General features: G+C 71.5%; 325 protein-coding genes, 1 tRNA gene, 2 pseudogenes and 1 riboswitch. Of the genes and pseudogenes, 109 read left to right on the top strand and 219 right to left on the bottom strand.

The genetic code is table 11. The features are described 5' to 3' along the window. The first annotated feature begins 185 nt into the window (after positions 1-185). The 3 genes from C7S10_RS12065 to C7S10_RS12075 all read left to right on the top strand — a co-directional run bounded on the left by C7S10_RS12065 (position 186) and on the right by C7S10_RS12075 (position 1,146). A complete protein-coding gene (locus C7S10_RS12065; protein ID WP_108344698.1) occupies positions 186-386 on the top strand; it encodes a hypothetical protein in 201 nt (66 codons plus the stop codon). 92 nt (positions 387-478) lie between these two features. Further along, positions 479-853 (top strand): hypothetical protein, encoded by a 375-nt coding sequence (locus C7S10_RS12070; protein ID WP_108344699.1) that lies wholly within the window; start codon positions 479-481, stop codon positions 851-853. Positions 854-930: 77 nt separating this feature from the next. Beyond that, positions 931-1,146, top strand: a complete 216-nt coding sequence (locus tag C7S10_RS12075) for a hypothetical protein (protein ID WP_108344700.1) — start codon at positions 931-933, stop codon at positions 1,144-1,146. Positions 1,147-1,226: 80 nt separating this feature from the next. Here the strand turns inward: C7S10_RS12075 and C7S10_RS22220 are convergent, their stop codons facing one another. The 5 genes from C7S10_RS22220 to C7S10_RS12100 form a co-directional block, all read right to left on the bottom strand. After that, the gene (locus C7S10_RS22220) at positions 1,227-1,400 is read right to left on the bottom strand and encodes a hypothetical protein (protein ID WP_165807134.1); all 174 of its coding nucleotides are present in this window, start codon (positions 1,398-1,400) and stop codon (positions 1,227-1,229) included. A gap of 129 nt (positions 1,401-1,529) precedes the next feature. Next, positions 1,530-2,090 (bottom strand): DinB family protein, encoded by a 561-nt coding sequence (locus C7S10_RS12085; protein WP_108344702.1) that lies wholly within the window; start codon positions 2,088-2,090, stop codon positions 1,530-1,532. A 74-nt stretch (positions 2,091-2,164) separates the two neighbouring features. Further along, complete coding sequence (locus tag C7S10_RS12090) at positions 2,165-3,076, bottom strand: tyrosine-type recombinase/integrase (RefSeq protein ID WP_108344703.1); 912 nt, start codon at positions 3,074-3,076, stop codon at positions 2,165-2,167. A 115-nt stretch (positions 3,077-3,191) separates the two neighbouring features. Then, positions 3,192-3,542 (bottom strand): hypothetical protein, encoded by a 351-nt coding sequence (locus C7S10_RS12095; RefSeq protein WP_108344704.1) that lies wholly within the window; start codon positions 3,540-3,542, stop codon positions 3,192-3,194. 65 nt (positions 3,543-3,607) lie between these two features. Continuing rightward, positions 3,608-4,030, bottom strand: coding sequence for a DUF4279 domain-containing protein (locus tag C7S10_RS12100; RefSeq protein ID WP_108344705.1), 423 nt, complete (start codon positions 4,028-4,030; stop codon positions 3,608-3,610). A 119-nt stretch (positions 4,031-4,149) separates the two neighbouring features. Here C7S10_RS12100 and C7S10_RS12105 point away from each other — a divergent pair, with 119 nt between their 5' ends. The 4 genes from C7S10_RS12105 to C7S10_RS12120 all read left to right on the top strand — a co-directional run bounded on the left by C7S10_RS12105 (position 4,150) and on the right by C7S10_RS12120 (position 5,940). Next, positions 4,150-4,362 (top strand): hypothetical protein, encoded by a 213-nt coding sequence (locus tag C7S10_RS12105; RefSeq protein WP_133176503.1) that lies wholly within the window; start codon positions 4,150-4,152, stop codon positions 4,360-4,362. A gap of 125 nt (positions 4,363-4,487) precedes the next feature. Then, on the top strand, positions 4,488-4,871 hold the full coding sequence (locus C7S10_RS12110) for a VOC family protein (RefSeq protein WP_207769355.1): 384 nt from the start codon (positions 4,488-4,490) through the stop codon (positions 4,869-4,871). Positions 4,872-4,973: 102 nt separating this feature from the next. Beyond that, positions 4,974-5,387, top strand: a complete 414-nt coding sequence (locus tag C7S10_RS12115) for a hypothetical protein (protein ID WP_133176504.1) — start codon at positions 4,974-4,976, stop codon at positions 5,385-5,387. 70 nt (positions 5,388-5,457) lie between these two features. Then, positions 5,458-5,940, top strand: a complete 483-nt coding sequence (locus tag C7S10_RS12120; RefSeq protein ID WP_133176505.1) for a hypothetical protein — start codon at positions 5,458-5,460, stop codon at positions 5,938-5,940. A gap of 71 nt (positions 5,941-6,011) precedes the next feature. On the opposite strand, the gene C7S10_RS12125 is transcribed toward C7S10_RS12120, so the two are convergent. The 10 genes from C7S10_RS12125 to C7S10_RS12170 all read right to left on the bottom strand — a co-directional run bounded on the left by C7S10_RS12125 (position 6,012) and on the right by C7S10_RS12170 (position 17,553). After that, entirely contained in the window at positions 6,012-6,602 is a 591-nt protein-coding gene (locus tag C7S10_RS12125; protein WP_108344710.1) for a hypothetical protein, read from the bottom strand. A gap of 62 nt (positions 6,603-6,664) precedes the next feature. Next, positions 6,665-8,176, bottom strand: a complete 1,512-nt coding sequence (gene araA / locus C7S10_RS12130) for an L-arabinose isomerase (protein WP_480241878.1) — start codon at positions 8,174-8,176, stop codon at positions 6,665-6,667. Between the two features lie 32 nt (positions 8,177-8,208). After that, positions 8,209-8,886 (bottom strand): L-ribulose-5-phosphate 4-epimerase, encoded by a 678-nt coding sequence (locus C7S10_RS12135; protein WP_108344711.1) that lies wholly within the window; start codon positions 8,884-8,886, stop codon positions 8,209-8,211. Then, the gene (gene araB / locus C7S10_RS12140; protein ID WP_108344712.1) at positions 8,883-10,601 is read right to left on the bottom strand and encodes a ribulokinase; all 1,719 of its coding nucleotides are present in this window, start codon (positions 10,599-10,601) and stop codon (positions 8,883-8,885) included. Before araB ends, C7S10_RS12135 begins: the two co-directional genes overlap by 4 nt. Next, positions 10,598-11,635, bottom strand: a complete 1,038-nt coding sequence (locus C7S10_RS12145) for a LacI family DNA-binding transcriptional regulator (protein ID WP_207769356.1) — start codon at positions 11,633-11,635, stop codon at positions 10,598-10,600. Before C7S10_RS12145 ends, araB begins: the two co-directional genes overlap by 4 nt. Next, complete coding sequence (gene yjfF, locus C7S10_RS12150; RefSeq protein WP_108344713.1) at positions 11,632-12,633, bottom strand: galactofuranose ABC transporter, permease protein YjfF; 1,002 nt, start codon at positions 12,631-12,633, stop codon at positions 11,632-11,634. Before yjfF ends, C7S10_RS12145 begins: the two co-directional genes overlap by 4 nt. After that, complete coding sequence (locus C7S10_RS12155) at positions 12,630-13,715, bottom strand: ABC transporter permease (protein WP_108344714.1); 1,086 nt, start codon at positions 13,713-13,715, stop codon at positions 12,630-12,632. Before C7S10_RS12155 ends, yjfF begins: the two co-directional genes overlap by 4 nt. Further along, positions 13,708-15,285: a sugar ABC transporter ATP-binding protein gene (locus C7S10_RS12160; RefSeq protein WP_243395338.1), complete on the bottom strand. Its 1,578-nt coding sequence runs from the start codon at positions 15,283-15,285 to the stop codon at positions 13,708-13,710. Before C7S10_RS12160 ends, C7S10_RS12155 begins: the two co-directional genes overlap by 8 nt. 60 nt (positions 15,286-15,345) lie before the next feature. Next, positions 15,346-16,344 carry an ABC transporter substrate-binding protein gene (locus C7S10_RS12165; RefSeq protein WP_207769357.1) on the bottom strand — a complete coding sequence of 333 codons (999 nt, stop codon included), beginning with the start codon at positions 16,342-16,344 and terminating at the stop codon, positions 15,346-15,348. A 180-nt stretch (positions 16,345-16,524) separates the two neighbouring features. Further along, positions 16,525-17,553 (bottom strand): LacI family DNA-binding transcriptional regulator, encoded by a 1,029-nt coding sequence (locus C7S10_RS12170; protein WP_207769358.1) that lies wholly within the window; start codon positions 17,551-17,553, stop codon positions 16,525-16,527. 210 nt (positions 17,554-17,763) lie between these two features. Here C7S10_RS12170 and C7S10_RS12175 point away from each other — a divergent pair, with 210 nt between their 5' ends. Beyond that, entirely contained in the window at positions 17,764-19,899 is a 2,136-nt protein-coding gene (locus C7S10_RS12175; RefSeq protein ID WP_108344716.1) for an MMPL family transporter, read from the top strand. 58 nt (positions 19,900-19,957) lie between these two features. On the opposite strand, the gene C7S10_RS12180 is transcribed toward C7S10_RS12175, so the two are convergent. Both C7S10_RS12180 and C7S10_RS12185 read right to left on the bottom strand, forming a co-directional pair. Then, positions 19,958-20,029: transfer RNA gene (locus C7S10_RS12180), tRNA-Val, on the bottom strand. A gap of 39 nt (positions 20,030-20,068) precedes the next feature. Further along, positions 20,069-20,587, bottom strand: a complete 519-nt coding sequence (locus tag C7S10_RS12185; protein ID WP_108344717.1) for a PGPGW domain-containing protein — start codon at positions 20,585-20,587, stop codon at positions 20,069-20,071. Positions 20,588-20,789: 202 nt separating this feature from the next. On the opposite strand from C7S10_RS12185, the gene C7S10_RS12190 reads away from it, so the two are divergent. After that, positions 20,790-21,212, top strand: coding sequence for an SsgA family sporulation/cell division regulator (locus C7S10_RS12190; protein WP_108344718.1), 423 nt, complete (start codon positions 20,790-20,792; stop codon positions 21,210-21,212). Position 21,213: 1 nt separating this feature from the next. Here C7S10_RS12190 and C7S10_RS12195 read toward each other — a convergent pair whose 3' ends face one another. Continuing rightward, entirely contained in the window at positions 21,214-23,028 is a 1,815-nt protein-coding gene (locus C7S10_RS12195) for an ABC transporter ATP-binding protein (protein ID WP_341476748.1), read from the bottom strand. Continuing rightward, complete coding sequence (locus C7S10_RS12200; protein ID WP_341476749.1) at positions 23,025-24,797, bottom strand: ABC transporter ATP-binding protein; 1,773 nt, start codon at positions 24,795-24,797, stop codon at positions 23,025-23,027. The genes C7S10_RS12195 and C7S10_RS12200 overlap by 4 nt, the downstream gene beginning before the upstream one ends. 132 nt (positions 24,798-24,929) lie before the next feature. Here C7S10_RS12200 and C7S10_RS12205 point away from each other — a divergent pair, with 132 nt between their 5' ends. Continuing rightward, positions 24,930-25,556, top strand: coding sequence for a TIGR03085 family metal-binding protein (locus C7S10_RS12205; protein ID WP_108344720.1), 627 nt, complete (start codon positions 24,930-24,932; stop codon positions 25,554-25,556). 552 nt (positions 25,557-26,108) lie between these two features. Here C7S10_RS12205 and C7S10_RS12210 read toward each other — a convergent pair. The 6 genes from C7S10_RS12210 to C7S10_RS12235 form a co-directional block, all read right to left on the bottom strand. Next, on the bottom strand, positions 26,109-26,825 hold the full coding sequence (locus C7S10_RS12210; RefSeq protein WP_108344981.1) for an amino acid ABC transporter ATP-binding protein: 717 nt from the start codon (positions 26,823-26,825) through the stop codon (positions 26,109-26,111). Positions 26,826-26,854: 29 nt separating this feature from the next. Further along, a complete protein-coding gene (locus C7S10_RS12215; protein WP_108344721.1) occupies positions 26,855-27,721 on the bottom strand; it encodes an amino acid ABC transporter permease in 867 nt (288 codons plus the stop codon). Further along, complete coding sequence (locus C7S10_RS12220; protein ID WP_108344722.1) at positions 27,721-28,617, bottom strand: ABC transporter substrate-binding protein; 897 nt, start codon at positions 28,615-28,617, stop codon at positions 27,721-27,723. The genes C7S10_RS12215 and C7S10_RS12220 overlap by 1 nt, the downstream gene beginning before the upstream one ends. A 44-nt stretch (positions 28,618-28,661) precedes the next feature. Next, positions 28,662-29,420: an imidazole glycerol phosphate synthase subunit HisF gene (gene hisF / locus C7S10_RS12225; RefSeq protein WP_108344723.1), complete on the bottom strand. Its 759-nt coding sequence runs from the start codon at positions 29,418-29,420 to the stop codon at positions 28,662-28,664. Beyond that, positions 29,417-30,154, bottom strand: coding sequence for a bifunctional 1-(5-phosphoribosyl)-5-((5-phosphoribosylamino)methylideneamino)imidazole-4-carboxamide isomerase/phosphoribosylanthranilate isomerase PriA (gene priA / locus C7S10_RS12230; protein ID WP_108344724.1), 738 nt, complete (start codon positions 30,152-30,154; stop codon positions 29,417-29,419). The genes hisF and priA overlap by 4 nt, the downstream gene beginning before the upstream one ends. A gap of 105 nt (positions 30,155-30,259) precedes the next feature. Then, positions 30,260-31,984 (bottom strand): alkaline phosphatase family protein, encoded by a 1,725-nt coding sequence (locus C7S10_RS12235; protein WP_108344725.1) that lies wholly within the window; start codon positions 31,982-31,984, stop codon positions 30,260-30,262. Positions 31,985-32,118: 134 nt separating this feature from the next. Between C7S10_RS12235 and C7S10_RS12240 the strand changes: the two genes are divergently transcribed. After that, the gene (locus tag C7S10_RS12240) at positions 32,119-32,622 is read left to right on the top strand and encodes a polyketide cyclase (protein ID WP_108344726.1); all 504 of its coding nucleotides are present in this window, start codon (positions 32,119-32,121) and stop codon (positions 32,620-32,622) included. Here the strand turns inward: C7S10_RS12240 and C7S10_RS12245 are convergent. The 6 genes from C7S10_RS12245 to hisD all read right to left on the bottom strand — a co-directional run bounded on the left by C7S10_RS12245 (position 32,619) and on the right by hisD (position 37,580). After that, positions 32,619-33,110 carry a hypothetical protein gene (locus C7S10_RS12245; protein ID WP_108344727.1) on the bottom strand — a complete coding sequence of 164 codons (492 nt, stop codon included), beginning with the start codon at positions 33,108-33,110 and terminating at the stop codon, positions 32,619-32,621. The two genes, C7S10_RS12240 and C7S10_RS12245, sit on opposite strands and share 4 nt — an antisense overlap. A gap of 65 nt (positions 33,111-33,175) precedes the next feature. Then, positions 33,176-33,805: a hemerythrin domain-containing protein gene (locus tag C7S10_RS12250; protein WP_165807136.1), complete on the bottom strand. Its 630-nt coding sequence runs from the start codon at positions 33,803-33,805 to the stop codon at positions 33,176-33,178. 70 nt (positions 33,806-33,875) lie between these two features. Beyond that, entirely contained in the window at positions 33,876-34,517 is a 642-nt protein-coding gene (gene hisH / locus C7S10_RS12255) for an imidazole glycerol phosphate synthase subunit HisH (RefSeq protein WP_108344729.1), read from the bottom strand. Further along, positions 34,514-35,131: an imidazoleglycerol-phosphate dehydratase HisB gene (gene hisB, locus C7S10_RS12260; protein WP_108344730.1), complete on the bottom strand. Its 618-nt coding sequence runs from the start codon at positions 35,129-35,131 to the stop codon at positions 34,514-34,516. The genes hisH and hisB overlap by 4 nt, the downstream gene beginning before the upstream one ends. After that, positions 35,128-36,237 carry a histidinol-phosphate transaminase gene (locus C7S10_RS12265; protein ID WP_108344731.1) on the bottom strand — a complete coding sequence of 370 codons (1,110 nt, stop codon included), beginning with the start codon at positions 36,235-36,237 and terminating at the stop codon, positions 35,128-35,130. Before C7S10_RS12265 ends, hisB begins: the two co-directional genes overlap by 4 nt. Continuing rightward, a complete protein-coding gene (hisD, locus tag C7S10_RS12270) occupies positions 36,234-37,580 on the bottom strand; it encodes a histidinol dehydrogenase (RefSeq protein ID WP_243395339.1) in 1,347 nt (448 codons plus the stop codon). Before hisD ends, C7S10_RS12265 begins: the two co-directional genes overlap by 4 nt. Before the next feature lie 84 nt (positions 37,581-37,664). Here hisD and C7S10_RS12275 point away from each other — a divergent pair, with 84 nt between their 5' ends. Continuing rightward, positions 37,665-38,330, top strand: a complete 666-nt coding sequence (locus tag C7S10_RS12275; protein WP_108344982.1) for an LON peptidase substrate-binding domain-containing protein — start codon at positions 37,665-37,667, stop codon at positions 38,328-38,330. Positions 38,331-38,340: 10 nt separating this feature from the next. Next, positions 38,341-38,829 carry a Cys-tRNA(Pro) deacylase gene (gene ybaK / locus C7S10_RS12280; RefSeq protein ID WP_108344733.1) on the top strand — a complete coding sequence of 163 codons (489 nt, stop codon included), beginning with the start codon at positions 38,341-38,343 and terminating at the stop codon, positions 38,827-38,829. A 19-nt stretch (positions 38,830-38,848) separates the two neighbouring features. Here the strand turns inward: ybaK and C7S10_RS12285 are convergent, their stop codons facing one another. The 28 genes and pseudogenes from C7S10_RS12285 to mraZ all read right to left on the bottom strand — a co-directional run bounded on the left by C7S10_RS12285 (position 38,849) and on the right by mraZ (position 68,885). Continuing rightward, positions 38,849-40,576 carry a DUF3352 domain-containing protein gene (locus C7S10_RS12285; protein WP_108344734.1) on the bottom strand — a complete coding sequence of 576 codons (1,728 nt, stop codon included), beginning with the start codon at positions 40,574-40,576 and terminating at the stop codon, positions 38,849-38,851. A gap of 43 nt (positions 40,577-40,619) precedes the next feature. Then, complete coding sequence (locus C7S10_RS12290) at positions 40,620-41,195, bottom strand: hypothetical protein (protein WP_133176507.1); 576 nt, start codon at positions 41,193-41,195, stop codon at positions 40,620-40,622. Further along, on the bottom strand, positions 41,192-44,749 hold the full coding sequence (dnaE, locus tag C7S10_RS12295) for a DNA polymerase III subunit alpha (protein WP_108344736.1): 3,558 nt from the start codon (positions 44,747-44,749) through the stop codon (positions 41,192-41,194). Before dnaE ends, C7S10_RS12290 begins: the two co-directional genes overlap by 4 nt. Positions 44,750-44,836: 87 nt before the next feature. After that, entirely contained in the window at positions 44,837-45,844 is a 1,008-nt protein-coding gene (locus C7S10_RS12300) for a DUF2332 domain-containing protein (RefSeq protein ID WP_108344737.1), read from the bottom strand. 18 nt (positions 45,845-45,862) lie between these two features. Continuing rightward, entirely contained in the window at positions 45,863-46,402 is a 540-nt protein-coding gene (locus C7S10_RS12305) for an AAA family ATPase (RefSeq protein WP_108344738.1), read from the bottom strand. Continuing rightward, positions 46,399-47,106, bottom strand: coding sequence for a GNAT family N-acetyltransferase (locus tag C7S10_RS12310; protein ID WP_108344739.1), 708 nt, complete (start codon positions 47,104-47,106; stop codon positions 46,399-46,401). Before C7S10_RS12310 ends, C7S10_RS12305 begins: the two co-directional genes overlap by 4 nt. Further along, complete coding sequence (locus tag C7S10_RS12315; RefSeq protein WP_279303166.1) at positions 47,096-48,061, bottom strand: RluA family pseudouridine synthase; 966 nt, start codon at positions 48,059-48,061, stop codon at positions 47,096-47,098. Before C7S10_RS12315 ends, C7S10_RS12310 begins: the two co-directional genes overlap by 11 nt. Continuing rightward, positions 48,058-48,537, bottom strand: a complete 480-nt coding sequence (locus C7S10_RS12320) for a signal peptidase II (protein ID WP_243395340.1) — start codon at positions 48,535-48,537, stop codon at positions 48,058-48,060. The genes C7S10_RS12315 and C7S10_RS12320 overlap by 4 nt, the downstream gene beginning before the upstream one ends. A gap of 74 nt (positions 48,538-48,611) precedes the next feature. After that, complete coding sequence (locus tag C7S10_RS22570) at positions 48,612-49,703, bottom strand: TraR/DksA family transcriptional regulator (RefSeq protein ID WP_133176508.1); 1,092 nt, start codon at positions 49,701-49,703, stop codon at positions 48,612-48,614. Between the two features lie 176 nt (positions 49,704-49,879). Further along, complete coding sequence (locus C7S10_RS12330; protein WP_108344984.1) at positions 49,880-50,668, bottom strand: DivIVA domain-containing protein; 789 nt, start codon at positions 50,666-50,668, stop codon at positions 49,880-49,882. 150 nt (positions 50,669-50,818) lie between these two features. After that, on the bottom strand, positions 50,819-51,109 hold the full coding sequence (locus tag C7S10_RS12335) for a YggT family protein (RefSeq protein WP_108344985.1): 291 nt from the start codon (positions 51,107-51,109) through the stop codon (positions 50,819-50,821). A gap of 6 nt (positions 51,110-51,115) precedes the next feature. Further along, the gene (locus tag C7S10_RS12340; protein ID WP_108344742.1) at positions 51,116-51,607 is read right to left on the bottom strand and encodes a cell division protein SepF; all 492 of its coding nucleotides are present in this window, start codon (positions 51,605-51,607) and stop codon (positions 51,116-51,118) included. Between the two features lie 67 nt (positions 51,608-51,674). Then, positions 51,675-52,376, bottom strand: a complete 702-nt coding sequence (locus C7S10_RS12345) for a YggS family pyridoxal phosphate-dependent enzyme (RefSeq protein ID WP_108344743.1) — start codon at positions 52,374-52,376, stop codon at positions 51,675-51,677. Next, positions 52,373-53,077: a purine nucleoside phosphorylase YfiH/LACC1 family protein gene (locus tag C7S10_RS12350; RefSeq protein ID WP_108344744.1), complete on the bottom strand. Its 705-nt coding sequence runs from the start codon at positions 53,075-53,077 to the stop codon at positions 52,373-52,375. Before C7S10_RS12350 ends, C7S10_RS12345 begins: the two co-directional genes overlap by 4 nt. A 288-nt stretch (positions 53,078-53,365) precedes the next feature. Further along, positions 53,366-54,310 (bottom strand): annotated as a pseudogene (gene ftsZ, locus C7S10_RS12355) (cell division protein FtsZ); the annotation flags it as partial. Between the two features lie 217 nt (positions 54,311-54,527). Beyond that, a complete protein-coding gene (locus C7S10_RS12360) occupies positions 54,528-55,295 on the bottom strand; it encodes a cell division protein FtsQ/DivIB (RefSeq protein WP_108344746.1) in 768 nt (255 codons plus the stop codon). Then, a complete protein-coding gene (gene murC, locus C7S10_RS12365) occupies positions 55,288-56,706 on the bottom strand; it encodes a UDP-N-acetylmuramate--L-alanine ligase (protein ID WP_108344747.1) in 1,419 nt (472 codons plus the stop codon). Before murC ends, C7S10_RS12360 begins: the two co-directional genes overlap by 8 nt. After that, a complete protein-coding gene (murG, locus tag C7S10_RS12370) occupies positions 56,703-57,785 on the bottom strand; it encodes an undecaprenyldiphospho-muramoylpentapeptide beta-N-acetylglucosaminyltransferase (RefSeq protein ID WP_108344748.1) in 1,083 nt (360 codons plus the stop codon). The genes murC and murG overlap by 4 nt, the downstream gene beginning before the upstream one ends. A 13-nt stretch (positions 57,786-57,798) precedes the next feature. After that, positions 57,799-59,073 carry a putative lipid II flippase FtsW gene (gene ftsW / locus C7S10_RS12375; RefSeq protein ID WP_108344749.1) on the bottom strand — a complete coding sequence of 425 codons (1,275 nt, stop codon included), beginning with the start codon at positions 59,071-59,073 and terminating at the stop codon, positions 57,799-57,801. Positions 59,074-59,091: 18 nt separating this feature from the next. Beyond that, positions 59,092-60,555: a UDP-N-acetylmuramoyl-L-alanine--D-glutamate ligase gene (gene murD / locus C7S10_RS12380; protein ID WP_108344750.1), complete on the bottom strand. Its 1,464-nt coding sequence runs from the start codon at positions 60,553-60,555 to the stop codon at positions 59,092-59,094. 7 nt (positions 60,556-60,562) lie between these two features. Further along, on the bottom strand, positions 60,563-61,675 hold the full coding sequence (gene mraY, locus C7S10_RS12385; protein ID WP_108344751.1) for a phospho-N-acetylmuramoyl-pentapeptide-transferase: 1,113 nt from the start codon (positions 61,673-61,675) through the stop codon (positions 60,563-60,565). Then, on the bottom strand, positions 61,672-63,108 hold the full coding sequence (locus C7S10_RS12390; protein ID WP_108344752.1) for a UDP-N-acetylmuramoyl-tripeptide--D-alanyl-D-alanine ligase: 1,437 nt from the start codon (positions 63,106-63,108) through the stop codon (positions 61,672-61,674). Before C7S10_RS12390 ends, mraY begins: the two co-directional genes overlap by 4 nt. Next, complete coding sequence (locus C7S10_RS12395; RefSeq protein ID WP_108344986.1) at positions 63,105-64,631, bottom strand: UDP-N-acetylmuramoyl-L-alanyl-D-glutamate--2,6-diaminopimelate ligase; 1,527 nt, start codon at positions 64,629-64,631, stop codon at positions 63,105-63,107. The genes C7S10_RS12390 and C7S10_RS12395 overlap by 4 nt, the downstream gene beginning before the upstream one ends. Positions 64,632-64,654: 23 nt before the next feature. Beyond that, positions 64,655-66,433 (bottom strand): peptidoglycan D,D-transpeptidase FtsI family protein, encoded by a 1,779-nt coding sequence (locus C7S10_RS12400; RefSeq protein WP_243395341.1) that lies wholly within the window; start codon positions 66,431-66,433, stop codon positions 64,655-64,657. Positions 66,434-66,503: 70 nt separating this feature from the next. After that, entirely contained in the window at positions 66,504-67,100 is a 597-nt protein-coding gene (ftsL, locus tag C7S10_RS12405; RefSeq protein WP_108344753.1) for a cell division protein FtsL, read from the bottom strand. Beyond that, positions 67,097-68,086: a 16S rRNA (cytosine(1402)-N(4))-methyltransferase RsmH gene (gene rsmH / locus C7S10_RS12410; RefSeq protein WP_108344754.1), complete on the bottom strand. Its 990-nt coding sequence runs from the start codon at positions 68,084-68,086 to the stop codon at positions 67,097-67,099. The genes ftsL and rsmH overlap by 4 nt, the downstream gene beginning before the upstream one ends. 9 nt (positions 68,087-68,095) lie before the next feature. Further along, the gene (locus C7S10_RS22230) at positions 68,096-68,248 is read right to left on the bottom strand and encodes a hypothetical protein (protein WP_165807137.1); all 153 of its coding nucleotides are present in this window, start codon (positions 68,246-68,248) and stop codon (positions 68,096-68,098) included. 208 nt (positions 68,249-68,456) lie between these two features. Beyond that, positions 68,457-68,885, bottom strand: coding sequence for a division/cell wall cluster transcriptional repressor MraZ (gene mraZ, locus C7S10_RS12415; RefSeq protein WP_108344755.1), 429 nt, complete (start codon positions 68,883-68,885; stop codon positions 68,457-68,459). A 434-nt stretch (positions 68,886-69,319) separates the two neighbouring features. Here mraZ and C7S10_RS12420 point away from each other — a divergent pair, with 434 nt between their 5' ends. From C7S10_RS12420 to C7S10_RS12430, 3 genes are read left to right on the top strand one after another with little or no spacing between them, the layout of a single operon-like run. Beyond that, a complete protein-coding gene (locus tag C7S10_RS12420) occupies positions 69,320-70,258 on the top strand; it encodes an AAA family ATPase (protein WP_423802715.1) in 939 nt (312 codons plus the stop codon). Next, positions 70,251-71,507 (top strand): DUF58 domain-containing protein, encoded by a 1,257-nt coding sequence (locus C7S10_RS12425; protein WP_108344757.1) that lies wholly within the window; start codon positions 70,251-70,253, stop codon positions 71,505-71,507. The genes C7S10_RS12420 and C7S10_RS12425 overlap by 8 nt, the downstream gene beginning before the upstream one ends. Further along, positions 71,504-73,888 (top strand): transglutaminase TgpA family protein, encoded by a 2,385-nt coding sequence (locus tag C7S10_RS12430; RefSeq protein ID WP_108344758.1) that lies wholly within the window; start codon positions 71,504-71,506, stop codon positions 73,886-73,888. Before C7S10_RS12425 ends, C7S10_RS12430 begins: the two co-directional genes overlap by 4 nt. Before the next feature lie 63 nt (positions 73,889-73,951). Here the strand turns inward: C7S10_RS12430 and C7S10_RS12435 are convergent, their stop codons facing one another. The 7 genes from C7S10_RS12435 to C7S10_RS12465 all read right to left on the bottom strand — a co-directional run bounded on the left by C7S10_RS12435 (position 73,952) and on the right by C7S10_RS12465 (position 81,570). Continuing rightward, a complete protein-coding gene (locus C7S10_RS12435) occupies positions 73,952-74,395 on the bottom strand; it encodes a DUF3040 domain-containing protein (RefSeq protein ID WP_108344759.1) in 444 nt (147 codons plus the stop codon). Positions 74,396-74,454: 59 nt separating this feature from the next. Beyond that, positions 74,455-75,645, bottom strand: a complete 1,191-nt coding sequence (gene dinB / locus C7S10_RS12440; protein WP_108344760.1) for a DNA polymerase IV — start codon at positions 75,643-75,645, stop codon at positions 74,455-74,457. A 20-nt stretch (positions 75,646-75,665) separates the two neighbouring features. Next, positions 75,666-76,391 (bottom strand): methyltransferase domain-containing protein, encoded by a 726-nt coding sequence (locus C7S10_RS12445; RefSeq protein ID WP_108344761.1) that lies wholly within the window; start codon positions 76,389-76,391, stop codon positions 75,666-75,668. Between the two features lie 19 nt (positions 76,392-76,410). After that, positions 76,411-80,166, bottom strand: coding sequence for a DNA polymerase III subunit alpha (locus C7S10_RS12450; RefSeq protein WP_108344762.1), 3,756 nt, complete (start codon positions 80,164-80,166; stop codon positions 76,411-76,413). Continuing rightward, complete coding sequence (locus tag C7S10_RS12455; RefSeq protein WP_243395342.1) at positions 80,156-80,608, bottom strand: SAV_6107 family HEPN domain-containing protein; 453 nt, start codon at positions 80,606-80,608, stop codon at positions 80,156-80,158. Before C7S10_RS12455 ends, C7S10_RS12450 begins: the two co-directional genes overlap by 11 nt. 11 nt (positions 80,609-80,619) lie before the next feature. Further along, positions 80,620-80,952 carry a DUF6504 family protein gene (locus C7S10_RS12460; protein WP_108344763.1) on the bottom strand — a complete coding sequence of 111 codons (333 nt, stop codon included), beginning with the start codon at positions 80,950-80,952 and terminating at the stop codon, positions 80,620-80,622. A 153-nt stretch (positions 80,953-81,105) separates the two neighbouring features. Next, a complete protein-coding gene (locus C7S10_RS12465) occupies positions 81,106-81,570 on the bottom strand; it encodes a hypothetical protein (RefSeq protein WP_133176509.1) in 465 nt (154 codons plus the stop codon). Between the two features lie 50 nt (positions 81,571-81,620). On the opposite strand from C7S10_RS12465, the gene C7S10_RS12470 reads away from it, so the two are divergent. The 3 genes from C7S10_RS12470 to C7S10_RS12480 are packed head-to-tail and all read left to right on the top strand — an operon-like array spanning position 81,621 to position 84,010. Next, positions 81,621-82,094 (top strand): YbaK/EbsC family protein, encoded by a 474-nt coding sequence (locus tag C7S10_RS12470; RefSeq protein WP_108344765.1) that lies wholly within the window; start codon positions 81,621-81,623, stop codon positions 82,092-82,094. A gap of 21 nt (positions 82,095-82,115) precedes the next feature. Further along, the gene (locus C7S10_RS12475; protein ID WP_108344766.1) at positions 82,116-82,706 is read left to right on the top strand and encodes a DUF4126 domain-containing protein; all 591 of its coding nucleotides are present in this window, start codon (positions 82,116-82,118) and stop codon (positions 82,704-82,706) included. After that, positions 82,703-84,010, top strand: coding sequence for a phytoene desaturase family protein (locus tag C7S10_RS12480; protein ID WP_108344767.1), 1,308 nt, complete (start codon positions 82,703-82,705; stop codon positions 84,008-84,010). Before C7S10_RS12475 ends, C7S10_RS12480 begins: the two co-directional genes overlap by 4 nt. A 271-nt stretch (positions 84,011-84,281) precedes the next feature. Here the strand turns inward: C7S10_RS12480 and C7S10_RS12485 are convergent, their stop codons facing one another. Both C7S10_RS12485 and metF read right to left on the bottom strand, forming a co-directional pair. Next, positions 84,282-84,887, bottom strand: coding sequence for an SIMPL domain-containing protein (locus C7S10_RS12485; protein ID WP_108344768.1), 606 nt, complete (start codon positions 84,885-84,887; stop codon positions 84,282-84,284). A 40-nt stretch (positions 84,888-84,927) separates the two neighbouring features. Further along, positions 84,928-85,818, bottom strand: coding sequence for a methylenetetrahydrofolate reductase [NAD(P)H] (metF, locus tag C7S10_RS12490; protein ID WP_108344769.1), 891 nt, complete (start codon positions 85,816-85,818; stop codon positions 84,928-84,930). 63 nt (positions 85,819-85,881) lie between these two features. On the opposite strand from metF, the gene C7S10_RS12495 reads away from it, so the two are divergent. Then, a complete protein-coding gene (locus C7S10_RS12495; protein WP_108344770.1) occupies positions 85,882-86,967 on the top strand; it encodes a polyprenyl synthetase family protein in 1,086 nt (361 codons plus the stop codon). A gap of 12 nt (positions 86,968-86,979) precedes the next feature. Here the strand turns inward: C7S10_RS12495 and C7S10_RS12500 are convergent, their stop codons facing one another. Genes C7S10_RS12500 through C7S10_RS12510 form a run of 3 tightly spaced genes read right to left on the bottom strand, consistent with a single transcriptional unit; the run spans position 86,980 to position 88,305 of the window. Continuing rightward, positions 86,980-87,426: a barstar family protein gene (locus tag C7S10_RS12500; protein ID WP_108344771.1), complete on the bottom strand. Its 447-nt coding sequence runs from the start codon at positions 87,424-87,426 to the stop codon at positions 86,980-86,982. 4 nt (positions 87,427-87,430) lie between these two features. Further along, a complete protein-coding gene (locus tag C7S10_RS12505) occupies positions 87,431-87,907 on the bottom strand; it encodes a guanyl-specific ribonuclease (RefSeq protein ID WP_108344772.1) in 477 nt (158 codons plus the stop codon). Beyond that, the gene (locus C7S10_RS12510; protein ID WP_108344773.1) at positions 87,907-88,305 is read right to left on the bottom strand and encodes an Rv2175c family DNA-binding protein; all 399 of its coding nucleotides are present in this window, start codon (positions 88,303-88,305) and stop codon (positions 87,907-87,909) included. Before C7S10_RS12510 ends, C7S10_RS12505 begins: the two co-directional genes overlap by 1 nt. 150 nt (positions 88,306-88,455) lie before the next feature. Between C7S10_RS12510 and pknB the strand changes: the two genes are divergently transcribed. Genes pknB through C7S10_RS12530 form a run of 4 tightly spaced genes read left to right on the top strand, consistent with a single transcriptional unit; the run spans position 88,456 to position 92,795 of the window. Next, positions 88,456-90,507, top strand: a complete 2,052-nt coding sequence (gene pknB, locus C7S10_RS12515; RefSeq protein WP_243395344.1) for a Stk1 family PASTA domain-containing Ser/Thr kinase — start codon at positions 88,456-88,458, stop codon at positions 90,505-90,507. Between the two features lie 17 nt (positions 90,508-90,524). Beyond that, positions 90,525-91,433: a DMT family transporter gene (locus tag C7S10_RS12520; protein ID WP_243395345.1), complete on the top strand. Its 909-nt coding sequence runs from the start codon at positions 90,525-90,527 to the stop codon at positions 91,431-91,433. 41 nt (positions 91,434-91,474) lie between these two features. Then, a complete protein-coding gene (locus C7S10_RS12525) occupies positions 91,475-92,266 on the top strand; it encodes a discoidin domain-containing protein (protein ID WP_108344775.1) in 792 nt (263 codons plus the stop codon). 7 nt (positions 92,267-92,273) lie between these two features. Further along, positions 92,274-92,795 (top strand): GNAT family N-acetyltransferase, encoded by a 522-nt coding sequence (locus tag C7S10_RS12530; protein ID WP_108344776.1) that lies wholly within the window; start codon positions 92,274-92,276, stop codon positions 92,793-92,795. Here C7S10_RS12530 and C7S10_RS12535 read toward each other — a convergent pair. From C7S10_RS12535 to C7S10_RS12550, 4 genes and pseudogenes are all read right to left on the bottom strand, one after another. Next, positions 92,725-94,080: a class II 3-deoxy-7-phosphoheptulonate synthase gene (locus tag C7S10_RS12535; protein WP_108344777.1), complete on the bottom strand. Its 1,356-nt coding sequence runs from the start codon at positions 94,078-94,080 to the stop codon at positions 92,725-92,727. The two genes, C7S10_RS12530 and C7S10_RS12535, sit on opposite strands and share 71 nt — an antisense overlap. A 27-nt stretch (positions 94,081-94,107) precedes the next feature. Further along, positions 94,108-95,946, bottom strand: coding sequence for a hypothetical protein (locus C7S10_RS12540; RefSeq protein ID WP_108344778.1), 1,839 nt, complete (start codon positions 95,944-95,946; stop codon positions 94,108-94,110). 72 nt (positions 95,947-96,018) lie between these two features. Further along, positions 96,019-97,375 (bottom strand): annotated as a pseudogene (locus C7S10_RS12545) (APC family permease). A gap of 90 nt (positions 97,376-97,465) precedes the next feature. After that, positions 97,466-98,494, bottom strand: coding sequence for a 6-phosphofructokinase (locus C7S10_RS12550; RefSeq protein ID WP_108344779.1), 1,029 nt, complete (start codon positions 98,492-98,494; stop codon positions 97,466-97,468). 97 nt (positions 98,495-98,591) lie between these two features. On the opposite strand from C7S10_RS12550, the gene C7S10_RS12555 reads away from it, so the two are divergent. Beyond that, positions 98,592-99,404: a DUF1028 domain-containing protein gene (locus C7S10_RS12555; RefSeq protein WP_108344780.1), complete on the top strand. Its 813-nt coding sequence runs from the start codon at positions 98,592-98,594 to the stop codon at positions 99,402-99,404. Here C7S10_RS12555 and C7S10_RS12560 read toward each other — a convergent pair. Further along, on the bottom strand, positions 99,401-99,994 hold the full coding sequence (locus C7S10_RS12560) for a class I SAM-dependent methyltransferase (protein WP_108344781.1): 594 nt from the start codon (positions 99,992-99,994) through the stop codon (positions 99,401-99,403). The genes C7S10_RS12555 and C7S10_RS12560 overlap by 4 nt on opposite strands. 41 nt (positions 99,995-100,035) lie before the next feature. On the opposite strand from C7S10_RS12560, the gene C7S10_RS12565 reads away from it, so the two are divergent. Then, on the top strand, positions 100,036-100,827 hold the full coding sequence (locus C7S10_RS12565; protein ID WP_108344782.1) for an FGGY family carbohydrate kinase: 792 nt from the start codon (positions 100,036-100,038) through the stop codon (positions 100,825-100,827). Here C7S10_RS12565 and C7S10_RS21945 read toward each other — a convergent pair. The 4 genes from C7S10_RS21945 to C7S10_RS12585 are packed head-to-tail and all read right to left on the bottom strand — an operon-like array spanning position 100,824 to position 103,694. Next, positions 100,824-101,711 (bottom strand): hypothetical protein, encoded by an 888-nt coding sequence (locus tag C7S10_RS21945; protein WP_243395346.1) that lies wholly within the window; start codon positions 101,709-101,711, stop codon positions 100,824-100,826. The two genes, C7S10_RS12565 and C7S10_RS21945, sit on opposite strands and share 4 nt — an antisense overlap. After that, complete coding sequence (locus tag C7S10_RS12575) at positions 101,708-102,175, bottom strand: GNAT family N-acetyltransferase (RefSeq protein ID WP_108344783.1); 468 nt, start codon at positions 102,173-102,175, stop codon at positions 101,708-101,710. The genes C7S10_RS21945 and C7S10_RS12575 overlap by 4 nt, the downstream gene beginning before the upstream one ends. Next, a complete protein-coding gene (locus C7S10_RS12580; protein ID WP_108344784.1) occupies positions 102,172-103,044 on the bottom strand; it encodes an arylamine N-acetyltransferase family protein in 873 nt (290 codons plus the stop codon). The genes C7S10_RS12575 and C7S10_RS12580 overlap by 4 nt, the downstream gene beginning before the upstream one ends. A gap of 2 nt (positions 103,045-103,046) precedes the next feature. Then, positions 103,047-103,694 (bottom strand): response regulator, encoded by a 648-nt coding sequence (locus C7S10_RS12585; RefSeq protein WP_207769360.1) that lies wholly within the window; start codon positions 103,692-103,694, stop codon positions 103,047-103,049. A 127-nt stretch (positions 103,695-103,821) separates the two neighbouring features. Between C7S10_RS12585 and C7S10_RS12590 the strand changes: the two genes are divergently transcribed. Genes C7S10_RS12590 through C7S10_RS12600 form a run of 3 tightly spaced genes read left to right on the top strand, consistent with a single transcriptional unit; the run spans position 103,822 to position 106,060 of the window. After that, positions 103,822-104,706 (top strand): DUF4397 domain-containing protein, encoded by an 885-nt coding sequence (locus C7S10_RS12590; protein ID WP_165807138.1) that lies wholly within the window; start codon positions 103,822-103,824, stop codon positions 104,704-104,706. A gap of 26 nt (positions 104,707-104,732) precedes the next feature. Continuing rightward, complete coding sequence (locus tag C7S10_RS12595) at positions 104,733-105,362, top strand: class F sortase (protein ID WP_133176510.1); 630 nt, start codon at positions 104,733-104,735, stop codon at positions 105,360-105,362. Further along, complete coding sequence (locus C7S10_RS12600) at positions 105,359-106,060, top strand: hypothetical protein (RefSeq protein WP_108344788.1); 702 nt, start codon at positions 105,359-105,361, stop codon at positions 106,058-106,060. The genes C7S10_RS12595 and C7S10_RS12600 overlap by 4 nt, the downstream gene beginning before the upstream one ends. A gap of 6 nt (positions 106,061-106,066) precedes the next feature. Here C7S10_RS12600 and C7S10_RS12605 read toward each other — a convergent pair whose 3' ends face one another. From C7S10_RS12605 to C7S10_RS12615, 3 genes are all read right to left on the bottom strand, one after another. Then, positions 106,067-106,591: a flavin reductase family protein gene (locus tag C7S10_RS12605; protein WP_108344789.1), complete on the bottom strand. Its 525-nt coding sequence runs from the start codon at positions 106,589-106,591 to the stop codon at positions 106,067-106,069. Further along, entirely contained in the window at positions 106,588-107,676 is a 1,089-nt protein-coding gene (gene macS / locus C7S10_RS12610) for a MacS family sensor histidine kinase (protein WP_243395347.1), read from the bottom strand. The genes C7S10_RS12605 and macS overlap by 4 nt, the downstream gene beginning before the upstream one ends. Before the next feature lie 83 nt (positions 107,677-107,759). Next, on the bottom strand, positions 107,760-108,494 hold the full coding sequence (locus C7S10_RS12615; RefSeq protein WP_108344790.1) for a lysophospholipid acyltransferase family protein: 735 nt from the start codon (positions 108,492-108,494) through the stop codon (positions 107,760-107,762). 72 nt (positions 108,495-108,566) lie between these two features. Here C7S10_RS12615 and C7S10_RS12620 point away from each other — a divergent pair, with 72 nt between their 5' ends. Continuing rightward, positions 108,567-109,337: an alpha/beta hydrolase gene (locus tag C7S10_RS12620; RefSeq protein WP_108344791.1), complete on the top strand. Its 771-nt coding sequence runs from the start codon at positions 108,567-108,569 to the stop codon at positions 109,335-109,337. 23 nt (positions 109,338-109,360) lie between these two features. Beyond that, a complete protein-coding gene (locus C7S10_RS12625; protein WP_108344792.1) occupies positions 109,361-109,810 on the top strand; it encodes a hypothetical protein in 450 nt (149 codons plus the stop codon). On the opposite strand, the gene C7S10_RS12630 is transcribed toward C7S10_RS12625, so the two are convergent. The 7 genes from C7S10_RS12630 to C7S10_RS12660 form a co-directional block, all read right to left on the bottom strand. After that, positions 109,807-111,159, bottom strand: a complete 1,353-nt coding sequence (locus tag C7S10_RS12630; RefSeq protein ID WP_108344793.1) for a hypothetical protein — start codon at positions 111,157-111,159, stop codon at positions 109,807-109,809. The two genes, C7S10_RS12625 and C7S10_RS12630, sit on opposite strands and share 4 nt — an antisense overlap. A 35-nt stretch (positions 111,160-111,194) precedes the next feature. Then, positions 111,195-112,460: a DUF2029 domain-containing protein gene (locus C7S10_RS12635; RefSeq protein ID WP_108344794.1), complete on the bottom strand. Its 1,266-nt coding sequence runs from the start codon at positions 112,458-112,460 to the stop codon at positions 111,195-111,197. Between the two features lie 103 nt (positions 112,461-112,563). Next, complete coding sequence (locus C7S10_RS12640) at positions 112,564-113,928, bottom strand: hypothetical protein (RefSeq protein ID WP_108344795.1); 1,365 nt, start codon at positions 113,926-113,928, stop codon at positions 112,564-112,566. 50 nt (positions 113,929-113,978) lie between these two features. Then, complete coding sequence (locus tag C7S10_RS12645) at positions 113,979-114,944, bottom strand: ROK family protein (RefSeq protein ID WP_108344796.1); 966 nt, start codon at positions 114,942-114,944, stop codon at positions 113,979-113,981. Between the two features lie 19 nt (positions 114,945-114,963). Continuing rightward, complete coding sequence (locus C7S10_RS12650) at positions 114,964-115,392, bottom strand: hypothetical protein (protein ID WP_108344797.1); 429 nt, start codon at positions 115,390-115,392, stop codon at positions 114,964-114,966. Then, positions 115,389-116,558, bottom strand: coding sequence for an ArsA family ATPase (locus C7S10_RS12655; RefSeq protein ID WP_108344798.1), 1,170 nt, complete (start codon positions 116,556-116,558; stop codon positions 115,389-115,391). Before C7S10_RS12655 ends, C7S10_RS12650 begins: the two co-directional genes overlap by 4 nt. A gap of 17 nt (positions 116,559-116,575) precedes the next feature. Beyond that, positions 116,576-117,013 (bottom strand): SRPBCC family protein, encoded by a 438-nt coding sequence (locus C7S10_RS12660; RefSeq protein ID WP_108344799.1) that lies wholly within the window; start codon positions 117,011-117,013, stop codon positions 116,576-116,578. 89 nt (positions 117,014-117,102) lie between these two features. Between C7S10_RS12660 and C7S10_RS12665 the strand changes: the two genes are divergently transcribed. The 10 genes from C7S10_RS12665 (at position 117,103) to C7S10_RS12710 (ending at position 128,478) form a co-directional block, all read left to right on the top strand. Beyond that, complete coding sequence (locus C7S10_RS12665; protein ID WP_108344800.1) at positions 117,103-118,896, top strand: AMP-dependent synthetase/ligase; 1,794 nt, start codon at positions 117,103-117,105, stop codon at positions 118,894-118,896. A gap of 265 nt (positions 118,897-119,161) precedes the next feature. After that, positions 119,162-119,938, top strand: coding sequence for a Flp pilus assembly protein CpaB (cpaB, locus tag C7S10_RS12670; protein ID WP_108344801.1), 777 nt, complete (start codon positions 119,162-119,164; stop codon positions 119,936-119,938). Further along, positions 119,935-121,164 (top strand): CpaE/TadZ family protein, encoded by a 1,230-nt coding sequence (locus C7S10_RS12675; protein ID WP_108344802.1) that lies wholly within the window; start codon positions 119,935-119,937, stop codon positions 121,162-121,164. Before cpaB ends, C7S10_RS12675 begins: the two co-directional genes overlap by 4 nt. A 1-nt stretch (position 121,165) precedes the next feature. Continuing rightward, on the top strand, positions 121,166-122,686 hold the full coding sequence (locus C7S10_RS12680) for a TadA family conjugal transfer-associated ATPase (RefSeq protein ID WP_108344803.1): 1,521 nt from the start codon (positions 121,166-121,168) through the stop codon (positions 122,684-122,686). Next, positions 122,683-124,602, top strand: coding sequence for a type II secretion system F family protein (locus C7S10_RS12685; protein ID WP_108344804.1), 1,920 nt, complete (start codon positions 122,683-122,685; stop codon positions 124,600-124,602). The genes C7S10_RS12680 and C7S10_RS12685 overlap by 4 nt, the downstream gene beginning before the upstream one ends. 16 nt (positions 124,603-124,618) lie before the next feature. After that, positions 124,619-125,545 (top strand): type II secretion system F family protein, encoded by a 927-nt coding sequence (locus C7S10_RS12690; RefSeq protein WP_165807139.1) that lies wholly within the window; start codon positions 124,619-124,621, stop codon positions 125,543-125,545. Beyond that, on the top strand, positions 125,542-127,116 hold the full coding sequence (locus C7S10_RS12695) for a sensor histidine kinase (protein WP_108344806.1): 1,575 nt from the start codon (positions 125,542-125,544) through the stop codon (positions 127,114-127,116). Before C7S10_RS12690 ends, C7S10_RS12695 begins: the two co-directional genes overlap by 4 nt. Next, positions 127,091-127,738: a response regulator gene (locus tag C7S10_RS12700; RefSeq protein WP_243395348.1), complete on the top strand. Its 648-nt coding sequence runs from the start codon at positions 127,091-127,093 to the stop codon at positions 127,736-127,738. Before C7S10_RS12695 ends, C7S10_RS12700 begins: the two co-directional genes overlap by 26 nt. 327 nt (positions 127,739-128,065) lie before the next feature. After that, on the top strand, positions 128,066-128,245 hold the full coding sequence (locus C7S10_RS12705) for a Flp family type IVb pilin (protein ID WP_207769361.1): 180 nt from the start codon (positions 128,066-128,068) through the stop codon (positions 128,243-128,245). A gap of 80 nt (positions 128,246-128,325) precedes the next feature. After that, on the top strand, positions 128,326-128,478 hold the full coding sequence (locus tag C7S10_RS12710) for a Flp family type IVb pilin (protein ID WP_108344808.1): 153 nt from the start codon (positions 128,326-128,328) through the stop codon (positions 128,476-128,478). A 139-nt stretch (positions 128,479-128,617) separates the two neighbouring features. Here C7S10_RS12710 and C7S10_RS12715 read toward each other — a convergent pair whose 3' ends face one another. The 5 genes from C7S10_RS12715 to C7S10_RS12735 all read right to left on the bottom strand — a co-directional run bounded on the left by C7S10_RS12715 (position 128,618) and on the right by C7S10_RS12735 (position 133,146). Further along, a complete protein-coding gene (locus tag C7S10_RS12715; protein ID WP_133176511.1) occupies positions 128,618-129,862 on the bottom strand; it encodes a hypothetical protein in 1,245 nt (414 codons plus the stop codon). Between the two features lie 4 nt (positions 129,863-129,866). After that, positions 129,867-130,844, bottom strand: coding sequence for a C40 family peptidase (locus C7S10_RS12720; RefSeq protein WP_243395349.1), 978 nt, complete (start codon positions 130,842-130,844; stop codon positions 129,867-129,869). A 26-nt stretch (positions 130,845-130,870) separates the two neighbouring features. Next, positions 130,871-131,022, bottom strand: a riboswitch (cyclic di-AMP (ydaO/yuaA leader). 173 nt (positions 131,023-131,195) lie between these two features. After that, positions 131,196-131,402 carry a hypothetical protein gene (locus C7S10_RS12725; RefSeq protein WP_108344811.1) on the bottom strand — a complete coding sequence of 69 codons (207 nt, stop codon included), beginning with the start codon at positions 131,400-131,402 and terminating at the stop codon, positions 131,196-131,198. Between the two features lie 47 nt (positions 131,403-131,449). After that, a complete protein-coding gene (locus tag C7S10_RS12730; RefSeq protein WP_108344812.1) occupies positions 131,450-132,850 on the bottom strand; it encodes a hypothetical protein in 1,401 nt (466 codons plus the stop codon). A gap of 26 nt (positions 132,851-132,876) precedes the next feature. Then, a complete protein-coding gene (locus tag C7S10_RS12735; RefSeq protein ID WP_108344991.1) occupies positions 132,877-133,146 on the bottom strand; it encodes a hypothetical protein in 270 nt (89 codons plus the stop codon). A 63-nt stretch (positions 133,147-133,209) separates the two neighbouring features. Here C7S10_RS12735 and C7S10_RS12740 point away from each other — a divergent pair, with 63 nt between their 5' ends. After that, positions 133,210-134,988, top strand: coding sequence for a DEDD exonuclease domain-containing protein (locus C7S10_RS12740; protein ID WP_108344813.1), 1,779 nt, complete (start codon positions 133,210-133,212; stop codon positions 134,986-134,988). Between the two features lie 6 nt (positions 134,989-134,994). Here the strand turns inward: C7S10_RS12740 and C7S10_RS12745 are convergent, their stop codons facing one another. Then, positions 134,995-135,273, bottom strand: a complete 279-nt coding sequence (locus C7S10_RS12745) for an Lrp/AsnC family transcriptional regulator (protein ID WP_108344814.1) — start codon at positions 135,271-135,273, stop codon at positions 134,995-134,997. 123 nt (positions 135,274-135,396) lie between these two features. On the opposite strand from C7S10_RS12745, the gene C7S10_RS12750 reads away from it, so the two are divergent. From C7S10_RS12750 to C7S10_RS12760, 3 genes are read left to right on the top strand one after another with little or no spacing between them, the layout of a single operon-like run. Next, positions 135,397-139,638 (top strand): Ig-like domain repeat protein, encoded by a 4,242-nt coding sequence (locus C7S10_RS12750; RefSeq protein WP_108344815.1) that lies wholly within the window; start codon positions 135,397-135,399, stop codon positions 139,636-139,638. A gap of 23 nt (positions 139,639-139,661) precedes the next feature. Beyond that, a complete protein-coding gene (locus C7S10_RS12755; RefSeq protein ID WP_108344816.1) occupies positions 139,662-140,294 on the top strand; it encodes a GNAT family N-acetyltransferase in 633 nt (210 codons plus the stop codon). Further along, entirely contained in the window at positions 140,291-141,676 is a 1,386-nt protein-coding gene (locus C7S10_RS12760; RefSeq protein ID WP_108344817.1) for a hypothetical protein, read from the top strand. The genes C7S10_RS12755 and C7S10_RS12760 overlap by 4 nt, the downstream gene beginning before the upstream one ends. 6 nt (positions 141,677-141,682) lie before the next feature. Here the strand turns inward: C7S10_RS12760 and trpD are convergent, their stop codons facing one another. The 3 genes from trpD to C7S10_RS12775 form a co-directional block, all read right to left on the bottom strand. Further along, positions 141,683-142,708: an anthranilate phosphoribosyltransferase gene (trpD, locus tag C7S10_RS12765; protein ID WP_108344818.1), complete on the bottom strand. Its 1,026-nt coding sequence runs from the start codon at positions 142,706-142,708 to the stop codon at positions 141,683-141,685. A 74-nt stretch (positions 142,709-142,782) separates the two neighbouring features. After that, positions 142,783-143,184 (bottom strand): Rv3143 family two-component system response regulator, encoded by a 402-nt coding sequence (locus C7S10_RS12770; RefSeq protein WP_243395350.1) that lies wholly within the window; start codon positions 143,182-143,184, stop codon positions 142,783-142,785. A 10-nt stretch (positions 143,185-143,194) separates the two neighbouring features. Then, positions 143,195-144,133 carry a cytochrome c oxidase assembly protein gene (locus C7S10_RS12775; protein WP_108344820.1) on the bottom strand — a complete coding sequence of 313 codons (939 nt, stop codon included), beginning with the start codon at positions 144,131-144,133 and terminating at the stop codon, positions 143,195-143,197. 73 nt (positions 144,134-144,206) lie between these two features. Here C7S10_RS12775 and ctaE point away from each other — a divergent pair, with 73 nt between their 5' ends. The 5 genes from ctaE (at position 144,207) to C7S10_RS12800 (ending at position 149,776) form a co-directional block, all read left to right on the top strand. Continuing rightward, positions 144,207-144,848 (top strand): aa3-type cytochrome oxidase subunit III, encoded by a 642-nt coding sequence (gene ctaE / locus C7S10_RS12780; RefSeq protein ID WP_108344821.1) that lies wholly within the window; start codon positions 144,207-144,209, stop codon positions 144,846-144,848. A gap of 30 nt (positions 144,849-144,878) precedes the next feature. Beyond that, on the top strand, positions 144,879-145,757 hold the full coding sequence (gene qcrC, locus C7S10_RS12785) for a cytochrome bc1 complex diheme cytochrome c subunit (protein ID WP_108344822.1): 879 nt from the start codon (positions 144,879-144,881) through the stop codon (positions 145,755-145,757). Continuing rightward, positions 145,754-146,851 (top strand): cytochrome bc1 complex Rieske iron-sulfur subunit, encoded by a 1,098-nt coding sequence (gene qcrA, locus C7S10_RS12790; protein WP_108344823.1) that lies wholly within the window; start codon positions 145,754-145,756, stop codon positions 146,849-146,851. The genes qcrC and qcrA overlap by 4 nt, the downstream gene beginning before the upstream one ends. Beyond that, positions 146,848-148,599, top strand: a complete 1,752-nt coding sequence (qcrB, locus tag C7S10_RS12795; RefSeq protein WP_108344824.1) for a cytochrome bc1 complex cytochrome b subunit — start codon at positions 146,848-146,850, stop codon at positions 148,597-148,599. Before qcrA ends, qcrB begins: the two co-directional genes overlap by 4 nt. 124 nt (positions 148,600-148,723) lie before the next feature. Next, positions 148,724-149,776, top strand: coding sequence for an LLM class flavin-dependent oxidoreductase (locus C7S10_RS12800; protein ID WP_108344825.1), 1,053 nt, complete (start codon positions 148,724-148,726; stop codon positions 149,774-149,776). Here C7S10_RS12800 and C7S10_RS12805 read toward each other — a convergent pair. From C7S10_RS12805 to ctaC, 4 genes are all read right to left on the bottom strand, one after another. Then, positions 149,762-150,967: a L,D-transpeptidase gene (locus tag C7S10_RS12805; RefSeq protein WP_108344826.1), complete on the bottom strand. Its 1,206-nt coding sequence runs from the start codon at positions 150,965-150,967 to the stop codon at positions 149,762-149,764. The two genes, C7S10_RS12800 and C7S10_RS12805, sit on opposite strands and share 15 nt — an antisense overlap. 156 nt (positions 150,968-151,123) lie before the next feature. Continuing rightward, the gene (locus C7S10_RS12810) at positions 151,124-151,522 is read right to left on the bottom strand and encodes a cytochrome c oxidase subunit 4 (RefSeq protein WP_108344827.1); all 399 of its coding nucleotides are present in this window, start codon (positions 151,520-151,522) and stop codon (positions 151,124-151,126) included. Then, positions 151,519-153,318 (bottom strand): aa3-type cytochrome oxidase subunit I, encoded by a 1,800-nt coding sequence (gene ctaD, locus C7S10_RS12815; RefSeq protein ID WP_480241879.1) that lies wholly within the window; start codon positions 153,316-153,318, stop codon positions 151,519-151,521. Before ctaD ends, C7S10_RS12810 begins: the two co-directional genes overlap by 4 nt. Continuing rightward, positions 153,315-154,232, bottom strand: a complete 918-nt coding sequence (gene ctaC, locus C7S10_RS12820; RefSeq protein ID WP_108344828.1) for an aa3-type cytochrome oxidase subunit II — start codon at positions 154,230-154,232, stop codon at positions 153,315-153,317. Before ctaC ends, ctaD begins: the two co-directional genes overlap by 4 nt. 139 nt (positions 154,233-154,371) lie before the next feature. Between ctaC and C7S10_RS12825 the strand changes: the two genes are divergently transcribed. Beyond that, positions 154,372-155,463, top strand: coding sequence for a cysteine desulfurase family protein (locus C7S10_RS12825; protein WP_108344829.1), 1,092 nt, complete (start codon positions 154,372-154,374; stop codon positions 155,461-155,463). Then, positions 155,460-155,699 (top strand): sulfurtransferase TusA family protein, encoded by a 240-nt coding sequence (locus tag C7S10_RS12830; protein WP_243395353.1) that lies wholly within the window; start codon positions 155,460-155,462, stop codon positions 155,697-155,699. Before C7S10_RS12825 ends, C7S10_RS12830 begins: the two co-directional genes overlap by 4 nt. A 22-nt stretch (positions 155,700-155,721) precedes the next feature. Here C7S10_RS12830 and C7S10_RS12835 read toward each other — a convergent pair whose 3' ends face one another. Beyond that, positions 155,722-156,708 (bottom strand): carbohydrate kinase family protein, encoded by a 987-nt coding sequence (locus tag C7S10_RS12835; protein WP_108344830.1) that lies wholly within the window; start codon positions 156,706-156,708, stop codon positions 155,722-155,724. A 108-nt stretch (positions 156,709-156,816) separates the two neighbouring features. Here C7S10_RS12835 and C7S10_RS12840 point away from each other — a divergent pair, with 108 nt between their 5' ends. Then, complete coding sequence (locus C7S10_RS12840; protein WP_108344831.1) at positions 156,817-157,059, top strand: hypothetical protein; 243 nt, start codon at positions 156,817-156,819, stop codon at positions 157,057-157,059. A 64-nt stretch (positions 157,060-157,123) separates the two neighbouring features. Here C7S10_RS12840 and erpA read toward each other — a convergent pair whose 3' ends face one another. From erpA to C7S10_RS12880, 7 genes are all read right to left on the bottom strand, one after another. Further along, positions 157,124-157,486 carry an iron-sulfur cluster insertion protein ErpA gene (erpA, locus tag C7S10_RS12845; RefSeq protein WP_108344993.1) on the bottom strand — a complete coding sequence of 121 codons (363 nt, stop codon included), beginning with the start codon at positions 157,484-157,486 and terminating at the stop codon, positions 157,124-157,126. A 1,588-nt stretch (positions 157,487-159,074) separates the two neighbouring features. Beyond that, entirely contained in the window at positions 159,075-160,157 is a 1,083-nt protein-coding gene (locus C7S10_RS12855) for a glycerate kinase family protein (RefSeq protein WP_108344833.1), read from the bottom strand. 77 nt (positions 160,158-160,234) lie between these two features. Continuing rightward, on the bottom strand, positions 160,235-162,943 hold the full coding sequence (locus C7S10_RS12860; protein ID WP_108344834.1) for an ATP-binding protein: 2,709 nt from the start codon (positions 162,941-162,943) through the stop codon (positions 160,235-160,237). A gap of 63 nt (positions 162,944-163,006) precedes the next feature. Further along, the gene (locus tag C7S10_RS12865; RefSeq protein ID WP_207769362.1) at positions 163,007-164,176 is read right to left on the bottom strand and encodes an NAD(P)/FAD-dependent oxidoreductase; all 1,170 of its coding nucleotides are present in this window, start codon (positions 164,174-164,176) and stop codon (positions 163,007-163,009) included. Next, positions 164,173-165,483, bottom strand: a complete 1,311-nt coding sequence (locus C7S10_RS12870; RefSeq protein WP_108344835.1) for a flavin-containing monooxygenase — start codon at positions 165,481-165,483, stop codon at positions 164,173-164,175. Before C7S10_RS12870 ends, C7S10_RS12865 begins: the two co-directional genes overlap by 4 nt. Positions 165,484-165,552: 69 nt before the next feature. Further along, positions 165,553-166,125, bottom strand: coding sequence for an OsmC family protein (locus C7S10_RS12875; RefSeq protein WP_108344836.1), 573 nt, complete (start codon positions 166,123-166,125; stop codon positions 165,553-165,555). After that, complete coding sequence (locus tag C7S10_RS12880) at positions 166,122-166,631, bottom strand: MaoC family dehydratase (RefSeq protein ID WP_108344837.1); 510 nt, start codon at positions 166,629-166,631, stop codon at positions 166,122-166,124. Before C7S10_RS12880 ends, C7S10_RS12875 begins: the two co-directional genes overlap by 4 nt. A 286-nt stretch (positions 166,632-166,917) precedes the next feature. Between C7S10_RS12880 and C7S10_RS12885 the strand changes: the two genes are divergently transcribed. Continuing rightward, positions 166,918-167,526 carry a GNAT family N-acetyltransferase gene (locus C7S10_RS12885; protein WP_108344838.1) on the top strand — a complete coding sequence of 203 codons (609 nt, stop codon included), beginning with the start codon at positions 166,918-166,920 and terminating at the stop codon, positions 167,524-167,526. Positions 167,527-167,563: 37 nt separating this feature from the next. Further along, a complete protein-coding gene (locus C7S10_RS12890) occupies positions 167,564-168,451 on the top strand; it encodes a GNAT family N-acetyltransferase (protein ID WP_165807140.1) in 888 nt (295 codons plus the stop codon). A gap of 11 nt (positions 168,452-168,462) precedes the next feature. Here C7S10_RS12890 and C7S10_RS12895 read toward each other — a convergent pair whose 3' ends face one another. Further along, positions 168,463-169,692, bottom strand: a complete 1,230-nt coding sequence (locus C7S10_RS12895) for a glucose-1-phosphate adenylyltransferase family protein (protein WP_165807141.1) — start codon at positions 169,690-169,692, stop codon at positions 168,463-168,465. Between the two features lie 103 nt (positions 169,693-169,795). On the opposite strand from C7S10_RS12895, the gene nadA reads away from it, so the two are divergent. Further along, positions 169,796-170,980 (top strand): quinolinate synthase NadA, encoded by a 1,185-nt coding sequence (nadA, locus tag C7S10_RS12900; RefSeq protein WP_108344841.1) that lies wholly within the window; start codon positions 169,796-169,798, stop codon positions 170,978-170,980. A 9-nt stretch (positions 170,981-170,989) separates the two neighbouring features. Here nadA and C7S10_RS12905 read toward each other — a convergent pair whose 3' ends face one another. From C7S10_RS12905 to C7S10_RS12925, 5 genes are read right to left on the bottom strand one after another with little or no spacing between them, the layout of a single operon-like run. Then, on the bottom strand, positions 170,990-171,226 hold the full coding sequence (locus C7S10_RS12905; RefSeq protein WP_108344842.1) for a hypothetical protein: 237 nt from the start codon (positions 171,224-171,226) through the stop codon (positions 170,990-170,992). Continuing rightward, entirely contained in the window at positions 171,223-171,795 is a 573-nt protein-coding gene (gene pspAB / locus C7S10_RS12910; RefSeq protein WP_108344843.1) for a PspA-associated protein PspAB, read from the bottom strand. The genes C7S10_RS12905 and pspAB overlap by 4 nt, the downstream gene beginning before the upstream one ends. 14 nt (positions 171,796-171,809) lie before the next feature. After that, entirely contained in the window at positions 171,810-172,715 is a 906-nt protein-coding gene (gene htpX / locus C7S10_RS12915) for a zinc metalloprotease HtpX (protein ID WP_108344844.1), read from the bottom strand. Positions 172,716-172,722: 7 nt separating this feature from the next. Then, positions 172,723-173,001 (bottom strand): PspA-associated protein PspAA, encoded by a 279-nt coding sequence (gene pspAA / locus C7S10_RS12920; protein WP_108344845.1) that lies wholly within the window; start codon positions 172,999-173,001, stop codon positions 172,723-172,725. After that, a complete protein-coding gene (locus tag C7S10_RS12925; RefSeq protein WP_108344846.1) occupies positions 172,998-173,783 on the bottom strand; it encodes a PspA/IM30 family protein in 786 nt (261 codons plus the stop codon). Before C7S10_RS12925 ends, pspAA begins: the two co-directional genes overlap by 4 nt. A gap of 109 nt (positions 173,784-173,892) precedes the next feature. On the opposite strand from C7S10_RS12925, the gene C7S10_RS12930 reads away from it, so the two are divergent. The 5 genes from C7S10_RS12930 to C7S10_RS12950 are packed head-to-tail and all read left to right on the top strand — an operon-like array spanning position 173,893 to position 176,915. After that, the gene (locus C7S10_RS12930; RefSeq protein ID WP_243395354.1) at positions 173,893-174,489 is read left to right on the top strand and encodes a DUF3043 domain-containing protein; all 597 of its coding nucleotides are present in this window, start codon (positions 173,893-173,895) and stop codon (positions 174,487-174,489) included. A gap of 22 nt (positions 174,490-174,511) precedes the next feature. After that, the gene (locus C7S10_RS12935; RefSeq protein WP_108344847.1) at positions 174,512-175,318 is read left to right on the top strand and encodes a hypothetical protein; all 807 of its coding nucleotides are present in this window, start codon (positions 174,512-174,514) and stop codon (positions 175,316-175,318) included. Between the two features lie 60 nt (positions 175,319-175,378). Then, a complete protein-coding gene (locus tag C7S10_RS12940; protein WP_108344848.1) occupies positions 175,379-175,927 on the top strand; it encodes a GNAT family N-acetyltransferase in 549 nt (182 codons plus the stop codon). Next, positions 175,927-176,619: an AzlC family ABC transporter permease gene (locus tag C7S10_RS12945; RefSeq protein WP_108344849.1), complete on the top strand. Its 693-nt coding sequence runs from the start codon at positions 175,927-175,929 to the stop codon at positions 176,617-176,619. Before C7S10_RS12940 ends, C7S10_RS12945 begins: the two co-directional genes overlap by 1 nt. Beyond that, positions 176,619-176,915: an AzlD domain-containing protein gene (locus C7S10_RS12950; RefSeq protein WP_108344850.1), complete on the top strand. Its 297-nt coding sequence runs from the start codon at positions 176,619-176,621 to the stop codon at positions 176,913-176,915. The genes C7S10_RS12945 and C7S10_RS12950 overlap by 1 nt, the downstream gene beginning before the upstream one ends. A gap of 81 nt (positions 176,916-176,996) precedes the next feature. Here the strand turns inward: C7S10_RS12950 and C7S10_RS12955 are convergent, their stop codons facing one another. After that, positions 176,997-178,586, bottom strand: a complete 1,590-nt coding sequence (locus C7S10_RS12955; RefSeq protein ID WP_108344851.1) for a M4 family metallopeptidase — start codon at positions 178,584-178,586, stop codon at positions 176,997-176,999. Between the two features lie 156 nt (positions 178,587-178,742). Then, positions 178,743-179,498 carry a 4-hydroxy-tetrahydrodipicolinate reductase gene (gene dapB, locus C7S10_RS12960; protein WP_108344852.1) on the bottom strand — a complete coding sequence of 252 codons (756 nt, stop codon included), beginning with the start codon at positions 179,496-179,498 and terminating at the stop codon, positions 178,743-178,745. 78 nt (positions 179,499-179,576) lie between these two features. Here dapB and C7S10_RS12965 point away from each other — a divergent pair, with 78 nt between their 5' ends. Beyond that, positions 179,577-180,092: a class I SAM-dependent methyltransferase gene (locus tag C7S10_RS12965; RefSeq protein WP_108344853.1), complete on the top strand. Its 516-nt coding sequence runs from the start codon at positions 179,577-179,579 to the stop codon at positions 180,090-180,092. Positions 180,093-180,365: 273 nt separating this feature from the next. Here C7S10_RS12965 and C7S10_RS12970 read toward each other — a convergent pair whose 3' ends face one another. The 9 genes from C7S10_RS12970 to C7S10_RS13010 form a co-directional block, all read right to left on the bottom strand. Further along, positions 180,366-181,733 carry a M16 family metallopeptidase gene (locus C7S10_RS12970; RefSeq protein ID WP_108344854.1) on the bottom strand — a complete coding sequence of 456 codons (1,368 nt, stop codon included), beginning with the start codon at positions 181,731-181,733 and terminating at the stop codon, positions 180,366-180,368. Then, a complete protein-coding gene (locus tag C7S10_RS12975) occupies positions 181,730-183,976 on the bottom strand; it encodes a polyribonucleotide nucleotidyltransferase (protein WP_207769363.1) in 2,247 nt (748 codons plus the stop codon). Before C7S10_RS12975 ends, C7S10_RS12970 begins: the two co-directional genes overlap by 4 nt. A 250-nt stretch (positions 183,977-184,226) precedes the next feature. Beyond that, positions 184,227-184,502: a 30S ribosomal protein S15 gene (gene rpsO, locus C7S10_RS12980; RefSeq protein ID WP_108344855.1), complete on the bottom strand. Its 276-nt coding sequence runs from the start codon at positions 184,500-184,502 to the stop codon at positions 184,227-184,229. Positions 184,503-184,674: 172 nt separating this feature from the next. Then, complete coding sequence (locus tag C7S10_RS12985; RefSeq protein WP_207769364.1) at positions 184,675-187,038, bottom strand: sulfatase-like hydrolase/transferase; 2,364 nt, start codon at positions 187,036-187,038, stop codon at positions 184,675-184,677. A gap of 23 nt (positions 187,039-187,061) precedes the next feature. After that, positions 187,062-188,747, bottom strand: a complete 1,686-nt coding sequence (locus C7S10_RS12990) for a dipeptide ABC transporter ATP-binding protein (RefSeq protein WP_108344857.1) — start codon at positions 188,745-188,747, stop codon at positions 187,062-187,064. Between the two features lie 19 nt (positions 188,748-188,766). Beyond that, positions 188,767-189,645, bottom strand: coding sequence for an ABC transporter permease (locus C7S10_RS12995; RefSeq protein WP_108344858.1), 879 nt, complete (start codon positions 189,643-189,645; stop codon positions 188,767-188,769). Beyond that, positions 189,645-190,616 (bottom strand): ABC transporter permease, encoded by a 972-nt coding sequence (locus C7S10_RS13000; protein ID WP_108344859.1) that lies wholly within the window; start codon positions 190,614-190,616, stop codon positions 189,645-189,647. The genes C7S10_RS12995 and C7S10_RS13000 overlap by 1 nt, the downstream gene beginning before the upstream one ends. A 3-nt stretch (positions 190,617-190,619) precedes the next feature. Then, positions 190,620-192,188: an ABC transporter substrate-binding protein gene (locus C7S10_RS13005; protein ID WP_108344860.1), complete on the bottom strand. Its 1,569-nt coding sequence runs from the start codon at positions 192,186-192,188 to the stop codon at positions 190,620-190,622. Beyond that, a complete protein-coding gene (locus C7S10_RS13010; protein ID WP_108344861.1) occupies positions 192,185-193,372 on the bottom strand; it encodes an ROK family transcriptional regulator in 1,188 nt (395 codons plus the stop codon). The genes C7S10_RS13005 and C7S10_RS13010 overlap by 4 nt, the downstream gene beginning before the upstream one ends. Before the next feature lie 187 nt (positions 193,373-193,559). Between C7S10_RS13010 and C7S10_RS13015 the strand changes: the two genes are divergently transcribed. Further along, positions 193,560-194,507, top strand: a complete 948-nt coding sequence (locus C7S10_RS13015) for a TauD/TfdA dioxygenase family protein (RefSeq protein ID WP_108344862.1) — start codon at positions 193,560-193,562, stop codon at positions 194,505-194,507. A 64-nt stretch (positions 194,508-194,571) separates the two neighbouring features. Here C7S10_RS13015 and C7S10_RS13020 read toward each other — a convergent pair whose 3' ends face one another. After that, entirely contained in the window at positions 194,572-194,832 is a 261-nt protein-coding gene (locus tag C7S10_RS13020) for a DUF6458 family protein (protein ID WP_108344863.1), read from the bottom strand. A 148-nt stretch (positions 194,833-194,980) separates the two neighbouring features. On the opposite strand from C7S10_RS13020, the gene C7S10_RS13025 reads away from it, so the two are divergent. Next, the gene (locus tag C7S10_RS13025) at positions 194,981-197,107 is read left to right on the top strand and encodes a molybdopterin-dependent oxidoreductase (protein WP_243395355.1); all 2,127 of its coding nucleotides are present in this window, start codon (positions 194,981-194,983) and stop codon (positions 197,105-197,107) included. 225 nt (positions 197,108-197,332) lie between these two features. Here the strand turns inward: C7S10_RS13025 and C7S10_RS13035 are convergent, their stop codons facing one another. From C7S10_RS13035 to ptsP, 3 genes are all read right to left on the bottom strand, one after another. After that, the gene (locus C7S10_RS13035; RefSeq protein WP_108344865.1) at positions 197,333-199,276 is read right to left on the bottom strand and encodes a PTS mannitol transporter subunit IICBA; all 1,944 of its coding nucleotides are present in this window, start codon (positions 199,274-199,276) and stop codon (positions 197,333-197,335) included. A 202-nt stretch (positions 199,277-199,478) separates the two neighbouring features. Further along, on the bottom strand, positions 199,479-201,215 hold the full coding sequence (locus tag C7S10_RS13040; protein WP_108344866.1) for an alcohol dehydrogenase catalytic domain-containing protein: 1,737 nt from the start codon (positions 201,213-201,215) through the stop codon (positions 199,479-199,481). Positions 201,216-201,334: 119 nt separating this feature from the next. Further along, positions 201,335-203,023: a phosphoenolpyruvate--protein phosphotransferase gene (gene ptsP, locus C7S10_RS13045; RefSeq protein ID WP_108344867.1), complete on the bottom strand. Its 1,689-nt coding sequence runs from the start codon at positions 203,021-203,023 to the stop codon at positions 201,335-201,337. Between the two features lie 112 nt (positions 203,024-203,135). Between ptsP and C7S10_RS13050 the strand changes: the two genes are divergently transcribed. Genes C7S10_RS13050 through C7S10_RS13065 form a run of 4 tightly spaced genes read left to right on the top strand, consistent with a single transcriptional unit; the run spans position 203,136 to position 207,204 of the window. Further along, the gene (locus C7S10_RS13050) at positions 203,136-203,903 is read left to right on the top strand and encodes a DeoR/GlpR family DNA-binding transcription regulator (protein ID WP_108344868.1); all 768 of its coding nucleotides are present in this window, start codon (positions 203,136-203,138) and stop codon (positions 203,901-203,903) included. Beyond that, positions 203,900-204,853 (top strand): 1-phosphofructokinase family hexose kinase, encoded by a 954-nt coding sequence (locus tag C7S10_RS13055; RefSeq protein WP_108344869.1) that lies wholly within the window; start codon positions 203,900-203,902, stop codon positions 204,851-204,853. The genes C7S10_RS13050 and C7S10_RS13055 overlap by 4 nt, the downstream gene beginning before the upstream one ends. After that, positions 204,850-206,928 (top strand): PTS fructose transporter subunit IIABC, encoded by a 2,079-nt coding sequence (locus C7S10_RS13060; RefSeq protein WP_108344870.1) that lies wholly within the window; start codon positions 204,850-204,852, stop codon positions 206,926-206,928. Before C7S10_RS13055 ends, C7S10_RS13060 begins: the two co-directional genes overlap by 4 nt. A 33-nt stretch (positions 206,929-206,961) precedes the next feature. Then, positions 206,962-207,204, top strand: a complete 243-nt coding sequence (locus tag C7S10_RS13065; RefSeq protein WP_108344871.1) for an HPr family phosphocarrier protein — start codon at positions 206,962-206,964, stop codon at positions 207,202-207,204. Positions 207,205-207,277: 73 nt separating this feature from the next. Here the strand turns inward: C7S10_RS13065 and C7S10_RS13070 are convergent, their stop codons facing one another. From C7S10_RS13070 to C7S10_RS13095, 6 genes are all read right to left on the bottom strand, one after another. Beyond that, positions 207,278-208,201, bottom strand: coding sequence for a hypothetical protein (locus tag C7S10_RS13070; RefSeq protein ID WP_108344872.1), 924 nt, complete (start codon positions 208,199-208,201; stop codon positions 207,278-207,280). Then, positions 208,198-209,133, bottom strand: a complete 936-nt coding sequence (locus C7S10_RS13075; protein ID WP_108344873.1) for a bifunctional riboflavin kinase/FAD synthetase — start codon at positions 209,131-209,133, stop codon at positions 208,198-208,200. The genes C7S10_RS13070 and C7S10_RS13075 overlap by 4 nt, the downstream gene beginning before the upstream one ends. A gap of 21 nt (positions 209,134-209,154) precedes the next feature. Beyond that, on the bottom strand, positions 209,155-210,018 hold the full coding sequence (truB, locus tag C7S10_RS13080) for a tRNA pseudouridine(55) synthase TruB (protein ID WP_108344874.1): 864 nt from the start codon (positions 210,016-210,018) through the stop codon (positions 209,155-209,157). Next, positions 210,018-210,470, bottom strand: a complete 453-nt coding sequence (gene rbfA / locus C7S10_RS13085) for a 30S ribosome-binding factor RbfA (RefSeq protein ID WP_108344875.1) — start codon at positions 210,468-210,470, stop codon at positions 210,018-210,020. The genes truB and rbfA overlap by 1 nt, the downstream gene beginning before the upstream one ends. Positions 210,471-210,621: 151 nt before the next feature. Continuing rightward, a complete protein-coding gene (gene infB / locus C7S10_RS13090) occupies positions 210,622-213,462 on the bottom strand; it encodes a translation initiation factor IF-2 (protein WP_108344876.1) in 2,841 nt (946 codons plus the stop codon). A 148-nt stretch (positions 213,463-213,610) separates the two neighbouring features. Beyond that, positions 213,611-213,874: a YlxR family protein gene (locus C7S10_RS13095; protein ID WP_243395356.1), complete on the bottom strand. Its 264-nt coding sequence runs from the start codon at positions 213,872-213,874 to the stop codon at positions 213,611-213,613. A gap of 61 nt (positions 213,875-213,935) precedes the next feature. On the opposite strand from C7S10_RS13095, the gene C7S10_RS13100 reads away from it, so the two are divergent. Then, complete coding sequence (locus C7S10_RS13100) at positions 213,936-214,709, top strand: glycoside hydrolase family 16 protein (RefSeq protein WP_243395357.1); 774 nt, start codon at positions 213,936-213,938, stop codon at positions 214,707-214,709. Here the strand turns inward: C7S10_RS13100 and nusA are convergent, their stop codons facing one another. Both nusA and rimP read right to left on the bottom strand, forming a co-directional pair. Continuing rightward, positions 214,710-215,696, bottom strand: a complete 987-nt coding sequence (gene nusA, locus C7S10_RS13105) for a transcription termination factor NusA (protein WP_108344878.1) — start codon at positions 215,694-215,696, stop codon at positions 214,710-214,712. Beyond that, on the bottom strand, positions 215,696-216,190 hold the full coding sequence (rimP, locus tag C7S10_RS13110; RefSeq protein WP_108344879.1) for a ribosome maturation factor RimP: 495 nt from the start codon (positions 216,188-216,190) through the stop codon (positions 215,696-215,698). The genes nusA and rimP overlap by 1 nt, the downstream gene beginning before the upstream one ends. Before the next feature lie 83 nt (positions 216,191-216,273). On the opposite strand from rimP, the gene C7S10_RS13115 reads away from it, so the two are divergent. Together C7S10_RS13115 and C7S10_RS13120 are read left to right on the top strand one after the other, a co-directional pair. After that, complete coding sequence (locus C7S10_RS13115; protein WP_108344880.1) at positions 216,274-216,777, top strand: hypothetical protein; 504 nt, start codon at positions 216,274-216,276, stop codon at positions 216,775-216,777. Next, complete coding sequence (locus tag C7S10_RS13120; RefSeq protein ID WP_108344881.1) at positions 216,774-217,205, top strand: ferritin-like domain-containing protein; 432 nt, start codon at positions 216,774-216,776, stop codon at positions 217,203-217,205. The genes C7S10_RS13115 and C7S10_RS13120 overlap by 4 nt, the downstream gene beginning before the upstream one ends. A gap of 253 nt (positions 217,206-217,458) precedes the next feature. On the opposite strand, the gene C7S10_RS13125 is transcribed toward C7S10_RS13120, so the two are convergent. From C7S10_RS13125 to C7S10_RS13130, 3 genes are read right to left on the bottom strand one after another with little or no spacing between them, the layout of a single operon-like run. Further along, positions 217,459-218,169 carry an HAD family hydrolase gene (locus C7S10_RS13125; RefSeq protein ID WP_108344882.1) on the bottom strand — a complete coding sequence of 237 codons (711 nt, stop codon included), beginning with the start codon at positions 218,167-218,169 and terminating at the stop codon, positions 217,459-217,461. Positions 218,170-218,180: 11 nt separating this feature from the next. Beyond that, positions 218,181-218,330 carry a hypothetical protein gene (locus tag C7S10_RS22235; protein ID WP_165807142.1) on the bottom strand — a complete coding sequence of 50 codons (150 nt, stop codon included), beginning with the start codon at positions 218,328-218,330 and terminating at the stop codon, positions 218,181-218,183. A 3-nt stretch (positions 218,331-218,333) separates the two neighbouring features. Further along, positions 218,334-220,103, bottom strand: coding sequence for a proline--tRNA ligase (locus C7S10_RS13130; RefSeq protein WP_108344883.1), 1,770 nt, complete (start codon positions 220,101-220,103; stop codon positions 218,334-218,336). A gap of 165 nt (positions 220,104-220,268) precedes the next feature. On the opposite strand from C7S10_RS13130, the gene C7S10_RS13135 reads away from it, so the two are divergent. Then, the gene (locus tag C7S10_RS13135; RefSeq protein ID WP_108344884.1) at positions 220,269-221,309 is read left to right on the top strand and encodes a hypothetical protein; all 1,041 of its coding nucleotides are present in this window, start codon (positions 220,269-220,271) and stop codon (positions 221,307-221,309) included. On the opposite strand, the gene C7S10_RS13140 is transcribed toward C7S10_RS13135, so the two are convergent. Further along, the gene (locus C7S10_RS13140) at positions 221,306-222,154 is read right to left on the bottom strand and encodes a GNAT family N-acetyltransferase (protein ID WP_207769367.1); all 849 of its coding nucleotides are present in this window, start codon (positions 222,152-222,154) and stop codon (positions 221,306-221,308) included. The genes C7S10_RS13135 and C7S10_RS13140 overlap by 4 nt on opposite strands. Positions 222,155-222,201: 47 nt before the next feature. On the opposite strand from C7S10_RS13140, the gene C7S10_RS13145 reads away from it, so the two are divergent. Together C7S10_RS13145 and C7S10_RS13150 are read left to right on the top strand one after the other, a co-directional pair. Then, complete coding sequence (locus C7S10_RS13145; RefSeq protein WP_108344885.1) at positions 222,202-224,739, top strand: circularly permuted type 2 ATP-grasp protein; 2,538 nt, start codon at positions 222,202-222,204, stop codon at positions 224,737-224,739. Next, positions 224,736-225,650 (top strand): transglutaminase family protein, encoded by a 915-nt coding sequence (locus C7S10_RS13150; protein WP_108344886.1) that lies wholly within the window; start codon positions 224,736-224,738, stop codon positions 225,648-225,650. The genes C7S10_RS13145 and C7S10_RS13150 overlap by 4 nt, the downstream gene beginning before the upstream one ends. Before the next feature lie 33 nt (positions 225,651-225,683). On the opposite strand, the gene C7S10_RS13155 is transcribed toward C7S10_RS13150, so the two are convergent. From C7S10_RS13155 to C7S10_RS13185, 8 genes are all read right to left on the bottom strand, one after another. Further along, the gene (locus C7S10_RS13155; protein WP_207769368.1) at positions 225,684-226,562 is read right to left on the bottom strand and encodes a homocysteine S-methyltransferase family protein; all 879 of its coding nucleotides are present in this window, start codon (positions 226,560-226,562) and stop codon (positions 225,684-225,686) included. Continuing rightward, complete coding sequence (locus C7S10_RS22575; RefSeq protein WP_207769369.1) at positions 226,559-226,852, bottom strand: virulence factor; 294 nt, start codon at positions 226,850-226,852, stop codon at positions 226,559-226,561. The genes C7S10_RS13155 and C7S10_RS22575 overlap by 4 nt, the downstream gene beginning before the upstream one ends. 73 nt (positions 226,853-226,925) lie before the next feature. Then, positions 226,926-227,738, bottom strand: coding sequence for a transglutaminase-like domain-containing protein (locus C7S10_RS13160; protein ID WP_108344888.1), 813 nt, complete (start codon positions 227,736-227,738; stop codon positions 226,926-226,928). Beyond that, entirely contained in the window at positions 227,738-228,889 is a 1,152-nt protein-coding gene (gene ispG / locus C7S10_RS13165) for a flavodoxin-dependent (E)-4-hydroxy-3-methylbut-2-enyl-diphosphate synthase (protein ID WP_108344889.1), read from the bottom strand. Before ispG ends, C7S10_RS13160 begins: the two co-directional genes overlap by 1 nt. A 46-nt stretch (positions 228,890-228,935) precedes the next feature. Then, positions 228,936-230,282 carry a M50 family metallopeptidase gene (locus C7S10_RS13170; protein ID WP_108344890.1) on the bottom strand — a complete coding sequence of 449 codons (1,347 nt, stop codon included), beginning with the start codon at positions 230,280-230,282 and terminating at the stop codon, positions 228,936-228,938. Beyond that, positions 230,279-231,373 (bottom strand): 1-deoxy-D-xylulose-5-phosphate reductoisomerase, encoded by a 1,095-nt coding sequence (gene dxr / locus C7S10_RS13175; RefSeq protein ID WP_243395358.1) that lies wholly within the window; start codon positions 231,371-231,373, stop codon positions 230,279-230,281. Before dxr ends, C7S10_RS13170 begins: the two co-directional genes overlap by 4 nt. Next, a complete protein-coding gene (locus C7S10_RS22240; RefSeq protein WP_165807143.1) occupies positions 231,370-231,987 on the bottom strand; it encodes an AMP-binding protein in 618 nt (205 codons plus the stop codon). The genes dxr and C7S10_RS22240 overlap by 4 nt, the downstream gene beginning before the upstream one ends. Further along, positions 231,984-233,369 carry a M1 family metallopeptidase gene (locus C7S10_RS13185; protein WP_165807144.1) on the bottom strand — a complete coding sequence of 462 codons (1,386 nt, stop codon included), beginning with the start codon at positions 233,367-233,369 and terminating at the stop codon, positions 231,984-231,986. The genes C7S10_RS22240 and C7S10_RS13185 overlap by 4 nt, the downstream gene beginning before the upstream one ends. 207 nt (positions 233,370-233,576) lie before the next feature. Between C7S10_RS13185 and C7S10_RS13190 the strand changes: the two genes are divergently transcribed. Together C7S10_RS13190 and C7S10_RS13195 are read left to right on the top strand one after the other, a co-directional pair. Next, positions 233,577-234,443, top strand: coding sequence for a serine protein kinase RIO (locus C7S10_RS13190; RefSeq protein WP_243395359.1), 867 nt, complete (start codon positions 233,577-233,579; stop codon positions 234,441-234,443). 24 nt (positions 234,444-234,467) lie between these two features. Beyond that, positions 234,468-235,550, top strand: a complete 1,083-nt coding sequence (locus C7S10_RS13195) for an LOG family protein (RefSeq protein ID WP_108344893.1) — start codon at positions 234,468-234,470, stop codon at positions 235,548-235,550. An 18-nt stretch (positions 235,551-235,568) separates the two neighbouring features. Here C7S10_RS13195 and C7S10_RS13200 read toward each other — a convergent pair whose 3' ends face one another. The 12 genes from C7S10_RS13200 to rpsB form a co-directional block, all read right to left on the bottom strand. Then, positions 235,569-236,111 (bottom strand): maltokinase N-terminal cap-like domain-containing protein, encoded by a 543-nt coding sequence (locus tag C7S10_RS13200; protein WP_108344894.1) that lies wholly within the window; start codon positions 236,109-236,111, stop codon positions 235,569-235,571. Positions 236,112-236,124: 13 nt separating this feature from the next. Beyond that, the gene (locus tag C7S10_RS13205) at positions 236,125-237,360 is read right to left on the bottom strand and encodes a glycosyltransferase family 4 protein (RefSeq protein WP_108344895.1); all 1,236 of its coding nucleotides are present in this window, start codon (positions 237,358-237,360) and stop codon (positions 236,125-236,127) included. Positions 237,361-237,445: 85 nt separating this feature from the next. After that, entirely contained in the window at positions 237,446-238,576 is a 1,131-nt protein-coding gene (gene rlmN / locus C7S10_RS13210) for a dual-specificity RNA methyltransferase RlmN (protein ID WP_108344896.1), read from the bottom strand. Positions 238,577-238,616: 40 nt separating this feature from the next. Further along, positions 238,617-238,973 carry a hypothetical protein gene (locus tag C7S10_RS13215; protein WP_243395360.1) on the bottom strand — a complete coding sequence of 119 codons (357 nt, stop codon included), beginning with the start codon at positions 238,971-238,973 and terminating at the stop codon, positions 238,617-238,619. After that, positions 238,970-239,494, bottom strand: coding sequence for a histidine phosphatase family protein (locus tag C7S10_RS13220; protein WP_108344898.1), 525 nt, complete (start codon positions 239,492-239,494; stop codon positions 238,970-238,972). Before C7S10_RS13220 ends, C7S10_RS13215 begins: the two co-directional genes overlap by 4 nt. After that, positions 239,491-240,042, bottom strand: a complete 552-nt coding sequence (locus C7S10_RS13225; RefSeq protein ID WP_108344899.1) for a DUF2238 domain-containing protein — start codon at positions 240,040-240,042, stop codon at positions 239,491-239,493. Before C7S10_RS13225 ends, C7S10_RS13220 begins: the two co-directional genes overlap by 4 nt. After that, entirely contained in the window at positions 240,039-240,824 is a 786-nt protein-coding gene (locus C7S10_RS13230; RefSeq protein WP_108344900.1) for an SDR family oxidoreductase, read from the bottom strand. The genes C7S10_RS13225 and C7S10_RS13230 overlap by 4 nt, the downstream gene beginning before the upstream one ends. A gap of 5 nt (positions 240,825-240,829) precedes the next feature. Continuing rightward, positions 240,830-241,714: a phosphatidate cytidylyltransferase gene (locus C7S10_RS13235; RefSeq protein WP_108344901.1), complete on the bottom strand. Its 885-nt coding sequence runs from the start codon at positions 241,712-241,714 to the stop codon at positions 240,830-240,832. A 21-nt stretch (positions 241,715-241,735) separates the two neighbouring features. Then, positions 241,736-242,290: a ribosome recycling factor gene (gene frr, locus C7S10_RS13240; protein WP_207769379.1), complete on the bottom strand. Its 555-nt coding sequence runs from the start codon at positions 242,288-242,290 to the stop codon at positions 241,736-241,738. Between the two features lie 78 nt (positions 242,291-242,368). Next, positions 242,369-243,085: a UMP kinase gene (gene pyrH / locus C7S10_RS13245; protein ID WP_108344903.1), complete on the bottom strand. Its 717-nt coding sequence runs from the start codon at positions 243,083-243,085 to the stop codon at positions 242,369-242,371. A 141-nt stretch (positions 243,086-243,226) separates the two neighbouring features. Next, the gene (gene tsf / locus C7S10_RS13250) at positions 243,227-244,039 is read right to left on the bottom strand and encodes a translation elongation factor Ts (RefSeq protein ID WP_108344904.1); all 813 of its coding nucleotides are present in this window, start codon (positions 244,037-244,039) and stop codon (positions 243,227-243,229) included. A gap of 75 nt (positions 244,040-244,114) precedes the next feature. Then, on the bottom strand, positions 244,115-245,257 hold the full coding sequence (rpsB, locus tag C7S10_RS13255; RefSeq protein ID WP_108344905.1) for a 30S ribosomal protein S2, sunset domain variant: 1,143 nt from the start codon (positions 245,255-245,257) through the stop codon (positions 244,115-244,117). Positions 245,258-245,678: 421 nt separating this feature from the next. Between rpsB and C7S10_RS13260 the strand changes: the two genes are divergently transcribed. After that, complete coding sequence (locus C7S10_RS13260) at positions 245,679-246,266, top strand: M23 family metallopeptidase (protein ID WP_108344906.1); 588 nt, start codon at positions 245,679-245,681, stop codon at positions 246,264-246,266. A 227-nt stretch (positions 246,267-246,493) separates the two neighbouring features. On the opposite strand, the gene C7S10_RS13265 is transcribed toward C7S10_RS13260, so the two are convergent. From C7S10_RS13265 to C7S10_RS13340, 16 genes are all read right to left on the bottom strand, one after another. Further along, positions 246,494-247,873, bottom strand: coding sequence for a ferredoxin reductase family protein (locus tag C7S10_RS13265; protein ID WP_108344907.1), 1,380 nt, complete (start codon positions 247,871-247,873; stop codon positions 246,494-246,496). 38 nt (positions 247,874-247,911) lie between these two features. After that, on the bottom strand, positions 247,912-248,865 hold the full coding sequence (locus tag C7S10_RS13270; protein WP_108344908.1) for a tyrosine recombinase XerC: 954 nt from the start codon (positions 248,863-248,865) through the stop codon (positions 247,912-247,914). 81 nt (positions 248,866-248,946) lie between these two features. After that, entirely contained in the window at positions 248,947-250,071 is a 1,125-nt protein-coding gene (gene dprA / locus C7S10_RS13275) for a DNA-processing protein DprA (protein ID WP_108344909.1), read from the bottom strand. Further along, positions 250,068-251,678: a YifB family Mg chelatase-like AAA ATPase gene (locus C7S10_RS13280; RefSeq protein WP_108344910.1), complete on the bottom strand. Its 1,611-nt coding sequence runs from the start codon at positions 251,676-251,678 to the stop codon at positions 250,068-250,070. The genes dprA and C7S10_RS13280 overlap by 4 nt, the downstream gene beginning before the upstream one ends. Further along, entirely contained in the window at positions 251,675-252,058 is a 384-nt protein-coding gene (locus tag C7S10_RS13285) for a YraN family protein (RefSeq protein WP_108344911.1), read from the bottom strand. The genes C7S10_RS13280 and C7S10_RS13285 overlap by 4 nt, the downstream gene beginning before the upstream one ends. A 123-nt stretch (positions 252,059-252,181) precedes the next feature. Beyond that, the gene (locus C7S10_RS13290; RefSeq protein ID WP_108344912.1) at positions 252,182-252,490 is read right to left on the bottom strand and encodes a DUF2469 domain-containing protein; all 309 of its coding nucleotides are present in this window, start codon (positions 252,488-252,490) and stop codon (positions 252,182-252,184) included. A 2-nt stretch (positions 252,491-252,492) separates the two neighbouring features. Further along, positions 252,493-253,245: a ribonuclease HII gene (locus tag C7S10_RS13295; RefSeq protein WP_108344913.1), complete on the bottom strand. Its 753-nt coding sequence runs from the start codon at positions 253,243-253,245 to the stop codon at positions 252,493-252,495. Beyond that, complete coding sequence (gene lepB, locus C7S10_RS13300) at positions 253,238-254,014, bottom strand: signal peptidase I (RefSeq protein WP_108344914.1); 777 nt, start codon at positions 254,012-254,014, stop codon at positions 253,238-253,240. Before lepB (C7S10_RS13300) ends, C7S10_RS13295 begins: the two co-directional genes overlap by 8 nt. After that, positions 253,995-254,849 carry a signal peptidase I gene (gene lepB, locus C7S10_RS13305; protein ID WP_108344915.1) on the bottom strand — a complete coding sequence of 285 codons (855 nt, stop codon included), beginning with the start codon at positions 254,847-254,849 and terminating at the stop codon, positions 253,995-253,997. Before lepB (C7S10_RS13305) ends, lepB (C7S10_RS13300) begins: the two co-directional genes overlap by 20 nt. 59 nt (positions 254,850-254,908) lie before the next feature. Continuing rightward, complete coding sequence (gene rplS, locus C7S10_RS13310; RefSeq protein ID WP_108344916.1) at positions 254,909-255,259, bottom strand: 50S ribosomal protein L19; 351 nt, start codon at positions 255,257-255,259, stop codon at positions 254,909-254,911. A gap of 199 nt (positions 255,260-255,458) precedes the next feature. Beyond that, on the bottom strand, positions 255,459-256,625 hold the full coding sequence (gene trmD / locus C7S10_RS13315) for a tRNA (guanosine(37)-N1)-methyltransferase TrmD (protein ID WP_108344917.1): 1,167 nt from the start codon (positions 256,623-256,625) through the stop codon (positions 255,459-255,461). Further along, entirely contained in the window at positions 256,622-257,191 is a 570-nt protein-coding gene (gene rimM, locus C7S10_RS13320) for a ribosome maturation factor RimM (protein WP_207769370.1), read from the bottom strand. Before rimM ends, trmD begins: the two co-directional genes overlap by 4 nt. 92 nt (positions 257,192-257,283) lie before the next feature. Further along, complete coding sequence (locus C7S10_RS13325; RefSeq protein ID WP_108344918.1) at positions 257,284-257,526, bottom strand: RNA-binding protein; 243 nt, start codon at positions 257,524-257,526, stop codon at positions 257,284-257,286. Between the two features lie 5 nt (positions 257,527-257,531). Then, positions 257,532-258,053 (bottom strand): 30S ribosomal protein S16, encoded by a 522-nt coding sequence (gene rpsP / locus C7S10_RS13330; RefSeq protein ID WP_108344919.1) that lies wholly within the window; start codon positions 258,051-258,053, stop codon positions 257,532-257,534. A 211-nt stretch (positions 258,054-258,264) separates the two neighbouring features. Then, positions 258,265-258,924: a GNAT family N-acetyltransferase gene (locus tag C7S10_RS13335; RefSeq protein ID WP_108344920.1), complete on the bottom strand. Its 660-nt coding sequence runs from the start codon at positions 258,922-258,924 to the stop codon at positions 258,265-258,267. Next, a complete protein-coding gene (locus C7S10_RS13340; protein ID WP_108344921.1) occupies positions 258,921-260,000 on the bottom strand; it encodes an amidohydrolase family protein in 1,080 nt (359 codons plus the stop codon). The genes C7S10_RS13335 and C7S10_RS13340 overlap by 4 nt, the downstream gene beginning before the upstream one ends. Positions 260,001-260,112: 112 nt before the next feature. On the opposite strand from C7S10_RS13340, the gene C7S10_RS13345 reads away from it, so the two are divergent. Then, the gene (locus C7S10_RS13345; RefSeq protein WP_108344922.1) at positions 260,113-268,128 is read left to right on the top strand and encodes a DUF4082 domain-containing protein; all 8,016 of its coding nucleotides are present in this window, start codon (positions 260,113-260,115) and stop codon (positions 268,126-268,128) included. Between the two features lie 18 nt (positions 268,129-268,146). Here C7S10_RS13345 and C7S10_RS13350 read toward each other — a convergent pair whose 3' ends face one another. The 6 genes from C7S10_RS13350 to C7S10_RS13375 form a co-directional block, all read right to left on the bottom strand. Beyond that, positions 268,147-268,500: a hypothetical protein gene (locus tag C7S10_RS13350; RefSeq protein ID WP_108344923.1), complete on the bottom strand. Its 354-nt coding sequence runs from the start codon at positions 268,498-268,500 to the stop codon at positions 268,147-268,149. A gap of 49 nt (positions 268,501-268,549) precedes the next feature. Beyond that, a complete protein-coding gene (gene ffh, locus C7S10_RS13355) occupies positions 268,550-270,112 on the bottom strand; it encodes a signal recognition particle protein (protein ID WP_108344924.1) in 1,563 nt (520 codons plus the stop codon). Between the two features lie 92 nt (positions 270,113-270,204). Then, positions 270,205-272,460, bottom strand: a complete 2,256-nt coding sequence (locus C7S10_RS13360; protein ID WP_108344925.1) for a [protein-PII] uridylyltransferase — start codon at positions 272,458-272,460, stop codon at positions 270,205-270,207. Positions 272,461-272,464: 4 nt separating this feature from the next. Continuing rightward, positions 272,465-272,803, bottom strand: coding sequence for a P-II family nitrogen regulator (locus tag C7S10_RS13365; RefSeq protein WP_108344926.1), 339 nt, complete (start codon positions 272,801-272,803; stop codon positions 272,465-272,467). A 148-nt stretch (positions 272,804-272,951) separates the two neighbouring features. Beyond that, positions 272,952-273,290: a P-II family nitrogen regulator gene (locus tag C7S10_RS13370; RefSeq protein ID WP_108344927.1), complete on the bottom strand. Its 339-nt coding sequence runs from the start codon at positions 273,288-273,290 to the stop codon at positions 272,952-272,954. Continuing rightward, positions 273,287-274,603 carry an ammonium transporter gene (locus C7S10_RS13375; RefSeq protein WP_207769371.1) on the bottom strand — a complete coding sequence of 439 codons (1,317 nt, stop codon included), beginning with the start codon at positions 274,601-274,603 and terminating at the stop codon, positions 273,287-273,289. The genes C7S10_RS13370 and C7S10_RS13375 overlap by 4 nt, the downstream gene beginning before the upstream one ends. Positions 274,604-274,844: 241 nt before the next feature. On the opposite strand from C7S10_RS13375, the gene C7S10_RS13380 reads away from it, so the two are divergent. From C7S10_RS13380 to C7S10_RS13395, 4 genes are read left to right on the top strand one after another with little or no spacing between them, the layout of a single operon-like run. Then, positions 274,845-275,852: a glycosyltransferase family 2 protein gene (locus tag C7S10_RS13380; protein ID WP_165807145.1), complete on the top strand. Its 1,008-nt coding sequence runs from the start codon at positions 274,845-274,847 to the stop codon at positions 275,850-275,852. Continuing rightward, positions 275,849-276,685, top strand: coding sequence for a hypothetical protein (locus tag C7S10_RS13385; RefSeq protein ID WP_108344929.1), 837 nt, complete (start codon positions 275,849-275,851; stop codon positions 276,683-276,685). Before C7S10_RS13380 ends, C7S10_RS13385 begins: the two co-directional genes overlap by 4 nt. Before the next feature lie 7 nt (positions 276,686-276,692). Then, positions 276,693-278,837 (top strand): glycosyltransferase, encoded by a 2,145-nt coding sequence (locus C7S10_RS13390; RefSeq protein WP_108344930.1) that lies wholly within the window; start codon positions 276,693-276,695, stop codon positions 278,835-278,837. A 4-nt stretch (positions 278,838-278,841) separates the two neighbouring features. Continuing rightward, positions 278,842-281,775, top strand: a complete 2,934-nt coding sequence (locus tag C7S10_RS13395) for a glycosyltransferase (protein ID WP_133176514.1) — start codon at positions 278,842-278,844, stop codon at positions 281,773-281,775. Between the two features lie 344 nt (positions 281,776-282,119). Here C7S10_RS13395 and ftsY read toward each other — a convergent pair whose 3' ends face one another. The 5 genes from ftsY to C7S10_RS13420 form a co-directional block, all read right to left on the bottom strand. Then, positions 282,120-283,277, bottom strand: coding sequence for a signal recognition particle-docking protein FtsY (gene ftsY / locus C7S10_RS13400; RefSeq protein ID WP_108344932.1), 1,158 nt, complete (start codon positions 283,275-283,277; stop codon positions 282,120-282,122). A gap of 56 nt (positions 283,278-283,333) precedes the next feature. After that, positions 283,334-283,522, bottom strand: a complete 189-nt coding sequence (locus tag C7S10_RS13405) for a hypothetical protein (RefSeq protein WP_133176515.1) — start codon at positions 283,520-283,522, stop codon at positions 283,334-283,336. A gap of 237 nt (positions 283,523-283,759) precedes the next feature. Then, entirely contained in the window at positions 283,760-284,203 is a 444-nt protein-coding gene (locus C7S10_RS13410; protein ID WP_108344934.1) for an acyl-CoA thioesterase, read from the bottom strand. Continuing rightward, the gene (gene smc, locus C7S10_RS13415) at positions 284,200-287,751 is read right to left on the bottom strand and encodes a chromosome segregation protein SMC (protein ID WP_108344935.1); all 3,552 of its coding nucleotides are present in this window, start codon (positions 287,749-287,751) and stop codon (positions 284,200-284,202) included. The genes C7S10_RS13410 and smc overlap by 4 nt, the downstream gene beginning before the upstream one ends. Positions 287,752-287,848: 97 nt before the next feature. Next, positions 287,849-289,117: an MFS transporter gene (locus tag C7S10_RS13420; protein WP_108344936.1), complete on the bottom strand. Its 1,269-nt coding sequence runs from the start codon at positions 289,115-289,117 to the stop codon at positions 287,849-287,851. Positions 289,118-289,252: 135 nt separating this feature from the next. Here C7S10_RS13420 and C7S10_RS13425 point away from each other — a divergent pair, with 135 nt between their 5' ends. Further along, positions 289,253-289,675: a hypothetical protein gene (locus C7S10_RS13425; RefSeq protein WP_133176516.1), complete on the top strand. Its 423-nt coding sequence runs from the start codon at positions 289,253-289,255 to the stop codon at positions 289,673-289,675. Positions 289,676-289,700: 25 nt separating this feature from the next. On the opposite strand, the gene C7S10_RS13430 is transcribed toward C7S10_RS13425, so the two are convergent. From C7S10_RS13430 to C7S10_RS13480, 11 genes are all read right to left on the bottom strand, one after another. Then, positions 289,701-289,907: a hypothetical protein gene (locus C7S10_RS13430; RefSeq protein ID WP_108344938.1), complete on the bottom strand. Its 207-nt coding sequence runs from the start codon at positions 289,905-289,907 to the stop codon at positions 289,701-289,703. A 78-nt stretch (positions 289,908-289,985) separates the two neighbouring features. After that, positions 289,986-290,864 (bottom strand): bifunctional DNA-formamidopyrimidine glycosylase/DNA-(apurinic or apyrimidinic site) lyase, encoded by an 879-nt coding sequence (mutM, locus tag C7S10_RS13435; protein WP_108344939.1) that lies wholly within the window; start codon positions 290,862-290,864, stop codon positions 289,986-289,988. 7 nt (positions 290,865-290,871) lie between these two features. Beyond that, positions 290,872-291,537, bottom strand: coding sequence for a ribonuclease III (gene rnc / locus C7S10_RS13440; RefSeq protein WP_243395361.1), 666 nt, complete (start codon positions 291,535-291,537; stop codon positions 290,872-290,874). 62 nt (positions 291,538-291,599) lie between these two features. Then, positions 291,600-291,785: a 50S ribosomal protein L32 gene (gene rpmF, locus C7S10_RS13445; RefSeq protein WP_108344940.1), complete on the bottom strand. Its 186-nt coding sequence runs from the start codon at positions 291,783-291,785 to the stop codon at positions 291,600-291,602. Between the two features lie 66 nt (positions 291,786-291,851). Further along, on the bottom strand, positions 291,852-292,427 hold the full coding sequence (locus C7S10_RS13450; protein ID WP_108344941.1) for a YceD family protein: 576 nt from the start codon (positions 292,425-292,427) through the stop codon (positions 291,852-291,854). 85 nt (positions 292,428-292,512) lie between these two features. Next, a complete protein-coding gene (gene coaD / locus C7S10_RS13455) occupies positions 292,513-293,016 on the bottom strand; it encodes a pantetheine-phosphate adenylyltransferase (RefSeq protein WP_243395362.1) in 504 nt (167 codons plus the stop codon). Between the two features lie 26 nt (positions 293,017-293,042). Beyond that, positions 293,043-293,621, bottom strand: coding sequence for a 16S rRNA (guanine(966)-N(2))-methyltransferase RsmD (gene rsmD, locus C7S10_RS13460; RefSeq protein ID WP_108344942.1), 579 nt, complete (start codon positions 293,619-293,621; stop codon positions 293,043-293,045). Beyond that, the gene (locus C7S10_RS13465) at positions 293,618-295,825 is read right to left on the bottom strand and encodes an ATP-dependent DNA helicase RecG (protein ID WP_108344943.1); all 2,208 of its coding nucleotides are present in this window, start codon (positions 295,823-295,825) and stop codon (positions 293,618-293,620) included. Before C7S10_RS13465 ends, rsmD begins: the two co-directional genes overlap by 4 nt. Further along, positions 295,826-297,526, bottom strand: a complete 1,701-nt coding sequence (locus tag C7S10_RS13470; protein WP_108344944.1) for a DAK2 domain-containing protein — start codon at positions 297,524-297,526, stop codon at positions 295,826-295,828. Positions 297,527-297,650: 124 nt separating this feature from the next. Continuing rightward, a complete protein-coding gene (rpmB, locus tag C7S10_RS13475) occupies positions 297,651-297,836 on the bottom strand; it encodes a 50S ribosomal protein L28 (RefSeq protein ID WP_036491057.1) in 186 nt (61 codons plus the stop codon). A 125-nt stretch (positions 297,837-297,961) separates the two neighbouring features. Next, positions 297,962-298,912: a thiamine-phosphate kinase gene (locus C7S10_RS13480; RefSeq protein WP_108345004.1), complete on the bottom strand. Its 951-nt coding sequence runs from the start codon at positions 298,910-298,912 to the stop codon at positions 297,962-297,964. 119 nt (positions 298,913-299,031) lie between these two features. Between C7S10_RS13480 and C7S10_RS13485 the strand changes: the two genes are divergently transcribed. Both C7S10_RS13485 and C7S10_RS13490 read left to right on the top strand, forming a co-directional pair. Beyond that, complete coding sequence (locus C7S10_RS13485) at positions 299,032-299,268, top strand: Lrp/AsnC family transcriptional regulator (RefSeq protein ID WP_108345005.1); 237 nt, start codon at positions 299,032-299,034, stop codon at positions 299,266-299,268. A gap of 32 nt (positions 299,269-299,300) precedes the next feature. Then, a complete protein-coding gene (locus C7S10_RS13490; protein ID WP_108344945.1) occupies positions 299,301-299,732 on the top strand; it encodes a DUF3515 family protein in 432 nt (143 codons plus the stop codon). Here the strand turns inward: C7S10_RS13490 and C7S10_RS13495 are convergent, their stop codons facing one another. Continuing rightward, positions 299,733-300,848, bottom strand: coding sequence for a D-alanine--D-alanine ligase family protein (locus tag C7S10_RS13495; protein ID WP_108344946.1), 1,116 nt, complete (start codon positions 300,846-300,848; stop codon positions 299,733-299,735). Positions 300,849-300,880: 32 nt separating this feature from the next. On the opposite strand from C7S10_RS13495, the gene C7S10_RS13500 reads away from it, so the two are divergent. Then, a complete protein-coding gene (locus C7S10_RS13500; RefSeq protein ID WP_108344947.1) occupies positions 300,881-301,981 on the top strand; it encodes a trans-sulfuration enzyme family protein in 1,101 nt (366 codons plus the stop codon). 129 nt (positions 301,982-302,110) lie between these two features. On the opposite strand, the gene C7S10_RS13505 is transcribed toward C7S10_RS13500, so the two are convergent. After that, positions 302,111-303,112, bottom strand: a complete 1,002-nt coding sequence (locus tag C7S10_RS13505) for an NAD(P)H-dependent glycerol-3-phosphate dehydrogenase (protein ID WP_108344948.1) — start codon at positions 303,110-303,112, stop codon at positions 302,111-302,113. After that, positions 303,109-303,870, bottom strand: coding sequence for a lysophospholipid acyltransferase family protein (locus C7S10_RS13510; protein ID WP_108344949.1), 762 nt, complete (start codon positions 303,868-303,870; stop codon positions 303,109-303,111). Before C7S10_RS13510 ends, C7S10_RS13505 begins: the two co-directional genes overlap by 4 nt. 61 nt (positions 303,871-303,931) lie before the next feature. On the opposite strand from C7S10_RS13510, the gene cofC reads away from it, so the two are divergent. Beyond that, entirely contained in the window at positions 303,932-304,564 is a 633-nt protein-coding gene (cofC, locus tag C7S10_RS13515) for a 2-phospho-L-lactate guanylyltransferase (protein ID WP_108344950.1), read from the top strand. Positions 304,565-304,608: 44 nt separating this feature from the next. Here the strand turns inward: cofC and C7S10_RS13520 are convergent, their stop codons facing one another. The 3 genes from C7S10_RS13520 to leuC form a co-directional block, all read right to left on the bottom strand. Then, a complete protein-coding gene (locus C7S10_RS13520; protein WP_108344951.1) occupies positions 304,609-305,298 on the bottom strand; it encodes an HU family DNA-binding protein in 690 nt (229 codons plus the stop codon). 144 nt (positions 305,299-305,442) lie between these two features. Next, entirely contained in the window at positions 305,443-306,048 is a 606-nt protein-coding gene (gene leuD, locus C7S10_RS13525) for a 3-isopropylmalate dehydratase small subunit (RefSeq protein ID WP_108344952.1), read from the bottom strand. A 3-nt stretch (positions 306,049-306,051) separates the two neighbouring features. After that, a complete protein-coding gene (gene leuC, locus C7S10_RS13530; RefSeq protein WP_108344953.1) occupies positions 306,052-307,464 on the bottom strand; it encodes a 3-isopropylmalate dehydratase large subunit in 1,413 nt (470 codons plus the stop codon). 143 nt (positions 307,465-307,607) lie between these two features. Here leuC and C7S10_RS13535 point away from each other — a divergent pair, with 143 nt between their 5' ends. Genes C7S10_RS13535 through C7S10_RS13545 form a run of 3 tightly spaced genes read left to right on the top strand, consistent with a single transcriptional unit; the run spans position 307,608 to position 309,395 of the window. Further along, entirely contained in the window at positions 307,608-308,330 is a 723-nt protein-coding gene (locus C7S10_RS13535) for an IclR family transcriptional regulator (protein WP_036491064.1), read from the top strand. Between the two features lie 58 nt (positions 308,331-308,388). After that, positions 308,389-308,790: a hypothetical protein gene (locus C7S10_RS13540; protein WP_108344954.1), complete on the top strand. Its 402-nt coding sequence runs from the start codon at positions 308,389-308,391 to the stop codon at positions 308,788-308,790. A gap of 20 nt (positions 308,791-308,810) precedes the next feature. After that, the gene (locus tag C7S10_RS13545; protein WP_108344955.1) at positions 308,811-309,395 is read left to right on the top strand and encodes a TIGR03086 family metal-binding protein; all 585 of its coding nucleotides are present in this window, start codon (positions 308,811-308,813) and stop codon (positions 309,393-309,395) included. 4 nt (positions 309,396-309,399) lie between these two features. On the opposite strand, the gene C7S10_RS13550 is transcribed toward C7S10_RS13545, so the two are convergent. Further along, the gene (locus C7S10_RS13550; RefSeq protein WP_108344956.1) at positions 309,400-309,882 is read right to left on the bottom strand and encodes a methylated-DNA--[protein]-cysteine S-methyltransferase; all 483 of its coding nucleotides are present in this window, start codon (positions 309,880-309,882) and stop codon (positions 309,400-309,402) included. 1 nt (position 309,883) lies between these two features. Continuing rightward, a complete protein-coding gene (locus C7S10_RS13555) occupies positions 309,884-311,356 on the bottom strand; it encodes a DNA-3-methyladenine glycosylase 2 (protein WP_108344957.1) in 1,473 nt (490 codons plus the stop codon). A 195-nt stretch (positions 311,357-311,551) separates the two neighbouring features. Between C7S10_RS13555 and C7S10_RS13560 the strand changes: the two genes are divergently transcribed. The 5 genes from C7S10_RS13560 to C7S10_RS13580 all read left to right on the top strand — a co-directional run bounded on the left by C7S10_RS13560 (position 311,552) and on the right by C7S10_RS13580 (position 314,858). After that, positions 311,552-312,232, top strand: coding sequence for a hypothetical protein (locus C7S10_RS13560; protein ID WP_108344958.1), 681 nt, complete (start codon positions 311,552-311,554; stop codon positions 312,230-312,232). A 383-nt stretch (positions 312,233-312,615) separates the two neighbouring features. Next, on the top strand, positions 312,616-312,960 hold the full coding sequence (locus C7S10_RS13565; protein WP_133176517.1) for a hypothetical protein: 345 nt from the start codon (positions 312,616-312,618) through the stop codon (positions 312,958-312,960). 74 nt (positions 312,961-313,034) lie between these two features. After that, positions 313,035-313,361 (top strand): hypothetical protein, encoded by a 327-nt coding sequence (locus C7S10_RS13570; protein WP_108344960.1) that lies wholly within the window; start codon positions 313,035-313,037, stop codon positions 313,359-313,361. 430 nt (positions 313,362-313,791) lie between these two features. Beyond that, positions 313,792-314,292: a helix-turn-helix domain-containing protein gene (locus C7S10_RS13575; RefSeq protein ID WP_207769372.1), complete on the top strand. Its 501-nt coding sequence runs from the start codon at positions 313,792-313,794 to the stop codon at positions 314,290-314,292. A 68-nt stretch (positions 314,293-314,360) separates the two neighbouring features. Then, positions 314,361-314,858 carry a DUF6036 family nucleotidyltransferase gene (locus tag C7S10_RS13580; protein ID WP_341476750.1) on the top strand — a complete coding sequence of 166 codons (498 nt, stop codon included), beginning with the start codon at positions 314,361-314,363 and terminating at the stop codon, positions 314,856-314,858. Positions 314,859-315,024: 166 nt separating this feature from the next. Here the strand turns inward: C7S10_RS13580 and C7S10_RS13585 are convergent, their stop codons facing one another. Next, positions 315,025-316,038 carry a cation diffusion facilitator family transporter gene (locus C7S10_RS13585; RefSeq protein ID WP_108344961.1) on the bottom strand — a complete coding sequence of 338 codons (1,014 nt, stop codon included), beginning with the start codon at positions 316,036-316,038 and terminating at the stop codon, positions 315,025-315,027. Between the two features lie 124 nt (positions 316,039-316,162). Between C7S10_RS13585 and C7S10_RS13590 the strand changes: the two genes are divergently transcribed. Beyond that, a complete protein-coding gene (locus tag C7S10_RS13590) occupies positions 316,163-316,549 on the top strand; it encodes an ArsR/SmtB family transcription factor (RefSeq protein WP_243395363.1) in 387 nt (128 codons plus the stop codon). Positions 316,550-316,577: 28 nt separating this feature from the next. Here C7S10_RS13590 and C7S10_RS13595 read toward each other — a convergent pair whose 3' ends face one another. Together C7S10_RS13595 and C7S10_RS13600 are read right to left on the bottom strand one after the other, a co-directional pair. Then, the gene (locus C7S10_RS13595; protein WP_243395372.1) at positions 316,578-317,099 is read right to left on the bottom strand and encodes a vitamin K epoxide reductase family protein; all 522 of its coding nucleotides are present in this window, start codon (positions 317,097-317,099) and stop codon (positions 316,578-316,580) included. 97 nt (positions 317,100-317,196) lie between these two features. Next, positions 317,197-317,811, bottom strand: coding sequence for a DsbA family protein (locus tag C7S10_RS13600; protein ID WP_243395364.1), 615 nt, complete (start codon positions 317,809-317,811; stop codon positions 317,197-317,199). A gap of 228 nt (positions 317,812-318,039) precedes the next feature. On the opposite strand from C7S10_RS13600, the gene C7S10_RS13605 reads away from it, so the two are divergent. Both C7S10_RS13605 and C7S10_RS13610 read left to right on the top strand, forming a co-directional pair. After that, positions 318,040-318,891, top strand: coding sequence for a M23 family metallopeptidase (locus tag C7S10_RS13605; protein ID WP_108345008.1), 852 nt, complete (start codon positions 318,040-318,042; stop codon positions 318,889-318,891). Beyond that, complete coding sequence (locus C7S10_RS13610) at positions 318,888-320,240, top strand: hypothetical protein (RefSeq protein WP_243395365.1); 1,353 nt, start codon at positions 318,888-318,890, stop codon at positions 320,238-320,240. The genes C7S10_RS13605 and C7S10_RS13610 overlap by 4 nt, the downstream gene beginning before the upstream one ends. An 84-nt stretch (positions 320,241-320,324) precedes the next feature. Here C7S10_RS13610 and C7S10_RS13615 read toward each other — a convergent pair whose 3' ends face one another. Together C7S10_RS13615 and C7S10_RS13620 are read right to left on the bottom strand one after the other, a co-directional pair. Continuing rightward, complete coding sequence (locus C7S10_RS13615; RefSeq protein WP_108344964.1) at positions 320,325-321,074, bottom strand: cation diffusion facilitator family transporter; 750 nt, start codon at positions 321,072-321,074, stop codon at positions 320,325-320,327. Continuing rightward, positions 321,071-321,442, bottom strand: coding sequence for an ArsR/SmtB family transcription factor (locus C7S10_RS13620; protein ID WP_243395366.1), 372 nt, complete (start codon positions 321,440-321,442; stop codon positions 321,071-321,073). Before C7S10_RS13620 ends, C7S10_RS13615 begins: the two co-directional genes overlap by 4 nt. 216 nt (positions 321,443-321,658) lie before the next feature. Between C7S10_RS13620 and resB the strand changes: the two genes are divergently transcribed. From resB to C7S10_RS13640, 5 genes are all read left to right on the top strand, one after another. Further along, on the top strand, positions 321,659-323,176 hold the full coding sequence (gene resB / locus C7S10_RS13625; RefSeq protein WP_243395367.1) for a cytochrome c biogenesis protein ResB: 1,518 nt from the start codon (positions 321,659-321,661) through the stop codon (positions 323,174-323,176). Positions 323,177-323,433: 257 nt separating this feature from the next. Beyond that, positions 323,434-324,156, top strand: coding sequence for a c-type cytochrome biogenesis protein CcsB (gene ccsB, locus C7S10_RS13630; RefSeq protein WP_243395368.1), 723 nt, complete (start codon positions 323,434-323,436; stop codon positions 324,154-324,156). 2 nt (positions 324,157-324,158) lie between these two features. Then, positions 324,159-324,320 (top strand): hypothetical protein, encoded by a 162-nt coding sequence (locus C7S10_RS22245; protein WP_165807147.1) that lies wholly within the window; start codon positions 324,159-324,161, stop codon positions 324,318-324,320. A gap of 190 nt (positions 324,321-324,510) precedes the next feature. Further along, on the top strand, positions 324,511-325,086 hold the full coding sequence (locus C7S10_RS13635) for a copper resistance CopC family protein (RefSeq protein ID WP_133176518.1): 576 nt from the start codon (positions 324,511-324,513) through the stop codon (positions 325,084-325,086). Next, positions 325,083-327,119 (top strand): bifunctional copper resistance protein CopD/cytochrome c oxidase assembly protein, encoded by a 2,037-nt coding sequence (locus C7S10_RS13640; RefSeq protein ID WP_108344967.1) that lies wholly within the window; start codon positions 325,083-325,085, stop codon positions 327,117-327,119. The genes C7S10_RS13635 and C7S10_RS13640 overlap by 4 nt, the downstream gene beginning before the upstream one ends. On the opposite strand, the gene lnt is transcribed toward C7S10_RS13640, so the two are convergent. Together lnt and C7S10_RS13650 are read right to left on the bottom strand one after the other, a co-directional pair. After that, positions 327,057-328,598, bottom strand: coding sequence for an apolipoprotein N-acyltransferase (gene lnt, locus C7S10_RS13645; protein ID WP_279303167.1), 1,542 nt, complete (start codon positions 328,596-328,598; stop codon positions 327,057-327,059). The genes C7S10_RS13640 and lnt overlap by 63 nt on opposite strands. Continuing rightward, positions 328,595-329,392 carry a cytochrome c biogenesis CcdA family protein gene (locus C7S10_RS13650; protein WP_108344969.1) on the bottom strand — a complete coding sequence of 266 codons (798 nt, stop codon included), beginning with the start codon at positions 329,390-329,392 and terminating at the stop codon, positions 328,595-328,597. The genes lnt and C7S10_RS13650 overlap by 4 nt, the downstream gene beginning before the upstream one ends. 84 nt (positions 329,393-329,476) lie before the next feature. Here C7S10_RS13650 and C7S10_RS13655 point away from each other — a divergent pair, with 84 nt between their 5' ends. Together C7S10_RS13655 and C7S10_RS13660 are read left to right on the top strand one after the other, a co-directional pair. Beyond that, a complete protein-coding gene (locus C7S10_RS13655; RefSeq protein WP_108345012.1) occupies positions 329,477-329,851 on the top strand; it encodes a BlaI/MecI/CopY family transcriptional regulator in 375 nt (124 codons plus the stop codon). Then, positions 329,848-330,816, top strand: coding sequence for a M56 family metallopeptidase (locus tag C7S10_RS13660; RefSeq protein WP_108344970.1), 969 nt, complete (start codon positions 329,848-329,850; stop codon positions 330,814-330,816). The genes C7S10_RS13655 and C7S10_RS13660 overlap by 4 nt, the downstream gene beginning before the upstream one ends. A gap of 36 nt (positions 330,817-330,852) precedes the next feature. On the opposite strand, the gene C7S10_RS22250 is transcribed toward C7S10_RS13660, so the two are convergent. Further along, positions 330,853-331,287, bottom strand: coding sequence for a TlpA family protein disulfide reductase (locus C7S10_RS22250; protein WP_165807149.1), 435 nt, complete (start codon positions 331,285-331,287; stop codon positions 330,853-330,855). 242 nt (positions 331,288-331,529) lie between these two features. Continuing rightward, positions 331,530-332,306 carry a VldE C-terminal domain-containing protein gene (locus C7S10_RS22255; protein WP_165807150.1) on the bottom strand — a complete coding sequence of 259 codons (777 nt, stop codon included), beginning with the start codon at positions 332,304-332,306 and terminating at the stop codon, positions 331,530-331,532. Positions 332,307-332,555: 249 nt separating this feature from the next. Between C7S10_RS22255 and C7S10_RS13670 the strand changes: the two genes are divergently transcribed. The 4 genes from C7S10_RS13670 to C7S10_RS13690 all read left to right on the top strand — a co-directional run bounded on the left by C7S10_RS13670 (position 332,556) and on the right by C7S10_RS13690 (position 335,730). Beyond that, positions 332,556-332,936 (top strand): ArsR/SmtB family transcription factor, encoded by a 381-nt coding sequence (locus tag C7S10_RS13670; RefSeq protein ID WP_133176520.1) that lies wholly within the window; start codon positions 332,556-332,558, stop codon positions 332,934-332,936. Between the two features lie 62 nt (positions 332,937-332,998). Beyond that, positions 332,999-333,841 (top strand): cation diffusion facilitator family transporter, encoded by an 843-nt coding sequence (locus C7S10_RS13675; protein ID WP_480241880.1) that lies wholly within the window; start codon positions 332,999-333,001, stop codon positions 333,839-333,841. A 575-nt stretch (positions 333,842-334,416) separates the two neighbouring features. Then, entirely contained in the window at positions 334,417-335,013 is a 597-nt protein-coding gene (locus C7S10_RS13685; RefSeq protein ID WP_108344974.1) for a DUF305 domain-containing protein, read from the top strand. Positions 335,014-335,382: 369 nt separating this feature from the next. After that, complete coding sequence (locus C7S10_RS13690) at positions 335,383-335,730, top strand: hypothetical protein (protein ID WP_108344975.1); 348 nt, start codon at positions 335,383-335,385, stop codon at positions 335,728-335,730. The last annotated feature ends 393 nt before the right edge of the window (positions 335,731-336,123 follow it).

Here is a 336,123-nt window from a genome sequence, read left to right on the forward strand (position 1 = left end):
ACGTTGACGATCTTCCTCCGGCGATCCCTCGTAGTCGGCGCCCACTTCCATCGTCTCCGCGTTCACGACGAGTGGGGCCAAGGACGGCTCGTCGCTGCATGGTTGCGTCCTTCCGCCGCCTGTAGGCAACGCTTGCAACATCCGGATCTGCCGATGAGAGTGCCCTTGCGCGCGACCATCCGTCCATGCAGTGGGACGTGAAAGAATCCGACCGAATCGTTCTGAACGTGACGCGGCAGGAATTGCGGATGCTCAACAACGCGCTGAGCGAAGCTCTCGACCGCGTGCCCGACCGGGCGTTTCCAACTCTGATGGGTGCTCAACGTGACGAGGTTGGTGCTCTGCTCGGGGAGTTCGGTCACCTGCGACAGGGCCTCTCCACCTGACGCGACCCGATTGCGCGGATCTGCCGTGATGGGCTCGAGCGGATCGCGGCAGATGAGTGCGTTTCTCAGCCGTGCTGCCTGATGATTGGGCGGTGACGGAGCGAAGCCTGGTCGAGTGGCGTGATCGTTACCGGGACGAGTTGCTCGAGATCGACGCGATCCGGCTTGCCAGCGACACTGGTGCATGGCGCCACAATCGGCGCGTCGACCGGATGCAGCAGGCGCACCTCGCGTTGCGTCAGACCGCTGAGGGGCGTGCCGTGATCGCGGAGTTCATAGACGATCCGGTTCCCACGGTCGCTCTGTGGGCGGCGACCCACGCGTTGTTCTGGGATGAACCCAGGGCACGTGCACGGCTCGCGTCCTTCGTCGATGACCCGGACCAGCATGCCTTCGAGGCCGAGTTGACCTTGCGTGAGTTTGACGCGGGCAGGCTCAAGACGGACTGGCAGCCGAAGCGAGTCTGACGGAGCGGACACGACCGCTCATCGGCAGATCCGCGCACTCAACGCGGCAGATCCGGACGTTCGGCTAGGTTCCGAACATGCCCGACGACCAGGACTACGCCGACCTCGCTGCGTTCCTCGCTCGACCGGACGAGTGGAGTAAGGCAGACGCGGAACGGGCCCGGTCGCTTCTTGACCAGCAGGCTGTTGCCGCTGACGGGTACGACCAGCGCGATACGCGCCGGGTCGCCGCCATGCGCCGACTCGTGACGCAGTTCAACGATGCTCTGGCTCGGTGGGAGGCCGCCCAGTAGCCCGCTCATCGGCAGATCCGCGCACTGTGAGCAGCAGATCCGGACGTTCGTGGCAGTACGGGTAACCCGCGAGGACTTGATCAGCCAGAAGCTTTGCGACCCGCGAGAACGAGGACAGCGATGCCGACGCACAGCAGCACGACGCCCACAGCGACCGTGCCGATGCCGCCTTGGTCAGGAGACACGATCGAGGCAATTACGCCGCAGACGCCGAGCGCCGCGAGCCCTGCCCCGAAGTACTGCAGATAGGCCATGCAGCACTCTGGCACGAGCCAGACCCTCATGGTGTACGAACACCGCTCATCGGCAGATCCGGTCGAGCTGATCGCGGCAGATGAGTGCGTTGACATTCCGTTTCAAGCGACGACAAGCGTGAGGCTGACCTACTGCCCGACTCGGCCGTCGATGCATTCGCGCAGCAGGTCGGCGTGCCCGCAGTGGCGGGCGTACTCCTCGATCCGGTGGATCCACAACTCACGCACCGCGATACCACGATCGCCAATCCGATCGGCCAGATCCGGATGCTCGGCCAACGCCAGATCAGTAGCAGCCTGCTCACGAGCAAGATCGCTGAATGCCCTGTCGACCGTCGCCTGCTCGCCGACGGCTTGGTCGAAGTCGGCATCGCCCTCGCCGTACATCTTCTGCGCGGGCTCGCCCGGAACGATCCAGTTGCGCCAATCTCGTTCCGCCTCGGCCAGGTGACGCACGAGTCCGAGCAACGACATGGTCGACGGCGGCACCGAGCGGCGCGCCAACTGCTCGGGGCCCAGCCCCTCGCACTTCATCAGCAGGGTCAATCGATAGCTGCTCAGGTAGTCCTGCAGCGTCGCCAGCTCACCGTCCGGGCTGACTCCGTCACTGTTGCGGGGATCGGCCGCCGGATCTGCCCACATGTCGGGGTAGATGCTCGCCTGGCTCCAGCGTTCGGGCACGTCATTCATCCCGCCATGGTGTTGGCAGAAAGCAGGCGCCGCAAGCGATTCAACCTTCCGCTCATCGGCATGAGCGAATGTCGTCAAGTGGCCGAGGCCATGAAGGCGGCCAGGATGTAGTTGGGGTGGCGGTCGAGGTTGTTGCGAGCTCGGTCGTAGCGCATGGTGGTGCGGGGGTCGGCGTGCCGGGCGGCGACCTGGACGTCGCGAAGGTCGACGCCGGCGTCGAGCATGGTGGTGACGAAGGTGTGGCGGAGCACGTGCGGGTGCATGCGGGCGGTGGTGACGTTCGCGGACCGGGCGAGTGCCTTGAGTCGCCGGGTGGCGGCGTGACGGTCCATGCGTTGCCCGCGGCGGTCTAGCAGTATCGGGCCAGCAGCACGATCTTCGATTGCTCGGTCGATGGCGCGACCGACTGCGGGCGGTAGTGGCACAAGGGCCGTCTTGTCGCCCTTGCCGTGCACTCTGAGCACGCGGTGACCGCGCGCTTCGCCGAGGGCTTGGACGTCCGTTCCGGTGGCCTCGAACACGCGTAGGCCGAGCAGTCCGAGCATCGCTACTAGGGCAAAGTCGTTGCGGTTGGCGGAGTCGCGCCCGGCGGTGAGGATGGCCTCGAACTGGAGGTGGCTCAGACCGAGGGTTGGTGACTCGAGCGGGACGTGTGGGCGTCGCACGAACTCGGCGGGTGAGTGGTCGAGGATCTGGTCGATGACGCAGGTTCGGTAGAAAGCCGCGAGCACGGACAGCCGGCGCGACACCGTCGAGGGACGGAGGTGTCGAATTTCCTGTAGCCAGCGTAGGTAGAGCTCGACGTGGGCGCGCTTGGCTTGCAGCGGCATGACGTCGCGTTCGAGGCACCAGCGCAGATAGACGTTGAGGTCGGAGGCGGTGTGGGCACGACTCTGGCCCTTGTACCGGGCCAGGTGAGCGGCCAAGGCGAGGCGCAGCATCGGGTCATCGGCGTTCAGCAGAGCTGGGAGGGTGTGGGTGTCCATCGCACTACGACGCATCTGAAACAGCTAACCGTCAATCGCACTCGGCGCACACATGATGCATTTGTCCGTCCGCACTCATCTGCCGAGATCCGTATGTTCATCGCGCCTCTTCCATTCAGTGCCCGCGTGGGTCATTTCTCACCCAAAGACACGCCAGCACGCCATCGTGGTCGGCCGGGAGGAACAGTTGGTACTGCCGGTGCCCGACGCGGTCGGTCACCTGACCGAGGCGGGCGCCCTCGACCTCGTGGGTTTTCAGGACTGTGAGTGCTTGGTCGAAACCGCCGTGAGCCAGCCCAACCGCGTCGACGTGAGCGCGTCTGCGCTGGTAGATCGTAAGCAACTCGGCCACCGGCACAGTCCCCTCGAACACCTCGAACTCGGCGCCCTGCGCGACCGCTGACAAGCATTCCTGGGATGCCGAGTCGGGGCGCTGCAAGGCTTCGATGAGGGCGTTTCGGTCCATAGCCTGATGGTGGCACCGAACATCCGGATCTGCCGCAATCAGTTCATGGATCTGTCGACGTGCGGTTAGTCAGGCACGCGCTCGCTGTCGCCGCCGTACAGGTCGATATCGAGCGGGATGCCGCGTCTTCCGAGGGCCGACATCGTGTCCGGCCCGATGGTAGTGCCCTCGTTGCCGTACTTCATGAACCAGCCGCAGAACAGGTCGAGGTCGTACCTATAGCCGACTTCCGCCCACACTGTTTCGTCTTGCGTCAGACGGCTCAAGATCGCTGCGACTTGGGCGTCAAGGTCGCCAGGCTCGGCTTCCTCGGCTTGCAGGCTCCACATGCCGAAGCGCGCCGTTCTGGACGCCCCATGCGACGTGAGCGTGTCTCCCTTGGCCCAAGCATTGGTCGGCGCGCAGCCCAGCAACGCCGAGACATCATCGGGCTGAAGATCGTCACCAACGACCCTCAGCGATGCGACGGCACGCGCAAGTTCAGCCACGAATTTAGGCTAGTCAGGCTGGCAACCGAGAATGTCTGTGCCGAAGGAACGCACTCATCTGCCGCGATGAGCGCACGGATCTGCCGATGAGCGGGTCTGTCAGCGCTAGCCTTCTGGCCGTGCCCGAGGACCACCTGACGACGCTGTTGGCAGAGGCTCTCCGCAACCTGGTGATGTTCGTCGAGAACCGATCCGAGGATGCGACGCCCGACGACGACGTCCGTGCGCTGGAGGATTTCGTTTACGTGCTCAGTCAGGCTTCAGACGCCGACCGGACGCGGGTGAGGCACTTGATGGGCGAGGAAGTCTCTGCGTTCCTTGGCTGGGACTGAGAGTGCGCACAACGTCCGGATCTGCCGATGGCCTGGCTGCGCCTGCGCACCAGAGCGGGCGCCGGCGCTGACCACGTTGACGACAGCGCCGTAGGCCGATCCAGGGAGAGCGCTAGCCTCTCCTCGTGAGCAGCCCGACGGACAGCCCCCTCACAACCCGCGTAGGACAGGTCTTCATCCCCGTCCGGAACATGGTGGCAGCCGTGGAGTGGTACTCGCGCCTCTTCGGCATCAAGGCCAACGTCGGGCACCTCGGCCACGACGACACCATCTTCGACCTCCCCACCGACGCACCGCCGTACGTCTGCCTGGACGCGAACCAGCCAGACTTCGTGGCTTCCGGCCCCGCACGCTGCGTCTTTCTGACCGAGGACCTCGAGGCGACCATTGCCCACGTCGCCAGCATCGGCGCAACCGACGTTTCGCCGCCTGAGGACATCGGCAGCCTTTGCTTCGCCACCTTCCGCGAGCCCGACGGCAACCTGCTGATGGCGGCGCAGCTCAACTGAGCCGGGTTTCGTGATCGCGCCGAAGGCTCTGGGTCCGTAACGCACGGATCTGCCGCTGATAATGCGCGGATCTGCGGATGAGCGATCGGGCAGGATGGGCACATGGGAACGCGATTGGCGACGGTTTCTCCTGACCTGTCTGCTCGGTTGGGGTCACTCACTGAAGACGAGGTGCGGAGACGGGTCTCAGTTGTGGTCCGCGCAGCACTGGCGGACACGGGCCTGACCGATCCGACCGTCGTGGAGGCGCTGGACCTCGGAGGGAGCGAGCCAACCGCTGACCTGAGGTTGGCGGTCGAGGCGCTGGCCGCGCGCCTGGACCAAGAGGCGTGGCGCATTCAAGAGCGTGAGGGCGACAGCGCGCACTACCTTGCCGCCTTCAAGCAAGCCCGGGCGGCGTCTGCTGTCTTCTTCTCGCTGAACCCGGACGTGCGTGGTTCTGCTGCCGACGCGCTCTATGAGGCGCAGGCCGCGTTGGGTTCCGTCGAATCGTTGCGCACACACCTGTCGCTCTGAAAATCCGGATCTGCCGCGAGTAGTGCGCGGATCTGCCGAGATGCGGTTGTCGGTTTGCGATACTCCCGACGTGACCCGGTCCCCAGTCGGCTACCCCTTCACGCCAAAGTCAACAGCGCGTCTGGCGGCGGGACAGTTCTGGTCCGTGCGCCGTGATGACGGGCGCTTCGGCGTGGGCATCGTGCTTGGCGTCCCGACACCAGACACCGCACCGCACCACGCCACGAGCACACGCCTCTTCACAGCGGGGCTCCTCGGCGTCGTCATCGACCGACCCGCAACCACCGCTGACCTCGACGACGCGCGCCTAGTGGACTGGGGGTACGCCCACGTGAAGTCGATCGGCGCTACGTGCACCGACGGCCTTGGCGGCCTGACCGACTCCACCTTCAACGACGTGCTGAAGGTTTCCCATCGAGGCGGAGGCGCGGTGGGGCTGTACGGCAACGGCACCTATCGACGGGACGCGACGACCGACGAGGCTCGGACCCTCGACGTGTTCGGCACCTGGGGCCTGAACTTCATCCAGAGGTTGGCCAGTCAGTTGCCGTGAGCCAACGGCGGCTCAACGTCCGGATCTGCCGCGATGAGTGCTTGCATTCCGCCGCATATGCGGCACAAGCGTTACGTCGGTCGAGCGAGCCGGCTGGGATCGCCCGCCGAGTTGATCGCCTCCCGCAGACCGGAGAAGGCAACCGGTTCTCCCGCAACTCGCGCCAAGGTTGTCAGCCCCATCGAAGCACCAGCCTGCGCTTCGATCGCGGCTCTCCCCGCCACGTAGAACCGCCACTGGTCGACCTCGAGCGGGTCGTACTCGTCGTGCGTCGCTGCCGTGTGGAGACAGAAGACGTAAGCGTCTGCGTGGAAGCGTTGCTCCGGGGACCAGGAGTCCGTTCCCTCGTCCCAGCCGTACGCGGCGGCGACTCGGAACGTGGGACGGCTGAGCTTCTTCTGCCCCCAGGCCTGCAGGAACCCCGACGACTTGACCTCGACCCTCGTCCCGTCCGGCGCCGTCACGTCCCACGGATCCCACTCCACGCGCGCGGCCGACGAGCCCAGGGCGCGCGCGACGAGGAACTCAGCCAGATAGCCGCGCACGTTGTTGGTCCGCAGGTCGTTCATCGCGAACCGCCAGAAGTCGACGACCGACGCCTCGAGACCGATGAACGTCTCCGCACCGGACAGGGTGGGAGCCGGCGGCGGGTCGAAGGTCATCGACTGATCGAACCAGACGGACTCGGGCTACGCCCCCGGAACGGCGCATCCGTTGCGTGCCGTCAGATCCCCTCCGCCAACCGGTGGTACGCCGCGTTCCACCGCAGCTCACGCTGGAACGACCGGGTGGTCGTGTCGTCGTCGATCACGACCATCTCCACCCCCGTCATCTGCGCGAAGTCCTCGAGGATGTCCACGCCGACGGCCTTGGACAGCACCGTGTGGTGCGGGGCGCCGGCCATCAGCCAGGACTCGGCCGACGTCGACAGCGACGGCCGGGGCTCCCAGACGGCGCAGGCCACGGGAAGCTTGGGCAGGTCCTCGTCGGGCTCGACGACGTCGATGTCGTTGACGGTCAGGCGGAAGCGGTCGCCCAGGTCGGAGAGGCCGGCGACGACGGCGCGGCCGGGGTCGGCGGTGAAGCGAAGACGGACGGGGTCCTCGCGGCCGCCGATGGCCAGCGGGTGGATCTCGAGCGACGCGGTCTTGCTGGTGATGGTCGGGCAGACCTCGAGCATGTGGGCGCCGAGGATCTTCTCCTGCCCGGGGACCAGGTGATACGTGTAGTCCTCCATGAATGACGTGCCGCCGGGCAGTCCCTCCCCCATCACCTTGACGGCGCGCAGCAGCACCGAGGTCTTCCAGTCGCCCTCGCCGCCGAAGCCGTAGCCGTCGGCCATCAGCCGCTGCACGGCCAGGCCGGGGAGCTGGCGCAGGCCGCCGAGGTCCTCGAAGTTCGTCGTGAACGCGTTGAAGCCGCCCTCGGCGAGGAACGACCGCATGCCGAGCTCGATGCGGGCGCCGTAGCGCAGCGACTCGTGACGCTCGCCGGCAGGCAGGAGCTCGGGTGCGACGCGGTACGTGTCGGCGTACTCCGTGACGAGCTTGTCGATGTCGTCGTCGCCGACCGCGTCGACCACGGCGACGAGGTCGTTGACGCCGTAGGTGTTGACCGAGACGCCGAAGCGGCGCTGCGCCTCGACCTTGTCGCCCTCGGTGACCGCGACGTCGCGCATGTTGTCGCCGAAGCGGGCGAGCTTGAGGCTGCGCAGCTCGTGGCGCCCGAGCGCGGCGCGGACCCACTGGGCGATCCGCTTCCCGACGACCGGCGAGTCGACGTGGCCGGCGACGGTCTTGCGCAGCACGCCGAGGCGCGACTGGATGTAGCCGAACTCGCGGTCGCCGTGGGCGGCCTGGTTGAGGTTCATGAAGTCCATGTCGATCGTCGACCACGGCAGCTCCATGCCTGCCTGCGTGTGCAGGTGGAGCAGCGGCTTCTGCAGCGCGTCGAGCCCGGCGATCCACATCTTCGCCGGGGAGAAGGTGTGCATCCACGCCACGACGCCGACGCAGGCGGGGTCGGAGTTGGCGTCGAGCATCTGCCGGTGGATCGACGCCGCGTCCATCAGGACCGGCTTCCACACGACGTCGACGGGCAGGTCGCCCACCTCGACGAGCCGCTGCACGATCCCCTGCGACTGGGACGCGACCTGGTCCAGCGTCTCGGGCCCGTAGAGCGACTGGCTCCCGGTCAGGAACCAGATCTCCGGGGTGGGCATCGACGTCATGCTCATGGCACTTCCTTCGGGTGGTGGGGCCGCGCGGGTCAGCGCTGGCCGTAGACGTTCTGGTAGCGGTCGAAGAGGGCGTCGACGTGCTGCTGGTCGATGGCCAGCGGCTCGCCGAGCTGGCGGGAGATGTGGACGGTGCGCGCCACGTCCTCGCACATCACGGCCGCCTTGACGGCCGCGCGAGCCGTCGGCCCGATGGTGAACACGCCGTGGTTGCGCATGAGCACGGCGGGTGAGCGGCTGTCCCGGAGGGTGTCGACGATGCCGCGGCCGATCGAGTCGTCACCGATGATCGCGAACGGTCCGACCGGGATCTCCCCACCGAACTCGTCCGCGCCCATCGTCAGCACGCACGGCACGGGCTCGCCGCGCGCCGCCCAGGCGGTGGCGTACGTCGAGTGGGTGTGCACCACTCCCCCGACGTGCGGCATCTCGCGGTAGACGTAGGCCTGCGCCTCGGTGTCCGACGATGGCGCATGCTCGCCCTCGACCACGCGACCCCGCAGGTCGCACACGACCATGGTGGCCGGCGTGAGGTCGTCGTACGACACCCCGCTCGGCTTGATCACCAGCAGGTCCTGGCCGGGCACGCGCGCCGACACGTTGCCGGCGGTCCACACGACGAGCTGGTAGCGGGTGAGCTGCTCGTGCAGGGCGCACACCTCGGCGCGGAGCCTGGCAATCGTGTCTGTGACGTCGGCGACGGTGCTCATGCGGACACCTCCTGCGACGTCGAGCCGGACCGGCGGGCCACCGCGTCGCGGCGGATCGCCTTGAGGCGGCGCATCGTCGTGGTCGTACGCCCGAAGTGGTCGTGGAGCGCGAGGTACTGCTCGAACAGCGCGTCGTACGACGCCGCGCGCCCCTCGTCGGGCATGAAGACGTGGCGACGCACCTTGCCCATCTGCTTCGCGGCGGTGGCCACGTCGCCGTACGCCCCCGCGGCGACCGCCGCGTGGATGGCCGAGCCGAGCGCCGGACCCTGCTCGGAGTCGATCACCGACAGCGGCAGCCGCGTCACGTCGGAGTAGATCTGCATGAGCAACGCGTTCTTCTGCAGGCCGCCCGCGACGATGAACTCCTCCACCGGCACTCCACTGTCGCGGAAGGTCTCGACGATCACCCGGGTGCCGAAGGCGGTCGCCTCGAGCAGCGCGCGGTAGACGTCCTCGGCGCGGGTGGCCAGGGTCTGGCCGACCACGAGGCCCGAGAGCTCGTGGTCGACCAGCACCGAGCGGTTGCCCGAGTGCCAGTCGAGGGCGACGAGCCCGTGCTCGCCGATCTGCTGGTGCGAGGCCAGGCGGGTCAGGTGCTCGTGCACGCCCTCACCCGCTGCGGCGGCGGCCTCGGTGACGTAGGCCGGCACACCGTGCTCGGTGAACCAGCCGAAGATGTCGCCGACGCCGGACTGCCCGGCCTCGTAGCCCCAGAGGCCCGAGATGATGCCGCCGTCGACGACGCCGCACATGCCCGGCACCTCCCGCAGGACCTCGGCGCTCATCACGTGGCACGTCGAGGTGCCCATGATCGCGACCATCTGGCCCGGGCCGACGGCCTGCGCGGCGGGGGCGGTGACGTGGGCGTCGACGTTGCCGACGGCCACGGCGATGCCCTCGGGCAGGCCGGTCCAGGCGGCAGCCTCGGCGGTGAGCCCGCCCGCGCGCTCGCCGAGCTGGCCGATGGGGTGCTCCAGCTTCTCGGCCACGAACGGCGCGAAGCCGGGCGACAGCGCGGTCAGGAACTCCGGCGACGGGTAGGCGCCGTCCTGGAGGATGCCCTTGTAGCCGGCGGAGCAGGCGTTGCGGACGTAGGTCCCGCACAGCTGCCACACGATCCAGTCGGCCGCCTCGACCCAGTGCTCCATCCGGGCGTAGACCTCGCGGTCCTCCTCGAACAGCTGGAGGCCCTTGGCGAACTCCCACTCCGAGGAGATCAGCCCGCCGTAGCGCGGGAGCCACGACTCACCGCGGGTCCGGCCGAGCTCGTTGACCCGGTCGGCCTGCTCCTGCGCCGCGTGGTGCTTCCACAGCTTGACGTAGGCGTGCGGCCGGTCGGCGAGGCCGTCGACCTCGTTGAGCGGGGTGCCGTCGGCCAGCGTCGGGACCATCGTGCAGGCGGTGAAGTCGGTGGCGATGCCGACGACGCGCGTCGGGTCGATCCCGGCGGCCTCGACCGCGGCGGGCACGGCATTCCGCAACACCTCGCGGTAGTCCTCGGGCACCTGCAGCGCCCACTCGGGCGGCAGCGGGACGTCGGCGCCGGCCAGCGACGCGGGCAGCGCGCGCTCGAGCACCGCGTGCCGATAGGGGTGCACGCCGGTGCCGAGCTCGGCGCCGTCGGAGACGCGGACGACGACCGCCCGGCCCGACAGGGTGCCGTAGTCGACGCCGACGACGTACTGCTCGTCCGAGCCGTGCAGGGTGCTCATGCTGTCCTTTCGACGGGCGCGGTGCTGGCGCGGACGACCAGCTCGGCGCCGATGAGGCGTTCGGGGGGAGGGACCTGGCCGAGGGCGGCACGCAGGATCTCGATCGCGCGCTGGCCGACGGCCTGGAAGTCCTGGCGGACGGTGGTGAGGGGCGGGATGAGGTACGCCGCCTCGGGGATGTCGTCGAAGCCGACGACGCTCACGCCGCGATCACCGCTCGGGACCGCGCGCCCGGCCTCGGACAGCGCCCGCAGCAGGCCGAGCGCCATCTGGTCGTTGGCGCAGAAGACGGCGGTCACGTCGTCGCGGGCCGCGATCCGCAGGCCCGCCTCGTAGCCGCTGGCGGCCGACCAGTCGCCGGTCACGTGCCGGCCCGGACGCAGCCCGGCGGCGTACATCGCGTTCTGCCAGCCCAGGAGCCGGGCTCGCGCCTCGGTCCACTCGAGCGGTCCGGCGAGGTGGACGATGTCGGTGTGCCCGAGGTCGATGAGGTGGCGGGTGCCGAGCTCGGCGCCGGCGACCTGGTCGACGCCGACGGTCCAGCGGGTCTTGGCGGGATCGCCCTCGACGACCACGACCGGGATGCCGAGGTGCTCCTGCGCGCGGGCGACCTCGAGCGCGTCGTTGGTCGCGGAGATGAGCACGATGCCCTCGACCGCCTGGCCGCGGAGGTGGTCGATCGCGTCGACGAGCTCCTCGCGCGAGAGGCTCTGCAGGTTGGCCGAGCTGACGAAGTAGCCCGCCTCGCGACCCGCCGCCTGGATGGTGCGGTGCACGGTGGAGGGACCCCAGTAGCCGCTCTTTGACCCGATGACGCCGATGGTCGCCGAGCGTCGGGTGACCAGCGCGCGGGCAGCGGAGTTGGGGCGGTAGCCCAGCTGGAGGATCGCCTGCTCGACGCGCTCGCGGGTCGCCGGGCGCAGGTTGCTCTGCCCGTTGATGACGCGGGACACGGTCTGGTGGGACACCCCGGCCAGGCGCGCCACGTCGGCCATGACCGGCGTGCGGGCCGGCGGCACGTCGCTGAGGGTCATGACCGGCGCCGCGTCGCGAAGCGCTGGACGACCACGAAGGCGAGCAGGAGGACGCCGGTGATGATGCGGATCCAGTAGGAGCTGAGGGTGCCGTCGAAGGAGATGAGGGTCTTGATGATGCCGAGCACCAGCACCCCGAGGAGCGAGCCGACGACGTAGCCGCGACCTCCGGTCAGCAGGGTGCCGCCGATGACGACCGCCGCGATGGCGTCGAGCTCCATCCCGATGGCGTGCAGGCTGTTGCCCGAGAGGATGTAGAGCGCGAAGAGGAGTCCGGCCAGGGCGGCGCAGAAGCCGCTGATGACGTAGACGCCGACCTTGGTGAAGGCGACCCGCAGGCCCATCAGCATCGCCGAGCTCTCGTTGCCGCCGATGGCGTAGACGGTGCGGCCGAAGCGGGTGCGGGCCAGCACGAACGCGGCGACCGCGACCGTGGCCAGCGCGATGATCGCCGTCCAGCGGACGTAGTAGTCGCCGAGGTAGACCGTCTTGAAGGCCAGCGAGGTGAACGTCGGGTCGTTGATCGAGATGGACTCGACGCTGATCAGGTACGTGAGGCCGCGGGCGAGGAACAGCCCGGCCAGGGTGGCGATGAACGGCTGGATGTCGAAGTAGTGGATGAGCAGCCCCATCAGCAGGCCCAGCACGGTCCCGGTGAGGAGCACGGCCGCGATCGAGAGGTACGGCGACCAGCCCATCTGCAGCGTCTTGGCCGCGATCATCGTGGACAGCGCGACCACCGAGCCCACCGACAGGTCGATGCCGCCGGTGAGGATGACGAAGGTCATCCCGACCCCGAGGACGATCAGGAACGCGTTGTCGATGAGCAGGCTGATCAACACCTGCGGGTCGCTGAGGCCGTCGTACCTCATCCCGCCGACCCCGAAGAGCCCGATGAACAGGGCGAGGGTGGCGATGAGGGGCAGGTAGCGGCCGGGTGGCGTGAAGGTGCGCACCCGGTCCCAGGTCGAGGCGGGGCTGACGGTTGCGGTGCTCATGCTCGGACTCCTGCCGTGGCGGGCGCGGGCTCGGCGGTGGGGGCCGGCCCGGCGGCGGGCGGACGCGGGGTGCGCCGGACGCGGAAGACCGCGCGGGCCCGCGGCGACTGGAGCAGGCAGACCGCGATGACGACGATCGCCTTGAAGAGGTAGTTGATCTCCGAGGGGATCCCGATGTTGGGGATGGTCCGCGCGAGGGTGGCGATGAAGATCGCCCCGACGAACGTGCCGGCCAGTGAGAAGCGGCCGCCGGCGAGCGACGTGCCACCGATGACGACGGCGAGGATGGCGTCGAGCTCGATCCACAGGCCCAGGCTGTTGGCGTTGACGGAGTTGGTGTTGGCCGCGATGACCAGCCCGGCCATGCCGGCGCAGAGGCCGGAGAAGGCGTAGACCGTCCAGATGATGGTGCGGGCGCGGACCCCGGCCAGCCGGCTGGCCTCGGGGTTGATGCCGACCGCCTCGATGAGCATGCCCAGCGCCGTACGCCGCGTGAGGACCGCCGTGAAGGCGAGCACCGCCAGAGCGATGAGGAAGGCCAGGGGCAGCGTGAGGACGAAGCCCGAGGCGAGGTCGCTGAAGAAGGGGTTGTTGACCGTGGTGATCTGCCCGTCCGTGACGGCCATCGAGATGCCACGCCCGGCGACCATGAGGATCAGCGTCGCGATGATCGGCTGGATCCCGAGGACGGAGACGAGCAGGCCGTTCCAAGCGCCGAGGACGATGCACACGACGAGCGCGTAGGTCACCGCCATCACCGCCGTGGTCAGCGCCGCCTCGTCACCGGCACCGACGATCCGGGTGCAGGCGACGGCGCCGGCGATGGCCGCGATGGCCCCGACCGAGAGGTCGATGCCGCGGGTCGCGATGACCAGGGTCATGCCGAGCGCGACGAGCATGACGGGCGCGCTGTTGCGCAGGATGTCGATGACGTTGCCGTAGAGGTGGCCGTCCTGCATGCGTACGTCGAGGAAGCTGGGTCGCGCGACCACGTTGACCAGCACCAGCACGACGAGCGCCAGGACGGGCCACAGCAGCGGATGGCGCAGGACCCGCTGCACGCGGGTGGTGGTCTCAGTCATGGGGAGCCTCCTCCGCGCGGGCCTCGCCCGCGATGGTCTCGAGGACGTCGCGGACGCTGACGTCGTCGTTGACGCGCTCGTCGATCTTGCGGCGGTCGCGCATCACGACCAGCCGGTCGCTGAGGCGCAGCACCTCCTCGAGCTCGGCGGAGATGAACACCACCGACATGCCCTGGGCGGCGAGCTCGGCGACCTTGGCCTGGATCTGCGCCTTGGCGCCGATGTCGATGCCGCGGGTGGGCTCGTCGAGGATCAGGATCTCGGGCTGCGTGATCAGCCAGCGGGCCAGGAGGACCTTCTGCTGGTTGCCGCCGGACAGGTTGCGCATCAGGGCCTGCGGGTCGGCCGGGCGGATGTCGAGCGCCTGGATGTAGTCGTCGACCAGCTGGGTGCGCGTGGCCTGCGGGATCGGGCGGAGCCAGCCGCGGGAGGCCTGCAGCGCGAGCAGCATGTTGTCCGCGACGGTCAGGTCGCCGACGACGCCCTCGGCCTTGCGGTCCTCGCTCGAGAAGGCGATCTTGCGGTCGATCGCGTGGCGCGGGCTGCGCAGCTTGCGGCGCTCGGAGCGGAAGGTCAGCTCGCCGGTGTCGGCGGTGTCGGCACCGAAGAGGAGCCGCGCGAGCTCGGTGCGTCCCGAGCCGAGGAGTCCGGCGATGCCGACGACCTCGCCCTCGTAGAGCGTCAGGTCGGTCGCCTCGAGGGTGTTCTTGCGGCCGAGCCCGACGGCGGTCAGCAGCGGGGTGCCTTCCTCCGCGTCGGTCTGGGGCGCGGCCCGGTCGAGCCGGTCCAGCACCTCGAGCTCGCGGCCGATCATCAGGCGGACGAGCTCGAGCTGGGACGTCTCGGAGACCAGCCTCTCCTCCACGAGCCGGCCGTTGCGCAGGATGGTCATCCGGTCGGCGATCTCGTAGATCTGGTCGAGGAAGTGGGAGACGAAGACGATGGCGACGCCCTCGTCGCGCAGCCGGCGCATGACGGTGAAGAGCTTCTCCACCTCGTCGGCGTCGAGGCTGGAGGTGGGCTCGTCGAGGATCAGCACCTTGGCCTCGACGTCCACGGCGCGGGCGATGGCCACGAGCTGCTGGACGGCGATGGGGTGCTCGTCGAGGACGGAGCGCGGGTCGACGTCGATGCCGAGGTGGAGCAGGGTGCGCCGCGCCCGGCGGTTCATCTCACGGACGTTGATGGCCCCGAGCCGACGGGGCTCGCGGCCGAGGAGCATGTTCTCGGCGACGGTGAGGTTGGGGACCAGGTTGACCTCCTGGTAGACGGTGCTGATGCCCGCCTCCTGCGAGGCCGCCGGCGAGTGGAACTCGTGGCGCTCGCCGCTGATCGTGATGACGCCCGAGTCGATGCTGTAGACGCCGGTGAGCGCCTTGATCAGCGTCGACTTGCCGGCCCCGTTCTCGCCCATGAGGGCGTGCACCTCGCCGGGGAAGAGCCTCACCGACACCCCGTCCAGCGCGCGTACGGCGCCGAAGGTGATGGAGATGTCGCGCATCTCGATGACCGGCTCGCGCGCGGCCTCGGGCGTGGCGACGACGTCCGGTGGCGTCTGCATCTGCGTCATCTCGATCCTCTCGTGCACAGCCGCGCCCGGCCGGCGGTGGCCGGCCGGGCCCGGTGCGACTCAGTACTGGCGGTCGGCAAGGACCTCGGCGGCCTGCTCCGGGGTGAAGGCCGACTCCTCGGTCAGCACCCGCGCGGGGACCTCCTCGCCGTCGAGGACCTTCTGGGCCAGGTCCATCAGCTGCGGACCGAGCAGGGGGTTGCACTCGACGATGTAGTTGATCTTGCCCTCGGACAGGGCGGTCATGCCGTCCTTGACCGCGTCGATCGTGATGATCTTGACGTCCTTGCCGGGCTCGAGGCCGGCGGCCTCGATCGCCTCGATGGCACCCAGGCCCATGTCGTCGTTGTGGGCGAAGACGACGTCGATGGAGTCGTCGGACTGCAGGAACGACTCCATGACCTGCTTGCCGCCGTCGCGGGTGAAGTCGCCGGTCTGCGACGCGGTGACCTCGATCGAGTCGTCCGCGGCGATCTTGTCGGCGAAGCCCTCGGCGCGGTCGATCGCGGGAGCGGCGCCCGTGGTGCCCTCGAGCTGGACGACGTTGATGGTGCCGTCGCCGTTGGCGTCGGCGTCGGCCGCGTTGTCGACCAGCCACTGGCCGGCCTTCTCGCCCTCGACGACGAAGTCGGAGCCGAGGAAGGTCTTGTAGAGCGACGGGTCGGCGTCGACGGCGCGGTCGGTGAGGATGACCGGGATGTTGGCGGCCTTGGCCTCCTGCAGGACGGCGTCGAAGCCGGTCTCGACGACGGGGCTGAAGGCGATGACGTCGACCTTCTGCTGGATGTAGGAGCGGATCGCCTGGATCTGGTTCTCCTGCTTGCCCTGCGCGTCGGTGAACTTCAGGTCGACGCCCTCGGCCTTCGCCGTGTCCTGGATCGACTTCGTGTTGGCCGTGCGCCAGCCGCTCTCGGCACCGACCTGGGCGAAGCCCATGGTGATCGCGCCGTCGCCGCTGCCGCCGTTGTCGGTGCCGCTGCTTGCGTCGGAGTCGCCGCAGCTCGTGAGAGCGAGGCTGCTCAGGGTGATCGCTGCCGCAGCGACCAGGGTCTTGTTCACCACTGTGTTCCTCCAAGTGAGAGGGGCTGTCGCCCTGTGTGACTGGTGTCACTTGCGATGAGTGTGAACGCTAACATTCCGGTCCGTCAAGCCCCTGTCGCAACTTTCCCACGACTCGATGTGAACGCTCACCTGAACGGCGGCAGGAACAGCCGGACGCCACCTCGGTGGCTCGCCCGGTCAGTGGCGCGGTGCGGTTGAGCCGCGCACGAGCAGGGTCGGCTCGATGAGCGCGACCTCCGGGTCGTCGTCCCCGCGCACCGCCGCGAGCGCGACGCTGAGGGCACGCCGACCGAGCTCGGAGAAGTCCTGCGCGACGGTGGTCAGCGCCGGCCAGTAGAACTCCGCCTGCGGCACGTCGTCGAACCCGACCACGCTCACGTCGTCGGGCACGCGTCGGCCCTGGGCGTGGAGCGCGTGCAGGACGCCCAGCGCCATGAAGTCGTTGCCCGCGAAGACGGCGGTCACGTCGGGGTCCTGGGCGATCCTGAGACCGGCGCGATGACCGCTCTGCGACGACCAGTCCCCCGCCAGCTCCGGCCCGGGCAGCAGCCCGCGCTCCTCGTGGGCCGCGCGCCAGCCCGCCTCCCGGTGCCGGGCCTCGATCCAGTCCGCGGGTCCGCTGACGTGGGCGACGCGGCGGTGGCCCAGGTCGAGAAGGTGGCCGACGGCCAGCTTCGCGCCGGCCTCCTGGTCGATGCCGGCGGACAGCCGCTGCCGCTCGGTGACTCCCTGCACCATCACGACCGGGATGCTGAGCTGCAGCGACTGCGTCATCTCGACCGCGTCCTTGTGGGGTACGGCGACCACGATCGCCTCCACCGCCTGGTCGCTCAGCCGGTCGACGGCCCTCTGGAGCCCTTCGAACGAGAACTCCGGCAGGCCGATGATCGACACGTCGTAGCCCTGGTCCTGGCCCGCCTCCTGCACCCCCAGCGCGATCATGCTCGGGCCGTACAGCGCGAGGTGCGCGGTGACCATGCCGATGCGCCGCGACCGGTTCGTGGCCAGCAGCCGGGCCGCGAAGTTGCGGCGGTACCCGAGCTCCTCGATCGCCGCCACGACCCGCAGGCGCGTCTCCTCCTTGACCAGCGAGGCGTCGTTGAGCACCCGCGAGACCGTCTGGTGGGAGACGCCGGCGAGCTCGGCCACCTGGGCCATGCTCGGCGAGCGCCGTACGGCCGCGCGGCGCGCCTCCTGCTCGGTCATGGGGGCGATCCTAGGACGCGGCACGCGGTTTGCCGCCCACTCGCGGCCCGGTCGGGGGCGGGTGTTGCGGTCAGGCAGGTCGGGGCTCGGACCCGAGGGCATCGAGGATGGTGTGCAGCTCCTCGTTGAGCCAGTCCTAGGTTCGTCGCCACCGAATCAGTACAAGTCTTCTGATAGCCATCAGGAAACCAATACCGAGGAGCCGGACCGATGAATCGTCTGACCGCCGTGGTGCTGCGGCACCGAGTGATCGTCGCCCTGGCCTGGCTCGCCATCGCGATCGCCGGAGGCACGACGGCGCCAACGACCGTCGACCGCCTGACCTTCGACTTCGACCTGCCCGGGCAACCGGCCTACGAGACCAACCAGCGGATCATCGACCAGTTCGGCAGCGGCGGACTCACCGATCCGCTGCTCCTCGTGGTCGATGGCGCCGACGCGGCCTCGCGCGCCGACGAGGTGGCCGACGGGGTCCGCTCGGCGGTCCCAGGCACCCGCACCGTCTCCCCCGGTGACGACGGCGCCGGCGTCCTGGCCACCGACGAGGACTCGGCGATCGTCGTGGCCTATCCGCCGCTGACCCCCGGCCCCGAGTCGTACGCCGAGGCCCAGCCCGCACTCGAACAGGTCGCGCGGGGCGCAACCAGTGATCGGACGACGGTCACGCTGACGGGCTTCTCGGTGCTCGAGGAAGGTGGTGGCGACGACCGCGGGCTCATCGTGGAGGTGCTCATCGGGGGGATCGGCGCGCTCGTCGTGCTGGGCCTGGTCTTCGGGTCGCTGCTCGCGGGACTGCCCCTGATGGTCGCGGCGGTCTCCATCCTCGGCACCTTCCTGGCCCTGCTGGGCCTGACCTACCTCACCGACGTCTCCGCCGTCGTGGAGTACCTCATCGCGCTCATCGGTCTCGGCGTGGCCATCGACTACTCCCTCCTGGTCGTGACGAGATGGCGCGAGGAATCGGCCAAGGGGGTGGACAACGACGAGGCCGTGCGTACGGCGATGGCGACCGCCGGTCGATCGGTCGTCTTCAGTGGCGTCACCGTGGCGGTGTCCCTGGCGGCACTCGTGCTGGTGCCGATCCCCTTCCTCCGCAGCATCGGGCTCGGCGGCCTGTTGATCCCGCTGTTCAGCGTCGCCGTCTCCCTCACCCTCGTGCCGGCCCTGCTCAGCTGGGCAGGGCCACGCATGAACTGGCCGCGGCGCAAGCCCGCAGTGACGCGCAGCCGGCTGTGGGCCGGGATCGCCACGAGAGTGCTGCGCCGGCGATGGCTGACCGTGGCCGGCTCCGTCGTCGTCCTCCTCGCGATGGCCGCGCCCGTGCTCGGCCTGACCCTCGGCACGGCGCAGCTCAGCGGGCTGGCGAACAGCTCGACGGCCTCACGCGCGCTCGTCGACGCCGTCGAGGGCAGCGTGCCTGCCGGCGTGGTCCGTCCGACCGAGGTCCTCGTCCCCGAGGGCGACACCCGGACCACCGTCGAGCGCCTGCAGCGGCTCGACGGAGTGGCCGCCGTGGTCGCGCCGTCGGGACAGGAGTGGTCCGCCGACGGGCGGTCGCTGCTCCAGGTCTGGACCGACACCGACCCCACCACCGAGGCCGGACGAGCGGCCCTGCAGCGGGTCCGTGACGAGGCCGCGGGCCTCGGCGCCGACGTCGGTGGCACGCCGGCGGAGGACGCCGACTTCATCTCGGCCGTCTACGGCAAGGCGATCTGGGTCGTGATCGGAGTCGCCGTCGTGACGTTGCTGCTCCTGGCCCGCGCCCTTCGCTCGCTCTGGCTGCCCGTCAAGGCACTGGCCCTCAACGCACTCTCACTGGCCGCCGCCTACGGCATCACGGTCCTCATCTGGCAGGACGGGTACGGCACCGAGCTGCTCTTCGACCGCAGCGCGACGGGTGCCGTCACGATCTGGGTGCCCATCGCGGCCTTCGCGTTCCTCTTCGGGCTGTCCATGGACTATGAGGTGTTCATCCTGTCCCGCATGCGTGAGGAGTACGACGACACGATGGCCCCCGCCGCGACCGTCCCCTCCGCCGATGCACCGAACGAGCGCGAGGCGACGGACCGCGCCGTGGTGGAGGGCATCGCGAACACAGGACGACTGGTCACCTCCGCCGCCCTGATCCTGTTCTTCGCCTTCATCGCCCTGTCCACGGTCCCGACCGTCGAGGTCAAGGTGCTGGCCACGGCCCTGGCCTTCGGCATCGCCATCGACGCCGTCATCGTCCGCGGCCTGCTGGCCCCGGCCCTGGTCGGGGTGCTCGGGCGTGCGAACTGGACCATCCCTCCGATCCTGGCGCGGGTGCTCCGGCTACCCACCGCCGAGCCGTCATCTGGCCCGTAGACGGCACGAGGCCGGTTCCCCATCTCGGGAACCGGCCTCTGACCTGCGGAAACAGGAGTGGGCGATACTGGGTTCGAACCAGTGACCTCTTCGGTGTGAACGAAGCGCGCTACCACTGCGCCAATCGCCCGCGTGGTGCGGCGGTGACTCTACAGGGCACCGGCGCCGGTCACGAAACCGGTGTCTCGTCGACGACGCCGTCGGACTCGTCGTCGGCCCGGTCGATCGCCCGGGTGAGCTCCTCGACCGCTTCGGGGTGGCCGTAGAAGCGACGGTAGGAGTAGACGATCAGGGCCAGCGCGATGAAGCAGGACGCGATCTGGGTGATCCCGGTCCACAGTCCGCCGGGCAGCCACCACGACTCGGCGAACGGCCACCAGTCGGGCGCCGGGGGCTTGATGATCCAGAGCACGCCGCAGGCGGCGAGCGCGATCGCGCCGGTGACGGACATGACGATGCGCGGCCAGGTCTCGACGCCCTCGGCCGCCCCGCGGAGAGCCCGCAGGCGCACGGGCTCCACCCGGCGCTCGGCCCACTCGTACTGCTGGGACAGCAGCGCGAGGCCGGCGAAGATCCCCAGCAGGCCCGGGCCGGGCAGGAAGATCGCGGCGACACCCGCGAGAAGTAGGAGCCAACCGAGGCCCTCCAGTACGATCCGCTTCGCTACACCGGTTCCTGGCACCCCCATCAGGACGACACCGGTTCTCGGATAGCACCATCGACTGTTCGTCCGATCACCACATGACCCTATCGGGTCATATGGAACACCGATCAGACATTTGGGTCGACAAACTGCGTGCAGGCCGTTGCCTTTGGGCCAGACTGCCGTTGAACAGACCAGCACCACCCGCCGCACCCCCCGGACCGGCACCTCCCGAAGGAGTCCCCCCATGAGCCAGCAGCCTGTCGTTGCCGACGTCGCCCGTGACGTGATGCTCGAGTGCCTCGACGAGAGTGGCAACAGCCACCGGATCGAGACCGTGCTGGGCTACCACCGTCCGGACCCCTTCGCCGTGTCGATGACCTTCCTCGCCGCCGACGAGCCCCTGACCTGGACGTTCGGTCGCGACCTGCTGCTCGCCGGCCTGCACGAGCCGGCCGGTGCCGGCGACGTGCACGTGGCGCCCGCGGTCGCCCACGACGGCAGGGCCGTCGTGCACGTCACCCTCAGCTCTCCCGACGGCGAGCTCCTGCTCGCGGCCGACGCCCACCAGGTCTCCGACTTCCTCGACGACACCCTGGCCCTCGTGCCCAGCGGCCTCGAGAGCGTCAACCTCGACGTCGACGACCTGATCGCCCAGCTGCTCGGCTGACCTACGCCGTCCCGTGCTGGGCGACCCACGACGCGTGGAGCCCGGCGTAGACGCTGCCTGACTCGGCGGCGAGCACGGCGTGCGGCCCCCGCTGCACCACCCGGCCGCGGTCCACGACCACGACCTCGTCGGCGTTCTCCGCGGTGGAGAGCCGGTGCGCGATCGTCACCGACGTCCGCGACTGCATCAGCCGCTCGAGGGCTCGCCCGATGCGCATCTCCAGCTGGGGGTCGACCGCACTGGTGGCCTCGTCGAGCACCAGCAGGTCGGGATCGGCGAGGTGCGCGCGCATCAGTGCCACCAGCTGGCGCTCGCCGGCCGACAGCGACTCGCCGCGCTGGCCGACCTTGGTGGCCAGACCGTGCGGCAGCCCGTCGAGCCAGTCACGCAGGCCCAGCTCGTCCGCGGAGGCGAGGATCTCGGCCTCGGACGCGTCGAGCTTGCCGTAGCGCACGTTGGCGGTGATCGTGTCGTCGAAGAGGAACCCCTCCTGCGGCACCAGCACGACGCTGCGGCGCAGCGAGTGCTGGGCGATGTCACGCACGTCGATCCCGTCGAGCAGCACCGCCCCGGTCCGGGGGTCCATCAGTCGGGTCAACAGCTTGGCGAACGTCGACTTGCCCGACCCGGTCTCCCCCACGATCGCGACGCGGGTGCCGGCGTCGATGTGCATCGAGACGTCGGACAGCACGTCGGGGCCGTCGGGATAGGCGAAGGTGACGTCCGCGAAGGTCACGTCCAGCGGGCCGCGCGGCAGCTCCTGCCCGTCCGGTCCGGGATCGACCAGGTCGGCCGGCGTCTCCAGGATGCCGATGACCCGGCGCCAGCTCACGATCGCGTTCTGCGCGTCGGTGAGGATCTGCGTGCCCATCTGCACCGGTCCCACGAAGAGGGTCACCAGGAACGCGAAGGCGAGCACGCGCCCCGCGGTCATGTCGGTGGTGAAGCCGAGCAGCACGCCGACGACCAGCACGCCGGCGTTGGCGAGCCCGGCGGAGATCCCGCCGAGCGAGAACGACACCACGGTGAACCGCTGCGCGCGCGTGCTGGCCGCCTTGAACTCGTCGATGGCGGAGTCGATGCGCTGCTGGGTGCGGTCCTCGACGGCGTACGAACGCACGACCGCCGCGCCGACGACCGGCTCGCTGATCGCGCCGAGCAGCACGCCGACCTGGTGGCGCACGACGCCGTAGGCCTGCGACAGCTTGCGCTGGAAGTAGCGGATCGAGAGGAACAGCGGGGCGAAGCACAGCCACACGACGAGGGCGAGCTGCCAGCTGTAGATCACCATGATCACGGTCGCCACCAGCATCTGGCCGACGCTGACGACGAAGATCAGCCCGCCGAAGACCAGGAACTGGCTGACCTGGTCGACGTCGCTGGTGACGCGCGAGACCAGCGCGCCACGGCGCTCGGTGTTCTGCGTCAGCAGCGGCAGGTCGTGGACGTGGCGGAACGCCTTGATCCGCAGCGTCGCCAACCCACGCTCGGAGGTCGAGAAGAGCCGTGAGGTCATGGCGTAGGACGCGACGCTGGTGACCGCGATCGCCACGGCTGCGGCGAGGCCGAGCCACACGACGTAGGACAGGCGAGGGCCGCCCGGGGCGTTGAGTCCCTGGTCCAGCGTCTGTTGTACGGCGATGGGCACGACGACCTGGCCGCAGGAGGCGAGCACCGCGAGCAGCAGCGTGGTGCCCAACCCGTCGCGCAGCTCGGGCGAGATGGCGACGCCGCGACGGATCGTGTCCATCGCGCCGATGTCCTCGCCGGAGTCCATCCGGGTGCCGCTCGTCGGCTCGGCGGTCGTGGTGCTCACTTCGACTCCTCGTGGGCGGCCTGCTCGTAGGCGTTGACCAGCCGGGCGTAGGCGGGACTGCGGTCGAGCAGCTCGGCGTGCGTGCCGCGGTCGGCGATGGCGCCGTCGTCGAGGTGGATCACCTCGTCCGCGAGGCCGATCGTGGCCTTGCGGTAGGCGACGACGACCAGCGTGGTGTCGCTCGAGCCTGCCCGCAGGCTGGCGAGGATGCGCGCCTCCACCTCCGGGTCGACCGCCGAGGTGGCGTCGTCGAGGATCAGCAGCCGCGGGCGGCGTACGAGCGCACGGGCCAGGGAGATGCGCTGCCGCTGGCCGCCGGACAGCGACGTCCCGCGCTCCCCCAGCCGGGTGCCGAGTCCGTCGCCGAGCGCGGCGACGAACCCGTCGGCCTGCGCGTCGCGCAGAGCCGCCCAGACCTGCTCGTCGGGGATGTCGGCGCCGAGGGTGACGTTGCCGCGGACGGTGTCGTCGAAGAGGAACGCGGTCTGCGGGACCAGCGCCACCGACTCGGCGAGCGCGCCGGGGGCGAGGTCGCGCAGGTCGATCCCGTCGATGGTGACCTGCCCGGCGTCGGGGTCGACGAGGCGGGTCATCAGGCTGGTCAGGGTGCTCTTGCCGGAGGCGGTCGCACCGACCACCGCCACGGTGCGGCCGGGCTCCACGTCGAAGCTGACCCCGGTCAGGAGGGGCGCGTCGGCGTCGTAGGCGTACTGCAGGCCGGCGACGTCGAGCCGGGCCCCGTGCTCGACGGCGGGGATGCGCCGATCGCCGTACTCCATCGAGCCGGTGGCCGCGAGGACGGCCTCGGTCCGCCGGAAGCCGACCACGCTGCGCGGGAACTCGCCCAGCAGCCAGCCGATCGCCCGGATCGGGAAGGACACGATCGTGAGGAGGTAGGCCACGGTCACCACGTCGCCGGGGTCGGTGGCGCCGGTGGTCACCCGCTCGACGCCGACGGCCAGCACGACGAGGACGCCGACGTTGGGCAGCGAGGCGAGCGTGGGGTCGAACGCCGCACGGATCCGGCCCGCCTTGATGTTGACGTCGCGCAGCTGGTCGGCCTTGGCGGCGAAGCGGGTCGTCTCCTCGGTCTCGCGCCCGAGCGTCTTGACGACCATGGCGCCGTCGAACGACTCGTGCGCGATCTCGCTGATCTCGGCGCGCAGGCCCTGGGCGCGCGTCATCAGCGGCGAGGCGAGCCGCTGGTAGGCCAGGTTGGCGATGACGACCGCGGGGAAGACGAGCAGCCCGACCAGCGCCATCACCACGTCGGCGAGCAGCATCTGGGCGACGGCGATCACCATCATCACGACCGTGCCGAGGGCCATCGGCAGCGGGGCGATCGGTCCCCATGCGGCCTCGACGTCGGAGTAGGCGTTGGAGAGGAGCTGTCCGGTCGGGTGCCGCTGGTGCCACTCCATCGGCAGCGCGAGGTACTGCCTCGTCACGGCCCGGCGCGTGTGGGCCTGCATGCGGTACTGCATGATCCCGGCGCCGAGACGGCGCGCCACGATGCCGACCGCGCGCAGGATTGCGACCCCGACGAAGAGCCCGAGCACCGCCCAGAGCAGTCCCGCGCCGATCTCGCCGTCCTCGAAGGCGGGGATGACGACGTGGTCGGTCGACCAGCCCAGCACCCACGCGTCGGCGACGGTGAGCACCGCGAAGAGCACCGACCCGAGGGTGGAGAGGGCAAAGATGCCCGGCTCCCGTCGGACGGCGTGGCCGAGCACGGCGAAGCCCTCGCGAGTGGTCGACCCCTGCAGCACTGCCTGATCGTCACTCACCCGTGGTTGCCCCGCTCCTCGTCGCTCGTCCGTGGTGCCCAACACCTCGACCATGCAGGTTATGCCTCGCCACCGACAGCCACGCAATCAAGAGCCGGCCGCTACGGTCTGACCATGACCTCCTTCGCCCGGCGTGAGCGGCTCGCCCTGGCCGACCTCGCGGAGCAGCTCGGACCGGACACGCCGACGCTGTGCGGCGACTGGACCACCCGCGACCTGCTCACCCACCTGGTCGTGCGGGAGGGCAGCCCCGTCGGGTCGCCCGGCATCAAGGTGCCCTTCCTGGCGGGCCTCACCGACCGGGAGATGGCCCGCGTCGCCGACTGGGACTGGTCCGACATCCTCGAGCGCGTACGCCGCCCGCCACTGTGGAGCCCGTCCGCGATCGGTCCCGTCGACTCGGTCGGCAACCTCGTCGAGATGTTCGTGCACCACGAGGACATCCGCCGCGGCTCGTCCGACTGGGAGTCGCGCGACTTGGACAAGGACGACGAGGACGCGCTGTGGCTGCCGCTGCGCACCCTCGGGCGGCTGATGGTCCGCAAGGCCGGCGTGCCGGTGACGCTCCAGCGCACCGACACCGGTTCGCGGGCGGTGCTGCGCCGCGGCCGTGGCGCGGTCGTCGCCGGGCTGCCGTCGGAGCTGGTGCTCTTCTGCTACGGCCGCGACCGGTCCCACGTCGAGCTGACCGGCGACGACGGGGCGATCACCGCGCTGCGCGCCTCCGAGCGCGGGCTCTAGCAGGCTCTAGCCTGCACGACCGACGGACCGAACGCGTCCACATGAGACGCGCACAGGCGCACCACGCGACGTACGACGACCGTTCCGTCCGTTCGTCGGGTGAGGGGTGATGCCCCGCGCCGGAGCCGAGCAGCCCGGTGGCGGTGTGTGAGCCACCTTCTCGACCGGCCAACTGTGGTTGATGCACCGGCATCCCACGTGTCTGGGGAGACACGCGCCCCGGCGGTGTGTGAGCCACCTTCTCGACCGGCCAACTGTGGTTGATGCACCGGCATCCCACGTGTCTGGGGAGACACGCGCCCCGGCGGTGTGTGAGCCACCTTCTCGACCGGCCAACTGTGGTTGATGCACCGGCATCCCACGTGTCTGGGGAGACACGCGCCCCGGCGGTGTGTGAGCCACCTTCTCGACCGGCCAACTGTGGTTGATGCACCGGCATCCCACGTGTCTGGGGAGACACGCGCCCCGGCGGTGTGTGAGCCACCTTCTCGACCGGCCAACTGTGGTTCACGCACCGGCACCCACGTGTCTGGGGAGACGCGGTTCCCGGCGCTAGGCGCGGATCCGCGACAGGAACGCGCGCGTGCGCTCCTGCTGCGGGTCGCCGATGACCTGGGCCGGCGTGCCGGTCTCGTGCACGACGCCGTCGTGCAGGAAGCAGACGGTGTCGGCGACGTCGCGGGCGAAGCCCATCTCGTGGGTGTTGAGCACCATCGTCACGCCCTCCGACTTCAGGTCGGAGAGCAGGTCGAGCACCTCGCCGACCAGCTCGGGGTCGAGGGCCGAGGTCACCTCGTCGAGCAGCATCAGCCGTGGGTTGGCCACGAGCGCGCGAGCGATGGCGACGCGCTGCTGCTGCCCGCCCGACAGGTCGTCGGGACGTGCCTTCGACTTCTCGGCCAGGCCGACCCGGTCCAGCATCGCCAGCCCTCGCTGGTCGGCTTCGGCCGACGAGACGCCGTGCACCTTGCGCAGGGCCAGCGTCACGTTGCCGAGCACGCTCAGGTGCGGGAACAGGTTGTAGGACTGGAACACGAGTCCCATCCGCGAACGCACCTCGTCGCCGTTCACCCGCGGGTCCGTGATGTCCTCGCCCTCGAAGGTGATGACGCCGTCGTCCACGGTCTCGAGCAGGTTGGCGCAGCGCAGCAGCGTCGACTTGCCCGACCCGGACGCACCGATCAGCACCACGCACTCGCCCCGGTCGACCGTCAGGTCGACACCGCTGAGCACCACGTTGGCGCCGAACGCCTTGCGGACGCCGGCCATCTCCAGGACCGTCTCGCTCGTCGGCTCGCTCACATCATCCCCCCGGCGCCGTGGAAGCCCTGCTTGCGGGCGAACCAGTCCGTCAGCCGCGCCATCGGCACGGTCAGGCAGATGAACAGGAAGCCGGCCACGACGTACGGCGTGTAGTTGAAGTCCTTCGCGGTCTCGATCTGCGCCGCGCGGATCGCGTCGATGACCGTGCCGAGCACGGCGATCAGGCCGGAGTCCTTCTGCAGCGAGACCAGGTCGTTCATCAGCGCAGGCAGCACCCGCCGCCACGCCTGCGGCAGCACCACGTGCCGCAGCGTCTGGGCGTAGGTCAGCCCGAGCGCGCGCCCGGCGAGCCGCTGCGAGGTGTGCACCGACTCGATGCCGGCGCGGAACACCTCGGCGACGTACGCCGAGTAGGACAGCACCAGGGACGCGCAGCCCCAGAACAGGGCGCTGCGCGGGAGACCGGACAGGTCGAGGGCCGGCCCGCCGAAGCCGAGCAGGAAGATCACGAGCAGCAGCGGGAGGCCACGGAACACGTCGACGTACATCGTGCCGATGAGCCGCAGCGGGAACGCGATCGGGCCGCGGGTCGTGCGCATCACCGCGATGGTCAGGCTGACGACGACGATGGCGACCGCCGAGATCACCATGATCTTGACGTTCATCCAGAGCCCGGCCAGCACCGCGGGGAACGAGTCGACCGCCTTTCCTGCGTCGAAGTACGTCTCGTGCACCCGCTCCCAGCCGGGCGAGCTGACCACGAGCCCACCCACCACGCCCAGCACGACCAGCGTGCTCGCCGCGGCGATCGCCGCGCTGCGCACTGTCTGGCGGCGCCGATAGCTCTCGCGCTCGAGCTGGACCGCGGACGGCCGCCAGCCGTCCACGGCCGATCTGCTCATCAGGAGAGCTCGGGAGCGCCCTGCTGCTCCAGCCACTCGGAGGCGATGTCGTCGAGGGTGCCGTCCTCGCGCAGCGTGTCGACGGCCTGGCTCACGCAGTCGGTCAGCGGGCTGTCCTTGTCGAGCACCGCACCGAACTGCTCGACGTCGCCGTCCGGCAGCGGCAGCTGGCCGACGATCGTGCCCTCGTCGAGCTGGACCGCTGTCATGTAGTAGGCCGTCGGCAGGTCGACGACGATGCCGTCGATCTGCCCGTTCTTGAGGGCCTGGACCGCCTGGTCGTTGGTGTCGAACGCGGCCGCCTGCTCGGAGGTGCCGATCTGGTCGGAGATCGCGGTGTAGCTGGTGGTGCCGACCTGCGCGCCGAGCCTGGCGTCGGCGAGGTCGGCCAGCGAGGTCGCACCGTCGATGGCGCTGCCCTTGTTGGTGATGACGGTCTGGCGCACGTCGTAGTAGCCGCTGGAGAAGTCGACGGCCTTGCGGCGCTGCTCGGTGATCGAGACCTGGTTGAGGTCGAGGTCGAACTTCTTCTCCCCCGGGCTGACCACCGCGTTGAACGGGACGGTGACCCAGGTGACCTCGTCGTCGGAGTAGCCGAGCTGCTCGGCGATCGCGTAGGCCACCGCGGACTCGTAGCCCTCACCGTTGGTCGGGTCGTCGTCGACGAACCACGGCGAGTAGGCCGGGGAGTCGGTGCCGATGGTCAGGGTGCCGGCGGTCAGGGTCTGGAGCCCGTCCTTGGCGCACGCGTCGGCGTCGGGCGTCGAGCTGCTCTCGTCGGCGGTGGTGCTGTCGACGGCGTCGTCGGCCTCGTCGCGCGGCGCGCCGCACGCGGTCAGTGCAAGGAGCAGGGCGAGCGGGACGGTGGCGGCGAGGGTGCGGGGGATCGTGCGCATGGGGGGGAATCGTAGGTCCCCTCAACCCACGGGTAGTACACATCTCAACGAACGGCGTGACCGGCGCGCGCCAGGCCGTCCTTGACCTCGCTGATCCGCAGGGTGCCGAAGTGGAAGACCGTGGCGGCGAGCACCGCGTCCGCACCGGCGTCGACGGCCTGGGCGAAGTGCTCGACCGACCCGGCACCGCCGCTGGCGATGACGGGGATGGTCACCTCGCGGCGTACGGCGCGGATCAGCTCGAGGTCGAAGCCGTCCTGCGTCCCGTCGGCATCCATCGCGTTGAGCAGGATCTCGCCGGCACCGAGCTCGGCGGCGCGCGCCGCCCACTCGATCGCATCGAGGCCGGCGCTCTTGCGGCCGCCGTGGGTGGTGACCTCGAACCCGGACCCGGTGTCGGCTCGGCGCGCGTCGACCGAGAGGACGAGGACCTGGTTGCCGAAGCGGTCGGCGACCTCGGCGATGAGCTCGGGGCGGTGGATCGCGGCGGTGTTCATCGCCACCTTGTCGGCCCCGGCGCGCAGCAGCCGGTCGACGTCCTCGACGCTGCCGACTCCCCCGCCGACGGTCAGCGGGATGAAGACCTCCTCGGCGCAGCGGGAGACGACCTCCATCGTCGTCGCGCGCCCCTCGTGTGAGGCCGAGATGTCGAGGAAGGTCAACTCGTCGGCGCCCTCCGCGTCGTAGGTGCGGGCCAGCTCGACCGGGTCGCCGGCGTCGCGCAGCTCGGTGAAGTTGATGCCCTTGACGACCCGCCCGCCGTCGACGTCGAGGCACGGGATCACCCGGACGGCGAGGCTCATGGCGTCACGCCCTTCGTGAGCGCCAGCGCGTCCTCGAGGGTGAAGCGGCCCTCGTAGAGCGCGGTCCCGGCGATGGCGCCCTCCACGCCGATCGGGACGAGGCCCATCAGCGCCTCGATGTCGGCCAGCGTCGTGACTCCGCCGCTGGCCACGACCGGTCGGTCCGTCGCCGCGCAGACGTCGCCGAGGAGCTGGAGGTTGGGGCCTTGGAGCATGCCGTCCTTGTCGACGTCCGTGACGACGTACCGGGCACAGCCCTCGCCGTCGAGACGGGCGAGCACCTCGTAGAGGTCGCCGCCGTCGCGGGTCCAGCCCCGCGCCGACAGGGTGCGGCCACGGACGTCGAGGGCGACGGCCACGCGATCGCCGTACGTCGCGATCGCGCGTGCGCACCACTCGGGGTGCTCGAGCGCGGCGGTGCCGATGTTGACGCGGCGCGCGCCGGTGGCCATCGCCGCCTCGAGCGACTCGTCGTCGCGGATGCCGCCGCTCATCTCGACGTGGATGTCCAGGGTGCCGACGATCTGCGCCTGGAGCTCGCGGTTGGTGCCGTGGCCGAAGGCGCCGTCGAGGTCGACGAGATGGAGCCACTCCGCGCCCGCCTCCTGCCAGCGCAGCGCCGCCTCGACCGGGTCGCCGAAGCGCTTCTCCGAGCCGTCGACGCCCTGGACGAGCTGGACGGCCTGGCCGCCCTTGATGTCCACGGCAGGCAGCAGCTCGAGGTAGTCGCTCATGCCCGTGATCCTAGGAGCCGGGCGGTCCCCACCCGGCGGGACGGCACCGGCGCGAGACACTGCAGAGACATGCATCGCGCCGGCCGCCCGCCACTGCGTGACGTTCTAGTGGCCGTGCCTCCTGCGCATCGGCAGGTCGTAGGCGATGCCGTCCATGGGGTACGTCGCACTGATGCCCATCGCCCGCAGGATGGTCGGCATGATGTCGACCGAGCGGACCTCGGACCGCAGGTCGTGGCTGGAGACGCCGCCCCCGGCGAACACGATCGGGATCTGCTGGGCGGCCCGCTGGATGCCGCCGTGGTCGCCGGCGACGGAGTAGGTCGTGTCGTCGGGCAGCGTGGCGATCAGGTCCGGGCCGTAGTCGGCCGCCTCGGTGTCGACCAGCTCCTGCGCCTTGCGCACGAACCACGACCGCTCACCACCGGAGCGCATCCGGTCCCATCGCACCGGCGAGACCCGGTCGAAGTGGTCGCCGTCCCGACGCCACACGGCGGTCACCGCCTCCATCGTCGCCATGGCCGCCGCGGCATCGTCGACCTCGGCCGGCGACTGGTCCTTGAGCCACACCCGGAGCATCGAGTCGCTGTAGGACAGCCCGACGTTGCCGGTCGCGACCAGGGGCGCCAGCGCGTCCTGCGGCTGGGTGTAGGCCGTGTCGTTCTCGGGGTCGCCGTAGTACCAGTTGTTGTAGCCGTAGTCGCGGGTGGCGACGGACTTGCCGTAGAAGTGGGTGCCGGCGACCGACCCGTGGTCGGCGGTCAGCACGACCAGGGTGTCGTCGATCTCGCCCTGGGCCTCGAGCTCGGCCATGATCTTGCCGACCTGGCGGTCCGCCTCCGCGGTGGCGGCGGCCATGTGCGTCATCGGGTCACCGTCGGTGCCGGTCGGGCCCGGGTCCGTCACGCCGCCCCACATGTGCGCCGCCTTGTCGACGCCGGGCAGAGTCACGAAGATGCCGTTCCAGCTGGCTTCGTTGCGCATCACCTCGACGGCAGCGTCGGCGGCCCACACGTCGCCGCCGGGGTGGGCCGGGTCCTTGCCCGTGACGTAGCGGTCGCTGTCGAGCGGGTAGAGGATCGCGGGCAGCTTCGCGGTGTCGTAGGCGTACGTCGGGTAGCCGCTGTGCACCCAGAAGCGGCTGCACGGCTCACCGAGGATGTAGGACGGCACGTTGATCCCGACCGGCTTGCGCCACGAGCCGCCCGTCGTGCACTCCGGGCCGCTGCCGAACGTGATGAGCGAGTCGGAGCCCGCGCCGCCGAACGCGTAGGCGGCATAGCCCTTGGGGCTGATGGTGAAGGTCTTCGCCGTCGGGTCGGCGGCCGCGAGGTAGTCGGCGAGCTTCGGGTAGCCGGCCGCCTGCTGGAGCTTGAAGAGGTCGGTGGTGGCGTTGCTGGTGATGTAGAGCTGGTCGGGGTTGAGCGGCTCGGGATCGCCGAGGATGCCGTCGACGTCGCGGTAGCCCTCGTCGGTCCATCCCATGTGCTTGGGCAGCTGGCCCGAGGTGATGACGTTGTGGGTGACGACGGTGACCGACCCGGTGTGGCCCAGGTAGGCGCGCGGCGTGTCGACGCCGTCCTTCATCAGCGCCTCGATGTTGCGCATGTCGTAGCGGTCGACGATCTCCTTGCTCAGCGAGTCGACGACGATGATCACGACCTTCGTCGGCCGGTCGACCTGCCCGTGCCCGCCGTGACCGCCGTGCCCACCTGGTCCGTGGCCGCCTCCGCCACCACCCGCCGTCGCCTCCGACTGGGCGCCGAGGCCGGTGAGGACGAGCGCGGCGGCGGTCGCGACGGCGAGCATGCGGGCACGGATGTGGGCCATGGTGAGTCCCTCCCGGCGCGGCTGCACTGCCGCGAACCGTGCAGCGAACGTAAGCCGGGTGAAATGCCGCGGGCAATCCCCCGGGCGGGGTACGTCGCCGGATCGAGCGCGGCATCGCGTGGAAGGATCGGGACATGATGGGCGACCGCTGGGGAGTCACGCAGGACGAGACCCGCCGGCACTACCCGTGCGACGACCACGTCCGCGAGCCCGGGCTCCAGGCGTGGCGCGGGGTCACCGTCGACGCCGACCCCGCGACCGTGTGGGCGCGGTTGCGCCAGGTGCGCCTCGCGCCGTACTCCTACGACCTGGTCGACAACCTCGGTCGCCGCTCCCCGTCCGCGCGGGTCGACCTCCCAGAGCCACGCGTCGGCGACCCGTTCACCCGCGCCTTCGGCCGCGACCAGGGTCGGGTGGTGGAGGTCGAGCCCGGTGAGCACCTGACCGCGCGGATCATGGGCGCCCACATGTCGTACGTCGTCGTGCCAGCCGCCTCCGGCACGCGGCTGCTGCTCAAGGTGGTGGCGCGGGCCCGTCCGTGGGTCGCCCCGCTCGTCTCGGTCGGCGACCTGGTGATGGCCCGCAAGCAGCTGCTCCGGCTCGCCGAGCTGGCGGAGGCGGACCAGCGCGAGCGCTAGCGGGAGGTGAGCCGTCGGGGTCCCACGACCAGGTCCTCGACCTCGCGCGACCCCCTCGCGTTGGTGGTCACGCTGAGGTCGGTCATGGGCGTCCCGTCGAAGAGGCAGGAGCCCGGCACCGACAGGCGCACCGTGCTGGGCCGCCATGTGGCCCGCATGCCCGGGCACGCGACGGGCGTGCGCTCCACGGTGTTGAACCAGATCCACAGACGACGCACCGTGCGTCCGTCCTGGCGCCAGGTGCGGGCGACGACGTCGTAACCCTCCCAGAAGTGCGACGACCTCGCCGTCAGCACCACGCCCTCACGCCCCGTCTCCCCCAGGTCGGCCGTCACCACCAGTCGCTCGGGCGTGTAGTCCCAGGTGGCGGAGATCAGGTCGTACGCCGCGGGCAACCCGGCCGCGTCGGCGGTGCCGTCCGTCCTGGTGCGGGTGTCGGCCTGCGCCGGGCTCGCGACGACGCAGATCGCCAGTGCGGTCGCGGCCACCCAGATCCGTCTCATGCCTCTCGGACGAGGCGCGTGCGCGGAAGGTTGCCCGGAAGGTTGCGTCGTCACCGCCAGGTCGGGGCGATCTCGCGGGTGTACCTGCGCCCGAACACCTTGGTCACGATGCTCACCACGGGGCCGGGGATCGTCGCTCGGAGCGCGGCCAGCTCCTGCGGGCCGGCCCCGTCCTGCATCCAGGCGAGCGCGCTCCCGGCGTCGCGGATGGCCTGGGGGCGCATCCTCTTGGCTCGTGCCTTCCACTCCGGGTCGTCCTCCAGGCCAGCGATCAAGGGCTCGGCCTCGCGCTCCTCGTGGTCGAGGTGATTGTCGATCACCGTGCGAGCGCCGGCGATCACGTCGGCCGCCGCCTCTGCCGTGGCCCTGCTCGGGTCGGCCACGACCCCGTCGATCGCGCGGCTGGCCGACGTCAGCGCCTCCTTCATGGCGACGTGCTCGTCCTCCATCGCCGCCATCAGGGCCTCGTCCGCCCCACGCGAGAGCAGGAACGGCCACACGATGTCGTCCTCGGCCTCGTGGTGGTGGGTCAGCTCGCGCACCAGGTTGCGCCACGCCGTCTGGAGCTGACGAGCCCGGGGGCCGTCCCCGTCCGCCATGGAGCGCAGTGCCTGTTCGGTGCGGGCCACGTCGCGGCGTACGGCGGCGTGGATGATCTGGTTCATGCTCATCGTGGCCATGGCGGCAAGGTAGCCACGCCCGGGACGGATCCGCGACCCCATTTCGGGGGCAGTCAGGCTCAGAGCGAGCTCAGAGCGAGGCGACCCAGTTGCGCAGCAGGCGCGCGCCGGCGTCACCGGACTTCTCGGGGTGGAACTGCGTCGCCCACAGCGGCCCGTTCTCGACGGCCGCGACGAACCGGTCTCCCCCGTGCTCGGCCCATGTCACCAGCGGCGGTGTGGTGCGGTTGTTGGTGACGAGGTCCCAGGTGCGGGCGGCGTACGAGTGCACGAAGTAGAACCGCTCGTCCTCGACGCCGGCGAACAGCGACGACCCCTCGGGCACCTCGACGGTGTTCCAGCCCATGTGCGGGACGACCGCGGCCTCGAGGCGCGAGACCGTGCCGGGCCACTCGTCGCAGCCCTCGGTCTCGACGCCGTGCTCGACCCCGCGCTCGAAGAGGATCTGCATGCCGACGCAGATGCCCAGCACCGGTCGCCCGCCCGCGAGGCGACGACCGATGATGCGCTCGCCCTTGATGGCGCGCAGGCCCTCCATGCAGGCCGCGTAGGCCCCGACGCCGGGGACGATCAGGCCGTCGGCGTCGAGGGCGGTCTGGAAGTCCCCGCTGAGGACCACGCTCGCGCCCGCCCGCTCGGCGGCTCGCACCACCGAGCGGAGGTTGCCCGAGCCGTAGTCGAGGACGACGACGACGGGGTCGTGCGTGCTCAGAGCGTCCCCTTGGTGGACGGCACGCCCTGCTCGCGCGGGTCGAACGCGACCGCGTCGCGCAGCGCGCGTGCGAACGCCTTGAACTGCGCCTCGACGACGTGGTGCGGGTCGCGGCCACCGAGCACCCGCACGTGCAGGGCGAGGTGGGCGTGGAACGAGATCGTCTCGAAGACGTGGCGGGTCAGGGAGCCCTGGTAGGCCACGCCGTCGGCGCCACCGCCCCCGATGGCGACGTAGGCCTGGGCGTCGGGCTCGCCGGTGTGCACGCAGTAGGGGCGCCCCGACACGTCGACGACGGCCTGCACGAGCGCCTCGTCGAGCGGCACGGTGGCGTCGCCGAAGCGGCGGATGCCGGCCTTGTCACCGAGAGCCTCGCGCAGCGCCTGGCCGAGCACGATGGCGGTGTCCTCGACGGTGTGGTGGGCGTCGATGTGGGTGTCGCCGTCGGCGTGCACGGTGAGGTCCACCAGCGAGTGCCGCGAGAACGCGGTGAGCATGTGGTCGTAGAACCCGACGCCGGTCGAGATGTCGTTGCGCCCGGTGCCGTCGAGGTCGAGCTCGACCTTGATCTTCGACTCCGAGGTGGCCCGCTCGATGCTGGCGGTGCGGCTCATGGTGTGTCCCTCATCTGCTCGGTCTTCATCACGATGGTCAGTGCGTCCCGGAACGCGGTCATCTCGTCCGCGGTCCCGATCGAGACCCGCAGCCACCCGTCGGGACCGGTCTCGCGGATCAGCACGCCGTGCTCCAGCAGACCCTGCCAGACCGCGTGCCGGTCGGCGAACCTCCCGAACAGCACGAAGTTGGCGTCGCTGTCGGCGACCGTGAACCCCTGCTCGCGCAACCACGACACGGTGCGGTCGCGCTCGGCCCGCAGCTCGGCGACGTTGCCCAGCAGCTCGGGCGCGTGCCGCAGCGCCGCCGACGCCGTCGCCTGGGTGACGGCCGAGAGGTGGTAGGGCAGCCGCACCACACGGATCGCGTCGCAGATCGCGGGATCGGCGGCGAGGTAGCCCAGCCGCGCGCCGGCCAGCGCGAAGGCCTTGCTCATGGTCCGGGTGACCACCAGGTTGCGGTGCGCGCCGAGCAGCTCGAGCGCGCTGGGCGTGCCCGACCGGCGGAACTCGCCGTACGCCTCGTCCACGACGACCACTCCCTCGCCCGCGGCCTCGCAGAGCATGGTGACCGCCTCCGGCGGCAGCGCCGTGCCGGTCGGGTTGTTGGGCGACGGCAGGAGCACCACGCTCGGCCGGCGCTCCTCGACCAGCCTGCGGGCGGCGTCGAGGTCGAGCGAGAAGTCCTCGGCGCGGTGGCCGGTGACCCACTCGGTCATCGTGTTGCGGGCGTACTCGGGATACATCGAGTACGTCGGGGCGAAGCTGACCGCCGACCGTCCCGGGCCTCCGAAGGCCTGGAGCAGCTGGAGCATCACCTCGTTGGAGCCGTTGGCCGCCCACACCATCTCGGGCGTGATCCCGCTGCCGCCCGAGGTGTTGAGGTACGCCGCCAGGCCGCGCCGGAGGTCGGTGAACTCGCGGTCGGGGTAGCGGTTGAGGGTGGCCGCCGCCGTCGCGACCGCGGCCGCGACGTCGGCGACCGCCTCGGGCGAGGGGCCGTAGGGGTTCTCGTTGACGTTGAGCTGGACGGGGACGTCGAGCTGCGGGGCGCCGTACGGCTCGATCCCGCGCAGCTCCTCGCGGATCGGGGGGAACGACGTCACTGGAACCGCACCCTCACGGCGGCACCGTGTCCCGGCAGGTCCTCGGCCTCGGCCAGCGTCACGACGTGGTCGGCGACCTCGGCCAGCGCGTCGCGAGAGTAGTCGATGACGTGCACCGACCTCAGGAACGCCCGCACCGACAGCCCGCTGCTGTGGCACGCACACCCCGCGGTGGGCAGCACGTGGTTGGACCCGGCGCAGTAGTCACCGAGCGAGACCGGGGCGAAGGACCCGACGAAGATCGCGCCGGCGTTGCGCACCCGCGAAGCGACGTCGGTGGCGTCGCGGGTGTGGATCTCGAGGTGCTCGGCGGCGTAGGCGTTGACGACGTCGAGACCCTGCTGGACGTCGTCGACGAGCACGATCGCGGACTGCCGCCCGGTCAGGGCGGTCTGCACGCGCGCCGTGTGCCGGGTCGCGAAGACCTGCTTCTCCAGCTCCGCGTCGACGTCGTCGGCCAGGGCGAGGGAGTCGGTGACCAGCACCGAGGCGGCCATCGGGTCGTGCTCGGCCTGGCTGATCAGGTCGGCGGCGACGAAGGACGCGTCGGCCGAGTCGTCGGCCAGGATCGCGATCTCGGTCGGCCCGGCCTCCGAGTCGATGCCCACGACCCCGCGCAGGACGCGCTTGGCGGCCGCGACGTAGATGTTGCCCGGCCCGGTGACGAGGTCGACGGGGCGGCAGGGGCCGGCGCCGTACGCGAACATCGCGATCGCCTGGGCGCCGCCGACGGCGTAGACCTCGTCGATCCCGAGGAGGGCGCAGGCGGCCATGATCGTGGGCTCCGGCAGGCCGTCGGAGTTCTTCTGCGGCGGGCTGCTGAGCGCGATCGACCGCACGCCCGCCACCTGCGCGGGGACGACGTTCATCACGACGCTGGACACGAGCGGGGCGAGACCGCCGGGGACGTAGAGGCCGACCCGGTCGACCGGCACCTTGCGGTGCGTGACGGTCGCCCCGTCGCCGAGCGACGTGGTGACGTCGGACTCGAGCTCGGCCGCGCAGGTCGCCCGCAGGCGGCGGATCGACTCCTCGAGCCCCGCACGCACGGCCGGGTCGAGCTCGTCGAGCGCGCGCGCCAGCGCCTCGGGGGGCACGACGATGTCCTCACGCTCGACGCCGTCGAACTGCTGCGAGAACTCTCCGATCGCCTCCACGCCGCGGGTGCGGACGGCGTCGATGATCGGCTGCACGGCATGGGTCGCGGTCTCGACGTCGAACTCGGCCCGCGGCACCACGCTGCGGTAGTCGATGTTGCTCGTGCCCGAGTCACGGAGGTCGATCCGACGCACGCGCATCGGGATCCCGTCCGTCTCCTCGCTCGCTGCCCTGCTCGTTGCCATGGCTGAAGTCTAGGGAGTCGCGGCGCGCCGCCCGACGGTGCCGGCAGGCGGTGGACAGGCGGATGCACCGGTTAGGTTGTGGAGGTGAGCGACACGCTGCCGATGTTCCCCCTCAACACGGTCCTGTTCCCCGGCGTCACCATCCCCCTGCACGTCTTCGAGGACCGCTACCGCGCGCTCGTGCACCACCTGCTCAGCATCGAGGACCCGGCCGAGCGTCTCTTCGGCACGGTCGCCATCCGCGAGGGCTACGAGGTCGGCGACCACGGGGCCCAGTCGCTCTACCGCGTGGGGGTGAGGATGCAGCTGACGGAGGTCGAGAGCAACGAGGACGGCACGTTCGAGATCACCGCCACCGCCCGCGACCGGATCGTGCTGGACGGCCTCGAGACCTCCGGGGAGTTCGCGCAGGGCGAGATCACCGACTCCCCCGACGACCCGGTCGACGGCCCGACGGCCCTGCACGACCGCGCCCGCGCGACCTTCACGGCCTACCGCGCCGCGATCAGCGAGATCCAGGGCACGACCTTCTCGGGCAGCCTGCCGCGCGATCCCGGCTACCTCTCCTGGACCCTCGCCGCGCTGGCGCCGCTGCCGATGGCCGAGCGGCAGGCGCTGCTCGAGGCCGAGAGCCCCGAGGCCCGGCTCGAGCTGGTGACCACCCTGCTGCGCGAGGAGCTCCGCGCAATCAACGTCATCCCGTCGTTGCCCGCCACCGACGTGGCGCGCACCGCCTGGTCCCCCAACTGACGGAGACGCGGTGGCGAGGAGGAAGCAGCCCGGCGGCACGCCCGCGACGGTGGCGCTCACCGCGGCCGGGATCGGGTTCGAGCTGCACCCCTACGAGCACGACCCGCGGGCCTCGTCGTACGGCCTCGAGGCCGCCGAGGCGTTGGGTGTCGAGCCGGCACGGGTGTTCAAGACGCTGCTCGCCACCCTCGACGGGGCGCTGGTCGTCGGCATCGTGCCGGTCGACCGCCAGCTCGACCTCAAGGCGCTCGCCAGGGCGCTCGGCGGCAGCCGGGCGGCGATGGCCGACGTCGGGGTGGCCGAGCGGACCACGGGGTACGTCGCGGGGGGCATCTCCCCCGTCGGGCAGAAGAAGCGGCTGCGCACCGTCGTCGACGACTCCGCGACGGCCCACCCGACCGTGTTCGTCTCCGGCGGGCGCCGCGGGCTGGACCTGGAGATGACACCGGCCGACCTGGTCGCGATCACCGAGGCGATCACGGCCCAGATCGGCCGGTAGGGACGTCAGGCGCGTCGGGTCAGTCGGTCGTGACCTTGAAGACGCCGTGCACGACGTCGCCGTCGAGCCAGCCGCTGATGCCGACGGCGGAGAGCGGCTCGAGGTTGTCGCTGACCTCCGGCTCGTCCTCGGCGAGGCGGACCAGCCAGTCGTCGTCGGCGTCGAAGTTGAGGAACATCACGCTCTGCGCGTCACCCTCGATCACCTTCGTGTAGGCGTCGGTGTCGCCGAGCGAGCCCGTCGAGGTCAGCGACTCCTTGTAGGCGTCGTTGGTGCCGAGCACGGCATAGCCGTCGGCCTCGGTGACCTCGAGGTAGGGCGCGACGTCCGGGCCGGCCAGGTCCTTGACCTTGTCGAGCACGGCCTGGATCTCCGCGGCGTCACCCTTGATCTTGATGCCGAGCGGCAGCTCGGAGGGACCGCCGTTGACGATCGCGTCGGGGTCGATGCCGCTGCCCAGGCCGATGGCCATCCCCTCGCCCATCAGCGTCTCGAGGTCCTCGGGCAGGGCCAGGCCGGTCTCCTCCTCGGCCTGCGCGATCAGGTCGTCGACGTCGGTGCCCTCGGGGCTGCTCTTGGCCATGTAGTCGATCAGCGACTGGGCCCAGCCCTCACCGAAGCCCAGCCCGAACGCGGCGACGGTGTCGTCGGGCAGGCCCTGCACCATCTCGACCCCGGCGTCACCGAGGAAGTCCTTGGTGAGCTCGCCCTGGTAGTTGGAGTAGGCGGCCTCGAACTCCAGCCCGCCGTCGTCGAACCGCACGGTCGCGGCCGCCCCGTCGAACTGCTCGAGCATCTCGGTGAGCTCCGGCGGGACGCTCTCGGTGCCCGAGGGAGCGTTCTCCACGAACTCTCCCGTCTCCGGGTCGATCTCGAAGCCGTCGGCCGACGGCATCCCGAACATCGAGCCCATGCCGGGCATGTCGGTGAGGTAGCGGCTCATGAAGTCGCCGGCCTCGGGGGCGGCGTACATGCTCATGATCCCGGAGTCCCCGGCCTCGCCGGTCCACTTCTGGAAGTCGGCGTCGTCGGCGAGCGAGCCCTTCTCGGTGGCGTCGACCACCTTCTGCGCCTCGGCCTCGTTCTTGCCCACGACCAGCCAGTCGCCGGAGATCACGTAGCCGCCGGTGTCCCCGGAGCTGTCGGAGCTGTCGGAGCCCTCGGCCGACGCGCCGGCACCGCAGACCTGGAGCAGGTTGTCGACGCCGTCCTCGGCCTTGCCGGCGTCGGTGACCTGGACGACCATCACGGCCGTCGGGGTGTCGCCGCCGAGGTCGGCGGCGGCCATGGCCGCCCGGCTGCCGAGCCACGGCTCGACGTCCTTCGCGTAGTCGAGGCCCTCGCACTCGCCCGACTTCACGATCTCCTCGACGATCTTCTCGCGCAGGTCGTCGTCGGTGTCGAGGCCGGTCTGCTCCTTGAAGGCGGGGAACTTGCGCAGCGTCTTGATGGCCTCGATCTTCTGGCCGCCGCTGGGGTCGAGGTCGATGCTGACGTAGCCCAGGGTGCTGGCGGGCAGCGCCTCGGCGGGCTGGCTGCCGGTGGCCAGGAAGGACGTCGCCGCCCAGACGGCGCCGCCGCCGACGGCGAGGACGCCGACGAGCCCGCCGACGGCGAGCAGCCGCTTGCGGTTGTCGCCGGCGTGCGCCTCACGGGCGACGGGCGAGCCCGCGGACGACTCGAGGAACTCGGGACCGCCCGGGTTGTGGCCGGACGAGTCCGGGCCGGGCGGAGTGGTGTTGGACATGGGAACCCCCGTCGGGAACAGCTGGATGCGTGACGCGGCCAGCCTACCCAGCGGGCGGGGTCTCAACCGCCGGTTTCCGGCGGCCGGATCGGCGTCCCGAGCGGCGTCCCGTGGCGACCGCGAAGACGTAGACCGAGGCGATCATCGCGCCGATCGGGAAGGCGGCCATCGCGGCCGAGTCGAGCCGGAACAGCCGCGGCTCGCCGTCGACCCCGGCGAGGGTCAGGTCACTGGGGATGGCGGTGAAGTCGGCCTTGCCGGCGGCCAGCACCCGGGGGTCCTGCGGGCCGAGGGAGTGCCCCACCCGGAACATCACCCAGCCGGCCAGCACCGACCCGACCACGATCGCGGCGAGGCTCGCGACCTCGTGGCGCGGCCACCACCAGCCGAGCGCGAAGGCGGTCAGCGCGCCGGCGACCAGCGCGACCACGACGTACCACCCCGTCCCGGAGAACGCGTAGTCAGGACCGGCGGGCTCGAGGAACCACTGGTCCTGGTAGGCGACGCCGACCGGGGCGTCCCACAGCCACTCCCAGACCACGCCCGCGACGGCTCCGACGGCGGCGAAGACGGCGACGATCCCGAGGACCTGCACCGCCGTCCCCCAGCGCTCCCTCACCCGGTCAGGCACCCCGGGCCGAGGAGCTGCTTGAGGTCGGCGAACAGCGCCGGCGACGGCGTGACGCGGTGGTGGTCGCCGACCTTGAGCACGATCGTCTTGTCGCGCATGCGGACGTTGAGGAGCACCTCGGTGACCCCGGGGTGGGTCGCCAGCACGTCCTTGAGGCTGTCGACGACCCCCGGGTTGATGCGGGTCTGCGGCAGGTTGACCGAGACCGGGCCCGACGGGCCGTCGGACAGGTCGGGGACCGTGACCTCCTGCGCGCGCAGCTCGGGCTGGTCCTTGTCGCGGGAGAGCTGGCCCTTGACCCGGATGATGGCGTCCTCGACGAGGTGGGCCGAGGCCAGCTGGTAGGCGCTCGGGAACAGCAGCACCTCGATGGCGCCGTCGAGGTCCTCGAGGGTGACCGTGGCCCACGAGTCGCCCTTCTTGGTGATCTTGCGCTGCACGCTGGTCACCAGCCCGCTGATGGTGAGCGTCGAGCCGTGCTGGCGCTCCTCGTCGAGCATCAGCTGGCCGATCGTGCAGTCGGTGCCGGTCTGGAGCACGTGCTCGAGCCCGAGCAGCGGGTGGTCGGAGACGTAGAGCCCGAGCATCTCCCGCTCGTGGCCGAGCAGCGTCATCTTGTCCCAGTCGTCGATCTCGGGGATCGCGACGTTCACCCCGAAGCCGCCGTCGGCCTCGTCGAGCCCGCCGAACAAGGAGTCCTGGCCGATCGCCTCGTTCTTCTTGATGTCGATGTACTGGTCCACGGCCATCTCGTGGATGGTCACCAGCGCGCGCCGCTTGTGCTTCATCTCGTCGAAGGCGCCCGCCTTGATCAGCGACTCGATCACGCGCTTGTTGCACACGTGGACCGGGACCTTGTCCATGAAGTCGTTGAAGTCGGCGTAGCGGCCCTTCTCCTCGCGCCCGCTGGCGATGCCCTCGACGACGTTCACGCCGACGTTGCGGATGGCGGTCAGCCCGAAGCGGATGTCGTTGCCGACCGGGGTGAAGTTGGCGTGCGACTCGTTGACGTCGGGCGGCAGCACCTGGATCTTCATCCGGCGGCACTCGTTGAGGTAGATCGCCGACTTGTCCTTGTCGTCGCGCGTCGAGGTCAGCAGCGCGGCCATGTATTCCGCCGGGTAGTTGGCCTTGAGGTAGGCGGTCCAGTAGGACACGAGGCCGTAGGCCGCCGAGTGGGCCTTGTTGAAGGCGTAGTCGGAGAAGGGCAGCAGGATGTCCCACAGCGTCTTGATCGCGGCGTGGGAGTAGCCCCTCTCCAGCATGCCGCCGGAGAAGCCGGCGAACTGCTTGTCCAGCTCCTCCTTCTTCTTCTTGCCCATCGCGCGCCGCAGGATGTCGGCCTCACCGAGCGTGAAGCCGGCGAGCTTCTGGGCGATCGCCATCACCTGCTCCTGGTAGACGATCAGGCCGTAGGTCTCGCCCAGCACGTCGGCCAGCGGCTCGGCCAGCTCGGGGTGGATGGCCTCCACGGCCTCGCGCCCGGTCTTGCGGCGGGCGTACTTGTTGTGGGAGTCGGCACCCATCGGGCCGGGTCGGTAGAGCGCACCGACCGCGGAGATGTCCTCGAAGGTGTCGGGTCGCATCGAGCGCAGCAGCGAGCGCATCGGCCCACCGTCGAGCTGGAAGACGCCCAGGGTGTCGCCGCGCTGGAGGAGGGCGTACGTCGCCTCGTCGGTCAGCGGCAGGTCCTCGAGCACCACGGTCTCGCCGCGGTTGGCCTGGATGTTCTTCACCGCGTCGTCGAGCACGGTGAGGTTGCGCAGCCCGAGGAAGTCCATCTTGATCAGGCCGAGGCCCTCACACGTGGGGTAGTCGAACTGGGTGATCATGGCGCCGTCGGCGGGGCGCTTGAGCATCGGGATGATGTCGAGCAGCGGCTCGCTGGACATGATGACGCCGGCGGCGTGCACGCCCCACTGCCGCTTCAGTCCCTCGATCCCCACCGCGGTGTCGACGACGCGCTTGACGTCGTTGTCGGCCTCGTAGAGGGAGCGGAACTCCCCGCCCTCGCCGTACCTCTTGTGGTCGGGGTTGAAGATCTCCTGGAGCGGGACGTCCTTGCCCATCACCGCGGCCGGCATGGCCTTGGTGATGCGGTCGCCCATGGCGAACGGGTAGCCGAGGATGCGCGAGGAGTCCTTGACGGCCTGCTTGGCCTTGATGGTGCCGTAGGTGACGATGTAGGAGACCCGCTCGTCGCCGTACTTCTCCGTGACGTAGCGGATGACCTCGCCGCGTCGACGCTCGTCGAAGTCGATGTCGAAGTCGGGCATCGAGACGCGGTCGGGGTTGAGGAACCGCTCGAAGATGAGGCCGTGGACCAGCGGGTCGAGGTCGGTGATCCGCATGGCGTAGGCGACCATCGAGCCGGCGCCGGAGCCACGACCCGGGCCGACCCGGATGCCGTTGTCCTTGGCCCAGTTGATGAAGTCGGCGACGACGAGGAAGTAGCCCGGGAAGCCCATCTGGGTGATGACGCCGACCTCGAAGTCGGCCTGCTTGCGCACGTCGTCGGGGATGCCGCCGGGATAGCGCACCGCGAGGCCGCGCTCGACCTCCTTGACCAGCCAGGAGTCCTCGTTCTCGCCCTCGGGACAGGGGAACTTCGGCATGTAGGTGCCGCTGCCCTCGTTGAACGACACGTCGCACCGCTCGGCGATCCACAGGGTGTTGTCGCACGCCTCGCGCAGGTCGTACTTGTCGACCCACAGCGCGCGCATCTCGGCCGGGGACTTGATGTAGTAGCCGTCGCCGGAGAACGCGAAGCGCTGGCCCGGGCCGTCACCGGCCGGGATGTCCATCGTCGAGCCGGAGTTGATGCAGAGCAGGTGCTCCTGGCTCGGCGCGTCCTCCCGGTTGACGTAGTGGGAGTCGTTGGTGGCCAGCAGCGGGATCCGCAGGTCCTTGGCCAGTCGCAGCAGGCCGTCGCGGACGCGGCGCTCGATGTCGAGGCCGTGGTCCATGAGCTCGAGGAAGTAGTTGTCGCGACCCAGGATCTCCTGGAAGTCGGCCGCGGTCTGGCGGGCCGCGTCGTAGTTGTCGTGGCGCAGGTGGACCTGGATCTCACCGCTGGGGCAGCCGGTCGTGCCGATGATCCCGGCGCTGTGCTGCGAGAGCAGCTCGCGGTCGGCGCGCGGGTGCTGGAAGAAGCCGTCGCGCCACGCCCCGGTCGAGAGCCGGAACAGGTTGTGCATGCCCTCGGTGGTCTCGCTCAGCAGCGTCATGTGGGTGTAGGCACCGCGACTGGAGACGTCGTCGGGGCCGCCCTTGTAGAAGTTGACGCGCTTGCGCTCGAAGCGGCTGATGTTGGGGGTGAAGTAGGCCTCCATGCCGATGATCGGCTTGACCCCGGCGGCCTTGCACTGGCGGTAGAACTCGTAGGCCCCGAAGACGTTGCCGTGGTCGGTCATCGCCACGGCCGGCATGCCCAGCTCGGCGGTGCGCTCCGCGAGGTCCTTCAGCCGGGCCGCGCCGTCCAGCATGGAGTACTCGGTGTGGACGTGCAGGTGCGCGAAGTTGTCTCCTGAGCCGGCAGACATGAGTCGGTCTTCCACACCTTCCGTGGGTCGCTGGTCGGGACGCAGATCGGGGGGTGGCCGACGCGTCTGAGGGGGAAGATCGCCAGCCTACGTCAGTCTGGCAGGGCCCACCGACAGGACACTCGCGTGCCCTCGGAGCCAGTCGATGGCCTGGCCGTGACCGTGCGTGAGGGCCACCGGACGCCCGTCCAGGGCCAGCACGAAACGACCGACGGGGACCTCCAGCCCGCCCGTCACCCGCTCGAGCACGTGCGGCGCCTCGTTGCTCACCCAGCGACACTCCCCCGCCGCGACCAGCGTCGTCATCAGGTCGTGGAAGTGCTCGCGGCGGTCGTCCTCGAGGTAGGCGATGACGGCGCTGTGGAAGACCACCGGCGTGCCGTGGCGCCTCGCCTCGGCGAGCAGGGCCGGCAGCTCGTCGACGAGGTCGCCGCGCACGATCGACGGCGGCTCCCGGCGAGCGATCTCCACCGCCTGCTCGAGCCGTGCGCGGCGTACGTCCTGCTCGGGCCACACGAGGATGGTCAGCCACGCCATGGCGTCCTCGTCGCGTACGTCGAGGGGGTTGAGGTCGACACCGCCCCGCCAGCCCACCTCGGGGTGGGCGCGCGGCACCGGCAGGTCGCCGGTCGCCGTGGCCGTCAGCGTCGGCCCGCCGCTGCCGGCGAGGCTTCCGATCGGCGACCAGTCGTAGTCGTAGCGGTCGGGGAACAGGCACAGTCCGGCGCTGGTGCCGACCTCGACGAGCGAGATCGGACCCGGGAGCTGCGCGAGCACGGGGGTCAGGGTCGCCAGCCGGCCGACCTCGTTGGTCTGGGTGGCGCGGTCGCGGATCGTCGCCTTGACCGCTGCCTCCTGGTCGAGGAGCACCGACCGCAGGCCGTCGTAGGGGCCGGGCGCGGGTGCGCCGTGCCAGCGCGCGGCGGCGAACACGAGGTTGGGCTGCTGCTTGAGGCGCGGCAGGTCCGCCAGCCACGTGTGCACCTCCGGGTCGTCGGCCACCCCGAAGGCCCAGTCGACGAAGCAGGCGGAGTCGCCGGCGGCGTACGCCGCGAAGTCGCGGTAGCGGTCAGCGATGTCACCGTCGAGCTGCACAGCGCCACGCTAGCCGGGTCAGGGCAGCAGGTTGGCGATCTCCTCGGCGGCCGCATCGACCTGGTGCCGCTCGGATCGCACGAACACCGCCCGGTCCACGACCGCGAGCTCGCGCGCCAGGGCCCCGGCCATCAGCACGGCGTCGGTGCCGCCGAGCTCGCGCAGGATCCGCTGGGAGGTCGTGGTCCACGGGTTGCCGGAGCTGCGGCGCTGCCAGCGCATGGCCAGCTCGTCGCGGGAGGCGTCGATGAACACGTGGACGTACGGCACGCCGCACATCAGCGCCAGTGACTTGAAGTTGGCCAGCTCGGCGTCCTGCATGACGAGCTGCGGCAGGACCACCGCGCGTCCTGTCGCGAGCTGCGCGGCCATCATCTCGCGGGCCACCGGGCGGATCTGGGCGCCGGCACGGGCGAAGTCGTCCTGCCACCCGCCGAGGAGGGTGCGCAGGACGTCGATGTCGCAGTTGAGCCAGCCCGGCCGGGTGGCGACCAGCCGCTCGGCGATGGTCGACTTGCCCACCCCCGGAGCACCGTTGAGGTGCAGGAGCAGGCTCACCGCTCCCGGTCCGGGCGCGCGGCGTCGAGTGACTCGGTGATGATGGCGTGCACGATCCGCGCCACTCGCTCCTCTCCCAGCTCGGGCACCACGGCGGCGACCCGACGCACGACGTCGGCCTCCCGAGCGGCGTCGCGTCCGGACGAGATCTTGACGTCCTGCACGGCCCGGGTCAAGGCCACCCGACGGGCCAGGACGTCACCCAGCAGCTCGTCCACCTCGTCGATCATCGACCGGAAGCAGGCCAGCGGCTCGACGCCCGGCCAGACCATCTTCACGTCCGGCGCCCGCTCCTCGTTGGCCGAGCCGTCGGTGCGCTCGAGCTCGACGAAGCCGTGGGCGCGGTAGAAGGCACGCGCGGGGGCGTTCATCTCGAAGACCCACAGCCCGAAGCCGTCGGGACGCAGCGACTTCGCCACCTCGACCAGCGTCGAGCCGACGCCGCGCCGCTGGGCGCCGGGATCGACGTACAACCCGTCGAGCCAGGTCGGGGTCAGGTTGGCGAACCCGACGACGCGGTCGTCCGACTCGGCGACCCAGACGTCGCGGGTCGCCAGGTCCCAGCCGCCCACCCAGGTGCGTACGTCGGCGGGCGGGTGCACGCCGGGAGGCATGGCCGCGACCTCGCGGGCCGCGAGGTAGACCTCCGCGATCGCGGGCAGGTCGGCGCGCGAGGCGAGACGCAGGGAGGTCTCAGTGCTCATCTCGGATGACCTCGAGGGCACGGGCGAGGTCGTCGGGGTACGTCGACTCGTACTCCACGTAGTCACCGCTGTCCGGGTGCTCGAAGCCCAGCTTCAGCGCGTGCAGCCACTGGCGCTCGAGACCGACGCGGCGGGCCAGCGTGGGGTCGGCGCCGTAGGTGATGTCGCCGACGCAGGGGTGCTTCAGGGCCGACATGTGAACCCGGATCTGGTGGGTGCGCCCGGTCTCGAGGTGGATCTCGAGCAGCGAGGCGAAGCGGTGGGCCTCGAGCGTCTCGTAGTGGGTGACGCTGTGGCGGCCGTCCGCCATCACGGCGAACTTGTAGTCGTGCTTCGGGTGGCGCCCGATCGGCGCGTCGACGGTGCCCGACAGCGGGTCGGGGTGGCCCTGCACCAGCGCGTGGTAGGTCTTGTCGACCGTGCGGTGGCGGAAGGCGTTCTTGAGCACGGAGTAGGAGTGCTCGGACTTCGCGATCACCATCACGCCCGAGGTGCCGACGTCGAGGCGCTGCACGATGCCCTCGCGCTCACGTGCCCCCGAGGTGGAGATGCGGAAGCCGGCGCCGGCGAGGTGTCCGACGACGGTCGGACCGGACCAGCCGGGCGAGGGGTGCACCGCGACCCCGACGGGCTTGTCGATCACCACGATCGCGTCGTCGTCGTGGATGATCTTGATGCCCTCGACGATCTCGGGGACCACCTCGAGCGGGTCGACCTCGGCGGGGATCGTCACGTCGAGCATCGAGCCGGCGTGCACGCGGTCGCTCTTGCCGACGGAGGCCGAGTCGACCTGCACGTGGCCCTGGGCGATCAGGTCGGCGGCCTTGGTGCGGGAGAAGCCGAACATCCGCGCCATCGCGGCGTCGACACGCTCGCCGGCCAGCCCCTCCGGCACCAGGACCGTCCGGTGGTCGGAGTAGCTGCCCACACTGTCCTGGTCGGCTCGCTCGCTCACGCGTGGTCCTGCTCGGCCTCGGGCTCGGCGGCGTCGGTGACCCGCTCGCCGCGCAGGGTGACGCCGCGCAGGCTCTGCAGGATGATCACGCCGGCTGCGGCCATGATGCACATGTCGGCGATGTTGAAGACGGGCCAGTTGGGCAGCATGAGCCAGTCGATGACGTGACCGCGCATCACCCCGGGTTCGCGGATGATCCGGTCGGTCAGGTTGCCGCCGACGCCGCCGATGAGTAGCCCGAGACCCACCGACCACAGCGGGCTGGCGAGGCGGAGGCTCACCACGAGCACGGCGCAGACCGCGACGATGGCCAGGCAGGTCAGCACGGTGGTGAACTCGGTGCCGGTGCTGAACGCCGCACCCGGGTTGCGCGTCAGGTGCAGGACGAAGAAGTCCCCGACCACATCGATGTCACGGTCCTCCAGCGCGGACAGGGCCCACTGCTTCGTGCCGAGGTCGAGGGCGTAGGCGATCACGCCGACCAGGGCGAACAGCCACCAGGTGCTTCGACGTCGGGGGTCCGTGGCAGCCGGCCCCGTGTCGCTGGGATTCAGCGACGCTCCTCGCGCTGCTTGCATGACATGCACAGTGTGGCACGCGGGAAAGCCATCAGCCGCATCTTGCCGATGGGCTCCCCGCACGACTCGCACACGCCGTAGGTGCCGTCGTGGATGCGGCCCAGGGCCTTGTCGATCTGGGCCACCATGTCGCGCTCGTTGTTGACGACCGTGAGCTCGTGGTCGCGCTCGAAGCTGGTGGCCCCCATGTCGGCCTGGTCGTGGCCGGCACCGTCGCCGGCGTCCTTCATCAGTCCGGCGAGGTCCTGCTCGGCGTGCTCGATGAGCTCGACGAGCTTGTCGCGCTGCGTGTGCAGCTCGGTGAGGACCTCCTTGATGTCGGCATCGGTCCAGGCGTCCTCACCCTCCTTCACCACCAGCGCGGAGACGGGGGCCTTCTTGGGCGATGCCTTGGTCACGGGTGCCTTCTTCGCTGGTGCCTTCGCGGCTGACTTCGATGCTGACTTCGATGCTGCTGACTTCGGTGCTGTTGACTTCGCGGCCGTGGCGACCGGGGCCGTGGCCTTGGCCGCCGTGGCGGCCTTCGCGGGCGTCGTCTTCTTGGCGGGCGTGGCCTTGGTCGCCGCCTTCTTCGCGGGAGCCTTCGTGGCCGTCTTCGTGGCGGGCGTGGCCTTGGTCGCGGCCGTCGTCGCCGTCTTCTTCGCGGAGGCCTCCGTCCCGGCCTTCTTCGCCGCCGGCGCCGCCTTCGTCGCGGGCGTCTTCTTCGCCGCGGTCTTCGTCGCGGGCGTCTTCTTCGCCACGGTCTTCGTGGCGGACGCCTTCGTCGCCGGCGCGGCCTTCGTCGCAGGAGCCGTGGCCTTCTTCGCGGGGGCCTTCTTCGCGGGAGCCTTCGTGGCCTTCGTCGCGGGGGCCTTCTTCGCGGGAGCCTTCGTGGCCTTCGTCGCGGGGGCCTTCTTCGCGGGAGCCTTCGCAGCGGGTGCCGCCTTCTTCGCCGGCGCCGCCTTGGTGGCCGACGTGCTCGCCGTGCTGCCGGCGGCTGCCTTGCTCGTGCCGCGTCGTCCGATCACCTTCTTGGCTGCGGCAGCAGCGGTTCCGGCAAGGGACTTGCGAGTGCTGCGTGCCATGACGGGGGTCTCCTCGTGCGCCAAGATCGTGTGGTCCGAGCCACATACGTGGGTGGAGGGTAGTCGCTCGCCGAGCGGTGCTCCAAACGGCTCGCCCGAAGGGGTGAAAACGGCCGGTCCCGCGGGGGGACCGGCCGTTGTCGAGGTGCTTCAGGTGCGTGCTGCGAGGGGGCTGATCAGCCCTCTTCCTCACCGAGGATGGAGCGCAGGCGCTTGGGTGCGGGAGCGTCCCCCTGGGGGATCTCGGCCACCGACGAGTTGCCCTGGAGCGACTCCAGCTGCTGGGTGAAGTAGGTCTTGAGCCGCGAGCGGTACTCCCGCTCGAACGAGCGCAGCGTCTCGACCTCGGCGTTGAGCTTGTCGCGCTCCTTCTCGAGCTCACCGAACATCTGCTGACGACGCTCGGCCGTCTCGGAGTCGAGCATCTGCGAGCGCTGGCGGGCGTCGGCCTCGAGGCGGTCGGACTTGGCCTTCGCCTCCGACTCCAGACGCTCGGCCTTGGTGCGTGCGGCTCCGACGACCTTGTCGGCCTCGTTCTTGGCCTCCTCGACGAGCTCGTCGGCGTTGCGGGTGGCGAGCTCGAGCAGGCGGGCCGCGGCGTTGGACGCCTGCGGGACCGTCTCGACCCGGATCGTCTCGACCCCACCGACCGGGGTGGCGGCAGCCAGCGGCGCGGGGGCCGGAGCGGGCGCAGGGGCGGGCTTCTCCTCCTTGACCGGCTCCGGGGCCACCACGGCGGCGGGCGCCGGGGTCGGGACCGGAGCGGCCGCGGGGGCCGGCGTCGACGACGCACCCGACTGCGCGGCCGAGAGCTTGGACCGGAGGTCCTCGTTCTCCTTGGTCAACCTGGCGAGCTCGGCTTCGACCTCGTCGAGGAACTGGTCGACCTCTCCCATGTCGTAGCCCTCACGGAGGCGGACGGGAGTAAAGCGCTTGTTGCTCACGTCCTCAGGCGTCAGCGGCATGACCTCACCCAAACTTTCACGTCGGCGAACTTGGTTGTCTGTACGTACAAAACACTGTGCACCCACATCGTGGTGCAACCACACACACTAGACCCCGCCGTGCACGCGGTGTCAGTGACCCGTGTGACTGGTGTTTCCGAGCACCTGTCGTCAGAAGAAGACCATGAGGATGACGCGCAGCAGGATGTAGGCGGCGACCATCACGATCAGGAAGCTCAGGTCGAGCGCGAAGTTGCCGATCCGCAGCGGCGGGATGACCCGTCGCAGGGCCTTGATCGGCGGGTCGGTCGTGCTGTAGACGCCCTCCAGCACGACGAGCAGCGGCCCGCGCGGCGACCAGCTGCGGGCGAACACCTGCACCCAGTCCACGACGAAGCGCACCCACAAGAAAGCGATGAAGACCCACACGGCTATGTAGAGGGTCCAGCCGACGACCGACACGTGCACTCAGCTCTGGTTGAAGAAGCCGTTCTCCGCGATCCGCTCCTTGTCCTCGGTCGACACCGAGACGTTGGGCGGGGAGAGCAGGAAGACCTTGTTGGTCACGCGCTCGATGTTGCCACGCGTGGCAAAGATCAGGCCGGCGGCGAAGTCGACGAGGCGCTTGGCGTCGTTGTCGTCCATCTCGGAGAGGTTCATGATGACGGGCGTGCCGTCGCGGTAGTTCTCACCCACGAGGCGAGCCTCGTTGTAGTTGCGGGGGTGCAGGGTGGTGATTCGGCTCAACTCGGCGACTACTCCCGTGGCGACCGAGGCCGGACGGCGGCGCTCGGCGAGGTCGGACACGGCTGCGGGGCGGCGCTCGCGGGAGGCCGGCACGGGGCGCTCGTCCACCGCGTCGTGCTGGCTCGTCTCGTCGTCGCCGTCGAACTCGTCGTACTGACCGGAGTCCTCGAGCAGACCGAGGTACTCGCCGATCTTGCGCATTCCGCCGCTCATGACAGTGATCCTCCGATTGTCGCGGGCCGGGTGAGGGCTCGCGAGTGATGTACGTCTGTTCGAGACATTACTGGACCGGTGGCCTCGGACCGAGGACCGCGGAGCCGACACGCACGCGTGTCGCGCCGTGCCCGATCGCGGCCTCGAGGTCGCCGCTCATCCCGGCCGAGAGCTCGGTGGCGCCGGGGTGGGTCCGGAGGAGCTCGGAGCGAATCGCGGCCAGCCGCGTGAAGGCCGCGGCGGGGTCCTCACCGAGCGGCGCGACGGCCATCAGGCCGCGCAGTCGCAGCGCCCCCGAGGCCTCGACCGCGTCCGCGAGCCCGGCCAGGTCGGCGGGGTCGGCGCCGGAGCGGTGCTCGGCTCCCGGCGGGTCCAGGCTGACCTGGAGGAGCACGTCGACCTCGTGGCCGCGGTCGTGGGCGCCGCGCTGGAGGCCGGCGACCAGCTTGGCGCGATCGAGCGACTCGACGACGTCGGCGTAGGAGGCGACGGCGGCCGCCTTGTTGCTCTGGAGGCCGCCGATGAAGTGCCACACCAGGGGCAGGTCGGCGCACTCGGCCACCTTGGCGGCGGCCTCCTGGTGGCGGTTCTCCCCCACGTCCCGCACCCCGAGGTCGGCCAGGATGCGCACGTCGGAGGCCGGGAAGAACTTGGTGACCACGGTCAGCGCGACCTCGTCCTCGCCCCGGTCCGCCTCGCGGCAGGCGTCGGCGATGCGGCGGCGTACGGCGCTGAGGTTGGCCGCGATCTCGTCGGCGCGCTGCGTCACGAGGCATCCTCCCCGGACAGCCAGACCAGGCCGGCGAACCGGCCCGCGGCGGCTCCGTCACGGCGGTAGGAGTGCAGCCCGCGGTCCTCGACGGTGCACCCGGTGACGTCGACGACCCGGACGCCGGCACGCTCGAGCTGGGCGGCGACCCCGGCGCCGATGTCGACCGCGGGGGTGCCCCACGAGGTCTCGGCCCAGGACTCGGGCACGGCGGCCGCGACCTCGTCACGCATGGCCTCCGGCACCTCGTAGCACCGGCCGCACACGTGCGGGCCCAGCCAGGCGGTGAGGTCGCCGGCGCCACGCTCGCGCATGGCCTCGACGGTCCGCGTGGCGATGTCGAGGACCATGCCGGGGCGACCGGAGTGGACGGCACCGATGACGCCGGCCTCGGCGTCGGCCAGCACGAGCGGCACACAGTCGGCGACGCGGACCATCAGCCCGAGGCCGCGCGTGGTGGTGACCAGGGCGTCGCCCTCCGGCACCTCGCCGAGCGGCATCGGCGCGTCGACGACGAGGACGTCGTCGCCGTGGACCTGGTTGAGCCGCGCCAGCGGGACTCCGACGACGCCCTCCACCCGGGCCAGCAGCTCGGGGAACCCGGCGCGCAGGCCCTGCAGGTCGATCGAGGAATCGGTGAAGGCCACGTCGACCCGGGACGTGGTCGACGTGGCCTCCAGCGAGTCGCGGTAGACGAACACCTACTTGAGGAAGTCCGGCACGTCGAGGTCGTCGTCGTCGAACTGCACCGACCGGGTCGGCTTCGGCGCGGCGGGCGTCGAGGGGTGGACCGAGGGTGCCGCGGCGGGCGTGCCGGAGGACGTGGCGCTGGGCGCCTGGCTCGCCGGGCTCGACGTGCGACCGACCGCGGCGTCGGGGGTCGTCGACCGGCTGGCCGCGACCTCCTGGGCGGCGGCACGGGTCTCGGCCTGCGTCTGGGTCGGCGCGCTGGGCCGCAGGACGTTGCCCTCCGTGCGCCGCTTGGGCATGCCGCCGTCGAAGCCGGCCGCGATCACGGTCACCCGCACCTCGTCGCCGAGGGCGTCGTCGATGGTCGCGCCGAAGATGATGTTGGCCTCGGCGTGCGCCGACTGCGACACGAGCGCCGCTGCCTCGTTGATCTCGAACAGGCCGAGGTCGGAACCGCCGGCGATCGAGAGGAGCACGCCGTGGGCGCCCTCGATGGACGCCTCGAGCAACGGCGACGAGACCGCCATCTCGGCCGCCTGCACGGCCCGGTCCTCACCGCGGGCCGAGCCGATGCCCATGAGTGCGGAGCCGGCGTTGGCCATGACCGACTTCACGTCCGCGAAGTCGAGGTTGATCAGGCCGGGGGTGGTGATCAGGTCGGTGATGCCGGAGACGCCCTGGAGCAGCACCTGGTCGGCCTGCTTGAAGGCGTCGAGCACCGACACGTTGCGGTCACTGATCGACAGCAGCCGGTCGTTCGGGATGACGATGAGGGTGTCGACCTCCTCGCGGAGCTGGCTGATGCCCTCCTCCGCGGAGTTGGCGCGTCGGCGGCCCTCGAAGGCGAACGGGCGCGTGACCACACCGATCGTCAGGGCGCCGAGGGAGCGCGCGATGCGTGCGACGACCGGGGCGCCACCCGTGCCGGTGCCGCCGCCCTCGCCCGCGGTCACGAACACCATGTCGGCGCCCTTGATGACCTCTTCGATCTCGTCGGCGTGGTCCTCGGCCGCCTTGGCGCCCACGTCGGGGTTGGCGCCGGCACCGAGGCCGCGGGTGAGCTCGCGCCCGATGTCGAGCTTGACGTCGGCGTCGCTCATGAGCAGGGCCTGGGCGTCGGTGTTGATCGCGATGAACTCGACACCCTTGAGGCCGACATCGATCATGCGGTTGACGGCGTTGACGCCGCCTCCACCGATACCCACGACCTTGATGATCGCCAGGTAGTTCTGTGCTGCTGCCATGGCTGCAGGCCTCTCAGTGATGGGGGGTCGTGCTCGGAACGGTCGTGCTGGTTCGGGGAAGTCGTCGGCCGGCTCACCACACCCTCGAGGTGCGTGAACCCTAACGGTCCACCTGAGGGTTATAGTTATGTCAACCTCGCGTTGGTCATGACTGTAGGCACGACGCCCGGGCGGCCCGGGCCGACACGCCGCCGCACACGCGGACGAGAAGATTTTCTCAGCGGGTGGTGGGGCTGCCGGGCACGCTGACGTCGTACACCTTCGCGTCCTGCACCGCGAGGAGCTCGGTGAGGACGGTCGCCTTGAGGTCGCTCTCGTCGGCGCTCCCCCACTGCACCTCGCGCCCGTCGCGGAGCACCAGGCTGATCTGGTCGATGGTCTGCACCTCGACGTGGTCGATCCGCGCGGCCAGGTCCTCGGGCATGGCGGAGACCACGCCCGCGGCCTCCTTGAGCGCGTCGGTGCCGGTCGAGGTGGTGGGCCGGACCCGCGGCAGCCCCCGGGGCGCCGACTTGTAGTCGCGGAAGACGATGCCGTCCTCGTCGAGGCCACGCAGGGTCCCGCCGAGCTCGACGACCGCGACGGCCGTGCGCTCGGTGACGCTGATCAGCACCCCGTGCGGCCAGGCCCGCGTCACGTCGGCGTCCTTCACCTCCGAGAGCGTCTCGACACGGCGCTCGGCGTCGGCGAGGTCGACGAAGGCCAGCTGCTCGCCCTCGGGGACGGCCGCGACGCGCAGCACCTTCTGGTCGGAGAGCAGGTCGTTGCCGCTGACCTCGACCTCGGTCACGGACAGGGCGGTCGAGAAGAGGACGAGCCACAGGGCGGTGCCCACCAGGGCCACGAGGAGCGCCAGCGCGACGACCAGCTTCCAGCGCATCCACCGCCGCGCCCACTGGCGGCGGGCGAACCGCTGGCGCGTGCGCCGCTCGGCCCGCTCGTCGGCGGACTCGGGCGTACGTCGCGAGGTGTCGGTCTCAGGCATCGCGCTCCTCCAGCAGCGCGAGGATCGGGGCGCCCAGCTGCGTGATGCTGCCCGCGCCGAGCGTGAGGATGACGTCGCCGGGTCGCGCGCGGCGTACGAGCTCGGCGGGGACGGCGTCGAAGTCGGGCACGAGCTGCACGCGCTCCGCGGGCAGGGGCACGGCGTCGGCGACCAGGGCGCCGGTGACGGCGGGGTCGGCCTCCTCGCGGGCGAGGTAGACGTCGAGGACGACGACCTCGTCGGCCGCGCCGAGCGCCCGGCCCATCTGCTCGCCGAAGATGCGGGTGCGGGAGACGAGGTGCGGCTGGAACGCGACGACCAGCCGGCCGTCGCCGGCGACGGCGCGGGCGGCCTGGAGGTCGCCCGCGATCTCGACGTGGTGGTGGGCGTAGGAGTCGTAGACCCGGACGCCGGCGGCCTCGCCCTTGAGCTCCATCCGGCGGCCGGTGCCGGTGAAGGCGGCGAGCCCGTCGGTGAGGTCGTGGAAGGCGAACCCGAGCCGCAGTCCCGTCGCCAGCGCGGCGGCCGCGTCGAGGACGTAGTGGCGACCGGGGATGCGCAGGCGGAGCTGTCCGAGCTCGACGCCGTCGCGGGTGATGCGCGAGGTGGAGGTGGTGCCGTCGAGGACCAGGTCGGTGATGCGTACGTCGCAGCCCTCCCCCTCGCCGGCGGTGATGACCTCCAGGCCGGCGTCGCGGGCCGTCGCGGCCAGCGCCGCAGCGCCGGGGTCGTCGACGCAGCAGACCAGGAACCCGGCGCGGTCGATCGTCGCGGCGAACTCGTCGAAGGCCGCGTGGTAGGCCTCCTCGGTGCCCCAGTTGTCGAGGTGGTCGGCCTCGACGTTGGTGACGATCGCCGCGTGCGGGCGATAGACCAGGAACGCGCCGTCGGACTCGTCGGCCTCCGCGACGAACAGGTCGTCGGTCCCGGCGTCGGCGTTGCGGCCGGTGGCGGTGAGCACTCCCCCGACGGCGTACGTCGGGTCGGAGCCGGCCGCGAGCAGGGCGCTGGTCAGGAGACCGGTCGTGGTCGTCTTGCCGTGCGTGCCCGCGACGGCGAGCACCCGGCGCCCGGCCATGGTCGCGGCGAGGCCGGCGGAGCGGGGCAGGACGCGCAGCCCGAGGCGGCGTGCCTCCGCGACCTCGACGTTGTCCTCGCGGGCCGCCGTGGTGACCACGACCGTGTCGGCACCGGCGACGTGGTCGGCGGAGTAGCCGAGGTGACAGGTCACCCCGAGCTCACGCAGCGCCGGCAGGAAGGGCGTGTCCTGGTCGTCGGAGCCGGAGACCTCGACCCCGCTCCTGGCCATGATCCGGGCGATCGCGGACAGGCCGGCTCCGCCGATGCCGATGAAGTGGACGCGCCCGAGCCGGTCGGCGGGCAGGATCTCGTCGGGGATCGGGATCCTCATCCGCGTCCCTCGCCGGCGGCCTCGACGACCATGCGCGCGAGCTTGTCGTCGGCGTCGAGCGGGATGACGCCGCGGGCGGCGGCACCCATCTCGTCGAGGCGGGCGCGGTCGTTGAGCAGGTCGGGGACGGTCGCGGCGACCCAGTCGGTCGTCAGCGCGGCGTCGGAGACGAGCAGCCCGCCGCCGGCGTCGACGACGGGACGCGCGTTGACCGCCTGCTCGCCGTTGCCGATGGGCAACGGCACGTAGACGGCCGGGAGCCCGACCCCGGACACCTCGGTGACGGTGTTGCTGCCGGCGCGGCAGAGCACGGCGTCGGCCGCGGCGTAGGCGAGGTCCATCCGGTCGACGAAGCTGCGCACGACGTAGGCCACGTCACCGGAGGCGACGTCGAGCTCGTGACGCGGTCCGACGACGTGCAGCACCTGCACCCCTCCGGCGGCCAGGGCGGGGGCGGCGCCCGCGACGGCGGCGTTGAGGCGGGCGGCGCCCTGGGAGCCGCCGGTGACGAGCAGGGTCGGCCGGTCGGCGGAGAGCCCGAACTCGGCGAGCGCCTCGTCGCGCAGGGCGGCGCGGTCCATGGTGGAGATCATCCGGCGGATCGGCAGTCCGGTGTACGTCGCGTGGCGCAGCGGGGTGTCGGGGAAGCTGGTCGCGACGTGCGCGGTCATCCGCGCCCCGAGCTTGTTGGCGACACCGGGGACGGCGTTGCCCTCGTGCACGACGATCGGCAGGCCGCGCCGGCGGGCCGCGAGGTAGGCCGGGACCGAGACGTAGCCGCCGAACCCGACGACGACGTCGGGGCGGATGCGGTCGACGACCTCGAGGGCGGCGTTGCGAGCGGCGCGCAGCCGGCCGGGGGTGCGGAGCAGGTCGGCGCTCGGACGGCGCGGCAGTGGTACCCGCGGGACGATCTCGAGGGGGAAGCCCGCCTCCGGCACGAGCCGCGCCTCGAGGCCCTCGCTGGTGCCGAGGCAGACGATCTCGGTGGACGCGTCGAGACGCAGGAGGGCGGCCGCCGTGGCGAGCAGCGGTGAGGTGTGGCCGGCCGAACCGCCACCGGCGAGGAGGATGCGCATGTCGCTCGCGAACCTATCGGTCGGTGCGGGGACCGGCCGAGAGCCCTGCGGAGCGGTTGCGACGGCGGGCCGCCAGGGCGCGTGCCGCCTCGGGCTCACGCCGGGCGAAGCCGATCACCAGGCCGAGGGCCACCAGCGACGGCAGGAGTCCCGATCCGCCGTACGACACCAACGGCAGCGGGATGCCGATCACGGGCAGCACCGCGAGCACCATGCCGACGTTGATCACCATCTGGCCGACCAGCCAGACCACGATGCCGAAGGTCATGTAGCGGACGAAGGGCTCCTCGGTGTGGCTGGCGACGCGCAGCGCCGCGAAGGCGATGGTGAAGAACAGCCCGATGACCAGCAGCGTCCCGACGAGGCCGAGCTCCTCGCCGAGCACCGCGAAGATGAAGTCGGTGTGGGCCTCCGGCAGCGAGCCCCACTTCTGGTTGGACGCGCCGATGCCCTGGCCGAGCCAGCCGCCGGTCGAGAGCGCGTACAGGCCGTGGGCCGGCTGCCAGCCGGTGTTCTGGTAGTCCTTGAACGGGTCGACGAAGTTGGTGATCCGCGAGAGCCGCTCGGTGTCCATCGCGGCCAGGAACACCGCGACCGCGCCGACGATCGAGAGGCAGACGACGAAGAGCCGCGCGGGCGCGCCGACCACCCAGAGCATCCCGAGGAGGATGGCGAAGAGCACCAGCGCGGTGCCGAGGTCGTGGCCGACCACGACGAGGCCGGTCGCCAGCAGCATGCCCGGGACGACGGGGATCATCACGTGGTGCACGCTGCCGAGGCGACGCTCCTTGCGGGCGTAGACGTTGGCCGCCCACAGGATCAGGCCGAGCTTGGCGATCTCGGAGGGCTGGATCGCGATCGGGCCGACGGCGAGCCAGTTCTGGTTGCCGTTGCGCTCGTCGCCGAAGAAGGCGGTCAGCAGCAGCAGGGTCAGCGAGACGAGGTAGGCCGGCCAGGCCAGGCCGCGCACCCACCCCTGCGAGAGCCGGGAGGCGATGAAGGCGCACGGGACGCCGAGCACCACCCACAGCAGCTGGCGCTTCACCACGGCGTAGGAGTCGTCGTACGTCTTGAGGCTGTAGACGCTGGAGGCGCTGAGCACCATCAGCAGCCCGATGGTCAGCAGCAGGGCCGAGGCGCCGAGGAGGAGGTAGTAGGACGACAGCGGCCGGTCGAGCGCGGCGCGCAGGCTCTCGATGCCGTGCCGGATGCCGGCGAGCGGACGGGGCCGGGCCGAGGTGTCGGTGGGAGTCTCGACGGGCCCCCCGACGGGGGTGGTGGTGGCCATCGGGCTCCCCCTTCCTCGTCAGTCTCCGGTCAGCCGGCGCCGGACCGCAGCGGCGAACTCGTCCCCGCGGGCGGCGTAGTTGGTGAACATGTCCATGGAGGCGCATCCCGGCGCGAGCAGCACCGTGTCGCCGGGCTGGGCGAGGCGTGCGGCTGCGTCGACGACGCGGTCCATCGGTGCCCCAGTCTCCCCGTCGCCGATCTCGATGACGGGCACATCCGGGGCGTGTCGCGAAAGGGCCTCGGCGATCACCGGGCGGTCCCGACCGAGGAGCACGGCCCCGCGCAACCGACCACGCACCGACTGCACGAGGTCGTCGAAGTGCGCGCCCTTGGCGAGGCCGCCCGCGACCCAGACCACCGACTCGTAGGCCTGGAGCGAGCTCATGGCGGCGTGGGGGTTGGTGGCCTTGCTGTCGTCGACCCAGGTCACGCCACCGGACTCGGCGACGTGCGCGATGCGATGGCCGTCGGGCGTGAACGCGCGCAGGCCGTCGCGCACGGCCTGCTGCGAGACGCCGTGCGAGCGGGCCAGCGCCGCCGCGGCCAGCGCGTTGGCGACGAAGTGGGGCGCGGGCGAGGCGAGGTCGGCGATCGTGCACAGCTCGGCGGCCGTGGTGGACCGCTCCTCGATGAACGCGCGGTCGGCGAGGAAGTCCTCGACGACACCGACCATCCCGACGCCGGGCATCCCGAGCGTGAAGCCGATGGCGCGGGCACCCTCGACGACGTCGGCCTCCATCACCAGCCGCTCGGTCTCGGGGTCGGCGACGTTGTAGACGCAGGCACGCTGCACGCGTTCGTAGATCCGCCCCTTGTCGCCGGCGTAGTCGGCCATGGCGTGCGGGCCGTCGTACCAGTCGAGGTGGTCCTCGGCGAGGTTGAGCACCACCGCGGACTCGGCGCTCATCGACTGGGTGTAGTGCAGCTGGAAGCTGGAGAGCTCGACGGCGAAGACGTCGTAGGGCTCGGGGTCCATGACGGCCTCGACGACCGGGCGTCCGACGTTGCCGACGGCCGCGCTGCGCAGGCCGGCCGCGCGCAGGATCGAGTCGAGCATCTGGACCGTCGTGGTCTTCCCGTTGGTGCCGGTGACGGCGAGCCACGGGGCGGCGTGCTCGGGGTCGCGCAGCCGCCAGGCGAGCTCGACCTCCCCCCAGACCGGGATCCCGCGTGCGGCGGCCTGCGCCAGCAGCGGGGCCGACGGCTTCCAGCCGGGCGAGGTGACCAGCACGTCGACGTCGTCGGGGAGCGTGTCGGTCGCTCCCTCCTCGAGCCGCACCGTGGCGCCGAGGGTCTCGAGGAGCTCTGCCTTCTCGGCCTTCTCGGCCGTGGTGGTCTCGTCGAGCGCCGTCACCGAGGCGCCCAGGAAGAGCAGGTTGTCGGCCGCGGCGTAGCCGGAGACGCCGAAGCCGGCCACGACCGCGCGCACCCCGTCCCACGGGGTGTGACGGCCGAGGGCGTCGAGATCGGGGCTGGTCATGGGTGGTTCATCCGATGCCCGCGACCCACTCGGCGTAGAAGATGCCGACGCCGGTCGCCACGCAGAGGCCGGTGATGATCCAGAAGCGGATCACGATGGTGACCTGGTCCCAGTTGAGCATCTCGAAGTGGTGGTGGAGCGGCGTCATCCGGAACACCCGGTGCCCGGGCTGGACCCGGAAGACCGCGCGGAACAGCCCGCTGGCGCGGCTGACCTTGAACACGGAGACCTGGATCATCACCGAGAGCGTGACGGCGACGAAGAGCCCGCCGATGATGACGAGCAGCAGCTCGGTGCGGGTCATGATCGCGAAGCCGGCCATCGCCCCGCCGAGCGCGAGCGAACCGGTGTCGCCCATGAAGATCTGCGCCGGGGACGCGTTCCACCACAGGAAGCCGAAGCAGGCGCCGGTGATCGCGGCGGCGACCACCGCGAGGTCGAGCGGGTCGCGCACCTCGTAGCACTTGGCCCCCGCCTCGATCGCGCAGGACTGGGAGTTCTGCCAGATGTTGACCAGCGTGTAGGCGGCGAAGACCAGGATGCTGCAGCCCGTCGCGAGGCCGTCGAGGCCGTCGGTGAGGTTGACGGCGTTGCTGAAGCCGGTCACCACGAACCAGATCAGGACGATCACCAGGACCGTCGGCAGCGCGAACGCCTCGTAGTCGCGGATGAACGAGATGTGGTTGGACGCCGGGGTCCTCCCCCGCTCGTCCTCGAGCGCCGGCGAGAGCGCGAGGAAGCCGAAGACCACGGCGATCAGGGTCTGCCCGATGAGCTTGGCGCGACTGCGCAGGCCGAGGCTGCGCTGGCGGCTGATCTTGATGAAGTCGTCGAGGAAGCCGACGGTGCCGAGGCCCACGAACAGGAAGAGCAGCAGCATCGCCGAGGCCGTGGGCGCCTGCATGGTGATCAGCTTGGCCGCGAAGTAGCCCACCACCGTGGCGAAGATGATGACGAGGCCGCCCATGGTCGGCGTCCCCCGCTTGGTGTGGTGGGTCGTCGGACCGTCGTCGCGGATCTCCTGGCCGTAGCCACGACGGGCCAGGACCACGATGGCGTAGCGGGTGCCGAGCAGCGAGATCAGCAGGGACAGGCCGCCACCGAGCAGGATTGCTCTCACGGGGTTCTGCTCCCTTCAGCGGGGGTGTCGTCCGACGGTTCGTCGGTCATCGGTTCGTCGAGCACGGCCTCGGCGACGCGCTCCAGCGCGGCGCCGCGCGATGCCTTCACCAGGACGACATCTCCAGCCGACCCATTCTGTCGTAACCATGCGACCGCTTCGGCATGCCCCGCCGTGACGATCGCCTCACCCGACCAGCCGGCCTCGGCGCGGGCGGCCTCGGCCATCCGCGAGGCCATGTCCCCGATCGTGAGGAGCACGTCGACGCCGGCCCGCGCAGCTGTTCGGCCGACCGCGCGGTGGGCCTCGACCGCGCCCTCGCCGAGCTCGAACATCTCGCCCAGCACCGCGATGGTCCGGCGCCCGGACCGCTCGCGGATGCCGTCGAGCACCGCCAACGCGGCGGCCATCGACTCCGGGTTGGCGTTGTAGGCGTCGTTGACCACGACCGTGCCGTCGGCGCGCTCGTGCACCTCCATCCGCCAGCGCGAGGGCGGCCGGGCGTCGGTCAGCCCGTCCGCCACCGCATCGAGGTCGAGGCCACCGGAGAGCGCCATCGCGGCGGCAGCCAGCGCGTTCTCGACCTGGTGCAGCCCGAGCTGGCCGAGGTGGACGGTGGCACCGCTCCCCCGCCACTGGAGGTCGAAGGAGGGACGACCGAGCTCGTCGGTGCTCACCTCGGTGGCGCGCAGGTCGCCGCCGGCGCCGAACGTGACCACGGACGCAGTGGTGCGGGGCGCCATGGCTGCGACGAGCGCGTCGTCGGCGTTGAGGACGGCCGTCCCCTCGGCGGTCAGGGCCTCGACGATCTCGCCCTTGGCGACGGCGATGGCCTCGCGGCTGCCGAACTCGCCGATGTGCGCCGTGCCGACGTTGACGACGGCCGCGACGTCGGGCGGGGCGATGCGGCACAGCTGCGCGATGTGGCCGATGCCGCGCGCACCCATCTCGACGACGAGGTGCTTGGTGTCGGCGCCGGCACGCAGCACCGTGAGCGGGACGCCGATCTCGTTGTTGAAGTTGCCGCGGGTGGCGACGATCGGTCCGTCGCCCTCGAGGATCGCGGCGAGGTAGTCCTTGGTGCCGGTCTTGCCCTGCGAGCCGGTCAGGGCGTACGTCGCCAGGTCGGTCAACGAGTCGTGCACATGCCGCGCCAGCGCGCCGAGCGCGGCCACCACGTCGTCCACCACGACGGTCGGCGCCGTGGTCGGCCGGCTGCCCAGCACGGCCACGGCCCCGGCGGCGATCGCCTGCTCGGCGAGGTCGTGCCCGTCGACGCGCTCCCCCGCGATCGCCACGAACAGGCCGTCGGCCTCGGGGGTGCGGGTGTCGACGAAGGCACCACCGGTGACGACGGTGCTCTCGCTCGCGGGGTCGCCGTGGACGGTGCCGCCGACCACCTCGGCGATCTCGGCGAGGGTCATGGCGATCATCGACCGACCGCCTCGACGGCCTCGCGTGCGACGAGGCGGTCGTCGAAGGGGTGCACCTCGCCGTGGACCTCCTGCCCCGTCTCGTGGCCCTTGCCGGCGACCAGCACGACGTCGCCGGGCGCTGCGCGGCGTACGGCCTCGACGATCGCGGCGCGGCGGTCGCCGATCTCGAGCACCTCGGCGGCGCCGTCACGGGTGCCCGCGAGCACGGCCGCGCGGATCGCGGCGGGGTCCTCGGTGCGGGGGTTGTCGTCGGTCACGATCAGGACGTCGGCGAGCCGGGCGGCGATCTCGCCCATGATCGGGCGCTTGCCGGGGTCACGGTCGCCGCCCGCGCCCAGCACGACGATCACGCGACCGTCGGTCAGCGGCCGCAGGGTCGCGACCACGGCCTCGACCGCGTCGGGCTTGTGCGCGTAGTCGACGACCAGCACGAAGTCCTGACCGGCCTCGACCCGCTCCAGGCGGCCGGGGACGCCGTGGCCCTGCCCGATGCCCGCGGCCACGAGGGTCACGTCGAGGCCGGCGATCGCGGCCGACGCGATGGCCGCCAGGGCGTTGGACACGTTGAAGGCGCCCGGGACCGGCACCCGGGCCGGGACCCGCTGGCCGTCCGGACCGAGCACCGTGAAGGTCGCCCCGTCGCCGGCGAGCTCGACGTCCACGGCCCGCCAGTGGGCGGCCCCCGTCGTGGAGTAGGTGTGCATGGGGATGGTCGCCGTGTCCAGCAGCCGGCGGCCGAACTCGTCGTCGACGTTGGTCAGCCCCACCCGTGCGCGCTCCGGCGTGAACAGCGACGCCTTGGCGGCGAAGTAGTCGTCGACGTCGGCATGGAAGTCGAGGTGGTCGCGCCCGAGGTTGAGGAAGGTCGCCACGTCGAACACCACCCCGTCGACCCGGCCGAGGACGAGCGCGTGGGAGGACACCTCCATCGCGCACACCTCGACGTCACGCTCGCGCATCAGCGCGAAGAGCCCGTGGAGGTCGGGCGCCTCCGGGGTCGTCAGCGCGGTCTTGATGTCGGAGCCGGCGACGCGGGTGCCGACCGTGCCGATCACGGCGCCGGTGACCCCGATGGCCTCCAGCCCGTCCTCGAGCAGCCGGGTGGTGGTCGTCTTTCCCTGGGTGCCGGTGACGCCGATCATCGTCATCCCGGCCGCGGGCTCGCCGTAGACGTGCGCGGCCAGTCGTCCGAGCACACGACGCGGCTGGTCCACGACGAGTGCGGGGGTGTCGGGCGGGAGCAGCGCGGCGCCCGCCGGGTCGGTGAGCACGCCGACCGCACCGGCGGCCAGCGCGGCCGGCGTGAACTCGGCTCCGTGCGCGCGGGCGCCCGGCAGTGCGGCGTACAGGTCGCCGGTCCTGATGCGCTGGGTGCTGAGCGAGACGCCGGTGACGTCCGCCGCCTCCGGCCCGTGCGTCGTCACGGACGTCAGAGACCCGAGCCACCCGGCGAGGTCGGTCCACGCGGTCGCGACCGGCTCCGTGGGGCGCCCCGGGAGGCCGGGCTGTTCAGCGGACACGAGCGGAGGGTATCGCTGCGTGCTCACCACTCGACAGGAAGCCGCGAGGGCTTGCCGCCGGTCGGCGGGACGCGGTAGCGGCCCAGTGCGTAGCCCATGACCCGGGAGAACGCAGGACCACCGACCGAGCCGCCGCCGGCCTCGCCCTGGGGGGCGTGGACCACGACGTAGACGGTGAAGCGCGGGTCGTCGGCCGGGGCGAAACCGCCGAAGGAGACGCTGGTGGAGCCGTCGTAGCAGCCGCACTCGGGGGCGACGCGCTGGGCGGTGCCGGTCTTGCCGGCCACGAGGTAGCCCGGGACCTGGGCGCGAGGGGCGACGCCGACGTTCTCGTCGACGACGCGCTCCATCATCTTCGCGGTCTGCCGGGCGGCCTTCTCGCTGACCACGCGCGTCCGAGTGGCGACGTCGGTGCCGACCACGGTGCCGTCCTCGGTCGTGGCCGAGCCCTTGATCAGGCTCGGCGACACCCGGACGCCGCCGTTGGCGATCGTGTTGACGGCCGCGGCCATCTGGACGACGTTGACCGACACGGACTGGCCGAACGCGACGCGGTCCTTCTGCTGCGAGGTCATCACGTCGCCGGGCGTCAGGATGCCCGGGGTCTCACCGCGCATGCCGATGTCGGTGCGCTGGCCGAGGCCGAACTTCTGGAGGTAGCCGACGAGGTCGACGGGGCTGAACGCGTCGGCGGCCAGCACGGTGCCGATGTTGGACGACTTGGCGATCACACCGGCGAGGGTGAGCCGGATGTTGCCGTGGTCGAACCAGTCACCGATCACCCGGTCCTGGCGCGCGAGGGAGGAGGGGACCCGGATCCTGGTGCGCGGGGTGACCTTGCCGGCGTCGATCAGTGCGGCTGCGGTCAGCACCTTCTCGACCGAGCCCGGCTCGTAGGCGTCGTTGATGGCGCGGGAGCCCAGGTCGTCCTCGTCGGCGTCGAGGGCCTTGTTGGCGTTGAACGTCGGGCCGTCGGCCAACGCCATGATCTCGCCGGTGCGCGAGTCCATCACGATGATCGACCCGCTCTTGGCGCGGTACTGCTTGAGCGTCTGGTTGAGGACCCGCTGGGTGAACCACTGGAGGTCCTGGTCGATCGTGGTCGTCAGCGGCGTGCCGTTCCTCGCCGGGACCACGGTGCTCTCGCCCAGCGGGATGCGGTTGCCGCCGCCCGACTGGTAGCGCGCCTTGCCGTCGGTGCCGGCGAGCTGCGCGTTGAAGGTGCGCTCGAAGCCACCGAGCGGCTCGTCGGTGCCCATGAAGCCGAGCAGGTTGGCGGCCACGTCGTCGCCGGGATAGTCGCGGATCGGGTCGTCCTCGAGCGTGATGCCCTTGTAGCCGGCCTCGCGGAGCTCGGCGAGGACGTCGTTGGCCAGCGTGCTCGGCACGCGCCGCGCGAGGTACTGGTAGCGGGTGCCCTCCTTGCGCAGGCGCGTGAGGGTCGTGAAGTAGTCGATGTCGAGCCGCTGGGAGAGCAGGGTCGCGAGCGCCGGGGCGTCGTCGGTCGTCATGTAGGGGTCGGCCACGACCATCTTGCCGTGGATCGAGTCGGCCAGCGGCAGCCCGTTGCGGTCGAGGATGTCGCCGCGCTCGGCCGGCAGGATCACGTTCTCGACGCTCTCGGCGGCCGCCATCGCGGCGTACGACTTGGGGTCGATGCCCTGCAGCTGGACGAGCCGCGCACCGAAGAACGAGAGCACCATCGCGATCAGGACGAGCCCGATCCGGAGACGGAGGCGCGGCGAGGCGCGACGCGCGTCCGTGCGGGAGCGCGGTGCCGGTCCGTTGGTCTCGTGGGGCAACGTGACTCCGTCCAGGGGTGGTGGGTGAAAATCTAGGCGCGCGAGGAGCGCGTCCGGGGATGGCGCGCCGTCAGCGGCTGCGTCGCCCCTGGGCCGACTGGTCGACCTTGTTCTTGCCGGCCTTGTTCTTCCCGGCCTTGTTCTTGCCGGTCTCCGTCGTGGTCGGCGTCGGCTCGGCGGTCACCTTCACGACCGTCGGCTCCGGCGCGAGGATCTTCGGCTTGATCGGGGCCGGCGGCGTGAGGTCGAGCTTGTTCTCGGGCAGGGCCGGGACCTTCTCGCCCCGGACCGTGCCGTCGAGGCCCAGGAAGGTCGGGGCAGCCGGGACGACCATGCCCATGTCCTGCGCCTGCATGGCCACCCGCTGGGGGTTGCGGAGGTCCTCGAGCTCCATCTGGAGCGTCTGCTCGCGGGCCGCGAGGTTGGTGGCCTCGTCCTCCAGCGACGTCGCGGCGAAGGACGCCTGCTGCATGGAGGTGTTGAACAGGAGGAGACCGACGACGCCGCTGATGAGCACCAGGGTCACCAGCGTCACGAACGGCACCTTGGGGGCCCGGGTGCGCGCCCGGGGCACGACCGTCAGCCGGGCCTTCTCGACCGCGGCCGACGCCTTGCTGTTGATCAGGCGCGGGACGCGGTGGCGGATCTGGACGGCGGGACTGCTCATCGTGCGGCTCCTCGGGTGGCCTGGGGAAGGGAGGGGCGGACTCGTTCGATGGCGCGCAGCCGCACGGACGCGGCACGCGGGTTGTGCTCGATCTCCTGCTCGTCGGCAACCTCGGCGCCACGGGTGATCAGGCGCAGCGCCGGCTCGCTGCCCTCGGGCACGAACGGCAGGTCCTCGGGCACGTCGAGGCGCGAGGCGGCGGTGAACGCACGCTTGACCAGGCGGTCCTCCAGCGAGTGGTAGGACTCGACGACCACGCGACCACCGACGCCGATGACCTCGATCGCGGCCGGCATCGCACGGTGCAGCACGGCGAGCTCGTCGTTGACCTCCATGCGCAGCGCCTGGAACGTGCGCTTGGCCGGGTGTCCGCCGGTACGGCGCGCGGGGGCCGGGATCTCCGCGTAGAGCAGCTCGACGAGGCGGGCGCTCGTCGTGAACGGCTCGACCTCGCGCTGGCGGACGACGGCGAAGGCGATCTTCTTGGCGAACTTCTCCTCGCCGTAGTCACGCAGGACCCGGATCAGCTCGGCGGCGGGATAGGTGTTGAGCACGTCGGCAGCGGTCGGTCCGGTGGTGCCGTCCATCCGCATGTCGAGCGGTGCGTCGGCGGCGTACGCAAAACCGCGCTCGCGGACGTCGAGCTGCATCGACGACACGCCCAGGTCGAAGAGGACGGCGTCGACGTGGGAGAGGCCCTGGTCGCGCACGACGTCGGCGATCTCGTCGTAGACCGCGTGCACGCCGGTGAAGCGGTCACCGAACGGCTCCAACCGCTCGCCGGCGAGCTCGAGGGCCGCGGTGTCGCGGTCGATGCCGATGACCCGCGCGCCCTCGATCCGCTGGAGCACGGCCTCGCTGTGGCCGCCGAGGCCGAGGGTGCAGTCGACCAGGACGGCGCCCTCGCCGTCCCCGCGCGTCAGCGCAGGCTCGAGGAGAGCGACGACCCGGTCGAGGAGCACCGGAGCGTGGCTGGGAGCGGGCATGGTCGGCGCCTACCGGCCCAGGTGGGTGAGGACGAAGAGGGTCGCCGTGAGCCCGGCCGAGGTGGCGGCGGAGAAGACCATCAGCGCCACGGCGTCGCGAGCCTGCTCGCGCACCCGCGGTGGCCGACCGGCCACGCTGCGAGTGAATGCGGTGCTGCTCATGATCTCGACCCCACGACGTTGATGGATTGCTGCTGACTTGCTGCATGACTGGCTGGCCAGCCGCCGGGCCTGGTCCCTGCCCGCTCCCCCAGGGAAGTGCCGTCTGACACCGGGGAAGGTGAGTCAGAAGACGAGAGGGAGCGGACACGAGACCGGGTCCTGCGGATGTCGCCAGCTGTTGTGTTGTGTCCCGCGGGAGCGGGTGGTGCTAGATGCCGGGGAATACCTCGTCGCTGAGCTCGGAGAACTTCTGCTCCTGCTCCTCCGAGTAGGTGTTCCAGGCCGTCGGGTCCCAGATCTCGATGCGGTTCATCGAGCCGATGACGACGACGTCCTTGGTGAGCGATGCGTACTCCCGCAGCGATCCGGGGATCGAGATGCGGCCCTGCTTGTCCGGCACCTCCTGGGAGGCCGCGGCGAACAACATGCGCACGTAGTCACGCGCGCCCTTGTTGGTCACCGGAGCTGCCCTGAGCCGGTCGGTCATGCCTTCGAACTCCGCCATGGACCAGACCGTCAGGCAGCGCTCCTGACCTCTGGTCACCACGAGCCCTTCCGTCAGCTGGTCCCTGAACTTCGCCGGGAGGAAGAGGCGGCCCTTCTCGTCGAGCTTGGGCGTGTAGGTGCCGAAGAACATCCGGCACCTCCCCCGCTCGATGAGGCAGATCGACCCTGTCCCCCACTTCGCACCACATTACTCCACATCGCTCCACCGTCAACCATCTTTCGCGTGTTTCGCCCTCCCTTCGTGCCGTTTTCCCGCCGTACGGCGCCCGGTGCCGAGCGGGCGGGATCGCGCCGTACGCCGCGTGCCGAGCGCGTCCTGGGCGTGGAGACGGCGACCGGCCGGGCTCGCGGGGCGCCCGGTGGAGGGAAGTGGAGGAGCCCGTGCCCATCGGTGGGGGAAAGTGGGGCGAAAGGTGGGGAAGGTGGCAGCGATCCGGCCGGTATGTTGCGCAGGCGTCATACGGTTGGCGCATCACCCGCGCAGGCGGGACGGGACGAGGGAGTGGGCACCACGTGAGTACGTCGTTCGCAGGCCAGATGGATCGAGGCGCCGACCTGGACACCCTGGCGCGGGTCGTCGGGCAGGTCAGGTCCAACATCGAGCGCGTCATCGAGGGCAAGCCCGACGTCGTCTCCGCGGCTCTCGTCGTGCTGCTGGCCGAGGGTCACCTGCTGATCGAGGACGTGCCCGGCGTCGGCAAGACGCAGCTGGCCAAGGCGCTCGCCCGCAGCATCGACTCGACGGTGCGGCGCATCCAGTTCACCCCCGACCTGCTGCCCTCCGACGTCACCGGGGTCTCGGTGTTCAACCAGGACAGCCGCGAGTTCGAGTTCCGCCCCGGTGGCGTGTTCGCCAACATCGTGGTCGGCGACGAGATCAACCGCGCCTCCCCCAAGACGCAGTCGGCGCTGCTCGAGTGCATGGAGGAGCGTCAGGTCACCGTCGACAACATGACCTACATGCTCGAGAAGCCGTTCATGGTGATCGCGACCCAGAACCCGATCGAGATGGAGGGCACCTACGCCCTGCCCGAGGCGCAGCGCGACCGGTTCATGGCGCGCGTGTCCATCGGCTACCCCGTCGAGGCGGCCGAGATCGCCATGCTCGACTCGCACACCACCCTCAACCCGCTCGACGACCTCGAGCCGGTCACCAACGCCGGCGAGATCCGCAAGCTGACCGAGATCGTCGGCCACGTCCACGTCTCCCCGGCCGTCCAGCGCTACGCCGTGGCACTGACCACCGCCACCCGCAGCTCGACCGAGCTCCACCTCGGGGCCTCGCCCCGCGCCACCCTGCACCTCGTGCGCGCGGCGAAGGCCGTCGCCGCGATGAGCAGCCGGGACTACGTCCTGCCCGACGACGTGCACGGGCTCGCCCGCCCCGTGCTCGCCCACCGCCTGCTGCCCAGCGTCGAGGCCGCGATGAGCGGCCGCGCGGCCACCACGATCCTCGACGGCATCGTCGCCGGGGTGCCGGTCCCCGAAGCCGGCCGTGCGTGAGGCGCTCGCCGGCCTGACCGTCCGCGGACGGGTCTTCCTGGCTGCCGGCGTGACGACGATCGTCTGCGCGGTCATCGTCGGCCAGACGCCGCTCGTCCGCGTCGGCGTGCTGGTCGCCGCGCTCCCCCTGCTGGCCGCGCTCTGGATCGGGCGCTCGCGCTACCGGCTCGCCCTGACCCGCACCGTGTCGCCCCAGCTCGTGGCGGCCGGGCAGACCGCCAAGGTCGAGCTGACGCTGACCAACGAGGCCCGCACGCCCACCGGTGTCCTCCTCCTCGAGGACCACCTGCCCTACGTCCTCGGCACCCGCCCGCGCTTCGTCCTCGAGGGCATCGGGCACGGCTGGCGCCGGCACGTGACCTACCAGGTGCGCTCGGACGTGCGCGGGCAGTTCGAGATCGGACCGATGTCGGTGCGCGTCACCGACCCGTTCGGCCTGATCGAGCTGGGCCGCGCGTTCCACACGACCGCTCCCCTCACCGTCACCCCGCGGACCGTGGCCCTGCCCGGGATCCCGCTCGGCGGTGCCTGGACCGGCTCCGGCGACAACCGGCCGCGGGCGTTCGCCATCGGCAGCGCCGAGGACGTCACCGTCCGGGAGTATCGCCGCGGCGACGACCTGCGGCGCGTCCACTGGCGCAGCTCGGCGCGGGTCGGCGAGCTGATGGTGCGGCGCGAGGAGCAGCCCTGGCAGTCACGGGCCACCGTCTTCCTCGACAACCGGCTGATCTCGCACCGCGGCCAGGGGATCGCGTCCTCGCTCGAGGCGGCCGTCTCGGCCGCTGCGTCGGTCGCCGTGCACCTCAGCCAGCGCGGCTACGCCGTGCGGCTGGTCACCGCGTCCGGCGAGGACCCCGGCACCGTGTGGCACTCGCGCTCGGCCTCGGTCAACACCGCACCACTGCTCGAGGCGCTGGCCGTCGTGCAGATGGAGAACTCACCGCACCTCGACACCGCCTGGCTGGCCGAGTCCGGCCACGGCGGCCTGCTGATCGCGGTGCTCGGCGGGATCGGCGACGGCGACGGCCGGTTCCTCAACCGGCTCCAGCACCACGCCGCGACCTCGGCGGTCATCGTCCTCGACGTCGACGCGTGGGCGCCCCACCTCGCCCCCTCGGGCACCGGCGCGACGTCGGCCGCACTGGCCAGCACCGGCTGGCGTGCGGTGACCCTGCGACCGCGTGACCACCTCGAGGTGGTGTGGCAGGAGCTCGGTCGCCTCGCCAACCGGCAGAAGGTCGACTCATGAACCGGACACCCGTGGGCGGCACCCGCGCGCCCCTCGCCTTCACCGTCGGCCTGGCGGCCGTCGCGGCTGCGACCACCTGGGTCACGCTGCTGTCGTGGCGCACCTTCGTCGCCGAGGCCGCCCCCGTCACCATCCCCCTGTTCTTCATCGGCGCCCTGCTCGCCGCCATCGGCGGAGCCGGGCGCTGGCTGCGGCTCCCCCTCGCGGTGCCGCTCGCGGTGCAGGTCGTCGTCGGGGCCGCGTGCGTGCTCGGCGCCGTCACCGGGTCGATCATCCCGACCCCCGCGACCATCACCGACTTCCTCACCTCCTACGGCGACGCGATCACCTCGGCGCAGGCCTACCTCGCTCCCATCCCCTCGAACGCCCCGCCGATCACGCCGATCCTGCTCAGCGCCGGCGTCGGGACCTTCATCGCCGTCGACCTGCTGGCCGGTGCCCTGCGCCGGATCCCGCTGGCCGGGCTGCTGCTCCTCGCGGTCTACAGCGTCCCGGTCTCGATCACCGGCAACGGCGTCTCCTGGCTGACGTTCATCGCCATGGCGGTCGGCTTCCTGAGCCTGCTCTACCTCGTCCACGCCGAGCAGGTCGCGCGCTGGGGTCGGGGCATGGGCAGCCAGCCCGGGCGCGACGGGGAGGACGACCCAGCGGCCTTCGGCGTGCGGACGGGCGCCGTACGCGGCTCGGCGCTGGCCATCGGCACCACCGCGACCACCCTCGCGCTCGCCCTCCCGCTGCTGGTGCCGACCCTCAACGTCACCCTCTTCGAGGGCAGCGGCCCGGGCACGCGGCAGATCGAGGTGGCCGACCCGATGGTAGACCTGCGGCGCGACCTCAACCGGGGCGTCGACGTCCCGCTGATGTGGGTCACCACCTCGCAGAAGAACCCCTCCTACTTCCGGCTCGCGACGCTGACACGCTTCAACGGCGACACGTGGACGCCGGGCGATCGGGACATCCCCGAGACCCAGGTGGCGCGCGGCGAGATGCCCGCGCTGACCGGGGTCGCGTCGGCCACGGCCCGCAAGGAGACGCAGTACCACGTGCGGATCGCCGACGACTTCCGCTCGGAGTGGCTGCCCACGACGCCGCAGGTCTCCTCGATGTCGGTGATCGGCGACTGGCGCTACGACACCTCGACGATGGACTTCATGAGCATCGACGAGGACGTCACGACGGCCGGGATGACCTACCAGTTCACCGGCGTCCAGGTCGATCCGGACCCGGCGCTGATGGACACCGCCGTCTCCGGCGCCGCCTCGGTGCGCTCGGCCTACCTCGAGGTGCCGACCAACGTCTCCAGCGAGATCCGCAGCCTGGCAGCGTCCGTGACCGGCGGCGAGTCGACCCGCTTCCGCAAGGCCCGCGCGCTCCAGCAGTGGTTCCGCGAGGACGGCGGCTTCGAGTACAGCACCGCCGCCCTCGACGGCAACGACCAGGGCGACCTCAGCTCGTTCCTCGACGAGTCGGGGCGAGTCGGCTACTGCGAGCAGTTCGCCGCGGCCATGGCGATCATGGCGCGGATCATCGGGATCCCGGCCCGCGTGGCCGTCGGCTTCCTCAACTCCAAGGCGGCCGGACCCAACCAGTGGGAGTTCTCCGCCCACGACCTGCACGCCTGGCCCGAGCTCTTCTTCCCCGGCGCCGGCTGGGTTCGCTTCGAGCCCACGCCGTCCGACCGCGCCGGCAGCGTGCCGGACTACACCAGCGTCGACCTCGCGCCCGAGGCCTCCGAGACGCCGTCGCCGAGCGCGAGCAGGTCGACCGAGCTCCTGCCCACCCGCGGCGCGACCCCGGACGCGGGCACCGCGACCGACGACGGGTCGGGCTTCCGCTGGGTCACGGTGGTGCTGGTGGCGCTGGGCGTCCTGCTCCTCGCCGCGCTGGTGCTCCTCCCCTCGTTCGTACGTCGCCAACGCCGCGACCGCCGCCTGCTGGGCGGCATCGAGGAGCTGTGGGCGGAGCTGCGCGACCATGCGGTCGACCTCGGCCTCGGCTGGCCGCACGGCCGCTCGCCCCGCGCCACCGGAGCGTGGCTGTCCGACCGGTTCGGAGCGACGGACGACCCGGACGCCGCGACCGCCGAACGACCCCGTCGCGGACCGGAGCAGAACCCCGACGCCGTGCGCGCCATGGACCGGCTGGTCGAGCAGGTCGAGCGGGCGCGCTACTCCCGCTCCGGCGCCTCGGTCGACACCGAGCAGGCGATGCGCGACGTGCTGGCGATCGAGGCCGCGCTCGACCACGGGGTCGGTCCCCGGGTGCGGCGCCGGGCGAGCTGGCTGCCGAGGTCGTTGCGGCCGGCGGCGTACGTCCCCGCGGCCGAGGTGGTCACCCGCTCGAGCGACGCCGTGGAGACCAGCGACTCGGTCCGGGGCTGAGCCCCGGACGTCGTACGCCCCGTGACCGATCGGTCACGGGGCGTATGACGTTGCTGACGAGCGTCAGAAGCCTTGGTCGCGGCGGTGGCGCCAGCGCTCCTCCATCCGCTCCATGAAGGAGCCGGAGGAGCCGGTGGACCGCGAGCGGCGCAGCGAGCGACCCTTGGGACGCTGGCCGCGACCGCCGTCGACGACGCCGAAGCCCTCGTGGCGGGTCTCGCGGGGCTGGTGCAGGACGGCCGGGCTGCGCAGGGCGGTCACCCCGATGGTGGCCGCGCTCAGCATGACCACGAAGCCGACGATGCCGATGATCGGCTCACTGGTCAGGACGCCCGCGGTGAGGACAGCGATGCCGACGGCGAAGACGACCCCGGCGATGATCGCGCGACGGCGAGCGGCCCGCTGCATCGTGGTGCCACGCAGCGTCGAAGCCAGCTTGGGGTCCTCCTCGACGAGGGCACGCTCCATCTGCTCGAGCAGTCGAAGTTCTTCCTCGGACAGGGGCACGTGGCAAGTCTAGGCACGGGTTGGGCAGGTGAGGTAGCGGCTTGGGAAAATTCTCCTCGTCAGCTGTTGCGCAGGAGGCTGGCGGGTCGGACCGCGGCCGCCCCGAAGCGACGGGTGGCCCGGTCGACGGCCCGATCGGCGTCGGCCCATCCGTGCTCCGGCTCACCCAGCACGAGCTGGCGGTGCACGCTCGTCCGGGCCACCAGACCCTCGACGCGCACCCCCACCAGCCGCAGCCGCGCGCGTTGGAGACCGAGGGCGTCGTAGAGCCGCACGGCCATGCGGAACACCTCGACCGTCACGTCCGTCGCCTCGGGCAGCGTGCGCGAGCGGGTGATGGTCGTGAAGTCGGCGAAGCGGATCTTGATGGTCACCGTCCGACCGGCCACCCCGGCCGTGCGCATGCGACCGGTGACGCGGTGCGAGAGCCGCAGCAGCTCGCGCACGATCACCTCACGGTCGTCGGTGTCGCGGGAGAAGGTCTCGTCGGCGCCCATCGACCGCTCCGGCTCCAGCGGGCCCGCCTTCGCGGTGATCGCCCGCCGGTCGGTGCCCCAGGCGAGCTCGTGCAGGTGGGCGCCGAGGTGGTGGCCGACCGCGCGCTGGAGCGTGCGGACCGGCGTGTGGGCCACGTCGCCGACCGTGACCAGGCCGATGCGGTGCAGCATCGCCTGGGTCTTCTCCCCCACGCCCCAGAGCTCGCCGACGTCGAGCGGGTGCAGGAACGCCGTCACCCGGGCGGGCGGCACCACGACCACCCCGTCGGGCTTGGCGCGGCGGCTGGCGAGCTTGGCGACCGACACCGAGGCGGCCACACCGACCGAGCAGGTGATGCCCTGCTCGTCGTGCACCACCGCGCGCACCTGCTCGGCGATCTCGGCCGGTGAGCCGAGCCGGCGGGTCGAGCCGCGTACGTCGAGGAAGGCCTCGTCCATCGACACCACCTCGACCAGCGGGGTGACGCGGCGGAAGTTCTCGAGCACCGAGCGCGAGACCGACGCGAACACCTCGAAGTCGGGGGCGATCACCACGGCCGTCGGGCACAGCCGTCTGGCCCGCGTCATCGGCAACGCCGACCGGACGCCGTACGACCGGGCGAGGTAGTTGGCCGAGAGCACGACCCCGCGGCTGCCCCCGCCCACGATGACCGGGACGCCGGCGAGGTCGGGTCGCTCGCGGGTCGCGACGGAGGCGTAGAAGGCGTCCATGTCGACGTGCAGGATCGGGGCGGTCCAGGAGGGGTCAGCCATCGCCGCCCCCGCGGCCCCGCTCAGCGGCGGGCGAGGACGTGCAGCTGCGTGGCGAGGGGGAGGTACTCCGGCCGCGTCGACACCGCGGTCTCGAGCTCGACCAGCGCGGCGGTGGCGCCGGGCTCGAGCTCGAGCAGCGAGCCGGGCACGAGGTCGGCGAACACCCGGACGCCGTGGACCGACACGGTGGACAGGCCGGCGCCGTCGAGCATCGGGGCGAGCTCGTCGGCGGTGAAGCGCTGTCCGCCGCGTGCGCTCGCACGGGGGTCGTCGAGCAGGTCGCGGGCGGCCTGGAAGTGACCGGCCATCGCACGGGCCACGACCGCGGCGTGCCGCTGGGCGACGAGCAGGCTGAGGTGGCCGCCGGGGCGCAGGACCGAGGCGATGCTCGCGAGCGCGTCGGTCGGCTCGTCGACCACGTCGAGCACGCCGTGGCACAGCACCAGGTCGACGGCGTCGGCCTCGACGAGCGTGCCCAGGTCGGAGAGGTCGCCCTGCTGTCCGGTGACCCGGTCGGCGACGTCGGACTCGCGGGCACGGCGGTCGAGCGCGGCGAGCGCGTCGGGGCTGGGGTCGATGACCTCGACCCGGTGCCCGAGCTGGGCGAGGGGCACCGCGAAGCCGCCCGTGCCGCCGCCGATGTCGACGATGCGGGCCGGGGCGGCGTCGGTCCCGGCCAGCAGCTCCTGCACCGCGGCCCACACCACGCCGGTGCGCACGGACTGGCGGCGCTCGCTGGCTGACATGGGGCCAACCCTAGTGGCCTCAACCCGGGCTCCCCGGGCTCCGGTGCCACAACGAGCGCGGCACGTCCTTGACGGCATCGCCGGCGGGCCTGACGTCGGCGTACGGCGACAGCCGGAACCCGCTCGTGTGGACCAGCACACGGCGGGGCCCGGCGTCGTCGGGCCGGTCGCGTCCCTCGGGGACGCGGGCGAGCTCGGCCCGGACGGCGGCGATCCCGTCCTCGGGCGTGCGGGCGCGCCGCCACAGGGCGTGCAGCGGTGGCAGCTCCCACGCTCCGGTCGCGCGGAGTGAGACCCCGCGTCGGCCGGTGCGTCGCAGCTCGCCGCGCACCAGGAGCAGCCACGCCCCGAAGACCGTGGCGGCGTACGGCCCCTGCGCGTCCTCGAAGAAGGTGCAGTCGACCGGGCCGGTGCTGTCGTCGAGGGTCAGGAAGACGACCCGGCGTCCGGAGCGGATCGGGGGCGTCTGGGTCGCCACCTTGACGCCGGCGACCAGCAGCTCCGAGCGGCTGCGCCGCCGCAGGAGGTCGCGACTGCGGGTGACCTCGAGAGCATCCAGCAGGTCGGCGTAGGGGGTGACGACGTGTCGGGTGACGTCGAGGCCGAGGATCTCGAGCTCAGCGCGCACGCGTTCGTCGGCGGTCATCTCCGGCAGGCCCGTGGCCGGCTCGCCGCCCGCGCCCGGCTCGTCGCCGAGGCTCAGCGTGAGCTGCACCGACTCGATCGGGCGCGGCGTCGCGGTCGCGCGCGACTGGGCGGCGGCCCGTGCCCAGACTCCCCCGTCGGCCAGCGGGTGGCGCTCGAGGGCGGGCGCCCGGTCACGGAGCCTGGGATCGGTGCTGTTGCGACCGGCCGCCTCGGCCGCCCGCGTGTCGCTGGGTCGGGGCGACGCGCGGGTCAGGCCTCTCCCGCGCCCACGGGACGCGCGCTCGGTGACGCGGGCACGGAGGTCGAGCTCGGCGACCTGGAGCAGCAGGTCGCGACGCGTGAGGCGGCTCCGGGGTCGGACGGCCTGCTCCCCGTCGCCGACGAGGTAGATCGCGTCGAAGCCACCGGCCAGCACCAACCGCTCGAGCACGGGTCGCGAGACCCGCGCGCGGTGGAAGAAGTCGGAGAGCGACACGTATGGCGCTTCGCCGCGGGCGGTCACGATCCGGGCGACCTCGGCCCCGCTGATGCCCTTGACCTCGGCGAGCGCGAGCCGGATCGCGCGCCCCTCCTCGGTCGGCTCCACCGAGTAGTCGGCGCCCGAGGCGTTGACGTCGAGCCCGTGCACGCCGATCCCCCGCTGCCGGGCGTCGTCGAGGATCAGCCGCTTGGGATACATCCCCGGGTCGTGGGTGAGCACGCCGGCCAGGAAGTGCGCCGGGTAGTGCGCCTTGAGCCAGGCCGACTGGTAGGTGGGCAGCGCGAAGGCCGCCGCATGGGCCTTGCAGAAGCCGAAGGAGGCGAAGGCCTCCAGCACTCCCCAGATCCGCTGGACGAGCGGCAGGGCGTAGCCACGGGCCAGGGCGCGCGGGTGGAACCACGCCCGCGTCGCCGCCATCCCGTCCACGTCGCCGAGCGCGCGGCGCTTCTCGTCGGCCTCGGCGTAGGAGACGCCCGCGAAGAGCGCGACGATCTCGATCACCTGCTCGTGGTAGACGACCACGCCCCGCGTCTGCTCGAGGATCGGTCGCAGGTCGTCATGGAGGTAGCGGACGGTCTTCCACCCCTGCTTGGCCTCGAGGTAGGGCGTGATCATGTCGCTCTTGACCGGCCCCGGCCGGAACAGCGAGATGTCGGCGATGATGTCCTCGAAGGACTCGATGCCGGACTTGCCGACCAGCTCGCGCTGGCCGGGCGACTCGATCTGGAAGACGCCCAACGTCTCGGCCCGGCTGATCATCGAGAACGTGGTGCCGTCGTCGAAGGGCACCTGCGCCTCGTCGTCGAGGTCGACGTCCACGGCCTCGACCCGCCTGATCTCGGAGACTGCGTGGGCCATCGCCGACTGCATGCGGATGCCGAGCACGTCCAGCTTGAGCAGGCCGAGCTCCTCCACGTCGTCCTTGTCGAACTGGCTCATCGGGAAGCCCGCGAACGACGTCTCGACCGGCGTGCGGTCGAGCAGGGTGCGGTCGGACAGCAGCACCCCGCACGGGTGTACGGCGATGTGCCGGGGCAGCCCGTCGAGGCGCTCGACGAGTCGGAAGAACAGGTCGAGGCGCTCCTCCCCCAACCCGCTGGCCCGCAGCTCGGGGAGCTCGCGCAGCGCAGCTCGCGCGTCGCGGGCGCGGATGTGCGGGAACGCCTTGGCGATCGCGTCGATCTCGCCCGGCGGCATCCCGAGGGCCCCGCCGACGTCGCGGACCGCGTGGCGCACGCGGTAGGTGTCCATCATCGAGACGCAGACACAGCGCTCCCCGCCGTACCTGTCGAGGATCGCCTCGTAGACCTCCAGCCGCCGTGCGGACTCGACGTCGACGTCGATGTCGGGCAGCGAGGCGCGCAGCGGCGAGAGGAACCGCTCCATCAGCAGGCCGTGGCGGATCGGGTCGACCCCGGAGACGCCGAGCAGGTAGTTGACCAGGCTGCCCGCCCCGGACCCGCGGGCCGCCCTCCGGATGCCCATCTCGCCGATCATGTCGGTGATGTCGGCGACGGTGAGGAAGTAGGAGGCGTAGCCGAGGCCGCGGATCAGCTCGAGCTCGTCGTCGAGGCGCTTCCAGATGCGCTGGCGCGGCGCCGAGCCGTAGCGGCGCCCGATCGCCGCCTCGGCACGCGCGCGCAGGATCGCGTCGGCGGTGCGGCCGTCGCCCGTCACGTCGAGCTCCGGGAAGTGGACCTCGCCGATGCCGAGGTCGCGGCGCGGGTCGAGGGCGCACCGGTCGGCGACCGCGCGGGTGCGGGCCACCAGCTGCCGGGCGGCGCCCTCGGCGTCGACGGAGAGCCCGGACAACCGGCAGATCTCCTCGGCCACCTCCTGCATCTGCTTGCCCGACTTCAGGTGGCCCTCGGCGTTGCCACGATCGACGTGGCGCCGGTCGAGGGCGACGAGCCGACGGGCCGCGTCGAGGACGTCGACCGTGGGGGCGTCGAGCCGGTCGGCGTAGCGCACCGCGTTGGTCAGCACGGTGGCCAGCCCGGCGCGCCGCGCGACGACCGCCATCCGGGCGGCGACCTCGGAGCTGCCGTGCAGGCGGTGGGAGACCAGCTCGACCAGCAGGTTGTCGCGCGCCACCACCTCGCGCCACGGCGCCAGCGCGGCCAGGGCGAGGTCGTCACGGCGCCGGCGCGCGGCGGCCCCGACCTCGGAGGCCGGGCCGAGCAGCACCAGGACCGAGCCGCCGGCGAGGTGCTCGGAGATCAGCTCGAGGGTGGCCACCGGCCGGCCACGCTCGCCGGCCAGGTGGGTGCTCGAGACCATGCGGCAGATCGCCGCCCACCCCGCCTTCCCGACGGCCAGGAAGGTCACCCGTGGCAGTCCTCCGCGCTCCGGGGGCAGGTCGCGGTGGGCGCCGCCGCGGACCGGGCTGCGGCGCGACCGCGGTGCCGGCGCCGCGGCCGATGTCGGCGCCACCGCGAGGTCCACCCCGAGCACCGGTCGGATGCCGGCGCGCGAGCAGGCCCCGACGAACCGCACCGCGCCGTACGTCCCGTCGCGATCGGTCAGGGCCAGCGCGTCCATCTCGTGCTCCACGGTGCGCTCGACCAGCGCCTCCGGGTGGGAGGCGCCGTACTGCAGCGAGTAGCCCGAGGCCACATGGAGATGGACGAACGGGTCAGGCGACACCCGACTGACCGGACCACTGACCGGCCGCCGCGAGGCGCTGGTCGAGGTGGGCGTGGGGCACCAGCCCGAGGGTCGACTCGACGACGGCCAGGAACCGGTCGGCGTCGCGCACCAGGTCGTCGGCCTCGCGCTCGGTGACGGCGCGCGTCGACCCCGCCTCGGCGGCGGCCCGCTTGCCGGCGCCCGCGGCGAAGAACCGCGCCCACTCGGCGAGCTCGGGCGCGATCTCGGTCAGCAGCACCCAGGCGTTCTTCTGCCGGCCCCGCCGGGGCGCGGGCGTGGCCCGCGCCGCCAGCAGGGCGGCCGCCGAGCGGAGCGCCGCGACGTGGGCGCAGGCGTAGCGGGTCGGCACGTTGCGCGCCGTGATCGCCTCCTGGAGCGACTCGGCGGCGAGCGCGAGGTAGGAGTGGGTCGTCGCGGGGAGCAGGTGGGGATTCATCATCGACACCGCCCTCAGTCCACGCAGCCGACGAGCTGCCAGCGGCCGTCGGACCAGGTGAACGACAGGTCGAAGACCCCGCTGACGCTGATCCCCCGGCCCGCCTCCACGCGCCAGAGCTCGCGCTCGACCAGCAGGTCGCTCCCGACCTCCGTGGCCTTCTCACCGGTGTCGGACCCGGCGGCCTCCTCGCTCGCGGACTGCCACCACGGAGCGGTCTCCACCCAGTGCGCGAGCACCGAGCGGACCTTCCACAGCCGGCCGTGCCACAGGAATTGGTCGGGGCCCTCCCCGAACGTCCCGGTCTCGCCTCGTCGCACCTCGACGGGGTCGTCGTAGCGCCGCATCGCGTCTCCTCACGTCATCGACCCCGCCACCGGCTCCGGGGACGGTGGGGGTCGAGGTCACCGCCACCGGAGCCGCGTCCGAACAGGTGTTCGAACACGGCCAAAGGTACACGGCCCCACCGACAGTGGGTCAAGGGCGCAGGCGGAGGAGTCTCACCTCGCCCGGAGGTAGGCGCTCGCGTCGCGGCGCCACAGCACCACGACGAGCGCGAGGCACAGCAGGAGGAACAGCGCGGAGACGATGACGAAGACCAGCGGCAGCCCGTGGTTGAGCCCGAGGCTCGCCACCAGGACACCGAAGCCGGCGAGCGCGGTCAGCACGAGCCGCGACCACTGGTGGCCGTCCGCGAGGAAGGCGCCGAGCACCACGACGAGCACCACGAACACGATGAACGAGACCAGCGCGAGCGGCACGAACTTCGGCACGATCGTCGAGTCGCGCAGGGCCGCGATCCCGCCCGAGGAGAGGATCTCCTGCGCCGACGAGTTGCCCTCGGCCCACGCCCGGATCACCTCGTCGTGCTGGAGCCAGGTCAGGAGCACGGCCACACCGCTCACCACCACCAGCGCGAGGAGCGTGCGCAGCGCAAGGGCGATCGATCCGGGCACTTCTCTCATCGGCAATCCCTCGACAGCATCGGTCCATTCCCCCTGACTAGGCTCGCCCCATGTCGAGCGAGCACCCAGCGATCACCTCGTTCAGAGACGACCTGCACCGGCGCGGCGGCACCGGCGACGTGGTCATCCTGCCCGATTCGGTCCACACGGCGGCACTCGCCGCCGAGGCACTGGGCTGCGAGGTCGGCGCCGTCGCCAACAGCCTGGTCTTCGACACCGGCGGCACGCCCGCACTGATCCTCACCTCGGGCGCGCACCGGGTCGACACCGCCAAGGTCGCCGACCGGATCGGCGTCGAGCGGCTCGACCGCGCCAGCCCCGCCTTCGTCCGGCAGCACACGGGCCAGGTCATCGGCGGGGTGTCGCCCCTCGACCACCCCGCTCCCGTGCCCACCTGGATCGACTCGTGGCTGCGCAGGTTCGACGTCGTGTGGGCCGCCGCCGGCCACCCCGCCGCCGTCTTCTCCACGACCTTCGAGGAGCTGGTCGCGATGACCGGCGCCAGCGAGATCGAGGTCGACTGACCGGCTCACTAGTCTGTCGACGTGGACTCCCTCGCACTGGTGTTCTCCAGCGGCTGGGCCAGCGGCATCAACGCCTACCTGGTCGTGCTGGTGCTGGGCGTCGCCGACAAGGTCAACGACTTCTCCCAGGTCCCGGACGTGCTCTCGCGCTGGGACGTGCTGTCCGTGGCCGGGTTCCTCTACGCGATGGAGTTCATCGCCGACAAGATCCCCTACATCGACTCGACGTGGGACGCGATCTCCACCGCGATCCGCCCCACCGCCGGCGCGGTCATCGGCGTGCTCCTCGCCGGTGACGCCTCCAGCCTCGACCAGGCGGTGCTCGGCGTCGTCGGGGGTGGTACGGCGCTGCTGTCCCACCTCGTGAAGGCGGGCGGACGACTGGCGATCAACTCCTCCCCCGAACCGGTCACCAACATCGGCGCGAGCCTGGCCGAGGACGTCGCCGTGCTCGGCGTCGTGGCCTTCGCGATCAACCACCCCGAGGCTGCTGCCGCCATCGCCGGCGTGCTGCTCCTCGTCGGGCTGGTCGGCCTCTACTTCCTCGCCAAGCTGGTCCGCCGCGGCTGGCGCCGGTGGAAGAAGAAGGACCCGATCGCGGCCGCCACGTGAGGATCGTCGTCGTCGGCGGTGGCTTCGGCGGGCTGGCCAGCGCCGTACGCCTCGCGAAGCTCGGGCACGACGTCACCCTCCTCGAGCGCTCCGACACCCTCGGCGGCGCCCTGCAGACGATCAGCGCCGACGGCTTCACCTGGGACGCCGGCCCCACCTCGACCCTGCTGCCGGCCGTCGTCCGCGACCTGTTCCGCAAGTCCGGACGACCCCTCGAGCGCGAGGTGGACCTGCAGCCGCTCGACATCGTGCGCGAGCACCGGTTCGCCGACGGCAGCGTGCTGCGCCTGCCCAGCGGCTCGCGGGCGGACCAGGTCGCTGCGGTCGAGGCCCTCGGGGGCGAGTCCGCGGGCCTCGGAGCGAGCTGGTCGGCGTACGTCGACGCGCACTCCGACACCTGGGACGTGCTGCGTCGCGGCTACCTCGAGGAGGTGTGGGACCCCGACCTCTCGCCCCGCGCGCTGACCGACCTGCTGTCCGGTCGCGAGATGCTCCACCGACGGCTCAAGCGGGCGTTCCGTGACGAACGGCTGCGCCTGGTGGCCGGCCACCCGTTCGTCGCCGACGGGCACGACCTGCGCAACGTGCCGGCCTGGATGGGCATGGTGTCCTACCTCGAGCAGACTTTCGGCGCGTGGACGGTCCCGGGGGGTCTGGCCGCCATCGGAGCCGCGCTGGTCGAGCGGCTGGCCACCCGCGAGGTGGGCGTCGAGCTGGGCACCACGGCGCACGACCTGGTGCTGCGCGAGGGCCGGGTGGTCGGCGTGCGCACGGAGGGCGGCGACGTCGACGCCGACGCGGTGGTCTGCGCGGTCGACCCTCGGCGGCTGCCGGCGCTCGCCGGGTTCGTCGAGCGGACCATGCCCGCGATCCCGCCGGTCGTGACGCACGTCGGGCTCGAGGGGGACGCGCCCGACTTGCCCCACGAGGTGGTGCTGCACGGCGACCCGATGCTCGTCGTGCGCACCGGCGGGCGCGCCCCCGACGGCGGCACGGCATGGACGATCCTCGGTCGCGGCCACCTCGCCGAGGACGTGCTCCGGGCGCTCGCCCGCCACCGCATCGACGTCCGCCCCTCCGTCGTCACCCGGATCGACCGCTCGCCGCGCGAGCTCGTCGACGCGTGGGGCGGGTCTCCCCTGGGCGTGCTGTGGCAGGGCCGCCAGACCGTCCGCCGACGGCTCGGACCCACGACCCCGGTGCCCGGGGTGTACGCCGCCGGCGCGCACGCCACCCCCGGCTCGGGACTGCCCTTCGTGGGGCTCTCCGCGGCCCTCGTCGCCCAGGCGATCGGTCCGGCCTGAGCATCCCGTTCAGGCGGGCGACGACACAGGCGTGCCGAGGACGTCGGCCGAGCGGGGCGCGCACTGACACAGGCGTACCGACGACGTCGCCCGAGCGGGGCGCGCACTGACACAGGCGTACCGACGACGTCGCCCGACCGGGGCGCGCACTGACACAGGCGTGCCGGGATCTCAGCACAACCGTGTCAGCACGCGCCGTTGTCAGGCGAGCGTTCCAGCACAGCCGTGTCATTGCGCGCCGTCGTGCGGCGAACGTTCCGGCACACCTGTGTCAGGCGAGCGCCCAGGTCACGCTCAGGCTGGCGCCGACGTTCGTCTCGCCGGGCTCGATCTTGGCGGACATCGCCATCGCGTCCATCCCGCGCAGCGAGCCGCCACCGGGCCCACCACCGTGGCCGATCGCGACCACGTCACCGAGGGCGGCACCCGCGAGGGCGGCCAGCCGCTCGGCCTGGCGGCGCGCATCGGCGTACGCCGCGGCGACGGCCTCGTCCCGGGCAGCGGTGGGGTCCGAGACCTCGAGGGCGACGCCGTCGACGGCCAGCGCGTCGCCGACCTGGGCGGCGAGCTCGTCGAGCAGGCCACCGGCAGCATCGAGGTCGGGGCACCCGATCGTCAGCGAGTGCCGCGCCTCGAAGCCGCGCTGCTGGCCCTGGTTGTCGTGCCACGGCCACACGTTGATGCCGCTCGACGCGATCCGCCTGTCCTGCGTGTGCCGGCGGGCGACCACGCCGATCTGCGACGCAGCCGCCGACGATGCGGCGAACGCCTCCGCCACCGCCGCGGCGCGGGCGACCGCAGCGACCCGGACGACGGCGGTGTCGGGCACGACCGTGGTCGATCCCTGGCCGGTGACGGTGACGGTGCGCTCACTCATGGCGCCCACCGTAGCGAGCAGACGGGCGCTCGCCGGGCGGTCAGACGGTGATCTGCAGGCCCTCGAAGATCTCGCGGGTCGCCCGGGAGAAGTTGAGGGTGTAGAAGTGCAGGCCGGGCGCACCGCCCGCGAGCAGCGCGTCGCACAGCTCGGTGGAGATGCGGATGCCCTCGGCCCGCAGCCCGGCGGGATCCTCGGCCAGCGGCTCGATCCGGGAGCGCACCTCGTCGGGCATCTCGCGACCGGACAGCTCGACCATGCGGTTCATCGAGCCGAGGTTCAGGATCGGCATGATCCCCGGGATGATCGGCATGTCGACGCCCAGCGCGCGGGCCCGTTCGACCAGCCCGAAGTAGTCCGAGGCACGCAGCACCATCTCGGTGACGGCGAACTCCGCCCCGGCGTCCTGCTTGGCCTTCAGCACCAGCGCGTCGGCCTCCAGGCTCTCGGCGTCGACGTGTCCCTCGGGGAAGGCCGCGACGCCGACGGCCGCGTCGTAGTGCTCCTTGATGAAGGCGACGAGGTCGGAGGCGTACTCCAGGCCGTCCTCGGTCCCGACCCACGCGGCGCGCGGACCCTCCGGCGGGTCGCCGCGCAGCGCGAGGATGTGGGCGACGCCCGCGTCGCGGTAGGCGTCCAGGACGTCGGCCAGCTCGGCGCGGCTGTGGCCGACGCAGGTCAGGTGCGCCACCGGAGTCAGCGAGGTCTCGCGGGCGATCCGGCCGGTGATCCGGACGGTCGTGTCGCGCGAGCTGCCGCCGGCGCCGTACGTCACGGACACGAAGGTCGGACGGTAGGGCTCGAGCTCGGTGATCGCGCGCCACAGGCGCTCCTCACCGGCCTCGTCCTTGGGCGGGAAGAACTCGAAGGAGAACGACTTCTCACCGCTCTCGATCAGCTCGCGCATGCTGCGCCCGTGTCCCCGCGTCATGGCACCAACCCTAGGTTCGGGTGCGGCCTCAGGCGGAATCCGTCCACTGGCTAGGCTCCTCGAGTGAGTGACTCCCGGACCGACGCGTGGGACCAGGCGGCCTTCCGCGAGGCCGTGCAGCAGGCGCTCGACGCCTTCCTCGACGAGCAGCGGGCCCGCCTCACGGCACTCGGTCCCGACGCCGCGCGGCTCCTCGCCGAGGCCCGCACCTCGGTCACCGGCGGCAAGCGGTTCCGGGCCGCGTTCTGCTACTGGGGCTACCGCGCCTACCGGCCCGGCCACGCCGACGACGACCTCCTCGTCCGGGCGTGCGCGGCGCTCGAGCTGCTCCACGCCAGCGCCCTCGTCCACGACGACCTGATGGACGCCTCCGACACGCGTCGCGGCCGGCCGTCCACCCACCGTGGCTTCGAGGCCGAGCACCAGCAGGCGGGGTGGACCGGTGATCCGGAGCAGTACGGCGCCGCCGCAGCGCTCCTCCTCGGCGACCTCCTCCTCGGCTGGGCCGGCGACATGCTGCGCCACTGCGGGCTCGCGCGCGAGCAGGTCGACGCCGCGATGTCGGTGTTCCAGCTCTGCCGCACGGAGGTGATCGCGGGCCAGTTCCTCGACGTGTCCGTGCAGGCGCGCGCGCACGCCGACGTCGACACCGCGATGACCGTCCTGCGCTACAAGTCGGCGAAGTACTCCATCGAGCGGCCCCTCGAGATCGGTGCCGCGCTCGCCGGGGCGACGGCCCGGCAGGTCGAGGAGCTCGGCGGCTTCGGGCTCCCGCTCGGCGAGGCGTTCCAGCTCCGTGACGACCTGCTCGGCGTCTTCGGCGACCCCACGGCCACCGGCAAGCCCGCCGGCGACGACCTGGTCGAGGGCAAGCGCACCGTGCTCGTGGCCAAGGCGCTCGCTGCTCTCGACGGTGACGACGCGGACGCCCGGACGCTCGACTCCTCGCTCGGCACGCCGCTCGACGAGGCCGCCGTCACGCGGCTGCGCGAGATCATCGACGCATCCGGCGCCCACCAGCAGGTCGAGGAGCTGATCGGCTCGCTGGCCGACCGCGCCGTCGCCGCGCTCGACGAGGCGTCCGTCGACGAGCACGCGCGCGTCGTGCTCACCCAGCTGGCGTCGGCCGCGACCCAGCGCAGCGTCTAGCGCCCGAGTCGCTCAGTCCAGCGAGGGGACACCCGGGACCTCGGGTCCCTCGCCGCGCAGGAGCACCGAGAACGGCACCCCACGGTCGGCGTGGACCCGCGACCCCAGCACGCTGAGCGCGATCCCGAACGCCTGCTCGTCGGCCCGCGCCAGCGTGCTCCAGCCGTCCCACAGGAGCACGACGCCGGCCTGCCCCGCACCGATGTCGTGCAGGCAGTCCGCGAGCGCGTCGAAGTTCTGGCCGTAGTGGCCCGGGAAGCCGAGCGCCTCACCCACGGCGGCCAGGAACTCCGGCTTCGTGCCGGCACCGGTCCACCCGTCGACGTACCCGAACCCGAAGCCGGCGTGCTCGACGGCGTGCTCCACGTCGGCGACGTCGAAGGCGCCGTGCCACTGGAAGATGCCGGGCTCGGCCTCCCCCTGCGTCAGGCCTGCCAACAGTCCGGCGAGTCCACTCATGAGGTCACCTGGCGATCCGGGAGAAGGAGGAGTAGTGGTCGGCCGTCCAGAAGAACTCGTCGGACGATCCAGTGACGATGCGCCGCGCGCCGCGGTCGTCGGAGCCGGGGGTGGGGACGGTGTACTCGTGGTAGTAGCCACGCTGCCGGTCGGGCAGGATCCCCTCGCGGTTCTCGAAGGTGACGCCGTCGCGGTCGTAGGGGAAGGGACCGCCGTCGTCGATCAGCTCCAGCGTCTCGACCGCCTCGGCGGGCAGGTCGGCGACGTCGACGAACGGCAGCCCGCTGTCGGGGTCGGTGCCGGGGTCGCCGTCGGGGTCGCCGTCGGGGTCGCCCCCGGTGGACGACTGCGCCGACGGCGAGGAGTCGCGCGCCCGGTCCGCGTCCGCCGGGTCGGACTGCTGCTGCACCCACCAGAGCGCGACGAGCACCAGCAGCGCGACCACCGTCGCGAGGACCCTGCGCTGGGCGGTGACGCGCATCAGAACCCGAGCACCTGCGCGCGCCGCTTGACCTCGGTGCCGCGATTCTCGCGGAGGGCGTCGATCGGGCGACCGGGCAGGTCGTCGTCGGTGAAGATCCACGCGATGCACTCGCGGTCGTCGAAGTTGTTGTCGTGCAGCACCGTCAGCAGACCGGGCAGGCCCTTGACGATCAGCCCGTCCTGGAAGAAGGCCGCCGGGACCGACGGCCGGCCGCCGGGGGACGGTACGGCGCCGGCCAGCTCGTGGTCCTTGATCATCGTGCGGACCTTCGCCGGGGTGACGCCGAGGAGGTCGGCCGTCTGGTCCCAGTCGAGCCACTCGTCGACGAGCGCGCCGAGGTCGGCCTCGGCCAGCGGGACGGAGCGGTCGGGGGCCGTGTTGTCGGGGGACGTCATGGGTCCCATCATCCACCGATCGCCCACCGCGGACGACACCGCGCCACGCCGGGGCGGGCGCGCGCCGCGGCGTACGGCGGCCGCGTTTCGTACGATGGCGGGACCGGATCCTTCCCCGTCCGATGTAGTTGCATGGCTGGAGGTCGAGCAGTGGAGCCACCCGAGCACGCCCGCGGCCGTGCGGACGCCCTCGTCGGGCGACTCCTCGACGGCCGCTACCGGATCGGTCCCCGCATCGCCCGCGGTGGCATGGCCAGTGTCTACGAGGCCACCGACATCCGCCTCGACCGCACCGTCGCGGTCAAGGTCATGCACCCCGGGCTCGGCGACGACGACGAGTTCGCCCAGCGCTTCGTGCGCGAGGCTCGGGCCGCGGCCCGGCTCAACCACCCGCACGTCGTCGGGGTCTACGACCAGGGCGACGACGACGGCGTGGTGTTCCTGGCGATGGAGCACATCCCCGGCCACACGCTGCGCGACGTGATCCGCAAGGAGTCGCCGATGACGCCCGCGCGGGCGTTGTCGCTGATCGAGCCGGTCGTCTCCGCGCTCGCCGCGGCCCACCGCGCCGGTCTGATCCACCGCGACGTCAAGCCCGAGAACGTGCTGATCGGCGACGAGGCGCACGGCGGCCGGATCAAGGTCGCCGACTTCGGCCTGGCCAAGGCCGTCAGCGCCGACACCCAGCACACGGCGACGGGCGGCGTGCTGATCGGCACCGTGTCCTACCTCGCCCCCGAGCTCGTCGTCGACGGGCGGTCCGACGCCCGCGCCGACGTCTACGCCGCGGGCGTCGTGCTCTACGAGCTGCTCACCGGCAACAAGCCGCACGAGGGCGAGAGCCCGATCCAGGTCGCCTACCGCCACGTCCACGAGGACGTCGCGGCGCCGTCCGAGGCCGCGCCCGACATCCCGGCGTACGTCGATGCGCTGGTCGCCCGCGCGACGGCGCGCGACCGCTCCCAGCGGCCGGCCGACGCGGGCGTGCTCCTGCACCAGATCCACCGGGTCGCCCAGGCCCTGCGCGACGGCGTGGTCGACGACCCCGAGCTCACCGCGGACCTGGCCCCGTCGCGGACCGCCCCCGAGGCCGACGAGCTCCGCGACGTCTCGGACGACACCGCTCCCGAGCCGTTCGACCCGATCGCGATGGCCAACTACCGCGAGCACACGACCGCCTTCGAGCAGCTGCCCGCGCCCCGACCGCCGATCGCGGCCGCTGCGCCCACCGCAGCGAGCCCGGCACCCACCCCGGCGCCCGCCCCGGCCCGCAAGCCCTCGACGCCGGTCCCGGTCATCACCACCGCTCGGCGTCGCTCGGTGCGGGGTCCGCTGGTCTTCCTGCTCGTGGTGCTCCTGCTGGCGGGCCTGGGCGGTGGGGCGTGGTGGTTCGGCTACGCCCGCTACACCACCACCCCGGGCGTGCTGGGCGTGACCGAGCAGGCCGCGACCTCCGAGCTGGACTCGGCCGGTCTGGCCGCGGACATCGGCACGCCGCGCTACTCCGAGACCGTCGAGGCCGGGCTGGTGCTGGGCTCCGACCCCGAGCCGGGCGAGCGCGTGCTCAAGGACGGCACGGTGACGCTCGTCGTGTCCCTCGGGCCGGAGCGCTACGACGTGCCCACCCTCGCGGGGATGACCGAGGACCAGGCGCAGGACGCCATCACCGAGGCGAAGCTGGCCAACGGCGAGAGCGTGGAGAAGTTCTCCGACAAGGTCGCGGCCGGATCGGTGATGCGCAGCGACCCTGCGGCCGGGACCACGGTCAAGCCGGACACCCCCGTCGACCTCGTCGTCAGCAAGGGACGTCGCCCCATCGAGATCGCCGACTGGACCGGTGAGGACGCCGAGAAGGCGACGAACGCGCTGGAGAAGCGCAAGCTCGTGGTCGAGGTCACCGGCGAGGAGTTCAGCGACACCGTCGCCGAGGGCGACGTGATCTCGCAGGAGCCGACGGCCGGTCCGCTGTTCAAGGGCGACACCGTCCAGCTCGTCGTCTCCAAGGGCCCCGAGCTCGTCGAGGTCCCCCAGATGCGCGCCAAGGGCGTGGAGGCGGCGACCCAGGAGCTCGAGGCCCTCGGGTTCGAGGTCGCGGTCGAGAACTCCGAGAACTACATCGGCCTCGGATTCGTGTTCAGCACCTCGCCCGGCGCCGGTGACATGGTGGCCAAGGGCAGCACGATCACGCTCTACCTGATCTAGGCCCCTACGCTCCTCGGGTGAGTGCCGGGACCAGTGCGACGCCGCGGCGTACCACCCTGCTCGCGACCCTGGCGCTGCTGGCGATGACGGCCTGCTGGGGCAGCACGTTCTTCCTGGCCAAGGACCTGCTGGACCGGGTGCCGACGCTCGACTTCCTGGCCGTCCGGTTCGCCATCGCCTCGCTCGCGATGCTCGTGGTGGCGCCGTGCGCCATCGCCCGGCTCTCCCCCGAGGTCCGCCGCCAGGCGGTCGCGCTGGGGGCGTTGTACGGCGCCGCGCAGATCCTGCAGACGGCCGGGCTCGCCCACACTCCCGCCAGCGTCAGCGGCTTCATCACCGGCCTCTACGTCGTCCTCACGCCGCTGCTCGCCGCCCTGCTGCTGCGCACGCGCATCGGTCCGATGACCTGGGCGGCCGTGGTGCTGGCCACCGCGGGACTCGGCGTGCTGACGCTCGGTGGCGTCAGCATCGGGTACGGCGAGGCGCTCTCGCTGGTCGCGGCCGTGGTCTACGCCCTGCACATCGTCGGCCTCGGCGCGTGGTCGCGACCGCAGGACGCGGTCGGGATGTCGATCCTCCAGATCATCGTCATCACCGTGATCTGCTTCGTCGCCACCGTGCCCGACGGCATCGTGCTGCCCCACACCCCCCGCGACTGGTCGTCGGTGCTCTACATGGCGCTCTTCTCCGGCGCCCTCGCGATGCTCGGGCAGACGTGGGCGCAGGCGCACCTGAGCCCGACCCGCGCGGCGATCATCATGAGCATGGAGCCGGTCTTCGCCGCGGGGTTCGCGGTGGCGCTGGGCGGCGAGGGCGTGACCGCGCGACTGCTCGTCGGCGGTGGGATGGTGCTCGCCGCCATGCTGGTCGTCGAGCTCGTCCCGCGCCGGCGCATCGAGGCGGAGGTCACCCACATCGCCGTGTGAAAGCCGCTCGCGGTCCCCCACCACTCCGTAGGCTGGGCCGCGTGACGACCTGTGCCCGCTGCGGCCACGAGCTGGGGATCGGCCGCTACTGCCTCAACTGCGGCCACCCTGTCGGCGAGCCGGTCGCCGAGGCCGAGGCCCCCGCAGCGGCGCCGGAGGACGCGGTGCCGGCGGCTCCCACCACCGCAGCCCGGCCCCCCGCGTGGTCCCTCTGGGCGGTCGGGGTGGTCCTGGTCCTGCTGCTGCTGGCCGTCCTCGCGTCGTGCCTGGGCGGCGACGAGGACGAGCCCGGCAGCTCCGGGACGGAGGCGGACACGCCCGTCCAGCCGGAGCAGCCGCGCCGTCCCGTCGACCTCACGTCCGACGTGCGCATCGACGCGCCGCCCGCCGCACCGCCGACCACCGACCTCGACGGCCAGCGGGTCGCCTACGGGCCGCGTCGGATGATCGACGACGCACCCGGCACGGCCTGGCGCACCGCAGGCGACGCGACCGGGCAGACGATCACCTTCACGCTGCCCGGACCGAGCACGATCCGACGCGTCGGCCTCGTCAACGGCTACGCCAAGCAGGTGCCCAGCAGCACCGGCGTCGTCGACTGGTATCCCAACAACCGCCGCGTCACCGCCGTCGAGTGGGTCTTCGACAACGGCACCACCATCCGCCACGTCCTCGCCGAGGTGCCCCGGCTCCAGCGCCTCACCATCGAGCCGGTGACGAGCGCGACCGTCCAGCTGCGGATCGTCGAGGTCACCTCGCCCGGGGCACCGCCGCTCGGGCGCGACTTCACCGCCATCGGCGATGTGGTCATCGCCGGCAACCCGGTGGCGTGATCCGGTCGTGCCCCGCACCGTCATCGCCCCGATCGTCGACGCCGCCCAGCGTGAGGCCGCCGCCGAGGTCTGGGCAGCGGCACGGCGGGCGGGCGGTCGCGCCCCCACGCCCGGGCGGCAGGAGCGGGTCGCCGACAAGCTCCGCTCGAGCGAGGTCGCGCTGCTGGCGACGTACGGCGACAAGCCGGCCGGGATGATCGTCGCCGAGCCCTTCCTCGACGACGGCGCGCCGGACCCCACCTGCGGCCACATCTCGATGGTCTTCGTCGACCCGGGCTACTGGGGCAGCGGCATCGGCGGGGCGCTGGTCCGCGCCGTGCAGGCACCGCCCGCGGGCCGGGACTGGACGCGGCTCAGCGTGTGGACCCGCACCGACAACCGGCGCGCCCTACGCCTCTACGACTCGTGCGGCTTCGTCGACACCGGCGAGCGGACCTCGCTGCACGAGGGCGACCAGATCAGCCGGTGGGAGTGGACCGCAGCATCTCCGCGACCAGGAACGCCAGCTCCAGGGACTGCACCCGGTTGAGCCGCGGGTCGACCACCGACTCGTAGCGGTGGGCGAGGCCGTGCTCGTCGATCTCCTCGCCGCCGCCGACGATCTCGGTGACGTCGTCGCCGGTCATCTCGACCATCATCCCGCCGGGCACGGTGCCGAGCGCGCGGTGCACGTCGAAGAAGCCCTGGATCTCGTCGAGCACGTCGTCGAAGCGGCGGGTCTTGTAGCCGGTCGAGGCCTCGAACGTGTTGCCGTGCATCGGGTCGCTGACCCACGCGACCTGCACGCCCTCGGCGGTGACCTTCTCGACCAGCGGCGGCAGCCCGTCGCGGACCTTCTGCGCGCCGAAGCGGGTGATGAAGGTGAGCCGGCCCGGCTCGTTGGCGGGGTTGAGCCTCGCGGCGAGGGCGAGCGCGTCGTCCGCGGTCGCCGTCGGGCCGAGCTTGCAGCCGATCGGGTTGCGGATGCTGCGGAAGTACTCCACGTGCGCGCCGTCGAGCTGGCGGGTGCGCTCGCCGATCCACACCATGTGCGCCGAGACGTTGTAGGGCAGCTGCGTCCGCGAGTCGATGCGCGTCATCGCGTGCTCGTAGTCGAGCAGCAGCGCCTCGTGCGAGGAGTGGAAGTCGACCCGGTGGAACTCGTCCGGGTCGGCGCCGATCGCCTTCATGAAGGTCAGCGCCCGCTCGATCTCGCCGGCCATCAGCTCGTAGCGCTGGGCGTACGGCGACTCGCGGACGAAGTCGTTGTTCCACGTGTGCACCTGGCGCAGGTCGGCGTAGCCGCCGGTCACGAAGGCGCGCACGAGGTTGAGGGTCGCCGCCGACGCGTTGTAGACGTCGACCAGCCGTTGCGGGTCCGGGATGCGCGACTCGGGGGTGAACTCGATCCCGTTGACCGCGTCGCCGCGGTAGGCGGGCAGGGTGACCGGACCGTCGGGGGTCTCGCGAGTCTCGGTGTCGGACGAGCGGGGCTTGGCGTACTGCCCGGCCAGCCGACCCAGCTTCACGACCGGCACCGACGCGGCGTAGGTCAGCACCACCGACATCTGGAGCAGCACGCGCAGCTTGTTGCGGACGTTGTCGGCCGTCACCTCGGCGAAGGTCTCGGCGCAGTCGCCGCCCGCGAGCAGGAACGCCTCGCCGCGGCTGACGGCCGCGATCTTGTCCTTCAGCTCGTCGCACTCCCCGGCAAAGACCAGCGGCGGCGACTGACGGAGCTTCGCCACGGCGGCGTCGACGGCACCCCGGTCGGGGTAGGTCGGCTGCTGGGCGGGGTGCAGGGCCTGAAGCTGTTCGAGGGACGGAATGCTCACTGCCCAAGAGTACGGCGCTGGGCCCCCCTAGCCCGCTTCCCGACCGGCCAGCGGGATCTCGACGATCGCCAGCTCGCCGTCGCGGTCGAAGCTGACGGTGCCCGTTGCCACGTCGTCGCCGAGCACCGGCTCGCCGGCGGGCGCGCCCACCACGAGTGGGCCGCCGGCGAGCGCCTCGGGCACCCGGTAGGTCCGGTCGTCGAGGGTGGCGTGGAGGAGGTGGCGCTGGACCCCCGTCACGGCGATCAGCCGGTCCACCACCGAGCGGGGATCGGGCGTGAAGCGCACGACGACGAGGGTTCCCGCCGCTGCGGGGACCTCCACCTCCTCGCCGGCACGCACGCGCCGCGTCGAGGTGACCCGCTCCGCGCCACAGCGGTCCGGCGTCCGCGCCAGGACGGTCCAGTCGCCGGACGCGACGACCTCGTCGAAGTTGCACACCAGCGCCAGTGTGTAGGCCGGGGTGTCCCACAGCGGGTTGGCCTCGCCGTAGGACGCCTGCTCCCGGAGCACCCGGTGCTCGGGATCCTCCAGCAGGGCGTCGGCGTTCGCCTCGTCGAGGCGAGGGGTGTACGCCGCGTAGGACTGGAAGACGGGCAGAGGGTCCCAGTCGAGGTCATGGGCCCACGCCGCGGAGATCTCCCACGGGTCGATCGACACGGGGTGCCCGCGCAACGCCCCCACGACCTCCGGACCCATCGCCAGCTGGTCGACCACCTCGGCGCGCACCTCGTCGAGCCGGCGCGCGTGCTCGTCGGGCAGCGCGTCCAGCGGCCACGCCTCGATCGACAGGTCGCGCGTCGGGATGAGGGAGAGGTTCACCATCATGAGCAGGGCGGTGACGACCGAGACCGGGATCACGAGCACGCGCACCACGCGCGGCAGCGACGCGCCGAGGGCGACCACGAGCACGAGGAGGACGGCGGTGTAGCCGGGCAGGATGTGAGGTCCGTCCGGCCGGGTCAGCGCCGACTTCGTCGCGAACAGCAGCACCCCGAGGGCGGCGAGGCGCGCCACCGGTGGCAGCCCGCGAGCGGCCAGGACCGCGACGGTCGCGACAACCGCGCCGACCATCAGCACCCAGACGATCCAGCTCGACGAGACGAACGCCATCGCCTCGCTGTAGCCGTCGACGATGTCGACGGCCATCGACAGCCAGCCGGGCAGGTCCCGCAGGGACTGCCCCGCCGCCATCCACAGCAGGCCGCTGGACGCGACGAAGGCCGCGGCGCTCACCAGCCAGGTCCGCGGGCTCCGGGTCGAGAGCGACAGCAGGCCGACGACCGCGACGGCGAGGACGCCGTCGGAGAACTTCACCTGGACGCCGAGGGCGGCCAGCGCCGCCGTGGCGACCAGCAGCCAGGGGGCAGGCGGGCGCCGGGCAGACAGGTGTGACAGGGCGACGGCGGCCAGGGCGAGGGCGAGGATCCATCCCGCCTGGCTGCAGTTGCCGATGAGGAGCGTCACGACGGCGGCGATCGTCAGTGACCAGGACCGGCCCCGGAGGCAGCCGTGCACGCCGAGGAAGAGCAGCGCGACGGCGCCGGCCCGGAACGCGCCCGCGAGCCACAGGTCGGACAGGTCGATGCCGGTCGGCGCGGTCAGGAAGCCCCACGGGCCGTAGGTGAAGACCTGGTCGGCGCCGAAGGTGAGATGGTCGTCCCGCAGCAGCTGCAGACCGACCATCCAGGCGTTGTCCGGATGGCGCTGCGGCCACAGGGCGGGCAGCGGTCGCCCCGCCTGCTCGAGCACCGCGACGAGCAGGGCCGCGAGCAGCAGGACCGCGCGCGACGATCCCGTCCGGACAGCCACCGCGGGCTCTGCGGGCTCTGCGCTGTCCATGTCGGGGTCGTCGACGGCACGCATGACGACACGCTCTCCGACACCCACGGGGAGTCAGGGTAGGCGAGGGAACCGCGGCAGCGCGGCCTTTCGGGGCTACTCCCCCAGGTGCTCGATGTCGCGGAAGCCGGTCTTCTTGGCGCGCACCCCGCGGTTGGTGAACCACGTCAGCGCCCAGAGCACGACGCCGATGGCCAGCAGGCCGGCGGCGATCTTGTACTGGATCATGTCGGCCTCGAGGCGGGCCCACGGACCGAGCAGGTAGGCACAGAACAGGGCGCCCAGCACCGGGAGCACGGTCGGCGCACGGAACCCGCCGTCCGGCGTCGCGTCGCGGCGCAGGACCAGGCAGGCGATGTTGACGATCGTGAACACCGCGAGGAGGAGCAGCGCGGTCGTGCCGGACAGAGCGCTGACGACCGAGGAGTCGGACTTGAGGCTGACGACCGAGATCAGGCCGAGGGCGAGGAGCGTGGTGAAGAGGATCGCGGTCCAGGGCGAGCGGCGCCCGGGCAGCACCTGGCCGAGGCTGCGCGGCAGCACGTCCTGCTGCGCCATGCCGTAGATCAGGCGGCTGGCCATCAACATGTTGATCAGGGCGGTGTTGGCGACCGCGAAGACGGTCAGGAACGGGAAGAGCTTGTCGATCGGGATGTCGGGGGCGCCGGTCTTGACGACGTCGAGCAGGATGCCGGCCTCCGCGTTGGTCGGCTCGGCGATCTGGCCGGCCGGGATGACGGCGACCACCGAGAGGGCCACCAGCATGNTCGAACCCGACCATCGAGAAGAACGCGATGGCGGTGGCGATCGTCACCGCCATGAACAGTCCCTTGTCGTCGGGGCTCTCGAAGACGGTGATGCGGCTGAGGTCGCCGTCGCCGCCGGCGATGACCCACAGCCCGATGCCGATCACGATCGCCAGCGCGGTCATCTCGACGATGGTCAGCACGACGTTGAACTTCACGCTCTCGCCCACGCCACGCAGGTTGATCGCGGCGAGCAGCACCATGAACAGCAGCGCCACGACGAGGGTGGTGCCCGAGCTGGGGTCGTCGTCGCCGAGGCCGATGAGCAGGTTGGCGGCCAGCAGGTTGGACGACGTCGACGCGCTGGTGATGCCGGAGCACACCACGGTGAACGCGACCAGGAAGGTCACGAAGTGCACGCCGAACGCCTTGTGCGTGTAGAGCGCCGCTCCGGCCGCCTGGGGATACTTCGTGACGAGCTCGAGATAGCTGAACGCCGTGATGGTCGCGACGGCGAAGGCCACCAGGAACGGCAGCCAGGCGATCCCGCCGACCTGTCCGGCCAGCTTGCCGGTGACGGCGTACACCCCGGCACCGAGGATGTCCCCGACGATGAAGAGCAGCAGGAGCTTGGGTCCCAGGACCCGCTTCAGGTCAGGGTCCTCCGGGCCGTTGACGTCGTGCTCGGCAGCGCTGCTCGTGGTCATGTCGTGTCCCCTCACGTGACGGCGATGGCCTCACTGTGTCCTCGCGGGTCCACGATGGCAAGGAGCCGTGCCGTGCCGGAGGTCATCGGCTCAGCCGAAGAACACCTGCGCCTCGGCGTACTCCTCCGGGCTCACGAGCTTCAGCTCGCCGGTGCCCTCGATCAGCTTGAGCCGCTCGATGCGGGTGCCCTTGAGGGCCATCATCGTGCCGAAGTCGCCCTCGGCCACGGCGTCGATGGCCTGCAGCCCGAACCGGGTGGCGAGCCAGCGGTCGAAGGCCGTCGGCGTCCCACCGCGCTGGATGTGGCCGAGCACCACCGCCCGCGCCTCCTTGCCGGTGCGCTGCTCGATCTCGCCGGCGATCCGGTCGCCGATCCCGCCGAGGCGGACGTGGCCGAAGGCGTCGAGCTCGCCGCTGACGAGTGTCATGTCACCACCGTCGCGCGGGATCGCGCCCTCGGAGACCACGATGATCGGGGCGTACTTGCTCTCGAACCGGGTTTCGACCCGCGCGCAGACGTCGGCGATGTCGAAGGGCTGCTCGGGGATCAGCACCATGCTCGCGCCACCGGCGATGCCGCTGTGCAGGGCGATCCAGCCGGCGTGGCGGCCCATCACCTCGACGACGAGCACGCGGTGGTGCGACTCCGCGGTGGTGTGCAGACGGTCGATCGCCTCGGTGGCGATGTTGACCGCCGTGTCGAACCCGAATGTGAAGTCGGTGCCGGAGAGGTCGTTGTCGATGGTCTTGGGGACGCCGACCACGTTGACGCCGAGGTCGGCGAGCTTGGTCGCGACGCCGAGGGTGTCCTCGCCCCCGATCGCCACGAGCGCGTCGACGCCGTCCTTGGCGAGGTTCTCCTTGATCCGCTCCACCCCGTTCTCGATCTTGAACGGGTTGGTGCGGCTCGAGCCGAGGATGGTGCCGCCGCGCGGGAGGATGCCGCGGCACTGCGCGATGCCGAGCTCCATGGTCTGGCCCTCGAGCGGGCCGCGCCAGCCGTCGCGGTAGCCGACGAACTCGAAGCCGTGCGTCTTGACGCCCTTGCGGACGACGGCCCGGATGACTGCGTTGAGCCCTGGGCAGTCGCCGCCACCGGTGAGCACTCCGACGCGCATGGTCTCTCCCTCATCGTTGAATTTTGATCGATCAAACCCTAGCGAGGCCGCCTGCCCGTGGGAAGGGGGTGGCTCTCGTGCCCACTAGGGTCGCGTCATGACCTTCTCGATCGTGGCGCGCTCCGACGACGGCGAGTCGTGGGGAGTCGCGGTGGCCTCGAAGTTCCTCGCCGTGGGCTCGGCCGTCCCGGCGGCCGTCGCGGGCGTGGGCGCCATCGCCACCCAGGCCGACGCCAACGTGTCCTACAAGTTCCTGGCCCTGGGCCACCTCGACGACGGGGCCACCGCGCCGGTGGCGCTGGACCGGCTTCTCGAGGAGGACGACAAGCGTGACCACCGCCAGGTCGGGATCGTCGACCTCGAGGGCACGGCCGCGAGCCACACGGGGTCGGAGTGCTATGACTGGGCCGGCGGCACCACCGGGCCGGGATACGCGATCCAGGGCAACATCCTCACCGGCCCCGAGGTGGTGGACGCGATGGAGAAGGCGTGGCTGGCCTCGCGCGAGCAGCCGCTCGCGCGTCGCCTCACGGCAGCGCTCCGGGCCGGCGACGAGGCCGGCGGTGACTCGCGCGGGCGCCAGTCGGCGGCGCTCCTGGTGGTGAAGGACGGTGCGGGCTACGGCGGCCTCGACGACGTCGCCGCCGACCTGCGCGTGGACGACCACGCCGATCCGGTGGCCGAGCTGATCAGGCTGCTCGACCTCAGCGACCTCTACCTCACGGCCTCGACCGAGGAGGAGAAGGTCGCCGTCGACGACGCGCTGCGCAGCGAGCTCGACGACCGCGCACGCTCGGCCGGACGGGCCGACTTCCGGGCGTGGGTCGGGGCCGAGAACTACGAGATGCGGGTGGCCGAGGACCTCACCTGGGTCGACCGCCGCGTGCTCGAGATCCTCCGCGCGGGCTAGCGCGGCTTGGTCGCGACGACGTTGAACTCGTTGTAGGTGAACGCCTTCCCGGCGAACCGCGGGAAGGGGAAGCTGCGCCACTTCTCGGGGCGCAGGCCGAGCGAGGTGGACAGGTCCATCAGGTCCTCCCCCGTCGTCCAGCGCACGTGCGTCGGGTCGGAGGCGTAGCCGCGCTCCTGCGGGCAGATGAAGAGGATTTTTCCACCCGGCTTGAGGTAGGGCAGGTAGTCCGCCATCACCTGCTCGCCCATCTCGGGCGACATGTGCTCGATGACGTGGGCGACGAGCATGCCGTCGAAGGACTCGGGCACCCGCAGCTCGGACTTCTCCCACTCCTCCACCGTCAGCGCGTTGACGCCGCGGGCGCGCGCCATCTCGATGGACGCTGCGTTGTGGTCCACGCCCAGTGATCCCTCACCGAGGGTCTCGAGGTTGCGGCCGATGCCGCAGCCGACGTCGAGGGTGCGGCCGAGCTCGTGACGCCGGAGGTTCCACTGGTAGGGCGCCTGGACGTTCAGGATCTGCTTCCAGCGGGCGGTCTCCTTGTCCCTGAGCCGGTTGGCGTAGTCCTCACCCCGTGTGTCGCGCATGCGGCAGAACCTACCCGAGCGGCTCGGCCTAGGTTGGTGCCATGTCCGTCCTTGCCATCGACGCCGGTACGGCGGGGGTGACCGCGGTCGTCGTCGATCCGGACGGCCGGGTGGTCGCCCGCGCCCACCAGGACCTGGCTGCGCACGCCCCCCGGCCCGGGTGGCTCGAGCAGGCCCCCGAGGGGCTCTGGCAGGCAACACTCCGGTCGACCCGCGAGGTGCTGGCCGACGTCGACGCGACCGAGGTGACCTCGCTCGGGATCACCAACGAGCGCGGGACGCTGGTCCTGTGGGACCGGGAGACCCTCGGCTCGCCGCGCCCCGCCATCGACCGCGCAGACCGGCGCGGCGCAGACGTGTGCGCCCGGCTCCGCGACGCCGGGCTCGAGGACCGCGTCCGCGACCTCACCGGTCTGCGCCCCGACGCCGCCTCCCCCGCCGCCAAGCTCGGGTGGCTGGCCGAGCACGAGCCGCACACGTGGGCGCTCGTCGAGGCGGGCCGCTATGCCATCGGCACCCTCGACTCCTACCTCGTCGCCCGGATGACCCGTGGCACCTGGCACGTGACCGACGCGTCCAACGCACGTCGCACCCTCCTCCTCGGCCAGGAGGAGAACGCGTGGTCCGACGAGCTGTGCCACCTGTTCGGCGTCCCCCCGGACGCGTTGCCCGACGTGGTGCCCAGCTGGACCCGGATCGCGCCGACCGATCCGTCGGTCTTCCTCGGCCTGTCCCTGCCGATCGCCGGCATCGCCGGCGACGAGGCCCCGGCCGACCCGGCGCACCAACGCTGGTACGCCGCCCTCGAGTCCTCGACCCGGCCCCGGAGCTAGCCCAGTCGCGCGAGCGCTGCCTCGGCCTTCACCAGCTCCGCCTCGGTCTCGGCGAGGGTGTCGTCGGCCTCGGCCTTGACGTCCTCGGCGTCCGAGAGCTCGTCGTCGTTCTCCTCGAGGTCGCTCTCCAGCTGCGCGATGCGTCCCTTGAGCTCGTCGACCTCCGCCTGGAGCTGCAGCGACCTGGCCTGGAGTGCCTCGACCTCGTCGACCGCGGCGGTCAGCGCCTCGCGAGCGGCCTCGACCTCGGTCCGTGCCTCGGCCACGACCTCCTCGGCCGCCCGACGCGCCTTCTGGTCGGCCTCGGGGTCGGGAACGAGGTGCAGGTCGGGTCGCGGCGGCGGCTCGGCCTCGCGCGGAGCGGCGACGAAGCCCGCCGCCTCCGGCACGGCCAGCGCGTCGGCCACGTCCGCCGCACCGACCCCCGTCGCGGTCAGCGCCGCCACCAGCAGTCCGCTCCGGACGGCGGCCGCGGCCCCCTCGTCCACCATGGCCGCGGTGAGCGTCGCCTCGACCTGGTCGGCCACGGCCTGGGTGACCTTGACGCCCTCCTCACGGGCCAGCCCGCGGGCCTGCGTGGTGACCGCGGCCGTGAGCTGCCGTCGCTGGCGGGTGAGGGCGCGCAGCTCCTCCCCGTCGAGGTTGGCCTGGGCGTCACGCAGGGCGGCGCCGACGGCCAGCACCTGCTCGACCTGGGCGGCGTCGCGGCGTACGAGCAGGTCGACGACCCAGGCCGCGAGCGACGGCTTCCTCAGCGCCTTGACGCGGGCGGCGAACGCCTTGTCGGCCTTGTGCTCCTTGACGAGCGCGTCGCGCGCCGGGGTGAAGTCCGCGAGCGGCAGTCCGTAGAGCCGGTCGGCGATCTCGAGGAGCGGGTCGGTCACAGCCGCGATCCTAGGAGGCGGTACTCGAGCTCGACCGGGTGCGGCGGCCACGGGCACTCCTGCGTGACGCCGCTCGGCGTCCAGCCCATCGCGTCGTAGAGCCCGCGAGCCCGGTGGTTGAGGTCGAGCACCCACAGCCGCGTGGCTCCCGCCGCGGCGGCGCGGTCGAACCCCGCCCGCCCCAGGCCCCGTCCCCACACGTCGGGGTGCACGGCGAGGTGTCGCAGGCTCTCCCGGTCGTGCGCGACGTAGGCGAGCAGACCGGCCTCGCCCGCCACCACCTCGACCACGACCTCGGGGTCGTCGAGCAGCAGCACCCAGCGGCTGAGCACCGCGTCGTAGGGAAAGGGCAGGTCGCCGAAGACGTGGGCGAGCCCGACCAGGTTGGCGTCGCGCTCGAGGTCGGCGAGTGGACCGGCCTCGTCGGCGGTCGCCGGACGCCAGACCACCGGGCGGCTGGTCATGGGCGACCCGCCAGGTCCCAGGCCTCGTGGGCGCCTCGGGTGCGGGCCCAGAGCACCTGCCACTCCTGCTCGGTGACGTCGCCGACGGGCAGGGCCAGGCGTTCGAGGGCCTCGCGCCACGCGGCGTACGTCGTGACGTCGGTCGAGCGGCGCGAGGTCGCCGTCACCTCGTGGAGCACGCAGCCCCGCAGCGTGATGCTGGTGGCACCGTCGCGGCGCTGGACCACGAGGACGCGGCGGAACGGCGAGTCCGGCCCGGAGCCGAGCCGGAGGTGCGCCTGCTCGACGGCGGCCGGGTCGCTCGGGCGGGACGTGACGACGACGCCGGAGAAGACGCCGGCCGGGTCGTGCCGGAAGGTCCAGGCGGCCGGACCGGTCGGACGACCCGCCGCCTGCGCGCCGTAGCCCGCGCCGATCTCGAAGCGGAACCCGTCCTCCTCGTGCTCGCCCCGCACGAGCGGCAGCGGCTCGGCGAAGGCGTCGCCGAGGCCGACGTCGACCCACCAGTGGCCGCCCGGGTTGGCCTCCGTCGGCAGCCCGCTGACCACGAGGGCGAGGTGGTTGAGCTCGTCGTCGAACTGGTCGGCCGGACGCGTCCAGACGTGGGCGTGGCGGCGACTGGTGGCGAAGCCGAGGTCGGCCAGCAGGCTCTCGAAGGCCGTGTTCTGCTGGAAGCAGTAGCCGACGCGACCGCCGTCGGCGGCCCGCTGCGCGCTGGTCGCCACGGCGTCGGGACGGTCGAGCTGGATCGACAGGTTGTCGTAGGGGATGCGCTCGACGTGCGCCCGGTGCAGGGCCCTCAGCGACTCGACGCAGACGCCCGGACGGGTGTCGAGGCCGAGGCGCCGGAGGTAGGCCTCACTCGTCATCGTCACTCGTCATCGTCGTCGAGGCCGTGCTCGATCGCCCAGCGCGTGAGCTGCACGCGGTTGTTCATCTGGAGCTTGCGCAGGGTGTTCTGCACGTGGTTCTGCACGGTGCGGTGGGAGATCACGAGGCGCGCGGCGATCTGCTTGTAGCTCATCCCCTTGGCGACCATCTTCAAGATCTCGGTCTCCCGGTCGGTCAGCTCGTCGCGCGGGTCGTCGGCCGGCCCGTCGGCCATCCGGCGGAACTCCCCCAGCACGAGGCCGGCCAGGCCGGGCGTGAAGACGGTGTCGCCGGCCGCCACGCGGCGTACGGCGTCGAGCAGCTCGTCGCGCGACGCCGACTTCACGAGGTAGCCGGTGGCCCCGGCCTTGACGGCCTCGAGGACGTCGTTCTGCTCGCCGGACGCGGACAGGATCAGCACCCGGGCCGAGGGGTCCTGCTGGAGCACCTGGGCGGTGACCTCGACGCCGTTGGGACCGGGGATCTGGAGATCGAGCACGACCACCTGCGGGCGCGCGGCCGGGAAGCGGGCGAGCGCCTGGTGCCCGTCGGCGGCCACGGCCACCACGTCGAAGCCGGCAGCGGCCAGGTCGCGCTCCACCGCATCACGCCACATCGGGTGGTCGTCGACCACCATCACCCTCGTCATGGGGGCGAACCTACCGCCGCCGGAGTGCGCTGCTTTACCTCATCGAGGGGTTGAGGCCGGTGTGGCGCGATGGTGTCGTGAAGCCCGGTGCTCGGCACGCGAGCAGTGACTCATGGGGGCAGGTCAGATGACACGTGCGATCTCGAGAATCCTCGTGGCCCTGTCGGCCGCGTCCGTCCTGTGCCTGGCGCCGCCGAGCGTGGCGTCGGGCCCGGCGTCGGGAGCCCCCGCGAAGAAGGACCCGGGACGGGTCACGGTGATACAGGCCGTGCCCGGTTCCGTCGTCGACGTCAAGATCGACGGCAAGTCCGTCGCCGAGGGGTCGGAGGTGGGCTCGGTGCTGGGTCCCTTCCCGCTGAAGCCGGGCGAGCACACGGTGTCGTTCCGGGACGAGGGGTCCATGAAGGTCGTCTCGGAGCTCCAGGTGGCGAGTGGCTCCAGCACCGACCTGGTGCTGCACCTGCCGGCCGACCCGGGCGGCGATCCGGTGGTCCACTCCTACGCCGAGCCGACCGGGGCGATCGGGCCCGCGAAGGCGCGTGTGGTCCTCGCCCACACCGCGACGGTGGCGCCGGCCGACGTGCGCGTCAACGGCCAGACCGTCTTCACCAACATCGCCAACGGCGAGTTCGCCGAGGCCGAGCTCCCGGCGGGGTCGAACGAGGTGGCGCTCCTGCCGACCGGCGAGACCTCCGACCCGATCCTCGGCCCGGTCGACGTCTCGCTCGACTCGAGCACGTTGTCGATGATCTACGCCTACGGCAACCCCAGTGACGGATCGATGAACGTCATCAGCCACACCGTCGAGCTGTCGGACGACGGCACCACCCAGCCCACGACCATCGACACGGGATCGGCCGGGCTCGCGGCCGGCGCCGAGGTCACCACGTTCTCGGGGTCGCCTGCGGGAGACCGACACCCAGCGACGCTGACGCTGCTGGCGGGAGCCGCGTGCGTGCTCCTGGCCCTGGTCCTGCGACCTCGCGGCGCCTCGCGCCGGCTGCGCGGGTAGCGATGCGACCGGGTCCGGTCGGCGGGGTGGCCCTCCTCGGTGCCCTGCTGCTCGGCCTCGCCGGGTGCTCGTCGGGACCGACGCGGGGCGTCGGCACCACCACCCCGTCAGCGCCCTCGTCGGACCCGGCCTCGTCGGACCCGCCGGCGCAGCGGGCCGCACCGGCCCGCCGGGCCGGTTCGGTGCTCCCCGAGGCGCCGGTCGCCGCCACCCTGCCGAGCGGGACGGTGGTGCCGGTCCGGGCCGCCTCGACCACCGGCGGCCTGCTCGACGTCCCTCCGGACACGCACGTCGCGGCGTGGTGGCGGGGCGGCTCGCGGCTCGGTGACCCGTTCGGCTCGACCCTCCTCGCCGCCCACGTCGACTCGACGACCCAGGGTCTCGGGCCGTTCGCGGAGCTGCTCGAGGTCGAGCGCGGCGACCGGGTGGTGCTGAGGTCGGCGCACCTGACCCAGGAGTTCGTCGTCCGGTCCCGGCGGCTGGTGCCACAGGGTCCGCTGGACGACGAGCAGTGGCTGTTCGCGTCGACCGGACCGCACCGGCTGACGATGGTGACCTGCGCCCCGCCGTACGTCAGGGAGGACGGCGGCTACCAGAACCTCGCCGTCGTCACCGCCACGCCCGTCGGCGCCCCGTCCGAGGGGGCGGCCCGATGAGCGCCACGGCGCCCGCGGGCACGTCGCGCGACATCCGCATGGGGATCCTCGTGCTCGCGGTCGTCCTGGTCGGCGTCGTGCTCGTCGGGCTCGGCGTGCGCTACTGGACCAAGGACTCGCCGCGCGCCGAGCTCGCGAGCTCCGGCGTCTACTCGGCGTCCCCCGAGGCCCTCTCACCGGGTGAGACCTTCGTCCAGACCGAGGCGATGCCGTCGGGCGACCTCATGGTCACCCAGTGGATCAGCGCCGACGCCCCCATCGACACCCTCACGCTCTCGCCGTCCTGGCTCGAGGACGCTCCCGCGGTCGTCGCCGACCGGGTGCGCGTGGTGGCGGACGACGAGCTGGTCGAGGGTGCGAAGCAGGTCACGGACCAGCCCCGGCGCTACCCCTTCCCCGCAGGTGCCTCCCGGGTGCAGATCAGCTACCGCCTGGTCGGCGCCGTCGAGTTCAGCGACTCGGCGCGGGGCCGGGCCCTGGCCCGCCTGACGACGCTGGACGTGGGCTACGACCCCGCGTCGACGAAGGTCACCCACAGCGTCGTCGCGCCAGCGGTGCTCAACCTGGCCTGCTCCGCGCCGACCACCCCTCGGAAGTCCAAGCCGTGTGGCGAGGCGCTGACCGACGGCGAGTGGCGGGTGGTCCTCGACCGCACCGAGGCGGGCGAGCGGGTGATGGCCCAGCTGACGCTGGGGTGAGTCGACTCAGGCGTGGTCGGGGCGCTGGTAGCGACCGCGCCGGTGCTGGAGCGGGGCGTCCTCGGCACCGACGACGGCCTCGTCGATCCGGCACGTCACCTCGAGCGACCAGCCGAGCTCGCGCACGTCGTGGACCACGCACCCGGCCCAGGTCGGCGCGGTGGCCAGCCGCGGCCCGTGGGGGGTCTCGTGCCACTCGTCGGCGGCGAACAGCCCGCCGGGGGCGGGCATCTGTCCGGCGAACTTCTCCGCCAGGTCGCGGTGGCCCCACTCGAGCAGCTGCACGACGCAGCGCGCCCCGGGACCGGCCCGCAGCGCCTCGCCCAGGTCGGAGTCGGGGTCGAGCAGGCCCAGGACGTACGACGGCTCGCTGACCGCGACCAGCCACGACGACACCGTCAGGCCGACCCGGCCACCCCCGGTCCCCGCCGTCCACAGGGAGACCTGCCCACCGACCCTCCCGCGCAGGCGGCGGGCGGCGTCGCGCTCGCCCTCGGGGGTCGCGAACGGGTGGTCGGAGTGGATCGTCATGGTCGTGGTCCTGTCGTCGGCCCTGTCGTCGGCACCGCCAGCTCCCACTCGGTGCCGTGCGCCCCGGTGTCGAGGGTCGCCGTGCCGCCGAGGTCGCCCAGCCGGCCGCGGATCGACTCGCTGACGCCGAGGCGTCCCTCCTCGAGCGCCGACTCGAGCCGTCCCTCGGGGATCCCCGGGCCGTCGTCGCGCACCGACACGACCACCTGGTCGGGCAGGACCTCGAGCAGCACCCAGGCACGGGCGTCGGGCCCGACGTGCGCGGCCACGTTGTCGAGGCACGAGCCCACCGCGGCGGCGAGCTCGCCGGCCACCTCGCTGGGCAGCGGCACCGGCACGCCGGGCGTGGCGACGTCGACCCGCAGCGCGTGGCGGGTGCCGAGGTCCTCGAGGAGCCCGGCCAGGTCGCGCTCGGCGGGGGCGGTCGTGACCGTCCCCTGCTGGCGGATCAGCGAGCGCAGCACTCGTTCCTGCTCGCCGGCCAGCCGCGCCAGGTCCGCGATCTCGGGATCGCCGGAGGCCGCTCCGCGCCGCTGCACGAGGGCGAGCACCTGGAGCACCCCGTCGTGCACGGCGCGCGCGAGCCGCGTGCGCTCCTCGGCGGCCGCGGCGACACGCTGGGCGCTGTCGCGCTCCGCGGCCATCCGCTGCAGCGACTCGCACATGTAGCCCACGATCGGCCCGCCGATCATCAGCAGGAAGACGTTGCCGTAGTTGGCCTGGTCGATGCCGTCGCGCAGCACCAGGTCGGTCACCGAGAGCACGGCGGCGGCGACCAGCCCGCCGCGCCAGTGCCAGTGGACGGCCCACGCGAGCAGCGCGCCCATCACCCAGAAGCCGGGGATGGTGGCGTTGAAGTCGGCCCCCTTGATGACCGGGGTCACCGCGATGGCCGCGACCGCGACGGCGAGGTCAAGGGCCATGAAGAGGGGGGTACGCCGCTGGGCGCTCGTCGAGGCCCGGATCGCCCAGCCCGTCCACGCCACCAGCGCGGCGACCACCGCGATCCCCGCCCACGGGTGGTCGTAGTTGTCGCGCCGGTAGAGGTTGAGGACGATCACGTTCACCGTGACCACGACCCGCACCAGCGCGAGGGCGCGGAACAGCCGGTCCTCGACGGCCGTCCCGGCCCGGTCGGCCTCGGCCGCTGCGGCCGGGTCGCGACGGATCAGGACGCCTTCTTCGCCGAGGACGTGGCGTCGGACGGCTCGACCGGCTCCTTGGCCGCCTTGGTGAGCTCCTTGGCCTTCGAGGCGTACATGTCGACGTACTCCTGCTCGGAGAGCCGCATCACCTCGTACATGATCTCGTCGGTGATCGAGCGCAGGATGTAGCGGTCGTTGGACATGCCCTCGTAGCGGGAGAAGTCGAGCGGCGGGCCGAAGCGCACGACGGGGCGGGTCCACTGTCCGAAGACCTTGCCGGTGGGGGCGACGACGTCGGTGCCGACGACCGCGCACGGGATGACCGGGGCGCCGCTCTCGAGCGCGAGCCGCGCGACGCCGGTCTTGCCGCGGTAGAGCTTGCCGTCGTGGCTGCGGGTGCCCTCGGGGTAGATGCCGAAGAGCTCGCCGGCGGCGAGGATCTTCATGGCGGACTTCATCGCGCCCTCGGCGGCGTCGGCGCCGGAGCGGTCGATCGGCACCTGCCCGGCGCCGGAGAAGAACTTCTTCTGGAACCAGCCCTTGATGCCCGGCGTCGTGAAGTACTCCGCCTTCGCCACGAAGGTCACGCGACGGGGCAGCGTGAGCGGCATGAACAGCCAGTCGGCGTAGGACAGGTGGTTGCTCGCCAGGATCGCCGGACCCTCGGCCGGCACGTGGTCGACGCCGTAGGCCTTGGGACGGAAGATGACCCGGAGCAGGGGCCCGATCGCGACCCACTTCAAGAACCAATAGAGCACGGGGTGAGCCTAGCCCCCGGGACCGCCCGCGAGTGCCCCTCGACGCAGTGGATCGTGGTGCATGATCTGCGCATGCTGATCAAGCCGACGGCCGAGCCGTTCTCCGCCACCGCCCGACCCGAGCTCACCGACGGCCGCAGGATCGGCGTGCTGGTCAGCCACGGATTCACCGGCTCCCCCGCGTCGATGCGCCCGTGGGCCGAGTCGCTGGCCGAGCGGGGCTTCGCCGTCGAGCTGCCGCTGCTGCCCGGGCACGGCACCCGCTGGCAGGAGCTCAACAAGGTCGGGTGGAGCGAGTGGTACGCCGCCCTCACGGCGTCCTTCGACAAGCTGCTCGCCGAGAACGACGCCGTGGCCGTGTGCGGGCTGTCCCTCGGAGGCGCCCTGGTGCTGCGGCTCGCCGCCGACCGGCCCGAGGACGTGGCGGGGGTCGTGGTGGTCAACCCGGCGGTCAACACGACGCGCATGGACGTGAAGGCGCTGCCGGTCCTGCGCTTCCTCGTCGGGTCCTTCCCCGGCATCGTCAACGACATCAAGAAGCCCGGCGTCGACGAGTTCGGCTACCCGAAGACCCCGCTCAAGGCCGCCTACTCGATGATGTGGCACGGCTGGAAGCCGCTGCGCGCCGACCTCGCGAAGATCACCTCGCCGATGCTGCTCTTCAAGTCCGTCGAGGACCACGTCGTCGACGAGACGTCGCTGGCGATCATCAAGAAGTCGGTGTCCTCGCGGGAGTTCACGCAGGTCAGCCTGCCGGAGAGCTACCACGTGGCCACGCTCGACAACGACGCGCCGACGATCTTCGCCGAGTCGGCCGACTTCATCGCCCGCGTCGCGGGTTGAGCGTTCGGGTTACCGTTCCTGACGTGAGCAGCACCGGCGACCACGAGCGCGCCCACGACGAGGCCGACCAGGCGGCCTGGCAGTCGATCGTCGACAACTACGGCGACCGGGTCGAGCTCGACGAGCCTTCGGACCCCGCACCCGCCCCGAAGCCCGCCCCGACGCCCGCACCGACGCCCGAGCCTGCGCCGGTCTCCGAGCCCGTCTTCGAGCGCCCGGCGGCGTACGACGAGGAGCGGTTCGTGCCGCCTCCCCCGCCGCCGATCCCGCGCCCCGAGCCGAAGCGAGCCGTGGCGTGGGCCGGCCTGTTCGTCGCCCCGCTCCTGGTGCTGGTCGCGTCGGTGCTGAAGTACGACCTCGCGCCGCTGGTCGACTACGCGCTGATCGCGTGGTTCGTCGGCGGGTTCGTCTACCTCGTGGCGACCATGTCGAAGACGCCGCGCGACCCCTGGGACGACGGCTCCCGGGTCTAGGCGTCCTCGGCCGTCCCCGGCACCGGGTCGTCGTGGGGCCAGGTGACGACGGCCAGGAGCAGCGCGGCGCCGATCAGGAAGTAGTAGTTGGTGTGCCCCTGCTTCGAGAACAGCACTGTCACGAGCAGGGAGAGCCCGACCCCGAGCGACATCGCGGTGGGACCGGGTCGCGTCCGCACGGCCACCAGCGCGGAGACGACGAAGCCGAGCAATGGCGCGGCCGACAGCATCCACGCGGGCAGCGGGCCGACGAGCGTGTCCAGCCCGGGGAGCAGGGAGACCGAGTCACGCCGGAACGGCTGCACCAGGTGGAAATCGATGACCGAGTGCACGAACGCCCGCGGGTCCCACACCACGAACGCCCCGACCACGACGCCCCCGACGAGCGCCGCGGTCCACACGGTGCGCCAGCCGCTGCTGCGTACCACCGTCCACAGGGTCGGGACGTAGGAGACGGCGTACTGCTTCGACGCGAAGAAGAGCCCCAGGGCGACGCCGGTCGCCCGGTTGCCTCGCACCATCCCCCAGGCGGCGAGCGCGAGGAACATGACCATCACCGGCTCGATCCAGTAGGCGATCAGCACGGTCGTGGTGAGCGGGTTGACCACGAGCAGGACCGACGCCGCGCGCCCGATCCGGTCCGTGGCGGTGCGCCACGCGAGCACTCCTGCGCCGAGGATCGACGCGAGGTGCATCCAGCGCGCGTCCCCGAGCAGGTGGGCCGGGAGGTCGAGCAGCAGGGGCGCCGGCAGGTAGGGGTAGCCGAAGACGATGCGCCCGTCGACGACGGTGCCGGGTCCGAGGTACTGCGCCGATTCGGCCGCGGTGAAGGGGTTGGGCACGGTGATGCCGTACGGCGAGGAGCCGGACAACGTCGCGTCGAGGCCGCCCTCGAGGAGCGGGCGGACGTCGATGCGGGTCTCGACCAGGGCCAGGTCCCCGACGGCCAGCAACGCGTACGCCGCCAGCACCACCGCGAAGGCGAGGTCGGCCCGGCGCCCGCCTGCCCCCACCGCCACCGCGGCCGCAAGGACCAGCACGACGGAGAGGGCGATGGTCGCCGGTGACCCGGAGGTGACGAACAGGGACTGGGCCACGGCCATCGCGACGCCGCAGACCAGGCCGAGCACGACGACCCACAGGCCCACCCGGGCGTCGTGGCGGCGGCGCGAACGCGTCGCCACCAGGAGGAGGCAGCCCACCGCCAGGGCGAGCCCGATCGTGGGGGCGACCAGCTGGGGGCCGATCGGGGCGATCTGGAGCAGGCAGAACAGCGCGGCGCCGGCCACCAAGGTGCGCAGCACCGGGCCGCCGCCGGACCCGGTCCGGGGCGGGTCGGCCGGGACCACAGCCGGATGGTCGGAGCGTCGAGGCGAGCTGAGCCTCACGAGGTGGTCCGGGCGGAGATCGGGTCGTCGCGCGGCCAGGTGACGACGGCGAGGAGCAGCGCGGCGCCGGCGAGGAAGTAGTAGTTCATGAAGGCCTGCTTGGCCAGCAGGATCGTGACCAGCAGGCTGAGCCCGACGCCGAGCGCGAACGCAGTGGCACCACGGTGGGTGCGCCACGCGACGGCGGCGGAGACGGCGAGGCCCAGCACCGGCGAGAGCATCAGGACGGCGTCGGGCACCGGACCGACGAGCTCCGCCAGCCCCGGGACGAGCGAGATCGAGTCGTCGCGCGCCGGCTGGAGCAGCAGCCACTCGATCGAGGACCGGACGAAGGCGTGCGGGGCCGTCGCGACGAAGACGCCGATCAGCAGCGCCCCGGTCGCCGCTGCTGCCCACACCGTCCGCCAGCCGGCGCGCCCGGCGACGCTCCACAGGGACGGCACGAACGACAGGGCGTACTGCTTCGAGGCGAAGAGCAGGCCGAGGGCGAGCGCCGTCCAGCGGCTCCCCCGCAGCAGCCCCCACAGCACCAGCGCGAGCAGGCAGACCATCAAGGGCTCGACGCAGTAGGCCGTCAGCACCGTGGTCGAGAGCGGGTTGAGCACCAGGAAGACCGATGCGATCCGGCCGATCCGGTCGGTCGCGAGCCGCCAGCCGAGGCCGCCGGCCGCGACCAGGGCGAGGAGGTGCATCCAGCGGACGTCACCCAGCAGGTGCGCCGGTGCGTCGAGGAGGAGCGGGGCCGGCAGGTAGGAGTAGCCGTACATCACACGGCCGTCCTCGATCGAGCCCGGCGGGTAGAAACGAGCGGCGTCCTGGGCGTCGTACATGTTCGGGATCGTGATGGCGTACGGCGAGTGGCCGGCGAGCATCGCGTCGACCCCGCCCTCGAGCAGGTGCTGCACGTCGACGACGATGTCGATCGTCGCGAAGTCACCGACCGCCACCGCGGTGAGCACGGTCAGCAGCACCGCGAACCCGACGGTGGCCCGCCGGCCGGTCGAGGCGAGGGACACGGCGGTCGCCGCCACGAGGACCATGGCCAGGCCGCCACCCACCACCGGCGACGAGCGCAGGAACTCGGACTTCGCGAGCGTCAGGAAGAGGCCCGCCACCACCCCGACCGACAGGGCCGTGGTGGCGAGCATCGGGTCGTGCGCGGTCCGCCAGCGCAGCGTCACCGCGAGGACGGCAACCACCGCGAGCACCGCGAGGATCGAGGGACCGAGGAGGAGCGGTCGCCAGGCGACGTACTGGAACATGCAGAACAGTGCGCAGCATGCGACCACGGTGCGCGCCACGGACCCCCTCGCGCTCCGCGCGGAGGATTCGTCCCGACGGTCGGCGACCGGGCCGACGGCCGTGTCAGCCACGGTGCCGGAGGGGCTCGGCGAGGTCACCGGCCGGAGTATGCCAGCGCGGCTGCGGCGTGCGGGGGCTTTCGCGGTAGGTCACGACCGCGACCAGCAGGGCGCCGCCGATGAGGTCCCAGTAGTTGGGGTGACCCTGCTTGGAGAACAGCACCGACACCGCCAGGCTGAGCCCGATTCCGGCTGCGAAGGTGGCCGCGCCCGGTCGGCACCTCCACGCGACGAGCGCCGACGCAGCGGCGCCGAGCACGAAGCCGTAGGGACCCAGCAGGAAGGTCGCCCCGTCACCCAGCACGTCCTGGAGCGCAGGTGTCAGCGTCACCGTGTCGTAGCGCAGCGGCTGCTTGAGGTGGAACTCCACGGCCGAGTGCAGGAAGGCACGTGGGTCCCACAGGAAGAACACCGAGCACAGCACCGCCGGCACCGCCAGCGCGACGAGCACCGCGCGCCGGCCGGAGGCGCGGGCGAGCATCCAGAGGTAGGGAAGGTGCACGACGGCGTACTGCTTCGAGGCCAGGAAGCAGCCGAACCAGAAGGCGGCCCGGTTGGTGCCGCGCTGCAGCGCGTGCGCGAGGCACACGACGAACAGCAGCAGGATCGGCTCGATCCAGTAGCTCAGGCTGGTCGCCCAACTGACCGGCATGACCAGCAGGAGGACGGCGGCGACCCGACCCAGCCGGTCGTCCGCGAGCCGCCGGACGAGCACCGCGCTGACGACCATGGCCAGCACCACGGCGATGCGGACATCGCCCAGGAGGTAGGCCGGCACCACGACGAGCAACGGGATCGGCAGGTAGGGGTAGCCGTAGGTGATGCGCCCGTCGACGAGCACCCCCGGCCCGTAGATCCAGTCGTGTCCCGAGTCGTAGACGCCGGGGACGGTGATGGCGTACGGACTGGTGCCGCCGAGCAGCGCATCGGCCCCGCCGTCGAGGAGGGCCTGCACGTCGGAGACGACGGGCATCGACCGCATCAGGACGGCGACGAGCAGGACGTGCACCGCGAGGAAGGCGGCGAAGGCCCAGCCACCGCCCCGTTGCAGCGTGGCGCCCGCGACGCCCAGCACGGCGTAGGCGACCGCGAGCGCGGGACCCCACGGCTGGTCGAGGTGGGGACTGGCGAAGATCCAGAACTGGACGAAGGCGACGCCGAGGAACGCGACGACCAGCACCGCCCCGAACATCCACCACACCTCGCGCGCCGTGTCACGGCACAGCGAGACGAGGCAGACCACCACCGAGACGAGCAGCGCGACGGGGAGGAGGAAGACGTTGTCGCGGAGGTTGACCGCGCACAGGGCGAGGCCGGCCGTCCACAGCAGCCACAGTCGCGTCAGCGACACCTGTCCGAGCCCGTCCATGGGCGCGATTGTTCCAGCGTCCGGTGTCCCTGCGTGGCCGAACCGCGCATTCACCCGTGCGGGCGGGCGGCCCTCCGTGCGAGCTCCGCGCCGCCGACGAGCCCGGCCTCCGGTCCCAGGGTGGCGGACACGATCGGGGGTACGACACGGTGGGCCGACCCGACGAGGGAGCGCTGCAACGCGTGGCGCGCCGGCTCGAGCAACCGGTCGCCGGCCTGCGACACGCCACCGCCGACGACGACGAGCTCGGGGTCGAACGCGGCGACCAGGTTGGCGACACCGACGCCGAGCCAGTCCCCCACGGAGGCGAACGCCGCCCGGGCGACCATGTCGCCGGCCTCGGCCGCGTCGGTCACCATCGGGCCGGTCAGCCGGTCGGGGTTGCCGCCGGTGGCGTCCTCCAGCACCGAGGGCTGCTCACCCATCCGCTGGCGGGCGGACCGGACGAGCGCGTTGCCCGAGGAGTACTGCTCCCAGCAGCCGCGGCCACCGCACTCGCAGGCGTGTCCGTCGGGCACGACCTGCATGTGGCCGAACTCGCCGGCCATCCCGTTGGCGCCGCGCACCAGCCGGCCGCCGAGAAGGAGCGCGCCGCCGATGCCGGTGCCCATGGTCACGACCACGGCGGAGGCCGCGCCCCGCGCAGCGCCGTACGACCACTCGGCGAGGGCCGCGCAGTTGGCGTCGTTGTCGAGCACGACGGGAGCATGCCACCGCCGGCTCAGCCGGTCGCGGACGTTCTCGCCCTGCCAGGGCAGGTGGGGCGCGAACATCACCCGCTCGCCGGCCGCGTCGACGAAGCCGGCAGCTGCCACGCCCACGCCGGCGATCGGGGTGCCGTCGGCGGCCTCGAGCACCGCCTCCTCGAGGGCGTCCTCGACGTGCGCGATGTCGACCCGCCGGCCCGGGGTGGCCCGGCGCGCGGTGCGCACCACGGCTCCGGTCTCGTCCACGACGCCCGCCAGCACCTTCGTGCCGCCGACGTCGACGCCGACGAAGACGCCGTCCCCGCTCATCGGCCGACGGCGCGAACCCTCACGCGGGGTCCTCGGGCCAGTCCTCGCCGGCGCCGTCGAGGTCGATGCGCTCGACGTCCCCGCGGTCGCTCGGCTGTCCGTCCGTGTCGGCGACGGCGGTGGCGAGGATGCCGGCGGCCGCGTGCACCAGCGACGCGGCTGCGGAGGCGAGGTGGGCCTTCACCTCGGGGCTCAGCTGGCGTACGGCGTGCACGGTCCGGCAGACCGGGCACACGGTGCACTCCGCGGACCCCGTCGCCAGGTGCTCGCCCAGGTCGTGCGCCGCGGCGGTCGCGTGGCCGGACAGCCCCGACACGGCCTCGCCCAGCCCGTCCCCCAGCCCGGTGCCCTGCTCGCGGGCCCAGCCGTTGAGGGCGCCCAGCAGCTTGGCGGTCTCCTCGGCGAGCGAGCCGACCTCGGCGTCGCGTCCGTCCTCGGTGTCGCTCACGACGCCCCTTCCTCGAACCTGACCTGGAGCTCGCCGCCGACCACCCGGGCACCAGCGATCCGGTGACGGCTCAGACCCTGCGGCAACGTGAGGAGCCGACGATACGACGCGACGCTGACGACCAGCTCGTCGCCATGCCGGGCGAGACCCACCTCGTCGCGCGTCACGTGCGGGAGGGCCAGGTGCACGACGGCACCGGCCTCGGTGCGGGTGACCCGGAACGGGCCGTCCGACGTCGCCGCAGCGAGCGGGTCGGACCCACCGTAGACGTCCGCCGCCAGGTCGCGCAGGGCGTCGACCCCGACCGGCTCGGCCACGCGATAGACCGAACGCCACTGCGGCACCCCCGCGAACGACTCGTCCACCTGCTCGAGCACCGCGGACTGGGCGGCCACCCAGCCGGCCCGCCACTCGTCGGCGTCGTCCTCCGGGAAGATCCGGTTGACCACGACGCCGTCCACCCGATAGCCGAACAGCGACAGCATCGTGTAGGAGCGACGCGCCTCGGCCAGCACGACCGACTCGGGGGTCAGCACGACGCGGACGCTGGCGTCGGGACCGGTGAGCAGGGCGTGCACCTCGTCGAGCTCGGCGTGCAGGCGCTCGAGCGCCCCGAACACCGAGTCCTCCGGCATCGGCACCTTGGCGGCCTTCGACAGCACCGGCCCGAGCGCCCTGACGATCTTGCGCTCGACCGGGAACACGCGCTCCATGTACCACCCGAGCGCCTCGGGAAGGGCCAGCAGCCGCAGCGTCTCGGCGGTCGGTGCGCAGTCGACGACGATCACGTCCCAGGCGTCGCTCAGGGCCTGGGCCCGCAGCTCGAGCAGGGCGAGGACCTCCTCCGCGCCGGGGATGACCGCCAGCTCCTCGGCGGCCACCGGGTCGACCCCGGCGACGTCGAGCACGCGCAGGAGGTAGGACTGGATCTCGGCCCACGACTGCTCGAAGCGCAGCTGGGCGTCGACCTGCTGGACGAACAGCCCGGGCGAGACCTCGGTGGGCTCGGAGCCGGCCGGCGCTCCGAAGGCGTCCGCCAGCGAGTGCGCCGCGTCGGTCGAGAGCACGAGCGTGCGCCGACCGGCGGCGGCCGACAGCGCCGCCGTACCAGCAGCGACCGTGGACTTGCCGACGCCGCCCTTGCCGGTGAACAGGAGGATCCGCACGCGCGGGGCCCGCGTGCTCAGAGGGTCTCGACGCGCTTCTTCAGACCCTTGAGCGCGGCGTCGATCAGGATCTTCTCGCCCTTGCGCTTGAGCATGCCGATCAGCGGGATCGAGACGTCGAGCGCCAGGGCGTAGGTCACCTCGGTCGAGCCGTTGCCGAGGTCGCGCAGCGTGTAGGAGCCGTCGAGCGCCTTGAGCATCTTGCCCTCGCCGAGGGTCCAGGTGACCTCGCGGTCGCCGTCCCAGTCGTAGACGAGGGTGTACTCGTCCTTGATCGGCGAGACGTCCAGCGCGAAGAAGACCTGCTCCGCCCGCCCGTCAGCACCCGGCACGGTCACCTCGGCCGTCGTCACACCCTTCGCCCACGTGGGGTAGGACTCGAAGTCGGCGATCACGGCCATCACGTCGGACGGCGGGGCGTCGATCACGATCGACGAAGTGGTCTGTTCGGCCATGGCGGTGACCCTACCGGACCTGCACCACCGCGAACGGTGGCTGGACGCAGCGATAGCCTGCGGTCGGACGTACCCCCTAGGAGGCCTTCGTGCGCGAGTTCGCCACGCCGTTGACGATCGAGATCCCGACCACGGGAAACCTCACCGATGACGTTGTCCGCAACGCGCAGGAGGCGCCCGACGCCGTCGTCTTCAGCCGCAACGTCGACGGCGAGTGGACCGACGTCACGGCGGCCGCGTTCCTGGCCGAGGTCACCGCCGTCGCCAAGGGCCTGATGGCCGCCGGCGTCGAGGCCGGCGACCGGGTCGTGCTGATCTCCAAGACGCGCTACGAGTGGACCCTGCTCGACTACGCCATCTGGTTCGCGGGCGCGGCGACCGTGCCGGTCTACGAGACCTCGTCGGCCGAGCAGATCGGCTGGATCCTCCAGGACTCGGGCGCGAAGGCCGTCGTCGCCGAGGGCGCCGACCACCTGGCCCGGGTGCGCGAGGCCCGCGAGGCCGGGTCGGGGGCCGACCTCAACCACGTCTGGTCCATCGAGGACAACGCCGTCAGCGTGCTCGGCCGGCTCGGCGAGGACATCTCGGACGAGGCGCTCGCGGAGCGGCGTACGGCGACCGCGCCGGCCGACCTCGCGACGCTGATCTACACCAGCGGCACCACCGGTCGCCCGAAGGGCTGCATGCTCAGCCACGGCAACTTCATGTTCGAGCTCGGCGTCGCGACGCACGAGCTCGACCGGCTCTTCGACGGCGACGACGCCTCGACGCTGCTGTTCCTGCCGCTGGCACACGTGTTCGCGCGCATCATCCAGGTCGGCGCGGTCAAGAAGCGGGTCCGGCTCGGCCACAGCGCCGACATCAAGAACCTCGTGGCCGACCTCGGCGTGTTCCGGCCCACCTTCATCCTGGCCGTGCCGCGGGTCTTCGAGAAGGTCTTCAACACCGCCTCCCAGCGGGCGACCGGCGACGGGCGCGGCAAGATCTTCGACCGGGCCGCCGAGACGGCGATCGCCTACTCCCGCGCCCGGGACAAGGGGCGGGTCCCGCTCCGCCTCCGCGCGCAGCACACGGTCTTCGACCGGCTGGTCTACGGCAAGCTCCGCACGGCCCTCGGCGGTCGCTGCGAGTTCGCCGTCTCCGGCGGCGCCCCGCTCGGCGAGCGGCTCGGCCACTTCTACCGCGGCATCGGCATCGCGGTGCTCGAGGGCTACGGCCTGACCGAGACCACCGCCGCGCTGACCGTCAACCTGCCCGACGCGCAGAAGATCGGGACGGTCGGGCGCCCCATCCCGGGCACCGCCGTGCGGGTCGCCGACGACGGGGAGCTGCTCTTCCGCGGCGGCCAGGTCTTCGGTGCCTACTGGGGCAACGACGCCGCGACCGCCGAGGCCCTGACCGACGGCTGGTTCCGCACCGGCGACGTCGGCGAGGTCGACGACGAGGGCTTCGTCCGGATCACCGGTCGCAAGAAGGAGATCCTGGTGACGGCCGGCGGCAAGAACGTCGCCCCCGCCGTGCTGGAGGACCGGCTCCGCTCGCACCTGCTCATCGACCAGTGCATCGTCGTCGGTGACGGGCAGCCCTTCATCGCCGCCCTCGTCACCATCGACCGCGACTCGTTCCCGGCGTGGGCCGAGGCCCGCGGCAAGTCGGGCTCCGTGGCGGACCACGTCGACGACCCCGACCTGGTCGCGGAGGTGCAGCTCGCCGTCGACGACGCCAACAAGGCGGTCTCGCGCGCGGAGGCCATCCGCAAGTTCGCGATCCTCGGCGAGGAGTGGACCGAGGAGGGCGGCCAGCTGACGCCGAGCCTGAAGCTCAAGCGCAACGTGGTGATGCGCGAGTTCCGTGACGACGTCGAGTCGCTCTACGTGCCCTGATCCCGCGGGATGGCCCGTTCGGGCCACGCACGAAGTCACTAGGCCAACGACCACCCGACTAGTCACTTCGGGTGGTGCGAACACTACGGTCGGGCCGTTTGTTCGGTTTAGCCCACGCCCGGCGTGACAGCGCCCTAGATTCTCCGGCTGGGGCGGAATCTGGGTCCTCCCCGAGGCTGCCACGCAGCGGATCCGACGCCGCCGACAGCCGTGTGCGCACCCCAGAAGAAACCCCCTGGATTCTCTGACCGCGAAGGATCGCCACATGGCACGCCGTTCCGTCCTCCTCCTCGTCGCCGCCCTGATCGCCCTCCTCGGCACGGCGCTGATCGTGCTCTACGTCAAGGGCATCGACCAGCGAGCCACCGAGGGCCAGGAGATGGTCGAGGTCCTGACCGCCTCCGCCACCATCGAGACCGGCGAGGACGTCGCCAGCGCCCAGGCCGCCGGCAAGTTCGAGAAGTCGCAGGTCCGTCGCGCCGACGTCGTCGAGGGCGCGCTCACCACGACCTCCTCGATCACCGACGACGTCGCGCTCGGCATGATCTTCCCCGGCGAGCAGATCCTCGCCGGCAAGTTCGGCAGCCTCAGCGACGCCGACGGCCTCGTCATCCCCGACGACAAGCTGGCCGTATCGGTCGAGCTCTCCGACCCCGAGCGGGTCGCCGGCTTCGTCAACCCCGGCTCCGACGTGGCGATCTTCATCTCGGCCGACCCCAAGCTCGTCCTCCCGGACGGCTCGGAGAAGACGCTGCCGCCGTACACTCGCCTGCTGCTCCCGAAGGTGCAGGTCATCGGTGTCGGTACGACGAGCGTGTCGTCCAAGACGACCACCACCGAGGCGGGTGCCGAGGTCGTCGAGCAGGTGCCGAGGACCATCCTCACCGTCGCGGTCGACCAGAAGGACGCGGAGAAGCTCATCTACGCCTCCCGCAACAGCGACGTGTCCTTCGCGCTGCTCACCAAGAACTCGAAGATCGCCGACAAGCCCGGCGTCACGGCCGACGAGCTGATGCCCGAGATCTTCCGGACTGCCCAGTGACCGCGATCCTCGAGCCCGACTTCGGGCAGCTGGCCATCGTGCAGACCATGCTGCACGGGTCGGTGGCGTTCAACACGATCGAGGAGCTCGACGCCCACATCGCTGCGAACCCGCACGAGTTCGCCGTGGTGATCGGCCCCACGGTCGACGTCGAGGCCGCCACCGCGTTCGCCAAGTGGGCCCGCATCAACCGTCCGGACCTCGGCGTGATCCTCCTGCGTCGCACCGTCGACCACGACGTCCTGACCACGGCCCTGCGCAGCGGCATGCGTGAGGTCGTCGAGGCCAACGACCTGGCGGGCATCACCACCGCCGTCCACCGCGCCCGATCCGTCGCCAGCGAGATCGCCAAGACCATCGAGGTCGAGGCGCGGGCCGCCGCCACCTCGGCCGTCGCCCAGGCACGCGCCGACGTCGCCGCCGAGCAGGCGGCCGCGGACGCGCCGCAGGCCACCGTGCTGACCGTCTTCTCCACCAAGGGCGGGGTGGGCAAGAGCCTGGTCGCGACCAACACGGCCGTCGCGCTCAGCGACGCCGGTCAGCGGGTCTGCCTGATCGACCTCGACGTCAACAGCGGTGACGTGGCGATCATGCTCCAGCTGACCCCGGCGCGGACCATCAACGACCTGGTGGCCTTCAACGGCAGCATCGACGAGCAGGCCATCGAGTCGATCCTGACGCGGCACTCCGACCGGCTCTCCATCGTCGCGGCCCCGGTCCGGCTGGACTCCCCCGACCATGCCTCGGCGGTCGACATCGGCACGATGATCGACACCCTCAAGGGCATGTTCGACTTCGTCGTCATCGACACGTCGGGGGTCTTCGACGACAACGCGCTGACCGCACTCGACCGGACCGACACGATCATCCTGGTCGCGACCCTCGACATCCCGGCGCTCAAGGGCCTCAAGCTCGCGACCGGGACGCTCGACCTCCTCAACTTCTCGCGCGACACCTGGAAGTTCGTGCTCAACCGGGCGGACGGCAAGGTCGGCCTCACCACCGACGAGTTCGAGTCGACGCTCGGGCTGAAGTCGGACATCTCGCTCGTCTCCAGCCGGGAGGTCCTCTCGGCGGTCAACCGCGGGGAGGCTCTGGTGCGCGCCTACCCGTCCCACGCCAACAGCAAGGCGATCACCAGCTTGGCCCAGTCGTTCGTCAAGGTCGACGACCGGGTGTCCACGGGATCCAAGTCAGGGTCCCGCCTGCGCCTCAGGAGGGGCTGACATGAGTCTCAGCGACCGCATCGCCGCCGCCCAGCGCTCGGCGCGCGAGCCTGCCGCGGCGCCCGCCCCGCAGGCGCACGTGCCGTCCCACGCAGCGCCGCCCGCCGCCCCCGTGGCGCCCGCGGGCGAGCCGGTGGGCCCGTCGGCTGCCGCCCACGCGGCCACGCGGCCCGCGGCCCCGACCAGCACCCCCGGCACCCAGTCGACCGCGCTGGCGTCGCTGGCGACCCCCAAGAAGTCCGGCCGCGACCCGTTCGCCACGGTGAAGAAGATCGTGCACGCGCGGCTCGTCGAGGCCCTCGGCCCCAAGCTGTACGACGCGCACATGACCCAGACGGAGCTGGAGCAGCAGGTGCACGTCGCCCTGCAGACGGCCCTCGCCGAGGCCGACCAGCCGATGTCCTCGGTCGACCGCGCCCGGGTGTCGCAGGAGATCGCCGACGACATCCTCGGCTACGGCCCGCTCGAGCCCCTGCTGCGTGACAGCGACCTGTCCGAGGTCATGGTCAACGCGTTCGACAGCATCTACATCGAGCGCAGCGGCAAGCTCGTCAAGACCGACTCCGCCTTCGCGGACGAGGCGCACCTGCGCCGCACGATCGACAAGATCGTCAGCAAGATCGGGCGCCGCGTCGACGAGACCAGCCCGATGGTGGACGCCCGACTGCCCGACGGCAGCCGTGTCAACGCGATCATCCCGCCGCTGGCTCTCGACGGGTCCAAGCTCACGATCCGCAAGTTCTCCGAGGACCCCTACACCGTCGAGGACCTGATCGGGTTCAACACCCTCTCGCGCCAGGCCGCCGACCTGCTCGAGGGCTGCGTCCGCGGTCGCCTCAACATCCTCGTCTCCGGTGGTACCGGTGCCGGCAAGACGACCACCCTCAACGTGCTGTCGTCCTTCATCCCGCACGACGAGCGCATCGTCACCATCGAGGACGCCGCCGAGCTCCGGCTGCACCAGGACCACGTGCTCCGCCTCGAGTCGCGCCCCGCCAACATCGAGGGCAAGGGTGCCGTCACGATCCGCGACCTGGTGAAGAACTCGCTGCGTATGCGTCCCGACCGCATCGTCGTCGGTGAGATCCGCGACGCCGCCGCGCTCGACATGCTGCAGGCCATGAACACCGGCCACGACGGCTCGATCTCGACCCTCCACGCCAACACCCCCCGCGACGGTCTCTCCCGTCTCGAGACGATGGTGCTGATGGCGGGCATGGACCTGCCGGTCCGCGCCATCCGCGAGCAGGTCGCCAGCGCCGTCGACCTGATCATCCAGCAGACCCGTCTCAAGGACGGCACGCGTCGCATCACCGCCATCACCGAGATCGTGGGCATGGAGGGCGACATCATCACCACACAGGACGTGTTCCTGTTCGACTACTCCGCCGGCACCGACGAGCACGGCAAGTTCAAGGGCAACCTGAAGTCGACGGGCCTGCGCCCGCGCTTCCTCGAGCACCTCGCCGACCACGGCGTGAAGATCGACCCGGCCGTCTTCGCCACGGGGGCCGGTCGATGACGCTCCGGCACTGGAGCCGGTCCGGGGTGCTCCTCGCCTCCGCGATCGCCACCACGCTGCTGACGGCCACGCCTGCGCTCGCCGCCGACGAGGTGAGCATCGACCACGTCGAGTCCACGGACGGCGTCGTGTCGATGATCGTCTCCGTCGACGGTGTCCCCGGCGGGGGCATCGGCAGCGACGACTTCGAGGTGCAGGTCGACGGCAAGGGCGTGGACGCCGACGTCTCCAGCGTCTCCGCCGGCAACGTGTCACGATCGACCATGCTCGTCGTCGACGCCAGCAACAGCATGCGTGGCGCCAAGTTCGACGCAGCCTCCGACGCCGTGACCGCGTTCCTCGCCAACGCGCCGTCCGACGTCCAGGTCGGCATGGTCGCCTTCGCCGGCAAGGTCGGCACGGTGATCAAGCCCAATGGCGACCGCGCGGCCCTGCTCGACGAGTTCAAGAACCTCGACCTGACTGCCGGGACCAGCGTCTACGACGCACTCGACAAGGCCATCGACGTGGTCGGCACCGAGGGCTCCCGGTCGCTGCTCGTCCTCTCGGACGGGGCGGACACCGGCAGCAGCGCCACCGTGGCCGACATCGCCCGGAAGGCGACCGACGCCGAGGTCGTCGTCGACGCCGTGTCGATCGGCTCGGTGGTCGACTCACTGCCCTTCGTCGAGCTGTCCGAGAAGACCTCGGGCCAGACGTTCCCCGCCGATGCCGACGCGCTCAGCCAGCTCTTCGCCGACCAGGCCGAGGCCCTCGCCCAGCAGATGCTGGTCAAGTTCAGCCTGCCTCCGGGCGTGAGCGGTGACGCCGACGTCGCCGTCACCGTCCAGGGCGCCGGCGACACCTTCGACGACTCCGCCTTCGTCAACGTCGGCGACCGCAGCTCGACGGCGGTCTCGGTCGAGCCCGAGTCCACGATCGTCGCCAAGCCCCTGATCGGGACCCCGGTGATGCTCGCCGGCGCCGTCGCCCTCTTCCTCGGGATCGCGGTCCTCCTGTGGGCCATGATCGCCGGCTCGACCGGCCGCAAGGCCTCGGTGGAGAAGCGCCTCAACTCCTACTTCGCCAGCGGCGACGGCCGGTCCGGCGACGACGTCGGCAAGCGCCGGGCGGCCGAGTCGGCCGTGTTCATGGACTCGGCGGTCGCGATCACCGACCGGTTGGTCAAGAAGGACTTCGAGGACCGGGTCAACAAGCGCCTGGTGGGTGCCGGTTCGGCCCTGACCGCGTCGGAGTGGGTGCTGCTGCACGCGGCCATCGCGCTCGGCACCGCGGCGGTCTTCTTCTTCCTCCTCGGCGGCGCCATGTCGGTCCTTGGCCTCCTGCTCGGGATCGCGCTCCCCTGGCTCTACCTCGGTCGACGCCACTCCAAGCGGCTGCGTGCGTTCAACGGCCAGCTCGCCGAGACCCTCGGCCTGATGGCGGGCGGCCTCCAGGCCGGTCTGTCCCTCCCGCAGGCCGTCGACACGGTCGTCCGCGAGGGCATCGAGCCCATGTCCGGCGAGCTGCGACGCGCGCTCGTCGAGCAGCGTCTCGGCATCGACATCTCCGACGCGCTCGAAGGCGTCGGCGAGCGGATGGAGAGCGAGGACTTCTCCTGGGTGGTCATGGCGATCCGGATCCAGCGCGAGGTCGGCGGCAACCTGGCCGAGATCCTGCACACCGTCGCGGACACGCTGCGCGAGCGGGAGTACCTCCGCCGCCAGGTCCGCGCCCTGAGCGCGGAGGGCCGCATGTCGGGCTACATCCTTGCCGCCCTGCCGGTCTTCGTGATGATCTGGTTGTCCTTTGCCAACCGTGACTACATCGAGGTGCTGTGGACCACCCCGATCGGCTTCGTCATCCTGGGCGTTGCCAGCATGTTCCTCGCCCTGGGCGGCTGGGTCATGGCCAAGATGGCCCAAGTGGAGGTCTGACACCATGTCGTCTTCGATGTTCCTTCTTCTCGGCGCCGTCCTGGTCTTCGCCGCGTTCACGCTCGCCCTCAGCCTGATCGGGGTGACGAGCAGCGAGCGCCGCGGGGTGGCCCGGTCGATCGGTGCCATCCAGGCGCTCGACTCCGCTCCGAGCGCGCTCAAGGAGGCCGAGCTCGAGCGCCCCTTCGCCGAACGCGTGATCGGCCCCCTGGGCGACCGCTTCGTCGACCTCGGTCGCAAGATGGTGCGCGCCGACACGGCGACGAAGCTGCAGTTCCGCCTGGACGTGGCCGGCAACCCGCCCGGCTGGGGCGTCACCCGGCTGATCGGCCTGAAGGTCCTCGGCCTGTTCGTCTTCGGGCTGGGCAGCTTCTTCTACCTCGCCGTGCTCGGCATGCCGCTGATCCGGCTGTTCATCATCGCCGGGCTACTGGCCGCCTTCGGCTACGTCCTGCCCAACATCCTGCTCTACAACGCCGGCGAGAAGCGCTCCAAGCTCATGCGCAACGCGCTGCCCGACGCGATCGACCTGCTCACCGTCTCCGTGGAGGCCGGTCTCGGCTTCGACGCGGCCGTGAGCCGGGTGGCCCTCAACACGACCGGCCCGCTGTCCCAGGAGTTCGCCCGCCTCCTGCAGGAGATGCAGCTCGGCATCGGCCGCGCCGACGCCATGCGCGCCATGGCCGAGCGCTCGTCGATCCAGGACCTCAAGTCCTTCTGCATGGCCATGATCCAGGCCGACAGCCTCGGCATCCCGGTCGGCCGGGTGCTGCGGATCCAGAGCTCGGAGATGCGGGTCAAGCGCCGGCAGCGCGCGGAGGAGAAGGCGCAGCAGGTCCCGGTGCGGATCATGATCCCGCTGGTGCTGTTCATCCTTCCGTGCCTGTTCATGATCGTGATGGGTCCCGCCGCACTGAGCATGATCGAGATGTTCTCGCGGTGAACCCGACTGCCTCGCAGACCTTCAACGCGTCGCTGAGGCAGTGGCGAGTCACCACCGCGGTCCGGGTGTTCGGGCTGGCCCTGGCCACGGGGAGCGCCGCAGCGTCCGGCCAGCTCGGACAGGCGACGCCGCTGATCGCGGCGCTCGCCCTGATCGCCGGCGTCGCCAGCGCGCTCGAGTGGGGCACCCCCACGTTCAGCACCCGGTGGCTGCCGGTCGGCGAGGCCCTCCTGAGCGCGCTCCTGCTGCTCAGCGCCCCCGAGCAGCCCGGCGTGGTGGCCTACCTCGCGGTCCCGCCGATCGTCGCGGGTGTCCGCTCCGGGCTGGTGACCACGGTCAACGCCACCTTCGTCGCGGCCGTCGCGAGCATCGCCACCACGGTGATCTCCTCCGAGCCGGACACGGTCGAACGCCTGACCCGGGCCGGCGTGTGGCTGCTCGCGGGATTCGGGGTCGGTCTGCTCGCGAGCTGGCAGCTGCGATCGGTCCGCGACTTCGAGGCCAAGCAGGCGCCGTACGCCGCTGCCAACCAGCTCATGGTCCAGCTCCACCAGCTCGCCCAGCGTGGCCGCCTCGGGCTGGACAGCGCCCAGCTCGCCGTCGAGCTCGAGACCGAGCTCCGGGCCGCGACGGGCGCGCAGCAGTCGGCCGTCTTCGTGATCGGCACCGACGACTCGGTCGGCCTGCTGGCCGCCCACGGCGACGCGGCGGCCCTGTTCGCCCTGCGCGACCAGCTCTCCCAGAGCGGCCAGACCCTCCCCGACGTCGCCGAGCTCCCGCTGCGCGCGGCGGACAAGATCCGCGGAACGGTGCTCCTCATCCGGTCCTCGGGGTGGACCGACGAGGAGCGCGCGGAGGTGCAGGAGATCGCCGACGAGTTCGTCGTGCGCCTCGACACCGCCGTCCTCTTCGACGACGTCCGCCTGATCGCGACCGCCGAGGAGCGCAACCGGCTGGCCCGGGAGATGCACGACGGCGTGGCCCAGGAGGTCGTCGCCCTCGGCTTCCTGGTGGACGAGATCGAGACCGTGTCGAGCGACCCCGAGACGCGGGCGCTCGCGGCCACCCTGCGCGACGAGATCTCGCGCGTCGTCACCGAGCTGCGGTTCTCCATCTTCGACCTGCGCCACCACGTCGCGGAGCACCGGCTCTCCGGCGCCCTCGCGGAGTACGTGCGCGAGGTGAGCCACGGCTCCGACCTGCGCGTGCACCTGCTGCTCGACGAGTCCGGCCCACCGCTGCCCAGCTGGACGGAGTCCGAGCTGCTGCGCGTCGCTCAGGAGGCGATCGGCAACGTGCGCAAGCACGCCCAGGCGATGAACCTGTGGGTGACCCTGACCTCCAACACCGCCGGGATCACCCTGCGGGTGGAGGACGACGGGATCGGCAACGCCGCGCCGCGCGAGCGCCACTGGGGCATCCAGACCATGACCGAGCGTGCCGAGCGGATCGGTGCGCACCTGACCATCTCCCCCCGACCGGACGGCGGCACCGTCGTCCTCCTGTGTTCCACTGACGTGGCCCAGCCCGAAAGGACCGAGACCCGTGACCATCACCGTTCTTCTCGTTGACGACCATGAGCTGATCAGACAGGGTCTGGCGCGCGCCTTCGAGCGCGACGACCAGTGCACCGTGGTCGGCCAGGCCGGCACGGTGGCCGCGGGCCTGGCTGCCTACACGGAGCTGCAGCCCGACGTCGTCGTCTCCGACCTCCAGCTGCCCGACGGCCACGGGCTCGACGTGGTGCGCGGCGTGCGGGCCGAGAGCGACACCGCCGGGGTCGTCGTGCTCACCATGCACGCCGGCGACGACCAGATCTTCGCCGCCATGGAGGCGGGTGCGTCCGGCTTCGTCGGCAAGGACAGCAAGGCCACCGACGTCGTCAGCGCGGCCAAGCACGCGGCCGTCGCCCCCCGGACCTTCCTGTGCACGGGCCTCGCGGCGGCGATGATGCGCCGCGCGACCTCACCCTCCACGCCGACGCTCTCGGCGCGCGAGGAGGAGGTGCTCTCGCTGCTCGCCGACGGGCTGGGCACCGGCGAGATCGCCGGCAAGCTCTACCTCAGCGAGTCGACCGCCAAGACCCACATCACGCACATCTACCAGAAGCTCGGCGCCGCCAACCGCGCCCAGGCCCTGGTGACGGCCATGCGCATGGGACTTCTCGACCACCTGGCGCCGCAGCGCTTCTGACGGGTTCCACAGCCCCTCGGCGAGGGCCGGGAGCCGCACACCGGTGCGGCTCCCGGCCCTCGCTGCGTCCGTTCGCGTGCACGTCCCGGACACGCGTACGGCGCTCGCCGACCACCACGAATCTCGTGCCTGACACGCTGCTCGACGCCCCGTCCTCCGACCGGTCCCGGACCCGGTCCGGAGGACTGTGTGGAGATAGCCCGAATGGACTAGCGCGTCCCGACCGATCTCCTGATCCGACGATCGCGCCGTTCCAGCAAGATTCTCGTTACCGGGTCCCCCCGGGCCCGCACCACTTTGACTTCACCACAACACTAGGGGTTCACCATGCTCGAGAAGTTCATCACCTTCATGATCGTCGGCCGCGACAAGAACAACGAAGAGGGCGCCACCGCCGTCGAGTACGGCCTGCTGGTCGCGCTGATCGCCGCCGTCATCATCGCCGTCGTCGTCCTGCTCGGCACCCAGATCAACACCGCGTTCAGCTCCATCACCAGCAAGCTCTGATCGCGTCCAGGAGCCGGGGCCTCTCGCTCGAGAGTCCCCGGCCTTCTGCATTTCGCACCACCAACCCCCCGGAGGTAGGCATGAACGCTCGGCCCGAACACGAGGCAGACCACGAGCGCGGCGCGACCGCCGTGGAGTACGGCCTGCTGGTCGCACTGATCGCCGGCGTCATCATCACCACCGTCATCTTCCTGGGGCAGCACATCATCCCGCTGTACGAGCTCACCTTCTGACCTCGACAGCGACACACGACCCGGCCCGCTTTGCGCGGTGCCGGGTCGTCGTCGTCTCGGGCCCCGCCGCGCGAGCTGCCGGCCGATCGCACGACCACCGTGACCACGAGCGCGCACCGACGGACGACGCGCCTGGAGGTCACGACGCCAGCCTGGAGAGGCTCTCCTGCCATCCCCTGAGCACCTCGGCGCGGGTCAGACCGACCGTTCCGAGGGCCTGCGTCGTGCTCGCCCCGCCTGCGGCCGCGCGGTAGACCCTGACCAGTCCGCGCTCCCCCGCCTCGGCGGCGATCTCGACGCAGGCCAACCAGGCCAGCTCGTAGGCCGCCTCCAGGTCGGTGGCCGAGGTGTCGAAGTCGGCGGGTCCCGGTAGCCCGTCCGGCACTCCGTCGCGGCGCACGCTCGCGATCGCCCGGCCGGCGGTCGTGGTGACCGGGAGGTCGACGTCGCGCAGGGCGACGTAGTCGGCGAACCCCTCCTGCAGCCACGGGTCCGGCGCCGCCGTCGTCGCGTCGGTGGCGACGTGGGTGAGCTCGTGGCTGATCACCACCTGCGCGCCGGCGCCCCGCAGCCGGCCGGTGACCACCGGATTGACGAAGACGCGCACCGGCCCCCCGGCTCGCGGGTCGCCGTCGGCAGCCGCGGTGACGGCCGCGATGTCGGTGTAGGTGCCCTCGGCCACGCCGAGCGCGTGGTCGAGCTCGAGCGGGCTGGCGGGCACCTCGACGACCACCGCGGGCCTCCAGCCGGGCAGCACGCGCCGCACGACCGGGATGGCGCGGCGCACGCGCTGGAGGTAGCCGCGTGCCTCACGCGACGCCTGGTCCCCGCCGGCCATCACCAGCACGTCGGGCGTACGTCGCACGGCCAGCCGTCCGCGCAACCAGGTCGGCGAGATGCGGTCTCCGCCGCCCAGGTCGGTCACGGCCACGCCCTGGCCGTCGGGTGCGAAGTGGGCCAGCACCTCGGCGCGGGCAGGCTGCTGGTCGAACCCGTCGAGCGCCCACGTCAGGTCGAGTGCCGCCGTCCACGAGCCGTCGCTCGACACGGCGCCCACCTCGTCGACGTACCTCGCCGACAGGTCGGTGAGCCGCAGGTCGCGGGCGTTGTGCGCGACCGCTCCCAGCAGGGCACGCGCTCGATCGTCACCCGCGGGCGCCAGGTCGGCCGCCGCATCCGCGTCGCCCGCGGCCAGGGCTCGCACGAGTTCCTGGGTCACCGACGCCGCGGCGCCCGCCCGAGCGGTCGGCGCAGCGGTCCTCGGCGAGAGGTCGGCGCGATAGGGCTCGTCGCTGCCGACGCGCCACACCGCGAGGGCGACGAGGGCCACCAACAACGAAGGACCGGCCACCCACCAGCGTGGGCGACCGGTCCTCGAGGTCACGGCATCAGCCAGGACGAACCGCGCCGACGTACGGCATGGAGTAGAGGCCGGAGACGGCGACGCCGGTGCCGGGATTGGCGGCGTGCACGATCAGGCCGTTGCCGATGTACATGCCCACGTGGCTGATCGGGCTGTAGTAGAAGACCAGGTCACCGGGCTGCAGGGCGCTTGCGGAGATGTGCGGGCCGGACGAGTACTGCGCGCTCGAGGAGTGCGGCAGGCCGACGCCGGCGGCGCCCCAGGCGCGCATGGTCAGGCCGGAGCAGTCGAAGGCGTTGTCGCCGGTGGCGCCGTAGACGTAGGCGTCACCGACCTGCGCCATGGCGTAGGCGACCGCGGCGGCGGCGCGACCCGAGGCGGGCACGGAGGCCGGCAGGCGGGCCTCGCCCGAGCGGGAGGCGCTCAGGAGTCGCTCGCGCTCCTCGGCCTCGAGGTCGGCGAGCACGTCCTTCGCGTCGGCGAGCTTCTCGTCGACGCTCTCCTGCTCGGCGGCGAGCTGCTCGGTCGTCTCGGCGATCTCGGCCGCACGGTCGGCGGTGGCCTCGCGACGCAGGTCGAGAGCCTCGAGCTCGGTCGAGTAGGCGTCGAACATGGTGTCCTGCAGGTCGTTGAACCCCGACATCGTCGAGAGCTGACCCAGGAAGGCGGTGGGGTCGTCGGAGACGACGACCTGGCCGACGGTCGAGATCGACTCGCCCTGGTAGCCGCGCAGGACCGAGTCGGCGACCTGGTCGCGGACCGCCTCGAGCTTGTCGCTCTGGCGCTCCTCGTCGGCACGGAGCGCGGCGAGGTCGCTGCGCAGGTCGGCGAGGTCGAGCTTGGCGTCGTTGTAACGCTCCTGCGCCTGCTCGGCCTCGTGGTAGAGCCGGTCGACCTTGGACTTGACGTCCTTGATGCTCGGGTCGGCCTGGGCGGGCGTGACAGGGACGAGTGCGATGGCGGCGATCGCCGTGACTCCCAGCAGGGCGCTGGCGAGTCGCATCCGGTCGTGATTCACGAGCGGGTGTTCTCCCTTGTGTCGTACGTCTACCGGGTGAGCTGACGGGTTCGGGCACGACATGCCCTACGCCTCCTCGGTCATGTGCAGGCACATGTCCTCGGACGCGATTCACCCCAAGTGGGACGTGGTTCCCCGGCTCCGGGGCCGACGACGGGGGGTCTACGGCACCGAACTCGACGCGGTGCTCGCGCGGACCCGAATGGCCCACTTCCACGAGCACCAGAGCGACCACAGTAGACGTCTGCGGCCAGCGCCGCCAAACTTCCCAGCTCTTCGGCCAGCGTGTCGCGCCGGCCGTGTGACGGACGTGACAGATGGGGCGCACGGGACGAGTCAGGCGGACTCGACGACCGGCCCCGCCACCGGTTCGACGAGGCGCAGCGGCGGCACCAGTCCCCCGTCGGCGAGCGCTTCCAGGGCCCGCCGCTCGTCGTCGTCGAAGGTGAGCTCCGGCGGGGGCCCGAGCAGCACCGTCACCATGCAGTCGTGGCACGCCAGGCCGCGCACCAGGCAGCTGTCGCAGTCGATTCGTGTGGTCATGGCGGCAGCGTGGCACCGACCACCGACAACGGAACCGGGAGCGGGCCTCAGGTGCGGACGTAGATCAGCCAGGAGCCGTCGAGCTCGGTCACGTCGAAGTCCGAGAGCCCCGCCATCCGCTCGTCGGCCGCCGAGCCCTCGCGCACGAGCACGGCTCCGCTGGCCGCCACGGCCGTGGCCATCCCGGGACGTCCGGCCATGAAGTCGAGGTAGGCCCGCTGGTCGGCGGGCTCGAAGGCGTCCAGCGGATTGCTGAGCCAGACCTTGGTGCCGTGCACCGCCAGGCTCTCGACGACGGGCTCGGGGGCGAGGACCACCTGTCCCGGTGCGGCCTGCGCGACCTGGGCCGCGAACCGCTCGTCGTCCTCGGAGAGCGCGTGCGTGCGCTGGAGGAGGAGTGCTCCGGCCGCCACCGCGCCCACCAGGCACACGACGGTGGCGCGCGCCGACGGCCGACCGAGCGCGGGCGGGACGTCGGGGTCGCCGGGAGTGGCGGTCCGCGAGGGGGCGCGGCCGGCCGCTGCCGGTGCGGTGAGGAGTAGCAGGAGCCAGATGCCGTTGCGCGCGGCCACGACCGTGGCGACGAGCAGTCCGGCCAGTGCGACGTACTCCCACAGCGGCAGGCGACGCCGCAGGGCGAACGCCCCGAGGACGACGGCCGCGGCGATCATCAGCAGGTCGAACGGGTCGCTCAGGTTGGGTGCGGCCCACAGGCCCTCACCCTGCGCGGCCGCCTCGTTCTGCATGACGCCGAGGTAGTACTCCCCCGTGCGCCACGTAGCGGGGTTGACGAAGAGGGCCGCCAGGGTGGCGAGGCCGACGAGGATCGTCTCGGCCGGACGCCGGGAGAGCCGGGAGAGGAGGAGGTACGCCCCGACCACGCAGACACCGAGGAGCACGGACCCGTGCAGGTTGCCCCACACGGCGACCAGCACGGGCGCCCACCAGATGCCTCGTCCCGGACGCACGTGCTGCGACCGGACCAGGAGCAGGACGAGTGCGAAGGGCAGCAACGAGAACGTCTGCAGCCGAACGACGGCGAACACCGAGATGCCGCCCAGTAGCAGGGCCCCCAGTGCCAGCGCGGTCGACCGGTCGCTCGCGCCACGGCGGCGGGCGTCCACCGCGACGACCGCCAGCGTCGCGAGGACGGTGAGGAAGTGCCACAGCAGCAGGGCGGACAGTCCCGGCCCGTGGAGGACGGAAAGGACGACCTCGGCGACGAGCAGCACGGGTGGCCAGCCGTCGCTCGGGGCGACGGCGAACGGCACACCGTCGGGCACCGAACCCGTGCGCCTTACGTCGTCGCCGAGCGCGACGAGCCACAGCAGGTCGGCGCCGACGAGCGCCAGCAGCGCCAGCACGAAGGCGGCGGTGAGCAGGCTGACACCGACGGCTCCCCAGGAACGGTCGAGGTCCTCCGGCGCCCCTGGGCCGTGCTGCGTCATGGGCTGGTCACCGGATGCGTGCGGCGCTACTCCGCGGCCGACCGCGTCGGGTCGTCGGCGGGTGAGGCCTCGTTGCGGTCCACGACCTCGATCGCGTCGTCGCGCCCGCACCAGCGGCACGACACCGACTCCACCGACTCGTCCTTCACCTCGGTCGACTCGACCTCGTGGTCGCCAGCCAGGTCGAAGTGCCAGAACTCGGTGGTGCGTCGGGTGCGCGTCACGTCGAAGCGGGTGAGGTTGCCACAACCGCCGCAGCGCCAGCGCTGGGTGGCATCGGGGAGGTCTGTCGTCACGCCGGCCACCCTAGTGGCGCGCCTTCCCCGGCGATGTCGGTGGTCCGATCTAGCGTCGACGACATGAGCACCACGGCCACCACCCCGTCCCGGTGGGAGACCCAGCGCAGCTTCGACGAGCTGGGACGGCCGTTGCGCGACATCACCTTCTGCGTCGTGGACCTGGAGACGACCGGCGGGTCCGCCGCAGCCGGGTCGATGATCACCGAGATCGGCGCGGTCAAGGTGCGCGGCGGTGAGGTGCTCGGCGAGTTCCAGACCCTCGTCAACCCACACACCGCGATCCCCCCGTTCATCGCGGTGCTCACCGGCATCACCAACTCGATGGTCAGCGACGCCCCGGCCATTGAGTCGGCCCTGCCCGCGTTCTTGGAGTTCGCGGCCGGCACCGTCCTGGTCGCCCACAACGCGCCGTTCGACGTCGGCTTCCTCCGGCACTTCGCCGACGCCCAGCGCCTCGCGTGGCCCGGCTTCGAGGTGCTCGACACCGCCAGGCTCGCCCGCCGCGTCATCACCCGTGACGACGCCCCCAACTGCAAGCTCTCGTCCCTCGCGCAGCTGTTCAACGCGACCACGACCCCCAACCACCGGGCCCTCTCCGACGCCCGCGCCACCGTCGACGTCCTGCACGGGCTCATGGAGCGCCTCGGTGGGGTCGGCGTCCACACGCTCGAGGAGCTCCAGACCTTCAGCTCCCGCGTCACCACGGCCCAGCGCCGCAAGCGTCACCTCGCCGAGGGGCTCCCCCACGCACCGGGCGTCTACCTCTTCCGCGACGACCGCGCGCGGGTGCTCTACGTCGGCACGTCCAAGGACCTGCGCAGCCGCGTCCGCACCTACTTCACGGCCTCGGAGACCCGCACCCGGATGGGCGAGATGGTCGGGCTGGCCGAGTCCGTCACCACGATCACCTGCGCCACCCCGCTGGAGGCCGAGGTCCGCGAGCTGCGCCTGATCGCCGAGCACAAGCCGAAGTACAACCGCCGCTCGCGCTTCCCGGAGAAGATGCACTTCGTCAAGCTCACCCGCGAGCCCTGGCCGCGGTTGTCGATGGTCCGGCGGGTGCTCGACGACGACGCCGACTACCTCGGCCCGTTCTCGTCGAGGAAGTCGGCCGAGAAGTGCCTGGCCGCACTCCACGACACCTTCCCCGTCCGCCAGTGCTCCGACCGGTTCGGCGCGACGCCCTCGCGGGCTCCGTGCGTCCTCGCGGAGATGGGCCGGTGCCTGTCACCGTGCGACGGCAGCACCGACGCATCGACGTACGCCGCGGTGGTCCGCCAGCTCCGCGACACGCTGCTCCGACGTCCCGACGACGTCGTCGACGCCATCCAGCGGCGGATGACCTCGCTGGCCGACCTCGACCGGTTCGAGGAGGCGGGCATCCACCGCGACCGGCTGGCCACCTTCGTCCGCGCCGCCGCGCGCACCCAGCGCCTGTCGGCCCTCAGCCGGTGCCCGGAGGTGGTCGCCGCGCGGCGCGAGGACGACGGCCGGTGGGCGGTCCACGTCGTGCGCCACGGCCGTCTCGCCGCCGCGGGCGTCATCCCGTCCGGTGCCGACGCCCACCACTTCGTCCACCAGCTCCGGGCCAGCGCCGAGACGGTCGCCGACGCGCCGGGGCCGGTCCCCGCCGCGACCGCGGAGGAGACCGAGAAGGTGCTCCGCTGGCTGGAGGCGCCGGGCGTCCGGCTGGTGGACGTCGACGGCGAGTGGGTGTGCCCCGTCGGGGGCGCCACCCGCCACCTGTCGGTCTACGACGCGGTCAACCAGTCACGGCTGTCGCTCGTGCCGTTCGACGAGCAGCGGCTGCCGTCGACCGTGCACCAGCCGGCGCGCTGAGGCGGCTCAGTCCAGACCGAGCGAGAACGCCGACTCCAGGTCGTGCTTGGAGAACGTGCGGAAGGCGATGTGGGTCTCGGTCGAGGTGACGCCCTCGACCTTGTTGAGGGAGTCGGCGACCACGGCCGCGACGTCCTCGTGCTTGCTGACCCGGATCATCGCGATCAGGTCGATCTGGCCGGTCACCGAATAGACCTCGCTGACGCCGTCGAGGGCCGCGATCGCCTCGGCGACCTCGGGGATGCGGGCGACGTCGGCCTTCACGAAGACGATGGCGGTGATCATGGGGCCACCGTAGCGGTCGGCCCGCCCCGCCCGGCCCGATCGGGTGGTGTGACTAGTCCTTTCGGACTATGCCCGACCATTCGCCGTCCACGAGTCGCCCGCCGCCCCTAGCGTGCGCATGTCATGTCGCGAATCTGGGGGATCAACATGCCTGTGCCCGTGCCTGCTCGACGCTCGATCATCGGGCGGTTCATCCCCGCCCTGGTGCTGGCGATCGGCATGTCCCTCCTCGCAGCAGCGCCGCCCGCGAGCGCTGCGGCCGAGGCTCCGAGCGGCCTCACCGCCAGCGGATCGCCCATCCCGACCCTGTCGTGGGGCGTCGTGTCGACGGCCGACCGCTACCGCGTGCAGGGCTCCGAGGACGCGAGCTTCTCCAACCTGCTGTTCAACGAGGAGACCAACGGCAACCGCTACACGCCGACGCGACCCTTCCGTGCCGGCACGCTCTACTGGCGGGTCCAGGCCTCCGACCAGACCGGCACCAGCGGCTTCAGCACGTCGCAGGTGACGATCGCGGCCCCCAAGGTGCCGACCAACCTGGCCGTGTCCTCCCCCGCCGGCCAGGTGCTACCGCCCGTCTCGCCCCCGGTCATCTCCTGGGCCCCCGTCGCCGGTGCCACCAACTACGAGATCGAGATGGACGCCGAGGGCGACGGCGTCGGCGGCACGCTGCGCGGCAACATCCGCACCACGACCTTCGTCTGGCCGGACCCGCAGGGCGTCGGCGAGCGCGCGGGCTCCGAGGACTTCTTCGTCCGCGTCCGCGCCCGCTTCGACTTCGATCTCCAGAGCGACTGGTCCTCGTGGGTCAAGTACGACGTCGCCCAGCTCCCGCCCGTGACCTCCACCACCTGCGCCACCGGCCTCGTCTGCGCCCCCGACCCGACCGCGGGCGTCCGTGACAGCCGCACCGTGCAGGACGTCGTCTTCGACTGGGACCCGGTCAAGGGCGCCAAGCAGTACGAGGTCTGGGTGGCCCTTGACCGCGACTTCAACAACCAGGTCGAGAAGCGGATCGTGAGCTCGACGCGCTACTCGCCCCAGACGACGTACGACAACAACAACTACTTCTGGAAGGTCCGCGCCTACAACGCGGCCGAGCAGCCCACCCCGTGGCCCGCCTCCCCCAACGTCTTCCAGCGCCGCTGGCCGATGTCGCCCACGCTGGTCTACCCGCCCGTGGCCTCGTCGCCGGCCATCGGTGACGACCTCTACTTCCAGTGGAGCCCGGTCAAGCACGCCACCCGCTACCGGCTCGACGTCGGCGGCGACGTCAACTTCACGCCCGGGTCGTTCGTCAAGTGCTACACCGCGAGCACGACCTACACCCCCGGCTTCCGCAACGACGGGTGCATGCCGCCGCAGGGCTCGGTCGTCTTCTGGCGGGTCTTCGCCTACGACCTGCCCGGCCCCTACGGCACGCCCGACACCGGCGAGCCCGGCGTGGAGAGCAACGTCTCGGCCACCGGCCGCTTCGTCTACGACTCCGGCGCCGTCAACCTCACCTACCCGGCCGACGGCGCGACCGTCGCCGTGCCGACGATGGCGTGGCAGCCCAGCAGGGACGCCGAGCGCTACCGGGTGACCGTCACCAACGTCTCCACGGGCGAGGAGCGCGTCGTCGAGACGACCGCCCTGTCGTGGACGCCGTACGGCGCGCTGCCCACCGACAACGACAACGACGACCCGACCCGCCAGCCCGACACCTTCGTCTGGAAGGTGTCCGCCCGTGACGCCGACGGCAAGTACTCGCCGGCCCCCCTCTACGCGACGCGTTCGTTCGTGCTGCCCGAGACGCCGCCGGCCGCGGGCGGACAGCCGCTGCGCCCCCTCGCCAACGAGCACGACACGATCACCTCGCGGTTCCCGTCGCTGTCGTGGCAGCCGTGGTCGCAGGCCGAGCCCGGCGCGGTCTACTACTCGTTGAAGGTCGCCCAGGCCGGCTACGTGTTCGGCACCAACGAGACCGAGGTGCTCGGTGCCCGGCTGAACTACCCGGCCGTGACCGACCAGAACGACTTCTTCCTCTCCCCCGGCACCTACGACTGGTGGGTGGAGGCGCGCAGCTCGAGCAACAACCAGATCCTCGGCACCGGCACCAGGAGCACCTTCACGATCGCGGACCAGGGCGAGGTCACCGGCCAGCGCGTCGCGCTCGACGGCAAGGCTGTCGACGCCGGCAACACCTGCAACCGCCGGCTCGTGCTGGTCAACCAGGTCGCCGACGAGGCCACCATCTGCCAGGGCCTGCCGGCCACGCCGGTGCTCGACTGGGACTCCATGCCCGGCGCCGGCGGCTACATGATCTACCTCTCCGAGGACCCCGACTTCACCAACCTGCTCCTCGACCCGCAGAACACGACGACGCAGAACTCCCGCTGGACCCCGTCGTTCGCCGACGCGCTGCCGGCCTTCGACGACAACGAGTCGGGCCCGGCCTACTACTGGTTCGTCCGCCCCTGCGTGCGCATCAGCCAGTTCAGCAACTGCGGACCGGACCCGAGCGGGTCCGAGGACGTCGGGACCAACGCGTTCCGCAAGGTCTCACCCAAGGTCGTGCTCACCTCCCCCGCAGCTGACACGTCCTTCGCCGACGAGGTCACCTTCACGTGGCAGGACTACTACGACACCAACCAGGCGAAGCCCTCGCCGTACGGCGGTGCCACGCCGAGCCACCAGACCGGCAAGCGCTACCGCATCCAGGTCGCCCAGTCGGCCACGATCACCGACTCCAACGCCATCGACGACCGGTACGTGGACCAGGCGACGTACACCGCCTACGAGAACACCTACCCCGAGGGTGACCTGTGGTGGCGCGTGCAGGCCATCGATGCCCGGGAGAACAAGCTGGCCTGGTCCGACACCCGCAAGATCGTCAAGGCCACGCCCGCGCCCAATCTCGACCCCAACGTCGCGGCCCCGGTCGAGCGCCCGAGCGTTGACCCTGCCGCCAGGCCCGCCTACGGCAGCCACGTCGGCGCCGGCCCGGTGACGTTCCAGTGGTCGGCCGAGACCTTCGACGCCACCTGGGACATCGAGCTCTACAAGAACGACGACACCTCCCTGTCCGCGGCCAACCGCGTGTTCTCCGAGCAGGTGCGCCAGGCCGCCTTCGCCTGGACCGAGCCGCTGGCCGCGTCGTCCGAGGCCTACCGCTGGCGGGTGCGGCGCACCGACGTCCGCGGCAAGCCCGGCCGCTGGTCGGACTTCGGCCGGTTCTGGATCGACCCGCTCCCGGTCACGCTGGCGACGCCGGCCGACACCGCGGTCATCGATCCCTACGGAGCCTCCTTCACCTGGGCGCCGTACGCCGCGTCGGCCTCCTCCCAGGCCTCGCGCTACCTGTTCGACATCGAGCCCGTCGGCGGGGTCGGCTACAACCCCGGGCCCGTGAGCACCCCGGCCACGGCCTGGTCGCCGCAGCAGACCATGCCGTCCGGCTCCTACACCTGGTCGGTCACGTCGTACGACGCCCGCGGCAACCGCATCGGGTCCAGCCCGACGTGGCGCTTCGAGGTCGACGGCGCGGTCCGGGTCGTCACCCCGGCGGCGATCCAGGCGCCCGGCGGCTCGGCCGTGGGCCAGACCCTCACCAGCTCCGACCCGGTGTGGTCGCGTCCGGACGTGATCAACGCCTACCAGTGGCTGCGTGACGGCCAGCCGATCGGCGGCGCCAACGCGCCGACCTACACGCTGATCAACGAGGACTACACCCGTGCGGTGTCCCTGCGCGTGACCGGTCGCAAGCCCGGCTTCAGCGACGGCTCGTCGACCAGCAACGCCTTCGCGATCACGGCGGGCGGTGCGGTCATCAACACGATCGCCCCGGTCATCTCCGGCAAGGCGGCCCCCGGCAACACGCTCAACGTCACCGGCGGGATGTGGTCGCAGCAGTCGGAGCTCAGGTACCAGTGGCTGCGCCAGGGCGCGCCCATCCCCAACGCGACCGGGTCGAGCTACAACCTGTCCGCGCTCGACGCCGGCAAGCAGCTGACGGCGATGGTGTTCGCCAAGGCCAACGGCTTCGCCGAGGGCTCCGCCAGCACGGCGCCGGTCCAGGTCGCGCGCCTGACCTCGACGGTCACCCTCGCCCTGTCCGCCGACCGGGTCAGCCGCAAGACGCGCGTGAAGGTCGGTATCACGGTCGCGGTGCCCTACCTCCCGGGACCGACCGGCCAGGTCAAGGTGTTCGACGGCGCCAAGGCGCTGAAGACCCTCACCCTGCTGAGCAAGAGCAACGGCCAGGTGTCCTGGAAGCTGCCCAAGCTCAAGAAGGGCAAGCACAAGATCAAGGTCGTCTACCTCGGCACGCCGTCGGTCGTCGGGTCGAAGTCGAAGGTGACCAAGCTCTTTGTGGGCAAGTGACATCGCGGCAGTAGTCTCCGCTCGTGAACTGGCTCGGTGACCACTGGCTCGACGTCCTCGGCTGGGGCGGAAGTGCACTCCTGGTGTACTCCCTGCTCCAGTCGAGGGTGCTGCGCCTGCGCGTCCTCAACCTGGCGGCCTGCCTGATCCTGACGGTCTTCAACTGGGCTCTCGAGGTCTGGCCGATGGTCGGCATGAACATCGTGCTCTCGGCGATCAACCTGTGGTTCATCGTCAAGCTGATGAGCGACCGCCACGACGAGGCCGCCTTCGAGGTGCTGCAGGTGCGGGGCGACGACGAGTACCTGCGCCACGTGCTGCGGGTGCACGGCGCCGACATCTCGAGGTTCAACCCCGAGTTCGTGCACGACCCGGCCGCCACCGACCAGAGCGCCTTCCTCGTCACCCGCGGCGACGAGACCGTCGGGGTCGTGCTGCTGACGGCGGAGGGCGACACCGCGCATGTCCTGCTCGACTACGTCACGCCCCGCTACCGCGACTTCTCCCCCGGCGAGTTCATCTGGCGCAAGAGCGGGATGCTGAGCGAGAACGGCTACCGCCGGGTCGTCACCTCGCCGCACATGGTCGCCCCCTACTACGACCGGGTCGGGTTCCACCGCGACGGCGGTTCGTGGGTGCTCGAGCTGACCCGATGATCACCACGCTCATCCGGCGCGTGCTGCCGGTGGCGGTGGTCGCGATCCTCCTCGGCGCCGTGGTCCGCGCGCAGTCGCGCCCGCCACTCGGCGCCGACGGCTACTTCCACCTGCGCATGGGACACGAGCTGCTCGGCGGCTGGTCGATCCGCGACCCCGGTCACCTCGGCCCCTACGACACGGCCGACTGGCTGCCCACCCAGTGGCTCTCCCAGATCGGCATGGCGGCCATCGAGGACCGCGCCGGGCTGGCCGGCGTCATGTGGGTCGCCGGCGTCCTCGTGCTCGTCCTCGCCCTCGCCGTCTTCGTCGTGTGCCGGCAGACGGCCGCCCCGCTGCCGGCGGCGCTCGCCACCATCCTCGCCTGCTCCGCCGCGAGCCCCGGGTTCTCGGCCCGACCGCAGGTGTTCAGCTACCTCTTCGTGCTGGTGGTCACCGCCGCGTGGCTGGCCACGCTGCGCGACGGCCGGGCCCGGTGGTGGCTGGTCGCCGTCGCCTGGGTCTGGGCCCCCCTCCACGGGCTCTGGCCGATCGGGATCGTCATCGCCGTCACCGCGATCGCCGGACTCGCCCTCGAGCGCACCCTGCCCGCGCGCCAGCTCGCACGCCTCGCGCTGATCCCCGTGCTGTCCGCGCTGGTGGTGCTGGCCACCCCGCTCGGGTTCGGGGTGTACGGCGCCGTGCTGGCCGTCGGCTCCCGCGCGCAGTACTTCGCCGAGTGGGGGCCCACCGACTTCACCGAGCCCTACGCCATCGCGCTCCTCGCCATGTTCGCCGTGGTGCTGCTGGTCGGCCTCAAGCGTCGCAGCCTCGCCTGGGGCCAGCTGCTGCTCGTCGGGCTGGCCGGGGCGCTGGCCGTGTCCTCGGCACGGATGACCGTGCTCGCGGCGCTGGTGCTCGCGCCGTTGGTGGCCGAGGCGCTCCAGGAGTTCGTGCCCGCGGCACCGGGCCTGCAGCGGCGCGAGGCGCTGTCGCTGGCCGTCGTCGCCGTCCTCTGCGGCGGAGTGCTCGCCGCCGTCGTGCACGCACGCGCCGACGACGAGGTCGCACCCGCGTGGCTGGACGCCCACCTCGACGCCGTACCCGCCGGCACGCGCGTCCTCAACGACTGGGACACCGGCGCCTACTTCCTGTGGCGCCACCCCCAGCTCGCCCTCGCCATGCACGGGTACGGCGACGTGTTCACCGACGACGAGCTGCAGCGCAACCTCGACATCACCCGGCTCAAGCCGGGCTGGGACGACGAGGTGGCCGACCTCGACGCCGAGCTCGCGCTGGTCGACCCCGACACCCCGCTCGGCTATGCGCTGGTCGAGGACCTCGGCTGGCAGGTCATCGAGGCGGACGACGACTTCGCGCTGCTGAGCCCGCCGGAGAGCTGACCTGCCTCAGCGCGAGGAGGCGGTCACCCAGCGGTCCAGCGTCGCACGGGCCGCGCCGTCGTCGATCGCCTTCGCGGCACGGGCGATGCCGTCGGCCAGGGCGGTCATCGGCTCGGTGGTCGGGGCGTCGTGCACGGCGAGCGCGGCGCCCGCGTTGAGGACCACCGCGTCGCGGACCGGACCGGTCTCGCCGTCCATCACGCGACGGACGACGTCGGCGTTGTGCGCGGCGTCGCCACCGCGCAGGTCCTCGGTCGTCGCGGGCGCGACCCCGAGGACGGCGGGATCGACCACGCTCTGGTGCACCTCGCCTCCGTGGACGGCCCACAGCGTGGAGGTCGTGGTCGTGGTGAGCTCGTCGAGGCCGTCGTCGCCGCGGAACACCCAGGCGTCGACGCCGCGGGAGGCGAACACACCGGCCATCACCGGAGCGGCGGCCGGGTCGGCACAGCCGATCGCCTGCGCCGCCGGGCGGGCCGGGTTGGTGAGGGGGCCGAGGAGGTTGAAGGACGTCGCGATGCCGAGCTCGCGGCGCGGGACGGCCGCGTGACGCATCGCCGGGTGGAAGGCCGCGGCGAAGCAGAAGGTGATGCCCGCCTCGGCGGCGACCTCGGCCACCCGGGCGATCGGCAGGTCGAGGCGGATGCCGAGCTGCTCGAGCACGTCGGCGGAGCCGGAAGTGGAGGAGGCTGACCTGCTGCCGTGCTTCACGACCCGGGCGCCGGCGCCGGCCGCGACGATCGCGGCCATCGTCGAGATGTTCACCGACATCGACCGGTCGCCGCCCGTGCCCACGACGTCGAGCAGCCGCCCCTCGACCGAGATCGAGTTGCCCGCGGCCAGCATGGCGTCGGCCAGCGCGGTGACCTCGTCGACGGTCTCGCCCTTGGCACGCAGCGCCACCGCGAAACCGGCGATCTGCGCGGGCGTGGCCTCGCCGGCCAGGATGGTCGCCATCGCCCACGAGGTCTGCTCGGCCGTGAGGTCACGGCGGGCAGTCAGGGTCGAGAGGACATCGGGCCAGGTCGTCATGCGCCCGAGTGTTCCAGACGGGCCGGGCCGGGTCGGGGCCCGTCTCGCCGCACCGGCGACGGTGGGCGGGCCGGTCAGCTGGTGGTGGCGGGCACCCGCGCGCGGAGCAGCGAGACGACGGTCTCCGCCAGGTGGACCGGGTCGATCGGGTGGGGTACGGCGGCCTCCGCACGCGACCACGTCGCGAGCCAGGCGTCCTGCGGCCGGCCGGTCAGCACGACCACCGGCGGGCACTGGTAGATCTCGTCCTTGAGCTGCTTGGCGATGCCCATGCCGCCGGCGGGGACGGCCTCGCCGTCGAGGATCGCCAGGTCGATGTGACCGGCGTCCATGTTCTGGATGACGACGGGCTCGGTCGCGACCTCGACGTACTCCAGCTCGGGCAGGTCGGGGTGCGGCCGACGACCGAGGGCGAGGATGACCTGCTGACGGACGTCGATGTCGTCGCTGTAGACGAGGACCTTGAGTCGGCTCACGGGCGTGATGCTACCGGTCGACCTCGCGGCCCACTCCGCGGTGCTGCTCGCGCGCCTCCATCAGGTCGAGACGACGGTCCTCGCGCGCCGCCTCCTTCATCGACGACCGCACCCACTGCACGAACAGCACGCCGAAGAACACCAGCCCGATCAGGTCGCCGGACGCCCACAGGATCCCGCCGGCCGTGTGCTGGTCCTCCAGCATCGGCGGCAGCCACGACCCCATCGGCCCCTCGCGAAGCGCGGCGTAGTGCGACTCCCCCAGGATCGTGGTCTGGCCCATGATCGTGACACCGAGGAACGCGTGGAACGGCAGCGTGAGGACGGTCAGCAGCACCCGGAACGGGTAGCCGACGCGACCCGGCAGCGGGTCGATGCCCATCAGCGGCCAGAAGAACAGAGCGCCGACGGTGACCAGGTGGACGTGCATGAGCTCGTGCACGAACGCGGAGGCCAGCGACGCGTCGTACCACCCGGAGAAGTAGAGCGCCCACGGCGAGACGATGTAGAGCAGGAACGTGAGTGGCGGGAAGGACAGCACCTGCGCCACCCGCGAGTGGAGCACCGCGAGGAGCCAGCGGCGCGGCGTCGGCGGCAGCGTGCGCAGCGCGAGCGTGACGGGCGCGCCGAGCGCGAGCGACAGCGGCACCACCATCGACAAGATCATGTGCTGGACCATGTGGACGCTGACCAGGGTGGTGTCGTAGCGCCCGATCCCGGACGCGGTGGCGACGAAGAACGAGCCCATCCCGGCGACGACGAACGCCAGGGTCCGACCCACCGGCCAGGCGTCCCCGCGGCGGCGCAGGACGACCACCCCGACGAGGTAGAGACCGGCGATCCAGACGGTCAGGACGAACGGGACCGGATCGATCCCCCAGTCGGTGAAGACACGCCCGAGGGTGAACCTCGGGAGGTCCAGATCGCTCACCCACGCCGCCGTCTTCACGGTGTGAACAATATGACGGCGAAAGTCAGGGGGTCGGGGTGGCCCTCAGACGGCCTAGAGACATAATGAGTGCGTGGCGACAGCAACAGCGACGATTCCGGCCTCCCGACTGCACGGGCACCACGATCGACCGAGCATGGTCAGCGTGGGGACGATCATCTGGCTCTCCAGCGAGCTGATGTTCTTCGCGGCCCTCTTTGCCTCCTACTTCACCATCCGCGCGGTGAGCCCCGAGCTGTGGGCGCAGGAGACCGAGAAGCTCAACGTGCCCTTCTCGACGGCCAACACCATCATCTTGGTGTTGTCCTCGGTGACCTGCCAGCTCGGCGTCTTCGCCGCCGAGCGCGGCCAGGTCGGGCGCAAGGGCTCGGTGCTCAACGTCGGCGGCTGGGGCCTGCGCGAGTGGTTCATCCTGACCTACATCATGGGCGCGATCTTCATCGGTGGCCAGGCGCTGGAGTACGCCGAGCTCGTGCACGAGGGCGTGACGATCCCCGACTCCGCCTACGGCACGATGTTCTACCTCACCACCGGCTTCCACGGGATCCACGTCACCGGCGGCCTGATCGCGTTCCTGTTCGTGCTGGGACGCACCTACCTCGCCCGCCGGTTCACCCATGAGCAGGCCGTGACGGCCATCGTCGTCTCCTACTACTGGCACTTCGTCGACGTCGTGTGGATCGGGCTGTTCGCCACGATCTACCTCATCAAGTAGCCCTCGCCCCGAGACCGCTAGGAATTGACTGTGCGTTTGTTGAACCGCTCCGCAGGCCGGATCTCCCGGCACCGCCGCGGGCCTGCCGCCGGACTGGCCGTGCTCCTCCTGGGGCTGCTGCTGACCGGTGGCCTCTACACCGTCTTCGCCCCGGCCCAGGCCGAGAAGGCGACGAGCGACACCGAGGCCGTCGCGGAGGGCCGCAAGCTCTTCCTCGTCGGCTGCGCGTCGTGCCACGGGCAGAACGGTGAGGGCATCTCGACGGTCCGCGAGGGCTACGAGAAGGGCCCCTCGCTCGTCGGTGTCGGTGCGGCGGCCGTCGACTTCCAGGTCGGCACCGGACGCATGCCCATGGCGCAGCCGGGCTCGCAGGCACCTCGCAAGACCGTGGCCTACAGCGACGAGGAGGTCGCTGCGATGGCGGCGTACGTCGCGTCGCTGGCCCCCGGACCGGCCGTGCCCACCGAGGAGGACTACTCCATCGACGGCCTGTCCGCCGACGAGCGCGAGGAGGCCATCGTCCGCGGTGGCCAGATCTTCCTGACCAACTGCACCGCATGCCACAACTTCAACGGCTCCGGCGGAGCCATGCCCCGCGGCGGCTACGCCCCGTCGCTGCACGGCGTCGAGGGCAAGTACATCTACGAGGCGCTGCTGACCGGCCCGCAGGCCATGCCCAACTTCAGCAACGGCAACCTCTCCCCCGAGGAGAAGCGCGACGTCATCGCCTACCTCGGCAGCATCCAGGACACGCCCAACTACGGCGGGTTCGGCCTCGGCGGGCTCGGCCCGGTCTCCGAGGGCATGTTCGCCTGGGTCCTGGGCATCGGCGGCCTCGTCGGCTTCGCCGTGTGGATCGCCGCGCACACCACCCGCAGCACCAAGGTCAAGGAAGGGGCCGACGCATGATCGAGCCCGGAAACGACGACGCCACGGGCTCGACCGCCCACGGCGGGACGCCGGCCATCCCGGAGGAGCCCATCGCCAACCCCGGCCTGCCGGCCCACACGTGGCGACCGACCGACCTCGACGAGGGTGCCGCCAAGCGCGCCGAGCGCCAGGTCGCCGGGTTCTTCTTCCTCTCGATGGTCTGCACGGTCCTGTTCATCGTCGCCTACTTCACCCTCCAGATCGGCGACAACTTCGACACCTTCATCGGCCTCGGTGCGTCCACGGTGGCGCTCGGGCTGGCCCTGGGTGGTGCGATGCTGTTCATCGGCGTCGGCATCATCCAGTGGGCTCGCAAGCTGATGGGCGACCACGAGATCTCCGAGCTGCGCCACTCCGCCTCCTCCAGCGTCGAGGACCGCGAGGCGACCCTCGCCGCCCTCGACATCGGCATCGAGGAGTCCGGCATCGGTCGTCGGCCGCTGGTGCGCAACTCGCTGCTCGGTGCGGTCGGCATGGTCGGCCTGCCGCTGGTCGTGATCCTGCGCGACCTCGGACCGACCAACAACCAGGTCGCCAACGCCGAGGCCGGCACCGGTCTCCAGCACACCATCTGGAAGAAGGGCATGCGCCTGGTGCGCGACGTCGTCGGCACCCCGATCATGGCCTCCGAGCTGGAGATCGGCGACCTCGTCAACGCGGCGCCTGAGGCGCTGTTCCCGACCGAGGAGAACGGCTACCCCGAGATCGAGGGCGTGAAGCTCAACGTCCAGAAGGCCAAGGGCGCCATCATCATCGTCAAGATGGAGCCCGACGAGATCAAGCACGGCAAGGGCCGGGAGAACTGGACCGTCGACGGCGTGATCTGCTACTCCAAGATCTGCACCCACGTCGGGTGCCCGATCTCCCTGTACGAGCGGACCACGCACCACGTGCTCTGCCCGTGCCACCAGTCCACGTTCGACCTGGCCGACAGCGCCAAGGTCATCTTCGGACCCGCTCACCGCCCTCTCCCCCAGCTGCCCCTGGCAGTCGACGACGAGGGCTATCTGATCGCACAGGCCGACTTCGACGAACCTGTCGGGGCAAGCTACTGGGAGCGTGAGAAGCAATGAGTCTCGACACCAGCAAGGTCGCCACGTCCAACGGCGCCACCGCCGCGACCGCCGGCAAGCCGTCCAAGCTCGGCGGCGTCGCCGGGTGGGCCGACGAGCGCCTCGGCCTCGCCGGCGCGATGAAGAAGAACCTGCGCAAGGTCTTCCCCGACCACTGGTCCTTCATGCTGGGCGAGATCGCCCTGTGGAGCTTCGTGGTCCTGCTCCTGACCGGCGTGCTCCTCACGCTCTGGTTCACCCCGAGCATGGGCGAGGTCCACTACGAGGGTTCCTACGACCAGCTCCGCGGCATCGAGATGTCGGAGGCCATGGCCTCCACCCTCAACATCTCCTTCGACGTCCGCGGCGGCCTGCTGCTGCGCCAGATGCACCACTGGGCGGCGATGCTCTTCATCGCCTCGATGATGGTGCACCTGCTGCGCGTCGCCTTCACCGGCGCCTTCCGCAAGCCGCGCGAGGTCAACTGGGTCATCGGCTGCCTGCTGCTGCTCCTGGGCACCCTGGAGGGCTTCACCGGCTACTCCCTGCCCGACGACCTGCTCTCCGGCACCGGCGTCCGTGCCGCCGACGGCTTCCTGAAGGCCACCCCGGTGGTCGGCAGCTACATGTCGTTCTTCCTCTTCGGCGGCGAGTTCCCCGGACAGGCGATCATCCCGCGCCTCTACATCATCCACGTGCTGCTGATCCCGGGCCTGCTGCTCGGCCTGATCGCGGCCCACATGCTGCTGCTCGTCTACCACAAGCACACGCAGTGGCCCGGCCCCGGCCGCACCGAGCAGAACGTCGTGGGCTTCCCGATGCTCCCGGTGTACGCCGCCAAGGCCGGTGGCTTCTTCTTCATCGTCTTCGGCGTCACCGCGATCATGGGTGGCCTGCTGTCGATCAACCCGGTGTGGAAGTTCGGTCCCTACGACCCGACCAAGGTGACGGCCGGTTCGCAGCCCGACTGGTACATGGGCTGGCCCGACGGGCTGCTGCGGATCATGCCCGGCTGGGAGTCGGTGATCTTCGGCTACACGATCTCGTGGAACGTGATGATCCCGATCCTGATCGTGCCGCCGACGATGCTGGTCATCTTGATCCTGCTGCCCTTCATCGAGGCCTGGATCACCGGTGACAAGCGCGAGCACCACCTGCTCCAGCGCCCGCGCAACGCCCCGACCCGCACCGCGGTCATGGTGTCCCTGATGACGTTCTACGGGCTCGCCTGGGCGGCCGGCGGCAACGACATCATCGCCATCAAGTTCCACATGAGCATCAACCACATCACCTACTTCATGCGGGTGATGGTGTTCCTGGGACCGGCGATCGCCTTCTTCGTGACGCGCCGCTGGTGCATCTCGCTCCAGCGCCACGACAACGAGAAGCTGCTGCACGGCTACGAGACCGGCATCATCATGCGCTCCCCCGAGGGCGGCTACTCCGAGCGGCACCTGCCGATCAGCGAGGCGTCGGCCTACTCCCTCACCGCGCGTGACCGCGACGAGATCTACACCGTCGAGGGCGACACCGACGCCAACGGCGTCGTCGCCCCGGGCTCCCGGGCCCAGGCAGTGCGGGCCAAGCTGTCGGAGAAGATGTACGGCTACAACGTGCAGAAGCCGACCGCCGAGGAGATCGAGGAGGCGCACCACCACGCCGAGCACGAGCACGAGCTCGAGGCAGGTCTCGACCACCCGGCCGACGGGCACCAGTTCGACGGCCACAGCGACCACACGGTCGACGAAGCGCCACTGCGGGGACACTGACCCCTCGCCGTACGCCACGTGAGCAAGGCCCCGGACCCGCGAGGTCCGGGGCCTTCTCCGTCCCCGGAATCAGACGCCCGCCCTCTTCGTTGAACCATCAACCAATGTGTGCGGAGAGGACCCCATGGACGTGCAGCTCGGACTCGACACCTTCGGTGACGTCACCCATGACGCCGACGGCTCCCTGCTCCCCCACCATCAGGTGCTGCGCAACGTCGTCGAGCAAGCGGTCCTGGCCGATCAGGTCGGCGTCGACGCGTTCGGCGTCGGCGAGCACCACCGCGACGACTTCGCCGTGTCGGCCCCCGACATCGTGCTGGCTGCGGCCGGCGCGCGCACCGAGCGCATCGTCCTGGGCACGGCGGTGACCGTGCTGAGCTCCGACGACCCCATCCGGGTCTACGAGCGCTTCGCCACGCTGGACGCACTGACCAACGGCCGCGCGGAGGTCACCCTGGGCCGCGGGTCGTTCACCGAGTCGTTCCCGCTCTTCGGCCTCGATCTCGCCGACTACGAGGTGCTCTTCGAGGAGAAGCTCGCGCTGTTCGCGCGGCTGCGCGAGGAGCGTCCGGTCTCCTTCCAGGGCCGGACCCGGATGCCGCTGCAGCCCACGCAGGTCCACCCGACGACGCAGAAGGGCCGGCTGAGCGCGTGGGTCGGCGTCGGTGGCTCGCCCGAGTCCGTCCTGCGCGCCGCGCGCCACCAGATCCCGATGATGCTCGCCATCATCGGCGGCGCGCCGGGTCGCTTCGCGCCGTACGCCGATCTCTACCGTCGCGCCCTCACCGAGCTCGAGCTCCCGCAGCTGCCGATCGGCGTGCACTCCCCCGGTTTCGTCGCCGAGGACGACCGCGAGGCCCGCGACCTCCTCTTCCCGCACTTCAAGACCAACCGCGACCGCATCGGCGCCGAGCGCGGCTGGGGGCCGGCCACCCGCGAGCAGTTCGAGGCGGAGGCCGACCACGGTGCCCTCTTCGTCGGCTCGCCCGAGACGGTGGCGCAGAAGATCGCCCGGACCGTCACCGAGCTGGGGCTGTCGCGCTTCGACCTGAAGTACAGCAACGGCACGATGCCGCACGAGCACCTGATGGAGACGATCCGGCTCTACGGGACCGAGGTGGCGCCGCGGGTGCGCGAGCTGCTGGCGGGGCGCGAGACGGTCTCAGCCGAGCGCTGAGCCGGCCTTGTACGCCGCGAAGTCCTCGTTCCAGTCGCCGTACCCGTTGTCGAGGGTCATGTAGCGGTCGGTGCCGGTGTACTCCACGACGTCGCCGCGCTTGGTCATCGCGTAGAGCCAGGCCGCGTTCTCGGTCGACATGCCGGTGCAGCCGTGGGAGACGTTGGCGTAGCCCTGCGAGCCGACCGACCACGGTGCCGCGTGGATGAACTCGCCGGTGTCGGTGAGCCGCATCGCCCACTGGACGTCGTCGATGTCGTAGGCCTCGGGGTCGGAGCTCGAGATACCGACCGTCTCGGAGTTCATCCGCTTCTCGGCGAACTTCTCGCTGATCACCTTCGTGCCCGACCGGGTGGTGAACCCGGCCTTGCCCGTCGTGATCGGGATGGTGCGCAGCAGCGTGCCGTTGGAGAACACCTGCATCTGGTGGGTCTGTGCGTTGACCTTGTAGACGTTGGCGTCGCCGATGTGGAAGTCGACGCGGCGGCTCTCCTGGCCGTAGATGCCGTTGCCGGCCGGGATCGAGTTGAGGTCGAGGTCGACGGAGACGTCCGTGCCGGCCTGCCAGTACGTCTTCGGGCGGTAGCGCACCTGGGTGTCGCTGAACCAGTGCCACGAGCCCGCCTGCGCCGGCGTGGTGGTGACCGTCATGTGCCGCTCGAAGGCGGCCTTGTCGGTGACCGGGAGGTCGAACTTCACCACGACCGGCATCCCGACACCTACGGTCTCGCCCGCCAGCGGGGCCACCGACGGGTAGGCCTGCTCGGCCAGCGTCAGGTCCTCGGTGTGGAAGCGCAGGACCTTGGTCACGGACTCGCCGTCGCTGCGGGTGGCGCGCGCCCGGGCGACGTAGTCGGTGCCGGGCTCGAGGCGCGAGGAGAGCACCCACGCCTCGCCCTTGACGTCCCCCTGGAGCGGGGTGCCGTCCTTGGCGGTCACGTCGACGCCCTCGAGCGTGCCCTCGGCGGCCCGGATCCGCAGCGGCTGGGCGATGTTCACCGAACGCAGGTCGGACGCGGTCGCGGTGATCTTGACGGGCTTCACCGGCGCGGCCTGCTCGGTGGCCTCCGTCGATCCGCTGGAGGATCCGTCGGCATCGGCGGACCCTCCGGCGCTGCCGGCCGCGTCGCAGGCGGCCAGCGAGGCCGTCAGGAGCAGTGCGGCGCCGATGGCGCGGAGACGTGCCGACATGAGCTGGAACCCCCGTGGAAGATCAAAGATGAGCGATCCTCAGCGTAACCCCGGGCTGGGCGCGCGACCCACTCCTCGACGACGCGCCGCCCGTGCACTACGTCACGGACAGGTCACGATCGGGTCACGGCCACCCGTCGCCGTACGCGCGTCGGCTCAGTGGGCGTGCTCGCCGCGGTAGTACTCGAAGATCCAGCCGCTCAGCGTCACGGCGCCGATGACGCCGCCGATGATGAACAGCCACCAGGCCGCCATCGCGGTCGCGAAGACCACCGTGCCCAGGGCCATGGCGCACCACAGGGGCCACCACGAGTAGGGCGGGAAGAAGCCGAGCTCGCCCGCGCCGTCGGCGATCTCGCCGTCCTTGCGGTCCTCGGGGCGGGGGTCCATGCGCGCGGCGTGGACGCCGAGGTAGAGCGAGACCATCAGCGTCAGCAGGGTGGTCATCGTCAGCGCGGAGGTGCCGGTCCAGTCACCGGTGATCAGCCAGTAGGCCGGGGTCACCAGGACCAGGAACACCGTGCAGATGACGAACAGCCAGGTCTCGTGCTTCATCGGGTCTCCCCCTGGGTGTTGCCGTCGTTGTCGGCGTGGCTGTCGAGGTCACCGTCGACGAGGTGGCCCTCGATGCGGTCCTCGAGCATCTCCTCACGCCCGTGCACCTCGGGCGCGTCCGCGACCTCGCCGCGGCGCTCGGCGTCGTTCTCGTGCAGCTCGAGCAGCGCGATCTCCGGGTGGTGCAGGTCGAAGGCCGGCGACTCGGAGCGGATGCGCGGGATGGACAGGAAGTTGTGGCGCGGCGGCGGCGAGCTGGTGGCCCACTCCAGCGAGCGGCCCCAGCCCCACGGGTCGTCGACGCCGACGAGCGGCGCCTTGCGGGAGACGAAGACGTTGTAGAGGAACGGCAGCGTCGAGGCACCCAGCAGGAAGGCGCCGATGGTGGACACCTGGTTGAGGGTGGTGAAGCCGTCCTCGGGCAGGTAGTCGGCGTAGCGACGCGGCATCCCCTCGACACCCAGCCAGTGCTGGACGAGGAAGGTGGTGTGGAAGCCGACGAACAGCAGCCAGAAGTGCAGCTTGCCGAGGCGCTCGTCGAGCATCCGGCCCGTCATCTTCGGCCACCAGAAGTAGAAGCCGGCGAACATCGCGAAGACCACGGTGCCGAAGACGACGTAGTGGAAGTGAGCCACCACGAAGTAGGAGTCGGAGACGTGGAAGTCGAGCGGCGGGCTGGCCAGGATGACGCCGGTGAGGCCACCGAAGAGGAAGGTGGTCAGGAAGCCGATCGACCACAGCATGGGGGTGTCGAAGGACAGAGATCCCCCCCACATCGTGCCGATCCAGTTGAAGAACTTCACCCCGGTGGGCACGGCGATCAGGAACGTCATGCCGGAGAAGAACGGCAGGTCGACCGCGCCGGTGACGAACATGTGGTGGGCCCACACGGCCACCGAGAGGATCGCGATGCCGAGCGTGGCGCCGACCAGGCCGACGTACCCGAACAGCGGCTTGCGGCTGAAGACCGGAAGGATCTCGGAGACGATGCCGAAGAACGGCAACGCGATGATGTAGACCTCGGGGTGGCCGAAGAACCAGAACAGGTGCTGCCACAGGATCGGCCCGCCGTGCACGGGGTCGAAGACGTGGGCGCCGAAGAGCCGGTCGGCCTCGAGCGAGAGCAGCGCGCCGGCCAGGATCGGAAATGCGATCAGCACGAGCAGCGAGGTGATCAGCGTGTTCCACACGAAGATCGGCATCCGGAACATGGTCATGCCGGGGGCGCGCATGCAGATGATCGTGGTGATGAAGTTGACCGCACCGAGGATCGTGCCGAGACCGGCCATCCACAGGCCCATGATCCACAGGTCACCGCCGACGCCGGGCGAGCGCACCGCGTCGGAGAGCGGCGTGTAGGCGAACCAGCCGAAGTCGGCCGCGCCCGCGGGCGTCAGGAAGCCGGAGGCGGCGATCAGGCCGCCGAAGAGGAACAGCCAGTAGCTGAACATGTTGAGGCGCGGGAACGCCACGTCGGGCGAGCCGATCTGCAGCGGCATGATCACGTTGCCGAAGCCGAAGAACAACGGGGTCGCGAACAGCAGCAGCATGATCGTGCCGTGCATCGTGAAGAGCTGGTTGTAGAGCTCGTCGTTGACGACCTGGTTGCCCGGGAACGCCAGCTCGGAGCGGATCAGCATGGCCATCAGGCCACCGACCATGAACCAGCTGAACGAGGTGATGAGGTACATCTTCCCGATCAGCTTGTGGTCGGTGGTCGTCATGATCCGGACCAGCTGCTGGCCCAGGGTCTTGCGCTCTACCTGTGCGGCGGCGGCCGCGGTCGCGGTGCTCACTCGGAGCCCCCTTCAGTCTCGTCGTCGAGCCCGGCCTGCGTCCGGACGTTGGCACCGCCGAGCAGCGGCTCCGTGGACTCGTCGCCCTGCTCCGCCAGGTCGGCGAGGTGGGCGTCGTAGTCCTCCTGGCTGACCACCTTGACCTTGAAGAGCATCCGCGAGTGGTCGACCCCGCAGAGCTCGTAGCACTTGCCCTCGTACGTGCCGATCTGCGTCGGGGTGACCTGGAACTTGTTGATCCGGCCCGGGACGACGTCCATCTTCATCAGGAAGTTCGGCACGCCGAAGTCGTGGATCACGTCGGGCGAGTGCAGGTTGAACTGCACGAGCTGGTCGACCGGGAGCCACAGCGTCGGGATCGTGTCGCCGTCCCCGACCGTGAAGACGTAGTCGTCGTAGCGGTAGTCGTTGTCGTCGTAGTTGGGCGTCGCCGGACCGGTCGGGTCGCCGACGCCGTAGTTGAACGTCCACTGCCACTGCTGGCCGACGACCTCGATGGTCACGTCCGGCTCGGGCTCGATGTTGATCATCTTGTTCTGGACGTTGACGGTCCAGTAGAAGAAGACGATCACCATCATGATCGGGGCGATCGTGTAGAAGATCTCGAGCGGCAGGTTGTAGCGCGTCTGCACGGGGATCTCGTCGTCGTTGCGGCGGCGGTACTTCACCACGACCCAGAAGATCAGGGCCCAGACGATCACGCCGGTGACCATCGCGGCCACCCAGGCCCACTTCCAGAGCTCGAAGGTGGCGGGCGACTGGCTGGTCGCCGGCTCCGGCATGGCCAGGCGGGCGATCTGGTCCTTGTCGGCCGCGTCGCACGCACTCAGGAAGAGCAGGGTCGCCGCGAGGAGCGCACCCGTGGCAAGCCGGCGCGCTGGCGCCGCTGCCCGCTTGGGGAGTTGCAGACCCACGAACGAGCCTCTCTCTAGGTCCAGTCTCGACACCTGCCAACAGTAACGTCATTCACGCCCGATGGCGCTGGCGGGTCGGGTGTCGTGCCCGACACGTTCTCGCCACCGGCGCCCATGTCGCATGGTCTAGGTTCGCCCCGTGAGCAGGGACCTCGATGCCGCGTCCTCGACACCCCTCCACCCGGCCGCTCGCGATGCGTTCCTGGCCGCGCTGGAACGGGGGTATGCCGACCCTCGCCGCCTGCACGCGACCGCACGCGACGCCCGCCTCCTGCTCGACAACGCGCGCGAGGCGACGGCCGACGCCCTCGACGTACGCCCCGACGAGGTGAGCTTCACCGCCACCGGAACCGACGCGGTCCACCGCGGGCTGCTCGGCCTCGCGCAGCGGGGCCTGCGCGAGGGGCTGCCGATCGCGCACACGGCCGTGGAGCACTCCGCGGTCCTGCACGCCGCCCGATGGGCGGGCACGCCGCTGTCGGTCCCGGTCGACACCGTCGGACGCCTGGACCCTGCGGTCCTGCCGTCCACCGCGGCGGTGCTGGCAGTGCAGAGCGCCAACCACGAGGTCGGGACGCTCCAGCCCGTGGGATCGGTCGAATCCGCGGTCCCGCTCTTCATGGACGCCTGCGCCTCGATGGGGCGGCTGCCGCTCCCCCGCGGCTGGTCCGCGGCGGCCGGCTCGGCGCACAAGTGGGGCGGACCGGCCGGCGTGGGCGTGCTGCTGGTCCGCAAGGGCGCCCGGTGGCGCAACCCCTTCCCCGAGGACGACCGCGTCGACGAGCGCACGGCCGGGTTCGAGAACGTCCCCGCGATCCTCGCCGCCGCCGCGTCGCTCCAGGCGGTGGTCGCCGAGCGGGACGAGGTCAACGCGCGCCAGCACGCCTTGGTCGACGTCGTGCGCGCCCGGGTCGCGGCCGAGGTGCCCGACGTCGAGGTCGTCGGCGACCCCGTCGACCGGCTACCCCACCTCGTGACCTTCTCGTGCCTGTACGTCGATGGCGAGGCGCTGGTCCACGAGCTCGACCGACGCGGCTTCGGCATCGCGAGCGGGTCGGCCTGCACGTCCTCGACGCTCGCGCCCAGCCACGTGCTCGCGGCGATGGGCGTGCTGACCCACGGCAACGTCCGGCTCTCGCTGCAGCGCGACGCCACCCGCGAGCAGGTCGACGCGTTCTGCGACGCGCTGCCCGACGTGGTCGGCGGTCTCCGGGCGCGGGTGGGGCTGTGACCTCGTCGCCCGCCCTCGAGCTGGACTGCCGCGACATGCGCTGCCCGATGCCGGTCATCGAGCTCGGACGGCACCTCGCCGACGTCGAAGTCGGCGAGGTGATCGGGGTGGTCGCCCGCGACGTGGCGGCCCGGGTCGACGTCCCGGCGTGGTGCCGGCTGCGCGGGCAGGAGTTCGCCGGCGAGGACACCGCCGCCGACGGTGTGCCGCGCTACCTGGTGCGCCGGGTCAGCTGACTCAGCCGGTGGCGCGTCCTCGTCAGGGGTGCAGCGTCTTCAGGTGCGGCTCGAAGTCCGCGGTCGCGTCGGCGCCGTACGTCGCCGTGCAGCGCGCCAGGAAGGCCGCGCGCGAGAGGACGTATTCCTGCGTGCCGACCTGCTCGACGACGTAGACCGCGAGCAGGCAGCCGAGCTGGGCGGCGCGCTCGAGCGAGAGGCCCCAGCCGAGAGCGGCGAGGAAGCCGGCCCGGAACGCGTCGCCGACGCCGGTCGGCTCGACCTTCTCGATCTCCGGCACCGCGGCGACGGTGATCGACGCCTCGCCGTGGCGGTCGATGCGGACGCCCTCGGCGCCCAGCGTGACGACCCAGGTGCCGACGCGGGAGAGCACCTCGTCGGCCGACCAGCCGGTCTTCTGGGTGATGAGGTTGGCCTCGTACTCATTGGAGAAGAGGATCTCGGCGCCGTCGATCAGCGGTCGGATCATGTCGCCGTCGCCGAAGGCGAGCTGCTGCGAGGGGTCGGCGACGAACTTGTAGCCGCGCTGGCGGCACTCGTCGGTGTGCCGGAGCATGCCCTGCGGGTCGTCGGGGCCGATCAGGACGTAGTCGGGGTCGCCGACGCGGTCGACGATCGGCTTGAGCTCGATCTCACGGGACTCGCTCATCGCGCCGGCGTAGAAGCTGGCGATCTGCGCGTGGGCCGTGTCGTTGGTGCACACGAAGCGGGCCGTGTGCCGGGTCTCGGAGACGTGCACCGAGTCGCAGTCGACGTTGTGGCGCTGCAGCCAGGCGCGATACTCCGCGAAGTCCTCGCCGACGGCGCCCACCAGGACCGGCGTCAGGCCGAGGTTGCCGAGTCCGAAGCAGATGTTGGCGGCGCAGCCACCGCGGCGGACCTCGAGGTCCTCGACGAGGAAGGAGACCGACAGCTTGTCGAGCTGGTCGACGACCAGGCTGTCGGAGAACCTGCCCGGGAAGGACATCAGGTGGTCGGTCGCGATCGATCCGGCGATGAGAAGAGGCACGGCCGAACAGTACCCGCGGGCGGGCCCTGACCCGCATCCTCGGGGACGCGCGAAACTACCGATTGGTACGGCGCGGGATACCTGTCGGTAGCCGTTAGCGTCGCAGCCATGACGACCCGAGACCCCGCGTCCCACCTGGTCCACGACGAGCTGGCGCCGGCCTCCGAGCTGGCGGCCGACTGCCGCGCCACGGGGCTCAACCTGCGCCTCGAGCGCGTCGCCCGGGCCGCCGCGAGCACCCCGCCCAGCATCCGCTACGAGGACTTCCCGACCGATCGGCCCAAGCGCGAGATCACGATCAGCGAGGCGGCGACCCGCCTCGCCAACGCGCTCCACCTGCATCTCGACTAGCCCTCCCAGGTGTCGAGACAGACGAACGCCCCCGTCCGACGGACGGGGGCGTTTGTCGTGTGGATCAGTGGAACGAGTCGCCGCAGGCGCACGAGCCGGTGGCGTTGGGGTTGTCGATCGTGAAGCCCTGCTTCTCGATCGAGTCCACGAAGTCGATCTGCGCACCGTTGAGGTAGGGGACGCTCATCCGGTCGACGACGACGGTCACGCCGTCGAAGTCGGTGGTGACGTCGCCGTCGAGGGTGCGCTCGTCGAAGAAGAGCTGGTAGCGCAGGCCCGAGCAGCCACCCGGCTGCACGGAGATGCGCAGGGCCAGGTCGTCGCGACCCTCCTGCTCGAGGAGGCTCTTGACCTTCGACGCAGCGACATCGCTCAGGTTGATCTGGTCGCTGCGGCGGTCGGTGGTCGTGTCGAGCTGCTCGGTCATGGGTGCTCCCAAAAGAATTGACGGGCGGTTGCCTGGCTCAATCCTCGCACACCGGTGGATATTCCCCGAGCCGATGCGACCAGCTCCCGCGTGGCCTGCGGTGGCGCCTCGCGTCGAGTCCAGGTGGCGGCACATCGCGGCCGCGGAGCGCCGTACGACGCAATCTGCCGCCACCCTTTCCGGGGGCATCCGGGGGGTGGCGGCACATCGCGGCCGCGGAGCGCCGTACGACGCAATGCGCCGCCACACACTGTGGGCGAACGCGAGGTGGCGGGGAATCGACAGAGCCGGACCGTCGAGTAGGTCAAGCGCCGCTGCTCCGGCGTCGCGGCGGGCAGCTGGGGATTCGAGCGAGGAACGCCGACCGGACGGCGTGTACAGCGACTGTCGCACCAGCTCGAGCCACGGCTGTAGCCGCCGGGGGTCGTGCGTGCGTCCGACGGCACGGTCGATGTCATCGAGAACTGTCACCCCGCGGTGCAGGAGGTCGCCCAGGGTGTAGCCACGGCGAACGTGACCGGCCCTGTCGATCCGCCGGCTGCGCTGCAGGTCCTTGACGCGGCGGTGCGCCTTCTCGTGCTCGGCGCCGTCGTACTCGTGGATCGACCTGGTCCCCTGGAGCCACAGGTCTGCTCGGGCGATCTCGACCCCGTGCTCGTCCGCCAGCACCCACTGGGTCTCGACCTCGACCCCGCAGCTGACGTGGAGGATGCGCAGGAGCGTCTCGGGAAGGGACTCGGCTGCCGCGTCCACCAGCGGGAGCGCGCGTCTGAGGGCCGTGGCCCCGGGCCGCCGGCTCCGACTGATCGTGACCAGCTCGTCGATCTCGACGATGCCGAGGTGCAGTGCACTGTCGAGCACGGCCACCAGGTCGAGCAACGAGAGCCAGCGGGCAGCGGCCACGATGGCTTCGGCAGGGACGGCGATCCGCAGCCCTCGCCGGTCCACGAACTCGACAGGCTGGATGTGGCGGCTCGTGTGGACGCCAGCACGCATCGGCCGCGGATCGTTCTTGCCGAGCGCAAGGAAGATCGGGCAGTCATCAGGAACCGGTGGCAGCGAGACTCCCCATTGCTCGAGCGCCGTCAGGCCGGTGAAGCACCCGCCCGCGGTCATGAGCAGCTGCCAGCCGCCCAGGTCCTCCGCGGACCACAGCGGCGGGTACTCGACCGAGGTCGCCGGGTCGGTTGTGGCGCGATGCACGGCGTACGTCACCTGGTGCCAGTCGACGCCGCGACGGTGTCCACGAACGGGCGAGCCCGCCATCGGTCCGTCTTCTCGAGAGATCGTGGCTTCGGTCATGCGGCCGAGGCTCGGCCACTCCTCCGACACGCGGGAGGATCGCGTGCACCTCCCTGTGGATGGGAGGACTGGCGCCGTACCTGTGGACGCCGTGCGCTCCGTCGACGCCCGGTGGCGGCAGATTGCGGTCGGCGGGCGCTGGACGACGCAATCTGCCGCCACCCCCGCGATTCAATTCGGGACGGTGGCGGCACATCGCAGCCGGAAGGCGTCGTACGACGCAATCTGCCGCCACCCCCACGAGGCGCTCCGGCACGAGTGACGGGACGCGACGGGACGAGCCGCCTCAGCGCGACCAGGTGCGGGCGGTGCGCTCGGCGAGGTCGGCGAGCGAGCCGGCGGGGTCGGCGAAGGCGCGTTCCTCGCCGACGAGGTCGACCAGGGAGTAGGCCGACTCGATGCCCAGCGCGCGCATCTCGCGGGAGCCGACGAGCACCTGGCCGGCGAGGGCGATGCACGGGCGCAGCGCGTCGGCGGCGATCTCGGCGACGCCGTAGGGCACCTTGCCCGAGCGGCTGGAGAAGTCGAAGGCTCCCTCCCCGGTGACGACGAGGTCGGCCGCACGCGCGCGCTCGGCGAGGCGGACGTGCTCGGCGACGAGGGCGATCCCGGGCTCGCGGGTGGCGCCGAGGGCGAGCAGGGCGAAGCCGATCCCGCCGGCGGCACCTGCGCCCTTCTCCAGGGAGGTACGGCGATCGGTGGCCGCCGCGAAGCGCTCGAGGACGCCGTCGATCTCGACGATGCGGTCCTCCTCGATCCCCTTCTGCGGGCCGAAGGTCTTGGTGGCGCCGAACAGGCCGGTCAGCGGGTTGTCGACGTCGGTCGCCGCGACGAGCTCGACCCCCGCCAGCCGCTCGCGGGCCGGGCCGAGGTCGACGGTGGTGACCGTGTCGAGCGCGATCGCGCCGCTGTCGAGGATGCCGTCGGAGGTGGCGCCGAGCGCGGCCAGCACGCCCGCTCCCCCGTCGTTGGTGCCCGACCCACCGAGCCCGACCACGACCTTGCGCGCCCCGGACTCGACAGCCGCGACGATCTGCTCCCCCACGCCGAAGCTGTCCCCGAACTCGGCGCCGCCGTCCATCAGGTGCAGCCCGACGGCCTGGGCGGTCTCGATGTAGGCGACGTCCTCGACGAAGAGCACCGTCGCCGGGACACGCTCACCGTGCGGCGCCTCGACGGTGATCGCGAGCAGCTCGCCGCCGAGCGCGGCGTGCAGCACGTCGACGAACCCCGGCCCGCCGTCGGCCATCGGGGCGAGGTCGAGCGCGTCGTCGGGTGCGCGCCGCGCCCAGCCCTCGGCGATCGCGTCGCACGCCTCGACGGCGGTCAGCGTGCCCGCGAACTTGTCGGGGGCGATCAGCACGCGCATGCGGCTCATCCTGTCCTACGCACGGGCGGCTCACGCCGTCGCCGCTCCGTCGCCGCTCCGCCACGCGATCGTGAGGATCAGCCGGTCGCGAGCGCGCTGCCCTCGTCCTCCTCGAGGACGAGGGCCAGCGCCTGGTCGAGCGACATCGCGGCGCCCTCGGCGTGCAGGCGTTCGTACGCCGCATCGCCCACCGCCGCCCGGATGCCGGCCACGACACGCTCGTGCTCGGGCCGGTCGCCGGGATGGCGGCGGGCACCGAGCACCCGCAGCGCCTCGTCACCGGCGCCGATCAGGACGGCGCCGAGCTCGGAACGGCCCAGTCCGTGCTCGGGGCCGGCGAGCTGGGAGATCGTCCACGCGGCCATCAGCCGGCGTCCGATGCACCAGCAGATGCGGAGGGCCTGGTGGGTGAGGCGGCGCGCCTCGGCGTAGTCCCCGCGGTGCTCGGCGAGGTAGCTCAGGTTGGAGAGGAAGACGCTGACGTACATCTCGTCGTCCAGGGTCGTGGAGATCTGCAGGCCCTCCTCGTAGGCCGCGACCGCGAGGGCGTCGTGCCCGGCGACCCGCGTCAGCTCGCCGCGGATGTTCAGCACCTGCGCGATCAACGCCGGCCCGCCCACACGGCGACCCAGCGCCAGCGCCTCGTCGTTGACCTGCATGGCGAGGTCGTGCTGCTCGATCTCGCTGATGTAGGTCGCCGAGCAGACGGCGAGCGAGTAGGCCAGCAGCCGCGGCTCGTCCTGCTGGCGGAACAGCTCCGTCGACCGCTCCCAGTGCACCCGCGCCTCGCGCTGGTCGTGGGGGAAGGCCAGGAACCCGGCGGCCAGCCGGATGCGGGCCACGACCGGCGGCTCCAGCCGGTCCTCGTGCGCCACCATCTCGTCGACCCAGCGCCGTCCCTCGGCGTGGTGCCCCTCGAGGAACCAGTAGGCGCCGAGCGCGGCCGTGATCCGGGCCGTCAGCGGCAGGTCGTCGCTCCGCGCGGCCCAGTCGTGGGCCAGGCGGACCTCGGCGAGCTGCTCGGTGATGTCGTCGAGCCAGCGGTCGGCGGCATCGGTCCAGCGCCGCTCGAAGAGGTCCTCGACGTAGCCGGCGACGTACGCCGCGTGCGCGTCGCGCACCGGATCGGGGTCGTCGAGGAGCTGGGCCGCGTGCTGCCGCACCAGCGAGAGCATGGCGAAGCGCGGCTCGCCACGGTTGCCGGTCGTGCGACGCACGAGGCTGTGGTCGACCAGCACGCTCAACGGGTCGACCACGTCGCCGTCGGACCAGACCGCCTCGACCGCCTCGAGCGGAACCGCGCCGCGGAACACCGACAGCCGGGCGAACAGCCGCCGCTCGTCCGGCCCGAGCAGCTGCAGGCTCCAGTCGATCGTCGCGGGGATGGTCTGCTGGCGGCCGGGCAGGTCGCGTCCGACCGCGGCGCTCGACCCCAGCCGGCTGGCCAGGCGCTCACGCAGCAGGGCCGGGGTCAGCGTCCGCAGGTGGCCGGCCGCGATCTCGATGGCCAGCGGGAGCCCGTCGACCGAGCGGCAGATCGCGGTCACGTCGGCGAGGTGGCGCGACAGGTCGAAGCGCGGGTCGACGGCCGTGGCCACCTGCTCGAACAGCGCGACCGCCTCGCGGTCGACGGCGAGCGGGTGCACCTCGTAGACCTGCTCCCCCGCGATCCGCAGCCGGGCCCGGCTCGTCACCACCACCCGCAGGTCGTCGGACCACTGCACCATCTGCGCGACCAGGTCGGCCGCGTCGAGGACGTGCTCGAAGTTGTCGAGGACGATCAGCATCGACTGCCGGTGCAGGGCCTCCTCCAGCATCTGCGCGACGTTCTGGTTCTCCCCCGACCGGATGCCGAGCTCGCGGACGGCCAGCTCGGCGACCAGTCCGGGATCGGAGACCTTGGTCAGGTCGACGTAGCAGGTGCGCTGGTCGGTCGCCTCGGCATGGCCCTGTGCGACCTCGGCCACCAGCCGGGTCTTCCCGACGCCGCCGATCCCCAGCAGCGTGACGACGCGGTGGCGCTCGAGCATGGCCAGCACCCGCGCGACGTCGCGGTCGCGCCCGACGGTCCGGGTCGCGGGGCGCGGCACGCGGGTGGCGCTGCGGTTGGGCACGAGCCGCACCGGGGCGTACGGCGACATGGACTCGACCCGGGCGCGCAGCTCGGCCGCGGCGGGGCCGGGATCGACGCCGAGCTCCTCGCGCCACAGCCGCGCCATCGCGTCGAGCTGGCGCAGGGCTAGCGCGCGGTCCCCCGCGTCGAGGTGTCCCTCGACCACCCGCAGGTGCGACTCCTCGTCGAGCGGCTCGGCGGCGACGAGGTCGGCCCAGCGACCGGACGCGCGCAGCAGGTCGAGGTAGCGCACCCGCAGCCGCTCCCGCTCGGCGTCCGCCCACGGCTCGTAGAGGTCGTCGGGCAGCAGGTCGCCGCGGTAGAGCGCGATCGCGGACTCGCCCGACGCCGCCTCGAAGAGCGCGACGTCGGTCTCCACCTCGGCGTCCGGCAGCAGCGTGACGCTGTCGCCGGCGAGCACCACCGCGCTCGGCACCCCGAGCGCGGAGCGTGCGTAGTGGGCGGCCTTGTGCAGCCGCGGTGCCGCCTCGTCGAGCAGCAGGTCGGGCCACAGCAGGTCGATGACCTGCTCGCGCGGTAGCCGCCGGCCGGGGCGCAGGGCGAGCACCTTCACGAGGGTCGCCGCGTGGCGCCGGGTCCACGCCTGGGCGGCGACGGGCCGGTCGTCGACGGCGACCGAGAACCTCCCGAGCAGGTTGATGTCGACTCGCATCGCACCCTCCCAGCCGCGCTGCCACCCGACGCTACCGCCGGAACGGGGGCCGGGTCGATGCCTTCAGGTCGCCACGGCGAGCCCGTCGAGGTGCTCGAGCTCGGCGCGCATCGAGGCGCTGAACCGGTGGAGGAGGTTGCGGATGCCGTCGGCGTCCCAGTCGTAGGCCGCGACGCCCTCCGTCACGTCGAACAGCCCGCGCGAGAGCCGCTCGCGCGTGGCCTGGTAGGCGGCAAGCGCGTCCTCCTCCCGCTCGTCGCAGTAGAGCGCCGCGACCACGCGGTCGGCGAGCAGCTCGGCGTCACGCAGCGAGTCGGTGATGCCGTGCGAGGTGATCGGGTCCTTGAAGTAGCCCGCGTCCCCCACCAGCGCCCAGCCCGGCCCCCACGACCGGCGGCTGTAGCCCGGGACACCGGCCCAGCCGCGCACCCCCGACACCGGGCGGGCGTCGCGCACCCGCTCGACCAGGCTCGGTCCGGCCTCCCTCATCAGGGCGGTCATGGCGTGCTCGACGCCCGAGCGCCGCAGCGCACGCATGTGTCGTGGCGTGGTGGACACGAACACGCAGGCGGCGCCGTCGTTGGTGGGGATCACCCCCGCAGCGGCGCCCGCCCCGTAGGCCCACTCGTAGGCGTCAGCGGGGCCGTCCTCGACGTACCGGTAGAGCACCGCGCCGGCCGAACGACCCTGCCAGAGCACCGCCGCACCGGTCTGCTCGGCGACGACGGAACGGATGCCGTCGGCGCCGATCGTCAGCTCGGCGGCGAGCTCCGTGCGACCTCCGGGTCCGGTGGCTGACACACCGCTCACCCGGCCCGTCGGGTCGCGGCGCAACGCCGTCACGGCGGTCTCGTGCAGCACGTGCACACCGGCCGCCTCGGCGGCCTCGACCAGGAGCCGGTCGAGCAGGTGCCGGCGGGGGGCATAGAGCGCGTCGACCCCGTGGCGCGGCTTGATCGCGACCTCGACGTCCTCGCCGTCCGGGTAGTGGAAGACCGTGCGCCGCACGGCCGGCGTGCCGGCGGCCACGACGCCGTCCAGCACGCCCCACCGGGACAGCTGGACGACGCCGGGGCGCATCAGTGCGTGGGTGGACAGGGTGTCGCTGCCGCGGCGTCCGCGGTCGAGCAGGGCGACCCGCAGGCCGGCCCGGGCGAGGAGCATGGCGGTCGAGGCGCCCGAGACCCGGGCGCCGACGACGACCACGTCGTAGCTGTTCACGGTGCTGTTCACAGTGCTGTCTCCTGACTCATGGTGCGGATGCCTCGTCGGTCGTCGGAGGCGGCGAGGAGGTGGGACACGACGGCCTCGGCGTCGTGCCGGGCGCCGTCGATGTAGCCCGAGTCGCGGCGGTGCTGGAAGCGCTGGCCGACGACGTACACGCCCTCGACCGGCGTGACGCCCCGGCGCTGGACGAAGCGGCCCTCGCCGTCGGTGACCGGCAGGTGCAGCCACGGGAGCGGGTCGGGGCGATAGCCGGCCGCCACCAGGACGGTGGCGATCCCCGCGGCCCGGAGGTCGAGTCGCTCGGGTGTCGGGCGGACGGTCACCGGCCGCGGCCAGCGCCCGCCCCACACCTGGTCGGCGAGTCCGGCCCGGTCGACGAAGCGGTCGATGCTGTCGAGCAGCTTGTACGTCGCCGTGTCGGCCGCCGCTACGGTGGCGGACAGGTCGTCGCGGAAGGTCGCGTGGTGACCGCTGACGGCCTCCAGGCGGCCGGCGAGCCGGACCCCCTGGTCCTGGAGCGTGCCGAGGTCGAGGTCCGGCACGGCACGGGTGCCGTCGCCGCGCCCGACGAGCTGCAGCGAGGTCTCGCGTCGCGCGGCCTCGGGGTCGGGCACCTCGTCGATGGTCCGGGCCAGCCGGCCGGTCGCCTCGAGCCACCAGAAGATGTCGACGCCCCGGTAGCGGCGCGGGATGCGGGTGTGCCGGCCGACGGCGAGCGTGACCTCGCGCCCGGCGCGGTTGAGCTCGTCGGCGATCTGCACCCCCGACGCGGAGGCGCCCACGACCAGCACGCCGCCCGGGGCCAGGCGCGCCGGGTTGCGGTAGTCGTTCGAGGTGACGACCTCGACCCCCTCCGCCCGGCGTGGCCCGGTCAGGGCCGCCGGGACGATCGGGGTGCCGTGCGGACCGGTCGCGAGGACGAGGTGGCGCGCGTGCCAGGTCCCGGCGGTGGTCTCGACGCGGAAGCGGCGCACGTCCTGACCGGTCGCCGCCACCGAGAGCACCGTGGTGCGCTCGACGACGGGAGCGTGGAACGACGCGGCGTACGCCTCGAGGAGGCCGACGAAGGCGCCGGCGCTGAGGTAGCCGTCCGGCTCGGGGCCCGTGTAGCCCCAGCCCGGCAGCCGGGTCATCCAGCTGGGTGTGAGCAGGTGCAGCGAGTCCCAGCGCTCGGAGCGCCAGCGCTCGCCCACGCGACCCCGGTCGAGGACGACGTGGTCGCGACCGGCGTCGGTGAGCAGCCTGCTCACGGCCAGGCCGGCGTGGCCGGCGCCGATGACGACGGTGTCGACGGCGCCTGTGGTGATGGTCATGCGGGTTCCTCTCGTACGGCGCGGCCGACCGGTCGGGGCAGACCGGCCGGCCGCTGGGTGGGGCGGGCCTCAGCCCGTGACCACGTCGATGACGACCGGCGTGGGGTTGGTGAACACGTCGTAGACGGCCGAGCGGCGTCGGGCCTGCTCGACGATGCCGCGCAGCGTCTCGTCGTCGGCGTCTCCCTCGACGTGGAAGGTGACCTTGATCTGCTCGTAGCCGTTGCGGACGGAGCCGCCCGACAGCCCGAGGATCCCGAGCAGGTCGATGTCCCCCTCGACGTCCGAGGAGACCTTGGTGAGGCGCACGCCGCGGGCGGCCGCGATGTTGGCGATGCCACCGGTCAGGCAGGCCGCGATGGCGTGGAGCAGGTACTCCACGGGCGTCGGCCCGTGGTCCTCGCCGACCAGGACGGCCGGGTGGTCGGAGACCACGACGCTCTCCTGGGCGTGCTGCATCTCCTGCATCGCGCCGTAGAAGCCCGACACCGTGGACCGGTTGTGCGTCCCGGACACCCACTCGTTGTGGGCGCGGAACTGGAACTTCGCGATCTCGTGGGTCTCCTTCACGGCGTCGCGGGTCGCGAACAGGGTCGTGGTGTCCACCCCGTTGAGCTGGCTGTTCTCGGTGGTGATCGTCATGCGGGTTCCTCCTGTGTGGCGGCCGGGGCTCCGGCCGGGTGGGTGTGGTGGTGCTGTCGGGCGGCGACCGAGGGGTCGCGCCAGACGACGGCTGTGCCGTCGAGGACGACGAGGCCGTCCTGGTTCGTGACGCTCGTGGCGAGCGTGGTGATGGGCTTGTCCTCGCGGACCGCGGTGACCGTCGCGCTGGCCGTGATCTCGTCCCCCGGGCGCACCGGCGCCAGGAAGCGCCAGGCGACCTCGAGGAAGACGCTGCCCGGGCCGGGCAGCTGCTCGGCGACGAGCGCGTTGAGCAGCCCGGACGTGACGCCGCCCTGCACGACGATCCCGCCGAAGCGGGAGCCGGCGGCGAGGTCGTCGTCGTAGTGGATCGGGTTGCGGTCGCCGCTGATCTCGGTGAAGAGCTCGATGTCGCGGCGGGTGACGGTGCGCGTACGGCGGGCGGTGGTCCCGACTCGGGTGCCGGCCGTGGAGCCGGTGGTGGGACTGGTCGAGGTGCTGGTCATGGCGACGAGGTTGGACGGGCGACCTTCCCCGGGCCTGCCCCGTTCCTTCCCCGGGCGTCCGGGCCGGCGGAAGACCGACGGAAGGCCGGCGGAAGGACAGCCGGGGAACGTCTGGGCTCCACCCACCCACCGACCCGGAGGTCGCCATGTCCACCAACCTCAGCGCCGCACTCGCCAGCTCCCGTGAGCGGGAGCTGCGTGCCTCCGCCAGCCGCCCCGACCGGCTGATGGCCCGCGAGCTGGAGCTCGCCTCATCGACCTAGCACCACCGACCAGAGGACCCACCATGTACATCAGCTCCACCCGATGCTCCACCCGCCCCGCCTGCCACGTGCGGGTCCGGCTCGCCGACGGCGGGGCCGTCATCCTGCGGCCCCTCCGCGGCGGCGAGATCCACGTCCTCGAGACCGTCTTCGAGGGCCTCTCCGCGCAGTCGCGCCAGCAGCGATTCCTGGTGCCGACGCCGCGCCTGTCCGGGTCGGCGCGGCGAGCGCTCGCCGACGTCGACGGCCGCGACCACGTCGCCTGGGTCGCGATGACCGACGGCGAGCCCGTCGGCATCTGCCGCTACGTCCGCACGGGCCCCGAGACCGCCGAGATCGCCTTCGAGGTCGTCGACGCCCACCAGGGCCGTGGCATCGGTTCGGCGCTCGTCGACGCCGTCACCACCGTCGCCCGCGCCAACGGCATCACCCGCCTCGAGGCGACCGTCGACCCCGGCAACCGGGCGTCGGTGACGATGCTCGGCCGCCTCGGCGTCCGGCTCGCGATGGACGACGGCCTGCTGGAGGGCAACAGCGCCTTCAGCCTGCTCGACCCGCCGAGCCCGGTCGACCGCGGCGCCGTGCGCTCCCTGGCCGCCGAGCTGGCCGCCGAGCTCGCCACGGTGGGCTGAGCGAGCCCGTCCGGGCGGGCCGGGCAGGATGGCCGCCATGACACAGGCGCTCATCCGCCCGGCCCGTGAGTCCGACCTCGAGGCGATGGCGGCGATCACTGCCGCGAGCTACCACGCCGTCGACGAGCGCACCTTCCAGCGAGCGTGGCCCGACCCGGTGCCGCGCCCGCCGTCTCGCAACGGCGCCTGGATGAACCGCACCCGGCAGGCCCTCCGGACCGATCCGGGGGGCTGCTGGGTCGCGGAGGTCGACGGCGTCGTCGTCGGCGGCGCCATCTCCCGCGTGCGCGAGCTGATGTGGATCCTGGCCTCGTTCGCGGTCACGCCCGGGCACCAGGGGCAGGGGGTCGGCACCCAGCTGCTGGCGGCGGCGATGCACCACGGCCGGGGCTGCCTGCGCGGCATGTTCGCCTCGAGCGCGGATCCGGGCGCCGTACGCCGCTACCGGCTGGCCGGCTTCACCCTGCACCCGCAGATGTTCGTCACCGGCGTCGTCGACCGCAGCGCCATCCCCGTCGTGGACCGGGTGCGGGAGGGGTCCGCCGGCGACATCCACCTGCTCGACTCGATCGATCGGGCCACCCGCGGCGCCGCCCACCTCTCCGACCACGAGGTGCTGCTCGAGCAGTTCCGGCTGATCGTCTGCGAACGCTCCAGCGGCTCCGCCTACGCCTACGTCGCCGAGGACGGCGCGCCCGTCCTCGTGGCGGGCACCACGCGGCGTACGGCGAGCGACGTCATGTGGGAGGCGCTCGCCTCGTCCGCACCGGGCACGAGCGTCGCGGTGCACCACGTCACGGCCGCCAACGAGTGGGCGCTCGACGTCGGGCTGGCCGCGCGGATGTCGGTGCACCAGAGCGGCTACCTGTGCCTGCGCGGGATGGCTCCACCGTCGCCGTACGTGCACCACGGCTCGATGCTCTAGCCCTCGTCAGGTCAGCGGGTGTCGGTGCCGGGCTCGAGGCGGGCACCCGGCGGCACGGGACCGCCGACGCGGGAGTCGCGGCCAACGAGCACGACGTCCTCGTCACGCGCGATCCGCGCGCTCGACGCCGCTCCGATCGCGCTTCCCCTCAGCAGCTCGCAACGCTCGTCGACCACCGCGGTGTGCACCTCGGCACCCGCCCGGACCACGCAGTCCTCCATCAGCACGCTGTCGCGCACGACCGCGCCCTTCTCGACGACGACGCCCGGCCCGAGGACGCTGCCGACGACCTCGCCGGCCACGTCGCAGCCCGGCGAGAGCATCGAGTCGGAGGCCGAGCCGGTCGCCCGCACCCGGGCGGCCGGGCGGTCGGGCCAGTGGGAGATGACGGGCCGGTCGGGGTGGTCGAACACGTCGACCTTCCCGGCGAGCAGGTCGCGGTGGGACTGGAGGTAGAGGCCGGGCTGGCCGACGTCGCGCCAGTAGCCCGTCATCGGCACGGCCGCGGCACGCCCGCCCTCGACGAGCCGCGGGAGCAGGTGCTCGCCGAAGTCACCCAGGCCGCTGTCGCCGTCGTCCTGGTCGCCCGAGAGCTCGGCGCGCAGATCGAAGAGGGTCGAGAGCAGGGCAGCGGTGTCGTAGACGAAGACCTCTGTCGCGACCGTCCCGCTCGAGGGCCGCGACGGCTTGTGCTCGACGCCGGTGATCCGCCCGCCCCGGCCGGTCAGCACGACGACGTTGTCGGACGCGTCCTTCTTCGTGACGTCGGCCGTCAGCACCGTGACCGACCGCTCCTGCGCGACATGCTCCTCGATGACCGGCGCGAGGTCCATGTTGAAGACGTGGTCGGCGCTGCAGACCACGAGGGTGCGGGCGCCGAAGGACTCGATGTCGGCCGACATCCGCAGCAGCAGGTCGCCGTTGCCGAACGCGAAGCCGCTCTCGGTCGCCGGCCCGGTGCCGGTCTGCGGGACGATGCGCCGGAAGCCGCCGCGGTTGCGGTCCAGGCTCCACGGTCGGCCGCCGGAGAGGTAGTCGTCGATCGAGGTGACCTGGTACTCCAGCGACACCCACACGTCGGACAGGTCCGCGTGCACCAGGCCGGACAGGGCGAAGTCGATGAGGCGGTGGACCCCGCCGTACGGCAACGCGGGCTTGGCGCGCTCCCGGGTCAGCACGTCCATCCGGCTGCCCTGACCGCCCGCCTGCACCAACGCGAGCACATCACCTCGTTGTGCCATCAGGACCCTCCCGTCCCGGCGGTGCTGACGCCCCGCCCCTGCCGAGTCCACACCCTTGCACGCCCGTCGGTCGGCGGCGAGGGGCCGACCTAGGATGGGCCCTATGACCACCATCGACCTGCCGCTGCTCCCGCTCGGCAAGGGCCGCGACCTGTCCGCCGAACGGGGCGTCGAGTGCCCGGGTGACCTGCCCGCCGCCTCCGACCCCGACCTCGTGGCTCGCGCCCGGGCCGCCAAGGCGGCGCTCGGGGAGCGGGTGTTCGTGCTCGGTCACCACTACCAGCGCGACGAGGTGATCGAGTTCGCGGACGTCACGGGTGACTCGTTCAAGCTGGCCCGCGACGCGGCTGGGCGACCGGACGCCGAGTTCATCGTCTTCTGCGGCGTGCACTTCATGGCGGAGTCGGCCGACATCCTCACCGCCGACTCGCAGAAGGTGATCCTGCCCGACCTGGCCGCCGGCTGCTCGATGGCCGACATGGCTCGGCTCGGCCAGGTCGAGGACGCGTGGGACGCGATGGCGGCCGCCGGCATCCAGGGCAGCATCGTGCCGGTCACCTACATGAACTCCTCGGCCGACATCAAGGCGTTCTGCGGGCGCAACGGCGGCGTCGTGTGCACCTCCTCCAACGCCGACGTGGCGCTGGAGTGGGCGTTCGAGCAGAAGGCCGACCTCGAGGGCGGCGCCAAGATCCTGTTCTTCCCCGACCAGCACCTCGGTCGCAACACCGCCGTGCTGAAGATGGGCTTCTCGCTCGACGACTGCGTCGTGTGGGACCCGCGCCAGCCCAACGGCGGGCTCAGCGTCGAGGAGCTGCGCGACGCCCGGATGATCCTGTGGAAGGGCCACTGCTCGGTGCACGGCCGCTTCACCGCGGACGTGATCGACGAGTTGCGGGCCAAGCACGAGGGGATCAACATCCTCGTGCACCCCGAATGCACCCACGAGGTCGTGCTCAAGGCCGACCTCGTCGGGTCGACGGAGTTCATCATCAAGACCATCGAGGCCGCGGAGCCCGGCACGTCCTGGGCGATCGGCACCGAGCTCAACCTCGTGAAGCGGCTGGCCGACGCCCACCCCGACAAGAACATCGTCTTCCTCGACCGCAACGTCTGCTACTGCTCGACCATGAACCGCATCGACCTGCCCCACTTCGTGTGGGCGATGGAGTCGTTGGTGGCGGGCCAGGTGGTCAACCAGATCACCGTCGACGACGACACCGAGCGCGACGCCCTGGTGGCGCTGCAGCGGATGCTCGACCTGCCGGGCAAGTCGCACCGCGACTGAGGGCCGGCGTCAGGCGTCGCCGTCCTCGAGCGGCCACTCGCGGGCCCGGTCGGGGAGGCCGTCGACGGTCTCGCCGAGCTTGACCGCGTTGCGGTGGATCCGCTCCAGCAGCCCGGTCATGTCCTCGTCGCCCTCGGGCGCCATGTCGAGGGCGATCTCGACGGCCATGGACAGCGCCGCGACGGTGTTGTTGAGGTCGTGCGCCGATCGGCGCGCGAAGGAGACGAGCTCATCACGGGTGCTCACAGTCCGGGAGCATTCCACAGCGCGAGCCACTTCTGCAGGTCCGGTTCCATCGGGAGCTCGGCGGCGAGCTGGTCGCGCACGCTGATCTCGGTCAGGTTGTCGCGCTGCTGCTCCCCGGTGGGCGCGAACGCGTAGAAGGTGCCCGACTTGTAGAGGTAGACCAGCCCGACCCTGCCGCCCGACGGCGTGGTGAAGGCGACCATCGAGCAGAGCAGGCCGCCGGCGAAGCCCTGCTCCTCGAGACTGGTGTTGACCGCGTGCAGGTCGGTGCACAGGCGCGCGAGGTCGTCGGGGTCGCCGTCGACGACCAGCCAGGTGAAGCCGAAGTCGTCCTGGCTGACCGTCACCGCCGGCGCGTCGGGTCCGCCGGCGATCAGCGCCTGCATCTCCTGCTGGGTCTGCGCGAACGCCGCGCCCGGGGCGCTGCGGTAGCACACGGCGCCCTGGCCGGTCGCGGTGAGGCCGGCCGCCGTCTGGAGGGTGATCGCCGCGCTGGGGACGAGGAACAGCGCGTCGAGGTCGTCGGCCACGCGCTTGTTGCGTCCCGTCACCACGTCCAGCCAGCGCATCCGCTCCGTCCCGCCTAGGTTAGCGGGCGGCCGAGCTCGGCCTGGATGCGGGCGAGCTGCTCGAGGCGCTGCTCGAGCGAGGGGTGGGTCGCGGTCAGGGTCTTCATCGAGATGCCGGCCACCGCGGGGACGATGAACAGCGAGTTGACCGCGTTGTTGGCGCGCAGGTCGCGCTGCGGGACGGCGCCCGCTCCCCCGGAGATCTTGGTCAGCGCGGAGGCGAGCGCCTGCGGCTTCATCGTGAGGTAGGCCCCCGAGCGGTCGGCACACAGCTCGCGGTAGCGCGAGAGCAGGCGCAGCAGCAGGAAGCTGACGGCGTAGACCACGAGGCTGACGACCAGCGCGATCAGGAAGGCCGGTGCGCCGCCGTTGTTGCCGCGACCGCGGGACAGGCCCCCGAACTGGGCGCCGCGGGTGAGCATGCCGGCCACGATGCCGGCGGAGGAGGCGATGGTCATGACCAGCACGTCGCGGTGGGCGACGTGGCTCAGCTCGTGGGCGAGCACGGCCTCCAGCTCCTCGGCGTCGAGCAGCTGGAGGATGCCGGTGGTGACGCAGACGACCGACCGATCGGGCGAGCGACCGGTGGCGAAGGCGTTGGGCATCGACATGTCGGCGATGCCGACACGGGGCTTGGGCATGTCGGCCAGGGCGCAGAGCCGGTCGATCATGCCGTGCAGCTCGGGTGCCTCCTCGGGGGTCACCTCGCGGGCGCGCATGGCCCGCATGGCGACCTTGTCGGAGGACCACCACTGGTAGAACGCCACCCCGATGCCGCCGATCCCGAAGAGGAACCAGTAGCTCGGGAAGGCGTACATGAGCCCCACGATGAGCGCGACGAACAGCCCGCCGAGCAGGAACATCACCAGCGTCATGCGGGCCGTGAGGCCGGTGTCCTTGATGAAGCGGGAATGCGCCACGGCTGTGTCAGCCGGGGATCAGGCCGTCGTCGCCGAGCAGCTCGCGCACCTCGTCGAGCGTGGCGTCGCCGGGCGGCAGGATGAGGTCGGACTCGTCGAGACTCTCGGCGTCGTGGGCCGTGCCGTGCTCGCGGACCCCGGCGAGGAGGGCCTCCAGCGCCGGGCGGAAGGCGGCCTCGTCACTGGCCTCGATCGCCGCCTCGACGGGGGCGTCGAGGGCGTTGAGCGCCTCCACCGAGCCCTCGGGGACGTCGTACTGCCCCTCGCCGAGGATCCGGACGATCATGCCGGGCCGCCTTCATTGGCCTCGCGCTCGACGGCCTGCTTCTCCGGGGTCAGGATGTCATCGCCGGCCTCGATCTCGGCCGGCTTGTTCCCGGCCTTGAGCCGGGCCAGCTCCGACTCGACGTCGGAGGTGGAGCTGAGGGCATCGAGCTCGCGGGCGATGTCGTCGCCGGAGTTGAGGGACGACGCGTCGTCGAGGGCGCCTGACGCGATGAGCTCGTCGATGGCGCCGGCGCGGGCCTGCATCTGGGCGGTCTTGTCCTCGGCGCGCTGGATGGCGAGACCGACGTCGCCCATCTCCTCGCCGATGCCCGACATCGCCTCGCCGATGCGGGTCTGCGCCTCGGCGGCGGTGTAGTTGGCCTTGATCGTCTCCTTGCGGGTGCGGAAGGACTCGACCTTCGTCTGCAGCCGCTGCTGCGCGAGGACGAGCTTCTCCTCCTCGCCCTGGAGGTTGGCGTGCTGGCCCTGGAGGTCCTGGATCTGCGAGGTCAGGCCCGACTTGCGGGTCAGCGCCTCGCGGGCGAGGTCCTCGCGGTCCGCGGCGATGGCCTTCTCGGCCTGCCCCTGCAGCTTGGCCGACTGCGTCTCGAGCTGCTTGATCTGCAGCTCCACGCGCTTGCGGCTGGTCGCGACGTCGGCGACACCACGGCGTACCTTGCTCAACAGCTCGAGCTGGCGCTGGTAGCTGTAGTCGAGCGTCTCGCGCGGGTCCTCGGCGCGGTCGAGGGCCTTGTTGGCCTTGGATCGGAAGATCAGACTCAAGCGCTGCATCACACTCATCGGAACGTTGTCTCCTGTGTCGCCCTCGGGGTACTTCCTTCACCCTAGGACCAAACCCAAAGCAGGAGGAAGGCGCCGGTAGGCTGGGGGCTCTCGTCCACCCGATCTCATGAGGCTCTCGTTGTTCGGTCGTAGCAAGTCGCCAGACACCAGCTCCACACCCGCCGCGGACAAGCCCGGCGGCAAGGGTCGCCCCACGCCGACCCGCAAAGAGGCCGAGGCGGCCGCGAAGGCGCGGGCGAAGGTCCCGCGGACGCGGCGCGAGCAGCTCGCGGCCCAGCGCAGGGCCGGCAACGAGTCGAGCAAGACCGTCCGCGCCGGGATGAAGGCCGGCGACGAGCGCTACCTGATGCCGCGCGACAAGGGCCCGGTGCGCCGCTTCATCCGCGACTTCGTCGACTCCCGCTTCTCGTTCGTCGAGCTGATGATCCCGCTGCTCATCGTGACGCTGGTCCTGGGCTACTCCGGCAGCATCTACCTCGTCAGCATCGGCAACACCATCCTGCTCGGCACGGTGCTCCTCGTCGTGCTCGACATCGTGCTGATGCGCTTCCGGCTCCGCAAGGAGCTGGTGCGGCGCTTCCCCGAGGAGCCACTCAAGGGCACGACCTACTACGCCGTGATGCGTTCGCTGCAGATGAAGTTCATGCGGATCCCGAAGGCGAAGGTCAAGATCGGGCAGACCCTGCCCGAGACCTACCGCTGAGCCCGCGGTCGCTGACCACGCCGTGATCCTCGGACTCTTCAGCGCCCTGGCCTCCGCGGCGCTGTTCGGGGTGGCGGCCGTCGTCCAGGCCAGCGCCATCCGTGCGGTCGCCGACGACGACCTCGGCCTGCGCGGCTTCGTGCACGCCGCCCTGCGGTCGTGGCCGATGCTCGGCGTGGTGGCGGCCTACCTCGCCGGCTTCGTGCTGCACGCCGTCGCCCTGGTGCTGCTCCCCCTCTACCTCGCCCAGGCGTCGATCTCGCTGTCCCTGCCGGTGACCGCCGTCGTCTCGGCCGTCGTCCTCCACGAGCGTCTCGGACCCACCCGCTGCCTGGCGGTCGTCGCGGTGATCGCGGGCCTGGTGCTCGTCGCCGCCGGCGCGGGGTCGGTCGAGCAGACCACCTCGACCGCCACGCTCACCGCGCTGGGGGCCGGCTGGCTGCTGGTCCTCGTCGCCGGCACCCGGCCGTCGCTGGCGCGGGGTGCCGGGATCCTGGGCGCGTGGTCCGGCCTCGGCTACGCCGGTTCGGCGGTCACGACGCGCGGGCTGTCGGCCGACGAGCCGCTGCTCTCGCTGCTGGCGCTGGCCCTGGTGTCCGCGCTGGGGCTGGTGGCCTTCTGGCTCTACTCGGTCGCGCTGCGGCGTACGGACGTGGCGGCGTCCACCGGTCCGCTGATCGTCGTCCAGACCTGCGTACCCGCCCTGATCGGGGTTGCCGCGTTCGGCGACACCACCCGCCCCGGCTGGGAGCTCGCGGTCGTCGTCGGTCTCGTCGTGTCGATCGTGGGCGCCGTACGCCTCGGGCGGGACACCCCTGCGACCGTCTAGGCCGGCTCGCGGACCGACCCTCCCTCCCCCGCACCGCAGGTCGCACGCGAGGATGTGGGCGTGAACCACGCCCCGAGTGCCGACGTGTCCGTGCGCATCGCCTGGGCCGACGACGCCGACGCGATCGCCGGTGTCCAGGTGCGTACCTGGCGTGAGGTGTACGCCGGCGTCGTGCCCCTCGATGCTCTCCCCTCGGATCCCGCGCCGGTCGCCGACGCCTGGCGCGCCTCGCTCGGCAGGCCGGCGGACGCGCGCCACCGCGTGCTCGTCGCCCTCGAGCGCAACCGGGTGACCGGGTTCGTGCTCACCGGCCCGGCGAGCGACCCCGACGTCGACCCGGTCGCCGACGGGGAGCTCGGCGAGCTCACCCTCGACCCGGACGAGCGCGGCAAGGGACACGGCTCGCGCCTGCTGCAGGCCGCCGTCGACACGCTCGCCGCCGACCGGTTCACCCGCGCCGTCACCTGGGTCATCGCGTCCGACGACGACCGGCGGCGCTTCCTGACCGAGGCCGGCTGGGCCGCCGACGGTGCGCACCGTGAGCTCGACCTCGACGGGAGCGGCACGACGGTCGTCAAGCAGGTCCGCCTGCACACCGCGATCGGCTGATGGCCGCGGAGCCCCTGCCCGCCGCCGAGCGCTCCGGGATCATCCGCGACGGGATCGCGGTGGGGATCGCCACCGGGACCTACGGCATCTCCTTCGGAGCCGTCGCCGTCACCGCCGGGCTGAGCGTCCTCCAGGCCTGCACGCTGTCGCTGCTGGTGTTCACCGGCGCCTCGCAGTTCGCGCTCGTCGGGGTGGTGGCCGCCGGCGGTGCCCCGCTGAGCGGCGCGCTGACCGCGATCCTGCTCGGCACCCGCAACACCCTCTACGGCCTGCGGATGGCGCCGCTGCTGGGGTGGAGCGGACTGCGCCGCGCCGGCGCGGCGCACCTCCTGATCGACGAGTCGACCGCGATGTCGGTCAACCGCGGCTCGCAGCCGGCGGCCCGACTGGGCTTCCTCACCACCGGCGTCGCCGTCTTCGTCCTCTGGAACGCCGCCACGCTGGCCGGCGCACTCGCGGGTACGGCGCTGGGCGACCCCCGCACCTACGGCCTCGACGCCGCCGTCGGTGCAGCGTTCCTGGCGCTCCTGTGGCCGCGGCTGTCGCAGCGGCGCAACCAGGTGGTCGCGGTGCTGGCCGCCGCCGTGGCGCTGGGACTCGTGCCGATCACCGCGGCCGGCGTCCCGGTGCTGGCGGCCGGCGGCGTGGCGGTGCTCGCCGGGGTCCTGATGCGTCCGGCGGTGCGACGCTGATGTGGATCGCCATCGCCGTGGCTGCGCTCGGCTGCTACGCCCTCAAGCTGGCCGGCCTGTCGCTGCCCGCCCGGGTGCTGCACGACCCGCGGGTCGAGCGCATCGCCGACTTCATCCCCGTGGCCCTCCTGGCCGCGCTCGTCGCCGTCCAGGTCTGGTCGTCGGGCTCCTCGCTCACCCTCGACGCCCGGACCGCGGGACTCGGCTACGCGGTGGTCGCGCTGCTGCTGCGGGCGCCGTTCCTGGTGGTCGTGATCGGCGCGGCGGTCGTGGCCGCCGTCGTCCGCCTCGTCTGAGGCGTCCGGACGCGCACTGGGCGGGTGCGCTCCTCCCCCATGAGGACGCGCGCCCGCCCAGTGCAGAACGGGGTGGACGGGTCAGCTGACCGAGACGGCGCTCCAGGCGGCCGCGACGGCGTTCTGCTGGGTGCTGCCGGCGCCGTACAGGTCCTTGGCGGCGTTCAGGCTGGCCGTGCGGGCCTGCGCGTAGGTCGTGCCCGAGGTCATGTAGACCGTCAGCGCGCGGTACCAGATCTTCGCGGCCGCGTCGCGACCGATGCCGGTCACCGTCGAGCCGTTGCAGGTCGGCGAGCTGTGGGCCACGCCGCCGATCGTCTTGGCGCCCGAGCCCTCCGCGAGCAGGTAGAAGAAGTGGTTGCCGACGCCCGAGGAGTAGTGGACGTCGAGGTTCTTCGTGTTGCTGCTCCAGCAGTTGGGCGAGCTGCCGTCGGCGATCGGGTTGTCCATCCGACGGAAGCCCGCGTGGTTCTTCAGGTCGAACTCCTCGCCGATCAGGTAGTCACCCGGGTCGTTGGCGTTGTTGGCGCTGAACTCGACCATCGTGCCGAAGATGTCGGACGTGGCCTCGTTGAGGCCGCCCGACTCGCCCGAGTAGGTGAGGCCGGCGGTGTTCTCGGTGACGCCGTGGCTCATCTCGTGCCCGGTCACGTCGAGCGAGACGAGCGGGCCGTAGTTGACGCCGTCGCCGTCGCCGTACGTCATCTTGGTGCCGTCCCAGAAGGCGTTGACGTAGTTCTGGCCGTAGTGGACCCGGTTGAACGAGCCGGTGCCGTTGCCGAAGATCCCGTTGCGCCCGTGCACGAACTTGTAGTAGTCCCACGTGACGTTGGTGCCGTACTGCGCGTCGACGCCCGCCGACTCGCGGTTGGCGTTGGTGCCGCTGCCGAACGACGTGTCGGGCGAGGAGAACGTCGTGCCGGCCTTGCAGCCGATCTGGAGGATCTGGCACAGCGGGGAGTCCGTGGCGCCGTTGACGTCGGTGGTGTAGGTCCCGCCACGCGTGCCGTCCTTGAGGGTGTACGCCGAGCCCGACTGCGTCACCTGCAGCGGGACGGTCCCGGAGTAGAGCGACTGGCCCTGGCCGTCGACGTTGACGATCTGCTGCTCGGTGCGCAGCACCTGGCCCGACCTCGCGTCGACGTACGTCGCGAGGCGGCTGGGCGTGCCGTCCTCCTGCACCCCGCCGGTCACGACCTGCCAGGCGAGGCGCGGGGTGGCGCCGGTGGCGTCGACGACGAGCGTCCGGGCCTTGACCTCGGAGTCGCCGGTGATCGCGTTGGTGACCGCGGACGGGGCCAGTGCGGTGGTGGCGGCCTTGGCCGCCGTGACGACCGGCTTCACGCTCAGCGTCAGCGGGGCAGCGAGGGTCTGGCTGGCGCTCTCGAGGGTGCCGTCGGGGGCCTGGTGGACGACGAGGTCGCCGCCGATGACGGGGAGGCCGCCGAAGGTGCGGTCCATGCGGGTGTGCGTCGTGCCGTCGGCGTCGACGATGGTGCCTCGCTCGACGAAGCCCTGGCCGGTCGCGGCCCGGGCGATCGCCGGGCTGGAGGTCAGGGCGGCGACGGCGCCGTCGTTGTCGGCGGCCGAGGCCGCGCCGCCGGTGGAGGCCAGTCCGGCCAGTCCGACCGCTGCCGCGGCGAGGGAGACGAGGCTGATGGGGGTTCGCATGTGGGGGTGGTCCTTTCGATCCCGGATTCGATGCAGCCCACCGTGACAGCGCGCGCTGGCCACCGACAGGTCTGGTGCGGTGCAAGACGACGCATCGCACAAACCTGCACAACGGCCGGGTTTGACGCGGGTTACGCGCCAGTAGGAGCCGACCGCTCAGTCGAGCGGCAGGAAGTGCTCGAGCCCGACGGTGAGGCCGGGGTGGCCGGCGATCTCGCGGAGCCCGGTCAGGACCCCGGGCGCGAAGGAGGCCCGGTCGAGCGAGTCGTGGCGGATCGTGAGGGTCTCCCCCACGCCGCCGAGGATGACCTCCTGGTGCGCGACGAGTCCGCGGACGCGGAGTCCGTGCACGCGCACGCCGTCGACGTCGGCGCCGCGGGCTCCCTCGAGGCCGGTGGACGTGGCGTCGGGCATGGGTGCGCTGCCGGCGTCACGTCGTGCCTGCGCAATCATCTCGGCGGTACGCCGCGCCGTACCGCTCGGGGCGTCGGCCTTGTCCGGGTGGTGCAGCTCGACGACCTCGACCGACTCGAAGAACGGCGCGGCCTGCGCGGCGAAGCGCATCATCAAGATCGCGCCGATCGAGAAGTTGGGGGCGACCAGGACGCCCGTGCCGGGGCTGTCGTCGAGGAGGCCCCGGAGCGTGTCGAGCCGCTCGTCGTCGAAGCCGGTGGTGCCGACGACAGCGTGGATGCCGTGCGCGATGCAGAACGCGAGGTTGTCCATCACGACGTCGGGGTGGGTGAAGTCGACGACCGCCTCCGCGCCGGCATCGACGAGCTGCTGGACGTCGTCGCCGGCGTCGACCTGCGCCACGAGGTCGAGGTCGTCGGCCGCCTCCACGGCCCGGCAGATCTCCGATCCGACCTTGCCGCGGGCACCGAGGACACCGACCTTGACCTGTTCGCTCACGGGCCAAACCTAGTGCGTCGGGGGCTGGTCGGGTGGCGGTGCCTGACGCGTGAACGTGGAAGTGGCAGGCTGTAGCCCATGCCAGTGCAGACGATCCCGCCGCGCATCCGATGGGCTGTGGAGCTCATGGACGTCCAGCCCAACGACCAGGTGCTCGAGATCGGGTGCGGTCCGGGCGCTGGAGCCGAGCTGATCTGCGGCAAGCTCGAGACCGGCAAGCTGTTCGCGATCGACCGCTCCGAGTCGGGCGTCGACCGCACGAAGCGTCGCAACGCCAAGTACGTCGACGCCGGCCGCCTCGTCGTGCGCCAGATCGACCTCGCGACGCTGCGCGTGCCGGTGAAGCGGCTGACCAAGGTCTTCGCCTTCAACGTCAACCTCTTCTGGGTCCGCCGCTGCGACGACGAGATGGCGCTGCTCCACGAGCGCGTCGTCCCCGGCGGTGCGGTCTACCTCTTCTACGAGGCCAACCGGCCCGAGCTCGTCCCGAACATCGTCAAGAAGACCTCCGAGGCGCTCATGCGCAGCGGCTTCCGGGTCTCGGTCGTCGAGCAGAAGGCGCCCGCGGTCATCGGGATCATCGGCAAGCGCTGAGCCCCTCGCCGTACCCCCGTGGCGGTGCGTGACCCACGTTCCGACGCGGCGGAACGTCGCTGGGGCACCGCTCCCGGGTGAGTCACGCGACGCCGTACACCTCGATCTGCCGCCACCCGGGCGAACGTCATACGTTCCGGAGCACATGCCTCACTGAACGCATGACGTCAGCGAGGGCGGTACGGCGCCGCGCGGAGGAGTCCCCTGGCGGCACGACGCGCCGGCGGGGCTTCGCCAGGTGCCTCAGCCTCGGCTCCGCCGAGCCCGAGACTCCTAGCTCGGACCGACGATGGCCAGGATCTCCGGCTGCGCGAAGAGCGCTGCGGCGACCTCCCGGACCTCCTCGAGGGTCACGGCGTCGATCTTGGCGATCACGTCGTCGATCGAGAGGAAGTCGGCGTAGACCAGCTCGGCCTTTCCGAGGCGGGACATGCGCGACCCGGAGTCCTCGAGCCCGAGCACCAGCCCGCCACGGAGCTGGCCCTGGCCGCGGGTGAGCTCCTCGGCGGTGATGCCGTCGGCGGCCACCTTGGCGAGCTCGGCGCGCACCGTGGCGAGCACGTCGTCGAGCTTGCCGGGCAGGCACCCGACCGAGACCCCGACCAGGCCGGCGTCGGCGTGGTGCGAGGCGAAGGAGTAGACGGAGTAGGCCAGCCCGCGGTGCTCGCGCACCTCCTGGAACAGCCGCGACGAGGTGCCGCCACCGAGGGCGGTGTTGAGCACCCCGAGGGCGTAGCGGCGCTCGTCGGTGCGGGTCAGGCCCTTCATGCCGAGCACGAGGTTGACCTGCTCGAAGGGCCGCGTCGTGTGCGACTCCCCCGGCGAGACCGAGCGGGCCTTGGTGGTGTTGCGGTGCTCGGCCGGTGTCGCGTCGCCGTCGAGGAAGCCCTGGCGACCGAAGGCGCGGCGCACGTCGCGCACCACCTTGGTGTGGTCGAGGTTGCCGGCCACGGCGACGACCATGTTGTCCGCGCGGTAGTGGCGGCGGAAGAACCGCACGACCTGCTCGCGCGTCATCGAGGTGATCGAGTCGTGGGTGCCCGCGATCGGGCGACCCAGCGGCGAGTCGCCGAACGCCTGGTGGGCGAAGAGGTTGTGGACGACGTCGTCGGGGTCGTCGTCGTGCATCGCGATCTCGTCGAGGATCACGTCGCGCTCGGCCTCGACGTCGGCGGCGGTGATCAGCGAGTTGGTGATCATGTCGCCGAGCACGTCGACGGCCAGCGGCAGGTCGTCGTCGAGGACGCGCGCGTGGAAGCAGGTGTACTCCTTCGCGGTGAAGGCGTTGAACTCGCCGCCGACCGCGTCGAGGGCCACCGAGATGTCGAGCGCCGAGCGCTCCCGGGTGCCCTTGAAGAGCAGGTGCTCGAGGAAGTGCGAGCAGCCGTGCAGGGTGGGTGTCTCGTCGCGCGAGCCGACGTTGACCCACACGCCGATGCTCGCCGAGCGCGCGCCGACCATCTGCTCGGTGACGACGCGCAGGCCGCCCGGCAGGAGGGTACGGCGGATGCGGGACGTGACCTGGCCGTCGGCGTCCTTGACGGTCTGGACGGTGCGGGTCGAGCCGACCTTCTGGGGAACGGCCGACCGGCCAGCAGCGGAGCGCTGCTGACCGGTCGGACGGGTGGTGCTGGTGGTCACTCGGAGTCAGTCGCCTCGGTGAGCTCGGCCACTTCGGCCTCGGCGTCGGCGGAGACGTCCTCGTCGACGACCGGGACGAGCGACAGCTTGCCGCGGTCGTCGATCTCGCCGATCGCGACCTGGATCTTCTGACCCACCGACACGACGTCCTCGACCGCGTCGACGCGCTTGCCGCCGGCGAGGGCCCGGAGCTTGCTGATGTGCAGCAGTCCGTCCTTGCCGGGCATCAGCGAGATGAACGCGCCGAAGTTGGTCGTCTTGACGACGGTGCCGAGGTAGCGCTCGCCGACCTCGGGCATGGTCGGGTTGGCGATCGCGTTGACCGCGGCCTTGGCGGCCTCGGCCGCGTCGCCGTTGGTCGCACCGATGTAGACCGTGCCGTCGTCCTCGATGGACAGGGTCGCGCCCGTGTCCTCCTGGATCTGGTTGATGATCTTGCCCTTCGGGCCGATGACCTCACCGATCTTGTCGACGGGCACCCGCACGGTGATGATGCGCGGGGCGTGGGCCGACATCTCCTCGGGGGCGTCGATGGCCTCGGCCATGACGTCGAGGATCGCCAGACGCGCGTCGCGGGCCTGGGTCAGCGCCGCGGCGAGGACCTCGGCCGGGATGCCGTCGAGCTTGGTGTCGAGCTGCAGCGCGGTCACGAACTCGCGCGTGCCGGCGACCTTGAAGTCCATGTCGCCGAACGCGTCCTCGGCGCCGAGGATGTCGGTCAGCGCGACGTACTGCGTCTCGCCGTCGACCTCGCCCGAGATCAGGCCCATCGCGATGCCGGCGACGGACGCCTTGAGCGGCACGCCGGCCTGGAGCAGCGCCAGCGTGGACGCGCAGACCGAGCCCATCGAGGTCGAGCCGTTGGAGCCCATGGCCTCGGAGAGCTGGCGGATGGCGTAGGGGAACTCCTCGCGGCTGGGGAGCACGGGGAGGAGGGCGCGGCGCGCGAGCGCACCGTGGCCGACCTCGCGGCGCTTGGGCGAGCCCACGCGACCGGTCTCACCCGTCGAGAACGGCGGGAAGACGTACTTGTGCATGTAGCGGCGGTACTTCTCCGGGCTCAGGGTGTCGAGCTGCTGCTCGAGCTTGAGCATGTTGAGCGTGGTGACACCCAGGATCTGGGTCTCGCCGCGCTCGAACAGCGAGGAGCCGTGGACGCGCGGGATCACGCCGACCTCGGCGTGCAGCGGCCGGATGTCGGCGAGGCCGCGGCCGTCGATGCGGATCTTGTCGCGCAGGACGCGCTCACGGACCAGCGACTTGTTCAGCGAGCGGAACGCCGCGCCGATCTCCTTCTCGCGGCCCTCGAACTGACCGGCGAGCTGCTCGAGCAGCGAGGCCTTGATCTCGTCGACCTTGAGCTCGCGCTCCTGCTTGTCGCCGATGGTCATCGCGGCGGCGGTGTCGTCCTTCGCGGCGGCCTCGACGGCGGCGTAGACGTCGTCCTCGTAGTCGAGGAAGATCGGGAACTCCTGGACCGGCTTGGCGGCCTCCTTGGCGAGCTCGGCCTGGGCCTCGATGAGCTGCTTGATGAAGGGCTTGGCGGCGTCGAGGCCGCTGGCCACGACCTCCTCGGTGGGGGCCTTCTGGCCGCCCGCGACGAGCTCGATGACCTTCTCGGTGGCCTCGGCCTCGACCATCATGATCGCGACGTCACCGGTCTCGGTCACGCGACCGGCCACGACCATGTCGAAGACGGCGTTCTCGAGCTGCGAGTGCGTCGGGAAGGCGACCCACTGGCCGTCGATGAGGGCCACGCGCACGCCACCGACCGGGCCGGTGAACGGCAGGCCGGAGAGCTGGGTGGACAGCGACGCGGCGTTGATCGCCAGCACGTCGTAGGGCATGTCGGGGTCGAGCGCCATGACGGTGATGACGACCTGGACCTCGTTGCGCAGGCCCTTCTTGAAGGTCGGGCGCAGCGGGCGGTCGATCAGGCGGCAGGTGAGGATCGCGTCCTCACCCGGGCGGCCCTCGGAGCGGAAGAAGGAGCCGGGGATCTGGCCCACGGCGTACATCCGCTCCTCGACGTCGATGGTGAGCGGGAAGAAGTCGAAGTGGTCCTTCGGCGTCTTCCCGGCGGTCGTCGCCGAGAGCAGCATGGTCTCGTCGTCGATGTAGGCCGTGACGGAGCCGGCGGCCTGACGGGCCAGCAGGCCGGTCTCGAACTTGATGGTGCGCTTGCCGAACTTGCCGTTGTCGAGAACGGTCTCGACGGCGGAAATGATGGGTCCCTCGTTCAAGGGGTTCCCTTTCTCTTCGCGGAGCGATCCGCGACGCCGCCCTCTGAGTGCCGGTCTTCGATCGAGGCCCGCAGGTGCACCACGTGGGATCACCTGAGGGCCACTACCGAGGACCGAGCCGGGCGAGGCGGGCCGCTCCTGGATCTGGAGTGTTCAGTTGTGGTTCTGCCGAACGACCCGAGCCTATCGGCTGGGGCCGGAAATGCTGAGAAGCGGCCCCCCGGGTGACGGGGAACCGCTTCTCAGGAGATCAACGGCGCAGGCCGAGGCGCTCGACGATCGAGCGGTAGCGCTCGATCTCGGTCTTCTGCAGGTAGTTGAGCAGACGACGGCGCTGGCCGACGAGCAGGAGCAGGCCACGACGGCTGTGGTGGTCGTGCTTGTGCTGCTTGAGGTGCTCGGTGAGGTGGCTGATGCGGTGGCTGAGCAGCGCGATCTGCACCTCGGGCGAACCGGTGTCGCCCTCGGTCGTGGCGTAGTCGGCGATGATCTTCTTCTTGGTCTCCGCGTCGGTACCGATCGACATGCGGGGCTCCTTCCGGTCTCGTTGCGCGGCGCCGGGGGCAGGATGCCCTCGGCTCTCTGGATCCGCGGCCGTTCGTACGGCGATTCCCACCGGGGTGGGCAACCGGAGAAGACTAACAACGCCGGCGCCCACCCCCCAAAAGCCCGCGCCCGCCCCATGAGCGCGGGCCGGCTCAGTGGGCGACGAGCGTCGCCCGGAACAGCTCGTCGGTGCTCGCGGCCAGCGCGTCCTCCCCCACGTCGATGCGCACGTCGTGGATCCGCCCGGTGAACGCGAAGCCGCGCTCGGCGGTGGTGCGCGCCGTACGCGCGTAGTCGGGGCTGACCGGGGTGCCGCGGTCGAGGCCGACGTTGAGCGCCTGGTCCATCGAGAAGAAGAACGGGATCGTGCGCTCCAGCCGGCCCTCCCCGACGGGCTCGCCGTCGACGACGAGGGTGAGGGAGGCGCCGCGGCCCAGGCCGCCGCCGTCGTAGGCCGACCGCACCTCGACGACGTGGGCGCCCGGCTTGAGCGGCACGTCGGCGCGGACGTGGGTGACCTCGAGCGCGCCGAAGTTGTAGGCGTAGGTGAGGTGTCCCTCGAGCACGTAGAGCGACCAGCCGCCGAAGCCACCGCCCTGGGCGACCAGCACCCCGTCCGCGCCGGAGTCGGGGACCTCGATCCGAGCGCGGACCGCGTGCGAGGCGTTCTTGACGTTGGGCACGACGTCCTCGCGCAGGTTGCGCGCGGTGGGCGGCAGCACGATCGAGGTCAGCGGCGACTGGCGGCGGCCGGCCTTGTCGGCGTCCATCCGCTTGCCGATCACGCCGTCGTCCATCGGCAGCACGTGGTTGCGCCGTGCCTCGGCGAGGAACAGCGCCTGGAGCTCGGCCAGCTTGTCGGGGTGCTCGGCGGCGATGTCGTGGGCCTGGGTCCAGTCGCTGCGGGTGTCGTAGAGCTCCCACACGTCGTCGGCCATCGAGGTGTCGGGGTGGTGGATCAGCCACGGCGTCTTGTGCTGGGTCACCGCGGTCCAGCCCTCGTGGTAGATCCCACGGTTGCCGAACATCTCGAAGTACTGCGTGTGGTGGGTCTCCGGCGCGTCCGCCGAGCGCAGGGTCGGCGCGAACGAGACCCCGTCGAGCGGATCCTGGGCGACGCCGTTGATCGAGGTCGGCACCGGCACGCCGGCGAGCTCGAGGACGGTCGGGAAGACGTCGTTCACGTGGTGCCACTGGTGGCGTACGCCGCCGGGCTCATCGACCCCGGCCGGCCAGTGTGCGATGAGGCCGTTGCGGGTGCCGCCGTAGTGGGAGGCGACCTGCTTGGTCCACTGGTAGGGGGTGTCGAGCGCCACCGCCCAGCCCGCGGGGTAGTGCGCGTAGGTCTCGGGGCCACCGAGCTTGTCGAGCTGGGTGGCGATCCGCTCGGCGGTGTCCTCGACGGCGTTGAAGCGCAGCGCCTCGTTGAGGGTGCCCTCCAGCCCGCCCTCGGCGGAGGCGCCGTTGTCGCCGAGGATGTAGAGGACGACCGTGTTGTCGAGCTCGCCCGTGGCACGCAGCTGCTCCACCAGCCGACCGACCTGCTCGTCGGTGTGCTCGGCGAAGGCGGCATAGAGCTCCATCAGCCGTTCGGCGACCTCGCGCTGCACGTCGTCGAGCTCGTCCCAGTGCGGGATCCCCGGGGTCCAGGGCGCGAGCTCGGCGTCCTCGGGCACGACGCCGAGCGCCTTCTGCTTCGCCAGCGTGATCTCGCGCTGCGCGTCCCAGCCGTGGGCGAAGTCGCCGCGGTTGCGGTCGCGCCAGTCCTTCGGCACCTGGAACGGCGCGTGGGTGGCGCCGAACGCGAGGTAGGCGAACCACGGCTTGTCGGGCGCGTGGGTGCGGACGTCGGTGACCCACTCCCCCACGCGGTCGACGAGGTCCTCGGAGAGGTGGTAGCCCTCGGCCTCGGTCGAGGGCGGGTCGACGAACGTGGTGTCGTCGACCAGCAGCGGCTCGAACTGGCTCGCCTCGGCGGCGAGGAAGCCGTAGAAGTGGTCGAAGCCCTCCCGCGTGGGCCAGCGGTCGAACGGCCCGGCGGCGGTCTGCTCCCACGGCGGGGTCTGGTGCCACTTGCCGAACGCGGCGGTCGCGTAGCCGTTGCCGCTCAGCGCCTGGGCGAGGGTGCCGGCCGTCGGGGGCCGCATGCCGTCGTACCCCGGCGTGCCGTTGCTGATCTCCAGCACCGTGCCCATGCCGACGGCGTGGTGGTTGCGACCGGTCAGCAGCGACTGCCGCGTCGGCGAGCACAGGGCGGTGGTGTGGAAGCGGGAGTAGCGCAGGCCGTTGTCGGCCAGGGCCTCGGCCGCGGGCATCCGGCAGGGTCCGCCGAACGCCGAGGAGGCGCCGAAGCCCATGTCGTCGATCAGGATCACCAGCACGTTGGGAGCACCCTCGGGCGCCTCGAGCCGGGGCCGCGACGGCAGCGGCTCGGTCTGGTCGCGCAGGTCCACGGCCGGCTCGTAGGCCGGCCGCACGCCGGAGTGCGGGAGATGGGTGCGGTCGAGGTCGGTCACGGGAGTCTCCTGGGTGGGTCGGGTCATGAGGCGAGGCCGTCCTCGTCGGCGGCCTCGTCGGGGGTCTCATCGGCGCGCACGGGTCGCACGGACGGGTCGGGCGCGGGCACGGCGGCGAGCAGCGCGCGGGTGTAGTCGGCCCGCGGCGCGGCGAACACGCGCTGGACCGGCCCGAGCTCGACCAGCCGCCCGCCCTTGAGCACGGCCACCCGGTCGGCGACCTCGTGGACGACGGCGAGGTCGTGGCTGATGAACAGGCAGGCGAAGGCAAGCTCCTCCTGCAGCTGCCGGAACAGCGTCAGCACGTCGGCCTGCACCGACACGTCGAGCGCGCTCGTCGGCTCGTCGGCGATGACCAGGGTCGGTCGCAGGGCGAGCGCCCGGGCGACGGCCACCCGCTGGCGCTGTCCACCGCTGAGCTCGTGGGGCAGGCGTGCGGCGTACGACGCGGGCAGCCGGACGGCCTCGAGCAGCTCGGTGACGCGGGCACGCCGCTCGGCGCGCGTGCCGACGTCGTGGATGTCGAGCGGCTCGCTGATCGTGTCGCCGATCCTCACCCTCGGGTCGAGTGCGGCCTGGGGGTCCTGGTGGACGAACGCGATGGAGCGCCGGAGCTCGCGTCGCCGGGACGCGGAGGCCCCGAGCAGGTCCTCGCCGGCGACGAGCACCTCGCCCCCGGCGAGCGGGACCAGTCCGGCGGCGAGGCGACCGAGGGTGGTCTTGCCCGAGCCCGACTCACCCACCAGGCCGACGACCTCACCGGCCCGGACGTCGAAGGTGACGTCGCTGATGGCCGGGAAGGCCCGGCCGCGCTTGCGGCTGCCGTAGGCGACATGCACGCCGTCGAACCGGACGACCGGCTCGACCTCGCGCCGGTCGTCGACCTCGTGGAGTGCGTGCACCCGGGTGTCGGGCTCGGGCAGCCGGAGGACGGCACCCAGCAGCTGCTTGGTGTAGGCGTGCTGCGGCGAGGCGAAGAGCGTTCGCGTGTCGGCCTCCTCGACCACGTCACCCTGCTGCAGCACCACGACGCGGTCGGCGACCTGCGCGACGACCCCCATGTTGTGCGTGATGAGCAGGATGCTGGTGCCGGTGCGCTCCCGGATGCGCGAGAGCAGGGCGAGGATCTCGGCCTGGACGGTGACGTCCAGTGCGGTGGTGGGCTCGTCGGCCAGCAGCAGCTCCGGCTCGTTGGCCAGGGCCAGCGCCAGCACGACGCGCTGGCGCTGGCCACCGGAGAGCTGGTGGGGGTAGTGGTCGAGGCGCTCCTCGGGCGAGGGGATCTCGACCTGGGTGAGCAGCTCGACCGCCCGCTCCCGCGCCGCGGCCTTGTCGACCCGGCCGTGGGCGCGCAGCGCCTCACGCAGCTGCCAGCCGATCGTGCGGACGGGGTTGAGCGCGGTCTGCGGCTCCTGGAAGACCATCGCGATCCGCCGTCCGCGGACCTTGTTCAGCGCGACCTCGCCGACACCGAGCAGCGGCGTCTCGGAGCCGTCGGCGCCGGTCAGGGTGATGGATCCGGTCGCCGTCGCGCCGTCGGGCAGCAGCCCGAGCACCGCCCGCGCGGTCATGGACTTGCCGGACCCCGACTCCCCCACCAGGGCGACGATCTCGCCGGCCCCGATGGAGACCGAGATGTCGTTGACCGCCGGACGCGGGTGGGAGAAGGAGATGGCGAGGTGCTCGATGGAGAGCAGGGGGCTGGACACAGGTGTCTCCTGGGGTCGGTCAGGCACGGCGGGACTCCGCGAGCGCCTGGGAGATGAGCAGCAGGCCGAGCACGAGGGCCACGACGACGAGCAGCGGGCCGACGGCGAAGTACGGGGCGTCGTACATCGTGCGCACCCCGTCCCGGATCAGCGACCCGAGCGACGCGGCCGGCGGCCGCACGCCGAGACCGAGGAAGCTCATGGCTCCCTCGATGAACACGGCCACCGACATCGAGACGGCCAGCTGGATCGTCAACGGCTCGAGCGAGTTGGGGAGGACGTGTCGGCGCAGCACCCACAGCGGGCCTGCGCCGACGACCTCCGCCGCCTCCACGAACGGCATCTCGCGCACCGTCCGCAGCGACGTGCGGACGAGGCGGCCGAAGACCGGCAGCTCGGCGGCGACGATCACGATCACCACCGTCCACAGTCCCGGGCCGAGAAAGGCGCTCAGCGCGATCGCCAGGATCAGCGACGGGAAGGCGAGGATCACGTCGAAGACGCGCTGCGTGAGCACGTCGGTGATCCGCCACCAGCTCGTCACCAACCCGACCAGCGATCCGAGGATCGCGCCGAGCGGCACGGCCAGGAACACCACGAGCAGGTCGACCCGGATGCCGTGGACCATCCGGGAGAACACGTCGCGGTTGACCTCGTCGGTGCCGAGCCAGTGCGTGCTCGACGGCCCGAGGAGGTTGGCGCCCGGGATCTGCTCGTTGGGTGAGTACGGCGCCAGCAGCGGTGCTGCGAAGCCGAGCACCACCACGATGCCGACCAGCACGAGTCCGACCAGGCCGCGGCCCTGCGTGAGGGCGCGACGCCGCTGCGGGCGGACGTCGTGCTGGGTCGGGTCGAGCGAGTCGTCGAGCTCGCCGGGGATGATGATCTCGGCACTCATCACTTGCCTCCTGGGGTGGATCCGGCCAGCCGGACCCTCGGGTCGAGGGCGGCGTGGAGGACGTCGGTGACGAGCTGGGTGAGCACGAACACCGCGACCGAGAGCAGCAGCAGGACCTGCACGACCGGGTAGTCGCGCGCCGAGATGCCCTGCTCGATCAGCCGGCCGAGACCCGGCCAGCTGAAGATCGCCTCGACCAGCACGGCGCCGCCGAGCAGCGTGCCGAACTGGATGCCGAGCACGGTGAGCGCGCTGGGCAGGGCGTTGCGCAGCGCCTGGGTGAGCACGATGCGGCGACGCGGGATGCCGAGGGCGCGCGCGGTCATCACGTAGGGCTGGCGCAGCTGGGTGCGCAGGCTCTCGGTGAGGAACCGGGTGAGCGCCGCCGACGCCGGCAGGGCGAGGCAGACCGCCGGGAGGAGGAGGTACTGCACGGTGATGTCGATCCGGGCGAGGTAGCCCGCGGGCGGTGTGCCGCCCGCGGGCAGGATCGGCAGCAGCACCGCGAAGAGCAGCACCATGACGAGCCCGGTGACGAAGGTGGGCACCGCCACCGCGACGGTGTTGATCGCGGAGAGGATCGCGTTGAGCCACTTCTTGTCCGCGATCACCCCCACCGTGCTGGCCACCAGCGCGATCGCGGTGGCCAGCAGCAGGGCGGTGATCGTCAGGACCAGGGTGTTGGCGGCGCCGGTGGCGAGCAGGTCGCTCACCTGGCCGCCCAGCCGGTAGGACCGGCCGAGGTCCAGCGTGAGGACCTGCCCCAGCCACACGACGTACTGCGTCAGGACCGGTCTGTCGAGGCCGAGGTCGGCGCGGATCGCGGCGCGCGCCTCCTCGGTCGCGTCGGGTCCTGCCAGCGCGGTCACCGGGTCGCCGGGCACCAGCCTGATCATCACGAAGATGAGGAAGGAGGCGGCCAGCAGCACGACGAGCGTCGACGGGAGCCGCTTGAGGAGGTAGCGCGCCACGGGTCAGCCGCCCAGCGTCACGTCGTCGAGCTGGAGCTCGCCGCGCTTGGACCAGGTGAACTCGCCGCCGACCTTGTCCGACGTGGCGACCTGGCCCTTGAGGATGGCGATCTCGAGCAGGAACGCGTTGTCGATGAGGTCCTTGTTGAGCTCGCCGTAGAGCTTCACGGCGCCCTCGTCGACTCCGCTGGCGCGGGTCCAGGCGCCGTCGGCGTGCGCCTTGTAGTCGTCGTCGACGAAGTGCGAGGCGTTCTTGTCGGCGTTGAACGGGTAGGCGCTGACGGCCAGCGTGGACGGTGTGTACTGCGCGTAGGAGTGCTGGAGGATCCACAGGCCGCCGAACTCGCCGGCGATGAGCTGCTTGATGAACTGGGTGAACTCGACCGGCTTGAGCTCGGTCCTGATCCCGGTCGCCTCCAGGTTGGCCTGGACGATCTGGGCGGTCGCCTCGTAGTTGGCGTTGCCGGCGGGGTAGCTCAGCGGCAGCGTGCCCACGTCGCCGACCTCGGCCAGCAGCGACTTCGCCTTCGCGGCGTCGAGGTCGTAGTGGTGCGCGAGCTCCTCGTCGTAGGCCGGGGAGGTCTCGGCCCACGGGATGGAGGTCGTGACGCCGGCGCCCTGGTAGACCTCGTCGAGGATCCGCTCGCGGTCGAGCGAGTAGGCGACGGCCTGGCGCAGGCGGACGTCCTTCAGCGCCGGGTTGGCGAGGTCGGCGCCGACGTAGACCTGCTGGCCGTAGTCGGACTGGCTGACGGTGTACTTGTCGTCCTCCGCCAGCGTCGCGAGGTCGCGGTTGGAGGCCCCGGTGACCAGGTCGACCTGGCCGGACCGCAGGGCGGACACCTGGGCCTGCGGGTCGCTGATGACGCTGACCTCGATGCCGTCGACCCCGGGCGCCCCGCCCCAGTAGTCCTCGTTGGCGGACAGCTCGACCTTGGCGTTGGGCGTCCAGGACTCGAAGACGAACGGGCCGGTGCCGACGTAGGCCTCGCCGGTCTTCAGCTGGTCGAAGGACTCGCTGTCGATGATCGGCACCATGTCGAGCAGGTCGAGGATGTTGCTCAGCGGGTGGTCGAAGCCCAGCGTGATCCGGTGGGGGTCGCTGGTGTCGAAGTCGGTGACCGCCGCGGCGGTGCGCTGGAGCTGGACGGTCCAGACGGGGTCGGCCCAGGTCCGGATGGAGAACTCGACGTCCTTGCTGGTGAACTCGCGTCCGGAGTGGAAGGACACGTCGTCGCGCAGGTCGAGCGTGATCGAGGTGCCGTCCTTCGCGACGTCCCACGAGGTGGCGAGCGAGGGCTGCGCGTCGAGGCTGTCGAGCGGGTAGTCGACGAGGCTGTCGTAGACCGACCCGATCAGGGTGTTGGTGGTGTCGCTGGAGTTGGTGAAGACCGTGCCGGGGACGATGTCGTTCGTCGACCCGATGTGCAGGATCTGCTCACCGCCGCCGCTCGAGAAGCCACCGTTGCGCTGGTCGGCGACGGCGGACGAGCAGCCGGTGACGAGGGCCGCGGTCAGGAGTACGGCGGCACCTCGGCGCAGCAGCGTCAGGTCAGTGCGGTTCGCGGTCATGCGATGTTGCCTTTCGTGGATGGTGCAGGGATCGGGAGGGGGGTGTCGCGGACGGCCGGGGCCAGCCCGAGCGGGTCGTCGTAGATCGGGCCGAGGGCGACGGTGCAAGCGGCAGCGGCCTGGATGCCGCCGCCGAAGCGGGTGACCGACAGCTCGACCTCCGCCCCCGCGCTGTGCGCCCGGAAGGCGTCGAGGGTCGAGGCGAGCGCGGGCGGGTAGGCGGTGAACCCCTGCCCGACCAGCACGACGCGGTGCGGCGCGACCATGTCGCGCACGATGGCCGCGACCCGGCCCATCGCCACGGCCCGCTCCTCGAGGAGCGCGCGGGCCCGCGCGTCGGTGCCGGCCGCGGCGACGAGGTCGTCGATCGTGGCCTCGGCGGACACCGCTCCCCCGGCGACGCCGCGGGCGAGCAGCGCGTGGTCGGAGTAGTTGGCCGCCAGGTGCCCGGTGCCGCCGCACTCGCACGGGGTGTCGGGACCGGCGGGGAAGTGGGTCAGGCTGCCGACGCGGGACACCTCGGTCACCGCGCCCTTGTCGACCGCCAGCGCGAAGCCGACGGTGTTGCGGGCGTAGACGTAGAGCGTCACCCCGCCCGTGCCGGCGCGACGGTGCAGGAACTCCGTGGCGGCGATGGCCGCGACGTGCTCGGCCGTCGTGACGTCGAGACCGAGGAGCTCCCCGAGCTCCTCGCCCATCGCCTCCCGGTCGAGGTCGAGGTCGGCCCACGGGGCCACCAGCCCGGCCGCCAGCGGTGACCGGCCCGGCAGGCCGCCGAGCAGCTCGGCCGAGACGCGGGCCAGTGCCTCGAGGTCGGGCGCCGAGTCGAGCGGGCGGGTGACGCGACGCTGCCCCAGGACGCGACCGGCGAGGTCGCCGATCGCGACCGTGTCGACGCCGTGCCCCACGTGGAAGCCGAGGGTCGCGAACGACGACCCATCGACCTCGACCGGGATGCCCGGGCGACCGTTGGCCCCGACGACCACCTCGTCGGGGCGCTCGGCGAGGAGGCCAGCTCGCAGCATCTGGGCGACCGTGCGGTTGATCGTGGCGTTGGACAGGCCCGTGCGTCGCGTGAGCTCGTCGCGCGAGATGGGGCCGAAGGCCCGCGTCTGCTCGATCACCTGGCTGGCCGCCGAGCCGAAACGACCCCGCACCAGCGTGATCATCTGAGAACCGAACATCGAACACCTCCCTTCATTGTCGAGTGAATCGGTTGACTTACCTTAAATAGAAATGCCGGCCGTTTTCACCTCGACTCGCCACGTGGACGTGGTTCCGCTCAGCGCGACGCGAACCGTTGTCCGGGACCCGAGCGGCCCCGCACGGTTGACGCCGCATCCACCGACGAAACGAAAGGGACTCATCGACATGACGCTCCAGCTCGAGCCCGACCTCCGCACCCAGACCGAGGACCTGACCGTCCACCAGCTCGGCGGCCGCATCGGCGCCCGCATCGACGGCGTGACCCTGGGGGCCGACCTTCCCGCCGAGGCCGTCGAGCAGATCCGCGCCGCGCTGCTCAAGCACAAGGTCGTGTTCTTCCGCGGCCAGCAGCACCTCGACGACGACGCGCACATCGCGTTCGCCGAGAAGCTCGGCCCGCTGACGACCGCGCACCCGACCGTCAACACCGGCAGCGCGCGCATCCTGAGCCTCGCGGCCAACAAGGGCATGGCCGCCAACAGCTGGCACACCGACGTGACCTTCGTCGACCGCATCCCGGCGTTCAGCGTGCTGCGCGGCGTGACGATCCCCGCCTACGGCGGCAACACCGTGTGGGCCAACACGGTCGCCGCGTACGACGCCCTCCCCGACCCGCTCAAGGCGCTGGTCGAGAACCTGTGGGCCGTCCACACCAACGACTACGACTACGCGGCCACGCAGGAGAACACCGAGGAGCACGACAAGACGCAGGTCTTCAAGCGCGAGGAGTTCCGCCGCGTGAAGTACGAGACCGCCCACCCGGTCGTGCGCGTGCACCCGGAGACGGGCGAGCGCTCACTCGTGCTCGGCCACTTCGTCAAGCACTTCGTCGGCTTCAACGCCGTCGAGTCCGCGACGCTGTTCAACCTGCTCCAGACGCGTGTCACCCGCCTGGAGAACACCATCCGCTGGACCTGGCAGCAGGGTGACGTCGCGATCTGGGACAACCGGGCGACGCAGCACTACGCCGTGGCCGACTTCGACGAGCAGCGCCGCGAGGTCCGCCGCATCACCGTCGCCGGCGACATCCCGGTCTCCATCGACGGTCGCCGCAGCGAGGTCATCACGGGCGACGCCTCGGAGTTCGCCAACATCGACAGCCTGATCTCCTGATCCGTCCCTGACGCAGCGAAGGCCCCGCCGGTGATCCGGCGGGGCCTTCGTTCGTCGTGTGGTGTCAGATCGCCGGCGGCGGCGGGTCCGACTCCGTACGCCGCTGGGTGGTCGCCTGACGACCCTCGGCGTCCGTGGTGGTGGCCGTCGTGGTCGTGCGCCGACGTGCGTTGAGCTGCACGGCGGTGAGCACGATGACGAGCACACCGGCGAGGCAGAGGATGTAGCCGACCATCGTCAGGTCGACGGCGTCGATCATGTCCTGCACCGCGAAGGCGAGGATCAGCCCGAGCGCCAGCAGGAAGACTCCGAGTCCGTAGCCCATGTGTTGCCTCCGTGTTCATCGTGGGGGCCGCGCTGCGCGACCCGACCGGACATTCCACCATCATCGCCCCCCATCGCCTCCCCCGCAGGGGTGGCGGCGTGTCGCCCGGCCGCTACCGGCCGCGCGGTGGGCGTGCGAGGATCCGCGAGTGGCCGCCCCCTCCCCGAACAGCCAGACGAAGATCGGCGTGTGCAACCTGTGCGAGGCCATCTGCGGCCTCGTCCTGACGATCGAGGACGGCGCGGTCACCGGCGTGCGGGGCAACCCCGACGACCCCCTGTCCCGCGGGCACATCTGCCCCAAGGGCGTGGCCATCGCCGACATCCACGCCGACCCAGACCGGCTCCGGCGCCCGGTGCGCCGCGACCGGGCGACCGGTGAGTTCCACGAGATCGCCTGGCGCGAGGCGATCGACGTCGTCTCGACGAACCTCGCCGCCACCATCAACGCACACGGCCGCGACGCGATCGGGATCTACCTCGGCAACCCCAACGTGCACAGCCTCGGCTCCATGACCCACGGCATCGGGCTGGTCAAGGCGCTGCGGACGAAGAACACCTTCAGCGCCACCTCCGTCGACCAGCTCCCCCACCAGCTGATGGCGCACCTGATGTTCGGCCACCAGCTGCTGCTGCCGATCCCCGACATCGACCGCACCAGCTACTTCCTGGTCTTCGGCGCCAACCCGATGGCCTCCAACGGCTCCCTGATGACCGTGCCCGACTTCCCCGCTCGGCTGCGCGAGCTCAAGCGCCGCGGCGGTCGGATGGTCGTCTTCGACCCGCGGCGCACCGAGACCGCCAAGGTGGCGACCGAGCACCACTTCGTCCGCCCCGGCACCGACGCCTGGGTGCTGCTGGCCATGCTCAACGTGCTGTTCGCCGACGGCCTCGCGATGGCACCGGCGTACGCCGACGGGCTGGCCGACGTCGAGGCGGCGGTCGCGCACTTCACCCCCGCCCTCGCGGAGCGGATGAGCGGCGTGCCCGCGACCGAGATCGAGCGGATCGCGCTCGAGCTCGCGACCGCCGAGGGAGGAGTCGCCTACGGCCGGGTCGGCGTCTCGACCCACGAGTTCGGCACGGTGTGCCAGTGGGCGGTCAACCTGCTCAACATCCTCACCGGCAACCTCGACAGGGTCGGCGGCGCGATGTTCACCTCCCCCGCCATCGACGTGGTCGGCACCGGCTTGGTCGGGCGCGGGCACCACGACGCCTGGCGCTCGCGCGTGCGCGACCTGCCCGAGACAGCCGGCGAGCTGCCCGTGAGCGCCCTGCGCGAGGAGATCACCACCCCCGGTCCCGGCCAGGTGCGGGCGATGCTCACCCTGTCGGGCAACCCGGTGCTCTCGACCCCCGACGGCGCACGGCTCGACGAGGCCCTGGCCGGCCTCGACTTCATGGCGGCCGTCGACATCTACGTCAACGAGACGACCCGACACGCCGACGTGATCCTGCCGCCCGCGGGAGCGCTGGAGCGCGACCACTACGACCTGATCTTCCAGACCCTCGCCGTACGCAACACCGCGCGGTTCACGCCCGCGGTCTTCGACAAGGGCGAGGACACCCGCCACGACTGGCAGATCTATCGCGACGTCGCACTGGCGACGATCGCCAAGCTGGACCGCAAGCCCCCGCTCAAGGCCCGCGCGGTGCTGCGGGCGCGGATGACGCTCAGCCCGACCCGTCTGGTCGGGCTGCTGCTCGCGCGGGCCCGCAACGGAGTCACGCTGAGGAAGCTGCGGGCCAACCCGTCCGGCCTCGACCTCGGGCCGCTGCAGCCCGACCTGCTGCCCGACCGGCTCCGCACCCGCGACCACCGGCTCGCGCTCGCACCGCCCCTGGTGCTGACCGACCTCGCCCGGCTGGGCGCCGTGGAGCCGCCGGCGGAGGGCGAGCTGCTGCTCATCGGGCGCCGGCACAAGCAGGACTGCAACTCGTGGATGCACAACACCGAGCGGTTGACGCGCGGCAAGGCCCGCCACCACCTGCTCATGCATCCGGACGACCTGGCGCAGCGCTCGCTGAGCGACGGCGAGCTGGTCACCGTCACCTCGCGGGTCGGCACCGTCCAGGTCGAGGTCGCCTCGACCGACGACATGATGCCCGGCGTGGTCAGCCTCCCCCACGGTTACGGCCACGCGCGCAACCCGGGGATGACGCACGCCGCCGAGGTGCCCGGGGTCTCGATCAACGACCTGACCGACCCCGAACGCCTCGACGTCTCGGGCAATGCGGCGCTCAGCGGCGTCCCGGTGACCGTCACCGCCCACTGAGGGCGAACGCCGGATCTCTCGGAGAGGGCCGTCGCCAAGCACACCACCAACATCGTCACCAAGCTCGACCTGCCGCTCGCCGCGGACGACAACCGGCGCGTGCTCACCGTGCTCGCCTGGCTGCGCTGAGCCCGGTACCCGCTGGGCCCATTTGCGCTGGAACGAGACCGCCCGACCGAGCTGCAGCTGCTCGGCCAGGCGGTCCGGTTCAGGTGGTGCGTGGGGTCAGACCTTCACCCCGCTGAGCACGGCGCGGACGTCGGCGGCCGTCTCGGCCCGACGGAGCCGCTCGACCTGCTCCTGGTCGACGAACACGCCGGCCAGCTTCTGCAGCAGGGCGAGGTGGTCGTTGCCCGCGCCGGCGATGCCGACGACGAACTCGGCCGGCTTGCCGTTCCAGTCGATGCCGTCGGGGTAGCGGACGAACGAGATGGCCGTCCGGCGGATCGCCGACTTCGCCTCGTTGGTGCCGTGCGGGATGGCCAGCAGGTTGCCCATGTGCGTGGACACCGACTGCTCGCGCTCGTGCATCGCGTCGACGTAGGACTCCTCGACCGCTCCGCTGGCGACGAGCAGCCGTCCGGCCTCGCTGATCGCGGCGTCGCGACTGGTCGCCGACCCGTTGAGAACGATCGCGTCGTCGCGGAGCACGTCGGTGTCCACGCCGTCGTCGGCGACGTCGGCGGCAGCGGTGCCGCCACCCTCGCCGTTGCTGGCCTTCACCATCTCCACGATCTCGTCGTAGCGCGGCGAGCCCATGAAGTTGTCCACCGAGACGTGGGTCGCCGAGGGCGTCCGCTCCTTGGCCCGGGCCGTGAGGTCCTGGTGGGTGACGACGAGGTCGACGTCGTCAGTGAGGTTGGAGATCGCCAGGTTCTTGACGCTCACCTCGCCGTAGCCGGCGGCCTGGATCTTCTTGCGCAGCACCGAGGCACCCATCGCGGAGGAGCCCATGCCGGCGTCGCAGGCGAAGATGATCGAGTTGATCGGGCCGGCGGGCTTCGCGGAGCCCGCGAACATCCCGCTCACCGACGACGACTTGCCCTTGTTGGCCTCCATCTGCGCGGCGGCGGCGGCGAGGTCACCGTCGTCCTCCGAGCGGTCGAGCTTGAGCAGCAGGGCGGCGACCACGAAGGACACGATCAGCGCGCTCGACCAGCAGAGCGTCACACCGAGGACGGAGCCCTTGGCCACCGACGAGTAGACCGCGAAGATCGAGCCGGGGGCCGCGGGGGCGACCAGCCCGGAGTCGAACATGACGTTCATCAGGGTGCCCGTGGCGCCACCGGCGATCAGCGCGAGCAGCAGCTTCGGCTTGGCCAGGACGTAGGGGAAGTAGACCTCGTGGATGCCGCCGAAGAACTGGATCACCAGCGCGCCGGGTGCCGTCGCCTTGGAGACGCCCTTGCCGAAGAACATGAAGGCGAGCAGCATGCCGGCGCCGGGGCCGGGGTTGGCCTCGAGGAGGAACAGCGCCGACTGACCGGCCTGCTTGGCCTGGTCGAGGCCGAGGGGCGTGAGCACCCCGTGGTTGAGGGCGTTGTTGAGGAAGAGCACCTTGGCCGGCTCGATCACGATGGCGGTGAAGGGCAGCAGGCTGTTGTCGACGAGGAACTCGACGACGTTGGACAGGCCTTCCATCACCGCGCGCAGGATCGGGCCGAGGATGAACATGGCGCCGATGGCCATGATCGCCGCGGAGATGCCGGCGGAGAAGTTGTTGACGAGCATCTCGAAGCCGGGCTTGATCTTGCCGTCCCAGAGCCGGTCGAGGCGCATGATCGCCCAGCCGCCGAACGGACCCATGATCATGGCGCCGAGGAACATCGGCGACCCGCCGGTCTCGGCGTAGACCTCGTTGAACAGCGGCGAGCTGGTCGCCATGATGATGCCCATCGTGGCGGTCGCCCCGACCACGCCGCCGCGGATCTTGTAGATGTTGTAGCCGCCCGTGTAGGCGATCAGGAGCGGGATCAGGTAGTAGATGCCGGGCCCGACGATCGTGGCGATCTTCTCGTTGGGCGTCCAGCCCACCGGGATGAAGAAGGCCGTGATGAGGCCCCACGCGATGATCGCGCCGATGTTCGGCATGACCATGTTGGACAGGAAGGTTCCGAACTTCTGCACGTGGACCCGCGCCCCCGCACGGGGTGCCGTCTGTGTGGACATTGATTCCTCCGGGTGTGATGACGACGCTGGACTCGGGTGACCCCGATCACAGTCAGAGCAGCAGTAAACCTCACGAACGGGCCTATTGCCAAGCATTCGGGCAGGTTTTGTGCCCGACTGTGTGGCTTCATCACCACCACGGGCCCCCGCCGACGACGGCGAGGGCCCGAAATGGAGTGGCCGGCAGCGCCGGCCGACGCGGCTACGCGTCCAGCTGGCTGTCGAAGAGCGCCTGCTCGACCTCGCCGTTCCAGGTGTCGCCGGGGCCGAGCTTCTCGGCGACCTCCGGCAACTCGTCCTTCAGCCGGTCGAGACCCATCAGGGGCAGGTCGTGGATCTGCGGGAAGATCAGCACCTTGCCCGAGTAGGCCCCGTCGACCAGCGCCTGGAGGCCGTCCTTGGCCGCGCGCATGCCGCCGACGGCACCGACGATGGACCCCGGGGACAGCTGGCCGGCCTGCGCCAGGTCCACCACCTGCTGCTGGTCGTGGATGGTGAGCCCGGACGTCCCGGTGTACTGCGCGTTGTCGAGGTAGACCGCGCTCAGGTTCATCGGCGCCATGGTGCCGTTGGGGACGCCGGCGAAGAAGACCAGCATGCCGTCGGAGTTCATCACCGTGTCGGCCTCGGCCATGACGCCCGAGATCGGCACGCTGACCACCACGTCGTCCGCGCCCTTGCCGTCGGTCAGCCCCATCACGAAGTCGTGGAGCGACTGGCCGGCGGTCTGGGAGTTGAAGGTGATGAGCTCGCAGTCGTTGCTCTCCGCCAGGTGCGCGAGCCGGTCCTCGAGGGCCTTCAGGCGCTCGTCGCTCACCTCCGTGGCCACGATCCGGGTGGGACCGTCGGTCTGCTGGATCGCCCGCTGGACGTGCATCAGGCCCATGGGACCACCCGCGCCCACGAACACCGTCGTGCCGCCCGGTCGCAGGTCGCAGCGGTTGCGCGCCTCGCCGTACGACGCGGCGATGTCGGGACCACGACCGCCGATGTAGGCGGTGTAGTCGTAGTGCAGGCGGCCCACGTCGGTGTCGACGAGACCGTCCAGCTCGGTCTCCCCCACCAGGTTGAGGGTGCCGCGCCGGGCGATGTGGGTGGCCACGGCACCGACCGTGGCGGCGGAGCGCGGGTCGAGCATGACGATGTCGTCGAAGCCGGCGCCCTCGGTCAGCTCGTCCACCACCGCCTGGAAGTCGTCGTCACCGAGACCGTCGCGGACGACCACGGTGGCCGAGGTGGCCTCGACGAGCTTCGCCACCGAGGCAGGCACGTCGGTCAGCACGATGGTGGCCGGTGCGTCCAGCCCGGCTGAGAAGGCGTACTCCCGCTCGTCCCCGGGCCGGCCGACGATCCACATCGTCCCGCCCGCCTTCGGCTCGAGGCGGCGGCGCTGGGTGTAGGCCGCCATCACGCAGCCCCACGGCTCGAGCGTGGACGCCTCGGCGTAGCCCATCGTGTCGGGCAGCGGCAGCAGGCAGGCGCCGTCGTCGGTCTCGAGCATCTCGGCGCCCATCAGGTGGTACTGGATGAGCCCGCCCGGGATCGTGTAGCCGTAGGCCGTGCTCGTGCCGTCCTGGTAGATGTCGGGCTGCACGGCGAGCCGCTGGCCGGGGTGGTAGCGGTCCTTGAGGTTGTCGCCGACCTCGATGACGGTGAGGCTCACCTCGTGGCCGAGCCGGGTGGGGTCGTCGGCCAGGTCGCGGTTGTAGAGCTTGGGGTGGCTGCCGCCCTGGCGCATGATCTTCACGTCCGAGAAGCAGAGCCCCACGCTGTCGATCCGCACGAGCATGTGGTCGGCGTCGGGCCTGGGGATGGCGACCTGCTCGGGCGCACCGTCCTTGCCCATGTTGTCCTCGCCCGCGCCCCACAGGTTCCAGGCCCAGGCCTGGTCGGGCAGCTCGAGGTCGGCTGCGCGGTAGCGGTCATAGGCTGATGTCATGGTCTTCTCCGTGTGAGATGGACGGTGCCTCCCGGGACGTGCCGGCACCACGGGTGGGAGGCGGATCTCCCGGGGCCGGTCTCGCCCGGTGCGGGCGAGAAGTGGGTGGGTGCACGGCCTCAGCCGTTGAGCAGCGCCCGCACGGCGTCGCGGGCGGCCATCGGGTCGCTGGCGCCGAGGGCGGCCTCGGCGGCGGCCTCGCAGGTGTCCATCGAGACGCGGGACAGCTGCGCACCGACCGGGCGTACGGCGCGGGCGGCCATGGACAGGGACGTGATGCCCATCCCGACGAGCGCGCAGGCGAGCATGGGGTCCGCCGCCGCCTCGCCACACACGCCGACCGGCTTGCCGGTCTGCTTGCCGGCCTCGGCGGTGATCGCGATGAGCTGGAGCACGGCCGGCTGCCACGGGTCGGTGAGATGTGCGAGGTCGGTCGCCATCCGGTCGGCGGCCATCGTGTACTGCGTCAGGTCGTTGGTGCCGATCGAGAGGAAGTCGACGACCTCGAGCATCCGGTGCGCGAGCAGGGCCGCGCTGGGGATCTCGACCATCACGCCGGGCTTGAGCCCGCGCGAGCGGACCTTCTCGGCGAACTCGGACGCCTCGGCGACGGTCGCCACCATCGGCGCCATCACCCAGGTCTCGGTGCCGCTCGCCTCCGAGGCCAGCTTGATGCCGTCGAGCTGGCGGTCCATCAGGCCGGGGTTGCCGAAGGACAGCCGCAGGCCGCGCACGCCGAGGGCGGGGTTCTCCTCGCCCGGCATCGTGGCGAACGCGATCGGCTTGTCCGACCCGGCGTCGAGCGTGCGGATCACGACGTACTGTCCCTCGCCGAAGGCGTCGAGCACCTGGCCGTAGATCTCGCCCTGCTCCTCGGCGGACGGCTCCTCGGTGGCGCTGAGGAAGCACAGCTCGGTGCGGAACAGGCCCACGCCCTGCACCGGCTCCTCGCTGGCGTGGCGGGCGCTGGGTCCGTCGGCCACGTTGGCGAGCAGCTTGATCGGGGTGCCGTCGGAGGTCTCGGCCGGGCCCGACCAGTCGGCCAGCGCCGCGCGCGCCTCGCGGCTGGCCGCCACCCGGCCGGCCGCCTCGTCCGGGTCGGCACCGAGCTCGACCTCGCCGGTCTCGCCGTCGACCACCAGGAACGTTCCGGCCTCGACCTCGGTCACGCCCGCGACGCCGACGACGCACGGGATGCCGAGCTGGCGGGCGATGATCGCGGTGTGGCTGGTCGCGCCACCCCGCTCGGTGACGAGGGCCGTGATCAGCTCCGGGTCGAGCCCGGAGGTGTCGCTGGGCGCGAGGTCCTCGGCCACGAGCACCGACGGCTCCTGCGGGGTGGGCACACCCGGCTCGGGCTCGCCGACCAGGTGCGCCACGACGCGGCGCTCGATGTCCTCGAGGTCGGTGACGCGCTCGGCCATCAGGCCGCCCATGTTGGTGAAGATGGAGACGAACTGCTCCACCGCCGCGTCGACCGCCGACACCAGCGGGCTGCCGCTGGCGACGTTCTTCGCGACCGCCCCGCGCAGGCCCTTGTCCCTGGCCAGGCCGGCGCTCGCGGTGAGCACCTCGGCGGCCGGGCCGGTGGCCTTGTCCGCCTTGCGGGTGAACGTGTCGGCGACCGCGGTGACCGCGTCGTCGAAGGCCGCCATCGCGGCGTCGTCGTCGGCGAAGCCCCCGTCACCGAAACGCGCGATCGCGTCGGGCGAGACCTCGCCACGGACCAGCAGGGCGGGGCCGGCCGCGACGCCGGGGACGACCGGGGTGCCGCGCAGGCCGCTGGTGGAGGGGCTGGTTGTGGTCATGGACACACCGTAGGGCACCGCGACTTGACACTCAACAGGTTCGGCTATAAAACAACACATACACAGAACGGCGTGATCGGCGCCACATCCCCCCGACGAGCCAGGACCCGACGTGTACGCAGAGGAACGCCAGCAGGCGATGGCCCAGCTGATCAGCCAGCAGGGTCGCGTGTCCGTGGCCGAGCTCGCCGAGGACCTCGCCGTCACCACCGAGACCGTCCGGCGCGACCTGTCCGCGCTGGAGCGGATGGGCCTGATCCGCCGCGTGCACGGCGGCGCCGTACCCGCCAATGCCCTGGCCGTCATCGAGTCCGGGATCTCCGAGCGCGACCAGGCCAACACCGACGCCAAGGACGCGATCGCGGCCGCCGCGCTGTCGCTGCTGCCACCGCCCGGGTCGATGATCGTCATCGACGCCGGCTCGACGACCTCGCGCTTCGCCGCGCTGCTCCCCCGCGACCACCGGCTCACCGTCGTCACCCACGCGGTCCCCGTCGCCGCCCGGCTCGCCGGGCTCCCCCAGATCGACCTGTTCCTGCTGCCCGGCAAAGTCCGCGCCACCACGCACGCTGCGGTCGGTGCCGACACGGTCGCAGCGCTGTCCGACATCCGGGCCGACGTCGCCTTCATCGCCACCAACGGCCTGAGCGTCTCCCACGGACTGACGACCCCTGATCGCGACGAGGCCGCCACCAAGCGGGCCATTGCGGGCGCCGGCAGGCGTACGGTCGTGCTTGCCGACTCCACCAAGATCGGCGTCGAGGCCTCCTTGCGCTTCGCCGCCCTCAACGAGGTCGACGTGCTCGTCACCGACTCCGGAATCTCCGACAACGATGCATCGGCGCTCGCCGCGGCCGATGTGGAAGTGGTGATCGCGTGATCCTCACCCTCACACCCAACCCCAGCATCGACCGCACCATCACGCTGGCCGGCGAGCTGGCGCGTGGTCAGGTCCAGCGCGTCGTCTCGGTGACCTCGCAGGCAGGCGGCAAGGGCGTCAACATCTCCCGCGCGTCCGTCAGCGCCGGAGAGCCGACCCTCGCGGTGCTTCCGGCCGCCAAGGACGACCCGTTCGTCACCGAGCTGCTCGCCGCCGGCATCGACGCGCGTCCCGTGCGCCCGGCCGGCGACGTGCGTGTCAACGTCACGATCACCGAGCCCGACGGCACCACCACCAAGCTCAACTCTCCGGGAGCGACCGTGGAGGCCGAGCACCTCGACGCGATGGCCACGGCCCTGCTCGCCCGCGCCGCCAGTGCGAGCTGGACCGTCCTCGCCGGCTCCCTCCCCGCGGGTGCCCCCCCGGAGTTCTACGCCGAGCTCGTACGCCGCCTGCGCGCCAGCGACGCCAAGGTCGCCGTGGACACGAGCGAGGAACCGCTGCGGGCGCTCGTCGACGCGCTGCCCGGATCGGCGCCCGACCTGATGAAGCCCAACGGCGACGAGCTCGCGTCCTTCACCGGCGGCGACGCCGACGAGCTCGAGAGCAACCCCGCCAAGGCCGCCGAGGCGGCCCGCACCCTGGTCGACCGCGGTGTCGGGACCGTGCTCGCCACCCTGGGCGGCAACGGCGCCGTCCTCGTCACCGCCGACGGGGCGTGGCACGCCGCACCCCCGCCCACCACCGTCGTCAGCACCGTCGGTGCCGGCGACTCCAGCCTGTTCGGCTACCTGCTCGGCGACATCCGGGGACTACCCGCCCCCGACCGCCTGGCACTGGCCGTGGCCTACGGCAGCGCCGCCGCCGGTCTGCCAGGCACCACCATCCCCGAGCCGGAGCACCTTCGCACCGAGCTCGTCACCATCACTGTCCTGGGAGGCAGCGCATGACCGATCTCATCACCACCGAGCTGGTCCGGCTCGACGCGAGCTGGGGGGACGACAAGGCCGACGTCATCCGCGGCCTCGCGGCCGTCGTCGACGAGGCCGGCCGCGCCGAGGACGTCGAGCAGCTCATCGCCGACGCCTTCGCCCGGGAGGAGACCTCCAGCACGGGTCTGCCCGGCGGCATCGCCATCCCGCACTGCCGCACCACCGGCGTCTCGGAGCCGACTCTCGGCTTCGTCCGCCTGGACCCGCCGGTCGACTTCGGCGCCAAGGACGGCCCGGCCGACCTCGCCTTCCTGATCGCCGCCCCCGCGGGCGGCGACGCGACCCACCTCCAGCTCCTCACCAAGCTGGCTCGCTCGCTGGTCAAGCCGGCCTTCACCGATTCGCTGCGGTCGGCGGAGACGCCCGAGGAGGTCGTCGAGCACATCTTGATGGCGCTCGACGCCCCGCCCGCGGGCTCCTCGACCCCGGCCCCCGCTGCCGCCGTGCCTGCCGCACCTGCCGGCGGCGGCGCCGCCGCGGCCGCACCCGCCGCGGCCGCCGCGTCGGCCGCGCCCGCCTCCGGTGGTCCGAAGTCGCTCGTCGCGGTGACCGCCTGCCCGACGGGCATCGCCCACACCTACATGGCGGCCGAGGCCCTCGAGGCCGCGGCCGAGCGGGCCGGCGTCCCGATCCAGGTCGAGACCCAGGGCTCGGCCGGCTCGACGCCGCTGTCCCCCGAGACCATCGCCGCGGCGTCCGCGGTGATCTTCGCGGTCGACGTGGGCGTGCGCGACCGCGGCCGCTTCGCCGGCAAGCCCATGGTCTCCTCCAGCGTGAAGCGCCCGATCGACGAGGGCGACGCGATGATCGCCGAGGCCCTGCGCTACGCCGACGATCCCAACGCCCCGCGCGTCGAGGGCAACGCCGCCGACGCCGGTGCCACGTCCACCGCCAACGAGTCGTTCGGGGCCAAGATCCGCCGCGTGCTGATGACCGGCGTGTCCTACATGATCCCGTTCGTCGCGGCCGGTGGTCTGCTGATCGCGCTCGGCTTCCTGTTCGGCGGCTACGAGATCGTGACCGACGGGCAGGCCATCGCCGTCGACAACACGCTCTTCAACCTGCCGAACGTCGACGACTTCGGTCTCGAGCACGCGCTCTTCGGCAGCCCGTTCTTCGCGTACCTCGGTGCGCTGCTCTTCACCCTCGGTGCCGCGGCCTTCGGGTTCCTGGTCCCGGCGCTGGCCGGCTACATCGCCTACGCGATCGCCGACCGCCCCGGCATCGCCCCCGGCTTCGTCATGGGTGCCATCGCCGGCACCCTCAACTCCGGCTTCCTCGGCGGCATCGTCGGCGGCGTCCTGGCGGGCATCGTCGCCCACTGGATCGCCGGCTGGAAGGTGCCGACCTGGATGCGCGGCCTGATGCCGGTCCTCGTGATCCCGCTGCTGGCCACCCTGATCTCCGGGTTCGTGATGGTGGTCGTCCTCGGCAAGCCGCTGGCCGCGCTGATGGACGCGCTCTCCGACGGCCTCAACAGCCTGCAGGGCGGCTCGGCGATCGTGCTCGGCATCATCCTCGGCCTGATGATGGCCTTCGACATGGGCGGCCCGCTCAACAAGACCGCCTACGCGTTCGCCACCACCGGCCTCGGCGCCGCGGCCACCGCGACGGACGCCCCCGAGCTCAAGGTGATGGCCGCGGTGATGCTCGCCGGGATGGTCCCGCCGCTCGCGCTCGCGCTGGCCACGGTCGTACGACCCGGCCTCTTCACCATCCCCGAGCGCGAGAACGGCAAGGCGGCCTGGGCGATGGGGGCCTCCTTCATCACCGAGGGCGCGATCCCGTTCGCCGCGGCCGACCCGGCGCGCGTCATCCCCTCGATCATGGCCGGCAGCGCCGTCACCGGTGCGCTCTCGATGGGGCTCGACGTCTCCCTGCGGGCCCCGCACGGAGGGATCTTCGTGCTCTTCGCCGTCGACGGCGTGATCGGCTTCTTCATCGCCCTGCTCGCCGGCGTGCTCGTCGCGGCGGCACTCGTCGTCGCGCTCAAGAGCATGAACAAGTCCGACGCCGACGTCGCTACTGTCTGACCCACCTCGTTCCGACCACAGCAAGGAGCACCCATGCCCACCAAGTCCGTCGTCGTCGGTTCCGCCGTCGGCCTGCACGCCCGTCCCGCCGCGATCATCGCCGAGAAGGCCGGTGAGCTCGGCTCCGAGGTCACCATCAACGGCGTCGACGCCAGCTCGTCGCTGATGATCATGACCCTGGGCGCCGGCAACGGCGACACGGTCGAGGTCGCCGGTGACGACGAGGCCGCGGTCGACGCGATCGCCGCCCTCGTCGAGCAGGACCTCGACGCCTGACCGGTCCGTACGACGCCGGGTGGCCGCTCCTCGTGGGGCGACCACCCGGCGTCGGCCCGATTTCGGGGGCCCGCTACCGCTTCAGGACGTAGGCGACCCGCACGCGCAGGGCCTGCTCCAGCTCGCCGAGCACGTCGGCGAAGAACTCGCGCCGGTAGGTCTCGTCCGTGACGGCGTAGACCGCGAAGTAGAGCCCGCTGAAGGCGGCGAGGAACACCGAGACCTGCACCAGCTCGAGGCTGACCAGCGAGATCCCCCACGGGTACGTGAGCTTGTCGGGCGTGATCCACAGCTCCAGCACCTCGCGGTCCATCGCGACCAGGCCGAAGACGATGAAGAACGCGAACACCGCGAGCGCCAGCAGGAGCACCTGGATCGCCTGCGTGATCAGCAGGACCAGCACGAGGTTGGCGCGCTCGAGGCCCAGCACGTCGGCGTCGTCGCCGAGCTCGGGGCGACCGACCTCGTCGTCGAGCCGGTCGACCTCCTCGACCAGCCGCACGACGAGGAAGCCGACCGCCATCGCCGCGAAGAACATCACCGCGCCCCACAGCACGCCGCCGTCCAGGCGGGACGCGACCATCCAGACCTCGGTGTTGATGAACAGGAACGTCACGAACAGCAGCAGCATCGGCAGCGCCCGGGTGGCCAGCGGGAAGAGCAGCTCGAGGCTCGTGAACGCGTGCCGCAGCGCCCATCCCGCGATCGACTGCACCTGGAGCGCCCGGCCCGCGTAGGTCGCCGCCACCGCCAGCAGGACGGTCCCGGCGGTCGCGATGCCGAGCGACACCACGCCGGTCCACAGGCCGACACCGACCCCAGCGGGGACGGCGACGAGCAGCCCGACCAGGGCGACGACGACCAGCCGTCCGCGCGCGAGCCGGCGGCGGACGAGCTCGCGGGTGCTGTCGACGAAGTACGGCAGCCCGTTGGCCCGGAACCACGCCTCGGCCTCATCCCGCGTGGCCGGCTCCGCGCGGCCGGCACCGTGGGTCACGCCAGGATCTCGCGGGCCTGGCGCACGTCGCCGTGCATGGTCTCGACGAGGGCCTCGATCCCCTCGAACTTCACCATCCCGCGGAGGCGCTCGACGAAGGCGACCTCGACCTCGACGCCGTACAGCTCGAGGTCGTCGCGATCGAGGACGTAGGACTCGACGCGGCGCTCGCGCTCCCCGCCGAAGGTCGGGTTGGTGCCGACCGAGATCGCCGCGGGATAGGTCTCGCTGGTGTCGAGGCGGGTGAGCCGACCGGCGTAGACGCCGTCCGCCGGGGCCGCGCCGTCGACGGGGGTCGGCACGTTGGCGGTCGGGTAGCCGAGCTCGCGGCCGCGCTGGTCGCCGCGCACCACCACCCCGCGCACCGTGAACGGCCGGCCGAGCGCCTCGGCGGCGCCGGCGACGTCGCCGGCCGCGAGGCAGTTGCGGATGTAGGTGGAGCTCCAGACCTGCGGGCCGCCGTCGAGGGCGACGCCCTCGACCACGAAGTCGCGGGTCTCCCCCGCCTCCCGCAGCAGCGCCACGTCGCCCGCAGCGCGGTTGCCGAAGCGGAAGTTGGCGCCCACCACGACGCCGCGCGCGCCCAGGGTCCCGACCAGCACCCGGTCGATGAACTCCTCCGGCGTCCACGCCGCGATGTCCCGGTCGAACGGCACCACCAGCACTCCGTCCACCCCGCGCGCCTCGAGCAGCCGCAGGCGCGTCTCGATGTTGGTCAGCGTCGGCGGGGCGTGCTCGGGTCGGAGCACCGCGATCGGGTGCGGGTGGAAGGTCACCACGACCACCTTCGCGACGCCGAGCTCGTCCGCCGTCGCGCGGGCCTGGCGCAGCACGTGCTGGTGTCCGAGGTGGACGCCGTCGAAGTTGCCGATGGTGACGACGGTCGGGCCGAGGTCGCCGGGCACGGCGTCGAAGGAGGTCCAGATCTGCACGAGGCGCAGCCTACCGACGCCTCAGCCGACGAAGACGGCGACCGGGCGGGCGCCGGAGTCCGAGGGCGCGTAGAGCGCGAGGAACTCGCCGTCCGGTGCGAACAGGGCGTGCTCGCCGGCCCCGGGCAGCGTCAACGCCAGCGCGCGGCCCACCCGGACGTCGCCGGCCTGCGACTCGTCGAGGTCGAGGCTGGGGAAGGTCGCCCGCGCGGCGTCGGCGATCGGGACCAGCGCGAGGTCGTCGCCGTGCTGCTCGAGGGTGCGTGCCCTGCCGAGGTCGAAGCTGCCCACTGCCGTACGCCGCAGCGCGGTCAGGTGCCCACCGACGCCCAGCGCCGCGCCGAGGTCACGGGCGATCGCGCGGATGTAGGTGCCGCTCGAGCAGCGCACCGAGATGTCGACCTCCGGGCCGCGGACGTCGGTGACCGTGAGCTCGTGGATGGTGACGCGTCGCGCCTTCAGCTCGACCTCCTCGCCGTCGCGCACCCGCTGGTAGGCGCGCTTGCCGTCGACCTTGATCGCGCTGACGGCGGTCGGCACCTGGTCGATCTCCCCGACGAACGCGGCGAGCGCCGTGCGGATCGCCTCGTCGGTCAGACCGTCGGTGGCCGACGTCGCGGTCACCTCGCCCTCGGCGTCGTCGGTCGTGGTGGTGGAGCCGAGCAGGATCGTGGCGTCGTACGCCTTCTCCGTCAGCATCAGGTGCCCCAGCAGCCGCGTGGCACGGTTGATGCCGAGCACGAGCACGCCGGTGGCCATCGGGTCGAGCGTGCCGGCGTGACCCACCTTGCGAGTGCCGGCGAGGCGGCGCACGCGCGCGACGACGTCGTGCGAGGTCATCCCCGCCGCCTTGTCGACGACGACCAGGCCGGAAGCCTGCGCCATCAGTCCTCGAGCTCGTCCTCGTCGAGGTCGTCCTCGACCACGCGCGGCTTCTTGTACGGGTCGGCCTCGCCGGCGTAGGCCTCCACGCGGCGCGCGGCGACCTCCTCGTCCTGCTTGCGGGCCCGCTCGAGGACCTCGTCGAGGGCACGGGCGCTCTCGGGGAGGGCGTCGGGGATGAAGGTCAGGGACGGCACGATCCGCATCCCGAGCTGCTTGGCGACCTCGGAGCGGATGACACCCTTGGCCGACTCGAGCGCGGCGGCCGTGCTGGCCAGCTCCTCCTCGGCGCCGAGGACGGTGTAGAAGATCGAGGCCTGCTGGCTGTCACCGGTGACGCGGACGTCGGTGATCGTCACGAAGCCGAGCCGCGGGTCCTTGATCCGCCGCTCGAGCATCTCGGCGACGATGACCTGGATCCGGTCGGCGATCTTGCGCACGCGCGGGTTGCTCATGCGCGTACTCGCTTCGCTCCGTGCGCGCACGAGGCACGTGTTGCGCTGTGTTGACTGACTCGCTCGCTGCGCTCACTCATGGTGCTCACTCTCTCAAATCGACGAGCCGGCGCCCGGAGGGTGTCCGGGCGCCGACTCGTGTGACGGTGGATCAGGTGCGGGCGATCTCGCGCATCTCGAAGGACTCGACGATGTCGCCGATCTTGATGTCCTGGAAGTTGCGGAGCACCAGACCGCACTCGAAGCCCTCGCGGACCTCCGACGCGTCGTCCTTCTCACGCCGCAGCGACGAGAGGTCGAGGTTGTCGGCCACCACGGCGCCGTCGCGCAGGACGCGGACCTTGGCGTTGCGGCGGATGAGCCCGGAGGTGACCATGCAGCCCGCGATGTTGCCGGCCTTGGACGAGCGGAAGATCTCGCGGATCTCCGCCTGCCCGAGGGTCGACTCCTCGTAGACCGGCTTGAGCATGCCCTTGAGGGCCGCCTCGATCTCCTCGATCGCGTTGTAGATGACCGAGTAGTAGCGGATCTCGACACCTTCCTTGTCGGCCATCTGGCTCGCCTTGCCCTGCGGGCGGACGTTGAAGCCGATGATGATGGCGTCGGAGGCGGCGGCCAGGTCGACGTTGGTCTCGGTGATCGCACCCACACCACGGTCGATGACGCGCAGCGAGACCTCCTCGCCGACGTCGATCTGCGACAGGGCGTCCTCGAGGGCCTCGACCGAACCGGACACGTCGCCCTTGAGGATGAGGTTGAGCTCCTGGCTCTCGCCCTTCTCCATGGAGGCCATGAAGTCCTCGAGGCTGCGACGGACACGACGCTTGGCCTGCATGGCCGCACGCTCGCGCGCCTCACGCTTCTCGGCGATCTGGCGCGCCATCCGGTCGTCCTCGACCACGATGAAGTTCTGCCCGGCGCCGGGGACGGCGCTCAGGCCGAGGACCATCGCGGGACGCGAGGGGTCGGCCACCGTGAGCTCGTTGCCGTGCTCGTCGAGCATCGCGCGGACACGGCCGTGGGCCGGACCGGCGACGATCGAGTCGCCGACGCGGAGGGTTCCGCGCTGGACGAGGACCGTGGCCACCGGGCCGCGACCGCGGTCGAGGTGAGCCTCGACCACGAGGCCCTGCGCGTCCTGGTCGGGGTTGGCCCGCAGGTCGAGCGAGGCGTCCGCGGTCAGGACCACGGCCTCGAGCAGCTTGTCGAGGTTGAGCCCGGCCTTGGCCGAGACGTCGACGAACATCGCGTCGCCGCCGTACTCCTCGGGGATCAGGCCGTACTCCGTCAGCTGGCCACGGACCTTGGTCGAGTCGGCGTCCGGCTTGTCGATCTTGTTGACCGCCACCACGATCGGCACGTTGGCCGCCTTGGCGTGGTTGAGCGCCTCGACCGTCTGCGGCATGACGCCGTCGTCGGCCGCCACCACGAGGATCGCGATGTCGGTCGCCTGGGCACCGCGGGCACGCATGGCGGTGAACGCCTCGTGACCGGGGGTGTCGATCAGGGTGATGCGACGGTCGTCGCCGTCGACCTCGGTGTGGACCTGGTAGGCACCGATGTGCTGGGTGATGCCACCGGCCTCCTTGTCGACGACGTTGGCGTTGCGCAGCGCGTCGAGGAGCTTGGTCTTTCCGTGGTCGACGTGACCCATGACGGTCACGACCGGCGGACGGACGACCAGGTCACCCTCGTCGCCCTCGTCGGCACCGAACTCCAGGTCGAACGTCTCGAGCAGCTCGCGGTCCTCGTCCTCCGGGGACACGATCTGGACGACGTAGTTGAGCTCCTCACCGAGCAGCTCGAACGTCTCGTCGCCGACCGACTGGGTCGAGGTGACCATCTCGCCGAGCGAGAAGAGCATCTGCACGAGCGCGGCTGCGTCGACGTTGATCTTCTCGGCGAAGTCGGTCAGCGAGGCGCCACGCGGCAGGCGGACGGTCTCGCCGTTGCCCTTGCGGACGCGCACGCCGCCGATCGTCGGGGCCTCCATGGCCTCGAACTCCATGCGACGGGCGCGCTTGCTCTTGCGGCCACGGCGAGACGGACCACCGGCGCGCCCGAAGGCACCCTGGGTCTGGCCACGCTGGCCGGGACGACCGCCACCGGGACGACCGCCGCCCGAGGGGCCGAAGCCGCCGGGACGGCCGGGAGCGCCACCGGGGGCGCCGCCGGGGCCACCGCGACCGGGAGCACCGCCGGGGCCACCGCGACCGGGAGCACCGCCGGGGCCACCGCGACCGGGAGCGCCGGGACGACCCGGAGCACCGGTGCGACCGCCGGGGCCGCCACCGAAGGCGGCCGGGGACTTGGGCATCATCGCCGGGTTGGGGCGCGGCATGCCGGGACGACCCGGAGCACCGCCCTCGCGCGCAGCCGGCGGACGCGGCGGGCGCTGGTCGCCGGCGGACGAACCCGGGCCGGCGGCCGGCTCGGCGCTGGGCGCGGGCGCCGGACGGCGTCCCATGCCCTGGCTGGGCGCGAACGGGTTGTTGCCGGGACGCGGAGCACCCGGACGGGCGCCGGGACGCGGGCCCGGAGCGGCCGGCCTGGCGGCCTCCGTGGCAGGAGCCGCGGAGGCGGCCGGTGCGGCCGGTGCTGCCGGGGCTGCGGGGGCCTCGGCGGCAGGGGCCTGGGGGGCCGCTGCCGCAGGGGTCTCCACGACCGGCTCGGCGACCGGGGTGGGCTCCGCGGCGGGAGCCTCCTCGGCGGCCGGCTTCGCGGCGGGCTTGGGTCCCGGCTTGGGGCCGGGCTTGCCGCCGGACGACGGGGCGGGGGCGGCGTCGGAGGACGCCGGCTCGGCGGCGGGGGCGGAGGCCGCTGCGGCCTTCAGCTCGTCGCCGTACTGCTTCTTGAAGCGCATCTCGACGGGAGGCTCGACGGTCGACGATGCCGACTTGACGAACTCACCCATCTCCTTGAGCTTCTCGAGAACGAACTTGCTCTCGACACCGAACTCCTTGGCGAGTTCGTGGACTCGGGTCTTGGCCACGTGAAAACTACGCTCCTTCTGGTTCCGTCAGCCCAGAAGGAGGGCGAACGGAAGCTAGTGGTGGTGCAAACTCATCGGAAAGTACTCATCGAGTGCTCATGAGCTGCTGCTCCAGCTTCTTGTCGTTGTTGCCTGGTGTGGTGCCTGGTCACTGTGGTGCGAGCGAGTCGAGGTGGTCCGCGACCGGTGCGCTGGTGAGTCCCTCCGTGAGCCGCAAGGCCCGGGAGAACGCCCGCCGGCGAACCGCGAGGTCATAGCACTTGCGCGTGGGATGCAGGTGAGCCCCGCGTCCCGGCGCCGTGCCACGTGGATCGGGGCTCACGGCCGGCTGGCCCTGGGCGTCCGAGCCGACGACGACTCGTAGCAACTCGCTCTTGGCGGCCCTGGCCCGACAACCGACGCAGGTGCGCATGGGCACAGACGTAGTGCTCTCGGTCAAGGAATCCACCACCGGTCACTCTATCGTGTGGTGGGTGGAAACCCCGAATGGCCCCGCGGGAGCGTGGTCCGAGGACTTCGACGGGGACCGGCTCGACCCGGCCGTCTGGCTCCCCCACTACCTGCCCTGCTGGTCGTCGCGCGCCGAGACCGCGGCGGTCCACCACGTCGCCGACTCGCGGCTGACCCTCCGCGTCCCCCGCGACCAGGGACTGTGGTGCGCCGAGGAGCACGACGGGCCGCTGCGGCTGTCGGGGATCATGTCGGGCCACCACAGCGGTCCCGTGGGCTCGACGACCGGTCAGCAGCAGCTCTACGCGGGCCAGCGCGTGCGCGAGCAGCAGCCGGAGTTCCGCGGTCGGCTGCTGGGGCCCGGCAGCAGCGTCGAGATGCGTTGCGCCATGTCGGTCTCGCCGCGCTCGATGGCCGCCCTGTGGTTGTGCGGCTGGGAGCAGGTGCCCGAGCAGTCCGGGGAGATCTGCGTCGTGGAGATCTTCGGCAACAGCGTCCGCGACGGCGGCTGCGAGGTCGGGATCGGTCTGAAGACGATCCGCGACCCCGACCTGGTCCAGGACTTCGACGCGCCGCGGCTCCCGATCGACCCCGCCGACATGCACACCTACACCGCGAGCTGGGACGAGCACGAGGCCGTCTTCAGCGTGGACGGCGAGGTCGTACGCCGCTGCGCCGGCCCACCGACGTACGACCTCCAGCTGATGGTGGCCGTCTTCGACTTCCCCGACTGGTCGACCGGGGCCGACGACGACCTCGTCCCCGAGCTCGTCGTCGACTGGATCAGGACGACCTGATCAGTCCTCGTCGACCGGGTCGGGCGCCTCGTCCGAGCGGATGTCGATGCGCCAGCCGGTGAGGCGGGCGGCGAGACGGGCGTTCTGGCCCTCCTTGCCGATCGCCAGCGAGAGCTGGAAGTCGGGGACCACGACCCGGCACGCACGAGCGGCCAGGTCGACGATCTCGACCGAGCGCACCCGCGCCGGCGACAGGGCGTGGGCGACCAGCTCGGCCGGGTCCTCCGACCAGTCCACGATGTCGATCTTCTCGCCGTGGAGCTCGGCCATCACGTTGCGCACGCGCTGGCCCATCGGGCCGATGCACGCGCCCTTGGGGTTGACGCCCTGCACGTCGGAGAAGACGGCGATCTTGGTGCGGTGACCGGCCTCGCGGGCGATCGCCGCGATCTGCACGGTGCCGTCGGCGATCTCGGGGACCTCGAGCGCGAACAGCTTCTTGACCAGGGTCGGGTGGCTGCGCGACAGCGTGATCTGCGGGCCGCGCATGCCCTTGCGCACCGACACCACGAGGCACTTGATCCGCTCGCCGTGCTTGTACTCCTCACCGGGCACCCGCTCCCCCAGCGGCAGGATCGCCTCGAGCTTGCCCAGGTCGACCATCACGTCGTCCGGGTTGCGGCCCTGCTGGATGATGCCGGAGATGATGTCGCCCTCCTTGCCGGCGAACTCCCCGAAGCGGATGTCGTCCTCGGCGTCACGCAGCCGCTGGAGCATGATCTGCTTCGCGGTCGTCGCGGCGATCCGGCCGAAGCCCTCGGGCGTGTCCTCGTACTCCTCGCTCGTCGTCCCGTCCTCGTCGACGTCGCGCGCCAGCACCATCACGTGCCCGGACTTGCGGTCGAGCTGGACGCGCGCGTGCTCGCTGGCGCCGGGCGTCTTGTGGTAGGCGGTGAGCAGGGCCTGCTCGATGGCGTCCACGAGGACCTCGAAGGAGATCTCCTTCTCGCGCTCCAGCATCCGCAGGATGCTCAGGTCGATGTCCATCAGGCGTCCTCGCTGTCGTCGTGCTTCTTGCGGTTGAACTCGACCTGCACGAGGGCCTTCGCCACGTCGGCGTAGGCCAGCTCGCGGGTGGTGCCGTCGACGTCGAGCGTCGCGGTGTCCTCGCCGGACCCGACGATCCGGCCGGTGACGTCGCCGCCCTCCACGAGGGCGACCTTGACGAGGCGGTCCTCGTTGCGGCGCCAGTGGCGCGGCAGGGTGAGGGGACGGTCGACTCCTCGGGAGGTGACCTCGAGCGTGTAGGGCATCTCGCCCATCACGTCGGACTCGTCGAGCACCCGGTTGATCTCACGGGTCGCGTCGGCGACGTCGTCGAGGGTGACCCCGCCGTCCTGGTCGACGGCGATGCGCAGCACCCGTCGCTTGCCCGCGGGCGTCAGCTCGATGGCCTCGATGTCGAGACCCATGGCACTGAGGGGGCCGGTGATCTCGCCCTCGATGCGATCCCTGGTGGCGTCCTGCTTGGCGCTGCTCACGAGCGTGCGACCTCCTTGTGCTGTTGTCGGTGCCACGATAGCCGCTCCGTCCGGGCCCGCCGACAACGGTTAGGGTCACCGTCGTGTCCTCCCCGCGCGCGCAGACGTCACGGCGTACGGCGCTCGCGCTGGCCGTCTCCGCGCCCCTCGCCCTCGCCGCCTGCGACCTCGACCCGCCCGCCCGGTCCGCGTCCGGCTCCTCGTCCGGGTCACCCACGGCGACCCCGAGCGCGGCCGCTCCGCTCCCCGACGCCGACGTCGTCGAGGGCGCCCGCGCAGCCACCCTCCTCGCCGTCGCCCTGATCGAGGCGGCGCAGGCCCGCCACGGCCTGCGCCGGTCCGGTCTCGAGGACCTGCTGCGCCTGCACGCGGCGCACCTCGCGGTCCTCGACGACGGCTCACCGGAGCCCGAGGTCGAGGCCCCGCTCGTGGCGGCGACGCCGGCCCGGGCCCGGGCGCAGGTCGCGGCCTCCGAGAACGGCCTCACGGCCACGCTGGCCGACGCGGCCGGACAGGCCGCGAGCGGCGACCTCGCCCGCGCCCTGGCCAGCATGTCGGCGGCCCTGCGGCAGCGGGTGGCCGTGTGAGCGCGCTCGACGCCCTCCAGACGGCCCTCGCGGCCGAGCACGCCGCGATCTACGTGTACGGCGACGTCGGGGCCCACACCTCGCAGTCCGCCGAGCCCGAGCTGTTCGCCACCGTGTCCCTGCTCTACCGCGCGCACCGCGGGCGCCGCGACCAGCTCGAGCTGATGGTGGCCGACCGGGGCGGGGTCCCCGTGGCCGCCGCACCGACCTACGAGCTGCCGCGGCGGCTGGGCACGCCCAGCGCCGTACGCCGTCACGCGATGGGGGTCGAGCAGGCATGCGCCGAGGTGTACGCCGCGACCGTCGCCAGCACGACCGGGACCGACCGGGCCTGGGCCGTGTCGGCCCTGGGCGAGGCGGCCGTGGCGCGGATCCTGCTGGGCGGCGAGTCCGAGGACTTCCCCGGGGCGCCCGAGCTGGGCGACTGAGCCGGGCGACCGAGCCCGCCACTGAACTGGCCGAAATGTGGAAACGGCCCACAGCCTCACCAGCTGGGGAAGTCCCGAGATCTTCCCCATCTGGCGAGGATGAGGGCCGCTCCAAGGGAGTGGTCAGCATCACCCGACGTGGCCTCCCATATGGGGTGGTCGGCCACGTGCACAAGTCTGCAACACGACGCGGCGAATGCCCTAGGGCTTCGCGCCTGCAGGTTGTTGCGCTGCGAGAACCTGCAAAAGCCGGTCAGCGCAGGGACGCGACGACGGCCGGGATCTCCGCCAGCGATCGCACGACCGCGTCCGGCTCTCCCTCGGTGTGCCCGACCTGCGCGGCCGGGATCGTGCTGAGCGGGATGTGGATCGCCGCGAGCCCGGCGTTGCGGGCGCCCCAGATGTCGTCGAAGAGCCGGTCCCCGACGTACACGCAGGCGGCCGGGTCGGAGACGCCGACCGCCTCCATGGCCGCCCCGAACGCCCGCGGCGACGGCTTGGTCCACGGGATCTCGGAGGTGTAGACGTCGCCGTCGACGAGGTCGTAGACGCCGTCGCGCTCGAAGAAGCCGACGTGCCACTCGCGGGGCCAGACCGTGTTGGACAGCACCCCGACCTTGAGCCCCATCGCGCGCAGCTCGGCGAACATGCCCCGGCACTCGGGGTCGGTGGCGGTGTGCGGCGCCCAGAAGTCGTAGTAGGCGTCCAGCAGCTCGGGGTCGTGCTCGAGACCGGCCTCGGTGAACAGGTCGCCGATCGTCGCCGACTGCTGGTGGTCGCGGCTGCGGCCCCACACCACGTCGCCGGCCGCGAGCAGGCGGGTCGTGATCTCGTCCGGCGCGTGGTGGGCGCCCACCACGGCCTGGGCGAGCGCGAGCGACTCGGCGTGGAAGTCCACGTCGTGCCAGCGCGTGAGCGTGCCACCCCAGTCGAAGATGACCGCCTGGATCGTGGTGCTCGCCATGGGCGAGGAACCTACCGGTTGACCCTGTCGGCGTCGGACCACAGGGAGCCGCCGACCGGCCAGCGGACCACCTCGAGCGCAACCTCGGCCAGCAGGTCGCCGACGAGGGCTCGGGTCCCGCCGACCAGGGTCGAGTCGAGGTCCGTGTCGGTGGAGGTCACTCCTCAGCCGCGCACGAGCCCCACGACGTGCGCGGCGGCGTCGCCCACGGCGACCTCCTCGCGCTCGCCGCTCGCCCGGTCGCGGATCTCCACGGTGCCGTCGGCCAGGCCGCGACCGACGGTGACGATGGTCGGCACGCCGATCAGCTCGGCGTCCTTGAACTTCACGCCGGGCGAGACCTTGCCGGCCCGGTCGTCGTACAGCACGTCGACGCCCTGGGCCGACAGCTCCTCGGCGAGGGAGGAGGCCGCCGCGAAGATCGCTTCCTCCTTGCCGGCGGCGACGATGTGCACGTCGACGGGAGCGACGTCACGGGGCCAGGACAACCCGATCTCGTCGAGGGTGCCCTCGGCGATCGCGGCGACGGCCCGCGAGGGCCCGATGCCGTAGGAGCCCATCGTGACGGTGACGAGCTTGCCGTTCTCGTCGAGGACCTTGAGGCCGAGCGCCTCGGCGTAGCTGCGACCGAGCTGGAAGATGTGGCCCATCTCGATGCCGCGCGCGGACTCGAGCGTCCCGGTGTCGCAGTTGGGGCAGGCGTCGCCGTCGCGGACGTCGGCGGCCTCGATGGTCCCGTCGGGCGTGAAGTCGCGACCGACGACCATGTCGATCACGTGGGACCCGGGCACGTTGGCCCCGGTGACCCACCGGGTGCCCTCGACGATGCGCGGGTCGACGAGGAACCGGATGCCGGAGGTCGACTCCTCCCCCAGCGCGCCGGGGCCGATGTAGCCCTTGACCAGCGCCGGGTGCTTCGCGAGCTCGGCCTCGTCCATGGGCTCGACCTCGATGGGCTCGAGCTGCCCCTCGAGCCGCTTCTGGTCGACCTCGCGGTCGCCGGGCACGCCGATGGCGAGCGGCTCCCGGGTGCCGTCGGGGTGCTTGAGGACGACGAGCACGTTCTTCAGCGTGTCGCCGGCGACCCAGGGCCGGTCCTCGCGCGGGAAGGCGGCGTTGAGGTGCGCCACCAGTGACTCGATCGTGGGCGTGTCGGGCGTCTCCTCCGCGTGCGCGGCGGGCGCGTCGTCGTACGCCACGGGGGCGGGCGCACGCACCGTGACCGCCTCGACGTTGGCCGCGTAGTCGCAGTTGCTGCAGCGGACGTAGGTGTCCTCGCCGACGGCGGCCTTGGCCAGGAACTCCTCCGACTTCGAGCCACCCATCGCCCCGGCCATGGCCTTGACGATCGCGTAGTCGAACCCGAGCTTGTCGAAGATCCGGATGTAGGCGTCACGGTGCTTCTGGTACGACGCGTCGAGCCCGGCGTCGTCGATGTCGAAGGAGTAGGAGTCCTTCATCACGAACTCGCGCCCGCGCAGGATGCCGGCGCGGGGACGTGACTCGTCGCGGTACTTGTTCTGGATCTGGTAGATCGAGAGCGGCAGGTCCTTGTAGGAGGAGTAGAGGTCCTTCACGACGAGCGTGAACATCTCCTCGTGCGTGGGACCGAGCAGGTAGTCGGCTCCCTTGCGGTCCTTGATCCGGAAGATGTTGTCGCCGTAGTCGGTCCAGCGGTGGGTCGCCTCGTAGGGCTCCTTGGGCAGCAGCGCGGGGAACATCAGCTCCTGCGCCCCGATCGCGTCCATCTCGTCGCGGATGATGTTCTCGACCTTGCGCAGCACGCGCAGGCCGAGGGGAAGCCAGGTGTAGATGCCCGGCGCGTTGCGGCGGATGTAGCCGGCGCGGACGAGCAGCCGGTGGCTCGGCACCTCCGCGTCGTTGGGGTCGTCACGCAGCGTGCGCACGAACAGGGTCGACATCCGCAGGATCATGGGGCACAGGATAGGTGCGGCTCTTCGCCGTCGGCGAAGCGGTTTCGGCCGACCACCGCGAGACGGCAACCATGCGGTCGTCATCGGCGTCTGAGACAGTGGCATCACACCGGACCCCCCCATCAGGTCCTCACCGGATCCATCGGCACATCTTCGGGAGCCCACATGACCTCCGCACTCCGTCGCGCAGCGCTCGCGGCCACCACGGCCGCCCTCGTCGGTACGGCGCTGATGGCGCCCGCGCGAGCCGCGGCACCGGTCGACCTGCAGCCCGAGGACCTGTCCCGCGGCGCCGACGTCGCGGTGGCCCACATCGACGCCGGCGACTTCGTGCTGGGCGACCGCAGGGTCGACGTCGGCGGCAGCCGTGCCTACGTCCTGGGCAGGGCCGGCAAGGCCTGGCTGGTGGGCACCAGCGACGCCAACGGCGGTGGCAGGTTCCGGATCGTGCGCGTGCAGGCCGACGACACCACCAAGGTCATCAAGCGCGGGATCTCGTTCTTCGAGCTCAAGCTCTCCGACAACGGTCGCTACTTCGTGCACGTGGGTCGGGGCACCCGGAAGTCGGTCCCGATCCGGGTCTTCTCCTCGCGCACCGGCAAGCTCAAGACCGAGCAGTCGTTCGCCAACTTCCCCTCCGTGATGGGGATGGGCGGCTCGCGGGTCGTCCTGTCGACCTGGACCACGGGCGACACGGGCACGAAGTCCTGGGACACCACGACCGGTGAGGTCACCACGCTGACGCGGCGCCCCGCCAACCTCGTCGACATCGGCAACGACCTGCTCGCCAGCTACACCAAGGACCCCTACCAGGGCGGCTGCATGGTCCTCAGCACGCTGTCCGACCCGACCAAGCGGCTGTGGAAGTCCTGCAGCGACCGGGTCGAGGCCTTCTCCCCCGACGGTCGGCGGATGGCCACCATCGGCATCCTCTCCGACGGCATCGGCCCGAGCGTGGTCCAGGAGCGCGAGATCGACGGCTCGACGCTCGCGACCTACTCGACCGGCTGGTTCGGCCGGGTCCAGTTCGAGGACGACGCCGACCTGCTGCTCGAGGTCAACGGCGACACCCAGGCCGCGACGGTGCGCTGCAACGAGGGCGCGTGCGAGAACGCGACCGACCCCGTCGCCGTACAGCAGCCGCGGACCACGCTCGGCCAGCCCGCGCGACGCTTCGGCTCCGCGGTGCCGGGAGCGACCCGCTAGAACATCAGCGTCGACAGGCGGGCAGTCTCGGTGAAGCCGACCCGGCTGTAGGCCGCCCGTGCCGCAACGTTCCACTCGTTGACGTAGAGCGACACGGTGGGGGCGATGTGCTCGCGCACGTGCGCGACCACCGCGGCCATCCCGCCCACCGACAGCCCCTCGCCGCGGCGGTCGGGGTGGACGTAGACACCCTGCACCTGGGCGGCGTACGGCGTGGAGCAGGCGACCTCCGCCTTGAAGATCACCCGACCGGACTCGTCGAAGCGGGCGAACGACCACCCGCGCGAGATGAGCTGGCGCACGCGCGCCTGGTAGAGGTCCTTGCCGCCGGAGGTCTCCGGCGAGACCCCGACCTCCTCGGTGTACATGTCGACACACGCGGGGTAGAGCGCGATCAGGTCGGCCGGCGTGGTGGGGCGGACCTCCGGGTCGGGCGCCACCAGCGGGTCACCGTCGATCTGGAGGTGGGGTTGGCGCCAGCGGGCCTCGCGCGGCTCGCTCCAGCGACCACTGACCGTCTCCCACAGCGCCTCGACCGCGTCGTGCGGGCCGACGATGGTGGCGGTGGAGCGCACCCGGGCGAGCGCGCGCTCGGCGAAGGTCGCCACGTCCTCCCGGGTGCACTGCACCGGCACCAGGTTGGCGCCCATGTGGCAGCCGGCGACCAGCTCGTCGCCCTCGAACCGGCCCCAGATCTCGCCGCCGAGCCAGCGGGGGTCCATGTTGGTGACCCGCGCGCGGTAGGCGGCGAAGACGTTGACCACGGGGTCGGCGGCGGTGAGGTCCAAGAACGCGTCCCGGTCGTCGGGCCCGAGCAGGCGCACGTCGTCGCGGGTGGTCAACACGTCGGGAGCCTAGCCCCCTGCCCGGTGATCCTCGCTAGGGTTCGCGGGTGAGCCGGCCCGCGAGTGTCCCCGCCGCGGGCGCGCTGGACGGCTACCGCTCGCTGGTCGAGTCCCAGACCGGCCCCGACGAGTGGTTCGACGCCGCACGCTCGGTCCGGCCGGACCAGGACCTGGTGACGACGGCGGTGGAGTCGCTGGGGCTCGGTGGCCTGCTCGCCGCGCGCGCCGAGGCCCGGCGACTCGTCGAGGACGACGGCATCCGCTACGGGCTGGCCGATGCCGTCGACGACGTGCCGGGCGATCGCGGTCGCAGCTGGGTGATCGACCCGTTGCCGGTGGTCATCGGCAGCCTCGAGTGGGCCCGGCTCGAGGCCGGCCTGCGCCAGCGTGCGCAGCTGCTCCAGCTCCTCCACGACGACGTGTACGGCGAGCGACGACTCGTCTCTGAGCGCGTGCTGCCCGCCGAGCTGGTCCTGGGGCACAGCGGCTTCGTCCGCGCCGTCGACGGGATCGAGCACCAGCGGCTGGTGCTCGGAGCGACCGACCTCGCTCGGGGCGCCGACGGCGCCTGGACCGTGATCGCCGACAAGACGTCCGCGCCGTCCGGGGCCGGCTACGCGATGGCCAACCGTCGGGTCACCAGCCGGGTGCTCTCCTCGGTGCACCGCGGCGCCTCGCTCGAGCGGCTGCGTGGCTTCTTCCACACGATGGCCAACGCCCTGGGGGACGTGGCGGACGCGGGCGTCGACACCCCACGCGTCGTCGTGCTCTCACCCGGCACGGGCACCGAGACCGCGTTCGACCAGGCCTTCCTGGCCACCCTGCTCGGCTTCCCGCTCGTGGAGGGCGACGACCTCAACGTCCGCGACGGCCGCGTGTGGATCCGCAGCACCGGTCGCCGTGAGCCGGTCGACGTCGTCCTCCGCCGGGTCGACGCCGAGTTCTGCGACCCGCTCGAGCTGCGCTCCGACTCGCAGCTCGGCCTGCCCGGGCTCGTGGAGTCGGCCCGCCGCGGCGGCGTCTCGCTCGCCAACCCGCTGGGGGCCGGCGTGCTGGAGAACGCCGGGCTCGTCCCCTACCTGCCCGCCATCGCCCGGCGCCTGCTCGGCGAGGAGCTCGACCTGCCGTCCGCGCCCACCTGGTGGTGCGGTGACGCGTCGAGCCGCTCGCACGTCCTGACCAACCTCGACTCGCTCGTGGTCAAGCCGATCGCGCGCGGACTCGTCGTGGCCGCGCGCTTCGGCTGGGAGCTGAGCGCCGCCCAGCGCGACGACCTGCGTCGCGAGATCGAGGAACGGCCATGGGCCTGGGTGGGCCAGGAGCCGATCCCGATGTCGACCGCACCGGTGGTCACGCCGTCCGGCCTCGCGCCGGGCCGGTTCGTGCTGCGCGCCTTCGGCGTCACCGACGAGGAGCGCCACCACGTCATGCCGGGCGGCCTCGGCCGCGTCAACACCGACCCGTCATCGATGCTCGTCTCGAGCGCCAGCGGCGCGCTGGCCAAGGACGTCTGGGTGCTGGCCGACGACCCGTCGGGCGTGCGCGGATGGTCTGCCCCGAGCCCGGACCGGGCTCGGACGCTGGTCCGGCTCCAGCGGCGTACGGCCGTGGCGCCCCGCGTCGCGGACAACCTGTTCTGGGTCGGCCGGTACGCCGAGCGGGCCGAGGGCACGGCCCGTCTGCTGCGCGTCGCCGACGACCTCGCCGCCGACCACGCGCAGCGCCCCGGCACCCCGGGTGCGGCGACCATGGAGGTCATGGTGCAGGCCGCGGCGGCCCTCACCGGGGTCGCGCCCCGGGCCGACCAGGGACCGGTGGACCACCTGCGGGCAATGGTCGGCACGCCCCACCTCCTCGGCACCGTCGCGCACGCCTGCCACCGTCTCGTGGTGGCCGCCGAGAGCGTCCGCGACCAGCTGTCCCAGGACATCTGGCACATCCTGTCGCGCCTCGACCGCACCCTCGCGACCCCGGCTCCGGCGGACTCGCAGCTGCGACCCCAGCTCGACACCGTGCTCGAGTCGCTGCTCGCCGTCGCCGGCGTCGTGCACGAGAGCATGGTCCGCGACCAGACGTGGGGCTTCCTCGACGGTGGCATCAGGATCGAGCGCGCGCAGCACACGGTGTCGCTGCTCCGAGCCACCCTGGCCCTGGAGCGGCCGCCGATCATCGACGGGCAGGTGACCGAGTCGGTGCTCGAGGCGTGCGAGAGCATCCTCACCCACCGGCGGCGGACGGCCTCGGGCGAGGGACCGGCCTGGCCGGTCCAGTCGGCCACGTCGCTCCTGCTGGCCGACACCGGCAACCCGCGCTCGGTGGCGTTCCAGGTCGACCGGCTGGCGGACGCGATGCGGTTGACCGGCGACGACCTGCTGGTGACGGCGACCGCGACCCTCGCCGCCTCGCTCGCCGGCCTCGACCTCGTCGAGCTCTGCTCGGGTGACCGCTCGGCGCTGCTGTCCACGCTCACCAACGTCGACGAGAGCCTGCGAGCGATCTCGAGCGAGCTCAGCGCGCGCCACTTCGGGCGCAAGCCGAGGCGACGCGTGCTCCTGGGCGATTGGTCGGGAGGGGTCCGCGCATGAGTCGGCAGGGACCGGACGACTTCACCCCGCGCCGCTACGAGGTGCGCCACCGCACGACCTACACCTACGACGACGACGTGACGACCTGCTACGAGCGCGGGTTCCTCCGACCGCGGGAGACACCGACCCAACGGGTGGTCAGCAACGACGTCCGGATCACCCCGGAGCCCGACCTGCTGGACGAGCACACCGACCACTTCGGCAACCACAGCTTCTACGTCGAGGTGCGCACGCCCCACCAGGTGCTCGAGGTGACCAAGTCCAGCGTCGTCCACGTCGCCTGGCCCGAGGTGGACCTGGCGGGGCTCAACCGGTGGACGGTCGAGTCGGCCGCCGAGGCGATCCGGGACACCGGCGACCCGGTCACCCGCGCGACGTACCTCCTGCCCTCGCCGTTGGTCGAGGTGGACGAGGCGGTCAAGGCGTACGCCGCCTCGGTGCTGGCCCCGGAGGCACCCCTGGGTGACGCGATCGTCGCGCTGACGCACGCGATCTTCACCGACTTCGCCTACCGCTCCGGCGTCACGAACGTCCGGACGACCCTCCAGGACCTGCTCGAGCTGCGGCAAGGGGTGTGCCAGGACTTCACCCACCTCGCCCTCGGCTGCCTGCGCGCCGCCGGGCTGCCGGGTCGCTACGTCAGCGGCTACCTCGAGACCTCTCCCCCGCCCGGCCAGCAGAGGCTCGAGGGATCGGACGCCTCGCACGCCTGGGCCTCCGTGCTGACCCCCGGCGGCGACTGGGTGGACCTCGACCCGACCAACGACCACCTCGCCGACTCGCGCTACGTCGTGACGGCCTGGGGACGCGACTTCCGCGACGTGTCGCCGCTCAAGGGAGTCATCTACACCGAGTCGACCACGTCGTCGCTCGACGTCGGGGTGGACGTCACCCGGCTCGCCGAGCTCTGACGCACGTGACGAGGCCCTGAGAGGCGGTCGGGCTCAGGCCAGGGCAGCGCGGACGGCCGCGATGTGCGCCGGGGTGGAGCCGCAGCAACCGCCCACGAGGTCGATGCCGATCGCGGCGAGCCGCTCGGCGTGGGCCGCGAGGTCGGCCGGCGTGGCGTCGTACTCGAAGTGGTCCCCCACCACCTGCGGGAGGCCGGCGTTCGACTGGGCGACCAGCAGCACGTCGCCGGTGCGCGCCTGCACCATCTCGGCGGCGATGAGCTCCATCTCCTCCGGCCCTCGACCGCAGTTGGCGCCCACGGCATCGACGCCGCCCGCGCTCAGGTGTGCGACGGCATCGGCCGGGCGGACGCCCATCATGGTGCGCACGTTGGTGTCGAAGCTCATCGTCACGACGATGGGGAGGTCGGGGGCGACCGCACGGGCGGCGGCGATCGCCGCGTCTGCCTCGCCGAGGTCGCTCAGCGTCTCGACCAGCACCAGGTCGATCCCGCCCTCGACGAGGGCCTCGACCTGCTCGGCGAACAGAGCCTGGGCGTCGTCGGGCGTCATGGTGCCGAGGGGCGCCAGCAGCTCGCCGGTCGGTCCCAGGTCGCCGGCGACGAGCAGCCCGTGCTCGTCGGCCACCGAGCGCGCGATCCGGGCCGCGTTGCGGTTCACCTCGGCCAGGCGGCCGCCGAGACCGTGCATGTCCAGGCGGGGTCGGGTGCCGCCGAAGGTGTTGGTGGTGAGGACCCGCGCCCCGGCCTCCGCGTAGGCGGCGTGCGCCGCCCGGACCGCGTCGGGGTTCTCGAGGTTCCAGAGCTCACCCGGGTCACCGTCCGCCAGGCCGCTGTCCTGGAGCAGCGTCCCCATGCCCCCGTCGAGCAGCACCGGTCGGTCGGTCCCCAGCAGCGCCGCCAGCCGGTTCACCGGCCGAGCCCGTCGAGGAAGCCGGCGATCCGCTCGGCCGGCCACGCCGCGTCGAGCTCGGCGACGGTGCGGTCGAGGACCTCGGCGGGAGTGCCCTCGGCCGTGGTCCACGCGGACCGCTCCCAGCCGGCGAGGTAGTCGTCGGCTCCGGTGTCGCCGAGCCGCATCGCGGCCTCGTCGATCGCCTCCTGGAAGCGTGGTGCGAGCTGGGCCTTCACGCTCTCGTCGCCGGCTCGGGCGGCCACCATCGATGGCAGCTCGCGCCATGCCGTGATCTGGAACTCCGTCATGCCCCGCACCCTAGGTCCGACCACGTGTCCGGGGACGGCCGTCCCGGCGGGTGAACTGCTGCGGGCGTGACGGCTAGCGGAGCTGGGTGAGGGCGAGGCCGTCGTCGGCGGGCAGGCCCGGCTCGACCACGGCCTCGACCTGCATCGAGACCAGGTCGGCGAACCCGCCGTTGACGGTGAGGAAGGCCGTGTCGGCGGCGTCGCGGCCGGTGGCGATCCGCAGGAGCGAGCCACGTGGCGCGAGGCCGGTGGCGTCGACGACGTACCACTGCCCGTCGATCGCGACCTCGGTGACCGCGTGGAAGTCCATCGGCTGCAGGCCCGGCGCGTAGACACTGACGAGGCGTGCGGGCACGCCGAGGGCGCGCAGGAAGGCGATCACCAGCTGCGAGGTGTCGCGGCAGATGCCCCGGCGGCGCAGGTAGGTCTCGAGCGCACCGTCCACCGGACCGCTGCTGCCGGGTGCGTAGGTGATGTGGGTCAGCACCCACGACACGGCCTCCTGGACGAGCTCGGCGCCCTCGAGGTGGCCGAAGTGCGAGTGCGCGACGGGCGAGAGCCGGTCGGAGTCGCAGTAGCGGCTGGGGCGCGTGAACTCGATCGACTCCAGCTCGGTCAGCGGAGCCGGCCCGTCGCCCAGGGGCACGACGGCGTCGTACTGCATGACCAGCGAGCCCACGGGCGCGCTCGCGACCCGGTGCAGCCGGGTCTGGCCGGCGGCGAGGATCTCGGTCCGGTCGAGCAGCGCGCCGTCGACGGTGATGCTCAGGGTTTCGCTGGTCGGCGGCTGGTCGGCGGCGACCGCGACCGAGAAGACCAGGTCGGCCGGAGCGGTGACCTGGAGGCGGAGGGTGCTGCTGACGGTGCGGACGAGGTCGGGGCTCATCAGCTGACGGTGACCGACGCCTCGGCCCCATCGACCGGCTCCATGCCCTCGGCGATGCGCATCGCCTCCTCGATCAGCGTCTCGACGATCTGCGACTCGGGCACGGTCTTGACGACCTCGCCCTTGACGAAGATCTGGCCCTTGCCGTTGCCCGAGGCGACGCCGAGGTCGGCCTCGCGGGCCTCGCCGGGACCGTTGACGACACACCCCATGACGGCGACGCGTAGCGGGACCTCCAGCCCGTCGAGGCCGGCGGTCACCTCCTCGGCCAGCTTGTAGACGTCGACCTGGGCGCGACCGCACGAGGGGCAGGAGACGATCTCGAGTCGGCGCGGCTTGAGGTTGAGCGACTCCAGGATCTGGAGGCCGACCTTGACCTCCTCGACCGGGGGCGCGGAGAGCGAGACGCGGATGGTGTCGCCGATGCCCTGGCTGAGCAGGTGGCCGAACGCCACGCTGGACTTGATGGTGCCCTGGAAGGCCGGGCCGGCCTCGGTGACGCCGAGGTGCAGCGGCCAGTCGCCCGCGGCGGCGAGCAGCTCGTAGGCGCGCACCATGACGACGGGGTCGTTGTGCTTGACCGAGATCTTGAAGTCGTGGAAGTCGTGCTCCTCGAACAGGCTCGCCTCCCACACGGCCGACTCGACGAGCGCCTCGGGCGTCGCCTTGCCGTACTTGTCGAGGATCCGCTTGTCGAGCGACCCAGCGTTGACGCCGATCCGGATGCTCGTGCCGCGGTCCTTGGCGGCCTTGGCGATCTCCTTGACCTGGTCGTCGAACTTGCGGATGTTGCCGGGGTTGACGCGGACGGCGGCGCAACCGGCGTCGATGGCCGCGAAGACGTACTTCGGCTGGAAGTGGATGTCGGCGATCACCGGGATCTGCGAGTGCTGCGCGATCTCGGGCAGCGCGTCGGCGTCGTCCTGGCTCGGGCAGGCCACGCGGACGATGTCGCAGCCGGTGGCGGTGAGCTCGGCGATCTGCTGGAGGGTGGCGTTGACGTCGGAGGTCAGCGTCGTGGTCATCGACTGCACCGAGATCGGGCTGTCGCTGCCGACCCCGACCGAGCCGACCTTGATCTGGCGGGTCTGCCGACGAGGGGCGAGCACGGGCGGGGGAAGAGCGGGCATGCCGAGGCCGACGGACGTCATGGCGCCAGTCTAGGAGGCGACGGTTGCGCAACCGCAGTCGCGGGCGTCAGCTCGTCAGGTGCAGGGGGACGACGATGTCCCCGACGATCAGGACGACACCCATCAGCAGCATGGCCAGTCCCATGACGTAGGCGATCGGCAGCAGCTTGGCGACGTCGACGTAACCCGGGTCGGGCAGGCCCCGCAGGCGTGCCCAGGCGCGGCGCAGTCCCTCGTAGAGCGCGCCCGCGATGTGCCCGCCGTCGAGCGGCAGCAGCGGGATGAAGTTGAAGAGGCCGACGAACAGGTTGAACCCGGCGATGAGCATCACCAGGGAGATGACCTTGTCCTTCATCGGGAACTCGTCGTGGGAGGCGACCTCGCCGGCCAGCCGGCCGCCGCCGACCACGCTCACCGGGCCGTTGGGGTCGCGCTCCTCGAGGCCGACGATCGCCTTGCCGACGCCGTAGACCTTCACCGGGAGCTGGGCCAACGAGGACACCACGTCGACGGTCATCGAGCCCATCTGCTGGGCGGTGTAGACGGGTCCGCCGGTCTCGTAGACCGGGGTGAGCTCCGGCAGCACGCCCAGGAACCCGACCGGGGTGAGCTCCTCGGAGTCGGCGTCGATCGGGCGCGGCTGGACGGAGGTGGTGGTCTCGAGGGTGAGCTGCTCGCCGTCGCGCTCGACGACGATGGTGGCGGCGCCGCCGGCGTTGGCGCGGATCGCCTTCTGCATCTGCTCCCAGGTCGACACCGCCGCGCCGTTGAAGGACACGAAGCGGTCGCCGGGCTGGAGCCCGGCGGCGGCCGCCGGGGTCGGGTTGTCCTTCAGCTCCTCGGCGCTGCAGACCCGGCCGTCCTCGTCGGCGGGGACGATGCAGGGCACGACCTCGGCCACGACGGGCTCGGCCTTCGCATCGACGACCTGGCCGACGGTGGCGAAGACTCCCCAGAACAGCAGGAAGGCGATGGCGATGTTCACCATCGGGCCGCCGGCCATGACGATGACCTTCTGCCACCACGGGCGCTTGTAGAACAGCCGGTCACGGTCCTCGGGGCCGATGTGCTCCCACTCGGCCGCCCGGGCGTCGCTGATCAGCTGGGTGAACATGCCGGTGTTGGACTGGCGCACGCGCAGCTCGGCGTCGGGGTCGCCCGTCTGCTCGCCCTTGCCGGGAGGCAGCATGCCGACGATCTTGACGTAGCCGCCGAGCGGGATCGCCTTGACGCCGTACTCCGTCTCGCCGACCTTCCTGCTCCACACGGTCGGCCCGAAGCCGACGAACCACTGCGTGACCTTGCCGCCGAACTTCTTGGCCGGGATCAGGTGGCCGAACTCGTGCAGGCCGATCGAGGCCATGATGGTCACCGCGAAGATGACGACACCGAGCGTGTAGTAGAGCGCGGTCACAGGGTCTCTCCGATGGTGTGTGCAGCCTCCTCACGCGCCCAGGTGTCGGCCGCGAGGACGTCGTCGATCGTCAGTTGCTCGTTCAAGGGTACGTCGTGGCGCTCAACCACGGCGGCGACCGTGGGAACGATGTCGACGAACGGGAGCCGGCCCGCCATGAACGCGTCGACGCACACCTCGTTGGCCGCGTTGTAGACCGCCGGGGCGGTGGCGCCGAGCTCGCCCGCCCGCCGCGCGAGCGACACCGCCGGGAAGGCGTCGTCGTCGAGGGGGAAGAACTCCCACGTCTCGGCCCTCGTCCAGTCGACCGCCGGCGCCGCGTCGGGCACCCGGTCGGGCCACGCCAGGCCGAGCGCGATCGGGATCATCATCGTGGGCGGGCTCGCCTGCACCAGCGTCGAGCCGTCGGTGAACTCCACCATCGAGTGCACCACGCTCGTCGGGTGCACCACGACCTCGATCCGGTCGAACGGCAGGTCGAAGAGCAGGTGCGCCTCGATCACCTCGAGGCCCTTGTTGACCAGGGTCGCGGAGTTGATGGTGATGACCGGGCCCATCGACCACGTCGGGTGCTGGAGCGCCTGCTCGAGGGTCACCTCGCCGAGCTCCTCGCGGCTGCGACCGCGGAACGGTCCGCCGCTGGCGGTCAGCACCAGCCGGCGTACCTCCTGCGGCGTGCCGCCGCGCAGGCACTGCGCCACCGCTGAGTGCTCGGAGTCGACGGGCACGATCTGGCCCGGCTTCGCCCGCGCCGTGACCAGCGGACCGCCCATGATCAGCGACTCCTTGTTGGCCAGCGCCAGCGTGGTGCCGGCATCGAGGGCGGCCAGCGTCGGGCGCAGCCCGACCGCGCCGGTGATGCCGTTGAGCACCACGTCGCACTCGAGTCCGGCCGCCTCGGTCGAGGCGTCCTCGCCGAGACCGCTGAACGCCGGGGCGAACTCGGCGACCTGCGCGTCGAACAGCTCCTCGTTGGACCCTCCGGCGGTGAGCGCGACGACCCGGAAGCGGTCGGGGTTGGCCCGGACCAGGTCGAGGGCCTGCGTGCCGATGGATCCGGTCGAGCCGAGGACGGCGATGTCGCGCCTCACGCGCGCACCCACTGGGTGAGGCCGCCGATGTCGACCGGGGTGCTGCCGTCGGGACCGGCGGCAGCCCCCTCGAGCGCGTCGAGCACCGAGACCGAGCGGTCACCGAGGTCGGCCAGCACGTTGTCCGGTGCCACGTCCGCGCAGCCGGCGGGGTCCGTCCGGCCGGCCCGCATGACGACCTCCCAGGACAGCTCGCCGGAGTCGTCGAGGGTGATCACCGGGGTGTCGCCCGGGTCGGCCACCGGTGCTCCGGGGAGCACGGCGACGCGGACGCCGTCGGCCGCGGCGTCGCCGTGGACCGTGGTCGCGCCGAGGCGCGCGGTCGCCAGGGCGGCGATCACTCCGTGCGATCCCGGCACCGGCCCGAGCAGCACCCGGTCATCGACGCCGACGCCGAAGGCCCGCAGGACCCCTGCGAACGCGCCGACCTCCGCCAGCAGCTCGGCGTAGGTCCACCCGCGGTCGTCGAGGACGACCGCGACGTCGTCGGCCCGGCCGCGAATCACGTGGCGGTCGAGCGCGTTGTAGCAGGCGTTGAGCGTGCCTCGATCTGCCTCGTCGCGGGTGCCGGGCTTGCGGAACCAGTCGATCGAGGCGCCCGTGCGGGTGCTCATGCCAGGCCGTTGTCCGCCGTCTTGGCGGGCTTGGTGGGGGTGCGGAGCCAGGCGGTGAAGAAGCCCGTCAGGTCCTGTCCGCTGACCTGCGCGGCCAGGGCCTCGAACTCCTCGGAGGTCCCGTTGCCGCCGCCCTTGGTGTCCAGCCAGGTGCGGACCAGCAGCCAGAACTTCTCCTCGCCGATGCGCTGCCGCAGGGCCTGGAGCGTCATGCCGCCGCGGTCGTAGATCGCGTCGTCGAACACGTTGGCGGCGCCGGGGTCGGAGACCTCGAGCTCCCAGAAGTCGTCGCCGGCCGGATGTCCGTCGTAGGTGGACATCAGGGCCTCGCTGGCCGGGGGGCCGCCGTGCTGCTCGGCGAAGCGCCACTCCATGAACGTCGCGGCGCCCTCGTTGAGCCAGATGTCGCGCCAGCGGGCGATGGCGACGTCGTCGCCGAACCACTGGTGGGCGAGCTCGTGCACGATCAGGCTCTCGGCCTGGCCGCCGACGGCGGGGTAGGTGGGCCGGGTCTGGTTCTCGAGCGCGAAGTAGACCGGCAGGCCGGTCGTCAGGCCGCCGGTGACGGAGAACGGGTAGGGGCCGAGGTCGGCGGAGAGGGCCTTGACGACGTCAGGCGTGCGGCTGAGCAGCTTGAGGGAGGACTTCTGCTCCGCGGCCGGGAGCTGTTGCGAGACCGCGTTGACCCACGGCAGCCCGTGGGCGGTGCCCTTCTGGATGGTGAAGTCGCCGGCGGCGAAGAAGGCGAGGTAGGACGCCATCGGCTCGTCGGCCCGCCAGCGCCAGGTCGTGCCCTTCCTCGTCCGCTTCTTGCTCACCAGCTTGCCGTTGGAGATCACCTCGCGGCCCTGGGCGACGGTGGTGGCGACGTCGAAGCGCGCCTTGTCGATCGGGTGGTCGTTGGCCGGGAACCACCACGGCGCCATGTGCGGCTGGTTCATCGCGACGGCCTCGTGGTCGTTGGCCAGCCAGTTCTCCTCGCCGGCGTAGTGCTTGGTGCCCGGGTGGCCGGCGTAGGTCACGACCACCTTGTGCCTGGACCCGGCGGCCAGGTCGGTCCTCGGGGTGATGGTCAGCTCGTGCTTCGACTGCCTGACCTTGGCGGCAACGCCGTCGACCGTGGCCTTCGAGACCTTCAGCAGGAAGTCGAGGTTGAAGCTCGACAGGTCCTCGGTGGCCGTGAACCTCACCTGCGTGGTGCCGCGCAGGGCCTGGTCGCGGATGTCGTAGCTGTTCCTGATCCGGTACGACGCCACGTCGATGCCGCCGTTGCCGTCGAGCGGCCAGTAGGGGTCGCCGATCCCCGTGGCACCGCTCGTGGCGGTGCCGGAGTCGTCCACCGCTGCGGCGTACGCGCCGGAGACGAGCAGCGGGAGGGACACAGCCACAGCCAGGGAACGGGCCAGATTTCGAGTCATCACGTCCAGAAACCTACTCGCCGCGCGGATAATCGGTTGCCCACCCGACGCCCGCCCCGCGACGATGGTCGCGAGCACGCAGTCAGCGCGCCACCGATGAGAGGAGTCGTGACATGTCCATCACTGTCCCCGGCCTGTCCGCAGACCGTCACTCTCATCCCTGGAGCACCCTTGACCTCGCACACCCCGGGCTCGGCTGACGAGCTCGACCCCAGCTTCACCTTCGACTTCCACGTCTACGACGAGGGCCTCGCCGACAACCAGCGCTGGTCCACCTGGCTCGACGTCGAGCCGCTCATGCGCGGGCCCGAGCCCCGTCCCGACTGGGTGGTGACCTCGCAGGGCGCCATCGACACCGAGCTCGGCATCCTCAAGACCGGCAAGGAGGCCGATGTCTTCCTCGTCGAGCGCGCGGACCCGCTCGACCCCGACGGCGGGGTGGTGATGGCGGCCAAGCGCTACCGCGACACCGATCACCGCACCTTCCACCGCGCCGCGTCCTACACCGAGGGCCGCTCGATGAAGCGCTCGCGCGACGAGCGCGCCCTCAAGCGCAAGTCCACCTGGGGCCGGCTCGTCGCCGCCGGCGAGTGGGCCGTGTCCGAGTGGGGCGCCCTCAAGCGCTTCCACGAGCTCGGGCTGCCCGTCCCCTATCCGGTGCAGATCGAGGGCACCGAGATCCTGATGGAGTGGATCACGCACTCCGTCGACGGGGAGGTCAACACGGCGCCGCGGCTGGCGCAGACCCGTCCCGCCCGGGACCTGCTGGAGCACTACTACGAGCAGCTCCGCGACGCGCTGGCCACGATGGTGCAGGCGGGGATCGTGCACGGCGACCTCTCGCCGTACAACACGCTCGCCGCAGGCGATCGCCTCGTGATCATCGACCTCCCGCAGATCGTGGACCTCGTCGGCAACGTGCAGGGCATGGACTTCCTGCTGCGCGACTGCGCCAACATGTGCACGTGGTTCCGGGCCCGCGGGCTCGAGGTCGACGAGCAGGAGCTCTTCGGGGAGCTGATGGCGCACGCGTTCTGACCGGCCGCGATCTAGGGTGCGCGTGTGAAGCGCACCCGCGGACGCGTCGTCGACGTCACCACGCTGGCCGACCTCGACCGCCGGCTCGCGCGGGGAGCACGATCCCTCGCGGGCTGGCGGTTGACGGGCCTCGACCTGCGCTCGCGTGGCGCGGAGCTCGAGTCGGTCTCCGTGGCGCAGTCGCTGTTCCTGGGGTGCGACCTGTCGCCCGAGGACGAGGAGTCCGTACGCCGCCGCGGCGCCGTCGTCCTGCCGCGGGTGCCCGACGTGCCGCTCGACACCTACCGCACCAGCCTCTACTCACCCCGCGAGCTCTACGACACCCCGCGATACGCGGACTCGCTGGACGCCCGCGCCTACGCCTGGTCGCGCCAGTCCCCCGACCAGGACGACACGCTCGCCGAGGCGCTGCACGACCACGCCATCGATGGAGCCCTCGGCGCGTGGACCGCCGACCGCTCGATCGTCGGGATCATGGGTGGGCATGCCCTCCAGCGGGGTTCGGACGGCTACGCCTCGGCCGCGCGGCTGGGACGGGCGCTGGCACAGCGACTCACCGTCGCGACGGGTGGTGGGCCGGGCGCGATGGAGGCGGCCAACCTCGGGGCGTTCGTCTCCGGGTCGCCCGAGCCGGTGCTGGACGACGCCCTGGTCTCGCTCGCCGGAGTGCCGTCCTTCACCCCCGACGTCGGCGCCTGGGCGGACGCGGCCTTCGCCGTGATCGACGCCCACTCCCCCGGCGTCGAGTCGCTCGGCATCCCGACCTGGCACTACGGCCACGAGCCGCCCAACCCGTTCGCCACGGCGATCGCGAAGTACGTCCGCAACTCCACCCGCGAGGCCGTGCTGCTCGAGGTCTGCGACGCGGGGATCGTCTTCCTGCCGGGCGCCGGTGGCACCGTGCAGGAGATCTTCCAGGACGCCTGCGAGAACTACTACGCCGACGAGTCGTCGGTGGCGCCGATGGTGCTGGTCGGGGTGGACCACTGGACCACGACGGTGCCCGCGTGGCCGCTGCTGTCCTCGCTGGCCGCGGGCCGGGTGATGGAGCCCTTCGTGCACCTCGTCGACACCGTCGAGGAGGCGGTCAGCCTCCTGGTGACCTGAGTCGGTCTCGGGCCCCTGTCACGCCCAGGCGACGACGCCCTCACCGCCGTCCCACCGGGCGACGAGCGCGGGCCCGTCCGTCTCGGTCGGGACCACCTCGCCGGCGAGGTGCACGACCAGGAGCTCCGGCGCGTCGGCCGGGTCGGTCACGCTCAGCTCGACCGAGGGAGGCCGGGTGCTCACCAGCGTCTCCCTGTCCCAGATCTCGAGGGGCGCCTGCTCCTGCTCGCCCGCGAGGGCGCGCTGGAAGGCCGCCAGCGCGACCGGGTCGCCGGCGCCGTCGTAGACCCAGCGGGTGCCGAGGACGGAGTGCTCCATCGTGGTGACCAGGTGGTCGGCCGCGGTGTCGAGCGGGGCGGCGCGGTAGGTCAGGACGGCCTGGTGGACCGGACCGCCGCGGGTGACGAGCAGTGCCTCGACCCCGACCGCACCGTCCGGGTCGTCGAAGCGGTAGCTCGCCACCTGGGTGAGCTCGCCGTCGCCCGGCACGTCGCTGCCCAGCCGATCCTCGAGCAGCTCGAGCTTCGTCGGGGTGATCGTGGCCTGGTGGATGATCGCCATGGACCGAGACTAGTCACCCCGCCGCGCGCTGCCGCCTGGCCCGCGTGAGGCGCCCGCCGCAGACCTCGCGGTAGTGCTCCACGAGGCGGTCGTTGACGGCCTGCCACGAACGGCCCTGGACGCTGCGCTGCGCCGTGGCCGCCATCCGGGCGCGGAGCCGCGGGTCGTCGACCAGCCGGGCGACGTACGCCGCGAGCTCCGTGCCGTTGCCGGGCTGGTAGAGGAACCCGGCACCCTCGTCGACGACGTCGACCGGGCCGCCGGCGCGCGGGGCGACGACCGGCACGCCGCTCGCGAGCGCCTCCTGGGCGGCCTGGCAGTAGGTCTCGTGCCGTCCGGTGTGGACGAAGACGTCGAGGGTGGCGTACACCCGGCTCAGCTCCTCGCCGTGCAGCACGCCGAGGAACGCGGCGCCGGGCAGCAGCGCGCGCAGCCGCTCCTCCTCCGGGCCCCCACCGACGACCACCAGCCGCACGCCGGCAAGCCGGTCCATGTGCGCGAGCAGCTCGAGCTCCTTCTCCGGCGCCAGCCGTCCGACGTAGCCGACCAGCACCTCGCCGTACGGCGCCAGCTGCTCGTGGAGGCGATGGTCGCGGTAGCCCGGGTCGAACATGTCGAGGTCGACGCCGCGCGGCCAGCGGGCCAGGCCGGGGACCTGCATCTCCTCGAGCTGCCGCACCGACGCGGTGGACGGGGCCAGCGTGCGGTCGACGGCGAGGTGGATCGTCCGGGTCAGCCGGGACATGGCGGCGGTGCCGCCGGCGATGCCGTAGCGCCCGGCGAACCCGACGAGGTCGGTCTGGTAGATCGCGACCGTCGGGATGCCGAGCTCGCGTGCGGCCCTGGCGGCCTGGTAGCCGAGGGTGGCCGGCGAGGCGATGTGGACCACGTCGGGCTGGAAGCGCAGCATCACCGAGCGAAGCCGGCGGCGCGTCTCGAGCCCGATGCGGAAGTCCTTGTAGAACGGCAGGCTGGCGCCGCGGGCGATCGTGACGGGGAACCCGGCGTAGGACGCAGGCCCGGTCGGGGCGACGACCTCGGCGACGTGGCCCTCGGCGGCGAGGTGCTCGAGGACGCGGCGCACCGAGTTGGTGACGCCGTTGACCTGCGGGAGGAACGACTCCGTCACCACCAGCACGCGCAGCCGGTCGGGGTCGGCCCGGCGCGACTGGAGCGGGACCAGGTTGGACCGGGAGAAGGTCGTGTTGAGGACGGCTGACTGGCGATCACGACGACTCAGGGTGGCCATGGCGCCACCGTGGCGAGCCGGTCACAACGGCACGGGTGGTGCGGGCAGACGACACGTGAACACGCGTCGACGGGTGCCCGCGGGGCTACTCCGCGGCGGCGAGCTGCCCGCAGGCCGCGTCGATGTCGCTGCCGCGCGTGTCGCGCATCGTGGTGGCGATGCCGGCGGCGTTGAGGCGGCGGACGAACTCGTCCATGTCCTCCTCGCGCGACCGCGTGAACTGCGACCCGGGGATGTCGTTGAGCGGGATCGGGTTGATGTGCACCCAGCCCATGCCGCGACCGTGGTCGGAGAGCACCTCGGCCAGCCGGTCGGCCCGCCACGCCTGGTCGTTGATGTCGCGCATCATGGCGTACTCGATCGAGACGCGTCGGCCGGTCTTCTGGAAGTACTCGTGGGCCGCCGACACGGTCTCCTCGACGGAGAACCGCGTGTTGATCGGGACCAGCTCGTTGCGCAGCTCGTCGTCGGGGGCATGCAGGCTCAGGGCGAGGGTGACCGGGATGCCCTCGTCGGCCAGCTGCTTGATGCGGGGCACGAGGCCGACGGTCGAGACCGTGACGTGGCGCGCGCTGAGTCCGAGCCCGGCGGGAGCCGGGTCAGTCAGGCGGCGTACGGCGTTGACCGTGGCCTTGTAGTTGGCGAGCGGCTCGCCCATGCCCATGAACACCACGTTGGACAGGCGCCCCGGCCCGCCGGCCACGTCGCCGTTGGCCATCGCCCGGGCGCCCACGACCACCTGGTGCACGATCTCGGCGGTCGACATGTTCCGCTGCAGGCCGCCCTGACCGGTGGCGCAGAAGGGGCAGGCCATGCCGCAGCCGGCCTGGCTGGAGATGCAGATCGTCGCGCGGTCCTTGTAGCGCATCAGCACCGACTCGACGAGCGAGCCGTCGAAGAGCCTCCACAGCGTCTTGACGGTCTTGCCACGGTCGGCGGACTGCTCGCGGATGGGGTTCATCAGGTCGGGCAGCAGGGCGCTGACGAGGTCGTCACGTTGACCGGCCGGGAGGTCGGTCATCTCGGCGGGGTCGTGCACCAGCCGGCCGAAGTAGTGGGTCGAGAGCTGCTTGGCGCGGAACCCCGGGAGCCCCATCTCGACGAGGAGGTCCTTGCGACCGGCCTCGTCGAGGTCGGCAAGGTGGCGCGGTGGCTTCTTGCGGCCGCGGGGCTCGTTGAAGACGAGGGGCAGGGTGGTGATCGGTTGGTCAGGCATCTCCCGACGATTCTCCCACCCGGTGTGAGGAATCGGCGATTCAGCCGTCGATCTGCACCATGAAGTAGAGGACCAGCGACGCGACCCCGAGCACCACCAGCGCCGTGAGCACCATCCCGATGACCATGAAGATGCCGAAGCGGCGGGTCTTGCGCTTGGCCAGCAGGAAGATCGGCAGCGCCAGGGCGATCAGCACGAGCGGGAACAGCGTCTCGGCCGTCTCGTAGGAGAACAGCCAACGCAGCAGGGCCGCGAAGCCGCCCGGCAGGGCGGTCACGAAGAGCATGCCGGCGAAGAAGCCGGTGATCGCCGCGAACGTCGGGTGGCTGCGGTGCCACCAGTTGCGCGTCTCGTCGACCGGCTGGTCGACCTCGGTCGTCATGTGGGGCGCGCTCATGGGTCCATCGTAGGCGCGAGAGGCAGCGTGATCAGGTCGGGCATGCCGAGGGACCTCCACCTCTCGAGGTCGGGTGCGTGGCCGCCCAGCTCGGCCGCCAGCAGCGTCCAGGCGGTGCCGTGACCCACCAGGACGACATCGACGTCCGGGTGGACGTCCAGGATGCGGCCTACGGCGGGGACGACCCGCGCCCGCGTGTCGGCCAGCGGCTCCCAGCCCGGTGCGGCGGGCTCGTCGGGGCGCGCGAAGGCGGCCTCGACCCGCTCGGCGAAGTCGTCGAGCCACCCGGCGGCACGCTCGTGCTCACGCAGGTCGTCGACGATCCCGACGTCGCCCTCGGTGAGCAGCTGCGCCGTCTGCTGGGCCTTCGGCTCCGGCGAGCAGAACCACGCTGCGCGACCGGGCAGCCGCTCGCGCAGGGCCCAGACGTCGTCGAAGCCGGCGGGGTCGAGCTCCCAGTCGGCCGCGGGCCGGTCGGGCTCGACCAGCGGGCGGCCGTGGCGGACCAGGTGCAGCGTCATCGCTGGCGCCCCGTCCAGCCCGCCAGTCCCAGTCCGGCGAGGAGCGCGCCGAGCGTCCCGAGTGCCTCGTCCCCGAGGGTGTCCTGGTAGGCCCCGTCCAGCTCGGTGCCGCGGCGGATGAAGGTCCACCACTCCCCCAGCTCCCAGCCGATGGCGAGCAGCGACCCCAGACCCGTCACCAGCAGCACCTGCAGCCACGCCGGGCGCAGGTGCGGCACCAGCAGCAGCCCGAGACCGCCGCACAGCAGTCCCCAGCTGATGAAGTGCATCAGGTCGTCCCACCAGACCACCGCGTCGAAGAGGTCGAGGGTGTTGCCGGTGACGTCGAGCAGGAACGGCGACCACACCAGCGCGACGGCGCCCCACGGCGGCGCGTCGCCGCGGTGTCGCCACGCCCAGAGGAGGGGCGGCACCGCCATCAGGACCGGATAGGCGAGGAGGCGGTAGCCGAAGCCCTTGCCGTCGTACTGCTGCAGCCCGCTGAACGCGCCGACGGCCAGCTGCACGACGGTGAGGGCGGCGACGGCGAGCGCGAACCAGCGCCTCACGACAGGAACTCCGTCGCCCCGCGCAGCCGGGTGGTCAGCACCCGCGACGCGACGGTCGAGTCGAGGCGTACGTCGACGGGGCCGGCCACCTTCGCCGCGGCACGGGTCGTGGCCCGCAGCGCGCCGGGGTCCAACCCGTCGCGGCGCGCGATCAACCGGCCGAGCGCGAACCGGCTCATCGGGTCCGCACCGGCGACGTGGATCACGCCCTGGCGATCGGAGCCGGCGAGCTCGACGAGGGCGTCAGCGAGGTCCTCGACGTGCACCGGGCACCGGCGCTCGTCCTCGAAGAGCGCGCCGCTGCCCGTGGCCACGAGCTGGTGCACGAGCCGCTCGTGCTGCGAGTCGCCGTCGCCGAGGATCAGCGACGTGCGGGCGACCACCACGTCGGGGCACACGGCGAGGGCAGTGGTCTCGGCGGCGGCCTTCGCAGCGCCGTACGCCGTGATCGGGTCGGGCGGGGCGGACTCGTCGTAGCGACCGTCGGCGCCCGAGAAGACGACGTCGCTGGAGACCAGGACGAGGCGCGCCCCGTGGCGGGCTGCGGAGGTCGCGACGTGGGCGGCGCCGGTCGCGGTCACCGCCCAGTCGGCCTGCACGTAGGCCGTGTGGACGATCGCGTCCGGTCGGTGCCGGGCGACCAGCCCCTCGACGGCGGCGGCGTCGCGGAGGTCGGCGTCGAGCGACCCGACGGCGACCACGTCCAGGCCCGCGTCGAGGGCCCGGCGGACGACGTGGCGGCCGAGGTAGCCGGTCCTGCCGCCGGTGACGAGGAGGCGCACCGGGCCTACTGGAAGACGAGGTAGTGGAGCAGCAGCCAGATCGGGGCGGCCGTGGCGAGGAGCGAGTCGAGCCGGTCCATCAGGCCGCCGTGGCCGGGGACGACCTGGCTCATGTCCTTGATGCCGAGGTCGCGCTTGATGACCGACTCGCAGAGGTCGCCGAGGGTCGCCATCAGGGCGGTGACGAGGCCGAGGACGACCCCCACCCACCAGTCGCCGCCGAGGAAGGCCGTCACCAGCCAGACGCCGACACCGATGCAGGCGAGCACCGAGCCCGCGAAGCCCTCCCACGACTTCTTCGGCGAGATGACCGGCGCCATCGGGTGCTTGCCGAACAGCACGCCGGCGACGTAGCCGCCGGTGTCGGAGGCGACCGTGATGGCGATGAAGGTGATGACGGCGCGGATGCCGTCGTCGTCGAGGTCGAACCCGAGGGCGGGATCGGTGCCACCCTCGGCGAGGAGCAGCGCGACGAACGAGCCGAGGAAGGGCACGTAGACGAGGGTGAAGACGGCGGCGGTGGCGTTCTTGACGTAACCGTCGACGCCCCGGCGCAGCAGCCACAACATGATGACCAGGGCAGTCACCGCGGTGGCGGTGACGAGCGCGGGCGCACCCCAGAAGTAGGCGACGACCACCATCACGACCCCGCCGAGCATCAGCGGCTGCTCGGGGATGTCGATGTCCTTGGCCGAGAGCCCCTTGTGCAGCTCCCAGACGGCGACCGCGACGGCGACCGCGACGATCGCCATGAAGGCGGTCTTCCAGAAGAACAGCGAGAGCAGGATCGCCGCGACCAGCACCACCGCCGAGGTGACGGCGGCCGGCAGGTCGCGTCCGGCTCGGCCGTGGTCCTTCTTGGGCGCGAGCGGCGCGTCGGGGGTCGTCATGGTGAGGGGGCTCGGGGTCGCTCAGACCTCGAGCAGCTCGGCTTCCTTGTTCTTCAGCATGTCGTCGATCGCGTCGGTGTGCTTCTTGGTGATCCCGTCGAGCTTCTTCTCCGCGCCGGTGACGTCGTCCTGGCCGACCTCGCCGTCCTTCTCGAGCTTCTCGAGGCCCTGCTTGGCGCTGCGGCGGACGTTGCGCACCGAGACGCGGCCGTCCTCCGCCTTGCCCCGGGCGAGCTTGATGTAGTCCTTGCGACGCTCCTCGGTCAGCTCGGGGAAGACCGCGCGCAGCACCTTGCCGTCGTTGGACGGGTTGACGCCCAGGTCGGAGTCGCGGATCGCCTTCTCGATGCTGGGCATCGCGCTGATGTCGAAGGGGGCGATCAGGATCGTGCGGGCGTCCTGGGCGGTGAAGGACGCGAGCGCCTGCAGCGGGGTCGGCGTGCCGTAGTAGTCGGCCGTGATCTTGCTGAACATGCTCGGGTTGACGCGACCCGCCCGGATCGCCGCGAACTCCTCGCGCGTCGCCTCGACGGACTTGCCCATCTTGTTGTCGGCGTCATTGAGAACTTCGTTGATCACGGGATGCTCCTGGGGTGGTCGTGCTCGGGCGTACGGCGGGTGGTCGGTCGGTAGGCGGTGGGCGGCGCGCGACGATCAGCCGTCGCGGCTCACCAGCGTGCCAATCTTCTCACCCCGGACGATGCGCAGGATCGCGCCCTCGTCCTCGGCGCCGAAGACGACCAGCGGCATGTTGTTCTCCATGCACAGGGCGAAGGCCGTGGCGTCGGCGATCTTGATGCCCTGCTGGAGCGCTTCTGCGAAGGTGAGCGTGTCGTACTTGGTGGCGGTGGGGTCCTTCTTCGGGTCGGCGCTGTAGACGCCGTCGACGCCCTGCTTGGCCATCAGCACGACCTCGCAGCGCGTCTCCAGCGCGCGCTGTGCGGCGACCGTGTCGGTGGAGAAGAACGGCATGCCGGCCCCGGCGCCGAAGATGACGACGCGCCCCTTCTCGAGGTGGCGCATGGCGCGGCGCGGGATGTAGGGCTCGGCGACCTGACCCATCGCGATCGCGGTCTGCACGCGGGTCTCGATGCCCTCCTTCTCCAGGAAGTCCTGGAGCGCCAGGCAGTTCATCACCGTGCCGAGCATGCCCATGTAGTCGGCGCGCGAGCGGTCCATTCCGCGCTGCTGCATCTCGGCGCCGCGGAAGAAGTTGCCGCCGCCCACCACGATGGCGACGCCGACGCCGTCGCGCACCACCGCCGCGATCTCGCGCGCCACCTGCGACACGACGTCGGGGTCGACGCCGACCTTGCCGCCACCGAAGACCTCACCGGAGAGCTTGATCAGGACACGGTTGTAGGCGGTCACTCAGGATCCCTTCGCAGGCTCACTCGTCGGCAGGTCGGTGCACCCGAAACCTACTCGACTCCACCGAGGGGGCGAAATGGCCGCAGGGGCCGTACGCCGAGCGGCGTACGACCCCTGTCGGATCGATCGGTGAGGCAGCGCTCAGGCGCCGACCTCGAAGCGCGCGAAGCGCTTGACGGTGGTGCCGGCCTCGTCGAGGACGGCCTTGACCGTCTTCTTGGCCTCGGAGACCGACTCCTGCTCGAGCAGGACGATCTCCTTGTAGAACCCACCGAGGCGACCCTCCACGATCTTGGCGATCGCCTGCTCGGGCTTGCCCTCCTCGCGGGTCTTCTGCTCGGCGATGGAGCGCTCGCTCTCGACGACGTCCGCGGGGACCTCGTCGCGGGTGAGGTACTGCGCCTTCATCGCGGCGATCTGCATGGCGGCGGCGCGGGCGGCAGCGGCGTCACCGTCGAACTCGACCAGCACGCCCACGGCGGGCGGCAGGTCGGCGGCACGCTTGTGCATGTAGGTGACGGTGTTGCCCTCGAAGTAGGCGACCTCGCCCAGCTCGATCTTCTCGCCGATGGTGATGGCGAGCTCCTCGACGACCTCGCCGACGGTCTTGCCGTCGAGCTCGGCGGCCTTGAGCGCGTCGGTGTCGGTGGCCTTGACCGCGTCGGCGACGTCGGCGATCTGCTGCGCCTTCGCGATGAAGTCCTCGTTCTTGGCGACGAAGTCGGTCTCGCTCTTGAGCTCGACCAGGGCGTTGCCGGAGGTGGCGACGAGGCCGGCGGCGGTCTCGCGCTCGGCACCGCGGGCGGCGGCCTTGGCGGCACCCTTGACGCGGAGCAGCTCGACGGCCTTGTCGAAGTCGCCGTCGCTCTCGGTCAGCGCCTTCTTGCAGTCCATCATCCCGGCCTGCGTCAGCTCACGGAGCTTCTTGACGTCGGCGGCGGTGAAGTCAGCCATGATCCCTCTTCTCTCGGTGCGTGGGTGTCGACCAGCTGGAGCGGGCCGCGAGTCTCCTCGCGGCCCGCCAGCGGATCAGTCGTTCTTCTGCTCGGCGTTCACGAAGCCGGCGGCCTCGGCGGCCTCGGCCGTCTTGAACCAGACCTCGGCCTTGGTGCGGGAGTACCACGGGCTCGTGGGCGCGTGGAACTTCATCGAGTCCTTGTTGCCCTTGATCTCGAAGCCCTCGGGAGCCGAGCCGTCCTCGGTGGCGGGGGCGGAGTCGGCGTACTCGACCTCGGCGGGAGCGGCCTTCTCGTCCTCGGCGGGAGCAGCCGCGAAGGACTTGATCTCGGTCGCGGACTCGGCGGCGGCCTGGGCGGCGGGGGCCTCGGCAGCGGCACCGGTCGCCTCGGCGGCCGGGGTGTCGTCGGTCTTGACGTCGCCACCGGTGGCCTCGACGGCGGTCTTCTCGGCGTCACCCTCGAGGAGCTCGCGCTCCCACTCGGCCAGGGGCTCGGCGGTGGTGGCGTCGGTGCTCTTGGCGCCGGAGCGGGCGATGAGGCCCTCGGCGACGGCGTCGGCGACCACGCGGGTCAGCAGGCCGACGGCGCGGATGGCGTCGTCGTTGCCCGGGATCGGGAAGTCGACCAGGTCGGGGTCGCAGTTGGAGTCGAGGATGCCGATGATCGGGATCCGCAGCTTGCGCGCCTCCTCGACGGCCAGGTGCTCCTTGTTGGTGTCGACGATCCACACCGCGGAGGGGACCTTGGACATCTCGCGGATGCCGCCGAGCGTCTTGTCGAGCTTGTCGCGCTCCCGCTTCATCTGCAGGAGCTCCTTCTTGGTGCGACCGGATCCCGCGACGTTCTCGAAGTCGATCTCGTCGAGCTCCTTGAGGCGGTTGATCCGCTGGTGCACCGTCTGGAAGTTGGTGAGCATGCCGCCGAGCCAGCGCTGGTTGACGTAGGGCATCCCGACGCGCGTCGCCTGCTCGGCGATGGCCTCCTGGGCCTGCTTCTTGGTGCCGACGAACATCACGACACCGCCCTTGGCGACGGTCTCCTTGACGAAGGCGTAGGACCGGTCGATGTAGGCCAGCGACTGCTGCAGGTCGATGATGTAGATGCCGTTGCGCTCGGTCATGATGAAGCGCTTCATCTTGGGGTTCCAACGACGGGTCTGGTGACCGAAGTGGACGCCGCTCTCGAGCAGCTGGCGCATGGTGACGACTGCCATGTGATTCTCCTGTGTGACGAGCCCGCGTGCCGTTGCGCCCGTCCTTGAGTCAGGACGGACCGGTCGTCGGGTCTCTGTGGTTTTCAGTTGATGCCTCGGACGGGTGCCCTCGGCCCTGACGCTCACGCGCGATCCGACCCGGCTCATCGCTGAGCCGGAACCGAGGATCGGCGCCCACGGGCGGTCGGCCCCAGAAGAGAGGCCGTCGCGGTCTGCGAGCGTGCGAAGTCAGCCCGGTGGAACAAGATGGTGCTGGGCTGCTCTGCGAATCGTAGGCCACGCCCGCGCTGCTGGGCCAATCGAGCCCTGGCCGGCCTCGACCCGGGCCGCGCGCCGTCCACAGCGTCATCCCCGAGCGGCTCGTCCACAGGTACGCCGCTGGGCGCGTGCCCCGCCGCGGCGAGGACCCGAGAGTGGGGCGATGCCCGTCCTGCGCTCCCTCCTCCTCGGCGTGCTGGTCGTGCTCGCGACCTGCTCCCCCGCCCTCCCTGCCCCCGGCCCCGACGCCGACCCGGTGGGGGTCTGGCCGCTGGCCCCCGAGCCGGAGGTGGTGCACGGGTTCGACCCACCGGACGACCCGTGGGGCCCGGGGCACCGCGGCGTCGACCTGGCCGGCTCGATCGGGCAGCCGGTGCGCACCGCGCTGGCCGGCACCGTCGCGTTCGCCGGTCACATCGCCGGGAAGCCGGTCGTCACCGTCTCCCACGGCGACACCCGGACGACGTACGAACCGGTCGCCTCGACGATCGCGGTCGGCACGCCCGTCACCGCCGGCCAGCGGATCGGGACGCTCGAGGTCGCCTTCAGCCACTGCTTCCCCGCCGCCTGCCTCCACTGGGGGTGGCTGCGCGGCGAGACCTACCTCGACCCGCTCCTCCTCGTGGGCGACGGCCGGGTGCGCCTGCTCCCCCTGTGGCGCGACGAGCCGGTCGACCACGGCACCGCCTCCTGGCACGCCCCGCCCCTGCCGTACGACGGGTGGTCGCCCCTCGCCGGCTACCTCCCGTGACCCCCTCTCGAGCGGTGGCACAGCCACATCTCGTACGGAACGTGGCTGACCCACCGGCGAGTCACCGACCCGCCGACGACAACCTTCCGGCGGTGGCACAACCACATTTCCGCGGCGTCGAAGGTGGGTGGGCCACCGGCCCGCGACCGAACCGCCGACGACACCCCCGCAGCGGTGCCACAACCACAGTTCCGGGGGTCAGAATGTGGGTGGGCCACCGGCAGAGGTCACCAGCCGAACTGCTCGGTGTGGACGTCGCGATCCGCGACTCCGGCCCGGCGCAGCGCCCGGCGGACGGCCGCGGACCACCCGACCGGCCCGCACACGACCACGTCGCGGCCGAGCAGGTCGGGGACCAGCCGCAGCAGCTCGTCCTCGTCGGAGCCGGTGGGCCCTTCCGGCAACCACGAGCCGCGCTCGCGGCGCGGCCCGGTGAGCACCTCGACACAGATCCCGTCCCGGGCGGCGAGCTCGGCGAGCTCGTCCTCGAACAGCACGTGGGCGGGGTGGGCCGCGCGGTGGATCAGCGTGACCTCGCCCGGCGCGAACCCGCCCCCGCCCAGGAGCGCCCGGAACGGGGTGATTCCGACCCCCGCGGCGAGCAGCAGCAGGCGCGGGTGCCGGCGACGCAGGTCGGCGAGTGCGCCGTACGGACCCTCGACGGCGACGCGCGTCCCCGCCGTCAGCCCGGCGACATGCGCGCCGCCGTCGCCCTCGGTCGACACGGTGACCCTCAGGTGCTCGTCGGTCGGAGCAGCGGAGAGCGAGTAGGGGTGCCCGCGTAGCCCCGCGCGGCCGCCGAGGAAGCGCCACACGAAGAACTGGCCCGGCCGCGCGGCGAGCTCGTCAAGGTGTCGGCCCCGCATCGAGACGGTGACCACGCCGGGCGCCTCCTCCCGCACTTCCTCGACCCGGAGGGCCGCACGGCGGGTGCGGCGGAGCGGGACGACGACCCGGAACCACACGACGGCAGCCAGCGTGGCGAGGTAGAGGGTCCACCAGTAGACGCCGGTCCACCCTCGACCGAGCTCGCCGCCCACGAGCTGGTGCGGAAGCGCCAGTCCGATGCCGAGGTAGGCCCACAGGTGGAGCAGGTGCCAGGTCTCGTAGCGCAGCCACCGGCGGATCTCGAGGATCGAGGACACCACGACCAGCAGGACCAGCAGCGTGCCGACGCTCGCCGCCCACATCCACGGCTCGACGGCGAAGAGCTGCCACAGCGCCGCACCCACGGCATCGGGTTCGCGCGAGACGCGCTGCACCAGGAACAGCAGCACGTGCGCCAGCATCAGCCAGACCGACCAGGTGCCGAGCTGTCGGTGCCACCGGGTCAGCACGTCGCGCCCGCAGGCCCGTTCCAGCCACGGCAGTCGCGCCAGTGTCAGCACCTGGAGCAGCATCAGGTTGGCCGACCAGAGTCCGGTGGCGAGGGCCTCCTGGAGACGAGGCGTCAGCGGGTCGGCCAGGTAGTCGAGGAGCTCGCCGAGCGAGCGGTAGGCGATGGACGTCGTGACCAGCAGCGTGGCCACACCCACGAGGACGAACAGCCGCGCGACGGCCCGGCCGATGCCCGGCCGTGCCGCGGCACGGGCAGGCGACGGGCTCACGTCACGAGTCTGCCAGCGGTCCTCGCACCCAGCGCCGCTCAGGCGCGGGGGTGGGCCTGGCGGTAGGCCTGGCGCAGCCGGTCCGTGGTGACGTGCGTGTAGAGCTGGGTGGTGGCCAGCGAGGCGTGACCGAGCAGCTCCTGGACGGACCGGAGGTCGGCGCCGCCCTCGAGGAGGTGGGTGGCCGCGGTGTGGCGCAGCCCGTGCGGGCCCATGTCGGGCGCGCCGGGCACGTCGGCGATCCGGCGGTGGACCAGCTCGCGCACGGCGCGCTGGTCGATCCGGCGACCGCGCGCGCCGAGGAAGAGCGCGGCGCCGGCACCCTCGATCCGGAGCGAGGGGCGGCCGGACGTGAGCCACCGGTCGACGGCCCGGGCGGCGGGGCGGCCGTAGGGCACGGACCGCTCCTTGCGGCCCTTGCCGAAGACCCGCACGACCTGCCGCTGGGTGTCGAGGTCGTCGATGTCGAGGCCGACCAGCTCGCCGACGCGGATCCCGGTGGCGTAGAGCAGCTCCAACATCGCGACGTCACGCAGGCCCACGGGCGAGCCGTCGTCGGCCCGCTCGGTGGCGGCCCGGATCAGGTCGGAGGCCTCGTCGGCACGCAGCACCGGCGGCAGGGACTTGTGCTTCTTGGGCGACCCGAGCGACGCGCCCGCGTCACTCGGAGCCCGCCCGGTCCGGGCCAGCCACGCGGTGAACACGCGCGCGGCCGTGGCGCGTCGCGCGATCGTCGTGCGCGAGCGCCCCATGGTCTGCTGCTTGGCCAGCCAGCTCCGCAGCGTGCGGAGGTCGAGCTGCGTCACGTCGTCCAGGCCGAGGCGGGTCGCGTGGTCGAGGAGACCGGCCAGGTCGCCGAGGTAGGCACGGACCGTGTGCGCGGTCAGGTCGCGCTCCGAGGTCAGGTGGCGCTCGTAGTCGCCCAGCACCCGAGCCATCGACTCCGGGAGAGCCTCCGGCGCGGACTCCTCCCCCGCGCCGCTGGTCACCATGGGGGGATCGTAGGTCGCGGACGGCGCCGCGCTCCGGAGCCACGACGGACAGCGGCGTACGGCGCAGCGAGCCTCGCCCCGTCACCGCGCGCTCCCCGGGGCCACGACCCGCCACCCGTCGACGTCGAGCCGGACGAGGCCGGCGTCGGTCATGGCGCGCAGGACCCGATCGGCCTCCTGCGCGCTGACCCCCGCGACGCCGGCGATCGAGGCCGCACTGGCGCCGCGGGAGACGGGCACGGCGTCGAGCACCCGGACCTCGTCGACGGAGAAGGCGTCGTGGGGTCGGTCGGGTCCTCGCGGCGGGGTGACCAGGTGCTGGCCGGCGAGGCCGGTCAGCTCCAGCACCTCGAGCCCGCTGGTGACCAGGGTGGCCGCTCCCACCCTGATGCGCTCGTGCACGCCCTGGGACGTCACGCTGGTGACGGGCCCCGGCACGCCCATGAGGACACGGCTGAGGTCGTCGGCCCAGTGGGCGGTGTTGAGGGCACCGCTGCGCAACGCCGCCTCGACGAGCACCGTCCCGGTGGACAGGGCGGCGATCAGCCGGTTGCGGGACAGGAAGCGGACCTTGGTGGGCGCCGAGCCGATCGGGGCCTCGGAGACCACCGCGAAGTGGGTGGCGACGTGGTCGACCAGCTCGCGGTGGGCCGCCGGGTAGACCCGGTCGGCGCCGCAGGCGAGCACCGCGACCGTGGCGCCACCGGCGGACAGGGCCCCACGGTGACCCGCCTGGTCGATGCCGAACGCCGCCCCGGAGACCACCGGCGACCCGGCCCGGGCGACGGTCGCGGCCACCTCGGTGGCCACGCCGAAGCCGTAGGACGTGGCCGACCGCGAGCCGACCACGGCGATCGACCCGGCCAGCTCGTCGAGCCGCATCGGGCCGCGCACCCACAGTCCGACGGGCACGCCGCCCATGCCCTGCACCCGCTGGCCGTGGCCGAGGTCGTCAAGCTGCGTGGGCCACTCGACGTCCGCCGGGGTGACGAACCTGAGTCCGGTCCGCTCGGCGATCTCCAGCACCCGGTCGGGGTCGACGTCGCGCAGCCGCGCGACCAGCTCCGGTCGCTGTCCCAGCGCGACGACCTCGTCGATCGTGGCCTGCGCGCCGATCTCGAGGACGCGATCGGCGACGTGGCCGTCGCCGGGCTCGACGGCGTGGCTCAACCGCACGCGGGCGAGCCGCTCCTGCTCGGCGCTCACGAGGCGAGCTCCATGGCGGCAAGACCGATCGCGCCTCCGGAACGGAGCGCCAGCGCCGTCTCGACGTCCTCGAGCAGCGGAGCCGGACGGCCGGCGAGATCGGCGACCGACAGGGCGACGCGGTGCACCCGCGTGATGCCGCGCCGGGTCAGGGTGCCCCTGGTCATGGCGTCGTCGAGGATGCGCTGCCCGTCGGGCGGCAGCGGCCACCGTTCCGCCAGCACCGGCCCGGGGACGGCGGAGTTGAGAGCGAAGCCCAGTCCGGCGTAGCGCGCGACCTGGCGGGCCCGCGCCGCCGCGACCGCCGCCCGGATGTCGGCCGAGCTGTGTCGGCGGGCGAAGGGGTCGCGACCGCGGTGCCCGGGCATGTGCTGGAGCTCGCGCCAGATGTCGATCCGGTCGACGATCGGGCCGCTCAGCTTGCGCTGGTAGTTGCGGCGGATCGGGTCGGTGCAGTCGCACTCGAGGCCGGCCCCCGTGGCGTGGAAGTTGCCGCACGGGCACGGGTTGGCGGCGAGCACCACCATGGCCCGGGCGGGGAAGGTCGCCGACTCCTCCCCGCGCGCGATCGTGACCTCCCCCGCCTCCAACGGCTGCCGCAGCGCGTCGATGACGTCGGAGCGGAACAGCGGGAACTCGTCGAGGAAGAGCACGCCGTGGTGGGCGAGGCTCACCTCGCCGGGGCGGGCCCGGCCGGTGCCGCCGCCGAGGATGCTGGCGCGGCTCGCGTCGTGGTGGGGCTGGAACCAGGGCGGACGGGTGACCAGTGCGTCGAGGGCGCCGACGAGCGAGTGGACGGCCGTCACCTCCAGCGACTGCTCGAGGGTCAGGTCGGGCAGGATCGTCGGGATCCGCTCGGCCACCGTCGTCTTCCCGGCGCCGCGCGGACCGCTGAGCATGATGTGGTGCCCGCCGACGGCGGCGACGGTCACGGCGAAGACGACGTCCTCCATGCCCTCCACCTCGGCCATGTCGACCTCGTCGCGCAGGTCCTGCCCGCGCCACGACAGCAGCCGGCCGGAGGACGACCCCTCGACGGGTGGCGCGCCGGGGACCTCCTCGCCGCGGAGCTCGGCGACGACCTGGGCCAGTGAGCGCATGCCGAACACGGTCATCCCGGGCACCATCGCCGCCTCGCCGGCCTGCGGCTCGGGCACGAAGACCCGGCGGATCCCTCGCTCCCGAGCGGCGAGCACCATCGGGAGCACGCCGCTGACGGGGCGCAGGTGGCCGGACAGGGTCAGCTCGCCGATGAAGGCGGTGTCCTCGAGCGACGCCGGCGGGACGCGGTGGTCGGCGGCGCCCTCCCGCGGCTTGGACTGGTCGGCGCACTTCACCGCGACGGCGATCGCGAGGTCGAAGTGGGTGCCCCGCTTGGGGAGGTCGGCGGGCGCGAGCAGGATCGTCACCCGTCTCGTGGCGGGCCACGGCGGCGCGGCGTTGGTGATCGCCATCCGCACCCGGTCGCGCGCCTCCTGCAGGGCCTTGTCGGGTCGACCGACCAGCGAGGTGCCGGGGATCCCGGGCGAGATGTCGACCTGCACGTCGATCAGGTGCCCGGCGGTGCCGGCCAGCGCCAGGCTCCGGGCGGTGGCCAGGGCAGTCACGTCAGTCCCCGGACGTGGTCGATCTCGGGGACGCCGTCGCGCGGCTGGAGCACGGCGACCAGGTCGATCCTCACATCGGCCGGCCGGGCAGCGTGGGCCTCGAGCCAGGCGGCCGCGAGGCGGCGGAGCCGGTCGAGCTTGGCCCGGCCGATCGACTCGTGGGGCGTGCCGTAGTCGTGCGAGCTGCGCGTCTTGACCTCGCAGACCACGAGGGTGCGGCCCTCCCGCAGCACGAGGTCGATCTCGCCCTGGGCGCAGCGCCAGTTGTGGTCGAGCAGCACCATGCCCTGGCCGACCAGGTGGCGGGCGGCCAGGAGCTCGCCGTACGCCCCCAGCGCCTGGTTGTGGGTGAGACGTGTCGTGGGTTGACCGGTGTCCATCGGTGACCTCCTCGTTCGGAGGTCCCAGCACACCTGCCGGCACGGACAGCCGGCCGCGGCGACGGCACCAGCCTGTGGAGGAGACCCGGTCGGGGCCGCCTGTGCGCGGTTCGCGACCCGCGATCAGCCCTTGGGGGGCTCGATCTCCTGCTCGCTGAGCTCCTCGACGTTGACGTCCTTGAAGGTCAGCACCTTGACGTTCTTGGCGAAGCGGGCCGGGCGGTACATGTCCCACACCCACGCGTCGGTCATCGAGACCTCGAAGAACACGTCACCGTTCTCGGTGCGCGCCCGGACGTCCACCTGGTTGCAGAGGTAGAAGCGGCGGTCGGTCTCCACGACGTACTTGAAGATGGAGACGACGTCGCGATACTCCCGGTAGAGGGTGAGCTCCATCTCGGTCTCGTACTTCTCGAGCTCCTCGGCGCTCATGCTCACTCCTCCTCGTGCGCCGCTGACGACGCAGCGGCCTGCTCGGCCTCATTCTGCACACCCGGGGTGGGCTCGAGCCCCGCGGCCCGCCGCACGTTGACGAACCTCATCCGGTGCACCGGCGAGGGGCCGTGCTCATCGAGCGCCGCGGCGTGCACGTCGGTGATGTAGCCCTTGTGGGTCTTGAAGTCGTAGGCGGGGTACGTCGCGTCGAGCTCGACCATCATCCGGTCCCGTGTCACCTTGGCGAGCACGGAGGCGGCGGCGATGCACGCAGCGACCCGGTCGCCCTTCCACACGGCCAGCCCCGGGACCTCCAGGCCGTCGACGGGGAACCCGTCGGTCAGGACGTAGGACGGACGCTCCTCGAGCAGGGCGACCGCCCGGCGCAGCGCCTCGACGTTGGCGACGTGCATCCCGAGCCGGTCGCACTCCTCGGAGTCGATCACGACGACCGACCAGGCCACCGCGCGGCGCACGACCTGGGCGTAGACCCGCTCGCGGGCCTTCTCGGTGAGCAGCTTGGAGTCGGCGAGACCCGGCACGATCCCGGCCTTGCCCGCGGGGAGGATGCAGGCTCCGGCGACCAGCGGACCCGCGCAGGCGCCACGACCGGCCTCGTCCACGCCGGCGATGGGCTCGATGCCGACCCGTCGCAGCGCTCGCTCGTAGCCGTAGAGGCCGGCGTCGCGGCGCACGGTCGCCCCGGACGGCAGGTGGGTCGGCTCGGCGACGAGCGGGGAGGTGTCAGGCATCGGGGACGTCCGCGAAGGTCTCGGGGCGGGTCAGCCAGTCGAAGCGGCTGCTCGGCCACAGCAGCACGAACACGCGACCGACGACCAGGTCGTCGTCGACGAACTCGTCGCCGGGCTCGCAGCCCCTGGCGCGGGGCTTGCACAGGTGGTAGGAGGAGTCGGCGGAGTGGTTGCGGTTGTCGCCCATCACGAAGACGTGGCCCGCCGGCACCGGGCCGGCCTTCCAGTCTGTCGTGCACTGGTCGACCATCGGCCCGTTGCACTGCGTGTCGGGGTCGTCCTTGACGTAGGAGTCCTCGTCCAGCGGCTGACCGTTGACCAGGATCCTCCCTTGGTCGTCGCAGCACTCGATCACGTCGCCCGCCACTCCGATCACCCGCTTCACCAGGTGGCCGCCCGAGGGGTAGAGCCCGATCTTCGTCATCACCCTGGGAAGCAGGCCGGTCGGGCCCGCGGACTCGGCCGGGCTGAGCCAGTCGCCGGGGTCCTTGAAGACCACGACGTCCCCGCGCTGCGGCTCGCCGCCACCCCAGTAGGACACCTTCTGCACCAGGATCCGGTCGTCCTTGACCAGGCCGGGCTCCATCGACTCCGACGGGATGTAGAACGCCTGCAGGAACAACGCCTTGATCGCGACAGCCAGCACCAGCGCCACGGCGAGGAGGAGGATCGTCTCCTGCCACAGCGGCAGCTGGCGCCTGGCCGGCTCGGTGCCGTGGTTGTCGCTCGCGTGCACCGGGCGTACGGCGTCAGGACCCCGAGGAACCATCGGGGACGTCCTCGAAGGTGGCCGGGCGCGAGAGCCAGTCGAAGCGCTCGCGCGGCCACAGGAGCACGAAAACGCGACCGACCACGAGGTCGTCGGCCACGAACTCCTGGCCCGGGACGCAGTCGGTCTCGGCCTTCGGACGGCACATGTGCACGGTCGAGTCGGCGGAGTGGCCCCGGTTGTCGCCCATCACGAAGACGTGGCCCTCCGGCACCGGGCCGGCCTTCCAGTCCGTCGTGCACTGGTCGACCATCGGGCCGTTGCACTGCGTGTCGGGGTCGTCCTTGACGTAGGAGTCCTCGTCCAGCGGCTGACCGTTGACCAGGATCCTCCCCTGGTCGTCGCAGCACTCGATCACGTCGCCCGCCACTCCGATCACCCGCTTCACCAGGTGGCCACCCGAGGGGTAGAGCCCGATCTTGGCCATGGCCTTGGGGATGGTGCCGGTCGGTCCGGCCGACTCGGCGGCGTTCAACCAGCCGCCCGGGTCCTTGAACACCACGACGTCCCCGCGCTGCGGCTCGCCGCCACCCCAGTAGGACACCTTCTGCACCAGGATCCGGTCGTCCTTGACCAGCCCCGGCTCCATCGACTCCGACGGGATGTAGAACGCCTGCAGGAACAACGCCTTGATCGCGACAGCCAGCACCAGCGCCACGGCGAGCAGCAGGAGCGCCTCCGCCCACAGCGCCAGGTGGTGCTCCTTCGGCTTGTCCGCCGCGGATCCGGGCGCCGGATCGGCGCCCCAACCGGGGCCGTCCTCCGGGGAAGACGACGACCGCGGCCCCTCCGGCTGGGTGTCAGTCGGAGGAAGACCGCGGTCGTGTGAAGTCACTTGCAGAGACTAACCAGAGTCTGGTCGATCTCAGGACTCGTGGCGCGCTGAGCGTCGGCTCAGAACTCGCGACGCTCCTTGATCTTGGCGGCCTTGCCGCGCAGGTTGCGGAGGTAGTAGAGCTTGGCGCGACGGACGTCACCGCGGGTGACGACCTCGATCTTGTCGAAGATCGGGGAGTGCAGCGGGAAGGTGCGCTCGACGCCGACGCCGAAGGTGACCTTGCGGACGGTGAAGGTGCGGCCGACGCCCGAGCCGTGGACGCGGATGACGACGCCCTGGAACTGCTGGACACGCGAGCGGCTGCCCTCGATGACCTTCACGTGGACGTTGACGGTGTCACCGGCGCGGAAGGCCGGGACGTCGGTGCGAAGGGTGCTGCTGACGAGCTCGTTGAGCACGTTGGTCATGATGACTCCTCACGGATGCCACAGGTCGGCCGCGGTATCGGATGGGTGGATCGGCTGGTCCGGCCGTGGTGGCCGGCGGCGTCGCACACCCCCTGTGGCAGGTGATCGTCGCGTCTGCCCCGCGCGTGTTCTGCGGGACGAGAGTTTGGCCGGCTGGACCAAGGGCCGAGTCTGCCAGATCGGGTCGCGCCCGGGGAAATCAGCGGGGAGACCGGCGCCTCTTGGTCAGGACGACGGCGCCCGGCTCGCCGGGGGCGGCCCCGCGCAGGCGGTAGCCCGCCTTCTTGTACATCCGGATGTTGTCGGCGCTGCCGGCGCCGGTGAACAGGACGTACGACGCCACGCCGGCCGGCGCCGCCGCCTCGATGCGCTCCAGCATGTCGCGCCCGAGGCCCTGCCCCTGGAGGTCGGGGGCCACCATCAGCCGGCCGACGTCCCAGGCGCCCTCGTGCTCGCCGTGGGTCTCGACCCGTCCCCGCGCGGCGGCGACCAGCCGGCCACCCCGTCGGCGGACCACGACGGTCCAGCGGTCCAGCCAGCGGCGTACGTCGTCGAGCGTCTCGTGCAGGGCATGGATCTCGACGTCCGGGTTGGCCTGCTGCTCGGCGACCCAGCAGGCGAGCTGGAGGGTGAGGAGCTCGCCGGCGTCGGCGGGGACGGCGAGTCGGACCTCGTCGGCGCCGACGGAGGTGGGCGCGACGAGGTCGGGCCGCCGGGCTGCCGTGCGCTGCAGCGCCTGCTCGCGCCGCCAGGCGGCGATGCGCGCGTGGTCACCGGAGAGCAGCACGTCGGGGACGTCGTGGCCGCGCCACGAGGCGGGCTTGGTGAAGACGGGGTACTCCAGGAGGCCGTCCTCGTGCGACTCCTCCACCAGCGACTCGGCGTTGCCCATGAACCCGGGGACCAGCCGGACGACGGCCTCGGTGATCGCCAGCGCGGCCACCTCTCCCCCGTTGAGGACGTAGTCGCCGAGCGAGATCTCGCGGACCGTGCCGATCGTCGCGGCGTGGTCGATCACGCGTTGGTCGATGCCTTCGTAGCGCCCGCAGGCGAAGACGAGGTGGTCGTGGCCGGACAGCTCACGGGCCACGGCCTGGGTGAAGGGCTGGCCGCTGGGCGTGGTGAAGACGATGGTCGCGCCAGCGGCCACCTCGTCGAGCGCCGCGCCCCACGGCTCGGGCTTCATCACCATCCCCGCGCCACCGCCGTACGGGGTGTCGTCGGTCGTGTGGTGGCGGTCGGTCGTCCAGTCGCGCAGGTCGTGGACGACGATGTCGAGGAGCCCCTTCGCCCGGGCCTTGCCGGGCAGGCTGAGCTCGAGCGGGGCGAGGTAGTCGGGGAAGATCGAGACGATGTCGATCCTCACGCCCGGCCCTCCGACTGGTCCTTCTCGTCGGGGAACGGGGCGACCAGCCCGGGCCGGTCCGCGATGACGACCCGACCAGCGGCCACGTCGACCTCGGGCACCAGCGCGGCCACGAACGGCACCAGGGTGCTGCGCCCGTCGGGGGTGCGGATGGTCAGGAGGTCCTGGGCGGCGCCGTGCACGACGGCGGTCAGCTCGCCGAGGTGCGTCCCCTCCTCGTCGTACGCCGCGAGACCGATGAGCTGGTGGTCGTAGAACTCCTCCGGGTCCTCCGGAGCGTCGTCCGGGCCGAGCGTGGCGTGGAGGACGATCCCGCGGGCGGCCTCGGCGGCATTGCGGTCGACGATCTCCTCGAACGTCACCAGCAGCACCTGCTGGTGCCAGCGGGCGCGACCCACGGTGAGGCTGGAGATGCGGCTGGCCGACCCCTGCGGCGGCTGGGCCCGCACGGTGGTGCCGGGAGCGAACCGGCGCTCCGGCTCGTCGGTGCGGACGTCGATCGTGACCTCGCCACGGATGCCGTGCGGCTTGCCGATGCGGCCGACCACGACCTCGATGCTCTCCACGGCGTCAGCGTATCGGTGCCCGACCGGGCCGGAGACGCCGACGGGCGCCACCCCGAGTGGGGTGGCGCCCGTGGGCGTGGTGCACGTGTGGGTCAGCGGCGGCGGTCGACGTCCACGAAGTCGACGCGGGCACCGCCGCGACCCGCGAGGGCCGAGATGACGGTGCGGAATGCCGTGGCGGTGCGGCCGTTGCGGCCGATCACCTTCCCGAGGTCGTCGGGGTGGACCCGGACCTCGAGGACGGCGCCACGACGCAGCTGCTTGTCACGGACCGAGACGTCGTCCGGGTTGTCGACGACCCCCCGGACGAGGTGCTCGAGTGCCTCGGCGAGCACGGGGCTCAGCTCTCGCTCTTGCCGGCGTCCTCGGCGGTGACGGTCTCGGCCGCCTCAGCCTCGGCAGCCGCGCCCTCGGGGGTCTCGGAGGCAGGGACCTCGGCCGGCGCCTCGGCGGCGGCCGGCTCCTCGGTCTTCTTCTCGGTCTTCTTCTTGGCGGTGGTCGCGGCAGCCTTCGGCTCGCTCGCGGCCTCCTTGAGGGCCTCGTTGAAGATGTCGATCTTGTCGCGCTTCGGCTCCTTGACCTTCAGGGTGCCCTCGGTGCCGGGCAGGCCCTTGAAGGTCTGCCAGTCACCGGTGACCTTGAGGATCGCGGCGACGGCCTCGGACGGCTGCGCGCCGACGCCGAGCCAGTACTGCGCCCGGTCGGAGACGACCTCGATGTACGAGGGGTCCTCCTTGGGGTGGTACTTGCCGATCTCCTCGATCACACGACCGTCGCGCTTCTTGCGCGAGTCGACGACGACGATGCGGTACTGCGGGACCCGGATCTTGCCCAGGCGCTTCAAACGGATCTTGACGGCCACGTCTGTGGTGTCTCCTCAGGAAATGGTGGTGTGTGGACGACCGCCGCCGGGTGGGGTCCGGGTCGGGTGGTCCGATGGGGCGCCGCGGCGACCGGGAGAGAGGGCCCTGCCACTGCTGCGACTCAGCGCGCGATTCTGCCACGTCCGGGTCGCAACCGACCAATCGCGTCGAGGGTGTACGTCGCGACGCGGGACGGACCCCGGACGGACCTCAGTCCTCGACGCCGATCAGCGGACGCACCCGGTCGGCGCCGCGCACCTCGACCGGCACCTCCGGGCGCACCAGGTCCTCGGGACGGAGCACCAGCATGGTCATCTCGGCCAGCTCGCCGCGTCGCTCGTAGCGCTCGGCGCCGTTGACGCGGTAGCCGACCTTGCGGCTGACGGCCAGCGACGCCGGGTTGTCCACGAAGGCACCCGACGTGATCTCCGTGAAGCCCAGGTGGTCGAAGAGCAGGACGCACATCGCCTGGCGCATCACGGTGCCCAGCCCGCGGCCCTGATGGGCGGCTCCCAGCCACGACCCGGTCTCGCCGGTGCGGCGTACGACGAAGTTGCTGGTCGTCACGCCCTGGACGCCGACGAGCTCCCCGCGGAACCACACCCCGAGGTTGAGCACCCACGACGACGGGGAGAAGTCGGCGCGGGTGCGCCAGTGGTACTGCGCGAAGTTGAGCGGGAGGTCCTCGGCCGGCACGTCGGTCCACGGGAACGAGAACGGCATCCGGTCGGGGCTGTGGATGCCCTCGGCGGCGAGCGCGCCGAGGGTCACCAGGTCGTCGTCGCTGATCCCGCGCAGCTCGAGGTCGCCGGCGGTGACCCGCAGGTCGAGGACGGGGAAGACGTCGCCGATCGTGCGTGCGGCGCTCACGGCGCGACCACCGTCCGGCCGCGCAGCACGACGTACGACGGCTCGTGGAGCACGGTGAGGTCGAGCAGCGGGTCGCGCGGATAGACGACGAAGTCGGCGGGCGCCCCCTCGTCGAGGGTCGCGTTCCATCCCAGCCACTCGCGGGCCCGCCAGGAGGCGGCGCCGAGGGCGTAGTCGGCCGGCATCCCGAGCTGGTGCATCGCCAGCACCTCGCCGGCGATGTTGCCGTGCCGGCTGACGCCGCCGCCGTCGGAGCCGGCGTAGAGGGCGACCCCCAGCTCGTGGGCCGCCATGATCGTGTCGCGCTGACGGGCGTGCAGGTCGCCCATGTGGGCGGAGTACTGCGGGAACTTGTCGCGGCCCGCCTCGGCGTACTGCGGGAACTTCTCGATCTGCATCACGGTCGGGACCAGCGCGATCCCCCGGGCCGCCATCGTCTCGGCGAGGTCGGTGGAGAGACCGGTGCCGTGCTCGATGCAGTCGATCCCCGCCTCGATCAGCGCGGGCAGCACGGCCTCGCCGAAGCAGTGCGCGGTCACCTTCGCGCCGTGCTCGTGGGCGGCGGCGATCGCGGCCGCGAAGTCCTCGGCGGGGAACGACGGGGCGAGGTCGCCCGTGTCGCGGGAGATCCAGTCGCCGACCAGCTTGACCCAACCGTCCCCGCGCCGGGCCTCCACCACCACGGTCTCGACGAGCGACGGCGGCTCGACCTCGTGGGCGTAGTTGCGGATGTAGCGCTTGGTGCGCGCGATGTGCCGCCCGGCGCGGATCAGGCGGGGCAGGTCGTCGCGCCCGTGCATCCACGCGGTGTCGGCGGCCGAGCCACAGTCGCGGATCAGGAGCGCCCCGGCGTCGCGGTCGAGCAGCGCCTGCGCCTCCGCCTCGGCGTCGTCCACGGCGCCGTGGTCGTCGAGCCCGATGTGGCAGTGCGCGTCGACCAGTCCGGGCACGATCCAGCCCTCGGCGGCCGTCTCGGCCCCGGCCTGCGGCTCATGGGTGACGGTGTCCCCCACGACGTAGAGGTCGCGGACCTCGCCGTCGGGCAGGACCGGGCCGCGGAAGCGCATCGGCGTCATGGCCCCGAACCTAGCGCCCGGCGTCGATGTCCCCAGATCCGGTCATGACACCCGGCGCCTCGCGCACGAAAGTCGGGAGCATCATGATCGATCTGCCCGGGGGGGCCCAGTGATGCACGACTTCCATGCCCATCGGCGACCGGGACGCGCACGCATCCTGCTGCTCCTGCTGACGCTGGTGTTCACCGGCCTCGCCACCTGGACGACCGCGGCGCCCGCCGTCGCGGCCCCGTGCGACGCGCCCGTCGTGAGCCCGGTGGCGTGCGAGAACACCAAGGTCGGCACGCCCGAGACGGTCTGGGGCATCAACGGCGCCGGCGACGCCAACATCCAGGGCTTCGCGACCGACATCAGCGTCGACCAGGGCGGGACGGTCGGCTTCAAGGTCGACACCAACGCGACGTCGTACCGCCTCGACATCTACCGCATGGGCTTCTACAACGGCGACGGCGCACGCTTCGTCACCACCGTCCTGCCGACCGTGCTCAACAACCAGCCCAACTGCATCACCGCCGCCGCGACCGGTCTGGTGGACTGCGGCAACTGGACCCAGAACGCGTCCTGGCAGGTGCCGGCCGACGCGGTGTCCGGCATCTACTTCGCGCACGCAGTCCGCACCGACGGCACCGCCGGCGAGAGCCACATCATGTTCGTCGTCCGCGACGACGACGGCCGCTCCAACCTGCTCTTCCAGACCTCCGACACGACCTGGCAGGCCTACAACACCTACGGAGGCAACAGCCTCTACACCGGCTCCCCCGCCGGCCGCGCCTACAAGGTGAGCTACAACCGTCCGTTCACGACCCGCGCCAACGCGCCCGAGGACTGGGTGTTCAACGCGGAGTACCCGATGGTGCGGTTCCTGGAGTCCAACGGGTACGACGTGTCGTACACCACCGGCGTCGACACGGACCGGCGCGGCAACGAGCTCACCGAGCACAAGACCTTCCTCTCCGTCGGCCACGACGAGTACTGGTCGGGCACCCAGCGCACCAACGTCGAGCTCGCGCGGGCGGCCGGGGTCAACCTGGCGTTCTTCAGCGGCAACGAGGTGTTCTGGAAGACCCGCTGGGAGAACAGCATCGACGGGTCGGGGACCCCGCACCGCACACTGGTCAGCTACAAGGAGACGCACGCCAACGCCAAGATCGACCCCGCCGGGGCGTCGACCTGGACGGGCACCTGGCGCGACCCGCGGTTCAGTCCGCCCGGTGACGGCGGCCGGCCCGAGAACGCCCTCACCGGCACGATCTTCACGATGAACTGCTGCGCCATCGACATGCAGGTCGGCGCCTCCGACGGCAAGATGCGCTTCTGGCGCAACACCCGGGTCGCCAACCTCACCGGCAACCAGACCACGACGGTCGGCACCAACACCATCGGCTACGAGTGGGACGAGGACCTCGACAACGGGTCCAGGCCCGCGGGCGCGTTCCGTGTCTCCGAGACCGACGGCAGCGGGCAGCGCATCACCGACCAGGGCACCGACTACTCCCAAGGCCCCGGCACGCACGCGATGACGATGTATCGAGCGCCGAGCGGTGCGCTGGTCTTCGGCGCCGGCACGATCCAGTGGTCGTGGGGCCTCGACAGCAGGCACGACCGCGGCAGCGCGCCCGCGGACGTCGCCGCGCAGCAGGCGACCGTCAACCTCCTCGCCGACATGGGGGCGCAGCCCACCACCATGCGGCCCGGCCTGGTGGCGGCGGCCGCCTCCACCGACACCGTGGCGCCGACCTCGACCATCACCTCGCCGGCCGCGGGCGCGACCGTCGAGGTGGGCACGCCGCTGACGGTCACCGGCACCGCGGCCGACACCGGCGGCGGCCGCGTCGGCGGCGTCGAGGTGTCCACGGACAACGGCACGACGTGGCACCGCGCCACCGGCCGCGAGTCGTGGACCTACACGTTCACGCCGTCCACCAACGGCTCGCTGACGATCAGGACCCGCGCGACCGACGACAGCGCCCGCACGCAGGTCCCCGGGGCCGGCACCACCATCACCGTCGGTGCCCCGCCGACCGCCTGCCCCTGCTCCATCTGGCCCGGCACCGCGACCCCGCAGCGCACCGACTCCGACACCGACGCGGTCGAGCTGGGCGTGAAGTTCCGCGCCAGCACCAACGGCCTCGTCACCGGCATCCGCTACTACAAGCCCGTCGAGACGAGCGGCACCCACGTCGGCAGCCTCTGGTCCAGCACCGGCACCCGGCTCGCGAACGTCACGTTCACCAACGAGAGCGCCAGCGGCTGGCAGCAGGCGACGTTCCCGACACCGGTCGCCGTCACGGCGGGCACGACCTACGTCGCGTCCTACTTCACCCCGTCGAGGTATGCCGTGTCGTCGGCCTACTTCACGTCGGCCACGACGCGCGGCCCCCTGACCGCGCTCGCCAACGGCACCGACGGCGGCAACGGCCTCTACCGCTACACCAGCACTGCCGGCGCCTTCCCCAACCTGTCGTTCAACTCCGAGAACTACTGGGTGGACGTCGTCTTCTCCGACACCGACACCACCAAGCCGACCGTGAGCGCCCGCACGCCCGCTGTGGGCGCGACCGGCGTCGCGGTGGGCGTCGCCCCGACGGCGACGTTCAGCGAGACCGTCCAGCAGGCCACCGTCGCGTTCCAGCTCACGACGCCGGGCGGCGCCGTGGTGCCCGCGACCACGTCGTACGACGCCGCGAGCCGCACGGCGACGCTCAACCCGTCGGCGGCGCTGGCCGCCTCGACGACCTACACCGCCCGCGTGAGCGGCGCCAAGGACACCGCCGGCAACACGATGGACCCGGTCACGTGGACGTTCACGACCGGGACGGCCGACACCACCAAGCCGACCGTCACCGCACGCACGCCCGCCGTGGGCGCCACCGGCGTCTCGGTCGGGGTCGCGCCCACCGCGACGTTCAGCGAGGCGGTGCAGCAGTCCACGATCGCGTTCGAGCTGCGCACGCCCGGCGGCGCGGTGGTGCCCTCGACCACGGCTTACAACGCGAGCACCCGGGTCGCGACGCTGACGCCGAACGCGGCGCTGGCCGGCACGACGACCTACACCGTGAACCTCACCGGCGCGCGTGACCCGTCGAACAACCTGATGGACCCCGTCACCTGGACGTTCACCACCGAGACGCCCGACACCACCAAGCCGACCGTCACCGCCCGCACTCCTGCGCCGGCCGCGACCGGGGTCCCGGTCGCCACCGAGGTGACGGCCACGTTCAGCGAGGCCGTCCAGCAGTCGACGATCGCGTTCGAGCTGCGCACGCCCGGCGGGGCGGTCGTCCCGTCGACGACCGCCTACAACGCGACCACGCGGGTCGCCACGCTCACCCCGACCGGTTCGTTGAACCCCAGCACGACCTACACGGTCAACCTCACCGGCGCGAAGGACCCGTCCGGCAACACGATGGACCCGCTCACCTGGACCTTCACCACGCTCGCGAGCTCCTACGGCTGCCCGTGCTCGATCTGGGCGCCGACCGCGACGCCGGCCCGCACCGACTCCGACACCGACTCCGTCGAGCTCGGCGTGAAGTTCCGCGCCGCGACCAACGGGTTCGTGACCGGCATCCGCTACTACAAGCCCGTCGAGACGAGCGGCACCCACGTCGGCAGCCTGTGGAGCAGCACCGGCACTCGCCTGGCCACCGTGAACTTCACCAACGAGTCGGCGAGCGGCTGGCAGGAGGCCACCTTCACCACGCCGGTGGCGGTGACGGCCGGCACGACGTACGTCGCGTCCTACTTCACCCCCACCCGCTACGCCGTCACCTCGGCCTACTTCACCTCCGCCACCACCCGGGGACCGTTGACGGCCCTGGCCAACGGCACCGACGGCGGCAACGGCCTCTACCGCTACTCCAGCACCGCCGGGGTGTTCCCCAACCAGTCGTTCAACTCCGAGAACTACTGGGTCGACGTCGTCTTCGCCGACAACGACACCACCAAGCCGACCGTGACCACCCGCACGCCCGCGCCCGGCGCCACCAACGTCGTCCTCGGCGCGACGCCGACCGCGGTGTTCGACGAGGCGGTCGACCCCGCCAGCATCGCCTTCGAGCTCCGCACCTCCGGCGGCACCCTCGTGCCGTCGACCACGGCCTACAACGCCGGCTCCAGGACCGCCACCCTGACGCCCGACGCGGCCCTGGCCGCCAGCACGACCTACACGGTCAACCTCAGCGGGGCCCGTGACCCGGCGGGCAACGTGATGAACGCGATCTCGTGGACCTTCACCACCGAGGCACCCGACACCACCAAGCCGACGGTCACCAGCACCAACCCCGCCGCGGGCGCGCCCAGCGTGCTGCCCGGCACCGACGTGTCCGGGGTGTTCAGCGAGGCCGTGCAGCAGTCCACCATCACCGTCGAGCTCCGCAACCCGGCCAACGCGCTGGTCGCGGGCACGACGGCCTACAACGCCGGGACGAGGACGGTCACCCTGACCCCCAACGCGGCGCTGGCCAGCGGCACCACCTACACGGCCACGATCAGCGGGGCGAAGGACGTCTCGGGCAACACGATGAACCCGTTCTCGTGGACCTTCACGACCTCGAGCTCCACGTACAGCTGCCCCTGCACGATCTTCCCGTCGACGGCCACGCCCGAGCGCACCGATGCCGACACCAGCTCGGTCGAGCTCGGGGTGAAGTTCCGCGCGGCCACGAACGGCTACATCACGGGCATCCGCTACTACAAGCCCGCCGTCACCACCGGCACCCACGTCGGGTCGCTGTGGACCTCGACCGGCACCCGGCTCGGCCAGGTGACGTTCACCAACGAGACCGCCAGCGGCTGGCAGCAGGCGACGTTCGCCTCGCCCATCGCGGTGACCGCCGGGACGACGTACGTCGCGTCCTACTTCACTCCGTCGCGGTACGTCGTCAGCTCGGCCTACTTCGCACCCGGGGCCGTGACCCGCGGACCGTTGACCGCGCTGGCCCACAGCGAGGGCGGCAACGGCGTCTACCGCTACACCGGCAGCGCCAGCACGTTCCCCGACAACACGTACCAGGGTGAGAACTACTGGGTCGACGTCGTCTTCTCGGAGACGTCCGACGACGGCCTGCCGCCCACCGTCACGACCCGGGTCCCCGCGGCCGGCACGAGCGGCGTGTCCGCCACCGTGCGCCCGTCCGCGACGTTCAGCGAGGGCGTGGTCGCCGGCTCGATCTCGATGGTGCTGCGCAACAGCGCCACCTCCGCGGTCGTGGCCTCGACGACGTCCTACGACTCGACCAGCCTGACCGCGACGCTGACCCCGAGCCTCCAGCTCGCCTACTCGACGCCCTTCACCGTGACGCTCAGCGGCGCCCGCGACCCGTCGGGCAACGTGATGGCCCCGGTGACGTGGTCGTTCGAGACCGCGGCCGCCCCGCCCCCGCCGCCCACGTCCGGGCCCGGTGGACCGATCGCGCTGGTGACGAGCGACGCCAACAAGTCCTCGACGTACCTCCTCGAGATCGCCCGTGCCGAGGGCCTCAACGAGTACGCCAACCTCAAGAACACCGACCTCAGCGCGACCACCCTGGCGCCGTACTCCGCCGTCGTCCTCGGCAACGTCGCGATCACCGACACCCAGGTGACAGCGCTGACCAGCTGGGTCAACGCGGGCGGCAACCTGGTCCTGATGCGGCCCGACAGCCGGCTCAACTCGCTGGCCGGGCTCGTGACGCAGACCGGCACCGTCAGCAACGGCTACCTCAAGGTCGCCACCAGCACCGAGGCCGGAGCCGGCATCACCTCCGACACCATGCAGTTCCACGGGGCGGCCCAGCGCTACTCGCTCACCGGCGGCGCCACCTCGGTCGCCGAGCTGTTCACCACCGCCTCGGCGGGGACGGGCCAGCCGGCCGTCTCGCTGCGCACGGTGGGCAGCAGCGGCGGGCAGGTCGCGTCGTTCACCTACGACCTGGCGCAGTCGATCATCCAGACGCGCCAGGGCAACCCGGCGTGGGCGGGCACCGAGCGCGACGGCACGGCGCCGATCCGGTCCAACGACATGTTCTTCGGAGCCGGCGGCACCGACTGGGTCGACCTCACCAAGGTGTCCATCCCGCAGGCAGACGAGCAGCAGCGATTGCTGGCCAACCTGCTCACCGTGATGACACGCGACAAGATGCCGCTCCCCCGGTTCTGGTACCTCCCGGCCACCCACAAGGCGGTCGTGGTCGCGACCGGTGACGACCACGGCACGGGCGGAACGGCCGGGCGCCTGAGCACCTACACCGCCGCCGGCGCGCCCGGGTGCTCGGTGGCGAAGTGGGAGTGCCCGCGCTTCACCTCCTACATCTACCCGAACTCGCCGCTGATCAACAACGAGGCGGCCGCGTTCACCGCCGACGGCTTCGAGATCGCCGTGCACCCCGAGAACGGCTGCACCAACTTCACCTCGCTCGCCAACCTGCAGTCGGTCTACAACACCAAGATCGCCGAGTGGAGCGACCGCTACGACAGCATCCCCGCGCCCACCACCGGCCGGTTCCACTGCATGGCGTGGAGCGACTGGGCCTCCCAGCCCAAGGCCGAGCTGGCGGCCGGCATCCGCTTCGACACCAACTACTACTACTGGCCCGGATCGTGGATCGCCAACCGCCCCGGCTTCATGACCGGGTCCGGCTTCCCGATGCGGTTCACCGACACCGACGGCTCGATGATCGACGTCTTCCAGTCGTCCACGATGATGACCGACGAGTCGGGCCAGAGCTACCCGTTCACCCCCGACACGCTGCTCGACCGGGCGCTCGGGTCGCAGGGCTACTACGGGGCGTTCACGGCCAACCTGCACACCGACAACCAGACGACCTTCGAGGACACCCAGGTCCTCGCGTCGGCACAGTCGCGGGGCGTCCCGGTGGTCAGCTCGAAGCAGATGCTCACCTGGCTGGACGGACGCAACGCCTCGTCCTTCTCCAACATCTCCTACAGCGGCAACACGATGTCCTTCACCGTCAACGTCGGGGCCGGTGCCAACCAGCTGACCTCGATGCTGCCGACCTCCGGTCCCGGTGGTCGCACCCTGACGACGATCACCCGGGGCGGCACCGCCGTGCCGATCACGCTGATGACGGTCAAGGGCCAGCAGTACGCCATGTTCGCCGCGGCCTCCGGCGCCCACACCGCGACGTACGTCGTGGGCGGCACGCCCACCATCGCCGAGGCGCAGGCCTCCGCGATCACGGCCGACTCGGCGAAGCTCACCTGGCAGACGGACGAGCCCGCCACCAGCGCGGTCCTGCTCGGCACCGACGCGGGATCGATGAAGACCGTCGACCGGGTCGGCGGGCGCACCGGCGACCACGCCATCACGCTCGACTCGCTGCAGCCCGGCCGCCGCTACGTCTTCCGCGTGCGCTCGACGTCGGCCGACGGCACCGTGGTGACCTGGCCGGCGCTGGACCAGCGTCCGGCCAGCTTCACGACCCGCAGCCTCGACAGGGCGGCTCCGCGGATCAGTGGGGTCCGGGTGGCGGCGCTGCCCGACGGCACCGCCCGGGTCACGTGGAGCACCGACGAGCCCGCCACCTCGACGGTCCGCTTCGGACGGGGCACCCGCCTCGGCTCGATCCGGCTCGACGACCGGCTGACCCGCGACCACGCGGTCGTGCTCACCGGACTCGACGCCCGCCGCGCCTACGGGTTCCGGGTGTCCTCGGCCGACGAGACGGGCAACACCGCGCACGGCGCCGTACGCCGCCTGCGGACCGCTCGCCACGGCGTGGGCGTCCAGACGCTCGAGGCGTTCCGCACCGGCACCTGGACGTCGGGGCTCGTGCTCGACGACTCCGGCTTCGGGTCCTTGACGCTCGCGGGACGCGGCTCCGCGACCTACACCTCGGGGGTCGTCGACTCCGGGCAGAAGGTCGACTGGCTGCGGGCCGTGCTGCACGGGACGGTCCCGGCCGGCACCAGCGCCACCCTCCAGGTCCGCACCGGGGCCACGTCGAAGGCGGGCGCGTCGTGGTCGGCGTGGACCAGCCCGCGAACGAACGGCGACCCGCTCAAGCGGTCGGGACGCTTCCTGCAGTGGCGCCTGAGGCTGACGGCCTCCGGCACCGCGGTCCCGGACATCACCGGCATCGGGTTCACCAACACCGGCACGCACCACGAGGAGAGCGAGCTCCACTGATCCAGGTGGTGGAGACGCTCAGATCTGGTCGAGCAGCCACGACGGGCTGAGCACGACGACCGGGGAGACGTTGGCCGCCAGCGCACGATCGGCGGTCACCACCGCGACCCGCCCCGAGGCGGCGGTGGCCTGCCGGCGGACCTCCGAGTCGCCGTCCTTGGGCGCGTGCACGGTCAGGACGTGGGCGTCACGACCGGCCCGCACGCCGCCCTTGGCCGCTCCCTCCAGCACGAGCACGATCCGGTCGTAGCCGACGTCGCCGATGAGCAGGCGCTCGTGGAGGCGTCGGGCCGCGCCCGCGCGGTCATTCCACCAGCCGTCCGGGACGGACCCGACGACGTTGGCGCCGTCGACGACCAGGACGGACGTCATGAGGACCGCCGGTTCGAACCGGCGAAGCCCATGACGTCAGGGCTTCCCGTCATTTGAGGAACTTCGAGAAGTCCTTCGGCAGGTCGAGGGCGGCCGCGGCCTTCTCGTAGTCGACGTCCTCGCCGGTGCCGAAGGGGTTGGCGCTCTTCTGCGCGGCCGCCGCCTTCGCCGCGGCGGCGTCCTGCGCGGCCTTCGCGGGGTTGCCGGAGGCCCGGCGGCCCTTCTTCTTCGGCTGCTGCTTGGCCTGGCGCTTGCCGGGGCCGACACCACCGGGCATGCCGGGGATGGCCGGCATCCCGGGCACCCCGCCCCCGCCCATCATCGACTTCATCATCTTCTTCGCCTCGAAGAAGCGGTCGACGAGCTGGTTGACGTCGGAGACCTGGCGACCCGAGCCCTTGGCGATCCGGGCGCGGCGCGAGCCGTCGATGATCTTGGGGTTGTCACGCTCGGCGGGCGTCATCGACTGGATGATCGCCTGGATGCGGTCGATCTCGCGCTCGTCGAAGTTCTCCAGCTGGTCTCGGAACTGCCCCATCCCGGGCAGCATCCCCATGATCTTCGACATCGACCCCAGCTTGCGGATCTGCTGCATCTGCTTGAGGAAGTCGTCGAGGGTGAAGTCGCCGGTCTCGAGCAGCTTCTCGGCGGCCTTGCGCGACTCGGCCTCGTCGAAGCTCTTCTCGGCCTGCTCGATCAGGGTCAGCATGTCGCCCATGTCGAGGATGCGCGAGGCCATCCGGTCGGGGTGGAAGAGGTCGAAGTCGGTCATCTTCTCGCCGGCCGAGGCGAACATGACCGGCTTGCCGGTGATCGAGGCGATCGACAGCGCGGCACCACCGCGGGCGTCGCCGTCGAGCTTGGTCAGCACCACGCCGTCGTAGCCCACGCCGTCGAGGAACAGCTGCGCGGTCGTGACCGCGTCCTGGCCGATCATCGCGTCGACGACGAACAGCACCTCGTCGGGCTGCACGGCGTCGCGGATGTCGGCCGCCTGCTTCATCAGCTCGGCGTCGACGCCGAGGCGGCCGGCGGTGTCGATGATGACGACGTCGTGCAGGGTGCGCTTCGCGTGCTCGATGGCCTCGCGGGCGACCGCGACCGGGTCGCCGACGCCGTTGCCGGGGGCCGGGGCGAAGACGGGCACGCCGACGCGCTCACCGTTGACCTGGAGCTGCTGGACCGCGTTGGGGCGCTGGAGGTCGGCCGCGACGAGGACCGGGGTCTTGTCCTGGTCCTTGAGCCAGAGCGCGAGCTTGGCCGCCAGCGTCGTCTTGCCGGCACCCTGGAGGCCGGCCAGCATGATGACGGTCGGGCCGGTCTTGGCGTAGCGCAGGCGGCGGGTCTCGCCGCCGAGGATCGTGACGAGCTCCTCGTTGACGATCTTGACGACCTGCTGGGCGGGGTTCAGCGCACCGCTGACCTCCTCGCCGCGCGCCCGCTCCTTGACGGCCGCGACGAACTCCTTGACCACCGGCAGCGCGACGTCGGCCTCGAGCAGCGCGATGCGGATCTCGCGCGCGGTGGCGTCGATGTCGGCCTCGGACAGCTTGCCCTTGCCGCGCAGGTGCTTGAAGGTGTCGGCGAGCCGGTCGGAAAGTGTGGCGAACAAGTGCGTGGGTCCTCTGGTCTGGCGGTCGGTGGGCCGCGACACGCGGCGCCGGGGACGTCGTCCCAGCCTAACCGGGCAGCGTCAGCGCCCGCTCATCCTCCTCGCAGGGGATCTCGGGCGACCGTGCCGAGGAGCGCGTCGCGGACCGCGTGGGCGGCCTCGGCGGCCCGGGTCTCCGACAGCGCCCCGGCGTCGCGTTCCTGGACGTAGAACACGTCGACCGCCTGTGGCCCCAGCGTCGAGACGTGCGCCGAGCGCACCGACAGCTCGAGGGCGGCCAGCGCCTGGCAGACCAGCCACACGACGCCGGGCCGGTCGTCCATCCGCACCTCCAGCACGGTCGAGCGGCGTGACGCGTCGGCGCGTACGACGACGACGGGCTCGAGGCGGGTGGGGGCCGGTCTGCTGAGCCTGCCGGCGGCGTCGAGCCGGCCCTCGCTGATCGCGACCAGCCGCTCGCGCAGCACCGCCGCGTCGAGCTCGGGCTCGGCGACCTCCCACACCGACGCGCCGACGACGGCGCCCGAGCCCTCCTGGGCCCACGCCCGCGCCGAGCGGACGGTCACCCGCTGCAGCGCGAGCACGGCCGCGGCATCGGCCAGCAGCCCCACCCGGTCGGGGGCCAGCACGACCACCCGCGCGCCAGCGTCGTCGGGCTCGACGGCGACGGACACTCCCCCGCGGCGTACGACGTCCGGCACCGGCAGGTCGCCCGACTCCATGGCGTACGGCGACGCCTCGCCACCCACGGCGGCCAGCGCGTGCCGGTGCAGCCGATCGACCAGCCCCGCTCGCCACGCCGACCAGGCCTTGGCGGACGCCGCCCGGGAGTCGGCCTCGGTCAGGGCGCGAAGCAGGGCCAGCGCCTCGGCGCCGGGGACCTTCGCGAGGAGCGCCTCCACGGTGGCGGGGTCGTCCGGGTCGCGCGAGGTGGCCATGGCCGACAGCAGCAGGTGGTGACGCACGAGCAGGGCGACCAGGTCGGCGGCCGCGGCGTCGAACCCCATCCGGGTCGCGATCTCGCGGGCCAGCGGCTCGCCGGCGATCGAGTGCTCGGTGAGCTGGCCCTTGCCGATGTCGTGCAGCAGGGCGGCGACCAGCAGCACGTCGGGGCGTGCGACGTGGCGGATCAGCGCCGCGGCCTCGATGCAGGTCTCGATGACGTGCCGGTCGACCGTGAAGCGGTGGATGGGCGAGGCGTGGGGCAGCGTTCGGATCCGGTCCCACTCCGGCAGGATCCCGGCCACGGCGCCGGTCTCCTCGAGGGTCTCCCAGACCGGGAGCAGCCCGCGACCGCTCGCGAGGAGGCTGACGAGGGCGTCGCGGGCCTCGTCGGGCCACGGGTCGGGCAGCGGAGGGCACTCCCGCACCAGCCGTGCGGCCGTCGCCGGGGCCAGCACGACGTCGCGCTCGGCGGCCTCGGCGGCGGCCCGCAGCAGCATGACCGGGTCGAGGTCGGGCCTCGCCCTGGCGTCCAGCACCACCTCCCCCCGGGAGAGGGCGATGCCGGGCGCGATGGGTTCGAGCTGGGGCCGGCGCGCGCCCCGCACGGAGACCGGGCGGGCCAGCACGTCCTCGACGCGCCGCCACGTCAGCCGGGAGAGGTGGCTGATGCGACGACCGATCTCGCGCACGTGCCTCTGCGCGGCCTCGGCGTCGTCGAGGCCGAGCGCATCGGCGAGCGGCGCCCAGACCTCGGGAGCGATGCGGTCGCTCGCGCGGCCGATCTCGGCGTGGAGGAGGTCGCGCACGTCCAGGAGCGACTGGCGCGCCGACTCGAGCTCGAGGCCGCTTGCGTCGACCAGCCAGGTCGCCTCCAGCGCCTTCAGGACGGTCGCGTCCCGCAGGCCTCCCTCCGACTCCTTGATGTCGGGCACCGACGCGTGCGCGAGCTCGCCGACGACCTCGTGCCGCTTGGCGACCAGGTCGCGGAGCGCGGGCAGCCGCTCGCGTGCCTGGCGGCGCCACGCCGCGAGCATCGTCGCGCGCAGCCGCAGGGTGAGGTTGGGGTCACCGGCCAGGTGCCGGATGTCGAGCAGGCCGAGGGCCACCTTGAGGTCGTCGCCGGCTGCGGTGGTCATGTGGCTCATCGAGCGCACCGAGTGGTCCAGGCGCGAGCCCGAGTCCCACAGCGGATACCAGACCTGCTCGGCCACGGCCCCCGGGTCGAGGCCGTCGTCGTGCACCAGGACGACGTCGAGGTCGGACTGGGGCGCGAGCTCGCCACGGCCGTAGCCGCCGGCCGCGATCAGCGCGACGCCCGTGTCCGGACCCCCGGCCCGGTCGTAGGCCGCCCGGCAGAGCTCGTCCGCGGCCTCGGTCCTGGTCGTGCGCTCGATCGCCGTCATCGGCTCAGATCGCACCCTCGTCGCGCTCGCCGGTGCGCACCCGCACGACCGAGTCGATGGTCGAGGTCCACACCTTCCCGTCGCCGATCCGGCCGGTCTGGGCGGCGGCGACGATGGTGGCGACGACCTCCTCGGCGTCGGCGTCGTCCACCGCGATCTCGATGCGGATCTTGGGGACCAGGGCGATGTCGTACTCCGCGCCGCGGTAGACCTCGGTGTGGCCCTTCTGGCGGCCGTAGCCGCTGACCTCGGAGACGGTCATGCCGGTGACACCGACGGTCTCGAGGGCGGAGCGGACGTCCTCCCACGTGTGGGGCTTGATGACGGCGGTGACGAGCTTCATGGTCGGGCCTCTTCGTGTCGTCGGGTCCGGGCTGGATCGAGCCTAGGACGTGGACAGGACGTGGACAGGACGTGGACAGGCTCCCGCCCCGCCGGGTCGGACCCGGCGGGGCGGGAGCCTTGCGCGTCAGTGGTGACTCAGTGGTGACTCAGATGGCGGCCTCGTCCGTGTCACCGGTGCGGACGCGGACCACGGTGTCGACCGGGCTGACCCAGACCTTCCCGTCGCCGATGCGTCCCGTCTGGGCCGTCTTGACGACGATCCCGACCACGTCCTCCGCGTCGGCGTCGTCGACGACGATCTCGATGCGGATCTTGGGGACCAGCGCGATGTCGTACTCCGCGCCGCGGTAGACCTCGGTGTGGCCCTTCTGCCGGCCGTAGCCGCTGACCTCGGAGACGGTCATCCCGGTCACCCCGAAGGTCTCGAGGGCCTCGCGGACGTCCTCCCACTTGTGCGGCTTGATCACCGCGGTGACGAGCTTCATGCGTTCGCTCCTTCCGTGCTCGGCTTGCCCACGGGGGCGGGGCTGACGGTGCTGGCGGCCAGCACGCTCTTGCCGCCACCGCTGGCGCTGGTGTGCAGGTCGTACGCCGTCTCGCCGTGCTCGGCGAGGTCGATGCCGTTGACCTCGTCCTCCTCGTCGAGGCGCAGGCCGATCGTGTACTTGATCGCGAGGCCGATGACCAGGGTGAGGACGCCGGAGTAGGCGACCGCCACCAGGGCCCCGAGCGTCTGGTCGCCGAGCGAGCCGAACCCGCCGCCGTAGACCAGGCCGTCGATGCCGCCGGCACCCTCGGACGTCGAGAAGACGCCGATCAGGATCGTGCCGATGATGCCGCCCACCAGGTGCACACCGACCACGTCGAGCGAGTCGTCGTAGCCGAGCTTGTACTTCAGGCCGACCGCCCAGGCGCACACGCCGCCGGCGATCAGGCCGATGGCGACGGCACCGGAGAGGTTGACCGCGCCGGTGGCCGGCGTGATGGCGACGAGTCCCGCCACGATGCCGGACGCGGCGCCGAGCGAGGTGGCCTTCTTGTGGAGCAGTCGCTCCACCACGAGCCAGCCGATGATGGCGGCCATCGTGGCCAGCGTGGTCGTGGCGAAGGTGCGGCCGGTCTCGAGGGGGAACTGGGTCTCCGGGTCGTCACCGAAGACGATCGAGCCGACGTTGAACCCGTACCAGCCCATCCACAGCAGGCCGGCGCCGAGCATGGTCAGCGTCAGGTTGTGCGGGCGCATCTGCTCCTTCGGCCAGCCGATGCGCTTACCGAGCAGCACCACGAGGACGAGGGCCGCCACACCGGCGTTGATGTGGACGGCCGTGCCGCCCGCGTAGTCCTGGGCGCCGATCCGGCCGCAGATGAGCGAGTCGTCGGTGCAGCTGAAGACCATGTGGGCCATCGGGAAGTAGACGATCACGGCCCACAGCGGCACGAAGACCACCCAGGCGGAGAACTTCAGCCGGTCGGCGACCGCACCGCTGATGAGCGCCGCGGTGATGATCGCGAAGGTCATCTGGAACATCACGAAGATGTAGTCGCCGGTCGACACGCCGTCGAGCCACAGCAGCTCGAACGGGTTGGCGAAGATCGTGCCGTCGCCGCCGAAGCCCATCGACCAGCCGATCGCGACGTACAGGATGCCGACGATCGCCGCCGCGACGTAGGACATCATCATCATGTTCAGCACGGACTTGGACCGCGACATCCCGCCATAGAACAGGGCGAGCGCGGGCACCGTCATCATCAGGACGAAGGCCGTCGCGATGAGCATGAACGCGTAGTAGCCGTCCACAGAACCTCCAGTTGATCAAGCAGGGAAACGTTCGGGGTGGGCCTCCGGGGGCATGACGCCGCTGTCATGCGAGGAGCCGACCTGATGGCGACAACCCTGCGCCGACGACATTTCGCTGCTCGCCGCTTCATGTTGCGGGCGGGCAACAGATTCGCCGGTCGTGTTACGTCCGTGTGAACTGGTCCGACGCGCAGGTCGCACGCCGCGGCGTGCTCGACAGCGCCCTCGATACACTCCGGGCGTGACCGGAAGCAGCGCCGATCGCACGGCGCGCACCGGCGTCGTGCTCGTCAACCACGACAGCGCCGAGGACACGGTGGGGTGCATCGCCTCCCTCGAGGCCTCCCACGACCTCGACATGGACGTCGTCGTCGTGGACAACTCCGACTCCCCCGCGTCGCTGGCCGCGCTGCGCGACCTGATCGGCGACCGTGCGGCGGTGGTCTCCAGCGGCGGCAACCTCGGCTACGCCGGCGGGTCCAACGTCGGCATCCGCCAGTGCCTCGAGCGCGGCAACGAGTTCGTCTGGCTGCTCAACCCCGACACCCGGATCGAGCCCGAGACCCTCCCGCGCCTGCTGGAGCTGCTGGCCGAGGTGCCCGACTGCGGCGTCGTCGGGCCGCGCCTGGTCCACCCGGCCGCGCCGGGGAGCCCCGAGACGGTGTGGTTCGACGGCGGGATCGTGGACGAGGACAAGGCCGGCGAGACCCGGCACCTGCACCAGGGGCGGCCGACCGGGAAGGTGCCCGCGCCCGTCGCGCGCGACGTCGACTACGTCACCGGCGCGTCCCTGCTGACCCGGCGCACGGTCCTCGAGACGGTCGGGCTGCTCCCCGAGGACTACTTCCTCTACTTCGAGGAGACGCACTGGTGCCGCGACGTGCGCCGCGCCGGCTGGCGGGTCATGGTCGACCAGCGGGCCCGCATGCTGCACCACCAGCGCTCGAGCGGGGCGCTGCCCTCGCCGTACCACCTCTACTACATGACGCGGAACCGCTACCTCTTCGTCGAGCGTGCGCTCGGTGGCGACGGCGAGGCGGCGCTGGCCCAGCTCGAGGGCAAGTGGCTCAAGAACTGGCGGCGCAAGGTGGAGGCGACGGCCCCCGCGTGGCTCGACGAGTTCGACGCGCTGGTGGTGCGCGCGGGCGCCGACGCGCGGGCCGGGCGTGATGGGCGCAATGATGAGGTCTCACACGTGCCGTGGCCGGCCGACGTGGACCGATCAGGAGACGAGGTGGGCAGGCGATGACGACCAAGGGACGCGACGACGTCGCGACGGTCATCGAGCGCACCCTGCAGGGCGGTCCGCGGGTGCTGCACATCGCCCTCGACGCCTCGACCGTCCCCGTGCGCCTCGCGCAGGAGCACGACCGCGAGGTGGAGTGCCTGCGCTGGCCGGTCGAGCCCGAGGAGCCGTGGGGACCCGACGTCGGGCGGGACACGGTGGACGACTGGGCGCAGCCCTTCCTGGTCGCGCCCGTGGACGTGGTGGTGGTCGAGGACGTCCTCGACGACAGCCGCGACGCCGACCAGTTCTTCCGCACCCTCGGCACCGGGCCGCTGGTGCCGGGTGCCCTGGTCGTGGTCTCGGGCGTGCGCGACCTGACCGGACCGATCACGTCGTCCGGCTTCGTGCTCGAGTCGGACGCGGCGGTGGCGCTCGACGAGCGCCGCCACATCACCGTGGCCCGGTTCCCCTCCTTCACCACGGCCCGGCCCCAGTCGCCCGAGGCCGACGAGGCCAGCGCCGCCGAGGTCCGCCGCCTGGCCCACGAGCTCGAGCGCACCCGCGAGCTGCTGGCCCGCGAGCGCGCCACCATCGCCCGCGAGATGCAGTCCGGCAAGGACGAGCTGCTGGCGATGGACCGCCAGATCAACGACCTGCAGGAACGACTCCAGCGGCTGCGCCACAAGAACGTCCTGCTCCGCGCCCGGGTCGCGCAGGTGTCCCGGGAGCGCGACCTCTCGCACACCCAGGTCGCCGCCCTCGAGCAGGACCTGTTCCTGGCCCGCGACTCACGCGCCGTGCGTGCCGTCGCGTCCGTCGTCGAGCGGGCCCGCCGGCGCAAGGACGGGGCATGAGCACCCCATGACTCTCGACGTCCCGGGGCACCCGGCCCACGACGGCGACGACCTCTCCGGGGTCGACCGGCGGCGTGCGGCCTACCGCCAGCTGATCGACGGCGAGCTCGCGACCGGCGACGGTGAGCGAGTCATCTTCTTCGTGCACTCGGTCGACCTGCGCCACGCGACCCCCGACCTCATCGCGGCCGCCGGGCTCGGGCTGGCCCTGGCGGAGCGCGGCTACGGCGTGCGGCTCGTGCCCCGTCACCGCTGGCACCTCGGCGGCGCGGCCGACATCTGGATCGCGACGACGCCCGACGCCGACCCCTCGCAGGCACCTGCGCGGGCCTGGCGGGTGGCGTGGGCCCACAGCGACGTGGCCGCGTGGGCCGAGCTCGACCACCTGATGGCCTACCACCAGATCCTGGTCGGCTCCGAGGTCGGACAGAGCCTGCTGCGCACCACCCCCGCGGGTCGGGTCGACGTGCTCCGCAACGCCGCCGACACCGAGCTCTTCGCGCCGCGCGAGGGGGTCCGGCGCAGCGGGGCCGCCAGCCTCGGGGTGTACGTCGAGCGCGGCCGCGTCATCCAGCCGCTGATCAGCGACCTCCCCATCAGCGTCCCGCTGGCCGTCTACGCCGAGCCGCTGCGCAACATGCGCTCGAGCCTGCTGGGCCTGCTCGAGGAGCCGATCCCGTGGCTGCGCGCGCCCGAGGTGATGACCCGCTCCGAGCTGAGCGTCGTCGAGCTGCCGAGCACCGCCCTCGGGGACGCGACCTTGCCGGCCCACTTCTTCGAGAGCATCGCCTGCGGGTCGCTGCCGGTGCTCAACACCCGCCTCGGGGCGACCGAGTGCGGGCTCGCCGTGCCGTCGTACACCACCTCCGGCGGCCTGGCGAGCACCATCACCGACCTGCTCGCCGACCCGGAGCGGGTGCGCTCGCTGGTCGCCGGGCTGCGCGAGCGGGTGCTGCGCGACCACACGTGGGACGTGCGCGCCCGCGAGCTGGAGGAGCGGGTGGCCGCGGCGCGGCGCGAGCAGGTCGAGGAGCCGCCGCACCGGGCGCTGCACTACTTCCCGGACTACAACCGCGCCAACCCCTACCAGGGCATGCTGTTCGCCGGTCTCGGCAGCGTCGACGCCTACCCGAAGGCCGTCGCGGACGTCATCGACCACCTGGAGACCCGCGCCATCTCGTCGGTGCCGGGCGTGCTCAACATCCACTGGACGACGCCGATCCTGCAGTACGCCACCGGCCCGTTCCGCGCGGCGATCGAGCTCGACCGCTTCAGCGCCGCGCTGCACAAGTTCCGTACCGCGGGCGGGCGGCTGGTCTGGACGCTGCACAACGTGCTCCCCCACGAGGCCCGGCACGTGTGGGCCGAGACGCAGCTCGCGCAGCTGCTCGCCGACCGCGCCGACGTCATCCACGCCCTCTCGGAGATCACCGCGCGCCAGGCCTCCGAGGTGCTGCGGCTCGATCCTCGACGGGTGGTCGTGATCGAGCACTCGAGCTACGTCGGCCGCTACCCCGACTGGGTCAGCCGCGACGCCGCCCGCCAGCAGCTCGGTCTCTCGCCGACCGACACGGTGCTGGTCGCGCTCGGCGGCATCCGCCCCTACAAGGGGCTGGGCCGGCTGCTCGACGTGTTCCACGAGCTCGCCGAGGAGGACCCGAGCCTGCACCTGCTCGTCGCCGGCAAGCCCGCGGTCACCCAGGAGACCGACGGGCTGAAGCGGCGCTGCGAGCAGTCGTCGCGGGTGATCGCAGAGTTCTCCCACGTCCCCGACGACCAGCTCCAGGTCTGGTTCGGCGCGGCCGACCTCGCCGTGCTCCCCTACTCGCGCATCCTCAACTCCGGGGTGTTCTGGCTGGCCCAGACCTTCGGGCTGCCGATCGTCGGCCCGCGCACGGGCGCGCTGCTCGACCTCGCCGACGAGCCGCACGTGCGCCTGTTCAACCCGCGCGACGACCGGTCGCTGAAGGAGACGCTGCGCTCCACGATCACCGAGCTGGTCGACGACCCCGCCCTCGCCGCGGCGGCCCGCGCCTCGTCGTTCCGCGCGGCGCAGTCGCGTCCACCGAGCCGGATGGCCGACGACTTCGCGTCCTCCATGGAGCCGCTGCTGAGCGGTCGCGACCGCGTCGCACGCCGGGCCGCGGGGTGATCGGGTGATCGACCCGCCGATGAACACCGCCGCCCGCCACTCCGTCCGCGACTTGGTGGCGTCCGGCCTGCTCGACCTCGACTGGATCGGGGCCCAGCTCGGCACCCAGCCCGTCTCCGCGGAGGAGGCCGCCCGCGCCGTCATCAACACCCCGGACATCTCGCCGCACCCGCTCTTCGAGGCGACCTGGCTCCCCGGCAAGGGGGTGTGGCAGGCCGGCGACCTGCCGCCCTCCTTGTGGTACGTCACCGAGGGACCGCGTCGCAACCGGCTGGCGCCCCACCCGCTGATCAACACCGAGCGGATCCTCGAGGAGAACCCCGCCGCGCGCGACCACGCGTTCGGTCCCCTGGCCTGGTGGTCGGCGCACGCCACCCGCGAGACCCCGATGCCCGTCCGGCGCGGCTACCCGCACCTGTCGTGGGGCGAGTTCCGCGACAACGCCCTGCAGGCCGCGCGCGAGTGGCAGGTGCTGTCCTACCTCGACGCCAACCCGGGCGCCCACCAGCACTCCCCCGACGCCTCCGGGCCGATCGTCACCGTGCTGATGAGCGCCCAGGACGTCGGTCCGCTCCTCGCCCCCACGATCGCGGCGCTGCAGGACCAGACCCTGGACCAGTGGGAGCTGCTCGTCCTCGACCGCGGCTCGATCGACGCCACCGCCTCGATCGCCGCCGAGGCCGCCGCCCGCGACCCGCGGGTGCGGGTCGTCCTCGGCTCGCGCACCCAGCTGGGCCGCACCCTCAACCGCGGCGTCCAGCGCGCCCGCGGCGAAGTCCTCGCCTTCCTCGAGCCCGGCCACCACTGGCATCCCGAGTTCCTCGCACGCGGCGTCGGCGTGCTGCGGGCCGGCGACCGCTCGGCCGTGCACGCATTCACCGGACCCGACACGCGGCTGTGGGGCGAGCTGGTCACGCCGTCGCAGTTCGACCTCGGCACGACCCTCGTGCGCCGTACCACCCTGGACGAGGTCGGCACCTTCGACGAGGGCGACTCGGAGGAGACGGTCGCGGCGTTCGTCGAGCGGCTCCGCACGTCGATGATCGTGGCGTGGGCCAACCCGCTGGTGCTCGTGCGCGGCGTGAGCGCCGACGCCCCCGCGACCGTCAACTGGGAGGCCGCCCAGGCCGCCGTCCGGGTGGAGGGCCGCACGAGCGTCGTGCTGCCGATGGGCCACGGCTCGCGCGGCACCGTCGACTGGCTGCTCGCGGGCCGGCCCGACGTCGAGGTCGTCGTCGTCGCCACGCGCGACCGACGCGGACCCCACCTGCTCACCTCCGCGCTGGCCGGGCTGCTGCCGTCGGTGACGAGCGTGTCGGTGCCCGCCGGCACCCGCATCTCCGCCGCGACCAACATCGGCATCGCCCACACGACCGGCGACCGGGTCGTGCTGCTCCGCCCCGAGGCCCAGCCCGCCCCCGAGGTGCTCGAGCGGCTCGCCGAGGCGGTGAGCGCCCCGGGCGTCGCTGTCGCGCAACCGCTGGTGCTCGACCGTCGCGGTCTGATCATCTCCGCCGGCGCCGGGTTCCCGCGCGACGACGGACGCCTCGGGCTGCTGTTCGCCGGCCACCCCGCCTCCGACGCCCGTCGCCTCGGCCCCGCCGAGATCCCGGCACCCGCCGGCCCGATGATCGCGACCCGCGCGGAGGCCCTGCTGTCGCTGCACGGGCTCGACACCACGTTCGCCGACGTCCTGGCCGAGACCGACCTCGGCCTGCGGGCGGCGGCCGCCGGTGCCGGGCACACGCTCCTCGTGCCCGACCTGTCGGTCACCTCGCGCACGGCCTTCGCGGAGCCGGCCGACCTCAAGATGGCGATGGCCGCCCTCCGGTCACGTCGCCACACGATCCCGCGCGACCTGACCGACCAGCTGTGGTCCACGTCGGGCTTCGAGGTCACCGGCGTGCGCACCCACCGTGTCTCCGCCGACCCCGACGACCCCGAGTCCGACTCCGTGCTGCTGCAGCAGCAGGTCGTCCGTCACGTCCGCGGCATCGACGAGCAGCCGCCGCGGCTGCGGTGGACGATCGACACCGCCGCCCCCGCCGGCCCGCGCGGCGAGCGCTGGGGCGACACCCACTTCGCCCGGTCCTTGGCGGCCGCGCTCGAGCGCAGCGGGCAGAACGTCTCCGTCGACTCCCGCGACGCCCGCCACCGCTCCTCGCGCGATCACGACGACGTGGTGCTCGTCCTGCGCGGCCTCGACCTCGTCGAGCCGCACCCGACCGCGCTCAACATGCAGTGGATCATCAGTCACCCCGACCTCGTCTCGATGGCCGAGCTCAAGTCCTTCGACCTCGTGTACGCCGCCAGCCTGAGCTGGCCCGCCCGGGTCCGGCGCGAGTGGGGGCTGCCGGTCGAGCCGCTGCTCCAGTGCACCGACCCGCGCTTCTTCCACCCCGACCGCGGCCGGCCGGACACCGGGCCCGCGGTGCTGTTCGTCGGCAACTCCCGCGGCGTCTTCCGCCAGGCCGTCCGCGCCGCCCTCGCCGCGGACGCCGACCTGACCGTCCACGGCGCCGACTGGGACGAGTTCCTCGACCCCGCGACCGTTGCGTCCTCCGGGGTGCCCAACGACGAGGTCGGCGCGCTCTACGCCTCGGCCGGCGTCGTGCTCAACGACCACCACGTCGACATGCGCCGCGACAGCTTCCTGTCCAACCGGCTCTTCGACGCCGCCGCGTGCGGCGCCCGGATCGCCACCGACCCCGTCTCCGGGCTCTCGGAGACGTTCGGCGACCTCGTCCAGCCGTTCCAGGACGAGAGCGACCTGGCGCGGCTGATCACTCCGCCGTACCCCGCCTTCCCCGACGACGCGACCCGCCGCGAGCAGGCGCTGAGGATCATCGCCTCGCACACGTTCGACCAGCGCGCAGAGCGCCTGGTGGCCGACGCCGTCGCCGCGCTGCGCGACCGCGAGCGCCGCGTCGAGCGCTGAGGCGCCGACGCGCGGGGTGACACTGCGCCGCGGTGGCGGCACCTTGCCGATCCGACGGCGCCAACGCTGTGATCTGCCGCCACCCTCACGGGGATCGGTGCCGTGGTGGCGGCACCTCGCCGACGCGGCGGCCCCATGGCTGCGATCTGCCGCCACTCTCACAGGGGACGGTGCCGTGGTGGCGGCACCTCGCCGACGCGGCGGCCCCATGGCTGCGATCTGCCGCCACCCTCACAGGGGACGGTGCGGTGGTGGCGGCACCTCGCCGATCCGACGGCCGAATCGCTGCGATCTGCCGCCACCTCGCCGAGGCGGCGTACGGCGATGCGCCGGCCGAGGCCCCGTCAGCCGCCGAGCAGCGCGTCGACGAAGGCGCCGGCGTCGAAGGGCGCGAGGTCGTCGGCGCCCTCGCCGAGCCCGACGAGCTTGACCGGCACCCCGAGCTCGCGCTGCACCGCGACGACGATGCCGCCCTTGGCCGACCCGTCGAGCTTGGTGAGAACGATGCCCGTGACGTCCACGATCTCGCTGAAGACCCGCGCCTGGATCATGCCGTTCTGACCGGTGGTCGCGTCGAGCACGAGAAGCACCTCGGTGACCGGGGCCTGCTTCTCGATGACGCGCTTGACCTTGCCGAGCTCGTCCATCAGCCCGGCCTTGTTCTGGAGCCGCCCGGCGGTGTCGACGAGCACGGTGTCGACGCCCTCCTCGACGCCCTGCTTGACCGCCTCGAAGGCGACGCTGGCGGGATCGGAGCCCTCGGGCCCGCGCACCACGTCGACGCCGACCCGTTCGCCCCACGTCGCGAGCTGCTCGACGGCGGCGGCGCGGAAGGTGTCGGCCGCGCCGAGCTTCACGGTGCGGTCCTCGGCGACGAGGATGCGCGCGAGCTTGCCGACGGTGGTCGTCTTGCCGGCGCCGTTGACGCCGACGACGAGCACCACGCCGGGCTTGCCGTCGGCGCCGCTGACCTGCAGCCGGCGGTCCATGGTCGGGTCGACGAGCTCGAGCAGCTCCTCACGCAGCACCGCGCGCGCGTCGGCGGGCTGGCCCTCGACCCGCAGCCGGGAGCGGAGGCGCTCGACCAGCTGGGTGGTGGGCGCGACGCCGATGTCGGCAGTGAGCAGGGTGTCCTCGATCGACTCCCAGGTGTCCTCGTCGAGCCGGTCGCGGCTCAACAGCGCCAGCAGTCCGCGGCCCAGGGTGCCCTGCGAGCCGGCGAGCCGCTGCCGCAGGCGGACCAGGCGCGACGCGGTGCCCTCAGGCTTCTCCAGCGTCGGCGCTGCGGGAGCGGGAGCCTCGGCCTCCTCGACCGTGCCCGCACCGGGCTCGGCCGGCGCCTCGACGTCGGCGGGGGCGCCCGGCTCCGGCGGCGCGATGACGTCGGTGCCGCGACCCGGCGGCACCTTGCGCCGGCTGCCGGTCAGCAGACCGACGAGCACGAGCACGCCGACGACGGCGATGCCGATGATCAGGTAGAGCCAGTCACCGAGGAAGTCCATGGCGCAATCCAACCACGCAGCAGCCGCCCTCTCGCGCCCGGTGGGAGCGAGGTCGATCAGGCGCGGATGTCCTCGTGGTCGCCGATGGTCGGCAGCGAGTCGACGCCCTTGCGCATCGCGTCGCCGAGCTGCGGGACGACGGGCAGGTCCTCGCCCCGGTGCGGGTAGGCGACGTACAGCACGACAGCCGCGGACACGACGAGGATCAGCAGCATCATGAGCGTGATGGCCAGCATGGTGTTCAACTCCCGAGGATGCGGTGCGGTCCCGACCACGGTGACACACGCGGGGCCGTGACCACGACTCCCCGCCCGCGCCCCGGGTGTGTCGCCGCCCACACCGTGGATGACACGCTCAGCCCTGCTCAGCCTCACCGAGCGGTGAGTGAGCCACGCTCCCCCGTCGAGGAAGGTGGGTCAGGCACCGCTGGGGCACCGCTGGGGCACCGCGAGGCAGCCCATGCCGGGCGCGCGAGCGGGCGATCAGCGCAGCAGCGGTTCGACCGCGATCCGGATGACGTCGGGGATCGGTACGACGGGGCGCTGGCCCGCGCCGTGGGCGTTGTCGACGTAGACGTGCACGAACCGTCCCTCGGCGGCCGCCTCGTCGGACTCGCCCTGGAAGAGCCCGATGCGGTAGATGACGGAGGACGTGCCGACCTTGTCGACGACCATGCCCATCTCGATCGGCTCGGGGAAGCCGATCTCGCGGAAGTAGCGGCACGACGTCTCGGCGACCACGCCGATCTGCGGCAGCGCCCGCACGTCGACGCCGGTCCGCTCGTAGAGGTGCGCGTTGACGGCCGTGTCGAACAGCTCGTAGTACGTCGCGTTGTTCAGGTGGCCGTAGGCGTCGTCGTCGCGCCAGCGGGTCGTCGCGGTCCGCCAGGCGACATAGTCGGCGCGCGTGGGGCGGGGCGTGCTCACGCCGGCTCCCGCTCGAGCCGTTGGGAGATGACCGCGGAGACGCCGTCGCCGCGCATCGTGACGCCGTAGAGCGCGTCGCCGACCTCCATGGTGCGCTTCTGGTGGGTGATCACGAGCAGCTGGGAGTTCTCCCGCAGCTCCTCGTAGATCTCCAGCAGCCGACCGAGGTTGGTGTCGTCGAGTGCGGCCTCGACCTCGTCGAGGATGTAGAACGGCGAGGGCCTGGCCTTGAAGAGCGCGACGAGGAAGGCAACGGCGACCAGCGACCGCTCGCCACCGGAGAGCAGCGAGAGCCGCTTGACCTTCTTGCCGGCCGGGCGGGCCTCGACCTCGATCCCGGTGTTGAGCATGTCGTCGGGCTCGGTGAGAACGAGCCGGCCCTCGCCACCCGGGAAGAGCCGCGCGAAGGTCGCGTCGAACGCCTTCTCGACGTCGGCGTAGGCCTCGCGGAAGACCTGCTGGACCCGGTCGTCGACCTCGCGGACGATGTCGAGCAGGTCCTTGCGGGTGCGTCGCAGGTCCTCGAGCTGCTCAGTGAGGAACTTGTGCCGCTCCTCCATCGCCGAGAACTCCTCCAGCGCCAGCGGGTTGACCCGCCCCAGCATGGCGAGGGCACGCTCGGCGGTCTTGAGCCGCTTCTGCTGCTCCTCGCGCACGAACGGCACCGGCTCGGGCGCGATCTCGTCCTCGGCCACCTCGCCGAAGAACGGCACCAGTGTCTCGGGGCCGTAGTCGCTGACCAGACCGGCGGCGTCCATGCCCAGCTCCTCGAGCGCGCGCTCCTCGAGCTGCTCGATGCGCATCCTCTGCTGGGTGCGGGCCATCTCGTCGCGGTGGACGGAGTTGACGAGCTCGTCGTGCTCACGGCCCAGGTCACGCAGGGACGTGCGGGCCGTCAGCAGCTGCTGCTCGCGCTCCTGGCGGGACTCCTCGACGGCGGCGCGCGCGTCGGCGGCCAGCATCACGCTGCGCTCGAGCCGCACGAGCACCGCGGTCACCCCGGCGTTGACCGCCTCGGCGGCGGCCCCTTCGCGGATCAGCCGCTCGCGGCGCTCCGTGGCCCGGGCGCGTGAGTCGCGCTCGGCCTGCGCCGCCCGCACCAGCGAGTCGGCCCGGCCGTGCAGGGCACGGGCCCGCTCCTCGGTGGTGCGCAGGGCGAGGCGTGCGTCCATCTCACCCTGGCGGGACGCCTTGGCCGCCTCGACCAGCCGGTCGCGCTCGGTGAGGTCGGGCTCCTCGTCGGGGGCCTCCTCTGCGGTCGCGAGCCGCTGCTCGAGGTCGACCAGGCCGGCGCTGTCGGCCTCGCGGGCCGTCTCCGCCGTGGCGATCGCACGCTCGAGCCGCTCGGCCTCGCCGCGGGCCGCGCGCGCCTGGGAGCCGTGCTGGCCCAGCTCCTCGGCGACGGCCGCGAGCGTGGCGTCCGACTCGTGGAGCTTGGCGAGCGCGACGTCGGCCCGCTTGAGCGCGTCGTGCCGCTCCGCCTCGAGGCGCGAGATCTCGAAGCCGAGGCGTTCGGTCGAGGCGGTGGCCTCCTGCAGCTGGGTCACGGCCTCGTCGACGGCCGCCTGGATCTCGAGGAGGCTGGGCTGGCTGGAGGAGCCGCCGGCCGCGAAGTGAGCCCCCATCAGGTCGCCCTCACGGGTCACGGTGGTCACGTCCGGCAGGTCGGCCACCAGCGCCCGGGCCGCCGCGAGGTCGTCGACCACCGCGACCTTGAACAGCAGTCGCGCGACCGCGGCGCGGATGTCGGCGGGTGCCTCCACCACGTCGAGGGCGTACGTCGCGTGCGCGGGCAGCGAGGGCCACGCGGTGTCGTCCGTGGGACCGCCCCCGAGGAGCAGGCCGGCCCGCCCGAGGTCGTCGCCCTTCAGGTGGGCGATCGCCTCGACGGCGGCGTCGGCCCCGGTGACCACGACCGCGTCGGCGGCCGTGCCGAGGGCGGCCGCGACGGCGGCCTCGTAGCCGGACCGCACGCTCAGCAGGGCGGCGACGGACCCCAGCAGCCCGGACACGGAGTCGGTGGCCGCGAGCAGGGCGCCGGCGCCGTCCTTGCGGTTGAGGCCGAGCTCGAGCGCGTCGCGGCGTGCGACCAGCCCGGCGCGGTCACGGTCGGCCTGCTGGGCCTCCTCGCGCGCCTTGGCGAGCCGCTCGTCGATGTCGTCGAGGGCGGCGACGGCGGCCTCGTGCTCCGCGTCGAGCCCCTCCTCGCCGGCGTCGAGCCCGGCGACGCGGGTCTCGAGGGCCGTGAAGTCCTTCTGGGCGCGGGCGGCGCGGGCGAGCGCCTCCTCGCGGGCGGAGGTGAGGCGGCCGATCTCGTCGGCGGCGGCAGCCGCGCGCGACTTCAGGGCGTTGACCTGCCCGTGCAGCCGGGCGAGCCCCTCACGGCGGTCGGCCGCCGCCCGGACCAGCCCGGCGATGCGGCGCTCCTCCTCGGCCGCGGCCTCCTCGGACGTACGCCGCTCCCCCACCGCGGCCTCGAGAGCCGCCCGGTGCTCCTCGACCTGCGCGGCGATCTCCGCCTCCTGCGCGCGCACGCGCTCGGCCTGGGCCTCGAGCTCGTCGGGGTCCCGACCCGAGTCGACCGTGTCGGACTCGGCGGCCCCGGCCGCGTTGCGCAGCCGCTCGGCGGCCAGGGACTGCGTGCCGCGGAGCCGCTCCTTGAGCCCGGACAGGGCGAACCACGTCTCCTGTGCCTGCGCCAGGGCAGGGAGGTCGGTGCGGAGCGCGGCCTCGATGGCGCTCTCCTGCTCGCGCGCCTGCTCGATCGCGGCCTCCACCTCGGCGCGCCGCTCGACCAGGATCGTCTCGTCGGCCATCTCCTGCTCGAGGGCCTGCCGCGCGCGGACGAGGTCGTCGGCGACGAGCCGCGCACGGGCGTCACGCACGTCGGCCTGCACGGAGGCCGCCTTGCGGGCGACCTCGGCCTGACGGCCGAGCGGCTTGAGCTGGCGGCGGATCTCGGTGAGGAGGTCGTTGAGCCGGGTCAGGTTGCCCTCGGTGGAGTCGAGCTTGCGGAGCGCCTTCTCCTTGCGCTTGCGGTGCTTGAGGACGCCGGCCGCCTCCTCGATGAAGCCGCGGCGGTCCTCGGGGGTCGCGTGCAGGATCGTGTCGAGCTGGCCCTGGCCGACGATGACGTGCATCTCGCGCCCGATGCCCGAGTCGCTGAGCAGCTCCTGCACGTCGAGCAGCCGGCAGCTGCTGCCGTTGATGGCGTACTCCGAGCCGCCGTTGCGGAACATCGTGCGCGAGATCGTGACCTCGGCGTACTCGATGGGCAGCGCCCCGTCGCTGTTGTCGATCGTCAGCGCGACCTCGGCACGACCCAGCGGCGGGCGACCGCTGGTGCCGGCGAAGATGACGTCCTCCATCTTGCCGCCGCGCAGCGACTTGGCGCCCTGCTCGCCCATCACCCACGCGAGCGCGTCGACGACGTTGGACTTGCCGGAGCCGTTGGGGCCGACGATGCAGGTGATCCCGGGCTCGAGCTGGAGCGTCGTCGCGGACGCGAAGGACTTGAAGCCCTTCAGCGTCAGGCTCTTGAGGTACAACGTGCAGCTCCCCTGCAGGTTTCCGGTGGGCGCGATGGGACGGACGAACGCGGCATCCTCTCAGACTCCCGCGCGTGGCTGGGGAAGCACGACCACCCTAACGGCCCGGACTGGCCTCGTCGGGGACCTCGACGACGCCCGCCTCGTCGGCATGCGCGATCTTCGCCAGCTCGCGCCACACCAGCGCGAGGGTGAGACCCGAGCCGATGAACGCGAACCACCACGGCGCCGTGACGCCCCACTGGCGCGCGATCAGGCCGCCGAGGAAGGAGCCGGCCATCATCCCGCCCATCACGCAGAGCATGTAGACCGACCCCACCCGCCCCTGGAACTCGGTGGGCACCGCGCGCTGGCGCACCGCGTTGGACAGGGTGCCCCAGACGAACGCATAGGCGCCGAAGAAGAACATCAGCGGATAGGCGGCGTACGGCGAGGTGGTGAGCGCCATCGCCAGGTGAAACACCACCTCGCAGGCCAGCACGGCGCGCATCAGCGTCGCCAGCGGGACCCGTTTCTCGATCCGGCCGTAGGAGAAGGTGCCGAGCAGTCCGCCGAGCGCGGACGCCGTGGTCAGCAGGCCGAAACCGGCCTCGTCGATGCCGACGCGCTGCAGCGCCCACAGCACCAGCACGGCCCACGGCGCGGCCCAGGTGACGTTGAACGCGACGATGACCAGCGCCAGCGTGCGCACCGGGCCGTTGCCCATCAGCCAGCGCACGCCCTCGACGATGTCCTGCCGGACGTGCGTGTCGACGTGCTCGCGCACGGCGCCCTTGGGCGTGGCGATCCGGGAGACGAGCACGACCCCCATGCCGACGCAGATCGTCTGGACGAGGAACGGCCAGGCCATGCCGGCGGTGAAGAGCACCGCCCCGACGGCAGGCCCGACGAGCTGGTTGGCGGTCAGGAAGCCGGCCATGATCCGGGCGTTGGCGACGCCGAGGTCCTCCTTGTCGACCAGCATCGGCGTCAGCGTGCTGGTCGTGGTGTCGGCGAACACCTCGGCCACCCCGACCAGGAACATCGCGACCAGGACGAGCCAGATGTTGACCTGGCCGGTGTAGATGACGGCGCACAGGCCGGCGAGCACGACGGCTCGCGCCCCGTCCATCACCATCACCACGAGCCGCCGGTCCAGCCGGTCGGCCAGGGCGCCCGCGATCAGCCCGAAGAGCAGCCACGGCAGCAGGCGGGCCATGGTGGCCGCCGCGACCAGGGTCGGGTCATGGGTCTGCGACGCGACGAGGAGCGGCCCCGCGGCCATCATCAGGCCGTCGCCGATGTTGGTGGTCCACGACGACGCCACCAGCCACCGGAAGCTGCGACCGAGCCGCTCGGGGAAGACGGTCTCGACCAGGCGGCTCACAAGACGAGGAGGCTACCGATCCCCCGCCCTCCGCGCCTCCGAGATATCGGCCCCTTTCCCCGGCCCACGGATCGTGGTCACATGGCCTGACTCCGCCGGGCCATCCGGGCACGGCGTGGACTCAGGGGGACGCACATGATCCGAACGACACTCGTGGCCGTGGCCGCCGCGGCAGCGCTCGTCGGCCCGACGGTCGCGGCCGAGGCGACCGTCGCCGAGCAGGCCAGGTCGATCGCCGGCTCCTGGAAGGGCGGGGTGTACGGCGACAACGGCGCCTCGGCCGGCTACACCGCCAAGGTCACCATCCGGAAGAACGCTCGGGGGCGCTGGACCGGGAGGGTGTCCTACCCCGGCATGTGCTCGGGGAAGTGGGCCATGCGCGGGAAGTCCGGCGGCGCCGTGAAGTTCGTCGAGCGCATCACCCGCGATCCGGCCGGCGGCGTCACCTGTGTCTCGCCCGTGAACGCAAAGGTCAGGCGCGAGGGCGCCAAGCTCCGGGTCACGTGGACGGAGCCGCGCTCCGGCGACAGCGCGACGATGCTGGCCAAGAAGGTCTGAGAGCCGGCCAGCGGCCCCACCGCCCTCAGGCCGGGAGCATCTCCGCCTCGAGGATCCCGGCCTCGAGCTCGGCCGTCGCCTGGGCGGCGCGGAGCCGGTCGTTCTCGGCCTGGAGGCGGAGCACCAGCGTCTCGAGCTCGGCCACCCGGCCGCGCAGCCGCTGGTTGTCCAGACCCAGGCGAGGGGAGACGCGTTGGTCGCTGTGGAGGTAGCCGATCAGCGCCTTCGCCATGAGGTGCGCCCCTTCGAGGAAATCAGTGAGGTCGCGGGATACGACCGTCTACAAGAGTCCCACCCGGCGTCGCGCGGGTCAATGTGACGCGATCGGTTTGCGACGCGCCCGCGGGGGTCGCTGGCACACGGGGCAGAAGAAGGACGACCGGTTCATGAAGCTCGCGCGCCGCATCGGCGTGCCGCAGCGGTCGCACGGCTCTCCCTCACGCCCGTAGGCGTGCAGCGACCGGTCGAAGTAGCCCGACTCCCCGTTGACGTTGACGTAGAGCGCGTCGAAGGACGTGCCGCCCTGACCGAGGGCGTCTCGCATCACCTCGGTGGCCTGGGTGAGCACGTCGGTCGCCTGCGTGGCCGTGAGACGGTCGCCGGGTCGGTCGTAGTGCAGCTGCGAGCGCCACAGCGCCTCGTCCGCGTAGATGTTGCCGATGCCCGAGACGAGGTTCTGGTCGAGCAGCTGTCTCTTGACCCCGACCGCACGTCGTCGCATGCGGCGCGCGACCTCGACGAGGTCGAACTCGGGGTCGAGCGGGTCGCGACCGATGTGGGCGATCTCGCTCGGCAGCCCCGCGCCGCCCTGGGAGACGAGGAGCCCGCCGAACATGCGCTGGTCGACGAAGCGCATCTCGAGCGGCTCGCCGGCGGCGTCGGTGAGCCCGAACCGCACCCGCAGGTGCCGCTCGTCCTCCGCCCCGGGCCGCTGGAGCAGCATCTGCCCGCTCATGCCGAGGTGGCCGAGCACGGCGTCGCCGGAGTCGAGGGCGACCCAGAAGTACTTGCCGCGGCGGCGTACGGCCTCGATGCGGCGCCCGACCAGGGCGGCCACGAACCCGTCGGACCCGCGGGGGTCGCGCCGCAGCGGTCGCGGGTGGAGCACCTCCACGGCGGTGACCGCCGCACCGGTGACGTGGCGGGCGAGGCCAGCGCGGACGACCTCGACCTCGGGGAGCTCGGGCACCCGGAGGTCAGGCCTGCTCGGTGGCGCCGTCGGCGGCGCCGGCCGAGAGCTCGAGGTAGGCCGTCTCGGCGGCCCCCTGCTCGGCCTGCTTCTTCGAACGGCCGGTGCCGTGGCCGTAGAGCTGGTCGCCGACCCGGACCCGGGCGACGAAGGTCTTCATGTGGTCGGGGCCGTCGTCCTCGATCACGTAGTCGGGCACGCCGAGGGCCAGCGACGCCGAGAGCTCCTGGAGGGAGGTCTTCCAGTCCAGGCCGGCGCCCATCGAGGCGGCGGCGACCATGACGTCGTCGAAGAGCCGGTGCACGACCTCGGCGGACGACTCGATGCCGCCACTCATGTGGATCGCACCGATCACGGCCTCGACGGTGTCGGAGAGGATCGAGGCCTTCTCGCGACCGCCGGTTGACTCCTCACCGCGGCCGAGCTTGATGTGCTGGCCGAGGTCGATCGCCCGCGCCACCTCGGCGAGCGCCCGGGCGTTGACCACGGCCGCGCGCAGCTTGGCCAGCCGCCCCTCGGAGAGATCGGGGTGGTTGGTGTAGAGCGTCTCGGTGACCACGACGCCCAGCACCGAGTCGCCGAGGAACTCGAGGCGCTCGTTGGTGGGGATACCACCGTTCTCGTAGGCGTACGAGCGGTGGGTCAGGGCGCGCTCGAGGAGCTCGGGATCCAACGTGGGGTTCCCGAGCGCCTCGCGCAGCTCCTGGGTGCTCAGCGGAGTTGGCTGGAGCCGGCTCAGAGGACCTGGCGACGGTCGGCGCGAGCGCCGTACTGGCCGCAGGCACCGCAGGCGCGGTGCGGCAGGTGCTTCGCCTCGCAGGCCGGGTTGGCACAGGTCACGAGGCTCGGCGCGACGGCCTTCCACTGCGACCGGCGGTGGCGCGTGTTGCTGCGCGACATCTTCCGCTTCGGGACAGCCATGGTTCTCTCCTAGGTGTTGCCGACCGGGACACCCCGGTCGTTGCGTGTGAGTCTGGGTCGAGCTGGTCAGTCGGTGGTGCTGGGGTCCTGCAGGTCCTGCTCGCTGAGCGCCGTGAGACCGGCCCAGCGCGGATCGATCTGCTCCTCGTGTGCGTGGTCGGGATCATCGGCGAGCCGGGCGCCACACTCGACGCACAGTCCGGGACAGTCCTCCCTGCACAGCGGCTGGAACGGTAGTGCGAGCACCACCGCGTCCCGCAGCAGTGGCTCGAGGTCGAGCAGGTCGTCCTCGAGCCGGCTGACCTCGTCGTCCAGGTCCTCGTCGGACGGGTCGTGCCGGGTGTCGTCGTAGACGAACAGCTCCTGGAACCGGACCGTGATGTCGTCCTCGATCGGTTCCAGGCACCGTGCGCATTCGCCGACCAGCCCTGCCGTAGCGGAGCCGGAGACCAGCACGCCCTCCATGACCGCCTCCAGCCGCAGGTCGAGCTCGACCGGCGATCCTTCGGGGACATGCAGGACTTCGATGCCAAGTTCTGCCGGTGCCGGCTCGGTGCGTACCGTCTCCAGCTGGGACCCCGGGCGCCGGCCGAGCTCGCGTGTGTCGAGCACGAGCGGCGCTCTCGGGTCCAGGCTGGTCACGATGTCACTCCGGTCCGAACACTGAACAGAACCACGAAAGCGTAGCCGTCGGGCGGGTGAACGGGCAAAACGGGGTCGGCTGAGATCACTGGCCGCCGGCGCGCTCGGCGAGCCGCTCGACCAGCAGGTCGCGCACGAAGTCGGGCACCAGCCCGGTGACGTCGCCGCCGAAGGTGGCCACCTCCTTGACCAGGCTGCTCGCCACGAAGGACCACTCGGGGCTGGTGGGCACGAAGACGGTCTCGACGGGGGCGAGGCTGGAGTTCATCTGGGCCATCTGGAGCTCGTAGTCGAAGTCGCTGACCGCGCGCAGGCCCTTCACGATCGCGTCGATGTCGTGCTGGAGGCAGAAGTCGGTCAGCAGGCCGGTGAACCCGTCGACACGCACGTTGTCCCATCCGGCGCAGGCGCGCGTGAGCATGTCCATGCGCTCGTCGGGGGCGAAGAGTCGGCTCTTGGACTGGTTGACCCCGACCCCGACGATGACCTCGTCGAAGAGCTTCGCTGCCTTCTCGATGACGTCGAGGTGGCCGTGGGTCACCGGGTCGAAGGATCCGGGGCACACGGCCCTGTGCAGTCGTCCGGGCATGGCACTCGACTCCTGGATCGGATGGGTCAAAGGGTGGTGGCGCTGGGGGCGGCGTGACCGTACCAAAGCACCGTCTCGCCGTACTTCTTCGACCGCTCCCCCTCCAGCCCGGCCGGCCAGACGAGCTCGGGTCCGCGCACGGACCGCTCCACGACCACGAGCGCGCCGGGCACCAGCCACTCGTGGGCGACCAGCGCGGCGAGCGCGCCGGTGACGTCGGCGTCGGGGAGCGGGTAGGGCGGGTCGAGGAAGGCGATGTCGTACGGCGCGGTCGGGGTCTTGCGCAGCGCGGTCGCGACGGCGGCGGGGTTGACGTTGGTGCGGGCCGCTCCGAGCGCCTCGGCGTTGCGGGCGATGAGGGCGGCCGTGCGGCGGTCGTGCTCGACGAAGGTCACGACCCCGGCGCCGCGCGACCACGCCTCGAGCCCGACCGCGCCCGAGCCGGCGTAGAGGTCGAGGAACCGCAGCCCGTCGAGGGAGCCGCACCACGCCTCGACGGCGGAGAAGAGTGCCTCGCGCACCCGGTCGCTGGTGGGACGCGTCGCGACGCCCCTGGGCGTGACGAGCCGCCGGCCGCCCGCCGCTCCCCCGATGATCCGCGTCATGACTTGTCCACGAACTCGGAGCGCTGGGAGTCCTCGACGGCGGTGACGGCGGCGGCGAGGTCGGGGTAGGGCGCGAGGTCGGCGTCCTCCGCGAGCAGCTCGTCGGCGGCCTCGCGGGCGCGGATGATCGTCTTCTCGTCGCGCAGCACCCGCAGCGTGACCAGGCTCGAGCGGAACCCCGACTGGTTGGCGCCCAGCACGTCGCCCTCGCGACGCTGCTCGAGGTCGACGCGGCTGAGCTCGAAGCCGTCCGTGGTCGCGGCGACGGCGTCGAGCCGCTCGCGGGCCGGGGTGTCGGCCTCGGCGCGGGACACGAGCAGGCACAGGCCGGGCAGCCCACCTCGACCCACCCGGCCGCGGAGCTGGTGGAGCTGGCTGACCCCGAACCGGTCGGCGTCGAGCAGCACCATCGTCGTGGCGTTGTGGACGTCGACCCCGACCTCGATCACCGTGGTCGATACCAGCACGTCGATCTCGCCGGCCGCAAAGGCGCGCATCGTGCGGTCCTTCTCCTCCGGTGGCAGCCTGCCGTGGAGGATCGCGGTGCGCAGGCCGTGCAGCGCTCCCCCGCTGAGCTCCTCGTGGAGGTCCTCGACGGCGGCGAGCGGGACCTTCTTCGTCGTGACCTCACCGTCCTCGTCGACGTCGAGCTGGTCGCTCTCGCCCTCCTCCAGGGTGTCGCCGCTGATGCGGGGGCACACGACGTACACCTGGTGGCCCTTGGCGACCTCCTCGCGCACGCGCTCCCACACCCGGCCGATCCACGACGGCTGCTCGGCGAGCGGCACGACGTTGGTCTGGATCGGGGCGCGACCGGCCGGGAGCTCGGTGAGCACGGAGGTCTCGAGGTCGCCGAAGACCGTCATGGCGACGGTGCGCGGGATGGGGGTCGCCGTCATCACCAGGACGTGCGGGGGTGACCCGGCCTTGTCGGTCAGGGCGGCGCGCTGCTTGACGCCGAAGCGGTGCTGCTCGTCGACGACGACCAGTCCGAGGTCGGCGAAGGCCACCGAGTCCTCCAGCAGGGCGTGGGTGCCGATGACGATGCCCGCCTCGCCGCTCGCCATCGCGGCGAGGGCACGGTCCTTGGCGGCCTTGGGCATCGACCCGGTCAACAGGGCCACGGAGGTCGCGTCGGCGGCGCTCCCGAGCATCCCGCCCTGGGCCAGGTCGCCGAGCATGGCGGCGATCGAGCGGTGGTGCTGCTGGGCGAGCACCTCGGTCGGCGCGAGCAGCACCGCCTGTCCGCCGGAGTCGACGACGCGGAGCATGGCGCGCAGCGCGACGAGGGTCTTGCCGGACCCGACCTCGCCCTGGAGCAGGCGGTTCATCGGGTGCGGCTCGGCGAGCTCGGACTCGAGCAGCTCGCCGATCTCACGCTGCCCGGACGTCAGCTCGAAGGGCAGGCGGGCGTCGAAGGCGGCGAGCACTCCGCCGCCGCCGCTGCGTGCCTGGGCGCCGAGGGCGCGCTGCGCGGCCCGGCGCCGGGCCAGCACGAGCTGCAGGACCAGCGCCTCCTCGAACCGGAACCGCCGCTGGCCGGCTCCTGCCTGGGAGTAGTCGTCGGGCCCGTGGACCAGCCGCAGCGCGGTCATCACATCGAGCACGTCGTAGCGCTCGCGCAGCTCGCGGGTGAGCATGTCGGGCACGTCGGTGACCAGGTCGAGCGCGACCCGGATGACCTTGATCAGGTCCCAGACGTAGAGCTTGTTGGTCAGGGGGTAGACGGGGAGCAGCTTGCTGAGCGTCTCGTCCTCCCCCTCGCCGTCGCCGAACATCAGCTGGTGGGGCTGCTCGAGCTGCCAGGTGCCGTTGAAGACCTTCGTCTTGCCCGTGAACAGCCCGCGACTGCCAGGGCGCATCTGCTCGACGTACGAGTTGGCCTGACCGGCGTAGGGGCTGAAGAAGGACAGCGAGAAGGACGGCCCGTTGGTCTTGATCCGGACCTCGGTGCGGTACTGCACCTTCCGACCGCGCTGGAAGGTCTTCACCGCGCTGCTGGTCACCTCGCCGACGACGGAGAGCAGCTGCCCGACCTCGGGGTTGCCGACCTCCGAGAGCTCGTTGGTCTCGACGTAGCGACGCGGGAAGTGCCGCAGCAACCCCCCGACGGTGGTGATGCCGAGGCCCTCCTCGACGAGCTTGCGCTTGGGCGAGCGTCCGAAGACGCTCGCCACGGGCGACTCAGGGGTGATCGAGACCATTCACTCCACGCTCACCAGCAGGGGGTAGCGCTCCTGTCCCCCGTCGTGGACGACGACGTCGACGGCCGGGTGCACGCTCTCGACGTACGCCGCTGCCTCGGCCGCCAGGGCCTCGCCCTCGGCCCCGGAGACGATCGTGACGAGCTCACCGCCACCGCCGAGCAGCCGCTCGATGACGCCCGCCGCGACGGCGTGCGCGTCCTGGCCGACGATGGCGAAGTCACCGGCGATCACGCCGAGCACGTCCCCGGGCTCGCACGGACCGGCCATCGTCATCGCCTGCTTGGCCGCGACCGTGACCGCCCCGTGGCGCGCGTGCCGGGCGGTCGCCGTCATCTCGCGGACGTCCTGGTCGAAGCCCCGACCGGGGTCGTGGACGGCGATGGCCGCCAGGCCCTGGACCTGCGCGTGGGAGGCGATCACCTCGACCCGGATCTCGCCGCCCTCCTCGGCGGTGCGGGCGGCGATCTCGGCGACCCGGATCGAGTCGGCGTCGTTGGGCAGCACCACGACCTCCGCGGCGCCGCAGTCCATGATCGCGTCGAGGATCTGGCCGGTGGAGGGTCGCCGGCCGGGACCGCCGGGCACCACCACGGCGCCGGCCTCCTCGAACAGCGACACCAGGCCCGGGCCGGCGGCCACGGCGACGACCTTGCGCCCGCTGCGCGTGGTGGACCGGCGTGCCTCCGCGTGCCCGACCCCCTGTCTGGCCCCCTGCCTGGCCCCCTGTCTGGCCCCGTGCATGGCGACCTGCTCGGCGAAGTGGGTGACCCGCACGCGGTAGGGGCGGCCGGCCTCGATGCCCGCCTCGATCGCCGCTCCCACGTCGTCGACGTGGACGTGGACGTTCCACAGCCGCTCGTCGCCCACCACCACGAGGCTGTCGCCCAGCCCGGCGAGCGTCTTCTTCAGCACGGGGATCGCGGCGGCCTCGGCGTCGAGGAGGTACATCACCTCGTAGGACGGGCCGTCGGGCGTGAGGTCGACGCCCTCGGCGTCGAGCACGGGGACCGGCACCGGGGCGCGGTGCGTCCCGGCCGGGACGGGTGAGGGTCGGCGGCCGGTGGACACCGTCTCGGCGGCGTCGAGGACCACGCACAGGCCGCGACCGCCGGCGTCGACGACGCCGGCGTCGCCGAGGGCCTTGAGCTGGGTGGGAGTGCGGACGAGCGCGTCGCGGGCTGCGGCGGCGGCGGCCGTGAACACGTCGCGGACCCGGGCCCCGTCGTCCCCGGACCGCGCCAGGGCCGCGTCGGAGGCGGCGCGGGCGACCGTGAGGATCGTCCCCTCCACCGGCTCGCCCACCGCTGAGTAGGAGGCGTCGGTGGCGCGCTCCATGGCCTGCGCGGTCATGGCCGCGTTGCGGAGGTCGCCCGGCCCCTCGGCCAGCCGGGAGACGTAGGCGCCGAACATCTGGCTGAGGATGACCCCGGAGTTGCCGCGAGCGCCGAGCAGCGCCCCGCGCGCCACGACGCGCAACGCGTCGCGCACGTCGAGCTCCGGGTCCTCGGCGACGGCCTGCACGATGGCATCACGCGCCGCGGAGACGGTGAGGAACATGTTGGTGCCGGTGTCGCCGTCGGGCACGGGATAGACGTTGAGCGCGTCGATCTCCTCGCGCGCGTCCGACAGCGCGTCGGTGGCGATCTCGACGAAGCGGGCCAGGCCGGCCGTCGAGATCCCGCTCGGAACGGTCTCCATCGCCTGCCCCCTTCCCCGTCGTGTGCGCCCGAAGGGCACAGGCTAGCGCCGCCCACCGACGCCCGAGAAGCAGGACGGGCCCCGAGAGCAGCGCTCTCGGGGCCCGTCCGGGCGCTGCGTCAGATCAGCGCGAGACCTTGCCGGCCTTGATGCAGCCGGTGCAGACGTTGAGACGCTTCGGCGCACCGTTGACGGTGGCGCGGACGCGCTGGATGTTGGGGTCGAAACGACGCTTCGTAATCTTGCGCGACCAGGGTCGGTTGTTGCCGAAGCCGGGCTTCTTGGCGCAGATGTCACAGACGGCAGCCACCGTGTACTCCTGAAAGTTCGTTGATTCGTGTGCGTTCTCGGGCCCGCCGGGGCCGTGACGGCCAGCGAGCAACCGCACAAGAGTATCCGAACGCCCGGCATGGGTGAAATCGAGCGGGACCGCCCTCAGAAGTGCGTCCACCCGGTGGGCCCGTCGTACTCCCCGCCGTCGACCGTGACCCCCGAGCCCTCGCTGACCGCGCCGACGACGAGCCAGCCGTCCGGGACCGCGGCCGCGTCGGGGAACGTGGCGAGGAGGGCATGGTCGTCGCCGCCACCGAGGATGAACTGGAGGGGGTCGGCGCCCAGGGCGGACCCCACAGCGACGAGCGGCTCGGCGAGGTCGAACGCGGAGCGGCGTACGTCGATGGCGACCCCGCTCGCGTCGGCGAGGTGCCCCGCCTCGGCGAGCAGGCCGTCGGAGACGTCGATCATGGCGGTGGCGCCGGCCTCGGCGGCGATCCGGCCCGCGGCGTACGGCGGCTGGGGCCGTCGGTAGGCCTCGACGAGCACCCGCGGCGAGCGGAACCCGCGGCCCAGCACCGCCAGCCCCCCGGCGGCCCAGCCCTGCCGGCCCGTCAGCGCGAGCACGTCACCCGCGACCGCATCCGAGCGCACCACCGGGGCCTGCGTGCAGGAGCCGATGACCGTCACCGCGACCATGATCTCGTCGGCGCGGGTCAGGTCGCCCCCGACCACGCTGGCGCCGACGCTCGCGCACTCGGCGGCGAAGCCTCGGGCGAAGTCGAGCGCCCAGGCGGCGGGCAGGTCGGCGGGCGCCGCCAACCCGATGGTCAGCGAGTGCGCGCTGCCACCCATCGCGTTGATGTCGGAGATGTTCTGGGCGGCGGCCCGGTGACCCACGTCCTCGGCGCTGGCCCAGTCGCGGCGGAAGTGCCGGCCCTCGACCATCAGGTCGGTCGACACGACCACGTGGCCGTTGCGGATCCGCAGCACCGCGGCGTCGTCACCGGGGCCGATCAGCACGTGCTCGCCCTGCTCGAAGAGCGCCGTGAACGCCTCGATCAGGCCGAACTCTCCGGCGTCGGCGACGGTCGCGTCAGGGGGGAGGGCCATGGCGCCCATCAGACCAGATCGGCGATCGCCAGCCCCGTGCCGGGCGCCTATCGTGGTGTGGCGGCGCTCACGGTAGGTTGGCGCTCGCACACACTTCGATCGACACCGAGGAGTCCACGATGGTCGTCCAGGCCTACATCCTGATCCAGACCGACGTCGGCAAGGCAGCAGACGTCGCCAAGGCCATTGCCCAGGTGAAGGGCGTCACGCTCGCCGAGGACGTCACCGGCCCCTACGACGTGATCGTCCGCGCCGAGGCACGCAACGTCGACGAGCTCGGCAAGCTGGTCGTCTCCAAGGTGCAGAACCTCGACGGCATCACCCGCACGCTGACGTGCCCCGTCGTCCACATCTGAGCCTGACCCGTCAACGCCCCGCGTCCTGGTGGATGCGGGGCGTTGCTGCGTCCACCCTGGTGGTGCTCGCGGCCTGCACCTCCGACCTGCCCGACCTCTCCCGCGACGACGCCGGGGCCTGCGCCGAGCTGACGGCCGCCCTGCCCGACCGGGTCGCCGGCGAGGACATCATCGACGACACCGACCGCGCGGCGCGGTGGGGCGGGATCGAGCTCACCTGCGGGGTCGGGGTCCCGGCGGCGTACGACGACTTCGCCGACTGCACGGTCGTCGGTGACGTGGGGTGGTTCCTGCCCCCCGCGGAGCTGAAGGACGCGGGCGTCGACATCGTGGCGACCGCGCTGACCTGGTCGCCCCGCGTCAGCGTGCTGATCCCCGCCGAGCACCGCGGCAGCGACGAGGTCCTGGCCGCGATCGCGCCGGCCATCACCTCCACCCTCACCGAGGGCAAGCCCTGCCTGTGATCAGCGCAGGCCGGTGTCACGCTCGAGCGCGAGGGTGATCAACCGGTCGACGAGCTCGGGATAGCTCACGCCCGAGGCGGCCCACATCTGCGGGAACATCGAGGTCGGGGTGAAGCCCGGCATGGTGTTGAGCTCGTTGATGATCAGCGTGTGGTCGGGCAGGACGAAGAAGTCGACCCGCGCGAGGCCCTCGCAGGAGAGTGCCTCGAACGCCCGGACGGCGTGCGCCCGCAGCTCTTGCTCGACCTCGGGCGGCAGGTCGGCGGGCAGGTCGATCTCGGTGTGCTGGTCGGCGAGGTACTTGGCCTCGAAGTCGTAGAACTCGTGCTCCCCACCGGTGCGGACCTCGGCCGGTCGCGACGTCTCGGGGGCACCGTCGGTCGTCGCGAGCACGCCGCACTCGACCTCGCGGCCGCCGACGACCGCGACCTCGACGAGCACCTTGGCGTCGTACTGCAGGGCGAGCTCGACGGCCTCGACGATCTCGCCGCGGTCGTGGATCTTGCTGATGCCGATGCTCGAGCCGCCGCGGGCGGGCTTGGAGAACGAGGGGTAGCCCAGTGCCTCGACGCGCGCGATCGCGGAGACCTGGTCGACCTGCCACTCACGCCGGGTGACGGTGATGCCGGGCGTGACGGGCAGCCCGGCCGCCTCGAGCACGATCTTCATGTAGGCCTTGTCCATGCCGACGGCGGAGGCGAGCACACCCGAGCCGACGTAGCGCACGCCGGCCATCTCCAGCATCCCCTGGAGGGTGCCGTCCTCGCCCCACGGACCGTGCAGGAGCGGGAAGACGACGTCGACGGCGCCCAGGGTCTCGGGCACCTGCGCTGCGTCGGTGACGACGAGGTCGGTCGAGCCGGCCGCACCGAGGAGCGCGACCATCGAGCGGGACGCGTCGACCTCGGGCAGGGTGCTGCCGGTGATCGCGAGGCGCGAGGCGTCATCGGCCTCCAGCACCCAGCGCCCGTCCGTGGCGATGCCGACGGGGACGACGTCGTACTTCTCCCGGTCGATCGCCGCGAGCACGCTGCCGGCGGTGACGCAGGAGATGCCGTGCTCGCTGGAGCGGCCACCGAAGACGACGGCGATGCGAGGCTTCCGGGGCTGGTTCATTGGCCCGACCCTATCGGCCTACGCTGGTCCGCATGGCTGCCGACCCGTCCCTGCCCGAGTCCGCCCCGACGGCCACGCTGCGCCCCAGCACGGTCGCGGTGACAGCCGGCCGACCGGCCCACCAGCCCGACGCGCCGCTCAACGAACCGATCACGATGGCCTCGACGTACGTCGCCGGCGGCGACCTGGAGTACGGCCGCTACGCCAACCCGACCTGGACCGCGCTGGAGGACACCCTGGGCGCGCTGGAGGGCGGGCGCTGCCTGTCGTTCGCGTCCGGCATGGCGGCGGTGACCACGGTGCTCGACCTCGTCGGCCACGGCGCCAAGGTCGTGGCCCCCCGCCACTCCTACAGCGGGACCGTGCTCCAGCTCGCCGACCTCGAGGCGCGCGGCCGGCTCGTCGCCGAGCTCGTCGACATCACCGACACCGACGCCGTCGTCAAGGCGTGCGACGACGCCGCCCTGGTGTGGCTCGAGTCCCCGACCAACCCGGCGCTCGAGGTCGCCGACATCGAGACGATCACCGCGGCCGCCCACGAGGCCGGCGCCTACGTCGTCGTCGACAACACCTTCGCGACCCCGCTCCTCCAGACCCCGCTCGCGCAGGGCGTCGACCTCGTCGTGCACTCCGCGACGAAGTACCTCGCCGGCCACAGCGACGTCCTGCTCGGCGCCGTCTGCACCAACGACGACGAGCTCTTCTCCGTCATCAAGGGGCGCCGCGACCTGATGGGCGCGGTCCCCGGGGCCTTCGAGGCGTGGCTCGTGCTGCGCGGGATGCGGACGCTCCACCTCCGGGTCGAGCGCGCCCAGGCCAACGCGCAGGAGCTCGTACGCCGCCTGCCGGACCACCCGGCGATCGCCGAGGTGCGCTACCCCGGCTTCGGCGGCATCGTGTCGATCGTGCTCGCGCAGGGGGCGATCGCCGCCGACCTGCTCACCCGCAAGACGAAGCTGTGGGTGCACGCCACCTCGCTCGGCGGGGTCGAGTCGACCTTCGAGCGTCGACGCCGCTGGAAGGCCGAGGCCCCGACGATCCCCGACGCGCTCGTCCGGCTGTCCGTGGGCATCGAGGACGTCGAGGACCTGTGGGACGACCTGCGTACGGCGCTCGACGGCTGCGTCGGCTGACGAGTCGGCGCCAGCTGTCCGCCGGCGCCGACCAGGCGGTCTCCGCGCGCTGCGCGCCCTCGTCCCTCGGCCGCGGCGCGTGCTCGACCGTTCGATGGCAGTAGCCCCGGCGTCGTTCCTCCGCCGGAGCTAACCCATCTCAGCCTTCGTGTCGCGCGAGATGAAGCTGTCCATCATCTCCAGCGCGGTCATCCGGCCGTCCACGACGGCATCGACGTGCTCGGCGATCGGCGCGTCCACCCCGACCCGCTGGGCCAGCCCGAGCAGCGACTTGCAGGACTTGGCACCCTCGGCGACCTGGCTCGTCGAGGCGTAGATCTCCTCGGTCGTCATGCCCTGGCCGAGCTTCTCCCCGAAGGTCCGGTTGCGCGAGAGAGGTGATGAGCAGGTGGCGACGAGGTCGCCCAGGCCGGCGAGGCCCATCAGCGTGAGCGGGTTGGCACCCTGCGCCATGGCGAGGCGCGCGGTCTCGGCGAGGCCGCGCGTGATCAGCGAGGCGGTCGTGTTGTCACCGAAGCCCAGCCCCACCGCCATGCCGACGGCGAGCCCGACGACGTTCTTGTAGGCGCCGCCGATCTCGCAGCCGAGCACGTCGACCGAGGTGTAGGGCCGGAACGCGGCCGTGTGGAAGGCGCGCTGCAGCTGCTTGGCGACGTCCTCGTCGGCGCACGCCACCACCGAGGCCGCGGGCTCGCGGCGGGCGATCTCCTTGGCCAGGTTGGGTCCGCTGACGACGGCGATGCGCTCGGGGCCGGCGCCGGTGACCTCGGCGATCACCTCGCTCATCCGCTTGATCGAGCCGAGCTCGACGCCCTTCATCAACGAGACCATCGTGGCCTTCGCCGGGATCGCCGGCGCCCACGCGGTCAGGTTCTCCCGCAGGCTCTGGGAGGGCACCGTGAGGACGACGATGTCGGCGTCGGCCGCCGCCTGCTCGGGGTCGGTGGTGGCGCTCACGCTCGGCGGCAGCTCGATGCCCGGCAGGTAGCCGGTGTTCTCCCGCTTGCCGTTGATCGCCTCGACGACCTCGTCGCGGCGGGCCCACAGGACGACGTCGTTGCCGGCGTCACCCAGCACGACGGAGAAGGCCGTCCCCCAGGACCCGGCGCTGAAGACGGCGATCTTGGTCATGGGCGGTCCTTCGTGTCGTGGGGGTTGCCGGTCTGCCTGACCCCGGCCTTCCGCGGGTCGAACCGCTCGGCGGGCGCGGTCTCGCCCCGGAGCTCGGCGACGATGTCGGTGATCGCGGCCATGATGCGGTCGGTGGCCTCGTTGACGACCTGGGGCGTCTGCGGCAGTGCGCGCAGGTCGTCGAGCGGCACGGGGTCGGCGGCCTTCATGGTGATGTGCCGGCGCGGGAGGAGGTGGGGCCGCTTGGCGTACGGGTAGAGCACCTCCTGCGCGCCCCAGTGCCCGACCGGGATGACCGGGGCGCCGGTCGCGAGCGCGATCCGGGCGGCGCCGGACTTCCCGTTCATCGGCCACAGGTCGGGGTCACGGGTCAGCGTCCCCTCCGGGTAGACCACGACGCACTCGCCGTCGTCGACGGCACGCACGGCGGCGTCGTACGCCCCGACCGCGCTCTTGGTCAGGCGCTCGACCGGGATCTGGTTGGCCGACGTCAGGACCGTGCCGACGAACCGCGTGCGGAACAGCCCTGACTTCGCGAGGTAGCGCGGGATCCGGCCGTGGTCGTAGACGAAGTGCGCGAGCAGCAGCGGGTCGACGTGGGACATGTGGTTGGCGACCACGAGGCAGCCGCCGGTGGCGGGGATCTTGTCGCCGTCGATCCACGTGCGCGACGTCGCCGCGAGCAGCGTCGGCTTGATCGTGGCGACGGCGAAGTTGATCGCCCATCCCCGTCTGTCCTGCACCCTGCGAACCGACACGCGTGTCCTCCTGATCGTCGGTGAGCAGGCTACTCGCAACGATGCGAGGATCGGGGCCGACATGACTCCCCCTCCCCCGCCCTCCTTCGTCGTGATCGTGCCCGTGAAACCACCGGCGCGCGGGAAGTCACGCCTCGACGCGTTCCCGCCCGACCAGCGCCGCGACCTCGCGGCCGCATTCGCCCGCGACACCGTCGCCGCTGCTCGCCGTACGCCCGGGGTCGAGGCCGTCCTCGGCGTCACCGACGACTTCCGGTTCGCCGCCGACCTGCGCGCGGACGGCTGCGCGGTCATCCCCGACGGCGTCTCCGAGGACCTCAACGCCACGCTGCGCCAGGCCGCGGCGGAGGCCGTACGCCGCTGGCCGCACGCCCTGCCCGTCGCCCTGTGCGCCGACCTGCCGTCGCTGCGCAGCGACGACCTGGCGGCGGCCCTGCGCGAGGTGTCGGGGCCGAGCTTCGTGCGTGACGCGGCCGGGACCGGCACGACGATGTACGCCGCACCGCTGCCGCTCTTCGACCCCGCGTTCGGTCCCGGCTCGGCCGTGGCCCACGCGGCCGGCGGCGCCCGCGAGGTGGTGGCGCCCAGCCCGACCCTGCGCGTGGACGTCGACGAGCCGCACGACCTCGAGGTCGTCCTCGGGCTCGGGGTCGGGACGCACACGGCCCGGGCCTGGGAGCTCCACACGCACTGATGGCGGGCCACCCGGAGGTGGCCCGCCATCGTGGCGTGGGTGGATCAGGACTTCTTGGCCGCGGTCTTCTTCGTCGTGCTCTTCTTGGCGGTGGCCTTCTTGGCCGGCGCCTTCTTCGCGGTCGTCGTCTTCGCGGCCGTCGTCTTCGCGGTCGAGGTCTTCTTGGCGGCGGGTGCCTTCGTGGCGGCCGAGGTCTTGGCGGTCGTGCTCTTGGCCGCCGTGGTCTTGGCCGTGCTCTTCTTCGCCGCGGTGGTCTTGGCCGGAGCCTTCTTCGCGGTGGAGGCCTTCTTGGCGGTGGAGGCCTTCTTGGCGGGGGCCGCCTTCTTGGCGGTGGAGGCCTTCGTGGCCGGCGCCGCCTTCTTGGCCGCGGCGCTCGCGGTCGCGGTGGCGGCGGCAGCGACGGTGCGCACCGACGGGGGCGACGGCATGTTGGCCGCAGTCAGCTTCGGCAGCTTCTTGGCGCCGGAGACGATGTTCTTCAGCTCCTGGCCCGCGGAGAACTTCGGCACCGACTTCTTCTTCGACTTCATCCGCTCGCCGGTCTGCGGGTTGCGCACCCAGCGGGCGTTGCGCACGGACTTCTCGAACGAACCGAATCCGGTGATGGCGACCTTCTCACCGCGGGCGACCTCGCGGGTGATCGTGTCGAGCACCGACTCGAGCGCGTGCGCGGCCTGCTTGCGGTTCCCCTCGTATCGCGCGGCGAGCGCGTCGATGAGCTGTGTCTTGTTCACTAGCTTCCCTTCCAATGAACCCATGGCGCCGGGCCGGTGCGCGGCGTTCTGCTTGGCACGCTAGGCAAACGTGTCGGCGCTCACAATCACCGAAGGGTGTTTCCAGCCGTTTTCTTTCGCGGGGCGCGGCGGCCCGAGAAGCGCTCAGGCCTGCTGGGTAGCGGGTTTCCAGCTCGGTCGGGTGCTCTCGTACGCCGCGATGTCGTCGCCGTGACCGAGCGTGATGCCGATGTCGTCGAGGCCCTCGAGCAGACGCCAGCGCGTGTAGTCATCGATGTCGAAGGAGTCCTCGATCGCGTCCGGACCCTCGCCGGCCCTGACGGTGCGGCTCTCCAGGTCGACGGTCACGGTCGCGCCGGGGTGCTCGTCGAGGTGGTCCCAGATGCGCTGGACGACCTTCTCGTCGACCTGTGCCGCGACCAGCCCGGCCTTGCCGGAGTTGCCACGGAAGATGTCGGCGAAGCGCGAGGAGATGACCGCCTTGAAGCCGTAGTTCTGCAGGGCCCACACGGCGTGCTCGCGCGAGGAGCCCGTGCCGAAGTCGGGTCCGGCGACGAGGACGGTGGCACCGGCGTACTCAGGGCGGTTGAGCACGAAGTCCGGGTCGCTGCGCCACGCGGCGAAGAGCCCGTCCTCGAAGCCGCTGCGCGTGACGCGCTTGAGGTAGACGGCCGGGATGATCTGGTCGGTGTCGACGTTGCTGCGCTTGAGCGGCATCGCGACCCCGGTGTGGGTGCTGAACTTCTCCATGACTCAGACCTCCGCGCTGACGAGGTCAGCAGGTGACGAGAGCGTGCCGCGCACGGCGGTGGCGGCAGCGACGGGAACGGACACGAGGTGGGTGCGGCCGCCCTTGCCCTGGCGGCCCTCGAAGTTGCGGTTGGACGTCGAGGCGCTGCGCTCGCCGACGGCGAGCTGGTCGGGGTTCATGCCCAGGCACATCGAGCAGCCCGCACCGCGCCACTCGGCGCCGGCCTCGGTGAAGACCTGGTCGAGGCCCTCCTCCATGGCCTGGAGCCGCACCCGCACCGAGCCCGGCACGACCAGCAGGCGGGTGCCCTCGGCGACCGTGTGTCCCTTGATGATCTCGGCGGCGAGGCGCAGGTCCTCGATCCGGCCGTTGGTGCAGGAGCCGACGAAGACCGTGTCGACGTGCACGTCGCGCATCGGCGTGCCGGCCTCGAGGCCCATGTACTTCAGGGCGTTCTCGGCGGCGACCCGGTCGGACTCCTCCTCGAAGTCGCTCGGCGTCGGCACGACCCCGCCGAGGGCGACACCCTGGCCGGGGTTGGTCCCCCAGGTGACGAACGGCGTCATGGTCGCGGCGTCGAGGACGATCTCGGCGTCGAACTCAGCGTCGTCGTCGGTGACCAGGGTCTTCCAGTGCTCGACGGCGGCGTCCCAGTCGGCGCCCTTCGGGGCCTCGGGCTTGCCCTGGATGTAGTCGAAGGTGGTCTGGTCGGGCGCGATCATGCCGGCCTTGGCGCCCCACTCGATGCTCATGTTGCAGACCGTCATCCGGCCCTCCATCGAGAGCTCCTCGATGGCCTGGCCGCGGTACTCGACGATGTAGCCCTGGCCGCCGCCGGTGCCGGTGTGCGTGATGAGCGCGAGCACCATGTCCTTGGCGGTGACGCCCGCGGGCAGCGACCCGTTGATGGTGACCGCCATCGTCTTCGGCCTGGCCTGCGACAGGGTCTGCGTGGCGAGCACGTGCTCGACCTCGGAGGTGCCGATGCCGAAGGCGATCGCGCCGAAGGCACCGTGCGTGGAGGTGTGCGAGTCGCCGCACACGATCGTCATGCCGGGCTGCGTGAGCCCGAGCTGCGGACCGACGACGTGGACGATCCCCTGCTCGACGTCGCCGAGCGGGTGCAGCCGCACGCCGAACTCCGCGGCGTTCTTGCGCAGCGTGTCGACCTGCGTCTTGGACACCGGGTCGGCGATCGGCTTGTCCCAGTCGAGTGTGGGCACGTTGTGGTCCTCGGTCGCCAGCGTCAGGTCGGGGCGGCGGACCTGGCGACCGGAGAGGCGGAGGCCGTCGAAGGCCTGCGGTGAGGTCACCTCGTGGATGAGGTGGAGATCGATGTAGAGAAGGTCGGGCTCCCCGTCGGCACTGCGGACGACGTGCTCGTCCCACACCTTCTCGGCCAGGGTCTTGCCCATGTTCGTGCTCCTTCTCGCGTGACGGCTCTCGTACGTCGCCTTGCCGGCCGGACCTCGACGCGGCGTCGGGTGGCGGGGCGAGGCGGTGCTGCTCTCCGACACTACCGCTTGCATCCCATGATCTGAGACGGCAGTATTGCCATATGGACAACTCTAGCGGAGTCGGCGTGCTCGACAAGGCCGCCCTCGTGCTCTCTGCCCTCGAGGCGGGCCCGGCCACCCTGGCCGGTCTCGTCGCCGGCACCGGCCTGGCCCGGCCGACGGCCCACCGCCTCGCGGTCGCCCTCGAGCACCACCGCCTGGTGGCGCGCGACATGCAGGGACGCTTCGTGCTCGGCCCGCGACTGGCCGAGCTCTCCGCCGCCGCCGGCGAGGACCGGCTGCTCGCCGCCGCCGGCCCCGTGCTCGCCCGGCTGCGCGACATCACCGGCGAGTCCGCCCAGCTGTGGCGTCGCCAGGGCGACCACCGTGTCTGCGTCGCCGCGGCCGAGCGCCCGTCTGGGCTGCGCGACACCATCCCGATCGGTTCGCAGCTCACCATGCGCGCCGGCTCCGCCGCGCAGGTGCTGCTGGCGTGGGAGGATCCCGAGCGCATGCACCGCGGCCTGCTCAACGCCGCCTTCTCCGCCACCGCGCTCTCCGGCATCCGTCGCCGCGGATGGGCCCAGTCGATCGGCGAGCGCGAGCAGGGCGTCGCCTCCGTCTCGGCCCCTGTGCGCTCCCCCGGCGGCAAGATCATCGCCGCGGTGTCGGTGTCCGGTCCGCTCGAGCGCCTCTCGCGCCAGCCCGGTCGCATGCACGCGCCTGCCGTGCTCGCCGCCGCCGATCGACTCTCGGAGTCGCTGCGCCGCGCGGCCGCCGACTGATCGCCGACTGAGTACGCATGCGGTCGTGCCACGCACCGGTCGACGGTGGGCTCGAGACATGAACATCCTGCTGATGGTCCTCGTCCGGATCGCCGCCCTGGGGGCCGCGATCGCCGTCTGGTCGCTCGTCGCGCCCGGGCTCCTCGATGACGACTCCGGCCTGGGGACGGGTCTGCTCGCGTTCCTCGGTCTGGCGGTCGTCGGCCTCGTCTGGGGCCTTTACGACGGCCGCCACCGCGGCTTCGTCACCGCCGCGGCCGCGTGGAGCGCGACCGCGCTGACGTTCTCCGTCGGCTGGCTCGTCATCCGCGCGGTGCTCGACGCCGACTCCTCGATGAGCGCGTCCGAGATCGTGTCCTCCGACCTGTCCACGATCCCGTTCATCGCCGGCCTGGTCCTGGCCCCGGCCCTGGTGGGGGCAGCCGCCGGCCACGCCGTACGCCCTTCCCAGGTCGCGTGACGTCGGCCAGACTCGCGGGCATGGCAGACCTCATCGACCTCGGCGGTGCCGGCGACCAGCTCCTGACCCTCGCGGCTCGCGTCGACGAGTCCCACCTCGGCGGCCCGACGCCGTGCGAGGGCCGCACGGTCGGGCAGCTGATCGAGCACCTGGTCGGACTCACGGCGGCCTTTCGCGCTGCGGCCGACAAGGAGCTCGGCCCGCTGACCGACACCAGTCCCGACGACGACGGCTGGCCCGAGCTGCAGGACGGCTGGCGTGACTCGCTCGCCGAGCGCGTGCCGGCCCTGGTCGAGGCATGGCGCTCGCCCGATGCCTGGTCGGGGATGACGCGGGCCGGTGGCGTCGACCTGCCGGGCGAGGTCGCCGGGCTGGTCGCCCTCGACGAGCTGGTGCTGCACGGCTGGGACCTCGCGCGCGCGACGGGTCAGGACTACCGCTGCGACGACGCGACGGCAGCCGCCTGCATGCAGTTCGTCGCAGGGTTCGACACCTCAGGGACGCCCGGGTTGTTCGGCCCGGCCACGCCGGTCGCCGACGACGCACCCGAACTCGACCGGCTGCTCGCCCGGTCGGGTCGCGATCCGCAGTGGTCGCCCGCCTGACTCGTCAGAACAGCGCGTCCTGCTCGAGCTCGAGCAGGGTCTGCTTGCGCTCGATCCCGCCGGCATAGCCGGTGAGCGTGCCGTTGGCGCCGATCACCCGATGGCACGGGATGACGATCGGGATCGGGTTGCGGCCGTTGGCCAGCCCCACGGCCCGGCTGGCCGCGTTGGTCATCCCGAGGCGGTGCGCCACCTCGCCGTACGACGCGGTGTCGCCGTACCCGATCTGCGTGAGCTGGGCCCACACCCGCTGCTGGAACTCGGTGCCGACGGGCGCGAGCGGGAGGTCGAACTCCTTGAGGTCGCGCTCGAAGTAGGACCGCAGCTGGCGCACCGCCTCCACGAGGACCGGGTGGTCGTCGCTGCGCGCGCCGAGCGGGCGGCCGTCGGCGGGCTGGCGGAACGGGGAGAACTCGATGGCGCTGATCTTGTCGTCACGCTCGATGATCCGCAGGTCGCCGATGGGCGAGGGCAGGACGGTCCACATGTCAGTTCTCCTTGCTGGTGCTGGGCATCAGGGTGTTCCACAGGTGCATGAGGGCGTAGGAGCGCCACGGCCGCCAGCCCTCGACGTCGACGGCCTCGCCACCGAGCCCGGCCAGCACCTTGCGTACGGCGAGGTCGCCGGCCAGGAAGACGTCGGGGTGCCCGAGGGCGCGCATCGCGACGTAGTCGGCCGTCCAGGGGCCGATCCCGGGCAGGTCGAGCATCCGGTGGCGGACGTCCTCGCGGTCGGGTCCGCGGTCGAGGGCGAGCGACCCGGAGGACAGGGCCGTCGCGAGTGCGACCACCGCCCTCCCCCGCGCCCGCGGCATCGGCAGCGTCTCGGGGTCGACGGCGGCCAGCGCGGCGGCATCGGGGAACAGGTGCGTCAGGCCGGGGACTTCGGTGTCGACGGGGCGTCCGTGCGCGGCCACGATGCGACCGGCGACGGCGCGCGCCCCGGCGACACTGACCTGCTGGCCGATCACCGTGCGGACGGCCGTCTCGTCGCCGTCGACCTGCCCGGGCACCCGCAGACCGGGGGTGCCCCGCACGAGCGAGCCGATGACCGGGTCCTCGACGAGGTGGTCGTCGACGGCGACCGGGTCGCAGTCGGCGTCGAGGAGGCGCCGGACCCGCTCCACGGCGGCGGCCGTGTCGCGCACGTCCTCGAGGGCGAACTCGGCGGCCACGAAGGCCGTCTCGCCGATGCGGAGGTCGTCGCCGAGCTCGAGCCGCACGGTGCCGGGCCCGTGCGGGAGGTCGAGCGTCCGGGCGTACCACCCGTCGCCGGCGACCTCGACGCCCGGCACGACGTGGAAGGCGAGGAAGTCCAGCAGCCTCGAGCCCGCGAACGGGGTGCGCACGGCGAGCCGCATCGTGATGGTGCCGGAGGGGGTACGGCGCCCGCCGCGCCGTCCGCGCAGCTCGCTCGGTGACACGGCGTAGACCTCGCGCACGGTCTCGTTGAACTGGCGGATGCTGCTGAAGCCGGCGGCGAAGGCGATGTCGGCGAAGCCCATCTCGGTGGTCTCGATCAGGATCCGCGCCGTCTGCGCGCGCCGGGCCCGGGCCAGGGCCAGCGGGCCGGCGCCGAGCTCCTGGGTGAGCAGGCGACCGAGGTGGCGCGGGGTGTAGCCGACACGGGAGGCGAGCCCGTCGACGCCCTCCCGGTCGACCAGTCCGTCGGCGATGAGGCGCATGGCGCGACCCGCGACATCGGCGGCGACGTCCCAGTCGGGGCTGCCCGGGGTGGCGTCCGGCAGGCACCGCTTGCAGGCGCGGAACCCGGCCGCCTGGCAGGCGGCGGCCGTGGGGCGGAAGCTCACATTGGCGAAGCCGGGGGTGCGGGCCGGGCAGCTGGGGCGGCAGTAGATGCCGGTGGTGGCGACGCAGGTGTAGAAGACGCCGTCGAAGCGGCGGTCCTTGCTCTTGACCGCCCGGTAGCAGGACTCGGGGTCGAGGTCGGTGCGGGGCATGGACCCAGTCTGGCGGGGATCGGACATCCGTTCCAGCGGGAATCGGACACGACCGTCACCGGTCCGGCGGGATCGCCTCTCGATCCTGAGAGCTTGCTGTGCATGTCGCCCGATCGCCATCCGGTGCTGATCGCCACGACGAAGCACGTGCGTCAAGGGGAAAGCCCCCATCAACACATTCGAAGGATGATCCCCATGCGCACCAGGACCACCCCCGCCAAGCGCGGCCTCGCCGCCATCGCCACCGTCGCCCTGCTCGCCGTCCCCCTCGCCGCCTGCGGCACCGAGGACTCCGGCTCGGGCTCCGGCTCCGGTGACAGCGCCAGCGCCTCGGCCCCCAAGCCGGTGGCCGCGATCGACGCGCTGACCGGCAAGGACACCGCCATCGCCCTCGACACCGGCTTCACCGACGCCCTCACCTCGCTCAAGCTGACGCCCGGCGTGGTCGGCGACGCGAAGCTCGTCGACGGCTCGCTGGTGTTCCCGATCACGGGCGGCAATGTCACCGTCTTCAAGCCGGGCCAGGTCTCGCCCTACGTGATCGGCCAGATCCAGCACGAGGGCTCCGGCCTGTCCCTGACCGCCGGTGACACCAAGGTCGAGCTGACCAACCTCAACGTCGACCCCGGTGTGTCGCGTGTCTACGGCGACGTCAGCGTCAACGGCAAGACCGCGGTGACCAACGCGTTCCTCTTCCAGCTCGACGGTCGCACGCTCGAGCCGCTGGCCACCGAGGGCAGCACCGCGATCCTCGAGGGCACCAAGGTGATGATCTCCGACGACGCCGCCGGCCTCCTGAACGACACGTTCAAGACCGACGCCGTCAAGGGCGGCCTGCTCGTCGGCATCGCGAAGATCACCGTCAACACCAAGTGATCCGATCCCGTCAGCGATGACACAGTGGCGGCGTGCTCAGCACGCCGCCACTGCTGCGTCCGGACCTCGACCGGAGTCCGACCTGCGCGGCGCTCCTGCCACACTCACGCCGTGAGCACCACGTACGTCACGCGGCGCGCGCCCGCGGGGTCGGCAGACGCCGAACGATGGATCCGCGGCCTCGAGGCCGCCGTCCCACGCTTGTCCTGACAGGAATCCGACTCAGCGTGACGGACCCGTACGGCGAAGGGTCCCAGTCATGACGACGATCGGCTCGTTCGCCGTACGCCTCACCGGCAGGTCCGTTCCGAGACCCGCGAGCACACGCATCTCGGGTGCCCGTACTCAGGCCAGTCGTCGTGGTGCACCACCACACTCGGTCCATGGGACAGGCAGCGGAACCCGAACGAAGCGCGATCACGAGCACCGGGCACCCATGTCGGAGCGCGTCCTGGTTGGCGCACGCCGCCGTGGTGGTCCTGGTGGCCGGCTTCATCGGGCTCAGCGCCAGGCACGGCACGCCCGACGCCAACATCGGGCTGGGGCTGGGGTTGCTGGCCTTGGGGGTCCTCGGTGCTCCGTGGACGTTGCCGCTCCTCGTGTCCGACGAGCTGACCCTCGACTCCGGCGTGTTCCTCGCCGTGGCTGCAGGCGGAGCGGCGCTCAACCTGGCGCTGCACGCACTCACGCTCCGATGCTTGCGCGGGCGCTTGACGTCGACGCCATAGGGCGCGGGCAACCCGCCGAGCGACATCGGTTCGTGGGGCTTCCGGCGAGGTCGTCCCGGGCGCACACTGGTCTCATGCGCACCCTGACTCGTCGCCTCGGCCCCCACGCACGTACGTCCTGGCTGGCCCTCGTCGGGTTCGTGGCCCTCCTGGTGGTCGTCTCGACCGTCGCGGTGCTCCTGAACGGTGGTGGCCGTCCGGCCGTCGTGGGGACGGTGTTCACCGGGGTCGTGGTCTTCGGCGTGCTGGCGGCGTTCCTCGACGCGATCCTGGTGCCGGGCAACCCGGACGTACGGCGCGAGACGGGCCGCGCGGCCGGGTGGAGCGGGACTCTTGGTGCCGGCTGGTCCGACGGCGGCGGGCACGGCGCGGGTGGCGACGGCGGAGGGTCCTGCCCCTGACCGACCGCACCACGAGCTGCTCTGATCGAGTCAGCCAGGCCCAGCAGGTGTGGAAATGACACAGTGGCGGCGTGCTGGGCACGCCGCCACTGATTCGTGTTGTACCCCCGACCGGATTCGAACCGGCGCTACCGCCGTCCAGAAATGACGCAGTGGCGGCGTGCTGGGCACGCCGCCACTGGTTCGTGTTGTACCCCCGACCGGATTCGAACCGGCGCTACCGCCGTGAGAGAGCGACTGGGGGGTCGTCGGACGACGTTGGAAATCAGTGAACGTGCAGGTCAGAGCAGCAATTGACGACTGATCGCCGTTGGCTAGATTCGGCTGTTTCTGGACCTCGTGTTGCCCCAGTGTTGCCCGAGAGCCCCAATCGCGACCCGCCCCTTATAGCATTATTCGCTATACTTCGACCATGACGAGTAAGAGTCAGGTGCTGCGCGAGGTGATGCTCACGACGAGCACCACGCAGTCCGGCCTGTCCCGGCTCAGCGGTGTGCGGCAACCGAGCATCAGCGGCTTCCTCTCCGGCAAGGTCGACCTCAGCGACGACCAGCTCGACCGTCTGTTGTCGTGCATGGGTTTCCGCCTTGAGGTCGTACGACGCCCCATTGTCCCCCAGTTGACTCGCTCCGAACGCCGCTCCTGGCAGCTTCACCGACGCCTCTCGAGCCTCCTGAACCGCGAGAGCATCCAGGGGTGGCGCCCAACGATTGAGCGCAACATGGAAAGGCTCAGCGGCCACGTCACCGGCCAGCCCCATGAACGCAACCTCCAGCGGTGGCGCGGCCTCGTCGACCGTGGCGACCTCCCCGATCTACACCGTGTCCTGACGGGCCTCGACCGCGACTCCGTGGAGATGCGAGAGGTCTCCCCCATGGGCGGCCTGCTCACACAGGAGCAGCGCTCCGAAGTCATGGCGGTGGCGGGCTGAGGCGACGCGACCAACTGGAGCACGCCATCCGTGCGGCCTGCTAGATCATCCACCACTCCGAGGTCATCGTGGTCGGCTCGCAGGCCATCCTCGGCACCTACGACGAGTCACAACTCCCCGCGGCCGCAACGATGTCCATCGAGGTCGACATCCTGCCGATGGCCGAGACCAACGACGAGACCGCGCGACTGGCCGACCTGATCGAAGGCGTCGCCGGCGAGTTCTCGCCGTTCGAGGAACTCCACGGCTTCAGCATCGACGGCGTCGACCTCGAGACGGCTGTGCTGCCCGATGGTTGGCGCGATCGCCTGGTCAAGGTGCAGAACGCCAACACCGCGGCGCCGAGCGGCGAACCGCGCTTCACCGGTTGGTGCCTCGACAAGGAGGACCTCTGCGTCGCGAAGCTGATCGCCCTCCGCGAGAAGGACCGCAACTTCGTGGCTGCTCTGCTCAAAGCCAACCTCGTGGACGCTGGCCTGATCGCGTCGCGGTTGACGACGATACCGAGTAGGCAGGACGCCGCCGCTACCGAGCCAGCGCTCACCTGGCTCAGCTCGATGCGATGAAGCGGGAACGGCTCCGTTGGACGTCGTTGGCCTCCACCGACTCCGCTGAAAATCTTGCGGACACTCTGCGGACCGACGGGCACCCTTTCGCTCGCCCAATGCGACGTTCCGATACCGGCAAGCTGCCCACGGCGCGACTCTTGCCAGTGCCCGCGACCCCCACGTGCTAGACGGACATGCTCGACGGCAGCGGACTGACGTGGATGGTGGCATTCGTGAGCTTGGGGACCTCGCGAAGGAGTTTCTCCTCGACATCGTGAGCGATGGTGTGCGCCTCGTCGAGGTTGAGATCCGCGCCGACCAGGACGCCGGCCTCAGCCCTGATGCGATGGCCGATCCAGCGCAGTCGCAGGTACTCGACGTCCAGCACGCCGTCAGCACTCCCCGCGATTTCAGTCGCGCGGGTGGTGAGTGTCGGATCGACGGCATCCATCAGGCGGCGGTAGATGTCACGCGCCGCGCCGCGCAGAACCAGCAGGATGGCGATGGTGATGGCCAGGCCGATGAGGGGGTCGGCGAGGGGCAGGCCGGCCAACACGCTCAGGGCGCCGATCACCACGGCGAGCGAGGTGAATCCGTCGGTTCGAGCGTGGAGGCCGTCGGCCACGAGGGCGGCTGAACCGATGCGCCGGCCGACCCGGATTCGGTAGACCGCGACGATCTCGTTGCCCGCGAAGCCGATGAGCCCGGCCGCCACGACGACCCAGGGGTAGGTCAGCTCCACGGGGTCGACCAGGCGGCGTACGGATTCGTAGCCGGCCACCACGGCTGAGATCGCGATCATGAGCACGATGAAGACGCCGGCGAGGTCCTCGGCGCGGCCGTACCCATAGGTGTAGGAAGCGTTCGGTCGGCGGCGTCCGAGGGCGAAGGTGATCCACAGCGGGATGGCGGTCAACGCGTCGGAGAAGTTGTGGATGGTGTCGGCGAGCAGCGCGACGGACCCTGTGATGACCACCACCGCGGCTTGGGCCACAGCGGTGACCAGGAGGGCGACCAGACTGATCTTCACCGCGCGGATGCCTTCGGCGCTGGCTTCGAGTGCGGAGTCCACCGAGTCCGCGGCGTCGTGACTGTGGGGTCGGAACACCTCGGCCAACACCCCGCGCAGGCCGCGCAGGCCGCGGCGGCTGTGGCCGTGGCCGTGCTCAGCGTGGTGCTCGCTTTGTGGGTGGCTCATGTCGGCGTCCTTCAAGAAACTCGGAGGGGGTCGGTTGCCGCATCGCTCAGCCCTGGGGGAATCACGGAACAACCTACGACACATGATGACATCTTCATACATTTGCGCCGATAGGCTGCACCCTGTGGCACACGAACCGACGCGTCATCGGCTCCCTCCCGACCTCGATGTCGAGACCGCCGTTTCGGTCGCATCCACCCTCCAAGCGTTGGCGCACGCCGGGCGATTGCGCATCCTGGCGACGCTGCAGGCAGGACCCGCCACGGTGGGGCGGCTCACCGAGTCACTCGCCATGGAACAGTCGGCCCTGTCGCACCAGCTGCGCCTACTGCGTGACCTTGGGTTCGTCACCGCTGAGCGTCAGGGGCGACACGTCGAGTACCGGCTCTTCGACAATCACATCGGCGAGCTCATCGAGCAGGCCTTGTCGCACGCCGAGCACGTCAGGTTGGGAGTCGCCGAGCGAGACGCGGCCAGCGTTGATGGGGGCGTCGGCGCCTCTCGGGTCTAGCGGATCCGGGAACTTGGCCGGAGGCCGTTCACAGGAGTGTCGACCAGTAGGTCCAGAAGCGCTCGACGATGAGCGCGAGGATCAAGACGTAGCCCGCGAGCAGGATCGGCGCGTGCCACTCACCCAGGACGACGGTCGTCTGCGAACGCAGGATCGTGCCGCCAAGTACCCCGGAACGGGCGTTGCGCATGGTCACGTACAGGAACACGGGCCACGTGACCGCCCATACCGCCATGCAGTACGGGCACAACGCGTCGATGCGGTACAGGCTCTGGAAGACAAGCCACAGCACGAAGCCGATGCCAAAGGTCACGCCAGCCTGGAGCCCTCGCCAGAACCATGACGTCATCGCCGCGCCTGCGAGCAGAGCCGCTCCGACCGTCGCGACCACAGGGAATGCGGCGACCCCGATGATTGGGTTGGGAAACCCGAAGGCCTCGGCCTGAGCGGTGCGCATGATGGAGCCGCAGTTCAGGACCGGGTTGATGCTGCAGCTGGGCACATAGGTGTCGTCCGTCAGCAGGGCGATCTTCTCGGCCAACAGGACCATCGCTGCGACCGCTCCGATGACTCCGCACGCAAGTAGAAGCCAGGCCAGGGGACGTTCGCTGGTGTGACTGTGGTGCTCCGCGCGATTCGCTGCGGGTTCACTCACCGAGGGCCTCGTCGAGAACCGCGTTGAAGTCCTCGACCGAGGTGGGCTGGAACAGTTCGTCGTTCACGTAGAACGTCGGCGTGCCGGTGATGCCGAGATCCTCGCCGTCACTCACGTCCTGCCGCACGCGCTCGAGCACGTCCTCGGAGGCGTAGTCGGCGTCGTATTGCTCCATGTCGAGCCCGAGATCCTCGGCGTAGCCGCGGAAGAGGTCGTCCATCGGCTTCTGCTGCTCGCCCCACTCCGACTGGGTCTCGTACATCTTCTGATACATCGCCTCGTACTGGCCCTGGCGGGCGGAGGACTCCACCGCGCGCGCAGCTCGCTCAGCGTTGAAGTGACCGGGTAACGGGAAGTAGCGGGCCACGAATGTCACCTGGCCGGCATAGTCCTCCCGCAACTTCTCCACGATCGGGTAGGCGGCACCGCACGCCTCGCACTCGAAGTCTAGGAACTCCACGAAGGTGACCTCGCTGCTGCCCTCCTCGCCAAGGACGTGGCTGTTCGAACGCACGATGGCAGAACTCTCGTCCGCGTCCGGTTGAGCCGTCGGCGTGTCTCCGCCCCCGCGACCTGCGAGGAGGGCGACGACGAGGAGCGCGGCCACGAGCACCGATCCCACGCCGAGGGATGCCTTGGTCTGGGTGCGCACAGGAGCCTCCGGGTCCGATTGGCAAATACGATGTTGGATAGTAGTAGGGTGCTCCAACCGTCGATCGTGGGGGCGCACGCGTGAGCTGCGGAGTTGTGCCGATCGGCCCGGGTGGCACACTTGCTCATCGCTCGACGTCGCCTGCCGCCGCACTCCTGTCACGCCACCGACCTGAGGAGCTTCATGGGCCACCACCGAGCTGAGGATCGTTCGCGCCTGCGACGGTCGGGCACGGCGGCGCATGCAACGCCGATGATCCCGTCAGCAGGACCGGGAAAGCGCCGGGCGATTCGGCCGGCACCGCGCTTCCAACGGCTGCGCGGGTGGGCACCGACGCCCGTGCTGGCGGGCGTGGTGGCCCTCGCCTCGGCCACGGGCGGCGCTCTAGCCACCGCCGCCGCCCCGAGCGATCCCGCGCAGGCGACGGGCACGATGTCCTCGTTCCGCGCCAGCGCGGCGGTTTCCTCGGGGGCCCAAGCGGCTGGACGTCGCAGCATCGTCAGCCGGAGCGCACGACGGACGTCGTCGGGTGCGAGCGACACCCGGCTGGTCCGGGCAGCCGAGAGACTTGGGCGCGAGCGCAACGCGGCCCTCACCCGGTTCGCCCAGCGGGCGGCAGCCTGGTCTGCCGAGATTGAGCTGAACAGGTGGTTCCTACCCGTCAACTACGTCGCCCTCACCGCGCGCTACGGCGAGTACGGACTGTGGGCGAGCTCGCACACGGGCCTGGACTTCAACGGCGACGAAGGTGATCCGATCTACGCCGTCGCGAACGGCGTGATCACGTCGGTCGGCTACGACGGCTCCTACGGGAACAAGACCGTGCTGACCCTCCAGGACGGTACCGAGATCTGGTACTGCCACCAGAGCCGCTTCCTGGTGACGACCGGGCAGCAGGTGCGCGGCGGCGAGCAGATCGGCGCCATCGGCTCGACCGGCAACGTCACCGGATCACATCTTCACCTCGAGGTCCGCCCGGCCAGCGGAGGAACCACCGATCCCTACGCCGCCTTCGCGTCCAACGACCTTCTGTGACCACCCACCCCGCGGAGGAACTACGCATGCCATCACCCCTCGCCCACGGGCTGGGCGGCGGGAGCGACCTTCCCATCCCCGCATCCTTCGCTATTGCAGGAGGAACCGCCGCGCTCGTGTTGTCGTTCACGATCCTCGTCCTCGCGTGGCGTGGAGCTAAGTTCGTCAATGTCGAGGGCGGCCGTGCCGCGCCCTCGTGGCTCACCGCGGCGCTCGACAGCCGCGCGCTCACCGTCGTCGCTCGCGGATCCGGACTTGCTCTCCTCGCGTACGTCGGATGGGCCGCGATCTGTGGCCAGGACCTGCTCAGCAACCCAACGTTCGGGGTCGTCTACGTCTGGCTGTGGATCGGCATCGTGCCCACCTCCCTCTTGCTGGGTCCGTTCTTCAAGGCGGTGAGCCCGGCCCGCACCCTCCACCTGGGGCTGGCGCGGCTGGCAGGACTCGACCCGACAGAAGGCCTGTTCCGGTTGCCGCCCCGTCTCGGCTACTGGCCCGCCGCCACGGGCCTCCTGGCCTTCGTGTGGCTGGAGCTGGTGTACCCGGGCAACCAGTACCTCGGTCCGGTCAGGCTCTGGTTCGCCCTCTACTTCGCCACGACCGTCATCGGTGCGCTGCTGTTCGGATCCCGCTGGCTCGAGCGTGCCGACCCGTTCGAGGTCTACTCGACATTGGTGGGTCGACTGTCGGTATGGGGCCGCACATCCACGGGTGGTCTGGTGCTGCGCACCCCACTGAGGAACTTGGCCGGAATCCCGGCGGAGCCTGGACTCGTGGCGGTCGTGTCGGTACTCCTCGGGAGCACCGCCTTCGACAGCTTCCGAGCGTCCAATTCATGGCTGCGTTTCTCTCAGACCACGACAGCAAGCGTGCCGCTACTGGAGACGACCCTGCTCCTCGTCGCATGCGGCGTCGTCGCAGTGACGTTCACGCTCGCCACCATGAGCGTCGGAGACGACACCGGACTGTCCCGACGCCGTCACCCGGCCGCGATGGCGCACTCCATCGTGCCGATCATCGTCGGCTACATGGTGGCCCACTACCTGACGTTCTTCGTCGAGACCGGACAGGAGACCCTTGCCCTGATGAGCGACCCGCTCACCGACGGATCTGACCTGCTCGGCACGGCCGACCTCAGGGTCAACTACTGGCTCTCGCTGCACCCGACCTTCCTGGCAACGACCAAGGTGCTCGCCATCGTGATCGGGCACGTCGTGGGCGTGGTTGCAGCCCACGACCGATCGTTGCAGCTCCTGCCCGCAAAACGGCAGCTCAGCGGCCAGCTGCCGCTGCTGGCCGCGATGACGCTCTACACCTTCGCCGGCCTCTACCTGTTGTTCGGCGTCTGACCGGGTTCGGCGCCCGCTGGGAACAAGCGGCGACCCACCACTCGGCCGCGGGGCAAGCGCAGCGGCCAGCCCCATCGTGCCGCACTACGACTCGTGCCGGCCGATCTGCAGCGTCTCGGGCGAGGACGACTGCTGCTCGGCAGGCGTGCAACATACGGCTGCACAGTCCCCACAACCGCAGCCGGTCGCCTCTGCTCCGTCGGTCCGTGCTGGGGCGCAGCAGCCCTCTCCGCGCCAGGCGTCTCGCCCTTCCTTGACGGCCACGGCAGCGATCACCAGCCCGGCGAGGGGGTCCGCCCACGTCCAGCCCAGCGTCGCGTTGAGCACGAGTCCGACGAGCAGGACCGCGGACAGGTAGGTGCACAGGAGTGTCTGGGTCGAGTCGGCGACGACTGCGTTGGAGCCCAGCTCCTTGCCGGTACGGCGTTGGGCCCAGGACAGGAACGGCATGATCGCCAGCGAGAGCGCCGCGAGGACGATCCCGACGGGCGACGGGTCCGGGGCGTGAGAAGACAGCAGCGCCCGGACCGACTCGAAGCCGACATAGGCGGCCAGCGCGAAGAACGAGAAGGCCATCAGCTTCAGGGCCTGCTGCTCACGCGTCTCGGGCAGCGGGTGCCGGAACTGCCACAGGATGATCAGGCCGCTCGACACCTCGACGATCGAGTCGAGCCCGAAGCCGATCAGGGCCACGGATCCCGCGACCAGTCCGGCGGTGATCGCCACCACGGCCTCGATGACGTTGTAGGTGACCGAGGCGCCCGCCAGCAGTTGCGCGCGGCGTCCGAGCCTGGCCCGACGTTCCGCGTTCGGGGCGATGTCGAGGCTGGTCATCGGATCGCCTCGCCCACGCCGTAGTTGGGGCACAGGGCAACGGCATCACCCGTCGCACCGAGGAGCGTCTCGGCCGCCGAGAGCAGGCCGCGGACCTGATCCGGGTAGGTCAGCGAGAACACGGAGGCCCGTCCGTCGGGCCTCGACTTGACCAGGCCGCAGCCGCGCAGGCAGGCCAGATGCTTCGACACGGTGCTCTGGGCCAGGCCGAGGTGCCCGGTCAGGTCGACCACACGGTGCTCGCCGAGCAAGAGGTGCCGCAGGATCGCCAGCCGGCTTGGGTCGCTGAAACCGTGGAACAGACTGGCCGCCGGCGCCAGGCCTACCTGCTCGACGTCCGGCTCCGGGGTGGGGGCGACGACTTCCATATTCATAGCCATACGGCGATGTTAGCACCATCCCGAGAGCGCCCGGCCCTCTACTACGTTTCATAGTAGTAACGTGTGTGCCCGACCCCCCGACCAGCCAACCCGAGGCAGGCAATGAGCACCGAGACCAGCCAGCGCGGCTCCCCCAGCAGCGCTCCCGCAGATCCCGCGCCAAGTGCGACCGGTTGGGGCTGGGGGCGATGGACGTGGCGAACCATGACCTCGATGCGTACGGCGATCATCCTGCTGACCTTGCTCGCCCTCGCGGCCGTACCCGGCTCCCTACTCCCCCAACGGAATGTGGCCACGGACCCGGCCGCGGTCGACCGCTTCGTGATGGAGAATCCACACCTTTCGCCTTGGTTGGACCGGCTGGGACTCTTCGACGTCTACGCCTCCGCTTGGTTCGCGGCCATTTACCTCCTACTGCTGGTGTCGATGACGGGCTGCGTGCTCCCTCGGTGTGCCCGCCTGTGGCGATCGGTGCGATCGGCGCCCGTGCGAGCACCCGGCAACCTGGCCCGGATGGAGGGACACGTCGAGTGGACGGCCCACTCTGGCCCCGCCAGCGAAGCTTCCCCCCAGGTCGCGGCCGCGGACCTGCTCCGCGATCGAGGATTCCGCGTCGAGATCCACGGCAACGAGGTCCGCGCCGAGAAGGGCTACCTCCGCGAACTCGGCAACCTCGTATTCCACCTGTCGCTACTGGTGCTGCTCGTCGGGGTCGCCGCCGGCCGGCTCTTCGGTTTCGAGGGCCGGGTCGCCCTCGCCGAGGGGGCGACCTTCACCAACGTCCGCTCCGAGTACGACGCCTTCACCCCCTCGGTCTGGACCGACGTCGACAACCTGGAGCCCCTGTCCTTCACGCTTGACGACTTCGAGGCCACGTTTGAGACAACCGGAGCCAAGGCCGGCGAGCCGCGTCGCTTCAATGCCGCGCTGTCGTTTCGGACCGGCACCGGCTCGCCGACCCGCGTGCAGGACGTGCAGCCCAACCACCCGCTCGACATCAACGAGACGAAGGCATTCCTCACCGGCCACGGCTACGCGCCGGTCGTCACCGTCCGCGACGGTCGAGGAGACGTCACCTTCTCCGGACCGGTCATCTTCCTCCCCCGCGACTCGACGTACGCCTCCGACGGTGTCATCAAGGCTCCCGACGCGGTGCCTCAACCGCTCGCCTTTGAAGGCTTCTTCCTCCCCACCGCGGACATCGACGACCGAGGTCCCTACTCCGCGTTCCCCGACGCCTTCAACCCGGAGCTCTTCCTGACCGCCTTCACCGGCGACATGGGCCTGGACGACGGGACCCCACAATCCGTGTTCACTCTGGACAAGACGAACATGGAGCAGGTCACGGGCGAGGACGGGCAACCCCTGGCACAGGCGCTCGCCGTCGGGGAGACGATGACCCTCCCCGGCGGAGTCGGGACGCTGACCTTCGACAAGGTCGCGCGGTTCGCCAACTTCCAGATCGCCTACGACCCGGGCAAGGAGATCTCCCTGCTCGCCGCGCTGATGCTCCTCGCCGGCCTCACGACCTCACTCTCAGTGCGACGCCGCCGGATCTGGCTCAGGGTCACCCCCGGAGCGGACGGCGCGGCCGACCACATCGAGGTCGCCGGACAGTCACTCACCCGCTGGCCCCTGAAGCCGGCCGACCTCGATGCGCTGGTCGCCGCACTGCGGCCCGCGCCGATCAGCACCCCACTGCGGGAAAGGACCCGATCGTGATCGACCCGACCATGCTGGCCAGTCTCTCCAACCTCCTCATCTACACAGCCATCGCCGTGTACGCCGTCGCCTTTCTCACCTACGCCGGCGAGACGGCGCTCCGGACCACACGACGCAGCACCGCGCCGGCATACCTCGGCGTCGGGCCCGGCGGGCCGGAGCCGTCACCGGAACCGCTGTCATCCGAACCTCTGCTACCCGACCCCCACGACAGGATTCGTCAACGAGCAGACTGGTTGGGCGCAGCGGGCACCAACGTGACCATCGTCGGTCTCGCGCTCATCGTGACGGCGACCGTGGCGCGCGGGATCGCTGCGCAGAGGGCCCCGTGGGGCAACATGTTCGAGTTCGCGCTCGTCGGCGCGGTCGCCCTGACCGCTGCCTACCTTGCCTTCCTGGCACGACGCCCGGTGCGCGCGTTCGGGGTGTGGATCGTGGGCCTCGTCCTCCTGGCCCTCGGCATGGCCGTGACGGTCCTCTACACGCCGGTCGACGCCCTGGTCCCGGTCCTCAACTCCTACTGGCTCGTCATCCATGTCGCCGCCGCCATCACCGGTGGCGGAATCTTCAGCGTGGGCGCGGTCGCCACGGGCCTTTTCCTCGTCCGCGACCGCGCAGACCGTCGGGGACCGACAAGTGGACGACGGCGCTACGCCGACGCGCTGCCCACCTCGACGACTCTCGCGCAGGTCATGCACGCGGCTCACATGCTCGCGTTCCCGATCTGGACCTTCGCCGTCCTCGCGGGCGCGGTGTGGGCGGAGAACTCCTGGGGGCGCTACTGGGGCTGGGATCCCAAGGAGACCTGGGCGTTCATCACCTGGGTGCTCTATGCCGCCTACCTGCACGCCGAGTCCACCGCCGGCTGGCGGGGTCGTAGGGCGGCACTGTTCGCGCTGGGCGGGTACGCCGCGTTCCTGTTCAACTTCTTCGGGGTCAACCTCTGGATCAGCGGCCTGCACTCCTACGCGGGAGTGTGACGGTGGGCGCGATCCTCACGGGCGCATCGGCTGCGTCGATCGTCTCAGCGGAGTCCTCCGCCACCAGCGACACGTTGTCGACGGTCGTGATCGGCGTCTTCACGCTGGTCACCACGGTCGTGGTCATGTACCTCCTCGCCGGCGGACGCTCGCGAGACGACTGATCAGCGGCACCACCTCGGCGATCTACGAAGGAAGATAGTAGATTGCCTTGCTCGTCCCTCGAGTGTGTTCGCACCCTCCGTTACAGGAAAGGCCCGCGCCGTGAACGTGCCCTCGCACGATGTTTCGAGGTTGCCGCGAACTCTCCTTCGATCACGACGAGGTCTTGTCTTCCTGTTGCTGGGAGTGGGCATGGTTGCCAGCACCTCAGTACCGGCATCCGCCCACACCGACCTGGTGTCCTCCTCGCCCGCGGCCGAGGCGGTTCTTCCCGCGCCACCTCGGGCCATCGAACTGACGTTCAGCGAGGAGGTCGACCCCGACTTCGTGACGGTGATCGCGACCGTCGACGACGATGCCGCAGGACCGAGGCGGCTCGCGCTGGTCACGGACGAGCCGGCCCCGACCATCACGGCCGACATACCGCCCCTGCCAACAGTCGCGGGTGACACACGGTGGCGAGTCGACTATCGGGTGACCTCCGTCGACGGCCATCCCATCCAGGGGACCATTCGCTTCACGGTGCAGGCCGCCGGCCGGTCGACACCGTCCGATGCCTTCACCCCTGAGGCAACCCCACCCACCCCGGCCTCCTCCCAGCCCGCGCAGGTCGACGACGGACCCGATGCGACGGAGTCGTTGGGGCACTGGATTCGCGTGCTGTTCGCGCTGGGGCTGCTGCTCCTCGCTGTTCCGGTTGTGCTCGTCGTCGTCCGACGTGTCAGGGCTGAGGAACAGGCCAGCAACTCGACGAGCGACCACCCGTGAGCGACCCTGCCCGCATGCTGCGTGTCGCCGGGCTGCTGGCGCTAGGGCCGGCAGTCACCATGGCGCTCCTGGCAGTCACCGGGGTCTTCGAGCCCCAGCAGGTCCCAGGCCTCCCGGATCCGGGTTCGCTCACCCGCTACGGGCTCCCACTGACCCAGGTCATACGCGACATCAGCGCGGGCATCACGCTCGGCGCCCTCGTCACAGCCGCGGTCTGCCTGCCCGCGGCGGGAGACCGCAGCGGACGGGTCAGCCCAGCCCAGCGGTCACTGCTGGACGTCGTCGTGGTGAGCGCGAGCACGTGGACGTGGACGTGCCTGGTGCTCGTCGGGCTCACCCAGTCGGACGCGTTGGGCACCCCCGTGTCGTCGCCGGGCTTCCTGCAGCAGGCCGTCTTCTTCGCGCAGAACTTCGACCTGGGCCGCTACCTGACCGTCTCGGCTGGCCTGGCGGCGGTGCTGGCCGCGTGCGCACTCGGAGTGCGAACGGCCACCGGGGTCGGCCTGCTCGTGGTCGTTGCCCTGTCCGCGATGTGGCCGCTGGCGCTGACCGGTCACGCCGCCGGCAGTCTCGACCACGACAACACAGTCAACCTCCAGGCCATGCACATCATCGGCACAGCGGTGTGGGCGGGTGGCCTGGTGGCGCTGGTCGTCGTCCGGCGACAGCTCGACCGGCCAGCGCTCGTGGCTGTGACGCGTCGCTTCTCCACCTTGGCCGGCTGCTGCCTCGTGCTCGTCGCGGTGTCCGGGGTGCTCGGTGCCCTGCTGCGCCTCCCCTCGCTCGAGTCGTTGCGGTCGCCGTACGGCGCCGTGCTGGCCGTTAAGGTCGGCGCACTCCTCGCGCTCGGTGCACTGGGGTGGTGGCAGCGACGCGTCGGGATCGCCCGTCTCGAGGACAGCCAGACCAGTGCGTTCGCTCGGGTCGTCACCACCGAACTCGTGGTGCTGGCGTCTGCCGCGGGGGCCGGGGTCGCGCTGAGCCGCACCGCGCCCCCCACCCTCCCGGGAGCAGAGGTCCCCCTCACACCTGCTCGGGCCCAGCTCGGCCACGATCTCCCCCCTCCACTGGGGGCGACCGAGTGGTTCACCCAGTGGCGACCAGACTCGCTGTGGCTGCCCGTCGCGATCGCCCTCGTGCTTGTCTACGTCGTCGCGGTCCGGAAGCTGTCAGCCCGAGGCGACGGGTGGCCCGCGGGCCGAACCGTGGCCTGGATCTTCGGCTGGGTGCTGTTCGTCTGGGCGACGAGCGGGGCACCCGGGGCCTACGGTCGGGTCCTCTTCAGCATGCACATGGTCCAGCACATGACGATCGCGCTGGCCGTGCCCACCTTCCTGGTCCTCGGAGCACCTGTAACCCTGGCCCTCCGCGCACTACGCCGACGCGACGACGGCTCGATGGGGCCACGGGAATGGCTGCTGAGGGTCGTCCACTCCGGTCCCGCCCGGTTGGCGGGGTCTCCGATCGTGGCCGCCGCCCTCGTCGTCGTGAGTCTCGTGGTCTTCTACTACTCCTCGCTCTTCGAGCTCTCACTCCGCACGCACACGATGCACCTGCTCATGACGGCACACTTCACGATCACCGGCTACCTCTTCGCCAACTGCCTGGTCGGCATCGACCCCGGGCCTCGACGGCCGCCCTATCCGCTCCGGGTGCTGCTCATCCTCGTGACCTTCGGCCTGCACGCGCTGTTCTCGGTCTCGCTGATGGCCAGCGACCAAGTGCTCGCGCGTTCATGGTTCGAACCCCTAGGACGCACATGGGGCCGATCACTCGCGGACGACCAGTACCTCGGCGCGTCGCTCGGCTGGGCGCTCGGCGACTACCCGCTCGCAATCCTCGCGGCCGCCCTGGTCGCCTCCTGGGTGCACGCGGATCGTCGTGAGCGGCGACGGCTGGACCGGCGGGCCGATCGAGACGGGGATCGGGACCGCACGGACTACAACGACTACCTAGCCCGCCTGTCGCGATCAGCCCTGGGCTCTCCCCGTAGTGCCGACGGTGCGCCGGCGGAGGACTCGGAACGCTCCTAGCTTCCACGCCCCGACCACTGCACCGACCAGCGACAGCAGGACGGCGATCCGGGCGGGGACGGTCTCCCACCGCACGGCCGGCGTCACGTCGTCGGACACGGGCAGTCGCGCGCTCAGGACTGCCGTCCGTTCTCGGGGAGCGCGTTCGATCACCGTGCCGTCCGGCGCGATCAATGCAGTGATCCCATTGGTCGACGCCACTGCCACGGCGCGTTGCGTCTCCAGAGCGCGGGCCCGCGTCATGGCGAACTGCTGGTCGAGCTGGGCGGTTCCGGTGAAGCTGGCGTTGCTGGTCTGCACGATCACCAGCTCGGCGCCGTTGCGAACCTGTGCCGCGATGACGTCGTCGTAGGCCACGTCGAAGCAGATGGCGTCCGCGACGGTCGTGCCGTCGACATCGAGGGGCTGCACCGACGTGCCGGGGAGCATGTCGCGCCGGATCTCGGCCAGTCGAGGCGAGATCGATCCGAGGTAGCGGCGGAACGGGATGTACTCGCCGAACGGCACGGGATGGTGCTTGGTGTACGTGGCGGCCGAGGGACCCGAGCCAGCCCACACGATTCCCTGGTTGAGCACAGTGTCCGGCGTCGGGCCGTCCACCATCGCACCGACCACCACTGGCACTCCGATCGCCTCCACGGCCGACTCGATCGCAGCCCGCGCGCGTCCATCGCGCATCGGGTCGACCGCCGTCGAGTTCTCGGGCCACACCACGATGTCCGGGCGAGGCGTGGCACCCTGCTCCACCCGTCGCGCCAGCGCCATCGTGGCCAGCGCATGGTTGTCGGTCACTTGACGGTGGTTCGCCGCCAGCTGCCGGCCATCGCCCGGGACGCCTCCCTGGACCACCGCGACAACCACCGACGAGTCGAGCTGACCGCTGCGCGCACCGAGCGCGGGTACGAGACCAAGCACCAGCAACAGACTCGCGCCCAGCAACCCACGGATCCGGGCACGACCAGCGAGGCGGACTGCGTCAGCCAGTGCTGCCGCCACCGTCGCGAGCAGCACGCCCGTCCCGGCGACACCGAGCACGGGCAACAGGCCACTCCAGGGCGTGTCCAGGACCGCGAACCCGATCCGGCCCCACGGCAGGCCTCCCCACGGCCAGGTCGACCGGGCCGTCTCGGCCGTCACCCAAGCCAGACCGAACCACACGCTGGCGACCGGCAACCGGCGGGTCAGGTACGCGACGAATCCGAGGGCACCGAACCAAGCCGCCTGGACCAGGACCACCGCGGCCCATGCCGCCGGCCCGATCGACTGGGTCAACCACCACAGAAGGAGTCCCTGGAACGACAGACCGAAGACGAATCCGAGAACCACGCTGCGGCGCAGGGACGCATCGTCCAGCGCTAGCACGAACAGCGTGGGTCCCACGACGACCAGTGGCAACACGGCGTACGGCTCGAACGCCAAGGCCAGCGCCCCGCCGCCCGAGCCCGCCAAGGCGATGGCACCGGCGGGCCCACCCCTCACAGGGGAGCTCGCCAGCCGCTGATCAGCCCCTGCAGTTCGGCGGTCGCCACCGACCAGATGCCGAGGAGCTGGGCCAGTCCGATCAGGACGAGGAAGATCCCGCCAGCTCGCGTAACCAGCACCAGGTGGGCCCGGACCCAACCGAACGTCCGGCCCGCTCGGCCGAACGAGAAGGCGGCCACGAGGAACGGCAGCCCCAGGCCAAGGCTGTAGACGAAGGTCAGCAACGCACCCCGCTCAGCCGTCGCCGCTGTGGTGGACAGGGTCAGGACCGCGGCCAGCGTCGGGCCGATGCACGGCGTCCATCCGATGGCGAAGAGACCGCCGAGCACTGGGGCGCCGGCCAGGCCGATGCGAGGCGACACACGAGGTCGATAGGTTCCGCTCAGTGCCGTGATCCGGGCGAACGCACCGAGGAATGCGAGTCCCATGAGCAGCGTGATCGCGCCGGAGACCCGGATCAACAGCTCCTGGTGGGAGACCAGCGCCCGCCCGAGCTGCCCGAAGGCAGCGCCGTAGGCCGTGAAGACGGTCGAGAAGCCCAGGACGAACAACACCGTGCCTGCGACGACGCGTCCCGCGCCCTGAGGGCGGTAGCCAGAGACGGGTCCGCCTTTGACGTCCCTGCCGTCGGCGAGTCCGGAGACGTATCCGAGGTAGACGGGCACGAGGGGCAAGCAGCACGGGGAGAAGAACGACACGAGGCCAGCAACGGCTGCCACGACGAGCGCCAGCACGAGCGGGCCCGAGAGAACGGCTTCCTGCAAGTTGCCGACAAGCTGCGGGACAGGCATCGTGACCTCGGAAGGGTGGGCGACGGGACTACTATCGTCGATAGTACGAAGTGGGTCATCGGGCGGGAACACGAGGTGAGATCAGTGAGGCAGCTGGGCCAGCTGGAGGCGACGGTGATGCAGCATCTGTGGGCTGTCGACCGGGCAGTGTCTGTCCGCGAAGTGCTCGAGGACCTGCAACGTGATCGCGAGATCGCGTACACGACGGTCATGACGGTGCTGGACAACCTCCACAGCAAGGGGCTCGTCGGCCGGCAGAAGCAGGGGCGGGCCTTCCTCTACTTCCCCACCGTTAGCCGCGAGGAGCACACCGCCGGGCTCCTCGACCAAGTGCTGGCCCAGAGTGCCGATCGGGGCGCCGCGCTGCTCCACTTCGTCGGCCAGATGTCTGAGGACGAGCTGGCCGACCTGCGCTCCGCCCTCGACCAACGCCGTCCTGCGGACGGCCAAGGCTCGTGACGGCGCCCCTCGTCCTTGCCCTCTTCGTCCTCGCCACCGCGTGGGCAGCACCGCGACACCTGCTCGTGGCGCGCTGGGTGCAGCGGGCCCCGACCCTCGGCATCGTGGTCTGGCAGGCAGTCACCCTCACCGTCCTGCTCTCGACGCTCCTCATCGGCCTGACGCTGGCCCTGCCGATCCTGCCGGTCGGTCCACAGCTGACCAGTGTCATGGGGACCGGACACCTCGACGTCACCGACCACTACGCGACTCCCGCCGGCAACGGACTCGCAGTCCTTGCCCTCGTCGGCGTCGTCGCTCTCGCCCTGCGGTCGACCTACTTCCTCATGACCGCGCTGCGACGCGCATCCCGGCAGCGGCGCATGCAGCTGGCCGGCCTCCAGCTCGTCGGGGCGCCCCACCCCGCGGGCTTCACCGTCATCGACCACGACGTACCCCTCGTCTACTGCCTGCCCGGTCGCCAGCGCGCGGTGGTCGTGACGAGAGGCGCCCTCGACGCGCTCACCCCCGACGAGCTCGAATCGGTGCTCGCGCACGAGCGCACTCATCTGCGTGCCCGTCACGACCTCGCACTCGCCCTCAGCGCCGCCCTGGCCCGCACGGCCGGACGCGTGTCCCTGTTCCGCACCGCGCACGAGCAGATCACGACCCTGATCGAGATGCAGGCCGACGATGCCGCCCGCGGCCGGGACGCGCGGCGGGCCATGGCCACGGCCTTGATGACGCTCGGCTCGACCTCTCGTCCAGCAGATGCGGGAGCTGCGTCGACTGAATCGGCGGCACCCCGCATTCGTCGGCTGATCAACGCCGCACCGCTCACCGGCGCCCGGCAACGGTGCGCTGTCGCTCTGGGAGCTGTCGCCCTGCTCGCGGCCCCGGTCGGCCTGGCCCTCTCCCCCGCTCTCGAGGCATCGACCAACGACTGCTGCCACGTCGCGGAAGACGGCCAGCTCGTGCGCCGCTGACCCTGAGCGAGCGTCGGCCGCTCAGCAGGTGGCCGGTCAAGACCTCTGAGCCGCCGACTCGGCGAGTACGTCCTCGAGCAGAGCGCCGAGGGTTGCGAACGACGTGGGTCCCACCACCCGAGCGGCGACTCGTCCCTGGTCGTCGACCACCACGGTCGTCGGAACGGCCGCGGTTGCGACGGCTCCCCCGAAAGCCAGCAGCGCGTCGTCGCTGTCCGACGCGCGCAGGCTCGGGTAGGGCACGTCGTACGCGCGCTCGAACGCCCTGGCCGAATCCAGGCCGTCACGGACGTTGATCCCGACGAAAGACACTTCATCCTTGAAGCGTCGAGCAGTCCGCACCAACGCCGGAGCCTCGGCCCGGCACGGCCCGCACCACGACCCCCACACGTTGTAGACGGCGACCCGACCATGCAGGTCCGCACTGGAGAAGTCGGACCCGTCGAGCAGTCGTCCCTCGAAGTCGGCCATCCCCGCTCGCTCGCCGGTGGGGAACTGCTGGATGACTGACTCCCCGGTGCTCCGCCCCGTCGAACTCGGTTCGGATCGGCCGTTCAGTGCGAAACCCGCCGCGAGCGCCACCACAGCCAGCATTAAACCGGCCACGATTGAGGCTCGGCGCCAGGTAGGGACCCGTCGCGTCGCGGGGCGCCGATCGTGATCAGTCATGACCGCCACATCGGGCTCAGGATCTGTCGGCATCTGCGTCGACCTCAGTACGTCGTCACATGGACGTGGTCGTAGTGGTTCGCCGTGATCGAGCCGCGGTCTGCCATCGAGCGCCACCCCTCGGCCGAGCGCTGCACGGACCAGATGCGGCGCGCGTGGATCACGTAGTTCACACCGAGTTCCGAGCTGTACCGGCGGACGAACTCCGCAACCTCCCACGCCCTGGAGCCGGACACCATGATGTCGACGGCGATCCCCTGCGCGTGCTCGCCATCGCTGCGCAATGTTCCGTAGGCGACGATCTCCGGGAAGTTCGAACATACCGCCTCGTGGATAGCCTGAATGTTGGGACTCACGCCTGAGGGCACCGAAGTGCCGTTCGAGCACTGTCCTCCAAGCCCGGGTTCGAGCGACGGCTTCTCCGCGCTGAGGTAGCCGGTCGTGACCCATCGAGCGTTTCCGTCGAGCACGATCTCTTGTCGCCCCAGCAGTTCGCGCCCGGTGACTCGCACCTTGACGACCGCCTCCAGCACGCCGAGCTGCTTCGCCTGCTCGTCCGGACGCGTCCAGATGTTCAGCTCCGCGCTCGTCCATCGCATGTCGGTGGCGGCCCGGACCGCACGCTCGACCGCCTGCTGCCTCATCGCCTTCTCGACCGGGCTCAGCGGGACAGCCGTCATCGAGCGCAGGCTTCCCGGTCCCTGGAACTGCGCAGCTCTGCGTGCGTTGCGCGAGACGACCGGCTCACGCCTCGCCGCACTGTCCATATCGGGCGCTTCGATGGCGGTGATGTCGGCGCTCGGCACCTCAGCGGTGCGCACTCCCCACCCCACGGCACCACCCGTGGCCAGCAGTGCGACCGGTGCGGCGACGAGAGCAACCCGAGGGGACGACCGGCGACGGCGTCGCGCGTGCTTGCGCGTCGGTTCGCGGCGCCTCATCCGGCTCCCTTCCGTTGTCCTGCACTTGAACTACTATCGTTGATAGTACAAAGTTTCTTCACCTCCGCCAATCCGATGAAGAGTCTGAATAGTTGCGTATATGCATGATCGTGCAGATATGATCCGGGTATGACGAAGAACGAACGGCGCATGGAGATGCCGACGGACGACCAGGTCGATCTCGCCGTCGAGGCATTCCGGATGCTCGCCGACCGCAAGCGCATCAAGATCCTCTGGGCGCTTCTCCACGGCGAGTCCTCCGTCAACGACCTGGCCGAACGAGTGGGAGCCAGCTCGTCGGCAGTGAGCCAGCACCTGGCCAAGCTGCGCCTGGCGGGCCTGGTGCAGGTGCGCCGCGAAGGAACCTTCGCCTACTACACCGCAGCCGATGAGCACGTGCACCGACTGCTGGACGAGGCGCTCTTCCACGCCGACCACGCGAACCAGCCCGACCAGATCGCGGTCGTGCACCAGCTCCACAACGACGAACGCCAGCAAGGGGACCACTGATGGGTGCCGGACACGGACACGGACACGGACATGCGGGAGCGCGGCACCGGTGGCGTCTGCTGGTGGCCTTCGGCCTCGTCGGCTCGTTCTTCATCGTCGAGCTGGTCGTCGGACTGATCTCAGGGTCGCTGGCGCTCATCTCCGATGCCGGACACATGGCTGCGGATGTCGTGGCTTTGGGGGCGGCCCTGGCGGCGACCAAGATCGCCACCCGCCCCGATCGGTCGGGCCGCCGAAGCTACGGCTCGTACCGCGCCGAGATCTTCGCCTCGGGCCTGACGGTGCTCATCATGCTCGGGGTTTCTGTCTACGTCGTGATCGAAGCTCTCGGCCGCTTGGGCGAGGAGGTCGAGATTCAGGCCGGCTCGGTGCTAGTGGTCGGCACCATCGGTCTGCTGATCAACGTCGTCTCAATCGTGCTGCTGAGGGGCGGCTCCGAGGAGTCACTCAACGTCAAGGGTGCCTACTACGAAGTGGTCGCCGACGCCGCCGGCAGCGTGGGCGTCATCCTTGCCGGGATCCTCGTCGCCACCACGGGCCAGGGCTGGTGGGACACCCTCGTGGCACTGGCCATCGGCGTGTTCGTCGCCGTCAGAGCCGTCGTCCTGGGTCGCGAGGTGCTCGCCGTCCTCGGCCAGCACGTCCCCGAGGGGATGGAGATCGACCAGATCGTCCGCGATCTCGAGGCAGTGCCGGGAGTCGCGGACGTGCACGACCTGCACGTGTGGACCCTCACCTCGGGGATGTACGTCGCAACGGCCCACCTCGTCGTGGCCGACGAAGCGGCTGCCCAGGTCGTGCTGGAGAACGCCCGCGGCGTGATGCGCCAGGAACATCAGATCGAGCACGCCACCCTCCAGGTCGAGTCACGCGCAACCAAGGCGTGCGACGAAGCCTCCTGGTGATCCGGAAGTCACACCGATCGTGAGCCGAGGGCGGGCGCGTCACCCCACCGCGCGCGGGTTTCGGCACCGCGGATGGCTGGCAATTGCGATCGTCGCCGGCCTGTTCTCCATGCATGGGCTGGCGATGCACGGTGTCCACGCCAGCGAGTCACCCTCGCTGATGCACCCGCAGTCCACCACCTCAGCAGTGTCGGCAACCGGGCAGGATGACGGTGCCGCCGTACCAACCGCAACCCTGTCCGCTGATCCCGGCTCCGTACCCTTCGGATCGTCGACCGGCAACTCACACGAACCATCGGGTAGCGCCGCCGCCCTCGTGGCCATGTGCCTGGTCCTGCTGACTTTGGGCGTGCTGTGGCGCCACAGGGCCGCCTGGGGCTGCCCCGCGTGGACGATCCCGCGTCACGCCCTGGCCGCCCGCGTCGCCCAGCTGCCCGTGACCGCGCGCGACCTGAGCCCTCCGCTGAGGGCGGAACTCTCCATCTGGCGGTGCTGAGGAGCACACCGTTCGGACGCCACCGCGGCGTCCGGGCGTTTGTGCCTGCCCGAAACACAGACCTGAAGGAGAGAGAAGCATGATCAAGACCAATCACAAAACCGTGAAACTGGTGGCCCCACTGGTGGCGCTGGGACTGGCGTTGGCCGCCTGCGGTGGCGACGACAGAGGCAGCGGAGCCACCTCCGGAGACCACAATGACCAGGACGTGAGCTTCGCGACCGAGATGATCCCTCACCACGCCCAGGCCGTGCAGATGTCCGAGATGGCCGTCGAGAACGCCGCAAACCAGGAGGTGAAAGCCCTCGCCGAGGACATCAGCACCGCGCAAGGACCCGAGATCGAGACAATGAGCTCGTGGCTCGAGACCTGGGGTGAGGACGTCCCCGGCACCGGCGGCGACATGGACGGCATGGACCACGGCGGCATGGACGGTGTGGAAGATATGCCCGGCATGATGTCGTTCGACGAGATGGACGAACTGGAGGCGGCCTCGGGGTCGGCGTTCGACGAGATGTTCCTGTCGATGATGATCGAGCACCACGAGGGCGCGATCGAGATGGCTCAGACCGAACAAGCCGACGGTGAGTACCCCGACGCCATCGACCTGGCCGAGACCATCGAGGAAACGCAGACCGCCGAGATCGAGACCATGAAGGAACTCATCACGCCGTAGATCGCAGGTGGGTCACGCTCACGCGGATCGCGCTCGGGTCTTGGCAGATGGTGTCGAGACCCGAGCCGGTCTGACTGCGCTCCCATCGCCTCGCGCGTGGCCGCAGGTTGCCCAGAACAGGGGTGTGGTGCAGGTGAGCACGACGATGCCGAGACAGTTGGCTGGGAGTTCGCCTTCCGACCTTGGGCCGGCGATGCTCCTGGCGGAGTTCGACGAACGAGGCGTCAACGGGTTCCTCGGCGATGAAGTCGCTATCGCCGGTTGCCTCTGGCGGTCCCGAACGCGGCCACAGACAACTCCGGGGCGACGTCATCCACAGGCGCTGCAATGGAGGCTCGACAGATACGCAGGAGGCCACTGCCATGGGGCATGAATCCGGACGAGCAACGTGAGGTCATTGTTCGGTTTGACGAAGACCAGTTGTTCACTGCCGCCGTGCAACTGATGCGGCGGATCCATGACGAGGTGGTTCATGGCAACGAGGACGCGGTTCACGGAGACCTACCCCGCGCGATCGATGATCTCAATCTGGGTCCGTGGCACGAACTCGAACGGTCCTTGGTCGCGGACTGGCCCTACGCAATCGAGTGCCAGTTGTTGGCGTGGCTCATGCGCCGTCTGGAGGCGGTCTCGTCCGACGAAGTTGGGCTTGAGGCCGTGGTCACGGCGAGGTGGCTGATGCGACCGAACGCGGTACCGCTCTGGACTCGAAGCTGAACGCTCAAGCCACCTTCGGCAGAGCCCGAATCACACTCACCGGACAAGTCCTCCTCGACTGCGCCACGACACTCGAATGTCTGCCCGATGATTGAAAACCGCTGAACAAACTCTGCTCCCAGAATCTCTGTCTACTCCGGCCCGACTCCTTCCCTCCAACCCTTCATTCCAAGCGGCACGCATGCTACGAAGGTTCGTAGATGGGTCGCCGTGATCGGGCGGCCCACGCGGCATTTGTAGGGGTCCGTTGGTTGTCGACGGACGTCGTGGGGGACTGCTGAAGGTCTAGTTGTCACTCGTGGTGAGTGGTTTCAGGCCGCGTCAGCGGCCGTGTAGATGGTCTCAAACTCGATCGGGGTGAGCTTGCCGAGGGCTCGCTGACGACGTCGACGG

The sequence above is a fragment of the Nocardioides currus genome, assembly GCF_003057875.1.
Lineage (GTDB): Bacteria > Actinomycetota > Actinomycetes > Propionibacteriales > Nocardioidaceae > Nocardioides > Nocardioides currus.

Bases quoted from the DNA above. Each gene is read 5' to 3' on its own strand.
- C7S10_RS12465 (WP_133176509.1), bottom strand. From the start codon at position 81,570: ATGAGAGAAGTGCCCGGATCGATCGCCCTTGCGCTGCGCACGCTCCTC.
- C7S10_RS12285 (WP_108344734.1), bottom strand. From the start codon at position 40,576: ATGTCCAACACCACTCCGCCCGGCCCGGACTCGTCCGGCCACAACCCG.
- C7S10_RS12540 (WP_108344778.1), bottom strand. From the start codon at position 95,946: ATGCGTGCCGTCGACGACCCCGACATGGACAGCGCAGAGCCCGCAGAG.
- C7S10_RS12660 (WP_108344799.1), bottom strand. From the start codon at position 117,013: ATGGCCGAACAGACCACTTCGTCGATCGTGATCGACGCCCCGCCGTCC.
- C7S10_RS13350 (WP_108344923.1), bottom strand. From the start codon at position 268,500: ATGACGTCCGTCCTGGTCGTCGACGGCGCCAACGTCGTCGGGTCCGTC.
- hisB (WP_108344730.1), bottom strand. From the start codon at position 35,131: ATGAGCCGCACCGCCAGCATCGAGCGGGCCACCTCGGAGTCGAAGATC.
- C7S10_RS13535 (WP_036491064.1), top strand. From the start codon at position 307,608: ATGGACAACTCTAGCGGAGTCGGCGTGCTCGACAAGGCCGCCCTCGTG.
- C7S10_RS12725 (WP_108344811.1), bottom strand. From the start codon at position 131,402: ATGACCACACGAATCGACTGCGACAGCTGCCTGGTGCGCGGCCTGGCG.
- C7S10_RS12240 (WP_108344726.1), top strand. From the start codon at position 32,119: ATGATGGGCGACCGCTGGGGAGTCACGCAGGACGAGACCCGCCGGCAC.
- C7S10_RS12955 (WP_108344851.1), bottom strand. From the start codon at position 178,586: ATGCGAACCCCCATCAGCCTCGTCTCCCTCGCCGCGGCAGCGGTCGGA.
- C7S10_RS12680 (WP_108344803.1), top strand. From the start codon at position 121,166: ATGAGTCTCAGCGACCGCATCGCCGCCGCCCAGCGCTCGGCGCGCGAG.
- C7S10_RS13135 (WP_108344884.1), top strand. From the start codon at position 220,269: ATGACCTCCGCACTCCGTCGCGCAGCGCTCGCGGCCACCACGGCCGCC.
- C7S10_RS12740 (WP_108344813.1), top strand. From the start codon at position 133,210: ATGAGCACCACGGCCACCACCCCGTCCCGGTGGGAGACCCAGCGCAGC.
- ispG (WP_108344889.1), bottom strand. From the start codon at position 228,889: ATGACGTCCGTCGGCCTCGGCATGCCCGCTCTTCCCCCGCCCGTGCTC.
- qcrB (WP_108344824.1), top strand. From the start codon at position 146,848: ATGAGTCTCGACACCAGCAAGGTCGCCACGTCCAACGGCGCCACCGCC.
- C7S10_RS12560 (WP_108344781.1), bottom strand. From the start codon at position 99,994: ATGCGCGACACACGGGGTGAGGACTACGCCAACCGGCTCAGGGACAAG.
- resB (WP_243395367.1), top strand. From the start codon at position 321,659: ATGACCTCGATGCGTACGGCGATCATCCTGCTGACCTTGCTCGCCCTC.
- C7S10_RS12875 (WP_108344836.1), bottom strand. From the start codon at position 166,125: ATGACGATCACCACCGAGAACAGCCAGCTCAACGGGGTGGACACCACG.
- leuC (WP_108344953.1), bottom strand. From the start codon at position 307,464: ATGGGCAAGACCCTGGCCGAGAAGGTGTGGGACGAGCACGTCGTCCGC.
- C7S10_RS12085 (WP_108344702.1), bottom strand. From the start codon at position 2,090: ATGAATGACGTGCCCGAACGCTGGAGCCAGGCGAGCATCTACCCCGAC.
- C7S10_RS12580 (WP_108344784.1), bottom strand. From the start codon at position 103,044: ATGACGAGTGAGGCCTACCTCCGGCGCCTCGGCCTCGACACCCGTCCG.
- nadA (WP_108344841.1), top strand. From the start codon at position 169,796: ATGACCACCATCGACCTGCCGCTGCTCCCGCTCGGCAAGGGCCGCGAC.
- C7S10_RS12950 (WP_108344850.1), top strand. From the start codon at position 176,619: ATGTGGATCGCCATCGCCGTGGCTGCGCTCGGCTGCTACGCCCTCAAG.
- rpsB (WP_108344905.1), bottom strand. From the start codon at position 245,257: ATGGCAGTCGTCACCATGCGCCAGCTGCTCGAGAGCGGCGTCCACTTC.
- leuD (WP_108344952.1), bottom strand. From the start codon at position 306,048: ATGGAGAAGTTCAGCACCCACACCGGGGTCGCGATGCCGCTCAAGCGC.
- cpaB (WP_108344801.1), top strand. From the start codon at position 119,162: ATGGCACGCCGTTCCGTCCTCCTCCTCGTCGCCGCCCTGATCGCCCTC.
- C7S10_RS13555 (WP_108344957.1), bottom strand. From the start codon at position 311,356: ATGCCCCGCACCGACCTCGACCCCGAGTCCTGCTACCGGGCGGTCAAG.
- C7S10_RS12135 (WP_108344711.1), bottom strand. From the start codon at position 8,886: ATGAGCACCGTCGCCGACGTCACAGACACGATTGCCAGGCTCCGCGCC.
- C7S10_RS13215 (WP_243395360.1), bottom strand. From the start codon at position 238,973: ATGAGCGCGCCCCACATGACGACCGAGGTCGACCAGCCGGTCGACGAG.
- C7S10_RS12235 (WP_108344725.1), bottom strand. From the start codon at position 31,984: ATGGCCCACATCCGTGCCCGCATGCTCGCCGTCGCGACCGCCGCCGCG.
- C7S10_RS12500 (WP_108344771.1), bottom strand. From the start codon at position 87,426: ATGAGTGGACTCGCCGGACTGTTGGCAGGCCTGACGCAGGGGGAGGCC.
- C7S10_RS12455 (WP_243395342.1), bottom strand. From the start codon at position 80,608: ATGATGAATCCCCACCTGCTCCCCGCGACGACCCACTCCTACCTCGCG.
- C7S10_RS12750 (WP_108344815.1), top strand. From the start codon at position 135,397: ATGTCGCGAATCTGGGGGATCAACATGCCTGTGCCCGTGCCTGCTCGA.
- C7S10_RS12430 (WP_108344758.1), top strand. From the start codon at position 71,504: ATGAACCGGACACCCGTGGGCGGCACCCGCGCGCCCCTCGCCTTCACC.
- C7S10_RS13285 (WP_108344911.1), bottom strand. From the start codon at position 252,058: ATGGACACCGGTCAACCCACGACACGTCTCACCCACAACCAGGCGCTG.
- C7S10_RS12870 (WP_108344835.1), bottom strand. From the start codon at position 165,483: ATGACCATCACCACAGGCGCCGTCGACACCGTCGTCATCGGCGCCGGC.
- C7S10_RS12185 (WP_108344717.1), bottom strand. From the start codon at position 20,587: ATGGGGGTGCCAGGAACCGGTGTAGCGAAGCGGATCGTACTGGAGGGC.
- rsmD (WP_108344942.1), bottom strand. From the start codon at position 293,621: ATGACGCGGATCATCGGGGGAGCGGCGGGCGGCCGGCGGCTCGTCACG.
- C7S10_RS13540 (WP_108344954.1), top strand. From the start codon at position 308,389: ATGAACATCCTGCTGATGGTCCTCGTCCGGATCGCCGCCCTGGGGGCC.
- tsf (WP_108344904.1), bottom strand. From the start codon at position 244,039: ATGGCTGACTTCACCGCCGCCGACGTCAAGAAGCTCCGTGAGCTGACG.
- C7S10_RS12145 (WP_207769356.1), bottom strand. From the start codon at position 11,635: ATGACCCTCAGCGACGTGCCGCCGGCCCGCACGCCGGTCATGGCCGAC.
- C7S10_RS12640 (WP_108344795.1), bottom strand. From the start codon at position 113,928: ATGGACGGGCTCGGACAGGTGTCGCTGACGCGACTGTGGCTGCTGTGG.
- C7S10_RS12635 (WP_108344794.1), bottom strand. From the start codon at position 112,460: ATGTTCCAGTACGTCGCCTGGCGACCGCTCCTCCTCGGTCCCTCGATC.
- C7S10_RS13495 (WP_108344946.1), bottom strand. From the start codon at position 300,848: ATGAACCAGCCCCGGAAGCCTCGCATCGCCGTCGTCTTCGGTGGCCGC.
- C7S10_RS13500 (WP_108344947.1), top strand. From the start codon at position 300,881: ATGGCTGCCGACCCGTCCCTGCCCGAGTCCGCCCCGACGGCCACGCTG.
- C7S10_RS13550 (WP_108344956.1), bottom strand. From the start codon at position 309,882: ATGTGGACCGTCCTGCCCTCGCCCATCGGCGACCTGCGGATCATCGAG.
- trpD (WP_108344818.1), bottom strand. From the start codon at position 142,708: ATGACGACCTGGCCCGATGTCCTCTCGACCCTGACTGCCCGCCGTGAC.
- C7S10_RS13010 (WP_108344861.1), bottom strand. From the start codon at position 193,372: ATGTTCGGTTCTCAGATGATCACGCTGGTGCGGGGTCGTTTCGGCTCG.
- C7S10_RS13295 (WP_108344913.1), bottom strand. From the start codon at position 253,245: ATGCCTGACACCTCCCCGCTCGTCGCCGAGCCGACCCACCTGCCGTCC.
- metF (WP_108344769.1), bottom strand. From the start codon at position 85,818: ATGACGCGGGGACACGGGCGCAGCATGCGCGAGCTGATCGAGAGCGGT.
- C7S10_RS12075 (WP_108344700.1), top strand. From the start codon at position 931: ATGCCCGACGACCAGGACTACGCCGACCTCGCTGCGTTCCTCGCTCGA.
- rpmF (WP_108344940.1), bottom strand. From the start codon at position 291,785: ATGGCTGTCCCGAAGCGGAAGATGTCGCGCAGCAACACGCGCCACCGC.
- murC (WP_108344747.1), bottom strand. From the start codon at position 56,706: ATGAGGATCCCGATCCCCGACGAGATCCTGCCCGCCGACCGGCTCGGG.
- C7S10_RS13200 (WP_108344894.1), bottom strand. From the start codon at position 236,111: ATGGCGATCATCCACCAGGCCACGATCACCCCGACGAAGCTCGAGCTG.
- C7S10_RS12215 (WP_108344721.1), bottom strand. From the start codon at position 27,721: ATGAGCAGATCGGCCGTGGACGGCTGGCGGCCGTCCGCGGTCCAGCTC.
- C7S10_RS13260 (WP_108344906.1), top strand. From the start codon at position 245,679: ATGCCCGTCCTGCGCTCCCTCCTCCTCGGCGTGCTGGTCGTGCTCGCG.
- priA (WP_108344724.1), bottom strand. From the start codon at position 30,154: ATGAGCGACTACCTCGAGCTGCTGCCTGCCGTGGACATCAAGGGCGGC.
- C7S10_RS13565 (WP_133176517.1), top strand. From the start codon at position 312,616: ATGGGACAGGCAGCGGAACCCGAACGAAGCGCGATCACGAGCACCGGG.
- ftsW (WP_108344749.1), bottom strand. From the start codon at position 59,073: ATGGCCACCACCACCCCCGTCGGGGGGCCCGTCGAGACTCCCACCGAC.
- araB (WP_108344712.1), bottom strand. From the start codon at position 10,601: ATGAGCACCCTGCACGGCTCGGACGAGCAGTACGTCGTCGGCGTCGAC.
- C7S10_RS13480 (WP_108345004.1), bottom strand. From the start codon at position 298,912: ATGGCCCTCCCCCCTGACGCGACCGTCGCCGACGCCGGAGAGTTCGGC.
- C7S10_RS13615 (WP_108344964.1), bottom strand. From the start codon at position 321,074: ATGACCAGCCTCGACATCGCCCCGAACGCGGAACGTCGGGCCAGGCTC.
- dinB (WP_108344760.1), bottom strand. From the start codon at position 75,645: ATGGCTGACCCCTCCTGGACCGCCCCGATCCTGCACGTCGACATGGAC.
- C7S10_RS12205 (WP_108344720.1), top strand. From the start codon at position 24,930: ATGACCTCCTTCGCCCGGCGTGAGCGGCTCGCCCTGGCCGACCTCGCG.
- C7S10_RS13370 (WP_108344927.1), bottom strand. From the start codon at position 273,290: ATGAAGCTCGTCACCGCGGTGATCAAGCCGCACAAGTGGGAGGACGTC.
- C7S10_RS12460 (WP_108344763.1), bottom strand. From the start codon at position 80,952: ATGCGGCGCTACGACGACCCCGTCGAGGTGCGACGAGGCGAGACCGGG.
- C7S10_RS13040 (WP_108344866.1), bottom strand. From the start codon at position 201,215: ATGACATCAGCCTATGACCGCTACCGCGCAGCCGACCTCGAGCTGCCC.
- C7S10_RS13220 (WP_108344898.1), bottom strand. From the start codon at position 239,494: ATGACGCTGCACCTGGTCCGCCACGGCCGCCCGCTGGTCGAGCCCGAC.
- C7S10_RS12470 (WP_108344765.1), top strand. From the start codon at position 81,621: ATGTCGAGCGAGCACCCAGCGATCACCTCGTTCAGAGACGACCTGCAC.
- C7S10_RS12720 (WP_243395349.1), bottom strand. From the start codon at position 130,844: ATGCGACTCGCCAGCGCCCTGCTGGGAGTCACGGCGATCGCCGCCATC.
- C7S10_RS12930 (WP_243395354.1), top strand. From the start codon at position 173,893: ATGAGGCTCTCGTTGTTCGGTCGTAGCAAGTCGCCAGACACCAGCTCC.
- coaD (WP_243395362.1), bottom strand. From the start codon at position 293,016: ATGCCCGGACGACTGCACAGGGCCGTGTGCCCCGGATCCTTCGACCCG.
- hisD (WP_243395339.1), bottom strand. From the start codon at position 37,580: ATGGCAACGAGCAGGGCAGCGAGCGAGGAGACGGACGGGATCCCGATG.
- C7S10_RS13125 (WP_108344882.1), bottom strand. From the start codon at position 218,169: ATGGCGAGCACCACGATCCAGGCGGTCATCTTCGACTGGGGTGGCACG.
- C7S10_RS12585 (WP_207769360.1), bottom strand. From the start codon at position 103,694: ATGACGAGGGTGATGGTGGTCGACGACCACCCGATGTGGCGTGATGCG.
- C7S10_RS12620 (WP_108344791.1), top strand. From the start codon at position 108,567: ATGCTGATCAAGCCGACGGCCGAGCCGTTCTCCGCCACCGCCCGACCC.
- C7S10_RS12860 (WP_108344834.1), bottom strand. From the start codon at position 162,943: ATGCGAGTCGACATCAACCTGCTCGGGAGGTTCTCGGTCGCCGTCGAC.
- C7S10_RS12170 (WP_207769358.1), bottom strand. From the start codon at position 17,553: ATGACCGAGCAGGAGGCGCGCCGCGCGGCCGTACGGCGCTCGCCGAGC.
- C7S10_RS12250 (WP_165807136.1), bottom strand. From the start codon at position 33,805: ATGGCCACGATGAGCATGAACCAGATCATCCACGCCGCCGTACGCCGC.
- C7S10_RS12190 (WP_108344718.1), top strand. From the start codon at position 20,790: ATGAGCCAGCAGCCTGTCGTTGCCGACGTCGCCCGTGACGTGATGCTC.
- truB (WP_108344874.1), bottom strand. From the start codon at position 210,018: ATGGCGCAGGCTTCCGGCCTGGTCGTCGTCGACAAGGCGGCGGGGATG.
- C7S10_RS13345 (WP_108344922.1), top strand. From the start codon at position 260,113: ATGCACGACTTCCATGCCCATCGGCGACCGGGACGCGCACGCATCCTG.
- C7S10_RS13160 (WP_108344888.1), bottom strand. From the start codon at position 227,738: ATGAGCCCCGACCTCGTCCGCACCGTCAGCAGCACCCTCCGCCTCCAG.
- cofC (WP_108344950.1), top strand. From the start codon at position 303,932: ATGACTCCCCCTCCCCCGCCCTCCTTCGTCGTGATCGTGCCCGTGAAA.
- C7S10_RS12925 (WP_108344846.1), bottom strand. From the start codon at position 173,783: ATGAGTGTGATGCAGCGCTTGAGTCTGATCTTCCGATCCAAGGCCAAC.
- rplS (WP_108344916.1), bottom strand. From the start codon at position 255,259: ATGACCAACGTGCTCAACGAGCTCGTCAGCAGCACCCTTCGCACCGAC.
- C7S10_RS12730 (WP_108344812.1), bottom strand. From the start codon at position 132,850: ATGACGCAGCACGGCCCAGGGGCGCCGGAGGACCTCGACCGTTCCTGG.
- C7S10_RS13685 (WP_108344974.1), top strand. From the start codon at position 334,417: ATGATCAAGACCAATCACAAAACCGTGAAACTGGTGGCCCCACTGGTG.
- C7S10_RS12995 (WP_108344858.1), bottom strand. From the start codon at position 189,645: ATGAGTGCCGAGATCATCATCCCCGGCGAGCTCGACGACTCGCTCGAC.
- C7S10_RS12210 (WP_108344981.1), bottom strand. From the start codon at position 26,825: ATGGCCGGCGTCCGCAAGGCGTTCGGCGCCAACGTGGTGCTCAGCGGT.
- C7S10_RS12125 (WP_108344710.1), bottom strand. From the start codon at position 6,602: ATGACCTTCGACCCGCCGCCGGCTCCCACCCTGTCCGGTGCGGAGACG.
- C7S10_RS12885 (WP_108344838.1), top strand. From the start codon at position 166,918: ATGTACATCAGCTCCACCCGATGCTCCACCCGCCCCGCCTGCCACGTG.
- C7S10_RS12855 (WP_108344833.1), bottom strand. From the start codon at position 160,157: ATGCGCGTGCTGATCGCCCCCGACAAGTTCGCGGGCACGCTGACCGCC.
- murD (WP_108344750.1), bottom strand. From the start codon at position 60,555: ATGACCAGCCCCGATCTCGACGCCCTCGGCCGTCACACCCCGTGGGAC.
- C7S10_RS13570 (WP_108344960.1), top strand. From the start codon at position 313,035: ATGCGCACCCTGACTCGTCGCCTCGGCCCCCACGCACGTACGTCCTGG.
- C7S10_RS13425 (WP_133176516.1), top strand. From the start codon at position 289,253: ATGATCCGAACGACACTCGTGGCCGTGGCCGCCGCGGCAGCGCTCGTC.
- C7S10_RS13470 (WP_108344944.1), bottom strand. From the start codon at position 297,526: ATGGAGACCGTTCCGAGCGGGATCTCGACGGCCGGCCTGGCCCGCTTC.
- C7S10_RS12220 (WP_108344722.1), bottom strand. From the start codon at position 28,617: ATGCGCACGATCCCCCGCACCCTCGCCGCCACCGTCCCGCTCGCCCTG.
- C7S10_RS13650 (WP_108344969.1), bottom strand. From the start codon at position 329,392: ATGCCTGTCCCGCAGCTTGTCGGCAACTTGCAGGAAGCCGTTCTCTCG.
- C7S10_RS12575 (WP_108344783.1), bottom strand. From the start codon at position 102,175: ATGACCAGCCGCCCGGTGGTCTGGCGTCCGGCGACCGCCGACGAGGCC.
- C7S10_RS13065 (WP_108344871.1), top strand. From the start codon at position 206,962: ATGCCCACCAAGTCCGTCGTCGTCGGTTCCGCCGTCGGCCTGCACGCC.
- C7S10_RS12065 (WP_108344698.1), top strand. From the start codon at position 186: ATGCAGTGGGACGTGAAAGAATCCGACCGAATCGTTCTGAACGTGACG.
- yjfF (WP_108344713.1), bottom strand. From the start codon at position 12,633: ATGAGCACCGCAACCGTCAGCCCCGCCTCGACCTGGGACCGGGTGCGC.
- rbfA (WP_108344875.1), bottom strand. From the start codon at position 210,470: ATGAGCAACCCGCGCGTGCGCAAGATCGCCGACCGGATCCAGGTCATC.
- C7S10_RS12600 (WP_108344788.1), top strand. From the start codon at position 105,359: ATGAGCGCCACGGCGCCCGCGGGCACGTCGCGCGACATCCGCATGGGG.
- C7S10_RS12645 (WP_108344796.1), bottom strand. From the start codon at position 114,944: ATGAGCGGGGACGGCGTCTTCGTCGGCGTCGACGTCGGCGGCACGAAG.
- C7S10_RS12445 (WP_108344761.1), bottom strand. From the start codon at position 76,391: ATGTCAGCCAGCGAGCGCCGCCAGTCCGTGCGCACCGGCGTGGTGTGG.
- C7S10_RS12115 (WP_133176504.1), top strand. From the start codon at position 4,974: ATGGGAACGCGATTGGCGACGGTTTCTCCTGACCTGTCTGCTCGGTTG.
- C7S10_RS12745 (WP_108344814.1), bottom strand. From the start codon at position 135,273: ATGATCACCGCCATCGTCTTCGTGAAGGCCGACGTCGCCCGCATCCCC.
- C7S10_RS13130 (WP_108344883.1), bottom strand. From the start codon at position 220,103: ATGATCCTGCGGATGTCGACCCTGTTCGTGCGCACGCTGCGTGACGAC.
- C7S10_RS12800 (WP_108344825.1), top strand. From the start codon at position 148,724: ATGGACGTGCAGCTCGGACTCGACACCTTCGGTGACGTCACCCATGAC.
- C7S10_RS13235 (WP_108344901.1), bottom strand. From the start codon at position 241,714: ATGACGACCCCCGACGCGCCGCTCGCGCCCAAGAAGGACCACGGCCGA.
- C7S10_RS12555 (WP_108344780.1), top strand. From the start codon at position 98,592: ATGACCTTCTCGATCGTGGCGCGCTCCGACGACGGCGAGTCGTGGGGA.
- araA (WP_480241878.1), bottom strand. From the start codon at position 8,176: ATGAGCATGACGTCGATGCCCACCCCGGAGATCTGGTTCCTGACCGGG.
- C7S10_RS22575 (WP_207769369.1), bottom strand. From the start codon at position 226,852: ATGACGGAGTTCCAGATCACGGCATGGCGCGAGCTGCCATCGATGGTG.
- lepB (WP_108344914.1), bottom strand. From the start codon at position 254,014: ATGGTTCCTCGGGGTCCTGACGCCGTACGCCCGGTGCACGCGAGCGAC.
- C7S10_RS12945 (WP_108344849.1), top strand. From the start codon at position 175,927: ATGGCCGCGGAGCCCCTGCCCGCCGCCGAGCGCTCCGGGATCATCCGC.
- C7S10_RS12175 (WP_108344716.1), top strand. From the start codon at position 17,764: ATGAATCGTCTGACCGCCGTGGTGCTGCGGCACCGAGTGATCGTCGCC.
- C7S10_RS12890 (WP_165807140.1), top strand. From the start codon at position 167,564: ATGACACAGGCGCTCATCCGCCCGGCCCGTGAGTCCGACCTCGAGGCG.
- C7S10_RS13005 (WP_108344860.1), bottom strand. From the start codon at position 192,188: ATGACCGCGAACCGCACTGACCTGACGCTGCTGCGCCGAGGTGCCGCC.
- C7S10_RS13035 (WP_108344865.1), bottom strand. From the start codon at position 199,276: ATGTCCACACAGACGGCACCCCGTGCGGGGGCGCGGGTCCACGTGCAG.
- C7S10_RS12685 (WP_108344804.1), top strand. From the start codon at position 122,683: ATGACGCTCCGGCACTGGAGCCGGTCCGGGGTGCTCCTCGCCTCCGCG.
- C7S10_RS13015 (WP_108344862.1), top strand. From the start codon at position 193,560: ATGACGCTCCAGCTCGAGCCCGACCTCCGCACCCAGACCGAGGACCTG.
- C7S10_RS12340 (WP_108344742.1), bottom strand. From the start codon at position 51,607: ATGAGCGGCGGAATGCGCAAGATCGGCGAGTACCTCGGTCTGCTCGAG.
- C7S10_RS13430 (WP_108344938.1), bottom strand. From the start codon at position 289,907: ATGGCGAAGGCGCTGATCGGCTACCTCCACAGCGACCAACGCGTCTCC.
- C7S10_RS13485 (WP_108345005.1), top strand. From the start codon at position 299,032: ATGGTCGTCCAGGCCTACATCCTGATCCAGACCGACGTCGGCAAGGCA.
- C7S10_RS22230 (WP_165807137.1), bottom strand. From the start codon at position 68,248: ATGAGCAGCACCGCATTCACTCGCAGCGTGGCCGGTCGGCCACCGCGG.
- C7S10_RS13690 (WP_108344975.1), top strand. From the start codon at position 335,383: ATGAATCCGGACGAGCAACGTGAGGTCATTGTTCGGTTTGACGAAGAC.
- C7S10_RS13635 (WP_133176518.1), top strand. From the start codon at position 324,511: ATGGTTGCCAGCACCTCAGTACCGGCATCCGCCCACACCGACCTGGTG.
- C7S10_RS12965 (WP_108344853.1), top strand. From the start codon at position 179,577: ATGCCAGTGCAGACGATCCCGCCGCGCATCCGATGGGCTGTGGAGCTC.
- qcrA (WP_108344823.1), top strand. From the start codon at position 145,754: ATGATCGAGCCCGGAAACGACGACGCCACGGGCTCGACCGCCCACGGC.
- C7S10_RS13505 (WP_108344948.1), bottom strand. From the start codon at position 303,112: ATGACCAAGATCGCCGTCTTCAGCGCCGGGTCCTGGGGGACGGCCTTC.
- ptsP (WP_108344867.1), bottom strand. From the start codon at position 203,023: ATGACCACAACCAGCCCCTCCACCAGCGGCCTGCGCGGCACCCCGGTC.
- rpsO (WP_108344855.1), bottom strand. From the start codon at position 184,502: ATGTCGATCGGTACCGACGCGGAGACCAAGAAGAAGATCATCGCCGAC.
- pspAB (WP_108344843.1), bottom strand. From the start codon at position 171,795: ATGCGCTGGCTGGACGTGGTGACGGGACGCAACAAGCGCGTGGCCGAC.
- C7S10_RS13595 (WP_243395372.1), bottom strand. From the start codon at position 317,099: ATGGTCCTGTTGGCCGAGAAGATCGCCCTGCTGACGGACGACACCTAT.
- C7S10_RS12565 (WP_108344782.1), top strand. From the start codon at position 100,036: ATGTCCGTCCTTGCCATCGACGCCGGTACGGCGGGGGTGACCGCGGTC.
- C7S10_RS13605 (WP_108345008.1), top strand. From the start codon at position 318,040: ATGGGCCACCACCGAGCTGAGGATCGTTCGCGCCTGCGACGGTCGGGC.
- C7S10_RS13360 (WP_108344925.1), bottom strand. From the start codon at position 272,460: ATGACGGCGATCGAGCGCACGACCAGGACCGAGGCCGCGGACGAGCTC.
- murG (WP_108344748.1), bottom strand. From the start codon at position 57,785: ATGCGCATCCTCCTCGCCGGTGGCGGTTCGGCCGGCCACACCTCACCG.
- C7S10_RS12605 (WP_108344789.1), bottom strand. From the start codon at position 106,591: ATGACGATCCACTCCGACCACCCGTTCGCGACCCCCGAGGGCGAGCGC.
- rlmN (WP_108344896.1), bottom strand. From the start codon at position 238,576: ATGCCTGACCAACCGATCACCACCCTGCCCCTCGTCTTCAACGAGCCC.
- C7S10_RS12510 (WP_108344773.1), bottom strand. From the start codon at position 88,305: ATGACGTCCCCCGACAACACGGCCCCCGACCGCTCCGTCCCGCTGGCC.
- C7S10_RS13060 (WP_108344870.1), top strand. From the start codon at position 204,850: ATGACCGATCTCATCACCACCGAGCTGGTCCGGCTCGACGCGAGCTGG.
- C7S10_RS22220 (WP_165807134.1), bottom strand. From the start codon at position 1,400: ATGGCCTATCTGCAGTACTTCGGGGCAGGGCTCGCGGCGCTCGGCGTC.
- C7S10_RS13095 (WP_243395356.1), bottom strand. From the start codon at position 213,874: ATGCGCACCTGCGTCGGTTGTCGGGCCAGGGCCGCCAAGAGCGAGTTG.
- C7S10_RS13150 (WP_108344886.1), top strand. From the start codon at position 224,736: ATGAGTCGGCAGGGACCGGACGACTTCACCCCGCGCCGCTACGAGGTG.
- C7S10_RS12805 (WP_108344826.1), bottom strand. From the start codon at position 150,967: ATGTCGGCACGTCTCCGCGCCATCGGCGCCGCACTGCTCCTGACGGCC.
- C7S10_RS22240 (WP_165807143.1), bottom strand. From the start codon at position 231,987: ATGAGCACCCGCACGGGCGCCTCGATCGACTGGTTCCGCAAGCCCGGC.
- mraZ (WP_108344755.1), bottom strand. From the start codon at position 68,885: ATGTTCTTCGGCACCTACACGCCCAAGCTCGACGAGAAGGGCCGCCTC.
- C7S10_RS12550 (WP_108344779.1), bottom strand. From the start codon at position 98,494: ATGCGCGTCGGAGTGCTCACCGGTGGCGGCGACTGCCCAGGGCTCAAC.
- C7S10_RS12705 (WP_207769361.1), top strand. From the start codon at position 128,066: ATGCTCGAGAAGTTCATCACCTTCATGATCGTCGGCCGCGACAAGAAC.
- nusA (WP_108344878.1), bottom strand. From the start codon at position 215,696: ATGGACATCGACCTGAGCATCCTGCGGATGCTGGAGCGCGAGAAGGAG.
- C7S10_RS12155 (WP_108344714.1), bottom strand. From the start codon at position 13,715: ATGACTGAGACCACCACCCGCGTGCAGCGGGTCCTGCGCCATCCGCTG.
- C7S10_RS12760 (WP_108344817.1), top strand. From the start codon at position 140,291: ATGATCACCACGCTCATCCGGCGCGTGCTGCCGGTGGCGGTGGTCGCG.
- ftsY (WP_108344932.1), bottom strand. From the start codon at position 283,277: ATGGACTTCCTCGGTGACTGGCTCTACCTGATCATCGGCATCGCCGTC.
- C7S10_RS22250 (WP_165807149.1), bottom strand. From the start codon at position 331,287: ATGGCCGACTTCGAGGGACGACTGCTCGACGGGTCCGACTTCTCCAGT.
- C7S10_RS13545 (WP_108344955.1), top strand. From the start codon at position 308,811: ATGGCAGACCTCATCGACCTCGGCGGTGCCGGCGACCAGCTCCTGACC.
- C7S10_RS13290 (WP_108344912.1), bottom strand. From the start codon at position 252,490: ATGAGCGCCGAGGAGCTCGAGAAGTACGAGACCGAGATGGAGCTCACC.
- C7S10_RS12810 (WP_108344827.1), bottom strand. From the start codon at position 151,522: ATGAAGCACGAGACCTGGCTGTTCGTCATCTGCACGGTGTTCCTGGTC.
- C7S10_RS12840 (WP_108344831.1), top strand. From the start codon at position 156,817: ATGACGACCCGAGACCCCGCGTCCCACCTGGTCCACGACGAGCTGGCG.
- C7S10_RS12310 (WP_108344739.1), bottom strand. From the start codon at position 47,106: ATGAGCACTGAGACCTCCCTGCGTCTCGCCTCGCGCGCCGACCTGCCC.
- rsmH (WP_108344754.1), bottom strand. From the start codon at position 68,086: ATGCCCGCTCCCAGCCACGCTCCGGTGCTCCTCGACCGGGTCGTCGCT.
- ftsL (WP_108344753.1), bottom strand. From the start codon at position 67,100: ATGAGCAGTCCCGCCGTCCAGATCCGCCACCGCGTCCCGCGCCTGATC.
- C7S10_RS12330 (WP_108344984.1), bottom strand. From the start codon at position 50,668: ATGCCGCTGACGCCTGAGGACGTGAGCAACAAGCGCTTTACTCCCGTC.
- C7S10_RS13205 (WP_108344895.1), bottom strand. From the start codon at position 237,360: ATGGCCACCCTGAGTCGTCGTGATCGCCAGTCAGCCGTCCTCAACACG.
- C7S10_RS22570 (WP_133176508.1), bottom strand. From the start codon at position 49,703: ATGGCACGCAGCACTCGCAAGTCCCTTGCCGGAACCGCTGCTGCCGCA.
- C7S10_RS13365 (WP_108344926.1), bottom strand. From the start codon at position 272,803: ATGAAGCTCGTCACCGCCGTCATCAAGCCCCACACGTGGGAGGACGTC.
- C7S10_RS12090 (WP_108344703.1), bottom strand. From the start codon at position 3,076: ATGGACACCCACACCCTCCCAGCTCTGCTGAACGCCGATGACCCGATG.
- C7S10_RS13385 (WP_108344929.1), top strand. From the start codon at position 275,849: ATGACGACCAAGGGACGCGACGACGTCGCGACGGTCATCGAGCGCACC.
- pspAA (WP_108344845.1), bottom strand. From the start codon at position 173,001: ATGATCGTCCGGATCCTCGGCGAGGGGCAGTACGACGTCCCCGAGGGC.
- C7S10_RS13670 (WP_133176520.1), top strand. From the start codon at position 332,556: ATGACGAAGAACGAACGGCGCATGGAGATGCCGACGGACGACCAGGTC.
- C7S10_RS12485 (WP_108344768.1), bottom strand. From the start codon at position 84,887: ATGAGTGAGCGCACCGTCACCGTCACCGGCCAGGGATCGACCACGGTC.
- C7S10_RS12690 (WP_165807139.1), top strand. From the start codon at position 124,619: ATGTTCCTTCTTCTCGGCGCCGTCCTGGTCTTCGCCGCGTTCACGCTC.
- erpA (WP_108344993.1), bottom strand. From the start codon at position 157,486: ATGACCGAGCAGCTCGACACGACCACCGACCGCCGCAGCGACCAGATC.
- C7S10_RS12095 (WP_108344704.1), bottom strand. From the start codon at position 3,542: ATGGACCGAAACGCCCTCATCGAAGCCTTGCAGCGCCCCGACTCGGCA.
- C7S10_RS13390 (WP_108344930.1), top strand. From the start codon at position 276,693: ATGACTCTCGACGTCCCGGGGCACCCGGCCCACGACGGCGACGACCTC.
- C7S10_RS12360 (WP_108344746.1), bottom strand. From the start codon at position 55,295: ATGCCTGAGACCGACACCTCGCGACGTACGCCCGAGTCCGCCGACGAG.
- C7S10_RS13270 (WP_108344908.1), bottom strand. From the start codon at position 248,865: ATGGTGACCAGCGGCGCGGGGGAGGAGTCCGCGCCGGAGGCTCTCCCG.
- C7S10_RS13340 (WP_108344921.1), bottom strand. From the start codon at position 260,000: ATGACGCCGATGCGCTTCCGCGGCCCGGTCCTGCCCGACGGCGAGGTC.
- hisF (WP_108344723.1), bottom strand. From the start codon at position 29,420: ATGAGCCTCGCCGTCCGGGTGATCCCGTGCCTCGACGTCGACGGCGGG.
- C7S10_RS12160 (WP_243395338.1), bottom strand. From the start codon at position 15,285: ATGACGCAGATGCAGACGCCACCGGACGTCGTCGCCACGCCCGAGGCC.
- C7S10_RS12895 (WP_165807141.1), bottom strand. From the start codon at position 169,692: ATGGCACAACGAGGTGATGTGCTCGCGTTGGTGCAGGCGGGCGGTCAG.
- C7S10_RS13465 (WP_108344943.1), bottom strand. From the start codon at position 295,825: ATGGTCTCGATCACCCCTGAGTCGCCCGTGGCGAGCGTCTTCGGACGC.
- C7S10_RS12505 (WP_108344772.1), bottom strand. From the start codon at position 87,907: ATGCGCGTCACCGCCCAGCGCAGGGTCCTCGCGACGGTGGTCGCGCTG.
- C7S10_RS12590 (WP_165807138.1), top strand. From the start codon at position 103,822: ATGACACGTGCGATCTCGAGAATCCTCGTGGCCCTGTCGGCCGCGTCC.
- C7S10_RS13490 (WP_108344945.1), top strand. From the start codon at position 299,301: ATGCGGGGCGTTGCTGCGTCCACCCTGGTGGTGCTCGCGGCCTGCACC.
- C7S10_RS13020 (WP_108344863.1), bottom strand. From the start codon at position 194,832: ATGGGCTACGGACTCGGAGTCTTCCTGCTGGCGCTCGGGCTGATCCTC.
- dnaE (WP_108344736.1), bottom strand. From the start codon at position 44,749: ATGTCTGCCGGCTCAGGAGACAACTTCGCGCACCTGCACGTCCACACC.
- C7S10_RS13620 (WP_243395366.1), bottom strand. From the start codon at position 321,442: ATGGAAGTCGTCGCCCCCACCCCGGAGCCGGACGTCGAGCAGGTAGGC.
- C7S10_RS12710 (WP_108344808.1), top strand. From the start codon at position 128,326: ATGAACGCTCGGCCCGAACACGAGGCAGACCACGAGCGCGGCGCGACC.
- C7S10_RS12880 (WP_108344837.1), bottom strand. From the start codon at position 166,631: ATGACCAGCACCTCGACCAGTCCCACCACCGGCTCCACGGCCGGCACC.
- C7S10_RS13560 (WP_108344958.1), top strand. From the start codon at position 311,552: ATGCGCACCAGGACCACCCCCGCCAAGCGCGGCCTCGCCGCCATCGCC.
- C7S10_RS13585 (WP_108344961.1), bottom strand. From the start codon at position 316,038: ATGAGCCACCCACAAAGCGAGCACCACGCTGAGCACGGCCACGGCCAC.
- C7S10_RS12390 (WP_108344752.1), bottom strand. From the start codon at position 63,108: ATGATCGCCATGACCCTCGCCGAGATCGCCGAGGTGGTCGGCGGCACC.